The organism is Mucilaginibacter ginsenosidivorans (genome assembly GCF_007971025.1).
In the GTDB taxonomy this organism is placed as follows: Bacteria; Bacteroidota; Bacteroidia; order Sphingobacteriales; family Sphingobacteriaceae; genus Mucilaginibacter; species Mucilaginibacter ginsenosidivorans.
In genome coordinates this window covers 1,960,833-2,422,205 of record NZ_CP042436.1, presented here as the reverse complement: position 1 = coordinate 2,422,205, position 461,373 = coordinate 1,960,833, and the positions used below count along the sequence as shown (strand labels likewise).

Genomic DNA, 461,373 nt, shown 5'->3' with positions numbered 1-461,373 from the left:
TGCCAAAACCGTCAACTTCGTAAGCCAATATATTACCATAAACGGCGTGGTGGCCTATAGCATATTTTTGCAGGGCGGTATAAACCTCGGTTGCCAGTGCGCGGCATTCTTTTGCCGTAACATGGTCGTGGGCGATGGTCTCAAACATTTCGGCCAGCTGTTTCAGGCTCAATACGGCGAAATAATTGGATGGCACCAGGAACGGGAAAATAGTCGCATCGTCCGACGGCCTGAACATGGAGCAGATCAAGCCAACGGGCCTTACCGGATTGCCATACCCACCGTTCGGCACGGTATCGCTGGCCACTTCGGTCCGGCGTTGAAAGTGATAGGGCCCATGGTTCTTTTTGCGTTGCTGGGTTTTAAAGGTATGCAATATTAATTTTCCGGCATTTTGCCATTCGGCATCAAAAAAACCGCTGTCGCCGCTAATTTTCCAGTAATTATAAGCAAGGCGCACGGGATAGCAAAGCGAGTCGACCTCCCACTTGCGCTCGTGCAGTTCGGGCTTCATATCCGTGTTGTCCTTATCCCATTCGCTGCCGGTGGCCTTTTCGTTAAAGGCATTGGCGTAGGGATCTATCTGTATACATTTACTCTGGCGGTTAAGCACCCCCAGTATCAGCTTCCTTAGCTCCGCGTCGCCTTTGATGAGCGGCAAATACGGCCAAACCTGCGCCGATGAATCGCGCAACCACATCGCGTCTATATCGCCGGTTATCACAAAGGTATCGGGTTTGTTGTCCTTATCTTTAAATTTAACGGTAGTATCCAGCGTGTTAGGATAGCAATTCTCGAACAGCCAGGCTATTTGAGGGTCGCGGATCTCAGCTTTAATACGGGTGATAGTATTTTCGACCGCCGTACTGGTAAACCGGCGCAAATTCGGACTGATGCGCTTACTTTCCAATTGTTGAAAATCGAACCAGTTTGGTTTCAGTCCAATTCCCATTCCGGCGGCGGTAACGCCATTTAATTTTATAAAGTCGCGACGGTTCAGCATAGCAAGGTAAATGTTGGTTGGTGTAAAAATAAAAAAGCCTTTCGTATAACCGAAAGGCTTTTAAAAATGTTTTAAGAAGTTGCTTACACTACCTCCATTTTATTTTCTTTATAATAACCGGCCTTTAATTTCTCACCCATTTCACTGTAAGCATCCAGCGTCCGCTGAACATCTTCCATGCTATGGGCGGCGGTAGGTATTAACCTGAGCAGGATCAGTCCTTTAGGAATAACCGGGTAGATAACGATAGAACAGAATATCCCGTAATGTTCGCGGAAATCGCGGGTTAAGGCGGTTGCCTCATACAGGTCGCCTTCCAAAAATACCGGGGTAACCATAGTATTGGTAACGCCCAGGTTAAAACCGCGTTCCCTTAGACCGGCCTGCAGCGCATTGGTTATTTCCCAAAGCTTCTCGCGCAGTTCAGGTTTCGATTTTAATAGCTCGAAACGTTTTTTAAGGCCCAATACCATTGGCATAGGTAATGCTTTGGCAAATATTTGCGAGCGCATATTGTAACGCAGGTAACCGATCACTTCTTTATCGCCGGCAACAAAAGCGCCTATCCCAGCCATCGACTTGGCAAAGGTGCCGAAATAAACGTCTATACCATCAACACAATCCTGCTCCTCGTGCGTGCCAGCGCCTGTTTTCCCCATAGTACCGAAACCGTGGGCATCGTCTACCAATATCCTGAAATTGAATTTCTTTTTCAGCTCAACAACTTCCTTCAATTTTCCCTGCGCACCCGACATACCGAAAACACCTTCGGTTATCAGCAATATGCCGCCATCGGTTTGCTCAGCCCATTTGGTAGCACGCTCCAGCTGTTTTTCGCAGCTTTCCATATCGTTATGCTGGTATACAAAGCGTTTGCCCATGTGCATGCGCAAACCATCTATGATACAAGCGTGCGACTCGGCATCATAAACAATAACATCGTTACGGTCCACCAATGAATCGATGATCGACACCATACCCTGGTAACCATAGTTAAGCAGGTAAGCGTCCTCCTTGCCGACAAAAGCAGCCAGATCGTTCTCCAGTTCCTCATGGTGTATTGAATTGCCCGACATCATACGCGCGCCCATCGGGTAAGCCAAGCCATAGTCGGCAGCTGCTTTTGCATCAGCTTCGCGAACTTCCGGATGGTTAGCCAGCCCCAGGTAATTGTTCAGGCTCCAAACCAGGTGTTCTTTGCCGTTAAATTGCATATGGGGACCAATTTCACCCTCCAGCTTAGGGTACGAAAAATACCCGTGCGACCACTTTTGATGCTGACCAAGCGGCCCGCCCATTGTTTTCGATATCTTGTCAAACAGATCCAATGTGTTGTCCTTTTTAATGATTAAAATACAAATATAGCCCTAAAACGCCGCTTTGCCAAAGCTTATAACTTTTTATAATAGGTTATAACAGGCTTGCGGTGGCCAATTGTTTCAAATTCGCAGCATACCCATCCAATTTATTGTAAAATGAAAGAGACACATTTTCATGTGCCTCTCCTCATAATTGTTTAGCTATTGGTTATGATCTGCAAATTCATCTCAAATCTCAGTCGACATTATCATGCAGGAATGAGTTATTATTTTTGATCTCTATATTCCCTTCTTCGTCCTGCAAAAGCGAAAACCTTGATACCTGGCTCTCGTCAGACGGTGGCGTTTGCTGCAGGGCTATTTCCTTGCGTTTGTAAGCCGGTACATTCTCCAGTTCCTGTATATTACCGTTACGCAGTTTCATGCTCAGATCTTTCAACCGCATAATACGCTCGCGCGATTTGCGCAGCTGCTCTTCTATCGACTCGTCGGTTTTATGATCGTCCGCGCCAACTACCGGCTCCGGTTCGGGTTCCGGCTCGGGAAAGGTTTCCTTCACGGGCTCAAACTGCATAACCGAGTCGGTGATCTTAAAGGTCATCTCCTCCATCGCTTCGGGTTCGGCAGGGGCAGGCTCTTCAGCCAGGTTATATCTAACGGCTTCTGTATCGGCTGTTTCCTCTTTAGCGCCAAACAGGTCGAATAACCCGGTTTGCTTTTGTGGCTCCTCTTTGGCCTTCATATAAGGCTCGTTTACGGCCGTCTCAACAGGTTTTACGTGGTTTATAAATTCGTTAACCACAGGTTTTACCAGGTTATTGTTTTCGGGCACCAGGTGAGTTACTACCTTCTTGTTGATCTGCTCTTTTTCACGTTCATCTTTGGTTTGGAAACCGGTAGCAATGATAGTTACCGAAAGTTTTTCGCCCAAAGCCTCGTCGCGGCAGTTACCCCAGATCAGGTCGGCTGCCAGGCCGGCTTCTTCCTGTATAAAATCGGTGATCACGCTCACTTCATCCATCGTCACTTCCTGCTCGCCCGAACTGATGTTCAATAGGATATATCTCGCACCTTCAATTTCGTTATCTTTCAATAGCGGCGACAATAAGGCACCCTCTACCGCTTTCAGTGCGCGGTTATCGCCTTCGGCAGATGCGCTGCCCATAATGGCTACGCCGCTGTCCTTCATCACCGTACGCACATCCTTAAAGTCGACGTTGATATAGCCGGGTAAGGTGATGATCTCAGCGATGCCTTTGGCTGCTGTTGTCAATATATTATCAGCCTGTGCAAATGCCGAACCCAGCGTTAGGTTACCAAATACCTGGCGAAGCCTGTCGTTTGAAATTACCAGGAATGAATCGACATACTTTTTCAATTCTTCCAAACCTTCCTCAGCCTGCATTTTACGACGCTTTCCTTCGAATGAGAACGGCGTTGTGATAATACCCACCGTCAGGATATCCATCTCCCGGGCGGCTTTGGCTATGATAGGGCTTGCGCCGGTGCCGGTGCCACCACCCATACCTGCCGTTATGAACAGCATCTTGGTGTTGGAACCCAGCATCAATTTAATATCGTCGATATTTTCAATAGCCGAATTTTTACCCACTTCGGGTATCGAACCTGCTCCCATCCCTTCGGTTAAACTGGCGCCCAACTGTACTTTATTAGGGATCGGGCTCAACTCCAAAGCCTGTGCATCAGTATTACAAATGATGAAATCAACACCTGTGATACCTTGCTTGTACATGTGGTTTACCGCGTTGCCACCGCCGCCGCCAACACCAATTACTTTGATGATGGACGACTTTTCTTTTAACATCTCAAACTGCATATTCCTAATTTTCAGCTAAATGTGAACGACCTATTATTAATTTAACCTATCTGTAATATTATTACTTTTTCAACAATGTTTTTCCACAATTGTCAATATTGTGGAAAAGTCATTGATTGTGAATAAATACCGCTTCTTACTTCAAGAAATCTTCATCCTTGATGTCGTCCTTGATAAATTTCTTGCCTGTTTCCAGCAATTTGCCGAACAAACCAAAGCGCTTATCCTCGCTATATTTAGCCTTTTCTGTCTTCACCGTGGTGTTCACCGGCACCTCGTTATACTCCATTTTCTGGATCCCCTTTATCAACAAACCGATACCGGTAGCAAAGGTCGGGCTCTGTAATTCCTCATAAACCGGTTTCGGTAAAACCTCGTTCTTGGCCAGGTGCTCGTTAGGGTAACCGACGCGGCAATCCAGCCCGGTTACGTACTCCACCAGCTGCGGCAAATGCTTCAATTGGGCCCCACCCCCGGTTATTACGATGCCTGCGATCAGCTTTTTCTCGTAGCCGGATGATTTGATCTCGTAGTACACATGCTCTACTATCTCTTCCATCCTGGCCTGTATCACGTAAGCCAGGTTTTTAACCGATATTTCCTTTGGCTCGCGGCCGCGTAAACCGGGCACACAAACTATCTCATTCTCTTTATTTTCTTCAGCCAGGGCCGAACCGAACCTTACCTTCAGTTGCTCTGCGATGTTGCGCATTACCGAACAGCCCTCGCGGATATCTTCGGTAACACTATTACCGCCGAAAGGAATAACCGCAGTATGGCGAATGATACCTTCGTGGAAAATAGCGACGTCTGTAGTACCGCCGCCTATATCCACCAATACCACCCCGGCTTCTTTTTCCTCGTCACTCAATACCGATTCAGAAGACGCCAATGGTTCCAGTATCAGTTCCTGGCTCTCCAGTTCGGCTTTATTGACACATTTCACAATATTTTTGATAGCCGTTACCTGGCCGGATATGATGTGGAAGTTCGCTTCCAGCCTCACCCCTGCCATGCCTATCGGATCTTTGATACCCGGCTCGTTGTCGACGGTAAATTCCTGTGGCAACACGTGGATTATTTCTTCGCCCGGCGGCATTACCAGGTTGTACATATCTTCCACCAGCTTATCTATATCCTTGCGGCTTATCTCCGACTGCAGGTCGCGCCGGGTTATTAAACCCCGGTGCTGCAAACTTTTGATGTGCTGCCCGGCAATACCCACGTTCACCACCCTTATCTCGACATTGGATTGCGTACCCGCGACATCAACCGCCTGGATAATACCCTGCACGGTTTTGTCGATATTCGATACCATACCGCGGGTTACCCCGGCTGATTCGGCCTTGCCGATACCCAGTACCTCGATCTTGCCGTTTTTACTGCGGCGACCGACGATGGCGCATATTTTGGTGGTACCAATGTCCAATCCAACTACAATTGGCGAACTTTTCTCTTGTGTCGAACTCTTGTCCATATTAATTTACTATTTGTGATGTGTCTTGTTTAAGTTTCATTGAATCGGCGCGGGCAACAGCCTTCAGCGAATCCTTTTTAAAATTGTCGCTCTTAACACCTACTACCTCGTTGGCGTACTTGATGTTGATAGTTTTATACCTGTCCCAGCCTACCTGCGGTATGGCTTTTTTGTAGAATGTATACAGGTTAGCGAACTTGCTTTCCAGCGAGTCGGCATTACCGAGCATAATGCGGTTGGTGCCTACCCGGGGTATCAGTTCGATCTCGTGGTTTTGGTTCACGTATATCTGCGCCACCTGCGCGCTCCAAAGCGAATCGCGGCTGATAAAGTTTGCCGCCTTTAATATCTGCCTGGCAATATCGGTATGCAGTGTATCTACCTTTTTGCCGAATATCTCGTCGATATAACCATTGGCCGCTATTACCCGCGCGGTAAAATTATCCGACAAGGGTATTTTGAGCCCGTTCTGATCGATATAAAAGTTTTGGTCGAACTGGTTCATTACCCTTACCACCGGCTGGCGCTGACTTATTTTAACCCTTATCACCCCATCCATATCCGCGTAAACCATTGCTGACTCGATAAAGGGGTTTGCCTTCAGCTTTTCTTCAAGATCGTGGATATCGATCTCATCCATCTTTCGACCTACCAGTTTATGACGGTGTATCTTCAGGATATTATCTACCTCTTCCCTGTCGATGAAATATTGATTGCCGGGGATATAAACCTTTACATCCTTACAAACCACTCCCGCCTTTTTAAACTCGATGAAACTCATCAGCACAACCAATCCGCCCAGGGTAATAACCCAGGCCGACCCAATTAAAATATGCCGCCAGATGCGTTTCTTAAACATTTTCCAATATGTTTTTTAAGGGTTGAACCAACTGGTCGATATCGCCTGCGCCCACTGTTAAAAGTAACTCAGGTTTTTCAATTCGCACAAGCTCAACAACTTCTTGTTTTCCACATTTGCGTTTATTCAACATTTTCATCCTGTCCAGTATCATATCCGCGCTAACCCCTTCAATAGGAAGCTCCCGCGCCGGGTAAATATCCAGCATCAGCAGTTCGTCGCTCATATCCAGCACCTCGGCAAAGCCATCGGCAAAATCGCGGGTACGGGTAAATAAATGGGGTTGAAAAATTGTTGTTAGTTTTTTGTGCGGGTACAACCTTTTTACCGAAGTAATAGCCGCACGCAATTCCTCCGGGTGGTGGGCATAATCATCTATGTAGATATGCTCCTTTGACTTTACAATATACTCAAAGCGGCGCTTTACGCCTTTGAACGATTCCAGGGCGCCTTTTATCAGGTCAGGGTGGATGCTCAGTTTAAGCGCCACCTCGATAGCCGCCGTCGCATTTTCTATATTGTGCACACCGGCGATACCCAATTTAATATTATTGATAACGGTATCGCTGTTCTTAAAATCAAAGTAAAAATCACCGTCTTCTACACGGATATATTGTGCCTTCACATCGGCCGGGCCGTTCGCACTGTAAGTGATACCGCTCATCAGGGGCAGGTCCTCGTGAAATATCAAGGTTCCGTTTGCTTTTATCTGCGATGCAAATTGCCTGAAAGACTCCGTAAGCTGACTATGGTTGCCATAAATATCTAAATGGTCGGCATCCATCGATGTGATGACAGCTATATCGGGGTACAGGGTCAGGAACGAACGGTCGTACTCGTCAGCCTCAACCACTACAATGTCGTTTTTGCCAAAAAGTACATTGGTATTGTAATTGGACGAAATCCCCCCCAGGAAGGCCGAGCAATCGGTGCCCGAATATTTCAGGATATGGGCTATCATGCATGAGGTGGTGGTTTTACCATGCGTGCCGGCAACCGCAATGGTAAATTTGCTTTTGCTGATCATGCCCAACACCTGTGACCGCTTATATAAGGTAAACCCGCGGTCGCGGAAATAATTGAATATTTCAGAAAAGCGCGGTATGGCCGGAGTGTAGATCACAAGCGTGCAGGCGTCGGGGGTTTGGAAACTCATCGGTATCCAATCTTCGCGATCATCATAAATAATGCGAATACCTTCGTTATGCAGCTCCCTTGTCAGATCGGTGGATGTCCTGTCGTAACCACAAACAATGCATCCCAAATGGGCAAAGTAGCGGGCAAGGCCGCTCATGCCTATGCCGCCTATGCCTATCAAGTATACTCTTTTTATGTTTTGCAGTTCCATTCTCTTATGATTTGCACCGATTCTGGTCCGATTGCACCGATCTTTCTTTTGCTTAATTATTTCCTCCTGCCATTTTTAAAACTTCTTTCGCTATTACCTCATCCGCATCCGGCAGGGCCAGTTTTTTTATGCTGTCGCCTAATATTTTCCGCCGTTTGTCATCGTTCAAAAGTGCTATTGCCTTATTCACCAGGCTCCTGCTTGCTTTCCTGTCAGCCACGTATTCGGCTGCATTAAACTGCACCAGTGTTTTGGCATTTTTTGTTTGATGATCCTCGGCCACGTTCGGTGATGGAACCAGTATCACCGGTTTACCTACAATGCACAGTTCCGCTATAGTGCCGGCACCGGCCCTCGAGATAATGATATCTGCCGCGGCATAGGCCAGGTCCATCCGGTTCAAAAACTCCAGCATACAAACATTAGGATGGTAATTTGCGCCCAGTATCCGTTCAATATCCTTATAATAATGCTTGCCCGTTTGCCATATCAGCTGTATATCAGCAGCGACGAGCCGGTCGAGGTCGGTTATGATGCAATCGTTCAGCGTGCGTGCGCCAAGGCTGCCGCCTATCACCAATATCGTTTTCTTATCAGGCGATAATTTGAATTCCTTAAATGCTTCTTCCCGTTTCCCTTCAATTTCAACCGACTGCCTGCGCACCGGGTTGCCGGTCTTTACGATCTTATCTTCCGGGAAGAATTCCTCCATCCCGTCAAATGCCACACATATTTTCGCAGCCTTTTTGCCGAGCCGCTTATTCGTTACCCCCGCATACGAGTTTTGCTCCTGCACCAGGTAGGGGAGCTTTTTCAAGCCGGCGGCATATAACAACGGACCAGAGGCATACCCGCCCACGCCAACAGCGGCGTCGGGTTTGAACTCTTTTATGATCCGCATCGATTTCATTACACTGCCTATTAATTTGAACGGGAGCGCCAGGTTTTTTAATAACGACTTACGCTGTATGCCCCTTATATCCAATCCCACAATTTTGTACCCCGCTGCAGGCACACGTTCCATTTCCATCCTTCCCAAAGCGCCGACAAAAAGTATCTCGGTCGACGGATCAAGTTTCTTCAGCGCATTAGCAATTGCTATCGCAGGGAATATATGTCCGCCGGTACCACCGCCGCTAATTATTATTCTTTTGCCTTGTCCTGATTTCACTGATTATAGTTTGATTTCACCGATCCCTTTTTTGTCATTGGGCATCGGTCATTAGTCATTATTTTTTATCCTATTCATTTGCACATCAGCACATCATACAGCCATTTCCACTTCTCTTATTTCGCCTACAACTACTTTCTTCGGCTCCTCGATATCCCTGCTTACCGACAGGATGATACCGAACGCCACACTCGTAAATAATATCGATGTACCGCCCATACTCACCAGCGGCAAGGGCACACCGGTAACGGGCCCCAGCCCTACCGCAACCGCCATATTGGCGAAGGCCTGTATCGTCAGGCTGAAGCTTAAACCGGCAGCCAGCAGAGCCCCGAACGCTTTGGGCGCCCTGGTCACTATCTTGATACACCGGTATAGCAGGAACAAATAAATACCCACTAATGTTATCCCACCTATCAAACCATATTCCTCTACAATGATGGCGTAGATCTCGTCCGAATAAGATTCGGGCAAATAATTACGTTCGACGCTGTTACCCGGCCCGCGTCCTAAAATTCCGCCGTTGGCTATCGCTATCTTGGCGTGGTTAGCCTGGAAAGCTTTATCCGGGTCAACCTTTTCGGGATGCATAAATGTATTTATCCTGGTTACATACATGTGGCGGCGCGGACCTAAAAACATGATACCAGCAAGCAATACCGCGCCGGCCAGGCAGGTGATGCCGATCTGCTTGATACTGATGCGGCCCATGATAAGCAACAAAATGCTTACACCAAATAACATTAACCCGGTGGACATATTGGCCCAGGCTATCAAAGCGAATACCACGCAAACCGCTCCCATTATCGGGGCGAAGGACTCTTTAACATTCTTGATATTTTCCTGCTTCCGCGACAGCGTACGAGCCAGGTAGGTGATGAGCGCCAACTTGGCCAAATCGGACGTCTGGAAACTCAAGCCTGTTCCCGGTATGGGTATCCACCGGCTGGCATTGTTAATGTGGGCCCCAAAAACCAGCGTATATAACAACAAAGGAATGGTAATGATCATCAGCAACTTGGAGATACCTGCGTAATAGCGATAATCAACTTTATGAGAAAAATACATCAGGGCAATGCCGCCAACCACCATCGCCAGGTGTTTCATCAGGATGGACTCAACTCCCACACCTCTCTTAAACGCAAGCGTACCGGTGGAACTGTAAACCGCCAACAGCGATATAGCCGAAAGCATGATGACTATAAGCCATATCCAGCGATCTCCTTTTGTATTGTCTAATATCCTATTCACGATTACACCGATTTATTTTTGATTACACCGATTCTCTTTTGGTTTTACGTCATACGTTCTACGTATTACGTTTTGGCATTTTTTCTACGTATAACGTACAACGTCAAACGTTTAACGCTTCATTACAGCTCCTTCACTGCCTGTTTAAACTGCCGGCCCCTGTCTTCGTAATTTTTGAACAGGTCGAAACTGGCGCAAGCCGGTGATAACAATACCGTATCGCCTTTTTTTGCCAGGTGATACGCCACCTGCACGGCTTCCTGTGCCGAAAACGTGTTTACTATTACTTCCACATCATCTTCAAATGCGTCGTGTATGCGGCGATTGTCTTTACCCAAACACACAATGGCTTTTACTTTATGCTTTACCAGGTCCTTAAGCATACTATAGTCGTTGCCTTTATCAACACCGCCGAGTATAAGCACCACTTCGGTGCTCATGCTTTCCAAAGCATACCAGGTCGAGTTGACGTTGGTCGCTTTCGAATCGTTGATGAAGCTGATGCCGGATATTTTGGCGACAAACTCCAGCCTGTGCTCGATATTTTTGAAACCGCCCATACTCTCCCGTATGGTTTCGTTCCTTAATTCAAGCACTTTAGCTACGATGCCCGAAGCCATCGAGTTGTAAATGTTGTGTTTGCCCTGCAGGGCCAGCTCATTGATCGACATTTGAAAATGTTCTTTTAGTATGTGTATAATTAATTGGTCCTGGTCGAGATATGCTCCCGGTGAAAGTTTTTTTTTAATTGAAAATGGAAGTTGTTGTGCCTCTATTTTCTTGCCTTCCATTACTTTTAGCGTCTCCGGGTCGTCTTCGCAATAAATGAAGTAGTCGCTGCCGGTTTGATTTTGCGTAATTCGGAATTTGGATGCCGCGTAATTCTCCAGCTTATAATCGTAACGATCGAGGTGATCGGGGGTGATGTTCAGCAGCACCGCTATGTTTACCCTGAATTGGAACATATCATCCAGCATAAAACTGCTCAGTTCCAATACATAATGGTCGAACTTTTCTGTAGCCACCTGGTAAGCAAAGCTTTTGCCGATGTTTCCGGCTAAACCCACATTCAAGCCCGCATTTTTTAAAATGAAATAGGTAAGGCTGGTGGTGGTGGTTTTGCCATTGGAGCCTGTGATACCTATAATATTTGCATTGGTATAGCGACCGGCAAATTCGATCTCCGAAATAACCGGCACGCCTGTTTCTTTTAATTTTTTGATGATAGGCGCTTTTTCGGGAATGCCCGGGCTTTTAACCACTTCGGTCGCATTCAGTATTTCCGCTTCCGTATGCTTATTTTCTTCGAAGCGGATGTTCCAATCCTGTAACTGCTTTTTGTATTGATCGGCTATCGCCCCAAAATCCGAAACAAAAACATCATAGCCCTGCTGTTGAGCAAGGTATGCAGCCCCCGCACCGCTTTCGCCGGCGCCGAGTACTACAAGTCTGTTTTGTGTTTTAGATTCCACCGATTTTAGTTTTTTGATTGCACCGATTGTTATTGTCTTGATTCTTGTCTCTTGATTCCTGATTCTTTCCTCTACCTCAACTTCAGCGTTATTATCGTCACTATCGCCAGCATGATACCGATGATCCAGAAGCGGGTTACGATCTTTGCTTCGTGGAAACCTTTCTTCTGGTAATGGTGATGCAGCGGCGCCATCAGGAATATCCTGCGGCCCTCGCCCGATCTCTTTTTGGTGTATTTGAACCACGATACCTGCATGATGACCGATAAATTCTCGATAACGAAAATGCCGCAGAGCAAGGGCAGTAACAGTTCCTTACGTATCATGATGGCAAACACGGCGATGATACCGCCTATAGCCAAACTCCCGGTATCGCCCATAAATACCTGCGCGGGGTACGAATTGTACCACAAAAAGCCAACACACGCCCCTACAAATGCACCTGCAAAAACCACCATCTCGCCCGAGTTGGGGATGTACATGATATTCAGGTAGTCGGCAATTACCGTGTTACCCGATACGTATGCGAGCACCGCCAGCGTAATACCAATAATAGCTGAGGTGCCTGTCGCCAGGCCATCTATGCCATCGGTAATGTTGGCGCCATTGGAGATGAAGGTGATGATGACGATGGTAAAGAACATGAATACGATGAGCCCGTATTTTTCAAAGCCTTTGCCAAAAACGGTCAGCACCTTGCTGTAGTCGAACTCGTTGTTCTTGTAAAAAGGCATCGTCGTTTTGGTCGAGCGTATATCCTGTGTGTACACCGGCTTGTTGCCTTTCATGTGGAACTCGACGGGTACATTATACTTTATCGGCGGTTTTACTTCCTGGCGGATGATAATGCCCGGCGCGCTGTACATGGTAAAACCGATAATAAGCGCCAAACCAACCTGCCCGATGATCTTGAACCTGCCGGCGAGGCCCTCTTTGTTCTTTTTGAATACTTTGATGTAGTCATCCAGGAAACCAATTGCGCCCAGCCACAGCGTGGTGATCAGCATCATGATCACGTAGATGTTTTCGAGCTTGGCGAATAGCAGGGTAGGAATAACTATTCCTAAAATGATAATGATGCCACCCATGGTTGGCGTACCTGCTTTTTGCATCTGGCCTTCCAAACCCAGGTTACGCACAGTTTCGCCCACCTGTTTGTAGCGCAGATAATCGATCAGCCTGCGACCGTACACCGTAGTAACGATGAGCGAAGTAATAACCGCCATAGCCATCCGGAAGGTGATGTATTGAAATACCCCGGCCCCCGGTATGCTAAAGTTCTTCTCCAAATAAGAAAACAGGTAATATAACATATCCTTATTTTAATTCGAGATCCTACTTTTATGTGCAGATGTGCAGATGTGCAGATGTGCAGATTTTGGCTCTCATTTTTACTTCGCTGATGAAATTATCGTCCCTAACATTTTTATGATCGTTATCAGTTCATTTGCACATTTGAAATCTGCGCATCTGCACATTATTTCATCTGATCGAAAATGGCCATCAGCTCCTCTTTATCATCAAAATGGGTTCTCACACCCTTTATTTCCTGGTATTTTTCATGCCCTTTGCCGGCTATTACAACTATATCCCCCGGTTGGGCAAGGTTAACCGCAACCTTTATAGCTTCGCGCCTGTCCACAATACTCATCGTATGCCTCTTGAATGCCGGGTCGACGCCTTCTTCCATGTCTTTAATGATCTGTGCCGGGTCCTCGGAACGCGGGTTATCCGAGGTGAATATCACCTTGTCGCTCCACTCGCAGGCTACACGGGCCATTATCGGGCGTTTGGTTTTATCCCTGTCGCCGCCGCAGCCCAAAACCGTGATCACTTTCTCTTTGCCTTTGCGCACGTCGTGCACAGTGCTTAATATATTTTGTACAGCATCCGGAGAATGCGCATAGTCGACGATACCGATGGTGCCATTAGCAGCTATCACATAGTCGAAGCGGCCACGGGCGCCAGTCAGTTTGCTCAGGCTCACCAATACTTTGGCCTTATCCTGCTCCAGCAGCATTGCTGCCGAATAAACGGCCAGTAAATTATAGGCATTGAACGTGCCGACCAGCTTAAACCAAACTTCCTCGCCATCTATATTCAAAAACAAGCCGCTGAACTGGTTCTCAATTATTTTGGCGCGATAGTCGGCCATGTTTTTCATACCGTAGCTCTTTTTATGGGCTATAGTATTTTGCAGCATTACCATTCCGTTCTTATCATCGGCATTGGTCAATGCGAATGCATTTTTCGGTAAGTAATCGAAGAATGCTTTTTTGGCATCGCGATAGCTGTCAAAGGTTTTATGATAGTCGAGATGATCGTGTGTCAGGTTGGAGAATATCGCCCCGGTAAATTTTAACCCTTCGATACGGTGCTGCACAACGGCATGCGAGCTTACCTCCATAAAACAATAATCGCAGCCTTTTTCCACCATCTCGGCCAGCAGCATATTCAATACCACCGGGTCGGGCGTAGTATGTGTAGCCGTTACCACCTGGCCGTTTATCTGGTTCTCAACCGTCGATAGCAGGCCGCACTTGTAACCCAGGTCGTAAAACAATTTATAAAGCAGGGTTGCGATAGTGGTTTTGCCGTTTGTACCGGTTACACCAACCAGCTTTAGTTTTGATGAAGGATTATCGTAGAAGTTAGCGGCAACTATGCCCAGCGCAATTGACGAGTCGGCGACCATAAAAAAATCGACCTCGCCGGTTACGTGTGCGGGCAACTCCTCGCATATCACCGCAACGGCGCCCATGCTTATTGCCTGCTCTATATAATCGTGCCCGTCCACCTGCGTGCCCTTTACGGCAACAAACAGGCAATTCGGTTCCACTTTACGCGAATCAAAAACGATCGCGCTGATCTCCATGTCCGCACTGCCCTGAAGCTCGGTAAAGGCCAATCCATCTAATATGTCGCTCAAATACTTCATTGCAGTTCTATAGTTAATTTAGCACCCTTAGGTATGGTACTGCCACCTGTTACTGATTGTTTTATCACTGTTCCGCTGCCTCGCGCCACCACTTTATAGCCGGCATTCCCCAAAATATACAGGGCATCGCTCAGGCCCATTCCCGTAACATCGGGCACGGTGCCTTTTTGATATTTAACATCTTCGAATGCCAGTCCGCTGGTTGTATCCACAGCGGCCGTAGTGGAAGCATACAAGGGTTTTATGTTCAACTTGCTGAACACTTCCTGCACAGCCTTATGGTTACCGCGCTTTGTCTGTGGCAAGCCAGTGTTTCCAACGTAGCGTAACGGAACGCTTTGGTTCATTTCAAGATCGCTGGAGTAAACCCTGTCGGCTATGGCCCTGAAAACCGGTCCGGCTATTTTGGCCGCCAGGTATTCGCCCTGCGGATTGCTAACCACTACGATCATGGAGTATTTGGGGTGATCGGCAGGGAAGTAGCCGCAAAATGATGCCTGGTGTTTTTTAACCGTACCATAACCGCCGCTTCCGTTGGCTATTTGTGCCGTACCAGTTTTACCGGCCACGGTGTAGAGGTCATTTTTGATGACATTCTTCCCGGTACCTTCCTGCACCACGCCTTCCAATAAGCTCCGCATGATCTTCAAAGTGCGGTCCGAGCAAATTTTAGGGTTGATCACCCTTGCATTGAAGCGCTCTACGGTATTGTTCAGGCGGCGTATCTCTTTCACAAAAATCGGCGCTATCATTTTGCCATCGTTAGCAACGGCATTGTAGAAAGTAAGCATTTGCAGAGGTGTTAACCTTTCCTCATAACCATAGGCCATTTGCGGCAAGGTCAGCTTGCTCCAGCTTTTTGATTTTGGTGTTTTTATCAGCGGCGATCCTTCGCCCGGTATATCCAGGTCAAGTTTATCATTCAGGTGATAGCTATACAGCGCATCGGTAAAATCACTCGGATCGTCGTGAAAAGCGTTATAAACAAACTTAGCTGCTGCCACGTTCGACGACTCTTCAAACGCACGGCGCGCGCTTATGACATGGTTATCTTCTACGTCGGTCACCGTATACCTGCTATTACCGGGCAGCACATGACTTCTGCCACCCTCGCAATCAATAGTTGAGCTTGTATCGATCTTGTGTTGCTCAAACAAGGTCATGTATGTAGCCAGCTTGAAGGTGGAACCCGGCTCTGTGGCGTAGCCCAAAGCGTAGTTCAATCTTTCAGCATAATCGCCATCTTTTGTTCTTGTAAAATTGGCGATGGCTCTTATCTCACCTGTCGACACTTCCATTAAAGCCACGCAGCCATAATCGGCCTGGCTTATCATCATTTCTTTTTTCAGCGCAGCCTGTGCTACATCCTGCAGATTCACGTCGATGGTCGAAATAATATCCGCGCCCTGCTTTGGAGCTATCTCTTCTTCACCGTTATTCACCGGCATCCACGAGCCACCGGCAATGCGCTGCATAAGCCGCTTGCCATTTTCACCGTTAATATAATCGGCATAGGCACCTTCCAGGCCAACAGCAACCGGCCTGGAGTTCCCGTTAGCATCCACAGAATTATAGTTCTTATAGCCGATGGTACGGGCGGCCAAATCGCGGAATGGCAGGATGCGCTTGTTTTGTTCCACCGCAATCAGGCCCCCTTTGTATTTGCCCATATTGAAGATCGGGAACTTGCGCACAGCCTTCAGCTCCTGGTAGGTAACCCGGCGCCTGATCAATTGGTAACGGTCCCCGTCTTTGCGGGCCTCGCGCAGCATGTGCAGATATTCGCGGGTCGACTTATCCCCGAAAAAGTGCGAAAGGGCGGCAGCCAGCGAATCTACTTTTTCGTTAAAAATATCGTCTTTTTCAATACCCCCGGCCAGCATATCCATGTGCAATTCGTATTCGGGTACCGATGTTGCCAGCAAACTGCCATCGTTGGCAAAAATGTTACCGCGGGCAGCTTCAACGTTCATGTACTCGGTCGACATAGCTTTCGACATGGCCTTCCATTTCGAGCCCTGCACAAATTGAACACGGCAAAGCTGCACCACAACCGCACCGGCAAACAGCAATATCAGCCCGAACGCCAGGTAAACCCGCATTAATATGTTGGTCCTAATGCTCATCGTTCACCTCCTCTGCTTTCAGTTTTTGCGGTGGCACAACAGATTCCCTTATGCCCAGGGTATCGGCACGTTTGGCCACCTCGGATAAAGTACTTTTGAATGCCAGGTCGGCTTTACTTGTTTTATAATCCCAGCTAAGCTCCTTTACCTCTTTTTGTATCTTTTCAATATCGCGGATGCTTTTTTCGGCCATGTGCATGTTACCGATATAGATCATGCCCAACAGCGTCAAAAAAAGCAAAAACGGCAGCGCGTCCGTTGCTTTTTCGGCATTGACGTTCTTTTTAAAAAGCTGCCAGAGGGCACTCTCGGAAATTTCCTTTGCAGGCTGTTTTTTTTCCTCGACTACCAGTTCTTTTTCAACTTCTTCTTCCTGAATTTCTGTACGTAAACGATTGGTCATTTTTTTACAGCTATTCTTAGTTTTGCGCTGCGCGCGCGGTTATTATTTTCTATCTCTTCATCCGATGCCGTTATAGCTCCCCGGCTCACCGCATCGAATGGTTTCTGATCGTTACCATAAAAATCCTTCTCCACTTCGCCGCTGAATTTCCCCTTGGCGATAAAATTCTTTACCAGCCTGTCCTCCAGCGAGTGGTATGACATTACCACCAGGCGCCCGCCGGATACCAGCACCTCGGCCGACTGAATCAAAAAATCCTTCAGCACTTCCAGCTCCTGGTTCACCTCGATGCGCAAAGCCTGGAAAACCTGTGCCAGGTATTTATTTTCCTTGCCGCGAGGTATCAGTCCGGCTATCGCATTTTTCAGATCGGCCACCGTATTGATCGGCGCATTAAGCCGGGCGGTAACGATAGTTTTTGCAAGCGATTTTGCATTTTGTATCTCGCCGTAGATCCCGAATATGCGGTGCAGGTCAGCCTCGGTATAAGTATTAACCACCTCCTTTGCTGTAAGCGAGCCTGTTTGATTCATGCGCATATCCAGCTCAGCGTCAAAACGGATGGAAAAGCCGCGTTCGGCCTGGTCAAACTGGTAGGATGAAACCCCAAGATCGGCCAGTATGCCATTCACCGGGATAGCATTATGCAGGCGGCAAAAGTTTTTGAGATAGCGGAAATTCTGATCGATAAATTCAAAACGATCGTCGTCTACCAGGTTTTTCTGCGAATCAGCATCCTGGTCAAAGGCCAGCAAACGGCCGTTCTTACCAAGCTTTTTCATAATTGCCCTGGAATGGCCGCCGCCGCCAAAAGTCACATCGACATAGGTACCATCAGGCCGGATATTCAACCCCTCTATACATTCCTTCAACATCACCGGGGTATGGTAACTACTCATCGGCACCCCTCCTTCCGCCGCCCATCACTTCCTCGGCCAGCCTTGCAAAATTCTCGGGCTCGTTATCCAGTTGCGTATCGTAAGCCTCCTGGGCCCAAACCTCAATTTTATTGAATTGACATGCCAAAACCACCTCTGTCGTAATGCCCGCATATTCCTGCAGGTTTTTTGGCAAAAGCACCCTTCCGGCAGCATCAAGCGATAATTCCGACGCGCCGCGGGTAAAATAGCGGATGAATTCGCGTGTTTTCTTCTCGTACGAGTTGAGCTTGCTCAAATCCTCGACGATCTTTTCCCATTCCTTGCGCGTGTAAATGACCAGGTGTTTTTCAAAGCCACGATTGATCACAAGGCCCTCTTTTTCAGCTTCAGGAAGCTGTTTTTTGAGGCCCGAGGGGATCATCATCCTTCCTTTGACATCCAGTTTACATTCAAATTCGCCTAAAAAATGGGCCATACGCTACTCGGCGGTATTATCGCTGAGTAAAAGTAAACTACTTTTTTCAATTTTTCCCACAAATTCCCATTTTTTCCCACCAAAAAGTTTTCAACAATAAATTACTTCAGTTTGCTCCCACTTTGGATTGAGTGTGACCTTATTAACACAACACATTTTTCAGAATTCATAACCGGCTGTTTGCAAATACCCTATAATAAGAATAGCTTTATCGTACTTTTATTTATTAAATGAAAACATACCTTACCATCGCCCTAACCCTTATACTCAGCTATCAGTCATTTGCACAAAGCACACCGCAGCCTGCCGAAACGATAATGAAAGAGGCCTATGCCAAAGCAGCAAAAGAGAACAAAAAAGTGTTACTGATATTCCATGCATCGTGGTGCAGTTGGTGCCGCAAAATGGAAGCTTCGATAAACGACCCGGCCTGCAGCAAGCTATTTGACGACAATTATGTGATAGCCTACCTGGACGTGCTGGAAAACGCCGGCAAGAAAGCGCTGGAGAATCCCGGATCGGATGAATTACTGAAAAATTTTGATGATAAAAACTCGAGCCTGCCATTTTTCATCATCCTTGACGCTAAGGGGAACGCCATAACAGACAGCAACATACGCGAGAACGGCAAACTGGCCGACCCGAACGCAGACAATAACATGGGCTGCCCGGCGCTGGAAAAAGAAGTGAACTATTTTGCGCAGATGTTACGATCGACATCAAAATTAAGCGACGATGAACTTGCGGCCATTAAGGCGCGATTCCGTAAAAATGAAACGGTGAAAACCGCAACCGGGACCAATTAATGCGGTTTAGATCGGTCATCGTTCTTACCTGTGCTGCCTGCAGTTGTTTTGCACAGCAAAAGCGGCGTGTAATCCAGATCGATATCTCAAAACTATTGAACGCCAGGCCGGTTACCACGCTAACAGGCGCCAAATTGATAAACTGGAGCAAAGGAATAGATGGTAACGGCGACGGGGACGGATACCTGACGCGGGCGGCCGCCCTATTTAATAAGGACGACACCACACACGCCCTGCCCGACAACCCGGTTTTTGCTTCAAGCCGGTGGCACCCGGCAATACAGCTTCATTATAATAATGCCGACAGTGTACATAACCAGGCCAGGTTTGTATCGGGCGAAGGCGGGTTTTCGATCGATATCCCGCGGAAGCACTACGCCGCAATTTATCTTGGCCTGACGAGCTCGGAGGGGCCGTCGGCACTTGAGTTTGACCTGGTATACACCGACGGAACAGAAACAAAGAAACATTTATTACCCGATTATTACGATAACATTTCGCTCAAGGACCCCGACGTGGGTTACGTGGCGACCGACCTTGCCAAATGGGGTAAAAACGGCGTTATGGCCGAAAAAGACCATCACAATATTCACCTGCTTAAATTGAGTATTGATCCGCATAGAAAATTGAAGGGTATCGTTGTAAGGAAATCAAAAGGCGGTTACTTAATGTTCTGGAGCGCAACCGGGGTAACCTATTGATCGCTATAGCAAGCAATTACAATAATTTTGCTTTATTTGACCCCATGATCATCGTAATACAATGCACCGACCAGGTGGGCCTGGTTGCGAAGATATCGGGGTTGCTGGCGAACGAGAATCTGAACATCGTATCCATGCACGAGCATGTGGACAAGGGCGAAAACATGTTCTTTATGCGGCTTGAAGTAACTGACCAGCCTGATGATGTTTCGCTGGAACAAAAACTACAGCAATTGCTGCCCAAGGGGGCCATAGTCCGGGTGAACCCCAGTCCCGAAAAGAAAGCCATTGTGATGGTAACGAAGGAGTACCACTGCCTGGCAGATATATTGGTGCGGAACCATTTCAAGACCCTGGGCGCATCGGTGCAGTGTGTTATCGGCAACTACACCAACCTGGCGGATATTTGCCGCCGCTTTGATATCCCATTTTATCACGTGCCTTTCGAAAATTTTAAAGAAGAGGCAGAAAGTAGTATACTCGGCATTATCTCGCGATACGAGCATGACTATATCGTGCTGGCAAAGTTCATGCGCGTTTTATCGCCCGGTTTTGTAAGCCGTTTCCCTAACCAGGTCATCAATATACATCACTCATTTTTACCGGCATTTGCCGGCGCCAACCCGTACCGGCAGGCTTACGAGCGCGGCGTAAAGCTGATAGGCGCTACGGCCCACTTTGTAACCGACGAACTGGACGAGGGTCCTATTATTGCGCAACAGATCATATCCGCCGATCATTCGTTCACCGCATCGGATATGGTGAAAGCAGGTAAAGAAATAGAGACCGCTGTGTTGGCGAAGGCGCTAAGGATGGTTTTTGACGACCGTGTTTTTATCTGTAAAAACAAAACGGTGGTACTTGAATAACAAAACTTAATTGAATTTTAGCGAGTCGGGGCCGGACACCCTGCCCACGTGGCAGTTGCAGCCGCCCGAAACCTTCACAACAGCCGTTTTTGTTTCCCCTGTTAGCGAATAAGTACCCGATACTTCAACGTCGTCGCCATTATCGGATAATTTATCCAGATCGCTATCATCCGCAACATTATAATAAGGCGGATATACGCCGGGAACCAGAATGCTGTTATCGTGTAGTAAAACGCCGGTGCGCATATTGGTAGCTTTATAATTATCCACTGTTACCTGGTTGCCGTCCTTGTCAAGAAACTTCATCGAAACCGTCCGGAATTCCTTGGTACAGGCCTGCGTAGCACAGGCAGGCCTTTCCATTTGATCTCCCAACGGTTTGCACGATGCAAGCACTATGGATACCAGGATCAGTATTGCGAATTTATGGCTCATAACACATAGGTTTATAATACATTACGCGATAATATTGGGTTGTGCTACAGGTTGAAATTTATTTATACAGCTATAAAACTGTTTGACATTCTCTTGTTAATTCTTTAATTTTAATTCCATGAAAAAAACCTTATCACTGCTTTTGTTTTCGTTGTCTATCTTGGCTAGTTGTAAAAAAAATAAAAACCAAGCCCCTGAATATAATATTAATGGGTCGTGGGTTTATTTCTCGGGAAGAACCAACACCTTTACATTTTTGGCTTCGGATTATCCTTGTGTGCTCAATGACCATCTTATCATTGAGCAAAATGGAAAAGCAATGCTCACCTGGAATGATGCTGAAACCTGCTGGATCAATGATGCACATAATGTCTCATTTAACCAACCCGGGACTGATACAATCAATGTCACATATGTACGCAACGACAATGTTATTTACATTAAGTATGCTGATGTTATAAAACCTGTACATGGGGAATTTAGTACTAATGGCAACAAACTAAAGCTAACATTGACTGACACGGCTTACTATAACAATCAAACGATAATTAATGAAGATGTCTTTATAAAGGAGTAACTTCCAGATATTTTATTCATAAAGTTCAATAGCCGTTTTCAATATATTACCAATAGTTTCCAATGGCAAGTCGCGGGTTGGGTCGATCAGCATGATCTTCATCCGCGCCCTTTCTTCCTGTATCAGCAAAGGGTGATCGATCTTTCGTCCTTCAACAATACCTATATAAGGCAGGCCATTTTTTTTATGTGTCCACAGGTAGCAAAACATCTTTCCTTTATAGCAATAAAACGGCATCCGGTATTTCCAGGCCTCTGTGATGCCTTCATCATAGTCAAGAATATGGTCGCGCAGAAACAGCAGGCAGCTTTTTACAGGCTCATCCTTTTGCAAAAAGTAATAATCAATTTCCCGCATCAGTCGTAAATGGCAATAGCTGCTTTCAAAATGGAATTGATAGTTTCAACCGGCAGTTCGCGGTTTGGGTCGACCATAAAAATCTTAATTCGGGACCGTTCCTCAAAAACCAATTCGGGGTGATCTATCCATTTACCATCGTTAAATCCAAGGTAAGGCGTACCCAGTTTCCGGCCGACCTTAAAATAGCAGAAACGGTTCCCTTTATAAAAGAAGAATGGCATGTTGAATTTCCAGGCTTCGGTTACGTGGCTGTCAAATGCCAGTATATGTTGCCGCAGGGTTGACAGGGAACTTTTATTCGGCTCTTCCAGTTGGAGATAGAAAAGATCAAGCTCCTGCATACCTTAATAAGTTATAATAATAACCAGGTCGGCTTTGCCGGTTTGTTTTAAGCCATGTGAACTTCCTGGACGGGTAAGGATAGCATCCCCGGCTTTTACAGGAAAGGTCTTGCCGTTCATCTGCATTTCGCCCGTACCGCTCACGATGTAATACACCTCGTCTACTTCCTGCAAATGGTAACCCACTGCCGCGCCCGGATGCAATACCCGTTTGCGAAAGGTATTTTTCAAGCTATCGGCTTTGGCGAAAAAGCTATACCCCACGGTTTTGCCCCCGCCGTTATGCGGGCCGGGTTCGTTTTTGGCGATGTCTTTCTCATGTTCGAAAATGTAGGGTTGGCGGGATTGGGAGAAAGCGGGAATGGATGTTAGTATAAAAAGGGTAGTGAGAGCCGAATCGCTAAGACTCAACTTCCAAAAATTTGACGTGATCTTCCTGGATATCATATTTGAAATACCTTTCTACGAATTTATCACTCTCATAAATACGTACAGCCATCGCATCAAATTTTTTGTCATTTTTATTCATTAGTATCTCATAAGCTAATGCGCCGACGGTATAATTACCTATTTCAATCTCCTTCGTTATACTCCTATGTAGCAAATCTATCAGTGGCTGCGATTCCGGGCGGTTTTCATTTGCCTCGATGTAGGCTCCAATGGGTGTCATTTTATTATCCTGCCGTATGCTTGTGCCAAATGGATAGAACTCCCCGGCATCCAGCAAAAACGCTTCGGCTTGTTGCTTAATTACGTCTATTATCTTTTCGAATCTATCCACGATCATAAGTAAACAACCCCCACCTAAGGTGGGGGCTTTATCCTAACCCCTGAAAGGGGATGGTCGTCAAAACAATTTCAGGTCAGTTGTTCCGTCTTCTTTCCGCTCTTCTGTTTCCTGATATTTTACATAGTTCTTTATCCGTTCTTCATCTACACCTAACGTACTTACAAAATAACCTCTACTCCAAAAATGATTACCCCAATATGGTTTCTTGCGCAAACTCGGATAATTACTGAACATCATTAGTGCTGTTTTACCTTTTAATATCCCCATGAAATCACTCACACTCATCTTTGGCGGGATGCTACAAACCATGTGAACATGATCGGCTTGAATATTCATCTCCAATATCTCCACTTCTTTCCATCCGCATATTGCTCGAATCTTATTCTCCAATGTATCGGCCACCACATCTGTTAATACCCTGAAGCGATATTTCGGCGTCCACACAACATGGTAAACACAATAGTAAAAGCTATGAGATAATTTCCTGTATTTCGTCACAAATATTAAGATAGCGGTTTCTGGCCTAGCCTTCACACCTTACCTACCGCCTTAGGCGGTGGTTTTACTATTATAACAAATATAGCGATGGGTTTGAAACCCATCGCTATACAATGCATCATTTTATCGACAGTTATTCCATCACCCTAACCTTCAAATAGCTCGGATGCTCTTTGGAGGTGTAAACCTTGTGCGTTTCCTTTTTAAAGTCGGTATCCTTTGCCTTCATAATATCCTGGAACTGCTGCGTATTGCGGTCGATGAGCGGGAACCAGGTGCTTTGCACCTGCACCATAATACGGTGCCCTTTTTTAAAGGTGTGCAATACATCCTGCAGCTCAAAGTTCACCGGCGTAACCTGGCCTGGCACAAAGGCCTCGGGCTTGCCGAAATCGTTGCGAAACTTACCGCGCATGGCCTCGCTGCGTACCATCTGCTCGTAATTGGACATATAGGTGCCCTTAGCCGTAAACTTGTTGTTTTTGGCCGAATCCGGGTAAACATCTATCACTTTTACCACCCAGTCGGCATCTGTACCGGTAATGGCCACCTTCAGGTTGGCCCAAATGTTACCGGCAAGCGTTATATCATGGTCCAGCACATCGGTCTGGTAGGTCAGCACGTCGGGCCGGCGGGCGGCAAAGCGCTGGTCGCCAACCATGTATTCGCGCTTCATACCCAGGTCGATACCATCTATAAAGGGCACAGGTTTATCAGGATCGGATGTATATTCGTCAAAAGTATCTTTATCTCCCGCCGGCGCATCGAAAGAAAGCTTACCACCCGGCAAAAGGTACAGGTTTTTGTCTTCTGCTTCCTTAGGCGGCCAGGTGTTATAGGTTTTCCACTGGTTTACGCCGGTCTCAAAAGCCGATACCGGTTTCAGGTCCAACTCCGTGCCCTTAAGGTAATGGCTAAAAAACGCGAACTCTATTTTGTCGCGATAGAATGGCCCCGTGGGGCCGCCAAAATCAACATCGCCTAAATGGTCGCCGTCGCCCCGCGACCAGCCGCCGTGCACCCAGGGGCCCATGGTAAAATAGATGGGGGTATTCGGGTTCTCTTTTTTCAGGGTTTTATAGGTATTTATCGCTCCATACAGGTCCTCGGCATCATACCAGCCGCCGGTGACAAGCGTAGGGGTCTTAATATCGTGCAGGTGATACAGCACATTGCGGTCCTTCCAATGCTGGTCGTAATCAGGGTGATCGAGCATTTCGTTCCAAAGGCGGATGGTATCCTTGTAATACTTATCGTTCGAGTTCTTTACCGCACCCATGTTCATATAAAACTCGTAACCATCGGCGGTGCCGTAATTCAAACGTCCGCCCTGGCGCTGGGTAGGCTTGTCATCCTGCCGGTTTGTAAAAAAAGGATAAAAACCAAAATTAGCAGCCAGCATAAAAGCACCGTTATGAAAAGCATCGTCCCGGTACAGGTCGGCCATGGGCGCCTGGGGAGACGCTGCAGCTAAGGCCGGGTGACGGCTCAATAATGAGGCCGTAGTGAAAAATCCGGGATAGGATATTCCCCACACGCCTACCTTGCCATTGTTATTCTTTATATTTTTGATCAGCCAGTCGATGGTGTCATAGGTATCGGTACCCTCGTCCACATCATTTTTGGTTTTGTGCACTTCTTTTTCGGGCGTCATTTCCTCAAACGTGCCTTCACTCATCCAACGGCCGCGTACATCCTGGTAAACAAAAATAAAACCATCGTGCAGAAACAGCGACGACGGGCCCAATGAGCCTTTGTACCTGTCGGCTCCGTACGGTGCTACGCTGTAAGGCGTGCGGTCCATCATGATGGGATATTTCTTCGACTGGTCCTTGGGCACGTAAACCGAGGTGAACAGCTTTTTGCCATCGCGCATGGGTATTTGATACTCGTATTTGGTATAGTTTGCCTTTACATATTCTGCATCAGAATTATTGGGCTGGGCGTTGGAGCAGAAAGCTAAAAGCGTAAAGCTGAAAGCGAAAAGCAGTATTCGTTTCATTAGTTAATTTTGAGAATTGAAAGATAAAAGTAGGCAATAAAACAAAAACGCCCCAATAAATCGGGGCGTCACAAAGTTGTTACTTTTTTAAGCTGCGATGCTGAACAAAGCCAAATTATCTATAAACCTGTAGTCTTTCAGATTATAAGTAAATAGTTTAAGATTAGCATATAAGGCACTTGCTGCAATGATGGCGTCCGGAATATCGATTTTATGGCTTAATCTATAATCCTCTACCAGCTTTAAGGCAATAGATGTAATTTCAGAATTGATTAACAAAATATCAAATCGATAGACTTTCCTATTCAATAACTTTAATTCGGCTTTATTAGCTGCACCTGCAATCAATTCCATTTTAGTGATTGCTGATAGCACAATATTGTCGATGCCTATTTCGGATTCTAATATTTGTTTAGTTGATTGGTGTCTTGGTTTTGTGCTATCAAAATAATCGATCAACACATCGGTATCGCAGATTACCTTTTCCACATTTCTTTTCTTAATTCCTTCGCATCCAGGTTTTTTCCTGTAAAAACTTGATTTAAAGACGAAATGTCAAGTGTTTTATCTCCCGGTATTATTATATCGTCGAGTGATTTTTTCTGCTTATCTTTTGGTGAAGAAACCTTAAAATCGAAATACTTAGCCAACCCTTTAAGGATTTTCAAGGTCTCGGGTTTCTTATATTTAATGATCACTTCGGGCATAATTCAACTTTTTATAAAGTTACGTGAATAAATGAAAAAAGGCAAGTAAATCAACTTGCCTTGTCTTGCCATATATCGTGTTTATTTTTATTCATTTATCGCTTTCACACCCGGCAATTCCTTGCCTTCCATGTATTCCAGTAAAGCACCACCACCTGTCGAGACGTAGCTCACATCATTGGTCAGGTTGAATTTGGCCACCGCTGCGGCCGAATCGCCCCCGCCTATCAGCGAGAAAGCCCCCCCTTCTGTGGCTTTTACTACCGCATCGGCAATGGCTTTGGTACCTTTTTCAAATTTTTCCATTTCGAAAACACCCATTGGGCCGTTCCATAAAATGGTTTTTGATTCTTCAACTATTTTGCTGAATACTTTTATTGAATCAGGGCCGATATCCAATCCCATCCAGCCATCTTTTATGTTATCGTTTTGTGCAGTATCGGTATTGGCGTCATTGGAAAAATTATCTGCAATAATGGAATCGGTCGGCAATAATAAATTGATACCCCTGTCCTTTGCCTTCTTCAATATTTCGTTCGCAAGGTCCAGTTTGTCCTCTTCCACCAGCGACTTGCCAATTTTGCCGCCCAGTGCTTTGGCAAAAGTGTAAGCCATACCGCCGCCGATGATCAGGTTATCCACCTTACCCATCAATTGTTCTATCAGTTCGATCTTGTCAGACACCTTAGCGCCACCCATGATGGCGGTAAATGGCCTCTCGGCGTTATTCAAAACCTTTTCAGCGTTGTTTAATTCCGCAGCCATCAGGTAACCGAAACACTTGGCTTCAGGAAAGAATTGTGCTATCACAGCTGTGGAAGCATGCGCCCTGTGGGCCGTACCAAAGGCATCGTTCACATAGATATCGCCCAGCGCGGCCAGCTTTTCGGCGAAGTCTTTATCGCCTTTTTCTTCTTCTTTATAAAAGCGCAGGTTTTCGAGCAACAATACTTGTCCCGGCGCTAACGCTTTTGCCTTTTCAACCGCTTCTTTACCAATACAATCGTCGGCAAATTCAACATGCTGGCCCAAAAGGTCGGACAAATGCGGTATCAAATGTTTTAAAGAGTATTTCTCCTCCGGGCCGCCTTTCGGCCTGCCCAGGTGCGACATCAGGATAACCGCACCGCCATCGTTCAATATCTTTTTGATGGTAGGCAAAGCTGCCGTCATCCGGTTATCGTCGGTTATATTATAATCTTTATCCAGGGGAACATTGAAATCGACCCTGATGAGGGCCTTTTTTCCCAAAAATTTGATTTGATCTACTGTTTTCATGCGTTTAGAGTGGGGCTTGTTTAAGGGCAGCCAAATTCAGCAATTAATTCTGAAATCTGAACGCAAAAATGAAAAAGGTGTTTTAAAAAGGTGAAAGAGTCCGGAAGTCCGGGGTCGGAAAGTCAGAAAGATAAGTTAAGTTAAAGTACCGACTGGTTTACTGTATTTTTAAATAGAGCACGCGGTGAGGGCCGATGTTCGGCACCTCAAACTCACCAGATATAACTTCAAACCCAATACCAGCGTAAAATTTCAAAGCATTTTTCCGGGCATTGCACCAAATGTAATTAGCCTTTTGGCCGCGCAGGTAAACAATACCAAAGTTCAGCAGCTGGTTACCTATACCCTTGCCACGATAATCACCCAGCGTTGCCATGCCGCGTAATTGGTAACCAATACCATCAAAATGCCCATAGCCTTGCTGGTGAAAAGTTGCTATCGACACTAATTTGTCGCCATCAAAATAACCAAGATGAAAGGAACTTTCTGCTTCGTCGCCGGGGAAGCGGCACTGATTTAATGTTAATTTGCCGTCGCGCAATATCTCATTGCGAATGGCGAGTGTATCCTCAACCGGTATAAACCTGATCATGCTTTGCAACGCTTATTTTGGCAACCAGGTCGGCAAGGCGGCTCGAGTAACCCATTTCATTATCGTACCAGCCTACAACCTTAACAAGTCCGCCAACTACCGAGGTCAGCTTTGAGTCGAAAATACAACTGTGCGGATTACCTAAAATATCGGTTGAAACGATCGGATCTTCGGTATACTCCAATATATCTTTCATGGATCCGTTAGCGGCCTGCCTGAATGCAAGGTTTATCTCGCCGACCATTGGCAGTTTTTTAAGGCTACAGGTAAAGTCGGTAAGCGACCCGTTGAGCACCGGCACGCGTATACCCGCACCACCTAATTTCCCGTCGAGATGTGTAAAAATATGTGTTATAGCCTTAGCGGCCCCTGTCGTCGTCGGGATGATTGACCCGGATGCCGCCCGTGCCCTTCTCAAATCCTTATGCGGCGCATCGTGCAGGCTTTGGTCGCCGGTCATGGAATGCACCGTAGTGATATAGCCGTCGATAATACCCCAGTTATCGTCCAGTATCTTCACCATCACAGCTACATTATTAGTGGTACACGATGCATTGGATAAAATGGGTGCATGCAGATCGATCTGCTCATCGTTAACACCAATAACGATAGTAGGTATGCTTTTATCGGCGGATGGGGCGGATATAATGACCTGTTTGGCGCCGGCCCGCAGGTGTTGTTCAGCCGCTTTTTTTGAGGTAAACTTTCCTGTCGATTCAATTACCAGGTCCACATCCAATTCGGCCCAGGGCAGGTTAGCAGGTTCCTTTTCACTTATAACCTTTATTGGCTTGCCGTTGATGTAAAGGTTACCGGCATCAGCCTTTACCGTACCGTTAAATGTGCGGTGTACCGAATCGTACTTAAACAGATGCGCAAGCGTAGCCGTATCAGCCAGGTCGTTAATGGCAACCACCTGTATTTCCGGGTTGGAAATGATGTTTCTTAGAAATATCCTGCCGATACGCCCAAAACCATTTATGGCAACTCTCATACACACTATAGGTTTTATAATGGTGCAAAGATAGCCAAATAAACAGGTTTCAGAATCGGGCCTGCAACACTAAGCCCGCATTATGACATACCGTAAACCAAAAAGGTGCGTTATACGAACAGGTTGCGCAGGGCCAGGCTTTCGCGTTCTCTCGAGCGAATCAGGAAAGTGATCGTCCAGTTAAATAGCAGGCAAACACCCAGTATCAAGCCGATCAAAACTGTGTTGCCGTAACTCTGGAAAAAGATCACCATACCAATGCAAAGCACATTAAGGCCCGCCAATATCAGCGTGGTTTGCAGGTGGTTGAAACCAAGTTTCAGCATGCGGTGATGGATGTGGTTGCGGTCGGCAGTAAAAGGCGATACTCCGGTAGAAATGCGTAAAATAAAGATCCTTAAAGTATCAAATATCGGCCCTATCAGTATAGCCAGGGCTAACGCCGGAGCCGAGTAAATTTCAGGTGTATTGGCACTCGTAAACTTATTTAGCTCGATAAATTTGATAGCCATTACTACGGATATAAGCCCAATGAGCAATGATCCGGTATCCCCCATAAATATCTTAGCCGGGGTAATGTTAAATTTCAGAAATCCAATTATGGCGCCTACCATTGCCAGCGAAACTGCAGCAAGCTGGTACTGGTGTGTATAGATGAACAACAAGGCAAAACAACCGTTGGCCACAATGCCGGTAGTCGCTGCCAGGCCGTCGATCCCGTCGATCAGGTTGAAGGCATTAACTATAAGTATAATGGTCATAACAGACAACGCAGCACTTGGCCAGTAAGGAAGCGCGTGGATGCCAAACACCCCATACATACCTGTAAGGCGGATATCGCCAAATAAAACCAATATAGCCGCTACCACGAATTGTATCAGGAATTTTGTGCGTGAATTTACACCGGAAAGATCGTCCTTTAAGCCCATGGCGAACAGGATGATACAGGCTGTCAGCAGGTAATTTATGGGGAGCGACTTGTCAGTCATGCTAAAAAGCAGCGAAGTAATAGTAAAGCTCACGAAAATTGCTACACCGCCTAAACGTGGAATACCATGGTCGTGCTGCTTTCTGAAATGGCCAAGATCGTCATACAGGTGCCTTGCGCGGGCAACGTGAATAATTGAGGGGATGGCTAGTGAGGTTATTAAAACCGAAAAAGCTACGATGACCGGATAATAAACGAGATAGTACGAATGTAGAAGTTCTGTCATGGATATCCTAAATAGTATTAATTAGATATGTCATAATCAGGCAGCCAAAATAAGCAAATTTTCATAATTGTTAAAAAAATTGCATTATTTTACGTAGAGGCTTATAAACTACAGTTATAAATGGAAATAAAATATCGTTATTTCGCATTGCCTTCAAATCAAAACGCAATGCTTTTACGCGATTAATTAAATTTTTGTTACTCACCCCGCCGATATACATTTTCACGATCACTTTTTGCAGATAAAACACGCTCATTTTGTTTGCGTGCAGGAAACGGAGCATCAATTCATAGTCGGCAGCGCTACCGTAGTCAAGCCTATAACCACCCAATCTTTCAAACAACGTTCGCTTGCAATAAAATGTAGGGTGCGGAGGCATCCAGCCCCAGTTAAACTTACCGTATTTGTACGCTCCCGATCTCCACTTACGAACGATATTCCCGTCCGGATCTATAAAATCGAGGTCGCCATACAAAACGTCGGTTTCCTGGCTGGCAAATGCCGCAGCAATGTCGTTCAACACTTCATCGTTTGCCAAGTAATCATCTGCATTTAATGTGCCAATAATGTCTCCTGTCGCCAACTTAATTCCCTTGTTCATAGCGTCATAGATACCTTCGTCGGGTTCAGATACGAAAACATGTACGCTATTGCTGTATTTTTTGATGATATGAACGGTATTATCGGTCGATCCGCCGTCGATAACAATATGTTCGATATTGTTGAATTTTTGCCTCGCCACAGAGCCGAGGCATTTTTCTATGGTATTTTGGGCATTAAATACCACAGTTACAACCGATATCTTTAAATTTTGCATTTCAGGGAAAATACATTTTTAATCTGCACAAAATATGTAATTTTGGAAATACTGCGTAATAATTAAACAAGGCTGGTATGGAAGCATGCTGAGCGATAATTATGTGATGTATGAGGCCAAGTGACGCGGAGCCTTAATGGATGGTTGCGTGGTACAGGTTTTAAAGCCATTAAAAAAACAGAAAACCCGGTCGGAAGCCGGGTCTTCTGTTTTACAAAATTCGAAATCCTATCTATTGATCTCTTTCCAAAGCAGGTCCTTCAGCTGATCGATGCCTTTTTGCGCAACGGATGATATAAACACCGACGGGACATTAGCCGGCACTTCATTTTTCAATTCAGCCAGCAATTCGTCATCCAGCATATCCGATTTGGTGATGGCCAGTACACGTGGCTTATCCATCAGTTCGGGGTTGTATTCTTTTAGTTCGTGCAGTAATATCTGGTATTCTTCTTTAAGGGTACGACTGGTATCGGCAGGTATCATAAACAACAGTACCGAGTTGCGCTCGATGTGCCGTAAAAAACGGAAACCCAAACCTTTGCCCTGCGAAGCTCCTTCGATTATACCCGGTATATCCGCCATGATAAATGAGCGGTTGTTGCGATAGGCCACAATACCCAGGTTTGGTACTATGGTAGTAAATGCGTAATCCGCTATTTCGGGCTTGGCTGCGGACACTACCGAAAGCAGGGTTGATTTACCCGCATTCGGGAAGCCCACCAAACCCACATCGGCCAGCAATTTAAGCTCGAGAATGTTCCAGACTTCCTGTCCCGGCTCGCCGGGCTGCGCAAAGCGCGGTGTTTGCTGTGTGGGCGACTTGAAATGCCAGTTACCCAAACCACCGCGACCGCCGGGTGTCAGTATCTGCGTTTCGCCGTCTTTGGTTATCTCGAATAAAACCTCGCCCGTTTCCGAATTTTTGGCGATGGTACCCAACGGCACCTCCAGTATTTCATCGCGACCGGTTTTGCCGGTTTGAAGAGACAAGCGCCCGCCCTCGCCGTCGCCGGCGATAACATGTTTGCGGAATTTAAGGTGAAGCAATGTCCATAGCTGCGCATTGCCTTTTACGATAACGTGCCCTCCCCTGCCGCCATCGCCGCCATCGGGTCCACCCTTAGAGGTAAGCTTATCGCGGTGCAAATGCGCAGAGCCTGCCCCGCCATGCCCCGAGCGGCAGCAAATCTTCACATAATCAACAAAATTGGAACCCTGGGACATGTTTTGGAATTATATCGAATTTCGAATGTAGAATTTCGAATTTAAAAAAGCAGGATAAGCAAATTCGATATTGAAAATTCGAAATCAAAGTTTCTCTATGATCGCATTAACCGAACCAAAGATATCTTCCTTCGATCCTATTCCGTTAACGCTGTAGAATTTGTTTTGGTTTTTATAGAAATCAGCAACCGGGGCTGTTTTATCGTTGTACTCTTTGATGCGCTTGCGGATAACTTCGGGGTTGGCATCGTCTGCCCTTCCCGAATCCCTGCCGCGCAATAAAAGGCGGTGCTCCAGTTCTTCGTCGCCAACTTCCAACGCTATCATACCGGCTATGGGCTCGTTCTTGCTTTTAAGCAACTCGTCCAATGCCTCGGCCTGTGCCACAGTACGGGGGAAACCGTCAAAAATAAAGCCTACAGCGTCCTTGTTGGCATCCAGTTTATTACTGATCATGCCGATAACGACAGCATCGGGCACTAACCGGCCCTCGTCCATCAGCTTTTTAGCCTCGAGGCCCAACGCCGTGCCCTGCGCAATTTCGCTGCGAAGCATATCGCCGGTAGAAAGCTGCATCAAGCCATATTTTTCAATAAGTTTTTGCGATTGTGTACCTTTTCCGGCCCCGGGCGGGCCAAACAGAACTAAGTTCAGCATATATGCGTTCGGTTGAAAATTTAAAAAGGCCTCCCGGTATGTTTACAGAAAGGCCTCAAACCGGGTGCACTTGTACCTGCCTGCCGGCAGGCATGGGGATTCTAACCCCAAACCTTCTCATCCGTAGTGAGATGCTCTATCCAGTTGAGCCCTTACTTGCGGATAGGAAATTACAAGTGTATTATTTTATCCAAATACTCTCGCCCGATACCGGATTTGAGATATTTTTCCCAGTGCACTTGTAGGGATTCGAACCCCAAACCTTCTCATCCGTAGTGAGATGCTCTATCCAGTTGAGCTACAAATGCCTTTTTTAACGGACTGCAAAAATAGGATTTCTTTTTGAATCCGCTATAAATTTTTCAAAAATTACTTTACAGCCCCGGCAATAGCGTTAAAATCAGGCAGTTCGCCTGCGTTTTCAAGCACCTCGGCGTATACGATATTCTGGTCTTCATCTATCACAAAAGCAGCGCGTTTGGATACGCCTTTGAGGCCGAAAGCAAATGAATCGTATAACGCTCCATACGCTGAAGAAGCTTCTTTGTTGAAATCGGAAAGCAGTGGGAACTGATAATTATTCTCTTCTTTGAATTTGGCCAGGGTAAATGGGGAATCGACAGAGATACCCAATACCTGTGCGTTCAGACCATCATAATAACCAAAATTATCGCGCATGGTACACAATTGTGTTGTGCAAACGCTTGTAAATGCGAACGGAAAAAAATGCAGGATAACTTTTCTGCCTTTAAAATCTGATAACGATACTTCCTTTTTTTCGGAAGATACCAGGGTAAATTGAGGTGCGGGTTGACCGGGTTGTAGTGACATAAGTATATTTTTAAGCAAATAAAGGATATTTTACCCGAAGGATGTTGTTCTTAAAGTAAAAATTACAAAGCGGGAATTTATGCTCCCGCCACTCCCTTTAGGAACTTCTGGTTGGTAGCGACCGCAAATCAACCACGAAGCGTTCCTACCGGAACGCTTTGCCGGCTCTCAAATTGATATTCTACTACCGACCATATGTGCCGATGGCACATGTAAAGTCTGAAAAATGTTTAAATTATATTAATAGTTTGCCCGGTTACTCCTTATTCAAGCTAAGCTCCTGCAAACGGGCGTATATCTCTATCATGGCAGCCTGGTCTATCAGGGATTTCGCCTGTTTTTTACCGACCATGTTATCAGCATCCCGTTCGGTATTCCAGACAGCCTCGGCATCCTGCCTGTAAAAATCTATCCAGCCTTTATTCTTATCAACTTTATACAGTGCGGCATATCCCCGCAGCATTACCGCGTTGAACCAGTAATTACCGGGCAGGCGTCCATCCTTGAAAAAATGCTGTTTCCCGGCTTTGGCGATGCGTTCGGCTTCATCGAGGTAACGTTTATCATGGGTCAGGTTATACAACAGTACATTAGCCTGTAACATGGTACCCGTATTATAAGTATAGGTTGCTTTTGCGATCGCCAGCGACGGAATTTTGATATTATCATAATAAATACCTTCGGGCGACTGTAAATGCTGGTTGGTCCATTTATAAACAGCAAGCGCAGTATTAAGATATTCAGGCTTGTGGGTGATCTCAAATAGTTGCAAAGCCACCAAAATTGCCGGACCGTTTGAACAGGTGTTCTTAGTGGTTTTATCCCCTTCCTTCCAGTACAGGCCACCGCCTGCTGCGGTATCCAGGCCACCCAGCATAAACCTGCAGATCATTTTAGCATCATCTAAATATTTCTTTTTATGGTTTCGATGATAAGCATCCAGGTAAGCAATGGCCACCCATTGGTTATCGTCGTAAAAACGGCTGCTTACCCGTTCCTGATAAGGATAGTCCTGGTAAGCGGGCAGCGGAGGTTTGTTGCTGTAATACTGATCGATAGCTTTCGTAACCCGTTCCATGTAATTTTTTCCCGGCTCAAGGTTCTCCATTTCATTGGTTGCCTGTATCAAAGCACATAAGGGCCATAGCCACGAATGCGGATTTTCATTTTTGCTGATGTCCGTCGTCTCGTAATAAAGCCCGGTTTTAGCGTCAAAAAGTTTCGAATTGATCGCTGCATACAGCAACCGGATGCGGCTTTTATAACCGGGATTTTGCGCGCCTGCGTTTACGCCGGTAAGGCAGGCCAACAGTAAAATGAAGATCGGCTTCAGACCCATAATTTGTGTTCAAAGGTGATGTGGCGGCAATTTATTGTTTATAACAGAACATATCAACCCGATTGAAGTTTACACCTAATATATTTACATCATGAAAGCCATTGTTATTACCCAACCCGGCGGACCGGAAGTATTGCAAGCAGAGGAAAGGCCCATACCCCCGATTTCGGGGAAGGAAGTGCTGATCAAAGTGATGGCAGCGGGCGTTAACCGGCCCGATGTTTACCAGCGAAAAGGAAACTATCCGCCACCGGCCTGGGCATCGCAGGATATTCCGGGTTTGGAGATAGCCGGTGTGATAGAATCCATTGGCACCAATGGTTCGCGCTGGAATGTGGGCGACAAAGTTTGCGCGCTGGTTAGTGGTGGTGGTTATGCCGAATATTGCAGCGTTCCCGAAGGCCAGTGCCTGCGCATACCGGGCAATTTAAGTTTTGCCGAAGCAGCATCGTTACCGGAAACCTTTTTTACCGTTTGGAGCAATGTTTTTGACCGGGGACAATTAAAACAGTACGAATCGCTGCTGGTGCATGGGGGCAGCAGCGGGATAGGCGTGGCCGCCATACAAATGGCCAAAGCGCTGGGAAGCGTTGTTTTTGTAACTGCCGGAACGGATGAAAAATGCTTGTTTTGCGAACAGTTAGGGGCCGACAAAGCTATCAACTATAAAACAGAAAATTTTAAAGAACGGCTCAATGAGTTAACCGGCGGCAAGGGTGCCGACGTGATACTGGATATGGTTGGCGGCGATTATACCAATGATAACATGCATTCGCTTGCCAATGATGGCCGCCTTGTGCTTATCAATACCATGAAAGGGAAAGAGGCGTTGGTTGATCTGTCGCTGGTGATGCGTAAACGACTAACCATAACCGGTTCGACCCTGCGAAACCGGGACACCACGTTCAAAAGCGCCATTGCCACCAAACTTGAACAAAACATCTGGCCGTTGCTGGCATCGGGCGAGATAAAGCCCGTGGTAAACGCCGTTTTTCCGGCATCTGAAGCCTCAAAAGCACATGAGTTGATGGAAAGCGGCGAGCATACCGGGAAAATAGTTTTAACCTTCGGATAGCGATTATTGCTGTTTCCGTGGCCAGTATGCCCACATCATACCGGACAGGCAAGCTATAAGTAACAAACTATATTCCACGCCATTCCGCCCTGCCCCTACAACAAACCAGCCCGAGGAGATATGGATATAAAATACCCCGACGATGAGCACGACGAGATTGAAAATGCAGGAAAGCACCACAACACGGTTGAATACTAAACCAAGACAGCCGGTAAATTGCAATGCCACGATCAGCCACGGCAGGGCAATACCCAAAGGAAAGCCATCGGCGCTTAAGCCCTCACCGAATGAGCGCATTCCTGCAGGATCCATCATGCCATGAATGGGGTGTACTATTAAAATAAGGGCCACAGCTGTACGTACAATGGCAAGACCCTGTGCGGGCCTTTGTACCGGAACATTTTTCAAAAGATCTATATTCATAAAATGGGTTTGTGCTAATTACGCTCGTTTAATCAGGACAAATATCACAGCTGGTTATGAGGCTGCATGTGCAGAAATGCTCAATTTTATCAGCACATTGCCCTGAAGGCGAGGGGTTGCACGCCATACGCGGTTTTGAACGCCCGGCAAAAAGCACTGGTATCCGCGAAACCGCACATCCAGGTAATTTCATGCACAGGCAACGCGGTATGTTTGAGCAGGCCATTTGCGTGTGCCAGCCGGATGCGGGTAAGATACTGATGCGGCGTAGTTTGAAAAACGGCCTTGAACTGCCTTACAAGCTGGGGAACAGACAAACAGGCCTCGGTGCTTATGGTTTGCAGGTCCAATTGGTCCGTAAACGAGGAGTGCAGCAGGTCGCGGGCGATGCAGAGGCGCTTATGTATCTCGGTTTTTGTTTGCGGTTTTATGGCAGCTACGCGCCCGGCCGATCTCAATTCGGTTTTGTGCACGGTTATCAAATGGCGCATCGTAAATACCAAATGCTCATCGACTCGCCAGTCGTTGTAACCATAGGTTTCCAGGTCGCTCACCAGGCCACCTAATTGCCGGTTCAGCGGAGCATCGATAGCATTAAGCGTTTGGAAAAATTCAGGCACGCTGCTGTTGATGTCGAAAGGCCGGTCGAGCGATGTTTCCTCGCTGTACAGCGCATCTGAAAATACCGAAGCGGCAAAGTCCTTTTTGAAAAACACCGACAACACCCTCACTTTGCCGGCAGCATCGATATTGCAGGAATAGTTTTGATCATCGTTCAGTACCAGGAACTGCCCGGGCCTTACAGCAATGCGCCGTTTATTTACGCCATACCATTCCTCGCCGCTTAAAACCGTTTTCAGCGAAAGGCAGCCTACGTGATCGTCGCAACGGCTTTTGCTGCTCAATGCATTAAAAACGATATTGTGCTTTTTAAATTTGCTGAAATGGAGTTGCTCGTCAAATCCGGGTGCGCTGTGATCCGGAAGGTTTTTAAAATACATTTCGTGTATTCCGAAGGAATATTGGCTCCGGTTTTGCTATTGCAAGATAGCTATTTATACAGAAAGATAGACCAAATAGGAAATACGGCAGTGTCTTAGTTTAAATTTATTTTATAATCTGCATTTCCTCTGTTTTATCTTGCGCGGATTGGACATTGTAAAGTGTATCTAATATAAATTTATACTTTTTTAACTCTTTACTCCCCGCTTCTCTTATTCTGAAAATGCCATTAGTTACGTAAAATACATTCTTGCCACTTTTTATCTCGTTCAAATCTTGGTCAATACTCATTTTGTAATTAGGATTCATTTTGTTTTCCTTTTCCGCCAATCGTTGAAAAAAAGCGTAGTCAAACAAATTTTTTGGTGTATCGCTTGCTATATCCGAAGCCATTATGCCGCTATCCAATGAGGTTATACGCCTGCTTTTTGTCAAGCTATCAATGGAAATCAGTTCTAAAGATTCAGGATTGTCTAACCTGCTTTTTATGTATGAGGTTATATTTTTGGAAGCGATTTCTTTTGGGGTGTGGCTGCAGGAAAAAAGAAGCAATAGGGAGATGATAAAAAGTTTTTTCATAACAAAAAGGTTACTGGTTAGGTAGTCTCAAGTTAGTATTAATCTGCCAGTCTTACGATATCTTCAATACTAATAATATCTTTCATTAAACCCGCTTCTATTGCCAAGGTTGATCAAAACACCGATGGAGATTGTTGATATCGTAAGACTTGCGGATTAATTACCGAAAACTTATTCATAAATTTAAAGCCATCCAACAAGTGGCTTTTCGATTTGAACCTAAATTTTGCAATGAAAGACTTTCCTTTTAAAAAAATATTTTTTTCAACGCTTTTCTACGTAGCGCCTTTTTCTCTATTAGCAGGGTTTTTGGCCTTATTCAACGTAATTCCCGTTAACTTTAACGGCAAGGACACTTATGGAATATTCGGTTTCTGTATTCCCATAATTTTCATGCCTTTCATAGTAATAATGCTAAGTTGTTCCAATTGGGCAGCCTTAAACTTTGGCAATTGGTTATACAAATTGTTTTGCAAACTATTTAAAATACGTTCAAACTGAGACTACCAAAAGTACCGCTGCCCAACTTCCAAGAATTTGGTTTGCAGCCGATGGTACGCTGCAAACCAAATCCTGCCAGCTAACTTACGGGAACTTAACCGCCCTGTAATTGGTAATATCGGCCAAAGGGATACTCGACTTATAAGTAGCATTGATCGCCTTAATAAATTCATTGGCTACAATAGCATAGCCACGCGGCGTAAGATGCACCCCATCCAGCGAAAATATACCGCCGCTGATGTAGCCCGAGTTTAACGAGATGCCGTTCATGAGCAAACCATGTGCTTTTACATTGTTAAGGAAAGCATAGGCATCAAATACAGCCAGGCCCTTTGCGGCTGCCGCCGTTTTGATGGTGGTATTGTACGAGTTAATATAATCTTCTGTTAATGTCACTTCGTTCTGATCCAGCACGTATTGGTTCTCTATCGGTGCGTATGGTGTTAAACCGTAAGGCACGGGTCCGGCGGGCGAGTCTACTATCTGCCCTATCTTGCTGGTAGGGAAAGTGAGTACGATGAGGTCGCTTGTTGTGGCGGCACGCGGGGCATATCCGTCGCTAAGGCCCGAACCCGTTTTTGCATTGATGTAAAGCGCCTGCACCGCGGGGTTCACCTTCTGCACACCGGCTAAAACAGCGCTAACCGTCACGGTATTAAAGTAAGGCACAGCCGTAACATCGGGAACGGTGGCCACAACGCCTTTTGCCCCTGTAGCTGTAAGCGAGTTGATAAGCACGTTGTACAACTGCTCGAACACTGCTTTATCCGTCAGCACATCGCCTGCCCCGCCCGAGGTGGCATAACCAAGCGCATCGTTATTACCCAGCCAGTTGGAAAAGAAAGTAAAATTACGGCCGGTAGTAACAAAATCAAGGTAGCTTTCGGTATTGGCAGGTGCGGCAGGGCCAAGCATGCGCTCGTAAAAGCCATTCAGGTTGCCGTAGGGTGCGTAAGTGATCTGTTGTAATTTGATACCGGGAACACCCAGGTTATTGAATTCGCCACCGGTGTATTTATTATATAGGGTAACGTTGCCAAAACCGGGAACCGTTATCTGCCCGCGGATGGCCAGGTTACTTGTTACCGTCGCGGTTTTTGGCGTACCATCAGTGTTGAAACCCGTTAACTGCAGATAACCCGAGCCATTGGCCTGGTCGGCGCTGAACAGGGGTTGTTTAAACTCGCCCCCGCCGACGGACAGCATTTGTTTGGCGATGATGGACGGATAAGAATTTTGCTGCCCTTCAAGGTACAGGCCGCCGTCGGCATAGCCGGCAGTGAGCGAGTTGCCAACAGCAATGTATTTACTGAAATCGGCATTCCCTTTGGAGGGTGTAACCGGGTGCAGTTCGGGCTTACAGGCGCCAAGCAACAGTAATCCCGCAATAAGATATATATGTTTTCTAAACGTTTTCATGTATTAATTTCTTTAAGGATTACCAGTGATAAGCAAGCGAGATGCCCGGTATATAAACATTGGATTTAAACGTGCCCGATAGCTGGGTTTCGATGTTGGTTTGCGTGCGGCTGTTCAGGTGCTCATACTCAAACGATACGTCAATATCCAGGTGCTTTGCAAGCGTATAACCAAGACCCAGTGTACCATACACGCGGCTTGCATCAGGTACCTCGGGCGTAACATAACCATCCGGCGCAGCCGCGGTTACATAGCCGCCGCCGAAACGCAAAGCCAGGTCGGGTTTCGCTTTATACTGCGCACCTGCGCGCAGGCTCACCGTATTTTTGTAATTGCGGGGCGAATGCGTATCCTTTAAAGTTGCCGTATTGTTTTTATAGTCGAAGGATAGTGCCTTGAACGAGTTCCAGCCCACCAGGTTGGCATCAAGCGCTATCGTCCATTGCTTGGTTGGATAAAAGCCGAAGCCGATACCATTTGTTGCCGGCAGCGGAATGCTCGCGGTAAATTGATTTGGCGAAGGGAAATTACCCTGTATCGACGTTGGTACCGTGAAGAAAGCATCGCCGTCCTTGATCGTCGTTTTAACTTCGGAACGGTGCGTGAAGCCGATGGTGAGTTTGGATGACGCTTTGAAATAGATCCCGGCGTTCCACCCGTACCCCTTACCGCTTCCTTTGATCTCGGCCTGGCCCGACTGCCCCGAACTATTATCCAGCGGTATGCCGCGGGTCAGGTCGACGCTCGAGTGGTTGTAAACAAAGCCCGCGCCGATACTCAGGCGGTCCGTTAGCCGGTAGCTCAGCGTTGGCTGAAAGAAGATAGCTTTAAGATTCAGCATTTCGGCCGTGTATTTTCCCGGCCAGGTGGTTCCCCAGTCGGTCAGTCCGCCGAAAGGCGTATAAACCCCCAGCCCAACTTTCCACTTTGCTGCTTTTGGTCCCCATGCACCATAAAAGGTAAATGGCGGCGCAACTTTGTTTGCCGTATGGTATTGTTCGTTCGTTCCGGCCGGATTGAATACCGATTTGAACATGAGCGGACTTATCCCCCCTGCACATAATTTTGCTGCAATGCCGCAACGGCTCCCGGGTTAAAAAATATGGCTGCACCATCCTGTGCCATGCCTGTCCCGGTGTGGCCCATGCCTATCTGCTTATTGCCCTCCAGGTTCACCTGGAAACCCTGCGCAAAAGCCAGCACGGGCGCCATGGCAAGCGCCAGTAGTAAAATTTTCCTCATAAATTAATTGTCTTAGGGGTTATAATTGGTTCGTTAATTACTATGCAAACATAATAATTTCGTAATAACAAGGTAACGAATTTTTGACAAATGCAAGACGTAATTCATACATCGTCATCGCCCTCATTTAGTGCGTAGTATAAACCAAATGCGACCGCCTAAAAATATTTCCAACACTCTTTATTTATTTGCCAAATAATCTTAGCTTTGCGCCTCGAAAGAAGACCATCTTTTAAAGATATATTTTTGATTTATAAATTCTTTTAAATTACCCGGTTATATATGCCAAACATTGGAAAAATATCACAGATCATCGGTCCGGTAGTTGACGTTAGCTTCTCTGGCGATAGTCACCTTCCCCGTATCTATGACGCCTTGGAGATCATCAAAGACAACGGCCAAAAGATCATTTTAGAAGTTCAGCAGCACTTAGGTGAAGACCGCGTGCGCGCCATAGCGATGGACTCGACCGACGGTTTACTGCGCGGAATGCCTGTAACCGACCTTGGTTCAGCTATCAAAATGCCTGTTGGCGAAGATATCAAAGGACGTGTATTTAACGTGGTTGGCGCATCTATCGACGGCCTTGGCGACCTGGATAACTCCAACGGTAAGCCAATCCACAACGATCCCCCGCGTTTCGAGGACCTGTCAACCGAAACCGAAGTACTGTTTACCGGTATCAAGGTTATCGACCTGCTGGAGCCTTATGCAAAAGGTGGTAAGATCGGTTTGTTCGGTGGCGCCGGTGTGGGTAAAACCGTATTGATCCAGGAGTTGATCAACAACATCGCGAAAGCTTATGCCGGTTTATCGGTATTTGCCGGTGTGGGCGAGCGTACCCGTGAGGGGAACGACCTGCTGCGCGAGATGATCGAATCGGGCATTATCAAATATGGTGATGAGTTCCTGCACTCGATGGAAAAAGGCGGCTGGGACCTTTCGACAGTAAATAAAGAAGAACTGAAGGAATCGAAAGCGACCTTCGTATTCGGCCAAATGAACGAGCCCCCTGGCGCCCGTGCACGTGTGGCCCTTTCGGGTTTGACCATTGCCGAATACTTCCGCGATGGCGACTCTGAAGGCAAAGGACGCGATATCCTGTTCTTCATCGATAATATATTCCGCTTTACCCAGGCAGGTTCCGAAGTATCGGCGCTGCTTGGCCGTATGCCATCGGCGGTAGGTTACCAGCCAACGCTGGCCACCGAGATGGGTACCATGCAGGAGCGTATCACCTCAACCAAACGCGGTTCCATCACTTCCGTACAGGCCGTTTACGTACCTGCGGATGACTTGACCGACCCGGCGCCGGCTACAACCTTCGCCCACTTAGATGCTACCACCGTACTTTCGCGTAAGATAGCCGAGTTGGGTATCTATCCTGCGGTTGACCCGCTGGATTCGACCTCGCGTATCCTGAGCGCCGCTGTACTGGGCGACGAGCATTACAACTGCGCACAGCGCGTAAAGGAAACTTTGCAGCGTTACAAAGAACTGCAGGACATTATCGCCATTTTGGGTATGGACGAGCTTTCGGAAGAAGATAAGCTGGTAGTATCGCGCGCACGCCGTGTACAGCGTTTCCTGAGCCAGCCGTTCCACGTGGCCGAGCAGTTCACCGGTTTGAAAGGCGTACTGGTTGACATTAAAGACACCATCAAAGGCTTCAACATGATCATGGACGGCGAAGTGGACGAATATCCCGAAGCAGCGTTCAACCTGGTTGGCAGCATTGAAGACGCTATTGAGAAGGGTAAAAAACTATTAGCTGAAGCTAATGCTTAAGCAGATATGAGATTTGAGATATGAGATTTGAGTTGAGGCTTTGTCTCATATCTCAAATCTCACATCTCAAATCTATTAAATGAAAGATTTTGGGTTGACGATACCAGAGCGACAGGCCTCATATCTCACATCTCAAATCTCACATCTCAACAAACATGACATTAGAGATCCTCACTCCCGACAAAAAAGTTTACGAAGGCGAAGTAACGTCCGTTAGTCTGCCCGGTACCATGGGCGGTTTCGAGATATTGCCGCACCACGCCCCTATCATCTCCACACTGGAGGACGGCAAACTGACCGTACGCGGCGGCGGCAAGGAAGAAGTATTTATGATACAGGGCGGCGTGGTAGAAAACCTGAACAACCACATCGTAGTACTGGCCGAAGGCATTACGCCGCGCCAGTAAGGCAAAATATAACATTGTTTACCATTAACGCCCGGGCGAGTAATTGTCCGGGCTTTTTTGTTTGTAGGATTTCACTGATTGGCCGGTGATTTCACCGATTTTGACCGTCAATCCAACGTACACTTAAAAGGTAAGCCCTATCCAAAAACCGTACAACGTTAAACGTATAACCCTCAAAACCACAATTTAACTCTCAATTAACCCCACCTGCCCTCATTTACAGGAAACGCACATTAGCGTTCGTAACTCCTTGAAAAATAGGGTGTTTTCACGGGTTGTTGAATCGTCTGATTAATTTAAATTTGGAATAGATGAATTAGACTTAGCCAACCTAATAATATGACATTAAGTATTTGGCTAAATTAGTAACTATGGAATACGGATATATAGCAATAGAAGGTAATATCGGGGTAGGTAAAACTACCCTAGCTACATTAATTTCGAAAGAATTGGGCCGAACTCTAATCCTCGAGCAATTTGAAGACAATCATTTTCTGCCATTATTCTATAAAAATCGCAAAAAATACGCGTTCCATACCGAATTGTCCTTTTTGATACAAAGATTCGAGCAGCTACAAAAGGCGAAACTCTCAGGAGATAAAATTATCGCAGACTACTATTTCATGAAAACTCTAATATTTGCGAGAAACAACTTATCAAACCTTGAATTCGATCTTTTCTTAAAATTATATCACAATCTAAAAGCATCGATTCCAAAGCCTGATTTGATAATATTTTTGCGTCGCAAAAAGGAAACTTTATTAGATAATATTCATAGTAGGGGGAGAGATTTTGAGACTAATATTTCACTGAAATATTTAAGCGAAATCGAAAATGCATATCAGCACCATATTGAAAAAGAAAAAGATGAGCTAACAATTGTAAGTCTTGACGTCGAAAATATCGATTTTGTTAACTTTTTGTAAGTCGCTGTATATCAATGCACAGGTAACACAGGTATTCACCAGGGCAAAGGGTGTTACACTAAGGCTGGTATTCGTGTACAAACTATGCAGCTGGTAATGTGCCGTTTACGGCATCGTGGCAGCCCGCCGGCGGCATTGGCGCGGGGGCTTCGTGTTCCGGCAGAGCATATCAAAGAACATGGTTAACACCTTTCGGGGGAGTTTCGCTATAAACTATTGCAAATCAGTTTATTATATGATGTTAACCATAACAAAGTGTAAACCATGTTAACCCACCTTGTTTTGAGTCCTACCCGCCTCCCGGCAGGCAGGTCCGACTTCGGACTTCGGACCGCCGACTTCCTCAATCCTCCTGCGCCCCGGCGGGCAGCCACTTGGTACCGTCCTTATAGTATATACCCGCAACCGAGGCCTTGCCGCGCAAACCGTTCGGCGCGTTTATCTCCCACGAATAGCTACCCGTACGGCCTTTGGCCAGTTCCTTCTTCGCCATCCCGGCCGAGCTGCCAATGGCCCTGCCGGCTTTATTGTACACTGTCCACGCCAGCTTAACCGAAGCTATCTTTTTGGCCGAAACGTTTTTGAGTGTTATCACTATGGCCTTCCCCCCGCGCAGATCGTTCACCACGGCACAGGTTTTAATAGCCGCCGGGCATGGCCCGTACGACCTGACGGTTCGCGCCACCTCGTGCCCTGCTGCATAGGCCGTGCTGTCCTCGGCGCGTTTCATCATCTCCAGGGCCATTTTTTTGGCTTTGTTGTGCAGTTCGATACTGTCGGCACGCCGTTTCAGCGCCGCGTCAGGCTCCGGCTGGTTACATGAATACAGAAGGCAAAGCGTTACCGCCAGAATTGTGACATAGGATTTAATCATAGCGCCCGAAAATAGCGAATCGGCCCAACCCGCCTTAGGACAGTTTTTCAACATATTAACGTTGGGTGCAATTGTCAGAACTAAGATTTACAAGATTAAAAGATTACCAGGATTATTGTTGGCAGCCGTCAGCGCTTTGTGTTTCGGGCGAAAATAAAACAGAACACGTGGGGCGGTGCGGCTGCAAAGGCATTAAATCAGAGCCATGCCGGGTAATAAAGCCGCAAGATAGCCCGGGCGAAGATTTCCGGCCTTAGGTTCTGTTTTATTTGCAGGGCAAATGCCCTGTGCGCCCGCTTGCCGGACGGGGAGGGCAAAGAAACCATTAGCGCTGACAGCGTTTTTGGTTACTTTTGTCGCGACAAAAGTAACTGGGCCCCCGCGGCCATGATTGGGGAGCACACCCTTCAATCCCCGCCCGCAACCTTTTGCTTATCTTCGCACAACTGTTGCCGTAAAGCGACCTTTAAACGAACAAACGTAACTGATGGAACTGATAAAACACCCATGGCCCTGGTACATCGCCGGACCGCTGATCGGCCTGATGGTGCCCGCCATGCTACTGCTGGGCAATAAACCCTTCGGCATATCCTCGTCGCTGCGGCATATTTGCGCCGCCTGCGTACCCGCCCGGCTCCCCTTTTTTAAATACGACTGGAAAAGCGAAGGCTGGAATCTGGTTTTCGTGGCGGGGGTTGTTATCGGGGGTTTTATAGCCGCGCACCTGCTTTCGCAGCAGGCACCGGTAAACATTAACTCCAAAACCACCGAAATACTGCAACAGGAGGGTGTAAAGGATTTCAGCGGTTTACTGCCTGGCGATATCTTTAACTTCGGCGCCTTGTTAACGCTGCGGGGATTTGTATTCATCGTCGTTGGCGGCTTTATGGTTGGTTTCGGCACCCGCTACGCCGACGGCTGCACGTCGGGGCATTCTATTTTTGGGATCTCGACCCTGCAATGGCCTTCGGTTATTGCTACCTGCTGCTTCATGGTCGGCGGCTTTATCACCACCTGGCTGCTTTTGCCTTACTTACTTGAACTCTAACCGCGATGAAGAACATCAAATTTTTACTTATCGGCATCATATTTGGCATCATCCTGGTAAAATCCGAGGTTATATCGTGGTTCCGCATCCAGGAGATGTTCCGCCTGCAGGGTTTTCACATGTATGGTGTTATTGGCAGCGCCATCGCGGTAGGTATGGTATCGGTATTGCTTATCAAACGGTTCAACCTGAAAACAATTAGCGGCGAAGGGGTCATCATCCCCAAAAAACAATTCAGTTGGGGCAATGTCATCGGCGGACTCATCTTTGGCCTCGGCTGGGGTATTACCGGCGCTTGCCCGGGTCCGCTTTACGCCGAGATCGGCAGCGGTTTCCTGGTTATCAGCGTCACCCTGCTGAGCGCCATTTTCGGCACATGGGTTTATGGTGCTGTAAGGGACAAACTACCCCACTGAACACGATTCCGGGGTTTTATTGATTGACTGGCATTGTAGCGGAATACCCCGTCAGCGCTTTGTGTTTCTGGCGAAAATAAAACAGAACATGTGGGGCAGTGCGGCTGAAAAGGCATTAAATCAGAGCCATGCAGGGTGATAAAGCTGCAAGGTAGCCCGGGCGAAGATTTCCGGGCTTAGGTTCTGTTTTATTTGCAGGGCAAAGGCCCGTGCGGCAAAGAAACCATTAGCGCTGACAGCGTTTTTGGTTACTTTTGTCGCGACAAAAGTAACTAGGCCCCCGCGGCCATGAGCGGGAAGGATCATTGCATTTTATAAGAAACATATTCAGGACCCATACAGCGTATAAGATATTTCGCTACGCCTACCTGCCGGCAAGCAGGCTCAATAGGTCAACACTCTTGTTTACGCCACCGACTACCTCCAAATAATTCTTGCAACTTCCCCTCCAACCCCGTACCTTGCAGTCATCAGCAACAAACTATTGATAAAGCAAATGCAACAGCACTCTAAAATAGGATACAAAAACGCGGTTAATAACATTAACCCGCTTTGCGCTGTCGTAGAAATTTTGAACAACCGAATTATTGTGCTGCCCGAAAGGACTCCGCACCGGTAAAGGATATAAATATCTGTTTTAAAAACGTCCGGGCGAGCTCATCACCCGGACGTTTTTTTTGCAGAATTTTTACCGGTGCATGGCATTTCGGGCAGAAAATCGGGGTATTACTATGCATGCATAAAAATCATACCGAAAACCGTTTTTAACTTTGGTATAGTATGATAACAATTTTATTCCGATATTTGATTATAAATCAGAATAAATAGCAATTAATTTAAATTGAACAAAATTAAATATTGAATTGAAAATATTTTTTTGAACTATTGCGCCTTGCGGCGCATGTGGGTAATTTAGGATTAGTTTGATTGAGTTGATTAAGTTGGATTAAGTTGATTAAGTTTTTTTTCCGGCCAATTAACAAAATCAGCAGCCAATTAAAGCGAATACATGTTGAATAATTGATGAGTTACATCGGCCAAACCGCTTAACCCAATCAACTTAATCAACCACCTAACTAAAACGAATAAATGGACACTACCACCGCTACCGAATTGAACAAATACAGCAAGCACCTTACGAGCGACCCAACCCAGCCGGCCGCGCAAGCCATGCTTTACGGCATTGGCTTAACGGACGAGGATATGAAAAAGGCGCAGGTAGGCGTGGCCAGTATGGGTTACGACGGCAACACCTGTAACATGCACCTGAACGACCTTGCAAAACTGGTTAAACAAGGTGTATGGGACGAAGGGTTAGTGGGCCTGATATTTAACACCATCGGCGTAAGCGACGGCATGAGCATGGGTACCGAAGGAATGCGTTACTCGCTGGTTAGCCGCGATGTGATAGCCGATTCAATAGAAGCTGTTTGCGGCGCACAGTATTACGACGGGCTGATAACCCTGCCCGGCTGCGATAAAAATATGCCCGGCTCGGTAATGGCCATGGCCAGGCTGAACCGTCCTTCCATTATGATATATGGCGGCACCATCAAGCCTGGTCACTATAAAGGAGAGGATCTGAACATTGTTTCGGCGTTCGAGGCACTGGGCCAGAAGATTGCAGGCAACATCACCCCTGAGGATTTTATGGGCGTGGTAAAAAATGCCTGCCCAAGCGCAGGAGCCTGCGGTGGTATCTATACAGCCAACACCATGGCTTCTGCAATTGAGGCGTTGGGAATGAGTTTGCCTTATTCGTCAAGCAATCCTGCTTTAAGCGAAGAGAAACAACAGGAATGCCGCGACGCCGGTAGAGCCATCAAAATATTACTGGAGCGCGATATCAAGCCTTCGGATATCATGACCCGCGCGGCTTTCGAAAATGCCATTGTGACCATCATGGTCCTGGGCGGATCGACAAACGCGGTGCTGCACCTGATAGCCATGGCAAAAAGCATGGGTATAAAACTGACTCAGGACGATTTCCAGTCGGTAAGTAACCGTATCCCGGTATTGGCTGATATGAAGCCAAGCGGCAAGTATGTTATGGAGGACCTGCACAAAGTGGGTGGCGTTCCGGCTGTAATGAAATACCTGCTTAAATTAGGGTGGCTCGATGGCAGTTGTTTGACCGTTACCGGTAAAACTTTGGCCGAAAACCTTGAAAATGTCCCCGACCTGGATTTTGACAAGCAAAAAGTGATCATGCCGGTGGAGAAACCGATCAAAGCAACAGGTCACTTGCAGATATTATACGGTAACCTGGCGACAGGTGGTTCGGTTGCAAAAATATCGGGCAAAGAAGGCGAGCGTTTTGAGGGCCCTGCCCGCGTGTTCGACGGTGAGTTTGAACTGATCCACGGTATCGAAAGCGGCCACGTTCGCGCCGGCGATGTGGTAGTTATCCGCAACATCGGGCCGAAAGGTGCGCCTGGTATGCCCGAAATGCTGAAACCAACCTCGGCCATTTTTGGCGCCGGCCTTGGAGCTTCTGTAGCCCTAATTACCGACGGACGGTTTTCCGGCGGAACGCATGGTTTCGTCGTCGGTCACATTACTCCCGAAGCGTATGACGGGGGTAATATCGCTATCGTTAAAGACGATGACATGATCGAAATAGACGCCATCAACAATACGATCAACCTGAAAATATCGGATGAAGAGCTGGCCTACCGCAAAAGCGAATGGAAACAGCCCGAGCTGAAGGCGAAAAAAGGATTATTGTATAAATACGCAAAAACCGTTGCCACGGCCGCCGAAGGTTGTGTGACGGACGAGTGTTAAGAGAGGGGTTATACGTTTGACGCTGTACGTTATACGTAGCCCTGCTAAAAAATTAAAAAACGTAAAACGTTCAACGTAGAACGTCAAACCATAAAAATATGGAAGTTGCACAACAAGAAACACTAACCCAGGCCGCGGAAAAGCAGGCTGTTGAGGTTTCAGGTTCGGTAGCCTTGCTTGAGGCGTTGATAACCGAAGGTGTTGATACGATATTCGGGTACCCTGGTGGCGCTATTATGCCCATTTATGATGCCTTGTATGATTACAGTGATAAATTACAGCATATCCTGGTGCGCCATGAACAAGGCGGCATCCATGCAGGACAAGGCTATGCGCGCACATCAGGTAAGGTGGGCGTCGTATTTGCTACCAGCGGCCCCGGGGCAACCAATTTAGTGACAGGCTTAGCCGATGCACAGATAGACAGCACGCCTTTGGTTTGCATTACGGGCCAGGTTTTCGCACATCTTTTGGGTACTGATGCCTTCCAGGAAACGGACGTGATCAACATTACCACTCCTGTTACCAAATGGAACTACCAGGTAACCGACGCCAACGAACTGCCTGAAGTGATCGCCAAAGCATTCTACATTGCCCGCAGCGGTCGCCCGGGACCGGTATTGATCGACATTACCAAAAATGCGCAGATACAAAAATTCCAGTTAAGGGGCTACACTCCCTGCAACCATATCCGCAGTTACAGGCCAAAGCCTATCGTTCGCCAGCAATATATTCAGCAGGCGGCCGAGCTGATCAATTCGGCTAAAAAACCGTTCATCCTGTTTGGGCAGGGCGTAATATTGGGCGGTGCCGAAAAAGAATTCCAGGCATTTGTTGAAAAAAGCGGCATCCCCGCAGCCTGGACAGTTTTAGGTGCAGGCGCTATCCCTACCGATCACCCGCTGAACGTGGGTATGTTGGGCATGCACGGCAATTATGGCCCCAACGTATTGACCAATTCCTGCGATGTTTTGATCGCTATCGGAATGCGTTTTGACGACCGCGTTACTGGCCGCCTTGATAAATATGCTAAACAAGCTAAGGTTGTCCACCTGGATATCGACCCGGCCGAAATAGATAAGAATGTAAAAACTACCGTTCCGGTTTGGGGTGATTGCAGGGAAACTTTGCCTTTGCTTACTGCAGCTATACAGCAAAAAACGCATCCGGAATGGCTGCAGCAATTCCACGATCATACCAAACAGGAAACCGAGCTGGTTATTGAAAAAGAACTGAACCCGACCACAGACGAAATGACCATGGGCGAGGTGATCCAACAACTGAACGAGATCACCAGGGGCGAGGCCGTTATCGTAACCGATGTGGGCCAGCACCAGATGGTTGCCTGCCGCTACGCCAAATTCAATAACACTCGCAGCAATGTGACCAGCGGCGGCTTGGGTACCATGGGCTTTGCTTTGCCGGCAGCTATCGGCGCAAAGTTTGGCACACCAAATAAAACCGTGGTGGCCATCATCGGCGACGGCGGCTTCCAGATGACCCTGCAGGAACTGGGCACCGTGATGCAGGATAATGTCGACATCAAGATCGTCATCCTCAATAATAAATTCCTGGGTATGGTTCGCCAATGGCAGGAGTTGTTTAACGAGAAGCGCTATTCTTTCGTGGATATGCAGAGCCCGAATTTTGTGGCGCTGGCTGCTGCCTACGGCATCAGTGGCAAATCGATTTCGGACAGGAAGGACCTGCCCGGCACTTTACAGGAAATGCTGAATCACAAAGGCGCGTACCTTTTGGAAGTAATGGTAACCAAGGAGAATAATGTATTCCCGATGGTACCACAAGGATGCAGCGTTGCAGAGATCAGATTAAAATAAGCCTCACCTCAAACCCCTCTCTTTTGGAGAGGGGCTTTATAAAAGATAAAAATGGAACATCAAGAGGGTAAACAGGAATTTAACATCACGGTATACACCGAGAACCAGATAGGTTTGCTTAACCGCATCGCTATCATATTTACACGCCGTAAGATCAATATCGACAGTTTGAATACGTCACCATCAGAGGTTGACAGCATTCACCGATTCAATATCGTCATCACTGAAACCGAAGATGTAGTGCGCAAACTTTGCCGCCAGATCGAAAAACAGGTGGAGGTTTTGAAGGTTTATTATCATACCAACGAAGATGTCATCTGGCAGGAAATGGCGCTGTACAAAGTATCCACCGATGTAATAGCCGAACGTGTGAGCGTCGAACGTTTGTTGCGCGAGAACGGTGCGCGCGCCGTTGTGATCCGCAAGGACTATACGGTGTTTGAAACTACGGGCCACCGCGAGGAAACAGACAACCTGATCAATATTTTACAGCCTTACGGCCTGATCGAATTTGTTCGCAGCGCCAGGGTAGCTATCATCAAGGACAGCGAAGGCTTCAACTCCAAACTCCGCGAGTTTGAGCGTTTGGAACCAGGTGAAGATGTGATAGAAAATGAATTTTTAAACGATGGGGATAAGGTGTTCACAATGTGATTGTGAATAGTGAATGGTCAGCAGTGAATCTTTTATTCACCACTCACTATTCACCATTGACAAAAAAATAGATATAACAGTGTTAGTAGAAGAAATCCACACCCATCCCAAAGCATACGATAGCATTAAAAAAGCTACCGAGGCTTTGGGCTTTTTGCAGATGTCGGAAATATCGACTTGTTCGCTGTTGAAGACGCTGGCTGCATCAAAGCCATCCGGCGAGTTTTTGGAACTGGGCACAGGCACCGGATTAGCCACGGCCTGGATACTGGACGGGATGGATGAAGAATCTACCCTGATATCATTGGATAACGATGAAACGTTATTAAATGTAGCCAAAGAGAATTTGGGCGTAGATAAGCGCCTTAAACTCATCTGCACCGATGGTAACGAATGGATAAAGGCCAATGCAAAAATGAGGTTCAGCTTTATTTTTGCGGATACCTGGCCGGGTAAATACATGATGCTTGACGAAACGCTGAATATGCTGGCACCCGGCGGGTTTTATATTATAGACGATATGCTGCCCCAATCTAACTGGCCCGATGGCCATGCAGAAAAAGTAACAAATTTATTATCAATTTTGGATAGCCGGGAAGACCTGGCCGTAACCAAAATGGGCTGGGCGTCGGGCATTGTTTTAGCAGTTAAGAAATAAGGTATGGGTTGTACGTAGAGACCAGGTAAAAAAGTAAAACGTACGACATAAAACGTCCAACAAATAGAAAAAGTAACCAATTAAAATAATCGGTGTAATCATAAAACGCATCGGTGTAATCAAAAAAGTAAAATGGCAAAACTAAATTTCGGCGGCACTGAAGAGAACGTAGTAACCCGCGAAGAGTTTCCTTTAGCAAAGGCACAGGAAGTATTAAAGAACGAAACTGTAGCTGTTATCGGCTATGGCGTTCAGGGTCCCGGTCAGGCTCTCAATCAAAAAGACAACGGTATCAACGTCATCGTTGGTCAGCGTAAAAATTCAAAAACCTGGGATAAAGCGGTAGCCGATGGCTTCGTACCGGGCGAAACCCTTTTTGAGATAGAAGAAGCGCTGGAGCGTGGCACTATTATTTGCTACCTGCTGAGCGATGCCGCACAGATAGAATTGTGGCCGACCGTTAAAAAACACCTCACCGCAGGTAAGGCCTTGTATTTCTCACACGGTTTCGGTATTACCTTCAAAGAGCAAACGGGCATTATCCCTCCCGCTGATGTGGATGTGTTCCTGGTAGCGCCAAAAGGTTCGGGCACTTCGTTGCGCCGTATGTTCCTGCAGGGCCGCGGTTTAAATTCAAGCTACGCCATCTTCCAGGATGCAACCGGTAAAGCTAAAGATCGCGTTATCGCATTAGGTATCGCTGTAGGCAGCGGTTATTTGTTCGAAACTGATTTCCGTAAGGAAGTATTCAGCGACCTGACCGGCGAACGTGGTACGCTGATGGGTTGTATCCAGGGTGTATTTGCCGCACAATATGATGTATTGCGCAGCAAGGGCCACTCGCCTTCAGAAGCTTTCAACGAAACCGTTGAAGAACTGACCCAATCGCTGATGCCTTTGGTTGCCGAAAACGGCATGGACTGGATGTACGCCAACTGTTCAACCACCGCACAGCGCGGCGCCCTGGACTGGTGGAAGAAATTCCGTGATGCTACCAAACCAGTATTTGAGGAATTGTATGACAGTGTTGCTACCGGCAAAGAATCACAGCGTTCCATCGACTCGAACAGTCAGCCGGATTACCGCGTGAAACTGGATGCCGAGCTGAAAGAACTGCGCGAAAGCGAAATGTGGCAGGCCGGCAAAACTGTACGCAGTTTGAGGCCTGAAAACCAGGTAGTGGAAGCATAAATTTAGTAGCAGAAGCAGTAGCATGTGGCAGTGTTATAACTGCTACTGCTTCTGCCACTGCCACATCTAAATAAATTAAGATGAGTAAGACATTATTCGACAAGATCTGGGATGCGCATGTGGTAACCAGCAGCGAAGGTTTCCCGGATGTACTGTACATCGATACACAGTTCATCCACGAAGTGACGAGTCCGCAGGCATTTGATGGTTTGCGTAAAGCAGGCCGTAAGGTTTTACGCCCGAAACAAACCGTCGCAACTGCCGACCATAACGTGCCTACCTGGGATCAGCATTTGCCGATAAAGGAAGAACTTTCGCGCTACCAGGTGGATATGCTGGGCAAAAACTGCAAAGAGTTCGGTATCGAATTTTACGGTTTGGGTCACCCCTACCAGGGCATTGTGCATATCATCGGTCCGGAACTGGGCATTACCCGCCCGGGCGGCACCTACGTTTGCGGCGACAGCCATACCTCAACGCATGGTGCTTTCGGCGCTATCGCTTTCGGTATCGGCACCTCGCAGGTTGAGCAGGTTTTGGCAACGCAGTGTTTACTGCAATCGCGTCCGAAAAGGATGAAGATAGAAGTGAATGGCAAGCTGCAATTTGGTGTTGGCGCGAAGGATATTATCCTGTACATCATCAGCCAGATAACTGCTGCGGGTGGTACAGGCTACGCCGTAGAATATGCCGGCGATACCATCCGCTCGCTGAGCATGGAGGGCCGCATGACCATCTGCAACATGAGCATCGAAATGGGCGCCCGCTGCGGATTGATCGCTCCGGATGAAACAACTTTCAACTATGTAAAGGGCCGCGAATTTGCACCGAAAGGCGAAGAATGGGATAAGGCATTGGCTTACTGGAAAACTTTGTATTCTGACGAAGACGCGCAGTTCGACAAAGTATTAAGCTTTAAAGCTGAAGACATCGAACCGATGATCACCTACGGAACTAACCCGGGGATGGGTATCGGTGTAACGCAGCATGTGCCTAATACCCACGATATTGATGCAACCGAGCAATTATCGTATGCCAACTCGTTGAAATATATGGGTCTGCACGACGACCAGAGCATGCTGGGTAAAGAGATAGATTATGTATTTATCGGCAGTTGTACCAACGCCCGTATCGAGGACCTGCGCCAGGTTGCCAATTTCCTGAAAGGGAGAAAGAAAGCCGACAACGTTACGGTTTGGGTTGTTCCCGGTTCAAAACAGGTGGAGCAGCAAGCGATAGCCGAAGGTTTGGACAAAATATTCCAGGCGGCTGGTATTCCATTACGCGAACCGGGATGCAGCGCCTGCCTGGCCATGAACGAGGACAAGATACCCGCAGGTAAATACTGCGTATCCACGTCGAACAGGAACTTTGAAGGACGGCAGGGACCGAACTCCCGCACCTTCCTGGCAAGCCCGCTAACAGCGGCAGCAGCGGCAGTGACGGGGAAGATAACGGACGTGAGGGAGTTATTGAAGGAAGAGGAATTGGTTTGAAAAACAGATGTGAGATTTGAGATCTGAGAATTTGCATCCTCTGTCTCACATCTCAAATCTCACGTCTCATATCTATAAGATGATACTCGAAGTCGCCATACTCAATGTAATACCCGGATCGGAAGATGATTTCCTGTCGGCTTTTTCGAAAGCGCAGCATATTATCCCGAAGATGGCGGGCTACATTTCGCACCAGCTAAAAAGATGCCTGGAAAATTCCAGCCGTTTTATTTTGCTGGTAGAATGGCAAAAACTAACAGATCATACTGAAGGCTTCAGAAAGTCCGACGAATACCAGGAATGGAAGGGTTTATTACATCATTTTTATGATCCTTTCCCAACAGTCGAGCATTATGAGGAGGTGAAATAGCAAAGTATTGGTTATACGTGGGACGTTATACGTCATAGGTAAGGGCCGAAAAAAACGTATAACGTCTGACGTAGAACGTAAAACCGAATCGGTGTAATCATTACTACATCGGTGTAATCAAATTAAAGATGGCAACTAAAATATTCAAACATGTACAAAGCACCGTGGTGCCGCTGCCGATAGAGAATATCGACACCGACCAGATCATCCCGGCACGCTTTTTAAAGGCAACTACCCGCGAAGGGTTCGGCAACAACCTGTTCCGCGACTGGCGTTTTGACGGCGAGGATAATCCAAAGGATTTCGTCCTGAATCACCCTACCTATTCGGGCAAAGTACTGGTAGCCGGCAAGAATTTCGGTTGCGGAAGCAGCAGGGAACATGCTGCCTGGGCCATTGTCGATTACGGTTTCGACGTGGTGGTAAGCAGCTTCTTTGCCGATATTTTCAAAGGCAACGCGCTGAACAACGGCTTGCTGCCGGTACAGGTAAGCGATGCTTTTTTGGCAAAGATATTTGAAGCCGTTTTTGCTGATCCGCATGCGGAGGTAGAAGTTGACCTGGTCGACCAGTTCATCAAAATTTCCGCCACCGGCGAACAGGAAAACTTCGAGATCAACCCTTACAAAAAAGCATGCCTTACTAACGGCTATGATGATATCGACTATATCCTGAGCAAAAAGGAATTGATAGAGGAGTACGAAAGTAAGAGGTGAAAGGATAAAGGCGAAAGGTAAAGGTTTTACGTGGGACGTTATACGTTGTACGTAAGAACCTTATTAAAAACGTAAAACGTCGAACGTATAACGTTCAACCCAAAATAAAAATGGCAATTAAAAAAAACATATTAGTAATACCCGGCGACGGGATAGGGCCCGAAGTAACCACCTGGGGTAAGGCTGTGCTGGAAAAGATAGGTTCCATTTACGGGCATACCTTTTCTTTTGATGAGGGCCTGATGGGTCACGTGGCTATTGAGGCCACGGGCACTTCGCTGCCTGATGATACTTTGGCAAAAGCTAAAGCCAGCGATGCGATATTGTTCGGAGCGGTTGGTCATATCAAATATGATAACGATCCGTCGGCAAAAGTTCGCCCGGAGCAGGGCCTGTTGAAGATCCGCAAGGAACTGGGCCTGTACGCCAACCTGCGCCCTATTATGCTGTTTGATGAGTTGCTGAATGCATCGAGCCTGAAACCTGAGATATTGAAGGGAACTGATATCCTGTTCTTCCGCGAATTGACGGGTGACGTGTACTTCGGAGAAAAAACCCGGGGCGACGGCTTCTCATCCGACCTGATGATCTATCACAAATACGAGGTAGAGCGCATAGCCAAAAAAGCTTACGAGGCTGCTATGGTGCGCGGCAAAAAATTGTGTTCGGTAGACAAGGCTAATGTGTTGGAAACTTCCCGCCTTTGGCGCGAAGTAATACAGGACGTAGCCAAACAATATCCTGAGGTGGAGACAGAACATATGTTCATCGACAACGCGGCTATGCAACTGGTGAAGAACCCGAAGAAGTTCGACGTGGTGGTAACGGCCAACCTGTTTGGCGATATCCTGACCGACGAAGCCTCGCAGATCGCAGGTTCCATGGGTATGCTGGCATCGGCGTCTATTGGCGACGGAACGGGCTTTTTTGAACCTATCCATGGTTCGGCGCACGATATTGCCGGGCAGGACAAGGCAAATCCGCTGGCATCCATCCTATCTGTAGCGTTGATGTACGAGATCGCTTTCGGTTTGAAGGAAGAAGCTAAACGCATCACCGATGCCGTCGACAAAACATTAAAAGCAGGCTACCGCACCGGCGACATTGCGGACAGCAACACAGATAAAGCAAAAATATTAGGCACCACGGCCATGGGGCAAAAGGTGCTGGAGTATATTTAATGTGCGGATGTGTGAATATGCAGATGTGCAAATGAATTGATAAATACCATGGACTATTGACCATGGACTATGGACTAACATCGGTGTAATCATTAATAAATCAGTGTAATCGTGTCTTATGAAATGGAACGCTAACCTGTACGATGACAAACATGCTTTCGTATTCCAATACGGCGAGAGTGTGCTGGAGTTGCTGGACGTAAAGCCCGGCGAACGTATCCTCGATCTGGGTTGCGGTACCGGTCATTTGGCCAAAAAAATACAGGAACATGGCGCCGAAATTATCGGTATCGATGCCTCGCCGGAGATGATCGCACAGGCAAAGGCAAACTACCCTGAATTGGATTTTCGCGTTGCTAATGGCGCAAGCTTTAGCTTTGATGAACCCTTTGATGCTATATTCACCAATGCCACTTTGCACTGGATACACGATGCAGATGGCGTGATCAAAAGCGTTTATAATGCGCTTAAACCCGGTGGACGTTTCGTGGGCGAATTTGGCGGCAAAGGAAACAACCGATTGATGATGGCGGCTACGGAAACCGTGCTCAAAAAGCATGGTTATGTTAAAGGCGATTTCATCCACCCCTGGTATTACCCATCGACTGCCGAATATGCAACAAGGCTGGAAGCAGGTGGTTTCCGGGTAACTTTTGCCACGCACTTCGACCGGCAAACCTTGTTGCAGGACGGTCGCGAGGGTATGGCCAAATGGTTCAGTATGTTCGGTTCATCCATTTTCAAGATGGTACCGGCCGACGAATTGCTGCAAATATTAAATGAAATTACCGACCTGCTGCAACCCACTAACGAAGTGGATGGGCAGTGGTATGCGGATTATAAACGGCTGCGATTTATCGCGGTAAAAGAATAGAGAATGTGCAGATGTGCAAATGACTAATGACGAGAAAATCGGTGTAATTAATACCACATCAGTCTAATCAAAACAGAAAAATAATCGGTGTAATCATCAAATAACATCGGTGTAATCAAAAAAACAAAGATATGCTACACGATCCCAACCGCGTTTATGTTTTTGATACCACGCTTCGCGATGGCGAGCAGGTACCGGGCTGTCAGCTGACTACCCCTGAAAAGATAGAGATAGCCCGCGAGCTTGAAGCGCTGGGCGTTGACATTATTGAAGCCGGGTTCCCCATATCCAGTCCTGGTGATTTCCAGAGCGTGGTGGAGATATCCAAAGCCGTAAAGGAACCTACTGTTTGTGCGCTCACCCGCGCGAATAAAGGCGACATCGATTCGGCCATCGAAGCTCTGAAGTATGCCAAACATCCGCGTATACACACCGGTATCGGTTCGTCGGATATGCATATCAAATACAAGTTCAACAGCACCCGCGAGGAGATACTGGAGCGCGCCGTGGAGGCCGTGAAATACGCCAAGCGCGGTGTGGAAGACATCGAGTTTTACGCCGAAGATGCCGGCAGGGCCGATATTGAATATTTGGCGAAGATGATCGAGGCGGTCATCGCGGCAGGCGCCACCGTTGTCAATATTCCTGACACTAACGGTTACTGCCTGCCCAACCAATACGGTGACAAAATCCGGTTCCTGAAAGAAAACGTAAAAAATATCGATAAGGCCATTATCTCCGTTCACTGCCATAACGACCTCGGCCTGGCCACAGCCAATTCTATCCAGGGTTTAGCCAACGGCGCCCGCCAGGTAGAAGGTACCATCAACGGCATCGGCGAACGCGCCGGCAACACTTCCATCGAAGAGGTGGTAATGATCCTCAAAACACACCACAGCCTCGGGCTGCACACCAACATACAAACGCAACGCATTTACGATATCAGCCGCATGGTGAGCACGCAAATGCGCATGCCTGTACAGCCCAACAAGGCTATTGTAGGCAGCAATGCCTTCGCCCACAGCTCGGGCATACACCAGGACGGTTTCCTGAAAATGCGCGAGAACTACGAGATCATCAAGCCTGCCGATGTAGGTTTTCCCAATGCCAGTATCGTGCTCACCGCCCGCAGTGGCAGGGCCGCACTCAATCACCACCTGGAGCGTCTGGGTTACAAGCTCGACAAAGAAGAATTAGCCGAGGCCTATCACCGCTTCCTGACCCTGGCAGACAGCAAATTGGATATCCAGGACGAGGACCTGCATGGGCTGGTGGTAAATAAGCTGGTTTCAAAATAGCCTCACCCCGGCCCTCTCCAAAGGAGAAGGTGTACAAAGGCTTACCGCGCATCATACACACAAAACACAACCCGGTATTAAAGGTCCCTCTCCTTGGGAGAAGGATTTAGGGTGAGGCGAACCACCAAACACATGGACACAGTGAGTACGGAAAAATTAACCCTGATAGCTACCGGGGTCGAAACGGCATATCAGCGTTTAAAAAGCATCGTCAAACACACCCCACTGGAATATAACGCCCGGCTATCCGAACGGTATGATTGCCAGATCTACCTCAAGCGCGAGGATATGCAGGTGGTGCGTTCTTATAAACTGCGTGGCGCTTATAATATGATAAGCCAGCTGAGCGACGAGCAGCACCGCCGTGGTGTAGTTTGCGCCAGCGCGGGTAATCATGCGCAGGGCTTTGCTTATTCCTGCAAAAAGATCGATATCAAAGGCGTCATCTTTATGCCGCGTATTACTCCGCGCCAAAAGATCAAACAAACCGAAATGTTCGGCGATGACAATATCGAGATCATCCTTGTTGGTGATACTTTCGACGACTGCCTGAAAGAGGCCCTGGCCTATACCGAAGCCAATGGCATGACCTTCGTTCCGCCGTTTGATAACCTGGAAGTTATTGCCGGGCAGGGAACTGTGGGCGTGGAGATATTGAATGACCTGCCCGATGTGGAGGCCGTTATTATGCCGGTAGGCGGTGGCGGATTATCTGCGGGTGTGGGAACGTATTTAAAACAGCATCGCCCGGGTATCCTGCTGGCCGGTGTCGAGCCGGAGGGCGCGCCTTCTATGCTGAGGGCCTTTGATAACGGCGGTCCTGTTACACTGCCGGAGATCGACCGCTTTGTGGACGGCGCCGCGGTAAAACGTGCCGGCGAACTCACCTACCCCATCTGCCGCGAAGTGCTGGACGACATGCTGCTGGTACCCGAAGGCAAGGTTTGTACCACCATACTCAAACTATATAACGAGGATGCCATTGTGGTTGAACCTGCGGGTGCGCTGTCTGTAGCCGTGCTCGACCTTTATCGCGACCGTATCAAAGGCAAAAAAGTGGTTTGCATTATTAGCGGCGGGAATAACGATATCGACCGCATGGCGGAGATCAAGGAGAAATCATTATTGTACGAGGGCCTGAAGCATTATTTCATCGTCCGCTTTCCGCAGCGGCCGGGGGCACTAAAGTTGTTCGTAAACAACGTGCTTGGTCCGGATGATGATATTACCCGTTTCGAGTTCATCAAGAAAACCGAGAAGGAACGGGGTCCGGCGCTGGTAGGTATCGAGCTTAAAGCGGCAGAGGATTATACTGCATTGCTGCAGCGTATGGAGGAATACCAGTTCGATGTGATCGAGATCAACCGCGATCAGACGTTGTTTGAGTATCTTGTCTGAAGTACAAACATTTCACTAATATCCCAAATTACGTTATGGCGAGGAACAGCCTGTCCCGAACTCGTTTCGGGAAAGCCATCTTTGCACGGGATATTCAGGAAGCAAAATACTTTTAGTTAAACGGATGAATGTACCCCGCTCAATTGCCGCGGTGGCTAGCTACTTTGTCTTGATACAAAGTAGCGCAAAAATCAAGTCAGCGCTAATGGCTTCGTTGCCCTCGCCAGCCGCACAGGCGGCGCACGGGCCTTATCCGCACATAAAACAGAACCTAAACTTGGAAAATGATGCCCACGACTATCCTATCTGTTCATTACCCGGCAGGGCAACATTTTCAAAAGTTTTGCAGCCGCACAACCCTGTGTTCTGTTTTATTTTTGGCCGAAGCCCCGAGCGCTGACAAGAGTATCCAGTAATAGAGCTTTGTCATTCTGAGCGATAGCGAAGAATCTATTGACGAACTATGTGCTTAGGAAATTATTTTCATTAGTCCATTTTCCCGATAGCCATCATGGCGAGGAACAACCTTTCCCGAACTCGTTTCGGGAAAGCCATCTTTGCACGGGACATTCAAGAAGAAAAATACTTTTGTTAAACTGATGAGAGTACCCAGCTCAATTGGCGCTGGCCTGTTACTTTTGGCTTGATCCAAAAGTAACCAAAAGATCAAGACAGAAAAAAGCTTCCGCCCGCCCTGCCGGTTCTTACGCTTTTGTAGCGCTCCGCGCATAGCAAAAGCTAAACCGTCATTCACGCCTTTACCCCGGCCCGCTTTTCTGTCTGCCCCGCGCTGTTTAACCTTTTGCCTCCGAACGCTGACGGTTCACAATCGATTGTTGTATCCGGGCCCGCGTTAACCTGTTTACTTGCCAGAATGGATTTTACCACTACGCCAACTGCCAAGCACAACTTCCACTATAAACTTACTTTCCTGTAGTTTTAAACTGGTTACTCAACTTTGCAGGTTCGCCACCGAAGGGTTGCCATGCCGGGTCTGCCGAAATACGGACACCGGCCATAGCCTGCCGGTCGTGCCCCGGGTATTCTCCCACTTCCAGTTCGCGTATTTCGCGCTCTATCAGCGAAAGTTCCTCCCGCAACCTGGTCACGTGCGCCACCTGGTTCAGGCGGTTGCTCAGCGACTCGTCGAAACGGTAGTTATCCAGTAATATTTTTCTTATATCCTCGCGAAGGCCCGCTGCCTTCTTTTTGAGGTTTGGTAAACGTTTCATTAAAAAGATTCTAAGTAATGTGTTTGCCGGTAGTGGCAAATCACCTCTATCAACTCGTCTATTTGTGTGGCGGGCACCTCGGCCCGGCCATTGGTAGTATATACAAAAATGTTGCCGGGCTCTTCAATCGTCACGTAGCCCATATAATTGCGGTCGTTAACGGCGTTGCGGTAATTCCGGTCCTGCCCGCGGTCATCGTACTCTGTGCCGTCGCCTGCGCCGCTGTAAATGTTGTAAACATAACTCAGCACGCTGTGGCTGTCCGGGTTCACTTGTATCTCGGGTATAATCCTGTAAGGCACCCCTGCACCTACAGTTGTAAATATTGTTTCCATTGGTAATGTATTGATACATACATACGCATAAAACAGCCAAAAGTTTGTTTTATTACCCGGTACGCTTATTTGTGACAGGGGGATGATGCGGGGAAGTGAGTGGTGAGTGGTGAATGGCGGTGAGTGGTGAATGGTGAATAGCGCTGCGCACAAAGAGGGCATTTGAAACCCTCTTTACGAAGCAGAGAGGGTGACTGCCCCCTGCAGCTGCCATTAAAACGGCCCTTATGCCATAGATATCCGCCGTCAGCTTGTATAAGATTTCTCCTCGCTACGCTCGTTCGAAATGACGTAGTTTATTAAACGCCGTACGTCTTATCTCTTAAAAAAACCGCACAAAATACCCGGCTACAGATTGCCATAGCGCAGAATGGGGCAGAAAATAAATGCTGTAATGCGATACCGCCAGGATAACGAAAGCGATGATATAGGCGCGGGCATTGTTGCCTTTGATCCAATCGTAAACGATGAGGCCGACGAGGACCAGGTCGGGTATTAAAAAGCCAAACAGTAAGGCCTCGGAGTCCAGGTGTAATACGTGTACAAAAACCCTGCGCATCCCTGCCCCTACTATGGCCAGCGAAGTGGCTATCATGTAGCGCATGTGGTACGGGGTGCGGTGCTTGTTGATGATGGCCAGCAGGTACAGCACTGCGAAATCGAATATCTGGTAGACTTGAAAATAGGTTCCGGCGAGGATGTCTGGCCGGGGTTTATGCGCGGCCACGGCATTTAGATACGCCTCGCGGGCGATGAAGTGGATGGAAATAATAATGCAAGGCACCAGCACATAGGTAAACCTGCCGATGATGCGGTGCGCCCTGTATTTGCCGTACCGGATGAGCAGCGGCTGCACAAACAGCAGCACAAACCAGGCGCTGAACAACAGCCCGTGGATATGCTGGATGGCGGTAACGTTATTAAAGGACGGGAAAAGCCCGAAATAGGTTTTGAAAAACCCCAGCACCACGATGCCGAAAATAGCGACAAACAGCCAGCTGACATTTTTGTAGCCTTTTTCTATTGAAGAATCCATTGCGATTTAGTTTACAGGCTGTAAGGTAGCTAAATATTTAGTGATATTCTTTATTGGCCAAACGCTGCACGGGCTGATCAAACACAAACGCCCGGTTTTGGCCGGACCTGCTCGGTTGTTTACATAGTAGTCCGAAGTCGGAGACATTCGGACAGCGTGGCAGGCTTATAAAAAGTAAAAGCCCAACGATGTGGTTGGGCTTGTTAATACATATGCTTTGCTTCGAATGTTCATTTGAATCCTAAGCAAGCTTCTTGATAGTCATATAAACCGTTATTGAAGCCGTTTTCAAGGAATAATTTCACCTGTTGATACGGGACAGTTTTGGGTATTTCTACCGCGATTAGTGTTGAAAGATGACTTCCTTCCCAATTACATCCCATTTCTTCCAACGCCTTAGTCGTGGCTTCAATATTGTTTTTATCACAGAATATCAATCTCACTACACTATTACCAGATGGCTCAATTAAGCTATCAAAATACAATTCACCATCATCATTTTCTACTGATATGATATCTCCCGGAGCGATATTTTTGGCAAAGAATGGGATATTATCTATTCTATAGTAGTCGCCTATCTTTGTAGCCCAAACACTTTCTGTTTTAAATTCTCCTTCGTCTGAATAGACTAATAATACTTTTTTATCCATCATTGATCTCCTATATTGCACTTACGACATCTAACTCTGCCATTATTAGGTGTACCACTTCCCCCGTCACTTTTCTTCTTAATATGATCCACATGAGCTTCATTATCCGGTGGAGTTATCCCTACGCCCTTGTTGGTGTTATCACCAACAAGTACCGCATTTATTATCAATCGGCATAATGTGTTAATAACCCAAACTCATCATGCCCGGTTTCATAAAACTTAGCCGACGAGTATTTATAATCTTACGCCCTTGTTGGTGTTAACACCAACAAGGGCGTAGAGATCACAAAGCCAGTAATAAGTAGGATAGCACATAAAAAGTAAAAGCCCAACTTGTAAGCTGGGCTTGGTATTGTTTTATCTTTCAGTACCGTCATAATTATAGTCCTCAAGCGTCCACTCTATCATGACTTCTTTTATCCAGCTTACAAAATCATCATTACATTGTTCTACTTCTTCGGGCTTTCTATAAATAAAATCATGTTGCCAAAATACAATTGGACAAACTCCATTTATTAATTTGGATAAGTTAAGGCAATAGTGATTGCCCCTCCCATCAGGAGAAAAAGGCAAGAATTCGCTTGGCATTGCATTATAAGTTCTTTCATCGTGCTCATATTTATAAACTTCATTAAGCGACGTGCCTCTAAGCGTGTTGTCGAGGCCATATATTTCAGTCCCCGCTAATACTATTCTATTATGCTTTTTAATTATGTATTTGAAATCCAATGGAAACTCAAATCCAATACTCCTTTCAAATATCCCTAATCTATCATCGGTTATCTCCGGTCCTAAAGAAATGATACTTGGGTCGAATTTATGCAACTCCGTCAATAGTAGGTCACACTCTCTAAATATATCATTCATGTCCTGTTCTTTTATTTTTGCTTTGGGTATTCTTTCTTCCAATACGCTTTCTTATCTTTTTCAAATTGTGCTACGCCCTTGTTGGTGTTATCACCAACAAGTACCGCATTTATTATCAATCGGCATAATGTGTTAATAACCCAAACTCATCATGCCCGGTTTCATAAAACTTAGCCGACGAGTATTTATAATCTTCCGGATATTCGACTAACTTCCATTTGCCCTGCAACGGATTATTATGAATATAATCAAGCTTTTGTACAAATACACCATGTGTCCATAAGTCGATACTTAACGAATTGCGCTCCCAAATTTGGTATTGTCGGTCTTTGGCACTTACATGGTATAATTTTAGCTTTTCAGGATCGGTTTTAGCCAGCTCGAATTTTATTTGTTGCCCGGTGAATTTCAAAAAACGTAATTGTATCTTTTCCTTTATAAACCCATCCTGTATTTGCCATATCAGATGTATGTGATTTGGCATGATCACGAAGCCGTAAACAACGATGCTTTTTTCGTTTTTCAAAAACAGCAGGCTGTTGATGATAATGTCTTTAAACCTGTCCGGTTCTAAAAGATATTTCCATTCTAAAATTGTGGCCGTAAAAAATTGGGCATGGTAATCAAAATTCATATTGGCCATATTGCTAATTTACAACATTCAGGTACTTGTTGGTGATAACACCAACAAGGGCGTGGGAGAGCTTGTGGGCTGGGCTTGGGATGTATCACAAACAGGTTTGAGCATTACCTTTACTCGAGATATCTATGTCAAAAAATCGACACAAACAGCTTCATCTTCCCCTTTATATCGTCATCCGTGATTTCATTTAATGGAACATTGCTCAATAGGCTTTTAGCGACCTTCCCATTAATTATAAACAGATAATAAAAATCAAATCTGGCGCTATTCTTATTCTTGCCGGTATACTGGTAAATGATATGCTGGCCCGAACCAGTAGTGTCAGCGTTCTTAAGTAAACTGCCGACCCTATCCATTTGTCCAGCCGGTAAATGAGGAGCATCATTACCGCGATACTTTAGCTTATTGTTCTCAAAGTAAAACACCTTGTATGTCGTCCGAAAAGCATAATCACCGCCCTCAAAGACTTCTAACGCTGAACGTTCAGGAGCCAACTTAATAAGACTATCTATCGGGCGAATATCTGCTAAATTAGGAGCATCAACCGATGTGAAGCACATATAATCTTTCCCTTGGACAGCAGTCATGTTTTGTTGTGCGCATGCAATTACCGAACACAATAACAAACTAAGTATGCTAGTTATCTTTCTTATCATCGCCAGTGTTTATGTCTATAGTGTGTGGTATCTCGATTAGATGGGGGCCAGGTAGTGCATGCAACTCTTTAAGGAAATAAGTTTCTCGCGGTGCAATTCCTAAGTCGTTCCTTATTATGTTTTCAGTTCTGGAAGTTGCAACTTCATCAGCCTTATGAGTTAAATAGTTAGCATGGTAGCCTGCATTTATTACGTCAAGTGCTGGCGTTTTTAGAGTGATACCAGTTGCTTTTACAGTCCTATCGACCCCTTTATCGTTGTCATCGGCATGAATTTCTTCATGCGCTTGAATTATCATATTAGGCGCACCATCAGAAGGCTTTTGTGTTAAGTTCACGTACATATCTGAACCAGCTCCCTTGTTTCCGCTCCCATCAGGTTCTTTAGCAAGCGTATGACTGTCCATTAGATTGCCATTATTATCTTTTGCGTTTAGGTGAATTGTAATAACGTTGCTAGACTTCTTTAATTGTTTCCAGTCGGATTTTGCTTGCGCGGAATTCCTACGCCCTTGTTGGTGTTATCACCAACAAGGCGTGGCAAGGGCTGATCAAAAACAAAAGCCCGGTTTTGGCGGGACCTGCTCGGTTGTTTTACATAGTAGTCCGAAGTCGGAGACATTCGGACAGCAGACTACGGACGGCGTTGGTAAATTATTTTGCGATATTCCGAATATTGGAATGATCTGCTGCCGCTTGTCATCCCCAAACGGAGCGTCACTTAATATTCTTCACTAACTCCCGATAATCTAAGGTGCTCACATGTACGTTCCCCTTATAAACCATAACTTTCAAAGATCCAACGTTTTTTGACAATGAATCGCCAATAGCAACTGAAGTGCTCCAATCAGGATAAAGTTCGTAGATATATCCATCCGATAGAATTAATGTCTCTGTGTTGTGATTTTCTTTATCATAGTATATTGAGTCAACCATTCCGTGAAACGACATTTGGGAAGCGTCCCTCAAAATTAAATCATTACCTCCAACATCGTGTGATACTTTGTAGTAAAGGAGAGCGATAAGGGGCACAATGATTGCAATTGCAGATATTAGCAAAATGCGGTTTACCTTTTTATCAACAATATATCTATTTTCCATAACATTGCATTCATCGGAGTTTAAAAGTACAAAAAGCCGCTTTAAATATATCCGGGTTAACGGTTGTGTTTTCCGCTGTCCTACGTCTCCAGCCCTCGGATACCCTATGCACATAGTTTCCAACTACCCGCGTTGGCAATAGCTGCCGGGAGCGGGCGGCATCTATTTATGGTTAACACTTTCTTCGCTTGTATTGATTTAATATATTGACAATCAATTACTTAACAATTAAAACTATACAATTGTGTTAACCATGTTAACCCTTCCTTTTTGAGCTACAGTGGCATACTGATGGCTGCCGGCAGCAGCGCCCATTTAAAGAAATCAGGGTTCGTTGATTAGCATGTGCGGAGATGGCCACGCTATCGCTCGCCATGACGGTTTGGTTGACGCTACTCCACCCTCCGATCTCTGACATCCGACATCCGACCTCCTCAATACTCCAAATACTTCACCACCTTCAGTGCTACTTTGCTGCCTTCACCGTATTTGCCGGCCTGGCCGCTGAGGATGCGGAGGGTTACGCCCTTGTTTTCGAGGAGGAGTTCCTCGTAAAAGCCTTTGAAAAGCACCTGTCTGACCATCCACTTGCGATTACGCCAGCTGGTGGTGGCCTCAGCCCATTCGGGGTACAGCATCACCTGGGTCTTTTTGGCTTTTATACCGCAAACGGCTGCTTCGGCGGCGGTGAGCATGTTGCAGCGGGCCAGCAGCCGCGCGGTGTATATCGATTCGGGGTCGTTGTATATTTTGCGGGGGTTGCCGGCTTCCAGTATCTCGCCGTCTTTCAGCACCACCAGCGTATCGGCCATGCTCAGCACTTCTGCCGGGTCGTGAGATACCATTATGACGGTAAGGCCCGTGTCCTTCACTATCTGCCGTATATCTTCCTGCAACCCGTCACGAAAGGAAGTGTCCACCTGGTTAAAGGGTTCGTCAAGGAGCAGCACTTCGGGTTCTGTTACCAGCGCGCGGGCTATGGCTATGCGCTGCTTTTCGCCGCCGCTCAGGTCGGCAATGCGCTTGCCGGCCAGGTGCAGCATGTTCAGCTGTTTCAGCACGCGTTCGGTCTTTTCCTTTTTTGCTTGCAGGTCGGTATTGGGTAACAGCACGGCAACGTTGTCCCACACTTTGGCAAACAGGTTCAGGTCGTCCTCGGCCTGGGTCACCATCTTCATTGCGTCGTGCCCGGGTATCAGCTTTTCCTCAGGTCCCCAAATACGTTCGCCTTTGAACTGTACCTCGCCGCTGTCGGGCGAAAGCAGTCCATACAGCAGGCTCAGCAAGGTGCTTTTTCCGCTGCCGCTTGCGCCGATGATGGCCGTAACCTGCCCCGGCTGTATATACAGGTCGGTCGGCTTAACGCCCCCGCCGCCGGGGTATACTTTACTGATTGATTTTGCCTGGAGGAAAGGTGTGGACATTAAAGACAAATATAGTCGGAAAGTCGGAAAGTCCTAACAGGAGTCGGAAAGTCCGGAAGTCAGCATAAGTCCGAAAGCCAACCTCTACTGAAACGAAAAGTCCGGAAATCCATCTTACGGACTTCCGGACTTTGGCGGTCTTTCGGACTAAGATCAAAACCCAAACGTCATCCCGAACGCGAAGTTCTTCAAACCCTTTTGCGCGGGACTGTTCTCGAACATGTCGTTGGTGTAGTATTTGGCGAACACGCCCCAGCCGGCGTAGCCTACCCGTACAAAGCCACCGAAACGTACTTTGGTAAAGTGGTAGTCGTCGTCTATCTTCTGCTTACCATGCTCGGCGCTGATCTGTTTTACCCGACCGTTGAGCAACAGTCCTGCCTCGGGACCGAATACAAAGTGAAAGCGGTTGCCGCGGTCGTCCTCATGCGAACGGATATCAAATGACAGCGGTATGCGCAGATAGCTGGACGAAAAACGGTTTTTGCTGTAATGGATACTGTCCTGGCGATAGGTGAGTACCGGTTGGTTAGGCAGGATGGTAATATCCTGGCGCAGGCGTATCAGCGTCCAGTCGAACCCGCCCGAAAGGTATACCTTAAAAACATCGCTGAACCGCACGCCCATCTGTACCACATCAAAACCCACGTTGCTGCTCTTCCACGACCGGTAATTCAGGAACTGGTTTTGTGGCGACAGGGTGAAACTGCCGTTATCGATCAGGGTGGTCAGGCCCAGGTCGAACCGGGAGAAAGTGAGACCGATAGACGCCTTGGGGTAGCTGTTGTCGTCATGGTGCCTGTGATGCCTCCAGGGCATGCTATCATCGTCATCATCGTGATAACCTATATGTATATCCCCGTTATTTGACGTATCTGCTGACGACTTCACCGAGTCGGTTTTGGTATCCTGTGCAAACAAAGTTGTTGCTGCCGCGCATATCATCGCGGTAATTAGTAAACGTTTCATATTATCTATTTGTATTTGATTACACCGATGTTATCATTACGATTTCACCGATCATTGTTAGTTATTAGTCATTGTTCATCGAGTATTTGCACATCTGCATATACTCCCTACTTCCCATCCCTCTCTTCTGCCTTCACCTTCACCGGCCCGATATTTACCGCGGTTATCATCGACTCGTCATCGTCCGAATCGCTAAACTCAATGGCCTTGTCCTTGCGTTTATCCACTTTGGCCACTACCAGGTTCACCAGGTCGCCGAAGTTACGTATGCCATGCCTTTTAGCCTGTTTCGCGGGCCTGTTGGCTACCGGTGCCTGCGCTATGGCCTGCTCCGGTTTGGTTATCTCCGGCATGTTGTCAACCGTCAGTGTCTTTTGTGTCAGTTCTGTTGATTTGTCCGGCACAACCGCATTTTTTATATCTACCGACGGTGCAACTGCCAGCAATTCTTTTTCCTGCTCTTTAATAACTTCGGGCACTGCCTTCACTTCAACCGGTTGCTGCTGAACCTGTGTAACAGGCGCTGCCTTTTCTTTTTTGATGGTCGAATGGGCCATCCGGTTCACATCCGGCTGCTGTATTGCGTGCTTTACAGGTTCGGACTTCGTCACAGCTTCCAGTTGACTTGCCGGCTCTGTAGTTGCTCCGGGTGCCCGGGTCGGTTTAACCGCAGTTTTCACTATACCGGTTTTAGTATTCTTTGGCTGATCGGTCTTTACATGCCGCGGGATGAACAGCAGTCCTGCGGTTATCAGCACGATCACGCTCGCAGCTATCCGCAACAGCGGCAGCCAAAACTTTTTACGTTCGCGCCCGCCTAGTTCGTCGTCGATGCCTGTCCATACCCTTTCAGATGGTTCAGCCTCAAAACCTTCCAGTTTCGACCGGAATACGTCATCAAATTCGTTATCCTGCATAGCCATATTTATTTCCTTCCCTGTTAACAATTTGTTCCTTTAATATTGTTCGTGCCCTCGATAATTGCGACTTCGAGGCGCCCTCGGTAATGCCCATTATCCCTGCAATTTCTTTATGCGAATACCCTTCAATAGCATACAGGTTAAAAACCATCCTGTACCCCGGCGAAAGCTTGTTTATCAGCAACATCAGGTCCTTCGCATCCAGGTTTGCCACTGCAACGGGGTTAACCGATTGCTCTTCGCCCACATCATCCACATCCACCACCTGCATCATTTTGTGGTGCTTACGGTAGTATTCGATCGAGCTGTGCACCATTATCCTGCGCACCCAGCCCTCGAACGAACCTTCGCCACGGTAATCGCTGATCTTTTGGAACACCCGTATAAAACCGTTCTGTAGCATATCCTCCGCCTCCATCCTGTCGATAGCATATCTTAAGCACACCCCCATCATTTTGGAGGCGAACTGTTTGTAAAGCAACTCCTGGCCCTTTCGCTCGCCGGCTTTGCATTTTTTTAACAGCTCTTCTATTGTGTATTTATGTTCCAAAAACATCATTTAAAGGTAAGATGAAAATGGATAGTGAATGGTTGCACGGGGATGAAAATTATTTTTAAAAGCGTCAGCGTGGATAAACAAAGTGAAACCCTCTTTATCGCTTGCGATAGAGGGTCGACAAGCGCAGCGATGTCGGGGTGAGTCCAGCAAGCGATAGTCAAATGTATTCATTGGCGCCCGGGCCACGCGGAATCTATCCCTTTCCCTGGTGCAAATCTTTCAAAACATTAACTACCTGTTTAATTTTAGGACGAGATAAGCCGAACACATTAAAATTTATTTTCCTAATTTGTCTCTCCGTCTTTAACCATCAATGAAAAAACTGAATCTCCTCATTATCCTTACGTTTTATGCTTTTTTCGCACCGGCCCAGTCCGCGCGCACCGATACCGCTATCCTGTTAAAACCCGACCGCGTTTTCGATGGTCAGCAGATACATACCGGCTGGTGGGTTTTGATCATAGGGAAGCATATAGAGGCCGTGGGCGAACCGGCAGCCATCCATGCACCCGGAGATGCGAAGATCATCGAATTAAAAGGCACTACCCTTATGCCGGGCATGATCGAAGGACACTCGCACCTGTTCCTGCATCCCTATAACGAAACAAGCTGGAACGACCAGGTACTGACCGAAAGCCGTGCCGAACGTACCGCCAGGGCCGTCGTCCATGCCAGGGAAACTTTGCTGGCAGGCTTTACCACCGTACGCGACCTGGGTACCGAGGGCGCAGGCTACGATGATGTAGGACTTAAAATCGCGATCATGAAAGGTGTTGTTCCAGGTCCGCGGATGCTGGTGGCCACACGCGCCATTGTAGCGACAGGCAGCTACGGGCCAAAAAGCCTTAACGAAAATACTTTCATTCAAGGCGGCGAAGAAGCAGACGGTGTGGAAGGCATAACCCATGTCGTGCGTTCTCAAATAGGTCATGGCGCCGATGTAGTTAAAATTTATGCCGACTACCGTTGGGCGCCCGATGGCACGGCGGCTCCAACCTTTACCGAAGATGAACTGAAAAAAGCGGTGGAAGTTGCGCATAGCAGCGGCCGCATTGTTGCCGTGCATTCGGGTACCGAAGAAGGTATGCGCCGCTCCGTAATGGCGGGTGTGAATACTATTGAACATGGCGACGGCGGCACGCCTGAATTATTCAAAATGATGAAAGATAAAGGCATCGCCCTTTGTCCCACCCTGGCTGCTACCGAGGCGATAGAAACTTACTATCATGGCTGGAAGAAAGGAATTACTCCGGAAAATGCAGCAATAAAGCACAAGCGCGAAATGTTCAGTATGGCGTTAAAAGCAGGCGTTACCATTTGTATGGGCGGCGATGTGGGTGTTTTCCCGCATGGCGATAATGCCCGCGAGATGATCCTGATGGCTGAATATGGCATGAAACCGATCGATGTGCTGCGCTCGGCAACATCGGTCAATGCTGAGGTTTTCAACCAAAAGCAACTCGGCAATATCAAACCCGGCTTTTTAGCCGACCTTGTTGCCGTGCAAGGAAAGCCTGACGAAGATATCAGCGCGGTTAAACAGGTAAAGTTCGTTATGAAGGACGGCGTTATTTACCGGCAGGATTAACACTTATTTTCTTAGATTAGCGCATCCAAATAAACCATATGAGAACTTATTTACGCTTTGTTAGCCTTATTGCAGCTGTCTTGATAATTGTCATCAATACATTAAAAACCAGCGCGCAGGAAACCGTCATTCCGATAGAAACGAAGGATAATGCCATAGTTTTACAGGTGACCGCCGACAAGCATCTTAATATCATCTACTTCGGGAAAAAGCTTTCCGACAAAAATGAATATCAAAATATCACCCATTTTTTCCCGCTTGATGGTAATGGGGTCTTTAATTCTGCCTACACCACTACCACCCGTAATCTTTTTGAGCCCGCAATAGCAATTACCAATGCCGACGGCAACAAAACCATTGATCTTGTATATGTCAGCCATGCGTTCGATAAGATCAGCGATGATGTGTCGGAAGTACAGGTAAAGCTGAAGGACCCGGTGTATAACATTGATGTAACGCTTTTTTACAAGCTGTACAATTCCGAAAATGTGATCGAACAGTGGAGCGTTATCGAAAATCATCAGAAAGGCAATATCAGCCTCAACAAATATGCATCGGCCAATTTACTTGTCCATGCAAAAAGCTACTGGCTGAAACATTATTACGGTGGCTGGGCCGAGGAAATGCGGCCCGAGGAAACACAACTAACGCACGGTATCAAAACGCTCGACAGCAAGCTCGGCGCCAGGGCCGATTATTTTCAACCGCCTTCTTTTATGGTCTCCCTGGATAAACCGTCGGCTGAAGATGACGGCGATGTGCTGATCGGGAACCTGGAGTGGAGCGGCAATTACAGGATCGATTTTGAACTCGACCCAACCGATAATCTAAAACTGCTCGCTGGTATCAATAACTATGCATCCGATTACAGCCTGAAACCTAACACACCTTTTGAAACGCCAAAGCTGGTTTACACCCTCTCGCATCATGGCGCCGGCGAGGCCAGTCGTAACCTGCACACCTGGGCCAGGAAGTACCAGATCGTCGACGGGATGGGGCCACGGCTTACCTTGCTGAACAATTGGGAGTCGACTTATTTTGATTTTAACGAACCCAAGCTTTCCGGCTTATTAAAAGATACAAAGAAATTGGGCGTCGACCTGTTTTTACTGGACGATGGCTGGTTCGGCAATAAATATCCGCGCAACGACGACCATGCCGGCCTGGGCGACTGGCAGGTGAACAAAGCCAAGCTTCCCAACGGTATCGCGCACCTGGTAAAGGAGGCGAAGGATGACGGCGTTAAATTTGGTATTTGGGTAGAGCCTGAAATGGTAAACCCTAAAAGCGAGTTATACGAAAAGCACCCCGACTGGGTAGTGAAACAACCCAAACGTGATGAATACACCATGCGGAACCAGTTTGTGCTCGACCTGAGTAATCCTAAGGTGCAGGACTTTGTATTCAATGTTGTCGATGGCCTGTTCACCCAAAACCCTGATCTCGCATATATCAAATGGGATTGCAACGCGGTAATGTACAATGCTTATTCGGCTAATGAAAAGGACCAGTCCAACTTTTATGTCGACTATGTGAAAGGTTTGTACAGCGTTTTGGAGAAGTTGCGCACCAAATATCCTAAAGTGCCAATGATGCTTTGTTCGGGCGGCGGCGGCCGGGTAGATTACGGCGCTTTGAAATACTTTACCGAATACTGGCCAAGCGACGATACTGAGCCTATCGAACGGGTCTTTATCCAGTGGGAATATTCCTACCTGTACCCCGCCCTCGCCAGTTCAAATCACGTAACCGATTGGGGTAAGGAACCTATTAAATTCCGGGTCGATGTGGCAATGATGGGTAAACTTGGTTTCGACATTGTCGTAAGCAAGCTTTCGCCCGATCAACTGGCCTTCTGCCAGCAGGCGATTAAAAATTACGGCGATTTCTCTGAAGCGATTTGGCACGGCGACCAGTACCGCCTGCAAAGCCCATGGGATAATGACGCAGCATCGCTTATGTACGTAGATGCCGCAAAAACCAGGGGTATCATGTTCAATTACCTTGTTAATAACCGCTACCACAAAGGAACATTCGCCCCCATCAAATTGAAAGGACTGGATGCGGGCAAAAAATACAGGATTAAAGAGATTAACCTATACCCCGGGACAAGATCAGGCATAAAGGAAGGTGTTTACAGCGGCGATTTCCTGATGACGGTAGGTATCAACCCCGAAGTGCGTGAAGGAAGGACAAGTGTGGTACTGGCGATTGAGGAGGAAAAGTCATAAATTAGCTTAATATTAATTGGAATATGCCTAAGATTTTTGAGTATTTTGGAATAGTCATTTTCTTTTATTCCAATGAACATGAGCCTATCCACGTACATGCATCTTATGGCATATTGGAAAGCAAGGCTGAATTTTACATTATAAATGGCATAATTTCTGAGATAAAAATTAAATTAGTAAGCGGGAAACGACCTTTAGATACTACCCGGCTTAAGGATTTTGAAAAATTCCTTGAGGTGTATGCTGAAAAAATAGTTCAAAAATGGATTGACTATTTTGTTTATCATAAAGAAGTTTCGTTCGAAAAAATTACGAAAAAGATAAGATGAGAATTACACAGGTTTTTGATAAATCAACCGTAATAGATCCAATAGAAATCAAATCGGCTCATTATACGGGCGAGTATTCTATAGATTTATCTTTCAGCGATGGAACTAAAAGGCTTGTCGATTTTAAACCCTTCCTTAAAGGCTCTTTGCACCCATCCATATCCAAGTATCTTGACAAGGAACTTTTCCTGGAATTTAAAATAGTTGCAGGTAATTTAAATTGGAACGATTACGACCTTATATTCCCTGTCGAAGATCTGTATAAAGGCCAGATTCAGTGACTATTTTTCTCCCTGAAATACTTATAAACTTTCACACACAGCATAATAATCATCGAAAACAACACGATGCCCACCGTGCCGTATATCCAGCTTATGCCGTCCTTTACCACCGCAAGGAACACGATAGCAAACAGCAGTATCGTAGCCACTTCGTTCCAAAGCCGCAATTGGGCCGAGCTCCATTTGAACACCCCGTTACGCATTTGTTTGACAATATTCTGGCAGATGAAATGGTAAACCAGCAGGCCGGCTACAAAACCCAGTTTCAGATGCATCCAGGGTTGTTGCAACCACGCCGGCACCAGGTAAAGCATGGTAATGCCCGCCGCAACGGTAAGTATCATTGAGGGCACCGTAATGGCGTTCCACAACCTGCGCTCCATCACCTCAAATTGTTTGGAAAGTATGGTCTTGTCAGGTTCGGGCTTTTCCTGTGCCTCGGTATGGTAAATGAACAGGCGTACGATATAGAATAGCCCTGCAAACCAGCAGACCACAAATATGATGTGTATGGCTAAGATATATGGATACGCAGCTCCCATTAATTCCGGTATTCTTTTATAATATCAACCGCATACTTCACATTCTCAAATGGGATATCCGGCATAATGCCGTGGCCCAGGTTAAATATAAAGCCGCTCTCGCCTTTCATGCGCTCGAACAAACGATAAATTCTTTCTTTTATAACTTTCTTATCAGCATATAAAATATGCGGATCAAGGTTACCCTGCACCGCTATACCTTTAGGTAAGCGCTGCTTTATATCCAGCAGGTCCACGTTCCAGTCGATGGAGATCACATCAGGTTTAGCCTCCGCCATAAGCGGCGCAAATACCGAGCTGCCTTTGCAGAACGATATAACCGGTACATCCTTCCGGTTTAGCTTGCTGATGATCTCAGCAATGTATTTATGCGAAAACTCCTTGTAGTCGTCCCATGCCAGCGCCTGCGCCCAGCTGTCAAAGATCTGTACGGCATTAACACCGGCAGCTATCTGCATGTTCAGGTAATCCGCCGTTACTTTAGCGATCTTTGAAAGTAGCTGATGTGCCAGTTCAGGTTCGTTGTGTATCAACAGTTTGGTAAGTTTGAAGTCTTTTGACGATCCGCCCTCAACCAAATAGCTCATCACCGTAAAGGGCGCCCCTGCAAAACCGATCAGCGGAACGCTGCCCTGCCCGTCCGGCAGGCGGGCGTTCAATCGCTGCTGAATTACTTTGATCGCATCAGCAACATATTGCAGCTTGTGCACGCATTCGGTATCCAGACCATCCACATCTGCTTTGGTGCGGACCGGGTTGGCAAATTTGGGACCTATGCCGTTCGCGAAGCTAAGATCGCCGCCCATCGCTTCGCCCGTCACCAGGATATCCGAAAACAAAATAGCAGCGTCGATCCCTAAAAGATCGACCGGCAGCATGGTAACATCGGCGGCAAGTTCGGGGGTCTTGCACATTTCCAGGAAAGAATACTTGTTCTTAATATCCCAGTATTCCTTCATAAAACGGCCCGCCTGGCGCATCATCCATACCGGCGGACGCTCAGTTGGCTCCGAAAATGCGGCTTTTATCAGTAATGAATCTCTCATATATTAGGGCAGAGACGCATAATTATGCGTCTCTACGAGGTTAATGTTTTTTTAATTCCTGTTTTACCTTTTCTATTACCGCCTTCATTTTGGCAGTCGTCTTCTCTTCGTGCTTTTCAGCATCGGCCAGGTAGGCTTCCGCCTTTTCGTAACGTCCCAGCCTGATGTTGATATTTGCCGCATGCACCAACGCCGCCACGTGGTCGTTTACCGACCGCAACGGAAATTTCGAGGCCAGGTCGTAATGCAAAGCGGCTTCCTCATAGTCCTGTTTGTACAGGTTGATATTACCCAGCATGTATTCGTAAATGCCGCGGCGCTTATCCATCAGCCATTCGGGCTTTTTTATCTGCTTCAGCAAAGCCTCGGCGCCGGCATAATCCTTATCATGATAATGTTTTGCCGCCAGCACCAGTGTCCCCTGTTTAAAGTACTCAACAATAACCAGCACAACCAGCAACAGGCAGGCGGCAGCCAGCTCGACAACCTGTTTGTAGACGAAAAATACCATCATCCCGGCAAAAACCGTCAACACAAATATACGCGCCTTGTTGCTAAACATGCTTAGTGGCTATCGGTAAACTTATACCCTACACCCCGGATTGAATGGAAATAAACCGGATTTTTGGGATCTGGTTCGAAATATTTACGGAAGGTCAGGATAAAGTTATCGATAGTACGGGTAGATGGGTAAACGTCGTAATTCCATACCGTTTCCAGTATCTGCTCGCGCGATACGGCCTCGTTGCGGCGCTCTATCAAAAGCTTAAGCAGCATGGTTTCCTTTTTCGTTAGCGGGGTAATGGAACCATCGCCGTTCACCAATTCAAATGAGTTGAAATGAATGGTTTTGTCGCCAATTTTATAACTGTTGAATTCCTTCAGATCCTCCCCTTTCAGGCTTCTTTTTACCAGGTTGTTAACGCGAAGGATCAGTTCTTCCAGGTTAAATGGTTTGGTCAGGTAATCGTCGGCGCCCTTCTTCAGTCCGGCAATCTTGTCCTCGTTGGTATTCTTCGCCGTCAGGAACATGATCGGTACTTCCGAATTTTCCAGCCTGATAGTTTCAGCAACCACGAAACCGTCAACTTCGGGCATCATCACGTCCAGTATCACCAGGTTAAAGCGCTCTTCTTTAAAACGCTGCAACGCTTTTTTGCCATTATTGGCGGTTGATACTTTATATCCCTCCAGTTCGAGGTTAAGTTTTATAGCTTCCAGCAGGTGCTCTTCGTCCTCTGCCAGTAAAATTCTCTTTTTGCTCAGCATGTGATTTTAAGATTTATTTAATACACTAATTTTCACGAATTTATCGCGAATTACACGAAATTATTTGACCTAACTGTCATATTACCGTAAACGAGCAGATATATAATAATTCGCCTCAATTCTTCCGATCGGTGTTTACGCGAATACCACTTCAAAAATACTTCCCGACGGGTCATTATCCCTTACTTTTATGCTGGCTTCGTGTTTGTCCAGCACTTCCTTTACGATATAAAGGCCAAGCCCGGTTCCTTTGGTATTCCTGGTGTCCTCGCTGCCTACACGGTAAAATTTATCAAAAATCCGGGGCTTTTCGTTATCTGAAATACCTATACCGTGATCGGCCACTTCCAAAAATATCTTGTTGTCCCGTGAATAAAGCCTTACATCAACCACCTCGCAGGGCCCTGAATATTTGATGGCATTTTCAATCAGGTTAGTAACAACGGATGTCAATGCGAACTTATCACCTGTTATTTCGATCTTCGGTTCTATTTCCGCATTGATCAGCTGCTGTGTCAGGTCGCATTTGTTCAGCTGCAAGCGATTCACCACATTATCCACCAATGCCGAAAGGTTGAATTCCGCCTTTGGGAAAGTGTACGACCGGTTATCGATCTTCGACGCCAGCAGCATGTTTTCCACCATGTCGTCCAGCCGTTCAATATCCAGCAACGATTTACCTATAAAATCCTGTATCTGCTGCTTACTCAGGTCGCGCTTTTGTATAGTTTGCAGCAGCAGTTTGATGGATGCCAGCGGCGATTTTAACTCATGCGTTACCGAAAGCAAAAAGTTTCTTTTCTGATCCTGCAACCGGCGCTCCTTTTTGATGGATTTATGCAGGCTGATCGCACCAACCAGGAACACCAATACAAAGGTGCTTCCCTCGCCCATTATCATTGCACTCCGCTCAGGCTGCAGGTGCACCAGCATATAGCCCCACCAGGTTAGCTCGGCTAACGCATAAATAATGAGTGCATAAAAAATGACAAATGGTCTTTTCATAAACTCCCTATTTTCTGAATACTAAATCCAAACTTTCGAAAATAGCCCGCTTTGCCTTCTCCAGGTCTACCTTGGTATGTGCCGAGGATATGAAACCCACTTCATATCCCGAGGGACCCAGGTAAATACCCCGGTTCAGCAATTCACGGTGCATGATCTTGAATTTCTCCATGCTGGCCGGATCGATCTCCTCAGCGCTGCTGATGGTTTCCTTATCCGTATACGCGAACCAGAAAATGGACCCGATACTAAACACTTTAAATTTATAATTTCTTGCAGTAGCAAATCGCTGTATCGACTCGGTAAATTCTTCGGTCTTATTGTTGAGGTCGCGGTAAAAACCCATGCGCAACAGCTCTGTCAGTTGGGCAATGCCCGCGGCCATGGCCACGGGGTTTCCTGATAGCGTACCCGCCTGGTAAACCGGTCCATCGGGCGATATACTGCCCATGATCTCCACCGACGCTCCGTAGCAACCCACCGGCAGCCCACCGCCAATGATCTTGCCGTAGGTAATAATATCCGGCTGTATGCCGTAATGCCCTGCAGCGCCTTCGAACCCAACACGGAAACCGGAGATCACTTCATCGAAGATGAGCAGCGTTCCGTTTTTGGTGCATATTTCGCGCAGGTATTGTAAGTATTCTTTGGTCTGCAATAATAATCCATTATTGGCAGGTACCGGTTCGATGATGATCGCCGCGATCTGATCCTTAAACTCTTCAAAGGCTTTGTCCAATGCAGCGATGTCGTTCAAGCCGACAACGATGGTTTCGTCAGCAAAAGATTTCGGCACCCCGGCAGATGATGTTTCGCCGAAAGTAACCAGGCCCGATCCTGCTTTAACCAGCAGCGAGTCGCTATGCCCGTGGTAGCAACCTTCAAACTTTAGTATTTTATCGCGTTTGGTGTAGCCCCTCGCGAGCCTGATGGCCGACATTACCGCCTCGGTGCCCGAACTCACAAAGCGCAGTTTTTTTATGAATTTGTTATTCTTGAGCAGCAGTTCGGCAAGCTCGTTCTCCAAAGCAGTAGGCGCTCCGAACGACATGCCGTTTTGCATTACCTCGGTCACCTTTTCGCGCACTTTCGGATGATTATGCCCCAGGATAAGCGGCCCCCACGAGCAGCAGAAGTCGATAAACTGGTTACCGTCCGCATCCCATATATGGCAGCCATCGCCCTTGGCAATAAAAAGCGGCGTACCGTAAACCGATTTGAAAGCCCTTACAGGCGAATTAACCCCGCCCGGAAAAAATGCCTTCGACTTTTCATACAGTTCAGTCGACTTCTCGCGGCTGATATCCGGCTTACCGGTTGTATTAACCGGCTCATCACCCTCGTTCGAAAATATTTTTTTTATTGAATCAAGCATTTTTTTTAGCTGAAAGCTTAAAGCAAAAAGCTTTAAGCCTGTATTTTAGACTATTATTTTAGTTCCTGTTCCCAAAGCTTTCAGCTTTAGTCTTTCTGCTTTGCGCTCTACAACCATTTATTCTCCAGCACTTCCTTGGCATGGTAGGTCAGTATTGCCGTTGCTCCTGCCCTGCGTATACTGGTCAGTACTTCGGTAATGGCGCGCTGTTCGTTCAGCCAGCCTTTTTGTATGGCGGCCTTAATCATCGCGTACTCGCCGCTTACATTATAAGCCGCTATTGGCAATTCGGTATTATCTTTTAATAATTTGATCACGTCCAGGTAGGGTAGCGCCGGTTTTACCATCAAAAAATCTGCGCCTTCGGCTTCATCCAGGTCGGCCTCAATCAAAGCCTCGCGCTGGTTGGCCGGGTTCATCTGGTAGCTTTTCTTATCGCCAAATTTCGGCGCCGAATTTAATGCATCCCTGAACGGTCCATAAAAAGCACTTGCGTATTTGGCCGTGTACGACATGATAGAAACCCCTGTAAAACCATTATCATCCAGCACATTGCGGATATAGCCAACACGCCCGTCCATCATGTCCGATGGTGCAATAATATCAGCGCCTGCCTGTGCATGAGCCAAAGCCATTTTGCCCAACACCTCCAGGGTTTCGTCATTCAGTATCTCGCCATTTTCCACTATGCCGTCGTGCCCGTCGCTGCTGTAGGGGTCCATGGCAACGTCCGTTATCACGCAGGCTTCAGGAAAGTTCTTTTTCACTTCGCTTATAGCGCGCAGGTAAAGGCTCCCGTCGCGGTAGCTCTCAGTAGCATATTTATCTTTTAGCGATTCGTCAATGTTCGGGAACAGGTCGAATGCATTCAACCCAAGTTTAAGGCAACTCTCCACTTCGCGCAGCAAATTATCAACCGAATGGCGGTAAATGCCCGGCATAGAGGCCACTTCACTTTTCTGGTTGTTACCATCGATAATAAATAAAGGGAATATCAGGTTGGCCGCACTTACGTGCGTTTCCTGTACCATTTGGCGGATAGCTTCGCTTTTCCGGTTTCTTCTTGGTCGTTGCAGCATTTTTATATACGGTGCGTGATTATACTGTACCCGCACCGGAATGACAAAGTTATACAAACCATGACAATTATGTAAGGTTTAACCGCCTAAAGATGCATTATGGCTTGTAAATGATTTTTGGGTCAGTAACCTCGCAATGGCCAGGCGATTAACTTGCATAACTAAAAAATTTGTTATATCTTTATAACACCTGGATACTTAAGATCACATGAAAGCCCCTGTTTCATTTCTCGCATTAGCAGCCGGTTGCCTGCTGGCAATAAGCGCATGCCAAAAAACTAAGATAGCACCGACTCCCGATAAAACTTCAGATCAGACAAAAACAAAGCTGCATTCGGTAGCAGTGGCGGAAGCTGATGTGACGATAACTTTACCGGACGATTCGGTTCAGTTAACGGGACAGAGCGGTACACCGGGCGATACGGTAGTTGGCTATTTGTGGAGCCAGATATCCGGACCGAACGAGGCTACGATCATCAACGAAAGCTCGCAATCGGCCTGGGCGAAAAAGCTGACCGAAGGCACCTACCTGTTCCAGTTTATGGTAATTGATAAGGGTGGCTCCACTGGCATCGATACGTTAACAGTAACCGTTAAACCTTCAGATATATCAACGCTCGACCTGTCGCCGGCAAATAACCCGGGCGAATCAAATATTGCCATATTAGGTAGTGTCGATGCCAGCAATCACGTTTCTATCGAAGAACCGTTGGCTGCCTGGACCATCAATGGCGTGCCATTTACTGTGAGGAATCTTTTGAAATTCGATCTGAGCAGTATACCGGCCACTGCAACCGTTCTATCGGCCCAGCTTGTGATGTATTCCGATACCATTCCTATGAACGGCGACCTGGTACATGCCAACTACGGCGCCGACAACTCGGTACTTATTCAGCAGGTGGCAACATCCTGGGATTCATCAACTTTAACATGGTTCAACCAGCCGGCGGGATTACCAGACAACCAGGTGATCGTGCCATCCACGACGCAACCGTATCTGAACATCAACGTGAATGTTAAAGATATGGTGAGCTCGATGGTAAAAAATAATACCAATTATGGCTTTAAGCTGCAGTTGCAGCACGAGGATATATACACCAGCCGGATATTCTGCTCAAGCTACTACAGTGACGCAACGCGGCACCCAAGGCTTATCGTGAAATATCGTAAAAATTAAAGCCGCAGATCACAACCCAAATACCGCTTCGGCCAGGCCGACTTCGTCGGGCGAGAACGGCAGGATATATTTTGTGCCCATCTCATCGAATTTTCGCCCGGTCGATTTGCCTATGGCTATCACTTTCTGATTAGGCTCCAGTAAATTGTCGCTAAAATAGGCTTCCACGTTCGACGGGCTGGTGAATACGAGCACATCGGCACCGGTGCCTTCCACGTTCTCTTCCAGTACCGTTTCATACACGGGCAGGTCGATGATCTTTGTATCAGCTGACAGTCCCTGTTGTATGCTGCGCATCGAATTTTCGGAACCGGGGAACAGTATTTTTTTTCCGTTGGCTATTTTGGCAAATTCACGGGCGACGTCGACCGTATCGATACCGACACCGGTGTATTGGGTAAAATGGCCCTTCAGCCGCAACGCTTCTTCCGACCCGGCGCCCATCACACCGAATTTCACACCGGCAGGCAATTGCGGATCCAACTGGAAGAAATATTCTATCGCGTTCTTGCTCGAAAAGAATATCCAGTCGATATCCCGCAAAATATATGGATCAAGTTTATTGATCACCCGCACTGTCCTGATAAGCGAACGTGCCTCTACCTTAATGTCATGCTTTTCCAGCGCTTTGCGAAAATAACTTTGTTCGGATAACTCGCGCGATATAAACACGCTCATCGGGAATTTCCGCTTCGGGTCAAACCGGGACACAACCTTTTCGGCAAGTCCTTCTGTCGTGTCCGATTCCAAAAACAGCCTGTCGGGAAACTCCTCGCCACTATCCGCTTTCGAGGTAAACACCTGGTACATGCCGCCGTCCCTGCGGCAATAACAACCCAGCGGTAAATGACAGCCGCCGCCAAATAGTTTCAGCACGCTGCGTTCTACAGCCAGCGCCTCCGCCACATCCGGATGATGCAATATTTGGAGTGCATTGAACAGCTCCTGGTCGGTCTCGCGTACCTGGATAGCCAAAACTCCTTGTGCCGGCGCCGGTACAAGTTCCACCGGTGTAAGTTCCTCCACGTGAAATTCGCTGAGATCGATCCCCAGCCTGGTTACGCCAGCCTTGGCTATCATAATAGCATCGTACTTCTCATCGCGAAGCTTGCCTATCCGTGTCGGCACATTCCCCCTAAGTTCCTCTATTTCCAGGTCGGGCCGGTAAGCCAGCAATTGCGCTTTGCGCCTGTTGGATGATGTACCCACTATCGCTCCGTATTTAAGGGACATTTTCTGGCGAACATCGACACAGTCTTTCAGTATCAGCAGCAACTCCGATGGGTCCTCGCGTTCGGATACGGCAGCAATGATAAGGCCAGGCGGATTTTCCGTCGGCAAATCCTTATGCGAATGCACGGCCAGGTCTATCGTGCCTGCCAATAGTTCTTCTTCCAGTTCCTTGGTAAAAAAGCCTTTGCCTTCCAGTTTATCAAAGCTCAGGTTCAGGATACGGTCGCCCTGCGTTTTAATGATCTTTAATTCGGCAATAATGTTGTTTTCGGCCAGGCGGTCCTTCACAAAATTTGCCTGCCACAACGCCAGGTCGCTGCCACGTGTACCGATGATAAGTTTTCTGTCCAAGAGAGGGTTTGATTGTTTACCCGCAAATTTAGCTTTTTACGGGGATGATTAGATGAATAATTTAAATATGAGTGCAGCCTAAACTTGTAACCGGGCATATAACTCATTTTAGGTATATTTTCGTAATGGGCAATTTATTTACTTTGTTATGTACCTGCAAGGCATTAAACGTCATGAATATTTTAGCAAGAAAACAAACCCGCTCCAACGATTTGGCGACCAAAGCATTAGTTGTTTTTATATACCTGTTTGCTATGGCACTCATGCTTTTCGTAGCCTTTGAATTAGGTAAGCACGTTATCTGGTTTTTCAACTGATCGCGAAATTAATCCCCTGATTGATTTTACTATAATTATACCTGTTCCTTATAACAAAAAGGCCGCTTTAGTAAGCGGCTTTTTGCGTTTCTACGAAGGAATGATCCGCAATCCCCCACTCTCATATACCTTATTTAAGGGATTAACTTCCCGTAATTAATATCGTTTATTTAGGATAAGTAAATACAATAAAAATGCTTAAACTGATAAAAAGTCAAACCCGCGGAAATGACCCTTTGATGAGCATGCTGGTGGTACTGATAGCCGTACCGTTGGGCACATGTTTGCTGTTGCTGGCAATGGCTTTTTTAAAAGCGGTCCTGGGAGTTCTCTATTGATTTGCCTGACGTTATCAGGAATTGATGAGTATTTCTTTCGCCATGATCATGGGAACACTTATATATTTTTTCTCCATGTAATTGATCACCTTCTCTAATACTTCGCGCGATTCCTTATCCATATTCTGAACCTCATCCGCGAACACGGTATTAAGTGCATTTTTGCGTATTTCCTTTATCTTCTCGGGCACTTCGCGCATGGCTACTTCAATACGGCGCTGCTTCAGCATCGGAACAAATTCAAGTATATTTTGCTCGATGATCTTTTCGGCATGCACCAATTCCTGGTAACGCTCCTGCATATTCTTTTTGGCAATGTCGTTAAGCGACTGCACCTCGATAAAATTAACAGGGTATTCGGCCAGCACCTCAGGCGATGTATCATTTGGTACTGCCAGGTCGACAATGGTCTTTTTATCCGTTTCACCGTTCAGCAAACTACGGTACAGTTCCCTGGTAATGATGGGCTCTTTACACGACGTACAGGTAATGATCACATCAAAACCTTTTTTGTATTCCGGTAATTCATCAAGAGTGAAAGCCTCACCGGTCAGGTCGGCAGCCAGGTCCTGGGCTTTGGACAAGGTGCGGTTAAAAACGGCGAAGTTGGAAAATTTATGTTTTTGAAGGTATTTGGAGATGTTCCGGTTTGTTTCGCCGGCGCCTATGATCAGGATGCGGGCGTTGGAACATTGTTTAAGATCTTTAAGTTTTCGGTAAGCGAGGGAGACGACGGAGATAGGGTTTTTGGCGATGCTGGTGTGGGTATAAACTTCCTTGGCAGTTTTGACCGCGGTGCTCATCACCATTCGCAGGTAATCGCCTGTCAGCCCGGCGTCCCTGCAGCATTCGTATGCCTTTCGCATCTGGGCCAATATCTCCTTTTCGCCCACCACCATGCTCTCCAGCGAACACGATGTACGCAGCAAATGGTTCAGCGCCTCATTGTCCTCGTATACTGTCCCGCCCTTAATAAAAGTATCGATATGGTTGGAACAGATGCCCATATCAAGCGCATGAATAAATTTCGTAATGAAGTCGTGGTCGATGGAGTTGGCAGTGGCCATCACAAATTCGACACGGTTACAGGTAGCAACGTAAAATATTTCCGGTATGTCGAACAGTACTTTTATCTTTTGCAGCTTCTCCGTCAGGTTCTCCTGGCAGATCACCAATTTCCCCAATTCCTTCAGCTCGATCTGCTTATGCGTAAAAGCAATTATTTTTAAATACTTCAACTCGGTTTTAATTTTAGCCCAACAAAAGTAACAGGATTACCTTAGCGTAGTGTCAACACTTTGTCATAGACAGCAATTTAGAAGGTTTCTAAATAATGCACACCGTCTATTTCAAACTATTTCAGCCTATTACGGTTATCTGTTTCTTATATTGTATTTATACATGCAAACTTTTAAAAAGGTCAGTTTGATCATTCTCGTACTTTTTTACGTGTTTGCCGGTATCAATCATTTCCGTAACCCGGTTTCGTACCTGCACATCATACCTCCCTACATACCCTACCCTGTGGTGGCAAACGCCCTGGCCGGTTGCTTCGAAGTGTTATTTGCTGTGATGATGCTTTTCGCCCAAACCCGAAAATTTGCTGCGTGGGGTATCATATTAATGCTGCTTGCCTTCCTCCCCGTGCACATCAGCATGATAGGTGACGCTCCTTTAAAGCTGGGCAATCTTGTGGTTACACCCTTGCTGGCATGGGTACGGTTGCTTGTATTGCAACCACTGCTGATATTATGGGCATGGTGGCACACAAGCAACGCAGAGCCTTCAAATTATTCAGCGTCCCGATCCCTATGACGCCAAAGTCAGTTTTAAGGCAAACTTTCGCCTCCTTTAATCCGTAACTTAGTTATAATTACGATACTTGTGCATGAATTTAGACAGCGCCCGAAAAAAAGGCAGCAAATTTCTAAACCCAATACCCACTGAATCAGCCGGCCTGGGCAAGTTTATTCCGATCTTAAGGGAATACATCAGCAACGACGCCGAAACTGTTCCGAAAATACCCCTGGGCCCTTTCAAAACCGACATATCAATATACAATAAGAAACCGGCGGGCGGACTTCGAATTACCTGGATAGGGCATTCAAGTTTATTGATCGAGATTGATGGGAAACGAATTCTTACCGACCCGGTTTGGAGCGAGCGTGCGTCGTTTGTTTCATTTATGGGCCCAAAGCGATTTTTTGAACCATCACTGGCGCTTGATGAATTGCCGAAACTGGATGCCGTTTTACTGTCGCATGATCATTACGACCACCTGGATAAAGAAACCATCAAGTTTTTTGCCGGTAAAAACATTCCCTTCTTCACTTCGCTGGGTGTAGGCACCTATCTCGAAAAGTGGGGTGTCGACCCCAATTTTATCACCGAACTGGATTGGGGCGACAGCGCCATGATAGCGCCGGATATGATCCTGACATCGGTACCGGCAAGGCATTTTTCGGGCCGGGGCATTATCCACCGCGACGAAACTTTATGGGCCGCATTCGTGATAAAAGGGCCAAAGCATAATATATTTTTCGGGGCCGATTCGGGCTGGTTCGATGGATTTGAAGATATTGGGAAAATTTATGGCCCGTTCGACTTGACCATGCTCGAGATCGGTGCCTACGGTAAAAATTGGCCTGATATACATATGGGGCCCGATAACGCTTCAAATGCGCACCTGGCCCTGAAAGGCAAGCTGATGATGCCTATTCATTGGGGTACTTTTAACCTGTCCACCCACGCTTGGTACGAACCCATAGAACGACTTTTACAGTACGGCAAGGAAAAACACATCGAACTTTTTATCCCTGAACCGGGTAAACCTACTGAAGTTACCGGGCCGTTGAACTCGGAATGGTGGGTTTCTTCTAAGTCTACGGGCTGAAGTCTTAATTCCGGGGTCGGCCTTATAACCATTATGTAAGCCCGCAAAGCCCGCTGTAAAAATTTCTATATTTATCAAAAATTAAGTTTGTGTTATGGGACGTATAGTTATCGTAGCCTACAAACCCAAAGACGGCAAAGCCGAAGCACTGAAGGAACTCATGAAAACCCACATGCCCCGGCTACGGGCGGAAGGTTTGGTGACCGACCGGCAATCGATCATTGCCGAAGCGGCAGATGGCACCATTGTCGAGGTGTTCGAATGGCTGTCGGACGAGGCAATACGGCAGGCCCATGAAAATGCGAATGTCCGGCAAATGTGGGCCGAGTATTTTGCCGTGTGCGATTGCATTCCGTATGGCAATTTAGCCGAGGCCTCGCTAACATTCCCCGGCTTTAAGCCGCTTAACTAAACACTAATTGATGGAACCACAGATAAATGCTATAACCATCGCCGCACAGGACATCCAGTCGTTAAAAAGATTTTACAACCAGGTGCTTGAATGGAAGATATTGGCCCAAAATGAAAAGGTAGTTATGTTCAGGCTAAACAATACTATTCTGACCGTATGTACTATTGATGTTTTTACAGATTACGCTGGCATGCAGCCGCCCGGAAAGGGTGAAAAAAACTTTTACCTGACTGTGAACCTGGACTCACCAAAACGCGTCGATCAAACTTTACAAAAGTTAGCTGCGCTGAATGTTGATATTGTCAAAATGCCTAAGAAGGCTTTCTGGGGTGGCTATAGCGGTTTCTTCGCCGACCCGGAAGGAAACCGTTGGGAGGTATGTTATAATCCTACACCGAATAAGATAATTTGATCTGTAACACGTCCTCTTCCCTGGAGCTACCGTGTGCCCACAGCTTTTGCCAGGTGTATTTTCTATGACCCATAGGGTCTACCTGTTTGTAGCAAATCGAAAGAAGGTTTTTTTGCCTCGTAGAGGCTACCCTCTATTGCGCTCTCTGGCATGAGAGCAAGAAACCCAATAATACCTGTTGAACCGGTAGCCTCTACGAGGCAAAAATCTTATTCATTATTCTTCTACAAACAGGTAGAGCCTACGGCTCATTGCCTTTCAGGTATTCTGATAACTTACAAGATAGCTGCTTTGGAGGGCCGGGTGAGATCAGGCCGGCTCCAGCCAGTTGCCGTCTTCCTTGATAATGCCGATCAGTTCATCCAGCGCGTTAGCCGAGCTGATATTTTTTTTCACTGCTTCCTTGCCACGGTAAAGCGTTACTTTATCCGTTCCCGAACCCACATAGCCATAATCAGCATCCGCCATTTCGCCCGGCCCGTTTACGATACAACCCATGATACCGATCTTGAGTCCTTTTAGGTGGCTTGTGCGGCTGCGGATCATTTGGGTGGTTATCATCAGGTCGAACAGCGTGCGACCGCAGCTTGGGCACGATATATATTCCGTTTTTGATATCCTCGAGCGCGTCGCCTGCAAAATGCCGAAGGCCGTTGAAGTGATCACTTTTGTTTCAATTCCCGGGGCATCGATCCATATCCCGTCGCCAAACCCGTCGATCAGCAAAGCGCCGAGGTCGGTGGAGGCGTATAGTTGTAAGTCCTGAGTCTTGAGTCCTGAGTCCTGAGATTGAAATTCATAAGCTCGTTTGATGATCACCGGCACCTCAAGCCCCAATTCTTCCATTTTAAAAAAGAAAGTCCGCTGGTCGGCCATGCCGTGTAGTTCATCTGTTTCCAGTACAAAAACCAGGCTTTTGTCTAACGGGATCGACCCAAATTCGTCAGATTCTATATCCGAAGATTTAATACGAACTAAATTTAAGGCTGACGTTTTATCTTCCGCCTCAATATACTCCTGTAAACCAAACACCGGGTGGCAGTTGGTTTTGTCGGCCAGCTTTTGCCAGGTTGGATAGTTATAAAGCTGCTTTAAGTTTCCGGGGAAAGTGAACGATGGCAGGGCATCCGCCAAATACACAAAATCAACCGATTGTTCGCCCATCTGGTATTTGTCCAGCAACGGCGAATAAATATAACCCGCATCGTTCAGCACGGCAGGGTCCTTCAAATTAGCATGCGACAAATCGACCACAACCCTCGGCACCATATGCCCGCCGATGAAGGCGTTGGCTTCGTAGGTATCGCGTTTTTTGTAGGCATAAGGGTTGTGATGAGCTGAAAGCTGAAGGCCGAAAGCTGAAAGCTTTTCATCGTCATTTACTTTCTGCTTTTTGCTTTCTGCTTTTCGCTTCGTATAGCGCTCCACCAACGCTATCGCTACCGGCGCTTCTGCTTCAGGTTCTTCGGTCAGGGATACGCGAACGGTGTCGCCCAGGCCATCTTCCAGCAAAGTGCCTATACCTACCGCCGACTTGATTCGGCCGTCCTCGCCGTCGCCGGCTTCGGTAACGCCCAGGTGCAGCGGGTAATTCATACCTTCGGCCACCATGGTCTCTACCAGTAAGCGGTAAGCCTGCACCATTACCTGCGGGTTGCTCGATTTCATCGAGATCACCAACTCATAATAATTCAGCATCTCGCATATCCGCATAAACTCCATGGCGCTTTCCACCATACCCTGCGGCGTATCGCCGTAACGGCTCATGATGCGGTCGCTCAGCGAGCCGTGGTTGGTGCCAATGCGCATAGCGGCACCATATTCCTTGCACACTTTTACCAGCGGCGAAAATTTCTGGTATATGCGCTCCAGTTCGGCCTGGTATTCTGCATCGGTATAATCTATCTGGTCGAATTTCTTTTTATCGGCATAGTTGCCCGGGTTCACGCGCACCTTTTCTACGATACGTGCCGCAACTTCGGCAGCATTGGGTGTAAAATGAATATCGGCCACCAAAGGCGTAGTATAGCCGCGTGCCCGCAATTGTTTTTTGATCTCGGCCAGGTTTTGTGCCTCTTTAATGCTTGGCGCGGTAATGCGCACATATTCGCAGCCGGCTTTGATCATCCGTATCGATTGCTCTACCGTCCCGATGGTATCCATGGTATCGGTGGTGGTCATGCTCTGGATGCGGATGGGATTATTGCCGCCCATGGGCACATCGCCGATGTGTACCTCGCGGGTAACGAAACGGGAGTATTCGGTTAGTGAGTTACAGTAACGGCCTTGCAGCATCTTAACGGCTCCAGCATCCATAGAGGAAGATTTTTCTGCAAAATTACGAAATATAATTATTGGAATGCTCTAAGGCCTCAGCAACTCAATCCCCGCTCATCATTTTTATCGCGTCTTCATATTTGGCTATAAGAGATGGAGCGCGGTCAAAGGCCCAGCCTTTGTAATTATCGCGCATCAGAACCAGGCTGGCATGTACATTTTCCGGCCTCCGCGATTCATATCTTAAAAACACATCGGCTATTTTATCTTCCAGCTTATCTATCCTCGCCTGCTGCGCATAAATATCGGTCAGTTTGGTTATTAGTCCGAAATCGGCTTTACTGATTATATCCTTGCTTTTGGCTACTTCCCATGCAACTGTACTTAAATCGCGATATTGAATACCAGCCGGGGCGATCAGGTTCAAATGAAATTCATCGTTCGCAATGATCTGATGCTGAAACTGCTTATTGTTCAAAGCCGAGTCGATGTTCTTCAGCACCATTTTCTGGTAGGTGTACTGTTCTTCTTCGGCCTTCTTGTTTTTGATCAGTTCCTCTTTAATATTTTTCAGCAACTCCTTCGTTTCATTCTTTTCGTGCAAGCCGTTAAAATATTCTGTAAGGAATAAAGCCAGCAGCACGCTGAATATGATCAATACCGATTCGCCCAGGTATTCTTTGATATCACGGAGCACATAAACTTCGGGTTTATCTTTCTTATGGTGTGGTTTCGGATCTTCTGCAGGCGCAGCCGGTTTATCTTTCATGGTGCTGATTTACACCCTAAAAATAAAAAAGAAATTCTAAATCAAACCAATCATAGATTAAACATCATTTTTAGCAGCACTATCCTTCCCGGAAGCGTGTATGAACTCGCCGTTAATGTATTGGCCGACAGGTATAATGCGTTATAAGTTTTCACATTCAGAAAATTAACAGCGCTTAGTTCCAGGTCGGTTTTCCATTTTTTGATGCGGTAGCGGGCGGATGCATCTGCAAAGAAATATTTCAGGTCGGCATTGCCCTGCTGGCGGGTAAAATAATGCTCGCCTGAAAGCTTGAACAGCAGATCGTCCGAAGGATCATAGTTGAATTCAACCTGCTGCAGCAACTGTTTGATATTGAAAGCCGATGCGTCGTTTACCGAATGACTGCCGGTTTCGCTCGCGGTAGCCTTATAGCTGAAATTGATCTTTTCGCTCACTTTAGTCTCGGCGCTGAAGTTTAAAGTTGTCGATTTAGTTTTGAACGGCAATAAAGTGTTGTTCTGTACCTGGTTAGAACTGGCCGACTGCCATTGCACACCCGCGCCGAAAGTTGTGTGCAGCACAAAGGAATACTTACTTACCGTGCTGCTTAGCGTCCACGAATTGGTGCTGTTTTGGAAAGGCAGCACAATGCGCTGCTGAAGGTTGCTGGTTATAACGCTTGAGGCGATATTATTGGCGTCGACATGATTGTACAAGGCGTTCACACTAAAGAAAAACAGCGTAAGTGCCTTCCGGTAATTGAAGCCAATGCCCACAAGCTGATTTTTCAGCTCGGTCAGGTCGGCATTGTTGGCGTAAAGGGTGCGGTAATCCTTCAGGATATATCCATTGTAAACATCTTCGATGCTGCCAATCTGGTTGCGGTAGTTATATTGTAAAGTAAAAAAATTTTCCGTGCTTACCTGGTATTTCATTCTGAATTGCGGGCTGAAATAAAGTTTTGAAAGACTCTTATCGAGGTGATACAGGCTATCGCTGTAACCGATCTGCTGATAACTGAACGGCAGCGTCAGGTTGGCCTTAAAGATATCTCCGGGTAAATCCCAGGCCAGTTCGCCGTATATCTTTTTCCTGTTCCAGTTCAAATGGTTAACGGCGCTATCGGAGACCAAATTGGTTGCGTTGTTAGCCTGCACCGCTGTTAGCGCCGAATTCAATGTTTGCGATTGCAAACTGAAACCCGCCTTTATACTTTGTGTTACGAAGTTGCCCGGTATTTTGTACGACAAATAATTATTGGTGTACCATGCCGGGATATTGGCATTTTGAAGCAGTTGATTATATGCCGTACCACCGTTGAACACGGCAGCATTATAACCCGGGGTGATGGCCCTGTTCTCAGGCTCTGATGAATGGCTGATGTAAGAATAGGTCTCGATGATATTATTCGATTTCGATGTCCTCAGCAGGCTGAATTCGTTCGAAAAATTCAGCGGGTTATCGTGCAACACCTGGTTCAAAGGCGTACCGTTGGTGTTCAGCATCGAATAGCTGTTCTGATGCGCATAGTCGACAAGCAGCGCGTTGTTCAGGTAGTATTTATCCTGGTTCACCTTCATAGTGAGCTGCCCGTGCAGGATATCCGGCCTGAATTTATTGTGCTGCATTTCGGAATAGTGTACGGTATCGCCGGGCAGGTAAACCGTCGTTTGCTGGCTGTAATCCTGTTTTTGGGTATCGTGCAGGTAGTAAAAGTTGGCCTTGAACTGCACACTTTTTTTAAGGTTTACAAGATTATTAAGGTTGATAATACCCGACTGGTCGAAAAGATACCGGTTTCGTTCCAGGTTGGGATCATTAACTGTGCCTAATGAAAGCATTGCCGGGGGGATAGCATTATCAATGCGCTGCTGGTAATCTGAAAAGTTGTGCGATACCAGGTTTTGCTGAACATCGTCGCCGGTATTGTTTCCCTGCAGGTAGTTTACCGCCTTATACTTATCCTTGAACATCATCGCGTTCAGGTTAACATCGTAATTACCGGGTAGACCTGCGCCAATGCTTTCCTGCCCCAGCAGGTGCAGCCTGGCATCTTTTTTAATATCCAGGTTCAGGGCCACATCGTCGCTCATTACCTTGTTTTGGAGCATTTTAATCGGCTGATCGTTCTGTATTACCTGCACCTTGTTCACTGCCCCGTTGGGTATGGTATTGGTGGCGATATTGTATTTGTCGTCGAGCAAATTATCGCCGTTGATATAAAGGTTGGATATGGGTTTATTGTTGTAGAGAATTGTACCGTCGCCGGACACTGTAATTCCGGGCAGTTTTTTGATGACATCACCTATTACACGATCCTGCGGACTGCTGAAATCGGATACTTTATAACTCGTTGTGTCACCATTTATCTTCAGCACCGGCCGATTGCTTTTGATGACCACCGCCTGCAATTGGTTTACGGAGGCCTGCAATACAAAATCGACCGGCTTTGCCAGTGTGGCAGCTTTCGCCTGTATCTTGTAGGCTATACTGCGAACTTCAACCAACAGGCTATCGGGGCTCGCGCCCGATGGCACCGGCAGATTATAAGTTCCATCGCTGGTTGTTGTGCTATAAGCCACAATAGCACTGCTAACCCTGTTCTTCAGGGTAACAGTGGCAAAGGGTACGGCTTTCCCGGTACTGTCCTTAACCGTTCCATGAACGCTTCCCTGCGCAAAACAAAGCGCAGAAAACAGCAAGCCGCATAGCAGCAATAGTATAGATCGCATAAATCGCATCATCTCTTTTCCGGTAATTCTATGGGGTTATTTATCAGGATGCCAGGACCTGCTTTCCTGTCTAATTTCGGTCCGTCGCTGCCCTTGCCGCCGGTCATGGCCTGTGCAAAAGCATTTGGGTCCCTGCGCATTACCGCCTGCAGCTTTTCAAATTCTTTATTCGTGGTTTTGATACCTTTGGTTGGTACCTGGATGATATTCGGATCAGTGTCGTCCCCGTCATCCCCAGGGGGTGCGATTATCCTGCCGTGGCGGTCTTTTATCGGCTTACGCGCTCCCAATACGGCCTTTTCCACCCGGTCGAACTTGAAAACCACTTCCTTTTTTGAATCATACGCCTCAACGATGACGCCCGGCAACCCATTCAGCTTCCAGGGTCCGACGTGCACCGGCAGATCGGGGCAAAACCATGCCGTGTAATCCCGCCCTTTAAAATGGCAGGTTGCCTTCTGGCAGCGGAGCTCACCAAAGTTCGCCTTATCGCCACTGATGTGCCAGTTTATGACCGGCAGCGCCTCGCCGATGATATATGCATCGTTGCCAATAACTTCCCTGCGCACCAGTTCCCTGTTATTAATAAACTGGGAGTATTCAGTGCCTGAGCCCGTCATTTTACGATCAAGCCTGATATTACCGTCTGCAGAGTTGAGCAATTGCTCCTGGAATTGCCTCCGAAACAGATCGTTTTGCAACTGGCGGTCGTAGCTCTTATAACTACCCAAGGCCTTCCCCACAAATAAAACCATATTTTCGGTATAGGGGTGCGCGCGGTTATTGGTATCACGCACATAACTGAACTTATAATGCACCAGTATTTGTGCCGTATCCGGCTTTTGCGCCAGCGCCGCCTGTAGCGGCGCGGCCAGCAGAATCCACATAGCTAAATATCTGTTCATCACTTTGCGGTATTTTCAAACCCGTTTATTTCCCTGGCAGCTCGATTGGGTTATTGATCACCGGCTGGGGTCCTACCTTTATCCTGATATCGGGCTTTGGTCCGCCGTTATTTGGCATACTCGCCAGCATCGATTGCACAAAGGCGTCCGGGTTCTTGCGCATCGCATCCCGCAGTTTTTCAAATTCTTTATCGGTGGTTTTAATACCCTTAGCCGGCACCTGGATGATGTTGGGGTCGGTGTCCGAATCGCCGCCGCCTATTGTCACCATCACCATGCCCGGGTGGTCGTCGGCCTGTTGTTTAGGTTTTGGCGCCACGGGCAGGGCCTTCTCCACCCTGTCGAATTTAAAAACCACGTCCTTCTTTGCATCATAAGCCTCCACAATAACGCCCGGCAGCCCGTTCAGCTTCCACGGACCGACGTGCACCGGCAAGTCGGGGCAAAACCATGCCGTGTAATCTCGCCCTTTAAAATGACAGGTGGCCTTCTGGCAATGTAACTCGCCGAAGCTTGCCGTATCATTGCTGATGTGCCAGTCTATAGCAGGCATCGCATCATCTATGATGTAAGTGTTCACCAACAGGGGCTCTTTACGAACAAATTTATTATCGCCCGGAAACTGGAAGTACTCGGTACCCGATCCGGTGTTCTTACGGTTGATCCTGATATTGCCATCGGCAGAATTATGCATTTGCTCTTCCATTTGTTTTTTGAATAGCTGGTTTTCCAACTGCCTGTCGTAGCTTTTGTAGCTGCTGGTGTTCTTTCCTACAAAAAGGGCCATATTCTCGGTGTAGGGATTGGCGCGGTTAGTAGTATCGCGCACATGGGTAAATTTGTAGTGCACCAGTACCTGGGCGGTGTCGGGCATTTGCGCGGAAGCAGCAAAAACGGGCAAAACCAACGCTGCAATAATTATTAATTGTCTTTTCATGATCATGATTAGTTTATTACTATTCTTCGGTTTATTTTTTTTCAGGTAATTCCATTGGATTATTGATCACAGGACCTTTAAGCGGAGGGCCCATTTTTACGTGATCCATTTTAGGACCATTGCCTGCGTTTACCGCCTGTACAACGCCGTTAGGATTTTTTCTCATGGCTTCCTGCAATTTGTCAAAATCCTTTTGCGTGGTTTTGATCGAACCAAGCGGTGGCGCTATCAAATTCATGTCGTCATCCAAGTCACGTAATATCGGGGGCAGGTCTTTTTTGTCAACCGCCGGCCCATTCCCCGGTGATGTAGCGACTGTTTTTTCCACGCCATCAAACTGAAATACCACTTCGTTTTTTGCATCACGCGCATCTACGATCACACCGGGCAAGCCATTCAGTTTCCAGGGTCCGGTACGTACGGGCAGATCGGGGCAAAACCATGCGCTGTAATCCCTGCCCTTAAAATGACCTGTGGCTTTCTGGCAATGCAGGCCCCCAAAAGTTGCGGTATCACCGGTAGTTTTCCAGGCTATTGCAGGAAGCGGCCCTTCTATCGCATAACTGTTGGCCATCAGCTGATCTTTGGTCAGTAATTTTTGCTGATTGGGGTACTGGTAATATTCAACATTCGAGCCTACTCCCCTTCTGTTTATCATAGGGTGCCCATCCGGGCTGGCTGCAACCGCTTCGGCAAAGGCTTTTTTAAATTGTGCCTTATATACTACTCCATCATAGCTCCTGTAAGCGCCCGCGCTTTGGCCCACATATAATACCATGTTTTCTGTATAGGGATGCTCCCGGTTTGCGGTGTCCCTTACCCACGAAAACTTGTAATGTACCATCAACCGCGCCGTATCGGGGTTCTGAGCTTCAGCAGAAATAAAAACCATTAATAACAGGGTTGTCAGTAACAGTAGTCTTTTCATATCGTAATAATTTTAAGCAATAGTATTTCCCTTAATTCATTCCATAAAAACTTTGGTATGAACAGCATTTTGATGTTTATGAAAGGGAGATATTTGGTATTTGGTGAAGGGATTAGTTGACTCACCCCGACATCGTTTCACTCGTCGACCCTCTCTACCGCGAGCGGTAAAGAGGGTTGTTATCCCTGTAATAAAGAATCATTTTTTAGGTGTTAGCCAACTGGGGGCGTGACAAGTTGACCGCACATAACAAATCGCTCCAAATCTCAAAAAACTTCCATTCGCCTAACTATTTACCGGGTTAGTAACATTATTTTTTGATGCCATTGACACAATTTTATCTTTGTTGATATGCTTAAGATCAGGAAGAAAGACTGGATAGAGATCGTGCTTCATATCGCGTTCTGGGTTGGCGTTTTTTATACACTGCTATCGCTGACGGAAGCGCACATAACCATTCGTGTCGACCATGCCGAAGGTGCTGTAAAAAAGGATCCTGTGCTGATAAGGGATGTCAGGCACACGTTATCGCCGTACCTTTTTATCACGCTCGGTTTTCTTGCCCTGCTGTTCTATGGTAATATCCTTTTGTTATTTAAAAAGGCGCTGCACTTCAAAAATATATTGATCAGGGTGGCTATACCCGCAGCTTATTTTGCCGCCATCTTCGCGGCGAATTATTACATTGGTGAATCGCTTTCGGCACCGAAAAATGATCAGCCATTTATGCGTACTTTTAAAATGGACGACCGGAATAACTGGTCGCCTCCCAGCCTTCCCGGTGTAAAAAAAGACCTTGTTTTTCGAAATGATACTCTTGTATTTGCCCGCAGCGGTTTATCCAATACGATATTGTTTATTTTTATTATCGTATTTGGCCTTTCCATAGCCTATTTCTTTTTGAAAGAATGGTCAAAGGCCGAAAAGATGCGCTCGGAGTTGGCGGCGGTTCAGCTGGATACCGAGGTGAAATTTCTCAAATCGCAGGTAAACCCGCACTTTCTTTTCAACACGCTGAACAATCTTTTTTCTATGGCGCAGGGCAAAGGAAACGACGATCTTGCCGACGGTATATCAAAACTTTCGGGTATGATGCGCTACATGATATACGAAAGCAACGAAGAAAGCGTCCCGCTGAAAAAAGAGATCGAATATCTTGAAAATTGTATCCTGCTTAATAAATTGCGTTATGCTGATGACGAGGTGAGGGTTGTATTCAACTATCCCGATCAAACAGAGGGTGTTTTAATTGCGCCGATGCTATTCATCCCCTTCGTCGAAAATGCGTTTAAACATGGGGTATTGATCGGTAATACCTCTGAAATTGATGTTTCTATTGGGGTTACAGCGAATCAACTCGAATTCACCTGCGCGAATGCAATGTATGAGGTGAAAAAAATGGACGAAAAAAGTGGTATCGGGCTCGAAAACGTAAGGCGAAGACTGGAACTGGTTTATCCGGGTAAGCACAGCCTTGAGATAAAAAATACTGATGGCCGGTTTTTGATTGATCTTAAAATTGATTTGGAATGATGTACTTTGCCTCACCCCTGCCCCTCTCCAAAGGAGAGGGGTGTATTAAACAGCCGCCATTTTTCAACCAGGCATCCAAAATCCACTCCTTTGGAGACGACTTTGGTGAGGCCACTCTTAAAATTGACCTGGAATGATAACCTGCATAGCAATCGACGATGAACCCAGGGCACTGGAGGTGATAGAACGGTATTGCCAGAAAAGCAATTTGACCGAACTTAAGGCCACCTTCCGCGAGCCGGTGAAGGCCATAGAATTCCTGAACCGCGAAAAGGTGGACCTGGTGTTCCTCGACATCAACATGCCCGACATCAGCGGCCTGCAACTGATCCAAACCCTGGCTGAAAAGCCCATGGTCATATTCACCACGGCCTACAGTACCTACGCAGTGGAAAGCTACAATCTGAATGCTATTGATTATCTGCTTAAGCCCATCACTTTCGAGCGTTTTTTGGCCGGGGTGAACAAGGCAGCGGGTTTACTACAGTCGAAAAGCGGCAACGGAGGTAAGGAAGACGCGGCAACCGTATTTATTAAAAGCGGTTCGCAAACCTACCAGGTGCGTATTGCCGATATCCTGTACCTGGAAAAGGACGGTAATTACATAACGGTTTTCCTGAAAGACAAGCAGATACTTATCCGCGAGAACATGGGTGATATTTTTGACCTTGTACCCGCAACGGAGTTTGTGCGGGTGCATAAATCATTCGTTGTGGCAATCAGGCACATCACCATGATAGAGGTGCACCAGCTCGTTATTAATGGCACGAAAATCCCCATCGGCAGTACTTACCGCGAACCTTTGCGTGCACGTTTGGGATTGAAATAAATCCCTGACCTGCCTGGTTTTCTCTGGTGAAATGTTTATCTTTCATCATCACAATTAAACCGGATGATCAATAATTATTACCTTATCGAGAATAACGAACAAGTTGGGCCATTCTCACACACCGAATTAATGGAACGCGGCTTGTCGCCCGCCGAAATGGTCCTTTCTCCATTGACAAATGAGTGGAACAGCGCCTCGAACCTGCCCGAACTGCATGAGTATTTTACATTGCAGGGAATTTACCTGCCAACGAACGCCAATGCAGCAAATTTCTGGTGGAGGCTGCTGGCCTATATTATCGACTATGTAGTGATAATCCTGGTTGTCGCCGCGCTCGCCGTTTTTTTGGGCTTTTTCGAGGCCTACACAGGCGCGCATACCGACATGTTATTTGATGACCGCAACGACTTTGCATTTAAACTGGTACTTGTGATCAGCTTTATGCTTTATCACGCCATTTTCGAAGCAACTCGCGCGCAGGGAAGTATTGGCAAGATCATCTGCCAGTTAAAGGTGGTTGATATGGATGGCCGAAGAATAAGTTTTCGGAAGGCTTTAGGCCGTAACCTGGCTAAAATATTGTCGAGTATCCTGTGCGGTATCGGCTACCTGCTTATTTTCTGGAACGACCGCCACCAGGGCCTGCACGACCAAATGGCCAAAACTTATGTGATCAGGAAAAAGAATTAAAAGCACTGCTACCGCTAACTCAGAACCGCCAATTTCTAAATCAGCCTGTCTTTCATCACCAAAGTACCTGCTATCATATCATGCGCGCATTGCTGCTGTTTATTAAAAAAGATAAGCAAATACCCTATAAATAATGGTAAAAAGGAAAACAGCTTACAAAAATTACGAACAAGGGCCGTTGCGGTGCTTATCCTTTTCCCTTCCATATCGCAAACTTTGATCTTAAGCACCTGCTTGCCCCAGGTAGCCTGCTTGTCCGAGCTTTCCATCACCACGTGATAGATAAAATTGGTAACCGGTATCAGCACCAAAAGACTCAGGGCTATCGCCAGTCTTGATTCCCGGTCTGTTATTACCAGCACGGCGGTAAACCCAAGGATAATATATATACCCGAAATAGCCAGCAGATCGAGCGCTGAAGCCAGCATGCGCTGGTCGAGCCCGGCAAAGTATTGGGGTATTACGCTCTGTTGTTTAAAATGGAACACCTGCCGCAGCTCGGCAATTTCGTGCGCCTCTTTGTAGTCGGGCATTTCGGCGGTCTTTACAAAATCCCCGGGTTTCAAACCCAAACCCTTTAATTCCTCCACGGAAAAGGGGCCCTCCGGTTTACCGTTAATAACGAGTATGTATTTATTGTTGAAATGTTGCAAAGTTGGAAAGTTGAAGAACTATTTTAGCTATGACAAAGATAAGTGCGGCCCGTTACATAAAATTGTATTAAACAAAAAATGCAATGCCGTCCGGTATAACCTTCAGGCATTGCAACTTTCAAACTTAACAGAGATCTTTAGTACTTATGTACCTTAAAGTCGGAGATACCGCCGCTTATGTGTATGTAAATTTTGTTTTTGGCAGCGTCGAACCCGCTGGTTTCGTATTCGCCATTGCTCATCTTATTAAAACCATCGAAGGTATTTGATGACAAGCCCGAATCGGATTTGATATGGCAGGCAGCGTTAGAAGGCACATCGATGGTTACGTCTGACGCCCCGGTGGAAACATTGATATTTGTTTCGGCCAGCGGCTGTCCCACTTTAACTTTAAAGGCTCCGGCGCCGCCATTAATTTTTACCGAGCGGAGCTTATATTTTGAAAGATCGAAATCAAGGTCGGTAGCGCCGGCGTCGATATTTATTTCCCATTCAGGATTTGTGTTCAGCCTGATATTGGCCACGTTCGCGTCGTTATTGTTATCGCCCCAGCCCCATACGCCTTTGTGATTTTTCATAATGAAGTCCATTACGAATACCGAATCGTCCTGGTGGGTAGTAAACTGGTACCTGCCGTGAAACTCGTGTGTTTTGGCGTTGAACAGATCGCCGGTAGTATCGTTCAGCCTGTAGGATGTAGCGCCGCCTTTGATATTTAACTGCGCTACCTTTACCGCTGCATTAAAAGGTTCCCTGAATTCGCTATCGCCCGATACCTTGACCATTTTGCCGCTGTCGCTGTCGTCAGAGTCGTCACCATCGTCAAAATTGATGTCGCCATCATCATTATCCTTGTTATAGTGATAACGGAAGCCGGGCCACCAGTGATTCCGGTAATTAAAGTTACCGAACAGGATCAGCGCAAAGCCGCCTACTATGACAGTTATCTTGAGTATCGTTGCCCATGCGGTGCGGTTATTGGCCAGCAGCAGGTTAACGCCGCCTATCACCAGGAAGATAGGCCACAAGTGCCATATGTTGTTCCACTGAAAATGGATGTATCCAAAATTATGCAGCAGGAAAGCCGCCCCGATCAATACCAGGATCATGCCCGGTACCAGTTTATCGTTTTTCATGATCTTAATTTTTAAATTGTGTAATTTAACTATCGCCCTGGTTATTCGGGGGTGTTGGTTTCGGCGGTATCGCCGTCGGTTTTTTCTTCTTTAACTGATTGCCACTGGGCATTCAGATCCCTTTTCTTTTTTTCGCCCGACAACATCAGCACACATCCTACGGTTATCAGCGCTATCGGCCACAGGTGTTCAAAATCCCAATCGGGTAAAATATTAAGGTTATCCAATAAAATCGATCCGCCTACAACAATAAGTATCACACCAAAAATGATGGCAGCCAACGAAGTTGAACGCGGTGCCGGTTGAAACGGCGGATTTGGCTGCGGCGGTATATTAGTGAACGGGTTTCCCTGGAAAGGGTTGCCGCCAAAGGGGTTACCGGTTGGGGGCACAGTACCTTCGGGCCCCTGGGGTGGTACAGTGTAATCAACCGTAGGGTCCATATACGGGAAGGGCTTTTTTGGAAGCACTATCCACAGAACAATGTACACCGGCAAGCCGCTGCCATGAAATATACATGCGAGCACAAAAAACAGCCGCACAAGGGTCACGTCTATGGTAAAATAATCGGCCAAGCCGGCACAAACACCGCCTATCTTCTTGCGGAATTCGTCTCTATATAATTTCTTTTCCATTTTGTTAAGTTTTTAATTTGTGATTAGCTAACTGCTATTAGTAATTGGTTAAGGCTGATCAACTAATCACTGGTTAACCAGGCACCAGTTAACCAGGCACTAAACCTGCCCTGTTACGGGCCTTATTATTATTTCATCGACATTAGCGCCGGCGCTCATTTTATAAGTATTAACAATAGCCGAAGCAATATCTTCGGGCAGTATAAATTTATCTTCACTGATGGCCGTCCCGGCCCATGAATTGGTCAGGGTCGACCCCGGTATAATGGCAGTAACCTTTACCCCATGTGGCTGCATTTCGGCCCGCATTACTTTCGTCAGACCTAACAGTGCCACCTTTGTTACGCTGTAAGTACCCGCTGCCGCGATGGGGTCGAGCGCTGCAACTGAGCAAATGGTGAAAATGTGCCCTTTGCGTTTGGCTATCATCTTTTTCCCAAAAAATTTGTACAGGTGATAGGCGGGCATCAGGTTAGTATTGAGCTGCTTGTCAAATGCCTCGTCGCTTTCGTCCAGTATACTTACCGGGTCGAACATGCCGAGGTTATTGACAATAACGCTGATAAAACCCAGTTCCTTTTCGGCGTTGGTGGCAAAACTGAGCAACTGCTCTTTCTGGCTGCCATCAACCGCTTGCGTCATTACCTGTATGTACGGGTTCATCTCCAGCAGCTCAAGCTTAAAAGCTTCCAGCTCCTGCTGGTTGCGGGCGCAGATAGCCAGGCTGATGCCATCCTTTGCCAGTGCTATTGCGGTGGCCCGGCCCATGCCTTTGGTTGCTGCGGTGATGAGAGCGTTTGTCATTTTTGTTTGATATATAATTGGTGATTTAAATCGATAACAAATCTACTGTTGATTTATATACAACAAATATGCTTTTTGGGAAGCGTACTTTATTTCTCGGTGAACGGCGGAAAAAAAACGGTGAACGAAAATCTGAAATAGCTACTTTAGTAACCATGACCCGAGAAAACAGATCAGCTGCCGCTGTTTGAGATGACACCAATAGCCGCGTTCACATTCATTATTTTCTCCCGATCAACCAACGCAATACCCCGAAATGAGCATTTTGTTTGGGGAGCATTATCCACATTCCCCGTTTGAATAACAAGATACATTATCTAAAACAGCCTGTCTACCTGCTATTTAGTTGTTTTCTATTAAAGGCATATTTATTGCCTTACCGTAGCGGACTAAAATTAATAAGTATTATGGAACCATCAACAATCGTCGGAATCGTGATCACCCTGATCCCTATTACACTGATCATTTCGGTAGTGATCGTTAGAGGTAAGAAATTATTTGACTAAGCTGCTGCCCTTGTCTTACACCGGATTTCCCCGAAGGAAATTCTTAAAAATACAATTCTAACCAGGCCGGGTATCCCGGCTTTTTTGTTACTCAACCTCCGGGTGGTACCGGTCGATCACATAATGTAACAGGCCGTTAGCATCATCCATCAAGCTTCTATTGTGTCGTATCATTTCATCAATATTGATCCGTATCAGCACCAGGTCGGCAGCTAATTGGGTAAGATCTTGTTGTTTGAGGTCGCGCATCTGATCGCTGACGGGAAAATGATTGAAGGCAGCGTCCAGGTTGGCCGGGGTAAAATGCTGCCGCATGAAAACATCAGTAAAGTTCCGCTGGTATTGCAGCGCGATTTCCTCCGCAGTGTGTTCGAGCGATGCATGACCCTCGTAATTGGCGATATAGCCGATTATTTTCGAATTGGAGAATTGTTTCAGCCGAAGCTCATTTTTTATGGCTGCCATTGCCCCGCCCGACGGCTTAAACAGCCATAGGCTGTGCGAATCGGCTATAAGTTGTTGTATCTTTCGCAGATCTGCCTTTCCCATGGGCTGCTGCAAAAGCCGGAACAGGGTATCCGTTTTTCTCATCATTTTGGCCTCGCCGTTGTAATCTTCTTTCAGTCGCGCAGTGTCAGCCTCCAGATCACGCACTAATTGAGCTGTAAGCTGGTTAACATGCTCGTTGTCGCTGATGTATTCCCTGATATTCTCGGAAATAAAACCCATCATTACGGCAATAAATATCATCAGGCCCTCCAGCAGGTACTCTTTCCATGCTTTAGGTTTATGTTCCAGTTGAGGATGATGGTGTACTTCCATGTTTTCAGTTGGCAGCCCGGCTGGTGCAGGCTGCGTAGAGGTTGGCTTATTTTCGGCATCGGTTTTATGTTGAATTGCGTCAGATGCGGCTTTTGGCTTTGGTCTTTCTGCTTTCGGCTTAACAACACCTTTCGCCTTTACCGTTTTCCTGTTAACTTTATTATTGTTTCCGTTACCGCTTTCACTCATAGAGCCTCAAAGCTAAAATATTTTAAAATCAACCGGCGCAATCGCCAACAAATTGTTTGTGCTGCAGGCGCAATATGTTATCTATCAAAACAATTTCATAATTCATTTTTTGTTAGGGTGAGTGAAGTGTTTTTCACATATTTATCGCTTAGGGTCGGTACGTGTTATATTAAACCGTATTTTTAGGCGTTTTACCTGTTTTAAATGTTTCACAGCTTAGGAAGATATTTACTTTTACTGCGTTTAAGTTTCAAAAGACCCGAGAAATTCAGTGTTTACTGGAATGAGGTGATGCGCGAAATGGTGTCGCAAGGTATCGGTTCGTTGGGCATCATCGGTATAATTTCCGTATTTATCGGCGCGGTAGCCACTGTCCAGGTAGCTTTCCAGCTTTCCAGTCCGCTGGTACCGCAAAGTATTGCAGGCAGCATCGCCCGCGATTCAACCATCCTTGAGTTTAGCCCTACCATTTCGGCATTGGTGCTTGCCGGGCGCATCGGCTCAAGCATTGCATCGCAGATAGGCACCATGCGCGTAACCGAGCAGATAGATGCGCTGGAGATAATGGGCGTAAATGCACCTGGATTCCTGATATCGCCAAAAATACTTTCGGGCCTTTCTATGGTGCCCTTGCTTACCATTGTATCGGTAGCGCTGGGTCTTAGCGGCGGTTACCTGGCCTGCATAGTTTCGCGTGATATTGCCCCCACGGATTACATAGTTGGTTTACGCGATAGTTTTAAACCAATTATTGTTGGTGTTTGCTGCGTAAAATCTATAAGCTTCGGATTTATCATTACTTCGGTTTGCTCCTATTTTGGTTTCTACACCTCGGGCGGGGCGCTTGAAGTTGGCCAGTCGGCCACCAAGGGTGTTGTTTTTAGCTGTATCTGGATATTATTTGCCGATCTGCTTATCACAAGCGTAATGTTATGATAGAGGCCAAAGACATACATAAAAAGTTTGGCGACAATGAAGTACTGCGCGGGATAAACTCGCAGTTTAAAGCCGGCAAAAAAAATCTCATTATCGGCGGATCGGGGTCGGGGAAAACAACTTTGCTCAAATGCATCGTGGGTCTGCACGAACCTACCAGCGGTGAGGTTTTTTACGACGGGCAGAACTTTACCGAAATGCACTTTCGCGAACGCGTACCCATACGCAAGGAGATAGGCATGCTTTTTCAAAACTCGGCCCTGTTCGATTCGATGAGCGTCGAACAAAATATTATGTTCCCGCTCAATCTTTTTACTGATATGAGCAAAAGCGAAAAGCTTGACCGTGCCAATTTTTGCCTGGAAAGGGTGAACCTGGAAGGAAAGGGTAAGCTTTTCCCATCCGAACTATCAGGCGGTATGAAGAAGCGTGTGGGCATAGCGCGCGCCATATCCATGCAGCCAAAATACTTGTTCGTGGATGAACCTAATTCGGGCCTCGACCCGCTGACATCTATCCTTATCGACGAACTGATAAGCGAGCTAACCGAGGAATATAATACCACTACCGTGGTGGTAACGCATGATATGAATTCGGTAATGGGTATAGGCGACCATATCATCTTTTTATATAACGGCGAAAAATGGTGGGAAGGCACCAACAAGGAAATTGCCCACACCAACAATAAAGAGCTCAATAACTTCGTTTTCGCCAGCCCTTTTATGAAAGCAGCGCGGGAAAAGCTGTGATTGGCTGCCGGTGATCAGTGATTAGTAATACCGCTTAAATGAATTGCCTATATTTGCCGGGCAGACAACTAATCACTGATTAACAAATCACTGATCACTAAACTAAATGATCCAACTCCTCACCCCCACTCACTGGAAAGATTACGAGCTGATTGATTGCGGCGATTTTGAAAAGCTGGAACGATTTGGCAATGTCATACTGATTCGCCCCGAACCGCAGGCCGTGTGGGGTAAAGTGCTGCCGCAGTCGGAGTGGCAAAAGCTGCATCATATTAAATTCAAAGGCCGCTCTGCAACATCGGGCGAATGGGTAAAAAAGAATCCCTCGACACCCGACCGCTGGCACATCGAATATAAAAACCCGGAGATCGCTATCAAATTCAGGCTGGCGCTTACCTCGTTCAAGCATGTGGGCATTTTCCCCGAGCAGGCGGTTAACTGGGACTACTCATCGCAGATCATCAAAAAATTTAAAACACCGCAGCCAAAGGTGCTTAACCTGTTTGCTTATACCGGCGGGGCGTCATTAGCTGCGCAGGCCGCCGGTGCCGATACAACCCATGTCGATTCCATCAAACAGGTAGTTAGCTGGGGCAATGAGAACCAGGAGCTTTCGAGCCTCAGCAATATCCGCTGGGTGGTTGAAGACGCACTGAAATTTGTAAAACGCGAGGTAAAACGCGGTAAAAAATACAACGGCATCATCCTCGATCCGCCGGCTTATGGTCATGGCCCCAACGGCGAAAAATGGAAGCTTGAAGATCATATTAACGAGATGATGCAGGACGTGGTACAACTGCTCGACCCGGATGAGCATTTTTTGATACTGAACGCTTATTCGCTGGGCTTTTCATCGGTCATCATCGAAAACCTTATAAAGGGCGCCTACCCCCGGGTGCAGAACCTGGAAACAGGAGAGCTTTATTTGCAGGCAACCTCGGGTGTGAAATTACCATTGGGAGTGTTTGGGAAGTTTTGTAAGATGTAGCATTTAACCCCTTTGTCATTTCGAATGAGCGCAGCGAAGAGAAATCTTATACATCATATCTACGAGCGATGCAGCGCGTTTAAGATTTCTCACTATCGTTCGAAATGACATTACATTCTTTATAATTAGTTTTATTCCATCCATATTGTCATTTCGAATGAGCGAAGCGAAGAAAAATCTTATACATCATATCTACGAGCGATGCAGCGCGTTTAAGATTTCTCACTATCGTTCGAAATGACATTACATTCTTTATAATTAGTTTTATTCCATCCATATTGTCATTTCGAATGAGCGAAGCGAAGAAAAATCTTATACATCACTCCTGTTGATTATGCAGGACATTTAAGATTTCTCACTGTCGTTCGAAATGACATTACATTTTTTATATTTAGTTTTATTCCATCCATATTGTCATTTCGAATGAGCGCAGCGAAGAGAAATCTTAAACATCATATCTGCGGGCGATGCAGGACGTTTAAGATTTCTCACTATCGTTCGAAATGACATTATATTTTTTATAATAAGTTTCTAAAAATGTGGAATTATAACTTTTACATGTATATCACGACCAATCCCGAGAAAAAAGTTTTATATGTAGGGATGACTAATAATTTGCGTGTGAGAATACTCCAACATACCGAAAACAAGGGAAAGCCTGATTCATTTGCTGGAAAGTATTATTGTTATAACCTGGTCTATTACGAACATTTTACACATGTTGACCATGCAATAGCAAGGGAAAAACAGGTTAAAAAATGGCGACGAGAAAAGAAGGTGGCTTTGATCAAATCCGAAAATCCTACATGGCGTTTTTTGAATAATGAAATATAAATTTTGAATGTGCGTAGCGAGATATGCGTAGACCTATCTTAAACATAATACAGGGCGACCAATTATCAATTTTATAAGATTTCTCATTATCCATTTTATTCCATCCATATTGTCGTTTCGAATGAGCGAAGCGAAGAGAAATCTTATACGCCTGTCAGCAGATTATGCTGGTTGTATAAGATTTCTCGCTATCGCTCGAAATGACATATTTTTTTAATTTCGTCTGATGCTGAAGCTTAAATTACTCCTATTTTCTTGCCTCCTCCCCTCCCTGCTTTTCGCGCAAAAGCATTTTGATATAATCTTAAAACACGGGAAGATTATTGACGGAGCCGGCAACCCCTGGTTTTATGGCGATGTGGGTATCATCAAAGACAAGATCGTCAGCATTGGCGACCTGTCAAAACGAAAAGCAAAGAAAACTATCGATGCTGCGGGCCTCATCATCGCGCCTGGATTTATCGATGTGCATACCCATATCGAAGGCGACGAAAAGAAAACTCCTACTGCCGATAATTTCATTTATGACGGCGTAACAACCGTTATCACCGGCAATTGCGGCAGCTCGAACATTGATATTGCAAAATACTTTAAACAACTCGATAGCATCAGGCTTTCTATTAACGTAGCTACGCTGATCGGCCATAACGATGTTAGGCGGGCGGTATTGGGCGAAAAAGCCATCACGCCAGATTCGGCCCAATTACAGCAAATGGAAAACCTGGTGGAACAGGCCATGCGCGATGGCGCCGTGGGTTTTTCAACAGGGCTTATCTATACGCCGGGACTCTATTCAAAAACGCCCGAGGTTATCGCGTTAGCAAAAGCCGCCGCAAAATATCATGGGGTTTATACCTCGCACATGCGCAACGAGTCGGACAAGATATTTGATGCCATTAACGAGGCCATTGATGTAGGCAGGGAGGCAGGCATGCCGGTAGAGATATCGCACTTTAAAGTGGGGCTGCCCAACTGGAACAAATCGGACCAGATGATAGCCATGGTGGAAAAGGCCAGGGCCGAAGGTTTGGATGTCACCGTCGACCAATATCCCTATACAGCCAGCAGTACCACGCTGAATGTTTTGCTGCCCGACTGGCTGCTGGATGGCGGGCGCGATTCGGTAATGAAGCGGCTGGCCGATCCGGTGATCCATCAAAAAGTGGTGGATGAAATGATCAAAGACATGACCCGCCGCGGACGCCAGCATTTTGACTATGCCGTAGTAGCCCATTGCGACAGCGACACCACGCTAAACGGCAAAAACATCATGCAGATCAACATCATCAAAGGCGGGGCGCCAACCATTCCCAACGAGATAGAGACTATCCTGGATATTACGAAGACCGGTAGCGCCTCGATGGTGTTCCATGGCATGAACGAGGATGATGTAGAGAATATCCTCAAATTCCCGCTGACCATGGTAGCGTCCGACTCGGGCATACGGCTGTTCGGCTCGGGCGTGCCGCACCCGCGGGGGTATGGCAGTAATGCACGGGTTTTGGGGTACTACGTGCGCGAAAAACATTTGATAAGGCTGGAGGATGCCGTGCGCAAGATGACATCCCTGCCTGCACAAAAGTTTCATTTGACCGGCAGGGGCCTTTTGCAGCCGGGCATGTTCGCTGATATTGTTATTTTTGACGCTGGCACCGTAAAGGATGAATCGACGTTCGAACATCCGCATGCGTATTCGGTTGGCTTTAAGTATGTTTTGGTAAACGGCCAACTAACTGTTGATAACTTTAAGCATACCGGTACCCGAAATGGTGCTATTTTGCGTGGCCCTGGATTTGAGCAAAAAAAATAAAATGAGATTAAAAAACATCGTACTACCGGCCCTCTGCATTGCTGCATCAGCAATTTATTTAACAGGCTGCAGCCATAACAGCAGTGTCCCCGCAGGCAATAATAAAACTGCCGCGGCAAAGAAAGATACTACAGCCAAAAAGACTGAAGATACTGTTGCCGCCGCACCTGTGACATACGCACCTATAAACCATGCGCAGTACGATTCGTTAATGAAAAAACTTGCCCACGGCGATACTTCGGGCCTGTGGCCGGTAAAAAATACGCCATACCCCCTGCCCGGCGCAATATTGCCTTATAAAAGGGTTGTCGCGTTCTATGGTAACCTGTACGCAAAAAAATGGGTATACTGGGCGAACTGCCACCCAAAGAAATGCTTGCCAAGCTAAAAGGCGAAGTAAAGAACTGGGAAAAGGCCGACCCAACTACGCCGGTACAGCCTGCCTTGCACTACATTGCTGTGGTGGCACAGGGCGATGGCGGCAAGGACGGCAAGTTCCGTTACCGCATGCCTAACAAGGGTATCGACTCGGTACTGAGCCTGGCGAAAAAAGCTCATGCTATTGTATTTTTGGACGTGCAGGTAGCTTTAAGCAATATCCATACGGAATTGCCCTTGCTGGAAAAATACCTGATTATGCCCCAGGTACATTTTGGCATGGACCCAGAGTTTTCCATGAAGGACGGCACCCATCCGGGTAAGAAGATAGGCACTTATGATGCCGCTGATGTAAATTATGTATCCGAATACCTGGCTAAGCTGGTTAATAAATACCACCTGCCTCCCAAAATCCTGGTTGTGCACCGTTTTACTAAAAAGATGCTGACCAACTACAAAAACATCAAATTGCGGAAAGAAGTGCAGATAGTAATGGATATGGATGGCTGGGGCGAACCTGACCTTAAAACCGGCACCTACCGCTATTTTATACACAACGAACCGGTGCAGTTTACCGGGTACAAGCTGTTTTACAAAAACGATATCAAAAAGGCGCCGCACCACATGCTGACACCGGCAGAAGTACTGAAATATAAGCCATATCCTATTTATATCCAGTACCAGTAGTGAATTGTGAATGGTGAATAGTGAGTTATATAGATGCGGGAAGTTTTATTTTATCTTAATTAAAACTCACCATTCACTATTCACCACTCACTAAAATGATCAGGTTCGGCATCATCGGCTGCGGGCGCATAAGTCACCGTTTTATGCAGGGGCTTAAAGCGGTTGAGGGCGCTGAACTAACTGCTGCCTGGTCGCGCAGGGCGGAGAGTGTTGAACATTTCGTTACCCAATACGGCGGTAAAGCCTGCGCAAGTCTTGATGAGTTGCTTGAAAGCGATATAGACGCCGTTTATATTGCCACGTTACCCGATACCCATGCTTTTTACAGCATAGCTGCGCTTAATGCCGGAAAGCATGTGCTTTGCGAAAAACCGGCTACCGTAAACCTTGCCCAACTGGATGAGGTATTACGCGTCGCCCGGGAAAAGAAATTGCTTTTTATGGAGGGGATGAAACCTCCTTTCTTCCCGCTTTACAGGAAACTAAAGGAATATTTGGAGACCGATCCTATCGGCGAGGTGGGTTATGTGCGGGCGGGATCTTCGGTAGCCGATCTGTCGCAGGATCATCCTAATTTTAGCTACGAGTTGATTGGCGGGGGATAATGCAGATATTACCTTACGAGGCTTTCCTGGCGCTCGACTGGCTGGGGCCTATGACCGATATACAAACCATGGGCCGTTTCAGCGGAAAGGAAGTGGATATGTTCGCCATTATACAGGCACAACACCAGGGCGGGTATGCACAACTTTATTGCGGGTTCGATATGCACGGCAAAGGCGATGCCCTGATAGCCGGGACGCTTGGGCACATTACCATTCACAAAAACTGGTGGAACCCGGCCAAAGCCACCATCAGTTACCTCGACGGCCGCACGGTAGAGATCGATGAGCCCTACACCGCCGGAGGCCTCAACTACGAGACCGCCCATTTTTGCGAACTCATCCGCAACGGGCAAACCGAAAGCCCCATCATTACCCATGAACTATCCCGTGGTATGATGGCTATGCTGGATAAAGCGCGGGCGCAGGTTGGGTTAAGGTTTGAGGGGGAGTGATGATTTTGAATTTACGAATTACGATTTTAGATTTTGACGCTACTTATGCACAACAATAAATTGTCATTCTGAGCGATAGCGAAGAATCTTATCCAAGCGATAAACGGGCAAACTGCGAGTACAATAATTTAAGCCGCCTTGCCGGGCATTTCTCTGTAAACCTTTCCATCCAATTCACAACCACCTTTAGCATGTTGAGGGTGTTCGGCTTCTATCGTCGGGTCGTCGGGATTGACGTTAAACTTAGGTTTACCCCACTGTTTAAAGAAGAAAGCGACCTTTTTTCTTTCGCATTCAGCTTTTACAAAATCGATCCACGCCTTTCTTACTGGCCGGGCTTTATGACCCGATTCGCCTCCGACTATCACCCAATCAATTTTGTCAAGATTTAAGGTCTTAACCGGCCCTATAAGCGGTTCTATGGACAGAAATTTGGTTTTAGCGCCGGTTTGCGACAAATGGTCGATCCTTTTTGTATACTTCTCATTTTCTACCGAAACACCCATCCAGATATTATCCGTCCAGTTAAGTTCACCCGATAATTCCAGCAATCTTTCCGAACGCTTTGTAAGTACCTGGTAAATATGTTGCGGTGTATTGTTCATAACGCCAAAAACAGCTTTGATAAATTCAACAGGTATATCAGGGTGAAATAAATCGCTCATGGAATTGACAAACACGATCTTTGATTTCCGCCAGGTAAACGGCGTGTTTAACTCATTGGGATGCAACCTGATATTAAATCCGTCTTTATATTTCTCGACCCCCATAGCCTTCAAGCGCCTTGACATCACTTCGGCATAACAAAATTTGCAGCCTGGGCTTATTTTCTTGCAACCTGTAACCGGGTTCCAGGTTAACTCTGTCCATTCTATATTTGATTGTGCCATTATAATCGGTATTTTGGTTTAATTACATCGTTTGCAATCTTTAATGCATTCTTGTTGTTGGTAGCCATCATGAAATGATACATAATAGAATTAGTGCTATTTCTCATTACAAATGACTCTGAAACGAATTCAAAAATGGTTTTTAATCTTTGCGTATACAAATTACCAATTTTTTGGATAATACTTTTTTCTTTATTAACTGACGTTTGATCGCCAAATAATGTATTTATTGTTGTCGTTGAATAAAAATATTTTAGTATCTCTTCTCTTGATAAACCTAAGAATTGTTCTAATTTCTTAAGCCATGGTTCAGGAATATTTTGATCGTTCTTTAACAATCTATTTACACCCAACCCGGTTGGCACTAAAATCCATAAATCTATTCCCAATCCTTTTAACGCTTCTATTGACTCCCAATTAACGGTCATCCCGTAAGGATCAATAAATGCAAGTGCCCTATAGTTTTTATTATTATTTAGGTACCGAGCCATATCTATTAGCTTGGAATTACAGTCAGCCTTAATAACATGGGCATTCTTGCCGAAATAATCGCTTTCTATTTTTGACTGAAGAGACAATTTATTCTTTTCGTCCTTCTCTACAAAGTAATATATGTCAAAAGGTTTGGGTTGGTCAATATCTAATATGCGAAGAGCTGTCCCTTTAATAGCCTCCGTATGTTCACTTGATCCAATTAGGCCGGACCCTGCGAAGCCATCGAAATATAGAGTTTTAGCCCATGTTTGTTTACTCATAATTGTTAAATAGGCCTTTGCATATCCAACTACTATTTCCATTTTGGCTTCGGTCCAATTGCCTCCAAATTCATTCATATTCAAAAATACTAAAAATATTAGTAATATATCAAACTTCTTTTTGTGTGTGTCGAAATTATCATTTGATATGGTAATAAATACCCCGTGAAAACACCCAATTTTCGCGTTAAGGACAGCAATGCCGGCGCGCAGGAATATCAGCCTTTCCCAGGCGCTACGCGGGAAACGCCCAAATACTGCACGCTTAAACGTTTCACTCCTTCGGCAACCCCTTTCACTCCATTTCGATAGGACGTACCGATCCGCCTTGTTACTTTTATACTGTATTAATTCAGCAAACCATTATTCCAATTAACATGAAACCCAGATACCTTGCGCTGTTGCTTTTCAGCCTGGCCGGTCTTACCGCCGGCGCGCAGCAATTACAATTGTACGACAACACCAATTACAAGGCCATTTATTTTAAACAGGCCTGCGATCTTATCAGCAAAACGCCCAACCTGGTGTTGCTTGATGTACGCTCGCCCGGCGAGTATGCCGATACCAGCCAATACGTGGGTTCGCGCATAGGCAGGCTTAAGGGCTCGGTCAATATTTCTATTGATTCTGTCGAAAAGCATTTTAACGATCTGAAGGCTTTAAAAGGCAGGCCATTCCTGGTTTATTGTTCGCATAGCCAGCGCAGCCGCCGGGTGAGCAAATTTTTGGCCGACAGCGGCTTTACCAATATTTACAGCCTTAACGGCGGCATGACCGAAGTTAACCGGACGCCAGATGCCGCGTTTCCGTGTAAATCGTCCCTATACACATCCAATTTGCCCTATAAATTAATACCGCCCGATGATGCGGTGGCGTTTGTGAAGGACAAGACCAACCTGGTGATAGATGTACGGCCGGCGGCCCAGTTTAACGGGACGGACAGCGCCGAATTTAACAATATAGGCCGCTTTAAAAATGCAACCAACATACCGCACGACCAGCTTGACCAACAAATAGGCAAACTGGCAAAATATAAGGAACGCCCTATACTTGTGGTTGATCTGTCGCTTACAGCGGAGGTAAATGCGGCGGAAAAACTAACTAAAGCCGGGTTTAAAAACGTGTCGGTGCTGTACGATGGGATCGATGCTTTCATCCTGCGTTTCCCGTCGGCCTCCAGGGAGCGGAAAGAGTTGCTTACCGGCGAGCCGGGGTACAAGCTGGTGGGTGTAAAGGAAACCGTCGACCTGTTAAATAACAGCCCAAACACCGTAGTTGCCGATATACGCCCGAAAGATCAGTTCGAAAACAAAGCCGAACAGAAATTCCTTAATCTCGGTCGCATAAAAAATGCGGTTAACCTGGTGAGCCAGGAGCAATTGGAAGGCTACCTTGCGAATAAAGCCAAAACCACCCCGGTATTGATCTACGGTTCTTTTTCGGCCGGGACGCGCGGCATGAAGGGTATGCCTGTAGCCAGCCCGAGCGAGCTTGCCAAAAAATTGGCCGCCGAAGGTTATACGCACGTTTACCTGCTTTATAACGGCATTTACGACGTGGTTTGGTCGGCCGCCAATGTGGACGGCCTGCAAAGCGCCAAAGGTATATTAACCGATCACGAGGGCCTGTATTAATGATTAAGGCTATGAGCGGAATGACTCTTTTTATCCTGGTCGTAATCGGCCTGGCGGCAGGTATCCTGGGTGGCATGGTGGGCCTGGGAGGCGGCATTATCCTGATACCTGCTTTGGTAATGTTTTTGGCGATGGATCAGCGTATGGCGCAGGGCACAACCATTGCCATTATGTTGCCGCCTATCGGCTTGTTCGGGGCGTACAATTATTACAAGGCAGGATATGTGAATATAAAATATGCGCTGGTTATTGCCGTGGTTTTTATGGTAGGCGGCTACCTGGGTTCGAAACTGGCGCTGAACATACCGGCCGCCATGCTTAAAAAAATATTTGCGGTGGTACTGGTGCTGATAGCCGCCAAAATGGTTTTTACCAAATAAATTGTTAACTGGTCTGTTATTTTCGGTAATTTGAACGTATGCACATCCCTTTTCAAACGGCAGTGGTACTGAGTAATATATTCGTGTTTTCGAGCGTGGGTATTTACCTGTATTACCGGTACGAGATACTGTTCAGCGGGTTCAATATCAGCCCTTTCAACCAACGGAGGCTGGCGATGTGTATTGTTCTGCTGTGTTTTTACATGGCCATCATGTCGTTCTATCCCTGTTACAACGGGTTCAGTACGTTAAAGGAATTTTTTGTCTGTTCAGGTTTCCATTTTCTGCGGTCGGCTTTTTTTGTATTCCTGCCGGTTTTGGTTATTATGTACATCGAACGCTGGCTCGAGACCCGGAACATGCCTTTCCTTAAACGCCGCCTTATCGTGGTATTTTTAATACTGTTCTTTCTCATCTCCACCAATATCTGGATGGCGATGCTGATAGACCCCGGCCATCGCGTAAATACCATAACCTACACTTTCCTGATGTCGCTGCTGTTCAGCGGAATCGTTTCGGCATTGTATCTCAACGTCAGCTATGCCAACCTGGCTGCAAAACGCCTGCGTTTTGAGAAGGAGCTGGAGATATCGCGGCTTAACGAACTAAAGACCAAGGCCGAACTGGACGCCCTGCAGGCCAAAGTGAACCCTCATTTTTTATACAATACGCTTAATTCCATCGCCGAGCTTTCGCTGCACCAGGGTACCAGGGCACGCAACATGACCATCGCCCTGGCCGAATTGTTCAGGTATAGTTTGAACAAGAATAACGAGACGATGATCCCTATCGGCGATGAGGTGGAGATGGTTGAAAATTACGTCATGATCGAGAAGATCAGGTTCGAGGATAAGCTGGAGGTATCCGTTGAGGTGGATGAAGCGGTGAGACGCAAAAATGTGCCGAAATTTATACTGCAGCCCCTGGTTGAGAACGCCATAAAACATGGGTTAAAAGAGCCGGGTAAAACAGGCATTATCAAAGTAATTATCAAAGGCAGCGCCGGTGGCATAGATATTATGATACATGACAACGGCGCGCCGTTCCCGGAAGATATCCAGGTAGGTTATGGCCTGAAAAGCGTGATGGATAAGCTGGCTTTGTTTTACCCCGGAAAACATACCATCTATTTTGAGAACGACCCGGTAAAGCAGGTAACCATTTCAATAACCGATAACCTGAAAAATGCTTAGCCTTTTTAAAGCGGTGATAGTGGATGACGAGCCCCCTGCAAGGCGCCTGTTACACGAGCTTTTGGCCGGGCACCGCGGGCTTATCCATATTTCGGGTGAGGCCGATAACGGCAGTTCGGCTATCGCTGTCATTAATAAACTACGACCCGATGTGGTTTTCCTGGATATACAGTTGCCCGATATGCTGGGGCTCGAGGTGCTGAAGCAGCTGGACTATAAACCCTTCGTGATATTCACCACGGCTTATGATGAATATGCCATTAAAGCCTTTGATGCGCTTTCGGTTGATTATTTGTTAAAGCCGTTAAAAGAGGACAGGATAGCGAAGGCGCTTGCAAAACTGCAGCATTTTACCGGGGGAGGCGGCGCAAACCCGGTTTGGAACAATTTTGAGTCGTTATTTAACGGCTTGCGACCGCAAAAAGAGACCAGCACACTTTCGGTAAAAAAAGGCACCAAATTTACGTTGGTGCAGTTATCGGATATCGTCTATTTCGAGGCCTACGACAAATACACTTTTGTGCACACCGCAAACGGTGAAAAGCTTTTTTGCGATCACATGCTGGCCGTGCTGGAAGAAAAACTATCCGGCGATTTTATACGTGTACAAAAATCCTATATCGTCAACAAGCAAAAGATAGCCGAGATACACAAGTACTCCAACAACCGCTATACACTCGTACTGAACAACAAAGACTTCACACGGGTGGTCACCGGCCCATCCTATTTAAATGTGATCAGGGAAGCTTTTGAGGTGTGATGTCTGTCAATTTAATCCACTGACAAGCAGGAACGTTCAAAATTAAACTGTGTCACCCAGGCGAAATGAAAGATCTTATAGAAGCCAAATGTACCTCGTATAATATCCTTCACTCCGTTCAGGATGACTAAATGGATCGATGTCTTAAAACTGGAAATAAATAAATGCCTTCCCGGTTTGCTGGCTTAGTACGATCATGATGATCAAAAACGACCAAACCACACCTGTTAACCACCACGGCATTTTTGATGCCGTTTTTAATACGGTGGTATTGCGCATGTACCAGTGGAATGCCAGCATAAGGGTGATAACGATGCCAACTTTAACCACGTCGGCGGTAGTAAGTATGGGCGGACCGGATGGCGGCGCCTGGCCGAGCATAGAATGTAGCAGGCGCCATGCGCCGGTAAACGTAGCCGAGCGGAAAAACACCCAGGTAACGCATATAAGCAGGAACGTAAAAAATGCGTAAATAAAGCCGCCGGAAGTTTTGGCGGGGCGCATGGGAGCAAATGATGCCTGTATAATTACGGGCGCAGGTATATCTCCGTCGGGATTGCCGGATATCCGGGCACGGCTGTCTTTGATCGCTTTTTCGACCCACAAATACAAACCGTGTAAACCACCCCAGGCTACAAAGGTCCAGTTAGCGCCATGCCACAGACCGCCGATCAGCATAGTGATCATGACGTTAATATAGGTCCTGAATTTACCCTCGCGGTTACCGCCCAAAGGAATATACAGGTAATCGCGCAGCCACGAAGAAAGCGTAATATGCCACCTGCGCCAGAAATCGGAAAAGCCGATGGCTGCGTAAGGGTACAGGAAGTTTTGCGGTAAAATAAATCCCAAACACATGGCTACGCCGATGGCAGAAGTAGAATAGCCGGCAAAATCAAAAAATATCTGTCCCGAGAATGCCAGCACCCCCGCCCAGGCGTCCAGCGGCCCCATATTTCCCGGCGAACTGAATATCATATCCGATGTTGCGGCAAGCAGGGTATCGGCACAAACCACCTTCATAAACAGGCCAAGCGTAAGCAGCAAAAGGCCATTAAGTAATTGATCTTTTGTCGCCTTGTGTTCTGTTTCGAATTGCGGTACCAGCTGCGGCGGGCGAACGATAGGCCCGGCAACCAGGTGCGGGAAAAAGGTAACGAACAGGGAAAAATCCAGCAGGGATTTTACCGGCTTACTTTCCTTCTTATACATATCTATGGTATAACAAAGGGTAGTGAAGGTGTAAAAAGAGATACCGGCAGGCAGGATAATATTTGGCTTTGCCGGGTGATAATCGAACCCAAGGAGATTTGTGAGGTGCACAAAATTCTCCAGTATAAAGCCGCCATACTTGAAAAAGCACAGCATACCCAGGTTGCCGATCAAACTGATAACCAGCAGCAGGCGTCGTTTATGCTTGTTGGGCTGCGTGTATAAAGCGCGGCCTACAAAAAAATCGACCACGGTGGATAACCACAGCAGCAGTATAAAAGGCGGGTTCCATGCAGCATAAAAAACGTAACTCGCTACAAGCAGGTTTATCTTCTTCGCCTTCCACGATATGGGAAGGTTATGCAAAATGAGCATAACAATGAAGAATGCGACAAAGGTGTATGAATTGAAAACCATGGTTTGATAGTTTAAGATTGCTTAAAGGTGTTGTGATTGAACATAATTCGCATTATTGAAACCCAAGGGCTTTGTTCTGCTTTAATAGGCTTACCAGTGCGGTAGTATAGGTTACCGCATCCTTTGGTGTAAGGTGAGATAATTCAGGGCATACCAGTTTGGCCGTCACCGGGTCGTCCGCGTAATAAAAGCCCTGGCAGCCGGTTTCCTTCAATAGCCTGTCCCAGTACGCCTCTCTCGGATACATGTGGTGTTCGGCATCTAAAAAGAACCCGTTCGATGGGGTTCGTGTAAACACCACATCGCCTCCCCTTGCCTTGATCTTAGCCACATCGCGCACCACCGAATTCATGATAGTATCCAGCGGTTTGCCGGTAGTTGGCGGCGTGGGGTCCATTCTCAATAATGCCCATATCGCTTTTACCTGGTTATGCTGGTTGGTATCGGCTATAAAATCGTCATTCATTACATTTTGCCTGTTATATCTTGTGATGTCAAAACCCATCGGGAAATCAAGGAACGGGTACACCATCGGCCTGTCGGGTATGTGCATTTCGCCCAGCATGGCATTGATCGCGTAATGGCCCTCGTTCAGGAACGCCAGCCGGTTTTCGATATGCCTGTCAAGGTAAAAACTGGCACGTTGCGCGGGCGTAATGCCTTTATAATAGGATATACCTGCGTCGGGGTAATCGTTACCCCGCATCCTGTTAAAAAACAAGACTTCCGTAACGTCGACAACCAACCTGCCTTTAAATTTGGGGTCATCGGCAAGATTAGTCAGGATATGCCGTGGCGAAGAGGCCACCATGGCCAATTGTACTGCATGGGTGTGGGTCAACGATTCCCATGTTTCGATATCAAGATCGTATTTTATGCGCGACGATCCGATAAAAACTACTGCTTTGTCTGAGGGTTGATACGCCTGGTCGCGGACATGGGCCCAAAGCTCGGGACCATCATCAAAATCGGCGACTACGCCTTTGTGCCGCAGGAACAACTCCCACGAAACTAAAAAAACGGCAACGATAACTAAAGCCAAAATGGCCGATTTGCCGGACACGTGTGTTTGCATATACTTTGATTTTAAGATCAGAAATATTCGGTAACAATAAGTCCCTAAATACCTTTTATAGTAATGGCTTACACACTATTAGGGGGTAACAGTAGAAAATTGCAATAAAATAAGATGCTCTAAAATAGACATTTAAATGTAAAATCCAAATTAGTTGAGCAATGGGCCGGAGCTTAGGTGAAAGTGGCAGTTGCAGTTGCATGGTTTTGCTTTAAGGCCTGTGCAGTATGAATGAGGGCCTGACCCACAGGGTAACGCCCAATTGTTTGAACTAAGATTTATAGGATAAACGGATTAAAGGATTTATATCCCGGTAAGAGATGATTCATCCCATAATCTTTAAATCTTATGAAGATTAGTTCAAACAAAAAAATAGCCAAACCCTTGCAATTATATAAGCACTTATATAACTTGCATCATGAATTTTTACGAGGAGCTTGGATACCTGGTTTTGGGCAGCCGGATGAGGCGGCTGAGCGAGGCATTTTTGTCGGAGATAAACAAGACCTACCAGGCGGCGGGCATACCTTTCGACGCCAGTTGGTTCCCGGTTTTTTACTTGCTGTCGCAAAACGATTCGCTTTCGATAAAAGAGCTGAGCGACATCACCGGGGTTTCGCACCCGGCAGCAAGTCAGCTGGTAACGAACCTGAAAAATAAAAAGCTGTTAAAGACCACCACAAGCAGCGACGACGGCCGGCGCCAGCTGGTACAATTAACCAAAGCCGGGAGGGCTTTATTAGAACAAATACTGCCGGTGTGGGATGCTGTTAAAGAAGCAATGGAGGAACTGGCAAATACCGATCCGGAAAGCAGGCACTTGCTGCCGGCTTTATCGGGGATCGAAAGATCGTTCAGGGCGGTTACCTTGTCCGAAAGGATAGGCGAAAAATTGACGTTAAAGCAGTCGAAACATGAGCAAAACCTTTAATTACGGTACCGGCCGCTTGTCGGCAGGGCTTTGCCTGGATATAGCAGCAGGCAAGGTTAAAGGTGTTATAAACGCTGAAGCGCGGGGGCGTATCGCAGCCTCGTGGGAAGCTGTAAAAAAGATAGTTGCCCGCGAAATACCGGTTTACGGAATTAACACCGGTTTTGGCCCGCTGTGCAATACCCATATACCCGAAGAGGACACCTGTGCGCTGCAATACAATTTGCTCAAAAGCCATAGCGTTGGCGTGGGCAACCCCATACCGGCGGAGATAGCCAAACTGATGCTGATAACCAAGGTACATGCTTTAGCGCAGGGCTATTCGGGAATTTCCATCGAAACACTGGAGCGGATTGTATGGCATATTGACAATGATATTATTCCATCAGTTCCTGAAAAAGGCTCGGTAGGAGCCTCGGGGGACCTGGCACCGCTGGCACACCTGTTTTTGCCGCTGATAGGTTTTGGCGAAGTAAGCGATAGAGGGAAAACTGTTCCTGCCGCTAAAATGTTAAGATCGTACGGTTTGGAGCCAGTCAAACTTGGCCCGAAAGAAGGCCTGGCATTGATCAACGGCACGCAATTCATCCTGTCCTTCGCCGTAAAGGGGGTGCAGCGCATGCACAACGCCCTGCAATTAGCCGACCTGGCCGGGGCGATGTCCTTAGAAGGACTGATGGGGTCAGCAAGACCGTTCGACCCGAGGCTGCATACGATCCGGCCTTACAAGGGATCAAAACTGGTTGCCAACAGGCTTTTCAATTTGCTCGATCATTCCGAGATATTGAACTCGCACGCCAACTGTGACAGGGTGCAGGACCCCTATTCCCTGCGCTGCATGCCGCAGGTACACGGTGCATCGCGTAATGCCTGGCTTCATTTAAAGGAGCTGACCGAGATAGAACTAAATTCCGTTACCGATAACCCCATCATTTTTGATGCCGACGACACCATAAGCGGCGGAAATTTCCATGGGCAACCTTTGGCCATACCATTGGATTATGCAGCCATCGCGACAGCAGAGTTAGGCAATATTGCCGACCGCCGCTGTTACCTGATGAGCGAAGGGCGTTATGGATTACCCAAATTACTCACCGAACATGCCGGACTTAATTCGGGCTTGATGATACCGCAATATACTACGGCCGCTTTGGTGACGGAAAATAAAACATTATGCTTCCCTGCCAGCGCCGACAGTGTACCGACTTCGCTCGGGCAGGAGGACCATGTGTCGATGGGTTCGGTAAGCGGGCGCAAGCTGCACCAGGTACTGGACAATTTGGAATATATACAGGCCATAGAGCTGCTTTATGCTGCGCAGGCGATGGATTTCAGGCGACCGCTAAGATCGACGCCGGTAATGGAGGCCTGTCATGATTATGTGCGGCAATATGTGCCTTTTATTAAAGAGGACAGGATATTCGCCGATGACATTAAAGCGCTGCATGGCATAGTAAAAGATGGTTCGCTGCTGGCTTTGGCCGATGAAGCAGCAGCCAAAAACAATATTAAACTGGATAACGATGACGAGTTCGGAATTTATTAAAACCTACGCCGCCCACCCGGTGTACCATGCTCCGCGGGGTACGCAACTGCATGCCAAAAGCTGGACCACCGAAGCGCCTTTACGCATGTTGCTGAATAACCTGGATGCACAAGTGGCCGAAAACCCGGACGAACTGGTGGTATATGGCGGCATAGGACAAGCGGCCCGCAACCAGGAATCGTTAAGAAAAATAATCGAACTGCTGTTGGAACTGGATGAAGATCATTCTTTATTGGTTCAATCGGGTAAACCGGTGGGTATTATCCGCAGTCACCCGCAGGCGCCAAGGGTACTATTGGCCAACAGTAACCTGGTACCGGCCTGGGCAACCTGGGAGCATTTTAACGAATTAAGGGCAAAGGGCCTGATGATGTTCGGGCAGATGACAGCCGGCAGCTGGATATACATAGGTACCCAGGGAATTTTGCAGGGCACCTATGAAACTTTTGTGGAATGCGGTCGCCAGCATTTTAATAATGATCTGAAGGGCAAACTGATCGTCAGTGCCGGTTTGGGTGGAATGGGTGGCGCTCAGCCATTGGCGGCAACCATGGCAGGCGGCGTATTTTTAGGAGCCGACGTGGATGCTTCGCGGATACAGAAACGTGTCGATACCAAATATATCGACCGGATGACGGAATCGTACGACGAGGCCATTGGCTGGGTAAAAGAGGCGATGGCAAAGGGCGAGGAATTATCCGTTGGTTTAGTGAGCGACGCCGGTGATATGCTGGAGCATTTACTGAAAGATAATTTTATCCCGGATATGCTGACGGACCAAACTTCGGCGCATGATCCGATAAACGGCTATATGCCTAACGGCTTGACTTTGGAAGAAGCCGCTGATCTGCGTAAAAGCGATCCGGCAAAGTATAAGGACCTTTCGCTCAAAAGCATGGCGCGCCATGTAGGTTTCATGCTCGATCTGCAAAAACGCGGGGCCATCACTTTCGACTACGGCAACAATATCCGCGAGTTTGCCAAACAGGGCGGCGAACCCCATGCATTTAATTTCCCCGGCTTTACACCCGAATATATACGCCCGCTGTTTTGCGAGGGCAAGGGGCCGTTCCGCTGGGTAGCATTATCCGGCGACCCGGAAGACATCTATACCACTGACAGGGCACTGGCCGAGGCATTTCCCGAAAATAAACACCTGCTCAACTGGCTCGAAAAAGCAAGAGAACGCATCGCCTTCCAGGGTTTGCCGGCACGTATCTGCTGGCTGGGCATGGGCGAGCGGGAAAAAGCCGGGCTGATATTTAACGACCTGGTTCGGACCGGCAAAGTGAAAGCGCCGATAGTTATCGGTCGCGACCATTTGGACTGCGGCTCGGTAGCATCACCCAATAGGGAAACGGAATCGATGAAGGACGGCTCAGATGCCGTGTCCGACTGGCCGCTGTTGAACCTGATGTCGAACACATCCGGCGGAGCAACCTGGGTATCGTTCCATCATGGCGGTGGCGTGGGTATGGGTTATTCGCAGCACGCGGGCATGGTTGTAGTAGCCGATGGCACCGATCGCGCAGCGGAATGTTTAAAAAGAGTTTTATATAATGACCCCGCGATGGGCATATTCCGGCACATGGATGCTGGTTATGAGCAGGCGGAGGAAACGGCAAAGAGGTTTAATTTATCTCTATAAGAAATGTCATTTCGAACGAGGAACGAGAGAGAAATCTTGTACAACATGCACGGCGGACTATGCCAATCGTACAAGATTTCTCGCTGCGCATCGAAATGACACAGTTTATTAAACAATGAAACTAACCGGTCCATTCACCCAAATACTGCCCTTAGCGGGTTTACCGCTGAAGGGCGCTATCGCGGATGATCAATTGCAGATCATTACGAGCGGCGGGGTATTGACCGAAAATGGGCTGGTTGTTGAAGTGGGGAATTTTGAAAAATTACGTAAGGATCACCCCAAAGCTACGACTGAAGAGGTTGAGGGCGACCAGGTGCTGCTCCCCGGCTTTATCGATTGCCATACGCATATCTGCTTTGCCGGCAACCGGGCTAAAGATTATGCCATGCGAATTGCTGGCAAAAGTTATTTGGAAATAGCCAGGTCGGGCGGGGGTATATGGGATTCGGTAACACAAACAAGGGGGGCCACGCAGGAGCAATTAGTTGACTTACTGGCGCAAAGAGTTGACCGCCATTTGAAAGACGGGGTAACTACCATCGAGGTAAAAAGCGGTTATGGGCTGAGTGTTGAACAGGAGTTAAAACAGTTAAGAGCGATCAGGGCCGCAGCTGAAAACAGCCAGGCGGATCTGGTAGCAACTTGCCTTGCCGCGCATATTTTACCAAAGGATTTTGGCGGACCGGCGTCCGAATACCTGGAGCATATCCTGAACAATTTGCTCCCGAAGATCAAAAAAGAAAACCTGGCCGGCCGGGTAGATATATTTATTGAAGACAGCGCCTTCAACGCATCAAACTCCACCTGCTACCTCAGCGTAGCCAAACAAATGGGCTTTGATATAACCGTACATGCCGACCAGTTTACACCCGGCGGCAGCGAGGTGGCGGTGAAAGCCGGCGCTGTGTCTGCCGATCATTTGGAGGCCAGTACAGAAAAAGAAATTAAAGGATTAGTTGCTTCCGTTACGGTTGCAGTTGCTTTGCCAGGCGCATCCTTAGGTTTGGGTATAGGTTTTGCCCCCGCACGCCGTTTACTGGATGCGGGGGCCTGCCTGGCTATCGCCAGCGACTGGAACCCCGGCTCGGCGCCTATGGGCGACCTGCTGATGCAGGCATCCATCCTGGGCGCGTATGAAAAACTGACCACCGCAGAAACATTTGCAGCACTAACCTATCGCGCAGCAAAAGCACTAAATTTGAATGACCGCGGAACTTTGCAAAAAGGCAGCCTGGCTGACATGCAGGCCTACCCCTGCAAGGATCACCGCCAAATACTGTATCAGCAGGGGAAATTGAAACCCGCAAGGGTTTGGCGTAAAGGAGAAATATTATGAGCTTTTATTTCGAATGTCGAATGTTCAATTTCGAATTTATTTTAAACTGTGAGCGGTGTTGTCTCAAATCTCATATCTCAAATCTCAAATTTAACTAAGATGCGACTCATAGAATGCGTACCCAACTTCAGCGAAGGCCGCGACCTGAACATCACCAAACAGATAACCGATGAGGTGGAATCCGTAGAAGGCGTCCGTTTGCTGAACGTGGACCCGGGGAAGGCCACCAACCGCACGGTGGTAACTTTTGTGGGCGAACCGGAACAGGTGATCGAAGCGGCGTTCCTGGCTATAAAAAAGGCAGGCGAGCTGATAGACATGAGCAAACATACCGGCGAGCACCCCCGCATGGGCGCTACGGATGTTTGTCCGCTGATACCCATCAGCAATATCAGCATGGAGGAAACAGCGGAGTACGCAACGCAGCTGGCGGAGCGCGTTGGTAAAGAATTAAAGATACCGGCCTATTTGTATGAGTACGCCCAGCCCGATAAAAGCCGCAGCAACCTTTCGGTTATCCGCGCGGGCGAGTACGAGGGCTTTTCCAGGAAGATAAAACAACCGGAATGGAAGCCTGATTTTGGTCCGGCGGAGTTTGACGCCAGGCGCGGCGCGACGGTTATTGGCGCAAGGGATTTCCTCATCGCTTATAATGTCAACCTGAATACCACTTCGGTGCGCAGGGCAAACTCTATTGCTTTTGATGTTCGTGAGGCTGGTCGTGTGATGCGCGAGGGCGACCCGGTAAACGGAAAGATCATCACCGACGAGAACGGCAAACCGCGCACCATTCCCGGTTCGCTGAAGGCGGTAAAAGCCATCGGCTGGTACATTGAAGAATACGGCATTGCGCAGATATCCATGAACCTGACGAATATCGAAGTAACGCCAGTGCATAAGGCATTCGACGAGGTTTGCAATAAGGCCAACGCCCGCGGCATACGGGTAACAGGCAGCGAATTGGTGGGATTGATCCCGCTGAAATCCATGCTGGATGCGGGTAAGTATTTCCTGGCGAAGCAGCAGCGGTCGACCGGGGTAAGTGAGAAGGAACTGGTACGCATTGCCATCAAATCGATGGGGCTGGATGAGTTATCGCCTTTCAAACCTGAAGAACGTATCATCGAATATTTACTAAAAGATAAAGCTGACAGTAAACTGGTGAGCATGAGCCTGGCCGATTTTGCGGACGAGACCGCCAGCGAAAGCCCGGCGCCGGGCGGTGGTTCTATCTCGGCGTATGTGGGTGTGCTGGGCACTTCGCTGGCGACCATGGTGGCCAATCTTTCCTCCCACAAAAAGGGTTGGGATAGCCGCTGGCAGGAGTTCAGCGAGTGGGCGGAACAGGGGCAGCATTATAAGAATGAACTGACCAAACTGGTGGATAAGGACACCATCGCCTTTAACCGGATAATGGAAGCCTTCAACCTGCCCAAAGGCAGCGACGAGGAAAAGGCCGCCCGCACAGAAGCCATACAAGCCGCTACTAAATACGCCATCGACGCACCGTTTAACGTGATGAAGCTGGCTTACCAAAGCATGGAAGTGATAAAAGCCATGGCCGAAACCGGCAACCCCAACTCGGTAACCGATGCCGGCGTAGCTGCTCTTTGCGCCCGCACCGCCGTTTTAGGCGCCTTTATGAATGTGCGCATCAACGCGTCGGGTTATAAGGATAAGGCTTACACGGATAAGATATTAGCCGAAGGCAACGCCCTGCAACAAATGGCGATGGACAGGGAGGCGGAGATTTTGGAGATTGTGAATGGGAAGATCGCGTAGGCCTGGCGTACAAGGCCTTTTTAGAATCAAGACCCAAGAACCAAGATAAATCAACTGTCTTGGTTCTTGAATCTTGGTTCCTGGCTCTTTTAACTCCGCAAAATTTTCTCCATCGGTCGGCCTTTGGCCAGTTCGTCAACCAGTTTATCCAGGTAGCGGACCTTTTGCATCACCGGGTCCTCTATCTCCTCTACCCGGTAGCCGCAGATAAGGCCGGTAATTTTGGAAACATTCGGGTTTAAGGCCGGCGCCTGGGCGAAAAAGGTCTCAAAGTCGGTTTTGTTGGTTAGCACCTGCTGCAGCGCCTGCTCATCGTATCCGGTGAGCCAGTATATAATTTCATCCACTTCGGCTTTGGTGCGGCCCTTCCTTTCCGCCTTGTTAATATAGAGCGGGTATACACCGGCGAAAAACATGCGGTAAACACGGGTATTATCCATGATGGTTTTTTTAGTAAAGTTAGGATTTTAGTTTTTATTAGTCACGAGTACGCCATGCGCTGGCCTGCGCTGCATACTCGCGGCAGAGGGGAGATGATTTTAGGCTTGTCCAAAATTATATGTTTGATATCCATATTATCAACCGTGAAAACACCTTTTTTTTATTAAAAAATTTCCAATGATTCTGTATTATATGGACTTCAAAGGATGTTTTTTACATATTAATTGTGAAAAAACACAAAAAAATTGTGAATAATCACATAAAAAATTGTGATTACTCACACACAGTGTTTAACTTTGTATACCGTTAAATATTTGGAAACGAATTATGCAATAACTTTTATGTATTTGTGATGAGAAAAACCAGTGAAGTCCAGTCTACAATTTATTGTAGAGGCACCTTAAAAATTGAAGGTAATACTGAATCTGACCGTAATTGCATGCAGCAGGATAACAAACGTTATTGGAGGTATAGATTACTCATGGCGATTGCAACCATACTTATCGCATTAAGCGTTTTAATTAAATCTCTATATCCATTCTTCAAATTAAGATAAATGACTGTTATAAAAATTGGCTTAGTTGACGACCATGTTTTGTTTAGGTCGGGGATGAAAGCTTTACTGAAAGAGAATAAAAAATATTCGGTAATGCTTGAAGCCGATAACGGCGAGGACCTAATTAAAAAATTGAACAAAAGCACTTTGCCTGATGTACTTATTCTGGATACTCAAATGCCTAAAATTGACGGGGGCAGTACAGCAAAATGGTTACGAAATAATTTTCCTCAGATTAAAATTTTAGTTTTAACGCATCAGGAGGATGCAGAGACCGTTCTAACAATGATTAGGATGGGAGTCAAAGGGTATTTGCTAAAAAATAGCTCTGTTGAAGAGTTCTCTGATGCACTTTTAAAAGTTGCGAATAATGAAATCTATTATCCCGAATTTGTAACCAGACACCTAGTTCACAATATTAACATTGATTATAATCTTGCAAAATTAAACTCGCGGGAAGTCGAGTTCTTAAAACTTTCTGCCACTGAATTGACTTATAAGGAGATTGCCGAACACATGTGCATTTCTAGTAGAACGGTTGAAGCATATAGGGAGCAACTATTTGAAAAATTGCAAATCAAATCAAGAATTGGCTTGGTGCTCTATGCGATAAAAAATAATATTATTGAAATTTAATCCCTCACGCCTAGCGTAACTATGCAGCCTCAACCTGGCGCGAGTATGCAGCGCAAGCCAACGCCCGGCGTACCCCCAACACTCGTTTAAGAGTTAGCGCAGCAGACTCTTAATTGTAACGCATTAAATGGGGCACTCCGTGCGGGATTGAAACGCGATCAAATAAACCGGGCAGGGTGCTGATCTTATTTTTTGATTTTTTCGCAATAGTATGTTTTTTTAGGGCGCTCAGGAAGGCTACTGATTTAAGCCGCCCTTCGGAAGACTTAAACAAGTGGAAGGGACTGACTTACTGAACTTATGGTTTTAATTTTCGAAGTTTCAAAAGAAAATTTTCAATGTAATTATAAAGGACATCTTCGTCTTCAGGAAATTTAAATACTTGTTGTAAACGGGTTCCTACTAATTCGTAATATTCGAGTTCTCCAATTATAGTCAACAATTCTGTTATGGTACATTCACCGGGGCGTCGCTCGAAAACTTGGAAATAATAATTTTCATTGTCTGGATATATATCAATTGCGAAAGCAGTATTTTGATAGTGAAAATTTTCAAAAACAGCGCATTTTTGTTGCCAGCGCCATATGCTTTCAAAAGGCAAATGCCGTTCGTAAAACGTTTCTACAATACGGTTAATACGATATAATGGCAAGTCGTTTAACATAGTATTTAACGATTGAGCGGCGTGAAATTGCTCGCGGTCCTTCATGTATGTATAAAACTGTTCCATAATATTGTTTGCCATAGCTTTTTTGCCGATTTTTTTTATAAGCGCCAAATATTGTTTTATAATCGATTTACTGTCAGGGTCAGAAGTATCATTAAGACAGACTTGCAACCAACCGTCAGCAAGGTCTTCAGAGCTATTGTCATTTGCGAGAATGATGATAAGCTTTGGTTCGATGAGTTGTTTGTCATCCTCTGTCCAATCGTACATATTAGGTTTATGATGGTAGTTGAGTAAAAGATAAACAATAGCATCTATTTGATAACCTTTTTGCATTAACTCATTTGCGTACCGCGGCAACTGTCGCGGCATATCCTGTGCCTGATTAATCTTATTTTCAATAATAATAGCGTGCTTACTCTTGTCATCGCTAATCAAAATATCGATACGGCCACGCTCACGATACACTTTTGCCTTAGAATAATCAGTTGGCTGAACAATTAAACGGCCATGCGCAGTTTTATTTAATAGGTTAATGAAATGATTTAGATAACAGTTATCGTGTCCATGCTTTTCTGCTGGATCGAGCAAAGCTTTAAGTATATCACTATGAAAATTTTCGCGGCGGTAAGTATCTGAGATAAGTAGGAAGAGATTAAAACCGGCATCAACATGTACTTGCTGGTACTGCGCTTGTTGATTTGCAATACCACGTAATATAGGATTGTTGACAAGTTTGATTGCCATAATTTCTTCGCTTGACTTTCCCGAAAAATTATCTGTCATGTTTTGATGGATTAAAACATATTCTATAATGCAGGCTCCGATACCGGTTAGCGAATTGGTGTGGCGCCCTTAAATCCAATAAGTGTAAATCACTCCATTGGTGCTATAACCAAACATAAAATATTCCTGACCAGTGCAGTCTCCAGAAGTCTTATTTACTTGGATTTAAGGCGCCCTGCGGAAGACTTAAACCGGCTGGGGAAATCGCAGATTAGAACTATCTAGTTATTACCTGTGCCAATACGTTTAAAGTCTTGGTATTCAGAAATTAGCTTTTTGTTTGAAAATACATTAGTCATACCTGCTAATTCTTTTGGCAAAACCTTCATGACTATCAATTCATCAGTCCTTGTTTTTACGATATGAGCATAAGTTTGTCCTTCTTCTTCGGTAATGACACCGGAATCAACCTTTTCTTTGATTTGAGCTCTGACGGTTAAACTATCTAGAAGCGCTTTGTTTACTTGTTGTACATTGTAAAATTTCCTATTGACAATGAAATCCCATACCTCTTTAAAAACTAGAAACAAAGACTTCGCAGTTTCAATACCCGCTTTTAAACCAAGATTTGTATCGCTACCACTATCAAGTAAGATTAACTCCGACTTTTGTTCCGATTCAGCGAATATCTTTCCCAATACTTCTGTCAAATCATTTAATGCTGAGAAAATTTTGATGTATTGCTCAGTCTCAAGCCCCTCCCCTTCGATAATAATTTGAAAAACCAAAACCCCTTTTTCTAATGCTTCGTCGAAGGGTTCATTTAAAAGCTCGTTCAATAAAATGTTTTTTGATAGTACCCATGTATTTAGCAACGCCTTATGAAAAGCAAAAAATTTTATTGCAACTTCATTTCCGGCCACTTGCACAGCAGGCACTGGTTTAAGAATAGAAGTCAAATTAGCGAGATTCCCTTCGGAATATATGGTTGCAGAGCCTAATACATCAAGCATATTTTTTAACTCCGAATATTGCGACATTTGATCATAAAAGCTCTTCGACAAAAACAAGATAGGGTTGATTAGTTGAAAGTTATATATTGGATTATTTGGCATTGGCTTAAATCCTGCTTCAAATAACTTAACAATTTCTTGTGATTTTAACCCTATGGTTAATTGTTCCAGATTCTTTACGAATTCTACTTTTTGCATATTTGCGCTACGGTAAGCCTTTTTAAATATCCATCTAATATATCAAAAAATTAACAGGTATTCTTAACACATAGAGGGGAGTCGGATCGGAGCAGCATAGTTTGATATTCTCTGAAAATCGGAGATATTTATGCAATCTAATAACATTTTTAATGATACTCCAACCTGGCGCGAGTATGCAGCGCAAGCCAATACCCGGCGTACCCGCGGCCGTTAATTATCAAATACAGCTTTATATTCTACTTCAAATTCCTCGTAACGCAGCACAGCTATTTGCGGAAACTTGCTGGTTTTAATTTGATGTATGTGCCGGTCGTTACTAATGATGTAATCGGATTGTGAGGCGATGTAACAGTCGATAAATTTATTGTCGTCCTTATCATTTTCTACCAACTGCCATAAAAAAGAAGGATTTTTAAGTATAACGTTTGGAAGCAATAGCAAATAATCAAGGGCAGTGTCGGACTTTTCGATGCCATACCTAACCGTAATTTGTTCCTGGTACTCGGTTAATATCTCGTTAGACACCACTAATTCAAATTTGCCCCTAAAGAGCGAACGATATATCCAATGGTATTTAAAATTGGGGGCAAGGGAAACGAGGAAAATATTTGTATCCAGAATAAGGCGCGGCTTATTCATTGAGCCAACGGTCAAGATCTTCTTCCGTAATATTTTTATCCTTTATGGACTTTTGAATATTTTTTTGAAGCCTTCCTGAAAAATACCGGGCCAGTAATTCTTTTATCGCCAGCAGGTCTTCCTCCTTCGGCTGAAATGAATAAATATTTAAAAGTTCCAATTGTAAGGCGCTTAATTTTTGACTTTGCATACTACAATTGCTTTTAACAAAAATACAAAATTTTAATATATGATGCTAAAGGGCCAGGCTTGTTCAGTCGGTAGAATTAAAAACTAACTGCACCACGCTGCCGCAGGCCAGCCTGGCGCGAATATGCAGCGCAGGACAAAGACCGGCGTACTTGTGCCATCTTATATACCTGCTGATAGGCATGCTGCCTACCGCCGCAACGGCCCGGTAGTATTGTGTACTGCCCCGGTACGTTCCCATTCCATCAACTTGTACAAACCCCGGTACACGAAGCCGGTTTAACGCAGGTAAAAAGTGAGCAAATTGGTTTAAGCCGGCCGGTGTTGCTTTTTGTTGCCTGTTGCTGCTTTATAAAATACTGAAAGAGCCTTTTATAGGCTTTTTGTAATGGGCTGTATATCAATGAGTAATTAGCGTGGATTTTCCCCGGGAAACGAAGTGCAACACTAAGGCAGGGGTTGGTGTAAGCTATATGATATTGATAACGTGACGTTTACAATTGAATGCCCCCCGTACCAAGAGCATTTTGAATGCTTCGTGTGATGAAGGCCGTAGCCCCAAAATCATGGTTAACACCTTTCCGGGTGATTTTTACATAATATATTGACTATCAATTGTTTAAGTAAATGTCACGATAAAAATGTGTTAACCATGTTAACCCAACTTTGTAGTGGCAGTGGCAGCAGCAGTAGCAGCAAGTTCGCGGGTTAAAATGTCGGCCTGCCATAAAATACGTAGAGACGCATAATTATGCGTCTCTACAAAATGCATTAACCTCCCCTCTACTTTGGAGAGGGGCCGGGGGTGAGGCTAAAAATGGTATCTCACAAAAGCCTCCATCGCCTGGTATTCGGCAAGGCCGAGGCGGTCGTAGCTTTGTGCGGTTTCGCGGTTGCGGTCTTCGGCGCGTACCCAAAACTCGCGGGCGTCGTCACCCGGGAACACAGCCCTGTCCTTCTGGCTCTGGTGCTTAAATATGGCGTTGCGTTTGCGTAAAACCTCCTCGGGCGATAGTGGCACGGCCATTTCAATTTCGTAGGTTTCAAACTCCTTCCATGCGCCGCGGTACATCCATACCCAGCAATCCTTCACCCAGTCTTCGGTTTCGCGTAGCTTGCGCAGCGCGGCTATCACAATGTTAAAGCAAACTAAGTGGGTGCCATGTGGATCGGCAAAGTCGCCGGCCACAAAAACCTGGTGTGGCTTTATATTTTGCAGCAGTTCCATAGTTAACTTGATGTCGTCGTCGGTGATGGGATTCTTCTGCGTTTTGCCGGTCTCGTAAAAAGGCAGCGCCTGGAAGTGGATATGATCATCGTCCAAACCAGCGTAACGCGCACCGGATATGGCCTCCGTTTTGCGGATAAAGCCCTTTACGTCGCGTATTTCTTTGGTATCTATCTCGTTCGGCTGCTTTTTGGCTATGAACGAGCGCATATCTTCATACAGGTTTTTCAGGTGACTATTGTCATCGCCGATGCTCTGGTTAAAGTCGATAGCGAATTCCATGTAGCGCAGCACATCATCGTCCCAAACCGCGGTATTGCCCGATGTCTGGTAAGCCACATGTACATCGTGCCCCTGGTCCACCAAACGGATAAATGTACCGCCCATGGATATCACATCATCGTCCGGGTGCGGCGAGAATACAATGGAGCGCTTGCGTGCCGGTTCGGCCCGCTCAGGGCGCTGGCTGTCGTCGGCATCGGGTTTGCCGCCCGGCCAGCCGGTAATGGTATGCTGTATCTGGTTAAAAATGTCAATATTGATGTTGTAAACGGGTCCCTGCTCAACGGCTAATTGCGCCATGCCGTGACTGTTGTAGTCCTCTTCGGTCAGCTTCAGTACGGGTTTGTTCAGCGTTTCGGCCAGCCATATTACGGCTTTCTTTTTCAGCTGCTTGCTCCACACGCAATCCTTCACCAGCCATGGCGTGCCAAAACGGGTAAGTTCCGATGCGGCGTCCTCGTCCAGGATAAACTCCACATGATCCGACAGTTGCAGATAAGTAGCAGGCACCTCGCCCGAAATTTCGCCTTCAACTGCTTTCTTTATTATCGGCGCTTTTTTGCCGCTCCAGGCCATCAGGATAATTTCGCGGGCCTTAAATATGGTGCCTATGCCCATGGTAATGGCTTTGGTTGGCACGTTGGCTTTGCCGCCGAAATCGCGCGAGGCGTCGTTACGGGTCAGGTCGTCCAAAGTAACCAGGCGAGTGCCCGAGTTTGGCGCCGAACCCGGCTCGTTAAACCCAATGTGGCCGGTACGACCGATACCTAATATCTGCAGGTCTATTCCGCCGAGCGCATTGATCTGCCGTTCGTATTCCAGGCAAAAGGCCGGTATGTCGTCCTGCTTCAACGTACCGTCAGGTATATGCACATTGGCTTTGTCAATATCGATATGGTCGAACAGGTTCTCATTCATGAAAGTGACATAACTCTGGGCAGCCTTTGGCCGCATCGGGTAATATTCGTCCAGGTTAAAGGTGATCACATTTTTAAAGCTCAGGCCCTCTTCTTTATGCAGGCGCACCAGTTCGGCGTAAACGCCTATGGGGGTAACGCCGGTAGCCAGGCCAAGCACGGCCTGTTCGTTGCGGTCCTGCTTGCTGCGGATGAGGTCGGCTATGCGTTTTGCCACAGCCACCGAGGCCACTTTCTGATTGGGATACACCGTAACCGGCAGTTTTTCGTACCGGGTCTCTTCCAATAAATTTAATCTTGCCATTTGTAGGTCTTTGTTCGGGTTTTTAATTAGTAAAGCAATTTATAAAAAAAAATCCCCGCAATGCGGGGATTTTCAATCAAACCAATTTAACTATCAAATTATTCCACATGACAGGTGAAACAATAAGGAGATCTTTTATTCTATATTTTAACATGTATTTTGTAGGGACGATCCTGAATAAAACAAATTGACTGTTTATTAAGACAATACAAATGTAAACAGCAGAATTGATAAGTGCAAGTACTTTTTAAATTATTTTAATAAGTTAACAAATGTGGATATATTGGGGAGGAGGAGAACCAAGATTCAAGAGCCAGGGCTAACGCATCGCTTCCTGCTTCTGTTCTTGGCTCTTGGCTATCAAAACGTTTGCATCAGGCTATCCGTTCATGCGCCAGCATGCATTAGGGACCCGCAACTGCCGCTCAAAAAGCATGTTATCGTTAAAATGAATCCTTAACGTAATAACTATCTGATACAAACAGGTTCGGACCAATACCCCGGGCTTCGCCGTGGATGAGCAGCGTATTCGCGTCAGGCGTAGAAACCACCTGCGACGATGTGCCGCCACCGGGACCCTGTGCGTTAATTTGCGGGGTAAGTACAAAGTCTTTGCCCGAAAGCTTATAAAAATAACTATTCAACAATGGCGATATTGGTGTCGGGACGGTAAAGCCGGGCTCATTCAGGTAATAATAATGATCGATACTGGTTACACAGGTGCCGTCATTATTGAATTGAACATAATCATCTTTGGTTATCGGGTTATAATAGGTGGTATCGTAATGTTTTACGTTATTGGTATCCAGCAAATACACTACCAGTTTGGTCATTTGCCATTTACCTTCAATCGGATACGAAACATTTTTGGTAGTTGATGCTCCCGTCACGGGATCGCCTGGTTTGTTAACATTAACAGCCTCTTTTTTACACGAAAAACAAGCCGTTGCGGCGAGGATAAAAACGATCGATAAAGTTCTCATAATCAAATTATTTAACTGGTTACTTAAAATGACATGAGTCTGTATACGGATGGGATTGGAAATAGTTACTATGATATCTCCGCCAACCCCTGCTCCAGGTCTTTGATCAAATATTCCGGGTCCTCTAAACCAGCGTACATGCGTATCAACTGATACCGGTTTGGGTTTACGGCATCGTACTCGCTTTCGGGCAGTGCGGCAATGGATGGGATGATCAAACTCTCGTGCCCGCCCCATGATACCGCCATCAGGATATGTTTTAGCGAGTTGCAGAAAGTTTCTATCTTATCAAATGCCGGGTCCTTCAGTACAAAACTGAATAATCCGCCACAGCCCTGCATTTGGCGCTGACCCAATTCATATTGCTCAAAATCTTCCCGGAACGGCCATATCACTTTTGCCACCAGTGGGTGGTTAGATAGCCAGTCGCCGACCATTTGGGCGCTCTCAAAGCTGCGCTGCAAACGAAGCGGCAATGTGCGCAACCCCCTAATCAGCAGCCAGGCCGAATGCGGCGAAAGCGACGGCCCGATCGTCATATATTCATGATCGAATATCTGTTTGATCAGTTCGCGCTTACCGGTAACGACGCCGGCAACCACATCCGAATGCCCGCCGATATATTTGGTAGCCGTTTGTGCCGACAGATCGATACCCAGTTCGATAGGGCGCTGATACAGTGGCGTGCAATAGCTGTTGTCGATCATGGTGATGATACCCTTCGATTTGGCCAGGTTGGCCACGGCCTTCAGGTCCTGCAACTCATAGCTGAAGGTGTTGGGGCTTTCAAGGTAGATCAGCCTGGTTTCGGACCTTATGGCGTCTTTAAAATTCTGAATATCCCTCCCATCAATAAAAGTGGTGGTTATCCCAAATTTCGGCAGGAAATTCTTGAACAGCTTTATCGTCCAGCTATACGGGTTCTCCACCGACACCACGTGATCGCCCTGTTTAAGCAGGGCCAGTATCGGCACCGTAATAGCGCCTATCCCGCTGCTGAAAACCAGGGCATCTTCGGCGCCATCCAAAGCGGCCAGCTTCTTTCGCAGTATATTGAGCGTGGGGTTATTGCCGCGCGAGTACAGGTCGGCATCAAATTCATCCGCCAGTGCGTCGCGGAAATCTTTAACGGTTTTAAAGGCAAAGTTGCTGGTTTGTATTATCGGCGGGGCCACCGCGTTAAAGTAATTCTCACGCTCTTCACCAAGCTCATTCAGAATATAGGACAGATCCATTATTAAAAAATATCGGTTAAAGTCACCAGCATCAAAATAAATACCGGTATAATATCAAGTATAAAAATTGCGGTCAGCATCGCTTTTGCGGCGCCGGTCCGCAAAGTCTTTTTGAATGCTATCCGCAGGGTTGCTACTGCAAAAAAAAGCAGGTAAATAACAACAGCTATAAATATCAGCAGCCATTTGGTCTCGTCAAAAACAAAATCAAATGAGTCATGAACAAGATACGCCGCGCACAAAAAGCCCAGGGCCTGTAGCACAAGGAATACTTTGGCCCTCAACCTGATGCCCTTAAGTTCGTAGATTTCCGGGTTTATCGTTTCAGTCATCGCTACTCGGTTTTATCTGATCCTTTCTGCTTGCGGGCGCCCAGGTAATATATCCCCAGCCCTAAAGCATAGCAGGCCAGGCATATCAGCGCCGCATAGGGGTTTTCTTTAAAAGTGATAAATATGTTGATGGTAACGAACCAATAGGCCAGGATAAATATCAGCGGCACCAGCGGGAACCATCCAATAGTGTATATCTCCCTTTTATCCAGGTGCTTTGTCTTTTTACGCAGACTAAAAATAGTTAAAGCTGCCACCGACAGCCCTATGGTGTCGAAAAACATCACATATTTAAGCATATTGCTGAATGTATCCACAAAGAACAGGATAACCAGCGTGGCCGCCACAAAAAAGCTCATGCCAAATTCCTGCACCTGCGTTTTTTCATTCACCTTTTTAAATATCGGCGGCAAAATCCCGTCCTCGGCCATAGCATAGTACACACGCGGATTGGCCAGCACATTCACATTCACATAAGCTAATACCCCGCCAAATAAGAGTAATGAGGTGATCTTATAGCCTGTTGGTCCGAAAAGCACGCCCATCATTTTGGCAGCCAGCGCTGGAGTATGCTGCAAGCCGCCTATCCCCAATACTTTGAAATAAGCGAAATTAACCGCCAGGTACAGAAATATCACCACCGATATCCCGAGGGCGATGGCTTTAGGAATGTTCGATTTTGCATTGATGATATCCCCGCCAAAATTGATGGTTTGCTGGTACCCGCCGTAAGTGAAAAAAACTGCCACCAAGCTGAGCCCGAAAGCTGTTATTTTGTTGGTGCTGAAGGAATGCGTGACGGTAACCGCCGCAGGATAAGCCTCGCTTTTAAATACGGCAAGGCATATCAAAAGTATCAACCCTATTTTAAACGTAATGAGCAGGTTTTGCACACGTGCGCTCATTTTGATACCCAAAAAATTGATGACATACAGTATCAGCACCGAAGCGATGGTAATGATACGCGTACCGGTGGCGTTTTGCAGGGAAGCCGGCAGCAGGAAGGGCCTGATATAATCGGAACCAATAAGCGCCACGGCAGCTACCGATGCCGCATTACTGATAACCAGTACCCAATTGATCATAAAGGCAAAAGCCGGGTGATAGCAGTACGAATAAACTTTGTAAAACCCCCCGGTGTTAGGGTAACGCGAACCGATCTCGGCAAAAGTAAGCGCGCCGCACAAGGTTACCAGGCCGCCGAATATCCATGCGCCGAAAAATATCCAGGGACCGCCCGCTTCATTGGCCACGTCGGCAGGGGTGGCGAATATGCCCATGCCTATTACCAGGCTTATCACGATCATGGTCAGGTCGAAGCGGTTAAGCCGTGGTTTAATACTCATTATTTTATTAGTTCGTTTTTAACTATTTATGTGTTAATTTTGTTCCCGACCCTGATTTTTGCAAAACTATTGACTGCCGTGTATGGGTATGCTCTGTTTTTTAAGGCAATTTAAACAAATATTATTTACAACATTAGTTTTACTTGTTGGCGTAACAGCATTGTCGCAAGTGAAGCCAAAAGTGATCGCGGTCAGCAAGATCGTGCCAAAACCCATTAGCCCCCGTCATCGCGAATTCCTTCATTTAACCGCCGATGCCAACGTCATATTTTCGTTCCCGACCGGCTTCAGGGAGATCGCTGCTCCAAACGACGAATACTTTTCTTATGATTATGCGATGGAAATACCGGGCCACCAGTTCGAAATATGGTTTAAGGTAAGATCGCAAAAAAACGACTGGAAAAACTACCTTGCCATGAAGAACGACCCCAGGAGGCAATTGCCTAACCCCGACACGGGATACCTGGCCAAAGGCAGGGCAATGGCAAAAACACTTTGCAATGATACGGTATCTGTCTCCCGCGATATCGATCAGGAAGTTTTAAGACGCTACAACGCCAATGCCGGCAAGTCGTACCTGGTAGATATGCCTTACCGCGAAACGACAAAACATTACAAATACGCCCTGGTGCTGGCCATAGAAAAGGACCATACCGGCACCATACTGATAGTTTGTTTTACTGACGAAAAAAGTCCTGAGTTCTTCAGGAACGTAAACAGGATAAGCCACTATCTGAAGTTTAAATCTTAACGGGTTTTGTTTGAAGGTTGTAAAGTTGAAATATTAAACTACCTTTCATTAATTCACACCTTTTCCCAATGTTGATAAGTTGGCACATTTAAGCTGGCACATGCAAGCAGAAATTATATTTTTGCCGGTATTGAAATATTAACTTTCAAACATTACAACTTTCCAACCTTACAACTCTACAAAGAATGGCAGGAGCAATAGATTACAGTGAAGATAGTATACGGTCGCTCGACTGGAAGGAACACATCAGGCTGCGCCCGGGTATGTACATCGGTAAATTGGGCGACGGTTCGGCTTATGACGACGGTATTTATGTTTTGCTGAAAGAGATAGTAGACAACTCGATAGACGAGTTTGTGATGGGTGCCGGCAAAACTATCGATATCAGCATGAGCGACCATAAGGTTTCTGTGCGCGATTACGGTCGCGGTATACCCCTCGGTAAAGTTATCGATTGCGTATCCAAGATCAATACCGGCGGCAAGTACGATAGCAAGGCATTCCAGAAATCGGTGGGATTAAATGGCGTGGGTACCAAGGCGGTAAATGCTTTATCCAACACGTTCATTGTTCAATCGTACCGCGACGGCAAAACCAAAATAGCCGAATTTGCCAAAGGCGAACTGCTGCGCGATGAAACCGAAAAGGAAACAACCCAGCGAAACGGAACGGCCATCAACTTTACGCCCGACGATACCATTTTCAGGCATTACCATTTTATACCGGAGTTTGTCGAAAATATGATCTGGAACTATGTTTTCCTGAACTCGGGGCTTACCATCAATTTTAACGGCACCAAATATTTATCGGAACGCGGCCTGTACGACCTGTTGGTGCGCAATGCCGATGCAGAAAACCTGCGCTACCCCATTATCCATCTGAAAGGGGATGACATTGAAATTGCCATGACACACGGGCAGGCTTACGGCGAGGAATATTACTCCTTTGTGAATGGCCAGCATACCACGCAGGGCGGTACGCACCAGGCGGCTTTCCGCGAAGCGGTGGTAAAGACCATCCGCGAGTTTTATGATAAGGATTATGATGCGGCCGATATCCGCGCCTCCATTGTGGCGGCGATAGCCATTAAGGTGCAGGAACCGGTTTTCGAATCACAGACAAAAACCAAGCTGGGTTCGCAAAACGTGGGGCCCGACGGGCCGTCGGTACGCACGTTCATTAACGACTTTGTTAAGAAGGAACTTGATAATTACCTGCACAAAAACCCGGCAACAGCCGATGCATTAAAGGCCAGGATATTACAATCGGAACGCGAACGCAAGGACATTGCGGGCATCAAAAAACTGGCGAACGAGCGCGCAAAAAAAGCATCGTTGCATAACCGTAAGCTGCGCGATTGCAAACTGCATTTTGACGACAACCATGAGCGTAAACAGGACACTACCCTATTCATCACCGAAGGCGACTCGGCCAGCGGGTCGATCACCAAATCGCGCGACGTGCAAACACAGGCGGTTTTCAGCCTGAAGGGTAAGCCGCTTAATTGCTACGGGCTCACCAAAAAGGTGGTTTATGAGAATGAAGAGTTTAACCTTTTACAACACGCGTTGAATATCGAAGACGGTTTAGATGCCTTGCGATACAACAACATTGTGATAGCAACCGATGCCGACGTGGACGGCATGCACATCCGCCTGCTGATGATGACGTTCTTCCTCCAGTTCTTCCCCGACCTGGTAAAAGCCGGCCATGTTTACATCCTGCAGACACCGCTGTTCCGCGTGCGTAATAAAAAGGAAACTATTTATTGCTACAGCGACGAAGAGCGGCGCGATGCTATTGCCAAATTGGGCACCAAGCCCGAGATCACCCGCTTTAAGGGTTTGGGCGAAATATCGCCGGAGGAGTTCGGCCTGTTCATTGGGAAAGATATACGGCTCGACCCGGTCATATTGAAGGACGCCAACATCAAAAACCTGCTGGAATACTACATGGGTAAAAACACGCCCGACAGGCAGCAGCGCATTGTTAATAATCTGCGTGTCGAGAAAGACGATGAAAGCATCAACCCAACTATTGCCGCGGCTGATGTGGATGAGTTGCCGGTGGCGGTTTGACGCATGATCGTGATTTGATCAGATTTACAAAGTTTCAAAAACTTCGCAGATCTTCTTCTTTTTACTTTGAATTCAATTTCCCGGGAAACATAAACCCTTACCGCTGGTTATCCATACATGGATAAGCACGAACTGAAGAATAAAGCTATTGTGATAACCGGCGCCTCCAGCGGAGCTGGCAGGGCTGCTGCTGTTGAGTTTGCAAAATATGGGTCGGCCATTGTGCTGGCGGCAAGGAACGAGGAAGCATTGCATGAGGTTGCGGCCGAGTGCACCGGGCTGGGCGCTATGGTGCTGGTGGTTGTTACCGACGTTACCGACCCAAAGGCGATGATCAACTTGGCCAATGCTGCTAATGATTGGGCAGGCAAAATTGATGTCTGGATAAATAATGCAGGTGTACTGGCCGCAGGCGAGTTCGACCATACCCCAATGGAAGTACACGAGCAGGTCATACAAACCAACCTGCTGGGCTATATTTACGGCGCCCATGCGGTAATGCCTTTTTTTAAGGCGCGGCAGCAGGGCACTCTCATCAATAATATCTCCATAGGCGGTTATTTGCCGGTACCTTACGGCACCGGCTATACGGCCAGCAAGTTTGGACTGAGGGGCTTTTCTGAGGCATTGCGTGCCGAGTTATCCGTTTGGCCCGGCATCCATATCTGCGACCTTTTCCCGGGATTTCTTGATACGCCGGGCATACACCATGCAGGCAATTACACGGGCAAAGCTTTAAAACCCGCACAACCAGTGTACGACCCAAAACTTTTAGCGGAAACCATGGTGAAGGTGGCTGTCAACCCGAAGTCAAACCGATATGTGGGCGGGGCTTCTGCGGTGTTAAAGTTATCGCATGCGCTTTTCCCCGGGCTTACGACAAAGTTTGCAGGTTACCTGATGCGCCGTCATTTTAAATCGGCCGACAGGATCACGCCTACCAGCGGCAACCTGTTCAATACCGTCGATTATGGCATGAGCACCAACGGCATGTTTGGGAGTGATAACGGGAACAAAATTCCGGGTAAATATATTGCCGGGGCATTGGTCGCCGGCCTGGCAGCGGGGTTCTTTTTAATGAACCTGCGTAAGTAATTATTCCTTTGTTTAGGCTCCCTGTACTGGGTTTTATAAAATTCAGTATCTTGTTGCCCCCCGTATTAGAAAAACCCTCTCCGATGGAAAGGGCGGGGTGAGGCACATGAAGGAGCACGAGATAAAAATAAACTTTACCGAATACGGCTCATTAGCCGAACTGGATAAAACCGATAAAGAACTTTGTGAGGAAGCGGTAAAAGCATTGGATACTTCCCATTCGCCTTATTCCAAATTCCGGGTGGGTGTGGCCATGCGCCTGCAAAGCGGTAAAATACTGCATGCCAGCAACCAGGAAAATGTGGCGTACCCATCAGGCTTATGCGCCGAGCGCGTGGCACTGTTTCATTGGGGAGCCAATCATGCTGACGATCCTGTCGAAAGCATGGCGGTAACCGCCCATACCGACGAATTTCAACTTTCAAAACCGGTTACCTCCTGCGGCGCATGCCTGCAGGTTTTGGCCGAATATGAGAAGAAACAAAATCGTGCAATAAAAATGTTACTCTATTGCAAGGACGGACCAATTTGGACAGCCACCGGTATTGAAAGTTTTTTACCATTTTTGTTTTTTGAGGATCGCTTAAAATAAACATCAACTATGAAAATAAAATTGATACTGTTGTTTGTGCTGGCAGGCTTTTGCGTAAAAAGCTACGCCCAAACTGGTTTCCCTTTTGATAATGAGATACGCGACTTTAAGCACAAGGACAGCCTGAGCTTTCCAAAACCCGACGGCATATTGTTCATAGGCAGCTCGTCAATCCGCAAATGGGACGACCTGGAAAAGCGCTTCCCCGATAAAAATATCATCAAACGCGGTGTTGGCGGCTGCGAGCTTTCGCAAGTGGTAAAATATTACACCCCTTACATTTTGTTCCCCTATCATCCGTCAAAGATCTTTATTTACGCAGGTGAAAATGATATCGCCGCAGGCGAAAAAGCGGACTCGGTACTGACAAATATGAAGGCGTTATGGACGATGATCAACAGCCAACTGCCCGATACAAAGATCTATTTCCTGTCCATCAAACCTAGTCCGAGCAGGATTGCCTTACTCCCTGAGATGCTAAAGGCCAATGAAATGATCAAAGCTTACCTGCAAGATAAGCCAAACACGTTATATATCGACGTCAGTACGCCGATCTATAAACCCGGAACCACTGAGCCTGACGCCTCACTCTTTCAGCAGGATATGCTGCATTTAAACCCGACAGGTTATGATAAATGGCAAGCCGTGTTGCAGCAGTACGTTAATTAAATGGCCGCGCGAGCTACTGCATTTTAACCACATATCTGCATAATTGGCAAAATAGCGTTAAAATACTGCCAATTTGTACCCGTTTTGCAATAGGTTTGCTTTTTGTGAGCGATGAATTATGGATTCATACTCACAACTCATTATCAACGCTGTTGATAAATTGCGCACCCCGGTTGTCAAGATAGAGCAGTTCGACAACAAGCAAGGGCGCGAAACGGTTACCGGTACAGGAACCGGCTTTTTATTTTCGTCAGACGGATACTTATTCACCAATAGCCATGTCGTAAAAAAAGCAAAGCAACTCAGGGCGGTTTTGTACGATGGGAACATACACCCGGCAACTCTCATTGGCGAGGACAGGTACACCGACCTGGCTATATTGAAGATAGACGCCATAGACTATAATCCTGCTGTGCTAGGCGACTCGGACCAGCTACAGATAGGGCAATTGGCTATTGCGATAGGTAACCCGCTCGGATTTCAGCACACGGTAACGGCAGGTGTCATCAGCGCCCTCGGCAGGACATTGTCCGGCGAGACCGGCGTCAGCATGGACAGCATGATACAAACCGATGCCTCCCTTAATCCCGGCAACTCGGGCGGCCCGCTTATCAACGCCGATGGTGAAGTTATCGGTGTAAACACGGCCACTATCCGCGGGGCGCAGGGCCTTTGTTTTGCTATCAGCATCAACACGGCTAAATCGGTCGCAAATCAGTTGATCCGCTATGGCAAGGTAAAGCGCGCGTACATCGGGGCAAGCTTGCAACAGATCAGCCTCGTACCCAAGTTGCGTACCATTCACCATCTGAAGAACCAACAGGCTTTGTTCATTACGCAGGTGGAAAACAACAGTCCTGCGGATAAGGGCGGCCTGTTAAGCGGCGACATCCTGTATGCCTTTAACGACCAGCCGGTCGAAACATCCGACCAGCTATTCAAACTGCTGACCGAAGACAAGGTGGGCCAGTTTCAATTTGTAAGTGTATTGCGAAATAATCAAAAGAAGGAACTTAGAGTAACCCCTGCGGAGCGGTAAAGCCTAAACTAAGATTTTTAAGATTAGATAATTGTAGAATTCCTGTAGCGAATGTAATTCATGATCCTAAGATCAGAGTTCATATAAGAAATCACGAATGTTTGTAATCTGAATTGTCCGAGTGCCTTACGTTAAACACTCTTTTGAATTCCAGGCTTTTGCTTCCGAAATTTATCAGCGGTCCGACAGGCAGCTTATAAGCTTCAAGGTAATTCATAGCTTGCGCCAAGTGCAATTCATCAAGCCTTGCAACAGCCTTTAATTCGACCATGACCTTATCTTCAACAAAAAAATCAACCCTCCTGGTGCCGATATCAATACCATCATAAAATATGGTTATTTCCATTTCCCTGCCAAATGACATATCCTGTTTTCTCATCTCTATATCCATTGCCCGCTGATAAATTACCTCTTGGAAACCGCTGCCAAGCGTGCTATGAACTCTCATGGCGCAACCAATAATTTTGTGGGTAAGCTCTTCGTACTGCATAGTGGGTGATGATGGTTAAGGTTTTGGATGATGAGGTCTAGTACAAAACTAATTTATTTTTTATTAAAAATTTATCATGGTGAGAACTAAGATTCATAGGACTTGAAGATGATAGGATTAGTATCCTGATAAATAATAAAGCATCCTACGATCCTTAAATCTTATGAATCTTAGTTCAGACAATAAAGCAGAAGGCCCCTCGCGGGGCCTTCCTTGCAAAACAAACAATAAACCACTTATTTATTTAAATGAGGTTTCCACCTTCGTAATTTTCCAGCCGTCGTCGGTACGTTGTGCGGTTACCACGTCCGTACGGGTTATCTCTTTAAATTTCATCTCTACTTTTTCTACCAAAGTGTTGTCATCCTGGCTCAAAACAGTGCCGGTAAATGCACAATTCTGGTCGATGTGCGCATTGCTTTTCAGGTAGTCCAGTACATCTTTCTTATCAGTAGTACGCACACGTACACCCTGCACCACGTAAAAACGGGCATTATCGGCTATCGCATTGGATATGCCTTCCAGGTTGCCGTGCACCAGGGCATTCATATAAGTATCCAGTACTTCCTGTTTGGTAGCGTTAACATCGGTTGTTGTCTTTGTTGAAGCATTGGCAAAGCCGCACACTGCCACCAGGGCCAGGCCAATCATCGTTGCTTTTAGTGTTTTCATAATATCGGTATTGAAGGTTAAAAATTTGTGAAACTATACCCATAAGACAGCGGCACAAATCCATTCGTTACAACCGAAAACCGCGTTTGACATTGATTTAACAATCTTTAACAATTCGCATTTAAACTTTGTTACAATGCCGTAATTTGGCGGTATGGTTGACTTTACCACGATGATGCTGCAGTTTGACGAACAGGGCGAAAAAACCGGCTGGACCTACATCGAAATACCCGCTGATATAGCGCAGCAGATGAAGCCCGGCAATAAAAAGTCGTTCCGCGTGCGGGGCATGCTGGATGCTTTGCCTGTACGCGGTATGGCGCTGATGCCTATGGGCGAAGGCAACTTTATAATGGCCCTGAAAGCCGAGGTAAGAAAGGGCCTGCACAAGAACGCAGGCGCCATGCTGCACGTGCATTTAGAAGAGGACGTGGACTTTAAAGTGGATATGCCCGCCGACCTCCAGGAGTGCTTTGATTTCGAGCCCGAAGCGGCAGACTTTTTCAACAGCCTTGCCAAATCGCACCGGGAATATTTTATCAAATGGATCAATGAGGCCAAAACCAGCGAGACCCGCGCCAAACGTATTGTAAATACCGTAAATGCAATGTTGCGTAAATGGTCGTTCAATGTGATGCTGAGAGAGATGAGGAAGGAACAACAATGATCAGCGTATTTTCCCGATAGCCCTGGCCAAAATATCCACACCTTGTTCTATCTCCTTTAGATTCAACGAAGCAAACCCAAGCCGCACAAAGCGGTTATTTTCCGACCGGTAATAATATTCCTCGCCGTTGCTGACCGACAGCCCCATTTCAGCGGCCTTTTGAGCAATTGCCACGGCATTAAGCCCGTTCAAATATTGCAGCCACACGGCAAAGCCGCCGTCCGGAATTTTGAAGGCGGCGTTATCACCCAATCGTTCGCGAAGCAAATTGCAAAACGTGTCGCGCCTTTCGTGATATATTTTATTGGTTTTTTTAAGATGACGGCCTATATCTCCGTTCCTGAGCAGGTTGGCTATGGCTTCTTCCAGTAGCTGTTCACCCTGCCGGTCGATCATACGGCGAAGGCGGGTAAGCTGCGCGATAAGGTTTTGCGGTGCTGCCACAAAGCCGATCCGTATCCCCGGCGCTATCGTTTTACAAAACGACCCTACATAGATCACGCTGCCGTAATAGTCGGCGCTTGCCAGCGGAAGTACGGGGCTGCTGGTATAATGATAATCGTAATCATAGTCATCCTCGATGATGGCAAAGCTATACTTCATGGCCAGTTCAAGCAGTTGCATCCGCCGTTCCGAACTTAAGGTTACCGTTGTGGGGCGATGATGATGTGGTATTACGTATAACAGCTTTACCTTTTGCTTTTTGCAGATAGCCTCGACTGCATTGACATCCATTCCATGCTCATCCACCGGCGCAAAAACGAGCCGCGCGCCGGCATGGGCAAAAACCTCATTTGCCGTAGGGTACCCTGGCTCGGGAACGATCACCACATCGTTTTTTGACAATAGAACCTGGGCGGTAAGATACATAGCCATTTGCACGCCCTTCGTAATAAGGATATTGTCCGCGCCTGCATGCATGCCACGTGTGCCGGAAAGGAAACGGGCCAGTTCCAAACGCAAATTCTCCGAACCTTGTTCCGGTCCGTACATCAGGTATTTGGAGGTAAACTGGTAATTGCCAAATCTTCGGTATTCCCGCACCAACAGTTCGACCGGGGCAAGGCGCGTATCCGGGAACCCATCGTTGATCACCAGGTTGTGCTGCGGTACGGGCTTATATAAACGGCTACCGGGCAAACCCGCTTTCACCTCATAAAAGGTTTGAGCGGGAAAACTATCGGGCGGGGCATTTTCGCCGAGCGATTTTGGTGTAATATCCGGCAGGCTCTTTGCTACGAAAATGCCTTTGCGCGGATAACTATCAACCCAGCTTTGGGCATACAGTTCGTCATAAGCGGCTACAACCGTTTTCCGGTGAACATTCAATGCGGCAGCCAGCGTACGGCTGCCGGGCAAAGCGCTTTCGGGTTTTAAAGTACCCCGGCGTATATGGCTGATGATACTGTTGGCGATCTGTAAATAAACGGGTACCGGCGACTCTTTACTGACACAAATCAGGCTTTCTACTATTGACATAGCTGGACTACTTTACTTGTTAATTCTGGACTATAACAGTAGTCCAATATAGCCATAATTTAGTATTGTCAAAAAAAATAAATATGAATACGAACAACAGCCACACGATATGCACCACCTGCGGCACTCAATTGCCGCACGATGAAAAAGTGCCTGCACTTTGCCCCATATGTAATGATGATCGCCAGTTTATCAGCCTGCAAGGCCAAAGCTGGACGAGCGAGGAAGAGCTAAAAAACGGTCACCGGGCTAAGATCAGCCAAGTCAATGAACGCCTGTACACGCTTACCGTCAAACCGGATTTTGCCATCGGGCAACGTGCTTTTTTATTATTATCCACTGAAGGCAACATTTTATGGGATTGCATCCCCTTACTCGACGAAGAAACGATTGCTTTTATCAGGAGCAAAGGCGGTCTGAAAGCAATTGCTTTTTCGCATCCCCATTTTTACAGTAATATGAATACGTGGGCAGCAGAATTCAATTGCCCTGTTTATATCCACGAGGGCGACAGGTCATGGATATTCAATCATGGGCCACATGTTCAGTTGTGGCGCGGTGGTGAGAAATATTTATGGAACGACATAAGCCTCGTGCATGTTGGCGGACATTTTCCAGGGAGCAGCATGTTGCGCATCGCCTCATTATCCACCAGCGGGACCATGCTGTGCGGCGATAGTCTTTATATCTCGCGCAGCCTGCGCCATACGGCTGTAATGTTCAGCTATCCCAACCAAATACCGCTGCTGAAGGACGATTTTATAGCATTTTATGAAAAATGCTCAAAATTAAAGTTCGACACCTTATACGGCGCCACCTTTGAGGGCCAGGACCTTGAAGGCAATGCCTACGAAATTTTCACGCATTCCATAAACCGCTATAAGTCCATTTACGGCCTGGCTTAAGTCATACATCATGAAGATCGTTCAAAACACAAAATTTCCTCAACTCTTTCTCCGGGTAGCCATAGGTTCAGCCTATTTATGGGAATTTACCGACCGCCTTGGTATACTAGGAGCCCACGGACAACCGCACGTAGGGTGGGGCGACTGGGGTCACTTTATAGCTTACGCCCGCCAGGTAATGGCTTTTTTGCCACCGGGCATTGTGCCGGTGCTCGCAGTTATCGCCACTGTTGGCGAGGGTCTTTTCGGTACACTGATATTAATTGGGCTTTTCACCCGGACTGCGGCTATCGGCAGCGGAATACTGAGTTTTTGCTTCGCGCTGGCTATGTCCGTTTCCTTTGGTATCGAATCGCCGCTGGGCTATTCGGTTTTCACCCTCAGCGCTGCAAATTTCCTGCTTGCCACTTTACCAACCTATGAATGGAGTGTCGATAACTGGTTAACAAAAAAGAATTCCGGCAGGATCAGCAGCGGCGCCATCATATTTGCAGGAGTCATTGGGCTAATGGGTTTTTATTCCCCGGCTCGCGCGCAGCAGGTTCATCAAACATCGCCGCGGAAGATCACCGAGCAATATCTTATTAAACAATTCATTAATGAGCATGGCATAAGTGATCGCGAGGTGCAGATCGAGGTAGTGAATTTTCCACCTGGAAGCTCATCCCCCGCTCATCGCCATCCATGCCCAACATTTGGCTACGTGCTTGATGGTGAATTAGAGTCTGTATTTGAGGGCAAGCGCCACCTGTTTAAAAAAGGCGACTGTTTTTACGAAAGCACCAACGGGCTGCATGCTGTCACGCGCAACAACGACCGGGTAAAGACCGCCAGGCTGCTGGTCTTCTTCATCGCTGAAAAAAATAAACCAACTACGATCAGGTAAAAAAACAAGGTCATGAATAAAGGGTCATCAAATAAGTCATCATTGAAAGCAATGATCGCTGCTTTTGCCATTATGTCATTAATCAAATAAATGCTATGAAATCAAGAATGAACATTAACGAAGCGGAGCCACGAATATACAAGGCTATGCTGATTGCCGACAAACAAATAAAGGAGTTCGACATCAATGCCATGTTAAAAGAACTGATAAAAATACGGGTATCCCAGATCAATGGCTGCGGCTATTGCATCGATTACCATAGCAACGACGCACTTGCATTAGGCGAAAGTACCCAGCGTTTGTTAGCGCTTTCGGCGTGGTGGGAAACACCTTTCTATAGTGACGGGGAGCGTGCGGCCCTAAAACTGGCAGAGGAAGTCACCCGCATTTACGGGCACGGCGTTTCGGACGAGACCTATGAGCAGGCGCTGAAGCATTTCGGCAAACAGGGCCTGGCACAGATTATTTTTATTGCTATCACCACTAACAGTTGGAACCGCATTGCCATTCCCGTGCACATGGTTGCCGGCGTGGATTGAGTCGCCGGCACCTGATCCTTTAACATGGGTCTCAGTTGGTAAAACTATGTATTGAATAAGATCGTGGTTTTTTTGGCGATTCTGGTTAAAAACTTATGTTATGTGGGAAAAATCTGCCTGTCTCCGCAACCACACATCTGCACTAAATCTCTATATTTACCCATTCCTATTTTTTAGCTACGAATGAGTGAAGATCTGAGCAATCAGCAGCCTGGTAATAACGAAGACAACAAATTACATAATGTAACCTCCCTCGGCGGGTTGTACGAGAACTGGTTCCTGGATTATGCTTCCTACGTGATCCTTGACCGCGCGGTACCGCATATCAATGATGGTTTAAAGCCTGTTCAGCGGCGTATATTGCATTCGCTGAAGGAGATGGACGACGGGCGCTTTAATAAGGCGGCAAACGTTATCGGCAACACCATGAAGTATCACCCGCACGGCGATGCTTCCATTGGCGATGCTATGGTGCAGATTGGCCAAAAAAACCTGCTGATAGATTGCCAGGGTAACTGGGGCGACCCGATAACCGGCGACTCGGCCGCTGCTCCGCGTTATATTGAGGCAAGGCTTTCGAAATTCGCCAACGAGGTTGTTTTCAATCCCGACACTACCGAATGGCAGGCCAGCTACGACGGGCGCAACAAAGAGCCGGTGACGCTGCCGGTTAAGTTTCCGCTTCTGTTGGCGCAGGGCGCCGAAGGTATTGCCGTGGGCCTGGCTACCAAAATATTACCGCATAATTTTATCGAACTGCTGGATGCATCCATCGGCGTATTGCAGGGCATAAGGCCAAACCTGGTACCCGATTTCCCGACCGGTGGGCTGGCGGATTGTTCGTTATACAACGAGGGTCAGCGCGGCGGCAGGATACGGGTGCGTGCTAAAATTGTGGAGCGCGATAAAAAGACGCTGGCAATAACCGAGATACCTTTTTCGACCACTACCGGCAGCCTGATAGACAGTGTGATCTCTGCCAACGACAAGGGAAAGATCAAGATCAAGAAGATCGAAGATAACACGGCAAAAGATGTGGAGATCATGATCCACCTGGCGCCGGGTATATCTCCTGATGTGACTATCGATGCGCTGTATGCCTTTACCGACTGCGAGGTTTCCATATCGCCCAATACCTGCGTGATACAGGACGACAAGCCGCGCTTTATGAGCGTGAATGATATGCTTACCGAAAGCACGCATTACACCAAGGAACTGCTGAAACAGGAACTGCAGATACGGCTGAAGGAGCTGATGGAGAAGATATTCTTCAGCAACCTGCTCAAAATATTCATACAGGAAGGGATGTACAAGCACCCCGGGTATGAAAGTTCGGGCAGTTTCGAAGTGGTGGTTGACGTGCTGAATAAGCTTTTCACGCCTTTCTTCCCGCAGTTTTACCGCGAGATATTACCGGAGGATTATAAGAAACTGATCGACAAACCGATGAGCAGCATCACCCGCTTCGACGTGAAGAAAGCGGACGAGCAAATGAAGGCGCTGGAGAACGAGATAAAAGAAGTAAAGCATCACCTGAAACACCTGAACGATTATGCCATTGCCTGGTTCCAGAAACTAAAAGACAAATACGGTAAGGACCGCGAGCGCAAAACCGAGCTTCGCACTTTTGACAAGGTGGAAGCGGCGCAGGTGGCACTGGCCAATGTGAAGCTATACATGAACCCCGAAGATGGCTTTATAGGTACTGGCCTGAAAAAGGATCAGTTTGTATGCGATTGCTCGGACATTGATGAGATCATCGTATTCCGCGTGGATGGCAAGTGCATGATCACCAAAGTACAGGAAAAGGTGTTTGTGGGTAAGGATATCATACACGCCCAGGTATTCAAAAAGAACGACGAACGCACCGTCTACAACATGATATACAAGGACGGCCAAAGCGGCGTAAGCTATATCAAGCGCTTTAGTGTTGTTGGTGTTACCCGCGATAAGGAATACGACCTGACCAAAGGCAGCAAGGGTTCCAAAGTGCTTTATTTTACTGCCAACCCTAATGGTGAGGCGGAGGTTGTGAATATCCAGTTAAAGCCTCACGCCAAACTCAAAAAGCTGCAGTTTGACGAGGATTTTGCAGCTATCGCCATCAAGGGCCGCGGTTCGATGGGTAATATCGTTACCAAGTACCCGGTTAAGAAGATCGTACTGAAAAGCAAAGGTGTGTCGACACTGGCCGGGCGTAAGATATGGTACGACGATATCCTGAAACGCCTGAACGCCGACGGCCGTGGTAAATACCTGGGTGAGTTTGATGGCGACGACCGCGTGCTGACCGTATTAAGTGACGGCAGTTACGAGCTGACCAGCTTCGACCTGAACAACCACTTTGATGATAAGATGACCCTGATAGAGAAATATAACCCTGAGAAGGTTTATACCGTGGTTCACCTGGAAGGGAAGTCGAAAAACTACATGGTAAAGCGCTTTGTGTTTGAGAACACCGCCATTGGCAAGCAGACCAGTATTATCAGCGACGAGAACGGGTCGAAGCTTATCCTGATCTCGGGCGCGAAACAACCTATGGTACGGGTTGACCAGTTAAAAGGCAAGACCGAGATACCGGAAACCATTGAACTGGACCTTTCGGAAGTGATCGATGTGAAAGGTATGAAGGCCATGGGTAACCGCCTGTCGCAGCATACCGTTAAATCCATAACACCGTTGGCGAAGGCCGAACCGGAGCCGGATGAGGAAGAATCCATAATTGATGAGGAAGAGGACGAGGTAACCGAAGAGCCTGAGTCTGCTATCCCACCTGTAAAAGCAGTAGAGGCGACGGAATCGCCAGCCGGGTTAGAAAAGGCCGAACCTGAAAAACAGGATAGGCCACAAGTCGAGTCGAAAGATGAGCCGGTTCAATCAGAAGAGAAGCCAGCGGACCCGCCTCATAAGAAGGTCGATTTTGAGATAACCAATCCCGACGATATCAAGATTGATGACAAGGGTCAGATCGGATTTGGTTTCTAATAAATATACTGCCTCGCTGAACGAAGTTAAGAATCTTATACGTCAAGCATAACGCCAAAAAATGAGACGCCGGACATGTTTGTTCGCTTTTACATTTACCCTGCTTTTGTGCATCCGTGTTACAGGGCAGCAGTTACCCATATGGAACAATGCGGCACAAAAAGCAAACGGAACCGATTGGCTGATCTCATCAACAAGCTATAAAGCGCAAATTTACAGAAGCGCAGACGGGAAGGACCTGGTTTTGTACAATGGTTTGGTGAAACGTATTTTCCGCATTACCCCTAATGTTGCTTGTACAGATTACCAAAACGTAACTAACGGCCGTCAATTATTGAGAGCGGTGAAAGCCGAGGCAAGGTTAACCATCAACGGCCGCGATTATAATGTTGGCGGCCTATACGGACAAAAGGAAAATGCTTACCTGCTGCCCGTCCAGGTTGACAGGATGACGGCCAGGGCAAACGATTTCCAATTCGTTAGTTATACCATCGCGCCGGTCACTCCTTATCTTAACTGGAAAACACGATTTTGGATGCCCCCCATCAAAGCTGCATCCGGGAAAAAAGTATCATTCCTTTATCATGCGGGTGCCCCCGAACTACAGGGCCTTGAAGTACGAATAAACTATGAACTTTATGATGGGATACCGCTGATCGTAAAATCGCTTTCCATAGAAAATAAAGGTGCCAATACCTTTAAAATAAACCGCGTGGTGAACGAGATATTGGGCATGGTTGAAGAAGAGAGCGCTGTGGTTGGTAAGCCGGAGGATATGAAGAAGAACCAGGGTATTTACCTGGAAACCAATTACGCCTTCAACAATGCGATGCGCTATGCATTAAGCGACCAGGTAACCCATTGGAAAACCGACTCCGCTTACACGTCGCAGGTAAATTACGACCTGCAAACGCCCTGTCTGCTGGAAATTTATCCGGAACAAGGTCCGGGTGTCGAATTAAAACCGGGTGAAGTTTTCAACTCGGTGCGGACAAGTGAATTACTGATGGACAGCTATGACAGGGAAAGAAGGGGCCTGGCGATACGCAAAATGTACAACGTATTAGCACCGTGGACTGCCGCCAACCCCATTTTTATGCACCTGGTTAGTAAAAATGATGAGGATGTGCGCACGGCAGTTGACCAGTGCGCTGCTACAGGCTATGAAGCTGTGATACTAAGCTTTGGCAGTCACCTTAACATGGAAGATACCAGTTCGGCCAATTTGGTGCGCTGGAAGCAAATGGCCGACTATGCACATAGCAGGCATGTTTTTATAGGCGGCTACACGCTGTTCAGTTCGCGACAGATCAGCGATTCGGATGATGTGGTCGACCCAAAGACCGGCAAACCGGGTGGTGCGTTTTTCGGGCATGCGCCCTGTTTTGGAAGTAAATGGGGATTGGCTTTCAGGGATAAGATCAAAAACTTTTTCACGCAAACGGGTTTCGATATCTGGGAGAATGACGGCCCCTACCCCGGCGATGTTTGTGCATCAACCACCCACCCCGGCCATGCAGGGCTGGACGACTCGCAATGGCGGCAAATGGAGATTCAAAAAGACCTTTATCACTGGCTGAACGCGCGGGGCATTTACATTAATGCGCCCGACTGGTATTTTTTGGATGGAACGAATAAGATAGCCATAGGCTACCGGGAAGTGAATTTTTCGCTGCCCCGGGCCGATCAAAAAATATTGAACCGGCAGAATATTTATGACGGAACCTGGGAGAAAAGCCCGTCGATGGGTTGGGGGTTTGTGCCGCTAACCCGTTACCAGGGTGGCGGCCCGGAGGCTGTGCTGGAACCGTTAAGCGAACACCTGGACGATTATAAGGCTTTGATGATGGAATACTATGGGTCGGGTGTGCAGGCTTGTTACCGGGGGCCACGGTTGTTCGATACCGATAAAACAAAGGAAGCCGTTATAGAGGTCATCAAGTGGTATAAAAAGTACCGGGACATCCTGAATGCGGATATCATCCACCTGCGCAGGCCCGATGGGCGCGACTGGGACGGTATTTTGCACGTCAATCCGCAGCTGAAGATCAAGGGCCTGGTTATGCTTTATAACCCAACAGGAATAGCCATCAAAAGGCACATCGAACTACCGCTTTATTACACGGGCTTAACAACAATTGCTTCAGTGAGCGAACAGGGCGGTGCTCCAAAGGTGTATCATTTAAAGAGGGATTATAGCGTTAGCCTGGATTGTACGATACCTGCAAATGGCTATACCTGGCTGACTGTTGAATAAATCGGGAGCATTTAACATAGTGTTGCCATGTGCGCGGGGACATTAATGAAAAATCATTATTTTGCGGCGTTTTCACAGCTATTCTTCCATGAAAAAATCATTCGCTATTCTATTTGTTTTAATAACTCTTGCCAGCTTCGGCTTCGCCCAAAAAGCTAACCATAATTTTGCTTTAGGCGATTCAGCTTTCATGCTCGACGGGAAGCCATTGCAGATTATCTCGGGCGAAATGCATTGCTATCGTATACCCCGTGCTTACTGGCGCGACAGGATACGCAAGGCTAAGGCGATGGGACTGAATACCATCGGCACCTATATTTTCTGGAATATGCACGAACCGGTGGAGGGCAAATATGATTTTTCGGGCAATAGCGATATTGCCGAGTTTGTGAAGATAGCAAAAGAGGAAGGGATGTGGGTGATCATGCGGCCAAGCCCCTATGCCTGCGCCGAATGGGAATTTGGCGGTTATCCCTGGTGGCTGCTGAAAGACAAAACCTTAAAAGTGCGCAGCAAGGACCCAAAGTTTCTGAAAGCTTATCATGATTATGTGATGCAGTTGGGCAAACAGCTGGACCCGCTGCTGGTAACCCACGGCGGCAATATCCTGATGGTGCAGATAGAGAATGAATATGGGTCGTACAGTAACGATAAGGAATATTTGGACATCAACCGCAAGTTGTTTCGCGAAGCGGGATTCGACTGCACCCTGTTTACCTGTGACGGCCCCTCTCAAATGCCGGCAGGCTATCTGCCGAGTTATTTGCCCGCGGTTAACGGGCTGGATAACCCGAAAGAAGTAAAAACGCTCATAAACAAATACCACGACGGCAAGGGCCCTTATTACATAGCCGAATGGTACCCCGGCTGGTTTGATAGCTGGGGCAGCCCGCACAACAAAAGCAATATGGACGAGGACGCCAAAAAGCTGGACACCGTTTTAGCGAATGGCATATCCATTAATATGTATATGTTTCATGGCGGTACCACCCGTGGTTTTATGAACGGCGCCAATATGAGCAAACGCGACCCGTATTCGCCGCAAACATCAAGCTATGATTACGATGCTCCATTGGATGAAGCCGGCAACCCCACACCGAAATATTACAGGTTCCGCGAGATCATCGAAAAGCATTTGCCGGCAGGTGAAAAACTGCCGCCCGTGCCTGCAGGCAACAAAACTATATCAATACCAAATATCAAACTAACCGGTCAGCACCCGTTGTTCCGAAACCTGCCGCAGCCTGTGATATCGAACAAGCCCTTATGTTTTGAGGACTTGAGCCAGGGCTATGGTTTTGTATTATACCGCACGAAAATTAAAAACGCTACAAGCGGTCTGCTCAAAATAAAAGAAATGCGCGATTTCGCCACGGTCTATATCAATGGGAAACGCGTGGCTGTTCTCGACCGCCATTTACGGCAGGACTCGGTGCAACTGGATAATGTTCCGGCTAACGCCACTTTAGATATTTTAATCGAAAATAATGGCCGCATCAACTATGGCCCATACCTGGTAGACAACCGCCAGGGTATTACCGAAAAGGTTACTTTGGGCGGAACAGAATTGGCAGGCTGGAAAATGTACAAGCTGCCGTTTAATACTTCGCCAAAATATACCTTTAAACAGGGCGAGGCGATCGAAGATTCTCCGGTAGTTTCTTCAGGGACATTTAATCTCGCCCAAACCGGCGATACTTATTTAGACATGAGTAAGTTCGGCAAAGGCTTTGTTTTCCTGAACGGGCGCAACATAGGCAAGTACTGGTACATCGGTCCTCAGCAAACGCTGTATATACCAAAATCGTGGCTGAAGGTTGGGCAGAATGAGATCGTAGTTTTTGATGAACTGAAGGGAGGCCACACCACAATCAGCGCATTGGATAAGCCGATTTTGAATACAGTGGTGAAGCAATAATTTGAAACCGATGTCATTTCGAATGAGCACAGCGAAGAAAAATCTTATACGCCTTCCATAGTTCGACATGTATAGCGTTTAAGTTTTCTCACTATCGTTCGAAATGACATTGATGGATTACACCTTCCCCAAATATACCTCCGTCTGATACCGGAATATCACCTTGCCGTGCCGGTTGTAGCTATCAAATAGTTCCCTCAGGCTGGCTTTAAAATGCTGCCCGGCTTCGGTTTCTTCGGCGGGTACATAGGATGAACTAAAGGCGCGACCGGCCAACTCCTCAAAATCAAATACCTGCTGGTTATGGAATTTCACCAGGCTGTATTTCCCGTCGTGGTAAAAATTCACGAAGTCGGTTTCGGATAGATTCTGATGATTTACCCGTTCATAATCGCCGCTTTGCTGTTGCAAAAGCAGTTCGTAGGCCGTGGCAAAGGCATCTGCTTCAACATCCCGGTTGTTCCATATCAGCGCAACCTGCCCGCTCGGCTTTAATATCCTTTTAAACTCGGCTTTGGTGCCCGGTGTATTGAACCAGTGAAAAGCCTGCGCACAAACCAACAGATCGATAGTTTTTGCGGTTAGCCCGGTGGCTTCGGCGGTACCATTAACCGAATGATAGCCAGGATTGTTTCCCAATAGCCCGTCGGCGGCCTGGCGCATCGGTTCGTTTGGTTCCACGGCGTAAACGGTATATCCTTTCTCCAATAAAAGTTTGGTAAATATGCCGGTGCCTGAACCAACATCCGCAACTACAGAGCCGGCCGAAAGCCGGCATTCCTTTTCCAGGTGGCCGATCACTTCCGGCGGGTACCCAGGACGATATTTCACATAGTTATTTACCCGGTCGCTGAATCGTGAGGTAGAATTATTCGTCATAAATGCTATTTGGCGGAGACGCATAATTGTGCGTCCCTATAATGGTCATATACTTATAAAAAACGCCGCCTCGAATACGTGTCCGTGTTTAAGGTGCTGTATGGCTTCTTTTTTGCTGATATCAACGTGCTTGCCTTCGGAATCGGCACAGCCCAGCCACGGTTCGATACAAAGAAAATCGGCGCCGGGTTTGGCCCAGATGCCCAGGTAATTGAAATGCGGAAACTCAATCGATAAGGTTTGGTCGTGTTTGCTGCTTTTAATGGTTAGCTCGCGCGAGTTCAGCTTCTTGAAAACCCAGGCATCGTCCTTAAACATTTCGCGGCTAAGCGGTAGCTTTTTACCATCAAGCTTTACCGGCTGGGTTTCACCGGTAAAAAAACCTTCGGCTGATAACATATGTTTTTCCAGCTTTTCTTCGGATTCAAATTCCAGGTAATAATCCTCGTAGCTTTCCCCAATTTTAAACGGCACATTGAATGCAGGGTGCCCGCCTACAGAGAAATATATGGTATCTTTTTGATGATTGATGACCTTATAGGTAACCCGCAGGGCATTTTCGATTAAATCATAATGGATCTGGAAATCGAATTTATAAGGATAAACCTCCAGCGTATGATCGGAATAAGGCAGCGAGAACCGGGCCGACACTTCGTTGGATGCCAGCAGCAGTAATTCGCTTTCGCGATTGAAACCGTGGCGCTTCATCGGAAAGGCTTTGCCATCCACCAAAAGCTCATTGTTGATCAGTCCGCCAACAACCGGGAACAGGTTTGGCGCATGCCAGGGCCATATATTCGGATCGCCCTGCCAAAGGTGTTCTACCCCTGAAATTTTATTATATACGGATATTAGTTCGCCTCCTTTGTTGCGGATGGATACTTTCAGAAAATCGTTCTCAATTACGGTCATAGGATGGGCTTGCCAGGTGAATTTGAAATGTAAAGTTAAATACTAACCATCAAATTGCAACCTTGTTTTGTCCTGCAAACGTTTGACACCGATAGGGCATTCCTATTGAGATCTCATCTGATCCCTAAAATCCTAAAATCGTGTCAATCGTCATCATCCTTCTTTTTCTTCTCCAGTATCACAAAAGCGCTGCGTTTTGGGGCCGGCATTACGGAATTTTCGCCTTTCACGTATTTCCATATCACCTCGTTCAGCTCAAGGTCGGGCACCTTATCTTCTTTGGCCAGGTTGAAAAATTGAGAGCGGCGGCTACTTTCGTTATCGGCAACGTTACGCTGCTCCAAATCGACCTGTGCAGGTTTTACCACGTATGGTGTAAGGTCGGGCTTACTGGTAAAGCACTCATACATTGGCTTCGCGGCGGCATCGTACTGGCTCATCGGCGGCAGACCGAGGATCAGCTCGATGGTGCGCAATACGCCCGACGTGGAGTACATTTCATGTATTACCGTATTCCGCTTTACATAGGGCCCTACAACAAATACAGGCGACCTGTGCGCATCGATGTGATCTGGGCCGTTTTGCGCATCGTCCTCCAGAATAAATACAACCGACTCCTTCCATATCGGGCTGTGAGAAAGATGCTCGATGAACTGCCCCACAGCCAGGTCGTTATCACCCACCGCTGCAATAGGCGAATAGGCGCCCTTATGCTGCCCGCTGGTATGGTCATTACTGATGCGGACGGTATTGAATTGTGGCACCGCATTAATATTCAACAACGAGTCGAAATCATGCTTCCATATTTCTACCCGTTTCACGTCTTTGATATCAAGGTCGAAACTCGGCGCCTGCTGGCAATAGTGGCCCTCCAGCACCTTGATGTTCGGTTTGTAATCATCGGCAAATTCGCCGTAGGTGCGATAGCTTACGCCGGCACGTTTGCAGTAATCCCATATATACCCGTCGCGCGGGTCGCCTGCCCGGCGTGTACCTTCCGAATCGTAATTGCCGCCCCTGCCGCCGTAGCTGGTGGGCCAGGTTTTTTCAATAAAGTCGGTGGCATAGGCTGCGGTACTCCAGTTATGCCCGTCGGCGCTAACTTCGGCATCGACATAAAAATTATCCAGCAACACAAACTCGTTGGCAATGGCATGCTCGTTGGGGGTTACGCGCTTGCCAAAAATGCAAAGCGCCGTGTCACCTGCACCCTGCGGCATATCGCCCAGCACCTGGTCGTAAGTGCGGTTTTCTTTAATGATATAAAAGACATGTTTAATAGGTGATTTTTCGCCCAACTTGCGTGGTATTGGGTTGCCCGCTTCGCCGTCGGCCATTTCCGTCTTTTTTTCCGTGAAGGGCGTATTGGCATAAACCTGTTTTGTGTAAGCCTTTAACTGCCCGGCCTGCAGAACCCTGATAAAGGACATGGTGCCTTTAAACAGTCCGCCGATATATTGTTCTTTTGCATTCTTCGAACCTATGCGGTAGCCGCTGTTGTCTACCTTCTTTAAAGGCTGCGGACCGTCGGGGTTTGGCATCGATGTAAACCCTTTGCCGTTGGAAACGATTATCCTATCGCCTAATGTTTTCACATTGGTAGGATACCATCCCACTGGAATAAAGCCCATGCTTTTGCTTGCGCCCGGTGTGCTTACATCAAATACCGCCAGGCAGTTGTTATCGGCATTGGCTATGTATAAGGTTTTCTCATCAGGTGACAGCGCCAGTCCGTTTGTTGTAGAACCCGTTAAACGGGTTGGGTAAAGCGAGGTTGACAGCGTCTCGGTGATCTTGCCGGTAATGGTATTTATAACCGAAACCGAATTATCATTCGCGTTAGCGACATATAAATAAGAGCCTTTTTTGTTCAGCAGCAGTTCGTTGGGGTGACTGCCGGTTTTGATATTTTTAACGATCTTTTGGGTAGCCGTGTTGTAAACCGTCACTTCTTCGCCGCCCCATATCGAGATATATAACAGCTTTTCATCGCGCGACAGCACACAGCTATATGCTTCGGCCGGCAATGGCACACGTTTGATCACATCTTTTTTCTGCGGATCGACCACGTACAATGCGCTATCCTCCTTCGTAACTGTGTACAGGCGTGTATCGCTTTTATTGACCGCTATACCGGTTGGGCAAACCTTGTTTTTTGGCCAGGCCGCGGGTGCGAGCAGGATAGTATCGGCAGCGCCGAATTTATTGCCTGCAATGGGGAATACCAGTATCCGATTGTCGTTTCCGCCTGAAACATAAAGCGTCTTTTCATCATGGCTAAACGCCAGTCCGTACCACGACTTTTTGATGATGCGCTCATCCAGCTGCTTTTCGTTTTTAGGGTCGATCAACTGTATCGACTGTGTGCTTTGCCCGTTGTTGGTAACGGCCAGCAGGCGGCCCGAAGCGGATAACTGGATATTCAAGGGCAGATCGCCCAATGGCAGCGAAGTACCAGCGGGGCTCAGTTTCCAGCCGTTGGGTAACAGCACCTGGCCGGTTTGCGGTATTTTACCGGGTAGCTGGGCAAAAACATCAGGGGCAATAAATAAGGCAGCAATAACGAAGAATATTTTTGATCTCATAGGTAATTATTGAAAGGGAAGACCAAAAATACGGATGATGCCTTTAAAAAACTACAGTTAACAGAAACTTAATGATTAGCGATTAGAGACTTGCGATTAGTTTTTGTCGGTTTTGATGAGAGCTCTGATGATAGAATCCTTCTGTGCCGTCGTTAAGTTGTAATTGAATTTGAATAGGGCTCCTTCAAAGTCGCCGTAGGACGGGTTGGGGATAACGATATACTTCTTGCCAAATTCTTTACGCAGTTTTTCCGTTGTGGCGTTGCGGTTTTCTTCGGATGGCTTGTTATCGTACAGTGCGTCAAAATCGGGCAGGTTATCGCCACATAGCAAAACAATGTTGTACTTTTTCAGCACCTGCTGCCTGCGGCTCTCCTTGCTGGACGATCCATTTTTTAACAGCAGGTGAGCATCATCCGCGTTAGGCAAATGATAAAGCTGCAAATTTTTAAGTGTTGCCGCACGTTCGTCCTCATCGCGGTTGGTGATATAGAACACCTTTACTCCTTTTGATACCGCGTATTTAAAAAACGAAGGCGCACCTGGCACGGTATCGCATTGCGCTTTGGCCGTCCATTGTTTCCAGGTGGTCGTAGAATAATCGAGGTTTTGCAGGGCACGTGCCGCATCGTACGGGCTGTTGTCCAATACCGTCTCGTCAATATCCGTCACCACCGCCAAGGGCCTTGTGTGGTGTTTCTTTACCGCTTCGTCTATCCGCGTCCGGGCCATGTTATAAGCCTGGAAGCAAAGCGCCTTGTATTCCGCAGCGCGCTGCTGGTAAAGAGCCGCCCAAGCCTTACCGGAGTTGACAACGCTCAGGCTGTCTTTCGATGTTTGCGCCAAAAGTTGCCCTGAGTATAGGGCGCTGCCAAAAAACAATAAGCAAAGGTATCTTCTCATATTTTCCTGTTACCGCAGCATTTCGGGCCGTATTTTTTCGCTGAATTCCTTCGCAAATTTGTTCAGTTTAGGCTGGATAACAAAGGCGCAGTACGATTTATTCGGGTTATCCTGGTAATAGTTCTGGTGATAATCCTCGGCTTTGTAAAAGTCGGACGCCGGGGTTATTTCGGTCACTATCGGCTTATCAAAAACCTTTTCATCTGTAAGCCTTTTTATCATTGCTTCCGATTGTTGCTTTTGTTCATCCGAATAATAAAATATAGCCGATCGGTATTGCGTGCCCACATCGTTTCCCTGGCGATTTAACGTGGTAGGGTTGTGTGTTCTGAAAAACACCAGCAACAATTCGTCGAACGATATTTCATCCGCATCATATTCGAGGTGGATAACCTCGGCATAGCCGGTGTCGCCGTTGCAAACCTCCATATACGTAGGGTTGGGTTTGCTACCGCCCATGTAGCCGGAGGTTACCGATTTAACGCCCTTTAAAGTTTGGAAAATAGCCTCTGTGCACCAGAAGCAGCCATTTCCGAATGTTATTTTCTGTATGTTCATACTTCCCTTATAGCCAATTTAATGCCGTTTGGTCAATTACGCCATTTTGGCTGATTGTGTTATTATTATGACTAAGTTAGCGTTATAAACCTGTAAAATATGAAGACCGCTGTATTAATTGCCCGGCTTGCGCTCGGGCTCATCTATCTTGTCTTCGGGCTGGATTATTTCCTGAATTTCATGTCGCATATTATCAATTTTCCGCCGGCTGGCGAAAAAGCTGATGCATTTTTTGGTGCACTCGGCGCGACAGGGTATTTCTTTCCCTTCCTGAAGACAATAGAAATTATTTGCGCCGTGTTCCTGCTCATCAATCGCTATACGGCCTTTTTTGCGGTTGTCCTATTCCCCATTACAATGAACATATTTATGCTGTATGCCTGCCTGGCGCATCCATACATCCCTTTAGGGACGGGGATGTTGGTGCTGAATATATTTATGTTGTTTAGCTATCGGAAGAATTATTCAGATTTGCTTTCAGCGACACCTAAAATATAGCTTGCCTGCTGCCGGTTGTGTAGCCCCTACGGGGCATAATTTAGGGGGTGGGGCTGGTGCTACAGGCAGGTAGCCCCGACAGGGCACTGAATAATCCACAATCCAAGTTTTGATCTATTAAGAACTAACTTTCACCGATTGTGTAGTGTCTAATGCAACAAAATTCAAGGGTGGCACAAGCTACAAGAAGTATTATAGGAAAATGTTAGAAGCTGTTCCGGAAACATAACGCATTTTAAGCATGCCCCATCGGGGCTACCTGTTTGTAGAAAATCAATTTACCAGGTGATTTTGCTCCGTTAGGAGCTACCCTTCGCCTATTGCGTAGCCCCTAACGGGGCAAAAAGGTGGGTCTGGTGCTACACCCAGATGCCTCTACGAGGCATCTGGGTCATTTTCAATTTAAATTTTATGGATTTATCCTTTTATTTAAACAAACATTCATAGATTAGTGTCGATTATACATTTATTACCAAATAGACCGTCATGTCTTTATTCAGAACTACTTTAAGGGCCGCGAGGATACTTATACTTGTGCCATTTTTATTTTTTGGGTTGAAAAGCTTTGCCCAATCGCCGCGCAGCAAAGCAGATTTTGATATGGGCTGGCGCTTTAACCTGGGCGATGTAAAAGGCGGTGAGGAGCCTGGATTGAACGATGCCAAATGGCGGGCGCTTAACCTGCCGCACGACTGGAGCATTGAAGGAAAATTCGACAAAAATAGCCCCGCTACAGTGGAAGGCGGCGCGCTGACCGGCGGCCTGGGCTGGTACCGTAAAACCTTCACCGTTCCGGCGTCATCCAAAGACAAAATGGTTTATATCGATTTTGATGGTGTGTACTGGAACAGCACTGTGTGGATCAACGGGCACAAGCTTGGTTTCAGGCCGAACGGCTATATCTCGTTCCGGTACGATATGACGCCTTATCTGAAATTTGGCGGCAAGAATGTCATCGCAGTTAAGGTTGATAATTCGGTTCAGCCTAATTCGCGCTGGTACTCGGGTTCGGGTATTTACAGGCATGTATGGCTCGAGACGACAGATAAACTGGCGATAGACCATTGGGGAACTTACGTAACAACGCCCGAAGTAACAGATCATTCGGCAACAATTGATCTAAACATCGTGGTAAAAAACAACATGGCGGGCGATGATTCCAAATCACTGCCGATGGAGCTGCAATCGACCTTATACGATGCAAAAGGAAATAGCATTGGCAGTGCCGTGTCAAAAAACTTAACCATCAATTACGCCGGCGCAGCTACATTATTCGATCAAAAAATCTCGATCATTAACCCATCTTTATGGTCGGTAGACAACCCTTATCTGTACAGGATCGTTACCAAAGTCATCACCGGTGGTAAGGTGACCGATGAATACACGACTCCGCTTGGCATACGCTACTTCAATTTCGATGCAGATAAAGGGTTCAGCCTGAACGGGAAACCGATGAAAATACTTGGCGTTTGTGATCACCACGACCTTGGCAGCCTGGGCGCTGCACTAAACAATCGTGCGCTGCAACGCCAGCTGGAAATGCTGAAGGCGATGGGCTGCAACGGGATACGTACCTCACATAATCCGCCGGCGCCCGAACTGCTTGATCTTGCCGATAAAATGGGCTTTATTGTAATGGACGAAGCGTTTGACTGCTGGGAAGTGGGTAAGGTGAAATATGACTACCATCTTTTCTTTAAAGAATGGCACAAACGCGACCTGGAGGACCAGGTGCTGCGCGACCGCAACCACCCAAGCGTGATGATATGGAGTATTGGCAACGAAATACCGCAGCAGGGCGACCCGCGCTCGCTAACCCTGGCGCCCGAACTGGCCGGGATCGTGCATAGTTTGGATAAAACACGCCCTATTACTACTGCAAATGACAGGCCCGATACCAGCAACAAGATCATCCAGTCAGGCGCGCTCGATCTGATCGGGTATAATTATCATGAGTTTAACTACGCTGGTTTCCACGACCGCTACCCGGGTAAAAAATTCATCGCTACGGAAACTACATCAGGTTTGGAAACACGCGGTCATTACGATATGCCGTCGGACAGCATCCGGGTGTGGCCAAACCGCTGGGACAAGCCTTTTACCGACGGCAACCCCGACAACACCGTGTCTGCCTATGATAATGTCCGCCCGGCATGGGGCTCGACCCACGAGGCTACCTGGAAGGTGATGAAGAAATATGACTTCCTCTCGGGTATGTTCATCTGGACGGGATGGGATTACCTTGGCGAGCCGACACCTTATAAATGGCCGTCGCGCAGCTCGTATTTCGGCATTATCGACCTGGCAGGTTTCCCGAAGGATATTTACTATATGTACCAAAGCGAATGGACCGACAAAACCGTACTGCATATTCTGCCGCACTGGAACTGGGAACCCGGTAAAACCATAGACGTGTGGGCATTTTATAACCATGCCGACGAGGTTGAATTGTTTCTAAACGGCAAATCGCTGGGTACTAAAAAGAAGGAAGGCGACGACCTGCACGTGATGTGGCGGGTGAAATACGAGCCGGGTACCCTGAAGGCGGTATCGCGAAAGGATGGTAAAATAGTTAAGACCGAGGTGATACATACCGCCGGTAAGCCTGCCAAAATTCAGTTGGTAGCCGACCGCAAGAACATCAAAGCAAATGGCAAGGATCTGTCATTTGTTACCGTCAGGATATTGGATAAAGATGGCAACGTTGTGCCAACTGCCGATAACCTCGTAAACTTTAAGCTGAACGGCAACGCTTTTATCGCCGGCGTCGACAATGGCAGCGAAACCGATCACGACCCGTTCAAGGCCAATTACCGCCATGCTTTTAACGGGCTGGCGCTTGCAATTTTACAGTCGAATGGAAAACCGGGGAACATTACGCTGGATGCTTCATCCAAGGGCCTTACAGGCGCTACGCTTGTCATCAACTCCAAATAAAATTAAAAAGCCATTGCTGTTTATCCGGCAGCAATGGCTTTTCCTTCTATCAAAACTTCACCTACTTATAATTTTTCAGCAATTCGTTGTAGGTCCATTCGTTCCCTTTGGCGAAAAAATTATAGGTTTTATCCCAGGCCGGGCCTTTTCCCCAACCCATCATTAAAGAAACAACCTGCGTTTGCTGCGGGCCGATCGCTTTGAGCAGAATCACTTCCTGCAAATTTTTATCTTCAGCTCTTGCTGCCGGGTCAAAATTATCATTAAGGTTTACTTTAAAAGTAATCATTTCCTGATCGATATAGTTGATTATCGGCAATGTTATTGATGAAGGGTCACTTAAGGGTTTGTTCTTATCATAGTTTGTTACAACCGAACCGCCAACTGCTAAATTAATGTGCGCCTGCGGGGCTATCCACGTTTTTAAACCTTCGTCCGTGGTAAAAAGCTTCCAGGCTGTTTTAATATCTACTGGTAAAACCGATTCGAGCCGCAATACCTTTTCACCTGTTTGCGTGGTGTAGGAAGTATTCTTCACCTGGCTTATACCCTGTTGAAATAATAACAGCCCTGTGGCAAGTAAAAAGAACTTTCTCATCCTTAATTTTTAAAAGACAAAATTTACTGCTTTTTCCTGACATACGTAAAATCGTATGATACGGTAACCGTTTTACCATCGTCGTTATTGACATCCTGGTACTGGCGCACGGTATCTTTGTCGATATTGTAAAATTTGAAATTGCCGGTTTGCTTTTTACCCTGGGCGTTGGTGAACTCATAGGTAAACTGCATGGCGCCGTCTTTATATTCGCCGTTAAGGTAGCGCTGCGGCCCGCCTGCTGAACCTATCCAGTCCTGCTCCCATTTACCGGTTGCGGCATTGTAATAGTTTATGCTTTTGCCGGTACTGGCCTGCGTGGATGTCCAGTTTTCAAGCAAGGCGCATTCGCCGGATATACTTTGAACCAGGCTGTGCCCCACCAAAAATTTCGTACCTGTTTGATAAACATCCCATTCTCCTATCCAAAAATCAAAATCGTGGGCATGCGGTTCGGCAGCACAAGGGAACACCGTTTCATATACTTTTTTGCGTATATCCGCAAAATTGGCCGCGGCGCGCATGTTCTTATAGTCGGCCATTGTGTCCAGGTCGGGCAGGCTGTTGTAGCCCAATGCGGTGGCTTTTATCAGCCTGTCTGCCGCTTCGTCAATTTTATTGGTAATTGCATATATCCGCGCCATTCGCGACAGTGTTACCGACCTAACCGGCGGTCTCGGGCTATTTGCAAGGCATTTATCATAGTCTTTTAAAGCCTCGGCATACAGGCCAAGGTTTTGATTGCAATACCCCAATCGTGTCCATGATACGGCGTTGGACGAAGTATCTTTAAGCACACTCACATAGTTTTGCTTTGCGGCTTTCCACTCTTGCTTTGCAAACAGCGAATCAGCTTTTTTTAACGTTACCTGCTGCTGTGCAAAGGCGCTTATACTGGTTACGGTCAATAACAATACGGTAATTTTTTTCATCATGCTGTTTTACTTTAGCAGGTCCATATTAAATTTTACCCAATAAATATCATCGTTGCCGTTGCCCGGGCCCGACAACATATCCCTGGTTTCCCCGTAGTTTTTCGCTTTCCCATTTTTAAAGCCGGGCCCCATGCGGTTGCTCGTAAATACCAGGTACATTTTATCAGGCGTCACATAGGGGCAGTAATCCAGGTAGGCCGAATTAAATGGGGCGGGGAAATGCTTTACAGGTAACCAGTCTCCGTTCTCGTTTTTCCTGCTAAAATAAAGATCTCCGCCGCCCATATCATCCGGCCTGCCGTAGGACGAGAAGAGGATATACCGCTCATCCGGATCGACAAAGGCGTTAAATTCGTCGTATTTGGTATTAATATCTTCGGGCAGGCTTTCGGGTCTGGCAAAGCCCGTACCGTTCCATTTGCAAATCACTATATCCTCGCTCCCCTTTCCATAATCTGCTTCAACGGTAAAGTACAGGTTGCCGCTGCGCGCGACCGACGGGTAAAATTCATTTTTACCTGAATTGACAACCGTGCCGAGGTTTTCCGGTTCACCAAACCTTCCCCCCGGCAAACGTTTGACGCGCCACAGGTCAAAGTCCTTCTTTGCCTCGCCGTTCACCGGTCTGTCCGATGAGAAATAGATGAACTGCCCATCGGGCGAAAAGGCCGCCTCCAGATCGCGCCATTTGCCCGAGAAGGGAGCAACTTCAGGCTCACTCCACCGGCCGTTCCTTTTCGTGATGTGCAGGATAGTGCTCAATGCGAACCTCGGTCCCTGGATGGTAAAAAATACCTCATCCCCTTTCGGCGAAATGGCAAAATCGCGGTTATTTAAACCGTCGGAAAGGATGCCTTCGGCAAATATCTGCGGCGTATCAGCCGGGATCCCCTTACCCGGGTAGCTGCCCTGCGCAAATATTCCCGCGCTGGTCAGCGACAATACAGCGGCGATATATGATCTGAGATACATCATCGTTTTATTTTAGTCCGTACTCTGCTACACGCGTTATAAAGCTCAGGTCCCGGTCGCCCTCACCCACCCATATCTGCACAAAACCCGAGCCTGAGCTTTTATGAAATTTCTTTACCCATGCCGATGCCAGCCCATTCTCGTCCATACCTAACACGATATCCACCTGCTTCGGGTCGACGCTAAGCGGCGATGCCCAGAATGATTGTACGCCCCACTCTTCCCCTGTTTTGGTGCGAAACGCCGGCTGGTTGCCTTTATAGGAACGCAAATCGTCGGGCCCGTACTTGATACCTATCACGCTGTCGGCATACAGGAAGCTGCGTAGGACCACCGATTTATATTTGGTGTCATATTTCAGCACAAGCGGATCGGTAGCTGTTACCACTATTTTGCCGCCGGCATTAAGGTAACTGCACAGGGTTGAGCTTTTCTCGCCTTTAGTTATTTCGTCCGGGAAAAAGTTAGTAGCAAATACTATGACTGCGTTTTCGGCTGAATCTTTTTCGGCGATCAGCTTAACCAGTTTTCCTTTATCCAGCCGTTTATAACCGTTATCAGTAAGGTATTTCCGTATCCGGATATCGTTTCCGTTAGGGGCCGGTATGCCTTCGTCCCAAAAAACGTATTTACGGGCCGTAGTTGGTGAGAAATGGCCCATACCCGGTTTGAGGGCGTAAAGAAAGCCATCGTCCGACCCGGCGTAAAGCAAGTGACCGTCGATAACGGGCGACGAAAAAACGATACCGCCCGTTTGAAAACTGGTGAGTTTACGGCCCGTTTTCAGATCGAGGCAATAAACGGCGCCTTCATGACTGCCTATATAAACCTTATCACCATCGATAATAGGCGACGACCATACCACGTTCACCGTATGATATTTCCAGAGTTGCTTGCCGCTGTTCAAATCGACAGCCTGTACAAAATGTCCATCAGATGTACCCGTGACCACAATATTATCTTTTACTGCAACCGCCGATATGATCCATGAAACTTCATGATCCACGCGCCATAGTCGTTTTCCAGTGTTTTTATCAAGGCAATATAAAAATCCGTCGCGCCCGCCAATGATCACCTTGTTGCCGGTTACCAAAGGCGAAGCGATGATCGCCCTGCGGTCGAACGAGAATTTTTCATTCTGCATGGTATGCCCCTGTATTTCAAAGCGCCACTTTTGCTGTCCGTTGTTAAGGTTTACAGCATAGAAATTACCTTCGGTATCCCCCGCGTAAATAACATTGGCCGCAACTGCCGGCGAACTCCTGACAATGCCTTCCGTTTTGAATTTCCATTTTACTTTGCCCGTGGCTTCGTTAATGTTGTAAATGCAGCCGTCCTTACTGCCGATAAGTATTTGCCCGTTGACGATAGCGGGCGACGAATAGGTATAATCAAATGCCCAGTCGTAGCTTTTGGCAATGCCAAGGTCTGTTTTCCAGTTCAATTTACCTGTCGCTGCATTGAGGGAATAAAGGCTTTGCTTATTATCGCTAAAGAAAACACTGCCGTTGTGCACCGCTGCCGATGAATTGATGGCATGGCCTGGTTTGAATGTCCAACTGACCTTTCCCGTATTTTTGTTCAGACTATAAAACACGCCCCGGCTACTGCCGAAATAGACAGAATTACCCGAGACCACGACGGTCGACCGGATGGGCGCATCCGCATCGAACTTCCAGGCGCATTCATTAAAAAAACCCTTGCCCCCCGAATTATAGTTTAAGTTGTGGGCGGCAGTTCCGCGATACATCACCTGTGCATAAGTATGCAGTGCGCCAAAGAAAGACGTGAAGAAAAAAAGGTTCAATACGATGGGTCGGGTGATGTTATTCATTTAAACTGCGTGATATTTGGCTTTAACCAAATATAAAAGCGACAGCCTTGCGTTTTATCACCCGTAAGGGGGGAATTTAACTATGCAGAAAAGCGTGAAGTGGATTTACCCGTTCAAAATCAAATATTTACAAAGACTTTCAAAATACCAGGACGTTCAGGCATCCTGTTCCTGTGCCGATTCTTCCGATTCGGGCTGGCCGAAAAGCTTTTGGAGCTTTTTGATCTGGCGCTGGCGGTTGAACGACTCATCCATCAGGTAGGCAGGGATAAAGCCCCCCATCCAAAAAGCGGCGACAAATAAATTGGACATACCCTCGACTAAGAACAGGGCTGACAGCAGGCAGAAACCAAAGCCGAAAAGTGAATAGTAATTGGCCTGCTTTATCTTCAGCTTGAAGCCTTTTTCCTTAAAGCCCAACCTGAAGGGCGCGGTCAAAAGCGGTATAAATATGAAATAAAACAGGTTTTTTTGCGAAAGCGACAGATCGTGCGAAATATTCTTCCTGATATAATTGTTCAGTTTCTCAATTTGCTTCGACTTGTAATTTTTGATCTCTTCCTCGGATATCTTACGGCTTGCCAGTTCTTCGAACGCTACGGACACGGCCATTTCCGTATAGCCAAATTTATTGTCTATAATTTCCATCAGCTTCTCTGTCGGGAGGCTGGAATACGTTAGCTGTAGCTCTTGTTTAGAAACCATTAAGAACGGTCAATAATTGGTGTTTAGTTGACAGATATAATCAAAGTTAGCTGTAAATTTTATATTATCCTAATAAAAGCTTATAAATATTTTATACAATAGTTACAGTATATTAACCTTTAATTAGTTTTCACTTGTATACTGTCTTTGAGCGTTTTATAGCGAACGTGGAGACCTCGCCGGATGGGGTGATCTTACGTATTAAATTATTGTTTTCATCGGCAACATAAACGTTCCCGGTTGAATCCACTGCCAGGCCCGATGGGGTGTTAAAAGTAGCCTGTGTGCCTGTTGCATTGCCCGCGCCTTTTACCCCGCTGCCGGCAAAAGTGCTTACCGTACCGTCTGGCGTTATCTTTCTTATCATATTATTGCCAGCATCGGCCACGTAAACATTGCCTGCTCCGTCCACCGCTATCCCAAAAGGCGAATTAAAGCTTGCCGCCGTACCATTCCCGTTGGCTTTGCCCGCGGCCCCGTTGCCGGCCAACGTACTAACCACGCCGCCAGGCGTGATCTTGCGGATCATGTTATTGCCGTTATCGGCCACGTAGATGTTTCCGGCGGCATCCACCGCCAGGCTTTCGGGCAGGTTGAACCTTGCTGAGGTGTCTGCACCATCGGCATAGCCCGAAACTCCCTGTTTTCCCGCGATGGTACTTACTGTACCATAGGCAGTTATTTTCCGGATGAGGTCATTACCATAATCGGCTACGTAAACGTTGCCATCATGGTCAGTGGCTACCCCTAAGGGTGAATTGAACGACGCTTGATCAGTACCGTCATCAGCTCCGGCAACACCCGTTCCAGCAAAAGTACTTACCGTGCCATCGGGTGTTATTTTACGGATCACATTATTACCGGCATCAGCAACAAATACATTGCCCGATGCGTCGGCCGCTACGGAAAATGGTTTATTGAAGTTAGCAGCCGTATCGGCGCCGTTCACCAGGCCAAGTACTCCAACCATTCCGGCAAGCGTGGTCACATTGGTCGAGGGATCTATCTTCCTGATCAGTGAATTACCCTGGTCGGCCACATACAGGTTGCCCGCGTTGTCAAGCGCCAGCCCAAAGGGATGATCGAACCTTGCATCGGCGCCCAAGCCATCTTGATAACCCGCTGAATCGGCACCGGCAACAATGGTGCTGTCCGTAAAAGGATTAGGCGATATCAATTCCTTACCGCAGCCGGTGAAAGTGGACAGGAAATACCCGAATGATACGACGATCAGTAATAATGCGATGTATTTCCTCATTCGGTTAATTAAACGGTGCTGTTATTATAAAGTTCAAATATCATCATCTGACGGCAATAATCAATAATTCAATAAATCAGTAATTCAATAATTGATATATTAGGCTTCGATGAATAAACTGATCTTGTTTTTGTGTGCTGCTGCGATGGCTTTATTTTCCTGCAATACCGATAACGCTACGCCGAGCAAGTCGGTATTCAATATCAATCTCGACGAGGGCCTCACCTCGCTCGACCCGGCTTTCTGCCGTAACCAGAACACCATCTGGATGGATAATCAGCTTTATAACGGGCTGGTGCAGATAGATGACAGCATGCGTGTTCAGCCTGCTATCGCCAAAAGCTGGGAACTTTCAGCCGATGGTTTACAATACACTTTCCATTTGCGGAACGATGTTTATTTTCACGACGACCCGCTGTTCAGGGACGGAAAGGGACGGAAAGCTGTCGCTGCCGATTTTGTTTACAGTTTCAGTCGCCTTATAGACCCGAAAATAGCAGCATCGGGCTCGTGGATATTCAGTGATAAGGTGAAAGATAACAAAGCCTTTATTGCTATCGACGACACTACTTTCCGTATTCAGTTAAAGGCGCCTTTCCCACCGCTGCTCTCATTGCTAACCTCGCAGATCGCTTCGGTGATACCGCGTGAAGTGGCCGGGCATTATGGCAAGGATTTTCGCAATCACCCCATCGGTACGGGGCCCTTTAAATTCAAGTATTGGAAAGAGGGCGAAGTGCTGGTTTTCCTTAAGAATGATAAATACTGGGAGAAAGATAAAGACGGCAGCAGCCTGCCGCACCTGGACGCCGTGCGTGCCACCTTCATCGGCGATAAGCAAACAGCCTTTATGGAGTTTGTAACCGGGAAGATAGATTTTCTGAATGATATCGATGGCAGCTACCGCGATGATATCCTGACCAAATCGGGCCAGGTAACACAAAAATATAAGGGGAAATTCATCCTTAATTCGGCGCCATACCTTAACACCATGTATTTGGGCATGCTGGTGGATACGAACCTGCCCATCGTAAGACATTCGCCCCTGAAACTGCTGAAGATACGCCAGGCCATTAACTATGCTATCGACAAGCAAAAAATGATCAAATACCTGCGCAATAGCATGGCTACGCCAGGTAACGGTGGCTTTATACCTGCCGGGATGCCGGGTTTTGACGCAACTAAAGTTAAAGGCTATACTTATAACCCCGACAAAGCCCGGCAACTTTTAGCCGAATGTGGTTATCCAAACGGGAAAGAATGCCCTGAGATAACACTGACCACCACCATCGGCTACCGCGACCTGATTGAATACGTGCAGGGTCAGCTTGACCAGGTGGGGATACGTACCCGGGTGGAAATCGTACAAAGCGCCAGTCTGCGCGAACTGGTATCAAAAAACGGCGTTAACTTTTTCTATGGATCGTGGATTGCGGATTACCCGGATGGCGAAAATTACCTGCTGCTGTTCTACTCAAAAAATAAGATCCCCTGGGGACCAAACTACACCGGCTTTAACAATAAACAATTCGACTGCCTTTTTGAGCAGGCCTACCACGAGGCCGACGATCAGAAACGCCACGCCCTGTACCGCGAGATGGATAACATTATTATGCAGAACGCACCGGTGGTAGTGCTTTACTATGATAAACTGGTGAACCTGTACCAAAACAACATGACGGGCATCAGCAAAAATGCGCTGAATTTATTGGTGCTGAAGAGGATAATGAAGAAATGATTGGTGACAGGAGACTTCAAAAGTGGGTTAACATGGTTAACACAATTGCATAGTCTACAATGATTAAGTAATTGACTATCAATATATTAAATCAAATAAAGCGAAAAAAGTGTAAACCATGATTGCTACCGCCTTTGCGGGAGTTATCTCAAGGAATGTTCGGAATAAATTTAAAAAGCAGTGGGCCGTACGATTCCCGCCTCGGGGCGGGGCAGGGTGGGGTTTCGCCGCTTTTCTAACCCCTTCCTCCCCTTCCCCGAGGAAGGAATCGCACATTTCCAGCCTCATTTTATTTTTTCGAATAGGTATGGAGTTGTTTCCTGTAAGATGCGGGCAGATCTATTCCCCGTATTTCAACACATCTGCCGCTACCCGGTTGGGTTTTCCGGTGACGGTTGAATCGACACCTAGTAATATCACCGCATCGCCGCCTATTCTTTTGGCGTCCATCACCATTACGTGCTCAATTTCTTTATCCAAATATTTGCGGTTCACCAGCCGGCCGATGACCTTGTAATACCGCTTGACTTCGGTAGCGTAGTGATAAACATCTACTGTTTTTGTTTTGGGATATTTTGCACCGATGTATTTCCCGGGCTGCACGCAGGCGGCAAGCAGCAGGCAAAGCATTATAGTTAGCAGGTAAAGGTTCTTCATGATGCAATTTAACTACGCCCCCGGGAAATCGTCCATACTTTTGGAAATATAACTATTCCCCGCGTTGCGTTTGCTATCCTCGATACCCCAGGTGGCCATGGCATTCAGTATGGGCTGCAGACCCTTTCCTGCTGGCGTAAGACTATAGGTGACATACGGCGGCACCACGGGCTTCGACTCGCGCACCACGATATTATCATTCTCCAACTGCTTCAGGTGCTGTATCAGCATCTTTTCGGTGATGATGGGTATGGCCCTGCGCAACTCGCTGTAGCGCTTGCTGCCCGATAGCAAATGGAACAGGATAATCGGCTTCCAGTAACCGCCTATCTTTTCCATCACGTAAGTTACGGGGCATTCGTTAAGGGCGAACTTCTTATTTTCCTGTATGGTCGAGCTTTCTTTTACTTGTGTCATTGATACATACTTTAGGGTAAGTACTTGTATAAAAGTAAGTACAAATATACCTTTGTTCCCAACAAAAGCAAAATAAAAAAACATTATGAAAATTACAGTAACAGGCTCGTTGGGAAACATCAGCAAACCATTAGCCAAACAATTGATAGCTGCCGGTCATGAAGTGACCATTGTAAGCAGCAGCGCGGATAAAGTTGCAGAGATCGAAGCATTAGGCGCAAAGGCCGCCATCGGCTCCATTGCCGATGCCGCATTTTTAACCAAAGCCTTCGCCGGGGCCAATGTGGTTTATACCATGGTTCCGCCAAACTTTGGCGTTACCGATTACCGCAAATATGTAAGCGACAGCGCCCGCAACTATGCCGAAGCCATCCGCAAAAATGGTATCACCCGCGTGGTGAACCTGAGCAGCATCGGTGCGGATATTGACGGCGGTACGGGACAAATATCAGGCGTGCACGACGGCGAATTGGTATTGAATGCCCTGGAAGGCGTTGCCATTAAACACCTGCGTGCCGGGTTCTTTTACGTGAACCTGTATGCCAATATTGATATGATCAAACACCTCGGTTTTATCGGTGCCAACTACGGACCGGCTACCCGCCTGGTGATGGTGCACCCCGAAGACATTGCCGCCGCCGTTGCCAAAGAGCTGCAAACACCCTTTACCGGTAAAAGCGTGCGTTACATCACCAGCGATGACCGCACCGCCAGCGAAGTGGCCGCCACATTAGGCGCAGCTATTGGCAAACCCGACCTGCAATGGGTTCAGTTTACCGACGAGCAGGCGCTTGAGGGTATGCTCCAGGCCGGTTTGCCCGAACCCATCAGCAAAAACTTTATCGAAATGAACAACGCTGTTGGCAGCGGCATCCTGTGGAAGGATTACGACGCCCGCGGCACCCAACCCAACGGCAAAATCAAGCTGGAGGATTTCGCAAAGGAATTTGCGGCGAGGTTTTGAGGGGATATCCGGGGTCAGAAGTCAGAAGTCGGATTGGTGATGGTTTGGGATCGATAGTCCATAGTTAACAGTTTTTCAAGGCTGGCTATGTTCCATCGACCATTATGGACAAAAAGCCCAACGCGGCATCAGTCCTTTAACGTGTTTTCGATGAAGGAAACCAGGTCCTGGTTGGATTTGTCGAAGCTCATGAACAGGCATTTTTTTGCTGCTTTGTAGCCAAAAATATTAGGCCTGGTTACCTCATTGCTTATTTCTTCGGATTGTTTCTTGCCCGGTTGATGCCGGTTGTCGGTGATCGTCACGCGGTAACCAACCGAACCCGTCCATTCGGACTTGCTCAGGATGGCCTGGTATGCCGCTATGCCTATTTTGATGGTTATCCTGTCCGGCTTTGGTGCGCTCAGCGTATCGGGCAGCAGCGTCATTTTGCACGAGGGAAACTCCGATCGCAGGAAGTTTTGCAGGGCCTGCCTTACATCAGTTCCCTGGCATTCTATTTTGGCGCCGGCCGGTATGGTGCGACTGTCGGATATCACCACGTCGACCGGTTGCTGAGCGAGAAAACCGGCATTCGCACTGGCATTCACTTTTTCCGGGCAGCCGATATAAACCTTTTGGGCACGCGCATTATAAGTCGCCAAAGCGGCGAAGGCAACAAGCAGCATCAAACCTTTCATGCTGCGAAGTTAGCCAATGGCTGGCATTACGGCAACAAAACCGTACCTGGCGTCAGTGTAGGGTTAACATGGTTAACACTTTTCAGAGTCATTTGAGGTTAAATTATTGACTATCAAACATTTAATAGTTACAGGGTGTAACCATGATTTTTCGGCTGCAGTTGCCGGAATCTCTCATTACATTAAGTACTTACAATAATGCCGGCTGTGGGGTTCCGAATGATTATAAGCATCAGATTATCAGCTATATGATACATACACCAACCCCGGACTTAGTGTACATTCACTTCCCCCCGCGAAAACTAAAATATTCAATTGCCTGATATACATCAACTTACAAAAAGTCTCTAAAACGCCCGTTCAAGCTCCACAATGGCAACAAAATACAACTTTAAGCAACTCCGCATCCACAGTAATCAATTAAGGTTATTTTTTGGCAGGTTGAGCATGCTTCGTGTATCGAAGTTCGTGCAGGTTGAAGTTCGGGAACGTCCCGGGATGTTACACAATAAATAAAAAACGACGTTAGTCCGGATTTCCAATCCCGGACTAAAAAGCAGCGGATTTGTAATCCGCAAATAGTAACAAATAGTAACCGAACCAAACACCGGGATTTCAAATCCCTAAGTTATTGGGGCGCCGGAACGCAAATCCGTACCAAAGTGTGGATAAAGCGAATACCTCAGGTTTTACTGCCGGACGGAGTCCTTCATTTCATGTATAGGCTTAAGTCGCCCTTCGGAAGACTTAATCAGCGAGGCAGGTGTTTACACTGTTGATTGTTGAATGGCCTTTATTGTTTAAAATCGCAGGGCCTCACGGCGAGAGACCCTGCGGTAACAATGGCACGACGGTTAGTTGCTTTTCTAATCCTGCGGATCGGCATAGGTGCTCCATTGGGCCACGCCCCTGGGTTCAGCCTTTTTCTCTTCGCCGCTTTTTTTCCCGCTCATTTCCTTGTTAAGCTTTTCTGTGTCCTGTAGCTCTTTTTTCATCAGATCGGGTAATTCGGTGTTCCCTTTTGTTTCCCTTGCCTGACCAACGGGATCGGCTACATAGGCAAATTCCTTATCCAGGCCCGGCATTTCGCCCTCGTTCCACGGACCGCGTACGGTACCGGCCGACAGGTTATAAGTATTCTGCAAAAAGCGCGGATCGGCTGCTAATACGCCCGGCGGAAAATTATCCGGGATGCTGTTCAACGCTGCTTCGAACATTTTATAGTGGGTTACCTCGCGTGTCATCAGGAAAGAGAGGGTTTCGTGGATGTACGGATCGTCCGTAAACTTCATCAGGTGCTCATAAACTAATTTTGCTCTCGACTCTGATGCTAAATTGGTGCGCAGGTCAACCGTCAGGTCGCCGTTTGAGTTTACATATGATGCACACCACGGTATGCCCTGGCTGTTGCGCGGCGTAACCCCGCCGCCTGTAATGATCACAAACTGCGGATTAGCTGTAAGCGCCTGGTGGATGATATTCTCCTTCAACGCCTTGCCATCCATCACCTGCATAATTTCAGAGCTGTCAGCAGCATTTTTCAGTTCGCCGTTAACACCCTTCAACAGCATCTGTATAGTAGCACCCACAATCTCCAGGTGACTGAATTCTTCAGTGGCTATATCCATCAGCATATCATATTTATCAGGATGCGCCGCTTTTGCGCCAAAAGCCTGGGTAAAATATTGCATGGCCGCTGCCAACTCGCCGTTTTCGCCGCCAAATTGCTCCAACAATAAGTTGGCAAAACGCGGATCGGGGCGCGACACCCGGGCATTAAATTGTAAGTCTTTTACGTGATGGAACATAATCTTTAATTTTTGAATGAAGTAAATAAATGATGGTTTTTTTCCAGGATAAGCTCCCGGTGAAAAGAAGTTATAATGTACAAATACAACTATCGCCCCTGTCGATATGTTTTAACTTACAGGAATTATATTTGAGAACTAATTAATATTAGATTTGGCAGGAATAGCGATTCACATCAATCATTTTGTCATTCATCGCGAAGTATCTATTACCCAACATGATGTATCGATAGATTCTTCGTTTCACTCAGAATGACAGCGCGGCTGGGGTCGGTTGTTCCGTTCCTGCCTGCCGCAGGCCGGCACTATTTTGAAGAACAGCAAAGGGGGGGCGGCACACTTACCCGCATCAAAATCCCATCATACCGTCATTGCGAGGAACGAAGCAATCTCCGAACTGTGCCAGTCAGGGACCGCAATTGGTAACTAAGACGCAAGCAACAGTCTACTGATTTGCGTGTGCAGAGATTATTAATATTATAATTTGTTTTTTATCGGTATTAATGAACTCCCTGCGGTCGGTTGTCTTCGCTCCTGCTCGCCTGCCTGCCGGACAGGCAGGCAATGACGAGGTTGTGTTGGTGTTGTCCAACGTTAGTCCGGATTTCCAATCCCGGACTCCAAAAAACAGCGGATTTGTAATCCGCAAATAATAACCGAACGAAACACCGGGATTGCAAATCCCTAAATTATTTGGATGCCGGATTGCAAATCCGGACCAACGTGTGGGTACTTGTGCCTTTGACTTTAAACATGGTTTAGGCATGGTTAGTTAGGCACAAGAAGCAATTGCCCGCAGGCAGCCCGGCATTCTTGCGCCAGTGTGGGGTAGTATATATTACATACGCTCCAGTTTGAACTTTTCAAGCTGATTTAAGAACTCCAGCACTTCATTATCAATATCCTTTATTGTTAAATAATTAGATATTAGTGGGCAACTTATCGAAATCTTAAAATTTTCCTGTAAATAATCGTTCATAAATGAAATAAATTGTTTACCTGAAATTACGTTAAGTCTATACTGCAAATCTTTCCAATTACTGTCTACTTCTCTGTTTATGTCAGATATTATTTTAGAGAAATCTTCGGACTTTCGATATGACTCCGCTCGTCTTGCTATCACCTGTCCTATTACTTCAGATTTAAAATTGTCTGTTAGATTCAATAATATATCATTTAGTTTAATTACAGGCTTTTCATCTATATAACCGTTTTTTATTCGTTCCTCTAATCTTGAATCAATAGCTCTTTGGATTGCAGAAGGAATTAAAAAATAATTCTCGATTTCTTTTTTTCTTAATATGTGGGCATAATTAACCTCTTTCTGTAACTTTTCTAATATTTTAGATATTGTTTCATCGGCCCGATAATCCCGATCAAGGAGTACAGCAATTTTTAACTCTTCACCTAAAATCTTTGTAAATGCCCAATTGGTGTGAATAATTCTATCATGTTGGCCAAAACCTTCTATCGGTATAACTGTGATTTTCGAATCGGAAAATAAATTATCATGTTTACAAATTTTAGATAGTTTATTTAATAACTTCAAATCTTTACCCTCTACAAATAATATTTTTTTCCCACGCGCTAATCTGGTCAGCTCTATATTTTGTCCACTACCTAATAGATTAGCCACATTTTGTAGACCAATTAAATCAGTGATCCTTTTTGCCGATTTATTTTTTTTATCGACAAGTACAACATCATTTGGTTCTACGGAGTTAATTATTTCGACGGAATGAGTTGCTATCATAATATCTGCATTATAATGTCGTAGTAGTTCTAAAACCTTATGTTGTAAATCAGGATGGAGATAAATTTCTGGTTCATCAACAACAATTAGACTCGCATTTTTGGCGTTTACAATGTGTGTTAATAACTGAAGCCAAATCTGGAAGCCAAATCCTGCCCAACTTATTTCTCTCGGAATTCGTTCTTCCTCACAAAACATAAAAAGCTCTTTACTAAACTGATCTGCTTTTTGAGGAAAATTTATAGACATTCCCAACCATGTCGCTTCAACTAGTTTTTTAAACTCATCGAATCTTTCAAGATTATAGAACCAGTAGCTTCTAAACATTCTTGGCGACCTTCTGCTGCCATACCACCTCTTGACGTATTCTTGGCTCAATAATTCTTCGCCAATTTCGAAAGGTCCAAGTGTAGGTATAATAGCGATATTTAGAGGGAACTCATTTCTGAAGTCTGTAGAAGATCTAGGTATTCTGTTTGGCGTATCAAAGAAAAGATAGGTAGGGTATTCTGGATGAAATGATAAAATGAGAGTTTTTCCAGAATCAATCGAATATCTAATTATTGATGGCTCTGAGGTATTAAAATTCGTTTGGATATAATCTGTATTAATAGGCAAACTATTAGGAGGTATCACAAATCCCCAAAACTTTTGTCCTAATGGATTATTGATGTACTTGGGAGTAGTTCTAGATGCATACCTATAAGCCGCTTGCAATAATCTTAACCCATCGAGGATGGTCGATTTACCATTATTGTTCGGGCCAGTTAGGACATTGAATTTTTTTAAATGAATAGTAAATTCTTCTAAGGCTTTGAAGTTTTTAAATTTAATCGATGTAATCATACTGTGAAAAGAGGCATGTCTAAAATAAAGTTACTATTTAATTCTAGTTTAGACCTCGGTGAAAACACCCAATTTTTCAGGCGGTTGAAATGCAGAATGTTCATTTTTGAGCAATAGCGGCACATCGGGTTAATTCACAGTTAAACCCGCGATAAGGATAGTTCCGAAGGGACTCCTTTGGAGCAGCGTAAAACCCTCATCAGAATATCGAACACCGCCCCGATAGCTATCGGGATATAAGCTGGCAGTTTGCAGTAACCCCCAACAAAAAAGCCTCCCCAACCGGGAAGGCTCCTAAACTATGCTATCTTGATTCTTGGCTCTTGATTCTTGACTCTAACCTCAAGCCATTTGGCGTCGTATAATATTCAACGCCCCCCCCGCTTTAAACCACTCTATCTGCTGGGCGTTGTAGGTATGGTTTACGGCAAAGGCGTCGGTTGTGCCGTCCTTGTGGTGCAGCACTACGGTTAGCTGCTTGCCGGGGGCAAATTCGGTAAGGCCCTTAATGGAAATGGTATCGTCTTCCTGCACCTTTTCGTAATCGGCAGGGTCGGCAAAGGTAATGGCCAGCATACCCTGCTTTTTCAGGTTGGTCTCGTGTATACGGGCGAACGATTTTACCAGTATGGCGCGCACGCCCAGGTGGCGGGGTTCCATAGCGGCATGTTCACGACTCGATCCTTCGCCGTAGTTCTCGTCGCCTACTACCACGGTGCCTATGCCATGCGCCTTATAGTCGCGCTGGGTGGCAGGTACCGGGCCGTATTCGCCGGTCAGTTCGTTCTTCACGCTGTCGGCATTGCCGTTAAAGTAGTTGATGGCACCGATAAGCATGTTGTTGGATATATTATCCAAATGCCCGCGGAACTTCAGCCACGGCCCGGCCATGGAGATATGGTCGGTGGTACATTTGCCCTTGGCTTTTATCAGCAGGCGCAAACCGCTCAGATCGGTGCCTTCCCATGCCGGGAACGGATCCAGCAATTGCAAACGCGCCGATTTTGGGTCCACCTTTACTTCCACGCTGCTGCCGTCCTCGGCAGGCGCCTGGTAACCGGCGTCCTCCACGGCGTAACCTTTTATCGGCATTTCAATACCCTGCGGCTCGTCCAGCTTCACCTGCTCGCCGTTTTCGTTGGTCAGGGTATCGGTAAGCGGGTTAAAGGTCAGGTCGCCGGCAATAGCAAACGCCGTCACTATCTCGGGCGATGCCACAAAGGCGTGCGTATTGGGGTTGCCGTCCTGCCGTTTGGCAAAGTTACGGTTGAACGAGGTGATGATAGAATTTTTACGCGTAGGGTCGTCGGTATGGCGCGCCCACTGGCCAATACAGGGGCCGCAGGCGTTAGCCAGCACCACGCCGCCTATCTGCTCGAAAGTATTGAGGTAGCCATCACGTTCAACGGTGTAACGCACCTGCTCCGACCCGGGGGTAATGGTATATTCGGCCTTAGCCTTCAAATGTTTATCAATGGCCTGCTGCGCGATAGATGCCGCGCGGGTAATATCCTCGTACGACGAGTTGGTGCACGACCCTATCAAACCAACTTCCAGTTCAACCGGCCAGCCATTTTCCTTAACCGCCTTGGCGAATTTGGATATCGGCCAGGCCAGGTCGGGCGTAAACGGACCGTTCACATGCGGTTCCAGTTCATCCAGGTTGATCTCGATAACCTGGTCAAAGTATAGTTCAGGATTGGCGTACACTTCTGCGTCGCCGGTCAGGTGTTCTTTAATGGTATCGGCCAAAGCGGCAATATCGGCGCGTTTGGTACCGCGCAGGTATTCGGCGGCTTTATCGTCGTACCCGAATATCGAGGTGGTGGCCCCAATTTCGGCGCCCATGTTACAGATGGTTCCTTTACCTGTTGCCGAAAGCGAACGTGCGCCTTCGCCAAAATATTCAACTATGGCCCCTGTTCCGCCTTTTACGGTCAGGATACCGGCCACACGCAGGATAACGTCCTTGGCGGATGTCCAGCCCGATAGTTTACCGGTCAAATGCACACCTATCAGCTTAGGGAACTTAAGCTCCCATGGCAGACCCGCCATTACGTCGCAGGCATCGGCGCCGCCAACACCAATGGCAATCATACCCAAACCACCCGCGTTTGGCGTGTGCGAGTCGGTACCGATCATCATACCACCCGGGAAAGCATAATTCTCCAGCACTACCTGGTGAATAATACCCGCACCCGGTTTCCAGAAACCGATACCGTATTTATCCGATACCGATGCCAGGAAATCATAAACTTCCTTGTTCACATCCTTGGCGGTTTGCAGATCGGTGTCAGCGCCTATTTTAGCCTGTATCAGGTGGTCGCAATGCACGGTACTTGGCACAGCAACCTGCGGACGGCCGGCCTGCATAAACTGCAGCAGCGCCATCTGCGCGGTAGCATCCTGCATGGCCACGCGGTCGGGTGCAAAGTCAACATAGTCGGTACCACGGCCATAGGCTTTATGGGCGTCGCCCTCCGAAAGGTGGGCGTATAAAATTTTCTCGGTTAAGGTAAGGGGTTTGCCGGTCGCGGTACGGGCAGCAGCCACGCGGGCGCTGTAGCGATCGTAAACCTTTTTGATCATATCTAAATCAAAAGCCATTGTATTTGATCTTTAGGTGAAGTAAAAAAACAGGGCCAGGCCACACAAAAGCCTAACGCGGCGAATTTAGGAAAATTACAGGTAAAATGCCGTCAGCGATTTGTTTTTTAATTAACCTCACCCCCGGCCCCTCCCAAAAAGGAAAGGGGGAGACTAACGAAATTGAAAGTCCTCTTCTTTGGAGAGGATTTAGGTGAGGCTTTGGGCGCCCGGGCGGGCTATCCATTCATACGCCTGCAGGCGTTTCGCGCAGGCAGGTATACATTCCTATCCCTGGCGCATTGTCTGAACTATCATTTTATTGATCTTGCGACAACTGTGATTATCATAACTTTCATTTAATCATAAAAATCATAGTTCAAAACCTACTGCCACTATAACGAAGCAAACTCCCACCCCCTCCTGCTCCATTCCTCCATCGCCTTTGGCAACACATACTCCAGCCGGTCAAAAGCTTTCAGGCTGTCGTGAAACACGATGATGGAGCCGGGTTCGGTATGCTTTAATACATTCGTTAAACAATCTTCAGGCGACAGTTTTTGGTCAAAGTCCCCGCTAAGCACATCCCACATCACGATATCCAGGCCTGGTTTTGCTTCTCTTAACAGTTTTATCTGCGACCGTTTGATACGTCCATAGGGCGGCCGGAAGAGATTTGAGCCAACCAGTTCATCCGCTTTTAAAAAATTATCCAGGTAAGTTTTGTCGCCGGTCTTCCATCCTTTTAAATGGTTAAAAGTGTGGTTCCCGATAGCGTGGCCCGCATTTTTTACCTGCTCAAAAATATCCGGGTGTTTGTTTACATTGTCGCCGATGCAGAAAAAAGTAGCCTTTGCCCGGTACTGTTCTAAAATATTTAAAACAAACGGTGTAACAATGGGTATAGGGCCGTCGTCAAAAGTGACATAAATACGTTGGTTATCGCGGGCTTTATTCCACAACAAACTGGGATACAATTGCTTTAAAAGCCGCGGCGTTTTTACCAGGTACATGGGGTAAAGATAATGACTGAAAGACTGATTTATTGAATTACTGAATATTCAATAACCAGTTAATCCGATAGATCAATAAATATAAAACCTTGACACAAGGCCACAATATGAATGTAACAATAATAAAGAAGTGGGCGCTTGCAGTGCTTGTGATCGCAGCAGGGAGTACTTTTCGCGCCAATGCGCAGGAAGTTATCTCGCTTCAAAAGGCGGTCGACCTGGCGCTTGACCGGAATCTTACCATCAAGCAGGCAAAATTTACCGAATCGCTCGCCGCGGAGGATCTAAAGCAAAGCAAGTATAACCTTTTACCAAGCGCCAGTGCCAGTCCTACCGCCGGTTGGGGTTTTGGCCGCAGCCCGGTATCGGGTAACTATGCCTATGTTAATCAAACCGTGTTTAACGTAAACGGTTCGGCTACGGTGCAATTTACGCTTTTCCAGGGCGGGCAATTGCGCAACCAGATACTGCAAAATAAGCTATTGCTGGATGTTGACAAAACCAGTACTGCCAAGATCAAGAACGACCTCGTTTTGAACGTGGTGACCGATTACCTGCAGATATTAACCAACCAGGACCTGGTAACCGCCGCCCAGCAACAGATAGACATCGCCAAAATAACCCTCGACCGCACACAGCAAAGCTTTGATGCCGGCAACCTGTCACTTGCCGATCTGTCGCAGGCAAAAGCTGGACTGTCCACAGCCGAATATAACCTGACAACCGCGCAAAACCAGCTCGATCTGTCCATCCTGGTCTTAAAACAATACATGGAAATGGACCCCAACACCGGGATAAAAGTGGAAAGGCCCGACATCAGCAAATTGAACGATATTAAAACAGCTTACGATCCTAACGAGGTTATAAAAACCGCCCTCTCGGTAAACCCGGATGTAAAGCTTGCCGAAACACAACAGCAAAGCTATGCACAGGCCATTAAAGTGGCCAGGGGCAACTACTATCCAAGCATTTCTTTGATAGGCAATTTAAATTCCTATTATTCAAGCGCCCAGCAATCATTCCGCCTTTTAGGAGGGACCACGCCTGAAACACAAACCATAGGTGTTGTTGACGGTACCGGGCAATTGGTTAAAACGCAGTTCCCGGTTTCAAGCCCTATTTATGGGTACTATTCGTTTGGCAACCAGTTTAAGGACAACTTTAACCAGTTTGTTGGTGTAAGCCTGCAGATACCCATATTTAACCATTTCAGCGCCCGCACATCGGTTTCCAAAGCTAAGCTGAGCTATGAGAATGCACAGGTAGCTACCCAACTGGCAAAAAACAACCTGAGTAAAACCATTACCCAGGCCGTGCTCGATCTGAATGCCGCTGTACGCCGCTATGCTTCGGCACAGCAAACTTACCAGGCCGATAAAGATGCATTTAACGTAATGCAGGAAAGATATAACGTAGGGTTGGTGAACTCGCTTGATTATAACACATCGCTCACCAATTATAACAAGGCCCAAAACGATATGATAGAGGCCAAGTACGAAGTAGTGTTCAGGAGTAAAGTAATTGATTACTATTTGGGCAATACGATAACATTATAATAGTAATCAGAGCATTACAATTTAAAAATCAGAAATAAGAACATAGATATTAGAATTTACAAAAATGGGAAAGACTACTAAATATATTTTGATCTCGCTGGGCGTGCTTGTGGTGTTGCTGATTGTGGGCAAAGCGACAGGTATTATCGGTAAGCCTCAAAAAACGCAGGTCGCTACCGAAAAGGCATCCGTTCGCACTATAAATGAGACCGTATCGGCCAGCGGAAAGATCAAGGCACACGTCGAAGTAAAGATCAGCCCCGAAGTTTCGGGCGAGGTAGTTGAACTGCCTGTAAAGGAAGGCGATGTGGTTAAAAAGGGTCAACTGCTTTGCCGCATCAGGCCGGATATATTGAGATCGGATTACGAACGTACCGAAGCTGCTTACAACTCGCAAAAAGCAAGTGTGGCCAATGCTGAGCAGATGCTGAAACAAAGTGAAGCAAGTTTTGCCAACATCGAGTCGATATACAAACGCGATAAAGTACTTTATGACAAAAAGGTACTGACCGCCGCCGAGTTTGAGGCCGCAAAGTCGAATTACCTGGGTGCCAAAGCATCGCTCGAAGCAGCAAAACAAAATGTGGTTGGCGCAAACTTTGGTCTTGCCCAAACCGCGGCATCTGTAAAAGAATCGCAGGCTAACCTTAATAAAACAACTATTTACTCGCCGGTTGATGGGGTTATATCAAAATTAGCCATCGAAAGAGGCGAACGTGTTTTGGGTACCCAGCAATTTGCAGGTACCGAGATCATGACCATATCCGACCTGGGCCAACTGGATGTAAACGTTGATGTGAACGAGAACGATATTAACCGTATCAAACTTGGCGACTCGTCGAAGATAGAAGTGGATGCTTTTTTAGGTAAAAGCTTTACGGGTAACGTGATCGAGATCGGGAGCGCAGCCAACGTGGTGGGCAACACGGCCGACCAGGTAACCAACTTTACCGTTAAAGTAAGGATCGATCCTAAATCGTATGCTGCATTACTCAGGAAAAATGCAGCCAACGAATCGCCGTTCCGCCCGGGTCTTACTGCTACGGTGGATATCAACACCAATCATACCTCGTCGCTTGCTGTACCTATCCAGTCGGTAACCACCCGCGAAGAGAAAAAAGCCAATCCCGGCGCGCCGCCAAAAACAGATAATTCATCGTCGGACGACACGAAACCAAAAACCACTGCACTTTCAAAAGAGTATGTGTTTGTTTACAATGCCGGCAAGGTAAAACAGGTACAGGTTACCACCGGTATCCAGGACGATAGCTATATACAGGTATTGTCAGGACTAAAGGCAGGAGACGAAGTAGTATCAGCGCCTTATAATGCTATCTCAAAAACCCTGAACGATAAAATGGAAGTGGAAAAAGTGGACAAGAGCAAACTGTTCAATACCGATAGCAAATAGAAAATAAGTTAAAGTCGGAGTATAATCGGTCGGGCCCGTGCAATGCATGGGCCTTTTCCGTTATGGCTACAATTAATGTAATTGGAATTTGACTACGAGTTCTTTTTTTTGAACAACCATTAGTCATCGCAAATTTTTTTATTATATTGTGATCCCGCGGCTCACATGCGCGATAGCCCTATGAAAACAGAAAACCAATCCGCTTTTTTAGATCGCATTCTCGACAAACTACGCCCATCCGACCTGCAACACCAGGAGCACCGGCTGGCCATCAAAAGCCGTGTAGAAAATATATTGGTTGAAACCGGCTTAACCGCGACGGAACTGGGCCTTCGTATCCGCAAAGAGATGTATGCCCTGCGCACATGGCTGTCGGGCACACGCGACCTGACCGTTGAAAGCCTGAGCGAATTCTGCCAGTCATTACACATTTCGCTGGGCGACCTGGTGGTGGAGTAGGTATAGCATCAGCTGTTTTAATATTATTCCGGTTCAGGAAAAATGTCATTTCAAAGGTGGCCCGGGTATTGCTGTTTCCGGTCAATTAAAACCACCGGCTTATTTGCACATCTGCACATCTATCCGCACATTTGCACATCTCAATAGTAACATGATAGGCGAAAAGAACAGGATACTGGTAGTAGGCGGTGGCAGCTGGGCGACGGCAAATATCAAAATGCTTACGGATAACCCCGTTGAAAAAGAGATCTCGTGGTGGATGCGCAGCGAACAGGCGGCAGAACATATCCGGCAATTCGGCCATAATCCAAATTACCTGAGTTCGGTCGAGATCAGGGTTCCCGCCAAAAACATTTCTACCAATTTAAAATCGCTGTTTGGCAAAGCCGATATCGTTTTACTGAATGTGCCTGCAGCATTTTTAAAGGAGGCCCTTACCGATATCAAACCCGAAGATTTTAAGGGCAAAAAGGTAGTATCGGCTATTAAAGGTATCGTACCTGATGAGAACATGATCATCGCCGAATTCATCAATCAACGGTACGGTGTTTCATTTGATGATTTTATGGTGATCAGCGGGCCATGCCACGCCGAAGAGGTTGCGCTCGAAAAACTGTCCTACCTCACCATAGCCTCCGGCGATACCGAGCTGGCTGCCGAGTTTGCAGGTATGCTATCCACGCGCTATATCAACACCATCGTATCCGATGACATATGGGGAACCGAATATGCTGCTGTATTAAAAAACGTTTACGCTATGGCCAGCGGCATTTGCCACGGCGTGGGCTATGGTGATAATTTCCAGTCGGTATTGATATCAAACGCTATACGCGAACTGGAACGTTTTGTAGCCGCCGTACACCCTATCGACCGCGACATCAAAGAGTCAGCCTACCTGGGGGATCTTTTGGTGACCGCTTATTCCAACTTCAGCCGTAACCGCACCTTCGGAAATATGATAGGGAAAGGTTACACCGTAACCGCGGCGCAGTTGGAAATGAATATGGTTGCCGAAGGCTACTATGCCGTAAACTGCCTGCACGAGGTTAATAAGCAATACAAAGTGCCTATGCCGATATGCAGCGCCGTATACGCTATATTATATGAGAAAAGAAGTCCCGTGTTAGAAATGAAACATTTAGCCGGGCAATTGAGTTAATAGCAATACATTAATTCAATTATAACTATGAAAACATTAGTAAGTGCGGCATTATTTGCTGCAGCAATTTCATTCTCCCTGCATAGCAGCGCAGAAACTGTAAAAAGAGATACCACTTTAGGCAAAAAGATCGGCAATACCGCTAAGAAAGTGGGCCATAAAACATCTAACATCGCCGCCAACACGGCATCGCACGTGGTCGACAAAAAATACGAAGGTAAATGCGGCCCCAATGGCCAAACAGTTTACATTAACGAACACTCACATTATTATTACATCAACAAAAAAGGCCACAGGGTTTACCTGAAAAAATCCGAGTTGATGGATAAAAAAATGTGATCCGCCGGTAGGAGGAAACGATCATGAGTAAATTTTTTCTGATACTTATCCATATTGCCTGCGCATTGGTATTGCTACTTGATTCTTGCTCGAAACCAAAGAAAAAGCTGAAGGGCCAGTGGAAAGCAAAGAACGAGAGCACCACGCTGAATATAACCGATAAGAAATTTGCGCTGGACAGCGACCTTACTATGGCCGAGGACTATTTTGTTAAAGGCGATACGATATTCACCTCGTTCGAGGGCAACCAGCCCTACAGCAAATTTATTGTACAGCAACTGGACGAGCATAATCTGAAGCTCCTATCGCCCGATTCGATTGTGATGGAATTTACCCGGTAAAAAAAGCCCCGTTACCTACTGGTAAACGGGGCTTAACTAAACTAAACCTAAAACTATCTTTGTGATTGGTTACTTGTTATTTGTGATCAGGCCCTGCTGGGTTAACTGATCACAAGTTAACTGATCACCAATTAACTAACTTTAAAATCTCCTGCGACGTTCGCCACGGTCCTCACGGCGTTTGCCTGAGAAGTCGCGGAAACCGCCACCTGCCGGCGCGCCGGAGCGTTCCCTGTTTCCACCTTCTCTTCGGAAACCACCTTCACGTCTCTCGCCGCCTTCGCGCCTTTTATAGTTAGACGCACCACCACGGCTTTCGTTACTGCTATCGCCGGAAATTTCTATTCTAACGTCACGACCCTGGAAATCAGCGCCTTTAAACCCGGTTTGAACTTTGGCAACATCATCATTCGGCACTTCGAAGAAAGAATAAACACCCTTCACATCGATCTTGCCAACGGTTTTGCCACTGATCTTAGCGGTGTTGCAGATATAACCCAGCAGGTCTCCCCGGCTAAAGCCGTCTACAGAACCCAGGTTAATGAACAAACGGGTAAAGTCCGAACGCATACCAGTACGATTAAAGCGGTCACCGGTGCTATCGCTGCGACGGCTTTCGTCAACCGGTGCATTCAGGTCAGGAGCGTTTTTGTAATATTCGAGGAAGCTGTTGAACTCAAGCGAAGCAAAACGTTTGATGATCTCTTCCTTGCTCAGTTCCTTAAACTCATCCATAATGCGCGGAAGGTACTGCTCTATCTGCTGTTCGTTTACCTCAACGTTATGTACCTTATGTATCAGGGCGAATAATTGTTTTTCAACTACGTCAAAACCACCCGGAATTTCCATTTTAACAAAACGTTTGCCAAGGGTTTTTTCTATCTGGCGGATCTTGCCCAATTCCTTACCGTTAATGATGGAGATAGATACACCTGTTTTACCGGCACGTGCCGTACGGCCGCTGCGGTGGGTATAGTTCTCTATTTCATCAGGTAACGAGTAGTTGATAACGTGGGTAACATCGTTCACGTCGATACCGCGTGCGGCGACATCAGTGGCAATTAATAATTGAAGGCTGCGTTCGCGGTAGCGCTTCATCACCTTATCGCGCTGCTGCTGCGAAAGGTCGCCGTGCAATGAATCGGCATTGTAACCGTCTTTGATCAGGGCCTCGGCAATTTCCTGGGTCTCTATCTTGGTACGGCAAAATACGATACCGAATATTTCAGGGTTAAAATCTACAATGCGTTTAAAAGCAGCGTATTTATCACGGGCACGCACCACGTAGTATTCGTGCTCGATATTTTCGTTCCCGGTATTTTTGGTACCCATGGTCAGCTCAAAAGGATTCTCCATGTATTTTTTGGCGATCCTTCTTACTTCTGATGGCATAGTGGCCGAAAACAGCCAGGTTTTTTTCTCGTCCGGAGTGGTCGACAAAATACTGTCAATATCTTCCTGGAAGCCCATATTGAGCATCTCATCAGCCTCGTCTAAAACGACATATTTTACATTGCTGAAATTTATCGCCTTGCGGTTGATAATATCCAGCATGCGGCCGGGCGTTGCAACTACTATCTGCACACCGCGGCGTATCTGGTGCAATTGGTCCGAAATGCTTGCACCGCCATAAACTGCCACAACATGTACGTTGCGCATATTTTTGGCATAATTTTTCAGATCGTTCGTGATCTGTAAACAAAGTTCGCGGGTTGGGCACAATATAAGCGCCTGCGGATGATTTTCTTCGAAATCAAGTAGTTCCAGTAAAGGAAGTCCAAAAGCAGCAGTCTTGCCGGTCCCGGTTTGGGCTAATCCGACAAAATCGTTGCTGCCTGTCAACAATACCGGGATCGACTGTTCCTGTATTGGCGTAGGGTTTTCAAACCCTAACTCAGTAATGGCATTAACAATATCATGACGGATTCCCAGTTGAATAAATGGGTTCATGAATTTAAATAACGAATCCGGCTTCATCGCCAAATCGGGCGCAAAGGTACGGTTAATTTATCGCAATTCAAATATCGGCGCAGGAAATGGAGAAAATGACAATCGGCACAGAAAACCCCGCTACACTTCCGCTTAAAAAATTTCCTTCAAAATACTATGAAATCAAATCAATATTACATAACTTTGAATTACAAAGTACTTTTGTAAATCCAATCTCAAGAACTATGAAGGTTTCAAGAACTAAATTCGTCGTCATATTCCTCGTCTCGGCATTTGTTTTTATTGGTATCACTAATTTATTGCTGCAACCCGTAAACGGCGACTGGTTTGCTGGAACCGGCTCGCCGGTAGCCTGGAAACGCAACCTGGCCGCTATTATATATCCCGTAAAAATTATTTTGGTGGGTCCCCTGGCGCCAATATTTAACGATCCCGACCCCGCGCCCCCGGTCCGTGCGCTTGCCTGTGCCATATACTGGACCGCCATAGCTTTGATCGTTCATTTTATCATCAGTATAATGAACGTCCGTAAAAAAAGCGTGAATTAGCCAACCTGTTCTCAGGTAAAACAACATAGGGCAGTGAGCAGAATTGAAGAAACAACAGGAATACGGCAAAAACCCCAGTCTTAAGCGTTATTCTACCGCCGCAGGCTGGTCCGCCTGTACCGGTTTGGGCTTATCAGTATAGGTGGCTATCAGTAACCCTATAACACCAGCCGTCACACACATATCGGCCACGTTGAAAATACCTGTGCGGAAGTTGTTGATACCCACATTCATAAAGTCGGTTACATGGCGGTCGTGCGCCAGCCGGTCGATTATGTTACCAAGCCCGCCCGCAAGTATCAGTGAAAACGAGAAAAGTTTCAGCCGGTTGAACTCGTGTATCTTCCTCATTACATAAATGAACAATGCCACCAGGCAAACCAGTGGCCCGATACTGAGCAGCCAGAAACTAACAGGCTTGGACAGGTTATCACCCAGGCTAAGGGCGGCCCCGGTGTTTTCAACATACTCCAGTATAATGGTTTTATGCAGGTAGGTTATAGGCTCGCGAAACATCAGGTGCTGCTTGGCCAGGCGCTTGGTTACCTGGTCGCACCCGATAAAAAGCACCGACGACAGGCAAAACAGCCAAACTTTCATACTATTTTTCATCTTTCCAATCCTTTTATCGCACCCTACCGCAACCTGTCTGCCGATCGTACCAGCTTCTCGTCCTTTTGTATGGCCTTTGCAGCCAGCAGCGCCAATACTATACTGATAGAGCTTAACAGCGCGCCGATACCAAAATTATTCGTGTTCATTACAAACCCATCGGTAGCAGCTTTTACCGTTTGCGCCATCCAAAAACTGAAGCCGATAATAACGAAGATATATACATAACACAACATCATTTGCTGCTTACGGTTTTTGTACAGGAATATCAGGGCAAGCGGTAAAATACCAACAACGGCTGTGGCAGCTATCAGCGCAACAAAAGTTTCTGTATGCGCCTGCTGACCGTTCACATCCTGGAATATGCCGGTTACTTTAATGGTTGATGGCACACCGTTAATATAAACATTATGCGCCAGCGGGAACAGGAAAAGAGCCAGGATCACCAAACCGGCGAATAAAAGATAAATGCTTTGTATACGTTGGAGCATGGGTATTTACTGCTGATGTATTATTGTTGAACGGGGTATATTCTTAAACGATTAAGCGCAAAGATAAAATTGTTTAGGCTAAAAACATGACGCCCAAATCGTAAATCGTAATTCTAAAATCTTAATTCAAACCCTACCTTTGCCCCGTGTCCGAAAAACAACGGTATTTTATTGAGCTAACTTACGACGGCACCGCCTACCACGGCTGGCAGGTGCAGCCTAACGCGGTTACCGTGCAGGAGTTACTGGATAGGTCCCTGGCAACTGTCCTGCGCCAGCCTGTAGAAACATTAGGCTGCGGCCGAACCGACACCGGCGTACATGCAACGCAGTTTTTCGCGCATTTGGACGTTGAGGCCATGGACCTCGGACCATCGGCCGTGGACCAAAAAACAATTCATAGTCTCAACGCCGTCTTACCCAAGGATATTGCCATTAAACGCATCCTCCCTGTTCACAACGAGGCGCATGCGCGTTTCGACGCCACGCAGCGGTCATACGAGTATCATATTCATTTCGAAAAAGACCCGTTCAGGCTCAACCGCTCGTGGGAATTGCGCGATAAACCGGATATTGCACTGATGAATGCCGCGGCTAAGATGATGATGGGATACACTGATTTCAGTTGTTTCAGTAAGTCGAATACCCAAACATTTACCAATAACTGTAAAATATCGCGTGCCGAATGGGTGGAACATGAAGGCGGAATCGTATTCCATATCTCGGCCGACCGTTTCCTGCGGAACATGGTCAGGGCTATAGTAGGTACCCTGATGGAAATTGGGCGGAAAGAAATGGAACCCGAAGGCATCAGGCGGATCATCGAAAGCAAAAACCGCGGCAACGCCGGAACATCGGTACCTGCCTGCGGCTTATATTTGACGGAGGTGAAATACCCGTATTTGTTGGAAAGTACGATTTAAGAGTCAAGAATTACGATCATCAAAATCAATAATTCAGTAAGTCAATAATTCAATAATTAAAAATGTCCGAAGTAACCGGTAAAGCGCTTGATTGGAAACTGCTTGGCAGGGTAATGCACTATGTGCGGCCATACCGGTCGACATTTATCATCGCGGCGTTCCTCACGGTCTTCCTGGCGGGTAACGCTTTGGTGCAGCCTATATTGATGCAGCTTACACTGGATAAATACATCCTCGGCAACGATTACAATGGATTATTATTAATGGTTGGACTGATGATAGCACAGTTGGCTGTACAAACAATCGTGCAGTATAATCAAACTTACCTTACCAATTCGCTGGGTCAATCCGTTATCCGCGATTTGCGTATAGCGATCTTCAATCATGTTATTAGCCTGCGCCTGAAGTATTTCGACCGTACACCTATAGGTATTCTGATTACCCGCACCGTATCCGACCTGGAAACCATTGCAGATATCTTTTCCGAAGGGTTGATCTCTATCGTCGGCGACCTGCTGCTCGTTGTCGGCATTGTAGCCGCCATGCTGATAAAAGACTGGAAACTGGCGCTGATAACGCTGATACCCATGCCATTGCTGATGCTGTCGACCTACGTATTTAAGGAGGCCATCAAGTCAGCCTTCCAGGAGGTGCGCACGCAGGTGGCGCAGTTAAACGCCTTCCTGGCCGAACACATCACCGGCATCAGCGTCATACAATACTTTGCCCGAGAGGATCAGGAGATGCGGAAATTCAGGAATGTGAACGTTAAATACCGCGACGCCAACATCCGTTCCAACTGGTACTATTCCATCTTTTTCCCTGTGGTCGAAATATTATTCGCGGTATGCCTTGCGCTGCTGGTATGGTACGGCTGTAAACGCATACTGTCTGACGGGCAACTGGCAAGCATTTCGGCCAGCGGTCACCCGGTGACACCCGGGGTAATACTGGCATTCATCGTGTTACTTAACTTACTATTCAGACCGATACGGCAACTGGCCGATAAATTCAACACCCTGCAAATGGGCATGGTTGGCGCCGACCGTATCTTCCGTGTGCTCGATACAGATGAAGTAGCTGTAAATACAGGCACATTAAGGCCGGCAAGCCTTCGCGGCGAAATTGCATTCGAAAACGTATGGTTTGCTTACAATGATGAAAATTGGGTATTGAAGGACATCAGTTTCCATGTTAAACCCGGCGAAACGCTGGCGCTGGTGGGTGCTACAGGTGCAGGCAAATCGTCAACCATCAATATCCTCAACCGCTTTTACGAAATAGGCAAAGGTGAAGTGAAGGTAGACGGTGTGAACATACAGGACTACGAGGTCGGTCTTTTGCGTTCGCGAATAGCAACCGTGATACAGGATGTTTTCCTGTTCAGCGATACCATCGCCAACAACATCAGCCTGAATAATCCCGATATTACCCGGGAGCAGATCGTCGCAGCGGCAAAAGACGTGGGTGCGCACGAGTTTATCGAACGGCTTCCCGGCGGTTATGATTACAACGTTATGGAGCGGGGCTCCACCCTGTCGTCGGGCCAGGCGCAACTGATCTCCTTTATCAGGGCATTGGTTTACAACCCTTCTATTTTGGTTTTGGACGAAGCGACATCATCTGTTGATACGGAAACGGAACTGCTGATACAAAATGCTATTTACAGGCTGATGGACGGGCGCACAGCTATCGTTATCGCGCACCGCCTTTCGACCATACAAAATGCCGATAAGATCATCGTGCTCGATCATGGCGAGATAAAAGAAGTTGGAACCCACCAGGAACTTTTGAAGATAGAACACGGCTATTACCGTAAACTGTACGACCTGCAATTTAATTCGGCAGGGATAGTTAAGTCGTAAACGAAATGAGCCGGTCGATCGACATTAATAAAAGGACTGAGCTAAAAAGATTGCTGCTAACGCTTGACGTTAAAGCTATCCCGCTATGGGGTAAAATGACACCCCGGCAAATGGTTGAACACCTGGTTGACCAGGTACAATGGACCAACGGGAAAAAGACAGCCACCTGCGACAGGCCGGCCGAAGAGGCCGAACGGGCCAGGCAATTAATGATCTACACCGATAGAGACATCCCCAGGAATATTTTTTTAGAAGATTTGCCGGACGAATACTTATACCCGGACATGGAGACTGCTATCAACCAATTGATGACGGAGTTGGATGATTTTGATGAATATTTCAAAAAACCCGGGAGAATCGCCATACACGGAGGGTTCGGGCCCATGAATTACGACGAGTGGTTAATATGGCACGGCAAGCACTTCGGGCATCACTTAATGCAGTTCGCGCTCATGTAGGTCAGGGTTGCACCTGCCCCTTGTCCATACCCTTTTCATTCGGGGGATCATTTACCGGGTGCACTGGCTGTTCTTCCTTTTCGTGTTTTTTTGCGATCTGCCCGCCGTGCGGCCTATCGGCATGATATACTTTATCCTCGGGCTTCTGTACGCTTTTATGTCCTTCGTCGTTTGGTCGGCGGGAGGGTGTATCGGATGGTGATGGTTTACTTTTTGAGTTGGCCGGAGTTGTCATATTACAGTTTTGTAGTAGAACAGCCACTTCCGCCATTTTGTTTATTTCCATAAGGCAATCGTTAAATTTTGTTAAAAATCATAGTGCATTTACAGCCGGGCCAACAATAATCACAGATAAAGTTTTACCTTTAATCATAGGTTTACTATTTTCGCAGAAATCGAAACAGCATGGAAGAATTTGAAGCAAGCGAATCGTCAAAGAAAACAAAAAGCATTTACATATCTACCGTCTTTGGCATAGCTATGGTTTTGCTGATGGTTGGCCTGCTGGGTTTAATACTCGTTCATGCTAATAAACTCTCGCGCTACGTAAAGGAAAATATCGTCCTCAATGTTTATGTAGATGAGGGTGCGCACGAGAGCGACGTGCTTCAGCTCCAAAAACAACTGGAGGCTAACCCTATGGTAAAAACCACCCAGTATGTGAGCAAGGAACTGGCAGCCCGCAACCTGGAAAAGGACCTGGGCGAAGACTTTGTAAAATTCCTGGGGTATAATCCATTATCGCAATCGCTGGATGTATACCTGAAAGCAGACTACGCAAACAACACCGATATCGAAAAATTCAAGACTGAGCTGCTTAAAAACCCGATGGTAAAGGAAGTAAAATACCAGCAGTCCCTTGTCGACCAGATGAACCAGAATCTCACTTCTATTAGCTTGTTCATACTTGGTTTTGCGGTAATATTTGTGATCCTTTCTGTCGCGCTTATCAATAATACCATCAGGCTGGCTATTTACTCACAGCGTTTTCTTATCAAGTCAATGCAGTTGGTTGGTGCCACAAAGGGTTTTATACGTAAACCGTTTATACTTTACGGCATTTGGCACGGCATTTTAGGCGCTTTGATAGCGATAATGATATTGATGATAACGCTGTATGTAGGACAAAAGGAGATCCCCGACCTGGTAGTATTGCAGGATTATACCGAATTCGGCATTGTATTCGTATTGGTGATAGGTTTGGGCATTTTTATCTCGGCTTTCAGTACATACCTGGCAGTCAACAAGTACCTTCGGTTAAAAATTTTCAACCTGTACCGCTGATCAATAATTCAGTCATTCGATAATTCAATAATTAGAAAATATATGGCACAAACAAAACCAACAACGCCGATAAAAACAACTTCTTCTGCCCGCCCGCCGAAAAGTGAAACAAATACCACCCCGATGAATTTCGTGTTCGACAAAAGCAACTACCGTATGCTCGTCATCGCCATAGCTGTCGTAATTTTTGGTTTTATCCTGATGTCAGGCACAACTGATATTTACAGCACAACAAAGATTGTTATTGCGCCGGTTGTGGTATTGGGGGGCTTCGCCATAGGTTTTTTCGCCATATTAAAAAAACCATCAACAAAAAGCTGATTGAGTGAATTGTTAACTGGCTTGACCGAATTAACCCGGTCAACTTACTCCAACCTGATCAAACTTAATCAACTCATCACAGATGAACATCTTCCAAGTTATTATCCTAGCTGTTATTGAAGGGATAACCGAGTTTTTACCTGTTTCGTCCACGGGCCACATGGTAGTTGCAAGCGCTTTAATGGGTATCGGCACCGACGAGTTTGTAAAGCTTTTCGAAGTGGTGATACAACTCGGCGCCATACTGGCCGTAGTCGCGCTGTACTTTAAGCGGTTCGTTCGCTCGGTCGATTTCTATATTAAACTTGTTATAGCCGTAATACCTGCTGTGATAGCAGGCTTGCTGCTGAAGAAGTACATCGACATATTACTGGAAAGCCCTTTGGTAGTGGCAATAGCTTTGGTTGTAGGCGGTGTCATCCTTCTTTTTGTCGATGATTGGTTCAACAGGCCGGTTATTAAGGATGAAAAGAATATCAATCACATGACCGCCTTTAAAATAGGCGTTTTCCAATGCCTGGCTATGGTTCCGGGTGTATCGCGGTCCGCGGCTTCTATCGTAGGAGGCATGTCGCAAAAGCTGAGCCGTACCGCAGCAGCCGAATTTTCATTCTTCCTTGCCGTGCCCACCATGTTTGGCGCTACGGTAAAAGATCTGTGGGATTTCAAGAAAAAGGGCCTTTTTGATACACCTCACTTTCACCAGGATATTAAATTCCTCATCATCGGTAGTGTAGTTGCATTTATAGTAGCCATGATAGCTATTAAAAGCTTTATTACTTTTCTTGAAAAGCGCGGGTTTAAACTTTTTGGGCTATACCGCATTGTCGCAGGTATTATCATCATCATTATCTACTTTGCAGGTAGTGCATTACACTGATTTAATAAGTGACCGCACCGATAATCGGTGAAATCATAACCCAATCGGTGAAATCATTTTAATAGCTTTGCGCAAAATTCCCGGAGTTGAAAAAAACTTTCACCGACATAAATGAATTTGCCGAAGGGCAGCTGCTGTTGGTCAATAAACCCTACAAATGGACAAGCTTTGATGTGGTTGGCAAAATACGCAACGCTTTTAAGCCTTTGAAATTAAAGGTTGGTCACGCAGGGACGCTCGACCCGCTGGCGACAGGCTTACTCATCATCTGTACCGGCAAAATGACCAAACAGATAGATACTTTCCAGGCCGAAGAGAAGGAATACACCGGCACTATGGTACTGGGGGCAACAACCCCAACTTACGACCTGGAAAGCGAGCCCGAACAAAAATTTGCAACAGGTCAACTGACCGAACAACAAATAAGGGAAGCTTGTAAGCAATTTATAGGTGATATTCAGCAATACCCGCCTGCGCATTCAGCAATAAAGATCGATGGCGAACGGCTGTATGAAAAAGCCCGCCGGGGCGAGGACGTAGAATTGCGTACAAGAAATATCACCATCAGCGAGTTTGAAATAACAAGAATAGAATTACCCGAAGTTGACTTTAGAGTGGTATGCAGCAAGGGAACTTACATACGTTCGCTCGCCAACGACTTCGGTATTGCCCTGGATAATGCGGCCTATCTTTCACGTCTCCGGCGCACCCGGAGCGGTAATTTTAAATTGGAAGATGCCTGGGAGGTTATGGAACTGGTTAACGCCATAAGGGCAATAAACCCTATGAAATCAGTACAATCGAATAACGAATCGGTGTAATCATTCAAATAAATCGGTGCAATCAAACTAATGAAGATCTACCATAATATAGAGGAATTCGAGCCGGTAAAAAACGCTGTGGTTACCATAGGCACTTTTGATGGAGTACACCTGGGACACCGGAAGATCATTGCGCGCCTGGATGAACTGGCCGCTGATATCGGCGGCGAAACGGTCATCCTCACTTTCTTCCCGCATCCCCGGATGATCATTCATCCCGAGGACCAGGATCTTAAACTCATCAATACTATCCACGAGAAAGCTGAACTGCTGGAGCAATTAGGTGTCGACCACCTCATCATCACACCTTTCTCACGCGACTTTTCTAACCAAACAGCCGAAGAATACATCCGCAATGTGCTGGTTAAAAAGATCGGCACCAAAAAGATCGTCATCGGTTACGATCACCGCTTCGGTAAAGACAGGCAGGGTGGCCTTGCTGAATTGCAGCAATTGGCCCCCGTATATGGTTATGATGTTGTCGAAATACCTGAGCAGGATATTCACGATGTCGCAATAAGTTCGACACGTATCAGGAACGCCCTGCTAAAAGGCGATATTGATCTGGCAAATGAGTTTTTGGGTTATCCATTTTTTATCACCGGAAAAGTAAACCGGGGCGACCAGATAGGCCGCACCATTGGCTATCCAACAGCCAATATTTTAGTGGAGGAAACTTACAAGCTTATACCTTCCGACGGTATATATGCAGTCAAAGTTTACCTTGAGGGTGACGAACATACGGGCATGGGTTATATCGGGCATCGCCCTACCATTAACGGGATGACGCGCAACATCGAGGTTAATATTTTTGATTTTAACCGGGATATTTATACCCAGCCCATCAAGATGGAACTGCTACACTATGTCCGTGGCGACATTAAGTTCGAGTCGCTGGAACAGTTAACAGAGCAGTTGGGAAAAGATAAAGAGGATGTCTCTGCCTGGTTAAAGCTTAATGCTTAAAAAACACCAGGTAAACCTGCTTTGCAATGGTATAAGCAGCAAAACCAAACAGCAAAAATGCCACGCTGGTATTGATGGTTTTGTTACTCAGGTCCAGTTTCTTCTGCACGTATTTTGCTGATCGCGCATAGATGAAAAGGCACAGGAACGCCCCCCCGGCCGAGCCAACGCTGAATATGATCAATGCGAGCAGCCCCGTTGCTATCCATCCGTTGGTGATAAGGTAACTGCCCGTTATTATCCAGAAGGGTATTTGTACCGGGTTTACGATACCCATAATAATGCCGAACCTGATACTGTGCTGCCTGGACCGCTTTTTTGTTTGCGGGCGCACCTTCCTGTGGCGCCAGGCTATCACCCCCATCGTTACGAATACCGCCACCATCACCCAATCCACCACAGTATCCAGGTGTACCTGTTGCGCCAGCCAATGGACGCCATTCATGATAAACCAGGTAAAAAAGAACTCGACGCAGGAAAAAGCAATGATGAACTTCATGGCCTCCCTCATCCCCCTGTTAATGGCTAACTGGACAACGGTAAGGTTGATATTGCCCGGGGGCACATACCCTATAAAATTGGCTATAATACCAATGAAAAAGGTGAGGATGATCATCGGAGACGAAAATAATGTTAATGTGCGGATGTGCAAATTTCAGATGTGCAAATGACTGAAATGTCCCATCATTTCAACCTATATCTGCTTAAATAGAATTTGCACATCTGAAATCTGCACATAAAAATTGCACATTTGCACATTCAAACATCTGCATATTAAAAATGTCCCAACGCATCATATCCCTGCTGCCTGCCGCTACCGAAATTGTTTGTGCCCTCGGGCTCGAAAATAATTTAGTGGGCAGGTCGCACGAGTGCGATTTCCCGGCTTCGGTAAAACAGCTGCCGGTTTGTTCTGAAGCCAATATACCCGATGGTTTAAGCAGCATCGGCATCGACAAAAAAGTAAAGGAGTTGTTATATGATGCGCTGTCCATTTATACCGTCAACCGCGAAAAAATAAAAGAGCTGGCGCCGGATGTTGTTATCACTCAGGCGCAGTGCGAGGTTTGCGCTGTATCGCTGGAAGATGTGGAAGCGGCATTAACAGGTTATTTAGATAAGCAGGCACAAATTATATCGCTGCAACCGAATAGCCTTGAAGATGTCTTTAACAACATCAGGCAGGTCGCATTGGCATTAGGTGTCACTGAAAATGGAGAACGGCTTATCGAAGACCTGCAGGAACGGGTTGATATTATCCGCCATAAGCTCAAGTTCATTGAAAATAAACCCACGTTAGCCTGTATCGAATGGCTGGACCCCCTGATGGTTTCGGGAAACTGGGTGCCGGAGTTGGTGTCTATTGCCGGTGGTTCGTCCATATTGGCCGAAGCAGGCAAGCATTCGCCTTTTGTGCAGTGGAGCGATATTCAGGAAGCCGACCCCGATATCATCCTCGTTATGCCCTGCGGGTTTTCTATTGAGCGGACCATGAAGGAAATACATCTTCTGCTTGCTCAGCTTGGTTTTGCCGACCTAAAAGCAGTAAAAAACAATCGCCTTTACATTACCGACGGCAACCAATACTTCAACCGCCCCGGCCCGCGCATCGTGGATTCCATTGAAATACTGGCTGAGATCATCAATCCCAGACAATTCATTTTTGGATACGAGGGGAATGGGTGGGTTAAATTTTCCTTATAAAGCCAAAGGTGTCAGGTTGAGGCTCTCGAAACATGCGGGCAAAGGCCGGTATGCACGCACTTAAACGCCATAGTGTAACATCCATTCCCTCGTCGAAAAAAACTTTTTAAAATTTTTAAAAAAGTTTATATTTAGCTCCGTTAAAACCTAATATTCAAAACTATGCGCCTTTTTTTACTTGCCGTGCTGATCTGCATCAGCATCTCCGTATCCGCCAGCCCAAATTTCAACCCCGGCGACCTGAGCGTCACCTGGGAGGTGATAAAAAATGATGCGCCCAAACCCGGGCAGTCGCTGAACGCAATTACCATCACCAACAACGGAAAAAGCTCATTGCCTGCCTCGGGATGGAAATTGTATTTTAACTCCGCACGGATGGTTGCGCAGGCAACGCCAACAGGCAATGCCAAAATCGATTTCATCAACGGCGACCTTTTCAGCCTGACGCCAACCGAAAGTTTTGGCGAGTTGAAGCCGGGCAAATCGGTACGCATAGAATTTGTGGATGACGACGTAGTAGTAAACACCGTGGACGGCCCGGAAGGGTTTTACCTGGTTTGGGACGATCAGCCCGAAAAGGGCTATAATCTTGGTGCATTTACGGTTAAACCTTTCAGCCCGGTTTATGCCGGATTGGTAACGCCTGAGATAATTTATAACCAGAACAAAAATATTACTGATATCCCCGAGGAACAACTGACCAAAGTGTTTCCAACGCCGGTTAGTTATAGGGAGACGGGGGGGTATTTCACATTAAATAAAGATATAGCCTTCGGACATAGTGGTGACGGTCAATTTGTCGAGCTACATAAAGAATTAAAATCATTTTTAGAACCGATTTTGGGACCAAAATTGGTAAAAGGGCATGACTTGTTTTTTCTTCCTAAAACAGATTACGAAACATCTATTGAAATCGTATTTGAACCTGGTCACAACGATGAAGGATACGAATTAAATATAGCTTCTAATGGCATAAAAATTAAAGCTACTAATCCAATAGGCGCCTTTTATGGCATCCAATCGCTAAAAACCCTCATCCCACCATCCGCTTACGCTCATCCACAAAAATCAATTCAAATCCCTTGCGTTGAGATCAAAGACGAGCCCCGTTTTGCCTACCGCGCCTTTATGCTGGATGTGGGCCGCAATTTCCATCCAAAGGAAGAAGTGCTCCGTATACTGGATGTGATGGCGCTGTATAAACTCAACACCTTCCACTTTCACCTTACCGAGGATGAAGGCTGGCGCCTGGAAATACCAGCCCTGCCCGAATTGACCTCTTTCGGCGCAAAACGCAGCCATTCTTTGGACAGCAAAAATTCGTTGCCGGCGTCACATGGCTCTGGCGGCGATGAAAGCAACATACGCGGCAGCGGCTATTACACCAAAGCCGACTATATTGAAATATTGAAGTACGCGCAGGCAAGACACATCACTGTGCTGCCCGAAATAGAAACACCCGGGCATGCCCGTGCCGCGGTAAAGGCTATGCTGGCCCGGTACAACCGTTTAATGGCCGAAGGCAAAAAAGAAGAGGCCGGACGTTACCTGCTTAGCGACCCTGATGACAAATCTGTTTACAGCTCGGCGCAGGCGTGGAACGATAATGTGATCAACGTGGCTCTGCCGTCCACTTATAATTTTATTGAAATGGTGGTGGATGGGATACAGGCCATATACAAGGAGGCCGGCGTTCCGCTTACTACCATCCATTTCGGCGGGGACGAGGTGCCACGCGGTGTTTGGGAAAGATCGCCCGCGGTGGATGCTTTCAAAGCCGCCCACCCCGAAATACAAAACACTAACGACCTGTGGTACTATTACTACGGCAGGGTAAATGAGATACTAAAGTCAAAAGGGCTAAAAATAGCCGGTTGGGAGGAAATGCCGCTGCGCCGTACCAAACTGGACGGCAACCCGGTTTACCTGCCAAATCCCGATTTTGCGTACCAGCACTGGCAGGCGGAAGTATGGAACAATACATTAGGCGATGGCAGCGAGGACCTGGCTTACAAACTGGCCAATGGCGGCTACAAAGTAGTGCTCTCGCCGGTTACCAATTTCTACCTGGATATGGCACACTACAAATCGTTCGATGAGCCCGGTTATTATTGGGGCGCGTTCAGCGATATCGACAAACAGTTCTCCTTTATCCCTTACGATTACTTTAAAAATTCAAAGGTCGACCGGAACGGGTTGCCTATCGACCGGAAGATATTCGTAGGCAAACAGCGCCTGACGGATTATGGAAAAACCAATATCATCGGTTTACAGTCGGCCCTGTGGGGCGAAACCATCAAAAGTAACGAGCGGCTTGAATACATGCTGCTGCCGCGATTACTGGCTTTCGCTGAACGCGCCTGGGCAAGCGACCCCGATTGGGCCACAGAAAAAAATGAAGCGAAAAGCGATTCGCTTTATCAAATAGCGTGGGTAAAATTCCTGAATGTAATAGGGAAACGCGAAATGCCAAGGTTGAATTATTTGGATGGCGGCTTTAATTTCCGCATCCCGAAACCTGGCGTGGTATTGCAGGACGGCAAATATTTTGCAAACGTGCAGTTCCCCGGTTTAACCATCCGTTACACAACCAACGGCAAGCAGCCCGACGCGAAGAGCCCCATTTATAAAGATGCTGTGACAAATGGTGGCCAGGGCGTAAAATTCAGGGCTTTTGACAACAAAGGGCGCGGCAGTAACGTTACAGAAACAGCTAATCAATAGCCAGCAGCAATAAAGGCACCAGGACATCTGCGGGTGCCTTTATTGCTCAACCAATTAGGATTTCTTGTTACCCTGCACTACCGGGGCATCCCCAAATGTTCCCATGGAACGTAATTGGGTATTTTACTGATTTTTACCAACCTGGCGTCCTTACAGGACGCTCTTTCATATTCCTCGCCCTATCGGGGCGATTGGTTGGTAGAGAAAATGGATATTAAAAATGCGTTCTTATGGAACGACTGGTGAAACTTCGATTTTTATGGGTAAACATACACAACCCGCAGAGGGGTTGGTGAGAGATTTAAAACATCACATTCATTCCGGCATAATAATTCCGGGGCGCAGCGGCGTTATAATAGCGGTTGCCTACGGCATTCAGGTCGTTACCCAGGCTATATTTCTGATTCAGTAAATTATCTGCCCCGGCATAAAAACTAAGGCGCGCCTTACCCCAACGGTGCTCCCACCCCCCTTTGAACTGTATCAAATGATAAGCGCCCGCAAATGCAGTATTTGCGTCATTCAGCGGAAGCTTTGAGGTATAATTGTATTGAGCGAACAGGTAGAAACCATTGGGGAGCCTGGCCTGCAAACTGCTCACAAAAACCTGCTCGGGAACACCTGTCAATTTATTGCCCGAATAATTTACGCCGTTCTCGTTGTAATTGGCAAAGGTGAATTTGTCCAGCGTAACAGAAAGGTTGAACTGCAGCCCGCGGATAAAATTACTGCTGTTACGGCGTATCAGCCAATTGCTAAAATATACCTCGAAGCCCGGCTGATGCGTATCGCCTGCATTAACATAATAGGCAGTCCCATTAGCATTTTGCTGGGGTACAATGGCATTATGCAGGTCGTAATAGAAAACAGAAGCATCCAGGAAAATACTTTCATCTGCATTTCTCAGCCTGGCACCCGTCTCGTAGTTCCAGCCATCTTCAGCTTTCAACGAATTGTTAACGACCTGGTCGGTCGGGCGTATTTCTGTTGTCGTCGGGGTCGAATACCCACGGCTTACCGAGGCGCGCCATATGAAGTTATTGGTAAGCTGGTATGACAAAGCTATACGCGGCATCAATTGAGGTGTAAACGTCCGGTTGGTGAACAATGCCTCGTTATTCGGAAAAACGTTTCTGAATTGATAGTTATAGAAATTCAAACTAAGCGCAGCTTCAAGATGCAGTTTCTGGTTAAAATCGGCCAGGTATCGCGCAAAAATAAAATGCTGGTTGGTATGAATTTTATCCAATGCCTGTGCCGTATCCCGCACTCCTGCCCTGTTGCCATAGCTGTTAATGTCCGAATTGGTCTGCTGCCATTCCAGGCCAAGGTTAACTTTCCAGTTAATTGCGGTATCCGGCTTGCCACTCCACTCAAAATAACTTCGCAGGCCATAAGTGCCCTCGTATCGTTGATTGTAGGTTGTGATAAAAGGATTGGTAAAATCGACATACGTACCAAAAACCGAAGTTACGTTTCTTATCCTTTCCGATAAATGCCATTCATTCACCGCACCCCCAAAAAGCATTTTTTGCCTTATGCCGGCGTGTTGCTGAATCGATCCGGGGATGGTTTTTGTGGCCAATCGCGCCAGTTGAGGGTCGGATTGGAACTGGGTAAGGGTGAGGCCGCCCGGAGTTTCGTAATTGAGTGCCGAATATAGCCCCATCAACTTCAACTGGTCCTTTTGCGAAAAACTTACCTTGTCAAATGCCTGCAGGTAAGTGCGGTCCATATTGCTGTTTTGCCGGTAGCCCGCCGCTGTTTGATACGCTTCACTGATGTTGAGCTGGTTATTGCCCGAATGGTTTTGCAACGAAGCACTTTGACGCACCAGGCCGTATGATCCGCCGCCCAGGCCTGCGGCCAGGTAGCTGCTGTCATTATACCGGTTTACCGGGTTCAGTAATACCACACCACCCGAGTTGGCGCCGAACAGGCTGCCGTCGGGCCCTTTCAAAACCTCGATACCCTGTACGCTGTTCGGGTCGATGGCGTTCAGGTAAGTATTGCCGCCGGCATCGGTAAGCGGTATCTCGTCATAATATATTTTTACGTCTCTCACCCCAAATGGCGACCGGAGTAAACTTCCCCTTATTGAAAGGCGGTAACTTCCCGGCGAGCGTTCCTCCATCCGCACACCGGGAACAGTATTCAATGCGGGTACAAGCGAGCTGCCCGGCTGTAGTTTTAGCTGCGCGGCGCCAATAACACTTACCGAAGCGGGTACACCCAGCACCGGCTGCTCCGTCAAATAGCCCCTTACCGTAACACCGGGTAAATGCCTCGTTGTATCATGTTTCAAAGAATCGGTGTAGCCTCCCTGTGCAAGGCAGGGAAAAGAAAAAAGCATGCAGATGAGGATGGGGTATATCTTCGCCATGGGCATTGGACTCGGGTAACGTATACAATTGTGATACTAATTTATCATGGCAAATGTGCTGCAATCTACTAAAATTTGCCCCATCACAAAGAATTTACAAATGCGGGCCAATAACTGTGGGTAAAGCCTTATTTTAGCCAGTTCCCCGACCGATTTATAAATGAAGCGATTAGTCTTGAACCTGTTACTGGCTGCCCTGCTTTTAACCATCACATTCGATGCCGGCGCTCAAACCTGTACCGGAAGCCTGGGCGATCCGGTTATCAATCAAACGTTTGGGTCGGGGGCCAGTACCGTGGGGCCGCCTTTAGCGCCGGGCATTACCACCTTTACATATACCAGTAATGTTTGCGCCGAAGACGGGCAATACACGCTGTTGAACGCTTCGAGCGGCTGCCACTTCGACTGGCACAACGTACCGCACGATCATACAGGCGATAAGAATGGGTATATGATGCTGATAAACGCCAGCTATGCGCCAAGCATCTTTTTCACGCAGAAAGCAAACGGCTTGTGCCCCAGCACAACCTATGAGTTTTCGGCATATATCATGAACATCGGTACTTTAGTCTCGGCGGGTTCCAACTACACCCATCCCGATATTACATTTACCGTACAGGCCAACGATGGTACGGTGTTAGCTACCTATAATACCGGCACAATAATGCCTACGGCCAACCCCGACTGGACTAAATACGGCACCTATTTCGTAACTCCGGCCAACGTAACGGATGTCATCGTCACCATGACAAACAATGCGCCGGGCGGGATGGGAAACGACCTGCTGCTCGACGATATCGCCTTCAGGGCTTGCGGCCCTATCGTACAGACAGGCTTCGGCAGCCTGGCGGCAAACGGCGACCAGGATATTTGCGAGGGAAGTGATGCCGCCTATACTTTAACATCAAGTGTAGGCTCGGGTTACACCGATCCCCTTTTGCAGTGGCAATTCAATAAAAACAACACCGGGTGGACGAATATTGCAGGCGAGACCAACGCAACGTACAGCGTGTCGATACCCAACACTGCGGCGGGCACCTATCAATATCGTTTATCTGTCGGCGAAGGGCAAAATATCAACGCACCCTCTTGCTTTGTCAGCTCATCGCCGCTCACCATCCACGTAAATCCACTGCCTGTCGCCTCGGTTGCGCCGGTACAAACAGTATGTATCGGCGATGTTTTAACCATAACGGCATCCGGAGGTGCAACGTATACCTGGACGGGGCCGGGCCTGCCGCCCCGTACTCAAAACCCGCTCGTTATAAGCCCGGTCAGTGAAGCCACTGCAGGTACTTATACGGTAGTGGCGACTTCGGAAAAAGGGTGTCCTTCCGCGCCGGTACAAACGCTTGTTAAAGTTCAGCCAAAGGTAACAGCAACCGTTAGCGGCGACATTACAATTTGTGCCGGCACGTCCGCTATGCTGACTGCATCTGGCGGGTTATATTATCAATGGACGCCCTCGGTTGGTCTTGATCACGATAACATTGCCTCCCCGCTGGCTTCCCCTGCGCAAACCACTACTTATACAGTAAAAGTGAGCAACGACGGCTGTTACGACGACACCAAAACGGTAACAGTAACTGTCAGCAATAACCCAACTGCCGATGCAGGCAAAAACAAGGAAATATTTGAAGGGCAATCAGTAAAACTCACCGGTTCGATATCCGGCGATAATATTACCTCTTTCTACTGGTCGCCATCCGACTTTCTGGACAACCCGTACTCGTTAACACCCGTCGCTACCCCAAACCGCGACATTACCTATACCCTTAACGTAGTTTCCGGCAACTGCGGCCAGGCAACAAGTTCGGTCTTCGTTCGCGTCTACAAAAAAGTGACCGTGCCGAACACCTTCACCCCCAACGGCGACGGTGTGAATGATCTGTGGAACATCGAGGCCCTGGTAACCTACCCGGAAAGCCTGACAACGGTGTATACCCGCAGCGGGCAGGAGGTATACCGCAGCATCGGGTATGCAAAACCCTGGGACGGAACCAGCAAAGGAACCCAATTGCCCCAGGGGACATATTATTATGTCATCGATCTTAAAAATGGTCAACCCAAATTATCGGGCTGGCTGCTGATAATACGTTAGTTATTTCTTTCCTATATAGAAATTTATGCCTGCCGAATAGGAGGTCAGGTTACCTTGAAAACGGGTATATTTTCCATCTGAAATTGGGGCCTTAGGTACATAACCGGCATACAATTCAAATTGCCTGCCAATAGCCACACCAGCTTTTAAAGGAAAAGTCATCCATAAAAAATTGAATTCAGGATATTTTTCCTGCACGTTTGAGGGGAATGCTCCCGAGTCATAACTGGATATTAACCGGTAATGTCCGTAATTAGAATTAGTAATAGCGATGCCCATATCTAAGAACACTTTTAACTGTGCGGCATTGTAAAGATTATAGATCACCTGAGGCGTAAGGGATGTGTTGAATTGTTTGACATGCAAATCAATAGTAGCACCTGTTGGGGTGGAATATGGCTCGCGGTGATGATAATCATATTGATGATAGTCTATCGCAAGTTCAACTCTGATATAAAACCGCTGAACAGCTTTGAATGGCAAAAAGTCTATACCGCCATCCAATTTTGGGGTAACGCGGCCACTTGCCGATGCATCAGCCAGTGGAATAGCGCCGGTATATTTCAGGCTGTAATGATTAGCGGAAACTCCGGCAAACCACCTGGTACCCGAAGACCCCTGTTTTGTATACCTTGGGTCTGAACTCCCGTTTATTCTTGACACCAGGTTCTTGAGCTCGTCCTCGTTATAATCCGCATTAGAAATCGTTCTTCGCAACTTTAAATCATCGGGCCTGTACTTTTGGGCAATGTACAGCAGTTGTGTCCGGTACCGCCTGATATACACCATAGCAGTTAATTCCTGCCGGTCGAAGTGGGCGTGAAAGGCCAGTTCCTCCGGTTCCAAAAGCTTATTGGTTTCGGAGATATAAAAACGTCGTTTCAGCTTATCTGTGTAACGATAAAGCGCTATGTGCGTGCCTTTGGAAATAATGCGCAGGAAAACAGTTTTGGCTAAGGTGTCTTTGTTTACACCCGGGTTAACCGCGTTAATATCAAGCGAATCCATACTCACTTTCACATTGTGGCGCTCATAATATTCAAAGCTATCCACGGCAAATGCCTTCGCATTTGTGATGTTAAACTCTTTGGATTCCTCGTCGGCAAGGCTACTCTTAAACGAAACTTGTTCGGGGTTTCTGGTCCATTCGCGGTAATTGATAAAGCCTTTTAGTGTGTCGCCCTGTATGTTAACCACATAGCCGGGTTTATAATTGCTTTGTGCCAATAACGTAAGAGGGCAGATCAGAGCTATTATTATTGCTCCAAGGGTAGATTTCATAAAATTTAGATCGTATTAGTTAACTTGAAATATTACTTCCTTTTAAATTCGAATAAATAGTTAATACCAACTTGTGCAGTAGTTGAAGACAACTCGAAATATCCGCCGTTCGTATTGCTAACCGGGGTTTGATAACTGCCGGTAACTACAAGATTTTTGGTGAACTGTATACCGGCTCTGAATATAAACGCGTTATCGCCTTTTTCAAAAACAAAGGGATTATTAGCAGCGATCAGCGCCTGCGACCCGTCATGATTTTGTGAACCGAAATAAACATTAGAGTAACTAAACGAGTAAAAAGCAACCCCACCGCCTGCAAAAACTTTGAAATTATCCCTGTTGTAAAAATTGTAAAGCACCTGCACTGACCCTGAGAGAGCCAGGTTGTTATAGGAAATTTCTGTAGGAGCGTATGGCGATACTTTGCCTGTATATAAGGATTTATATTTAGCATCCGCGACCCCAAGCTCTATCCTGAATTGCAGTTTCTTCGTCGCCGGGTTTGCGAACAAATTTATCCCCAATGATCCCTGCGGCAAATAGGAGGTATACGCCCTTGCACCTGCAAGATACGCCTGGCTGCCATGGCCGGGACTGGTTGTATTGATGTTAACACCTGCCCCAATAAAGGAATTCATCGCGGGCCCGCTATAGTGGGTCTTATTGTAATCCGCCTTGCTCACATGGTTGATCATGTTAACTATCTTAAGAATATCCGATTCAGTATAATCGGAACGGCCGATATAAACTATCAAATTATCATTTAGTTCATTGTGCATTAATGCTAAGGCGCTCAGCTGTTTTTGAAATGTATTTTCGGTAGTGGTTCTTGTTACCCTGAATATTAGTTCCTTAGGCTCAAACCCAGGGGCATCACCCGCAAAAAAACGCTCTTTTATATCATCTTTATATGAATATAGAGCCAGTTTGGAGCCTTTTTCCAATTCTTTCATAAAAACTGTGGCAATCCTGAAACTCGTATCACGTTCCGATTCAGTTTTTACCTTATCAGGGGCCGTGGGGTCCATACTTATGGGCCCGGTATAGATCCTGTACGATTCTATACCGGTAATACCAAATCCGGCGATATCGGCAGGTGTATATTTCTTCGCTTCGTTATCGGCGGCATCCTGCTTGAAATTGACGTCGGCCGGCGTGCGGTCCCATTCGCGATAATCGATAAATCCCCTTATCGTATCGCCCTTGGGCGTAACAACATACCCTGGCTTGTAATTACTCTGTGCGTTAGAAAGGAAAGGGATCAATAATGCAATAAAAAACAATATTCTTTGCAAAGTTTTAAGAGATTTCATATGATAAGAGATAAATTTATTTTTACTGTTAAAACAAATATTTAACGCCGAACTGTGTATCCGCGGAACCGCGCCCGTCCTGCAGGTAGTGTGCAAATAGCTCCAATTGATTATGTAGTTGTACGCCGGCTTGCAGCATACCGGTTGTATCAAAGCTTTGAGGGTTGTACGCGCCTTTTTCATAAACATAATCATTCAAGCCCAATCCTACACCACCAAATAACTTAAGATTATTGCCATTATATATGTTGTAAATTACTTGCGGCACCAAGGAAAATGTAGTGATATTAAACGACTTAAGTGTACCATAATAATTTGCCGTATAGGATCCATCAGCAATCATCAGCTCAAAACGAAATAATAGCCTGCGCGTATTGGGGTTAGCAAAAACGTCTATACCACCTGAAATAACCGGAAGGACTGAAGTGTGACGCCCGGTGGAGGTATATTGGTATTGACCATCGGGCAACTTATTGGTAATATCTAACCCGAGCCCCGCAAACAATTGATATCCAACCGCCCGGGGGTGGCTTTTATTATATTCAGCTTTGGTGATGTGATTTATCCTGTTAAAAACGTCGAGAATATCCGTTCCGAGATAGTCTGCTTTTGAAATGATGGTCTCCAGGTCTTCGTTCCATTCACCAATTTTGCGAACAGCAGCGCTGATTTGGCGTCGAAATGTGAATTCGGTATTTGAACGGGTAACCCGGAATATCAACTCTTTTGGAAAATAACCCGGCTGTTCCCCCATGAAAAAGCGTTCTTTTATTTTATCCTTATAGGAATACAACGCCAGCTTCTTACCTTTTTCCAGTACCTTAAAGAAAACGATCGCCGTAGTAAAGCTGGTATCGCGGTCTATTCCCACCTGGTCAGGAGCCGTAGCGTCAGTGCTTATGGGCCCTTCATAACGCTGATAGGATTCAAGACCATCGACATTAAAAAAAGTAATATTGTTCGGCCCGTATTCAACAAAATTATTGTCGCCGATCGTTTTTTTAAAGTGTATCGTATCCGGCGTCATATCCCATTCGCGATAATCGATAAATCCCTTTATCGTATCGCCCTGGGGCGTCACAACGTACCCCGGTTTGTAATTACTCTGCGCATTGGAAAGGAAAGGGATCAACAACCCGACCAGGAATAAAAGGTATAGTTTTCTCATGATGTGATAATTAGGTTTTAATTCTCTTTTTGTTAAAGATAATAATTAAGGCCCGCCAGCAAAGGGTTTGTCTTTACCAGGAGATAATCATCCCTGCTAACTTTAGCCGGCGTAAGATAATTTATAAACACGCCCCAGTGTCCGCCAAATACCGCACCTGCTTTCAACATAATAGGTGTAGCAGCTTTGTATAAAAAATTCGGGTTGTTTATAGGTGCGTTTTTAACCTGTGTGCTGGCGTAATTAAGGTCGTAAGTAGCATTCGAATACTTATACCAGGTAAGGGCAAGTCCTGCGCCACCGTAAATTTTAAGGTTTTCGGTGCTATAGAAGTTGTATATAACCTGCGGAGCTACTGCGCCCCAAAGTTGCGTGTAAGAGTACCTTACCGGCACATAAGGCGAGCCGGTATAAATAGTGGATGACTTATATTGATTGCCGCTTGCCATAAACTCCATGCGAAATGCCAGCCTTTTGGTTTTAGGATTGGCGAAAAAATCGGCACCGAACGAAATAAATGGAAGAGTGGTATTATAATTAATGCCACCGGCTGCTTTATAAGCACCAAACGGTTTAGTAGCGGTTGCGTTTATTCCTGCGCCAACGAACAAGTTAAGTTTAAATTTGCTGCCATATTTAGCCTTGTAATCGGCATCCGATACGCCGTTGATCTTACTTACTACTTTCAGGACGTCCTGTTCATAGTAGCCGGTTTTTGCCATGTCCGTCTGTAGTGCATCATCGTACACATTATATTTAACAGCTAATGCGGTAAGCTGCTTGAGGTAGGTATTCTCATTCACTTCTATTTGCCTGGCAAACTGGCCGCCGTTGTTCTCCATCGTATAGTACACCCGATGCGCCAATTCCTTGATACCGGATTTTGAATTTTCCTCAAAAAACAGCCGGACTTTAACATTGTCAGTATAAGAGAACAACGACACCCTGCTGCCTTTTTCCAATACTTTTAAAAAAACAGAGCTATTTATAAAGGTAGTGTCCCTGTGATCAGTATCGGGCGGGTCCATGCTAATCGGGCCTGTGTAGCTTTGATAGGTTTCTAATCCATCAATACTAAAAAGAGCAATATCAGCAGGTGTAAATTTTCGAGCTGCATCTGACGTTTTAAAACTGACTGAGCCGGGGGTTGAAAGCCATTCGCGGTAATCTATCTCCCCTCGGGTTGTATCGCCTCTAAGAGTCACTATATATCCCGGTTTATAATTACTTTGAGCAAATAAGAATGAGGGAAATGCGATAAGGATCAATAAGGTTTTTAAATATTTCATTCACTAACGTTTAGGTGACGCAAATATAGGCTTTTATGCAATACTCCCCTAATTCAGACTAATCATAAATAACACTTTGATAACCAAAGGAGTGAACAATAACGTACATTTAGCTTATGCACCATGAACAGCATTTAAAAAGCTCAGATACCATACGCGACATCGTGATCGGGATGTCTGACGGCCTGACCGTTCCATTCGCACTTGCCGCGGGTTTGAGCGGCGCGAGTGCCCATTCGGGTATCGTGGTTACCGCCGGCATTGCCGAGATCGTTGCCGGCTCCATAGCAATGGGGCTTGGGGGGTTCCTGGCGGGGAAAACGGAGTCCGACCACTATGCCTCTGAGCTGCAACGCGAATACGATGAGGTGGAGCGCGTGCCCGAGCAGGAAAAAATGGAGGTTAAGGAAGTATTTGCCGGTTTCGGACTATCCGAAAAGCTGCAAAACGAGGTGGCGGATGAAATGGCAAAGGATAAGGATAAATGGGTCGACTTTATGATGAAATATGAGCTGGGCCTTGAAAAGCCCGAGGAAAACCGCGCCCGGCAAAGCGCCATTACCATTGGGCTTTCCTATATCGTGGGGGGTATTATTCCTTTGTCACCATACTTTTTTGTCGACGACTCGCAGCAGGCGTTGTATTACTCTTGTGCCATTACGATGGTATGTTTATTCGTTTTCGGCTATTTCAAAAGCAAAGTAACGGGGCAGCCACCATTTTCCGGTGCATTAAAAGTGCTTATCATTGGCGCATTGGCAGCCGCAGCTGCGTTTGGCATGGCGAAGCTGATCAACGGGAAATGACGATTCCACCGATTATTAAAAATGATTACGCCGATTTTGGCGGCGATAATCGGTATAATCAAAATTTAATAAACTTATCCATTTGCTCATTGGTAAAACGCAGCGTGTCGTCTTTAAAGAATTTACCATCAGCATCCAGCTCTTTATGGATAGAGGCGATATGTAATTTCAGCGGCATTACATTTAAATGGATGTAATGGCACACGCCCGTAAAATGATCTACCCCCCTGATGTTCCCATACTTGCCCGACGATATACCCACCAGCGCAACTTTCTTATCGTAAAAACTTTCCGGAAACGAGCAGGCATCGACGAATGTTTTTAATACGCCCGGGAAACTGCCGTTATATTCGGGGATGATAAAAATGAACTTGTCAGTTTTAGTTACCATTTCCTGTATCGGTTCAAACTCCTTGCTCCGGTTGCCGTAAAGGTCAGTTTGGATAAGGTTCGCTGGCAATTGCGCAAGCGACAGCAACCCGGCATCAACCCCCTTTTCGCGAAGCTTATGCTGGTAATATTGCGCCACTTTGAGTGTTGAACTGCCGGGGCGATTGGTCGAGGATATAATAGTGATCATGTAGTTAATTATTGAATGACCGAATTATGGATTTATTGATTTCGCACCACGGTTACCCATTCAATAATTCATTAATTCAATAAATCAGTCGTCGTTTTGTTTGTAAGTTAACGTAAGCTGTGGATTTCTGAATGGTATAAATACGTATCTTTATCGGCGGTAAAAATACTATTTCAAAAACAGAAATTTAGTTTCATTTTTGCCCGGCCCGTAATAAAATTGGAGTATACAGAATGAGTAAAATAATTGCTTTAGCCAACCAGAAAGGCGGCGTAGGGAAAACTACATCATCCATAAACCTGGCCGCAAGTTTGGCTGTATTGGAGTATAAAACATTATTGGTCGACGCCGATCCGCAGGCTAATTCAACATCGGGCATAGGGTACGACCCACGCACGATCAAGAACAGCATTTACGAATGCGTGATCAATAATGTCGACCCGCACGAGGCTATTCAAAAAACCGAAACACCAAATCTCGACCTGCTGCCGGCACATATCGACCTGGTAGGCGCCGAGATAGAAATGATAAACCTGACCGACCGCGAGTACAAAATGAAAGCGGTGCTCGACGGTTTGCGCAGCGAATATGATTTTATCATTATAGACTGTTCGCCGTCACTGGGCCTCATTACCATCAATGCCTTAACCGCTGCCGACTCGGTGATCATACCGGTGCAGTGCGAATACTTTGCCCTGGAAGGATTAGGCAAATTACTGAACACAATCAAGATCGTTCAAACACGTTTGAATACTACGCTTGAAATTGAAGGCATTCTGCTTACTATGTACGATGTAAGGTTGCGCTTGTCTAACCAGGTAGTTGAAGAGGTGCGCAACCATTTCGAGGATATGGTTTTTGATACCATTATACAGCGCAACACGCGTTTGAGCGAAGCGCCAAGCTTTGGCATGTCGGTAATTATGCACGATGCCAACTGCAAAGGAGCTATTAACTATTTGAACCTGGCGCGCGAAATAGTGCGCAAAAACGGCATGCTGAAAGGCGAAACCGTAGCGACAACAGAAACCATATAAAATGAGTGCAGAGAAGAGAAATGCTTTGGGAAAGGGATTAAGTGCCCTGCTGAATGATTCTGTAAGCGTACTACCGAACAAAAACGACTTTGGTACCGGCACACCCGAGGTGAATCCTATGGGCTCGGTAAACGAGATAAAGATATCCGAGATAGAAGTTAACCCTTTTCAGCCGCGTACCGATTTTGATACCGATGCGCTGACCGAACTGGCCGATTCCATCAAATTGCAGGGGCTTATTCAGCCTATTACGGTAAGGCGCCTAAGCGCACACCGTTACCAGTTAATATCGGGCGAGCGCCGTTTGCGGGCTTCCAGGCTGGCCGGGTTAACATCCATACCCGCCTATGTGCGTACCGCCAACGACCAGCAGATGCTGGAAATGGCGCTCATTGAGAATATCCAGCGCGAAAACCTGAACGCTATTGAAGTGGCGTTAAGCTTTCAGCGGATGATAGAGGAATGCAACCTGAAGCAGGAAGAGCTGGGCGAACGGGTGAGCAAAAACCGTTCGACCGTAACAAATTACCTCCGGTTGTTAAAATTACCCCCTACTATACAGGCCTCTATCCGCGACGGGCAGGTAAGTATGGGACACGCCCGCGCACTCATCACAATAAATGACCCGGATAAACAGTTATATATCCATAAACTGATCACCAAAGACGGGTTGTCTGTTAGAAAGGTGGAAGAACTGGCGCGCGAATTACAACGGCCGGTTAAGAAAGAGGGAAAACAACCTGAACCATTATCGTTCCAGGTACAGAAAATACAGGCTGACCTGGCTTCGAAATTTAGTACGCAAGTTAAACTTAAAGTAAACAGCCAGGGTAAAGGTTCGATAGAGATCCCTTTCTTATCGGAAGATGATCTTAGCCGCATCCTCGAAATGCTGGATTGGTAAGAATGTACAAATTTCTGTTCCTTATTTGGTGCATGAGCGCACTGGTTTTTGTAGCAAAGGCCCAAAAACCCGATACCGTTGTTTCAAAAACAAAGGCCGATAGCCTGAACGCAAAGCGCGATTCTATCAATAGCACAAGAAAATATGTTCCGCCTATAACCAAAGGCAAAGTTTATCATCCCGATTCGACACATAGTCCGCATAAGGCGCTCATCCGCTCGGCTATTATACCCGGCTGGGGGCAGCTATACAATCACCGCTGGTGGAAAGTACCATTTATTTATGCCGGCATAGGGCTTTTGGGCGATGCTATTGTTTATAACCAGCATTATTACAAAATTTTCTTAAAAGAGGCCCAGCTTCGCGAGAAGGGCATACAGGAAGGCCGCCTGCCTCAATACACGCAGGTTTCCGATGCCGATATTATCAATGCGCAGGATGGCTACCGGCGTAATCGCGACCTTTGTATCCTTGGCACCCTTGGCGCCTGGGGCATACAAATGATCGATGCTTATATCGATGCCAAATTTATCCAGCGTTTCACTATGGATAACAACCTTTCACTCAAAATACGACCGGGTGTGCTAACCCAGCCATCTTACGCTTTTAACAGTCTGGGAAGTTATTACCCATCGGTAACGCTTACTTTTACCCTTAGGTAAGGTGCATCTTAAAATTGTCTCCGGCTGAAACAAACAAAGCAAAATTTATATCTACCTTAGTCGGTTGATAACAGAATAGTATAGTTTGATGAATATTGCATTACTGGGCTACGGAAAAATGGGGAAGATCATCGAAAAGATCGCTACCGACCGCAAGCATGAGATCTTTTTAAAAATTGATTTTTACAACCGGCAGGATCTCACCATCGAAAACCTAAAAAAGGCCGACGTCGTGATCGAATTCAGCACGCCCGGATCTGTACTGGATAACATTCAAAAGTGTTTTGAAGCAGGCGTGCCCATAGTGGTTGGCACAACGGGCTGGTATGAACATTTGCCCGAGCTTAAAAAAAAATGTCTTGATAGCGGGCATACCATGCTTTATGCATCAAATTTCAGCGTGGGGGTCAATATCTTTTTCCATGTGAACAAGGTACTGGCAAAGTTGATGAACAATTACCCGTATTATGATGTGCAGGTTGAAGAAATTCACCACATGCAAAAACTCGATTCGCCCAGCGGAACGGCTATCACCATTGCCGAAGGCATCATCGAAAATACTGATTCCAAAAAGGAATGGGTGAACGTGCTTACGTCGGAAGGTGATGACACCAATGATGAAAACATCAAAAACGACCAGTTATTGATCGAGTCGTTCCGTATCGACAGCGTGCCGGGCACTCACACTGTGATCTATGATTCAGAGGTCGATTCCATCGAGTTCAAACATACCGCCCACAACCGCAACGGATTTGCCTTAGGCGCCGTGCTCGCCGCCGAATGGGTGCAAAATAAAAAGGGCTTCTTTTCGGTTGAAGAGATGTTCGATTTTGGAAAATAAAATACAGATTAACTAAAAAATACTGAAGTGAATATTGTTGAATTAATCCTTTTACTTGCACTATTTATCATACTACCCTACGTTGGGCTTTATAAACTGTTTGAAAAAGCGGGCGAAGCCGGTTGGAAGGCCGTTATTCCTGTTTTCAGCATGTACATGAGGATCAAACTTAGCGGCAGGCCCGGCTGGTGGCTGGTGCTTTACCTGATCCCAGGTTTGGGTATCCTGGTGGCGATGGGTATTATGGTGGATTTCCTGAAATCATTTGGTAAATTTCGTTTTCGCGATCACGCCGCAGGCATATTGATCCCTTTTATTTACCTGATCAAATGGGGTAATGACAAGGAAACGAAATATCTTGGACCTGCAACAAGTCCCGAATTCAAAGAGAAATACCAGAAATCATTAAAAAAATCCACCACCCGCGAATGGACGGAAGCCATCATATTCGCAGTTGTGGCCGCTACTCTGATACGGACATTCTTTATCGAGGCTTATACCATACCTACCCCGTCAATGGAGCGCTCGTTACTGGTAGGCGATTTCCTTTTTGTCAGTAAAGTAAATTACGGCCCCCGCTTGCCTGAAACGCCTGTATCGTTCCCGTTTGCACACAATACGATGCCGCTTATCAATATTAAATCGTATTGGGACGGCATTAAATTACCCTATTATCGCTTGCCGGGATTAAGCGACATCAAAAAAGGCGATGTGGTGGTTTTCAACTACCCAATGGACGCCGATTCGCCGTTGTACAGACCGGTTGATAAACAGGAAAACTATATCAAGCGCTGCCAGGGAACGCCGGGCGACACTTTAAGCGTGGTGAACGCCCAGGTATACGTCAATAGCAAAGCTGCGCCTAACGCCCCGGGGCAGCAGATCGACTATACCGTTAACACAACCGGAGTCGACCTTAATCCGCAGGTGAAGGATGACCTGGGAATTTCCGATTACGGCAATGGCTATATGACCATGCCGCGAAGCGCCGCAAACATTGTAAGAACTTATTCCAATGTCAAATCGATATATCCGAACATAGCGCATAAAGGCGATGATCCGGACCCGAATAACCAGGTGTTCCCCTCAAATCCGTACTACCCGGCTTTCCATGCCCTGCCTGGTAAATTGCACGACTACAAATGGAACCAGGATAACTACGGCCCAATCATTATTCCCAAAAAAGGCTGGACCGTAAAGCTCGACAGCGTTACTTTCCCTTTATATGCCCGGGCGATAGAGGTTTACGAGAATAATAAATTAGAGATAAAAGGAAGCGATATTTATATCAACGGCCAGAAAACCGACAGCTATACTTTCAAAATGAACTACTACTGGATGATGGGCGATAACCGCCACGATTCGGCCGATAGCCGCTATTGGGGATTTGTACCCGAGGACCATATCGTGGGCCGGGCGCTGTTTGTATGGATGAGTTGGGACGACAAAGCCGACTTTCTGCACAAGATAAGGTGGAGCAGGCTATTCAGAGGAGTGAATTGAATTTGATTCCCAGATTAGCAATAAACTTTGAAATTAATTATATTAGTACATGAATTATTCAGAGTATATTGAGATAAATCCTGAAAAGAGGTTTGGGAGGCCAATAATCATCGGCACCCGAATCTCTGTTTATGATGTTTTGAGCTGGCTTTCTGAAGGTATGACGATCAATGATATAATTTCAGACTTCCCAGAATTAAATGAAAACCAAATAAAAGCCTGCTTATCCTACGCAGCCGAAAAGGAACACAAATTAAGAGTGGTTTCGTGAAAATCCTTCTCGATCAAAATATATCATTTCGGGTTGTTGCACTCCTGTCGGGTTTATACGAAACCATCGATCATGTTAAGAGCCTGGGCCTCACGGACGCATCCGATCAAACAATATGGGACTACGCCCTTGTAAATAGTTATACAGTTATAACATTCGATAGTGACTTTATCGATCTTGCAACTTTAAAAGGCACGCCGCCAAAAATAATATGGCTGAGATTTGGCAATTCCTCAAACTTAAAAATAGCCAACAAACTTCTTTTGAATGCGGACCTGATTAGAAATTTTATTACAAATGAAGACTCCGGAATCGGTTTTTTAGTGATCGATTAATATTAATCCGAACTTCTCTGCCAACCCATTCAAATCATTAACAATGGCATCCACCAAAGGGATGCCGTTTGCCTTTCTGTATATTTCAGCCGCCGTCTCCGGTTCGCCGGGAATGATAACTTTCTGATCCGGGTTTATCGTTGCCGATGATCTGAACCGTTCTATCCAGTTATCCAGGTGTGTTTTAAATTCATCAACCGGGCGAAAGCCGTCAACACGCATAGCGCCTACGAAATGACCGATCCCGGCGCCGACGGGGTCGTCGGGCGGATCCAAAAATGCCACGAACGGCGGCACCCATGGGCCGTAATTGGCACCTGATAGCACCGCTGATAAAATATCGACCGTCGCGCTTAAGCCAAAGCCTTTATGGCTGCCATGTTCGGGGTCACTTCCAAGCGGGAGCAACGCTCCCCCGGATTTCAAAGCATGCGGATCGGTAGTTGATTTCCCATCCTTTCCCTGTATCCAGCCTTCCGGCACTTGCTTACCCAACCGCTGGGCAATTTCCAGTTTCCCGTTTGCTGCGGCCGATGTAGCCATATCCACAACTACCGGCGGGTATTTCCCGGCAGGAAAAGCATAGCAAATGGGGTTTGTACCCAATAAACGCTCGCTGGAATAAGTAGGCGAAACCAAGGGGCTGGCATTGGTCATGGCAAAGCCGATCATATCTTTTTCAACCGCCATCAAAGCATGATATCCCGCAATACCAAAATGGTTGGAATTACGCACCGAAACCCACCCCGATCCATATTGTTCGGCCTTTTCCATGGCAAGCCTCATAGCAAAAGGAGCGACAACAAGGCCAAGACCTGCATCTCCATCGACCGTTGCGGTAGTAGGCGTTTGGTGAACTATTTTAATACCCGGCGTGGTGTTGATGCGCTTCTTTTCCCAAAGTCGTACATAACCTGTCAACCGCGCTACGCCGTGCGAATCAATTCCACGCAGGTCAGACCTGATCAAAACATCGGCAGCCAACCGGGCGTGTTCAGTACTGCATCCCATTGCCAGGAAAATATTCCCGGTAAAGTTTCTTAAGGCTGATTCCGATACCACCATTGCGGCAAAGATAATTAAAGTAGCAGAAGCAGTAGCAAAGGGAAATAGCTATATTTAAACTATAAAGCCATACCCTATGCTTCATCACCGTCTCAAAACAATTTGCCCCTGGATCATTTTTATTTCGATCTCAACTTCAGCCTTCGCTCAAAAACCGCGTGCACGGGATATTGGTATCCCTTTTACCGGCACACCGGGTAAATATAATGCTATTACCGACGTGCCTGGTGTCGAAGTTGGGTTCAGCACGATAATAAGCGGCTCTGGTAAGGACCATATTGGCAAGGGGCCGGTACGAACGGGTGTAACGGCTATTTTCCCAAATGGTAAAGTAAACCATCACCCTGTATTTGCTAATTGGTATTCACTGAACGGCAACGGCGAAATGACGGGCACCACCTGGATAACGGAGTCGGGGTTTCTGGAAAGCCCGGTCATGATCACCAATACCAACAGTGTAGGCACCGTACGCGATGCTGTATTAAAATGGTTTGTGGATAAAAACTGGTATCGCGAGGATTTTTGGTACACCTACCCGGTAGTGGCCGAAACCTATGATGGATTTTTGAATGACATTTATGGTTTCCATGTGAAAGAAGCCAATGCTTATGAAGCTTTGGACTCAGCCAAGCCCGGCCCTGTGCAGGAAGGCAACGTGGGCGGCGGCACTGGCATGATGTGCCTGGGCTTTAAGGGAGGAACGGGCACCGCCTCGCGGGTTTTTACCATCAACGGCAAGCAGTATACCCTGGGCGTGCTGGTGCAATCAAATTTCGGCCGGAAAAAGAACCTGACCATAGCCGGCGTACCGGTTGGTTTGGAATTAAAGGATACGCTGAACAACAAATTAGTAACGCCCCCTGAATACAAAAAACCTGAAGGACAGGGTTCCATTATTGTTGTTGTGGCAACAGATGCCCCCCTATTGCCACACCAGTTGAAAAGGATCGCTGCAAGGGTACCCCTTGGCATCGGCATTGTTGGCGGCCGCGGAGAAAACAGTTCAGGTGATATTTTTACAGCTTTCTCTACAGCAAACCCCGACGCTTTCAGCCGCGAGAGATCAACGCAGGTCGAAATGATATCGAACGACCAGATCAATCCCCTGTTTGAAGCTACGGTGCAGTCAGTCGAAGAGGCTATCATCAACGCCATGGTTGCGGCAGAGACCATGGAGGGCATTAACGGGAATACTTCGTATGCCCTTCCTCATGATGCGGTTATTAGGCTATTGCGAAAGCACGGGATGGTGAAGTAATTATTGAAGCGTAATTTTACGCACTTTCAAGTCATCGGCCACATAGATGTTACCCGAATTGTCGATAGATAGGTTTTGTGGGCTAAATAATTGCGAACTAAGCCCCTGGCCATCTTTAAAACCTTGAATGCCGTTCCCTGCAATTGTGCTTACTGTTCCGTCCGGTGTTATCATTCTAATGGTGTAATTACCCGAATCGCTGACATAAACATTCCCGGCAGCATCGACAGCGATACCTGTAATATCTTTAAAAGAAGCGGACATAGCAGGTCCGTCGTTGGCACCCTTTGCCCCGCTCCCGGCTAAAGTTGTCACCGTTCCGCTAGAGGTAACCATTATTACTTTGTTTGCGCCTTCGTCAGCCACAAATAAATCCCCTGCCTTATCTATACAAATTGCACGTGGATAAGCAAAATCGCTTGCTAAAGTACCGGTGGCGCCGTCGGTCGATATTTTTAATATGAGTCTATTTCCAGCGTCTAACGCAAATAAATTTCCAGCGGCATCCAAAACAACTCCTTTATAATCAGCAAAAAATGCCGAACTTGACTGGATTGTTGAAACCGTTCCATCAGGTGTTACCTTCCTGATCTTTAACATATCTGCAACATATAAATTCCCTGTTGCATCGCAAGTGATACCCCATGGTTCCTGGAAAGATGCCAGTGAGCCCTTTCCGTCCTGGTAACCCCCTGAAACATTGCCTGCAAAAAAGCGTACAGTTGCGTCTGGCATGATCTTGCGCACTAAAGAAACATCTGTGACAAATAAATTTCCTGACGGGTCTATCGCAATACCCCACAACCCGCTAAATGACGCTCCCGTGCCCTGACTGTCTGTGAAACCTGTTAGTCCGCTTCCTGCAAATGTTGTCACCGTTGCAGTGACTTGATAAGTAAATACCGGGCCCGCAACTGGTGTCCCATTATTTACCGATACTGTTACCACGCCGGTACCTGCACCAACTGGTACAGTTGCTGTCAACCGGGTAATAGTTGCTGCCGTAATAGTTGCGGCTTTGCCATTGAAAAAAACGTTGTCATTTGCTTTTGTTGCGTCAAAACCTGTTCCATTTATTATAACCTGGGTATTGTAAGGCCCTGTCGTCACATTAATAGATGTAATTGCAAGGTTGGAAGCTTTTTGTGGTTGTGGATTAGAGCTTTTTTGGGAGCAAGCTGAAATGACAAAAAAAAGGGCTAACAATATTGTGTTTTGAGAGATAACGAACCTTTTCATGGTTTAGGATTTTCAATTCCTAAAATAACAAAAATTCCAATTAAATACAATCCAAATCATTCAGTATCTCCAACCCCTGCTGCCACTCCCCATATTCCGACGCTACATTGATGTGCCCAGCCTCACCAATATTGACAAATTGACTACCCCACACATCCGCAAATTGTCTGGCCCGTTCCAAAGTAACGAAGTGATCGTTGGAACTTGTCACCACTATCGATGGGAACGGCAATTTATTTAATGGAACCGGCGCAAATCCGGATGTTCCTGGCGGGAAAGTCGGAGCGTCAGCGTCGGCTGGCGCAACCAGTAAAGCGCCTTTTATAACGACATTATATTTTTTTACCCAGTGTATAAAAGCAACGCAAGCTGCGCTGTGGGCGACAACAATAAGGTTCGCGGGGTCAAGTTTTTGAATATAATTGTTTATTGTTTCCACCCACTCATCACTATCAGGTGTATCCCATTCCCGTTGTTGCACGCAGGTAAAACCATATTCTTTTTCCCAAAGGGTTTGCCAGTGCGTGGGACCTGAGCCGCCGATCCCGGGGATGGTTAGAATGGTGGATTGGAAATTCACTATCAACAAGCTTTATTCAAAAATAATCTTTCGCACTTCATTATGATCGGTAACATATATAACGCCATTACTATCAATACATATTCCTGTAGGCGATTGGAACCCTGCACTTGTACCTACACCATCCTGCGATGACAGCAGGGCAGCATTTCCGGCCACAGTGCTCACTATACCATCTATACCGAGTTTACGAATAAGTCGATTACCGGTATCGGTTATATATATATTCCCGTCTTTGTCAATAGCCAGGTCTCTTGGACCATTAAACCTTGCTGCCAACCCTGTTCCATCCGTATCGCCCCCTGCTTTGTTACCTGCGAGCGTTGTAACCAAGGCATCCTTATCAACTTTCCGGATTGCATTCGCATCAACGAAATAAATCGTTCCATTTTGATCGATCTTCATACCCTGCGGGCTGGATAGCTGTGCGATTCCATGGCCTCCATCTACTATATCATGTTGATCTGTACCCGTGAAAATTGTCGCCAAGCCATTATTATTTAGTTTTGTTATATAACTGAATCCATAATTGGCTATATATAAATTTCCATCGGAAGCCACGACACCTCCAGGAGTCGAAAATGGATTGGTGATCCCTGTATTATTTGTGATAATCTGCATGGTGGTTACATCGCCGGCAAGCGTTATTTTGCGGACTGAACCGAAAATAAAATCAGTTAAATATAAATTTCCATCGGGACCAAACGTAATATAAAGTGGCTCTGAGAAGCTTGCATCCGTGCCTTTACCATCAGCTTTACCGACAGTACCATTACCAGCAAGAGTAGAAACTGTACCGTCAGGAGTGATCTTTCTGACCAAAAAATCATTTTTGCCTGCAACATACAAATTACCGCTCGCATCAGAAGTGATCCCATAGGCTATGCTAAAGCTGGCCACCGCACCTTTTCCATCAGCTGAACCTGTAGCTGTACTCCCTGCGAGTGTGCTGACAACAGCTGACAATTGATAAGTAAACACCGGTCCGGAAACTGCCGCACCATTATTTACTGACACTGTAACATTGCCCGTTCCTGCGCCTACAGGTACAATTGCCGTTAATTGAGTTGCCGTTGCTGTGGTTATTGTTGCTGCTTTACCATTAAAAAAGACTTTATCATCAGCTATATTAGTATTGAAAGCAGTACCGGTAATAACCACACTCGTATTAAACGGACCAGAGGTAACGCTTAATGCTGTAATTGTAAGTGCCGGTTTGTTATTGGGAGGAGGAGTTGCTTCTTTTTTTGAGCAGGAAGAAATTAAGATGATTAATACTGATAAGATCAGCAAATAAGATTTAAAATGACATTTCATGGTTCAGGATTGTTTTGTCTGCAATATACTGAAAGAAAATAAATTTAAAGTTAAATTCATTCCTCCGTCAGCACTGTAAACTTAAAATCCAACGGCTCAAAGTGTTTGATAAGTTCGTCAATAAACTCCTGCCCCCATTTCACATAGAACAGGCCGAAATTTTCGGTACGCTCCTGCAAACTATCTTTCGGAAAAAGCTCCGCCCGCACGTGGTCTATTTGCTCCAGCCGGGTTTGATAGTTATTCTTTTCGGCCCTGATCAGCTTCTTTTCAAGATTATTGATCGCATGCTCCAGTCGAGCTTCCACGGCTGCAGTAGCCGGCACTAAGGTTTTATCGACTTTGGATGATACCTGCTTTATCTTTTCAAAAAGCTGCTGAAAGCTTTTCAATTCGCCCTGCAGGGAGAGTTGATGTTCGCTATGGTTTTTGACCCAGTCGTTCTTTATCGCGTCGGTGCTTTTGAATAGCTCGCAGGGGTCCAGTTCCATGCACTTTATTTTAGCCGAAGTGCGCTTTGATATAATTAACCCGGAGTTACGCAGGACAAGCGCAGGCAAATCGACCTTATAATGATCAAAGTTCGATTTAAGTTCGAGCCAGTAAACAATCTCCGCCCCGCCCCCAATATAGGCGATGTTAGGTAAAATGTATTCCTGGTAAAGAGGGCGCATCACCACATTCGGGCTGAACCGTTCCGGGTAATTTTTAATCTCCTGTATTAATTCTGCTTTCGAAAAACCGATCTCGGTATTTAATACCTTATAAAGTCCGTCTTCAAAAACTATCCGTTCGCGCAGCCCGTCCGCCAGGTAAAAAAAGTTGATCTCGCGGGGATTTACCTGTATATGCACGCCAAGTTTCACCAACTGCTCATTGGTAGCTGATATATTTTTAAAGCTGTTCTCCCCGATAATGTCCTCTTCGATGATATGGGCGAATTGCTGTTTCAGGCGATGATCGTCCGCATCGATAATAACCAAACCGTACTGTCCGAAAAGCGCATTCACCAAATAACGGGTAGCGTCGGCCAGTTTATCAAAACCTGAATAGGCTTTCTCCACTATTTCAGCCAGTTCAGCCGCATGATGCTCCAAACCTAAAACTCCTTTATATTGATTCAGTGCCTGGCGCATGGTATCGGGATTAATGCGACCCGTTGCGCCGGTTGCCTCGTACCACCAATGCACTTTTTTGCCGCCGATATTGGTATAATTGATCTCGGCAAAATCATGATCTTCTGAAGCCATCCAGTAAACCGGCACAAAGGTTTTATCCGGGAAAGTTTCCTTCAATTGTCGCGCAAGCTTTATCGCTGTAACTATCTTGTAGATAAAGTAAAGCGGCCCGGCAAAGATGTTTAACTGATGACCTGTAGTTATGGTGTAGGTATTTGATTCTTTAAGAAGAGCTATCTGCCCCCTAACCCCCTGAAGGGGGAACTTACCTGTATCGGAGACATTCCCGTATTGCTTTAAAAGCACTTCAACAAGCAGCTCGCGGTCGGCTGATACCTTTTCATCCTTCAGTATCTGCCGAAAGCCTTCCATATCGGGCCGGTAACTATAAAAGGGTCTTAGTTCAGGCTTGTCTTCCAAATAATCAATAACCGTTTGCGAGAAAAACCCGGTGTCTTTATAGTCTATACAGGAAGGCTGCATTTTGGGATTCAAGATTTAAGATCTACTATTTTGGCCCAACCAAACTTCGATCAACATTATTAATTATCCCGAAATTAGATTTTATAATCCTAAAACAAAGAGGCGGAAACTTATTTTACAATTTGTCCATAAAGATCGAAGTCCTCGGCGCTGTCTATCTTCACGTTGACAAAACTGCCTGCGGTGGCGTAATGCTTGTCTGCGGCTATTAAAACTTCGTTATCAACTTCGGGAGAGTCGTATTCGGTGCGACCAACAAAATAGCCGCCATCCTTTTTATCAATAAGCACTTTATAGGTTTTACCGACCTTTTCCTGGTTCTTTTCGAAAGAAATTCCCTGCTGAATTTCCATAATAATATCCGCTCTTTCCTGTTTTACTTCATCGGGCACATCATCAATAAGGTTGTATGCGCTGGTCTTTTCCTCGTGCGAGTAGGTAAAGCATCCTAACCGGTCGAAACGCGTTTCGGCCACCCATTGCTGCATTTCCTCAAAATCCTGTTCCGTTTCGCCGGGGTAACCGGTTATGAGCGTAGTTCGCATGGCAATGCCCGGCACCTTATCCCTTATCTGGTCCACCAGGTCGATGGTTTTTTGTTTGGTTATTCCGCGGCGCATCGACTTTAGCATATTATCGGTTATGTGCTGTAGCGGCATATCCAGGTATTTACAAATATTGTCGCGCTCGTTCATAGCGTCCAGTATCTCCATCGGGAAACCGGAAGGATAAGCATATTGCAGGCGTATCCATTCAATGCCATCTACATCGGATAATCGCCGCAATAGTTCATCCAGGTTGCGCTTGCCATAAATATCCAGCCCATAATAGGTGAGGTCTTGGGCGATTAAAATGAGTTCTTTGGTGCCGTTTTTGGCAAGATTTTTCGCTTCATTAACCAGTTCATCCATCGGCTTGCTTACGTGCTTGCCCCGCATCAGCGGTATGGCGCAAAACGAGCATGGCCGGTTACAGCCCTCGGCAATCTTAAAGTAGGCAAAATGCGTTGGAGTGGTCAGCAGGCGTTCGCCTATCAGTTCGTGTTTATAATTTGCCCCTACCGAATGCAGCAGGTTCTGAAGGTCATTGGTACCAAACCACGAATCGACATTGGTGATCTCGGCTTCCAGTTCAGGCTTGTAACGCTCGGAAAGGCAACCGGTAACGATCACCTTGCCTATCTTCCCTTGCTCCTTCAGCTCGCTGTATTGCAGGATAGTATCTATAGATTCCTGTTTTGCATTGTCGATAAATCCGCAGGTATTGATGACAACGATATCATTCTTACCCGCTTCAGCTTCATGCACCACATCGAACCGGTTACCTTTCAGCTGACCCATCAATACTTCAGAGTCATAGATGTTTTTTGAGCAACCAAGAGTGACTACGTTTATTCGTTGCGGTGATTCCACCGATTTCTTATTATTTGTCTTCATCTATTTACTACACCAATCTTTACTTGATTACACCGATAGCCTTTTCACTTCGCAACTTGAATTTCCAAAATTAATCAATAAGCCTGTTTTAATTTTGCTAGCTTTCAAATAGGATAATAATTGACTTTGGAAAAGCTTTGGTATATATCCCGTCACCGATTTAAGCTCGACAATTATTTCACTTTCAATAAAAAGATCGCATCTGAATTTTCCTACCAGCTCACCATCAAATAATACGTTAAATTCCTTTTCAGCCACAAAACTTAAATGCTCATTAATTAATTGACGCTGCAATGCATTAGAATATATCTTTTCATTGAAGCCCGGACCTAATGAGCTATGAACATTAAAGCAACAACCGATGATTTTCTCAGTCAAAGCATCATGTTCGAAGTTTGCCATACTAAATCGGTGGAATCAAAAATCAATCGGTGAAATCAGGATTTAAATAGCGAATCGACAAATGCCTTCCTGTCAAAAAGCTGCAAATGGTCCATCCCTTCGCCTACGCCTATGTATTTTACCGGAATACGGAACTGATCGGATATACCTATCACTACACCGCCCTTGGCTGTGCCGTCCAGCTTGGTCAAAGCCAATGCGTTAACAGCCGTGGCTTCGGTAAATTGCTTGCATTGTTCAATGGCGTTTTGGCCGGTCGAGGCATCCAGCACCAGCAATATCTCGTGCGGCGCACCCGGAACAACCTTTTCCATCACGTTTTTGATCTTGGTCAGCTCGTTCATCAGGCCAACTTTATTATGCAAACGGCCCGCGGTATCAATAATGGCCACATCGTCGCCATTGGCAACTGCAGAGCGCAGCGTATCATAAGCCACTGATGCCGGGTCGGAACCCATTGCCTGGGCCACAACCTTTACGCCTACCCTTTCGCCCCAAAGCTGTATCTGGTCTACCGCCGCTGCGCGAAAAGTATCCGCCGCACCTATCACCACTTTATTGCCGGCCTGTTTCAATTTGTGTGCCAGCTTGCCAATGGTGGTGGTTTTGCCCACTCCATTTACGCCCACCACCATAATTACATAGGGCTTTTGACTGCCGTATTCGAACGTAGTAAAATCATTGCTGTTGTTTTCGGCTAATAAATGCTGAATCTCATCGCGCAGCAGCGAGTTTAGTTCCGTAGTATTGACATACTTGTCGCGTGCCACGCGGTCCTGTATACGCTTGATGATCTTGAGGGTGGTACTTACGCCCACATCCGAAGTTACCAGCACTTCTTCCAGGTCGTCGAGCACATCGTCATCAACGGTCGATTTACCAGCAACAACCTTAGTGATCTTGGAGAAAAAGCTATCCTTGGTTTTTTCCAGGCCGGTATCCAATGCCTGCTGCTCCTGCGGCGTAGCTTCCTTTTTCTTAAAAAAATCGAATAATCCCATTTTTTTGGCCTCACCTAAATCCTCTTCAAAGTAGAGGACTTTTTAATTGGTTATATCGAACTGCCTCTGCAACCCCCTCTCCTATGGAGAGCGCCGGGGTGAGGCCTAACAAAAAAAGCCACCTCGTTAATACAAGACGGCTTTCCTATGTTCCGGTTCAAAGGATTATCCTTTGGTTCCTTCTGCGATCGCGTCTTTAACGTGATCGTTATGTACAATTACTTCTTTGAATGAGTAAGCACCTGTTTTTGGCGATTTAGCCATGGTGATCACTTTTGAGTACTCTTTGCCTTTGCCTGTCTTCAGCGTTGCAACTACTTTCTTTGCCATGTCTTTTTAATTATTGACTTATTGAATTATTGAATTATTGATTTGACTAACTCAATCAACCATTCAACTCAATCAACTTATTACTTAATTTCCTTGTGTACGGTCACCTTCCTTAATACCGGGTTGAATTTCTTCAGCTCCAGCCTTTCGGTTGTATTTTTCTTGTTCTTGGTAGTGATATAACGAGACATGCCCGGCAGACCGCTTTCTTTATGCTCGGTGCACTCTAAAATTACCTGAACCCTGTTGCCTTTCTTTGCCATTTCTTTAATTATTGAATGATCGACTTATTGAATTATTGATTGAACTGAATCAATCCATCAATTGGATCAACCTACTAAATGTATCCTTTTTTAACGTATTTATTGATGCAGGCGGTAATACCATTCTTGCTGATGGTTTTAACAGCCGAAGTAGATACTTTCAAAGTGATCCACTTATCTTCTTCAGGAATATAAAACTTCTTCAGCTTTAAATTAGGGTGAAACCTGCGCTTGGTTTTAACATTTGAGTTAGAAACGTTATTACCAACCAGTGAGCCTTTTCCTGTTAAATCACAAACTCTTGACATGACAAATATGATTAATATAATCCCTCTTCTTAAAAGAGTTTGCAAATATCAGGATTTTAAGTCAAAAAGGCAACAACGATTTTAAAAAATATTTTGTCTGAACCGCTGATTTGTTTGATTACCTAATTTCGTTGATTTTTTAACCCCTTAATAAACCATGTCATTGCGAGGAGCAGCCGGGATTTGTGCGTCGGGGCGACGTGGCAACCTCGTAGTTATGCATGAGATCATTGTCTGAACCTGAATTTATGGAATTAAAGAATGAGCAGAATTCTGAAAGTTTATAAATTCTGTGAATTCTGATTCAGACTGTTTTGGGCGTGCCCCACTATCCAGAGGGTCGGGCTATCCATTCATACGCCTGCAGGCATTAAGCGCGGGCCGGTATCCATTGCTATCCCTCACGCAATTTGAACACGATTTACCGGATTGAATAGATTAACACGATTTGTACGCCCTGATCTCGCCCATCTTATAAATTTCTTCAACTGTGTTCAGACAATTGCCGCCATTAATAATAAGTAATTTTGCGGATTACAACGGGCTCGGGTATTTCCTGGCGTGGGGGGCCAAAATCCTTTACATCGCCAACCCTCCTTAACCAGTTGCCTTTTGCATCGAAAGCCGTATAGTGATAACTTGTTTGGGTCGTGGGCTTCTTATCATCGCCATAAAAATATTCCTCTCCTATCAAAAGGTGATTACCATTATACCTATATAATATGCGGTACCTATGCTCTTGCTCAAAATAATAATCCTCTTGTATCCGGTTTCCTGAAGCATCATATTTATAAAAGAATTTGTCCTGCATCACCTCATTGTCTGAATTTAATTTCAACATTTTGGTATCCACGGTTTCTTGCACAATACGACCACTGGTATCGTATTTATAGGTAAAAGGGAACAACCTTTGATCATTTTTTATCGCCAATTCTAATTTTTTACCGTTTTTATCATACCTGTATTCGTATTTGGCCGAACAGCCGCAACCGCCTGTCTTTTTCGATTGGGTTGGATTACCACGAATATCAAAATCAGTAATATCCGTTTCTAATCCGTTTTCTTTGCTTTCACGGTACGTTTCCTGCAGTTGCTTCACCTTACTGTGCAAGACCTCGAAATGGCCATCATAGCTTGTAGTAATTTCAGCTTTGGGGACTTGATGGCATGATTGTAGAGCAATACATGCTGCTATTGTAAATATTAGGTTCTTGATCGACATGATAAGAAAGGCATTCCTAAAGATATAAATTAATATACCTTTTAAGTAGATTTTTGCTATTTTTCACCCACCAATTTTACTTGACAATATTCTGCAGGGCTTAATGAGGCGATCAGGCATTAAGTAACCCTAACATTTTACCAATTATAACCACGATCATGAAAATTACTTCGTTCGACGAGTACCAAAAAGCCTACAAAAGAAGCGTTGACAGCCCCGAGGAATTCTGGGCCGATATTGCCGGCAATTTTCAATGGCGCAAGCCCTGGATAAAAACGCTGGAATGGAATTTTACCGAACCGAACGTTAAATGGTTCATCGGCGGCAAACTGAATATCACCGAGAACTGCCTCGACCGTCACCTGGACAAACTGGGCGATAAACCGGCCATCATCTGGGAGCCGAACGATCCGAGCGAGGACCATCGCATACTTACCTATAAGCAACTGCACGAAAAAGTTTGCCAGTTTGCTAACGTACTGAAAAATAACGGCGCCAAAAAAGGCGACCGTATTTGTATATATATGCCCATGGTGCCCGAACTGGCCATTGCCGTTTTGGCCTGCGCCCGTATAGGCGCTGTACATTCGGTAGTGTTCGGCGGCTTTTCGGCACAGTCCATTGCCGACCGTATCCAGGATGCGCAATGCAATATCGTGATCACGGCCGACGGCGGTTTCCGCGGCACAAAAGAGATACCGCTGAAAAACGTTATCGACGACGCACTGGTTCAATGCCCGTCAGTAAAAAAAGTAATTGTTTTAACCCGTAGTCGCACGCCCATCTCCATGCTCAAGGGCCGCGACCTGTGGTGGGAGGATGAGATTAAAAAAGTGGAAACCCAGGGCAATACTACCTGCCCCGCCGAAGAAATGGACGCCGAGGATATGCTGTTCATCCTGTACACTTCCGGCTCCACGGGCAAACCCAAAGGCGTGGTGCATACCTGCGGCGGTTATATGGTTTACGCGGGATATACTTTTGCCAATGTGTTCCAGTATAATCCCGGAGAGGTATATTTCTGTACCGCCGATATAGGCTGGATAACCGGTCACTCCTATATCGTATACGGACCACTTTCGCAGGGCGCCACTACATTTATGTTCGAAGGGATACCTACCTGGCCAAACCCGGGCCGGTTTTGGGAAATTGTGGAAGAATACAAAGTAAACATACTATACACCGCTCCTACCGCCATCCGCTCGCTCATGAGCTTTGGCACCGATGTGTTAAAGGATAAGGACCTGAGCTCACTTAAAAAACTTGGTTCCGTAGGCGAACCAATAAACGAGGAAGCCTGGCATTGGTTCGATGAGAATGTGGGCCACAAAAACTGCCCTATAGTGGATACCTGGTGGCAAACTGAAACCGGCGGTATCATGATATCGCCCATCGCAGGGGTTACTAAAACCAAGCCTACTTTCGCTACGCTGCCGCTTCCTGGAGTTCAGCCCGTGCTCGTGGATGAACATGGCAACGAGGTGGAAGGCAATGGCGTAAGCGGATTTTTGTGTATCAAATTCCCATGGCCCGGTATGCTGCGCACCACTTATGGCGACCATGAGCGCTGCCGCCAAACCTACTTCTCAGCTTACAAAGGCAAATACTTTACAGGCGACGGATGCCTGCGCGACGAGGATGGTTACTATCGCATCACCGGGCGTGTGGATGACGTGCTGAACGTATCCGGTCACCGTATAGGTACTGCCGAAGTGGAAAATGCAATCAACATGCACGCCAGCGTGGTTGAGTCGGCGGTGGTCGGCTACCCTCACGACATTAAAGGGCAGGGCGTTTACGCCTTCGTAGTTAGCCCCAACAAGCACGGCGACGAGGATCTTACACGTAAGGATATCCTGGTAACGGTTACACGCATCATCGGCGCCATAGCCAAACCGGATAAGATCCAGTTCGTATCGGGTTTGCCAAAAACACGCTCGGGTAAGATCATGCGTCGTATCCTCCGCAAAATTGCGGAAGGCGACACCTCTAATTTAGGCGATACCTCTACACTGCTCGACCCTGCAATTGTCGAGGAAATCAAGGCGGGAGCGCTTTGAGAGTCAAGAATCAAGAGCCAGGAATCAAGATATTGGCATCTTATGTCCTGGTTCTTTATACAATATTGTTTCGACTGTTGAAGGGAATCATTCGTTTGCGTGTCGATTCTTCCATTTCATCACCTTGTAGCCAGTTGCAATAGAATCCTTATTAAAACCTATTGCGAGGTAAGTCCCGGATTTGGGGTCAAGATATCCGTAATCGACAACAATGTCGTAAATTATACTGTCACCCTTGTCTTGATAATTTTCTGGCTCACCTAATGAGTCGATTACCTGTTTATAAGCCAGACCTTTAATTTGATGATGCTTAATCAAATCGATCAACATTTGTTGTCGATATGGGTATGATCGCAAATCGCCTACGGAATCCCATTTTGATTTGTCAAATTTTATATCGTTAACCGATGTCGTATAATTACAACTGACGATGAGCACGCAAAACGGCAATAGAACACTCAAAGTGAGAAATGGCCTAAGGTTCATAAGTTTTGTTCTAAAATATGTAATTATCTTCAATCATTCGCAATTAATCATCTTGATTCTTGGCTCTTGAATCTTGATTCTAAAAAACCAAATGATATTGCAGGTGTTCTCTAAATACATCTAACAAATAACATCATGGATAAATTACAATTAAAAGGCGCCTGGAACGAGACGAAGGGCAAGATCAAACAAGCCTACGGCGACCTGACTGATGACGACTTAGTACGCGAAGAAGGAAAAGACGACGAATTACTGGGCAAACTCCAGAAAAAGACCGGCAAAGGTCGAGACGAATTGGTCAAATGGATCAATAGCTTATAGCACACAGAGCCCCCGGAAATCCCCGGGGGCTTTTTTTGCGCGTGCAACTTTATAGCTATATTGGTGTCTGTTTGATTAGCATTATTCAACAGCCCTTATGTCATCGATAGCCCCATCAGCAACAACCGGAAAGCCAGGGAATAAGATAGTCTATATCGATCACCTGAAAGTGATATTAACTGTGCTGGTTATTCTTCACCATACCTTTATTACTTACGGTGCTCCCGGTGGCTGGTATTATTTTCAGAAGACAACCAATGAGATCATCAAAATACCGATGACCCTATTTGTCGCTGTTAATCAGTCTTTCTTCATGGGGTTTTTCTTTTTCCTGTCGGCTCTGTTTGTTCCATCTTCATATAATAAAAAAGGTCCTGCAAAATTCATTAAAGACAGGGTAATAAGGTTAGGGGTTCCGCTGATATTTTATTCATTCATTCTCGGCCCTGCAATGAATTATTTGGTCTATTACTTCGGCTATGGTCATCATATCACTTTCATACAGTACCTGCGCGGTTACGATGACTGGATCGACTTCGGCGTACTCTGGTTCGCCGCGGCATTACTGTTGTTCACCTTATTGTATGTAGCCTGGCGGTCGGTCGTTCCAGCGTCGGGCCCTAAACCGCCAACCGGTCTTTCATTTGGGAAGATCATACTCTTCGCAGCCGGGCTGGGTGCTATCAGCTTCCTGGTGCGCCTCATTTTTCCGATTGGATGGATATTGAAACCTGTCGGTTTCCAGTTGGGGCATTTTACGCAATATATTATGTTATTTATTGCCGGGACATGGGCGTCTAAATACAATTGGCTGGCGGGCATCACTAACAAGCAAGGCAGGAAAGGTGTCTGGATTGCTATGTTGCTGGTCGTTATCGTCTTCCCGTTATTTTATATGCTGTTGGAGACTATAAAGTTTCCTTCAAGCTATTTTAGCGGGGGCCTTCACTGGCCCGCTTTAATGTACGCCTTGTGGGAACAGCTAACCGGGCTGGCCATCATAACGGCCCTAATAGCCTACGGCAAAAGATCATTAAACGGCGCTTCCGCAAACTGGGGCAAACTATCGCGCAGTACTTTTGCGGTTTACATATTCCATCCGCTCGTTGTCATTTCGTTAACCATTGCATTTCGCAACATTAATGTCGAACCGGCCCTGAAGCTCTTGTTTGTGGCACCGTTAGCGGTAACAGGTAGTTTTTTATTGGGAAGGATAATCGTAGCGATACCAGGTGTAAATAAAATCATTTAGATTTCTTTATTACCTAAACCGTGGGAGCATAAAGCTATTATAGCTATTTTTGCCGCATGAGCACCTCCCACCCCACCATATTGGTTGTAAACGACGACGGCATTACCGCTCCCGGCATCAAAGCGCTTATGCACGCTATGAAGGAATTAGGCAAAGTGGTGGTGGTGGCTCCTGATAGCCCGCAATCGGGTATGGGGCATGCCATCACCATTGGCAGCCCGCTTCGGCTGGACAAAATGGAATTGTACGACGACATCGAAAGCTATAGCTGCTCGGGCACTCCGGTAGATTGTGTAAAGCTGGCCGTAACTAAAATATTCAAAGGTAAAAAGCCCGACCTGTGTGTTTCCGGCATCAATCATGGATTGAACAATTCGATCAATATACTTTACTCCGGCACCATGTCGGCGGCGGTTGAGGGTGCAATCGAGAGCATTCCATCCATTGGTTTCTCTTTGGATGATTATACCCTGCAGGCCGATTTCAGCCATTGTATCAAATTCGTAAAAGAAATCGCGGAGCAGGTTTTACAAAACGGCTTGCCGTCAGCTACATTGCTTAACGTTAACTTTCCGAATACGCATCACATCAAAGGCATCAAAATATGCCGCCAGGCCAATGCCAAATGGGCGGAGGAATTTGATGAACGCCACGACCCCTACAAACGGCCCTATTACTGGCTCACCGGGGTATTCCAGGTGAATGATAAGGGTGAAGACACCGATGTTTGGGCATTGGAAAACCATTATGCCTCGGTGGTTCCGGTGCAGTTTGATATGACTGCTCACCACGCCATCCCATTGCTGAATAACTGGAAGTTCAATACCTGACCGCTATGAAATACTATCTCGTAGCCGGCGAAGCATCTGGTGACCTGCACGGCGCCAACCTGATGAAAGCTTTAAAGGAAAAAGACCCTAAGGCCGAATTTCGTTTTTACGGGGGTGATAAAATGCTGGCCGAGGGTGGCGAATTAGTAAAACATTATGCCGAGATGGCCTTTATGGGCTTTATCGAGGTCGTTATGAACCTGCGTGCCATATCCAAAAACCTCGCGGCCTGTAAACATGATATCGATAGCTGGCAGCCGGATGTTTTGGTGCTGATTGATTTCCCAGGGTTTAATCTTCGTATCGCTGAGTTTGCCAAATCGAAAGATATCCTGGTATGTTATTATATATCCCCCAAGGTTTGGGCCTGGAACCAGAAACGGGTATTGAAGATCAAACGCATTGTCGATCACTTGTTTTGCATCCTGCCTTTCGAGGTTGATTTTTACAAGGGTTGGGGAATGGAGGTTGATTACGTAGGGAACCCGTTGTTGGATGCTATAGCTGAGTTTAAGCCCGATAGTGCATTTCGAAAAACGCATAACCTTACCGGTAAAAAGATAATAGCGCTGCTTCCCGGCAGCCGGAGGCAGGAGATAAACCGCTTACTACCCGATATGGTTGCCGTTGCCGAAAAATGGCCGGACTATGAATTTGTGATAGCCGGCGCGCCATCGTTCAATACCGATTATTACGACCGATATTTAAAAGACACGCAGCTTAGGCTTGTATTCGACGCGACTTACGACCTGCTGACCAATGCCCACGCCGCCATCGTAGCGTCAGGAACGGCCACCCTCGAAACCGCGCTGTTTGATATACCGCAGGTGGTGGTTTATAAAGGGGCGCCGGTATCTATTGCCATAGCACGCATGCTGGTTAAAATAAAATTCATTTCGCTGGTTAACCTAATCATGGACAAATTAGTCGTAAAGGAATTGATACAGCAGGACTGCAACCCGCAGCACATAAATTCAGAATTGGCTTTGATAGTTGAAGGTGGGCCGGGGAGGCTGCAAATACTGGCTGACTACAAGAACCTGCACAAAAAAATGGGTACACCCGGTGCGTCGGAACGAACGGCAGCGTTGATCATCAAATACGCCTCAAAAAAATAAAGCCGCGTTATACGCGGCCTTACCCCTCATAGTTTTTCAAAAGAATTTAATATGTAGATATATAGTGATCAGGCTACAGACAAGCGAACTTGCCCACGCGCCCGTGGATTGCTATGGATAAACTTTTCCTTTACTCCCCTCATGCTGTTCAAATCAGTCAGCAATAATGCTCTAAGCTCATTATCAAAGCGGTCTACCAGTTTGTTAGTCGAAGATTTTGTATGGCTTTTCATAAAATTGTCGTTTTTAGGTTGTTACAGTTTTTACCTATATACGTAATCAGTTCTGTTTAGGTTTATCTATATGATCTTTTTCCGTCAAATTATCTTTCCGCCGTTTCGCTTCCTCGTACTGTCTTAGGATCTGTTCTTTATCGCGACCATCTGAAGTTGCCTCAGGATTTTGCGGGTTTTCCCACTCCTGCTCACCGGTTTCGGTATTTTTCTTTTTTCCGATCATCATATCGATAAACCTGGATGGTATACTTCCAATTGAGTGCCAGAAAATGTGATACGGCTATCAGGCGGGTTTACTTTAGGATGCGAATTTTTGCAATTGATTGATAACGAAAATGAAAGATTAATTTTTATACCGTTTTAAAAAATGGTATCGTATTGCAAAACTTTAAAAAGTTGACCTGGTGGTTTTGGATAGTAGATAATTAACTATACACGTTGTCTTATCTGGTGTATAGTTTTCTGGTTAAGCAGGTGAAAAACGATAGCAATGGTTGACAACAATATCCCGACAACACAAACCCCTGTCCATTTATACGCGTCCCAGGCAAAGCTAGTAATGTAAGTGCCCAGGCTGCCGCCAATAAAATAAGTTACCATATAAACGGTGTTAATACGATTACGGGCCTCGGGCTTCAGAGAAAAAATAAGTGACTGGTTAGAAATATGAGTGGCCTGCACACCCATATCAAGCACGATGACACCGATGATGAGGCCGACGAAACTATAACCTGAAAAAATAAAGATGACGAAAGAAACAATAATAAGAAATAATGTAACAGTGGATAACTTATAGGCGTCCATTCTATCGCTCAGCCTGCCCATAACCCCGGCTGCAAGGGCGCCGGCAGCGCCAAAAAGCCCGAACAAACCTGTTATGTCGCTGCCTTTGCCGAAATTATCGTGCATCAATGCGGCTAACGAAGTCCAGAAAGCCATGAAGCAGGCAAAGCACAATGCACCCCGTAGTGCAGCGATACGGAGCGCGGGTTCTTCCCTGATCAGCGTGATCAGCGAACTCATTAAAGCCCCATATTTCCCCTTGTATTCGGGCTCAACCTCGGGCAGCATAAAAAACAGCATTATCCAGATAACCACCATTACGCCGGCTGCAATATAGAACATGGCCTCCCACCCGAAATATTTCCCTACTATTCCGCTAAGGGTCCGCGACAACAGGATGCCGATCAGCAAACCGCTCATTACAAAACCTATCTTCCTGCCACGTTCGGCGGGTTTGGCAAGGTGAGCGGTCATCGGCACCAGTAACTGCGGAACCAATGAAAATACGCCCACCAGGAAACTTGCAAGTATAAGCATATTAACATTTGGTGCTATCGCCGCACCCAACAAAGCGACTATAGCCAGCGACAGGCAAAGCATGATCAAACGTTTACGCCTGATCATATCCGCCAGCGGCGCCAGGAATAACATGCCAGCTGCATATCCCAGTTGGGTTACCGTTGCAACCTCTTCTATTTTTGATATGCTAACGTGGTACGACTTTGCCATCAGCACCAGCAAAGGCTGATTATAATAAAGATTCGCCACTATAAGGCCGGTCGCAATGGTCATTACCCATAAAAGGGAATTTGTTAGTTCGGGATGGACAGGCTTTGCAGAATGCGACATAACAGATAGTTGTATTTGGTCGCAAAAATGCGAAAAGCGCCTGGATTAAAACGTTGGGTTTAAGTAATATTTTAAGAACAAAATAACCGTAAAATACACTATAATAAGCCTATTTTTCAAACAATTACATAAACATTGCGGTTTTTATTAAAATTTAATCGAAAAGTGCACGTTTTGTCCCGAATTTCAAACGCAATCTTTCTATAATTAATATTTTTTCGGAAAATCAAGTAATAAAATTGGCAATTAATAGCAGTGAATTACGATTTAAATGGTTAAAATCAATTATTAATAAATAAATTAGTGTTTTATAAAGCAAATCACATTTATTTTATGCTATTTTTAAAAAAAATTATAAAAAACTATTGCTTTTTAGATTTTTTTTATACCTTTACATCATAAACGCCAGCGATTGGTGATTAAACAATCAAAAATTGAAAGTTTTATAATATATTGATTGTTTACTTATTGTAAATTCAATGTTAAATGTAGTTCTGTGAAATGGTGACAAAAAAATTACAAATGTAGATTCTACATTTTAATAAATAGTGTTACCTTTACACCAGAAAATTTTTAGATAGTCTTCTCATAATTTAGGTTTATAATTGGTTAGTAAAGGCCCCTGCCCATCAGGGGCTTTACTGTTTTTATAAGGTTTGTATAACCTGTAATTTCCAAAAAAAACAATGATCAATTAAGGATCAACGCACTACCGTTACGTAGCCTGATATGGTGTGCAGGCCCGAGAATTTGGGATCGATGATATAGTAATATACGCCGTAAGGCACCTGCTGATTCTTGAAAGTACCGTCCCAGGCCGTCCCATATCCTATCGAGTGGAACACCTTTTGGCCATAGCGGTCAAATACATCCACGCTCGCCTGCTGATAAGCAACTAATCCCTGTATGTTCCATTGGTCATTTATCCCGTCACCATTCGGCGTGAAAGTATTCGGGATAACGATCTCAGGCGATACAACGATGTTTACAAAATCCTGGGCAACGCATCCGCGCGAATCCGTTACTACCAGTAAATAGGAACGATCAACACTTCCTGTTACAACAGGGTTCTTCACAGTCGTGCTGCTTATATCGATATCAGGTGACCAGGAATAAGTCACGTTTTCATCGCTTACCGTGGGATTGAGCGTGACCGTATGACCTTTCAACACGTACACCGTACCGCCTGCATTTACCGTAGGCGGCGGCAATATCTGGATCGTCAATTTATCTGACGGAACATAACACTGCCCCGGCGCATTTGCCGTAAGGGTAAGTACTACTGACCCGGCGGCGATATCAGCGGCGCTTGGAATGTAGGTGGCATTTAGCTGCGACGCCGACGGGTTAAATGTTCCCGTTCCCGAGCTGGTCCACACGCCGCCGCCAGGTATGGTTATCTGGCCGTTTAGGGCCGCTCCGCCCTGTGAACAGATGCTTTGATTGGGCCCGGCCGTTACAGCGGTCAGCAACTGGAACCTGACCGTCATTGACGACGTAGATATGGCGCACCCATCGGTACTATTAGTGGCTAATGTAAGTGTCACCGAGCCAGCCTGAACATCCTGTGCCGAAGCCACATAAGTACCATCCAGCACATTCGGCCCTGCCGGAAATGTGCCCGTTCCGCTGGTCGACCACACACCCGTCGTTATAGTGCCGCCGGTAACGGCTCCGTGCAATTGAACGGTTGCATTTACCGGGCAAAGGGTTTGGTCGGGTCCCGCATCCGCGGTTGAAGGCTGATCGACAACCACATTTACGCTGCCCGATGGACTTACACAGCCATTAACCGTTATATAGAGCGTATATACGCCGGCAGCTGCCATTGTTACGTTTGATATAGTAGGATTTTGCCGGTTCGAACTAAATCCATTCGGACCGGTCCAGGTATAAGTCGCGTTGACCACAGGATCGGTACGCAAACCCAGCGAGCCGTTAACACAAAGCGGAGAATTTGCAGTCGCCACGGGCGTCGCCGGCGTGGGGTTTACTGTGACCGTATAATTAAAAGGCAAGCCGGCGCAGCCGTTGTTTATCGGCGTGATGGAGTAGATCACATCTACAGGCGCCGCGCCAGGGTTAATTAATGTCTCCGTAATTGTCGATGTTGTTTGCCCTGACACCGCGGGATTGCTTATGCCCGATACGGCGGCCCGGCTCCAGCTAAAAGTTGCAGTAGGAAAATCAGATGTTATGGTATAATTCTGTGCGGTGCCATTGCATATCGCACCTGTTGCAGCACTGGTAACAACAGGCGATTTGAAGGTGATGGTCATTGAAGACACCGAAACATTACAGTCGTCCTTACTGGTGGATGCAAGCGTAAGTTTTACTGAACCTGCCGCCACGTCGGCAGCCGAGGGCAGGTACAAAGCGTTCAGCACATTCGGCGCGGGCGAGAATGTACCCGTCCCGGCTGTTGACCAGATACCGGTGGTAGTACCGCCTGTTACCGAACCGGCAAGTTGCGCCGAAGCTGCCGTTGTACAAATGGTTTGATCGGGGCCCGCATCGGCCACAGGTGGCGGATTGATCACCACCGGCGCAGTATTAACGGTTACACTATTACAGCCGTTCACGGTGATAAATAAGCTATATACGCCTGCGTTGGCAGCGGTAGCATTCGGAATGGTCGGATTTTGCAGGTTCGAGGAAAACCCATTTGGGCCCGACCAGTTATAGGTTGCCTTGGATACTATGGGGCTTTGCAGGTTAATTGTGCTGCCTATGCAAATTGGCGAATTGACATTTGCTACCGGCACAGGTACTCCCGGGTTTACAGTTACCGTATATTTAAACTGGGTACCCGGGCAACCGTTGGCCATGGGTACGATCAGGTAAATAACTTTTACCGGCGCGTTAGTGGTATTGATCAAAGCCTCGGTGATGGAGGATGAGGTTTGCCCAGAAACAGCGGGGTTACTTATACCGGCAACTGCCGCACGCCCCCAGCTATAGGTTGCCGTTGGTACATTTGATGTGATATTATACGACTGCGGGTCGCCGCTGCAGGCTATGTCGGCAGCAGAGCTGGTAACCACAACGGATGGATTGACTGTAACGGTAAGGTTAAACGTCAATCCGGTACAACCGCCCGACGAATAGGTGATAACATATATCACATCGACCGGCTGATCGGTTGTATTAAATAAACTCTCGCGTATGGTGGTCGCTCTTTGGCCCGAAATAGCCGCATTACTTATTCCAGGCACAACCGCACGGCTCCAGCTAAAGCTTACGCCGGGTGAGTTGAATGTAATATCATAATTTATAGCAGTCTCGTCGCAAACAGCGACAGCGGAGGCGCTGGTAACAACCGGGGCCGGGTTTACGGTAACCACGTAATTGAACGGGGTACCAGGGCAGCCGTTTGCATCGGGTGTTATCACATATGTTACGTTTACCGGGCTGGTGCTTGTATTGATAAGCGTTTCTGTTATATCAGTACTTGTCTGCCCGGAAACAGCCGGGTTGCTGATATTGGCGACTGCGGCCCGGCTCCAGGTAAATGTAGTCCCCGGCACGTTAGATGTAATGGTATAGTTGAGCGCCGAGCCACTGCACACGCTACCGGCGGATGCGCTGTTCACAACCGGTACCGGGTTAATACCAACATCTACTTTTAGCCTGGCGCTTGTGCACGTACCAACCGCCTCAACGTAAAAACTTGCGGGTACCGTAAGGGGCGTGGTTGTATAAGTGGCACCGGCCGACAGAAGATTTCCTCCGGTTGCAGCATCGTACCAGCGATAACTCCCGGTCGATCCGCTTGCAGTGAGGGTGGCCTGTGTTCCCGAACAAACATTTGTGCCGGCTGCCGTAGGAACAGCAGGCGCCGCATTAATGGTTACCGTAACTGCCGACCTGGTGCTGGTCGCTCCGTTCAAGGTAGTTTGCACATAATAAGTTGTATTAGAAACAAGCGCAGGCGTCTGGAATGATGACCCCGTAAACAACAGGGTGCCGCCTGTTAGGGCGTCATACCAGGCGTAAGTACCTCCGGGCGCTGTTGGTGTAAGCGTTGCTACATCGCCCGAGCAAATATTTGTACCTGTAATGGTTGGCGCGGCCGGCTGTGGCCTTATGGTGATGACCATCTGGTCTGTTTTCGGGCCGCAGGAGCCAGGCGGATCTGCCGACGTAAGCGTAAGCGTAACCGTTGTCTCGCCGGGCGCAGGGCTGTAAACAGCGTTGAGTTGGTTCGGATTTGAAAAAGAGCCTGCCCCGCCTGACCATGTTCCTGTGGATGCCCCTCCTGATACACTGCCCGCTAAAGTTACCGGTGTACCAAAGGGCACCACCTGGTTAGGGCCGGCGGAAACGACTGCGGTCGGGTCGACCGTTACAGGCAAAGTAAATGAAGTTGCCGGGCATGTTCCGCTTGCGGGTATCGTATTGGTGATATTGTGCACGCCCGGTGTGGAAGCGGCAATATTTATCTCGCCGGTTGTGTTATTCAAAAATACGATGCCGCCTGACGAACTAAACACACCGGCGCTTGCTCCCACCGGAAAGATCGGGAAAGCAGTACCTGAATTCTGGCATAGCGTACCATACGAAAATTGGGCGTTCGGAGAACTGGTTATCGTTACGTCGGCCGTGGTGGTTGTCGGGCAGGTACCACCGCCAAAGAACGAGATCGTATATGTTCCTGAAGCGCTTGCGGCAAGATTGATCTGGCCGGTTACTGTACTTACAAATACAAGTCCGGCAGGCGATGCACTAAAAACACCCCCGGCTGGATTGTTGATGGTTGGCGACGGATTAACCCCGGTTTTACAAAACGTGCCCGAGGAGTATTTAAACTGCGGGCTGGGGATTGTTATCATGGATACCGTAACTGATGCTCTCGGGCTAACGCAGGTTCCCACGGCCTGCTCAATATAATAAGTAGTGTTCCTGTTGAGCGCGGGCGTAGTAAAACTATTGCCCGTAGCAAGCAAATTGCCCCCTACTGCGGCGTCATACCAGGAAACTGTACCGGTAGCAGTGGCAGTCAATGTTGTACTTGAGCCCGGGCAAATTGACGCACCGCCGGCAGATGGCGCGGCGGGCGGCGGCGTTACCGTTGCTGTAACCGCTGTGCGTGTGCTTGAACACCCATTAGCCGATACGCTTTCAACGTAATAGGTAGTAGTAGAAACAAGCGGCGGTGTAACATAAGCAGAACCGGTTACCAGCAGGTTTCCGCCGGTGGCGGCGTCGTACCAGGCATAGTTTCCGCTCGGCGCTGTCACGGCTAATGAAGCTACATCGCCCGAACATACAGTTACGCCGGGCGCCGTCGGCGCTGCCGGGGTTGGTAACATTGTTACGGTAACGGGCGTACGTGTACTTGTACAACCGTTGACCGTTGTTTCTACATAATAGGTGGTATTTGCGTTAAGTACAGGCGTAGTAAAAGTGGCATTATTTGATAATGAGCTGCCACCTGTCGGAATACTGTACCAGGCGTAGGACCCGGTGGACCCGCTGGCCGTTAGTGTCGCGGTGTTGCCCGGGCATATTACTATACCCGATGCGGATGGTGGCTGCGGAGCAGGCGTTATATTAACGGTTACCGGCACGCGTCCGCTGGTACAACCTCCGTTTGATGCGGCAACATAATAAGTTGCCGGGTTGGTTAAAACAGGGGTAGTATAAGAAGTACCCGTGGCCAGCAGGGTGCCGCCTACAGCGGCGCTATACCAGTTATAGGTTCCGCCCGGACCGGTTGGTGTTAGTACGGCACTCGTACCCGAGCAGGTAGTAACATCGGCGATGGTAGGGTTTGATGGTACCGGGTTTACTACAACCGTAACGGGGGTACGCGGGCTTGTACAGGTATTTAAAGTTGTTTGTACGTAGTAGGTAGTGGTGGTATTAAGCACAGGAGTAGTAAAATCCGGGCTTGATATCAGCGATGTACCGCCTGTAGGCACATCGAACCAGTCGATAATACCTGATGAAACGCTTGCATGCAGGCTTACTACATTACCTGCGCAAATTGTTGCACCCGATGCCGTAGGTGCCTGCGGTGGTGGTGTTACGGTGGCCCTTACCGGGATCGGCGAACTTACACAACCGGTTGGGCTTGTTACCACGACATAATAAGTAGTAGTGCTAACCAGCGGCGGCGTAGTGAAACTCGAACCTGTGCCAAGTACCGTCCCCCCTGCTGCGGATGCATACCACGCATACGTACCGCCGCCGCCGGCCACTAAGGTTGCGGGGTCGCCTGAGCAAACTGTCGCGCCAAGGGTGGGTGGCGTACTGGGCAAAGTAACATTTACGGCCGACCGCGAGCTTGTACAACCGTTTAAGGTGGTTTCAACATAAAATGTTGTAGGTGTGCTGATGGGTGGTGTAACATAAGTGGCCCCTGTTGCCAAAAAATTACCCCCGACAGCCGCATCATACCATTGGTACGTACCGCCCGGAGCGGTTGCGTTAAGGGTTGCCGCGCTATTAGGGCAAACTACTACATCCTTTACGGTTGGTGCATTAGGCGCCGTAGCGGATACAATAGAAATGCTTTGCTTTACGGCCTGGCACCCTGCTGTTTGATCTTTAACTGTTACCGTATATGTTCCGGGTTTATTAACACTTATCGAAGTAGTTGTTTCGCCTGTGCTCCAAACAAATGTATACGGGGCGGTCCCCGCGGAAGCCGATGCCGTAAGCACGACACTACTGCCAGAACAGATTGCCGGCCCTGATGAAGATATGCTCACTTTAAGCGTACACTGGCCATACCCGCGAATAGCTGCAAACATTAGCAGGAATACGAGTAAACTGTTCTTCATAGATGTCAATAGTCGTGCTATTATGAAATACAGGCAACCAGGCGGATAGAGTTGCCACAAATTTCGTTTAAAATTAAAAAAAAATCGGCAAATGAAATAAGAGCCGGAGGTTTTAACGAAATAGAGCCAAATTTGGTTGAGGTTTATTAACAATAATCAATCGCCAAAAAACGCTGCCTATCAATTTATTATACTAAAAACCCGCCTGCGCGGGTAATCATATACTTTATCGGAAAGGTAGCGCCTTTAAAGTGCAAACTTCATTTCTGCACGCCTGTTTTTCTGACGGCCTTCTGCGGTCTTATTAGAAGCTATGGGATGAGTTTCGCCAAACTCGGTTGTGGCTATGCGGGTAGAGTCGCATCCCTTACTCACCAGGTAAGCCTTAACTGCTTTGGCCCTTCGTTCGGATAGTTTCCAATTGTATACATACGCGCCGACGTTGTCAGCATAGCCGCTTATTTTGATCGAAGCGTTGTTGTCGATCATCAGCTTTGCAACCTTGTCCAGTTCCGAAGTGCGGTTTTCGGGTACTCCTTCCTTGTCGAACCCGAATTCAATATTTTTTAGCTTCATCGCAGCGAGTGCCGTTGAAGATAATTTTGCCGGATAATAAGTTTTGTTTTTGATCGATCTGCCCGGATTTGCTGAAAATGCGAACAAGCCTGTCACCCCCGCGAGGATGAGCGCAAGGATAGTGTTGCGATGTACTCTCATAGCGTTAAATTTTAATTTTTATATACCAGTTATTTACAAAAACAAGTCCTAATCGATCTGCTTGACGGCAAACAGATCGTTTAATTTTTCGGCTAATGTTTGTGCATTTGCCCTGCGGGTCAGTCGGGCGTTGTATCGGTTGTTGCTAATTACCAAAACGGTCAGCGGTATTAATAATCCTGCGAATACTGCTATGGCGTAGACCCAAAACGGATCTTCCGCGACGTATTCGATATTGCTTTCGGGTTTATCCAGCACAACAAGCCCTGGCCTTGAGATCGCTGAATGCGCCTTTTGCTGGGTGTGTTGTACAGGAACAGGTGTGGTATGGATAGCAGCATATTGCCGCTTTTCCTTAGTTATCTCCGTGATAATATCATCAAGAGAATCTTTTTTTGCTTTCAAAAGACTGGGGTTGCCATGATGCTCAACAACAGCGTCCGGCGAATGTTGCTGGCGCAAAAAAGTAATATTATCTACTATTTCGCTTTGCAGGAACATCATCTTATTATCAAAAGTGTCCAGCCTGATCTTATTTTGTTCCGGATTTGCCAGAGCGCGCTGTTTCCGTAGTTGCATAGCGTTATATGCGGTAAGCTCTTTCTTCAATTCCATATCATAAATCTCATCTATATAAGGCACCTGCACAAACTGGTCAACAGGCTTTCGCATGTAAGGCATTATCGCCTTAAACACATCCATTTGTATAGCATCGTAGGCGTGCATTTGTTCGGAATCGATGACAGGTTTTTGCGCCTTTGGGGTCAGCAAGCCAACCTGGTGACGCAGGCGGGCTGCTTTTTCGCGCAGCATCGTTATGTTTTTAGCAATTTTTTCGGCATCTGCCCTTTGGACTTCGGGTGCATTCTTTTCCTTCTCTGGTTGCTCTATTTTTCCAGTTGCAGGTATACTATGTTTCGTGCCGCCATAAAGTTGTAATAATTTATTGACAAGTGCGGCGCTTTTCTTCGGCGTGCCCGAAGCTGCACTTACCGAAAGCACTTTAGCATCGTCTTCCGCTTTCACCTGGAGACTGTTGTAATACCGGTCGATCAACTCTACAGGGTCATGCAGGCGAAAAAGAAAAGAAGCATCCTGGTAAGCCGTGCCTTCACGATGCGTAACTTTGAACGTACCGTAGTACGTTTTCGCCGGCTTATTAAATTCCTCGTAAGCTATGGTATCGCCGTGCGTTAAGGTAAATGTATTGGGGCTTGCGGTTTTGAAAGTCAAAACTATATCATCGTCAATAGTATTGAATTGGCTGAAGACTATTTTTACGGGTAAGGAATCTCCGTTGATTTCGTGATCCTCATCCCGGGTGTTGTAATAACTTATCCTGTAACCTAACCGGTCAAGTGCTTTTTGCAGCAAAGGCTTGGATCTAATATCGTCGATGGCTTCGTCGGGCGAAATTCCGTTGAGTTCGATCTTTGCTGTTGCTTTATATTGCGGGCGGTGACCGCTTGTATAGCTGTAAGCAATAAAAAGAAACACCGGCAAACACAGGAACAGACCATACTTTTTTAGTACGGTTAAAGTTTTTTGACCAGCTGCCGAAGGGATCATAGGTTTTCCGGGGTTGAAATAACAATAATTTCTGTTTTAGTCAATTGCGAACTCTATTTACATATACGTTACAATCGCACCCACCGGATTGTTTACGGAATTAAAAAAATTAACCCGCACCGATTTGATACAATAAAATTTTCAAGCTAAAATCTTTTTATTAGTTTTGCCGTCCATTACGGGGGATTAGCTCAGCTGGCTAGAGCGTTTGCATGGCATGCAAGAGGTCATCGGTTCGACTCCGATATTCTCCACAAACAAAAAAGGCTTTTAGAGATCGTTCTAAAAGCCTTTTTTTAATTAGGTCCCGTCCTTTTTATTACAAGATGGGTTTTCCGTCATAAGTGGCTGATTTTAAAATATTTTCGGCTACTTTAACAGCGCTTTCCGAAAGCTTTGCATAGTTTAAAGGCTCACAGTCTTTTTGCCCTTCGTGGATGTTCCACCACAACAGGTCCAATAGTTCCTTAGCTTTTTGCTCCGAGCGGTTGTCATATTTTTGCTCCTTATAAATTAGCGCCCACGTAAAACTGCTTATCGGGTAGCCATCAGGATTGGTTGTGTTGGTTAGCGAAACTTTAGCGTCAGCAGGTAAGTTTATATTGCTTGAGGCAGTTATTGATGAAAGATCGGGTGTAATGAATTTACCCGACTGGTTTTGAACCTGGGCCACCGGCATCTTGTTCTGGATGGCATAAGCCAATTCAACATAGCCAATTGCACCAGGGGTTTGTTTAATTAAACCTGTTACACCTTCGTTCCCTTTGCCACCCAGGCCTGCCGGCCAGTTAACCGCGGTTGCTCTTCCCACTTTTTTATTCCATTCCTCGCTAACTTTCGACAGGTAATCGGTCCAGATGAAACTTGTTCCGCTGCCGTCAGAACGGTGAATGACCACAATCCTTAGGTCGGGCAATTTTGCATCCGGGTTTGCAGCGGCAATTTGCTTATCATTCCAGTTTGTGATCTTTCCGAGATAAATGGAAGCAATTACTTGCGGCGTTATTTTTAACGATTTGTTCAGTTCCGGAATATTATAAGTTATAACAGCGGCGCCTGAGGCCATTGGAATATGCAATACGGGAACACCTATCTTCTGGCTTTGTTCGTCATTCAACGGGGCATCGGAACCGCCAAAATCGACCGTCTTGTTTGTTAGCTGCAGTATACCGCCGCCAGAGCCGATAGACTGGTAATTTACCTTGATGTTATGCGACTTTTCATACTCGGCAAACATTTTTGAAAACAATGGGTAAACGAACGTGCTGCCTGCACCTAATAGTCCCGTAGACGAGCCATTACCGGCGGTTGAGGTACTGTCACTCTTTTGGCCGTTACCGCCATTGCCCCCGCACGAGGCAAAAAACAATACACTGCCGACGCTGCACAGGTAAAGTGCGCGAATTAAAAATTTTGACCTGGTCATAGTGTTTTTGATTAGATAAATGAAAATGGTTATTTGGAAGATGACACCAATCCCGGCATTTTTTGCCGGATCGCCGGCCACAAAGTTACCCACTTGCCCGGCCAAAAACAGCATTAAATTTAAAATTCGTATATTTGCAATAACCTGTTAAAAAACATTGCCGTTTTTTATTCTGTGCTGCCAGGCTTTTTCAAAGCCATCTTAAAGCATTTCTAATCGCTTTTTTTCTTTGAGCACCGGGTTTTAATCATTCTTGGTATTATTTTTCTTTTAGCTTATTTCTCATGATGAAAAAAAGACTATTTATTATTTCCAACCGGCTTCCCCTGACGATCGAGACCACAGACAATAACGTTACCATGCGGCAATCTTCCGGCGGACTGATCTCTGCGATAACTACTTATCTGAAAGGCAGCGGTAAAGAGTTTTTTTCGGAAAAGATATGGGCGGGCGTACCCGGCTGCACTGAAAAGATCTGGGATATTGCCAACAACGAACATTCGCCGGCAGATTATAATTACCTGCCGGTTTTTATGAAGAGCAAAATGTACGAGCTTTATTATAACGGATTTTCCAACTCGTTGCTTTGGCCGCTTTTCCACTACTTTCCCTCGTTTGCCGAATACCATTCGTCGTACTTTGATGCCTATATGGAAGCGAACAGGTCATTCGCAGATATCCTGTCCAAACAGGTACGCAACGAAGACTTTGTATGGATACATGATTACCACCTGCTGCCGCTGGCCGGCATGCTTCGTGAAAAATTCCCTAAGCTCACCATTGGCTTCTTTCTGCATATTCCTTTTCCATCGTATGAAATATTCAGGGTTATCCCAAAACAGTGGCAACGCGAGATATTAACAGGGATGCTGGGCGCCGACCTGATCGGCTTCCATACGGTCGATTATTCTTCTCATTTTCTATCGTGTGTTGAAATGGCCCTCAAAACCGGGCACGACGGCCAGCACATATCGTGGGAGAACAGGCAAATAAAGGTCGACGCTTTCCCGATAAGCATCGATTTCGACCTGTTCAATAATGCTTATGACAATACCAAGGTAGAAGCTATCCGCAAGACTTACCTTAAACTAAAGAAAGACAAAAAACTCCTGTTTTCGGTAGACAGGCTCGATTATACCAAAGGGCTTTACAACCGTTTGAAAGGTTTTAAAAAATTCCTGTTGGCTAACCCTGAATATCATGGTAAAGTGGTTTTTGCACTGGTTGTTGTACCCTCGCGCGATTCGATCAGGAAATACGCTGAAAGAAAAAAAATAATAGACGAATTCATTGGGAACCTAAACAGCACACTGGGCACCATAAATTGGCAGCCTATTATTTACCAGTACAATCACCTCGATTTTGAGCAGTTGATAGCCTTGTATACCACCTGCGACGTAGCGCTGATAACGCCGCTGCGCGATGGCATGAACCTTGTATCAAAAGAGTTTGTTGCGAGCAGGAAAGATAAGCAAGGGGTTTTGATATTGAGCGAGATGGCCGGCGCGGCAAGGGAATTGACCGAGGCATTACTGATAAATCCAAATGATACGGACGAAATAGCCGAAATGATAAAACAAGGATTTGAGATGGAAAAAAAAGAACAGGAAGAGCGAATAACAGCCATGCAGGAACGCATAAGCCGGTACGACGTTAATGCGTGGGCCGGAGATTTTTTGAGCCAGTTAAAGGAAGTGAAAGACGTTCAATTAGGATTCGAGATCAAATTCCTGGATAATTTTTCGAAAGCGCGGTTGCTCGAAAATTATTCGGCGGCGCAAAAACGATTGATATTACTGGATTACGACGGTACCCTTGTCCCTTTTTCAAAAGATCCGTTATCGGCTACGCCGGGCAACAAAGTGCTCGAGCTTTTGGACCTGCTTTCGCGCGAAGAGCAAAACACGGTTTACATTGTAAGCGGCAGGGACAGTGTGACCCTTGAAAAATGGCTCGGTCATTTGCCGGTGGGCCTTATTGCCGAACACGGGGCTAAGATCCGTCATCCAAATGGATCGTGGGAAAACGAAACAGCCGGCAATGAGAGTGATTGGATGGGACGGATAGAAAAGCAAATGGACAAATTTGTGTCCAAATGCCCGCATTCGTTCATCGAGAAAAAAGATTTTTCGATAGCCTGGCATTATCGCAACGCCGACCTGACGGAGGGCATGATACGGGCAAAAGAATTGTATGAAGAATTATTTAACGGCACCACACACCTGCCCCTCAACGTACTGAACGGCAATAAGGTAATAGAAGTACGGAACAAAGGCGTAAATAAGGGTGCGGCTATTGAAAAGCTCACCATGTCGTCATACGATTTTGTATTATGCATAGGCGACGACAAAACGGACGAGGATATGTTTGTGAAACTTGCCCGGATGACAGAGGCGTATACCATTAAAGTAGGCAACGAGGCCTCGTTTGCCAAGTACAACCTGCATTCGCCATACCTGGTGCACTCGTTGCTCGAATCTATGTCTATCATACCCAAAAAAGACTCGTGGGCGGCCGGCGAGATCAAATCGGCTCTCTGAGATCAGGTTGTTTTTTTAGCTGTAAGCACAACAATAATGCCCCCTACTACGAGGATACCACCTGCGTAAGGGGGCCAGTTCACTGATTTTTGCTTATCGGCCGAAACCTGTATCGGGCCGGCATCAATTACTTTTTCCTTTTTAGTATAGGTGAAACCCGTCCAGATCAGCATAGCTACGCCGATGACGATCATAATAATTCCGATTGTTCTGCTCATATTTACTGTTTTATGCCTTATACTTTTTCACTCCCACGTATGGGATATAAGTGTGAGAGACAGGCGATGATATTTAGTTAAATGGTATTTGAACAACTGACAAGGCTGCCGATTGTTTTCGCCGCTTAAGTTTTGATCTGCACCTCGTCAAGCGAAACACCTCCTTTTATACCAAAATCAAGCGTACGGATAGGGAACGGTATCATGATATTATGTTCGTCATAGGCCTTTTTTATCCTGATGATAGTCTCGCTGCAAACAGTCCAGTAAACAAGCTGTTCAGGCGTGTTCACCCAAAGCCTGATGATAAAATTGATGGAACTATCGCCGAATTCCTGGTAAAACATAGTTACTTCATCGTCTTCCGATAAGCCATCGATATCCTTTACAGCATCAAGCGTTATATCCCTGACCCTTTCGAGGTCCTCGCCGTAAGAGACCCCTATAGTAAGGTCGATACGGCGCTTGCCCAATAGGGTATAGTTTTCTATCGGATTTTGAAAAACGTCCTTATTGGGAATGATCACCATCTGGCCCTGGAACGTACGGATTACCGTATCGCGTAGGTTGATCTCCTCCACCCTTCCCATGTAATTTTTTATCTTGACGATGTCACCGACAAATAAAGGGCGCCTGAATGAAATAAATATGCCCGAGATAAAATTGGCAGCAATATCCTGGAAAGCGAACGCAAGGGCCAGTCCGGCAATACCAGCTCCGGCTAATATCGAGGTAACCGCTTTATCCAGTTGCAGGATACTCAGCACGGTAAAAATAAGAATACCTATAGATGACAGGTAAATTATAGAAACCAACAGGTTGCCAAGAGCAGCGTTATGAGATATTTTACGGGTAAGCTTACGGGTAAGTCTTTTGATCCATTGGCAAACATACAGGCCGACGACCAGCACAACAGCGGATAGTAAAATATTCGGCAGCATTTTTATAAAATGCTGCATCCAGTTGTTCAGCGTTTGCTGAATCAGATCATAAGCTTTCTCAACGTTCATGGTAATGTCGTTATCATCAGAAAAAATAAATTCGCCGGCGAGCAAAAAGACCGCTGTATATCAAAAGCAAATAAAGCCTGTTGCAGCGGGCGACGCTCCCGGAAGGGGCATTTATTACAGAACCCGGCGCCACCCCGGGTTTGGATACGGCAGACTGTTTTCGGCGACAAAAACAGTTACAAAACCAGGCATGGTTTTACTATTCATGCAAATTTACTAAAAACAGAATTAATGCTATTGTGCCTTACGCCGGCATATCATACTAACAACGTAAAACTCATGAGTTTGATTCGAAAAAATCAGGATATCACTTTACACGGGCAAAATATGGCTACAGCCCCATTCTCATTTCGATCATATGCCTGCTGAAACCTGCCTTTTCGTAGGCTTTAATAGCAGGCTCATTTTCGTTATATAATTCCAGACGCAATTCAGTTATTCCCTGCGCTCCCGACCATTCCTTAAGAGCATCAATGATCATCTTATTAACGCCTTTGCCGCGGTATGCCGGTAATACATACATAAACCCGAGATAGGCATATCGCTGGTGCTGCAGGTAAGGTTTTGCAGTTTCTATTCGGGCATATCCCGACCCAATAAGTTCGTCGCCGCACTGCGCCACGAGCAGGCGGATATGCTGCGCGGTTAACAATTGGTGCAGATCGTAATAATGTATCAGTCCGTTTTTCAGTGTTGCGTCGAACGGGCGTTCGGCGGTGATAACTCCCTGCTCAAACTGCAGCAGGGCATCCATATCAGACAGGCGGGCTTTTCGTATAAATATTTGTTCCATTGGCAGGGGCCCAATTTACAACAAAAAGCTTCTCCTGAAAGAGAAGCTTTGTTTTATTCATCATCCTGTCATGATTTTATTTTAAACGCCGGTATATCTCGACGGACCTGCTTCCGCTCGTCGAATCAGTTATAACCTGGGAATATTCGTCATCGCCGTTAAAATTGATCTTAATAGCGAATGACCGGCCAAGCAGCGTAGCATGGCTTGTTATCTGCTCCGACTCGCTTAAGGTATCGTTCCTTAATGTAAAATCACCATAACCAAATCCGTTTTTAAAATGCAGGTTGGTATTATCCAATGCGTATCGATGCACAAACATAAAATGGCCACCCCAAAAAGCCTTGTACTGGTTTTCAGGCTGTTTGGTGGTATCCTTCCCTTTTATAATATAAGCTTCATCGAGTTTCCATACGCCGTCGAGCTTTGAGACGCCGTCTGTTGGCAATCGGGTATACATTTCCGTCACGGTATATTTTACTCCCTTTGGCGAAGTTAATGGCAGGGCCTGGGTGTAGCCCGAATCTTGTTGAGCAGTAATTGCAACATGAAAAACCTGGGGTGAGTCGAGAGAGGCGCTGCTATAAATACTGGTCTCAATGATATTGGTGCCTGTATCGGCCTTATATGAACCTATGCCGAATCCGACTGATGAGTCGGGCGCCATGCTGGCATAAGCAAAATGATGGTCGGTATAAATTTTAACCTGTGTTCTGGCATAAACCGAATCCTTACCCCCGCTGCTAACCGTCAGTTTATCCATTTTGTATACACCTGGCTGCGAAGGCTCTTTTTTTGCTTTTTTACACGCAGCAAACGTACAGGCAAGTAAGGTTATAAAAATTAAAATCTTTCTCATAATACTAATGTTTAATGGTGAAACGGGAATAAAGTGATAAGATTTATACAAGGCGATGCCTACCCGTCAGTGAGGAAAACACGTGGCAGAAGCACAATTGAGTAATGGGCTTCCGGTTCCATAAGGAAAAAATACTATAGGGTATAATTGGCAATAATAAATTTACAAATAATATACCTGAATAACAACAAATAAAATTTGGTTTTGTTGCAAAATCAAACCCGCCAACTTATTTAAATCCGTTAATAAAATATTTAATTTTGATATAACCCCTTTTTGATCACCTTCTTCCGGAAATCATTCAAAATGAAAAAAAGCGTTTCACTAATAGCCTGCCTGTTAATGGTATTGGTCATTTCGGCAAGCTTTACTTTTGATGAGCATAAGACCCTTGCCATTGGTTCGGCCGCTCCCGATTTTAACCTGAAAGGCATTGATGGTAAAATGTACTCGCTCGCTTCCTTTAAAGACGCTAAAGTGCTTGTGGTAGTATTTATGTGTAACCACTGCCCTACTTCGCAGGCTTATGAACCGAGAATGATCAAATTAACGCGCGACTACGCTCCGAAAGGCGTTCGCGTTGTTGCAATAAATCCCAATAACCCTGCCTCGCTGAGGCTGGATGAACTTGGCTATAGCGACGTGGGCGACTCGTACCCCGAAATGAAGATTCGCGCCAAAAGTGCCGGGTTCAATTTTCCTTATTTGTACGACGGGGCAACGGAAACTGCTTCAAGAAAATATGGCCCGATAGCGACCCCGCATATCTTCATCTTCGACCGGGACCGCAAGCTGCGCTACCAGGGGCGGATAGACGATATGGAGGACCCTGCAAAAACGCCGTCAAGTTACGATGCCCGCAACGCCATAGACGCGATATTGGCCGGTAAAGAAGTGCCGGTAACAACAACCAAAGTGTTTGGCTGCTCGGTAAAATGGATCGAGAAAAAGGACTGGATAAAAAAGGCCGAGATACAATGGGCAAAAGAGCCCGTGAGCCTGCAGGATATTGACGCTGCCGGGGTATCGGACCTGATGAAAAACAAGACTGATAAACTTTTGATGATCAACCTGTGGGCCACCTGGTGCGTACCTTGTGTAGAGGAATTCCCTGACCTGGTTACTGCCAATCGCATGTACCGCGACCGCGATTTCAAAATGATAACCATTAGTTCAGATGCACTAAAGGACCGCGACAAGGCCCTTGCTTTTCTTGAAAAAAAGCAATCATCAAGCCTGAACTATATTTATACCGGCGACAGCAAATACAAACTGATAGAAAGTATCGACCCCAAATGGCAGGGGGCCCTACCTTATACCATCCTTGTGGAACCGGGTGGCAAAATAGTTTATGCGAAGGAAGGAAAGGTTAATGCCGATAGTTTGAAGCAGGCGATTATTAACAATCCATTGATAGGCAGGATATATAAGGTATTTAAAGAGCAGTGATTTTGAAAGGCTTACGAAGTTTTAAAAACTCCGTAAGCCCGAACAGGATAATTATTTTTGCGCCTTCACCGGGAACGGCGGCCTTGTTGGTTCCACCTGCGGATTTTTCTCCAGCTCTTTCAAAGCAACTTCAATAGCTTTCTGTAGTTGCGGATCGTTGCCTTTGATGATCTCGGCAGGGGTTTGTACCACTTCAATATCCGGTGCCACGCCTACGTTTTCCACTACGAAACCATCCTTAGTCCATATACCTACGTTTGGCGCGGTAACACCACCGCCGTCAATAAATTCGGGAAAGCCCAGGATACCTACCAACCCGCCCCAGGTGCGTGTTCCCACCAGTGTACCTACTTTAAATTTGCGGAACATCCATGGCAGCATGTCGCCGCCCGAGCCCGCCGACTCGTTGATCAGCATTACCTTCGGCCCCTGTATCGATGCACTTGGCGATTTAAGGTCCTGCCCGTAACGCATGTGCCAATGGGCCTGGTAAGGGTTTTGCAATAAATTAATATAATAGTCGGCCAGCTGCCCGCCACCATTAAAGCGTTCATCCACAATAATTGCCTTGCGGTTTGCCTGCGGGTAAAAATAACGTTTAAAGTAGTCGTGGCCTTCGTTTGCTGTGTTGGGCACATATACATAGGCCACCTGCCCTTTAGTTGCCTCGGTTACTTTTTGCAGGTTACCTTCCACCCAGTCGCGGTTGCGCAGTTCATATTCGTTATCCACCGGCAGCACTTTCACCACGCGCGATCCGTTATAATCCGCGTTAGGGCCAACCGTTATCTCGGTTATCTTATCGGCGGTATTCTCAAAATATTGATAAATGTCCTGCGTACCCACCACATCTTTACCATTTACTGCCAGCAGGTAATCGCCCACCTTAACGTTGACACCGGGCTCGGTTAGGGGCGAACGGAGGTTGGGGTTCCAGTTTAGCCCGCCATATATTTTCTGAATACGATACCTGTTATTTGTGATGCTGTAATCGGCGCCAAGCAATCCACCTTTGATCGTTTCGGGATGATAAAGCTTATCGCCTAGATCGGTAAGGCGCTGGTGCCCCACAACCAGCTCGCTGCACATCCATTGTATCACTGTATTCAGGTCGTCGCGGCATGAAAGATCGGGCAGAAAAACAGCATACTTCTTTTTTACCGCCAGCCAGTCGTTGCCATGCATACCCGGATCATAAAAATAATCGCGATTAATGCGCCATGCCTCGTCAAATATCTCGGGCCATTCGGCAACCGGGTCAACCTTCACCTGGATGGCGTCGATATTCAGCCCTTTCCCATTCTTGTCGCCCGCATTAACCATGCCCCAGCTTCCGTGATGCCTGTACAACATCTTTTTGCCGTCGGCAGACAGGTCATACCCATCCATCGGCATTATTTCGGAATCCTCGCGTTTTTTAAAGCTATAGCTATGCAGTTTTCCTGAGCCGTTATCATCATAATCTATGTAAAAAATATTGTCGTCGTTTCCTGCACTTAACTGGCCGTAATTCCCCGGTTTTACCGGCACATCCACAATACGGTTCTGGATGCCGTCCCAATCTATTTTAAAACCAGATGACGTTATCGAGGCCTTCTTTTCCGATTTATTATCAGATTTGACTTCAGCCTTATCATCTTTCTTTGTATCTGCCTTTTCCTCATCGCTTTCCCTGGCCAGCGGCGACACGGTTTGGTTTTGCAGCGTAACCAGATAAATAGAACTGGTCGACCGGATATCGTCGTTCGACTGGTCGAACCAGTTGATCACCGGCCCGGCGTCGGTCGAGGCAAAGAAATAGAGGTATTTGCTATTGCGCGAAAAAATGGGTTCGGATGCATCACTTAGCCCATCCGTGAGTGCGTAAGATTTTTGTTCGTCCACAGAATAAAGAAGTACCTTTTTAAATTGGGTAGCCGTTATTTTTGTGTACGCTATCCATTTGGAATCAGACGACCAGTCGCCAAAAATATCGCGGAACGTACCAGGCGTGTATAAGTCGTCAGAATCTATCTTTTTGACGATTCCCGAAGCAATATCGAGCAGGTAAAGGCTGCGGCTATTATCAACATAAGCTATCTTCTTACTGTCAGGCGACCATTTCGGGCTGGCGTAAAATCCCGCGCCACCTAATTTATACGACTTAACATCGCCCTTACCGTCCTGCGACTGAATATCCAGCTTGTATTCGCCCGATGCGTCTGAAAAATAAGCGATGAATTTTCCATCGGGCGACCATGATGGTGTCTTTTCGTGCACGGCTGTTGTATTGGTGATGTTGCGGACATCGCCCTTTTCGGCCGGGACAGTTACGATATCGCCCCTAAAATCAAACACCGCCCTTGCTCCCGAAGGTGATATCTGTGAACTCCGGATATATTTCGCGCCCTTTGCAAATCTCGGTCGCAATTCCAGTAGGTCGGCAGCAATACCAATGGTCAATTTTTTTGCCGAGGCTGATGCCGGATCGAAAATATGGAGGTAACCTGCCTGCTCCAGCAGAACCTTTCCATCGCCGGCTGCTATATTAAGCACCGGGAAGTCTTTAAATTCCGTCAATTGTTTTACCTGCTTGGTTGCGACGTCATAAGAAAACAAATTGAACTCGCCGTTCCGGTCGCTCCTGAAATAAACTTTATCTCCCATCCAAACGGGCTGTGTGTCGTTACAGCCGCCTTCGGGTTTGGGTATTTCGACAATGGATTTGTCGGCAAATGAGAAAAGCCAAATCCGGGTAATGGTACCGCCGCGGTAGTGTTTCCATTGCTTAAAAGCATCCGGAACGGGTGTATATGTCATGTACTTTCCATCGGGCGAATAGTTGGCATAAAACGCGTTAGGTATTTCAAGCTGTTTTGCCGGTCCGCCGGTAATTGAAACACTGAATAGCTGTGCGTAGCGATTAGTGAACGTATTGCGTTGCGAAGCGAATAATACCGACTTACCGTCAGGACTAAATCCCCGCACCAGGTCGGCGCTTGGGTGCCAGGTCAGCCGCTTGGGAACGCCCCCTTCAACCGGGATAATATACACATCGGTGTTACCGTCGTACTGTGCGCTGAAAGCGATAAGCTTGCCGTCGGGTGAAAACGCCGGACTCGATTCGATACCTTCATCGACAGTCAGCCTGCGCGGCTCTGAACCATCAGGATTGGCCACCCAAAGGTCTTCGGCATAAATAAAGGCAATATGGTCAGCACTTATAGCCGGCTGCGTAAGCATGCGTGTATCTTTCGGATCGATGCCAAACGCTGAGGATGCACTAAAAATAACGAAAGAAAAAAATACGGTAAGAGAAAGGCTGAGTTTTTTCATGATGAACAGGTGTTTAAGGAACGGTCAATGAGGTGTGAATATACTAAAGGCCAATGAATAACAAGAATGAAAATTTGTTGTCCGCAGCCTGTACGATTTGTATATTCGTTCGCTATGATATCTGTATCCCGCCTGCGAGGCCTCCTGTTATTTTTCGTTTTGTCAGCCCTGTCAGCATCTGTATGCGCCCAGTCGACAAAAAACAAAAAGCATGTTATTATAGGCTACGTCGGTGGTTACCATGGCCTGTATGATACCGCCATGGTAGATGCAAAAAAACTTACGCATATCAATTATGCGTTCGTGGTCATCAAAAACAACCGCGCTTACCTGGAGCATGAAAAAACAGACACCGTAAACTTCCGGAACCTGTTAAAACTGAAAAAAGTAAACCCGGATATCAAACTACTTATCTCGATAGGTGGCTGGGGCGGCAGCAGGAATTTCTCTGACGCGGTACTTACCGATACCGCCCGCGAAGGCTTTGCCGCAAGCGCGGTGGCCATAGTAAAGAAATACAACCTCGACGGCGTTGATATTGATTGGGAATATCCAAATGACATTGGCGCGGGAAACATTTACAGGCCGGAGGATAAGCATAATTATACCCTGATGTTCCAGAAACTGCGCCTCGACCTGGATACACTTGAACAACAAACCGGGAGCAATAAATTGCTTACGGCCGCTGTAGGCGGTTTTACGCGCTTCCTTACGCTGACGGAAATGGGCGATGCCTCTAAATACCTAGATTACGTGAGCCTGATGACCTATGATTTTGCGCAGGACAGTTTACACATCGTGCTGCACCATACTAATCTTTATTCATCAAAAGGTTATAAAACGCTCTGTTCGGCTGATATTGCTGTACATGATTTTTTGGCTGCGGGTGTGCCGGCAGATAAACTGGTGGTGGGTGTTGCCTTTTACGGCCACACGCTGGCCGCGGCCGATTCGCAAAAAATGATACTTGGCGCAAGGACGGCGGCCATACGTGTGCGGGGCGGTGGTGGCGGATATACCTTTATCAAAGATAGCCTCATCAACCAGAAGGGCTACAAATATTACCGCGATAAAGACGCTTACGCGCCTTACCTGTACAACGCCGGCCTGCGGCAATTTATCACTTTCGATGACGAATGGTCGGTAAGGAACAAGTGCAAATACGTAAAAAAGAATGGCCTGGCCGGGGTAATGTTCTGGGAATATGCTTCAGACAAAAAGGAATACCTGCTAAAAGAAATAGACAAGGACCTTACTTTCTGAATACATTCTCCTTCACCATAAACAAGGGCAGCGAGCCATGGTTCAGCACCCGGTCGTGGAAGTCCTTTATATTGAACTTCGCACCTTGTTTTTTCCGTAGCTCTTCCTTCCATTGCAACAGCTGCAGCGCGCCATATTTATAGGTAACCACCTGTGCGGGCCAGCGGCGTATACGGGCTATTTCGCGCATAGCGATGTCATCCTGCCCCCGGATATTCTTCTTCCAGAAATCAAGCGCCTGCTGGTCGGTCCAGCCGTAATAATTCAACCCCACATCCATTGGTACGCGCACCGAGCGTACAATATCCCATTGCCATTTGCCTAATTCATCATAAGGCGTTTGGTATACGCCAAGGTCCTTTCCCAATTCCTCTGCATAAGCGCCCCAGCCCTCGGCAAAACCGATATAAAAGAATAACTGCTGCACATCCGATACTTTAGCCGACGATGCGATATTGGACTGGTAATGATGGCCCGGCACGCCTTCGTGGATAAAAAGCCAGTCGTACTGGCGCTTATTATACGGCTTATCGAACAGGTTATAGTAAAAGGTATTATTGCCGTAATAGCCGGGTGTTTGTGCCAGCTGCTGCGCCGCTCCTTTTTCTATTTTCAATAGAGGCACAACGGTATCGCTGAACAGCTTATGGAGGTTACTGTAAACCACGCTCCTAGTGTGTTCGAACGAGCGCTGCACTTCCTGCGGATCGGATGTAAAAAATTCAGCGTCATCCAGGTGCTTGTAAAAAGCATCCTCGCTTAACCCTGTTTGTTTGCGCACCGCCTCGATATGTCCCTTTACTCTTTCCACTTCGCCCAGGCCGAACTGGTATATCTGATCTGGAGTAACATCCATACTCACCCAACGCTTTAACAAATAAACGTACCAGGCCTTTCCGTTCGGTACCGTGATGATGCCGCCTGTTGAAATTTTTCCGGGTGGATCTTTAACCCATTCCGTTTCCAGCGTCAGTCTTTCCAGGTTCAACCCGGTCTCGTATTCGATAAGTTCGTAATCGGTTTTTTGCGATCGGGACAATGTTTTAGGATCAAACGCTGCCAATTGCATTTTTACTGACTTGAAAAAATCCAGTTGCTTTTGCACCGCCTCTGCCGAACCGATATGCTGCAGCCCGCTAACGTAACTTAGTTCAAGGTCGGGTATATGGAGATCCCTGTAGCCGCTTACAAATTTTTTTGTGAAGGCCCCGAACTTCTGATTTTGGGCAGGCGCCACCAGGGCAAGCGTGAGGATAAAACAACAGAGGAGAACTTTCTTCATTTCCGGGCTTTATAAATAGACGGAATGCACAAAACGTTGTTACAAGTTTACACGCCTCCGTTTTACAATTCACCCGTTTAGGGGGATGCAGGGCCAAATCGCTAAACAATTTATGCTTATATTTGTACTTCTGGTATAAACTTCACGAGACCGGGATAGTAACCCACGCCATTTTCAGAATGGCATTGCACCGGGCGGCTCCGGTCTTAATGTTTCACTAAACACTCCTGTTAAACTGCCTATGGACAATCAACTGCAAGCATGGTCAAATCAATTTCAGCCCTGGGCGTGGAACTTAGGCGTCGTAGTATGCGCACTGTTGCTGGGCTTTATCGTAAAATTTATCATCACCCGGATACTGCATTTTTATAAGAACCGTAACGACTATTCGCTTTTTAAATCCATCCTCACTCACTTGGGACCGCCGCTCAATTATTTTGTCCCGCTGTTAACGCTAAATTTTATGCTGCCGCTGATGCAACTGAGTAAAACATTTGTAGCATCGCTTGATAAACTGACAAGCATACTGGTAGTTGCGGCATTTGCCAGCCTGCTTATTAAAGCCGTAAGGATACTGGAAGACTATGTTTATCACCAGTACGACCTTACCGCAGAAGACAACCTGAAGGGCCGTAAAATAAAAACCCAGTTGATATTTATCAGGAAGACGATAGTTATCCTGATCATCCTGGTAAGTGTGGCCATTATCCTGCTTAGCTTTAGCAGCGTGCGGAAGATCGGGGCCGGCTTACTTACTGGCGTTGGTATCAGCGGTATCATCATCGGTTTCGCGGCGCAAAAATCACTGAGTAATTTTTTGGCCGGATTGCAGATAGCCTTTACACAGCCCATACGGATAGACGACGTGCTTGTAGTTGAAGGGGAATGGGGAAGGGTTGAGGAGATCACCCTAACTTACGTTGTGCTCGCTATCTGGGACCAGCGCCGCCTGATTTTGCCGATCACCTATTTTATTGAAAAACCTTTCCAAAATTGGACACGGTCGACTGCGGAATTATTGGGGACAGTTTTCCTTTATGTCGACTACACGTTTCCGGTCGATAGCTTACGGGAAGAACTTACGCGGCTATTAAAAGGAAGCAAAAAATGGGATAAACGCGTTAATGCCGTACAGGTAACGGATACGAGAACGGATACCATTGAAATAAGGGCGCTGATGAGCGCGCGCAATTCGTCCGATGCTTTCGACCTGCGGTGCTATGTGCGCGAAAACTTACTGAAATACATCAGCGAAAACATGCCGGAGTATTTGCCCCAACGACGATACCAGGGCCTGGAAAAAGAAGATACCCCGCTGGAAAAGATCGCCCCGCCGTCAAGCGGGGGGAAACCTTAATGCCCTTCTTTTAAGAAAAAGATATATATGCGCTTCCGTTTATAGGAAAGGATATTCGATAACCTTAAATTTCTCGTTTGCGGCGCAGGTGTCCAAATGCCAGGAAACGCCGACATTTTCGATGGTATAAACAAAACCTGCGGTTAAAATAGTTCCATCCGAAGGAACCTTCTTTTCATAAACAAGCTGGTTTGCCTTGTGCGGGATATCCTTAACCTTAAATGTTGCCACGGTCGAATCGAATGGGGCGGATTTGCCATTGCTGATATGCAGGGAAAAACTGATGTTATGCTCGTCGCCCGAGAAATCCTGGTCGGTGTAGAGGATAAATTTTAATGTCCTGGTTGCTACAGGCGCGGGTACCTGCTTCTCTTTTTTACAGGATGTGGTTAACAAAATAGCGGCGGCTAAAATAATAGTGGTACGTAGTAAGTATTTCATTATTCTTTTCAATTTTATAATCACATTACCGTTATAAGTTGCCATAAGGTTGCCAGGTAATCATATTTATTCCTGATCGATCCTAATTTATTATATTAGCCATGCTAAATACCTGAACCATGAACAAAGGTCTCTTCTTATTAATTTTTGCAAGTTGCGCAGTATATTTTGGCTGTTTCAAATCATCTTCCGACAAAAGTCAGCTATTAAATACAGTAACGCTTAAAATTAGCCTCGTTAGCGGCGATGGACAAACGGACACAATAGGAAATACGCTGCCTGCACCTGTAGTTGTAAAGGTTTTGGCTAATGATGTTCCGCAGTCAGGTTATTCAGTTCAATTCAAAGGTTCTGGCTGTGGCAGGTACGATACGGGTACAGTTATTGCAGGCAAAGACGGATTAACTGCTTATTCATGGTCTCTTACCGGCGATGTCGGGCAACAGACCTTAACAGCCTACGTGCTGAATGCCGATAATCAAAAAGTAGATTCCGTTAAGATCAAAGCAACTGCAATTGCCGGCGGACCGGGCTGGCACAACGGAGGCTGTTCATTACAAACCGGCCTTATGCCCACAAGTTTTTGCAAATTAAGCAGCGGCAGGATATTTACCAGTTTCACCGGTGGTAAAACTTATCTGAGGTATTCGGACGATAACGGGGTAAACTGGTACGCCGTTGCATCCCTGGGTGACAGCCACCAGGTCAATTACGTGATCTCGAACGCTTTGGACGAGGTTTATGCATTAACAAGCGATGGTGTATTTTATTCTACAGACGCAGGCCAAAGCTGGGCGAATGCGGGCGCCGCTCCTTTTGACGCGGCCACCATCAATGCGGCAATCGCGACACCGGGTGGAAAACTGATGGTGACTACAAGCGAACCGGCAGCTGCGTATGTCTCTGCGGACAAAGGTAAAACATGGACGACCGCAGCGAAGGCGGCATTCCCCGAAGCGCAACCCATCGAGCCTTATTTCAACTGTCCCGCCGAGGACAAGGAAGGCAACCTGTATGTTACCGACGTCTATAACATGAACCTTTTTAAATCTGGAGATGCAGGCGCCACCTGGTATGCTGTGCCCATAGGCGGCAGTGTTACGCCTGGCATTTTTTACTCTTTTTATATCGACCCGGCCAACAACTTTTACGTGTGCTCCATTTTCCACACCAATGGTATATATATTTCAGAAGACGAAGGCACAGGCTATACCGGATATATGACAAGCGGGCAAAAGTATAGCAATATGAGTGTGCAAAGCGATGGAAAGTTTTATTTTGAAGACGACAGCAACGGCCTGTATGTGTTTAATAGCTATAATAACAGCACATTGATTTTCCCATTTAAAGACACAGGGCTACAGCCGTATATCGTAGCCAAAAACGGCAATATGATCGTAGCCAATTGGGGGAAACCGTATATCAGGTATTATAGTAAATAAGATCGCCCGCATTCTTAGAAAGATACAACACGGGCGAGCTCCGTACCTACGGCACGGTATTGTATCCATCCTCTTCTTCTACAAAGTTTGGCCCCGACGGGGCAGTCAAGAATGCGGGCAAAATGCGCCCTCTGCCCAAAACTTTGATAGCAAATTGTATAGAGGAATTTTGCATGCCGTAGGTATGCAACTTATCCCACCATATGCTTTTCCCTTTGAACACCCGGTGGCAAAAACCGCTCCTTTAAATACTCCCCGGTATAAGAGTCCTTTTCCTTGATGAGACTCTCAGGCACTCCTTCAAAAACAACCTGGCCGCCATTGTCGCCACCTTCCGGACCGATATCGATCACCCAGTCGGCGCACTTGATCACGTCCATGTTATGTTCGATAACGATGATGGTATTGCCATGTTCCAGCAGTGCATCGAACGATTTAAGCAGTTTTTTAATATCGTCGAAATGCAGACCTGTTGTCGGTTCGTCGAATATGAAAAGTGTTTTGTTGGCGTTATTCCCCTTCACCAGGAACGACGCCAACTTAATACGCTGCGCCTCGCCTCCAGAAAGGGTGTTAGACGATTGCCCTAACTGCACATAACCCAGGCCTACATCGGCCAATGGTTTTATCTTGCTTAATATCTTCGGCTCCTTCCTGAAAAATTCGAGCGCTTCGTCAATGGTCATGCTCAAAATGTCAGAGACATTCTTTTCATTGTAGGTTATGTCGAGGATATGCTGCTTAAACCGCTTGCCGCCGCAGGTTTCGCAAGTGAGGAAAATATCCGCCATAAACTGCATCTCTATCTTCACCTCACCTTCGCCCTGGCAAACATCACACCGGCCTCCCTCCACGTTAAAGGAGAATGCCGATGGTTTTAGTCCGGCGGCTTTGGCAGCCGGTTGGGCGGCAAAAAGATTGCGTATCTCGTCCCAGGCTTTTACATACGTAACCGGGTTCGATCGCGACGAACGCCCTATCGGGTTCTGATCGACAAGCTCTATCTGTTCCACCTTATTGTAATCGCCTGCAAGTTCATCGTACGAGCCGGTTTGCTCGCCGGTATAATTACCTAACACCTTTTGTAAGGCCGGAGCTAATATTCGCTTTACCAAACTGGTTTTACCAGAGCCTGACACGCCCGTAACTACCGTCAATACCCCCAGCGGGAATTTAGCGTTTACGTGTTTCAGGTTATTCTCTCTTGCACCTTTTACCTCCACAAAGTCGTTCCACTTACGGCGATGTGCCGGGATGGCTATCTGTTCCTTGCGGGCCAGGTAACGACCTGTAAGACTGTTATCATCTTCAATGATCTCTTCATAAGTGCCTGAAAAAACCAGCTCGCCGCCATGCGTACCGGCAGCCGGACCGATATCTATAATATGGTCGGCGGCCTGCATAATTTCTTCTTCGTGCTCAACCACCAAAACGGTGTTGCCCACATCGCGTAGTGATTTCAAAACAGTTATCAATCTTTGCGTATCGCGCGGGTGCAGCCCAATACTTGGCTCGTCCAGCACATAAACCGAGCCCACCAGGCTGCTGCCTAAAGATGTAGCCAAATTAATACGCTGTGATTCGCCGCCCGACAAGGTGTTCGACAGACGGTTTAGCGTCAGGTAACTTAAACCCACATTATTCAAAAAACCCAGGCGACTCGCTATTTCCTCTAAAAGCCTTTTGCTTATTTTCTGATCCCGCTGATCCAATTCCAGGTTTAAAAAGAACGCGTGCGCCTTATCCAGCGGCATCAAAACAATGTCGGTTATCGATTTGCCATTGATCTTTACATAAGAAGCATCCTGCCGCAAACGGCTGCCCTTACATTCGGGGCAGGTGGTTTTTCCGCGATAGCGCGAAAGCATTACCCGGTATTGTATCTTATAGGTCTGTTCTTCCAGTTCCTTAAAGAACGAATCGAGCCCACGGAAATATTGGTTCCCTGTCCATAGCAGGCGTTGTTGCTCTTCCGTAAGGTGGTTATATTGGCGATGGATAGGAAAATCGAATTTCAACGCATTTTTTACTAAAGCATCGTTCCATTCGCGCATCTTTTCGCCACGCCATGGCGCAATGGCCCCTTCATAAATGGTCTTGCTTTTATCGGGTATCACCAGGTCCTCATCAATGCCAATGATCTTTCCATAACCTTCGCAGCGTTTACAGGCACCATAAGGGTTATTAAAACTGAAAAAATTGGGCGTAGGTTCTTCAAAGGCCTGGCCGTCCAGCTCAAACCGGTCGCAAAAAAAGCGTTCGGTTTCTGTTTCCTCTTCGGGCTTCTTATACCTTACATAGCAATCGCCCTTCCCCTCAAAAAAGGCCGTTTGTATCGAATCGCCAAGGCGGCTTATCGTTTCATCCGTTTCGTTTTTCGTGATACGGTCGATAACGATCTTAACTTCGGTATGATGATCGGTAAGCGGCGAATTATCGGTATTGCCTGCCTTTTTGCTATCGCCTTTTAGCTGTATCTTCATGGAGGCGCTCTCGACAGATTCATCGCCCAGCATATCCTCTATTCTAGATAATTTTCCCTGGTATTCTACCCTTACAAACCCTTTTTGCAGCAACACGGCCATTTCCTCTTTCAGGCTGCGGTTATTGTGCGGGTACAAAGGGCACAGGATGGTTACCTGCGTGTCATCTGGCAGGGCGACCACAAAATTTACCACATCAGTCACCGAGTCCTTTTTTACAATTTCACCCGATACCGGCGAAATAGTTTTGCCGACCCGCGAGAAAAGCAGCTTCAGGTAATCGTATATCTCTGTGGAAGTGCCTACGGTTGAACGTGGGTTGGAAGTGATCACTTTTTGTTCGATGGCGATTGCCGGGGCAATACCTTTGATATAATCGACATCGGGCTTGTTCATTCGCCCCAAAAACTGGCGGGCATAGCTCGAAAGGCTCTCCACGTACCTGCGCTGCCCTTCGGCGTACAGCGTATCAAAAGCAAGCGACGATTTGCCCGATCCCGACATGCCGGTGATAACCACCAGCTTGTTTTTGGGTATGGCCACATCCATATTCTTAAGGTTGTGCACCCGCGCGCCTTTTATAATGATATTATATTGGGGGTCTTTCTCTGCTTCGCTGCTCATATTTATTTTGTGTCGATGGTCCATAGTCGATGGACAATGGTAAGTTCGGAAAAACTATCGACCATGGACTATTAACCATGGTCACTTTTTGCGAATGCAAAAATCCTAAAAAAATTAGCACTTTCCAAATGCTTTAGTGGTCTGATTGTAATACTTTTATAACATTAACCGGACCGTTTGCATAACGGTTTGAAAATAATTTTTAATTGTTAAAAAATGTTAAATATGATGGATTTACGGTCGATTTCGGGGTATAACTAAAATATTATTTGTTTTTCATCCTATAATTCGTTTTATTTGAGTAACAATTTATTAACAGAGAGGATCACTATAGCGCAAAAATTCTACTTCATCAATTAACGATTAAGAATTTAGTTTAAAGTAGAAGTCTATGGATTTTCAATTGAAAAGTGATCAGGAACTAATCCATCTGTATATAGCGGGAGAAGAAGCCGGGCTTGTAGAACTGATCCGCCGATACCAGGCAAAAATTTACACCTCGATATATTTGTTGGTTAAGGACGAATACCTTGCCGAAGATATTTTTCAGGATGCTTTTATCAAGGTTATCAATACGTTACGCGCCGGAAAATATAACGAAGAAGGCAAGTTTCTCCCCTGGGTAACCCGTATAGCACACAATTTAGTAATAGATCATTTCAGGCGCGAAAAGCGGACGCCGCTGGTTAGCAATGGCGATGATTTTGATATTTTCGAGGTGCTGGGCCATTATGACGAAAGCACCGAGGACCGCATGGTGCGCGAGCAAACGCACAGGGACCTGAAGGCATTAATTCACCTGTTACCCGCCGAGCAAAAGGAAGTATTGATTATGCGCCACTTTGGCGATATGAGCTTTAAGGAAATAGCCGACGTAACCGATGTAAGCATCAATACAGCCCTTGGCCGCATGCGTTATGCGCTCAATAACCTGCGCAAAATGATGCAAAGCAAGGAATTGAGTTTAAAGAATTAAGAGCCTTCTCTAAGTTACTCCACCTTCGGGCGGAGGGAATTTTTATTGGGCCGGTAAAGGCTGTAAATGTTGAAGAAGTTAGATTCTGCAATATTTACGGCCTTTTTGTCGTTCATACCGTATACAACTTCTGAAAAGTGGTGATGCTAAATTTGAAAATGAAAAAAATTTCATCTAAATTTCATCTTCAATAAAATATTATCTTTATACTGTCGTTATCAATATTGTAAAATCCAAAATATAAACCACTTTAAGGAATTTGAAAGCGTATGGATGAAACCTCTACAACAACTACTTTAAATGAAACTTCTAACACAGCGGCTATGAAGGGAACGGATGCCACAGAAAATTTAGAAGCAGACGATTTGATATTTTTCAACTCGCTGCGCACAGACCTGGACCTTCTGAAGAGAAATCCAAGTGCACAAACGATCCACAACATTTTGGATTATTCCAGGAGCTCGCGTTAGATCTTTACCAAGAGTAGCAAAGCCTTAAGTCCGTAGCCGAAAGTCAATGATTTTTCGCTTCGGGCTTTTTTATTTGACATAGAACTTTTAGACCCGGGACTTATTATTTTTGCACATGCTCCGAGCCGAACGTTACCGCCTTTTTGTCGAATATTTTTCTACCCATCAGCCCAATGCTGAAACCGAATTGCATTACGGAAATCCTTTCCAGTTGTTGATAGCGGTTATTCTTTCGGCACAATGCACCGATAAACGGATCAACCAGGTTACCCCGGCGCTGTTCGAACGTTTCCCGACGCCAGAATCTTTGGCGGCATCCACACCGGAAGAGGTATTCAATTATATCCGCAGTGTAAGCTATCCTAATAACAAATCAAAACATTTGGTTGGCATGGCTAAAATGCTGGTTGATGTTTTTAATGGCGAGGTGCCTTCTGATATCAATGAATTGCAAAAAATGCCCGGGGTTGGTCGCAAAACGGCTAATGTGATCGCGTCGGTTGTTTTCGAGGCGCCCGCAATGGCCGTAGATACCCATGTTTTCAGGGTGGCAAACCGCATAGGGCTCACCAACAATGCAAAAACCCCCTTAGCTGTTGAAAGGCAGCTGACCGAATACCTGCCCCGGGAAACCCTGCGTTTTGCACATCACTGGCTGATTCTGCATGGGCGTTATATTTGCCTGGCGCGAAATCCTAAATGTGAAGTTTGCCCCATCAGTTGGTTCTGCCGTTACTACGAACGCAATCATACCGAAGCGGCATTGAAGCGTGCGGAAGCGGCTAAAACTAAAAAAGCAAAAGATCAAAAGAAGAAAAAACAACTCGATGCCATTGCCAAAGAGTTGAAAAAAAGAAGTGTGGATAAAGATATTTGACGGATGTTTTTTAGTTGATTAAGTTTGATTGAGTTGATTAAGTGAATAGTTAATATACCGAAAAACAACTCAATCAACCTAATCCAACTTATTCAACGCAGTCAATTCAAATAAATTACTAAAAAAATTAGCATTTGTAAAATATATTTTTTACGTTTGCTATCCGAAACATAAAATAAATGAGCAGCGCAGAAAAATTAAAAGCATTACAGCTTACCCTGGATAAGCTGGAGAAATCGTACGGTAAAGGCACCATTATGAAACTGGGCGATACCGCAATCGAATCCATCGACGTGATATCAACCGGCTCTATCGGCCTCGATATAGCATTGGGTGTAGGCGGTTTGCCAAAGGGCAGGGTGATCGAGATATATGGACCTGAATCGTCGGGTAAAACCACGCTGGCCATACACGCCATTGCCGAATCGCAAAGGCAGGGTGGTATCGCTGCATTTATTGACGCGGAACATGCTTTCGATCGCTTTTATGCTAAAAAACTTGGGGTTGATGTAGAGAATCTTTTGATCTCGCAACCGGATAATGGTGAGCAGGCCCTTGAAATTGCCGACAACCTGATCCGTTCTGGCGCTATTGACATTATCGTTATTGACTCGGTTGCCGCGTTGGTACCTAAAGGTGAAATTGAAGGCGAAATGGGCGACAGCAAAATGGGTCTGCAGGCACGTTTAATGTCGCAGGCATTGCGTAAGCTTACCGGCACCATCAGCAAAACCGGGTGCTGCTGTATCTTCATCAACCAGTTACGCGATAAAATTGGTGTGATGTTTGGCAATCCCGAAACTACTACCGGTGGTAATGCGCTTAAATTTTATGCTTCGGTACGTTTGGATATCCGCCGCATATCGCAGATAAAGGATACGGATGAAGTATCAGGTAACCGTGTAAAAGTAAAAATTGTGAAGAACAAAGTTGCTCCGCCATTCCGTATCGCCGAGTTTGATATTATGTTTGGCGAAGGCATTTCAAAAGCGGGCGAGATCATCGACCTTGGTGTTGATTATAATATTATCAAAAAATCAGGCTCGTGGTTCAGCTATGGCGATGCCCGATTGGGACAGGGCCGCGATGCTGTTAAACAACTGTTATTGGATAATCCCGAACTGATGGAAGAACTGGAAGCCAAAATAAAAGAAACGGTGACAGGCGAAAAACTGCCTGTAGAAACCGAATAATTTTAAGATCAATAAGTGATTATACAAATAGCCTCCTGAAACCGGGAGGCTATTTTATTTTTAAGCAATTTAAATATTAACTATAAAATAATATATTGCTTAAAAATTTCTGCATGAAATACCTTCAAACCTTTTGGACCGGCCCCTCAGGCACGGATAAAGAGAACCTTATTACCATGAAAGCCGGCTGGCGATCGTGCGAGTACCATTGGATGAGCTGGGCCCTGAGCTGCCTGCTGGCGAAAGACATGTTCGGGGACATTCACCTGGTCACCGACTTAAAAGGTAAAGAAATATTAGTTGACCGCCTCCAGCTCCCTTATTCAACTGTTTCGGCAGAGCTGGAAAATCGCCTGGCTAATTATAATCCGCACCTTTGGGCTTTGGCAAAAATTTATACTTACAGCATTCAGACCGAGCCGTTCCTTCACCTGGACGGCGATGTATTCCTTTGGCAGAGGCCGGGCGCCGAATTATTAAACTCGCCACTGATCGCACAAAATTTGGACAAGGACCTTGCTTTTTATACTGTTACCCTTGACAAACTGAATGAATGCTTCTGTTATATACCTGATGAATTCAAAAAAGCAAACTATGAAAATAAGACCTTGTACGCCAGCAACGCAGGCTTACTTGGTGGGCATGATCTAAACTTTTTTAAACTCTATTGCGCCAAAGCATTTGACCTGGTAGACAGAAACACCGATGCTTTAGATAAATTACCACCCGGCAATCTGAACTTCATCTTCGAGCAATTCCTTTTTTGTAAGCTTGCCGAAATTCAACAAATCCCTGTTGCTTATTTAAAGGGGGTTGTGGATGATCCGGTATTCAAGGATTACATAAAATTTGAAGATTACCCCAATGTTCAAATGGTCCATCCCGTAGGGGGATTCAAAAAATACCCCCACGTCTGCGAACATGTCGCAAAAATGCTTCGAAGTCGTTACCCCGAATACTACTACCGCATTATAGAAATGGTGCGAAATAATACCAGTGCGATGCGATCAACGGTATACTACTCGCCGGGGCTCAAACTGGATGCTTTGCCATTAAGCCCGACCCGGCAAACCATTGGGCCACCATTATTTGCACGAACAAAGGCTGCAATTAATTACCTGGAGAAAAAATATGACTATCTTAAACACACAGAGTTTGCAGATGATGGCAACGAAGACGATCTTCTTAATCTCCCCCTGGTAAACGACCTAACCGAAAATGAAAAAGCTCGTCTGCTTGAAATACTCCACCTGGAATTGAGGCATAAAAGCTTATTAAAAAAATATTATGGCAAGCAGGCGGGCATCCAGAAACTGTATACGGACGATGTGGAGGCACACAAGCAAACACAGGCGGTTTTTTCATTAAAGGATGCTGAAATATTGAATATCGAAGTAATCGGGACAAAAAAATACACCTTGATAGAATTGAATTGCCCATGGGAATACAATCACCCGGATGAGATACCAGGAGTGATAGAACGAAATTTAAATGAGCCGGAATCGCCCGTCTCGGTACTACTGCTGCCGGATATACTAACTATGAATGTCAAAGAGTATTACCTGGATGACATAGACGGAATAATTTTCTCAATGGTTAAAAGCAGAGAAAAAATTAGCTATATCCTGGAGGAGATAAAAGAGTATTTTACGGAAGACGAGATTGAAAACGACTATGAATCATATCAAAAGCTAATATTCGACAGCCTCAAGCACTTACTGTATACCAACATTCTTTGTGTATATTAATGAATAATTAAAAATAAATTTGCACTATTGGTTAATATTTATCTACATTTAATAAACCAAACTTTAAACCGATAATTATGAAAAACCTATCAAAACCAGCCAGCAAACTCACCCTCAAGAAAGAATTAAGCAGAAACGAGATGAAACAGGTTACAGGCGGCTCAACGCAACAGACGTATTGCGATGGGTACGACAGGAATGGTTATAATCCATTCCCTGTTGCGGGTAGCATGCCTATTGGCTGCATGCCGGCATATTGCCCTAATGCTCATCACGGTGCTTTTTTATACTGCGCATAAATTCACAAACAATTAAAACCCATTTATTATGAAAAAGAAAATTAACACTACAGGTAAACTAAGCCTGAAAAAAGAGTTGACAAAAGCAGAAATGAAACAAATTGCAGGCGGCGTTGGCTACACTCAAACTTATTGCAGCGGCGGCTGGGCAGGTCCGTTCCCGGTTGCAGGCAGCAGCCAGATAGGTTGCCAGCCAGCCTATTGCTCCGCTACGGGGCACGGTACTTTCCTATATTGTGCATGATAATATCTTCGAAGAAATAAGAAAGGCCGCATAATACGGCCTTTCTTATTTATGTCGCTATCGAATAGCAAACATGTATGTGTTACTTCGTTGAATCCACATGTGGCACGGCGGTGCCTGACTGTTCCATCTTTTGTTTATTGGCCTGCTCGCGGGTAAGATAGGTATATACAATGCCTGCCACCACTAAAACTACCACCACAATAATGCCGGTGATCCCTTTACGCTTATCCTGGCGCATGAGCCAGATCAAAAAAGCTACAAGGGGCAGTACGAATACCGAAAAGAAGATGATTGACGGAACGCTCAATTAATTATTGATTTAGTGAATTATTATTTAATGAATGGAACTGCAAAAGTATGAATAACCCCGACAATCGGTAAATCAATCGTACAATAATTCAGCTGGTCAAAATATACTACCTGACCACCGTCAGGCTTCTTTATGATAAACCTCATTTTTTGACCGTCGCTGTTTGTTCAACTTTACGCTGTTAAATTAAAGGAATAGCATGAAGACGATAGCCGTACTGACCGATTTCTCTGCAAGGGCAGAGCATGCAGCAAAATATGCCTTACACCTGGCCAAAAAGGTGAAAGCCAACATCCTGTTGTACAACACCTTTCTCGTTCCTTCAGACACGCCCCTGGCAGCCCAGGTGGCATGGCCAATGGTTGATTATAACGAGGTAAAGAGCGACGCTGAAAAAACACTTAAAGCACTGGTGAAGAAACTTGAGGGCGAATTGAAGGAGGATCATTTTCCCGGGACTTTCCTGCCTGCAATATCCTATCAATGTGATGAGGGTTCCATCGCGAACAATATTACCGGGCTCGAGGAAAATGGTGATATTTCTTTATTAGTGCTCGCTACTCATGGTTCGGATGAAATATCAGCCTTTATGTTTGGGAATAACTGCCGCCAGGTAATCGGTGCGGCCAACACCCCGGTGCTTATTGTGCCGGAAAAAACGCCTTTAAGCAATATAGAAAAAATTGCCTTCGCCACCGACATTACATATACCGACGTAGAGTATGTAAAATCGTTGTCCAAACTGGCAGAAAAATTCGGTGCAGAAATAACCATAACGAACGTCAATCCGGACAACCCGCTTGATAGCGAGCACAATGCAGCTGTTCGCCTGTTCATGGATGATATCGGGCACGACGTTGATTACCAGAAAATAACGTTTAAAAGCGTTCCCGGCAGTAATGTAAAAAAGGGTTTGGAATGGCTGATCGAAAATATTAAGTTTGATATGCTTGTAATGGTACACCGGAAAAGCACGATGTTCGAGTTATTATTCAGACCAAGCGTAACGAAAAAAATAGCCGGCCGGGTTGATATACCTTTGCTGGTTTATCCTTACCCTGCGGTCTCTATTCCCTTAATTTGATATGACCAGAGCCTTCCTTTTTGCTGCCGCAATATTGATAACAGCAGGCTGCAGCAGCACCGGGACCATTCATCCGCAGAAAAAAAACATTATTGAAACGGCATATGCGTCAGGCAAGATCATGGCCGACAGTGAGTACACCGTTTATGCGTTGAACCCTGGTACGGTCATCAAAAAGCTTGTTAAGGAGGGCGATGTAGTAAAAAAAGGCGATGTGCTTTACCTGATCAACAGCACCGCACAGGCGGCAAAATTGGATGCGGCAACATTATCCTATCAAACCGCACTACAAAACCTATCGCCCGATTCGAGGATATTGCGCGACCTTAAGCTGACGATGCAAAATGCCGCCATCAAATTCAGCAACGACTCGCTGCAATATACACGGCTTAAAAATTTGTGGGAACAAAATGTGGGAACCAAGAGCGCGTTGGATAATGCACTGGTAATGTACCGCACGTCGCTAAACGATAAAAGATCGGCCAGCGAAAAATATTATTCAACCATTAACGATCTCAACATCGCACTAAAAAACGCGCAAAGCCAGGTTGCCACGGCGCAAAACGATCTTAATAACTACATTATCCGCGCCGAAAGTACCGGTACGGTTTACCAGATGCTAAAGGAAAAAGGTGAGGCGGTACGTGCAAACGAGGCCCTTGCGTTGTTAGGAAAGTCGTCGGACAGGCTGATACGCCTGTCGATAGATCAGCAGGATATAGACCGGGTAAAAGCGGGGCAGGAAGTTTTGCTTAAGACCGATGCTACCGGCGATAAAATTTTCCAGGCCAAAATCATCCGCCTGTACCCTACTATGAATGAAGCCGACCAGACATTCCGTGCTGATGCTGTGTTCAGCGGGAGTGACAGCCAGCCTTATATACATACCTCGGTAGAGGCCAATATAATCATCCGGCGCAAGCAGCAGGTTTTAGTTATCCCCAGCAAGGTTTTACTAAGCGGCGATAGTGTAAAAGTGAAGCAGGATGGCCATGTAAAAACCATCGCGATAAAAACCGGCATCCGCACGCTTGATGAAGCAGAGGTTTTAAGCGGTCTTGATGAAGCATCGGAAGTTGTTGTACCAACGGCCAAATAGCCATGCTTGTAGATAGCCTCATAGCAAAAAGGCACCTGATGGCCAATAAAAAGCAAACGCTGGTAGCGATGCTCGGCGTTACTTTCGGCATTGCCATGTTTATCCTTATGATCAGCTTCATGGTGGGTGTAAACCAGTTTTTGGAGGATACGATGCTATCGTCTACACCTGACATTCACATCTACAACGACATCAAAACGGACTACTCCGTATCCATCGCGGGAGAATACTTCGGCGATAAAAACTCATTGGTTATTGTTCATCACCCAAAGCCAAAACAGGTTAAACTTAACATAAAAGATGCCGCCGGCATTATCAGCAACCTGCTAAAGGACCCCGATATAACGTATGTATCGCCTTTCCTTAGCACACAAGTGTTTTACAATTACGGCCCGGTACAGATCAACGGCTCCATCGAAGGCGTCAACATAGCTGATGAGGCCAAGATATTTGACCTGGCCGGCAAAATGACAAGCGGCACACCCGAAAACCTGTTGAGTTCGGATAAAGGCATCATTATGGGTCGCGGCCTGGCCGATAAACTTAATTTGAGTATGGGTGATATGGTTAAGCTTACAACCCCTACCGGAACCACGATGAGCTTTAGGGTCGTGGGTCTGTTCGCTATTGGCATAAGCACTATTGATAATACCCGCAGCTATGTGAACCTGGCCAATGTACAGCAATTAATGGGCGAGGACAGAAACTACATTACCGATATCAACATAAAGCTGCGGAGCAACAAACTGGCCCGTGCTAAAGCAAGGGATCTGGCGAAAAAATACAATTACAAATCGGACGACTGGGAAACTGCCAATTCATCGGTTATGGCATCCAATATCGTGCGTGATACGCTGACATACGTGGTAAGTTTTACTTTGCTGGTAGTAGCGGGGTTTGGTATATACAATATCATGAACATGACCATCAATAACAAGATGAAGGATATTGCGATATTAAAGGCGCAAGGCTTTGCGGGGAAAGACATAGTTCAGATATTCCTGAGCCAATCGTTGTTCATCGGAATTTTTGGGGCCATAATGGGCGAAATACTCGGTTTTATGTTGTCGTATGCACTGTCGAGGGTACCATTTCCGGCAAGTGACTTTATCGCGCTTAAATATTTCCCGGTAGTATTCCGGCCCACGCATTATTTTTTCGGGCTGATGTTTGGCGTTATAACTCCGCTCGTAGCGGGTCTTATGCCATCGCTTAAAGCATCTAAAGTAGACCCAGTTGCCATACTAAGAGGATAGTGGAGATGAATATAGCACTGCAAGTTGAAAACCTGAATAAACACTTCCGCGAGCCGGAGGATTTCCACGTTTTGCAGGATATATCATTTACCGTAAACAAGGGCGAATTTGTGCCTATAATCGGCAAATCAGGCTGCGGAAAATCTACCTTGCTGTATTTACTAAGCACACTTGATACAGATTATACCGGTAAGATCAGCATCAATGGCACGCCGGTAACTGGTAAGAGCCAAAACGAACTTGCCCGTTTCAGGAATGAGCATATCGGGTTTGTATTCCAGTTCCATTTTTTACTGCCCGAATTTACTGCACTCGAAAACGTGATGTTGCCGGCCATGAAACTTGGCAAATGCACCAGGGAAGAGATTGAGGAGAATGCTATGCAAAAGTTAAAACAGCTGCAGATGGATAATTTCGCCCATAAGCCCTCAAGCAAGCTATCGGGTGGGCAACAACAGCGTATCGCCATAGCCCGTGCCCTTATCAATAACCCCGCTATAATTATGGCCGACGAACCCACAGGCAACCTGGATAGTGTGAACACGGGTTTGGTTTTCGATATTTTTAAGGATCTGTCGCACAACAAGGGCATTACTATATTAACAGTAACACACGATCTCGACTTTGCAAACGGCGCCGACCGCGTGATAGAAATGGCCGACGGCAGAATTAAATAGTTATTGATTTGTTGAATTATCGAATTACTGACTAACCAGCTAACAGACTCAATAAATCAATAATTCAACAATCAAAACGGCATCCGTGCCAAAGGGGCCACGTCCTGTCCCACGAAATCACTTTTGAGATATTTATAATACCCGGCTATGGCTATCATAGCGGCATTATCGGTGCAATATTGAAATTGGGGAATAAAGGTATTCCACCCCATCTCTTCGCCCAATTGTTTTAGTCCCTGGCGTAGCCCTGTATTTGCCGAAACCCCTCCGGCTAAAGCAACATTTTTGATCCCATATTGCAGGGCGGCCTTTTTTAACTTATTGAGCAATATTGTTACGACTCGCTTTTCGACCGAAGCACAGATATCGTTGATGTTTTCAGCAATGAAATTCGGGTTGGCGGCTACATTGTCCCTTATGAAATACAAGATCGCTGTTTTCAGGCCGCTGAAACTAAAATCGAGCCCCGGTATCTGCGGCTCGGGGAATTGGTAAGTATCCGGATCACCGAGACGGGCATTCTTGTCAATCAACGGCCCGCCGGGGTATGGCAGACCAAGTATCTTACTTGTTTTATCCAATGCTTCACCGGCGGCATCGTCGGTTGTTTGTCCTATGATCTCCATATCGAAATGATCCTTCACCAAAACGATCTGCGTGTGCCCGCCCGAAACCGTGAGGCACAGGAAAGGAAACGACGGTTTTGGCTCGTCGATAAAATGCGCCAGCACGTGCGCCTGCATATGGTTTACCTCGATAAGGGGTATGCCCTTTGCCAGCGCAAAGGCTTTGGCAAATGAAACGCCAACCAGCAATGAGCCAAGCAAGCCAGGGCCGCGGGTGAAAGCGACAGCATCTATATCGTTTTTGTTAATTTTTGCGTTAAGTATTGATTGCTGTACCGCTGGAACGATATTTTGCTGATGAACACGCGATGCCAGTTCGGGCACCACGCCGCCGTAAGCTTCGTGTATTGTTTGATTGGCGATGACATTGCTTAAAATAGCCCCATCAACACAAATGGATGCTGATGTTTCGTCGCAGGATGATTCGATTCCGAGTATTACTGGCACGTTAAAATTTAGTATGACAAAAAGCTGTGGCCCAATAAACTTCGGCTCCTGTTTGAAGTCGAAAAAATCGTTAATATGTTAAAAAAGTAAAACAGATTATCCGTTTTTGAATTTTACCTTTGGGCGTTTAATTTTTTGGGGACAAAGTTATTAAAAAACTATTTAAAATACTGCTGGGTTTTGTGCTGGTGATACTGCTGTTGTTCAGCATTGTGTTGCTGGTTTTCCAGTATAAACCCGTGCAAACCTGGGCCGCCAGAAAAGTAGCCGCATCCCTGTCGGACAGTCTTCATACCAAAGTCAATATTAACAGCCTGTATTTTAAGCCATTCACGTCCGTGGTACTCGAGGGCTTTTATGTACTTGATAAAAACAAAGACACCCTCATCAACACCCCTAAACTAGAGGTTGCCATAAATGGTTTCACACTTTTTAGCAGCATCAAAAAGAAGCGTCTGGACCTTAGCCTCATCCAACTTGACAACGCGTCGGTATACCTCAAAAAACAAAAAGACGGGAACAGCAACCTGAAATTCATAATCGACTACTTTAGTTCGCCGCCTGATACCACCAAAGTAAAAAAGCCGGGCAAACCCTGGACCATTGATTTTGAAAAGATCGTACTGAACAATTTACATTTCCGGTACAGGAACCAGAACGTGGATACGCTGATGCGCCAGGTAAATTTTGATGACATAGATGTAAAAAACTTCAGCGCCGATATCCGCGACATGGATATAGTTCATCATATTTTTAAAGGGGATATCAGGAAACTAACGTTAAAAGAAGATAAGAGCGGCTTTTATTTAAAAGACTTTGTCGGGCGCGCAACCATCGACACCAACGAGATAGTAGTGCGCGATATGCATATTCAAACGGCACATTCGGATCTGAAGAACTATTTCCGGATGAAATTCAAATCATTTGACGATTTTGACCATATCGAGGACCGCGTTTACATGGATGCGGATTTTAAAACATCGGAAATATCCTCAAGTGACATAGCATACTTTGCCGACGGCTTAGACAAGACAAAGTTCGACCTGGGGCTCGACGGCAGGATACGCGGGCGTGTGAACGACCTGCGGACGGAAGACCTGTTAATAACCGGGGGGCAGGCCACTTATGTAAAAGGCGACTTTAACATCAAAGGATTACCCGATTGGAACAACACCTTCATGGAGCTAAATTTTGAGCAGGTTGCCACCAATAAAAAGGACCTGGATTTTCTTTACAGCAATTTCAGCGGGCAACCGAGGGCCAAAGTGCCTGATATTATTGCGAAATTTGGCGAAATAAGCTTCAAAGGGAAGTTCACAGGCTTGCAAAACGACTTTGTAGCATTTGGCACCTTCAAAACAGCGCTTGGCCGGTTTGATCCGGACCTGAACCTGAAAATAAGCAGGAAAGGAACGCCATCGTACAGCGGGAAAATAGCTACTTCAAATTTTGACCTTGGCAAACTGCTTGAAACCGACATTGTCGGTCGTACCAGCCTTACGGCCAATGTGAAGGGCAGCGGCGACGACCTGAAAACCCTGAATACCAAACTGAACGCCCAGATAAGTCACATCCGCTTTAAGTCGTACGATTACAGCAATGTTACCTTTAATGGCTCGCTGATAAAAGAAGTTGCCAAAGGCGAGCTAACCATTAACGACAGGAATATTGAACTGGATGCCAATGGCAGTGTCGATCTGGACTCGAAATTGCCCGCATATAACTTCGCCGCCAACGTTAACAATGCGAACCTGTATGTGCTGAAACTGGCTAAGGATACGATCACCATGAGTGGTAATATCAAAACTGATTTTGCCGGTAATACGCTAAATAACACGGAAGGAAAATTCCTTTTATCCAATCTCAGGATAGTCGATCCGCGTACTAACTACGTTGTTGATTCGGTGTACCTGGCGGCCAGTGGTATTGGCGACAACAGGGAGATCGTCCTGAAATCTGACATGGCGGATGGCAGCCTGAAGGGAAATTACGACCTCGCCACGCTTCCCTCCTATTTTAAAACTATTATCAAAAAATATATCCCATCGCTAAAAACTGACATCGTACCGCCCAACACGCAAAATTTTACGTTCAACCTGCAGGTTAAAAATATTGATCCCTTCCTGGCTTTTTTTGTATCGAACCTGAAAGTGCCCGACAGGGGAACATTTATAGGTCAGTTCGATTCGGAAAAGAAGACAGCGGTATTTAACGGGTATGTAAAGACCATACAATTGGGCAGTACCGTTTTCCACGATCTTATTATAGACGAAAGCACCAACAACGATTACCTGGGGCTGAACTTATCGTTAAGCAGCATCAACATAACGGACAGCCTGATCATCAAAAATATTGATGTGACGAATTTTCTGAAAAAAGACAGTCTCAACTTCAACATAAAGCTGGCTGATAAAGACGCTGCAAACCAGCTGGACCTTTACGGACTGGTGCAATTTGCGCGGGATACAACCGCCCGCCTGAAGATACTGCCTTCGGATGTAATACTGGAACATCAAAACTGGCGCATTGATAACCAGGTGAGGATAAGATTATTGGATGGAAAGACACAGATATCCGGGTTTGAACTGGCAAACGGGAATCAAAAGGTGAAAATAAATGGGTTTGTGTCGGACGACCCGGCAGATAAGCTGAAGGTGGAGTTTGATAAATTCAGCATGACTACCCTCGACCAGCTTACCAAGGCAGCAGATGTAAAAATGAAGGGGACGTTAAACGGGGATGTTGTTTTAACCTCGTTAACAAAGGCTCCGACGTTCAACTCGCACCTGGCCATCGATTCGTTCACGATGAACAAAACGCTGATAGGTGATGTTAAAATTGTTTCGGCGCTTGACAGTAACCGCACCAGGGCCAATGTGAACATGAACATTGTAAACAGGGGGCTGAAAACAATGGATGTAACCGGCTCCTACCTGCTGGGAAAGAGCAGTGATGAATCGCTAAACTTTGCGCTTAAGATGAATCAAAGCGAAGCGATCATATTTGAACCGTTTGTAAAGGACCTGGTATCGAACCTGAAAGGCACGATTTCTTCGGATCTGAAACTGACGGGATCGCTGGCTGACCCACAGTTGAACGGAAGCGTCACCCTTGAAAATACCGGCGTAACTGTTAATTATTTGAAAACGGCATACACGGTAAATAATAAGCTGAATGTCGCGAACAGTGTTATCAGTGTTGATAACATGGTACTAAAAGATATAAAAGGTGGCGAAGGTATTGCAAACGGTAAAGTTGACCTGAACGACCTGTCGAACCCTGACATCGAAGTTCAACTGGAAGCAAATAACCTGATGGCGTTGAATACAACGTTCAAAGACAATCACCTGTACTTTGGAACGGCCTATGCAACCGGGAGCTTTAATTTTAGCGGCCCTACCGACAATATGAATATCGATATCAAGGCAAGGACGAATGCCGGTACCGTATTTAACATCCCATTGAATACATCCTCGACAGCCGAGGACTATGAATTTATACATTACGTTACCCCAAATGATACTGCAAAGGCCGTAAAAGGCCCCAGAGCGTTTCATGGCATTACGCTTAATTTCGACCTGAGTGTTGATGAGAAAACAACGGTAAAGATAACCACCAGCTACGGTAAGCTTGAAGGCACAGGTGTTGCGAACAACTTAAAACTGAACATCAGCAGCCTGGGCGATTTTAACATGTATGGCAACTACCTGATTACAAACGGCAAATTTGAATTTGTCGCCAAAGATGTGGTAAGTAAAAATTTCCAGGTAACGCAGGGCGGCACTATCCGGTGGACGGGAGACCCGACCAATGCAGAGATCAACATGCACGCTATTTACGAAGTAAGGACAAATGTGCAGCCTTTGTATGTCGCGGCAGGACAGACCTCAAATTCGGCAAAAGCAAATGCTACGGTTGTGTTGGTGCAGGCCGAACTTATACTGACAAAATCGTTGTTGCTGCCTGTCATAGATTTCGATTTTACCTTCCCCACGGACCCGGGCATAAAGGATGACCTGGGAACCTATCTTAATGATTATAATAACCGTAGTCAGCAGGCATTGAGTGTAATTGTAACCAGGAACTTTTCATCGGGAACGGGAAATTCGCAATTCACAAACCAGGCACTCACGAGCGCCGTAAATGAGCTGTTTTTTACCAAGCTGAATTCGCTCATAGCGCATTCAAACGCTATCAGGAACCTCGACCTGAACATCCGTTCTTTTAATGATGCCAGCGCAACCGTACACCTTTTGCACGACCGGGTTGTATTAAGCGGAAGTCTTTATTCCAATACCGACCAGAGTGGCCAATTATTTTATAACTCGTCAAGTTTGTTTAATTCGAATTTTAACAATTTGTCGAAAGACTTTAGCGCACAATACCTGATACTTAAAAACGGCAGCCTGAATGCACGGTACTCTTACAGGATACTCAATACTTCGCAAACCAATTTCGATCTGTCGAGCGCCCAATATGTGAATGCGCTGGGTTTGATCTACCAGCGCGACTTTGACACCTTCGGAGAGTTTATAAGAAACATTTTCCACCCAGGCAAAAAGCGCCCCGTAAATCCATTACCCGAGCCGAAGATCACCCCATCGACACCACCGCCACCCACGCCCACAGATAATGCAAGCGCAAAAGCATCAGATGGTAATTAATGATCGAGCAAAATGGTATGATCCATTTTATCGCGCTTGGTTTTCAGGTAAGCCTCGTTGTGCGGGTTTGGCGTGATCTCGATCGGGACATTATCTACCACTTCGAGCCCGTAACCAACCAACCCTGCCCTTTTCTTGGGATTATTGCTCATCAGGCGCATTTTTGATACGCCGAGGCTACGCAATATCTGGGCGCCAATGCCATAGTCGCGCTGATCCATCTTGAAGCCAAGCTTAAGATTGGCCTCTACGGTGTCCAAACCGTTCTCCTGCAAGTGATAGGCCTTTAGTTTATTGATAAGGCCAATACCGCGGCCCTCCTGGTTCATGTAAACTACTACGCCCTTGCCCTCTTCGCTTATCATCTGCATGGCCTTGTGTAACTGGGGCCCGCAATCGCAGCGGCAGGAGCCGAAAATATCGCCGGTAACGCAGGAACTATGCACACGCACCAGCACAGGTTCATCAGGCTCCCACGATCCCTTAACCAGCGCCAGGTGATGTTCGCCGGTATCCAGCTGGGTGTAGGCTATCATATCGAAATCGCCCCATTGGGTGGGCATTTTGACGGAAATCTCTTTATGAATGAGTGTTTCAGCGGTGAGGCGGTATTCGATCAGGTCCTTGATAGAAACTATCTTCAGATCAAAATCCTTAGCCATCTGTAAAAGATCGGGCAGGCGCGCCATTTCGCCGTCTTCCTTTACTATCTCGCAAATAACGCCGGCGGGCTCAAAACCGGCCAGTACTGCCAGGTCGATAGCAGCCTCGGTGTGTCCTGCCCTGCGCAATACCCCACCATCCTTTGCGATCAGCGGGAAAATATGCCCGGGACGGCCCAGGTCAGACGGTACGGTAGCCGGATCGATAAGTGAAAGCACCGTTCGTGAACGGTCAGACGCCGAAATACCGGTTGTGCACCCTGCCAGCAGGTCGACAGAAACCGTAAAATTAGTTTCGTGCGAGGTTGTATTGTGGCTCACCATCAGGTCGAGCTCCAACTCCTGGGCACGCTGCGCCGTAACCGGGGCGCAAACAAGCCCCCTGCCATGGCGTATCATGAAGTTTATAGTCTCGGGAGTTGCATTATGCGCGGCGGTCAGGAAATCACCTTCATTTTCGCGGTCCTCATCATCAACTACTATTATTGTTTTGCCGGCTTTTATGGCCTCAATGGCTTCCTGTATGGTATTTAGCATTACTCTGGTATAAACTGTATTAGAGGTATTTTTACAAATTTAACCTATCTGCAATCCATTTACGGTCTATTATTTGTAAAAGTTGCTTAAGCGCCTTTTATCATTGTTCATTCCTTCTAACCAACCTGTTAAAAAATTTCTTATACACTTCCATATCGAACAGGGCCGAATCGTTCGCCGCTTTGTACGACAGGAACAAGCCTATCGGCGTAAGCACCAGGATGGCTATCCACATGCCAACGAACGGCGAAATATCCCCGTCCTTTACCGATTTTTCGCCAATAGTTGATATGATGTAATAGATAAGGAAGAATATTACCGAAACCACTACAGGCATACCAAGCCCGCCCTTACGAATAATGGCGCCCAACGGGGCACCGATAAGGAACAAGGCTATACAAGCGGCGGATAAAGTAAATTTCTTCTGGTATTCCACGTCAAAGCGGCGCAGGCTTTTGAAAGTTTCCTTATAAAAATCGGCCCGGTTCTTAATAATATCCTGTAGCGAACGCACTTCGTTGGAAGCATTGGAAATCGCGGCCAGTTTTTGGTTCATGCTAAGCCCGTCGAGTGAGTTTTTTTTGTTGAAAGCTACATATTTTATACCGGCAGCGCTTTTTTTAGGTATGGTACAATATTTTATATAAGGGCTTATCAGTTTATAATTGACGCTAAGCGCGCTATCGGCCTGCCGTTTGGTCGAATCGCCAAAATATTTTAACTGCTTCAGGTCCATCATTTGTACAGCCTGCCGGAAGAGGTTCTCGTCGGTACGGTGCAATTTCATAAATGAAAGATCGAATATCTGTTCGGTCTCTTTGAAACGGAAACGGGTAAAGCGTTGTCGGTCCTCCAAGCCTTTGTCACCTGTAGTTTCGTCGTACCTTACACCATCTTTAAGTTTTAATATCAGGAACTGGTTATCAGGGGTACGATACATTAACCCCTCTTTGGCCAGCAGTACATTCAGGTTGTTATCCGCCTGATTTTTGGTGTATATCATTACACCATGCAACGTTTGCCCATCGCGGTCCTTGCGGCTTACGCGTATAGAATAATCGGGAAATGAGTTACTGAATACGCCTTCGGGTAACAGGCTGGCTGATTTTTGCTGACGGACATCATACAACAGGGAGTAATATTTGCGATTGGCAACAGGCAACATATTATCCGAAAATATAAATGCCGCTATACTGAGTATAGCCACCACGACAATCATGGGATACATAGCCCTGCGCAGTGATATACCTGCGGCCTTAATGGCAACCAGTTCATAGTTTTCGCCCAGGCTACCATAAGTCATAATGGACGACAGCAGCACTGATAATGGCAACGCCATGGCTACGTTGGTGGCCGAAGCATACATCATCAGCTGAAGAATAGTGTACCACTCAAATCCTTTGCCGATAAGGTCGTCGATGTACTTAAACAGGAATAACATCAGCAACACAAACATCACAATACCAAACGTGACGGCGAACGGCCTGATAAAAGATCTAAGGATTAAAAGATGAATTTTCTTCACGATGCAAAATTAGGGAAAATTAGAATCCCTATGCACCTAAAACGCTTATAAGGTACTCTATCTGATTATCCCAGATCAATTTTCTTTCTGCGATAGCTTCCTCGGTAGCAAAATCAGTAATACTCAGGGCCACATCATTGGTTAGCTCGTCCTGCAGTATTTCCATTTCGAAATAACACTGGGGCTCGTCGTCGACCCATTTGAAACGCACCAGCTTATTTTCTTTAGTAGCCAGCAGCTTCGCTTTTTGCTGTTCGCCATCCCAGGTAAAGGTATAAACCTGGTCCCGAACGCTCACATCATCTGCAAACCACTGGGTGAGCCCGTTAGGTTCACTCAAAAAACCATATAATATCCTGGGGGATGATTTTATCTCGTACTCAATATTAAATTTCTTCTTCTCAGACATAGGGGAAATCGGTCAGCGCTTATCTGCTTGCAGCAAATCTTCACATTTTTTCTAAAGGAAATGAATTTCTGCTATATTTGCAAACTCTTTTTACAGCTAAGGCCCTTTATTTGAAGCTGACCTTGTATACTGATATACAGAATGATGTTTAAAGAAAGATGGGGCCGTTTTTTACGAAAACCTTGTAAAAAATCAGGGCAAAAAAAGGAGAAAAAAATATTACGGCGGGGTAGCTCAGATGGTTAGAGCGTAGGATTCATAACCCTAAGGTCGGCAGTTCGATCCTGCTCCCCGCTACTTCTAAAAGGCCCTCAAGGGCCTTTTTTGTTTCCGGAATTTATGTTTACCGTTTACGTACTCTATACACAAATATACGATCAAATTTATATCGGTGCTACCTCTGACACATCAAAAAAATGTGCGAAAGTTCCCAAAGCTGGCGATGCGGCAACCTTTATCCCTCGTCGGTAGTACTTTTATTAGCTCGCTTACAGCTGTTTTAAAAAATCAAACTAAGTACTACATGAAAAAAACATTTATCTACCTGGCCGCGCTTTTTGCGTTCGGCTCACTAAACACCCAGGCGCAGGACCTGGTGATTCCTCAACCCAGTACCAAACAGATCATTACTCAGGAACTCGGTTTGGGAAAGATCACGCTCACCTATTCGCGGCCCAACGTAAAAGGCCGTAAAGTTTTTGGGCAGATGGAGCCCTATGGCCTGGTTTGGCGCACCGGGGCCAATTATGCCACCACCCTGCAATTTACCGACGAGGTTACCATTGAGGGTCAAAAAGTACCTGCCGGTGAATACGCTCTTTTCAGCATCCCGGGTGAGAAAGACTGGACTTTTATACTGAACAAAACTGCAAAACAATGGGGCGCCTACAACTACAAGGAAAGCGACGACCTGGTGCGTTTCAAAGTACCGGTGATGAAGGCTCCGCGATTTAACGAAACACTAACTATCAATTTTGTTGACGCAACCAATACCGGGTGTTCGCTGTTGCTTGACTGGGAGAATACCGAAGTGGCGTTGCATTTGACAACCGATATGGACGCGCAGGTAATGTCGAACATTGATAAACTGATGCAGGGCGAAAAGAAGCCTTATTATTTTGCCTCAATTTATTATTACAACCATGATAAAGACATTTCAAAAGCGCTGGAGTGGATAACGATCCACGATAAAAATCAACCCAATGCTTTTAATGTAAAATATTGGAAAGCACGTATCCAGTTAAAGGCGGGAGATAAAAAAGGAGCGATAGCAACGGCAAACGATGGGTTGAAATTAGCAACAGACGAAAATAGCGCGGAATATATCCGCTTGAATAAAGAAGTTATTGCCCAGGCTGAAGGAAGATAGTGATAATTGGAACCTGGCGTTTAAGGGGCCGCCGTACCGGTGGCCCCTTTTTTAACAATTCAACAGTGAGCTGCCTATCTTAACGCCGTTGACGCAAACAAATAGCAGTAAACCCAATCGACAGTACACAGACAAGTCTGTTTTGTCAAGCGTATATTTTTAGGAAATATTATTTTTCGACAAAAAATCACTGATGTTGGCGGCTATTTCCCCGCCATACTCTTCCAGTGCAAAATGGCTGGTATTGTAGGTAAATAACTCGGCGGCAGGAAGATCGTTTTTATAGGCTAAAGCAGATGCCAGCGGGAAGAACGGATCGTTCTGACCCCAAACCAGCAAGGTTGGCGGCTGGTGTGTTCTGAAATATTGCTGCCAGGTGCCATATTCGCCTACGTTGCTCGAGTAATTGTGCAGCAGGTCGAGGTGGATATCTACCAGGCCGGGCCGGCTCAGGTAATACAGGTCGCTCATGTAACCATCAGGATTGATCCTTGAAGGGTCTTCGGCACCGGTGAAGTAAAATATTTTTATACCGTCGAGGGTCATCAATCCTCTTATTGGCTCCTCATTTTCAGGCGTGCGGTTTTGCAGAAACGGCATGGCAACGCCAAAGGCCGGACCGATACCTTCGGTGTAGGCGTTGGCATTCTGGATAATGAGTGACTGGATCAATCCGGGGCGGCGTGCTGCGATCCTGAACCCAACGGGACCGCCATAATCGAAGGCATACAGGCTAAACTGTTTGAGGCCGATCTGATCGATAAACTTTTCCATCGTTACCGAAAGGTTATGGAAAGTATAGGCATAGTCATCTGGCGAGGGCACATCGCTGTTGCCAAATGCCGGGTAATCGGGTGCGATAAGATGATAATCATATTTCAGGTGATCGATAAGGTCCCTGAACCCGATGGATGACGAGGGAAACCCATTCAGAAGTAAAATGGACGGCTTTGTTTTGTCGCCCGCTTCGCGGTAAAAAATGTTGACACCATCAACATTCTCGTTTTTGTAATACACTGCTTGTTTTTTCATTTTGTTTTTAATTATCGTTTAAAACCTATGGATTTGAACCGATGAAAGCATCGGCTGAAAATGAATTGTAATGCATACCTGCCAGCAGGATGCAGTAAATAAGGATATAGATCATCTGGAAAGTAACTACCTGCCAGTCGGCCACCAGGCTCTTACCCAGCAACAGGATCAGCATCAAAATACAGCCTGCTACCAGTACTGCATTTGTTGCCAGCCCAACGGTTAATGCCATACCTATAAACAATTCGGCGTAAGGGAGGGCATTTGCAAACCAGGTTAAAAGCCACGCCGGTATGCCCGAATTTTTAAATTCGTCTGTGACCGCGCGGACAAATAATGCCGGGCCGTTTTTTATACGCACCAATCCGTGCAGCCCAATGTTTAACCCCAACGCCACCCGAAGCAGCGTAAATGCATATATATAATTCATACAGACAGGTCTGTTTATTTTTTATAAAATTTTTTATAATATTTTTTCAGCCATTTTGCGCGCTGTCTTTACCGGCCAGGCATCGCCATGTACTTTGTTGGTTATCAGTGCTGCGTCGAAAAGCATGTACAGCTCATCGGCAAGTTTTTCCTTATGCACCGGTTTCAGTATCTCCCTGAACATAGCACGCACGTTATCTTTTTGCTTTTTTACCAGCTCCGTTAGCCGTGGGGTGCCGGTTGGTATCTCGGAAGAGATATTAAGGAAGTTGCAGCCATAATATTCCTGTTGCCCCATCAGCGATGCCAAAAAATCAAATATGGCCAACACCTTGCCTTTTGGCTCGCGGTGGCTGTCGGCCACGGCTCTCAGGGCATTATCGGTCTCAGTACCTTTTATAGTCAGGTATTCAACCAACAGGTCTTCCTTCGAATGAAAATGCTGGTACAGCGAAGCCTTGGCCACCCCGGCCTCCTCGATGATCTGGTTGACACCCGTGGCATTATATCCCTGCTTGTAAAATAAGCGCGAAGCGGTTTCGACGATCTGGTTTCGTACCTGGTTCCTTTTCATGATGCAAACGTAAGTATTATTTTTAAAACAGACAAGTCTGTTCGTTTTTATTTTATAAATAAATTACGGCCCGATTGGTCCATTATCAAAATCGCTTAATATTTTTGTGGACCGATTGGTTCAATATTTTTAAAAATTAATTTGACAACAAAGAAATGAAAGCAGTACTATTAACAGGATTTGAAGGTACAAATAGCTTACAAGTGGCGGATGTACCATTACCCGCCTTTGCAGCAGACGAAGTGCTGATAAAAGTAAAAGCGGCAGGAATAAACTATGCCGAAGTAGAACAGATACATGGCAGGTACCTCACTTTTGGGAAGGAGCTGCCGTTTGTGATGGGCTTCGAGGTTTCAGGCATGGTCAGCGATGTGGGCTCCGACGTGAAAAGCGTAAACATAGGCGACCGTGTTACGACGTTTGCGCTGAGCGGCGGATTTGCCGAATACGCTACTGCAAAAGCCCATGCATTGATACCCATACCCGGGCAACTGGACTACGGAGAGGCTATCACCATCCCGCTGCAGGGTATGACCGCCTATACTATGCTTAAATACCAGGTTTTGCCCTGCAAGCCAGGGAGCATTTTGATACAGGCTGCGGCCGGCGGCGTAGGCATCTACCTGGTGCAACTGGCAAAGGCCATGGGAATAAAAACGGTTATTGCCCTGGCCGGAAGTGATGAAAAGCTGCAGCTGGCAACTTCATTAGGTGCGGATGCAGCCATTGACTATACCCAACCCGGCTGGGCCGATAAAGTAAAAGACGCCACCTATGATAAAGGGGTTGATGTAGTATTACAAATGCTTACCGGTAAAGTTGGCGAAGAAAGCTTTAAGCTTATAGCACCCGGAGGGCGAATAGTGCTTTTTGGCGCCCAAAATTACCATGATACCATTACCACAGAACAGGTGCGGCAACTGATATGGCAAAACCAAACGCTTGCCGGCTTTGCCTTCCCGGCGCTTGACCCGCAAAAGATACAGGAAAGCATCCCGGAATTACTGGAGCTTATTGCCAAAACGCCGTTGCGTTTATTTGCGCAGCACGCCTACTCACTCGACCAGGCAGCGGAGGCCTTTGAACTGCTGCAAAGCCGTAAAACAACAGGCAAGGTATTTTTCCGGCTCGACTGAACCGGTATGGAGACCAATCAGTCCAAAATTTATATTTTTGCCGTGCCACAAATATGGGTACGGCAAATTTAACGTATGGCACGTAACAGGGAATTTGAGACAGACGAGGTTTTGGATAAGGCCATTGACCTGTTCTGGAACAAGGGCTACAACGGTGTATCGACCCAGGAAATGATCAACGAGTTTGGTATCAGCAAGTCGAGCATGTACGGAGCATTCGGCGACAAAATGGAATTGTTCATACTGGCACTTGAAAGGTACCGGGGGCGATTGTATAACGAAGCGAACGAGGAGTTGGAAAACGGCCGCGACGTTAAGGCGCAAATAGATCTGATGCTGAAAAATATTGTTAAGAAAGCACTCGCCGACAGCCGGCACAAGGGCTGCTTTGTGGTGAACAGCTGCATTGAGCTTGCGCGACATAACGAACAGGTTGCAAAAATTGTGACAGAGCACCAGCAAAACATGGAGGAGCTTTTTACAAAGGCTATACAGCGGGGAATAAAAACCGGGGATATACCTTCCGGAAAAAATGCAAAGGCACTTAGCCGGACAATCTGTAATACCATCAGCGGTATCGAGGTTGATGCGCGTTACATCAGAGCAAAACAACACTTTGCCGATATTATTGACAACGTGATGGAGTTATTGAATTAGCACCTTATTTAAGATAGGAGTTCGGCACATTCGGCGGCATGTAATCCATTCCGTAGGCATACTTCATCAATACGGATATGGTTTCGGCAACGGTAACATCCTTACGATGCATCTGGGGAAGCAAGCCCATCATGGCATAGCTAATTGGGTTTACGGCGGGGATGAATGTTTCCCATTCGTAACCTTTGCCCCATATCAACCCTTTAACTGCGACCGTAAGATCGGCGCCCTGATCCAGCAGAAACTGCATCATATCCTTTGAATTATCGCTGTTTTGATTTACTGTGTGGAAAATGGGGGTATGGCCACCAAAGCCATATTCGTCGAGGCCGGCCCTGGCATTGATATCGGCTCCGTGATTCACCAATACTTCGGCGCAATCGACGCTGTTATATTCCGCACAGAAATGCAAAAGGGTGGCGCCGAGCAATGGAGTATAAGTATTATTGAAGCGGGAATACGTTTGACTAACGAGGGTTGGATTCACCTTGAGCACCTGCTCCAATTTATCTGCATCGTCAGTAAAAACAGCCAGCAAGCCGGGTAGGTCGAACTGAAGGCCATGGTCGATAAACGCCTGCACACATTCCTTAAAGCGGGGGCTTCGCGTGTACATTTCCACCATCATCGTGAACAGCGGCATATCATCATTCAGCCAGTCGTTAGGACTTCCGCCCTCCTCAAAATAGCGGCGGATACCCCCGGGCGAGTGCACCTCGATGTCATATAATATTTGATCTTTATCGACTGGCATAATTGTATTAAAAATAAATAATACTATCGATAATACAAGCAACCTCAGGGGCGCGGCCTGGATTTTTGCACAAATCTTATTCCTTCTTAACTTCCGTATTCCTGATAAAGAACACAGCCATCAATGCGCCTAAAAAAGCGAGCCCCGCGGAAAGGCGCATAATATTGGCATAAGCAGATATAAAGCTATGGTGATAAGCTATTTCAATGGTCTTTTCGTGATTCGGGGCGATGCCCTTTGGCACTTTGGCGTTCCCGAGATTGGCCGCCTGGGTGATTACTTCCTGCTTTTGTTTTGTGTCCAGCGGGATGGATTTGATATGATCCTGCAAAGCTCCGGAAAAGAACAATATAGCCAGTGCGCCGAATATAGCGTTAGCGAAAACATTGGATATACGTGTCATCGCATTGTTGATGCCTGAGGCCGTGCCTGAAAAATGATCGCTTACCGATGCCATTACGGTAGCCGTTAGCGGCGCAACGGTAAACGACATGCCCAAACCAAACACGAGAATGCCGGGAAAAAAAGTAGTCCAGTATTCGGACGCGCCGCGCGTCTGGCCCACGAACGATAAGAGCAGCAGGCCTGCCCCTGCTGTGGCCGGACCGAAAATGAGAAACAGGCGGGGGCCGAATTTATCGGCCCAGGCACCTGCAAACCGGGCGATGCTGATCATCAAAACGGTAAACGGCAAAAATGTAAGTCCGGATTGAAGCTGGGTGTACCCCTGCGCCTGCACCATGTTGAGCGAAAGAAAGAGCATCCCGGCGCCCAGGCCGGCGTAAAGGAAGAATGTAAGCAGGTTGATACCGCTGAAAGTAGCATTAGAGAACAGCGCCAGCGGCATCATGGGGTGTTTACTTCTGTTTTCGATGATAATAAAGGCGATCAATAATACCAGCCCGGCAATCAGCGAGCCATATACCTGCCAATGGTTAAGCCCAAGCGCGGGCATACGCAGGAAACCGAAAGTAAGCAGGGCCAAACCCAGTGCAATAGCTACAGCACCTGGGAAATCGATGGCCTGGCCGGCATCTTCATCACGGGTTTCGCTTACTTTTCGCCAGAGCGCAAGCAGCGATATTATACCGATAGGTATATTAATAAAAAATATATAACGCCAAAGGCCGGCGTCGGCAAGGGCGCCGCCAAGCACGGGCCCGGCAAGTATCAGGATAGTTGTAAATGCCGACCAGGTGCCGATGGCTTTTCCCCGCTCCTTTTCGTCAATCGATGTGGAGATGAGTGACAGGCTGCCGGGTATCATCAGCGCACCGCCGATACCCTGGATGATCCGGAACGCGATCAGGTATAAAACATCCGGTGCAAAACCGCAGGCCATGGAGCCTGCCATGAACAGCAGGATGCCCCACATAAATACTTTTTTCCGGCCCAGTTTATCTCCTAACGATCCACCTACCAAAATGAGCGCAGCAAGGATAAGCAGGTAGGCATTTAAAAGCCAGAAAAGATCGGCGCCGGTGGCATTGAGGTCCTTTTGAAGCGCAGGCAGTACTACATTGAGTGCCGTACCATCGATAAACGCCATAGACGATGCGAGAATGGTGGATACCATTACCCATTTACCCGCAGGGCTGCCAAGCGCAACTGTTGCCATTGTGAGTAAAGGTACAAACTATGAACTAGTTTTACCTATGGGCCTTGCCGCCCCGTTAGGGCACTAAAGAAATATTTGAGAATTCTTTCAGCGATTATTAAACCGCGAAAGTTTTGTGTTTTTTACCGGACTCGATAATTAAAGCGGAAATGCCGATCTCAGCAACCTTCTTCAATTCATCGATGGTAACATCATATTTTTTTGCCCAATACTCGTCTTTAAAAGCCTCCTGGAGTTTTTCTTCCTGTTTAACTTCTTTTGCTGTTTGAACGTTGTTTTCCATGATCATTGAATTTGATTGTAAGAATTACTAACCGGGCAAAGGTATTATCGCAGAATTAACTCATCGTTGTCTTTATGTTAAGTTAATGTTAACAAGCCAATTCATATCTGTTCAATCGGGACCCAGGCTTCTTTAATAAACCGAAAGGAATCGGAAAAGTTTTCTTATTCATTTTTCATTAATTTAGCCACATGAGAAGAACCGTCCTGCTAACAATTATCTGTTTATGTTTTTTCGTCCGCTCAGAGGCACAAGTAAAACCTGCCAGGATATTTGGCGACCACATGGTTTTACAGCGTAACCAGCTGGTACCTGTTTGGGGCACGGCCGCCAAAAATGCAAAAGTAACTGTGAGCTTTAACGGGCAAACCGTAAGCGCCAAAGCGGACGGGAAAGGCGACTGGAAAGTGACGCTGCAGCCGATGAAGGAAGGCGGCCCGTATACTATGGACATCGCCTCGGGAAAAGAGACGTTGCATTACAGCGATGTAATGTTGGGCGAAGTGTGGCTGTGTTCGGGCCAGTCAAATATGGAATTCGTGCTGCAAAGCGCGCAGGGCTTTAAAGCAGAACAAAAAACAGCGCGCAAGCAAAACATCAGGCAGTTTTTAGTAAAACATACCATGAGCCTAACACCCGACAAAGACTTTGCGGATGGGATGTGGGTGCGGGCCGATACCAATACCGTAGTTTATTTTACGGCAGTGGGCTATTTCTTCGCTAAAAAGATATCACAACAGCTGCATGTTACCGTAGGGCTGATACACAGCAGTTGGGGTGGCACACAGGCCGAATGCTGGATAAGCCGGGAATCGATGCTGACCGATCCTAACCTGGCTGCCGGGGTAAAACGAATGCCAAAAACCTGGGACGGTTTGAAATTACAGGTGGATAGCATCATCCGGGCCTATGCTTTTCAAAACACAGCGCCGACAACTTATACTATAACTCAACTGGCAACGCAACCGGCCTCATTTTTTGATAAATGGCAAAAGGGCGGCGTTGGCGCATGGGAGTGGCAGGGCCGCTGGGCGTCATACCGCGGTGCTGGCTTTATGCAGCGGACCATTAAACTTGACAACAGCTACGCCGGTAAAACTTCGGTACTGCACCTGGGTTTGACGGATGCTGATATGCAGCTTTATATTAACGGCAACCCCGTAAAACCTGCCATGGTGAATGGCAACTTCCAGGTCGATCTGCCTGCCGGGACTTGGAAAGGCGGTGATAACAGCCTGGTAATAGAACTGCTGTCGCTGCAGAAAAACCAGCCGTGGTTTGGCCTGGGCATTTACGGCGACTGGACCAATGTATATACCCGTTTCACGGACACGCTGGTTAATCTGTCCGACTTCAACTGGCGCGTAATGCCCGACCTGGCAAAACCCTACCATTTCGATTTCAGCCCGAATAACAGCGTTGGTACACTTTACAATGCGATGATAGCCCCGGTGATACCTTACGCTATGGAAGGGGTATTATGGTACCAGGGCGAGGCCAATGCAGGCAAGGCTTATCAATACCGGACCACTTTCCCGCTGCTTATCAACGATTGGCGCAAGCAGTGGGGGCGGCAGTTCCCGTTCCTGTTTGTGCAACTGGCATCGTGGGGTACAACGCCCAACAGCAACCAGGGCAGCGACTGGGCGGAATTACGGGAAGCACAAACGATGACATTAAAACTGCCCAATACAGGCATGGCGGTTACTACCGACATAGGCGATGCCAATAATATCCACCCGACGGACAAGGCGGATGTGGGCTACCGGCTTGCCTATGAGGCCCTGAACTCGGTTTATACTATGCCGAATGAGAACAGGAGCCCGCTGTTTAAGTCGGCGGATTTTAAGGATGGTTATGTGATGGTTAATTTAACCAATGTAGATGATGGACTTATGGCCAAAGATCAATATGGCTACATCAAGGGCTTTGAACTGGCCGGGGCCGATCAAAAATTCTATTTCGCGAAAGCAGAGATCGAAGGTAAGCAGGTGAAAGTGTGGTGCAGCCAGGTGACTCAGCCGGTTTCTGTACGCTATGCCTGGACCAACGCCCCTGTAGAGGCCAACTTATTCAATAAAGAAGGTTACCCGGTGGGTCCGTTCCGCTCGGATGACTGGAAGGGTGTAACGGAGGGGAAATAACGGTTTAACTCATCCTAAATCCCTCATCAAAGAAAAGCGACTTTAATATCAGACTTTTACTAAAAGTGAGACAATACGAACGTTCAACGATTTGACAGAGGCTCCTTATTTTTTTCCTCTTCTTTTTCGGCTTCCAAACGCACTTTTTTCAGGTCGGTACGGATGAGCGCAAACAGGCTCATATAAATATTGGCGATGAATACGAGAGAAAATCCCGCTATGATATAACCCCGCCAGCCGATATACAGTAACTGGTAATTGGTTATGAAAAGCATAATTAGGGTTACGTAGTGGCTGAAGCAATATTCGCAGGTGAACAAATAGAAAAACTTGCGGCCGGCAAGCGTTTTGCTTTCGTGGCAGCGCTTTACGCAATACTCCCGTGGCTCGCGAAAAACCTCTTCGTGAGTTACCGTCCAGGCTATGCAGGCTATTGGGATAGCCAAAATAAAAAGCCATACTATTTGCGTGCTTAATTCCATAAACAATCAAATAGTTAGGAGGCTGAAAATGTTTCGCCCATAATCGGTTTTACCCTACATATAACGCAACGGGTCATAAAGCCGCTGTACGTTAGCGAACAAGGGCCTATCAAAACCGCACACAAATGAAAAGTAGTTCTTTATTAAAAGTACTGACTTCAAACAACTTACACCCGTGGCATATTTCTTGACGACGATCCGGCAAATTAACCGGCCACCATGAAACCCATTATTGCAATTATCATACTTTGCGCTTCTTTTAATTGCTTCGCGCAGCAGAAAACTATTACGGAGAAAGACCTTGTGCCGGTCAACCGTTTGCTAAGCCTGGAGAAGGACGGCGCCACGCAAGTGATACACCTTGACGCGAAAGGTGATGACGGCGTGGCGTGGTTAAAGGGGCAAGAATTTACGCAAGGCGCCATTGAGATTGATATTAAAGGCAAGGACGAATTGCAGCATAGTTTTGTGGGCATTGCTTTTCACGGAGTGGATGACAAGACGTTTGAGGTCATCTATTTCAGGCCGTTCAATTTCAGAGCAACGGACCCTGTCCGAAAGGCCCATGCCGTACAGTATGTCGCCCTGCCTGTGTACGACTGGGAAAAACTTCGTAACGAGCACCCCGGCCAATACGAAAAGCCCGTAAACCCGGCCCCCGATCCGAACAGATGGTTCCATGCGCGGATAGAAATAAAGGGCGCCGCCATCAAAGTATTTGTGAACGGCGACACTACCCCATCACTAACGGTAAATGAACTTGTACACAGCAACGGAAAAATGATTGGTTATTGGGTGGGCAACACTTCGGATGGAGATTGGAAAAACCTAAAAATCTATTCGGCCAAATAATAGTTAATCAGCAATTTAACTTTTTTTAACATAAATTAACAAGTCTGCAATTTGTTTCCTAATCTTTTAGTTTTACTTTAGGGGCTCCTAACATTACCTTATGCGATCAACACTCTCACTCTGCCTGTTTATTTCCCTTTTTTCGTTATCTGTATCTGCGCAAAGCAATTATGCTGTAAAAGGCGTTATAGCAGACAGCGTGGAACATGCGAAACTGGGTAATGCCTCGGTTGCCGTACTCGAAGCGAAAGATTCGATACTGGTTAAGTTTACGCGAACGGCCGAAAATGGATCGTTTTCGCTAACCGGACTTACAAAAGGAAAGTTTATCCTGCTGGTGTCTTATCCCGATTATGCGGATTATGTGGAACCATTCAGCCTGGATTCGCTTAAACCGGAGCACCGCTTCGGTAACATTAACATGAACCTGAAATCGCGCCTGCTGCAGGAAGTGATAGTAAAGGGGACGGCGGCGCAGATAAAAATAAAAGGCGACACGACAGAATTTAACGCCCGTGCCTTTGTTACCCAGCCTAATGCCAAAGTAGAGGACCTGCTGAAGCAGTTGCCGGGCATACAGGTAGATAAGGATGGTAAAATTACCGCCCAGGGCGAAACAGTGAATAAGGTACTGGTAGACGGTGAGGAATTTTTTGGCGACGACCCGACACTGGTAACCAAAAACCTGCGCGCCGACATGGTGGATAAAGTGCAGTTGTACGACAAAAAAAGCGACCAGGCAACCTTTACCGGGATAGACGACGGTCAGCGCACCAAAACGCTCAATATTAAACTGAAAGAAGATAAGAAGAACGGCTATTTCGGCAAGGCGGACGTGGGTGCAGGCAACGATGGGTATTACCAGGGCCAGGTACTTTTCAACAGGTTTAAGGGGAAACAGAAGTTTTCGGTATACGGAACCGTGGGAAATGACGGAAAAACGGGCCTGGGCTGGCAGGATAGCCAAAAGTACGGCGGAGGCAGCGACAATGTGCAGGTGGTTGATGATGGTGTAATGTTCTTTAGCGGTGGCGGCGACGACCTGGACTCGTGGAACGGGAACTATGATGGCAAGGGCATCCCGATAGCGCGTACCGGCGGAGCGCATTACGATACGAAGTGGAACAGCGACAAGGAATCACTAAACGGAAATTACAAGATCGGGTCGCTTACCGTGGACGGCACTGACAATAACATATCACAAAACAATTATTCCCTTACAGGTGTGCAAAACACCAACTCGGACCAAAAGTACCACAACTACCTGTTCAGGCAAAAACTGGACGCTACCTACAAACTGAAGATCGATACCACTTCAGACCTTAAACTTTATGCAGACGGAACATCTAAAAACAGCCAGACATTAAGCGATTACCACTCATCTACAACAGATGGCGACGGCAACCTGGTAAACAACAATATCAGGAAAGTTAAAAACAATGTCGACACCAAAATATTTGACATCAGCGCGTTCTATACAAAAAAATTCAAGAAAAAGGGCCGTACATTTTCGTGGAACATCAGCGAAAGCTACAATGAAAGCACCGCCAAAGGAAACTTGTATTCAGATATCACCTCATATACTTATAATCCGAATACCAGCCACGATAGTATAGTAGATCAGTATAAGACCAACGACCTGAAAAGTTCGGTACTGAACAGCAGCATGACTTACACCGAGCCTCTGTCAAAATTCACGTCCGTTATATTTAACTACGGGCTGGGTATAGCCAACAGCAGTGCCGACCGTAAATCCTTCAACCAGTCATCGCCTGGGGTCTATAACGTGCTTGACAATACTTATAGCAACGATTATAAGTTGAACGACCTGTCAAACCAGGGCGGGGCCGTAGTAAACTACAAAAGAGGCAAAGTCACATTCAATTTTGGCAGTAAGGTAACTTTTGTGAATTTCGACCAGACGAATTTGTATACCGGCGACGAATTCAAAAGGACTTTTGTGAATTGGGCGCCGCAGGCCTTCATCCGGTATGATATTACCAAACAGTCGGGTTTCAACATTAATTACAACGGAAGGACCACCCAGCCGACGGTAGACCAGATACAACCGGTGCTGGTGAACAGCGACCCGCTGAACATTGTGTTGGGGAATCCGAATTTAACGCCGTCGTTCACGAATAATTTCCGTATTAATTATCATTCGTACAAAGTATTAACCGACCAATACCTGGGCATTTACGGTAATTTTTCATTCATAACAAACCCCATAGTAAACAGTTCTGTTACAGATACCTCGGCAACGGCCATTATACGTGGCCGCACAACCACACAATACATCAACCTGGATAAAAAGCCGTATAACTATTACGGCGGTTTATATTTCGGCCGTAAAATACCTTTAGGAGGATTGCAGATAGGCCTTAACCTGAATGCCAACGGGAGTAAAAACTATAACCTGTCCAACAACCAATTAAATATTATTACGTCAAATAGTTATTCGCCAAGTCTCCAGGTATCGAGGTATGCGGAGAAAAAGTTCAATGTGAATTTTAATTTCGGTCCAACTTATACCACAGGGGGGTCATCACTGCAAAAAACGAGCAACAACGGGCACGGTTTCCAGGGTTATGGTGAATTTGGTGTGTACCTGCCGGGGAAATTCCAGATCAGCTCCGACGCCAATTATCAATACACGTCCAAAACACAAACGTTCCCAACTGATTTCTCCCGTGTTTTGTGGAACGCCAAGATTACCAAAAGCTTTACCAAAGAGGAATCCTTTAAACTATCGCTGGCATGTAACGACATCCTGAATCAAAATTCGGGATTTGACCGGGGATCGAGCGGAACTTTGATAACACAGGACAGGTACACCACCATTAAAAGGTTTTTCCTGGTGGAATTTATATGGGAATTTAATCATGTTGGCGGGGGTGCCCCAAAAAAATAACGCTATGAAACACACATTCATCATTTTTATCGTGCTGTTGCTTACAGGCAATATAGTTTTTGCCCAGCACGCGCATTTTACCACATCAGGCACCGTAGAGTTTAACCGGAATATGAACATGTATGCCCTGTTGAAGAAAAGGATCAATTCGGACAATGAAGCCTTTATGCAGCCTTTTGTGGATAATTTCATGAAGAACAATCCGCAATTTAAAGTATTGAAGAGCACTTTGTCGTTCACCGGCAACAAAACCATTTTTAACCCGATAGAACCGGAAACCACGTCGAACAATTTTTTTGGCGACGAACCCATGACAACGCAGAATAATATTGTCTATACCGACCTGTCGACCAATAGCCAGGTGAGCCAGAAAAAGGTTTTCGAGGAGACTTTCCTGGTAAAAGATACTACGCGAAAGATACGGTGGAAAATAACTGATGAGACCCGCGAAATAGCAGGATACAATTGCCGCAGGGCCAACGCTATTGTATGCGACTCCATTTATGTGGTAGCGTTTTACACCACAGAGATACCTGTTTCGGGCGGACCGGAAAATTTCAGCGGGTTGCCGGGCATGATACTGGGCGTGGCGCTGCCGCACGAAAATATCACCTGGTTTGCGACCAAGGTAACCGATACAACGCTGCCGCCCAATACAGTTGTACCACCCAAAAAAGGAAAACCTGCGAACAATGCCTCCTATCGCGAAACTTTACTTAAGGCCACCAAGGATTGGGGGCAATGGGGGCAAACTTATATCAAAGGTTTTTTACTGTTATAACCATCGTTCAGAAAATATGGATAAAATGGGCCCCTGTATTATTTACAGGGGTTTTTTGTTTCTGGCGTCCTGTTTTGAAATGCCTTAAGGCCCGATTTTTATTTTGCGCGGTGACGACATTTTCCTCGCCCGCCCCATTAGCTATAAAACAGCCTTACAGTAGCTTACAAAATAAAAATTTGGTAGATTGCAGGTACTTAAAACCACTATGCAATCTGACTTATACCAGCTACTGTTAAATAATAGTGATGCGGCTTATCGCGAGATATATAGGGCGCATTATTCGGTTATTAAACAATATGTATTGAAAAACAGCGGCTCGGAGGATGATGCAAAGGACCTGTTCCAGGAAGGTGTAATAGCTTTGTGGGACAATATCCATTCGGGCAAATACAACCATACCAATGAAACCATGCTGCACGGGTACTTCAGGTCGATATGCAAATTCAAATGGATGGAGATATTGCGGGGCAAGGGCAAATTTATCGAAATAGCTGATGATGGTGAGATGGACGTTATAACAGACGAAACCGTACTGAATGACCTGATCAAACGCGAGGAGATAGATGAGTTTATGGGGATGTTTTCCGCACTGGCCGATAAGTGCAGGCAGATATTGTCGCTGTTCTATTATGACAAGAAGAACATGAAGGAGATCAGCGTGATAACGGGGTACGAGATAAGCTCGATGCGGAACGAGAAATACAAATGCATTGAAAAGCTACGGGCGCTTTACCTGAGAAGAACTGGCGGGAGGAAATAAAATGAGCAAGTATAACACAGAAGACATAGTAAGATTTATAAACGGGCAGATGGACGAGACTGAAGCTGCTGCGTTCGGGCTTGAAATGAATAATAATACCACACTTGCCGAAGAAGTGGCCGCACAGCTGCAGCTATCGAGAGTAGTGCAAATAGCAAGCATCAAACAACGACTGGACGCTATACACCTGGAATACGAGACCGTTGAAAAAAAAGCGGTAGCTATTCCGGGCAGCAACAACGTGCGTAAACTTTTTGGCTGGTTGGCCGCTGCGGCCGCAATAGCAGGCCTGGCCATCGTCATCTTCCTGTTCAAATCAGGAGGGAACTCCAACAACCAGCAAATATTTGCAGCTAACTTTAAAGATGATGCCGGAGCGCCTTCGCTGATGGGCGACAAAGCAACGCCTTTTGATGATGCTATGATTTACTATAAATCGGGCGATTACAAAGCAGCAGAAGGCAAATTCGGTAAGTTATTATTTGATAAACCGCAAAACGATACCCTGAAATATTACGACGCCCTTTGCCAGGTGCGCCTGAAAAATGAAGACAGCGCCCTGCAACTGCTAACGTCCATCAGCCAACCCGCGGACAGCAATTTAGGTGTAAAGGCCAAATGGTATTCGGCGCTTATTTTGGTGCACGAGGATAAAACCGGGGAGGCAAAGAAGCTGCTGACCGAACTTAAAAATTCCGGTTCAGAATATGCAGACAAAGCGGGTGAGCTTCTTTCGCAATTGAAATAGATCAGGCGGCAAGCCTGCGACGCCGCCACTTAGTAAAAGCAACAGCTCCAATGCCGGATGCAACCGCGATCAATAAAAGCCAGCCGTATTTTGACCAATCGCTTTTTTCTTCGAGTTGTAGCTTTTCGTTCTGCCCCAGCAGTACCAGGCCGCTCCAGTAGAACGGGTTCACCAAGCCAGGGTCGGCAGAGCTAAGAAAATCTTTTTTGGCATGATATAGCGCATCGGACGTGCTCTCGCCTTTGGCCACGTGCTTATAGAAATTTGCCGTGATCTCCGAGGCGGCCTTTTCGTCAATGGGCCACAGGCTCATGATAGCGCTTTTGCAGCCGGCATATTCAAAGCTGTATGAAAGCGACATCATCCCCTCCCCTTCCTTATAAAGGCCGCCGCCGGTTTCGCAGGCGGTGAGTATCACCAGGTCGGCATTGATCTTCTGGTTGTATATTTCGGACGAGTACAGGTAGCCGTCGTTAGCATCTTTATCGGTCGTCAGTTCTTTGGCGAACACCAGGCAGGAGCGCATGGGGTCGATATCGTTCAAAATGGCATGCGACCCAACCTGCACGATATTGTTGCCGGGCGCATTGGCCTTAAAGTCCGACTCGGTGGCATGGCGGCCGGTTTCTTCCTTTACGTGCCATTTGCCGGCCAGCTGGCTGCCCAATTGAAGCATAAAGGGCTGGTACAGGTACGAAAGGTATTCGTTATCCGGCAACTCGCGGCGACTGGTTGCATAACGCTTGTAATCGTCTTTCAATCCCTCATCAAAACCAGGTGCTGAAAAATAAACCTCCTTTTTCTCTTTGGAGCTGTTTGCCTTATTAAAAGGATTCAGCAATGAAAACGCCGATACAGCATAGCTGAAATTATATTTGTTGAACAGGAAATCGCGCGAGTCAAAATTATTACCGGCAGGTTTTGGCCTTGTGGGCAGCGCCTCAAAGCTTAAGGTCGACAGGGGCCCGTCGGCGCTGATGATGATCTTTGAGCCCGGTTTGACGTACTGCTCCATGGGCTGCACCAGGTTGATATAAACGGCATAAGCTTTTTGATAATATTTTTTTGCGTCGCCGGTTTTTAACAGTTGGCGCAGGCTATCGATCTGCATCACAACAGAATCCTTATGTTCGAGCCCGATAATGGAACTTTTGTTTTTCGTGGTCACTAAAATATAGATGCGCTCCTTACTGAACAGGTATTCGGCAAAGGCGGTGGAATCATTGAGCAGCCATTGCTGAATTTCCTTTTCGTTTAGCTGGTAGGGCAGATATTTGAGGCGGTAATAATTGCTGTATTTGGAAGCCAGCCTGTTCAAAAAATGCTGGTACGCTTTATTGACGCTGTCTTTTTTTGACTTCGGCACATCCCTGCCGGCGGCAGCGGTAACGGCGCTGCGCACAGCGGCTTCGTCCTTTATAACCGCATCGGGTACACCAGAAAATTGAATGGTTTTTGAGTTGAGTATGCTGCTGCGCAGGAAGGCCCCCCGCTTGTTTTCGGAATAGTTGAGTACGCTGTTGCGATACCTGCCCTCGCCGGTAAGCTGGTAAAGGCGGTAGGCAATATCAGCGCAAATTTTGTAGTAGTCGTACATGCGCTGGTAAGCTGTTGAAACATTCTCGGGCGAATCGAAATGGCGGGTATAGCTTTGCATGTACTTATCGGTGGCGTTGGCAATGCGATAAGCTTCCTCCAGGTATTTGATCTTATCAGCCTTTTCCCTGGAATTGATGGCCCTATTGGTATACATCACAACCCGGCTCGTAAGGTAATCAGGGATATAGGTATCAAAAGGTATTTCGGAGGTGCGGTTTATTGCTGCCGTATCCCTGGCCACATCGGAGATGAACAAACCGAGCGCCCTGTTATTATATTCGACAGCCTTATCAAACTGGTGCATCTGCGCATACGAGTCGGCTTCAGCATCATAGGCCCATGCCATGTAACTATGTGTTGGCCCATAGTTTTTGAGGTATATCCGTTCCACCTCCCGCTGGTATGGCAAGGCCAATGCACCTTTATCCATATTGTTATAGGTGCGGGCAATATCGTCCAGGCAAAAGGCGATCTGCAGGTGATCCTTCGGGTAAATGGCCTGTCTTATTTTCAGCACTTTCAGGCTGTAGTACAGCATCGAGTCGAACTTACCCTCGTCCGAATACAGGTTACCCAGCAGCGAATAACTACGGCCAAGTTCAGCACTGCTGTCGCCGAACATCACTTTATTCAAGGTGATGCTTTTGCGTGCGTAAAACTTCGCCTTACTATAATCGTGCGTATTGGTAAATATGCGGGTGTAGGTGATATTGACCAGGTTTGCGCCGCTGCTTTTTGCCGGAAACGACGCTTCCTGCACAAAGGCCATACTATCTGCATACAAAAGCGCATTTTTATGATCCTGTTTGTTGGTATAGGCTTGCTGCACATCATAATAAGCATTGAACAGGGCCGTGGCATTACCGCACTGGCGGGCGTACAATAACTCTTCGCGGGCGTTCTTCAAGGGCTTGTCATAGTCCATATTATTGAGGCCCGAACGGGTGAATGCCTGGTAAAGCAGGGCGCGCAGGTAATTGTTTTTGGGGAAGTTTTGCTCCACCACGCCCTTCAGTTTTGCCGACAGGCTGAACGCACTGTCCGGACTGCCGTTATCATTAAAAAACTGGATGCGGTTTGCCAGGGCCAGTGCATAGTAATAACCCCGGTTATAAGTTTTGATACCGGGAAAGATAGTGAGCTGCGCCGTTAAGGTATCAACCCTGCCCACTTTGTGAACCTGGCGGTACAGGCCGATCTTTTGCAATACAAGATGAAGTCCGCAAACAGGTGTTTTTACTGAAACCAGCTTTTCGGCTTGTTCAAATGTCGTTGTGGCAGAGTCGGGCAAGAGGCGCGCCACATATAGTTGTCCTTTGAGCAAATAAGTTTCTGCCGCCAATGAATCGCTTTTGATACGGGCGGAAATTATTTGCGAGCGCCCCAGGTAAAGTGTCGCCGATGTATAATCGCCTTGTGCCAGTTTTGCTTCCGCCATCAGCAACGAGGCTTTACATATGGATCTTAGCCCCGGTTTTTGATGGTCGTCGCTGCCTGCGGAGTTAGCCAGTTTGAATACGCGCTCCATATTACCGCGGTTGTAATATTCATCTTCAGCGCTGGTAATGGTCGTGATATCCTTTTTTTGTACGGGTTGAATGCAAGCGACAGCGAAGCACAGGAAAAACGCCATACCCAAAAGATAATTACGTACGCTTAGGTTATTCATTTATTGCTTAAAGGTTCACTCATCTAAATCTATGAAAAATCCGCCGAGCTTGGTCAGCAGGTTTTTCTGAAATAATTCAACTTTGCTGACGACATCTCCGGCGGGAATGTTATTAGCTTGAAAAGGGTCATAATAAGGTTTGTTTAGTTAGTTGTTGATTGACGCCGGCAGCTTCCCCAAGGTTGCCGGCTCTTTATTCTACAACCTTTTAAAAAGATTTTTCCCGATACTGTCCATCACCGACGAACGGTAGCTTTTGCTGATGGGAAGTGTATGGCTCGCTAAAATCACTTCGTTGTTATCGATAGATTGTATGGCGTTTACAGCTACAATAAATGATTTGTGAATTTTCAGGAAATGTCCCGACGGCAACTGGCTGGCCATGTCCTTAAAACTCATATACACTATATGCTTTTTGCTTTTAGTGTGCAGGATGACATAATTGGATAATGCTTCGATATACAAAATATCCGCGATGAGTATTTTTTCGAGCTTTTGATTCGATTTGATAAAAAAATAGGAGTCGGTTGCCAGCAGGTCGTGTTTTACTTTAAAACTTAGCTGGGTTTGCGCCTTTAATACCGCTTTAAAAAAACGTTCGAAACTGATGGGTTTTAATAAATAATCCAGTACGTTGAGTTCGTACCCCTCAATGGCGTACTCGGGAAAAGCAGTCGTAAAGACCACCAGCGGCGGGGTTGGCAAATTCTTTAAAAAATCGATCCCTGTTATTTTGGGCATTTGTATATCGAGGAATACCAGGTCGACCATGTTGTTTTGAAGAGCCGAGCTTGCCTCTATCGCGTTTTTACATACCGCTACAGCATGCAAAAACTCAACCTGTTCGATATATTCGAGCATCCCGTTACGGGCGATGGGTTCATCGTCAACAACCAAACAATTAATCATCGTACTGCAGTTTTAGAACGGTTTGGTAAGTGTTTTCATTCCTGTTAATATTCAACTCGTACCTGTCCGGGTACAGAAGCTCGAGCCGCCGTTTCAGGTTCTGTATACCCAGGCCTCCCGTTTGCAACAAGTGCTTTTGTCCATCCGACTGATCGTAGGTATTTACCGCCTCCACAAAAAAAGTTTTCTTATCCTGGTTTTTTACGGTGAGGTGTATTTTATTCCTGTGAGCCTCTTTAAAATTTGAGACATGCTTGAATGCGTTTTCGACAATTGGCAATATCAGCAGGGGGGCTATCAGGAATTCGCCCATTTCATCATCGATCATTAAACTGATATCGGACTCCTTCTCCATACGCAGGGTCTGGATGGCCACATAATTTTGTATATAAAGCAGTTCCTTTTGTATTTGAATTTTATCTGTTGTGCATTCATAAAGCTGGTAGCGCAGCATCTCCGAAAATTTTTCGACCGAGATACGGGCATCCGCGTTTGTTTTTTCTATCTGGAAATAGATGGTATTCATCACATTGAACAGAAAGTGAGGGTTGATCTGTGAACGGAGGAACGACAACTCGGTTTGTATCTTCTCCTTCTCCACTTCAACCAACCTTTTTTCAATCCGGAAGCGGTCGGATAATATTTTTAAGCCGCTGGCGCCGAACGCAGCAAGTATACTGTTCCATATAAACAGGTCCACCGAGGGGCCCAGCGTTTGCCAATCGGGTATAATGGTTTGCGCGTGCGTGGTAAGATGGTCCACTATCCTGGTGAAAAACAGAGTTATTAACCCCATGGAGATCACTAAAACAATAAATGAAATAATGAACGCCGCAAATTTTCGCCTGTAAAGAAGGCGGGGCACCAACACATATGCCGAAAAATAAAAGGGGATAGTTTGAAATGCGCTAACCACAACAACATTGGCGACCTGGGAAAAAATACTGGTGGCAGGATTGTAATAAGCGAGAAAAGAAAATGCCATTACAATGGTCCACATCAATACATGCAGCAATTTGTATTTCCTGAACCAGGTAGTTGCTTTTGCAGCCATCTAAAACGGGGTCTTATTTATAAAGGCAATTTACGATCATTCTGCGAGGTAGCAATTTCAATACGTCAAGTATTTATATCACATGGTCAAGTATTTAAGCCGGGTCATATAAAGTCAAAAACAGGAGATGATAATAAGCATATTTTAGTTAGCAAATAACTGATCACCAATGAGTTTTTAGAAAAATAACATCCCAATTAACCTTACGAAACATGAAAAGCATTAAAATCCCCCTATTATTCCTGGCAGTGGCAGCTGTGTTTTTTTCATCCTGCTCAAAAAAGAGCGCGGTTACGCCAACCATCCCGAAAGTTCTGACTGTAACCACACTGGCGGGGAGCACCACCATAGGTCACCAGGACGGAATTGCTGCCGCAGCGGGCTTTAACAACGCATCGGGGCTGGCTTTCAGCAGCGACGGCACCCTATACGTTGGCGATTGGGCCAACAACCTGATACGAAAAATAAACGTGAATACCGGGGCAGTTTCCACTTTTGCCGGAACGGTTGCCCCCGGATTTAATGACGGCCCCATCTCTTCGGCTATTTTTAATGGCACTGCCAATATTGTATTCGACAAATCGGGCAATCTTTTTATCGCAGACGAGGAGAACAACCGGATACGCGAAATAACTACTGCGGGAAACGCAGTCACCATAGCAGGCAGCGGCCTGCAGGGGTCGGCCGACGGCGTTGGCACAGCGGCTTCTTTTTTCCACCCCGAGGGTATGGTTATCGACGCAAACAATAACCTGTATGTCGCGGACAATAATAATACTATTCGCAAAATAAACCTGGCCACCAAGCAAGTAAGCACCTATGCGGGTACGGGCGTGCGGGGCTTTAAAAACGGCCCGGTTGCCAGCGCAACTTTCAGCAGCCCGTATGGATTGGCGATGGACGCCAACGGGGATATATATGTTGGCGATATAGTGAACAATTGTATCCGCAAGATCACGGTTTCGACAGGCATGGTAAGTACGTTTGCAGGTACCAGCGTACAGGGCCTGTCAAACGGCCCTGCATTGAACGCAACGTTTTATTTCCCCTGCGGGGTAGCTTTCGACCCGAAAGGCAACCTGTTTGTGGCAGAACTTAAAAACAATACCATACGAAAAATAGCGACTGACGGCACAGTAAGCACTTATGCAGGCACGGGCCAGAAAGGTGCAACCAACGGGCCGGCAACGCAAGCCACATTTTCGCAGCCTATCGGCCTGGCAATTGATGCCAGCGGAAACGTATTCGTAGCAGATGAATATAATAGCGAGATACGGGAGATCAGCTTAAAACAGCAGCAACAGTAACCGGACCGGCCATAATAATTAAACAACCAGGAAAAATCATAAACAACCCCTTAAAAACTCAGATCATGAAAAAACTATTATTACTCACAGCATTCGTCAGCATTACCTGCTTTGTTAATGCGCAATCAACCACATACCACGCGTTTAAGGTCGATATTGACCTCGGCTACGCTATCCCTTCGGCAGGTAACGGCGGCGGTACAAAGGCCGGTGTCACTTTTACCGTCGAACCACATTACCGCTTGTCTGACGACCTGGCGATAGGCTTCCGGTTTGAAGGCGCGGGCCTGGGTTACCAGGATGTAACCGCCGGGACTACCAAAACGCATGTATCACTTTTAACTTCCTATTGCCCGTCTATCGAATATTATTTCGCTAAAACAGGGTTCCGGCCGTTTGGTGGCGCCGGAGCCGGCCTTTTCTCGCAGCAGGCCGTGAGCGGATCCAATGGAAACGTAGTGCTGGCCCCAAGCGCATCCAGCATTGGCTTCTTTCCACGGGTTGGCTTCGAAGCGGGTCATTTCCGGATGGCAGCGGCTTATAATGTAGTTGGACACAGCTCGAGTTATGCGTCCTTTACCATCGGCGTCTTCTTTGGAGGTGGTAAAAAGTAGAAAATCCACAAAATACGACATCTTCCTGTGACGGTTAGGTTAATGGTTGATTGATATCCCTGCCCCGGCAGCCAGGGTCGGCTGCCGGGCGGGATTTTCTGACAAGCTCAAGAGCCGAACCAAATTCCCGACGACATACTTCCTCCGGAAACCATTAAAGATCATATTGCTGCAGGCTACAGAATAACGCTATGTAAATGGCCTGTTTTGGGAAAGACTATCTCCCTGCCGTTTGGCAGGGAGACATAGTCGAATTTAGCATCCGCGTAACTATATTTATATCTCTAAATCGACAGGACCATGAAAATATTGAGGCCTCTCCTGGTCTTCCTGGTGCTTATATCAGCGCAGCGCACTTTTAGCCAGGACCAGCAGCCGGTTTATGTAGGTATACGGAGTGAAGATTTCAAATTCTATGCATCGCCGCAGCACAATTCCAACTGGTGCTGGGCGGCATCGCTGCAAATGATATTCAATTATTACGGTGTTAACATCACCCAGGAACAAATTGTGGCGCGGAGCTACGGCATCGACCCCAACGGCGAGCTGCCAAACTGGACCGGCAGCTGGCAGGTGATAACCGCTAACCTGAACAACTGGAGCGTGGATAACAGCGGCAGGCAATATGCAGTTCGAGCTGTTTTCTACCAGGGCGCGCCTAACCCTGCTTATTTGATACAGGAATTATCGCGTCAGCACCCCATCCTTATCGGGTATCAAAGCGGGCCGAATTCGGGCCACGCGGTGGTGATAACGGCATGCAGCTACACCGAAAGCTATTACGGCCCGGTAATTCAATCCATCGTGGTGCGCGATCCCTGGCCGAGTGAGGAGAACGCCGCAACCGAAGGACGAAGAGAATACACCGGCATAAGCCTGGCAAATTTGATACAGGGCCATTGGTATATTATGGTGCAATAGGATAATTATATTTGTCCCTATGAAAATATCTGCCAGTATAAAAAGCGCGCTCAACCGGCACGAGGTAAGCGTGCAAACCAACGACTCGGCTAAAGAAATGAACATCGCTGTGAAACCGACAGGCTTCGGCTCGTCGGTTAACGGTGGCGAGTTGCTGATGCTTTCTTTAGCTACCTGTTTTTGTAATGATATTTACCGCGAGGCTGCCAAAAAAAACATAGAAGTTACCGGTGTGGAAGTAGAATTTGTGAGCGAATTTGGCGCCGAGGGCGAACCTGGTTCCGATTTCAGGTACAAGGCCCATGTAAAAGCCAATGCCACGGATGCAGAAATAGCCGACCTGATAGCCCATACCGACCGCATGGCGGAGATACATAACACATTGCGGAAAGGTTTAGCTGTAACGCTTAGCAAATAAGATCCGAACTGTCTTCAACTCGTCCCTATTATTTTATTAATTTCTTATCGAGAAATTTTATGTTTCTCAATAAGAAAATATTGCTATCTTTAATTAATCAATTAAAGAACCATTTACCATTTAAAATCAAAAATTATGAAGGATCAAAACACGAAGTTTTCGGGCTCCCATCAAAAGCTTAGTCGCGAAGAAATGAAGCAGATCAAGGGCGGCACCTGCAACCCGGGGCCATATTACAATAAACCCTGCTACGATATTTCGGAATGCGGCGGCTCTGAATGTGCAACAACACTTTATTGCTACCACGCCAATGGTAACCAGTACACATTAGGGGTTTGTTTATTCAGGTAAGGGGGCCGGTTTACTGTCGCTTCATTAGTTGACTCACCCGACCGTTGCTTCGTCGGTCACCCTCTCTGCCGCAACCGGCAAAGAGGGTCGGTTTTTGCTTTTTTTTAAGGCCCCGCCAAAGGAGAGGGACTTTTTATTGTTTATTTTCTATTTTGATGTCGTAACCGTTGGGGCTGTTGGTGCAGGCGCGGCAAAATGATAACTTCCAGATCCAGCCTTGATCAATACGTAACCGTTTTCAGCAGCGCCGACACTGATATCCTTATCGACGGCAAGCGCCTTACCATTTTCGGTGATGTCGTTAACTGATGATGCAGGCAGGTAAATATCAGCTTTGGTATTTGCCGGGATATCGATGCTATAATAAGTCTTCCCGTCTTTAACTTCCCAGCCTGATGCCGCTTTTCCGTAATAGGTTTCCAAACTTGCAGTCGCATTGGTAAAACCACCGCCCGGGTGCGGCATTACGCGGATATGTTTGTAACCGGGCTGATCGTCGTAGGTATCCAGGCCGGCCATAACGCGGTACATCCAGTCGCCGATGGCACCATAGGAGTAGTGGTTGAACGAGTTCATGCTGGCAGCCTCGAAGGTTTTATCAGGTTTGATACCATCCCAGCGTTCCCAGATGGTGGTAGCACCCATTTTTACCGGGTACAGCCACGACGGGTAGGTATCCTGCAGCAAAAGGCGGTATGCCATATCGTTATGCCCGAAACGGGTAAGGACATGGCACAGGTAAGGTGTCCCTAAAAAGCCCGTGGTGAGGTGGTTGCCGTAGGCATGAATGTTTTCTACCAAACGCTGCGCAGCTTGCGGGCGGAGCGATTCGGGCAGCATATCGAAATTGAGCGCCAGCGTGTAGGCTGTTTGTGTCCCCGATACCAGCCGGCCGTTGGGAGTTACGTATTCTTTAAAGAAGGCGTCTTTGATGCGTTTCAAGAGAGCGGTATAGGCAGCTACATCGTCCTGTTTACCCAAAACATTGGCGGCGTTGATGAGCAACTGGGTGGAGTAGGCATAGAAACACTGCGCTATAAAATACTTATCGGTAATGGCTGACGTGCCGTCGGTATCATCATCGCGGCTGTAGAACAGCCAGTCGCCAAAGTGGAAACCGGTTTGCCAGAGGTCGTTTTTGCTTTGGTGCTGCATATAATCAACCCAGGCCTTCATGCTGGGGTACTGCGTTTGCAGGATACGCTTGTCGCCATAAGCCAGGTACATATTCCAGGGGACAACGGTGGATACATCGGCCCAGCCGGTACTGCCCTGTGTAAAGCCAAGGCAGTTAGGCACCACGAAGGGCACAACACCTGCCGGTGACTGGTCGGCAGCCACGTCGCGCAGCCATTTGGCGAAAAAGTCGTTTACACCCATATTAAAAGTAGCTGTGCGCGAGAAAACCTGCGCATCACCGGTCCAGCCCAGGCGCTCATCGCGCTGCGGGCAGTCGGTAGGCACATCAAGAAAATTACCCTTCTGTCCCCATTGGATGTTGTGCTGCAGCTGGTTGATAAGCGCATTGCTGGTGACGAAAGTGCCGGTCGGTTTCATATCAGAATACATCGCAACAGCGGTAACATCTTCGGGCAGTATCTGATCGCCGGGATAGCCCTCGATCCGTATAAACTGGAAGCCATGAAAAGTAAAATGCGGCTCGAAGGTTTCCTCGCCATTGCCTTTCAATATGTATGTATCTTCAGCTTTTGCCGCGCGAAGGTTTTCGGTATAAAAGTTACCCAGCTTATCAAGCACCTCGGCGTGCCATACTTTGATCGTATCGCCTGGTTTGCCTTTTACTTTCAGCATCACCCATCCTACCAGGTTCTGGCCGAAATCGATCACCCGCTCCCCTTTGGGTGTTTTGAAAATACGCACGGGCTTAAAGGTCTCGTGCTTTTTCACCATCTCATTGTAAGTAGCCAGCAGGATATTCTTCGGGTAATCTTCCACCTTTACGCCACTCCATTGTCCATCGTTAAACCCGGGTTGGGTCCAGCCATCCTGTGTTTTGTTATGGTCGATAGTCTCGCCGTTGTATATCTCACTATAGCGTATCTCGCCGGTAGACGATTTCCAGCTATCATCAGAAATGATAACGCCTGTGGTCCCGTCCTCGTAAGTAATATTGATCTGCGCCAGCAAGGCAATATCCTTGCCGTAAACGTTCCGTTTATCGCTGTAACCAATAATGCCGCGGTACCAGCCGTTACCCAGCATTACGCCAATGGCATTACTGCCTTCCTTCAGCATGTTAGTCACGTCATAAGTCTGGTATTGCAGGCGGTTCTTATAGCTTGTCCAGCCGGGAGTTAAATAAGCATCGCCTACGCGCTGCCCGTTTATCTGTGCCTCGTACATACCATGCGCAGTAATGTAAGCCGTTGCCGACCTGATCTTTTTATGAATATGGAACTGCTTGCGCATAAAAGGACTTGGACGATTAACCGTGTCTTCGGCATAGCCGGGACTTATCCATTTGGCTTGCCAGTCGCTGGTTTGCAACAGGGCCATTTGCCACCATGCTGTTTCGCTCCAGGACGATGCCTTGCCATAATTATCCCAAACCCGCACGCGCCAGTAATACCTTTTGCCCGATTGCAGCGGTTTGCCTTTATAGCTAACCAATACCGATGAATCGGAACCGATCTTACCCGAATCCCAAACATGGCCGTGAAAATTGGCATTGTCGCTAATATCAATGCGGTAGGCGGTTTGCATCTCGTTGCGCTTGTCGGTACTGAGCTGCCAGGTAAAACGAGGCACCGTTACATCCATACCCAACGGGTTGGTGCGGTTCTCGCAAAGCAGGTTATCAACCTTTACCTGGGCGCAACAAACAGCGGCCGCAAATTGCAGGCCCAATAAAATAGCAGGGAATTTCATCAATTTCATTATTTATAGGTTATCGTTCTGGTTACCGGTGAGGACACAGTCAACGGAAGCGCATGAGAACCAAATCTAAATAAATCGGAACAGAATAGCTATGGTGAAATGGGGTTTTTATTTTGAACGGACTGTTGGTGATTGCCTATAGGAGCATGGACAATGTTAGTGCCCCAACCACAAGCAATAAAAATGGTTGTTTATTTTTTATCGATGATCCTCCACTCCCCTCTTTTGAAAGCTATAGATCAAATAAACCAGCGCCGGTAAAATAAAAAGACTGCCGATGAGCAGGGCCAGCGCGAGGGTCTCGATAGATTTATCGGCACTTTTGTTAGCGATGAGGGACAGGTAGCCGCCGCCTTTAAGTATCACAATATTGGGGTAGTGTTTATAAGTTACCGTGATGAGTACCATGGTGATCTGGAACCCGGCCAGCAGGCGCAGGGTTCGGGCGCGGCCGTTATGGATCATTCTCCATAAAACGATAAGGGATATAATAGCGGCCGTAACGGCAGCAATGCCTATGGGGTTGCCGAAAACCCAATCGACCAGCGGTATGCCATCTGCAATTGCCGAAACGAAAACCAGGGAGCCGGATATTACGGCAGCAACATTCATTTGCATAGCCTTACGCACAAACCTGCGGCGCTCTTCCACATCCGTGGCCTCGCCGATAAGGTAGATGGCCGCGATAAAACCGCAAAGCGACACCGTAAAAAAGCCGATGGACACCGAGAACCAGTTGAGCCAGCTATCAATATAGGCTGATACGAATGTAGTGGCATGCGTATCGATTTGCCCGGATACCGCGCTGCCGGCAATGATGCCCAGGAACAAGGGCGTGACAAAGCTGGAGTACACGAATATCTTGTTGTAAACCTTCTGCATGTTATCAACCACGGCATCGTAATTACGGAAAGCAAAGGCTGTGCCCCGGGCGATGATACCCAATAGCATAATAGCCAGCGGAATATGCAGGTGGACGGACATGGTAGAATAAATATCCGGGAACCCGACAAACAGGATCACTATAGCAATAATGAGCCACATGTGATTAGCTTCCCAAACCGGGCCGATGGCCTCGTAACTGATACGCCGGGTTTTGGCCTTATTATCTTCGGAAGTAAAAAGCTCGATAATGCCCGCGCCAAAGTCGGCCCCGCCCAAAAGGAGGTAGAGCAGCAGCGCTAACCAGAGATATGTGATGACGACGTAGAGCATTTTTTGTTTAGTATTAAGACTATCGTTTTATTAGTTGACTCACCCCGACATCGCTTCGCTCGTCGACCCTCTCTACCGCGAGCGGTAAAGAGGGTTGGGTTAGTGAGGCGCAACATCGTACATTTTCGGTACCATTTTTATCTGACGATACAGCATAAACGTAACCACCAGGCTTAATGAAATATATACAGCTGTGAAAATGTAAAACGAATACGCTATACCCGGCATGGGCGTTACCGCATCGGCAGTGCGCATAATGCCTTGTATAATCCATGGCTGGCGGCCCACTTCCGTTACCGTCCAGCCGGCTTCCACGGCGATAAAGCCTAAAGGCGTTGCTGCTACAAACAGCTTCAGAAACCAGGCCTTGCCAAACCATTTTTTCTTTTTGATCAAAGCGGTAAAATACAACAGCGACAGGGCCAGCATAGCCATACCCAGGCCCACCATAATTTGGAAGGCATAGTGCGTGACCGCTACAGGCGGCTGATTTTTTGCGGGTATTTGGTCCAGGCCCTTTACTTCGGCGTTGAAATCTTCGTAGGTCATAAAGCTGAGCATGCCGGGAATTCTGATGGCGTAATTGACTTCTTTCGTCGCCGTATCGGGTATGCCGCCAATGATGAGCGGGGCAAATTTTTCTGTTTTGAAATGGGCCTCCATAGCGGCGAGCTTTGCCGGCTGTCTTTTGGCGACGTCTTTAGCAGATATATCGCCGCTTAAAGGCTGTAGTATGGCCGCCACCGCACCGAACACAATTGCGATGCGAAAGGCCATGTAATGAAACCTGGGATTCTTTTTGCGGACGATCATCAGCGCATGGACGCCTGCAACTGCAAAACCTGTTGCCGCGAACGCTGCGATGGACATGTGCAGCGCCTGCTGGAACCAGGCTTCGTTGAACATCGCTTTAATGGGGTCGATGTGCAGGTATTGCCCGTTCACATAATCGAAACCCGAGGGACTGTTCATCCAGCTATTGGCCGACACCACCAGGATACCCGACACAATGCCGCTTATACCCACTATAAGCCCTGTAAACCAGTGGAACCAGGGGTTGAAGCGCTCCCATCCGTACAGGAAAAATCCAAGCGCAATAGCTTCGATAAAGAAGGCTGTCCCTTCGAGCGAGAACGGCATGCCGAAGATGGGGCCGGCGTGTTTCATAAATGCGGGCCAAAGCAGCCCCAACTCGAACGACAGCACCGTACCCGATACCGCACCCGTGGCGAAAAATATAGCTACACCCTTGCTCCATGCTTTGGTGATGTTTTTGTAAACAGGATCTTTGGTTTTAAGCCAGTACCAGTGCGCTATCGCCATAAAAAAGGGCATCACCATGCCGATGCACGAAAACACGATGTGGAACCCTAACGAAAGCGCCATTTGCGACCTGGCGGCGAGAAAATCATCCATAGCGGGCGTGATTTAGTACTTTCCCCGAAGGTAGGCAACCTATGTAAGAATAAGTGCCGTAGCCAATTACAAATCGCAATTTATTTTGAATATAAATTAGTTGATTGCGTTGGACTAAGTTGATTTGGATACCGATTTTTTGTATCGAAAAATAGCGTAAAAAAAATAGCCGGCTTGCGACCGGCTATTCCCCTAATTTAATTTAATTGATTTTCGTAGATGTAGTGATTAATAGACAATTATAGAAAATAAAAGTTTTACTTTTTTACAAAGAAAAAAATATTTTTTTTACCGTTTTAAAGGTCGGCTTTGGCGAGGGTAACCTGGTTTTTGGCGAGGTAATTTCTGAGCGTTACCAGGTGGTCGGTATTGATGAGATCGACGCCGCATTTGAGGAGTTCGTCCCACACCACCTGGCGGTCGGGCGAGGCCCATAGGCGTACTTTGCTACCCATGCGGTGCGCCATACCTACAAACCTGAGCAGGCGTTCGCGCTGAAGCATAGGCATGGGGCCTTTGCCATCCCAGCTGAGCATGCGCGAATATTTGCAACTGGCCATCGTAAAGACATCACTGTTTACCGCCGACGAGTCGCGGGCGACGCGGCGCAGGTCCTCGTCGATAAAGGCCAGGCGGGTGGTTTGTCCCTCGAGCATTTTATAAGGCTTGTGGCCCGAAAGCACGACGGTAACGGCGCCATAATGCATATCGCCGTCTTCGTAACTGGTGAGCATGTCGCGGTATTTATCCAGCACGCGGGCCAGGGCGCGGTAGGTGTCGTCGCTGCCGGTTTTGATATCGATCATCAGGATGACGGGGCGGGCGTAGTCAGCGTATACGCGGCCGTTGTTGGCCAGCACACGGTCGTGCAGGGGTTTAAGGTAAAGTCGTTCTAAATTTCGCCGATGGCTTTTGAATTGCGGGAGCGCATGCGCCACTATCAGCGTGGTATCGCGCAGGAATATATCGGCCTCGATATTGGTAAAGCCGTTTTCGAGCGCATCAAACAGCGGGCGCTTGTGGCGGTAGTCGTTATGGGCGAAGCCGTTGGGCAGCGGGGTTGATTGTGCGTTGCAGTAAAACTGCGTAAATACCAGGAGAACAAGGATCAGCGTTTTAGGGGCGTGCACGCTGAAAATAGTTTTCGTCATGTTATTACAAGGGGTATTATGTTTATGCACAAGTTTACCTATTAATTATAAATTCAGTTTAAAATCCAGGTTAGAAAATGATTAGAAATTTGGCGGTTAATATTAACTTTCTACGTGGCGAAGTATGGGATAGTTAAGCTAAACGGGTTTTATTATTAAATATTTTTTAGGGGGTTGGATTAGGGCCATAGCGGTGGGGTTTGATGAGATAATTCTACCCGCTCAATGGACGCGTGGGCCTGGTTACTTTTGTCGTGACAGAAGGAACCAAAAACGCTGCCGGTAATCCAGGGGAATCATTAACATTTTAATCGTGTTCAGGCGATTTGCGGAACGCTGACCATGTAGCCTCCCCCCCGGTTCTCTCCAAACGAGAGGGGGCTTTATTTAGTTGAAAAGCCTGCGTTAGCGACGGCAGCGGATACCGGCTTGCGACTAAGGCCGTGTGCAGTATGAGCGTACGGCGCGACCCGGTTTGCTGAGTGGCAGGGGCAGTGGCGGCGGCAGCAGCAAAGCGGGGAACGCCCATTGTTTTAGTCACCGGGCATTGGGGGCCTTAACTTTACAACCTTCCAACTTTAAACTTTACAACAAAAATCTGCTACTCGCTGTGCTGATGCACCCGTTTTTCGATGCGCCGGTCGGGGATGAACCAGATGATGGCGACGATGGTGTAGATGCCGAGGGCGATATAGGGTTGAAAAAAGGCGACCGCCACAGCAATAACATACAGGGCGAGCGAGCCTTTGCCTTTCCAGTCGCGGCCGAGGGCAAGGGCCAGGGCCGAATCGTTACGGTGGTGCCGGGTTAGCGTGTAGGCGAGTATGGTGTACGATACGGCGCACATGATGAGCACCACGCCGTAACCCACCACGGGCCATTTGGAAAAGTGGTTTTCGCCCATCCAGCCGGTGGCGAAGGGCATCAGCGACAGCCAGAACAGCAAATTTAAGTTGGCCCACAGGGCGCTGCCGGTAATGCTATCCACCAGGTAGAACATGTGGTGGTGGTTGTTCCAGTAGATGCCCACGTATACGAAGCTGAGCGCATAGGTAAGAAAGGTGGGGGCCATGGCCACTATGGCGCGCCAATCGTCGCCGTAGATGCCGGTAGGCACCTTAAGCTCGAGCACCATAATGGTGATGATGATGGCAATTACGCCGTCGCTGAAGGCTTCAAGCCGTCCTTTTTTCATGCGGGTGTTTAGTGTGGTGCTAATATAGTTATTGATGGTTAAGTTAATTAGTGATTTGTTAATTTGTGATTTGTGGAACGGGGCGCGCCGGTTTATGCCGCCTTGCATCCATTACCCATCAACCAGTTAACCAGTTAACCAATCACCACCACCCCCTTTTACGATTTCCGGGGCGCGAGGGTTTGGGGTGGGTTTAGCTGTAAAAGTTGTAAGGGCGGGGTTGCCGGCTGCCCTGCTGCCGCTAAACAAGTGGGTTAACATGGTTAACACTTTTTTAACGCCATATCCAGTTAAACAACTGAATATCAGGTAAATATGCAATTTTCCATCGCAAAGGTGTTAACCATAAATAAGCGGATGGCCCGGCATAGGCGGCAATACCAGGCGAGCCCAAATAAGCAGGCTCAGCCGGCCCGTGCTAACGGTGCCACATTACAAAAACAGGCAACATGATGACGTGCACCACCGGCACCGCTAAACCAATGACGAAAAGCATATAGCACCAGGCAACAACGTGACAAATTTAGAGCCGGAACCCTTAGCGCCAATAAGCGAGTGACAGCATCAGGCCAAATTACGACGGCAACGGGCAGCACGGGTAAGCAATAGCGGAATAAAGACAGGGTCAAGCAAGGGACGTGACAAATAAACGTAGTGACTATCAAGTAATGGTTAGTAATTATAGAAGGACATGGCATGTGTGTATTAGCGGACGGGACTCTCACAGCTTTAAAATAAATTGGAAAGCCACAAGCAAGCAGTTTGCCATAGCGTGGAATGTATATAAAATTGTATTTGTTGAAAAGTTTTCTAACAATTATTGCTATTAAATTTAGCAATAGCTTTACATTTGGACAAAACCTGTCAAGAGTTTATATGTCCAAATTAGCAACATTGACATTTGGTGAGATATTACGAAAATTACGAGAGGATAATCAAATGCCTTTACGTAAGCTTGCTGCCTTATTAGACATCGATCAATCGACTCTTAGTAAGATTGAAAGGAACGAACGAAAAGCTAATGATGATCTTATCGATAAACTCACTAGTATTTTTAACGTCAGTAAAAAAGACTTACATATTATTTTTATAAGTGATAAAGTTGCATATGATCTTTTAGAAGAGGAGGATGTGGGCGACATTTTTAAAGTGGCAGAGGAAAAAATAACCTATATACGACAATCAAAACAATTAATTAAATGATTAATACTGCATTTCCGGTAGAATATCAGCCGCAATTAAAAAAAGCGTATCTAAATCAAAAGAAATTATTTCCAGAATTTGGAGATCAAAAACCATTTTTAAAATGGGCTGGTGGTAAATCTCAAATGGCCAATGATATTAAGAAATTCGTCCCTCCGTCATTCAATAAATATATAGAACCATTCATTGGTGGAGGCGCTATATACTTTAGCCTAAATCATTCAAAATCGATCATTTCAGACCTTAATGAAGAATTAATCATAACTTATAAACAAGTAAAGGAAAACGTTTTTGAACTTATTCAAATTTTAGAGGGCTATAAAAATACTGAAGATTTTTATTACAAAACGAGAGCATTAGATACCAGCAGGCTATCTAATTTAGAAAGAGCTGCAAGGCTGATTTATTTAAATAAAACTTGCTTTAACGGACTATTTAGAGTAAATAAAAAAGGAGATTTTAATGTGCCCTTTGGTAAAAAAAATGGACCTTTTTTGAACAAAGAGACACTTCTTAGCGCATCGATATATCTGCAGCAAACTGAAATTTATCATTCTGATTATAAAGATGTTTTACAAAATCATGCTCAAGAAGGTGACTTTATATTTCTTGATCCTCCTTATCAACCGGTTGGAAAGTATTCTGATTTCAAACGCTATACGAAGGAGTTCTTCTATGAAAAGGATCAAATTGAGTTGGCTTGTGTATTTAAAGATCTTGTTGCAAAAGGCTGTTTTGTCATTCTTACCAACTCAGAGCATCCTTTAATTTTAGAATTATACAAGGATTTTCAATTGGAAATTATCCAAACTAAACGGCTAATAAGCAGCAATCCGAACACAAGAACAGGTGTTGACTTAATGGTAATAGGCGGACTATGAGCATGCAATTAGAAATTCCATCTTTCGAAGATCAATTCAATTCCTTTCCCGGCACAAGATATATGGGAAGTAAGAATAAAATTATCAATGAAATTTGGGAGCACTTAAAATCATTACCATTCGAAAGTGTTCTGGACGGGTTTGGAGGAAGTAATGTTATTGGTTATTTTCTAAAATGTCAAGGTAAAAGAGTTATTACGAATGACTTTATGGCTTTCAGCTATATCACATCTAAAGCAATTATTGAAAACCCTGGACACACATTAGATAATAATGATATAGATTTCTTGTTAAAAGCCAACAGTAATAATGGTTTCATAAAAGAAACTTTCAAAGATATATTTTATTCAGAATTTGAGAATGAATTCCTTGATATGGTCAGAGAAAACATTTCCCAACTTGAAGACGAATATAAGCACGCTTTAGCCTTATCTGCGTTAGTAAGATCATGCCTTAAAAAAAGGTCGCGGGGGATATTCACTTTTGTTGGTGAAAGATACGATGATGGTAGGAAAGATATGAAAAAATCTATTAAAGATCATTTTATAGAAAGTATTGATATTTTTAATAAAGCGGTTTTTGATAATGGCTTCGTTAATGAATCTTTAAATCAGAAATCCGAAGACCTTTTTGTAGAAGCGGATCTAGTATATTTTGATCCGCCTTACTTCACTCCAAAATCAGATAACGATTACGTGCGCAGATACCATTTTGTCGAGGGTCTTGTAAAGAATTGGGATGGAATAGAAATACAACAAAGGTCTAAAGTAAAAAAATTCAAAAGCTATGACTCTCCTTTTGCAAAAAAGGATACAGCGTATAGCGCATTTGAACACCTTTTTGAAAAATACAAAACATCAATTATTGCGATTTCATATTCTTCAAATAGTTATCCTACAAAATCAGAATTAATTGAAATGCTACTTAGATATAAATCAAATGTTATAGTGCATGAAATAAATCACACCTATTCTTTTGGAAATCAAAATCATAAAATAGGAAATAAAAACAACAGGGTAACTGAATTTCTGTTTATTGGCACTTAATCATGTTAATTCCGAGTGACGAAATACCACAAGCTGATATCTTAGCAGATGTAATTAAGACGGTTATAACTGTATCACAGGGTGGCACCACATATCAAGCAATAGCTGCTACAATTAACAAAGTCGAACGACAAGGTAGATATTACAGAAAAGCAGCTGAAATAGTCGGTTTCATAACGACTCCAACTAAGAATCGATCAGTGCTTACTGCACTTGGCAACACATTTATTCAGACAGGGCCAAATCTTAATAATCCTTTGTTATTACAATGTGTGCTAAGCGCGCGAATTTTTCAAAGACTTATCCCTTTTCTTGAATTGAATTCAAATCATGGCGTTACGAAAGATCAGATAGTTGATTTTATTACTTCCGTAGCGCACTTGGCCGCCAACTCAATGGCACCTCGCCGATTTAGCTCCGTGGTTTCTTGGTTGGTAGACTTGCACATTTTAGAAAGAAGGGCAGACAGATTTTTTCTGGCTACCCTCACAATTAATCAGGCTGTAAATATATTAAGTTTTGAAAATATTGATGAGCCAATAATGCCTAGGTCAACAGATTTACAGGAATACAGAACTGTCGGACTTCGCGTTTCACAAGCTCAGGAAACTATTGTCACGTATCGAAACCTTGCTGCAACTGAAAGAGCTGATAATGCACACAGAAGATTGGTTAATTTGGTGGCATCCAGGATTAGGAATGTAGGAGCACTCCCAAGGTATAATCAAATAATTGATTTAGCTACCCGATACCGTGACATGGATTTTATATTTGAAATGAAATCTATCACAGACGCAAACTCTAAAACTCAAGTAAGGAGCGCGTTAAGCCAATTATATGAATATCGATACTTGCAAAACCTTCCTAATTCAAATCTTGTTTTAGTTGTTGAAAACAGATTACCAGCAGCTACCGAGTGGATGATTGAATATCTAGAAACAGATCGAAATGTAAGCGTCATTTGGGACGGTGATAACGAATTACACGCCACACAAAGGGGCGCAAGCATTTTAAATTTTCTTGGATTGTAGTTTTAAACGTGCCGTCGGCATTATTCTGGCTTCTTTATCGCGTACACGCCGCCTGTACTATTTTCATATAATTAGCTATACGTTTACACATCCACCAGCATCAGCAAAAAAGGCATCGCCTTTGCGTAGTTCAATTGCCCATATTCCAACCCCAGCGCGTGCAGGTTATGGTAATAGGTTTGGTGCTGTGTGTAGTATTGCTTTTCGGATTGCGTAAACCAGGCTTTTTCTTCCTTACTCTTTAACTAAAGAACCCCGAATGCTTGGATTTGCATTCCTTATGAGTCCGTAGTTCGGCATTCATGATTCGATATTCAATAAAAAAGCCCATGAGCAATGCTCACAGGCTTAATAAAATTTGGCACCGACCTACTCTCCCACATTTTACTGCAGTACCATCGGCTCTGGCGGGCTTAACTTCTCTGTTCGGAATGGGAAGAGGTGGACACCGCCGATATAGGCACCTGAATGCTTTTTAGATTTGAGATATTAGATGTGAGATTTGAGACTTATTGTCCCGCGGCCCTGTCTGCTATCCTTATCTGATATTTTATTAGATCTGATCGGTGGCTATGCTATGGAGACTTTGTCTCACATCTCATATCTCACGTCTCCTATCTAAGACATTACTGGAAGAAGTTATTTCGAAAAGAAGTACAACAGTTTTTGTTTGTTATCTGTTGATGTGTTGTTGAGAACCAAGAGTCAAGGTTCAAGAATCAAGACAATGTCCTGGCTCCTGGCTCTTGCTTCTTGGTTCTGCCATTTTTCCATCACGAAGAAAGCTTCGGGTTATTAGTATTACTCGGCTTTGATGTCGCCACCTTTAGACCTGTAACCTATCAACGTAGTAGTCTCCTACGACCCTCAATGGAAGTCTCATCTCGTGGCTAGTTTCGCACTTAGATGCTTTCAGCGCTTATCTATTCCCAACGTAGCTACTCTGCAATACAGCTGGCGCCATAACAGATTCACCAGAGGTTAGTCCAACCCGGTCCTCTCGTACTAAGGTCAGCCCCACTCAAACTTCCTACGCCCACAACAGATAGGGACCGAACTGTCTCGCGACGTTCTGAACCCAGCTCGCGTGCCACTTTAATGAGCGAACAGCTCAACCCTTGGGACCTTCTCCAGCCCCAGGATGTGACGAGCCGACATCGAGGTGCCAAACCTCCCCGTCGATATGAGCTCTTGGGGGAGATCAGCCTGTTATCCCCAGCGTACCTTTTATCCTTTGAGCGATGGCCCTTCCATGCAGAACCACCGGATCACTATATCCGTCTTTCGACCCAGCTCGGCTTGTCTGCCTCACTGTCAAGCAAGCTTATGCTATTGCACTCCCCGTACGGTTACCAAGCGTACTGAGCTTACCTTTGAAAGCCTCCGTTACCTTTTTGGAGGCGACCACCCCAGTCAAACTACCCGCCAAACAATGTCCTCGTCTGTGACGAGTTAGACACCAAATACAGAAAGGGTGGTATTTCAACGTTGACTAACTGACTCCTAGCGAAGCCAGATCACTGTCTCCCACCTATCCTACACATCCTGTATCCGATATCAATGTTAAGTTGTAGTGAAGGTGCATGGGGTCTTTCCGTCCCGTTGCGGGTAACCGGCGTCTTCACCGATACCACAATTTCACCGAGCTCATGGCTGAGACAGCGCCCAGATCGTTACACCATTCGTGCAGGTCGGAACTTACCCGACAAGGAATTTCGCTACCTTAGGACCGTTATAGTTACGGCCGCCGTTTACCGGGGCTTCGATTCAATGCTTCGCCTTGCGACTAACATCCCCTCTTAACCTTCCGGCACCGGGCAGGTGTCAGGCCTTATACGTCATCTTTCGATTTTGCAAAGCCATGTGTTTTTGTTAAACAGTCGCCTGGGCCTTTTCACTGCGGCTAGCATTGCTGCCAGCGCCCCTTCTCCCGAAGTTACAGGGCCATTTTGCCGAGTTCCTTAGCCATGATTCACTCGAGCACCTTAGGATTCTCTCCTCGACTACCTGTGTCGGTTTACGGTACGGGTTTTTATAACCTGAAGTTTAGCAGGTTTTCTTGGAAGCCTGATTACCTGGACTATCCACGCCCCCGAAGGTTTGCGGTACTATCGGCTTTCAGCAAAGTCTGCGTACTTAACTACAAACTCTATACCTACGGCCTTTAACGAACTATTCCGTCAGTTCGCGCCAGTTTCACTACTCCGTCACTGCATCACAATTATAAAAAGTACTGGAATATTAACCAGTTGTCCATCGGCTACGCCCTTCGGCTTCACCTTAGGCCCCGACTAACCCTGATCCGATTAGCGTTGATCAGGAAACCTTAGTCTTTCGGTGGGCGGGTTTCTCTCCCGCCTTATCGTTACTTATGCCTACATTTGCTTTTCTGCCCTCTCCACGGTTGCTTGCCGCTCCCGCTTCGCCGATGGCAGAATGCTCCCCTACCAGTTGCATTACTGCAAATCCATAGCTTCGGTATACCATTTAATGCCCGTTTATTATCCATGCCCGATCGCTCGACTAGTGAGCTGTTACGCACTCTTTAAATGAATGGCTGCTTCCAAGCCAACATCCTAGCTGTCTGTGCAATCGGACCTCGTTAGTTCAACTTAATGGTAATTTGGGGACCTTAGCTGATGGTCTGGGTTCTTTCCCTCTCGGCCATGGACCTTAGCACCCATAGCCTCACTCCAGCGTATATTATAAAGCATTCGGAGTTTATCTGGATTTGGTAGGATTTGACTCCCCCGCACCCAATTAGTAGCTCTACCTCTTTATAACTCAACCGCCAGGCTGTTCCTAAAAACATTTCGGGGAGTACGAGCTATTTCCCAGTTTGATTAGCCTTTCACCCCTACCCACAGATCATCCGGAAACTTTTCAACGTTTATCGGTTCGGTCCTCCAGTACCTGTTACGGCACCTTCAACCTGTCCATGGGTAGATCACAAGGTTTCGCGTCTACCTCCACTGACTATACGCCCTATTCAGACTCGCTTTCGCTTCGGCTGCGTGTCTTAAACACTTAACCTTGCCAGTGAAGAGTAACTCGTAGGCTCATTATGCAAAAGGCACGCCGTCACCACACAAGGTGGCTCCGACCGCTTGTAAGTACACGGTTTCAGGTTCTTTTCACTCCCCTGTTCGGGGTTCTTTTCACCTTTCCCTCACGGTACTGGTTCACTATCGGTCTCTCAGGAGTATTTAGCCTTACCGGATGGTGCCGGCAAATTCCCACAAGGCGTCTCCGACCTCGCGGTACTCAGGATACCACTATCCCACTATCAATTACCCGTACGCAGCTGTCATGCTCTATGGCCGGGTTTCCCACCCCGTTCCGGTTCTCTTTAATGTTCATGTTGTGGTCCTATAACCCCGTACATGCCGTAACATGTATGGTTTGGGCTTCTTCCATTTCGCTCGCCACTACTCTGGAAATCACTGTTGTTTTCTCTTCCTATGCTTACTTAGATGTTTCAGTTCAGCACGTTCGCGCATTTATGCAATCAGTCTTCAACTGATTAGGTTTCCCCATTCGGAAATCCGCGGATCAAGTCATATTTGCTGATCCCCGCGGCTTATCGCAGCTTATCACGTCCTTCTTCGCCTCTGAGAGCCAAGGCATCCCCCGTGTACCCTTTCTTACTTTCTTCTACCGATTACGCCTTTTGCTCGTAATGGTATGTCTTTATTTGAGATGAGATTTGAGTATTGAGATTTGAGTATTGAGACTGATTTGCATCTGTCTTATAGCTCATATCTAACAGCTCAGATCTATCCCTACTGTTGTCTTCTCTTCAATTTAACTTCTTCCAATATGTCAAAGAACTTTTTGCTTTGCAGATTTGAGATATTAGATTTGAGATTTGAGACTGCTTATCGCTTTTGTCTCATATCTCATATCTCACGTCTCTCATCTCAAGCATGGTGGAGAATAACGGATTCGAACCGTTGACCCTCTGCGTGCAAGGCAGATGCTCTAGCCAGCTGAGCTAATCCCCCTAGTTGATGCTGAAAGCTGAAAGTCCAAAGCTTAAAGCTTTTTTCCTTCTCCCTTTCATCCTGATGCTTTCGGCTTTTTGCTTTCTGCTCCAAATGTAGTCCCGAGCAGATTTGAACTGCTGACCCCTACATTATCAGTGTAGTGCTCTAACCAAACTGAGCTACGGGACTCTTTATTAGTTGCAGTCTCCAGTTGCAGTTGCAGGACTTTTCTGCCTACTGCTGCTGCTACTGCTACTGCCACTCTAAGTGTCCCTCCCCCTCAGGTCAGGCCCCACCCTGATGGCTTCATCTTCCTGGGTTTCCTTTTTTTAGATCTGAGTCTTGAGATTTGAGTCCTGAGTCTGATTTGCATCCTGTCTCATGTCTCATATCTAATTTCTCACATCTATTTAATAATATATGAAATAATCAAGCGCAGCAGTTTTACTATCGCTTTATAAGGTGAGTGAATGGTCAATGGTCAATAGTGAATGGTGAATGCCTTGCGACATACTACCTTTCGCCTTTTACCTTTCTGCCTTTCAACTCTTCGGAAATACTGCTCCAGAAAGGAGGTATTCCAGCCACACCTTCCGGTACGGCTACCTTGTTACGACTTAGCCCCAGTTACCGGTTTTACCCTAGACGGCTCCTTGCGGTTACCGGCTTCAGGCACCCCCAGCTTCCATGGCTTGACGGGCGGTGTGTACAAGGCCCGGGAACGTATTCACCGCAGCATTGCTGATCTGCGATTACTAGCGAATCCAACTTCACGGGGTCGAGTTGCAGACCCCGATCCGAACTGTGACCGGCTTTTTGAGATTGGCTTCCTGTTGCCAGGTCGCTGCCCTCTGTACCGGCCATTGTAGCACGTGTGTAGCCCCGGACGTAAGGGCCATGATGACTTGACGTCGTCCCCTCCTTCCTCTCTACTTGCGTAGGCAGTCTGTTTAGAGTCCCCACCTTTACATGCTGGCAACTAAACATAGGGGTTGCGCTCGTTGCGGGACTTAACCCAACACCTCACGGCACGAGCTGACGACAGCCATGCAGCACCTAGTTTCGTGTCCCGAAGGACTGAGGCGTCTCTGCCTCATTCACTAACTTTCAAGCCCGGGTAAGGTTCCTCGCGTATCATCGAATTAAACCACATGCTCCTCCGCTTGTGCGGGCCCCCGTCAATTCCTTTGAGTTTCACCCTTGCGGGCGTACTCCCCAGGTGGAACACTTAACGCTTTCGCTTTGACGCTGACCGTATATCGCCAACATCGAGTGTTCATCGTTTAGGGCGTGGACTACCAGGGTATCTAATCCTGTTTGATCCCCACGCTTTCGTGCCTCAGCGTCAATCATACCATAGTAAGCTGCCTTCGCAATTGGTGTTCTGTGACATATCTATGCATTTCACCGCTACTTGTCACATTCCGCCTACCTCTAGTACATTCAAGCTCTTCAGTATCAAGGGCACTGCGATAGTTAAGCTACCGTCTTTCACCCCTGACTTAAAAAGCCGCCTACGCACCCTTTAAACCCAATAAATCCGGATAACGCTTGGATCCTCCGTATTACCGCGGCTGCTGGCACGGAGTTAGCCGATCCTTATTCTTACTGTACATTCAGCCACCTACACGTAGGTGGGTTTATTCCAGTATAAAAGCAGTTTACAACCCGTAGGGCCGTCTTCCTGCACGCGGCATGGCTGGTTCAGGCTTCCGCCCATTGACCAATATTCCTTACTGCTGCCTCCCGTAGGAGTCTGGTCCGTGTCTCAGTACCAGTGTGGGGGGTCATCCTCTCAGATCCCCTAAACATCGTTGCCTTGGTAAGCCGTTACCTTACCAACTAGCTAATGTTCCGCATGCCCATCTCTGTCCTATAAATATTTGATCATTAAACAATGCTGTTCTGTGATTTTATGCGGGCTTAATCTCTCTTTCGAGAGGCTATCCCCCTGACAAAGGTAGGTTACATACGTGTTACGCACCCGTGCGCCACTCTCAAGGAAAGCAAGCTCTCCTATCCCGTCCGACTTGCATGTATTAGGCCTGCCGCTAGCGTTCATCCTGAGCCAGGATCAAACTCTCCATTGTATAATGTTTTGTTTGTATCCAGACTCTATTACTCATTAATAGAAATCTGTTCTTGTTCGGTGATCGGGCTGTGGTCAATAGTGAATTTGCATTCACCATTCACTTTTCACCTTTCACCTTTGTATTCTTTACAGTCTTCCTATCCTTCTTAAATTGACAGTGCTGATCTATTCTCGTCTTTACCACTAACCTCCGTTTCTCAACTAAGGCCTGCAGCCCAATCATTCACCTCAAATCTTACGACTTAAGACTCCCGACTTACGACTCCTCTTCAATCAGCCCCGCTGCGCTGTTGATTATCTCAGTTTCTTAAAGAACTTTACTCCTCGCCTCGCGGTTCGGATTATTTAGTATCGCTTTTAAACGACTACTTTTCTGTTTTGGATACCGGAAATCGCTTCCGGCATTTTGCTCGTGGCCGAGCCCCGTTTGTTTTGGGACTGCAAAGGTATAAACCTTTTCTGCTTCTGCAAAACTTTATTTTTTTATTTTAAAATTTCGCTTTTCAACCTCTTTCAGAACAACCCGCTTCCTCGTTTGCGGGCTGCAAAGGTAAGCAGATTTTTTGCCCCTGCAAACGGTCGGCTAAAAAAACAGGAAGGTGTACCTCTAACACTTTGCAAATCAGCCTGAAAATTTTTAAAATTATCATCACCCTGCCTGCTTTCTAAACCAGCGGCGTATTAATTACCTTTGTCCACCATTATGAAAGTACTTGTTACCGGTTCATCGGGCCAATTGGGGTCGACGGTGGTTAAAAATCTCAAAGCACATCATCATACCGTATATGGTATCGACGTAATACCCTCGGACACAACGGATGAACTTATCGATCTGAAAAACGCCGATGCAGTACTGACCGCAAGCCGGGGGGTTGATGCTATAATACATACTGCCGCCGTACATGGTAAACATTACGCGCTGGGTTATCCGAGGGAAGCCTTTATTGAAACGAATATAGGTGGCACACTGAATTTGCTAAATGCCTGCGTAAAAAACGCCATATCAAAATTCCTGTTCACCAGCACTACCTCTATATATGGCGAAGCAATGGTTAACAATAAGCGGGCAGTTTGGGTTGACGAATCACTTATAATAGAGCCCCGTGATATTTATGATATAACCAAACAGGCCGCCGAGCATTTATGCCGCGACTTCTTTTACAAGGAGGGCCTTCAGGCATCGGTTTACCGGGTTGCAAGATTTTTGCCCGAGGACGATAACCTTAAAATAAACCACCGGATATATCGCGGGCTTGACGAACGCGATGGAGCCGAAGCTTTACGATCAGCCCTTGATATCTGTTTTGAAAAATTTGAGGTATTTAACATCTCAGCGGGTTCGCCGTTTACCCGCGATGAGCTAACGCAGATAAAACACGATCCTACACCGGTGATTTTAAAACATTACCCGGATGCCGCGGACATTTATGCAGCCAGGGGTTGGAAATTTCCCGGGAGCATCGACCGTGTATATGTATCGGATAAAGCCAAACAATACCTTGGTTATCAGCCTGTTTACACGTTCGGATACTTATTGCATAATTTATAGGCCACTCATTCGTCCTCGCCCAGGTCGTTCATCACCCTTTTTAGTTCAGCCACATATTTGCCATACTGCAGGCGCACGTGCCAGCTGATGCAAACGTAAGTTATGATGAAGGATATTAGTATGACAGCAAATATGGCCAATAAAGTGCCCGGCGAGATCAAACTACTGGCAGCGAAAAAATGCTGTATCCTGTCTGATGCTACTTTACTGCTTATCAGGGTAATGGTGGCCAGGATAGCGATGGGTGTTACCGAAAAATTATAGGTTTTGTATATTTCAGTATTAAGTTCCAGTTCATAGGTTATTTTCCGGATATTATTTTTCAGGTTAAAATCGTACCGGGCAATAGACTTATAGAAAACATAGAACCTGAAATAATAAAAGCAGTTGAGCACGAGTATCACAAAGAACAAAATGCTGGTGATATTGAACAGGAAGTTGGTACGCACCCCGCCAAATAAATAAATAAGCAGTATGGCGTAAGACACCAGCAGGGCTATCAGCTCCGATCTCATATTTTTTCTGATCCTTTCAACCACCGAATTAGTTTTTCCCAATGTTTCGGTACTTACAGGCAAATGCATCTCTTTGGGCTCATCCTTGCCCCAGGCATCTTTCAAATCATCAATATTCATAATTCATTTCTTTAATAATTTCCTTCAATTTATTTTTTACCCTGTTCAACCTAACCCTCACATTCAATTGGGTTATTCCCAGGTGTGCGGCTATCTCGTCGTAAGGCTGATCTTCCATATATAAGTATATCAGCGCCTTCTCTACTTTCCCCAGTTTTTGAACCGCCTTATAAAATACGGCCAGTTTCTCCTGGTGTTCTTCTGCATCCGGCAAGTCATCGGCATGATCAAACTGAGCCGGCAGCGGCTGATCGTCGGGCCTTCGCTTTTGCCTTTTAAAAAATACGATGGCCGTATTAAGCGCCACCCTATACATCCACGAACTGAATTTACTATCGCCCCTGAACGTATCGAATGCCCGCCACAGTTGCAGCACCATTTCCTGCAGCAGATCATCGCGGTCGTCCGGGTCATCCTCATATATCTTGCATATTTTATACAGAATACCTTTGTTCTCTCCTATCAGTTGCAGAAATTGGGTTTCTTTGGTATCCACGTTTAAATGTGCGGGTTAGCTTACTTTTAAAGAATAGGTATGCGTTTTTAAAAATTGTTACAAAAAATAAATATCCGCACTAAACCGTTAAAAGATGTTAAATACTTTAGGGGCTGTTGCCGTCCGCTTATATTAGCCCGCTGATAAATAAATAATTGACTCATTTATAATATTACCGTATCTTTGCAAAATGTTTAAAAAACAACGTCCTATTTTATCGGGGCTTTTGATTGTGCTGATTCTGATTGCAGGTAGCTGCAAAAGCAAATTTGAAAAGTTAAAGGCCAGTAATGACAACGCCAAAAAATACCAGGCGGCCATTGCTTACTACAACAAAAAGGACTATAATAAAGCATTGGAACTATTTGAAACCCTGGTTCAGCGTTACCGCGGACAGGCCCAGGCCGAAGACCTTTATTATTACTACGCGTATACCAACTACAGGCTAAAGGATTATACCTCGGCAAGTTACCATTTTAAACAATTTGCTGATACCTACCCATCGAGCGCCCGCGCCGAGGAATGTAATTTCATGAGCGCTTATTGTTATTACCTGGATTCGCCGGTCTATTCGCTCGACCAGGAGAACACCCATAAGGCTATTGACAAGTTACAATTGTTCATTAACCTGTATCCAAAAAGCGAACGTGTTGCAGAAGCATCGAAACTGATACAGAACCTGCGCGATAAGCTGGAACGTAAAGCTTATGAAAATGCCAAGTTGTATTTGACTATCGGCGATTACCAGGCAGCTGTTATCGATTTTGGCAATGTGCTGCGCGATTATCCGGATACCAAATATGCCGAGGAAATGGAATACCTGACCATCAAGGCCCAATACGAATACGCACACCACAGCAGCGAATTAAAGAAGGAAGACCGTTTTAATACAGCCATAAACTTTGAAAAACAGTTCGCGGATAAGTATCCAACAAGTAAATACCTTAAAGATGCGGTTTCGCTTAAACAGGATAGCGAGGATGGAATAGCCAGCGTAAAACGTGCTTTAGCCGAATATGCTAATGAAGACAAATACCGTCACCGTTTTGATAAGAAGGATACGACAGCCCAACAGCCGTCATCAGAAAAACCAAATCAGAAAACACCAGCTCAATAAAAATTGATATGAACAATACTGCAAATAAACCAGCTGTAGCCAGCAGCACCATCACCCGCGATTTGCGCGAACTGGATGTAAAGACAGACAACATTTACGAGTCGATCGTAATTATGGCTAAAAGGGCCAACCAGATATCGAACAATGTAAAGGAAGAATTGCACCAGAAGCTTTCGGAATTTGCATCATCCAACGATAACCTGGAAGAAGTATTTGAGAACCGCGAGCAGATAGAGATATCCAAGCACTACGAAAAAATGCCGAAACCATCGCTGGTTGCCGTGCAGGAGTTTTTGGAGGATAAGATCTACTACCGCAATCCGAACAAGGAATAAGCCCCAGTCCCCTAACGGGAAGAAACGAATTATAGAAACTCCCTTACGGGAGTTTTTTGCTATTTTTAACTTGTAAATTATTAGTCCCCCTTTAGGGGTTAGGGGTATATGTTAGAAGGCAAAAAGATCATTCTTGGTATATGCGGCAGCATTGCGGCTTATAAATCGGCTTCGCTTATTCGTTTGCTGGTCAAAGCCGGGGCCGACGTACAGGTGGTAATGACGCCCGACGCCACAAACTTTATCACACCGCTTACCCTTTCCACCCTTTCCAAACGGCCCGTTTTTGTTGAGTATTTCATACCCGAAACCGGGGAGTGGAATAACCATGTTGAACTGGGCCTTTGGGCCGATCTATTTATAATCGCGCCCACAAGCGCCAACACCTTAGCCAAAATGGCAAACGGGTTGAGCGACAACCTGCTTACTGCCGTTTATCTTTCGGCAAAATGCCCGGTTTACTTTGCCCCTGCTATGGACCTGGATATGTGGAAGCACGAATCGACCCAAAGTAATATTCAAAAGCTGCAATCTTACGGGAATATACTGATCCCGCCCGGCAAAGGCGAACTGGCCAGCGGGCTTTACGGCGAGGGCCGCATGGCGGAGCCTGAAGAGATCGTCGCGTTTATCGAAGCCGCGATCAAAAAAAAACTTCCCCTCGTTAACCAAACAATACTGGTAACCGCCGGCCCTACCTATGAAGCCATCGACCCGGTGCGTTTTATCGGTAATCATTCGTCGGGCAAAATGGGCTTTGCCATAGCTGATCAACTTGCTGCTATGGGGGCCGATGTTATACTCGTTGCCGGACCGACTTCACAATCAACTAAGCATAAAAGCATCAAACGGGTTGATGTGACATCGGCCGCTGAAATGCTCGACGCCTGTCTCCTATATTATAAGGATGCAAATGCCTGCGTAATGTGCGCCGCAGTTGCCGATTACACGCCCGCCTCGGTATCGCCGCAAAAGATAAAAAAGAAAGAAGGCAGCCTGAACATCGAACTGAAAAAAACCACCGATATATTAAAGACCCTGGGCGAAAAAAAGCAAACGGGACAGGTGCTTGCCGGCTTTGCCCTGGAGACAGAGAATGAAGAATACAATGCCGCTGAAAAGCTTAAAAGTAAAAACCTCGACTTTATTGTGTTAAATTCGCTGAACGATAAAGGCGCCGGGTTTAAAACCGACACCAACAAGATCACCATAATAGATAGTAACTTGCAGAAGACCACTTTCGGCCTGAAAAGCAAAGATGAAGTTGCCGCGGATATCTGTAACAAAGTTGCCCAACTGATCAATGAAAAAAATTAGCATCTGTATCATACTGCTTGTTTGCCTTGGCGTAACCGCCAGGGCACAGGACCTGAACGCGCAGGTTAAAGTGATAAGCGGTAAAATACAGACCAGCAACCGGCATATATTTCAATCGCTGGAAACATCGATGAAGGATTTCCTGAATGGCCGCAAGTGGTGCCAGGACGCTATACTGCCTGCCGAAAGGTTCGACTGCACCTTTGTGCTTAACGTTACCAACTGGGACGGCAACAGCAACTTCAGCGGCGAGTTGCAGGTACAATCGTCGCGGCCCGTATATAATAGCAGCTATACCACACCTTTGCTCAATATCAATGATAAGGATGTTGATTTTATTTACAGCGAGGGACAGACCATTGATTATACCGACCAGAGCTTTACCAGCAACCTGGCCTCGGTAATGGCTTTTTATGCCTACGTTATTATCGGCATGGATTACGACAGCTTTTCGAAGCTCGCCGGCACGCCCTACTACCAGGCGGCGCAAACCGTTGTCACTAATGCACAGTCCACCGGTTCTTATAAAGGATGGAAGGCCTTCGACGGCAACATCAACCGTTACTGGCTGTCCGAGAACCTGAACAACAAGGCTTATATACCACTGCGCGATTTTATCTATGATTATCACCGCAACGGCCTCGACCAAATGGCCGATAACGCCAATAAAGGCAGAAAAGCCATTTCTGACATACTGCCAGATCTCGCCAAAGTCGACCGTACCCGCCTTGGCGCCATGCTGCCGCTGATCTTCTTCACCGCCAAAAGCGACGAACTGGTGTCCATCTTCAATAAAGCCGACAACCGGGAACGAACCGATGCGGTCAATATCCTCTCACAAGCCGACCCTGCCAATGGCAGTAAGTACCAGGCGATCGGGAAGAATTGAGTTCGGTTGAACAGGTTATAACAATTTCAGCAATCAGTCACATCAGCGCAGTCCATCTTATAAACAATTCAAAACCGAACAGTCAAATGTTCGCTTTTGTTACACGCTGCACGGCATGGCCCCCTTTATTTACTTACTGTCAGTATATTAGCAATTTGGAACAAGGATTGAGCATGTAATTTAATTGAACGCAAATTCTATCCATATCACCTCTTATGACCTGGCTTTTCTGGGGTTGATATTTACCGGGCTGAACTTTGCATTGTTGTTAGGATTCACTAAAGGGATCAACCGCTCCGCAAACAGGTTTCTTGCCTTAGCCCTGGCGGTGATGGTTTTGCAGATGGCGCAAATTTTTGCTATTTATATCCGGTTACCGCTGCAATTTTCCCTCGCATTTGGTCCGCTGATATTTTTTTATGTTCGAAAACTGACGCGGCCGGCCCATAAATTTCGCCGTACTGACTTACTGCATTTTATCCCGGCACTATTGCAGCAAGTCACCCTGCTTAATCCCGCAATGCCGGCCCTTACATTTATTTCGGTCATCACCTACCTGTATTACTCTGATAAACTGGTAGAAAGTTTTTACAGGCGGCTGAAATTTAACGGGGGCGACCGGTACCGGTACGAGTTTCAGTGGTTACATCGCTTCCTTGAAGGTTTTGGCCTTTTATGGCTTTTGTGGATACCTTATACCGCCGTAGATTATTTTTACTATCACAACCAACTCGGCATCCGTGCTTATGAGCCATTGTACCTGCTTTTAGCAGCAACGCTGATCGGGATGGCTGCCAGGGCGCATTTAAGGCCGGAGATCGACGTATCACCAGATGCTGCATCGTTTTTTAAATTGCCTCCGCCTGCGGCACTAAAGCAAAAAGGAACCTGGCTGAAGAACGCAGTGAAAACCAACCTGTATTACCAGGACCCGGACCTCAGTTTAAGCTCACTTGCCGAAAAGCTCGGCCTGGCTCCACACGAATTATCCCGGATCATCAATACAACGTTTAAAAAAAGCTTCACTGATTTTATTAATGAATATCGCGTTGCGGATGTCATTCAGAAAATGCGGGACCCGGCTTACAACCATATCACCCTGTTGGGTATTGCCTATGATTCTGGTTTTAATTCGAGAACGACTTTTCACCGCATCTTCAAACAAATGACCGGGAAAAGCCCGGCGGAATATAAGATCGAACAAAAAAAAGAAATCCCATCTTATAACTTGGAACACCATCCAGGATTTGCATCGTTAATTTCGTCCCATCAAACCAGTCTGACCTGGACGGGTATGAAATTAAACCGCAATTATATGTTCCGGAATTATTTAAAAACGGCCTGGCGCCATATTATGCGCCATAAAATTTACTCAACTATTAATGTTATGGGGCTTGCGCTGGGTATCTGTGGATGCCTGGTTATCTACCTGGTTGCAAGTTTCGAGTTCAGCTTTGATACCTTTCATCCCGATAAAGAGCGCATTTATTGTATTGATGTAAGCATGACAGGCAATCCGGACCCGGACCATGCTCATTGGAACGCCGTTCCGGCGCCTATGCCCGATGCCATGCGGAATGAAATGTCGGGGTTGGAGAAAGTTGCGGCTTTTCAGCACTATAGCCCAAAAGTGAAAATAAAACAGGGCGAAAAGGTCATTAAAGCATTTGACAGAACAAATGGGATAATTGCTGAAGCGGACTATTTCGATATATTACCCTACACCTGGCTAAGCGGCAGTAAAAAAACGTCGCTGAACAAACCAATGAGCGTAGTGCTCACCCAGAGCCGCGCCAAAACTTACTTTGGCGACCTGCAGCCTGATGAAATGATAGGCAAAATCATCACTTATGATGATTCGCTTACAGTAACGGTGACAGGCATCCTGAAAGACTGGAACAAAAACTCAGATTTCGATTTTTCGGACTTCATCTCATTTAGCACTATCAATAATAGCTTCTTAAAAAACCAGGTCCAATTAGACAACTGGTTCAACCTGGATCACAGCAGCCAGGAACTGGTCAAATTGCCCGTCGGCGTAAGCCCTGCCCAAATAAATGCACAATTCCCTTTATTCATAAAAAAGCATCTTGATCCTCAGCCCAATACCAAATTACATGCACAACTACAGCCATTTACCGGCATTCATTTTCACCGGGAATATGGTGGCGAAGGAAATAAGATGGACTTGAACATATTGTACATCTTATCGGCAGTTGCATTATTTATACTACTTATAGCCGCGGTCAACTTTATCAATTTATCTACCGCGCAATCGATACAAAGAACCAGGGAAATAGGCATACGCAAAGTACTTGGAAGCGGAAAACGGGCTATCCTTTTCCAGTTTCTGACAGAGACATTTACGCTGGCTTTGCTGGCAGTGGCTATAGCGGTTATTGCTGTGCAGCCTTTGTTGAATTTATTTGCAGCTTATATCCCGCCGGGCGTAAAATTCCGCTTTACGGAGTACAGCACGTGGATATTTCTCGTGGGCATCGCAATTTTTACCACATTGCTTGCCGGGCTCTATCCCGCAAGGCTGCTGGCCGCATTCCGGCCGGTTTCGAGCCTTAAAGGTGAGGTCAGCGAAAAAACCGGCAACAAAGGCTATTTGCGTAAAAGCCTTATCGTTTTCCAGTTTACCATATCGCTTATTTTCATTATTGGCACCATAGTAATGGGCAAGCAGATCAATTACATGCAAACGCAGGAACTTGGCTTTAAAACAACTAACATCATTACCCTAAGGAGTTTGTGGAACGATCATAGCGGGAAAATGAAAGTGCTTGCTGAAAAGATAAGGCAATTGCCTGGTGTAGACCAGGTGATAACGGAAGCTTTCCCGCCGATGGGCTTCGCGCACATGGGCAATGGCATACAATTACAGGGTAGCAATGAAAAACCTTTCGAGGCCTCAATACACTCCGGCAACGAGAACTTTGTGCCATTTTACCATATGAAAATAATTGCCGGCCGCAATTTACTTCACACCGATAGTGCGCGGGAGTATTTGTTGAATGAAACCGCAGTGAAAGCGCTGGGGTTTCATGATCCTGAGCAGGCTATCGGCAAGCTTTTGTCTGGTTTACAAAACAAACCTTACCCGATAGTTGGGGTAGTCGCCGATTTTTATGAGAACTCGTTCCGCCAGCAAATCATGCCTGTGGTTATTGAAAATGACCCCAATGTTCAAATGGGCATAGCTTTAAAGTTAGCGCCGGCTGAGTACCAAAAAGGTGATATCCCCCGGTTAATAAAAGGGATAGCGAAGGAATGGAAAAAAATTTATCCTGAAGAGCCTTTTGATTATGCCTTCCTGGGAGATTCCATTTCCCGTTTGTACGAAAGTGAACAACAAACCCAATGGCTCATGAGAACGGCTACGCTTATCACCATATTTATTTCGTGCATGGGCCTGTTCGGCTTGGCCATGTTTACTACCGAAAGAAGAACCAAAGAGATCAGCATCAGGAAAGTGCTGGGCGCAGGTATAAGCGATATATTGGCTTTGCTTAATAAGGAAGTAGTTGTACTGATCGCTGTTTCATTGCTGATATCATCACCCATCGCCTGGTTCTTTATGCACAAGTGGCTTCAGAATTTTGCCTATCACACTGATCTCAGCCTATGGGTATTTATACTGGCCGGCGCAGGTGCCTTGCTGATAGCCCTGGTAACTATTAGCTTTCGTACAATAAGGTCGGCTATGGCAAACCCTGTAAAAGGTTTAAGAACTGAGTGATACTTTACTAACGGTAACCCGGCTGATTGAACCGGGTTACATTGAATATGTTAACAATCCGGCTAATTACCCCGCTTGAACAACTGTTGAAGTTAGTTACCACTAAACTTTTTTTCATATAGCTGTAACACTTCCATTTTCCCTGCGTCTTTTATCTACGAAAACAATCGTAACAAGAATATTTCAAAAAATATTTGCAATTACGAAATTTGTCGTAGATATTTGTACGAAGTTATTCGTATATAGAGAAAATGAATATGGAGATCAAACCAACAGAAAGCGAATTAGAGATTTTGCAGGTGCTATGGAAAATGGGCGATGCAACCGTTCGCGATGTACACGAAGAATTGGCCAAAACCAAAGGCGCCGGCTATACAACTACCCTGAAGCTGATGCAGATAATGGACGAGAAAGGCTTGGTAGAACGCGACACCACTTCAAAGACCCACGTTTACAAGGCACGTTACACCCAGGAAAAGGCACAGACCAGCGCTTTGGACAGGATACTATCCACCGTGTTTGAAGGGTCGACATCCGACCTGGTGATACAGGCCCTGGGCCATCACCGTGCATCGCAGGACGAGATAGATGCTATCAAAAAATATTTGGATCAATTTGGCGGAAAGTAAATAGTTAACCTGTGACCGCTTACCCGGTCACAAATCACTGATCACAAAACACTAAGCATATGGAAACCATCCTCTATAACATCAGCCAGGTAATAGGCGTTGCCATTATCCACTCCTTATGGCAGGGGCTCGTAGTTTATTTGCTCCTGCGCCTTGTGATGCTTTCGTTCTCTGCCATGTCGGCTAAGGCGAAGCACAATATAGCCATGCTGTCGATGCTGGGGCTCACTACCTGGTTCATTTACACACTTGTTGGCGAGGTTAGGGTTTATCAATGGGTCGAATTAAAAACCAATGCCGCCAGCTATAACGGCTTCCTTCCGGCTATCCTGAATATGCCGCTGCACCTGCCGCATACCACCACCTACAGCAACCGCTATTATTATACTATTGAGGGCCTGCTGCCATATATTACCCTCATCTATGTAGCTGGGCTGATATTTAAGGCTTCAAAACTTGCATTAACCCGCAAAAAACTTGGCGATATCAAACAAACTGTCAGCATCGATATCGCACTGATGCGGCGCGTTGCCGAGTTTGCCGAACGCCTCGATATCGAAAGGCGTGTGCATTTCGGCTTAAGCAACCTGGTTGATGTACCCTGCATGTTTGGGTATGTTAAACCCTTTATCCTGCTGCCAATGTCCATCACCACCAGCCTGTCGACCGAAGAGATCGAGGCTATCCTGATGCACGAACTGGCACACATCAAACGCAACGATTACCTGGCGAACCTGGGCCAGCAGGCCATGTCGGTATTGTTGTTTTTCAATCCATTTGCACAATTGATCGATCGCATAATCAACCGGGAACGGGAAAATGCCTGCGACGATATTGTAATAGAGTCGACTCAAAAACCGATAGTGTATGCGCATGCACTATTAAAGTTAGAACAGTCCCGCAGCCAGCAATGGCAGGTAGCGCTTGCCGCCACCGGGAAAAAGAAGTACCAGTTATTAAATCGAATCGAACGAATCATGAAAACGAAAAAACCTATTGGCAATACACGCCATATATTGATCGCATTCGTAGTGCTCACCGCGAGCATTACCGGCCTGGCATGGCTCAACCCGACCATCGCCCACGGCAAAATATCCTTTAACAAAATAAAACCGGCCGCAATAGCCGAATTGTTCTCGGATACCACGCACAAAAAATCGGCTACAAAAACCGCTCATAAATCAGCGGCCGTTAAACACACCACCAAAGCCAAACACAGCACCTATTACAGCGATGACTACGATATGCATAGCGACCCCAAACTGGAAGCGTTATCTGCCGACCTGAGTAAGTGGGGCGAACAGATGAGCAAGTATTACGAAAGCCCGGAATGGAAGAAATACCAGGAACAGCTTGAAGTTGACGGGAAAAAGATGCAGGAATACTATGATAGCCCGGAATGGAAAAAAGTGCAGCAGGATATGGAGGAACAGGGGAAAAAGATACAGGCTTATTACGATAGCCCGGAGTGGAAGGCGATGATAGAAAAGCAGGAAAAAATGGGTGAGGCCTTCGGAAAAAACTGGGGAGAAACTGCCGAGACCAAGGATTGGGGCGAAAAGATGGGCCAGGCGGGCAAAAAAATTGAAAAGTACTACAACAGCGACGAGTTTAAAGCATTGAACGAAAAGCTGGAAACCAAGTATGGCATACCACATAACCGCCGTTACCGGAGCGATGACGACCGCAAGGATGAGAACTACCGTAAGTACCAGGACGAGTTGAACCAGCATATCCCCGCTGATGTGCGCCAGGCTACCGAGGAAATGAAAACGCTTGGCGACAAAATGAGCAAACATTGGAACAACCCTGAAATGCGCAAGCAACAGGAAGAAATGCGGTTGATGGGCGATACTATACGCAAAATGTCGAATAACGAAGCGGTGCGGGAAGCACAAAGGCAAATGCGCCTGATGAGCGAGCAAATGCGTAAATACCAGGACAGTCCTGAGATGAAAAAATTGCAGGAGGAAATGCGCGCCGCCGGTGCTAAAATGCGGGCTTATCAAAACAGCCCCGAAATGAAGAAAATAAAGGAGCAGATGCGCGCTGCCCAGGCCAAAATGCGCGAGTATATGCGTTCGCCGGAATTCAGGAAAAACATGGAGGCCTGGAAAAACATGAACTATAACATGAATTTCCACTGGGATGATTCGGATAAAATGGAAAAACCAGAAAAGCCGGAAAAACCTGAGAAGTTAGAAAAACCGGAAAAACCAGAAAAACCCGAGGCACCTGAGAAACCGGATACGACGGATAATAAGTGATAAGTTGAATGGTTGATTAGGTTGAATAAGTTTTGAATCGTAACAACCACTTAACTCAGTCAACTTAATCAACCAATGTACGGTCAAAAACCATAATTTAGCGTCCGGTAAAAGGACGCTTTTTTTATGCTTCAAAAGCTTGCTATCAGTAATTATGCACTCATCGACAACCTGGAGATCAGCTTTGATAAGGGGCTGAACATCCTTACCGGCGAAACGGGGGCAGGTAAATCTATCATACTCGGGGCCCTTTCGCTTATATTGGGCCAGCGGGCCGAGAGCCGCTACTTTTTTAACCAGCAAAAGAAATGCGTAATAGAAGGCACATTCCGCATCAATGATTTTCATCTGAAAACTTTTTTCGAAGAGAACGACCTGGACCATGAGGCTGAAACCATCCTTCGGCGCGAGATAACGGCCGATGGTAAGTCGAGGTCTTTTGTAAATGACACCCCGGTTAACCTTACCCTGCTGAAGCAGTTGGGCGAAAAGCTGATCGATATCCACTCACAGCATGCCACGCTGGAGATAAATGACCCTGATTTTCAGCTATTGGTGGTCGATTCGGTTGCCGGGCACGGCGAGTTGCTGAATGATTACCGCACAAAATTCAAAGCGTTTAAAAAGAATTCAGCCAAGCTGCAGCAACTGGTAGCCGATAGCGATAAAGCAAAAGCCGATTTGGACTATTACCAGTTCCAGTTTGATGAGCTGGAGAAAGCAAAACTGGATGCCGCCGAACAGGACAAACTGGAACAGGAACTTTATACCCTGAACAACGCCGAGGAAATAAAACGCAGCCTTGTAGCCGCCAGCCACCTGGTGCAGGAAGGTGAAACGTCGGCCCTGCTGCAATTGCGCGAAGCAATGCACCACTTATCGGCGCTTGAAAAGTTCAATCCAGAAATAGCTGAACTGCACGAACGCCTGAAAAGCACGGTAATAGAACTCAAAGATATTGCCGCCGAGGTCGAAACCATCGAACAGCGCACCCATACGGATGAAGCCAGGATCATTGAAATAAATGACAGGCTGAACATCATCTTCACCCTGCAAAAGAAACATCGCGTAAGCACCAATGCCGAACTATTGCAGCGACAGGATGAACTGTCAGCAAAAATAGAACAAGCCGTGCACGGTGACGAGGAAATAGAAAAGTTGCAAAAACAGCTTGCTGCCGAAAAGGCCGCGCTTGAAGAATTAGCCGCTCAGCTATCTGCCAATCGCAGTAAAGCGATACCAAATATTGAAAAGCAGGTGGTGGAGTCGTTGGGCGAAATGGGAATGGCCAATTCGGCGTTGAAGGTTGAACAAAGCCCCCTGCCCCCTAAAGGAGTGGACGCTGGTTTGGGTGCGGACGGGATTGATGCCATTCGTTTCCTTTTCTCAGCCAACAAAGGGCACACCCTTGCCGAAATGAGCAAGGTAGCATCGGGTGGAGAGCTTTCACGACTGATGCTTGCCATCAAGTCGCTGATTGCAAGCCATACCGCCTTGCCAACAATTATTTTTGACGAGATAGACGCAGGTGTATCCGGCGAGGTGGCCAATAAAGTAGGTATCATAATGGAGCGGCTGGCTCAAAACCTGCAGGTGATCACCATTACCCATCTGCCGCAAATAGCCAGTAAAGGACAAAGCCATTATTTTGTTTATAAGGACGACGATGCCGCTACTACCTATACCCGCATCAAACAATTAACCGAACCTGAACGCGTAGTCGAAATAGCCAAAATGCTAAGCGGCGATAAGCCAGGCGAAAGCGCCTTGCAGAATGCGAGGGAATTACTGAGTCTTTAGTCCTCAGTCGAAAGTCATAAGTAATTTGACCATGGACTATGGACTATGGACTATCGACTATAAATTATAACTTTGCCGTTCATAAAAACCAAAACTTATGGCTTATAATCTGTTAAAAGGTAAAAAGGGTATCATTTTCGGTGCGCTTAACGAGCAATCTATCGCCTGGAAAGTGGCGCAACGCTGTCACGCCGAGGGCGCCGAGATCGTGCTGTCAAATTCACCTTTGGCGCTTCGCATGGGCGAGCTGAACAACCTGGCTGCCGAATGCAATGCCCCCGTTATCGGCGCCGACGTAACCAGCAACGAGGACTTGGAGAACCTGTTCGCCAAAACCAAAGAACACTTTGGCGGTGGTGTCGATTTTATCCTGCACTCCATCGGCATGAGCGTTAATGTGCGCAAGGGCATCCCCTACTACGAAAATAATTACGACTTTACCCACAAGGGTTTTGATATATCGGCGCTGAGCCTGCACCGCGTGCTGCAATTGGCCATGAAACATGATGTTATCAACGAATGGGGATCGGTAGTGGCACTATCGTACATTGCCGCACAACGTGTGTTCCCTGATTATAATGACATGGCGGATAACAAAGCCGTATTGGAAAGCATCGCACGTAATTTTGGTTACTACTACGGCACCAAAAAGAAAGTACGTGTAAATACGGTATCACAGTCGCCAACGCGTACTACTGCAGGTTCGGGTGTTAAGGGCTTTGAAGGCTTTATCAGTTATGCCGAAAAAATGAGCCCGCTTGGGAATGCCAATGCCGATCAATGTGCTGATTATTGCATCACCCTATTCTCGGACCTCACCAAAATGGTCACCATGCAGAACCTGTTCCATGATGGCGGTTTCTCATTTACCGGGGTAACCCAGGCGGTGATAGAGCAGATGGAGAAATAGACGGCCCCTCTAAATCTCCCCCTTCTGGGGAGACTATAAAATACGCAAAATAAGAAAGGCGCCTCGGTTACGAAGCGCCTTTCTTATTGCTATTAATCACTTAGTTTGTCCCTATCAAAGTAATCTTTACTTTAATAGCATTTGTTGGTTGAATAGGCGTAGTTCCGTCCGGCGATTGCGCATAAATACTCAAATTACCCGGCTGGCTACCATTCCCTGAATTATACGTATAGCTGAACGATGTCCCTCCATATACTTCTGGAATCTGTTCATATACTTCGTCAGCATAAGATATAGCCACGATAACGCCGTCATAACTGGCGGCATCGCTGGTAATATCCGCTACATTAATTGAAGCGTTGTAGGACTTGCCGTCATCAGAAAGCAGCCAGTCTGACGGTTGAACTGTCGCAAATACTGAAAAATTTGGGTTAGGCGTGATATACTTTTTGGTACATGACGATACCGAGAGAAGCATTACCGCACTGCATACGATAGTTAAGATTCTTTTCATAGTAATGTTGTTTCAATTTACTTGTTATTTATATGAACAAAAAAAAGCAAAAAGGTTTAACGATAAAACTAAATTATTTTGACTTTTAAACTTAACGGGATTTGAATGGTCTTATTACCATAAAAACATTCCTATCTGTATTTTTACTTTTATGCAACTAAACCTGTCATTAGCTTTGCCAATGCGCAAATCTCTTTTCATTTTTTTATTTCTCCTTCCTGCTTTGGTTCATGCCCAATATAAAATAACCGGGCGCGTATTGGATTCGGCAAGCAGGCATCCGGTAGCAGGGGCCACGGTTTTTCTTGCTGATGCGCTTGTCGTCACAGCAACTACAGCCGACGGCAGCTTTACTTTGGAGAACGTACGTAACGGGCAGTACAGTTTAGTGATCTCGGCAGTGGGTTTTGGCAAGTACAAACAATCGGTCAACGTTCACGACAATATCGAGCTTGGCGATATCACCGTAAGTTTAAGGGCGGTCCAGCTAAACGAGGTAAAGATAATCCGTAATAAAAGTTTCAATAAAAAATATTATAAAATGTTTGCCGCGAAGTTTCTTGGTGTAACGCAAAATGCAAAGTCATGCTCTATTCTCAACCCGCACGTATTAAACATCAGGTACGACGATGATAAAGATGTACTGACAGCCGGATCGGATGATTTCCTTGAGATTCAGAACAAGGCCCTGGGCTATAAATTAAAGTATCTTCTGGAAAATTTCATAAGCGATGAGGAAAGCCAGTCCTTATACTATGACGGCGTGGCAGCATTTGAGCAAATGGATGGCAACGCCTCACGACAGAAAAAATGGGATAAAAACAGGGTAAAAGCCTACAAAGGGTCGATGATGCATTTTTTACGGTCGCTGATTGCTAACCAAATGACCGAGGAGGGTTTTACGGTTTACAAACTTTTAAGACAAACTATTTCGGACCCGGGAGCGGACAGTTTAGCCCGCGAACGCATAAAACAATACAAATTGCTGATAGCCCAGGGATTGCCCGAACAGCAAATGCTGACTTATTGGCGGCAGGTGTCGCACCAGTCCACCACGCTGCATAAACTGATCGAAAAACCGCTGAAGATCAGCAACATTCTCAAAAAAACGGATCAAAAGGGAATATTTGCACTCACTTACCCTTTCGCACTTTATATCATCTACAATAAGGACAATGTTTACAGGGAAAGTGTGATCACATTCAAATCCGATTATACTTTATTCGACCTGAACGGAAGTATTCTCGACCCTGAAACTGTTTTTATCGAAGGTTCGTGGAGTAACAACCGTATTGCCGACTCGTTGCCGGTAGATTATCAATTGCCGCAAAACTGATTATATGCCTGGTTTAGCTTTTTTAACTACCCTCTTAGTTATATTTGAGCATGTATAAGTGGATAGCCTTCTGCCTGATCTTTATATCATCTTCCGCGTGGGCACAATATAAGATCACCGGGCGCGTGGTAGATTCGGCTGATAACAAACCGATTCCCGGCGCTACAGTGTTTTTGGCCAATGCATCTGTGGCGACATCTGCATCGGCAGATGGGAATTTCTCGCTCGACAATGTACGCGGCGGGCAGTATGAACTGGTGGTATCTATGGTCGGCTATAATTCCTACCATAAGGTTATCCTGGTGAATAATGATATTACCCTGCCCATGATCTTTATCGCGGAGAAGATTAATACCCTCAACGAGGTAAGCATTCGGCCCGACCCCGATTGGGAGCGCAACTATGAAGCTTTCCGGGGAGAATTCCTGGGCAGATCTGATTTTGCAAAGGATTGTAAGATAGTTAACCCGGAAACGCTGAATATTCATTATGACAAGGTAAATTTTGTATTGACCGCAACTTCCTTTGATTTTGTAATGATAGATAATAACGCGCTTGGATACAGGATAAAATACAAGCTGGATACCTTCACCCGTGATTTTCACCAGGGCATCCGTTATTATGCAGGTACTGCATCTTTCGAAAAAATGAAAGGCAAACCATCGCAGGAACGCAGGTGGCAGAAAAACCGAATGAAAGCTTATGAAGGGTCCAGCATGCAATTTTTGCGAACACTGATAGCCGGTGACGTTGCCGAACGCGGTTTCAAAGTGCTCCGTCTTATCCGCAAACCCAACCCTGACTATAAAGGCTTTGGTAACCGTTATATCGACGGCCTGGTTACCAAACCGCTTACCCCGGCAGATTATGTCAAACGAACGAACCAGAAAGACCTGTTTGCACTGGTATTTAACGATTGTTTATATGTAATGTATAACGGCGGCACCCCTGTACCCGAAGATGGCAAAAACCCAACCGGTATCGGCTGGGCCACTACCAATATCATTTTCAACAAACCGTACGCCGTGTTTGATAATAACGGCGTATTCACCGATCCTTCAAGCATTACTTTTGAAGGCGAGTGGGGCAAAAGCAGTATGGCCGAACTTTTACCGGTTGATTTTGAACCGGGCCTAAAAAAATAAATTCTTGTTACAGTCTCCGGCTTTGTTGCGTATTACCTTTATAAACAACCGGATATGAAGCGCATTTTACTTTTTTCCCTGTCATTGATAATTGTTGCCGGATTTTTTGGCTGCAAAAAAGACGTACCCATTTCGGACTCACTTACAGGCACCTGGGAGTTAAGGCAGGACGGCGGCGGATGGGGAGCCATTGTCAGCCATAAGCCCGGCAATGACACCCTGGTGATTTTTACCAGCACCGCCTATTCATTTTATAATAAAAATAAACTGGTTAGATCGGGCGCTTATACTGTTAGAAGGGACACCTCTTTTATGTATGGGCAGTTAAAGAACAGGATCATTTTTGACGGGCATACCGATGATATGAGGCAATTCTTCGATATCCAAAACAACAAGCTCAGCTTTTGGATCGACGCTTATGATGCGCCTATGGTAATGTACCAGAGATTAAAATAAGAAACCCCTTATTAAAAAACAAACCCCGGATGCTCTGGCATCCGGGGTTTCATATATTTCAGAGAACTGATTTATTCCTGCTCTTCTTCTTTTGGTGTTTTGCTTTCGCCGCTGTGTTTGGCAGCTACTTTAACCTGGTCAGTTTCCTTATCGTAGTCAACTTCCATGGTATCGCCTTCGGCCAGTTCGCCTTTCAGTATTTCCTCCGCGATCGGATCTTCCAGGTATTTCTGGATGGCCCTTTTCAACGGACGTGCACCGAACTGCGAGTCGAAGCCTTTATCAGCGATGAACTCTTTGGCGTTGTCGGTCAAAGTGATCTTGTAGCCAAGCGTATTCACCCTGCCGAACAGGTGTGAAAGTTCGATATCGATGATCTTGAATATTTCTTCCTTGCCAAGCGAATTGAACACGATCACATCGTCGATACGGTTCAGGAATTCGGGAGCGAAAGCACGTTTCAATGCATTTTCGATCACGCCCCTTGAATGTGCGTCGGCCTGGTTGGTTTTGGCTGTAGTGGTGAAACCCACACCCTGCCCAAAGTCCTTCAGCTGGCGCGCGCCGATATTCGAGGTCATGATAATGATCGTATTCCTGAAATCGACCTTGCGGCCCAATGAGTCGGTCAGCTGACCCTCATCCAATACCTGCAACAGGATATTGAACACATCTGGGTGTGCCTTTTCTATCTCATCCAGCAGGATAACAGCGTATGGCTTGCGGCGAACCTTTTCAGTAAGCTGCCCGCCTTCTTCGTATCCAACATAGCCCGGAGGCGCACCTACCAGGCGCGACACAGCGAATTTTTCCATGTACTCGCTCATGTCTATCTGTATCAGGGCATCTTCGGTGTCGAACATAAATCTTGCTAATTCTTTAGCTAACTCAGTTTTACCAACACCCGTAGGGCCCAGGAATATAAATGAGCCGATCGGTTTTTTAGGATCCTTCAAACCGGCACGCGTACGTTGTATCGCACGCGTCAGTTTTTTGATGGCTTCGTCCTGGCCGATGATCTTGCTGGAGATCGTATCCGCCATGTTCAGCAGTTTCGTACTGTCGGCCTGGCCTACCCTTTGCACGGGTATGCCGGTCATCATAGCCACTACTTCGGCGACATTATCTTCAGTTACGGTATAACGTTTTGATTTGGTTTCCGCCTCCCATACCGCTTTGGCCTGCTCCAATTCCTCCAGCAAATGCTTTTCTGTATCGCGCAGTTTAGCTGCTTCTTCGTATTTCTGGCTGCGTACAACCTTGTTCTTTTCAATTTTGATCTGCTCTATCTTCGCTTCCACATCCAAAATATTCTGCGGAACATGGATATTGGTCAAATGCACGCGTGAGCCCGATTCGTCCAGAGCATCAATAGCTTTATCCGGTAAAAACCTGTCGGTAATGTACCTGGCTGTCAAAGCAACGCAGGCATTAATGGCTTCAGGCGTATAAGTTACCCCGTGGTGCTCTTCGTATTTATCCTTAATGCGTGTTAATATCTCGATGGTTTCATCAGGCGTAGCCGGTTCAACCATTACCTTCTGGAAACGGCGGTCCAAAGCGCCATCCTTTTCAATATACTGGCGATACTCATCTAATGTCGTTGCACCAATGCACTGGATCTCTCCGCGTGCCAGGGCTGGTTTGAACATATTCGAAGCATCAAGCGAACCCGAAGCGCCGCCTGCGCCAACAATTGTATGAATTTCGTCGATAAATAAAATTACGTCAGGTGATTTCTCCAGTTCGTTCATCACGGCTTTCATGCGCTCCTCAAACTGGCCGCGATACTTGGTACCTGCAACCAGCGAAGCCAGGTCGAGCGTAACCACGCGTTTGTTGAACAACACGCGCGAAACTTTACGCTGAACAATGCGCAATGCAAGGCCCTCGGCAATAGCCGATTTACCCACACCCGGTTCGCCTATCAAAATTGGGTTATTCTTTTTACGGCGCGACAGGATCTGCGACACCCTTTCTATCTCCTTCTCACGGCCAACTATCGGATCAAGGCGGCCGTCTTCGGCAGCTTTGGTCAGGTCGCGACCGAAATTATCAAGCACAGGTGTCTTCGATTTAATGTCGGACACCTTTTTAGGCTGGTTGAACGAATCTTCCTCTTTAAAGTCATCCTCGCCGCCCGTAGGTGAGCCCGGCATCTCGTCGGTCACATCATTCTTGTGCGTTTCTACCTCGCCCTTGAATATCTCGTAGTTAACATTAAACTGCAATAATATCTGCGAAGCGATGTTGTCTTCGTCGCGCAGGATAGAAAGCAGCAGGTGCTCGGTGCCGATAACGTCGCTTTTAAATATTTTAGCTTCAAGATAGGTGATCTTTAAAACCTTCTCCGCTTGTTTGGTAAGCGGAATGCTGCCGATGTTCACGTTCGTTCCGATCGTGCCCTTTACAGCATCTTCGATTGCGCGGCGCAATTTGGTGGTGTCAACGCTCAAACCTTTCAGCAGTTTGATCGCTATACCGTCGCCGTCGCGGATAAGCCCGAGCAAAAGATGTTCGGTACCGATATAGTCATGGCCGAGACGCAACGCCTCTTCCCTGCTATACTGTATCACATCCTTAACCCGTGGCGAAAATTTAGCTTCCATATAATACCTTTCAAAAATTATGTACGTCTCTGTATATCATTTAGTTTTCCAGGCGGCGTATTTATAGTGGTCTGCAACAATACTGCCAACTTTTTTGCACCTCAAAAAACAGACATTAATATGATGTGCAATCTATAAAAGTTCAACTTTATACAAAGAAAATAATGAACAAAATCCTATAAAAAACCCACAACTTTAAGTAAACGGCTGAGATTTACTTGTTTGACCTTCTCTGAACGCAATAGTTTAAACCCGATTGCGGTACTCAGCCCAATTTAGCTGTTATAACAGGCAATTTCGTCATTAGCGTATGACATTACGGCATTATTAAAAGAACGTAAATAGATTGTACATTCTTTTATACGCAAATCAATTAAAAATGATTGGAAATATCGGAAATAGTTATCAAGATTTCCACAAAACTTTTAGTTGATTTTTTTGCCGCTTACGGGCCCGTTAATAAAGGTTTTAAATTGTGTGTATCTTTTACATTATCTATGACGGAATTGGCGATGAGAATGTTACAGATGGGGGGGTGATTGAGTTGGATTAGGTTGATTAAGTTAACCGGTTTAATTTCCTATAAATTGAACTTAATCAACTGCTCACCAGGGCAACTTAATCAACTATAATAATATATTTGCATCCGCCCCAATCAATAATTCAGTAATTCAACAATTCAATAACTAACACCCATGGCTGACGAAAAAATAATTTTCTCAATGGCCGGAGTGAGTAAGATATACCCTCCGCAGAAACAAGTTTTAAAAAATATATACCTGTCCTTCTTTTACGGGGCCAAGATCGGTGTTATCGGTCTTAACGGCTCGGGTAAATCGTCCCTGCTGAAGATCATTGCAGGGATGGATAAATCTTTCCAGGGCGAGGTGGTTTTTTCGCCGGGCTTTACCGTTGGTATGCTGGAGCAGGAACCGACGCTTGATCCTGATAAAACTGTAAAGGAAGTGGTGGAAGAAGGCGTTGCAGAAATAACCGCCATATTAAAGGAATATGAAGAAATAAATGAAAAGTTTGGCCTGGAGGAAGTTTACAGCGACCCCGATGCCATGGATAAACTGATGGCGCGGCAGGGCGAACTGCAGGATAAAATAGATGCGGTGAACGCCTGGGAACTGGATACGAAGCTTGAACGTGCCATGGACGCATTGCGCTGCCCCGAACCGGATACCAAAATATCGGTTCTTTCCGGCGGTGAACGACGCCGCGTGGCCATGTGCCGCCTGCTTTTGCAGGAACCGGATGTGCTTTTACTGGACGAACCGACCAACCACTTAGATGCCGAGTCCATCGACTGGCTGGAGCAGCACCTGAAACAATATAAAGGAACCGTAATTGCCGTTACGCACGACCGTTACTTCCTGGATAACGTGGCAGGCTGGATTTTGGAGCTTGACCGTGGGGAAGGTATTCCATGGAAAGGCAATTACTCCTCGTGGCTCGATCAGAAAGCAAAACGCCTGGCACAGGAAGAAAAGACCGAGAGCAAGCGCCAGAAAACGCTGGAACGCGAGCTGGAATGGGTGCGCATGGCTCCCAAAGCGCGGCAGGCCAAGGGCAAGGCGCGTTTATCCAATTATGAAAAACTGGCATCGGAAGAAACGAAGGAGCGCGAAGATAAACTGGAGCTTTTCATTCCGCCGGGCCCGCGTTTGGGGAACGTAGTTATCGAAGCCAATGGCGTAACCAAAGCCTACGGCGACAAGGTACTATTCGAAAACCTGAGCTTTTCGCTGCCTCCAGCCGGTATCGTGGGTATCATCGGTCCGAACGGCGCGGGTAAAACCACCCTCTTCCGCCTGATAACCGGGCAGGAAAAACCTGATGCGGGCACTTTCCGCGTAGGCGAAACGGTGGCTTTAGGTTATGTGGACCAGATGCACGACGACCTTGATCCCAATAAATCTGTTTGGGAAAACATAACCGGCGGCCTGGAAAACATTATGGTCGGTCACAAGGCGTTAAATTCAAGGGCCTACGTTTCCAAATTCAACTTTAATGGTGCCGACCAGCAAAAGAAAGTGGGCATACTATCGGGAGGTGAACGCAACCGTGTACACCTGGCCATCACGCTTACCAAAGGCTCCAACGTGCTGCTGCTCGACGAACCGACCAACGATATCGATGTAAATACGCTGCGCTCGCTGGAAGAAGCGCTGGAAAACTTCGGCGGCTGCGCGGTTATCATCAGTCACGACCGCTGGTTCCTCGACCGTGTTTGTACACATATCCTGGCATTTGAAGGCAATTCGCAGGTCTACTTTTTTGAAGGCGACTATACCGCCTACGAGGAGAACCGCAAGAAGCGTTTGGGCGATATTACACCGCACAGGTTGAAGTATAAGAAATTGGTGGGATAAGGATTAATTTGCTGATGCAGAAATGAAATAAGTCAGATTTATGAGAGAACACAACAAACGCTGGCTAATCAGTAAAATGAAAACCTCTGGTAGCAAACGTAGCCATCTTTTAAATGGGAACTATGCTGATGAAAGGAGCGCTCAAAAAACCCAGGACTTAGAAAATCTGCCTCAGCATGAAAGTATTAAGAGAACAGGTGATTTCTATAATGGAAAGATCAATACCGACTTGCTTATTCGATTTCTAAGAGGACAAGTAGGTGAAGATTGGAACGACGTTCATTCTGAAATTATAAGCAGGATACCCGCAAGACTATTAGATTACAAGGAAATAGTTTTATGGTATGTTGCTGATAAAGTCGAATTTAAGGATGGCCGACTATGGAACAAAAGAAGTCAGAAATATATTTGGACTGACGGTCCTTTTGAAAACGGCGAGTCTGCTAAAAGAATTTGGACAATTGAATTGTTTGAATTCTACGTCGACCCTGAAACTAATAAATTAATTCAGATTCATCATAAATCACATAAAAGAATGGCAAAAAAATGATTGATAGAATAAAACTTCGACGTTTCAAAAACTTATAACTTTATAACACCTAAACCAACCTTATCATGTCGAACACCTACACTCAAATTCATATTCAATGCGTGATGGCGGTAAAATATAGGCAGGCGCTCATACAGCCTGAATGGAAAGATCAACTGCAAAAATATATCACCGGCATTGTACAAAATCACGGACATAAAGTTATCGCCATCGATAATATGCCTGATCATCTGCATTTATTCTTTGGCTTCAGGCCAAACCAATCCTTATCCGATCTTATGCGTATCGTCAAAGGCGAATCATCAGAATGGATCAACTTGCAGCGATTTACCCCGACAGTTTTCCGATGGCAGGAAGGCTATGGCGCATTTTCGTATTCGCGGTCACATGTACAACGTGTGACCAATTATGTGATGAAACAGGGAGAGCACCATAAAAAGCACACATTCCTGGAAGAATACCGGCAACTACTTGAGCAATTTGAAATAAAATATGATGAGCGTTATATCTTTAAAGAACCTGAATAAATAACGAGCTATGTATTGCCCCGACGGGGCAAAAATCAATCTCAATTATTATTTGCTACCAAGATTTGGCTCCGATGGAGCCGTTTGCACGAGATCAATATCGTTAATCAATAAAATAAACTACCAGGATTTGGCTCCGATGGAGCCGTTTGCACGAGACCAATATTGTTAATCAATAAAATCCCAGGAGTTGGCTCCGATGGAGTAATTGGCAACTATTCATTCTTTTAAGGTCCCGTAGGGATCGAATATTGGTAGCCGAAAAATCAAACAGGAGATTTTCGTGCCGTAGGTACGAAACCTGAATAATTGTACAGAATCGTTGTAAAGTTTCGGAAATAAAACTCTTCTATTGAAAACTATTTTTGTAATCCAGCTTATCGGCTCCCTGTCGGCTTTAGCAAAATAAAGACTTCATTTTCGTCCGGTATAGCGGATATATTTATATTTGAAAAACAACCTGTTGATAATCGTCAGAGTGTTAACAAATAAATCATACCGCCTTAACGTTTATATGGAAGCTTATCGCTTATTTTTATAGACCTGAAAATCAGGTCAGTTAAAATTAACCTAAAAGAATTTTATGACCTGGAGAAAATTTAGCGGCGAGATCATTCATTCGCCCATCCTCGAAGAAGTAGAAAAAGCCATCGAAAGAGAGAGTTTACTGGGAAACAAGCTGAAGGTTTGCATCGGTACCGATTCGCAGGTGAAAGGCAATGTGACTGATTTTGCCACGGTGATCGTCTTCCTGCGCGAAAAGCGCGGCGGCTTTATGTACATCCACCAGGAACGGACAGGGCAAAAGATGAGCATAAAGGAGCGTATGCTTACCGAAGTGCAAAAGTCCATCGATATTGCCTACAAGCTTTGCGATTTACTCGACCTGTACGATGTCGACCTGGAAGTACATGCCGACATTAATACCAACCCGATGTTCAAATCGAACCAGGCTTTGCACGAAGCGATGGGTTACATACTGAGCATGGGATTTGTTTTCAAAGCTAAGCCCGAAGCCTTTGCCAGTTCGTATTGCGCCAATAAAATAGTGCAATAAACCTGCCTGCCTGACGCGATTATTTGGCGGTTCATTTATATCTTTGACGGTATAAACGCAACCTATGTCGCCAATAATTGAACTTGATGAACTGCTATCCATAGCAGGTAAAATAATCCTGATAGATGCCCGCGCAGGGGCCGATGCTTACCAGCGCTACCTCAACGGTCACCTTGAAGGTGCGCAATTTGCCGATCTCGACCGCGATCTTGCCATTAAACCGGAAGACCCTGCCTACGGCGGACGCCACCCGCTACCTGCTATCACCGATTTCTCCAAAACTTTAGGCCAATGGGGTATAACCCCCGCCAGCCATGTTGTGGTTTACGATGATAAAGCCGCTGCATTCGGCGGCGCAAGATTATGGTGGATGCTGCGGGCCATCGGTCACGATAAAGTACAGGTATTGAACGGCGGCCTGAAGGCTGCTGTTGATGCAGGCGTAAAGCTAAGCACGGAACCCTATGCAGTGAAAACGGTTGCCGATTATCCCGTGCCGGCCGGCTATGACGGCACAGTGGATATAAAGCAAGTAGAAGAAGCTGCAGCCACCGCTGATAAAATGGTGATCGATGTGCGTGAAGCTTACCGATACTTTGGTGAAAGCGAGCCGATAGACCTGGTGGCCGGCCATATCCCCGGTGCGGTAAACATGCCCTATGTACTTAACCTGGATACCTTTGGGAAATACCTGTCGCCCGGGGAGTTGAAAAACTCCTACGAAAAATTATTGGGTAGCGTTGATCCTGAAAATGTGGTTGTTCATTGCGGGTCGGGTGTTACGGCCTGCCATACCCTGCTGGGTATGGAGTATGCCGGCATCACGGGACCAAAAATGTACGTAGGATCGTGGAGCGAATGGTCGAGAAGGGATATGCCGATAGCCAAAGGCGAATAAGCTAAAACCGCCGGCCGTTATTTTACGTTAGTCACGGTGTGAAAACTTACCCGCTCCGATTCGAGACTTTCCTGCCCACGACCATTGACAACGCCTGGGACTTTTTTACCTCGCCATTGAACCTGGTGAAGATCACCCCGCCCGAGATGAACTTTATTGTCACGTCGGACTTTAAGCCCGATGATAAAGTGTACGCAGGGATGATCATTACGTATAAGGTTTCGCCTCTCTTCGGCATTAAACTAAACTGGATGACCGAAATAACCCAGGTAAAGGAAAAACAATATTTTATCGACGAACAGCGTTTCGGCCCATTCGCGCTGTGGCATCACCAGCATCATTTTAAGGAAGCAAAAGGCGGTGTTATGATGACAGACATTTTAAATTATGCCATCCCCTACGGCCCCATTGGCAGGCTGGCCAACAGCCTTATAGTTGCCAAACAAGTAAATGAAATATTTGCTTACCGGGAGAGGGTGATAGGGGAAATGTTTGGTAGTAAGTGATTCTTGTTGGCAGCAACAGTAAAATATTGAAAGAAGACGCATGCCCCGTCGGGGCTACCTGTTTGTATTAGTATAAACCCTGTGGTTATTTTTGCCCCGTCAGGGGCAACCCTTCGCGAATTTGATAGCCCCACGGGGGCAAAAAAATTGATTTGCAATCGTATTTCCGGGAATATCCCCTGTCGTCATGGCGAGAACCTTTTTTGGCTATCATTTCCCGCAATACTTCCTCAGCGCCGCCTGCCCATCCTTTGATCCTAATTGAGCCGCTTTGCTGAAATCGGCGCAGGAGGTTTGGTCCTTTTGGTTGATCTTGGCCAGGCCGCGCAGGTAATACGTTTCTTCGTTATTGGGTTCCAGTCTTAAAGCCTCATCAAAGTCAGCCTTCATGCGTTCGGCGCCATCGGGCAAAAAGCTTTCGGCAAAGGCGCGGTAGCGGTACACCTTAGTATTATCCAGGCTGATGTAAAGACAACTGTTATAATCGTCCACCGCTCCCTGGTAGTTCTTTTGAAGGATGCGGATGTTAGCGCGGTAAAAATACGCCTGGTCGTCGTCCTCTTTTATCGAGATCGCTTTGTTGATATCCTTCAGTGCGCCATCAATATCATTCCGGCTCAGTTTGGCATTACCCCGGTTATCATAGGCCTCGGTTAGCTTCGGATCCAGTTGGATGGCCATATCATAATCCGCAATGGCTTCGGTAGTATTATTCAAACCCTGCCGCGCTATACCACGACCAAGGTAGTAATTGGCATTCTTTGGATAATCTTTTACCAACGCGTTATAAACCGCGAAGCCTTCGGCGTAAAAACGGGCATCGATCAAAGTCTTACCTAACCTTTTATATAACCCCTCGTTGTCCGTAGTTATGCTGATTATCTTCTGGTAGTCTTGCACTACGCCTTTGCGATCGCCTGTTTTTATCCGGGCGCCAATGCGTTTTAAGTAATAATCAGCAGTGCCGGGACCCAGCTCTATGGCTTTGTCATAATCCTTCAGGGCTATATCGTATTTTTCCTGTATCAATTCAATATCTCCGCGAATAGCGTAGGCATAATCATTCCGCGGCGCTATGCGGATAGCTGTGTTTAGATCGGCAAGGGCGCCAGTGGTATCTTTCAGTCCCACTTTGGCCCGGCCGAGGGAAATGTAGCCATAACTATTACTGCCGTCCAGTTTGATCGACTCTTCGGCATCCTCTTTTGCAGCGGCATAGAGCTTGCTGCCGGTACGGGCATCCGACCTGTTTTGAAAAGCATCGGTGCTGTTAGGATCAAGTTTTATCGATTTATCAAAATCTGCGAGTGCCCCCTTTTTATCATCGAGATTGCTGCGCACGATACCATCGTACAGGTAAAGCTCGGCATTGGTACTGTCACGTTTTATCTGGTCGCCAAAATATTCCAGCGCACCTTTTTCGTCCTTGCTGTTACCGAGCGCCGTAGCCAGGTACTTATAGCCGTTCCGTATTTTCGGCTTTAGTTCGATGGCCCGCTTGTAGTCTGCAATAGCGGCCTTGTAATCGCCTAAGTTGCTTTCGCTGTTGCCACGGTAAAAAAAGGCCTCAGCATTATTGGGATTGAGGGCCAGCGCCGCGGTATAGTCGGCTATGGCGCCTTTGTTATCACCCAGGCTTCCTTTGGCATTCCCGCGATAGTAGATCAGGTCGGAATTGTGCGGATCCATCCGCACTGCTATATCGTAATCGGCTATGGCGCCTTTAAAATCGTTCAGGTTACTTTTGGTAACGCCCCGGTATTCATAAAGCTCCGGGTTGTGGGGTGTCAGCTTTATCGCCGTTGTAAAATCGGCAATGGCTCCTTCATAATCCCCTATGTTTGATTTTGCATTGGCGCGGTAATGGTACATATCGGCATTGCGCGAATTCATGGAGATGGCCTTATCGAAGTCGGCTATTGCCTTTTTGTAGTCTTTAATGCTGTTGTAGGAATCGGCCCGGTAAAACCATGCGTTGGTATTCTTTGGGTCAAGCTCGATGGTTTTGGTATAATCCTTTATGGCCGATTCATCGTCCTTGATATTTCCGTATGCATTTGCCCGGTAAAAATAGGCTTTTGACAGGTTAGGGTTAATCTCTATCGCCCTCGTAAAATCGGCTATGGCGCCCCTGTAATCCTTGTTATTGGCTTTTTGATTGCCGCTTTGCAAAAAGCTGTCGGCGGTTTGCGCGAAACAGAATAACGGCATCATCAACAGCGCGAACAGCGCCGCTTTTATAAATATCTTATTTAACCGTATGGTCTGCCGCATCTTATCTGAATGGTTTTAATATCAAGGCGATAGAAGCACTTGAGCCCGCTCCGGTATTGCGCCCATTGATGAATGTTCCGCCGCTTACAAATATTGAAAACTCCTGGCTGAATGAATGCCCATAACTTAATGTAACCTGGTTAAATGCAAAGTTTTTATCCAGCGCCGGGTTCACATTGAAATTCTTCAGATCGCTGACGGAGTAGAACCCGCCCAAAGCTACCGATACTTGGTTCTCGAACTTTTTATCGAGGGTTAAGCCAAACGTGGCACTGTAGCGGTTTTGTATGGGGCCCTGGCTGCCAAAATACTGGCGCACACCATCCTCGATGGTAAAGTAGTAACTATTGCCAAACAGGTGCCCGCTGCCTGCGAAGGACAGCTTCAGTTCGGCGCCGGTAAGGCCATAACCCAGGCCTGGGTTCTTATACAAAGGCGTAATTACCGTACCCTGCAGCATAAAATAGTAAATGTAATTGATATTGGCCAGGTAATAACGTATACCCGTTTCCAGGTCGGTTAAACCGCGCGACGTGTTGCTGTAATTTGTTTGCGTGTAGGTATTGGTGACATAAGGCAGCGTTGCCACTACCGACCAGCGCCGGCTGATGCCGTATTCGGCATAGAGGGAATAGGTTAGCGAGGTAAACTTGCCATTGTCTGGAAATGGCTTCTTCACACGCAGCGAATCCCATCCTTTTGTGGCGATAAAATAACTTACCGACGGAGAAAGCAGCAGTCTTTTGGGCCGCACCGGGAATCCATCAGCATAGCAGGTGTATTGCATAGCCGATACCAGCACCATTGCCGCAAGTAAATGTTTTATGTATGTTTTGATATAGATCATTTCATGCTTAAAAAAGTGCAAAGGTATCGCGCATCCAGCGACCCTCCAGTTCTTTGTATTTCTCGTTTATCTCGTGCGCCAGGTTTTTGAACACCATTATACGTTTTTTACCCTGCAGCACATTAAAGGCCGAATATTCGTTATTCGGCGGTGCAAATGGGTCGAGCAAGCCGATACCCATCAGCGTGGGGCAGGTAATATTTTGTGCAAAGTTTTTTGCGTCATAATAGTCCATATTGCCCAGTACTTTGTCGAGCGTAAGCCCGGGCTGCGTTGCAACATACTTTCTGAAGCTGCTTACCGGCCAGTCAACCTCCCCTACCAACCGGCGTATATCGCAAAGGATGGGGTTTTGTGCAGAGCAAAGGTTTACGCGTTTATCAACCCCCGCTACGGCCAGCGCCAGGTAACCGCCCATACTACCGCCCGACACCAGGATATTATCATGTTCGAGATTTTTTTGGGAATAAATAAAGTCGATGCAGCGCACACAATCCATTATCACACCACGCATCACGTATTTATTTTTGTCCTCGATGCGGTAAGTAATATACTCATCGCGTCGTGTATCTATTTCGTCACGGCTATTGCCCTGCCCCCGAACATTCAGCGTGATTATGGCCAGGTCGTTATCCAAACCCAGCATTGGGTCCAGGCTTACCTGGTATCCCGGCAAACCCAGCAGCACGGCAAATTTGCGGCTCTTGTTTTTTGTTTTCGGAACGGTGAGGTAACCGCGAATGGTGTAGTTATCCAGCGACTTCATTTCGATCAGGAACACTTCGCGGTTATCCGTATTCTGTTTGGGCAGGGGTGTCACTTTAAAGCCGGGCTTCACTTTGGCCAGTTCGGCTTTGGCGTTATCCCAAAACTGGTTAAAGTCGGCCGGGCGCGCATATTGCGAGCGTATCTCCTGCGGCTTTATGCCGAAAGCCTTGCGGGTGGTATCATCATAATCCGAAACATTGATCATGAAGTTGATCTTGTAGAAACCCGGCTTCAGTTCCGGCAGGTGGAAATCATAGCTATCGTTCGAGTTGCGGTCAATCTTTACATGCATGCTTTTATCCAGCACCTTATCGCCCTTTTCGGTGGTTACCAAATAACTCACCGTACCTTCCTGGTCGGTATTCAACGGGTTTTTAACCGAAAATGTAAAAAAAGCCGATCCGCTGAAAATGGCATTGGCATCGTGCGCCACTACCTGGGTGCTTACGTCGCCGCCCTCGTTTTCCTGGGCCCATGCATGTTGCGCGCACCAAAAAAGGGATATCATAACGAGACCTAATACCCGGAATGAGCTTTTCACTATGCTGTAATTTAACTTATCAAACATACACAGGTTTATTGTTTTGGTTTGGCTTTTACCAGGAAATCCGATTTACGTATAAAATGATTTAAAGGTTCCTCAATAAATTTAAATAAAAATATGGACACCGCGTTCAATAACACGAAAGCATACAAAATATTCAGGTTATCATACTGGAAGGGCGAGTGCCAATCCAGTCCCCATTTATCGTACAGATCAAAAGTATAGTCGTTGAGCCAATTGATGCCATTATAAATGAACACATACATGTAACCGAGGTGGATAAGGTAAAATATGTACGAACTTTTACCCAGCAGTTCGACAAAAGGATTAGCCAGTACCTTTTTCATTACGGTAGTTTCGGTGATCAGCCCGTAAAAGAACGTGGCGATAGACACAGCCAGCAGGTAATTGTTAATGATGATACCCAGCGGGTTGTGCAGCCCTGCCGACCAGCCTTTTGGTATTGGCAGCAGCGACATGAGCCATACGCAGAAAAAGATGAGGAAGAAACCGATGTAAGTGAATTTAAGCTTGTTGGTGCGGTGGAAACCTTTTTTGCGGATCATCAGCGCCAGTTTGATACCGACAAAAAATTCGAAACAGCGCCCGAAAAAAGTATACAGCATCATAAAGGTGAAATTACCAAAGAAGCCATACCAGTTGACATTGCGAAAGATGAGCACCATCAGGAAGCCGAAGCCTGTGAGGGCCAGTATCTGCAAAAAATATTTGCGGTAGCGGTGCAGGATATAAAATGCGATGGGCGCCGAAAAGTAAAAGCACTCCTCGACCGTTAGCGACCAACCTTGCGCCACGCCCGTAAAATTGAGCTGGTGAAAAAAACCGCGGACGAAGGTGATATGCATAAAAAATAACCCTATCGCGCTTGGGAAACCATTGACCACCGATGGGTCGCGTGTGAAATAGTACACGACAAAGGCCCCGGCGGTGATGAGAAAATACATGGGGTAAATACGCGCCACACGATTTTTGAGGTATTGTTTGAACCACTCTTTGGTAAGGTGGAAATTATCGTAATACCGGAAAGCGATCAAAAAACCAGATAACACGAAAAAGATGGTTACACCGATGTGGAACTCGAGAAAAAAGCGCTGGATAAAATGCGGAAAGTTTTGGTCGAAAGTATATTCGTAGTGCGAAATGAATACCAGGTAAGCCGCTAATGCACGTACGCCTGTAAGCGCGGGGATGTAATTCTGCTGCTCTCGTTGTGACAAGACTAAATTATTTTATCGCTGTTTACGCCGTTTAGTGAATTCGGGTTTTCTTCCGCTAAATTTAAACAATAATAAAAAAATTATCGTAAAAAGGCGTATCGTAATGATGATAGTGCCCGTTTGGAAATGAGAAAACCGTTTTATTTTATATTCATGATCGCCCTGTGCATGGTTTTATTTTCGCTGAGGGCGGTAAAATATAAGGAATTTCATGATGCACCGATCAGCGGCAAAATAGACACGTTTTATCATTACCGCGACTACGTGATCTTACGAGTGGATGGCGCTGACTACAAAATAATGCCTGTTCCGCTTTACGATTCCCCCGAATTTGAAACCACCGCAAAAATTGGCGACCTGGTATTGAAGGATAACGATAACGATGGATTTATGCTGCTGCGCAAAAACAACGAGGCGTTTGAATATACGGTTAAAATGTTTTGATCCGGATCCAAAGAACAACTTGCCAAACATATTTATTTGTACCTTCGGACACACCTTAATTTAATGAGAAAACTATTGCTGGCTACGGCCATATTTATCATACCTTTTTGTTCAAAGGCCCAACAGTCTTTTTTCAAAAAATCGAAAGCCGAGATAAGGGCGACGGTAAAAAAATCAATTCCGGCTGTCACCACGGTTTCCCAGAGCGATACATGCGATGTTTATAAACTCAGCAGCGGGATAATTGAGAGTTGCTATTACAAAAAGAACAGCTGCTACAAGCTGAAACAGGTATTTTCATCCCCATCTAACCAGGTACTGCAAAAATCCGTACAAACTATGGATGCCGCACTGACGGGTATCTACCGGAAAACGAAAGACAATACCTGGATAGATACGCAAAACGGTGCGAAGATCGAACTGAGCACTATGAAAGCGCAGAACCAATTTGTAATAGTATATACCCGTATCCAGTGATGATTGCTCCAAAAAAAATCCAGTTTTTGCTATTTAATTCGGTCGCTCGAAAAAGCACCCCTGATCAATGAACCAAGATACTATCATTGTTATGCTGAAGAGCATAAGAGAAACCAGTTTAGTAGGCGCCAAGTATGGAAATCATGAAATTGGCGACCGGGTTGATTTCGCGTTCAGTAAAGATCTGATCAAACGGCTGGAAACCGGGAGTTTTGCCCTCACCCAAAAGGGCGCCGACCTGCTGGACGGCAAAATCAAATGGAAGGATATTTAATTAGCAGGTACTCAAAGCGCAGAACCCTGCACCACTCCCCGATCTGCAATGGTTTTATCGATATAATGCTGTATCTCCGATTTTTTAAGGCCCCAGTTGGGTGCAATAAGCAGTTCCATATCCGACAGGCCAAAAAGGCGCTGTATCACTACGTCCGGGCGGACGAGGGGTAACAGTTCGCAAAGAAAATCAGCATATTCGGGCAGGGTGAATAATTTGAACGGATCGCGTTTGTATCTGACGCCCATTACCGAGCCTTCCACAATATGCAGATGGTGGAATTTTACAAACTTGATCTGCGGAAAGCGGTTGATCTCATCCGCATATTTCAGCATCATTTCCTTCGTTTCCCAGGGGAAGCCAAAAATCGTATGTACGCAAATATCAAGCGGACTATTTTTAACCAGGTTAAGCGCATTCACCAAATCGCCGTGCAGGCAGCCGCGGTTAATCTGCAATAAGGTATCGTCATAGATCGATTCCATACCCATTTCCAGGTCGACGTCGAAACGATCCGTATAACTTTCGAGCAGGGCAATTTTTTCGGCGTCGATACAATCGGGACGGGTACCTACCGACAGACCGACAATATTTTCTGTATTGACACTCAATGCCTCATCGTACAGCATTTTTAAATAATGCGCCGGGGCGTAAGTATTAGTATTGGGCTGAAAGTAAATGATGAATTTATCGGCCCTGTTGCCTTTAACGGCGCGCTCCATCCCTTTGATCACCTGCTCGCGCAGGTTGGGTTCCTGCCGCGATACGCTTGGCGTAAATGAATCTACATTACAATAGGTGCAGCCGCCATAGCCTTTTGAGCCATCGCGGTTGGGGCAGGTGAAACCGCCATCGACAATAACTTTGAACACGCGCTGCCCTTCGTATTTCTCGCGCAGCCATGCCCCATAATTGTTATAGCCCTTTATGCCTTGTTGTAGTAATGATTCCACCGATCTTATTTTATGATTACACCGATGACCATGTGATTGCACCAGTGAAGGGGCAAAGATACGCTTTTGAGCCGGAAACTAATTTTACCTGCAAAATTGACTGATACACAGGTAGTTTTACTTACGGGTAGTACGCGGAAAATTCCGTTAAAAGACCCGTTGCGGGGCATTTTGATTTAGCTCACCTTTGGGCATTCTTTAACCTAAATTAAAAAATAATGGCCTCATTCACAACAAGAGTTGAATTAGTAAACCCCGATCACAACGATTACGAATTACTTCACCAGGAAATGCGCGATGCGCAATTTTACCGTTCCATAAGCTATTGCGGCATTTGGAAGGACCTGCCGTTTGCCGAATACGACCATACGGCGAGCCAGACCGTCAGCCAGGCCTACGACTCGGCACTTGCGGCGGTTCAAACTGTTATCGACAATAAACCTGTCAACGATAAACAGCAAAAAAAGGACTTCCTGCTGCTGGTAACCGAAGTGGCGGATGTAAGGGTATTTAAGCTGCCAAATACCACCGACATAGCCAGGTTGCCGCCGGGCGCCTCACTTTAAATAAGCACCAGAATTTAATTAAAAATTAATAAATTATCAATCAGGCATTTAAGCATAACCATCAAAAAGCGCGAAACCAGGCCCTTTTTTGATGGTTATTTAATTAATTAACAAAAATGTTTAACCAATTAAATTCTTTAGTTATGCCTACCACAAAGCAAAGCGGTACCAACAACCGCGAAAATGAGAACGACAGGAAAATGGCAACGAGCCCGTCCAGAACGGGGAACGATCGTAACAAAGAAAACCGCAACCTGGGCAATAACAATAACCAGCAAAGCGGTAACACATCAAAAAGCCACCGGTAAAGTGGCCTGATTGACGGATACAGCAGTGATGCTGCAAATGAGCGGATAAAATTTCCGGGAAACGGGACCTGTAATTTGACAGATCCCGTTTTTTTATGCCTCACCCCAACCCCTCTTCAATGGAGAGGGCCTTTTTGACACTGTTCGTTTCATTTCAAACAATTTCATCCAACCGGGGTTTAATTGTTTTGTAAAACGTTAAAATACAGCACTATGAAAAATTATGTAAAGCTGCCTTTGATAGGTTTGGCACTGTCGCTGAGCCTGGCAGCATGCAAGGGAAATAATTCGGGTGGGACTTCCGACTCTACTTCGGTAGATTCAAGTACATCGGTCAAGATAGATTCTACCATGAAACCGGATACATCCGCAACCGATACCATGAAAATGGGTACCGACACCTCTAAAAAGGTTGATACGGTATCGAAAACGACGGTCAAAACGTCTACGGAAAAGAAGACCGCCAAAAAGAAAGAATAAGGGTTTTCTCTCGCAGATTTCCGGAACGGGGGCCGGGCGTAACGCCTGGTTCCCGTTTTTTATTTTTTTGAAACCATTAACTCCGACAGTCCAACCGGCGCGATAACGTTTATATTTCCTTTACTATCCTCATTCACTACAATACGTGTAAATTTTCCCTTATAATACCAGAAAAACTCCTTTGAAATGGGCTGGGGATGACTTGTATATGATTTTTCAATAATAGGTTTTGCTGCTTGTATAAACTTCACAAATTCAACAGGCTTCTCCCTGCTTATTTTACAAATAGCCACCAGCCCTTTATTTGGGAGGGCGATCGCCGAGCCCCATTCGCCCACCAGGCCAGGGGAATTATTCGACAGATCGAGTGCATAACTTGCGGCATAATCTTCATTCTCCAAAAAATTAAACTCGACAGGTGTTCCCTCAATATTAAAGGATTTTGTTTCCCTTTCTATCTTTTGTTTTCCAATATTTTCCAGTGCCTGGCGGAAAGCAGTGTCTGCGCTAATATGCCAGTGATCGAATTCTTTTTTGGATACCGTGGCAAATGCCTCCGGCAGATCGAGCATTAATAAAGTCACTGTCCCTTCAAGGTCGACGCGTGAAACCAGATTCTCGAGCCCGCCTCTCTGTTCGGCACTCGCGGCAGTATAAATACGGATACTCAAGTTACCCTTTACTTTATCATATCCCGACAGGTCAGTCTTTTCATGTTTATCAATCGAGTTAAACAACCTGTCAAAATGTGCTTGTATGATCCCGTTCCATTTGGAATGGTCTTTTTCAGCCTCACATTGCAACAGGACATTATCCAGGTTAAAAGCCGCCATATTTTGACCTTTACCCAAGGTAATGGTGCCCTGGCTAACATGATCGATCTTATACTTTTTTGCTACCGCAGCTATTGATAAATCGGCTATTATTTTATAGTCCGCCTTGCTTATATTTTTCTCAAGATCAGCCGGTAATGAATAATCCGTTGTTTGTCCCAATGAACGAAAATGCAGTGTGGCAGTGCATAAAAGAAGAAGTACGCCTACCTTAATTTTAGAATATCCCATAACAGCTTAAAGCTATCAAAAAGCACGTGAAAGTCAAAAAGCCGTCTCAAAGGCTCCTGACTAAGGACTTAAGACCCGATTATTATGCATGCATAGCTTTGCAACATTTTATTTAGCTTTGCTGTAGAAATACAGCCAATGGAAACCCTCGCGCCATACCACGCCAAAAATAAGATACGCTTTGTAACCGCAGCATCGCTGTTCGACGGGCACGATGCTACGATCAATATTATGCGTCGTATTTTACAATCGAGCGGTGCCGAGGTGATACACCTGGGGCACAACCGGTCGGTGGACGAGGTGGTGAACTGCGCCATACAGGAGGATGTGCAGGGCATTGCGCTGACATCGTACCAGGGCGGGCACATCGAATACTTTAAATACATGTATGACCTGCTGCGCGAACGCGGGGCCGGGCACATCAAAATATTTGGCGGCGGTGGCGGTGTGATACTGCCGCAGGAGATAAAAGAACTGCAGGATTATGGCATCGCCCGTATCTATTCGCCAGATGATGGTCGTACGATGGGTTTGCAGGGCATGATCAATGATATGCTGCAGCAATGCGATTTTGCGACGGTAACCAAACTGAATGGCGAGTTGAAGCATTTGCCCGAAAAAGATCCCAAGGCGATAGCGTCGCTGATAACGCTGGCGGAAAGGGGCCTCACCCCAGCCCTCTCCAAAGGAGAGGGGGTTGACGCGGGTGGTAAAAAAATCCTCTCCTTTGGAGAGGATTTAGGTGAGGCGCCAGTGCTGGGCATCACCGGTACCGGTGGTGCGGGAAAATCATCGTTAGTAGACGAGTTTGTTCGCCGGTTTTTGATGGAGACAGATAAAACACTGGCCATTATTTCAGTCGACCCTTCCAAACGAAAGACGGGTGGCGCTTTATTGGGCGACCGTATCCGGATGAACTCGATCAATAGTCCGCGGGTATATATGCGCTCGCTGGCTACACGGCAGGCCAACCTGGCTTTGTCCAAATATGTTCAGGAATCTATCGACATCTGTAAAGCTGCGGGTTACGACCTGATCATTGTCGAAACGTCGGGTATAGGGCAATCGGATACCATGATAACCGACTATTGCGATGTCTCACTTTACGTAATGACGCCGGAGTTTGGCGCAGCAACGCAACTGGAGAAGATAGACATGCTGGACTTTGCCGACATTGTGGCCCTTAACAAGTTCGACAAGCGCGGTGCATTGGATGCCATCCGCGATGTGCGCAAACAATACAAACGAAATCACCAGCTATTTACGGCTAAAGACGAAGAACTGCCCGTTTTCGGCACCATGGCCTCGCAATTCAACGACCCCGGCATGAACAATTTGTTCGAGGCGCTGATGAAAACTATCAAGGCGAAAACCGGTGCTGATTTTATCGGGACGAAATATGACGTGGCAACCCTGCATTGGGGCGAATCGGAAAAGATATTTATTATCCCGCCCGACCGGAACAGGTATTTGGCCGAGATTGTTGAAAGCAGCAATACCTATAATGAATGGGTGAATGAACAGTGCAAGATTGCGCAGCAGCTATATAATATTCAGGGGGCGATTGACGCGCTAAAAGAAAATACCCCTGTAGAGACGCATAATTATGCGTCTCTGCAAGATATTTCCAGGCACCTGGAAAGCCATCTGCACCCTGATTGCAAGCAGTTATTGAAAGAATGGCCGGAAACCATGAAACAGTATAAGGCGGAGAATTTCATATACAAGGTAAGGGACAAAGAGATCAAACAGCCTTTGTTTTATACCTCACTGTCTCAACTGAAGATCCCTAAAATATCCCTTCCAAAGTATGAGGCCTGGGGCGATATTTTACGCTGGCTGCTAACCGAAAATGTTCCGGGCGAGTTCCCTTATGCTGCAGGGGTGTTCCCTATTAAACGCGAAGGTGAGGACCCGACGCGTATGTTTGCCGGCGAGGGCGGTCCGGAACGGACGAATAAACGATTCCATTATGTTTCGCTGGGGCAACCGGCGCATAGGTTGTCAACTGCTTTTGATTCGGTAACTCTTTACGGCGAGGACCCGCATGTTCGCCCGGATATTTATGGAAAGATCGGCAACTCGGGTGTAAGCATTGCCACACTGGATGACGCGAAAAAGTTGTACTCGGGTTTCGACCTGTGTAACCCTTCCACCTCGGTATCCATGACCATTAATGGTCCTGCGCCGATGTTGCTGGGCTATTTTATGAATGCAGCTATCGACCAGCAATGCGAGAAATATATCCATGAGCATAAACTGGAGCATTTGGTGGAGGCGAAGTTCAAAGAGGTTTATGATGATAAAGGGCTGGAGCGACCAGCTTATCGCCTCACCCCCGGCCCCTCTCCAAAGGAGAGGGGGGAAGGTCTCTCCTTTGGAGAGAATTTAAATGAGGCAAAAGAAGGGAGGCCCAGGAGCTTTGGCTATCAGACTGCAAATACGAAAATATGGGAAACCTTAAAAGCTAACTCCAAATCAAACAGGCAAAATCCAACTGAAACTGAAAATATCTTATGGCAGCTATTGCGGAACAACCAAACAGGATTTAAGATAAGGAGGCAACATGCAATTGATGGCTATATTGCTGATTTTGTTTGTGTACCAAAAGGACTTGTTATAGAAATTGATGGTGGCTATCATAATTTGACTTCAGAAGAAGATAAGGTAAGAACCGAAGTGCTCAATGGCGAAGGGTTTGATGTGATCCGTTTCACAAACGAAGAAGTGTTGAGCAATTCACAAAAAGTAGTTCGGGATATAAAAGAAACATTAGGTAAGCGACCTGACAGGATAATCTCTCCCAACACCCCCTCTCCTTTGGAGAGGGCCGGGGTGAGGCAAAACTGCCCGCGGGCAACACCGGCTTAGGCTTAACCCTCCTCGGCCTTACCGGCGACCAGGTTTTGCCGCCTGATGTTTATCAAAAGATAAAAGCGTTTGCCGTTTCAACCGTTCGCGGTACGGTGCAGGCGGATATATTGAAGGAGGACCAGGCGCAAAATACCTGCATCTTTTCTACCGAATTTGCCCTGCGGATGATGGGCGATATCCAGCAGTATTTTATCGATCAAAAGGTCCGGAATTTTTATTCAGTATCAATTTCGGGATATCATATTGCCGAAGCAGGGGCTAATCCTATTTCACAGCTGGCATTCACGCTGTCGAACGGATTCACTTATGTGGAGTATTACCTGAGCCGGGGCATGCATATCGATGATTTTGCGCCTAACCTCTCTTTCTTCTTTTCCAACGGCATCGACCCGGAATATTCGGTTATCGGTCGCGTTGCGCGCCGGATTTGGGCCAAAGCCATAAAAAATAAGTATAAGGGGAACGACCGTTCGCAAAAGCTGAAATACCATATCCAAACCAGCGGCCGTTCGCTGCATGCACAGGAGATCGACTTTAACGATATCCGCACCACGTTGCAGGCTCTGTACGCCATATACGACAACTGTAATTCGCTGCATACCAACGCCTATGACGAAGCCATAACCACGCCAACGGAAGAATCTGTTCGCCGGGCAATGGCCATACAATTGATCATCAACCGGGAACTGGGCCTGGCTAAAAACGAGAACCCTTTGCAGGGCGCCTTTATTATTGAGGAACTGACCGACCTGGTGGAAGATGCCGTATTAGCCGAATTCAAGCGTATTAACGACCGTGGCGGTGTGCTGGGCGCTATGGAAACCATGTACCAGCGCGGCAAGATACAGGAAGAGTCACTTTACTATGAGACCCTGAAACATACCGGCGAATACCCTATCGTCGGTGTTAATACTTTCCTGAATAAAAAGGGTTCGCCCACCATTACGCCGTCCGAGGTGATACGGGCCACCGAGGAGGAGAAGCAATTCCAGATAGCGGCGCTGAAAGCTTTTCAGGAACGCAATGCCGATAAGGCCCCTGCCCTGCTAAAAAAATTACAACAAGCCGCAATTGCCGGTGATAATATCTTCGAAACGCTGATGGAAGTATGTAAATATTGCTCGTTAGGGCAAATATCCCATGCCCTGTACGAAGTTGGGGGGCAGTATAGAAGGAATATGTAGAAAGAAGACTCAGGAGTCAGGATTTAAAACTATAGCAACTTACGAAGTTTCAGAAACTTCGTAAGTTATTATGCTTTATCGCTCAAGCCTTTTGTATATGCCGCGCTCCATTTGGATATGCAGCCTTTTTATCAGTTCGGCCACGTCAAAATTTTGACGTTTATATTCTTCAGTCACCGCTATTCTCGCTTTTTTGAACGCGTCTTCATCGGCCCAAACGGCCACCGTTACAATGCGGGAATCCGTTTCGCCGGCTTCTTCGTAGGCATTATCTTCAACAAAACCGGGCAGGTGTTTGATAAAATCACGATTAATATTGGCTCTTTCTAAAAATTCTGCTTTGGCCGCTGCGGGTACAACAAAGCGGTCGATTAATACTACTTGCATGGTTGATCTTTTACTTTTTGAATTACTCTCGGGCCTGGTGCTGTTTTGTGACATAGCAATTGAGCCACCGGTAATCAGTAATAGCAACAAGCCCGTCCGATAAATTTTTCTCATCTTTTTTAATGATTTGATGAAGCAAAATTACCCGGAGCAGGTGGCCAGGAATTGTAAAAAATCATTGATTTACCACCATGCCGAAGCGTGGAAAAATTGCTGAGGGGCAACACCCGTAAATGAGCGGAAATCTTTGTTGAAATGCGCCTGGTCGAAGTATCCGGCATCAAGGGCGATGCGGGTAAGGCTCTCCGGAGCCGACAATTGGCCGATCAGGTGTCTCATCCTGACAGTATCGGCAAATTGCTTGGGCGATATCCCCGCTACCCGCCTGAACCTTTTCTCAAAAGCATCAAGACTGATGGCCATGTCGCCTGCAAGACCCCTCACCTTTATATTGCCATTGACAAGCTTTATTTTTTGCATGGCGCGGTTCACCAACATATCCGGCTGCCCGCTGTGGAGCCCCGATAGCAAAAAGCGCTCCGCAATAGCTACCCTTTTCTTATTATCGCGGGCCGCGTTCATTTGCTCTTCTATCAACTGCAATTGACTGCGCGGTACCAGATCATCAAGCGGAACACTTTTGCTGAATAGTTCGTGCAATGGCTCTTTAAATATCGCCGCGGCACCCCCTTCTTTAAAGATCACTAGCAGGCAGGCCGTTTTATCGGCGTAAGATAAAAACCGCGGCGACCGGCGAAGCCCGGTTATAACCGAGGCTGGCAAACGGCGGTCATTCCCGGCCGACTCATCGGTTATTTTACCGCCTAACCGGAAAGCGAGGACTATCGACGTGTCCGGCAAAAGTTTGTTCACCGTCGCCCGGGTACTTTCAATAACCAGGAAAGTTTTGACGAACGGCTTTAAACTGTCAGCCGGAATATAAGACTCTATTTTAAGGTCTTGCGGGGCCATAAATTAAAATTAAATAATGCATCGCAAAAACAATATTTTGCCTGATAATATGATAATAGGATTATGGTTTTGGGTAGGTCAAGGTATACGCAAGCGGGTTGTATATTAAAATCCAACTTCGTAAATTTGTTTATATGGATAGCTTGTTGTTGAAATATAATTCACTTGACCCTGATTCGAAAAAGCAGGTAATGGATTATATCGACACCATGGTCGCCCGGATGAAGAAGCCAAAGAGAGCACAATCCGAATACAAAAAGAGAATTCTTTCTATCCCCGTATGGTCCGAAGAAGATATTAAACCAATTACAGACCGCTCTCCATTCAATACATTCAAGCCTGAAGAATGGTAATTGATACCTCTTTATTCATAGAGTTTTTGCGAGCTAAAGAAAAAAGCAACACCCGGCTTTACAATCTCCCGGATAATGTTATTTATAGCCTGTCAACCGTAACGTTATTTGAGCTTTATATGGGCGCAACATCGCCTGAAAAAGAAAAGAGCATCCAACTTTTGACAAGCGGGCTTAATGTTCTCGCGTTTAATGAGGAAATAGCCTTGCGATCAGGACATATATACCAGGAGTTGAAAAGGAGGAACCAGGTAATTGAATTTCGCGACATATTTATTGCTGCAACCTCCCTTGTTCATGGCCTGCCACTGGCAACTTTAAATAAGAAACATTTCGAACGAATTGAGGCGCTGGTACTTATATGAATTTCACTGATCGTTCAATATGAAAGGGCTGACCCTTATTGCCTTTCTATCCATCTCATCAATAAGTTTGCCATCAAAAGCCTGTACAACTTTTCAAAAAACCGACACCGTTCCGAAAGCAGCTCAAAAACTCATCCAATCCTATCCTGGTTTCATTACCGGCTTTGCAGACAATCACCTGATCTTTAAGGATGGCAACCGGATGATATGGAACGACGGCGTCAAAAACAAAACCTACCAAACCTTGCTCGATAACCCGGACCTGGAAGATATGTTTGCACAGCCTTACAAAGCCGGAACACCGAAAGTCTCCCCGGCGAAAAGCTTTGACCCCGGCCGGATCAGGAATGAGGCGTTTTTCATGAAGATGTATGGCGCTTCGAAGCAGGAGGTTGAGGGCAATCTGACCACGATCATATGGTGCCCAAAGTTGATCAGGCAGAAGATCGTGGTAACCAGGGTGAACGGCGTGGATAAACAATTGGAAGCGGTCTCAAAAGAGCTGGATGAACACCCGGAACTGAAAAAATATCTGGGCGATATCGGCGGAACGTTTGTTTGGCGCAACATAGCCGGAACGCACCGCCACAGCATGCACAGCTTTGGGATGACGATAGACATCAACATTAAATATTCCGATTACTGGCAGTGGACCTGTAAGTGTACCGACGAAAATACCAGCGTTGTATACCAAAACCGGATTCCGCAAGTTATAGTAGATATATTCGAAAAGCATGGCTTTATATGGGGCGGTAAATGGTACCATTACGACACCATGCATTTTGAATACCGGCCTGAACTATTAAACTAAAGCGATGATACCATGAGAACCTTCGCAGCCATCGTAATTATAATTCTGTTTGCATCCTTTCTGCCACCTGATAACGTGGTCACGCGTTTTAAAACGGTGCCGGGCTTTCACCGGGCAGAGGTAAAGCCCGGAAGTTTTGCGGCATACCTGCAAAGCCTGCCGCTGAAACCGCGGGGCGCACATTGCCTTACCTATAACGGCAACGTTGCCGTTACGGATGACAATACTGCAGCCGTACTGGACATAAGCGTGGGCAAACACGACCTGCAGCAATGCGCCGACGCCGTGATGCGCCTGCGCGGCGAATACCTGTATAGCAAGAAACGCTACAGCGAGATCAGCTTTCATTTTGTGAGCGGTTTTGTATGCGACTATACGCATTACGCCAATGGTTATCGCTACAAGGACGATCATTGGGTACATTTAGCCCAAAAAGACTACAGCTACGAAACTTTTATGAAGTATATGGAACTGGTGTTCTCCTACGCCGGAACACCATCACTTGAAAAAGAATTAAAGCCGGTTACCAATCCCGCCAAACTAAAAGCCGGCGATGTGTTCATTCACGGGGGCAGGCCGGGGCATTGCTTTATTGTGATGGACGTGGCCGAGAACGACAAGCATGAAAAGCAGTTCCTGCTGGCGCAAAGCTTTATGCCCGCACAAAATATACAGGTGCTGCAAAACGCGCCGGGGTCTTATTGGTTTAGTATGGATAAGACACCGGGTATTTGGTATGGGGAGTTAGTGAAGCCGGCGTATTTGAGACGGTTTGATTGATAATTTTAATCCCATTTCTGATGTCATGCCGAACTTGTTTAAACAGGTTCGGCATGACTTTTTATTTTCCGAACCTACACTGGCCCGATAACTATCCGCATTTCCAACTAATCACCGATCTCTAATCACTAATTAACCTTACTAAAATCCAGGTCCTGGAAATCATAGCTGAAATCAGTTGCCGGTGATATGGGTTTCATTTTGAACCCGGTTGGTTTGCCGTCCTCATCCAGCGAGAAGGTAACAAATGCATCGGCGTCCATACTGCGGATGTTCCATTTGATAACGAAGGTATTGGCTTTATAGGGCAGCACTTCGCCGGTTAGCTTGGGCGAACGTTTGGATGTGAACCAAAGCCTGCCGTCTTTTTGGCTTAGCACCACGTCGCCCAGCCAGTTATCGCGGTATGTCCCCGTGTAAGGTGCAAAGTCGACTTTTGGGCCATCCTTTTTGCGTGCTTCCACCTGTTTCCAGGCTGCGGCGGTTACTTTATCGGCATCGCCTTCACGACCCTTTACCTGGTCGGCATACACTTTTATCCAATCCCGGCCCTTAAGGCCCAAATAGCTGTCCTTGATCTGGTTGGCAATTGCGCTGAATGCCGCGCCCGACTGCTGGTTGGTCAGCACAATAATCCCCAGTTTCAGTTCCGGTATCAGGTCTACCTTGGTTACCATGCCGTCGATACCGCCGGTGTGGCTCACTTCTTTATAGCCTTTGGTATCATTCAAAAACCAGCCCAGGCCATAAGCCGCAAAATGGGTGCTGTAATACCCGTAGGCAGGCACCGGCAGTATAGTTTGCGGCGACCACATTTCCCAGTGGATCTTTTCGCTGAAAAGCTGTTTGCCATCGTCGTATTTGCCATTATTCATCTGCATGATCACCCACTTGCTCAGTTCGGCGACGCTCGAGTAAATACCTCCGGCAGCATCGGCGTGGGTGGTTACGTAGCGCGAAATGGTTTTAACCGTTCCTTCTACCGGGGCATGGGCATCCACCAAATTGGTGTTGCCGCTGATACGCTGGTAAGCGGCCCGGCTGGCGGTCATACCCAGCGGTTTCATGATACGTGTTTCGATAAAATCCTCCCAGCTCATGCCCGACACACGTGCGATCACCTCGCCCGCCACAATGTAAAGCTGGTTATCATAGTCGAACTTGCTGCGGAAACTCGAAACAGGCTTAAAATAGCGCAGGTTATGGATAACATCCTTCAGCGTAAAATTCGTCGAGTCGGGAAAATCCATCAGGTCGCCGGCCCCCAAACCAAGCCCGCTGCGGTGTGTCAGCAGGTCGCGGATGGTGAATTCTGACGTTACCCAGGGGTCGTATAATTTGAATTCGGGGATATAATCAGTCACCTTGTCGTCCAGCTTTAATTTGCCTTCGTCACTCAAAATACCGATAGCCGCTGCTGTAAAAGCTTTGCTGTTAGAGGCTATGCCGAACAGCGTATTCTCGTCCACCTTGCCGCCCCTTGCCAGCGAACGGGTGCCGTAGCCCTTCTCAAACACGATCTTATCGTCCTTAACTATTGCTACCGCTATGCCGGGGACATTAAATGTTTTGAGCGTTCTTTCAACCAGGCTGTCGATAGCTGCTGGCGCCATTTGGGCCCTGGCGGTTGTAATGGCAAGGGAAAAGATTGCCATTAGGGTGATGGTAAGTTTTAATCGTGACATGTGTGTTTTATTGAGAGGCATAAACATACAAATTGGTTTTGGCTAAAGCCAATTATAGCTGATTTTGGTCCGTTGGCTAAGCCAAAGGCAATGAAACGGGTTGCCTACAATCCTCCCCTATCCTCCAGTCACTAATAACTGATCACAAGTCATTACCCTCTCTTCTCCACCTTATCATAAAAGCCACCGAAAGTATTCACCTTTACCGCGTCCTCGCGGAAGAATTCGCCGGGGAAGCCGAGATCGATAGCGCTGGCTTCATTCAGTTTTTTGAGGTGTTCGGCAGTTAAAGTAACATCAACGGTTTTCAGGTTATCTTCCAGTTGACTCAGTTTGGTGGCGCCAACGATAGGAATACTTTGAAAGCCCTGCTGCGTGGTCCATTTAAGGGCGACGTTGCCGGGTGAAACGCCCAGTTCGTCAGCTATTGCTATCACCGCTTTGGTTATGGCAACGGCGTTATCGTTCAACCGTTTACTCTCGGGTTTTATCCTGCCCTGCTCGCCGCGCAGGTATTTGCCGGTTAACGCACCACCGCCCAGGGGCGCCCAGGGGGTCACCGTCATGCCAAAATGTTTGGCCATGGGTATCAATTCGCGTTCGGGTGTGCGTTGTATCAGGCTGTATTCTATTTGCAGTGCGATCATCGGGCTCCAGCCCATCAGGTCGGCCAAAGTATTGCCTTGCGCCACAACCCAGGCAGGCGTGTCGCTTATACCCACGTAGTTCACCTTGCCCTGCCTTACCAGGTCGTCCATTCCGCGCAGCACCTCGTCTATGGGTGTAATATCATCCCATATATGCAGGTAAAACAAGTCGATGAAATCCGTTTTCAGTCGCTTCAGGCTTTCCTCTACGCTGCGCATCATGTTTTTACGGTTATTGCCCGATGCATTGGGGTTGGTCAGGTTATCTTTCAGCGAATATTTGGTAGCCACCACAAAGTAATCCCTGTCCTGGTTGCTTAGGTAATCGCCGATGATCTTTTCGCTGGTGCCGTTTTTGTAAAGGTTCGCTGTGTCGAGGAAATTTCCGCCTGCGTTAGCATAAGCGTCCATGATCTCAAAACTGGCAGCTTTATCGGTGCCCCAGCCGTTTTCGGTGCCGAAGCCCATGGTGCCGAGGCATAGTTCAGAAACTTTGAGGCCCGAACGGCCAAGGAGTTTGTATTTCATAAGAAGTTGGTATTAGTGGGTAATTGTTAACAAAGATAATTGATTTGGTTTGATGCGTGGAGGGATAGTTGACTTGCGCGACGTTGCTTCGCTGGCTGCCCTCTCCGCCTTAAGTGTTAAAGAGGGTTGTTATTTTAAAGATCAATGATGACTTTTCTTTTTCAAAAGCCCCCCTGTCGTATCGTCAATACTTTGCTGAACAATAAATGCGGCAGGGTCAAGCTCGAGTATTTTTGTTTTGATGGCGGGTATCTCGAGGCGGTGGCTACGGTAAATATAATGTCGCGCGGGTCGTTGATGTGACCATCCTTTCCATAGCCGCTTTTACCCTCGTACACCGTAACACCGCGACCCATGCCGGTTATTAACTTTCGTATATCGTCGCCTTTCACCGATATTACCGTAATGCCGATATATTGTTCAATACCGTTTATAATAAAGTCGATCATTTTAGACGCCGCAAAATAGGTGAGAATAGAATAGAGCGCCGACTCGACACCGAGAAAGAAAAGGGCCGCCGTAAAAATAACCACGTTTAAAAGCAGTATCACGTCGCTTACTTTCAGCATCTGCATTTTTTTGCTCACCAACAACGCGGCTATATCGGTTCCATCGAGCACAGCGCCGCTGCGTATAGCCAAACCAATACCCACGCCAATAAAAAATCCGCCAAAAACGGCAGTCAGCAATTTATCATGGGTTACGTCGGGAAAACTGATGAATGCGAGGCAAAGCGACAGCCCCATTATTGCCAGAGCGCCTTTCACGGCAAATGCCGTGCCCAGCCGCCGGTAACCGAGGAAGAGGAAAGGCACGTTGATAACGAAAATGAGGATTGACAAAGGTATGCCTGTGGTTTCAGCTAATAGCATGGATACACCGGTGACACCGCCATCAATAAAATTGCTTGACAGCAAAAAGCCTTTCAGGCCCATACCAACGGATAATATTCCCAATAAAATTAATATCACGTTCCCGATCTCTTTTTTAAGTTTCATAGCTAAATATACGGGTATATTTTGGTGCGCGTTAAAACAAGCTTCGTAAACAAAACGGCATCCCGCTTGTACTTTATTTATTATGAATATCATCACCCTGCATAAAAGGATCGATCCTGCTGAACTGCGGGAGCACATCCGCCGCAACCTTGACCGGTTATTCTGGCAACAACGTGGCGAGGAAATACATTTTACGATAGAAGGTTCGGGCGATGTAATTGAAATATCGCAACCTGATTTGTACGAGGGCAGCCTGTTTACGATAAACGTAAAAGGCACGGAGCTAAACATAACCCGATCGGAACATTACACCGACGATGTGAACTCACTAACCGTCGAGTCGATACTGAACGAACTATTTTTTGACATTGCCGGGAAGTACGGCACGGATCTGTTACAGGAGGGATAAATTGCCGGTTGTTTTATTAACTTTAACATAAAATCGGGTTTATGATAAGATTTTGTGTTATCGCTTTCCAAATACTGCTGCTTGCTGTCCTGCCTGCCGAAGCCCAAAAGCCCAACCAACCACACGGCGAACCTGTCATTATCAACCGGGATACCCTATTCAGGTTCTATACCGGGCAGGGTATGTTTACAGTAAAGGAGCGCGCCGACATTGTGAATAACAGGCTGGCCGCCATCACCAACCGTATTGATTTCAACCCCGATTCGCTGAAGCTAAAAAACGATACTTCGTTATCCGTTATCTATTACGGATCGCAGGTGATGCTTGCGCTGAGCGATAAAGATGCTTCCTTTTCCGAACTCAACCGTCCGCAGCTTGCCGCCAGCTACCTTCAAATACTCAAAAAAAACCTGGGCAACTTTTTCTCCAATAACAGCATAAAAGAATGGGCCATTAATATAGCGGAAGCGGTGGCCGTGATAGGCCTGCTCATCCTATTGATATGGGCCGTGAACCGGGCCTTCAGGTGGGTGAAGCTAAAAACCCTGAAGGCATGGGACAGCCGTTTGGCCAAGCTGGCAAAAAAAGGTGCGCCTGTGGGTTACGCAGCGCGGTTGCGGCCATTCATCGTCAACATTGTGCGTGTGGTGCGTATAGCCATCGTGATACTGCTGGTCTATTTATCACTTCCTATCCTGTTTTTCATCTTCCCGGCATCAAAACCTATCTCGACTGAACTATTGAGCTACGTGGTTAACCCGCTTAAAGATATTGCGCTGTCGCTGTTCCATTTTATACCTAACCTGCTTACCATTACGGTTATCTACATCGTTACGCGCTACATTGTCAAACTGGTTAAGTTCATTGCGGCCGAGATAGAAAGCGGTTCGTTCACCATCAGGAACTTTTACCCCGAATGGGCGCTGCCTACCTACAATATCATCAGGGTGGTGCTGTATGCGTTCATGTTCGTTGTAGTATTCCCTTACCTGCCGGGTTCCGAGTCGAAGGTATTCCAGGGGGTTACGGTTTTTGTAGGCGTGCTGTTTTCCTTTGGTTCGTCTTCGGCCATATCCAACATGGTGGCGGGTATAGTGCTTACCTACATGCGTGCTTATAAGCTGGGCGATCGTATCCAGGCCGGGGATGTTATAGGCGATGTGTTTGAAAAAAACCTGCTGGTAACCCGTATCCGTACCATCAAAAACGAGGATATTACCATCCCCAATTCTACCATCCTGGGCTCGCATACCATCAACTATACTTCATCATCAAAAACCCTGGGGCTTATTTTGCATACCAGCGTTACCATAGGTTACGATGCGCCATGGAAGACGGTGCATGAGCTGATGATCAATGCCGCGCTATCCACCGAGGGCATACAGCAGGAGCCGAAACCCTTTGTGCTGCAAACCGACCTGAACGACTTTAACGTTACCTACCAGGTTAACGCCTACACCGATCAGCCAGCCAGGATGGCCGTCATTTATTCGGCGCTTCACCAGCAAATACAGGATAAGTTTAACGAGGCCGGGGTCGAGATCATGTCGCCGCACTTCACTTCGCTACGCGATGGCAACCGCATACAGATACCTGACGACTATATCGGTAAAGATTACAAGTCGCCTGGTTTTAATGTCAATAAAGAGAAGTGATCAGCCGTTTATCCAGCTGAATTTATACTCCAGCATGGGGTTTTTCATACGCTCAGCTACGCGAAGCAGGCGGGCAGGCAGGTTCATGATATAATCGCGGGCCTTTTCGCCGGTCTCATTCAGGTCCTTTGCACTTTCGATGTGCCAGTCTTCAATTAGCTCTTTCAGTATATCAACATAGTCGATAGCGGTATAGATACCCAGCCTTTGCGCTGCATCGGTAAAATGCCCGAACGTTTGACCCACTTTTAAACCAACTTCGCGCAGAAAATGCGCAGGCATCACTATCTTTTTGCGCATCATATCCTCAAAAGCCAGCATAGCCTCGTTAGGGTCGACCTCGAAAACCTTGCTAATGAAATATTTGTAGGCTTTGGCGTGGCGCGCCTCGTCGCCGGCTATTACGCCGCACATTTTTGAGAGCAGGGTATCGCCATCCTTTTTTGCAGCCGAAGCAACACGGCGGTGTGAAACATTGGTAGCCAGTTCCTGGAACGATGTATAAATAAAGTTACGGTATGGGTCGGTGCCGGTGCCAATGTCAAAACCGTCGGCTATCAGGTACTGGGTTGATACTTCCATCATCCGCATGTTTACGCGGCCCGACAGGTATAAGTATTTATTCAGCAGATCGCCATGGCGGTTCTCCTCGGCTGTCCAGTGACGTGTCCATTTCATCCAGCCGCCTTCCTCGTCTTTCGATACCCCTTCAACCATGGTTAACCACGATTCGTAGGTGGGAAGCGCCTCTTCGGTAATGGTATCGCCTATCAGTACAGCTATCAGGTCGTAGGATAAGCCGGCCGAACTTTCCTGTAATTCTTTGATCTCGGAAAAGAAGGTCTCCCGTGTTGAATCAGGCAGCAGGTCGGATGGCTGCCAGATTGTATCCACCGGCTTCAGAAAGTCGTTGATCTTTTCGAGCATATATTTTTCAATATGCTTCATTACTTCTCTGCGCTTCTCTTCAAAAAATTTCATGTTGTACAATAGGGTGCAAAGGTAACGATTTAATATAATGATTACGTCAAGTGCCGAATTTTATTATTTTGCCCGGGAACACGCGCATCTCTCATGTAACCAGGCTTATGTACGGGGTAATACCACCAGGGAGAAAGGAGAATTCAGGGTCACTATTCGTGCAGCCGCCCGGCTTATCAACTGCTGATTAAACCGGGGGCTTTTGAGCGGGACGATCCATTTAGTTTATATACCACACGCTTTATAAGTAACGTTACGCCTAAGGTATATGTTTTGATAATTTGCAATTTACCGGTCACCCGTTTTGCATCGTAGCTTATGCGGCAAACAACCGTGCAAAAGCGCCGGCACGGGCTGTTTTCGGATAATATTTATTTGGCACGGCTGAGCGCCATTTTCATTACATGCTGATAGTCAACGGGTAATTATGGTTATTTAAATCCCCAAAATGGTAACAAAACACCGCCTTAGTCTCGTATAACACCTCACATTTTTAAAGTTTGGCCGGCGCCGCGGATTTTTTTTCGGGCGGAACAATGCCCGGCCCGGCATTTTTTAAACGCGGCGGAAAATCTTGTGCTTTTAAATTAATGTTGCTTTAATAATTGAAAATCAGGAGCTTCAATGGCATTCTTGTACCTTACATCGTTACCACAATTAAAACCAACCCGCGAGTTATTAACCCCGTTGCCCGGTTTTTGCGGCTGTTTTATCTCTAATTACCTGCCCCATGGCGCGTTTTTTGCGGGTTCAGCACCTGTTGGCGCGGTAACAGGCATCAGTATACTTAACAGGATGTTAATAAACGTTGTTGAGAACCACGCGTTTTTCAATTATTTTTACTATAATTCACGCTAAATTAACGACTGGTTGAATCCTATTATAAACTAAGAAAACCCAATAAATGCTCGTTCAAATTACCAAAGAAGAATTTGCCAGGGAAATCGCAAAAAAGGCATGGTTTCAAACCAACAATATCATCTGGACGATCATACTGCTTTATTGGCTATTCAGCATCCCCGATTTTATTTACGCGCCCGATATATTCCTGCAGTTTTTCATCGTCCGCATTATCATCATACTGATACTTTATATCCTGTATCAATGGCTGCACAGTAAAAACTATAACCACCGCATTATACTCCATACCGCATTCTTTTTGATGTCGGTCACATCGGCATTGTTATGCACAATCGTTAATCCCGGCAACCTGAACATTTACTTCCTGCTTTATGCAGCCGTAGTATTGTTTTTTAACATGCAGGTTTTTTGGGAACCGGTCAATTCCATTATACAGGCTTTGCTATCGCTGCTGATGCTGGCTTTGTTTTTTAATCTTTTCAGCGAATCGACCATCGACGTATTCATCAGTAACGGCGGCGAGTATTTTTTCATTATCCTGGTTATTTCATGCCTCATCCCCAATGCACGGCATAAGGTGATATTACGCGAGGTACACCAGCAGATAGTTATCGAAAAATCGAACGAGCAACTGAAGGCGCAAAACAGGGACATCAGCGAGAAAAACCATATCATCGATATGCAATACGAGCGCCTGCGCAAGCTCGACGAGCAAAAGAACAGCTTTATTAATATCGCGGGCCACGACCTGAAGAACTTGGTGGGATCCATCATCATGAGTAACAACATGATCAAAGAGGAAGAGGACAGGCTAAGCGCCGATCAGAAAGAATTTACGGGATACATAGGCCAATCGGCCGAGAAAATACAGTACATGTTAAGCAAACTGATGGATGTGCGCGAGATCGAGTCGCCCGAACTGCAGTTCAACATGGAAGTATTTGACATTAACCAGGAAGTGATGCACGTTTACCGCGGCCTGGTTGAAACCGCGCAGATGAAGAATATTCACCTGGTGGACAATATTCTGAAGCTGCCCCTGAACGTGAAGCTTGACCGTGTATTTACCGGGCAGATATTCCAGAATTTACTATCGAACATCATCAAATTTTCACAAACCAATAACAGCATTAATGTGGTTACCAGCCTGCAGCGCCAGCGCTTTGTTTTTGAGATAATTGACGAAGGCACCGCTATAGGCCAGGATGAACTGGATATGATGTTCAACAAATTAAAAACTTTAAATGATGCTTCGGCGCATGTGGAGAGCCGGCTTGGGCTGGGTCTTTCGATAGCCAAGCTGATGACCCAGGAAATGGGCGGCGAGCTTACTTACCGCAGCGACGAACATGGCAATTATTTTAGAGTAGAATTTAATGTGATCAATTAATACCTGCAACCAAATGAATAAATTTTTAAGCCTTTTAGCTCTTGCACTACTGTTGAGTACAGCATCAATGGCGCAAAGCATTGTATCGTTCAAAGCGATGGGGCACGACGATGAACCTATCTACGGCATGATAGGCGCCAGTGCGTTTTACCTGAAGATCAGCCCGCTGGTTGAAATGAACGGGAGCAAACTGGTGCTTTACATCGAGCCGTCGCAGGCGCTGATCAAAGACCACTCATTTGTAAACGTCGTGATCAACGAAAGGCCAGCTTACAGTGCACGCCTGAGCAAAGATTCGGTACAAAAGATAACCATAAACCTGACGCCGGAGGACCTGCCGGCCGACAAGTTTTTAAAGGTGCAGGTAAAAACATTGCTCACCGTATCCGACGATAAATGTAAGGACCTGGACAATCCCGCCATGTGGGTAAAGGTGAAGGATTATTCCTACCTGTCGCTTGTAAAAACGAATACCAACTTCTTTAATAATGTAAACATCAGCAACTGTTTTGAATCGAAACGGGCGATAGTTTACCCGGTTAACCCTTCGCTGCACGACCTGAAGGCCGTTGCCTGGGCCTATTCGCGTTTGAAAAAGACGCTTAATAAAGATATTAAAGTTTACCAGGAAGATGCCCTGCCCGATACCGTGCGCAACTATATTATGGTGGGCAAATGGGGCAGCCTGCAGGCAGACAAAAAGCAATTGATAAACGTTACACCCGAGCCGGGCCAGGGATTACTTTTCCTGAAAAAGGCGCTGGTTACGTACGAAGATTCGGTAGCAAAAGGTAAGGCAAAAGTTAAAGAGGCCGTTACGGTACCGGGTGAAATATTATTTGTGACCGGCGGAGATGATGCCGGCTATGAAAAAACAATAACAGCGCTGGGTAACATGAATATCCTTAATTCGTCGTTCGGCGAATACCTGCTGATACAAAATGCCCAAAACAATTTCTTCAAAACGGTAGAGGAGAACCGCACAAGGCTTTCGCTGCGCCAGATAGGCGGGGCACCTAATTTTATGTCGGGTATCGGTTCGCTCACCAACGTGTACAGCTTCAAGAACAGCGACTTCAGCTTTACACCGAAAGAGGTTGAACTGCATTTTGTGGCCAACTACAGCAGCCTGACACCTGGTGACCGCGGTTATTTCAATATCTACCTCAATGGCATGCTCATCAGCAGCGAAAGGCTGGACGCCACCGGTAAGCTGAACACATCGGTAAGTATTAACCGATACCAGCACCATAAGTATAATACGGTGGAAGCCGAGTTCAGGATATACCCGAGCAGCGGCAACTGTATCAACTCGTTCACCAACTTCTTCGCGGAGATAGATGTCGACAAATCGTACCTGGAATCGAAGAACCCATTCATTACGAATGACCTGAGTTTCTACCAGTACCCGGAGGCATTTAACAGCGGCACTACGCTGATCGTCATCAGCAAGGAATATGCTAAATATGCAGCTTCGGCCCTGGGCGAGATCATTTATGAATTGAACAATAACATTAATGCCAATAACTTCCCCGAGTTTACGTATTCGGACAAGGTAGGCGCTGCTGAGTTGAAAAAGTACAACATTGTCGCCCTGCTGTCGCAGCATGACCCGTTGATAGATAAAATGCCGGATGCGCCGATACGGTTCAATCAAAAATTCAGGATACTCAATAATGAGAATAACAAAGAGGTGTACCGGCTTTCGGACTCGGTTTCAAATGGCCTGGCGCAGATATTTTATGGCCGCAGCAATAATGCCGTGCTGGTTATTACTGCTACCGGCAGCCAGCAGTCTGATGCATTCCTGGCTGCATCCAAATCGATCACCGAGCAATTGTCGACCTTGTCGAGCAACATGTGCATATCCGATGTGAATGGCAATAAATACCTGTTCAACATCAATAAATCGAGCGAGAACCTGGAGTATTTTGATAGTAAAAGCGCTTTGACGCGTTTCTGGGAAACTTACAACCTGTACATTTTGCTGGGTATCCTGGTGCTGATACTGATGTCGTTCCTGTATGTACGATCGAAAGTGCAGAAATCTCAGGAGCTGTTCAATGATTAGCCCCATCCCAACCCTTCTCCAATGGTTAAGGGCCTTTAAAAATATGCCGGCCTGGAATCCTGTTATTTAAGGAGGATTTAAGTAAGGCAAACTAATAAATTATAACAACTACAAATGGCAATTTCGGTCCCTGAACTTCTGGTAAAGGATGGTTTTATATCAGCTAACGATCGGATACGCATTGAAGATTATTCAGCAAAAACTGAACAGTCTTTCCTGAAAATTGCCCTTAGTTACGGCTACATTTCCCGCAAAAACTATGGCCGGTCGATGAATAATGCGGGCTATGAGTTTACCGCCATACGCGACCAGCAATATGATGAAGATGTGATAAAGGAGATAGAGCTCGATTTTGCCGACGCTCATCTCGCTATCCCCCTCCGGATCGAGAACAATAAGGTGGTGACCGTTATGGCCGACCCGACCGACCGCTTACTGATCGACTTTGTGCGGATGACTTACAACCGCGAGCCGGAGATCATCATAGCCGACGACCTTGACATTACCTGGCTGAGCCATAAACTGCTTGGCGAAAAACAGGTCAAGTCGGCGGTATTCGAGTTGCTCAACCGCGACCCGAACAGTTCGGCACTGACCACCTTTACCGGGCCGCAGCTGGTATTTTTCTTCCTGCTGGTTGGTGGTATAGCAGCAGGCGCCGTGTTAAATTTCAAGACGGTGATGATCACGCTGAATGTGCTCATCAGCCTGTTCTTCCTGGTGGCTATTATCTTTAAGCTTTTTTTATCATTGGTGGGTTCACGGTTCGAATTGTACCAGGCCGTTACCAAGCATGAGCTGAAACACCTGCACGATGACGACTTGCCTGTGTATACGATCCTGCTACCGGTTTATAAGGAAGACAAGCTGATAAAAAAACTGATCTGGAACCTGCAGAGCATAGACTACCCGCGCGAAAAACTCGACGTTAAACTGCTGATAGAAGAGGATGACGAGAAAACACTGAATGCCGTGCGCAACCTGGATTTCCCGGCGATTTTCGAGGTGATCATCGTCCCTTTCCACATGCCGAAAACCAAACCGAAGGCATGTAATTACGGGCTGCATTTTGCAAGGGGCAAATACCTGACCATTTACGATGCCGAGGATATCCCGGATACCGACCAACTTAAAAAGGTGGTAACGCTTTTTAATAAACTGCCGGAACACTACATCTGCATACAAAGCGCACTGAACTATTTTAACCGCAACGAGAACTTTCTGACGCGGATGTTCACGCTGGAATATTCGTTTTGGTTCGACTATATGTTGCCGGGGCTTGATACCCTGGATATCCCTATCCCGCTGGGCGGCACCAGCAATCATTTTAAAATAGACGCCCTGGTTGAACTTGGCGGCTGGGACCCTTTCAATGTGACCGAGGATGCCGACCTGGGCGTACGTGCGTATGCCAAAGGCTACAAGGTTGCTATTGTCAATTCCACCACCTACGAGGAGGCCAATAACGAGCCTATTAACTGGATACGCCAGCGGTCGAGGTGGATAAAAGGGTATATGCAAACCTACCTGGTGCACATGCGCAACCCGGTGCGGCTGATCAAAAAGATCGGCTGGCGCGGGTTCCTGGGGTTCAACTTTTTTGTGGGCGCCACACCTGTTACGTTTCTTGTGTACCCGATATTGCTGATCGTCTTTTTGGCGTATGTTATATTTAATATATCGTCTATCAAGCAGCTTTTCCCCGACTGGGTACTGTTTGTGTCCATCTTTAACCTGATGGTAGGTAATATCCTGATGATCTATGTCAATATGATGGCCGTTTTCAAACGCCGTTTTTACGAGCTGATCTTATTTGCCATTGCCAACCCGGTTTACTGGCTCATGCATTCGGCTGCGGCTTATAAGGGATTATATCAGTTAGTTGTAAAACCGTTTTACTGGGAAAAGACCAATCATGGCCTGAGTAAGGTAAACAGCGCTACAAACGTGATAAGGTAATGCACAGGAGAACATTATATCTCATTATTCTTTCGCTGCTGCTGGCGGGCTACTACATTTTTATTGGTGTGTACCTGCATAACCTGGGTTATCACAACCTCGAGGCACTTTTCTATTCGGAAAAAAACAAAATACTGATCGAGGGCCTGGGCAACCGCCTGAAGGTGATGGGCCTTACCGCCCCCATCCTTCCGTTTTATGGTACGTTCATTTTTTCCTTCAAAAGCTTCCTGCTGGGCCCCATATTCGCATCGGCGGTGGGTACCGCCCTGCTGTTCTATATCATGGCACATACGCTTACCAAGCGCAGTCACGACGACTTTTACATGCTGATACTGCTGGTGCTGTTTACACTGCACCCGGGACTTTTATATACCGCATGTTCGGGTAAGTCGATATACCTGGTGCTTATTTTCCTGTTCCTGTTCTTTTATCATATACTCAGGTACTACAAATCGAACACCACCTTTCACGTTTCCATTGCCAGTATATGCCTGGTGGTGCTGGTTTTTTGCGATTATAAGTTTATCTGGCTCACCCTGTTTTTCATCCCGCTGGTGCTCTTCATCGCCACACAGAGCCTTAACCTGAGCGAACAGGAAACTATTTTCAGGCTGGTACAAAGCTTTAACGCGCCGGCACTCAGGCGTAAGCTCATCAATAAAACGTTTGCAATATATATCATCATATTCCTGTTGCCGCTTGCGTCGATAGCTATATTTAAGATGCTGAACCTGACGCATGCCAACGACCTCGACTACTTCCTGGACAGCCCCTACGCAACGTGGACAGTGCTGACCGAGAAGCTGCAATTTGAGCAGGCAACGAGTTTTGTACATTATCAATCGTCGCAGATATCACCGCTGGTTACGGCAAGCATTGCGCTGTATTGCCCTATGATCGTGGTGGCCATTTACCTGTTCAGGCATAATACTTACCAGATACTTACCGTTGCCGCCCCTTTTGCCTTTGTGGAGTTCCTGCAGATAAAATACGATAAGATATTCCTGGCGCACGAGTATTTTCTCATCTTCCTGGTGCTGTCGCTTTTATGTATCGTATTCAGGGGGCACCGGCACGAGAATCAGCGCGTAATGAAAACCTTGCTGACCGTCATTGTGCTGATACAACTGGTTACCGGTTACTTCTTTTTGAAGAACTCCTTTATTTTTGAGGAACGGGACTTTGTAAATACCCTGTTCCACGCTACGCCCGACGACGGCCAGGCCGAAAATAAAGAGATGGCATCGTTCATTAACAGCCTGCCGTTAGAGCAGCAGGTTATGATCGATGATGCTGTAGCTTACCCGGTTGTGGCATTTTCGGATCATATCCAGCGCTTTACCATGCCTTACCAGGAAACCTACCTGAGTGCAAGCGAGGCCCCGGAAAAATATGTTAATTATATACTCATTGCTACCGACCGTAACCCGCTTACCGGTTACACGCAATTGAATAACAAATACCTGCCTGCCATCAAAAAATCTGACAGTAACCTGAACGTGCAAAAAGTGTACGAGACAGATAACTGGATATTGTATAAGGTGTTGTAGGTTAGTGATTAGAGGCTGGTAATCAGAGTTGATATCTTTAATATTCGCCAGCTCTGCCTTTCACAAATCAATACCTTCTCATTATCTAAATAAGGTTTTATATATTTTGAAAGGCCTTCGGAAAATCTATCTTACCACCTTCAGCACATCACAATCGGGCAGGGCCAGCAAGGTATCGGGGCTGTAGTCATCCGTTTCGGCTTTAAGGTATTCTTTACCGTTGTGCGACGCTACAACGATCTTTATTTTACGCCCGCCGTATTGTACATAATACTTTTCCATGCCGGTTTTAATGTAATGCAGCACCATATAATCGGGCAACTCCCAGGGGAAGCCGAGATACTCGCCTCCAAAGCTTTTGATGATCTCATGGGGATCAAAATAATAGTTCCGCTTTGTAACACACGAAACCTGACGTAATACTGCCATAAAAATTGGGGTATAAAGGGGCAAGTACAATATATGGTAACACACCTGTTACAATCAACAGTTAAAACACCCAATTGTTACCGTGTTTTAACGGTGTACCTATCTCCCGCCCGAATTTATTTTCGGGATGAGGCTGCACGGCCTTATTCATTATCGGCTATAAAAGCGCTTTAACTCCCCCAGGTTGTTGGAATGTTCGGCGGCGGCGAAATCCGCATGGCTATTCCCTGCGTAACTCTACCAAATAACAATCTTAATCAAAAACTAAAAACTCACCTTATGAAAACAAAAACCATTAAAAAGATAGCGCTGTACAGCGTTTCTGTCTTTTTGTTCCTGGTGGTGGTGCTGGCGGTTCACATTTACTGGGTTTATCGCCCGAAAGCCCTGGGGCCTTACTCAAAGACGATGGCCAGGATAGACATCAAACAGCCAATAACCCAGGACGATGCCAATAAAATTTCGGCCTGGATGTATCACCAAAAAGGCATAGATCATGTACTGGTAAACCCCGACAGCCGTATAGTGGTGTTCACATTTTTCCCCATCAAAACAAGTGGAGACAAGATTGTGAACAACTTCAAATCCGACTTCCACATGAACGCCGAGCGCTTTGTACCGACAGAGGCCGACCTGGCAGGCAGTTGCCCGGTAGCAAAAACATCGGTCACTTATAAAGTTTACAAATTCATCGAACACATACTCTAAAAACAATTATTATGAAAAAAGTACCATTCTTAGCCGTTATTATGATCAGCCTGATGGCTATCTCATTTTTCTCGGCGTGCAGTAAAAAATCAACTCCAACGCCCGTTAAGGCTACGTTATACGACTCGTTGGGCGGAAGTACCATGGTGGCCGATCCTGCCAATCCGGGCATGATGATACAAAAGGGCCGCCTGGGTATCCGGAGCGTTATAGACAGCACCATATTTGTTATTGCTGCCGACAACCGCATTAACGGGCATTTTACTGTGCTGCTGTCTGAAGTAACCGCTGGTAACCTGTCGGGCTTCGCTGAACTGAGCGACAACCTGACAACATTTGTGGCCGTTGCCACCGGTTCTAAAAGTTATACCTACGCCGGTATGAACATGCACGATGCGCACGACCCAGCGGTGAATAACCGTATGAACGGCAAAGCTACCAGCGCCGATTTCGATGCGTTTGTAGATGACCTGGTAAAGGGCGCTAATAAGAATCACCTGCCATCAAACCTGATAGCCTCGGTTGGTGCATTGGTTGAGACTTTAAGGACCCAGGTGGTTCAAATGTAAAATACTCTTGAATGCTGTGAAGTGGATGAAGCGGGTTTGGGTTGAGTTTTCCCGGCCCGCTTCTTTTTTAAAAATGATCCATATCATTTTTTTACCGACTTCAAATCACGCGGCAATACCTTTTTAGCCCTGATATTTGAGATCGTGAAATCAGGGAAAACCAAAACGATGTATTTTATAAGGGCGATAACCTTTAGGTTATTTGCCGCGTATCTAAACTAACCATGCAAACAAACAAGCCATCCGATATTTCGAACTTCTGTGTTGCCGGCATCAACTATAAAAAGACAGATGCAGCTACACGCGGGATGTTTTCCATCAGCAGCGAACACTATGAAGGCATATTGCAGGCAGCAGCCGAACAGGGTATAGTGTCCGTGTTCATCCTGTCTACCTGTAACCGCACCGAGATATATGGTATGGCCGATAATGCCAGCGAGCTTGTAAGCCTGCTTTGCAGCCACGCCCAGGGCGATGCAGTCACATTTACAAAAACAGCCTACATTAAAAAAGGCCGCGAGGCGGTAGAACATTTGTTTAGCGTTGGCGCCGGACTTGATTCGCAGTTATTAGGCGATTATGAAATTGTAGGTCAGCTTAAACAGGCGGTAAAATTTTCGAAAGAACGTGGTGGCATTAATTGCTTTATGGAACGCCTGGTAAATGCCGCGCTGCAATCGTCAAAAGAGATCAGAACCAATACGGCGCTTAGCGGCGGAACTGTTTCGGTTTCATTTGCTGCGGTGCAGTATATAAAAGAACATGTGATCAACTACGAACACTGCAACATCGTGCTGGTTGGCACGGGCAAGATAGGCCGCAATACCTGCAAAAACCTGGTGGATTATTTAGGAACAAGAAACATTACCCTCATCAACCGGTCGGAAGATAAAGCCATACAGCTGGCAAAAGAACTTGGACTGAACCATGCCCCGCTGGATGAATTGAGCCGGCAGGTTCGTAATGCCGATATCGTACTGGTAGCAAGCAGCGCCGATGAGCCCGCTATTTTAAGAAGTCACCTGGAAAATGCCGGCGACAAACTGATCATCGACCTTTCGGTACCTAATAATGTAGAAGCTTCGGCAAGGGAGCTTGCAAATGTTACATTGGTGAATGTGGACGAACTCTCAAAACTGAAAGACGCCACGTTGAAAAAACGTGAAGCTGAAGTGCCTGTGGCGATGAAGATTATTGCCAAACACCAGGAGCAATTTATGGAATGGTGCCGCATGCGCCGCAACGCGCCGGTGCTGAACGCGATAAAGGGAACCCTCAAAAAAATTGCCGATATACATAACCGCGAGCTAAATAACCCGCAAACACGCTGCCCGTACATCGCAGCGGAGCAAAGGATACAACAGGTAATCAATGGCGTGGCCGGAAGGATGCAGAGCCAAAATCAGCCCGGCTGCCATTACCTGCAAGCCATCAACGAATTTATCGGCCCTCATCGATAAGTGTCACAACATCTATTTTTACATTCCTGCTACGGTAATTGCTGCCGTTGCCCGGTATATTTGTGTTATGGAAAAAACGCAGATACTGGTAATTGGCCGTAACGAACAGATATTGAATACTATAGAGCGGCTGATAAACAACAACCCCAAATGGCACGCCACCGCCTGCCTGACCGATGATGCCGCTATCAGCGCCTGCGATAGGCAGCGTTTCGACCTGGTGCTGATAGGCGGCGGGGTGGATGAGGATTCAGAAGCGAACCTGCGCAAAGCTATCGCCGAACGCCATCCAGGCACCCCCATCATACAGCATTTTGGCGGCGGCAGCGGATTGCTGGCAACGGAGATCAATATGGGGTTGGGAGGGAGTACTGAGTCTTAAGTCCGTGGTTTGATCAACCCAACCCAGTTTCCCCTTAGTGTACCGGACTTTCAGACACCGCACCACAGTTGACTATTGACCCTGCCTGCGATAGGCAGGCATTGACCATAAACAAAAAAGCCCGTAAGCAATGCGCACAGACTTTCGATTCCGCCACGGCGGTTAAAAAATTCGGCACCGACCTACTCTCCCATCCCGTAGGTACGGGACAGTACCATAGGTGCTCCGTACGAAGCCAATTTAGGTCAACTAGCGGGCGACAAAGTTAGGTATCTAAAAAATTCTCCAACAAATCTATCTTATTCAGCAGGTAACTAATTCTAACCCCATTCTCAGAACGAAAAGCTGGTTGATCAAGAGCCTCCAAAAAGGCCTTATCGTAAGAGGCTGGGAATAACGATGTAATTAACAATATTTTTTCTCCTGTTTTTTCATCCCGATCGATGATCTTGGAAGAGTAATTGACCTCCTGATAATAAGTGTGATAGAAATTAATTATCCGTGCTGCCAGATAAATAAGCGAAGAAATATTAAAATTATCAGATATGGGTGGTAGCACTCCTTGGAGTTTATCTACGAATTGTTGTGGCGTTAGTTTTCTGTTCCTTATTTCCCAGTAAAAATCTTTATACATATCTCTTAAAAAAATTAGCACCACGAATACGTCTGGAAAAATATAGTTTGTCTTTGGAAACGTATTGAGAGTCACCCTCGCATGAGAAACGATTTTTTCTTGCTGCCTTAAACTAGAATTATGGCTTTCGAAAAGTATATTCGCAATATCTAAAAATCTATTCTTGTCGTCTGCCAAGTCTCGGTGTTTTCTTTCGTTGGCATTAAAAAATTCATCGAATTCATAGTAATCGCATAAATACCTCGTGAACATGTCACGATCGGGTTCGGGTATATGATACTCTATATCAATAAATCTTCTCAGGTATTCATTAGAATCGATCAAATCGCTACCATAAAATCCTTTTATCGCATTCCCCAATTGTGCTTTGTCTATAGATAATACAAACACTATTCCTTTTACACTAAAAAAATGCTTTATATTTTCCAGTATTTCTACCGCATAATTGGGTCGACACCTATCCAACTCATCTACAATAAATATTAAGGGTTTGCCATTTGTGTTTTTTTGGATAAAGTCCGCTAGCTCGACTTTAAAATCAATCAGTCCGTTTTTTTTATTTAAATACTCATCAATATCATCTTTTAAAATTTCCGCAGCGGATTTTGTAGCTTCTTCTATTGCATCAGATACTGCATCCATATCGATGTATTTTTTTGCAATTGCTTTTGCAATTCCTGGTAATACATTCTTCGTTATAATTGCGCCTTTTGATAATAAATCATCAAAAGTTTTTACTTTTTTGTTAGAAACAATCGTACGTAATTCCGACAATATTGCTATTAGAGGGCTCCCATCAAAATCGTTTACCCAAGCGTTAAAATATAGTGTCTTAAATTCTTCATTTTCTAAATGTTGCTTCCACATTTTCACAAACGTGGTTTTGCCAGAACCCCATTGATTATCAATTGAAATTACAAATCCATCAGAATAAGTTTCTACTATATCTGTAAGAAGTTCGCCATATTTTCTTCTTCCTAACTTGCAGTTTTTAAATGGATTATTGGGAGGTATTTCTATTTCTTGATGTTTTATATTCATAATTTAAATATACACATTTGCTTATCGCGACTTTCGAGAATTCGACCTGCAGTCGCTGTTATCACTGCACCAGTAAAAGATGCAATAAACAAGAAAGCCCTGTAGTTTCCTACAAGGCTTCTGATTGACACCATAAAGGTGATAAAATTTGGCACCGACCTACTCTCCCACATTTTACTGCAGTACCATCGGCTCTGGCGGGCTTAACTTCTCTGTTCGGAATGGGAAGAGGTGGACACCGCCGATATAGGCACCTGAATGCTTTTTAGATTTGAGATATTAGATGTGAGATTTGAGACTTATTGTCCCGCGGCCCTGTCTGCTATCCTTATCTGATATTTTATTAGATCTGATCGGTGGCTATGCTATGGAGACTTTGTCTCACATCTCATATCTCACGTCTCCTATCTAAGACATTACTGGAAGAAGTTATTTCGAAAAGAAGTACAACAGTTTTTGTTTGTTATCTGTTGATGTGTTGTTGAGAACCAAGAGTCAAGGTTCAAGAATCAAGACAATGTCCTGGCTCCTGGCTCTTGCTTCTTGGTTCTGCCATTTTTCCATCACGAAGAAAGCTTCGGGTTATTAGTATTACTCGGCTTTGATGTCGCCACCTTTAGACCTGTAACCTATCAACGTAGTAGTCTCCTACGACCCTCAATGGAAGTCTCATCTCGTGGCTAGTTTCGCACTTAGATGCTTTCAGCGCTTATCTATTCCCAACGTAGCTACTCTGCAATACAGCTGGCGCCATAACAGATTCACCAGAGGTTAGTCCAACCCGGTCCTCTCGTACTAAGGTCAGCCCCACTCAAACTTCCTACGCCCACAACAGATAGGGACCGAACTGTCTCGCGACGTTCTGAACCCAGCTCGCGTGCCACTTTAATGAGCGAACAGCTCAACCCTTGGGACCTTCTCCAGCCCCAGGATGTGACGAGCCGACATCGAGGTGCCAAACCTCCCCGTCGATATGAGCTCTTGGGGGAGATCAGCCTGTTATCCCCAGCGTACCTTTTATCCTTTGAGCGATGGCCCTTCCATGCAGAACCACCGGATCACTATATCCGTCTTTCGACCCAGCTCGGCTTGTCTGCCTCACTGTCAAGCAAGCTTATGCTATTGCACTCCCCGTACGGTTACCAAGCGTACTGAGCTTACCTTTGAAAGCCTCCGTTACCTTTTTGGAGGCGACCACCCCAGTCAAACTACCCGCCAAACAATGTCCTCGTCTGTGACGAGTTAGACACCAAATACAGAAAGGGTGGTATTTCAACGTTGACTAACTGACTCCTAGCGAAGCCAGATCACTGTCTCCCACCTATCCTACACATCCTGTATCCGATATCAATGTTAAGTTGTAGTGAAGGTGCATGGGGTCTTTCCGTCCCGTTGCGGGTAACCGGCGTCTTCACCGATACCACAATTTCACCGAGCTCATGGCTGAGACAGCGCCCAGATCGTTACACCATTCGTGCAGGTCGGAACTTACCCGACAAGGAATTTCGCTACCTTAGGACCGTTATAGTTACGGCCGCCGTTTACCGGGGCTTCGATTCAATGCTTCGCCTTGCGACTAACATCCCCTCTTAACCTTCCGGCACCGGGCAGGTGTCAGGCCTTATACGTCATCTTTCGATTTTGCAAAGCCATGTGTTTTTGTTAAACAGTCGCCTGGGCCTTTTCACTGCGGCTAGCATTGCTGCCAGCGCCCCTTCTCCCGAAGTTACAGGGCCATTTTGCCGAGTTCCTTAGCCATGATTCACTCGAGCACCTTAGGATTCTCTCCTCGACTACCTGTGTCGGTTTACGGTACGGGTTTTTATAACCTGAAGTTTAGCAGGTTTTCTTGGAAGCCTGATTACCTGGACTATCCACGCCCCCGAAGGTTTGCGGTACTATCGGCTTTCAGCAAAGTCTGCGTACTTAACTACAAACTCTATACCTACGGCCTTTAACGAACTATTCCGTCAGTTCGCGCCAGTTTCACTACTCCGTCACTGCATCACAATTATAAAAAGTACTGGAATATTAACCAGTTGTCCATCGGCTACGCCCTTCGGCTTCACCTTAGGCCCCGACTAACCCTGATCCGATTAGCGTTGATCAGGAAACCTTAGTCTTTCGGTGGGCGGGTTTCTCTCCCGCCTTATCGTTACTTATGCCTACATTTGCTTTTCTGCCCTCTCCACGGTTGCTTGCCGCTCCCGCTTCGCCGATGGCAGAATGCTCCCCTACCAGTTGCATTACTGCAAATCCATAGCTTCGGTATACCATTTAATGCCCGTTTATTATCCATGCCCGATCGCTCGACTAGTGAGCTGTTACGCACTCTTTAAATGAATGGCTGCTTCCAAGCCAACATCCTAGCTGTCTGTGCAATCGGACCTCGTTAGTTCAACTTAATGGTAATTTGGGGACCTTAGCTGATGGTCTGGGTTCTTTCCCTCTCGGCCATGGACCTTAGCACCCATAGCCTCACTCCAGCGTATATTATAAAGCATTCGGAGTTTATCTGGATTTGGTAGGATTTGACTCCCCCGCACCCAATTAGTAGCTCTACCTCTTTATAACTCAACCGCCAGGCTGTTCCTAAAAACATTTCGGGGAGTACGAGCTATTTCCCAGTTTGATTAGCCTTTCACCCCTACCCACAGATCATCCGGAAACTTTTCAACGTTTATCGGTTCGGTCCTCCAGTACCTGTTACGGCACCTTCAACCTGTCCATGGGTAGATCACAAGGTTTCGCGTCTACCTCCACTGACTATACGCCCTATTCAGACTCGCTTTCGCTTCGGCTGCGTGTCTTAAACACTTAACCTTGCCAGTGAAGAGTAACTCGTAGGCTCATTATGCAAAAGGCACGCCGTCACCACACAAGGTGGCTCCGACCGCTTGTAAGTACACGGTTTCAGGTTCTTTTCACTCCCCTGTTCGGGGTTCTTTTCACCTTTCCCTCACGGTACTGGTTCACTATCGGTCTCTCAGGAGTATTTAGCCTTACCGGATGGTGCCGGCAAATTCCCACAAGGCGTCTCCGACCTCGCGGTACTCAGGATACCACTATCCCACTATCAATTACCCGTACGCAGCTGTCATGCTCTATGGCCGGGTTTCCCACCCCGTTCCGGTTCTCTTTAATGTTCATGTTGTGGTCCTATAACCCCGTACATGCCGTAACATGTATGGTTTGGGCTTCTTCCATTTCGCTCGCCACTACTCTGGAAATCACTGTTGTTTTCTCTTCCTATGCTTACTTAGATGTTTCAGTTCAGCACGTTCGCGCATTTATGCAATCAGTCTTCAACTGATTAGGTTTCCCCATTCGGAAATCCGCGGATCAAGTCATATTTGCTGATCCCCGCGGCTTATCGCAGCTTATCACGTCCTTCTTCGCCTCTGAGAGCCAAGGCATCCCCCGTGTACCCTTTCTTACTTTCTTCTACCGATTACGCCTTTTGCTCGTAATGGTATGTCTTTATTTGAGATGAGATTTGAGTATTGAGATTTGAGTATTGAGACTGATTTGCATCTGTCTTATAGCTCATATCTAACAGCTCAGATCTATCCCTACTGTTGTCTTCTCTTCAATTTAACTTCTTCCAATATGTCAAAGAACTTTTTGCTTTGCAGATTTGAGATATTAGATTTGAGATTTGAGACTGCTTATCGCTTTTGTCTCATATCTCATATCTCACGTCTCTCATCTCAAGCATGGTGGAGAATAACGGATTCGAACCGTTGACCCTCTGCGTGCAAGGCAGATGCTCTAGCCAGCTGAGCTAATCCCCCTAGTTGATGCTGAAAGCTGAAAGTCCAAAGCTTAAAGCTTTTTTCCTTCTCCCTTTCATCCTGATGCTTTCGGCTTTTTGCTTTCTGCTCCAAATGTAGTCCCGAGCAGATTTGAACTGCTGACCCCTACATTATCAGTGTAGTGCTCTAACCAAACTGAGCTACGGGACTCTTTATTAGTTGCAGTCTCCAGTTGCAGTTGCAGGACTTTTCTGCCTACTGCTGCTGCTACTGCTACTGCCACTCTAAGTGTCCCTCCCCCTCAGGTCAGGCCCCACCCTGATGGCTTCATCTTCCTGGGTTTCCTTTTTTTAGATCTGAGTCTTGAGATTTGAGTCCTGAGTCTGATTTGCATCCTGTCTCATGTCTCATATCTAATTTCTCACATCTATTTAATAATATATGAAATAATCAAGCGCAGCAGTTTTACTATCGCTTTATAAGGTGAGTGAATGGTCAATGGTCAATAGTGAATGGTGAATGCCTTGCGACATACTACCTTTCGCCTTTTACCTTTCTGCCTTTCAACTCTTCGGAAATACTGCTCCAGAAAGGAGGTATTCCAGCCACACCTTCCGGTACGGCTACCTTGTTACGACTTAGCCCCAGTTACCGGTTTTACCCTAGACGGCTCCTTGCGGTTACCGGCTTCAGGCACCCCCAGCTTCCATGGCTTGACGGGCGGTGTGTACAAGGCCCGGGAACGTATTCACCGCAGCATTGCTGATCTGCGATTACTAGCGAATCCAACTTCACGGGGTCGAGTTGCAGACCCCGATCCGAACTGTGACCGGCTTTTTGAGATTGGCTTCCTGTTGCCAGGTCGCTGCCCTCTGTACCGGCCATTGTAGCACGTGTGTAGCCCCGGACGTAAGGGCCATGATGACTTGACGTCGTCCCCTCCTTCCTCTCTACTTGCGTAGGCAGTCTGTTTAGAGTCCCCACCTTTACATGCTGGCAACTAAACATAGGGGTTGCGCTCGTTGCGGGACTTAACCCAACACCTCACGGCACGAGCTGACGACAGCCATGCAGCACCTAGTTTCGTGTCCCGAAGGACTGAGGCGTCTCTGCCTCATTCACTAACTTTCAAGCCCGGGTAAGGTTCCTCGCGTATCATCGAATTAAACCACATGCTCCTCCGCTTGTGCGGGCCCCCGTCAATTCCTTTGAGTTTCACCCTTGCGGGCGTACTCCCCAGGTGGAACACTTAACGCTTTCGCTTTGACGCTGACCGTATATCGCCAACATCGAGTGTTCATCGTTTAGGGCGTGGACTACCAGGGTATCTAATCCTGTTTGATCCCCACGCTTTCGTGCCTCAGCGTCAATCATACCATAGTAAGCTGCCTTCGCAATTGGTGTTCTGTGACATATCTATGCATTTCACCGCTACTTGTCACATTCCGCCTACCTCTAGTACATTCAAGCTCTTCAGTATCAAGGGCACTGCGATAGTTAAGCTACCGTCTTTCACCCCTGACTTAAAAAGCCGCCTACGCACCCTTTAAACCCAATAAATCCGGATAACGCTTGGATCCTCCGTATTACCGCGGCTGCTGGCACGGAGTTAGCCGATCCTTATTCTTACTGTACATTCAGCCACCTACACGTAGGTGGGTTTATTCCAGTATAAAAGCAGTTTACAACCCGTAGGGCCGTCTTCCTGCACGCGGCATGGCTGGTTCAGGCTTCCGCCCATTGACCAATATTCCTTACTGCTGCCTCCCGTAGGAGTCTGGTCCGTGTCTCAGTACCAGTGTGGGGGGTCATCCTCTCAGATCCCCTAAACATCGTTGCCTTGGTAAGCCGTTACCTTACCAACTAGCTAATGTTCCGCATGCCCATCTCTGTCCTATAAATATTTGATCATTAAACAATGCTGTTCTGTGATTTTATGCGGGCTTAATCTCTCTTTCGAGAGGCTATCCCCCTGACAAAGGTAGGTTACATACGTGTTACGCACCCGTGCGCCACTCTCAAGGAAAGCAAGCTCTCCTATCCCGTCCGACTTGCATGTATTAGGCCTGCCGCTAGCGTTCATCCTGAGCCAGGATCAAACTCTCCATTGTATAATGTTTTGTTTGTATCCAGACTCTATTACTCATTAATAGAAATCTGTTCTTGTTCGGTGATCGGGCTGTGGTCAATAGTGAATTTGCATTCACCATTCACTTTTCACCTTTCACCTTTGTATTCTTTACAGTCTTCCTATCCTTCTTAAATTGACAGTGCTGATCTATTCTCGTCTTTACCACTAACCTCCGTTTCTCAACTAAGGCCTGCAGCCCAATCATTCACCTCAAATCTTACGACTTAAGACTCCCGACTTACGACTCCTCTTCAATCAGCCCCGCTGCGCTGTTGATTATCTCAGTTTCTTAAAGAACTTTTATCGTTCACTGTCGCAGTGAACTTTTATTTAAAATCCCGCAGGATTTAAATTTTTTAGCTATTTGCCTCGTTACCGAAGCGGCTGCAAAGATGGGAATAATTTAGTATACGTGTCAAGTGCTATTTTCACTTTTTTCAAATATATTTTCTTTACTCCGAATCTTTCAAAAAACAACCCTTTTTGTGGAAGGGGAGACAAATGTAAGGAGAATCCCGCGACCTGCCAAAAGAAATGTTAAATTAATGTTTAACCTGTTGTAAACTAAGCAGTATGAATTATCACCGAAAACCAATTTATCACAACCCGCTGTTTCGTATCTTTGAAAACGAATATGAACGCTCCCGGATTTCCGCCAAATTTTCTTTCACAATTATCCGGATCGCCTGGTTTTGACCGCGAAAATTTTATCGAAGCGCACCAATCTGCGGACGCGCCAACCTCCATCCGGCTCAATCCGTTTAAGAAAATACCCCCTCCCACCGGCAACCACGTTCCCTGGTGCGGCGAAGGCTACTACCTGGATAGCCGCCCTTCTTTTACATTCGATCCCTTATTTCACGCCGGGTGTTATTATGTACAGGAAGCATCGTCCATGTTCATAGGGCATATTCTTAATCATATAAAAGGTGATGAGCCTGCTAAAGCGCTCGACCTTTGCGCAGCGCCCGGGGGCAAAAGCACGCTGATCAGTTCGGCCTTAAAAAGCAATGACCTATTAGTTGCCAACGAGATCATCAAAACACGCGTGCCGGTGCTTACAGATAACCTGACGCGCTGGGGGCCATCCAATACCATCGTTACCAATAACGACCCGAAAGATTTTAGCCGATTGAAAGGGTTCTTCGATATAATATTGGTTGATGCGCCTTGTTCGGGCTCAGGCATGTTCCGCAAGGACCCGGATGCGATGAACGAATGGAGCAAAGCGAATGTTAACCTGTGTCAGCAGCGCCAGGAACGTATCCTGGCCGATGTTTACCCAGCCTTAAAAGAAGATGGTTACCTTATATATAGTACCTGCTCTTATTCGGTAGCAGAAAATGAGAATATATTGGATTGGCTTTGTGATACGTTTGAGCTGGAGAGTATTCAAATACCCATACAATCCGAATGGGGTATCGTGGAGAGCCGGTCGGACGCGCACCAAGCATGGGGCTACCGATTTTATCCTGGCAAAGTAAAGGGCGAAGGCCTGTTTGCCGCCTGCCTGCGAAAAAAGGAGAATACAGGCGAAATGCCCAACACCAAATACAAGGAGCAGCAAAAGGCCAACTACAAAGAAGCCGACCTGGTAAAGCCTTATCTTAATGACGCTGATAACCATTATTACTTTAAGGTAAACGAAGACTGGCTGGCCATAGATAAAGTGCATAAGGAAAGCCTGGCTACCTTATCCCAATTTCTGTATCTCAAAAAATCGGGGGTACGTATTGGCAAACTGGCCGGGCGCGATCTAATACCAGACCATGAACTGGCCCTGAGCCTCATAATAAACAAAAACCAATCTCTGCAAACTGAACTAACTAAAGAGCAGGCTATCCAGTACCTGCGGCGGGATAATATCACTGATCTGATTATAAACGATAAAGGCTGGAGTCTGATGACTTACGACGGCCATCCTTTGGGCTGGGCGAAACTATTGCCCAATCGAATTAATAATTATTATCCGAAGGAGATTAGGATATTTTCTAAAGCAGAAGGCTAAAAACCGAAAGCTTTCTATTTATTTAGAACAATATGATAAGCTTCCAGACACTCGTTTGCGTTCTTGTATATATGATAGGGATAATGATAGACATCTACATGCCCATTGTTCTTTATATTTTTTCCGTCTTTACTTGTTAAAGTGTAAATCTTATCTTTCAGTTTAAGATTAGGCAAATAGTAGTTAGTAAGTGTCTCATAGATTACGCCATCCTTAACATCATTATCAAAAACATTTGTTATACGCTTAAAGGCTACGGTATTGCCAGAATTATCAAAATAATGCCGGTATTCAATGTACCAATCTCCACTTTCACTATAAGGCATCTCCGCTATGAAAATTACCCTTCCTGCACTGTCTTTTAATATATTATATGAATACTCAGCATCATCCGGCCACTTATCACCTATTACCCTCACAGGATTTTTTTTATTTGGTATTTTGGCAAATATGATAAGTCGCTTATTGTGTTTTAGGATGTAATTTGAAATACTGTCTGTCCTTTTTTTGAGGAATAAAGCTGCATTATCCGTCGGTTTTACTGCCTGGGCTTGAATTTTGATCGACAACAAGAACAGCAATATTACCGGAATAATGCAGTAGGTTAAGATTTTCATTATCCAAATATAACGAAACCGAATTTTACCAGGCTAGTTAACTAGTCAAAAGTCACTAACCTTAATACTGCCCTATCGACAACAATACCAGCGTACAGGCATATTCTGTTTCAATGCCTTTTTCTGTAGCCATGCGGCGCAATTCGGAATTTTCGGTACCGGGGTTAAAAATGATGCGTTTGGGATTAGTTTCCAAAATATAATTGTAAAGCCCCTTTTGGTTTTGCGGACCTACATATAAGGTAATGGTATCAATATCGCGGTGAATGGTTTCCGGCTTTTCAATAGGCACACCCGCCACCTCGCCTGTTCGCACCCCTACATTCACTATGCTGTGCCCGCTGCGCACCAGCCGGTTGGCGGCCAGGTTTGCGTAACGTCCCTCGGTAGGTGTCGCACCCAATACCAATGTTTTCTTGTTATCCATATTTCTATTTTGATTCCACCGATTATTGTATGATTTCACCGATTATTTTGTGATTCAACCGATAGCCGGAGTAATCGTTAATCAAAATCGGTGTAATCATCTATTCATAAATCTGTGTAATCCTGCTTAATAATGCAATTTGTCCCGAATGGTATACGTGGTGTTGTATCAAACCGTTCACCAGTTCTTCGTTGGTTACACCTGTACCCAGGCCGGGCTCGCGATTCTCATTCATCAGTTCCTCCCATTTTTCTTCGGGGAAATTCTGAATAAGGCCCGACAAATTTACGTTCACCAGCTTCAAATCATTAACATAATTGTGCCATTTTTGTTCGTCAGGCGCACCGGTATCGGGCCAGTCGCCGCTCAGAGGCTGGCTGGCTTCTTTGCCATTCAGGCGGTCGAGCACTTCTTCTGTCCAACTGAGCATGTGCAATACAATTTCGGCAATGGTATGCGCCGCACCTGGTGCTTTCTCAAATGCGGCCTCGAAGCTAACCTGTTCGATAATGCTATAAACAGAATTGCCATACCATGGGTCGCCGGAAAGGACGTTTTGAAGTTCGTGGTTTAATTTTTCGGATGTTGTCATTTCTCTATCATTTCAACTCTGTGTCTCTCCGTGAAAAGCTTCGTGCCCTCTGTAGTTATTTAACCGCAAAGAACACCGAGAATTACACAAAGGAACACAGAGCGCTTTTATTTAATTATTCGGATGTATCCCTTCTGGTCGGCCTATCCGCTTATACTGCCCCGGCCTTAATCGCGAGGCCGGTATCCCTGCCGACCGGCAGGCCGGCACTGCTATGCCAATATCTTCGCCGTTGCCACCGCACAATTCACCCCGTCTATCGCTGCTGAGATAATGCCACCGGCATAACCGGCGCCTTCCCCGCAGGGAAACAGGCCCTGTACCTGCGGATGCTGCAACGTTTCTTTATCCCTCGGTATCTTAACCGGCGATGAGGTGCGCGATTCAACCCCAACCAGTATCGCTTCATTGGTATAATAGCCCTTCATCTTTTGCCCGAAAACCGGCAAAGCCTTTCGTAACCGCCCCGCTATCCATTCCGGCAAAACATCATCCAAATTTATACTTTTTGTGCCGGGCAGGTACGAGTTTTTTGGCAGATCGGCAGAAATTCGCCCTTGCACAAAATCCACCATTCTTTGTGCCGGGGCAACCAGCTTTCCGCCACCCGCGGTAAATGCCAGGTGCTCTGCTTCTTGCTGAAAACGCAGCAGCTTAAGCGGGTCGTTATTGCCCCCTTTTACATCTTCCATATTGATCTGCACCACGGTACCCGAATTAGCATAAGGGTTATTGCGTTTCGAGGGACTCCAACCGTTCACTACGATCTCCTTATCTTCAGTGGCACAGGGTGCAATAATACCACCCGGGCACATACAAAACGAGAACACCCCGCGCCCGTCTACCTGTTCTACCAAACTATAATAGGATGGCGGCAGGTATTCGCCCCGGCTTTCGCAATGATACTGGGCCTTATCAATAATTTCCTGCGGATGTTCGATTCGCACACCCAGCGCAAAAGGTTTAGCTTCGATCAATATATCCTGACGGTGCAGCATTTCGAAAATATCACGTGCCGAATGACCAGTAGCTAAGATCACCGCATCAGCTTTCCGGGTTTCGCCGTCAGCGGTTTTTACGCCTTTGATCTTGCCAAACTCTACATTCAGCCCGGTTACTTTGGTATCAAAATGAACCTCGCCCCCGGCGTTCTCAATCGTCTCGCGTATAGCGGTAATAATGCCCGGCAATTTATTGGTGCCTATGTGCGGGCGGGCGTCTATCAATATATCTTCATCGGCGCCATGCGCCACGAAGGTTTTTAGCACCTGGTTCACATCGCCGCGCTTGGTTGAGCGGGTGTAAAGTTTGCCGTCGGAATAAGTGCCTGCCCCGCCTTCGCCAAAGCAATAGTTCGATTCGGGATTCACCACGCCCTGCTTATTGATATTAGCCAGGTCGCGGCGGCGCTGTTTCACATCTTTACCCCGTTCTAAAATAATGGGTTTTAAGCGCGATTCGATACATTGCAAAGCGGCAAATAACCCCGCCGGGCCCGCACCAATTATAATGACCGGTTTAGCATCTTTAACATTGGGATATTGGATGGTATAGTTTTCCGGGATATAAGGTTCATTAACAAACACCCGGACCTGCATACGGTAAACCACCCTGCGACCCCGCGCGTCGATAGAACGTTTGAGAATTTTTAAAACCGTGATTTGATCGGCTGATATATTTAAGGCTGAAGCGGCAAGCTTTTTTAAAGCGGCTTCATCCTCATGCTGCTCTGGCTGGCAGACAATTTCGGTTTCTTTGATCATGACATTGCCCGGTTTTTATCCGGGACGGGACAAAGGTAGCGAATAGTGATCAGAGATTGGTGAATAGTGATTAGTTGCCCATCTGATTTCCCGTTAGTTACCCTTCGTTCTGAACGAAAACCGGGGCTGTTTCTTCCACTTTAGGTTTGTCCGCTTTTAAAGCGTTATTAATTATTTTTAATACCTTATTTCTGCTGGTTAGGCCCAATTCGGGGTTTGTCTTCAAAAAACATTCACGTAAAGCCGCTGCTGTTTTATCGGTAGAAGATGGTGTCCAACCCGGCGGCATGATGATATACAACAGCTTATTTTTTAATCCCCCGGTATCTTTTACATCGCGCCAAAGCAGGTATATTTCCCCGAAATACAGGTCGGTAAAGTTGGTGACATCCAGTTCACGGGTTACTCCGTATTCGGCTTTTACTTCTTTTTTAAATGGCTGCAAAGTCCCGAATATCCAATCCCAAATCGGCAATGCCGATGCAAAATTGGTATCGATATACAACGGATTTTTTGCATGATGTACGCGGTGATGTGCCGGCGTAATAACCAAATGCTGCAAAAAGCCCATTTGCCCGTTTTTTAAACTGTCTTCGCTTACATGAACGAACACGCCCCAGGCGCTGTCAATAGCCATCACCACTATAAACATAAGCGGATTTACGCCCAAAAGCGTCAAAATAAGTAAGTGAACAAAGGATGAATAATATCCCTCAGCAAAAAAGTGAACCCAGTTTACCGCCATATTGATATTTGACGGAGCGTGATGCGGTGCATGTATACACCATAATAAACGCACACGATGGCAACTGTAATGGAATATCCACGACGATAGCTCCCAGCATATATAGGCATATATCCAGTTGTACCACGTTAAGCTAATTGTAAAAAGCGCAAATTTTTGAAAATAGGGCGCCCATATCCAAAACATGTTGATCAGGACGAGCTTTGGCAGAAGCTGGTGGATAAGCATCGCCAAAAACGACGATTTATAAGATACCGACATCTCGTTGAAAGCCTGCTTGTATCTATCCCAGCCTTTTGTCTTTCCTTTTTCCTGTTTTAACAACCTGGTTATAAACCACAGTATTTCGCCCGATACAAGCGTAGTGTTTATGATGACCATAACGAATACCACGCTCACGTAATATTCGTGATTTGCCATAGACATTGTGACGGCGCTGATAAAACCCTTGCTTTTTTCCGATCCGTGGATATAATGCCAGTAGGTTGTGGCCAGGTTATACATCACAAAGCCGAATGCGAATACGAAAAATGCATTCTCCGCAATTCTCCAGTTTTTGCTCAGCTTTTTTGTAAAATTCACCGGGTGATCTTCTGATTTATCGTTCTCAACAAAATTAAAAACTTCGCTGACATTATTTTGCTTACTTATACTTCTTTGGCGTATCGCTGGTTGCGTTAGCCATCCGAAATCGTCCCTTCAAGTCACTTTTTATAATATCGGTTTTATTTAAGCCTGCACCTCCAGCGGATAAAAGCCGGTGAGGCGGGGTGAAAAACGTCCGCTTTTGTTTCACCCACTGTACGATTCCGAACGCTTTCGTAGTTGAGTTAAATTTTAATTATTTGAAAATCAAACAGTTGTCAAATGGCACACACATTGGCATAGGTGTATCAAATAACCAATATCATGAATACCGATAACAACTTGAGCCGGATGTGGGAAGGATGCCTGCAAAACGACCGCAAACAACAGGAAGCTTTATACCGTGCACTGGCACCCAAAATGCTGGCCGTGTGTATGCGTTATGCTAATGACCGTGATGAGGCACAGGATATATTGCAGGAAGGCTTTATCAAGATGTTTAACAATGTGCATAAATACCGCGGAGAGGGCAACCTGGAAGGCTGGATACGCCGCATTATGGTGCACACTGCTATATCGCGCTATCGTAAGCTTAAGCCGATGGTTTTGGTTGAGGACATGGCCGAAAACGACATGGATTCGGGCGCATCCACCAACGCCAATAACCTGGAGGTTAACGACCTGATGAAACTGGTGCAGCAGTTACCACAGGTTTACCGTTCGGTATTTAACCTGTACGCAATCGAGGGTTATTCGCACCAGGAAATAGGCTCCAAGCTGGGTATTACGGAATTGCTGTCGCGCACTACGCTTTACCGGGCGCGCAATATCCTGAAAGAAAAGCTGATGCAGCTTACCAGTAACGAGCGGTACTGCCTGGCAGGTTAGCCCCCAACCCCTGAAGGGGAGGATTTTGAATTTGCAATCAACCCATCAATATATATAGTCTCCGCTAAAGGTCCTTCCGGTTGGGAGGAGCCCGGCGGGGACCAAAACCAAAACAAGCGTAAATGGACATATGGAGGGTGGCCATATTCTTTACCGCGGCAATGGTGATCAGCATCATTGCCTTTTTGTATTTGGGTAGGAAAAGGTGAAAGCTGAAGGCAAAAAGCTGAAAGCGAAAATTCCGTTTCCAGGCTCCATAATAAAACTTTAATCTTTCTGCTTTAAGCTTTCCGCTTCATTATAAACCCCAAATTCCGCAATCGACGGCTGTCCTTCTGATTTTATAATGCGTATGCGCACTTTGCTGCCGATGACCGTTTTAAAGCGGTTAACTTTTACCTGTTTTGTATTGGTACCATTGAATACCGGTTTCCATGCGCCGGCGTGGTAATATTCCAGCACATAATCGCTGATGTTCGGTTTATCCTGGGCTATGGAGATGGTATTGAATGCTGTTTCTTTTCTCAAATCCACTTCCCACCACGGTTTGTCGACGGTTGTGTTTGACACCCACGACGTTGTAAAATCATCGTCATTAGCCAGGTCCATAATATTATCGTCATCGCCCCAGCTCGAATTGCTTGGTTTGTTTTTGGCGATGTTGTGGGATATGATCGGCGCATCCAGTTTTGGCAGCGTTGGTTCCGGCCCTTCATTGTGCCAAAGTTCGCCTATCTTCTTTAACGACGCCAGCGCATTATCGTCGAACCGGCCCTCCCGGTTGGGGGCCACGTTCAGGATGAAGTTAACATCGACGTTATTTAAGGGTTTGATCAGGTCGTTCACCAGTTTTTCGGGGTCCCTGGTAGGCTCGTTGGGGAATGATGTTTTCCAGAACCAGCTTTTTTGCAGCGGCAGGCAAGCCAGGGCAGGCATGGTGTTGCCGTCTTTGGATACCCGCTGACCGGCGCCCATTTCATAAGTTTTAATATCGGTATAATACATGCCCTGCGCAGGATACTTGGCGCCATTCAGGTCCATGATGACACAGTTGGGCTGCAGCTTCTTAACCAGGTGATATATCTCCTCAAACGGCACATCGTCATACGATATCCTCGACCAGGGCGCGTCCCAGCCGTCGATAATCAGGGCTTCGATCGGTCCGTAATTGCTCAACAACTCCGTCAGTTGCCCTTTGATCATTTTGATATGCGCCGGTGTTATTTTATGGGGCCTTAACCGGTGATGGGTATCCAATATAGAATAATACAACATCACCTTCAACCCGTTCTTACGGAAGGCGTCTACAAATTGCCGCACCACGTCCTTCTTATAAGGGCTGTGCATGACGTTATAATCCGTTGTCTTGGTATCCCAGATGCAAAAACCGCTATGGTGCTTGGTTGTCAGGCAACCATAGGTCATGTTGGCCGATTTGGCCGCCTTCGCCCATTGGTCGCAATCCACGCTGGCGGGATTGAATATTGCGGGTTTGGCGTCCGGGTCGGCCCAATCCTGGTTCATATAGGTTGGAATGTTAAAATGGATGAACATCCCGAAGCGGAGGTCGACAAATTGCTGCTGCAATTGCTGCAAAGGTTTTTGCTGGGCAGCGGCGGCGAAGCTGTATAATATTGCTGTTAAAAGGAGATATTTAGTGTAGTTTTTCATAGTCAATATTTGGTTCTATAACGCAATTATTACCCCGCTCAATTGCCGCGGTGGCTGTTACTTTGTCTTGATACAAAGTAACCAAAAATCAAGACAGAAAAAAGCTTCTGCCCGCCGTGCCGGTTCTTACGGTTTTGTAGCGCTACGCGCATGGCAAAAGCTAAACCGTCATTCACGCCTACCCTGGCCCGCTTTTCTGTCTGCCCCGCGCTCTTTTTTTCATGTTCTGTTTTTTTGCCGAAGCCCGGAATGCTGACGCTGGCACAATATAAATCTTACAATCCTTAAATCCTGCAAATCTTAGTTCAAACTATTAAGCTGTGCTCGTATTAGCAATGGAAATGGATACCGATTTGTGATTAAGGGTTACAGCCGTACGAATGTACAGCGCGACCGGAGCGCAGCGAGGGGAACGCCCAATACCTGCCAACTGATCGCTAATCCCCAGCCACTAATCACTTATGCTTACTGCTCATCACAAACGTCATCTCTCCCCCATTCATAATATCCGAATGAGAAATAAACCAGCCGTTCAGCGGCTTGCCGTTCAATAATATCTTGCTGACGTACACATTCTTTTCACCCTGGTTTTTTACGTTGATGGTGAATGTTTTACCGTTATCCAGGTTGATGACCGCTTTGTTAACGGCCGGGCTGCCTATGGCATACTGGTCGCTGCCTGGCGCTACGGGGTAAAAGCCCAACGAGCTGAAGATATACCAGGCGCTCATTTGGCCGGTATCGTCGTTGCCGCCCAAACCGTCGGGTGTTGGCTTGTACATACGGGGTAGTATCATCCTGATCTTTTCCTGGGCCTTCCATGGTTTATCGGTCCAGTCGTACAGGTAAACTACGTGGTGCGATGGCTCGTTGCCATGCACATAATTACCGATGATGCCATCCTTGGTTATATCTTCCGTTTCGGCGAAATATTTATCAGGCAGGTTATAGCTGAACAAGCTGTCCACATAAGTAATAAAGCGCTTATTGCCGCCCATTACTTGTATCAGCCCCTTAGGGTCGTGCGGCACGTAAAGCGTGTAGTTCCATGCGTTACCCTCGATGAAGCCCATATTATTTGTGGTGAACGGGTCGAAGTTTTTACGGAAAGTACCATCAGCAAGCCGCGGGTGCATAAAGCCGCTTTTGGGGTCGTAAACATTTTTCCAGTTCTGCGACCTTTTGATAAAGGTATCATAAACATCCTGGCGGCCAAGTTTTTTCGCCATTTGGGCAATGCACCAGTCGTCATAAGCATATTCCTGCGTCGACGATACCGAAACACCGCTCTTTTCGTCGGGTATGTAACCCATGTCGATATAATAACCTATCCCGGCATAATCGCGGTGATCGGCCGTAGCCACGCAGGCGTCCAATGCCATGTTGGCGTCGAAAGGTGCGTTACCCTTTACTACGGCATCGGCTATAACGGAAACACTGTGATAGCCGCTCATGCACCAGTTCTCGTTGGCCGAATTGCTCCAAACCGGCAACATGTGCTCGGGGCTCTGGTGGTAATGGGCCAGCATGCTTTGCACCATATCGGCATTGCGTTTCGGATCGATGATATTGAACAGGGGATGCAGCGCGCGGTGTGTATCCCACAACGAAAAGGTTGTGTAATTGGTAAATCCGCTGGCTTTGTGCACGTTTTTGTCAAGCCCCTCGTATTCGCCGTTCACATCCATATAAATCGTCGGATTTATCATGGCATGATACATGGAGGTATAAAAGTTTTCCTTGTCGGTCTGGCTGCCGTCTATAACGATCTTATGCAGTTCCTTTTCCCATTGTTGCTGCCCTTCGGCTTTCACTTTGTCAAAGTCCCACCCGGGGCATTCGGCCTGCATATTGGCGAGGGCATTATCCATGCTCACCGGCGACAGTGCCATTTTCAGTTTGATCTTCTCCCCTTCCGTAGTTTTAAAATCGAAATAAGCCCTTATCTGCCTGCCGGCTATCTCCGGGAAATTTGGGGTTCGGTTAAATTGTCCCCAAAAGCCGCCGTAAACTTCGCGCTTGTCATATTTCTTATAACCATGACTGATGAACGGTTTGGAAAATTTAAGGGCGAAATATAGTGTCCTTGTGCGTGCCCAACCATTGGTGGAACGGTAGCCCACCAGCGTACTATCGTTGATGAAACGCACGTAGGTCCATACGTTTTTATCAGGGTAATTATAAATGCCCGCCATCAGGTCGAGCACGATGTGCGCGTTATCCGATTTGGGGAAAGTATACTGATGAAAGCCCACACGGGTGGTGGTGGTCATTTCGGCTAAAATATTATAGTCGTCCAGTTTCACCTTGTAGTAATTTGCCTCGCTCACCTCGTTGGCATGCGAAAAAGCCGAACGGTAGCCGCTGCCGGGTTTATCCGCCGTGCCGGGGTTCAGCTTTAGTGCGCCAACGGTAGGCATAACCAGGAAGTCGCCCAGATCCGAATGGCCGGTGCCGCTGAAATGTGTATGGCTAAAGCCGACAATCGTTTTATCATCGTACTGGTAGCCGGCACAATAGCTGTAAACTTTAGGGTTGTAATGGCCATCCTGTTCGTAACCAACCGTATCCGTTTCAGGGCTCAGCTGCACCATCCCAAACGGCACCGTGGCACCCGGGAACACATGCCCCATGCGCTGCGTACCGATGATGGGGTGCACATATTGAACCAAATTGTCAGATGACCTTGTTTGCGCCGATGCCAGTATGGGCAGGGCGGCCAGTATGGATAGGAAGAGTCTTTTCATCGGCTTCAAATATAGCCGTATTGCTTTATTGTTGGATTGCTTTATTGTTTTTGTGAGCGGATTGTTGCAATCCGATTTCATACGTTGTGCACCACACTTGCGAAACAACTGTAAGGAGCCTGATGAATTTTGGCGTCCAGGGCGTAACTTTGAAGCAACCCTGCTTGTGCAAAACAAGTATCGACTGATAAACTTATGACCGGCTTTCAAATAACAACAACAAACAATAACGCCATCCGCTTCAGGTTCTATGCTGATGCCCCTGTAACCTGCCGTGCGTTCGCTGCCCTGCTGCCATTTACACGTACTTTCATGCATGCAAGAGTTTCGGGACAGGAGATATGGATCGATAACGCTCCCGAACTGGATATCATCCAGGAAAATGCGTCGGTATTTACTGAGCCCGGCGAAGTAGTTTACGGGCCGATGAAACCGGCCCGTACCAAAACTGCTGATTGCATGGGCATTTATTACGGCGAGGGCAAAGGACTTGATTGCTGCAATATTTTTGCGAAGGTTTTTGACGAGGATATGCCCTTGCTCAAACAACTGGGCGAAGACATATGGAAACAGGGCGTCAAAGAGCTGACTTTTATGGCGCTTGATTGACCTGATGGGCGTCCATTTTAATGACAGAGTGGCAAACACAATAAGAATTTGTAACAACGGTATAGGTTTTGTAATCAAAGTTGTAAATTCAACTGAAAAATCAATTAGAATTAAAAAACATGAAAACTTCGTATATTGTTATAGGCGTAATTTTATTTATCCTTTTAATAGGTGGCTGTGGCGGCGTTTCCAGCTACAATAAGATGGTGGCGCTTGATGAAACAGTGAAAGCTAAGTGGGGAACGGTACAGGCCGATTACCAGCGCCGTGCCGACCTGATCCCGAACCTGGTGGAAACCGTAAAAGGCGCCGCTAATTTTGAAAAGAGCACTTTGGTTGATGTAACCAATGCCCGCGCCCGCGCCACTTCTATCCAGGTAGATCCGACCAAACTCGACCCTGCCGCCATTCAAAAATTCCAGGCTGCACAGGGGCAGTTAAGCACCGCTTTAGGCCGCCTGCTTGTGGCGTCGGAGAAATATCCCGAGCTAAAAGCAAACGACAACTTTAGCGCTTTGCAGGCCCAGCTTGAAGGGACCGAGAACCGCATTAAGGTATCGCGTATGGATTTCAACAATGCTGTACAGGATTATAATACCAAAATACGTTCGTTCCCGGGCAACATTATCGCTAACATGACCGGCTTCCAGCCAAAAGGCAGCTTCCAGGCTGAGGCAGGTTCAGAGAAAGCGCCGTCTGTTAAGTTTTAATTATTGTATTATTGAGTTATTGAAGGGCAGGTCAAACTTTCGGCCTATATTCGATAATTCAATAATTCATTAATTCAATTATTAAGCCATGGCTATATTTAATGAAGAAGAGCAGCTGCGTATCCGTAAGGCGATCGAAGACGCTGAGCGGAACACGTCGGGCCAGATACGTATCTGTATCGAAAAGACATGCAGCGAGGACCCGCTCGATCGCGCAGCAAGGTACTTCCATCAACTGGATATGCATAAAACGCGTCTCCGTAATGGTGTGCTGATCTACCTGGCTACGGTCGACCGTAAGTTCGCAATTATCGGCGACAGGGGGCTTAATAAGCTGGTGCCGGAAAACTTTTGGGACGATGTGAAGGAAAAAATGCTGAACCATTTCAGATACGGCGAATTGGTGGAGGGTATTGTTGCGGGGTTGGAAATTTCCGGCGAGCATCTTCAAAAATTCTTCCCTCACCAATCTGACGGTAAAAACGAATTGCCGGACGATATAGCCTTTATGGATGGCAAATAAACCTAAAAAGATGTTCAAAAAGCTCGTTATATTTTGCAGCTTGCTGCTTTGCGCCTTTTCGGTAATTGCGCAGCAACTGCCCGACAAACCAAGTACGCTGGTTACCGACTACACCAACACGCTGTCGGATGCTGATAAGCAGTCGCTTGAAAACAAGCTGGTTAATGTCGATGATTCTACTTCTACGCAGATCGCCATTCTTATTATTAAATCGGTAGGCGAATACGACATCAACGAGTATACCCAAAAAGTGGCCCGCAGTTGGCAAATAGGCCAAAAAGGCAAGAACAACGGCGTGCTGATACTGGTTGCCATGGGCGATCGTAAAATGTCAATACAGGTAGGTTATGGTCTCGAAGGCGCAGTACCCGATGTGGTTACGCATGAGATCATCGAGAACGACATGAAGCCCCGTTTCCGCAGTAACGATTACTACGGCGGACTTAATGCCGCAGTGGACGACCTGGTCAAGTACAGCAAGGGCGAATATAAGGCTGCCAAAAAGGCGAAGGGGCATGGTATACAGGGCGGCAATATTCTTGCGCTAATCGTTATCGTGGTAGTTATACTCATCATCATATTCCGTAATCGCGGGGGTGGCGGGCAGATCATAGACAGCCGTGGCGGAGCGAGCCCGTTCTGGTGGTTCCTGGCCGGCAGTATGCTCGGTCGCGGAAGCGGAGGTGGAGGCTGGGGAGGTTTCTCTGGCGGAGGCGGCGGAGATAGCGGGGGCGGCGGCTTTGGCGGCTTCGGCGGCGGCGACTTTGGCGGCGGCGGATCGAGCGGAAGCTGGTGATCTAATTATTGAATTATTGAATGCCTGATTTTGAAATTTGGTAGTATTTTAGCAACGCAATAATTCAGTCATTCTATCATTCAATAAATGAATCCAAACGATCTTACCTGGAAGAAACTCTCATCAGAATATATACATAAAGGCAAATGGGCCACCTTACGCATTGATAAATGCGAGATGCCCAACGGCCATATCGTTGAAGATTATTATGTACTTGAATATGGTACCTGGGTAAACGGCGTTGCTATAACCGAGGACAATAAAGTGCTGATGATCCATCAATACCGGCACGCGGCTGGCATTGTTTCGCTGGAGATACCCGGCGGTGTAGTGGACGAAGGCGAGGACCCGCAACAAGCCCTGCGCCGCGAACTGCTGGAGGAAACGGGCTACCAGTTCGACGATTTTGAACCGCTTTGTGCGGTTTATTCCAACCCATCAACAGCTGATAACCAGGTTTACAGCTACCTTGCCCGGGGCGGCAAAAAAGTAACTGGCCAGACGCTTGACGACCAGGAAGAGATCATTGTTTATGAATATACCATAGACGAAGTAAAACAAGCCCTTGCCGAAAACAAGATCGTACAGGCCATGCATTGCACGGCACTATTTTATGGACTGATGAAATTAGGGGTGCTTTAATCGGGGCAGTTGCCCGTCTTGGTGGTGGAGAAGATGGAAACAATCCGCCAGTCCCGTTCGGTTTTTATGAGCTGAATGATCGCTATTCCGCAGTGGTCGAATTTGCTGCCGATATAAAACTTGTACGACGCCCATACCATAGCCACATCATGGGCAATGTTAACGTCGTCGTAATTGGTTATCCGTTCATCCCAATGTCCGCCGCTGGCTGCTTCCACTCCCTTAAAAAATTCGGCATTACTGTCAATAATAATATTGCCCGTAGTATCCTTTGCCGGATTAACATGATACATCAGGAACCGGTCGGCCAAAGTGTTTTTTAAATTTACCGTGTCGCCTGCACGCATGGCGTCGAACATATTGCTGATGGTACGCTTAACTGCATCACTTTCGTTTTGGCAATAGGCGGTTAGCGAACTTATGGCGAAAAGGAAAATGGTCATTAATTTTTTCATTGTGAAGGGCCTGATAATTCAATTCAATTTAGAAAAATTTCTTAAAATCTTGAATCGTTGTCATTTCGAACGAAGAGAGAAATCTTGTACACTATACAATAAACGACTCTGCTTGTTTAAGATTTCTCCTCGTACCTCGTCGAAATGACAGTCTCATTTGCAATCAACAAAAAACGCCATCACTTTTAAGCAACGGCGTCCAAACTTTTGTGGGCGGGTCGTAGGTTACGACATTTTTAATTTCTTCTGTATATCGGCAACGTAGCCTTTAAATTTCTTATCTGTATCTATCAGGTCCTCAACTGTCTGGCAGGCATAGATCACTGTCGAGTGGTCGCGGCCCCCAAAGAAACTGCCAATAGATTTTAGTGAGCTTTTGGTGTGCGCTTTGGCCAGGTACATGGATATTTGCCTTGCCTGAACTATTTCACGTTTGCGGGTCTGCGATTTCACCATTTCGATAGGCACCTCGAAGTATTCGCATACCAGGTTCTGGATGTACTCCATCGATATCTCCTTGGAAGAATTCTTCACGAAATTCTTCAGCATCTGCTTGGCCAGGTTCAAATCAATCTCCTTGCGGTTCAGTGTCGACTGTGCCAGCAGGGAAACCATCGCACCTTCCAGTTCGCGTACGTTGTTGTCGATATTATGAGCAACATATTCCACCACGTCGTTCGACAGGTCGATACCGTCCTGGTAGATTTTATTTTTAAGGATAGCCATACGCGTCTCCAGGTCGGGCACCTGGAGATCGGCCGAAAGGCCCCATTTAAATCTTGATAGCAAGCGTTCTTCCAAACCGGCCAGGTCCTTCGGCGCTTTATCTGACGTAATGATCAGCTGCTTGCCCGACTGATGCAGGTGGTTGAATATATGGAAGAAGAAATCCTGTGTTTTTTCTTTGCCGGCAAAGTTGTGCACATCGTCCATGATCAGCACATCGATAGCCTGGTAAAAATTCACAAAGTCGTTAATATTATTGTGTTTCAGTGCGTCGACAAATTGCTGGGTAAACTTTTCGCACGATACGTACAATACCAGTTTATCCGGTAGTTTCTGCCTTATCTCGTTACCTATGGCCTGGGCCAGGTGAGTTTTACCCAAACCAACGCCCCCGTAGATCATGAGCGGGTTGAATGAAGTACCCCCCGGTTTGGCCGCAACAGCATAACCTGCCGACCGCGCCAAACGGTTGCAATCGCCCTCTACGAAATTTTCGAAAGTGTACTGAGGGTTCAGTTGCGGATCTACATTCAGTTTCTTCAAGCCCGGTATTACAAAAGGATTTTTAATGTCCTTATTGATGGAGATAGGCACGGGCATCGACTGATTTTTAGATTCGGCACCGTTCCCGTTCGAGGGCATATTTGTTGTATATGGCTTGCTCGAGGACGACTGTTCTACAACAATGTTGTATTCCAGGCGACCATCATCTCCAAGTTGTTTCTTTATCGTTTTACGCAAAAGGCCAACATAATGTTCCTCCAGCCATTCGTAGAAAAACAAACTCGGAACTTGTATCGTCAAAACGCTTCCTTCTATCCTCAGCGCTTTTATCGGCTCGAACCAGGTTTTAAAGCTCTGGGCCGGTATGTTGTCTTTGATGATCTGAAGGCAGCTGTTCCAAACGGTAGTACAAGTTTTATCCATATAGTTTCAATTAATATCTTGATTTACAAGCCCCAGGCAAGCTTCCAATGGGGCTGCTACGGAACATCGAATATTCAAAAAAAAAGCTATTTAAAAAATAAAATTTGAAATTTTTATTCAATTATTTCATCATTTATTAACCGCCGTTATTGCAAATTTTCGAAATAAAAATCTTATATTTTGCACGCACACGGTATAATTACTCTCACGCTTCGGAAACACAGCTTTTTTATTTTTTCCCCGCTTTTCACCCTGCCTATCATCCTATATACGTTCCTTCTACGTTAGGTTATCAACAATTGTTGAGCCATAACCCTGCGTGTCAGCAGGCTTTAATACCTAAACTTCTGTAGTTGCGGCGGATAATTTTTTAGCGATAGTTTTTGTCAGCGTATTGTCATGCGCTGTCAGGTAAAACCTGTCATGAAATGTCAGTACTCACCGAAGACGCTTCGCAGCGTGTCGGCTATTTCACCAAGCGTTGCATAAGCTTCTACCGCTGTCAATATATGTGGCACCAGGTTCTCCTTTCCGCCGGCCGCGTCTTTCAATTTACCGAGCGCTTCCTCCACGGCTTTATTATTTCGCCCCGCTTTCAGTGCCTTTAGCTTTTCACTTTGGGTTATGCGTATCGAGTCATCCACCCTGAATACATTCCCGACCGGCTTTTCGGTCTCCGTAAATTTATTTACGCCGACGATGACACGATCTCCATTCTCTATCTCGCTTTGATATTCATAAGCCGAGCGGGCAATTTCCTGCTGAATATAATCCTGCTCTATGGCCTTCACCGCGCCGCCCATAGCGTCTATCTTATCTATATATAGGTATGCGGCTTTTTCCAATTCGTCGGTAAGCGATTCGATAAAATAAGAACCTGCCAGCGGATCGACCGTGTCCGTTGCCCCGCTTTCAAACGCAATGATCTGTTGGGTCCGCAGGGCGGTCTTAGCTGCGGCTTCTGTGGGTAGCGACAGGGCCTCGTCATAGCCATTGGTATGCAGGGATTGCGTTCCGCCAAGCACAGCCGCAAGCGCCTGGGTGGTTACCCTCACTATATTATTCATCGGCTGCTGGGCCGTTAAGGTCGACCCGCCTGTTTGGGTATGGAACCGTAATTTTTGCGCACCCGGGTCGGTTGCGCCCAATTGTTTGGTGATATTTGCCCACATCCTGCGCGCAGCCCTGAACTTGGCTATTTCCTCGAAGAAATTATTGTGACAGTTGAAGAAGAAAGACAGCCTTTTTGCAAACACATTAATGTCTAAACCTTTTTCCATAGCCGCCTGCAGGTAAGCCTTACCATTGGCCAGTGTAAAGGCCAGCTCCTGTACTGCTGTCGAACCAGCTTCGCGGATGTGGTAGCCCGATATGGAAATGGTGTTCCACTTAGGCACTTCCCTGCTGCAGTATTCAAATACATCCGTTATCAGCCGCATCGAAGGGCCGGGCGGGTAAATATAAGTGCCCCGGGCGGCATACTCCTTTAATATATCGTTTTGTACGGTACCCGATAGCTGTCTCAGATCGGCGCCCTGTTTTTTGGCCAGGGCAATATACATGGCTAATAATATAGGTGCGGTAGCATTGATGGTCATCGATGTGGTGATGTCCTTCAATTGAATACCATCGAACAAAACTTCGATATCTTTCAGCGAGTCGATAGCTACTCCCACTTTACCCACTTCGCCTTCGGCCATGGCGTTATCCGAATCATAGCCGATCTGCGTCGGCAGGTCGAATGCGACAGAAAGGCCCATGGTGCCCTGGCTCAACAGGTAATGATAACGCTTATTCGATTCTTCGGCCGTCGAAAAGCCGGCATATTGCCGCATGGTCCATGGCCTGCCACGGTACATGTCCTTTTGAATACCCCGGGTAAACGGGAATTCGCCCGGCAATTCATTCATGCCCGAAGGTTCGGTATAAACCTCCTTTATTTCGATACCCGATGTAGTGGTGAATTTCATTGATTTCGATGTTCAATTTATCTCCAACATTACATCAGCTCTTCCATATCCGTACGGATCATAGCGGTGGCAATATCATAAGGGTTATCCTGGAGCGACGCCATGTGGGCGAGTACAGTTTTACTTAAGTCGAGCCCGGTAGCATTTTCGGGCAGGGCCTTGATAGCATTGGTCACCACGCTCATGGTGTCGTCCTTTACACGCTTGATCACGTTCCACGAACGCTCGCTCACATATATTTGCTGGGTAACATTATGCTGAAACTCCTCGCGTATCTCGCTTACCACCAGGCTATGCAGCTCGTGGGCAGAATATTGTGTACCATGCAGCCTTATCAGCATATTAGCAGGGTTTACCCGCTCCACAAACAATATCAGGCGTTCGTAAGCCTGGAAGCGGAGCGGCAAAGTAAGTGCAGTGGTGGACTTTTTCAGTTCCATCAATTGCAGCTTTTCCGAACGGTCGAGGTAGGGTTTTAGCAGGTAAAAGGCGACATAAACCGTACCGATACCGGCTAAGGTGAATTTTACAATATCAAGCAAGAAAGTATTGATCTGCATATTTTTAGTGTTAGGCGAGGGTCATAAATAATTGACAGGGAACAAAAATCTGCAATTTACCTTATATTTGTATAGTTAATTTTGAAATAAGATGAGTATAGCTGTTGAAGCCGCTCCGGTAAGCTTTACCGAAGGCGCTGTAAAGGAACTAAAAAAACTAAAAGACCAGCAGGAGCTGAATGACGAATTCGGCCTGCGCGTTGGTGTTGAAGGCGGTGGCTGCTCGGGCATGAGCTATGTGCTCGGTTTCGACCAGAAGAAAGACGGCGACCAGGAATACGAGATAGAAGGCATCCGGGTATTTATGCACAAGGCGCATGGTTTATATTTGGTAGGCATGCAGATCGATTTCCAGGATGGCCTGAACGCCCGCGGGTTCACTTTTAACAATCCTAACGCCTCCAGCACCTGCGGCTGCGGTTCATCATTCTCCGTATAAAATACTTTTCCATATAATCGAAAGGGCATCCGGTGACGGATGCTTTTTTGTTTTCAGGAATTTGGTTAGTTTTATTGTGTCAGCTAAACTCCCCTGTCGATCATGGAAGTACACCACCACCCCAAAGTAGAAAAGAAAAATTTTATGGAATACCTGCTGGAAGGTTTAATGATCTTTTTGGCGGTACTGATGGGCTTTTTTGCTGAAAGCCTGCGCGAAAACATCACAAAAAAGGAAAAGGAAACTGAGTACATCGCCAGCCTGGCAAGGGACCTGGAAAAAGATAAGATCAATTTGGCTATCACAATAGATGATAACCGCAAGAAGGTAAAAGGATTGGACAGTTTGCTTTCATTAGCCGACAGCGACATGACGATCGTCAAAAACAGGAAGCTGCTGTACCGGTATTCATCACACGTCAGTTGGTATTCCGCTTTTATCAGTAACGACGCTACAATGTCGCAGCTTAAAAATTCCGGAGGGCTGCAATTTATTAAGCGCCATCATATTGCTGACAGTATTGCCAAATATGACCAGGAAATGCGGGGACTATACGCAGCTGAAGGGCCTTACAATAAATTCACAGGTGATGCTACTGACTTTATGACGGAAATGCTGATCTTCACTTTAAAAAAAGGTGATGAAAACCGCGGCTATCCGCTGGTAACCAATGACAAGAGCAAATTGCAGGAATTCTTCAATAAAATTCAACTGGAAAGAGGATGGAGCAATAATTATATCCAAAACTTACAGGAGCGTGTTCCGTACAACGCCAAACTGATAGAACTTTTAAAAAAGGAATATGATATAAAGTAGCCTATTCGCAACTTTTCCCATATTTTAAACCAGTCCTGTAACAAACCACCCTACCCTATAGTCATACTACCGAATCTGACAATACCGTATGGCGGTAAAAACTACGCTTAAAGAAAATATTTCTATTGCCCTGCAATCCATTTCAGGCAACCGGCTTCGGGCATCGCTCACATCGCTCATTATTGCTATTGGCATTATGGCGCTGGTGGGCATTTTGACAGCCATACAGGGCATAAAGGATTATACCAACAATGTTTTCGGCGAATTGGGTGCCAATTCGTTTACCATACAAAACACCAATAGCGGGCTTAATTTCGGCAATGCCGGGCATCGTAAAGTTTATCCGCCAATTACATACGCGCAGGCCGACCGCTTTAAAAAAGCGTTCAACGCTCCTGCGGTAACCTCGGTAAATCTGTTTTTATCGGGTACCGCTGTTGTTAAATATGGCAACCAAAAATCCAACCCCAATATCTATTTTACCGGGTCGGACGAGAACTACCTGGTTACATCGGGTAAAAAATTGGCCTTCGGGCGAAATTTCTCAGCGGCAGAGCTCGAACACGGAGAGGGGGTTGTCATCATCGGTAATGAGATCAAAAAGCGCCTGTTTAAAAACGAGGATCCTATAAACAAGTATATTTTTGTTGGCAAGAACAGGTTTCGCATTGTGGGTATAGTAGCATCGAAGGGCAGTTCCGGCTTTGGCCCGGGTGATAAATTTTGCGTTATACCCGTTTTAAAGGCCAAACAGGTAGATACGGTTTCCAATCCTTCGTTGTCGATAACTGTAGACGCACTTGCATCCGCCAGCTTTGATGCTACCAAAGGCGAGGCCATTTCAACCTTTCGCAATGTGCGCGGTTTAGCTGTTGTTAATCCGGATAATTTCGAAATATCAAGCAGTGAATCGATCCAGGCCGAAGCCACGCAAAACTTGGCCGGCATGACCATAGGGGGCATTACCATCAGTATCATCACGCTGCTGGGTGCATCCATAGGCCTGATGAATATCATGATGGTATCGGTAACCGAACGCACCCGCGAGATAGGCTTGCGTAAAGCCATTGGCGCAACACCGTCCATCATACGAAAACAATTTTTGATAGAAGCCATCGTGATCTGCCTCATCGGGGGTATACTCGGCATTATACTTGGCATAGCCATTGGGAACCTTATCGCGGTCAGTATCAGCGGAGCGTTTACCATACCGTGGCTTTGGTTGCTTATCGCGATAATTGTTTGTACACTTATCGGCCTTCTTTCCGGGTTCTACCCCGCTCAGAAAGCTTCACGTCTGGATCCGGTCGAAGCGTTGAGGTACGAATAGTTTTGCTGGAGCCAGGAAATAAGAAATAAGAGCCAGGAATCAAGATAAGGGTCTTAAATTTAATCCTTGTTCTCGATCCAACTTATAAAAGCATAATATTTTTTAGCGGGTATTCTTCTGAAAGCAGTTTCTGAAGGTGGGCTGTTTTTAAAGCATTTTTTAATGCTTCGGCATGTTTGGGATGATGCATATCGCTTGATATAAAATCTACCAGTTGCTCGTCCACCAGGTCCTCGGCCATTCTTTTGGATTCCCTGCCATAGTACCCGGTCAGCGATATGGTGTTTAACTGAAGATAACAACCCCAGTCGCGCAGGCCCTTAAGCTGGTCAATATCCATATACAGGTAACGCTCGGGGTGAGCGAGTATCGGTTGTAAACCAAGGTTGGTCATTTTTTGAATTGCCTGCAACAGGTTTGGCGCCTGCGCAACAAACGATAATTCAAACAGCACATACTTACCACCCATTATCATAAGCTTACCATCATCGATCCTTTTTTCGAACGTCTCATCAAAATAGTGCTCGGCGGCTGCTTCTACTGTTATGTCGATCTTTTCCTTTACCAATTCGGCCTTCAATAGTTCAAGGGCGCCATTAATGCTTTCGGCCGTATTGCGATAATAATCGGCCATGATATGGGGCGTCGCAATTATTTTTTTGATCCCAAGATCCATCATCCGGCGGATAAGGAACACCGACTCCTGCGGATTTTGAGCGCCATCATCAATACCGGGCAATACATGCGAATGCATATCCACGGCAATAGTACTATAGTCAGGGGTATTTATCGGACTTTCCTTCTTACGGAAGAAATTAAACATCGTTATCTGTTAGCGTATTGTTCGTTATAATATTGCTGGTAGTGCCCCGACGTCACGTCGTTTAGCCAATCCTCGTTGGCCAGGTACCAATCCACTGTTTTTTCAAGCCCCTCTTCAAAGGTGATCGACGGCATCCAGCCCAGTTCATTTTTTAATTTAGTTGCGTCTATTGCATACCTTAGATCGTGCCCGGCACGGTCTGTTACAAAAGTAATAAGCTTTGCCGACTCGCCTTCTGCCCTGCCCAGTTTACGGTCCAATATACTGCAAAGCAAGCGGATAAGGTCAATATTCTTCCATTCATTATGCCCGCCTATATTATAGGTCGACCCAGCCTTCGCCCGGTGAAATATCAGGTCGATGGCCCGGGCATGGTCCTCCACCCACAACCAGTCGCGTATATTTTCACCCTTTCCATATACAGGTACGGGTTTGCTTTGTTTGATATTATTAATAGCCAGCGGTATCAGCTTTTCCGGGAAATGGTAAGAACCGTAATTGTTGGAACAATTGGATATCACCGTATCCAGTCCGTAAGTATCGTGATAGGCCCTTACAAAATGATCCGAACTTGCTTTAGATGCTGAATAAGGGGAATGAGGATCGTAATTGGTGGTTTCGGTAAACATGCCGCCTTCTCCCAGGCTGCCATAAACCTCGTCCGTCGATACATGATAAAAACGGGTCTTATCGTATTTACCTTTCCAATGATTGCGTGCAACATTCAGCAGGGTTACAGTACCAACCACGTTGGTCATCACAAATTCAAGCGGGTTGGTGATAGAGCGGTCGACATGCGATTCGGCTGCCAGGTGGATCACCGCATCAGGGTTTTCTTTCTCAAAAAGATCGATGATAAAAGCTGAGTCGACAATATCGCCTTTTACAAAACGGTAATTAGGTTCGTGTTCAATATCTTTCAGATTGGCCAGGTTGCCGGCATAGGTCAATTTATCAAGATTGATAATTTGATATTGAGGGTAATTTTTAACGAACCGGCGCACTACATGCGAACCGATAAATCCGGCGCCGCCTGTAACGATGATCTTTTGCATGATGCAAAGTTACAAAGGATTTTGGGATAAATACTTTTCCCACGCCCATGCCGACTTCATCATGGTGTCGATGTCAAGCATCGTTTGCCAGTGAAGCTGATCTTTGGCTTTAGTAACATCGCCCCAAACCTGCTCCACGTCGCCGCTGCGGCGCGGCCCGATGGTATAATTCAGTTTAACACCCGTGCTGCGCTCAAATGCTGCGATAACCTCCAGTACTGAATTGCCAACGCCGGTACCAAGATTAAACACATCATAACCCTTAAAGCTTTCTTTCTCCATAAGCTTCAACGCGGCTACATGTGCCTTCGCCAGGTCTACCACGTGGATGTAATCGCGAACGCAACTACCATCGGGAGTATTATAGTCATCACCGAAAACGGTAATCTTTTCGCGCTTGCCTATGGCAGTTTGTGTAATGAACGGCACCAGGTTTTGTGGCACACCGATAGGCAGTTCGCCTATCAGTGCAGACTCGTGCGCGCCTACCGGGTTAAAGTATCTTAATGCTATCACTTTATAATTTGCGCCGGAAGCAATGGTATCTTTTAATATCTCTTCGGCTATCTGCTTGGTGTTGCCATAAGGCGATTCGGCAGGTTTAACCGGCGCCGATTCGGTTACCGGCAGTTCATCAGGCTGGCCGTAAACGGTACAGCTTGACGAGAACACAAAATTCAACGGCTTGCCATAATATACATTCAACAGGTTTACTAAGGAATATATATTGTTGCGATAGTATTTCAGAGGCTGTTGCACCGATTCGCCGACAGCTTTTGAAGCAGCGAAATGGATAATACCTGAAATGCGGGGTTCAGCGGTTGCCAGGTTCTTTACCGATGCATCGTCACAAAGGTCAAGTTGGTGAAAAACCGGTTTTTTGCCCGTGATCTTTGTTATCTGCTCCAAAATTTTTGGATGCGAATTGGACAAGTCATCTACGATGACGGGTTCATAGCCCGCGTTGATCAGTTCGACAACGGTATGCGAACCTATATATCCTAATCCGCCGGTAACTAATATTTTAGACATTATTATTTGTTGTAGTAAGTGAAATCCTTATGCTGAATTTCTTTTTCAGGCAGCGATTTGAAATATTCGTAAGTGATCTTTAATCCTTCGCTACGCGAAACTTTCGGCTCCCAGCCTAATAAAGCTTTCGCCTTGGTAATATCAGGCCGGCGCTGTTTCGGGTCGTCTGTCGGCAACGGCAGGCTGATCAACTTCTGATCGGTGCCGGTCAGTTTGATGATCTCTTCGCCAAACTCGCGGATAGTGATCTCGTCGGGGTTGCCAATATTTACAGGCAAAGCATAGTCGCTGAAAAGGAGGCGATAGATGCCTTCCACCAAATCATCCACATAGCAGAATGAGCGGGTTTGTGAACCATCGCCAAACATGGTAAGCGATTCGCCCCGTAAGGCCTGGCCGATGAATGCCGGCAATACACGGCCGTCGTTCAGGCGCATGCGCGGACCGTAAGTGTTAAATATACGTACAATACGGGTCTCTAATTTGTGGAAAGTATGGTAAGCCATGGTAATGGCTTCCTGGAAACGCTTGGCTTCATCGTAAACACCTCGTGGACCGATTGGGTTCACATTGCCCCAATATTCTTCGGGCTGCGGGTTCACGTTCGGGTCGCCATAAACTTCCGATGTGGAAGCGATAAGCATTCTTGCGCCTTTGGCTTTGGATAAGCCCAACAGGTTATGTGTTCCTAAGGAACCCACTTTCAGGGTCTGGATCGGTATTTTCAGGTAATCTATCGGGCTTGCGGGCGATGCAAAATGCAATACATAATGCAATTCACCCGGTACATGGACAAATTTGGAAACATCATGATTATAAAATTCAAAGTTTTCCAGCTTGAACAGGTGCTCGATATTGCGCAGGTCGCCGGTGATCAGGTTATCCATGCCGATAACATGAAAATCTTCTTTAATAAACCTGTCGCACAGGTGTGAGCCCAGGAAACCGGCTGCCCCGGTTATTAAAACGCGTTTGCGGTTTGCCATGTTATGCGATTACTTTTCTGCCTATACTATTATAATAGAAGCCACAATCGATCATTTTTTGCAGATCGTACAGGTTACGGCCGTCAAAAATAACCTTGTTTTTCAACAACTCTTCAACCTGCGTAAAGTCCGGTGTGCGGAACAGCGACCATTCAGTTACTATCAGCAGCGCATCAGCATCCTTCAAAGCATCGTACTGATCTTTTGCATAAGTGATCTTATCGCCAACCAGCGCTTTTACATTGTTCGCTGCCTCGGGGTCAAAGGCGCTTATCTGTGCCCCGGCTGCCAGTAATTCGTCAATGATATATAAGGCAGGCGCTTCGCGGATGTCATCGGTCTCCGGTTTAAAAGCCAGGCCCCACATGGCAAATCTCTTGCCTTTGATGTCGCCTTTGAAATATTTCTTTACCTTTTCAACCAGCACTTTTTTCTGTATCTCGTTAACGTCCATCACAGCGTTCAGGATCTTAAAGTCGTACTTGTTCTCTTCGGACGATTTGGCCAGGGCCTGTACATCCTTAGGAAAACAGCTGCCGCCATAACCGATACCTGCGAACAGGAAACGCTTGCCAATACGGTCGTCCGACCCTATGCCGCGGCGTACCATATCCACATCGGCGCCTACCAGTTCGCACAGGTTAGCAATTTCATTCATGAAGGATATTTTGGTAGCCAGGAAAGAGTTGGCTGCATACTTAGTCAATTCGGATGAACGCTCGTCCATAAATACAATGGGGTTGCCCTGGCGTACGTATGGCCCATAAAGTTCGCCCAGCAATTTGCGTGCGCGCTCGTCGGTAGTACCGATAACCACTCGGTCGGGCTTCATAAAATCGTCTACTGCAACGCCTTCGCGCAGGAACTCGGGGTTTGATACCACAGCGAACTCCTGGTTTGTATTTTCCTTCATAATGGCGGTCACCTTATCGGCGGTACCCACCGGCACGGTCGATTTGGTTACGATCACCTTATATTCTTTCATCAGCTTTGCAATATCTTTTGCGGCACCAAGTACATAGCTAAGGTCGGCAGCGCCATCGCCGCCCGGAGGGGTTGGCAGTGCCATGAATATGATCTTTGCTTCTTCTATTGCTTCAGCCAGGTTCGACGTAAAATGAAGCCTGCCCTGGTTTATATTACGGTTGAAGAGTAATTCGAGGCCCGGTTCGTAGATCGGAACCTTGCCGTTTTTCATCATTTCTACTTTTTTCTCATTGATATCAACGCAGGTTACCTGGTTGCCCGTTTCGGCCAGACAGGTACCGGTTACCAAACCCACGTACCCTGTACCTACTACAGCTATTTTCATATGTATTTATGTTTTTATGTTCTTACTTTTATGCGCGTCTAAGGTAACAATTAATAAAATATAATGCTGCTGCTTTATAACTTAGGATTAAGAATTTATGTGTTCTTAATATACATTGCCTCGTTTTTTAACAATAAGGCAAAGCTCTGGCTAAAAGGCAGAAGCAATATTCAATACCAAAAATTTGACAAGAGCGCCTGGTTCCATTTTGCCTCGCTTGGCGAGTTTGAACAGGGCCTTCCCGTACTGGCCGGCTTCCGGTCGGCACACTCCGGTACCGCGATAGTGATTACCTTTTTTTCACCATCGGGTTACGAGATCCGAAAAAATACACCACTTGCTGATGCCGTGTATTACCTTCCGCTGGATACAGCTGCCAATGCACGGCATTTTATCGATGCCATTCAACCCACAATAGCCGTTTTTACCAAATACGAGTATTGGTACCACTATTTTTACGAGTTAAACCAAAAAAATGTTCCTTTGTTTGTCATTTCGGGCATTTTTAGGCCAAACCAGGTATTCTTTAAATGGTACGGCGACCTGTACCGCCGAATGCTGGGTTTTGTGACCCATTTTTTTGTGCAGGATGAAAACTCGAAAAACCTGCTTCAAAATATCCATATCACCAATGTATCCGTAAGCGGCGATACTCGTTTCGACAGGGTATGGGCCAACGCGCAGGCACCGAAGCCTTTCCCGCTGATCGAAGAATTTACAAAAGGCAGCAAGGTGTTCATCGCCGGCAGCACCTGGCCGGAAGATGAAGAACTGTTGGTACAACTCATCAAAACCCACCCCGACTGGAAATTCGTCATCGCCCCGCATGAGATCAAAGAAGATAAAATAAGTAAACTCATCAGTTTACTGCCTTCAAATTCAGCCATGCGCTATTCAGATGTCTCAAATCTCAAATCTCAGATCTCAGATCTCAAGATCATCGTCATCGACAACATTGGCATGCTATCCTCCCTGTACCAATACGGCCAGGTTGCCTACATCGGCGGTGGGTTCGGGGTAGGGATACATAACATTTTAGAGGCTGCCGCATTTGGGCTGCCGGCTATTTTTGGCCCAAATTATAAAAAGTTTAAGGAGGCACGCGACCTGGTGTCGTTGGAATTAGCTGTTAGTATCAATAATGCTGCTGAATTGAAAAACACTTTCTCTTATTTAACAAACGATGATCGGCTCAAAAGCATCAGTCAAAAGATAAAGGATTATGTGAAAGAGAATACGGGGGCGACGGGGATGATTTTGGAATATCTTGATAATTATTAATCCTGTAGAGATGCATAGTTATGCGTCTCTACATTTAATCCTCCCTGAATTTACCCGGCGGTGTTTTTTCAAAATACACCTTCTTACCCGTGCGGGTAATACAAAACACCGGATTTTTGGTATCCATTAACGGATAGGTGCCGTCGGCGATTACCCCGCCGCCAAAGCCGCAATCACCTGATAAGGTCCTTATTATTATCTTGTTCCCGGCATGAATGAATTCCAGCTTGCAGTCGCCTTCTTCAACAGGCAAGTATTCGTAGTTCCCGGTTTTCTTGTTCAAAGTCAGCTGCCCATAAATCGCGCCTGAATTATAGCCCGGTGCACCCTGTGCGCGTTCAAAATAAAATAAGATAATACCTTTAGCCGAATAGTGGATTTGGAGCAAAGAGTATGGGGCTTTATCATTCCTGCTTTGCACACCATAAGTGCCCTGCAAACCGGCCGGCGGCCTGGCAGAGCCAATGATCAAGATAAACGCGGATATCAGCAATAGTTTCATAAAACGGCATTGAAATGTCCGTTAAAAATACAATGGTTGCCGGAAATATCTGTTATTTAAAGTAGAGACGCATGATGATGCGTCTCTACGGGATTAATAAAATTCCTTAATATTGCCCGTTATGGGCTTCCTCACAATTCCCGGTCTTGGCAAAGTGCATTACCACGAATACGGCAGCGGCGATAAACCGATGCTGGCCTTTCATGGTTATGGCATGACGGGGAAGCAGTTCCATGTGCTTAAAAAATCCATCCTGACAAAATATCACGTTTACGGTATCGACCATTTTTTCCATGGCGAAAGCGAACTGGAAAGCACCTGGACAGAAAAGGAAATATTGGAAGGCATGCCCCGCGAAATGGTGAAAGCTTACCTGGAGGAATGGTTCAAAATTTATGGACGGCAAAGGGTATCGTTGATGGCCTATTCCATCGGCGCGAATTTAGCGTTGATATTGCTGGAAGAATACCCTGATTTGATCGAAGAGATCATCCTGATGGCGCCGGATGGTTTATCAGTTTACAAAGGGTTCGAGTTTTTGATGCACAAGCCGATGGGCAAATTCTTTTTTCGCCGGGCGACAAAAAGCAAATGGCTGGCGCCATCGTTATTGAAAAATTTGAAAAGGGTAAGGTTTATTGACGATAGCCTGTACACCATCGCCTATAACGAGATAGATACCGAAAAAAAAAGACAGGACGTTTATTATACCCTGAACATCATCAGGCAGCTAAAACCGGATACAAACAGGATAGCCGCGCTCATCAACCAGCACCATATCAAATGCACATTGATCTTTGGCAGGGACGATAAACTGTTCCCGATATCAGCCGCAAAACCTTTTATCGCGAAACTGGATGATCCGCAGGTGCATGAGGTGCAGCTTGGGCATTGGTTGGTAGTGCAGGCTTTGGACGAGTATTTACTAAATTTACCGCAATGATACCCGCCCGCAGAGTTACCTGGATGAGCAACTGGTTCGCAAAATATATGCGTTACCGTATGCGCAAGGCGTTTAACCAGGTTGTGGTAATGCCGTTTGAGCCAAAACCCGGTCACTCTATTCTTTTGCTTTGCAATCATTTTAGCTGGTGGGACGGCTTTTTTGGCAATTACCTGGCTTACTGGCACCTTAAGCGTAAGCTGTACATTATGATGCAGCACGATCACCTTGAAAAGCGATGGCTCTTCAACTATTTCGGCGGGTTTTCCATTGAGAAGGGCTCACGCGAAATGATCGAATCGCTGCAATATGCTGCCGGGTTGCTTAATGATCCGCAAAACCTGGTGGTCGTTTTCCCGCAGGGCGAACTGATCTCGAACCATGCCATCGAAGTAACCATCGAACGCGGCATAGATAAGCTGATCAAAAATATCAAAGGCCCCTGCCAGGTGGTTTATTCCTGCGTGCTGATCGATTATTTTGAAAGCCTCAAGCCGTCGGCTTATATTCATTTATTTGATTGCGGCGTAGCCGGCCAGGTACCTTTTGATGAATTGGTAAAAAATATAAATATCTGTCATCAGCAAGCGTTGGCGGCCCAGGTAAATATGGAGCATTAAGTAGATATGTAAAAACGAAACCCGAAATAGTTATTTAAAGTGATCACCGTTATTTACGTTACGTTCGTTTTTATTATACTGCGCTTCGTCGTAACGGTTTTTAACTTCGTCTCCGACCCCAAACTACGCCGCGTAAATAAGCCTTATACTGACCTGGTGTCGATACTGATACCTGCCCGAAACGAGGAGAAAAATATCCTCAACCTGCTCGACTCTATTTTAAGCCAGGATTACCCGAATTATGAGGTAATCGTGTTAGATGATGACTCGTCTGACAGCACGTACGAATTGTGTGCCGGGTTTGCGTCGAAGCATCATGCCTTCCGTATTATTAGGGGAAAAGAGCTGACCGGCCAGTGGCTCGGAAAAAACTATGCCTGTCATCAACTGGCACAGCAAGCAAAGGGCGACTTTTTCCTGTTTCTTGATGCTGATGTGCAGGTGCGTAACAGCCTGATCAATAGCGCGGTGCACCGCATGTATTTTCGCAACCTGGGACTGCTTAGTCTTTTCGCCAACCAGCAGATGGAAACTTTTGCCGAAAAGGTTACAGTACCTTTAATGCACTATATATTGCTGAATTTATTGCCGCTGAGGCTCATTTACCTAAGCCGCAATTCGGTCGTGGCCGCGGCAAGCGGACAGTTTATGTTATTTAACGCTGATATTTACCGGCAAAAACAATGGCACAGCCTGACGAAGGATAAAATAGTGGAGGATGCCGAGATCATGAGGCAGGTGAAGTCGGCCAGGTTTAACAGCGAAAGCCTGCTGGCCAACGGCATGATCAGCTGCCGCATGTACAAAAGCTATTCAGGGGCTGTCAATGGCTTTGGCAAGAACGCCCTGGCCGCCTTCAATTTTAACATTTTTAGCTTTTTGATCTTCCTGCTGCTGCTCATCGGTGGACCAATGATCGTTATCACCACGCTAAACCTTAACCTCATCACCATGATGCTGGGTCTTATCCTGCTGCCGCGTGTAATGATCTCTTTGCTGGCGGGGCAAAGCGCGGCCCGGAATGTATTGCTTCATCCTATACAAATATTCAATTTGCTGATTATAGCTTTTTTGGCCATACAGCGATACCTAACCAAAACGACTACTTGGAAAGGAAGGAATATATAAAGTGATAGTGTATTTAATAAGATCGGTGCAAAATGGAAGTCCATTTAAGATCAGGAGGCTCCCGCCGGAGCCATAACAAACTATTTTTAGGCTATAAACAGGCAGTTCCTACGGAACTCGCTCTAACTTAGGCCGATGACTCCAGCGGGGTCACCTGTTTATAGCTAAATTAACAGATCGTGGCGGCTCCGGAGGAGCCTCCTTTCAGGTTTTATTTCAAGACCAATTTACCTAAATCGCTAAAATCATATTTTGACCAGTGTAATCAAAAAACAGTAACTTTGCATCGAAATGGGTGGCTACAATTTACAGGTGACAATTGACGGGGACTCGGGCTTTTGCTTTGGCGTAGTGTATGCCATCGACATGGCCGAGGAGATACTGGCCGAAGACGGCTACCTGTATTGCCTGGGCGATATAGTCCACAACGACGAAGAAGTAGAAAGACTGAAAGCAAAGGGCCTGCGTATCATCGGCCACGAACAGTTAAAAGATCTTCATAACGAAAAGGTATTGATCCGCGCACATGGCGAAGCCCCGGAAACCTATAAACTGGCGCTTGAGAACAATATTATGCTCATCGATGCGTCCTGCCCGGTGGTTTTGAAGCTACAGAACAGGATAAAAACCTCCTACGACAGCAACGAAAAGATACTAATTTTTGGGAAACCCGGTCATGCTGAGGTGATCGGCCTGCAGGGCCAAACCAATAACGAGGCGCTTGTTTTTACGGATATGGAGGAGCTGGATAATGTCGATCTGCCGGATAAATTCACCCTGTACAGCCAGACCACCAAAAGCACAGAAAAGTTTTACAAGATAAAAGAGGAGCTGATATCCCGTGGGTACGAAGTAAAGGCCAATGATACCATTTGCCGCCAGGTATCCAACCGCGATAAGGACCTGCCCGCTTTTGTAGCTAAGTTTGATAAGATCATCTTTGTTTCGGGCCGGAAATCATCAAACGGCAAGGTGCTTTTCGAAGTTTGCCGCAAGCATAATCCTGAAACCTATTTCATTTCATCGCCCGAAGAACTGGAGCTTTCCATGTTCGCTCCCGGAGATAAAGTCGGTATAGCCGGCGCCACCTCAACCCCTATGTGGCTGATGGAACAGGTGAAAGCTGAACTGGAAAAATTTTAGCCCCCCCGGCCCCCTAAAGGGGAGAGTATGAATTCCTGATCATAATATTTTTGTAATATGTTCCTCCTTCAGATAGTTAGGGGGTAATTTTTGTTATTTTTGCGCCCGTTAATATGAGCAAAAAAGGAGTTTTACTGATCAACCTGGGTACGCCAGATAGTCCGTCGACGGCGGATGTCCGCAAATACCTTCGTGAATTTTTGATGGATCCACTGGTGATCGATATAAACCCTATATCCCGTACTTTGCTGGTGAAAGGCATCATCGTACCTACACGCGGACCAAAATCTGCTAAATTATACCAGGCAATATGGGATGAGAAAACGGGCTCGCCTTTATTGCATTACAGCAAATTACAACATAAATTATTGCAGGAGCGCCTCGGCGATGAATACCAGGTGGAGCTGGGTATGCGGTATCAAAGCCCTTCTATCGACGCGGCATTACAAAGGCTTAAGGACGCCCTGATCTATGATATTGTAGTTATCCCTTTATTCCCGCAATATGCATCGGCAAGTACCGGGTCGGTGTATGATAAGGTAATGGAACTGGTAAAGCAATGGCCAACCAAGCCGACGATCAGGTTCATTAATTCCTTTCATGATGATGAACTGATGATCGAAACCTTTGCTGATAATGCCCGCAAACACAAGCCGGAAACTTACGATCATATCCTGTTCAGCTTCCACGGTTTACCACAACGGCAGCTGATCAAATCGGATCACACACATAACCATTGCCTTAAATCGGCTGATTGCTGTCAAACATTGACAGATGCTAACCGGTATTGCTATTCGGCACAATCGCACCATACTGCCAGACTATTGGCCGAAAAACTCAATATTCCCAAAGAAAAATATACCATCTGTTTCCAGTCGCGGCTGGGCAGCGATCCCTGGGTGCAGCCTTATACCAGCGAGATAGTTGCGAAATTGGCTAAAGAAGGTAAAAAACGCCTGCTGGTATTTTGCCCTGCCTTTGTAGCCGATTGCCTTGAAACTGTTTACGAAGTGCCTGTTGAATACGGCGACGAATTTAAAGCACTTGGCGGCGAAACCGTTCAATTGGTTGAAAGCCTGAACGATTCGCCGAAATTCATCGAGGCTTTGGCAAAGATGGTCCTGTCGAATTAAATAAACTGCTTTAACTTTTTTTAACACATTTTTCTTGCTTTCCATTTTGATGTTTATTTACTTTGTTATTCAAAGTACTTTTAATTAATAATAGCATGAAAGTAAAAATGATCCTGCCCGCGCTTACCGAAGCTGAGAATCCCTTCTGGCGCCCGATAAAATATTCGCTGTTCCCACCCTTGGGGTTGGCAACACTGGCCGGTTACCTGTCGCCTGATGACGAGATAGACCTGCAGGACCAGCATGTGGAAAACCTGAATACTGATGATGAGCCCGACCTGGTGATCATCCAGGTTTATATTACCAATGCTTATCGTGCTTATGCTTTAGCCGATCATTACCGTGCAAAGGGCGCTTATGTTATTCTGGGTGGCTTGCATGTCACTTCGTTACCCCTGGAGGCGGCCCCTCATGCCGATACACTATTCTTAGGTCCGGGCGAGGATACTTTTCCTAAATTCCTGCAAGACTTTAAAAATGGAAGACCGCAAAAAATCTATCGTTCGGGCATAAGGACGCTGGTAGGTGTGCCACCCATCCGGCGCGATCTGATCAAGCGGCATTTGTACCTGGTGCCCAATTCCATCGTGGTTACCCGTGGCTGCCCGCATCATTGCAGTTTTTGTTATAAGGACGCTTTTTTTGAAGGCGGACGAACTTTTTACACGCAGGAGGTTGATGATGCTTTAGCCGAGATAGACCGACTGCCAGGCAGGCACTTATATTTTCTGGATGATCACCTGCTGGGCAACGTACGTTTTGGCGAAGCTTTGTTTGAAGGGATGAAAGGCATGGGGCGCTTATTCCAGGGTGCAGCCACGGTCGATTCGATATTGCGGGGAAACCTGGTAGAAAAGGCAGCCGAAGCAGGCTTGCGCAGCCTGTTTGTTGGGTTCGAAACCTTCTCGCCGCAAAACCTGAAGCAAAGTAATAAAAAGCAAAATCTTGAAAAGGACTATACCCGTGCAGTTAACCGCCTGCACTCGCTGGGCATTATGATCAACGGCAGCTTCGTTTTCGGGCTGGATGACGATGATAAGGATGTTTTCAAACGAACGGTAGACTGGGGTGTGAAAAACTCGATTACTACCTCAACCTATCATGTGCTTACGCCTTACCCGGGTACAGAATTATTCAGGCAGATGGAAGAAGAGGACCGTATAGTTACCCGCAACTGGGATAAGTATGACACCCGGACGGTCGTTTATAAAACACAAAACATGACCGCCGAAGAATTGGAGGCGGGTTATTGGTGGGCTTATAAGGAATTTTATAAATGGAGCAATATCTTCGAAGCAAGCATGAATCACGATACCCTGACCCATAAACTTAAGCACTTTTGCTATGCCGGCGGCTGGAAGAAATTCGAACCGATCTGGAACTTCCTGATCAAAACTAAAAACCTGAATAATACACTGCCGCTGCTGGAGGGCGTGTTAACCAAAGTACGGAGAAAAAGAAAGCATGGCCATGACCTGCCCGATACTACCATCGACCAGGGGTTGATCGCAGCAAAAGAAGTAGCCATATAAAAAAAGCGTCCGCCAAAAATGGCGGACACTTCCCCTCACAGTATTGTGAACCAGTTATTGGATTTAGGCGTGATGATGAGCACCCTCACCAATTTCCTCAATGGCTTTTTTGTTGAATGCGTCCAGGTCTTTAGGTGTACGGCTGGTAACCAAGCCATTATCAACCACTACTTCCTCATTTACCCAGTTGGCTCCTGCATTTCGCAGGTCGGTTTGCAGCGACGGGTACGATGTCATCCGGCGGCCACTTATAAGCCCGGTCTCTATCAACAACTGCGGCCCATGGCATATTGCCGCTACTGGTTTACCATCTTTTAGAAAAGTAAATGCAAACGCCACAGCATCCCTGTTTTGTCTTAATTTATCCGGGTTCATCACGCCGCCTGGCAATACCAGCGCGTCGTAATCATCAGGGCTAACGCTGCTCAATTCCTTATCTACATTTATTTCGATACCCCAGTCGGTATGGTTCCATGCTTTAATTTTTCCGCTTCGCGGCGATACCACGTCCACTTTAGCGCCCGCGGCTTCCAATGCTTGCTTAGGGCTGGTGAGTTCCACCTGCTCAAATCCTTCTTCTGTCAGTATTGCTACTTTACGATTACTCAAACTTGCCATAATAAGTGTGTTTAACTAAAAGGTGAATTCCTTTATATAAACTACACCTGGCAATTGGGTTGGTTTTGATTTTTTTTCAGAAAAACGTGGTTTATAGGTATTACAGGGCGGTTATTTTACTCACCCCGACGACGCTGCGCTTGTCGACCCTCTCTCCGCCTGCGGCGCAAAGAGGGTTAGTGGGCTACACGTATTGCAGGGCGTAATTAATAAAATTGCTGGTAAGCCCGAAGTCTTCGGTTCCTTTGCGGCGGATGAAGTAAAAGTCGCGGGTAATTTTTAAATCGTCGATAGGCACTTCCACCAAATCGCCTTCGGCTAACTGCCTGGTAATAGATGGCCGGGGCATGAAGCCCAGGCACTGGTCGGCCAGCAGGAAGTTTTTTAAAGCCTCAGTTCCGCCTAAACGGATCTTCACGTTCAGATCAGATGGTTTAATATGATGACCGGCGAGCGATTTGAGCAAAGCGTTCAGCGTACCCGAGCCGCGCTCGCGCAGGGCGACCGGTGTTTTCAAAAGCTGTTTCAGGGTAAGCGATTTACCCGCCAGCGGACTTTTAGCCGAACAAACCGGGATCACCTCATCGCTCATAAAGGGTTTATAGGAAACGGTGGTCAGTTTATTATCTACCTCGATAATGCCGATATCTACCTCGTGATTAAGCAGGGCGCTCAGGATATATTCCGAATTGCGGTTCACCAGCTGCACATGCACGTTGGCATATTCGCGCTGAAAACCCGACAGGATAGGAGGCAGAATATACAGGGCAATGGTAGTACTGGCCCCCAGCCGCAAATGCCCAGCCGCCTGCGACATGTTGCTCAATATCGACAGGTCGTATTCTATCTTACGTTCTATCTCATTGGCCTGCTGCAGGTATTCGTTCAATTTTTTACCAGCCTCGGTCAGCAGGATGCTGTTACCCTTACGCTCGAACAGGGGTACTTTATACTGATCCTCCAAAGCCTTAACATGCTTGCTGATGGCCGGCTGCGTTACAAACAGCACCTGGGCCGCCTTCGAGAAGCTCAAATTGGCAGCTACTTCCATAAATACGCGGTGAGCGAAGGAGATCATGCGGCTAAGTTAGTGGATTGAGTTGAATAATGGGGAAGTTGATTAAATTGACGGATGATTGGTTGATTAAGTTGTTTTACCCTGGCGTTACGAAAGTCCAGCAATAATTGCGGTACTTTTGAGTTGACCAATCCCCCAACGATAAAATGGGAACGAACTATGCCTCAATGGCTTTTGGCGACGAAACCAAAAAACTACAGGAAAGGTACGGCAGCCGCAGCAGCTATGCCAGGCTTGAGCAAAGTACTTATTTTGATGGCTTATCCGAACAGGAGATCGGCTTTATTAACGAGCGCGACGGGTTCTATATGTCGACCAACGGAAAAGATGGTTACCCGTATATCCAGTATCGTGGCGGGCCGCCGGGGTTTCTGAAGGTTATTAATGATACTACACTTGCTTTTCTTGATTTCCGCGGCAACAAGCAATATATATCGGCCGGCAACTTTGCCACCAACGACAAGGTCGCTTTATTTATCATGGACTATGCCCGAAAGGCAAGGCTCAAGATCCTGGGCCGCGCCACTATTATTGAATTAGGCGCAGCACCTGCATTGGAGGAATTTCTTTCAATTGGCAATTACCCGGCTAAACCTGAAAGAATAATAGAAGTAAAGATAGAGGCCTACGACTGGAACTGCTCGCAGCATATCGTGCAGCGGTTCACGATCCCGGAGATAGAAGATGCCTTTGCGGCTCAAAAGGATTATATACTTGAACTGAGGGCGGAGATTGCAAAGCTGAAAGCTGGAATAAAAAACGAATGATCATATAATTAAGCCACTTTCCTTTTCACGGATGGGGCTGTTATTTCAAACAAAGACCGAAACTCACTATAGTTTATTGATCAATTCCTCCTTATTTATTTTGAGTTGGTCCGATGCATCACTTAATATGGCATTGAGCGTACCCAACTTTAAAGGATTGTGATTAGGGATTGTTAAGTTATGAGTCGACTCCTTAGTAAATCTCGATAAACGAATATGGCTTCCTTTTTGCCTAACGACTTCATAACCATATTTGCTCAACAATTTAACCAGATCGGAACCAGAAACATTACGGGGAGTTTTGGGCGACATAACAAAAACCTGTGCTTACACAGTGATTATCTCTTCCTTTACGAAATGCAGGCGAATGACTTTGGGAATATTCGGCTCATCAAAATGACATTGCACAGCTTCCCGGATATTAGTTTTAAGCTCATCCAAAGTATTACCTTCGGTAAATATACTTTCGCCAATGGCCCTGGCGGTATATCCTCCTTCCAAAGCATCCTCAACTAAGAAAAAGATTTCATTCATATTCAAATTTAAACAATATAATTTATAAATAAAGCCTCACAATTTTCATCATGAGGCTCGTATAAATTAAAACGTTTTATTAAACCGTTTGTGGTTCGCCAATCAAATGCTTTGCAACCAAATACTCTGCAATCTGCACGGCATTAGTGGCGGCTCCTTTGCGCAGGTTGTCTGATACTATCCAGCAATTCAGCGTATTGGGCTGGCTTTCGTCGCGGCGAAGACGGCCCACAAACACTTCGTCTTTTTCGTGCGCGTCCAGCGGCATCGGGTATTTCAGGTTGGCTACGTCGTCAACCACCAGTACGCCCGGCGCTTTTTCCAGTATCGACCTAACTTCGGCCAGGTCAAAGTCCTTTTCAAACTCGATATTCACCGATTCAGAGTGACCGCCGATAACCGGGATACGCACGGTAGTGGCCGTTACTTTGATGCTATTGTCGCCCATTATCTTTTGGGTTTCCTTGATCATCTTCATCTCTTCTTTAGTGTAACCGTTGTCGGTAAACACATCGATATGAGGGATCACATTCAGGTCGATAGGATAAGTATAAGCACGCGGTCCATCAGTAATGCCTTTACGCTCGTTAAAAAGCTGGTCTACAGCCTTTACACCCGTGCCGGTTACCGATTGGTAAGTGGATACTACTATCCTTTTGATCTTATATTTATCGTGCAACGGTTTTATAGCCACTACCATTTGTATGGTAGAGCAATTAGGGTTTGCTATGATCTTATCTTCCGCTGTCAGTACATCGGCGTTTACTTCGGGCACAACCAGTTTTTTGGTCGGGTCCATGCGCCATGCTGATGAATTATCTACAACGGTTGTTCCGGCTTCGGCAAACAAAGGCGCCTGTGCCAGTGAAGTGCTCCCGCCGGCCGAAAATAAGGCCAGGTCGGGCTTCTGTTTTATCGCATCCTCAACAGAAACCACCTTATACTGCTTACCCTTGAATGTTACTTGTTTACCAACACTCTTTTCTGAAGCTACGGGGATCAATTCTGTTACCGGGAAGTTGCGTTCTTCAAGAACCTGCAACATTTTGGTGCCCACCAGTCCTGTGGCACCTACTACTGCGACTTTCATTGTAATAATTTGTTTTTTAGCGGTAATGAAGCTTCCTTACGGATGTTTCATTTTGTTTAAATTGTTAAATACTTGAATTATTTGAACCCCAAATATCCGAATTTTTTAGCTTTTATAAGATATTTTGGCTTTCGAATTATCTGAATGCTAATTTATTGGTAGCCGAAAAGCCCGAAATTTCCTGATTTGTAAAAATCATGTATATAATTTTCAAATTCTTTAAATTGATAACCGCCACCAATCGGCGTTCGGACAAAAAAATCTACCTTTGTCCGTTAACTGAATTTTCATGACTGAAAAGATATTAGTGATAGGCGCCAACGGCCAGATAGGGACAGAACTGGTCAATGCTTTACGCAACATCCACGGCGCCGACTCGGTAATAGCATCCGATATTAATAGTCCAACCTATGCCATTCGCCACAGCGGCCCGTTCGAACTGGTGAACGTGCTGGATAAAGACAACCTCCACCACATTTTCAATAAGCACCAGCCCACGCAGGTTTATTTGCTTGCCGCGATCCTGTCTGCCGTAGGCGAACAAAAACCCAAAATGGCCTGGGACCTGAACATGACAGGCCTGCTGCATGTGCTCGATTTTTCGGTAGAGTTTAAGGTAAAGAAAGTTTTTTGGCCGAGTTCTATCGCGGTTTTCGGTCCGCATTCGCCCCAGTTTAACACGCCGCAATACTGTGTAATGGACCCTAATACGGTTTACGGTTTCAGCAAACTGGCAGGCGAGCGCTGGTGCGAATACTACTTTAACAAATACGGGCTGGATGTGCGCAGCATTCGTTACCCCGGCCTTATCGGCTGGCGGGCCAACCCGGGCGGTGGCACTACCGATTATGCGGTCCATATTTTTCACGAGGCGCTTAAAAAGGGGAAATACCAGAGCTTCCTCTCGGCAAATACAGCTTTGCCGATGATGTATATGGACGATGCAATAAAAGCAACGCTCATGCTAATGGACGCACCGGCAGAAAAGATCACTATCCGTTCATCCTATAACCTGGCAGGCATCAGCTTTACGCCAACCCAGCTTGCGGATGAGATCAAAAAACTCATGCCCGAATTCGAAATAAGCTATGCCGAAAACGACCCGCGCCAGGCCATTGCCGACAGCTGGCCTAAATCCATTGACGACAGCTATGCCCAAAAAGATTGGGGCTGGCAACTGGAATACGATCTGCCGAAAATGGTGGGGGATATGCTGGTGAATTTGAAGAAGATCATTTGAGGGAAAAGCAGAAAGACTAAAGCTGAAAGCTTGTTTTAGTCTGAAAGACCGGAAGTCCGCGTAAGTCCGAAAGACAAAAGGCAAATCGAAAAATATTCATAACTTCAAGCTACCTAAACGGTGGCTTTTTTTCAAAATGGCATTTAATAATAACTCAAAGACAGCTTTAATAATAGTGCCGATGTTATTGGCAATAATGTTTGCAGCATGTACAACTAAACCTGCTCCAAAACCATGGAGTAAAGAGTATATCTCTAATTTTCGCGATAGCCTTGACACCGCATTTAAGGCGATGTCAGATAAAAACCAGCGGAATCAAATAGTCGGCTGCATAATAGAAAAGGTTAAACAGGCTATTCCAAAAGGATTTGAATCTGTTCCACGAGATTCTAGTTATAGGCTGGTTCTAAAATATGCAAGTGATTGTACGAATGGATTAAAGGGTACGAAAGGCTCATTCGCATGGACGAAAGACAACGAAAATCATCTCAGGAAAACAGTTTTGAGGAGGCTAACCGATACTGCTGTTTGCGATTGTTATATAACCAAATTGAAAACCAAATATCCCAATGGTGTCCCGTTTTCACTATCAGATAGCATAAAGCACACTCTTACAGAAGAGTGTTATAAAGAGTTAAAAAAATCAAACTGAAACTCCACCATTCAGTTCTTTGCGCTTTAAGCTTTATGCTTATTTTTCCGCCTTTGTTGGTCTTATGACCAACAAACCGCAATTCCGAACAATGCATCGTGAAACCTGTTGGTGACAACACCAACAGGGGCATAGGAAAAGCTTTGGACTTTTAGCTTCACACTTTATGCTCAACTTTCAGCTTTATGCTTATTTTTGCACTTTGCACAGTGGCCGTGGCTCTATTCACCATTGACCATTGACTATTCACTACAACATGGGAAGAGCATTTGAATTCCGTAAAGAAAGAAAATTAAAGCGCTGGTCGAAAATGGCCGTGCAGTTTACCCGTTTGGGTAAGGAAATAGTAATGGCCGTTAAAGCCGGCGGTGGCGACGTGAACACCAATTCGCGCCTGCGTACCGCGGTACAGAACGCCAAGGCGGTGAATATGCCGAAGGACAGAGTGGAGGCCGCTATTAAACGCGCCACCAGTCGCGATGAAAAAGATTACGAAGAAATTGTATACGAAGGCTACGCGCCGCATGGCGTAGCTATACTGGTTGAAACGGCTACCGATAACATTAACCGCACCGTTGCCAATGTGCGCAGCTACTTTACCAAAGTTGGCGGTACACTGGGTAAAACCGGTTCGCTGGATTTTATATTCACGCGTAAATCGGTATTTACCTTTGTACCGGGCGACCGCGACCTGGAAGAGCTGGAATTTGAACTGATTGACGCCGGTCTGGAGGACCTTTTCGTGGAGGCTGATGAGGAAGGAAACGATATCGCCGTTATACACACCGCTTTTGAAGATTTTGGCAAGATGCAGAAGGCTTTGGAAGAAGCAGGTATCGAAACGAAATCGGCCAAACTGGAGCGCGTACCGCAATCTTTCCACGAAGTTACAGAAGAGCAGGTTGCCGATGTGATGAAACTGATAGACCGGCTGGAAGAGGATGACGACGTGCAGGCGGTATATCATAACATGGCGGAGTAGAGACCAGTTGATTAGTGATCAGTTAACTGGTGATATCCTGTTGATCAATATAATCCTTTAATCGTGTCTTATGCCACTATTCACCTCGCGCCGCAATGAAAAGAAAGTTAAAGTGACTTTTGGCAACGGCCTGCTTTTTGTGGAAAAGGATGGGGGTAAGCAGCAGGTTTTCCCGCTGGAGTTTTTCCCGAAGCTGATGAACGCCACGGATGAGGAGCGGGAAGACTGGACGCAGACGGATAAGGGTATACATTTTAATCAACTTGATCTGGACGTTTTGCTTTAGATATGAGAAGTGAGATCTGAGATAGGAGACAGGTCAAGTCGATTAAAGGTAGTGGAATAAAAAAGTGTGAAAGAGACTGATGTTTTGAATTTGTGGTTGAAAAATCTCAAATTTCAAATTTCAGATCTCAAATCTCAAATATGACGTTTGACGAATTTTTCGCGAAGAAGAAAATAGACCTGTCGGCTTTGGGAAAGGCCGAACCGGCGCTATTGGCTGAATTCAGGACCCATTTTGAACAAATGGGCGAGAAAAGTTTCGATCACACCAAAAAATACTGGTTCAATAAGTTACGGTTGCAATATCACCTGGCGCCCGAGCCAAAAGTTGAAAAGGTGGTTATTGAAAATCCTTTAGCAGAACAAACGATCGCCGAGACATTATCGGAAACAAGTTCGCCGCCGCCAAACGTTGGTTTCAAACCGCGTTTTAAAGCAGGTATGGCCAAGCCTGCCGAACCTGCAACAGAAAAGCAGGTATCAACTCAAGCTGTTGAACCCGAAAAGCCGACCGAGACTACAGAAGCCGTAACCCCGGCACCATCATTGGGCTTTAAACCAAAGTTCAAAGCAGGTGTAACTAAGCCAGCGAACCCTACACCGGAGCCGAAGGAAGAAATAAAAGAAGAACAGTCTGCGGGTGCGCCGGCAACGCCACCACCATCGTTAGGTTTTAAACCGAAATTCAAAGCAGGGGTTACCAAAGCCATAGCTGCGCCAGGGGAAACGGACGCGCAGAAAGAAGAAACGCCTGCGGCACCGACGGAAGAGGAAAAACCACTTGAAGCAAAACCCGCTAACCTGGGATTCAAACCGAGGTTTAAACCAAAAACGGAAGAATAAAATAGGGATGTCATTCCAGACTTCTTAGGTCTACGCTCACACTTCGACGGGCTCAGTGTGACACCCGTTTGCACATTTCTACTTCTGATGCGAAAACAGCCAGCCCATCAGCCCCGGTTCGGCAAAAGCATCATCCCAGCTGTTATGCCCATCGTTTGGATACAACGTAAATTTAGGGTTACCACCCGCTGCCCTGATGGCATTCACCATAATAATAGAATGATCGGATGGCACGACATTATCTTTAGCGCCATGAAATATCCACAGCGGTACTTTTTTAGCGTACACTTTGGCGTTTTGGGCATTATCTCCCCCGCAAATAGCGAACGCCGCGGCAAAAAGGTCGGGTTTGCGGCGCAATATTTCGAACGTACCCATACCCCCCATGGACAGCCCACCGACATACACCCGGTGCTTATCTACAAAAGGCTTATCGAGCCACTGGTCGAGCAGGCCAAGCAAACTTTTCATAGCAGTTGTAGGCACCCCTCCCTCAACAAAGGTCCATTTCCATTTGCCGGATGAGTCTTGTTTCATTTGCACATTGCTCCACCAGCCATCCTTCGGACATTGCGGGAAGATAACAATAGCCGGATATTTTGCGCGGATGGTATCATTGAGAAAAAGCTTTGGCCCAAATTTAAGTTGTGCTTCATTATCATTCCCTCTTTCCCCGGCGCCATGCAATACCAGTATAAGCGGGTATTTTTTTTGCGGGTCGAAATTTTTTGGGAATACAAAACGATAGGGTAGCGTATCGTTTTTATTGATGTAACTACCCCTATCGAATGACGACGTGGTTTGCGCTTTTGAAAAAAAAGGGAATACCAGGCATAGGCCTAGTATTCCCTTTAAAAATATTTTTCTTGTTATCATAGTATACGTTAGGATGTAAGTCTAACGTAAAGAAACAGTTTTTCTTTTAATTCTTGCTGATCATCGGGCTGGTGAAGCCTATTTTGGTCAAACCGTGTTGTACCTCGGGGCAACTCATAAAGAGTTTCCAAAGCAGGCCGCTGCGATAGTTCTCTATCATAACTATTTCTGGCCCCTGGTCGATGGCCAGGTAGGATTTGCCGTACCAGTTATGCGATTCGCTGAAGGCATCGGTAAAGCCGTATTCGCCCCAAATCTTATCGCCCAAATCGTAATAGAAATGGCGCAGCGCTTTCATCGAATATTCTGGTGTATAAGGGAATGCTGATAAAGCTGCTGTGGGAGATATCACGCCAAGATCGTTGGTTGGCGAATGTGCATTGTATCCCTCGTAATTGTCGCTTGCGGTTAGCCCCCAGCAATCTTCGCCATAACCTTTGAATTTTTTCGGGTTATCAACACAATAGTCGTGGTTAATAAGGGTGTGGTTCACGTTCTGCTCCCAGTAATCGGCATATTCATCCTTTAGCCCTTTCGGATCAAGACCCATGAACGAATACTGTGAAAAAAACAGCGGCCCGCCGTAGTCAAATCCAAGCGGCAACTTGTGCCCATAAAACGTTTTGCCGTTTTTAAAGAAATCGCTTTGCGCCCAGCCGCCATGGTAAACATTCGGCGACACCGGGTACCGTTCGGCGGATTCGGCGAGGATATAGGTAATCAGGCACTCGTTAAAGCCACGGATAGGAAAATTCATTGCCCAGCCATTATTGGGGCTCCAGTGCCAGTATAAGTTGTCGCGGCCGCCATGTGTGTACCAATCCCACTCTATCTCGCTCCACATCCAGCCGATAACATCGCGAATATGCCTTTCCTTATTGTCGTTACCTGTAAAATATTGACGTGCGCATAACAGCCCTTCAAAAAGATAGGAAGTCTCCACCAGGTCGCCGCCATCATCTTTCCTGCCAAAGCGGATCACTTTACCTGTTTCGCCATTCAGCCAATGCGGAAAAACGCCGTGAAAGGCATCGGCCTTGTATAAAAACTCAACTATCTTCAACATCCGGTCGACTGCCTGCTCATGGGTAATAAATTTACGATGATCGGCAACTATCAAAGCCATAATGCCAAAGCCCGAGCCGCCCGTGGTTACCACTTCGTTGCCGTAATCATAGGCCACATTGCTGCGTTCGCGCGCAAGGCCGCTGGTTGGGTGGCCAAAATCCCAGAAATAACGGAATGTTTGCCGTTGTACCACATCCAGCAAGGCGCTATCTGATAATCCTTTGATAATACCCACCGGCTTTATGCCGTCTTCGGTTATTTTGCTTGTTTTTTGGGCAAAGCAATTAGCGGAGATGATGATTAAAAGAGGAAGTATTAGTTTTTTCATTGTTTTGCAAATTTTTAAATTCCGCCCGGTCATTAGTCCTCCCTACAGGGGAGGGTTGGGAGGGGCTTATAAATTCGGGCCGGTAAAGCCCAGGTTCTTCATGCCGGTTTTTACTTCCGGGCAACTCATAAACAGATTCCATAACAAGCCACTGCGGTAGTTTTCGATCATATCAATGATCGGCCCCTGGTCAATGGCAAGGGTCGAATTACCAAACCACGTAGTGCTCAAATTGAACGAGTCATAAAAGCCATACTCACCCCAAACCTTGTCGCCTAATTTGTAGTAAAAGAATTTTAACGCGGCCATGGATTGAGTCGGTGTATAAGGCAACGACGAAATGGCTGCCGTAGGTGCTATCACCCCTACATCATTAGTAGGTGAACTTGCGGTATACCCGCCTTCAATATCGCTTGCAGTAAGCCCCCAGCATTGCGCGCTGTAGCCATAATAATTCAAAGGATCGTTTACGCAATAATTGTAGTTAATAAGCGCGTGTGCTTTGTTCTGCACATCATAACTTGCATAAGTATCGGATAAACCATTTGGATTGATACCCAAAAAGGAATAGTGAGCAAAGAACAATGGCCCGCCCATAGCCGGCCCAAGCGGTAACTGAACGCCGTAATAGGTACTGCCATTTTTGATCTGCCCATTCAATGCCCAGCCATTATCATAAACCACCTTCGGTATTGCGTGAGTAGTTGACGATGCCGCCATTACGTAGGTGATAAGGGCCTCGTCCCAACCATGTACGGGCATATTGATAGCGAAGCCATAGTTGGGGCTCCAGTGCCAGTATAATACGTTCTGGCCACCCTGCCTGAACCAGTCCCACTCCACGCCGTTCCATATCGAATTGATATCATTGCGCAGCGCTGTCTCATCGGCGCCTGCACCGTTGAAGTACTGGCGGGCAGTTAACAAACCCTGCATCAGGTAGGATGTTTCCACCAAATCAGCGCCATCATCCTGCTGACTGAAAGGCACTACGGCGCCTGTTACGCCATTCATCCAGTGCGGGAAAGCGCCATGAAATTTTTGCGCAGTATTTTTCAGGAAGCCGACTATCTTTTGCATACGGGCCAGAGCATCGGCACGACTGACGAAATTCCTGCTTGATGCCGCTACTATCGCCATGATACCGAACCCCGAACCTCCTGTAGTTACAACATCGCCTGATGTGTTACGCTCCCGGGCCAAGCCGCTTGTCGGGTGCCCAAAATCCCAGAAATATTTAAACGTCTGTTTTTGGACGAGGTCCAGCAACGCGTCGTCGCTTATTTGCGGAAACTTGTCGGAAGGGTCAATGGCCGTTGTCATTTTTACAGCTATAGATGAACCCAGCGTGCTTTTATCGGTCGATTTCAGGCTGGTAGCCACGTTCAGATTATACTGCGTTATATACTGCAGGCCCGACGGCGTGATGACGATGGTGCTGTCATGATTCGCGTAGGCCAGATCAAAAGTTTCAGCAGTACTATCCTTACTTTTTAAAGAAACACTTGACGTTACCGAGCTATGATCGACCGGGGCCGAAAAAGATATTTTTATAACTGGTTTTGTATCGAGGCCCGTATAGGTGAAGCCATTATAGAGACCATTGACCAGCAACGCATTAAAGCTGAAAGTTGTGGGCGCCGGAGTAACCGGCTTCGTCGGCTCTACCTGTTTTTTACCGCAGGCCCAAAACGCCATGCACGATACGCCTATTAAAAGCCTGCTTAAATTCTTCCCCACGGTTATCATATCACAATATAATCACAATTATAAATTATGAATTAAAAAAGGCTGCCGCCGCCCGCCTGAAGGCGAGCGGACAGACAACCTTAGCTAAATCAATCAACCTTATTTTCCTCTGCCCTGTAATGCTACAAGGGCGCCAATTTCATTGTCAGACAATACTTTGTCATAAATACGCACTTCGTCCATCTGACCGGTCAGGTAACTTGCCCAGTCTTGCTTGCCTGTGGCAGATGTCTGGCTTGGGTCGGTATTGAACTGCACCGTACCAAACACAAGTTTGCCGATGTTTGTAAAGTTCAGGTCGCCTTTCAGGTTACCTGCTGTACCGGTGTTTACTTTAGACCCGTTTACATACAATGCGCATGCACCGGTTACCGAATCGTACGTTACAGTGATGTTCTTCCAAACGTTAAACAGGTTCAGCACGCCGTCGACAGCATAAGTATAATCGCTGCCACCCTTATCAATATGTACCCTCACTTTACCATTGGTGTTATCGCTGCCATTCTCGATAAATATTTCGATGTTGCCCCAAAACTGATCTGTACGGGCAAGTGAGAATATACCGATGATACCGGTAGATGGCGGAGGCGTGTTAACCCACTCGCTGATGGTAAAGCTGTTCAAGGCTTTCACTTTCGGACCCGGATCGGCTAATACATAGCCGTTCAATGCGCCCTGCAGGCCCTGGCCCACTTCACCTTTGGTAAAAGAGGTTCCTGTGGCCTCTCCTGCTGTGCCCGATACGCTATCGGTAAGGTTGCCATTAAAAGAATAATAAGCCGCCAGGTTCGCCTTTTCTATATCGCTTGAGCTCGTAAAGCCGTTGATAACCAGTGGCGGCGCGTAACTCTTCGGATTAAACTCCTTGCGGCAGGAGCTTACCCCCACACCTAACAATGCAAGGGCTATGACATATATTTTTGTTTTTTTCATGTCGATCATGTTTTAATATTAATAACCCGGATTTTGAGTGATTACACCTGCACTCAGGTCAATTTCCGTTTGTGGTATAGGCCAAACTTCGTTCTTATTGGCTTTCCAGCCTTTCGGACCGAAAACTTCGGCGCCACGTCCCTGGCGTATCACGTCGAAATAACGATCAAACTCCATAGCCAGTTCTACGCGGCGTTCGTGGTAAATAGCCGTACGCAATGCGCCCTGGTCGGTAGTGGTTACCTCGGGAAGAACGCCGGCATTTGCACCCCTTGCGCGTGCCCTTACCATTTCGAGCGAAGCAAGCGCGGCAGCGGTATTTCCCAGTTCATTGTTAGCTTCTGCATTCATCAATAATACATCGGCATAACGCAGAACGATCTTATCCTGCTGTGCACCTTCGTTGAATCCTGAAACATACATGCTGAACGGCACATAAGATTTGTAGTTATAGCGTGGGTTATCACCAGCCAACGGAATAGCGTCGCCTTCGGCAGTGGTGGTGCCCCTGAAAATGATAGTTGCGTTAAGACGTGGGTCGCCGGGTTCAAATGCATCCACCAGATCCTGCGTAGGAACATTAAAGCCCCAGCCGCCACCGGTTACACCGCGAACACCCTGTACCTGCGAATACTGCGAATTTGATTCGTCGGGTTTGCCGGGGATCAGTTCATTCTGTATCTCAAATATCGACTCAGAGTTGTTCTTATTCTCTACCCTGAACATTTTTTCAAAATTCGGGAACAGCGAGTAACCCAGGCCAGATACCTCGTTTGTCAGACTAACTACGTCTGCCCATTTTTTCTGGTACAACGCAGCTTTTGCATGCAATGCAAGCGCTGCGCCCTTGGTAACATGGCCAACGTTGGTGGCATCATAAGTTTGAGGCAATACAGATGCTGCATCGGTAAGGTCAGATTCGATTGCTGCCCAAACCTGGTCCTTCGGCGTACGCGGGATATTATATTCCGAAGGATCTTTCGGTACATGCAAGCGCAACGGAACATCGCCAAAAGCACGCACCAGCCTGAAATAGGCATAAGCGCGGATGAACTTTGCCTCGGCCAGGTAACGCGATTTCAAGCTTGCATCCATATTGATAGCCGGCACGTTGTCCAATATCTGGTTTGCCAGGTTGATGGTACGGTATTCGCCACCCCAAAAGTCAGATATTTGCCCTTCAGTCGAGCTGGCTGTGAATGTATCGAAGTCGTTCATGAACGACGCATCGTCAGGGCTGCTACCCTTTTCAGCATCGTCCGATCCCATACTTTCAACAGCGATAGGAGCGAACGCTATGTTCGTCCATTCGTGCAGGTTGGCATACATGGCATTAACTGCCGATGTAGCATCGGCCTGTGTAACCCAAAACTGGGTTGCCGGCACTACGCCCTGGCGGGGTTTATCCAAAAACCCTTTCTTACAGGCGGGCGCCAGTAATAACGTTGCAAAAAGGCATAATATGGACGCTCCCTGCAAGTAAAAATTTTTCGTTTTCATTTTCTATTTCTCCTTAAAAAGTAACGTTCACACCAAAATTATACGTCGCATAAAGCGGGTACACATTCGCATCCAAACCTGCCTCGGTAGGGCCGCCGCCAACTTCAGGGCTAAAGCCTTTGTATTTAAAGAAGTTAAGCGGGTTCTGCGCGTTTGCGAAGAATCTTACTTTCTGCACCCCTACTTTCGACAACAGGTTGCCCGGAAGCGTGTAACCTAACTGCGCATTCCTAACCCTGAAATAAGCACCGCTTTCAACAAAGAAAGAGTTTGGAGCAGAGTTGGCATTGGAACCGACTTTAACCGAAGGATAGGTATTTGATGTACCTGCTCCGTGCCAGCGGTGCTGGTAAAAGTCCTGGGTGAAGTTTTCGTTACCAAAGCGGTAAGCAATGTTTGCGTTATAGATACTTACGCCTGCAACACCCTGGAAATCCAGTGCCAGGTCGAACCCTTTGTAGGTAAAGCTGGTATTGAAACCGTAGTTGTATTTTGGATTCGGATTGCCCAGGTTCACACGGTCACGACCATCGATAACACCGTCGTGATTCTCGTCAACGTACTGGAAGTCGCCTGCTTTTGCGTTTGGCTGAGGGCCGGAGGTTTGATCCTGCTGGAATATACCTGCAACCTTATAGCCGTAAAATTCGCCGATAGGCTGCCCTTCAACCGTAATGGTCGCCAACGCTCCGTTGGTGATGCCGTTACCGCCGCCATATATCGGGTTACGCCCGGTAGACACATTCAACACTTTATTGTTGTTGATAGAGAAGTTACCGCTAACACTGTACGAGAAATCCTTGTTTACTGATTTCTTCCAGGTCACTAAGAATTCAAAACCGCGGTTCTGGATATCGGCCTGGTTGCCTATCGGTCCGCCTGTTAAACCTAACGAACCCAATACCGGGATAGCAAATACCGCATTTTTGGTTACACGATTATAGAAATCGGCTTCGAAAGTCAGATGGTTATCTAAAAGACCACCTTCTAAACCAATATCGGTATTGTGCGAGCGTTCAACCACGATGAACGGAGGAGTTATTGTGGTTACGCTGGAACCCGGATAAGCAACCGTTGGATTGCCAAAGATGGCGTAATAACCACCGTTTATTGTCGCCTTAGCCACATTGAACGGAAGGTCGGCATTTGCAACCTCTCCGTAACCGCCTCTAAGCTTCAGGAAATTGAATATATGCTGGTTTTTCATGAAGTCCTCGTTACTGATAACCCAACCTAAACCAACAGCAGGCAGCACGCTGTAACCATTATTGCTTGGCGGGTTGTAGAATTGTGAGTTACCATCGCGACGAACCGACGCGTTTAACAGGTAGGTGTCCTTATAGGAGTAATTCACCCTGGCAAACTCCGATTGGAAAGTCAGCAACGACCCTGCATCGGAAAGGTTATAGTTTGTGCCGTTGGTGCTGAAATAATATTCGTAGGAACCATCACCCGGAACATTTTGTGCCGAAGCATTCAGCGTGTATCCCTGCCGTTGCTCAGACGAATAGCCTACTAAAACTGTTACGTGATGATCGTTTGCGAAGGTATTGTCGTAAGTCAGCGTATTTTCCTGCAACCAGTTGCGGGTCTCGCTGCGGTTTCTTGACAGCGAAGACTGTGTAGCCTGCTGTGAAAGGGTAGCTTTATATACCGGGATATAGCTTAGCGTTTCGTTTTCTCCAAAATCACCGCCTAAAGACGACCTTAATTTAAAGTGTTTGGCAATGGTGAGTTC

At 46.4% G+C, this 461,373-nt stretch carries 421 protein-coding genes, 8 tRNA genes and 6 rRNA genes (2 of these 435 running past the window's edge); 208 read left to right on the top strand and 227 right to left on the bottom strand.

Annotated elements, in window-relative coordinates; translation table 11 throughout:
• From FRZ54_RS11085 to mraZ, 15 genes are all read right to left on the bottom strand, one after another.
• Positions 1 to 1,003, bottom strand: the 5' portion of a protein-coding gene (locus FRZ54_RS11085; protein ID WP_147031673.1) for a glycoside hydrolase family 125 protein. 425 nt of this gene lie to the left of the window's left edge; 1,003 of the gene's 1,428 nt are visible here — the first part of the coding sequence; the start codon lies at positions 1,001 to 1,003; its stop codon lies off the left edge, out of view.
• 83 nt (positions 1,004 to 1,086) lie between these two features.
• On the bottom strand, positions 1,087 to 2,331 hold the full coding sequence (locus tag FRZ54_RS11080) for an aminotransferase class I/II-fold pyridoxal phosphate-dependent enzyme (protein ID WP_147031672.1): 1,245 nt from the start codon (positions 2,329 to 2,331) through the stop codon (positions 1,087 to 1,089).
• Positions 2,332 to 2,557: 226 nt separating this feature from the next.
• Complete coding sequence (gene ftsZ / locus FRZ54_RS11075) at positions 2,558 to 4,159, bottom strand: cell division protein FtsZ (protein WP_147031671.1); 1,602 nt, start codon at positions 4,157 to 4,159, stop codon at positions 2,558 to 2,560.
• 136 nt (positions 4,160 to 4,295) lie between these two features.
• Positions 4,296 to 5,636 carry a cell division protein FtsA gene (gene ftsA / locus FRZ54_RS11070; RefSeq protein WP_187359812.1) on the bottom strand — a complete coding sequence of 447 codons (1,341 nt, stop codon included), beginning with the start codon at positions 5,634 to 5,636 and terminating at the stop codon, positions 4,296 to 4,298.
• A gap of 1 nt (position 5,637) precedes the next feature.
• Positions 5,638 to 6,495, bottom strand: a complete 858-nt coding sequence (locus tag FRZ54_RS11065) for a cell division protein FtsQ/DivIB (protein ID WP_187359811.1) — start codon at positions 6,493 to 6,495, stop codon at positions 5,638 to 5,640.
• Positions 6,488 to 7,843, bottom strand: coding sequence for a UDP-N-acetylmuramate--L-alanine ligase (murC, locus tag FRZ54_RS11060; RefSeq protein ID WP_147031669.1), 1,356 nt, complete (start codon positions 7,841 to 7,843; stop codon positions 6,488 to 6,490). Before murC ends, FRZ54_RS11065 begins: the two co-directional genes overlap by 8 nt.
• 52 nt (positions 7,844 to 7,895) lie before the next feature.
• A complete protein-coding gene (gene murG, locus FRZ54_RS11055; protein WP_147031668.1) occupies positions 7,896 to 9,014 on the bottom strand; it encodes an undecaprenyldiphospho-muramoylpentapeptide beta-N-acetylglucosaminyltransferase in 1,119 nt (372 codons plus the stop codon).
• Positions 9,015 to 9,107: 93 nt separating this feature from the next.
• A complete protein-coding gene (locus tag FRZ54_RS11050) occupies positions 9,108 to 10,268 on the bottom strand; it encodes an FtsW/RodA/SpoVE family cell cycle protein (RefSeq protein ID WP_147031667.1) in 1,161 nt (386 codons plus the stop codon).
• A 119-nt stretch (positions 10,269 to 10,387) separates the two neighbouring features.
• Positions 10,388 to 11,737 carry a UDP-N-acetylmuramoyl-L-alanine--D-glutamate ligase gene (murD, locus tag FRZ54_RS11045; RefSeq protein WP_187359810.1) on the bottom strand — a complete coding sequence of 450 codons (1,350 nt, stop codon included), beginning with the start codon at positions 11,735 to 11,737 and terminating at the stop codon, positions 10,388 to 10,390.
• Between the two features lie 71 nt (positions 11,738 to 11,808).
• Entirely contained in the window at positions 11,809 to 13,050 is a 1,242-nt protein-coding gene (gene mraY / locus FRZ54_RS11040) for a phospho-N-acetylmuramoyl-pentapeptide-transferase (protein WP_147031666.1), read from the bottom strand.
• Positions 13,051 to 13,214: 164 nt separating this feature from the next.
• Entirely contained in the window at positions 13,215 to 14,675 is a 1,461-nt protein-coding gene (locus tag FRZ54_RS11035) for a UDP-N-acetylmuramoyl-L-alanyl-D-glutamate--2,6-diaminopimelate ligase (RefSeq protein ID WP_147031665.1), read from the bottom strand.
• On the bottom strand, positions 14,672 to 16,801 hold the full coding sequence (locus FRZ54_RS11030; protein ID WP_147031664.1) for a penicillin-binding protein: 2,130 nt from the start codon (positions 16,799 to 16,801) through the stop codon (positions 14,672 to 14,674). The genes FRZ54_RS11035 and FRZ54_RS11030 overlap by 4 nt, the downstream gene beginning before the upstream one ends.
• Positions 16,791 to 17,204, bottom strand: coding sequence for an FtsL-like putative cell division protein (locus FRZ54_RS11025; protein ID WP_147031663.1), 414 nt, complete (start codon positions 17,202 to 17,204; stop codon positions 16,791 to 16,793). The genes FRZ54_RS11030 and FRZ54_RS11025 overlap by 11 nt, the downstream gene beginning before the upstream one ends.
• On the bottom strand, positions 17,201 to 18,103 hold the full coding sequence (rsmH, locus tag FRZ54_RS11020; RefSeq protein WP_147031662.1) for a 16S rRNA (cytosine(1402)-N(4))-methyltransferase RsmH: 903 nt from the start codon (positions 18,101 to 18,103) through the stop codon (positions 17,201 to 17,203). The genes FRZ54_RS11025 and rsmH overlap by 4 nt, the downstream gene beginning before the upstream one ends.
• Entirely contained in the window at positions 18,096 to 18,560 is a 465-nt protein-coding gene (gene mraZ / locus FRZ54_RS11015; RefSeq protein WP_147031661.1) for a division/cell wall cluster transcriptional repressor MraZ, read from the bottom strand. The genes rsmH and mraZ overlap by 8 nt, the downstream gene beginning before the upstream one ends.
• A 230-nt stretch (positions 18,561 to 18,790) precedes the next feature.
• Here mraZ and FRZ54_RS11010 point away from each other — a divergent pair, with 230 nt between their 5' ends.
• Genes FRZ54_RS11010 through purU form a run of 3 tightly spaced genes read left to right on the top strand, consistent with a single transcriptional unit; the run spans position 18,791 to position 20,936 of the window.
• A complete protein-coding gene (locus FRZ54_RS11010) occupies positions 18,791 to 19,366 on the top strand; it encodes a thioredoxin family protein (protein WP_147031660.1) in 576 nt (191 codons plus the stop codon).
• A complete protein-coding gene (locus FRZ54_RS11005; protein WP_147031659.1) occupies positions 19,366 to 20,067 on the top strand; it encodes a hypothetical protein in 702 nt (233 codons plus the stop codon). Before FRZ54_RS11010 ends, FRZ54_RS11005 begins: the two co-directional genes overlap by 1 nt.
• Positions 20,068 to 20,111: 44 nt before the next feature.
• Positions 20,112 to 20,936 carry a formyltetrahydrofolate deformylase gene (gene purU / locus FRZ54_RS11000; protein WP_147031658.1) on the top strand — a complete coding sequence of 275 codons (825 nt, stop codon included), beginning with the start codon at positions 20,112 to 20,114 and terminating at the stop codon, positions 20,934 to 20,936.
• A 6-nt stretch (positions 20,937 to 20,942) separates the two neighbouring features.
• Here the strand turns inward: purU and FRZ54_RS10995 are convergent, their stop codons facing one another.
• Positions 20,943 to 21,371: a hypothetical protein gene (locus tag FRZ54_RS10995; RefSeq protein WP_147031657.1), complete on the bottom strand. Its 429-nt coding sequence runs from the start codon at positions 21,369 to 21,371 to the stop codon at positions 20,943 to 20,945.
• A 118-nt stretch (positions 21,372 to 21,489) separates the two neighbouring features.
• On the opposite strand from FRZ54_RS10995, the gene FRZ54_RS10990 reads away from it, so the two are divergent.
• Entirely contained in the window at positions 21,490 to 21,948 is a 459-nt protein-coding gene (locus tag FRZ54_RS10990; protein WP_147031656.1) for a hypothetical protein, read from the top strand.
• Between the two features lie 12 nt (positions 21,949 to 21,960).
• Here the strand turns inward: FRZ54_RS10990 and FRZ54_RS10985 are convergent, their stop codons facing one another.
• From FRZ54_RS10985 to FRZ54_RS10895, 19 genes are all read right to left on the bottom strand, one after another.
• A complete protein-coding gene (locus tag FRZ54_RS10985) occupies positions 21,961 to 22,305 on the bottom strand; it encodes a DUF1801 domain-containing protein (protein WP_147031655.1) in 345 nt (114 codons plus the stop codon).
• Positions 22,305 to 22,649, bottom strand: a complete 345-nt coding sequence (locus FRZ54_RS10980) for a DUF1801 domain-containing protein (protein ID WP_147031654.1) — start codon at positions 22,647 to 22,649, stop codon at positions 22,305 to 22,307. Before FRZ54_RS10980 ends, FRZ54_RS10985 begins: the two co-directional genes overlap by 1 nt.
• Before the next feature lie 3 nt (positions 22,650 to 22,652).
• Positions 22,653 to 23,096, bottom strand: a complete 444-nt coding sequence (locus FRZ54_RS10975; protein ID WP_147031653.1) for a cupin domain-containing protein — start codon at positions 23,094 to 23,096, stop codon at positions 22,653 to 22,655.
• On the bottom strand, positions 23,050 to 23,430 hold the full coding sequence (locus FRZ54_RS10970; RefSeq protein ID WP_147031652.1) for a hypothetical protein: 381 nt from the start codon (positions 23,428 to 23,430) through the stop codon (positions 23,050 to 23,052). The genes FRZ54_RS10975 and FRZ54_RS10970 overlap by 47 nt, the downstream gene beginning before the upstream one ends.
• A 66-nt stretch (positions 23,431 to 23,496) precedes the next feature.
• On the bottom strand, positions 23,497 to 23,937 hold the full coding sequence (gene tnpA, locus FRZ54_RS10965) for an IS200/IS605 family transposase (protein WP_147031651.1): 441 nt from the start codon (positions 23,935 to 23,937) through the stop codon (positions 23,497 to 23,499).
• A 133-nt stretch (positions 23,938 to 24,070) separates the two neighbouring features.
• The gene (locus FRZ54_RS10960; RefSeq protein WP_147031650.1) at positions 24,071 to 25,939 is read right to left on the bottom strand and encodes a CocE/NonD family hydrolase; all 1,869 of its coding nucleotides are present in this window, start codon (positions 25,937 to 25,939) and stop codon (positions 24,071 to 24,073) included.
• A gap of 87 nt (positions 25,940 to 26,026) precedes the next feature.
• Positions 26,027 to 26,428 carry a type II toxin-antitoxin system VapC family toxin gene (locus FRZ54_RS10955; RefSeq protein WP_228462689.1) on the bottom strand — a complete coding sequence of 134 codons (402 nt, stop codon included), beginning with the start codon at positions 26,426 to 26,428 and terminating at the stop codon, positions 26,027 to 26,029.
• Entirely contained in the window at positions 26,416 to 26,646 is a 231-nt protein-coding gene (locus FRZ54_RS10950) for a hypothetical protein (protein WP_147031649.1), read from the bottom strand. Before FRZ54_RS10950 ends, FRZ54_RS10955 begins: the two co-directional genes overlap by 13 nt.
• A gap of 87 nt (positions 26,647 to 26,733) precedes the next feature.
• Positions 26,734 to 27,924: a phosphoglycerate kinase gene (locus tag FRZ54_RS10945; RefSeq protein ID WP_147031648.1), complete on the bottom strand. Its 1,191-nt coding sequence runs from the start codon at positions 27,922 to 27,924 to the stop codon at positions 26,734 to 26,736.
• Between the two features lie 157 nt (positions 27,925 to 28,081).
• Positions 28,082 to 28,516: a GNAT family N-acetyltransferase gene (locus FRZ54_RS10940; protein WP_147031647.1), complete on the bottom strand. Its 435-nt coding sequence runs from the start codon at positions 28,514 to 28,516 to the stop codon at positions 28,082 to 28,084.
• Positions 28,494 to 29,510, bottom strand: coding sequence for a type I glyceraldehyde-3-phosphate dehydrogenase (gene gap / locus FRZ54_RS10935; protein WP_147031646.1), 1,017 nt, complete (start codon positions 29,508 to 29,510; stop codon positions 28,494 to 28,496). Before gap ends, FRZ54_RS10940 begins: the two co-directional genes overlap by 23 nt.
• A 110-nt stretch (positions 29,511 to 29,620) precedes the next feature.
• Complete coding sequence (locus FRZ54_RS10930; protein ID WP_147031645.1) at positions 29,621 to 30,724, bottom strand: MraY family glycosyltransferase; 1,104 nt, start codon at positions 30,722 to 30,724, stop codon at positions 29,621 to 29,623.
• 70 nt (positions 30,725 to 30,794) lie between these two features.
• Entirely contained in the window at positions 30,795 to 31,541 is a 747-nt protein-coding gene (locus tag FRZ54_RS10925; protein ID WP_147031644.1) for a glycosyltransferase family 2 protein, read from the bottom strand.
• A 228-nt stretch (positions 31,542 to 31,769) separates the two neighbouring features.
• Positions 31,770 to 32,768, bottom strand: coding sequence for a GTPase ObgE (gene obgE / locus FRZ54_RS10920; protein ID WP_147031643.1), 999 nt, complete (start codon positions 32,766 to 32,768; stop codon positions 31,770 to 31,772).
• Positions 32,769 to 32,852: 84 nt separating this feature from the next.
• On the bottom strand, positions 32,853 to 33,425 hold the full coding sequence (locus FRZ54_RS10915; RefSeq protein ID WP_147031642.1) for an adenylate kinase: 573 nt from the start codon (positions 33,423 to 33,425) through the stop codon (positions 32,853 to 32,855).
• An 85-nt stretch (positions 33,426 to 33,510) separates the two neighbouring features.
• A tRNA-Arg gene (locus FRZ54_RS10910) sits at positions 33,511 to 33,585 on the bottom strand.
• Between the two features lie 74 nt (positions 33,586 to 33,659).
• A tRNA-Arg gene (locus FRZ54_RS10905) sits at positions 33,660 to 33,733 on the bottom strand.
• A 61-nt stretch (positions 33,734 to 33,794) separates the two neighbouring features.
• Entirely contained in the window at positions 33,795 to 34,256 is a 462-nt protein-coding gene (locus FRZ54_RS10900) for a redoxin domain-containing protein (protein ID WP_147031641.1), read from the bottom strand.
• Between the two features lie 256 nt (positions 34,257 to 34,512).
• Positions 34,513 to 35,595, bottom strand: coding sequence for a glycoside hydrolase family 76 protein (locus FRZ54_RS10895; RefSeq protein WP_147031640.1), 1,083 nt, complete (start codon positions 35,593 to 35,595; stop codon positions 34,513 to 34,515).
• Positions 35,596 to 35,686: 91 nt separating this feature from the next.
• Between FRZ54_RS10895 and FRZ54_RS10890 the strand changes: the two genes are divergently transcribed.
• On the top strand, positions 35,687 to 36,670 hold the full coding sequence (locus FRZ54_RS10890; protein WP_147031639.1) for an NAD(P)H-quinone oxidoreductase: 984 nt from the start codon (positions 35,687 to 35,689) through the stop codon (positions 36,668 to 36,670).
• Between the two features lie 3 nt (positions 36,671 to 36,673).
• Here FRZ54_RS10890 and FRZ54_RS10885 read toward each other — a convergent pair whose 3' ends face one another.
• The 6 genes from FRZ54_RS10885 to FRZ54_RS24685 form a co-directional block, all read right to left on the bottom strand.
• On the bottom strand, positions 36,674 to 37,093 hold the full coding sequence (locus FRZ54_RS10885; RefSeq protein WP_147031638.1) for a DoxX family protein: 420 nt from the start codon (positions 37,091 to 37,093) through the stop codon (positions 36,674 to 36,676).
• Positions 37,094 to 37,182: 89 nt separating this feature from the next.
• Positions 37,183 to 38,094 carry a helix-turn-helix domain-containing protein gene (locus tag FRZ54_RS10880; RefSeq protein WP_147031637.1) on the bottom strand — a complete coding sequence of 304 codons (912 nt, stop codon included), beginning with the start codon at positions 38,092 to 38,094 and terminating at the stop codon, positions 37,183 to 37,185.
• 106 nt (positions 38,095 to 38,200) lie between these two features.
• Complete coding sequence (locus tag FRZ54_RS10875; protein ID WP_147031636.1) at positions 38,201 to 38,674, bottom strand: hypothetical protein; 474 nt, start codon at positions 38,672 to 38,674, stop codon at positions 38,201 to 38,203.
• Positions 38,675 to 39,259: 585 nt separating this feature from the next.
• Positions 39,260 to 40,594 carry an SGNH/GDSL hydrolase family protein gene (locus FRZ54_RS10870; protein ID WP_147031635.1) on the bottom strand — a complete coding sequence of 445 codons (1,335 nt, stop codon included), beginning with the start codon at positions 40,592 to 40,594 and terminating at the stop codon, positions 39,260 to 39,262.
• A 19-nt stretch (positions 40,595 to 40,613) separates the two neighbouring features.
• On the bottom strand, positions 40,614 to 41,630 hold the full coding sequence (locus FRZ54_RS10865; protein WP_228462688.1) for an OmpP1/FadL family transporter: 1,017 nt from the start codon (positions 41,628 to 41,630) through the stop codon (positions 40,614 to 40,616).
• A gap of 8 nt (positions 41,631 to 41,638) precedes the next feature.
• Positions 41,639 to 41,836 carry an outer membrane protein transport protein gene (locus tag FRZ54_RS24685; protein WP_228462687.1) on the bottom strand — a complete coding sequence of 66 codons (198 nt, stop codon included), beginning with the start codon at positions 41,834 to 41,836 and terminating at the stop codon, positions 41,639 to 41,641.
• Between the two features lie 282 nt (positions 41,837 to 42,118).
• Between FRZ54_RS24685 and atpD the strand changes: the two genes are divergently transcribed.
• From atpD to FRZ54_RS10850, 3 genes are all read left to right on the top strand, one after another.
• Complete coding sequence (gene atpD, locus FRZ54_RS10860; protein ID WP_147031634.1) at positions 42,119 to 43,624, top strand: F0F1 ATP synthase subunit beta; 1,506 nt, start codon at positions 42,119 to 42,121, stop codon at positions 43,622 to 43,624.
• Positions 43,625 to 43,779: 155 nt separating this feature from the next.
• Entirely contained in the window at positions 43,780 to 44,031 is a 252-nt protein-coding gene (gene atpC / locus FRZ54_RS10855; RefSeq protein WP_147031633.1) for an ATP synthase F1 subunit epsilon, read from the top strand.
• Between the two features lie 371 nt (positions 44,032 to 44,402).
• Complete coding sequence (locus FRZ54_RS10850; protein WP_147031632.1) at positions 44,403 to 44,957, top strand: deoxynucleoside kinase; 555 nt, start codon at positions 44,403 to 44,405, stop codon at positions 44,955 to 44,957.
• A 343-nt stretch (positions 44,958 to 45,300) separates the two neighbouring features.
• On the opposite strand, the gene FRZ54_RS10845 is transcribed toward FRZ54_RS10850, so the two are convergent.
• Positions 45,301 to 45,885 (bottom strand): FxLYD domain-containing protein, encoded by a 585-nt coding sequence (locus FRZ54_RS10845; RefSeq protein ID WP_147031631.1) that lies wholly within the window; start codon positions 45,883 to 45,885, stop codon positions 45,301 to 45,303.
• A gap of 433 nt (positions 45,886 to 46,318) precedes the next feature.
• On the opposite strand from FRZ54_RS10845, the gene FRZ54_RS10840 reads away from it, so the two are divergent.
• The 14 genes from FRZ54_RS10840 (at position 46,319) to ilvA (ending at position 61,756) form a co-directional block, all read left to right on the top strand.
• Positions 46,319 to 46,879: a YeeE/YedE family protein gene (locus tag FRZ54_RS10840; RefSeq protein ID WP_228462686.1), complete on the top strand. Its 561-nt coding sequence runs from the start codon at positions 46,319 to 46,321 to the stop codon at positions 46,877 to 46,879.
• Between the two features lie 5 nt (positions 46,880 to 46,884).
• Positions 46,885 to 47,295: a DUF6691 family protein gene (locus FRZ54_RS10835; protein ID WP_147031629.1), complete on the top strand. Its 411-nt coding sequence runs from the start codon at positions 46,885 to 46,887 to the stop codon at positions 47,293 to 47,295.
• 1,089 nt (positions 47,296 to 48,384) lie between these two features.
• Complete coding sequence (ilvD, locus tag FRZ54_RS10830) at positions 48,385 to 50,082, top strand: dihydroxy-acid dehydratase (RefSeq protein ID WP_147031628.1); 1,698 nt, start codon at positions 48,385 to 48,387, stop codon at positions 50,080 to 50,082.
• 98 nt (positions 50,083 to 50,180) lie between these two features.
• On the top strand, positions 50,181 to 51,920 hold the full coding sequence (gene ilvB, locus FRZ54_RS10825; RefSeq protein WP_147031627.1) for a biosynthetic-type acetolactate synthase large subunit: 1,740 nt from the start codon (positions 50,181 to 50,183) through the stop codon (positions 51,918 to 51,920).
• Between the two features lie 51 nt (positions 51,921 to 51,971).
• Positions 51,972 to 52,574 (top strand): acetolactate synthase small subunit, encoded by a 603-nt coding sequence (gene ilvN, locus FRZ54_RS10820; RefSeq protein ID WP_147031626.1) that lies wholly within the window; start codon positions 51,972 to 51,974, stop codon positions 52,572 to 52,574.
• Between the two features lie 79 nt (positions 52,575 to 52,653).
• On the top strand, positions 52,654 to 53,232 hold the full coding sequence (locus FRZ54_RS10815) for an O-methyltransferase (RefSeq protein ID WP_228462685.1): 579 nt from the start codon (positions 52,654 to 52,656) through the stop codon (positions 53,230 to 53,232).
• 132 nt (positions 53,233 to 53,364) lie between these two features.
• A complete protein-coding gene (ilvC, locus tag FRZ54_RS10810; protein ID WP_147031624.1) occupies positions 53,365 to 54,423 on the top strand; it encodes a ketol-acid reductoisomerase in 1,059 nt (352 codons plus the stop codon).
• 80 nt (positions 54,424 to 54,503) lie between these two features.
• Complete coding sequence (leuC, locus tag FRZ54_RS10805; protein ID WP_147031623.1) at positions 54,504 to 55,919, top strand: 3-isopropylmalate dehydratase large subunit; 1,416 nt, start codon at positions 54,504 to 54,506, stop codon at positions 55,917 to 55,919.
• A gap of 79 nt (positions 55,920 to 55,998) precedes the next feature.
• Positions 55,999 to 56,289: an antibiotic biosynthesis monooxygenase family protein gene (locus FRZ54_RS10800; RefSeq protein ID WP_147031622.1), complete on the top strand. Its 291-nt coding sequence runs from the start codon at positions 55,999 to 56,001 to the stop codon at positions 56,287 to 56,289.
• Between the two features lie 128 nt (positions 56,290 to 56,417).
• The gene (leuD, locus tag FRZ54_RS10795; protein WP_147031621.1) at positions 56,418 to 57,005 is read left to right on the top strand and encodes a 3-isopropylmalate dehydratase small subunit; all 588 of its coding nucleotides are present in this window, start codon (positions 56,418 to 56,420) and stop codon (positions 57,003 to 57,005) included.
• Between the two features lie 116 nt (positions 57,006 to 57,121).
• Positions 57,122 to 58,186, top strand: a complete 1,065-nt coding sequence (leuB, locus tag FRZ54_RS10790; RefSeq protein ID WP_147034471.1) for a 3-isopropylmalate dehydrogenase — start codon at positions 57,122 to 57,124, stop codon at positions 58,184 to 58,186.
• A 118-nt stretch (positions 58,187 to 58,304) separates the two neighbouring features.
• On the top strand, positions 58,305 to 59,060 hold the full coding sequence (locus tag FRZ54_RS10785) for a class I SAM-dependent methyltransferase (protein ID WP_147031620.1): 756 nt from the start codon (positions 58,305 to 58,307) through the stop codon (positions 59,058 to 59,060).
• Between the two features lie 131 nt (positions 59,061 to 59,191).
• The gene (locus tag FRZ54_RS10780) at positions 59,192 to 60,358 is read left to right on the top strand and encodes a 2-isopropylmalate synthase (protein WP_147031619.1); all 1,167 of its coding nucleotides are present in this window, start codon (positions 59,192 to 59,194) and stop codon (positions 60,356 to 60,358) included.
• A gap of 132 nt (positions 60,359 to 60,490) precedes the next feature.
• Complete coding sequence (gene ilvA / locus FRZ54_RS10775; RefSeq protein ID WP_147031618.1) at positions 60,491 to 61,756, top strand: threonine ammonia-lyase IlvA; 1,266 nt, start codon at positions 60,491 to 60,493, stop codon at positions 61,754 to 61,756.
• Positions 61,757 to 62,679: 923 nt separating this feature from the next.
• On the opposite strand, the gene FRZ54_RS10770 is transcribed toward ilvA, so the two are convergent.
• The 14 genes from FRZ54_RS10770 to FRZ54_RS10705 all read right to left on the bottom strand — a co-directional run bounded on the left by FRZ54_RS10770 (position 62,680) and on the right by FRZ54_RS10705 (position 72,146).
• A complete protein-coding gene (locus FRZ54_RS10770; protein WP_147031617.1) occupies positions 62,680 to 62,988 on the bottom strand; it encodes a hypothetical protein in 309 nt (102 codons plus the stop codon).
• Positions 62,988 to 63,323 carry a hypothetical protein gene (locus FRZ54_RS10765; protein ID WP_147031616.1) on the bottom strand — a complete coding sequence of 112 codons (336 nt, stop codon included), beginning with the start codon at positions 63,321 to 63,323 and terminating at the stop codon, positions 62,988 to 62,990. Before FRZ54_RS10765 ends, FRZ54_RS10770 begins: the two co-directional genes overlap by 1 nt.
• Positions 63,324 to 63,645: 322 nt before the next feature.
• On the bottom strand, positions 63,646 to 64,359 hold the full coding sequence (locus FRZ54_RS10760; protein ID WP_147031615.1) for a hypothetical protein: 714 nt from the start codon (positions 64,357 to 64,359) through the stop codon (positions 63,646 to 63,648).
• Positions 64,360 to 64,589: 230 nt separating this feature from the next.
• Positions 64,590 to 65,012: a DUF4265 domain-containing protein gene (locus FRZ54_RS10755; RefSeq protein ID WP_147031614.1), complete on the bottom strand. Its 423-nt coding sequence runs from the start codon at positions 65,010 to 65,012 to the stop codon at positions 64,590 to 64,592.
• Entirely contained in the window at positions 65,009 to 65,101 is a 93-nt protein-coding gene (locus FRZ54_RS24980; RefSeq protein WP_377026813.1) for an HNH endonuclease, read from the bottom strand. Before FRZ54_RS24980 ends, FRZ54_RS10755 begins: the two co-directional genes overlap by 4 nt.
• A gap of 267 nt (positions 65,102 to 65,368) precedes the next feature.
• Positions 65,369 to 65,920 carry an SMI1/KNR4 family protein gene (locus FRZ54_RS10745; protein WP_147031613.1) on the bottom strand — a complete coding sequence of 184 codons (552 nt, stop codon included), beginning with the start codon at positions 65,918 to 65,920 and terminating at the stop codon, positions 65,369 to 65,371.
• Positions 65,921 to 65,993: 73 nt separating this feature from the next.
• Positions 65,994 to 66,512, bottom strand: a complete 519-nt coding sequence (locus tag FRZ54_RS10740; protein ID WP_147031612.1) for a transposase — start codon at positions 66,510 to 66,512, stop codon at positions 65,994 to 65,996.
• A 137-nt stretch (positions 66,513 to 66,649) separates the two neighbouring features.
• On the bottom strand, positions 66,650 to 67,108 hold the full coding sequence (locus FRZ54_RS10735) for a hypothetical protein (RefSeq protein ID WP_147031611.1): 459 nt from the start codon (positions 67,106 to 67,108) through the stop codon (positions 66,650 to 66,652).
• Positions 67,109 to 67,157: 49 nt separating this feature from the next.
• A complete protein-coding gene (locus FRZ54_RS10730) occupies positions 67,158 to 67,583 on the bottom strand; it encodes a hypothetical protein (RefSeq protein ID WP_147031610.1) in 426 nt (141 codons plus the stop codon).
• Positions 67,584 to 67,893: 310 nt separating this feature from the next.
• Positions 67,894 to 68,277, bottom strand: a complete 384-nt coding sequence (locus tag FRZ54_RS10725) for a hypothetical protein (RefSeq protein WP_147031609.1) — start codon at positions 68,275 to 68,277, stop codon at positions 67,894 to 67,896.
• Between the two features lie 434 nt (positions 68,278 to 68,711).
• Positions 68,712 to 69,701: an ABC transporter ATP-binding protein gene (locus tag FRZ54_RS10720; protein WP_147031608.1), complete on the bottom strand. Its 990-nt coding sequence runs from the start codon at positions 69,699 to 69,701 to the stop codon at positions 68,712 to 68,714.
• A gap of 153 nt (positions 69,702 to 69,854) precedes the next feature.
• Positions 69,855 to 70,670 (bottom strand): outer membrane beta-barrel protein, encoded by an 816-nt coding sequence (locus tag FRZ54_RS10715; RefSeq protein ID WP_147031607.1) that lies wholly within the window; start codon positions 70,668 to 70,670, stop codon positions 69,855 to 69,857.
• 107 nt (positions 70,671 to 70,777) lie between these two features.
• Entirely contained in the window at positions 70,778 to 71,593 is an 816-nt protein-coding gene (locus FRZ54_RS10710) for a hypothetical protein (RefSeq protein WP_147031606.1), read from the bottom strand.
• Positions 71,577 to 72,146 (bottom strand): RNA polymerase sigma factor, encoded by a 570-nt coding sequence (locus tag FRZ54_RS10705; protein ID WP_147034469.1) that lies wholly within the window; start codon positions 72,144 to 72,146, stop codon positions 71,577 to 71,579. Before FRZ54_RS10705 ends, FRZ54_RS10710 begins: the two co-directional genes overlap by 17 nt.
• A gap of 316 nt (positions 72,147 to 72,462) precedes the next feature.
• Between FRZ54_RS10705 and FRZ54_RS10700 the strand changes: the two genes are divergently transcribed.
• From FRZ54_RS10700 to FRZ54_RS10685, 4 genes are read left to right on the top strand one after another with little or no spacing between them, the layout of a single operon-like run.
• Positions 72,463 to 73,737, top strand: coding sequence for a metal-dependent hydrolase family protein (locus FRZ54_RS10700; RefSeq protein ID WP_147031605.1), 1,275 nt, complete (start codon positions 72,463 to 72,465; stop codon positions 73,735 to 73,737).
• Positions 73,738 to 73,775: 38 nt separating this feature from the next.
• Positions 73,776 to 75,968, top strand: a complete 2,193-nt coding sequence (locus FRZ54_RS10695; protein ID WP_147031604.1) for an alpha-galactosidase — start codon at positions 73,776 to 73,778, stop codon at positions 75,966 to 75,968.
• A 23-nt stretch (positions 75,969 to 75,991) separates the two neighbouring features.
• Positions 75,992 to 76,297 (top strand): DUF4160 domain-containing protein, encoded by a 306-nt coding sequence (locus FRZ54_RS10690; RefSeq protein ID WP_147031603.1) that lies wholly within the window; start codon positions 75,992 to 75,994, stop codon positions 76,295 to 76,297.
• Complete coding sequence (locus FRZ54_RS10685; protein WP_147031602.1) at positions 76,294 to 76,578, top strand: DUF2442 domain-containing protein; 285 nt, start codon at positions 76,294 to 76,296, stop codon at positions 76,576 to 76,578. Before FRZ54_RS10690 ends, FRZ54_RS10685 begins: the two co-directional genes overlap by 4 nt.
• Here FRZ54_RS10685 and hemJ read toward each other — a convergent pair.
• The 7 genes from hemJ to hemB form a co-directional block, all read right to left on the bottom strand.
• Positions 76,572 to 77,120: a protoporphyrinogen oxidase HemJ gene (gene hemJ / locus FRZ54_RS10680; protein WP_147031601.1), complete on the bottom strand. Its 549-nt coding sequence runs from the start codon at positions 77,118 to 77,120 to the stop codon at positions 76,572 to 76,574. The two genes, FRZ54_RS10685 and hemJ, sit on opposite strands and share 7 nt — an antisense overlap.
• Positions 77,120 to 78,166 (bottom strand): uroporphyrinogen decarboxylase, encoded by a 1,047-nt coding sequence (gene hemE, locus FRZ54_RS10675; protein ID WP_147031600.1) that lies wholly within the window; start codon positions 78,164 to 78,166, stop codon positions 77,120 to 77,122. The genes hemJ and hemE overlap by 1 nt, the downstream gene beginning before the upstream one ends.
• A 40-nt stretch (positions 78,167 to 78,206) precedes the next feature.
• Positions 78,207 to 78,728, bottom strand: coding sequence for a tetratricopeptide repeat protein (locus tag FRZ54_RS10670; protein WP_147031599.1), 522 nt, complete (start codon positions 78,726 to 78,728; stop codon positions 78,207 to 78,209).
• 2 nt (positions 78,729 to 78,730) lie between these two features.
• Entirely contained in the window at positions 78,731 to 79,435 is a 705-nt protein-coding gene (locus tag FRZ54_RS10665; protein ID WP_147031598.1) for a response regulator transcription factor, read from the bottom strand.
• A gap of 135 nt (positions 79,436 to 79,570) precedes the next feature.
• Positions 79,571 to 80,440 (bottom strand): sensor histidine kinase, encoded by an 870-nt coding sequence (locus FRZ54_RS10660; RefSeq protein ID WP_147031597.1) that lies wholly within the window; start codon positions 80,438 to 80,440, stop codon positions 79,571 to 79,573.
• Between the two features lie 7 nt (positions 80,441 to 80,447).
• On the bottom strand, positions 80,448 to 81,815 hold the full coding sequence (gene hemL, locus FRZ54_RS10655; RefSeq protein ID WP_147031596.1) for a glutamate-1-semialdehyde 2,1-aminomutase: 1,368 nt from the start codon (positions 81,813 to 81,815) through the stop codon (positions 80,448 to 80,450).
• Positions 81,816 to 81,922: 107 nt separating this feature from the next.
• Positions 81,923 to 82,894: a porphobilinogen synthase gene (gene hemB / locus FRZ54_RS10650; protein WP_147031595.1), complete on the bottom strand. Its 972-nt coding sequence runs from the start codon at positions 82,892 to 82,894 to the stop codon at positions 81,923 to 81,925.
• Positions 82,895 to 83,102: 208 nt separating this feature from the next.
• On the opposite strand from hemB, the gene FRZ54_RS10645 reads away from it, so the two are divergent.
• Positions 83,103 to 84,071 (top strand): DNRLRE domain-containing protein, encoded by a 969-nt coding sequence (locus FRZ54_RS10645; RefSeq protein WP_147031594.1) that lies wholly within the window; start codon positions 83,103 to 83,105, stop codon positions 84,069 to 84,071.
• 9 nt (positions 84,072 to 84,080) lie between these two features.
• Here FRZ54_RS10645 and hemC read toward each other — a convergent pair whose 3' ends face one another.
• On the bottom strand, positions 84,081 to 85,655 hold the full coding sequence (gene hemC, locus FRZ54_RS10640) for a hydroxymethylbilane synthase (protein WP_147031593.1): 1,575 nt from the start codon (positions 85,653 to 85,655) through the stop codon (positions 84,081 to 84,083).
• A gap of 173 nt (positions 85,656 to 85,828) precedes the next feature.
• Between hemC and FRZ54_RS24450 the strand changes: the two genes are divergently transcribed.
• Together FRZ54_RS24450 and FRZ54_RS24445 are read left to right on the top strand one after the other, a co-directional pair.
• Positions 85,829 to 85,972: a hypothetical protein gene (locus tag FRZ54_RS24450; protein WP_187359809.1), complete on the top strand. Its 144-nt coding sequence runs from the start codon at positions 85,829 to 85,831 to the stop codon at positions 85,970 to 85,972.
• Positions 85,973 to 86,166: 194 nt separating this feature from the next.
• Positions 86,167 to 86,310: a hypothetical protein gene (locus FRZ54_RS24445; RefSeq protein WP_187359808.1), complete on the top strand. Its 144-nt coding sequence runs from the start codon at positions 86,167 to 86,169 to the stop codon at positions 86,308 to 86,310.
• A 14-nt stretch (positions 86,311 to 86,324) separates the two neighbouring features.
• On the opposite strand, the gene hemA (FRZ54_RS10635) is transcribed toward FRZ54_RS24445, so the two are convergent.
• Positions 86,325 to 87,548 (bottom strand): glutamyl-tRNA reductase, encoded by a 1,224-nt coding sequence (hemA, locus tag FRZ54_RS10635; RefSeq protein ID WP_147031592.1) that lies wholly within the window; start codon positions 87,546 to 87,548, stop codon positions 86,325 to 86,327.
• A gap of 163 nt (positions 87,549 to 87,711) precedes the next feature.
• Here hemA (FRZ54_RS10635) and FRZ54_RS10630 point away from each other — a divergent pair, with 163 nt between their 5' ends.
• The 4 genes from FRZ54_RS10630 to FRZ54_RS10615 all read left to right on the top strand — a co-directional run bounded on the left by FRZ54_RS10630 (position 87,712) and on the right by FRZ54_RS10615 (position 90,027).
• On the top strand, positions 87,712 to 88,125 hold the full coding sequence (locus FRZ54_RS10630; RefSeq protein ID WP_147031591.1) for a DoxX family protein: 414 nt from the start codon (positions 87,712 to 87,714) through the stop codon (positions 88,123 to 88,125).
• Between the two features lie 73 nt (positions 88,126 to 88,198).
• The gene (locus tag FRZ54_RS10625) at positions 88,199 to 89,203 is read left to right on the top strand and encodes an MBL fold metallo-hydrolase (RefSeq protein ID WP_147031590.1); all 1,005 of its coding nucleotides are present in this window, start codon (positions 88,199 to 88,201) and stop codon (positions 89,201 to 89,203) included.
• Between the two features lie 94 nt (positions 89,204 to 89,297).
• Entirely contained in the window at positions 89,298 to 89,615 is a 318-nt protein-coding gene (locus FRZ54_RS10620) for a hypothetical protein (protein WP_147031589.1), read from the top strand.
• Between the two features lie 10 nt (positions 89,616 to 89,625).
• The gene (locus FRZ54_RS10615; RefSeq protein WP_147031588.1) at positions 89,626 to 90,027 is read left to right on the top strand and encodes a VOC family protein; all 402 of its coding nucleotides are present in this window, start codon (positions 89,626 to 89,628) and stop codon (positions 90,025 to 90,027) included.
• Between the two features lie 309 nt (positions 90,028 to 90,336).
• Here the strand turns inward: FRZ54_RS10615 and ispG are convergent, their stop codons facing one another.
• The 6 genes from ispG to FRZ54_RS10585 all read right to left on the bottom strand — a co-directional run bounded on the left by ispG (position 90,337) and on the right by FRZ54_RS10585 (position 98,557).
• A complete protein-coding gene (gene ispG, locus FRZ54_RS10610) occupies positions 90,337 to 92,343 on the bottom strand; it encodes a (E)-4-hydroxy-3-methylbut-2-enyl-diphosphate synthase (protein WP_147031587.1) in 2,007 nt (668 codons plus the stop codon).
• Between the two features lie 64 nt (positions 92,344 to 92,407).
• Positions 92,408 to 93,073, bottom strand: a complete 666-nt coding sequence (locus FRZ54_RS10605; protein WP_147031586.1) for a hypothetical protein — start codon at positions 93,071 to 93,073, stop codon at positions 92,408 to 92,410.
• Between the two features lie 50 nt (positions 93,074 to 93,123).
• Positions 93,124 to 95,787 (bottom strand): carboxypeptidase regulatory-like domain-containing protein, encoded by a 2,664-nt coding sequence (locus FRZ54_RS10600; protein ID WP_187359807.1) that lies wholly within the window; start codon positions 95,785 to 95,787, stop codon positions 93,124 to 93,126.
• Between the two features lie 8 nt (positions 95,788 to 95,795).
• On the bottom strand, positions 95,796 to 96,692 hold the full coding sequence (locus tag FRZ54_RS10595; protein WP_147031584.1) for a GLPGLI family protein: 897 nt from the start codon (positions 96,690 to 96,692) through the stop codon (positions 95,796 to 95,798).
• 25 nt (positions 96,693 to 96,717) lie between these two features.
• Entirely contained in the window at positions 96,718 to 97,629 is a 912-nt protein-coding gene (locus tag FRZ54_RS10590) for a GLPGLI family protein (protein ID WP_187359806.1), read from the bottom strand.
• A 31-nt stretch (positions 97,630 to 97,660) separates the two neighbouring features.
• Positions 97,661 to 98,557, bottom strand: coding sequence for a GLPGLI family protein (locus tag FRZ54_RS10585; RefSeq protein ID WP_147031582.1), 897 nt, complete (start codon positions 98,555 to 98,557; stop codon positions 97,661 to 97,663).
• A 351-nt stretch (positions 98,558 to 98,908) separates the two neighbouring features.
• On the opposite strand from FRZ54_RS10585, the gene FRZ54_RS10580 reads away from it, so the two are divergent.
• The 4 genes from FRZ54_RS10580 (at position 98,909) to FRZ54_RS10570 (ending at position 101,609) form a co-directional block, all read left to right on the top strand.
• Positions 98,909 to 100,090 (top strand): sensor histidine kinase, encoded by a 1,182-nt coding sequence (locus FRZ54_RS10580; RefSeq protein WP_147031581.1) that lies wholly within the window; start codon positions 98,909 to 98,911, stop codon positions 100,088 to 100,090.
• The gene (locus FRZ54_RS24440) at positions 100,087 to 100,227 is read left to right on the top strand and encodes a hypothetical protein (RefSeq protein WP_187359805.1); all 141 of its coding nucleotides are present in this window, start codon (positions 100,087 to 100,089) and stop codon (positions 100,225 to 100,227) included. The genes FRZ54_RS10580 and FRZ54_RS24440 overlap by 4 nt, the downstream gene beginning before the upstream one ends.
• Positions 100,224 to 100,919 (top strand): LytR/AlgR family response regulator transcription factor, encoded by a 696-nt coding sequence (locus FRZ54_RS10575; protein WP_147031580.1) that lies wholly within the window; start codon positions 100,224 to 100,226, stop codon positions 100,917 to 100,919. Before FRZ54_RS24440 ends, FRZ54_RS10575 begins: the two co-directional genes overlap by 4 nt.
• Before the next feature lie 63 nt (positions 100,920 to 100,982).
• On the top strand, positions 100,983 to 101,609 hold the full coding sequence (locus FRZ54_RS10570) for an RDD family protein (protein WP_147031579.1): 627 nt from the start codon (positions 100,983 to 100,985) through the stop codon (positions 101,607 to 101,609).
• Between the two features lie 35 nt (positions 101,610 to 101,644).
• Here the strand turns inward: FRZ54_RS10570 and FRZ54_RS10565 are convergent, their stop codons facing one another.
• From FRZ54_RS10565 to FRZ54_RS10545, 5 genes are all read right to left on the bottom strand, one after another.
• Positions 101,645 to 102,262 (bottom strand): RDD family protein, encoded by a 618-nt coding sequence (locus FRZ54_RS10565; protein WP_147031578.1) that lies wholly within the window; start codon positions 102,260 to 102,262, stop codon positions 101,645 to 101,647.
• Between the two features lie 137 nt (positions 102,263 to 102,399).
• The gene (locus tag FRZ54_RS10560; RefSeq protein WP_147031577.1) at positions 102,400 to 103,398 is read right to left on the bottom strand and encodes a LiaI-LiaF-like domain-containing protein; all 999 of its coding nucleotides are present in this window, start codon (positions 103,396 to 103,398) and stop codon (positions 102,400 to 102,402) included.
• Between the two features lie 41 nt (positions 103,399 to 103,439).
• Positions 103,440 to 104,033, bottom strand: a complete 594-nt coding sequence (locus FRZ54_RS10555; protein ID WP_147031576.1) for a PspC domain-containing protein — start codon at positions 104,031 to 104,033, stop codon at positions 103,440 to 103,442.
• A 99-nt stretch (positions 104,034 to 104,132) separates the two neighbouring features.
• Positions 104,133 to 104,837: an SDR family oxidoreductase gene (locus FRZ54_RS10550; protein ID WP_147031575.1), complete on the bottom strand. Its 705-nt coding sequence runs from the start codon at positions 104,835 to 104,837 to the stop codon at positions 104,133 to 104,135.
• 593 nt (positions 104,838 to 105,430) lie between these two features.
• On the bottom strand, positions 105,431 to 106,354 hold the full coding sequence (locus tag FRZ54_RS10545) for a hypothetical protein (RefSeq protein WP_147031574.1): 924 nt from the start codon (positions 106,352 to 106,354) through the stop codon (positions 105,431 to 105,433).
• Between the two features lie 204 nt (positions 106,355 to 106,558).
• Here FRZ54_RS10545 and FRZ54_RS10540 point away from each other — a divergent pair, with 204 nt between their 5' ends.
• The 9 genes from FRZ54_RS10540 (at position 106,559) to FRZ54_RS24675 (ending at position 113,793) form a co-directional block, all read left to right on the top strand.
• Positions 106,559 to 107,290 (top strand): MlaE family ABC transporter permease, encoded by a 732-nt coding sequence (locus tag FRZ54_RS10540; RefSeq protein WP_147031573.1) that lies wholly within the window; start codon positions 106,559 to 106,561, stop codon positions 107,288 to 107,290.
• The gene (locus FRZ54_RS10535; protein ID WP_147031572.1) at positions 107,287 to 108,039 is read left to right on the top strand and encodes an ABC transporter ATP-binding protein; all 753 of its coding nucleotides are present in this window, start codon (positions 107,287 to 107,289) and stop codon (positions 108,037 to 108,039) included. Before FRZ54_RS10540 ends, FRZ54_RS10535 begins: the two co-directional genes overlap by 4 nt.
• Before the next feature lie 106 nt (positions 108,040 to 108,145).
• The gene (locus FRZ54_RS10530; protein ID WP_147031571.1) at positions 108,146 to 109,027 is read left to right on the top strand and encodes a class I SAM-dependent methyltransferase; all 882 of its coding nucleotides are present in this window, start codon (positions 108,146 to 108,148) and stop codon (positions 109,025 to 109,027) included.
• Between the two features lie 558 nt (positions 109,028 to 109,585).
• Entirely contained in the window at positions 109,586 to 109,861 is a 276-nt protein-coding gene (locus tag FRZ54_RS10525; RefSeq protein WP_262712286.1) for a GIY-YIG nuclease family protein, read from the top strand.
• A gap of 226 nt (positions 109,862 to 110,087) precedes the next feature.
• Entirely contained in the window at positions 110,088 to 111,671 is a 1,584-nt protein-coding gene (locus tag FRZ54_RS10520) for an N-acyl-D-amino-acid deacylase family protein (protein WP_147031569.1), read from the top strand.
• 1 nt (position 111,672) lies between these two features.
• Positions 111,673 to 112,059: a hypothetical protein gene (locus FRZ54_RS24885; RefSeq protein ID WP_317131608.1), complete on the top strand. Its 387-nt coding sequence runs from the start codon at positions 111,673 to 111,675 to the stop codon at positions 112,057 to 112,059.
• Positions 112,011 to 112,736, top strand: a complete 726-nt coding sequence (locus FRZ54_RS10515) for a hypothetical protein (RefSeq protein WP_317131607.1) — start codon at positions 112,011 to 112,013, stop codon at positions 112,734 to 112,736. Before FRZ54_RS24885 ends, FRZ54_RS10515 begins: the two co-directional genes overlap by 49 nt.
• A gap of 95 nt (positions 112,737 to 112,831) precedes the next feature.
• Entirely contained in the window at positions 112,832 to 113,341 is a 510-nt protein-coding gene (locus tag FRZ54_RS24680; protein ID WP_228462683.1) for a Gfo/Idh/MocA family protein, read from the top strand.
• A complete protein-coding gene (locus FRZ54_RS24675; RefSeq protein ID WP_228462682.1) occupies positions 113,341 to 113,793 on the top strand; it encodes a hypothetical protein in 453 nt (150 codons plus the stop codon). The genes FRZ54_RS24680 and FRZ54_RS24675 overlap by 1 nt, the downstream gene beginning before the upstream one ends.
• Before the next feature lie 128 nt (positions 113,794 to 113,921).
• On the opposite strand, the gene FRZ54_RS10505 is transcribed toward FRZ54_RS24675, so the two are convergent.
• Together FRZ54_RS10505 and tcmP are read right to left on the bottom strand one after the other, a co-directional pair.
• Complete coding sequence (locus tag FRZ54_RS10505; protein WP_147031568.1) at positions 113,922 to 114,683, bottom strand: DUF5131 family protein; 762 nt, start codon at positions 114,681 to 114,683, stop codon at positions 113,922 to 113,924.
• Complete coding sequence (gene tcmP / locus FRZ54_RS10500; protein WP_147031567.1) at positions 114,683 to 115,516, bottom strand: three-Cys-motif partner protein TcmP; 834 nt, start codon at positions 115,514 to 115,516, stop codon at positions 114,683 to 114,685. The genes FRZ54_RS10505 and tcmP overlap by 1 nt, the downstream gene beginning before the upstream one ends.
• Before the next feature lie 87 nt (positions 115,517 to 115,603).
• Between tcmP and FRZ54_RS24435 the strand changes: the two genes are divergently transcribed.
• The 5 genes from FRZ54_RS24435 to FRZ54_RS10480 all read left to right on the top strand — a co-directional run bounded on the left by FRZ54_RS24435 (position 115,604) and on the right by FRZ54_RS10480 (position 119,405).
• Complete coding sequence (locus FRZ54_RS24435; protein ID WP_187359804.1) at positions 115,604 to 115,750, top strand: hypothetical protein; 147 nt, start codon at positions 115,604 to 115,606, stop codon at positions 115,748 to 115,750.
• A 65-nt stretch (positions 115,751 to 115,815) separates the two neighbouring features.
• A complete protein-coding gene (locus tag FRZ54_RS10495; protein WP_147031566.1) occupies positions 115,816 to 117,072 on the top strand; it encodes a rhodanese-like domain-containing protein in 1,257 nt (418 codons plus the stop codon).
• An 11-nt stretch (positions 117,073 to 117,083) separates the two neighbouring features.
• Positions 117,084 to 117,452, top strand: coding sequence for a TSUP family transporter (locus tag FRZ54_RS10490; protein WP_147031565.1), 369 nt, complete (start codon positions 117,084 to 117,086; stop codon positions 117,450 to 117,452).
• Positions 117,453 to 117,490: 38 nt separating this feature from the next.
• Positions 117,491 to 118,645, top strand: coding sequence for a sensor histidine kinase (locus FRZ54_RS10485; protein WP_147031564.1), 1,155 nt, complete (start codon positions 117,491 to 117,493; stop codon positions 118,643 to 118,645).
• On the top strand, positions 118,638 to 119,405 hold the full coding sequence (locus FRZ54_RS10480) for a LytR/AlgR family response regulator transcription factor (protein WP_147031563.1): 768 nt from the start codon (positions 118,638 to 118,640) through the stop codon (positions 119,403 to 119,405). Before FRZ54_RS10485 ends, FRZ54_RS10480 begins: the two co-directional genes overlap by 8 nt.
• Positions 119,406 to 119,549: 144 nt before the next feature.
• On the opposite strand, the gene FRZ54_RS10475 is transcribed toward FRZ54_RS10480, so the two are convergent.
• Both FRZ54_RS10475 and FRZ54_RS10470 read right to left on the bottom strand, forming a co-directional pair.
• Complete coding sequence (locus FRZ54_RS10475; protein WP_147031562.1) at positions 119,550 to 121,034, bottom strand: MBOAT family O-acyltransferase; 1,485 nt, start codon at positions 121,032 to 121,034, stop codon at positions 119,550 to 119,552.
• A 52-nt stretch (positions 121,035 to 121,086) separates the two neighbouring features.
• Positions 121,087 to 122,109, bottom strand: coding sequence for a hypothetical protein (locus FRZ54_RS10470; RefSeq protein WP_147031561.1), 1,023 nt, complete (start codon positions 122,107 to 122,109; stop codon positions 121,087 to 121,089).
• A gap of 418 nt (positions 122,110 to 122,527) precedes the next feature.
• Here FRZ54_RS10470 and FRZ54_RS10465 point away from each other — a divergent pair, with 418 nt between their 5' ends.
• The 5 genes from FRZ54_RS10465 (at position 122,528) to ftcD (ending at position 129,355) form a co-directional block, all read left to right on the top strand.
• Positions 122,528 to 123,040, top strand: a complete 513-nt coding sequence (locus FRZ54_RS10465) for a MarR family winged helix-turn-helix transcriptional regulator (protein ID WP_147031560.1) — start codon at positions 122,528 to 122,530, stop codon at positions 123,038 to 123,040.
• Positions 123,024 to 124,586, top strand: a complete 1,563-nt coding sequence (gene hutH, locus FRZ54_RS10460; protein WP_147031559.1) for a histidine ammonia-lyase — start codon at positions 123,024 to 123,026, stop codon at positions 124,584 to 124,586. The genes FRZ54_RS10465 and hutH overlap by 17 nt, the downstream gene beginning before the upstream one ends.
• Positions 124,564 to 126,234 carry a urocanate hydratase gene (hutU, locus tag FRZ54_RS10455; protein ID WP_147031558.1) on the top strand — a complete coding sequence of 557 codons (1,671 nt, stop codon included), beginning with the start codon at positions 124,564 to 124,566 and terminating at the stop codon, positions 126,232 to 126,234. The genes hutH and hutU overlap by 23 nt, the downstream gene beginning before the upstream one ends.
• A gap of 115 nt (positions 126,235 to 126,349) precedes the next feature.
• On the top strand, positions 126,350 to 127,573 hold the full coding sequence (gene hutI, locus FRZ54_RS10450) for an imidazolonepropionase (protein WP_147031557.1): 1,224 nt from the start codon (positions 126,350 to 126,352) through the stop codon (positions 127,571 to 127,573).
• A gap of 99 nt (positions 127,574 to 127,672) precedes the next feature.
• On the top strand, positions 127,673 to 129,355 hold the full coding sequence (gene ftcD / locus FRZ54_RS10445) for a glutamate formimidoyltransferase (RefSeq protein WP_147031556.1): 1,683 nt from the start codon (positions 127,673 to 127,675) through the stop codon (positions 129,353 to 129,355).
• An 89-nt stretch (positions 129,356 to 129,444) separates the two neighbouring features.
• Here ftcD and FRZ54_RS10440 read toward each other — a convergent pair whose 3' ends face one another.
• Complete coding sequence (locus FRZ54_RS10440) at positions 129,445 to 129,795, bottom strand: DUF2200 domain-containing protein (RefSeq protein ID WP_147031555.1); 351 nt, start codon at positions 129,793 to 129,795, stop codon at positions 129,445 to 129,447.
• A 557-nt stretch (positions 129,796 to 130,352) separates the two neighbouring features.
• On the opposite strand from FRZ54_RS10440, the gene FRZ54_RS10435 reads away from it, so the two are divergent.
• The gene (locus tag FRZ54_RS10435) at positions 130,353 to 130,988 is read left to right on the top strand and encodes a response regulator transcription factor (RefSeq protein WP_147031554.1); all 636 of its coding nucleotides are present in this window, start codon (positions 130,353 to 130,355) and stop codon (positions 130,986 to 130,988) included.
• Between the two features lie 298 nt (positions 130,989 to 131,286).
• On the opposite strand, the gene FRZ54_RS10430 is transcribed toward FRZ54_RS10435, so the two are convergent.
• The 10 genes from FRZ54_RS10430 to FRZ54_RS10390 all read right to left on the bottom strand — a co-directional run bounded on the left by FRZ54_RS10430 (position 131,287) and on the right by FRZ54_RS10390 (position 141,050).
• Positions 131,287 to 132,441 (bottom strand): PD-(D/E)XK nuclease family protein, encoded by a 1,155-nt coding sequence (locus tag FRZ54_RS10430; RefSeq protein ID WP_147031553.1) that lies wholly within the window; start codon positions 132,439 to 132,441, stop codon positions 131,287 to 131,289.
• Positions 132,442 to 132,662: 221 nt separating this feature from the next.
• On the bottom strand, positions 132,663 to 133,592 hold the full coding sequence (locus FRZ54_RS10425; RefSeq protein ID WP_147031552.1) for a hypothetical protein: 930 nt from the start codon (positions 133,590 to 133,592) through the stop codon (positions 132,663 to 132,665).
• A gap of 213 nt (positions 133,593 to 133,805) precedes the next feature.
• Positions 133,806 to 134,234: a putative toxin-antitoxin system toxin component, PIN family gene (locus FRZ54_RS10420; protein ID WP_147031551.1), complete on the bottom strand. Its 429-nt coding sequence runs from the start codon at positions 134,232 to 134,234 to the stop codon at positions 133,806 to 133,808.
• Positions 134,227 to 134,424: a hypothetical protein gene (locus FRZ54_RS10415; RefSeq protein WP_147031550.1), complete on the bottom strand. Its 198-nt coding sequence runs from the start codon at positions 134,422 to 134,424 to the stop codon at positions 134,227 to 134,229. Before FRZ54_RS10415 ends, FRZ54_RS10420 begins: the two co-directional genes overlap by 8 nt.
• Before the next feature lie 63 nt (positions 134,425 to 134,487).
• Positions 134,488 to 134,664: a hypothetical protein gene (locus tag FRZ54_RS24430; protein WP_187359803.1), complete on the bottom strand. Its 177-nt coding sequence runs from the start codon at positions 134,662 to 134,664 to the stop codon at positions 134,488 to 134,490.
• Positions 134,665 to 135,234: 570 nt separating this feature from the next.
• Entirely contained in the window at positions 135,235 to 137,154 is a 1,920-nt protein-coding gene (gene nagB / locus FRZ54_RS10410; protein WP_147031549.1) for a glucosamine-6-phosphate deaminase, read from the bottom strand.
• A 443-nt stretch (positions 137,155 to 137,597) separates the two neighbouring features.
• Positions 137,598 to 138,137: a hypothetical protein gene (locus FRZ54_RS10405; RefSeq protein WP_147031548.1), complete on the bottom strand. Its 540-nt coding sequence runs from the start codon at positions 138,135 to 138,137 to the stop codon at positions 137,598 to 137,600.
• Between the two features lie 68 nt (positions 138,138 to 138,205).
• Positions 138,206 to 139,372: a trans-sulfuration enzyme family protein gene (locus FRZ54_RS10400; RefSeq protein WP_147031547.1), complete on the bottom strand. Its 1,167-nt coding sequence runs from the start codon at positions 139,370 to 139,372 to the stop codon at positions 138,206 to 138,208.
• Between the two features lie 2 nt (positions 139,373 to 139,374).
• Entirely contained in the window at positions 139,375 to 139,704 is a 330-nt protein-coding gene (locus FRZ54_RS10395) for a hypothetical protein (RefSeq protein WP_147031546.1), read from the bottom strand.
• A 2-nt stretch (positions 139,705 to 139,706) separates the two neighbouring features.
• Entirely contained in the window at positions 139,707 to 141,050 is a 1,344-nt protein-coding gene (locus tag FRZ54_RS10390) for an APC family permease (RefSeq protein ID WP_147031545.1), read from the bottom strand.
• An 82-nt stretch (positions 141,051 to 141,132) separates the two neighbouring features.
• On the opposite strand from FRZ54_RS10390, the gene FRZ54_RS10385 reads away from it, so the two are divergent.
• The 6 genes from FRZ54_RS10385 (at position 141,133) to FRZ54_RS10360 (ending at position 147,274) form a co-directional block, all read left to right on the top strand.
• The gene (locus tag FRZ54_RS10385) at positions 141,133 to 141,801 is read left to right on the top strand and encodes a hypothetical protein (protein WP_187359802.1); all 669 of its coding nucleotides are present in this window, start codon (positions 141,133 to 141,135) and stop codon (positions 141,799 to 141,801) included.
• A 185-nt stretch (positions 141,802 to 141,986) separates the two neighbouring features.
• Positions 141,987 to 143,879: a DNA topoisomerase IV subunit B gene (locus tag FRZ54_RS10380; RefSeq protein ID WP_147031543.1), complete on the top strand. Its 1,893-nt coding sequence runs from the start codon at positions 141,987 to 141,989 to the stop codon at positions 143,877 to 143,879.
• Positions 143,880 to 143,996: 117 nt separating this feature from the next.
• The gene (locus FRZ54_RS10375; RefSeq protein WP_147031542.1) at positions 143,997 to 144,974 is read left to right on the top strand and encodes an SDR family oxidoreductase; all 978 of its coding nucleotides are present in this window, start codon (positions 143,997 to 143,999) and stop codon (positions 144,972 to 144,974) included.
• A gap of 106 nt (positions 144,975 to 145,080) precedes the next feature.
• Positions 145,081 to 145,566, top strand: coding sequence for a cytidine deaminase (locus tag FRZ54_RS10370; RefSeq protein WP_147031541.1), 486 nt, complete (start codon positions 145,081 to 145,083; stop codon positions 145,564 to 145,566).
• A gap of 9 nt (positions 145,567 to 145,575) precedes the next feature.
• The gene (locus FRZ54_RS10365) at positions 145,576 to 146,235 is read left to right on the top strand and encodes a GDSL-type esterase/lipase family protein (protein ID WP_147031540.1); all 660 of its coding nucleotides are present in this window, start codon (positions 145,576 to 145,578) and stop codon (positions 146,233 to 146,235) included.
• Between the two features lie 118 nt (positions 146,236 to 146,353).
• The gene (locus tag FRZ54_RS10360; RefSeq protein WP_147031539.1) at positions 146,354 to 147,274 is read left to right on the top strand and encodes a S1C family serine protease; all 921 of its coding nucleotides are present in this window, start codon (positions 146,354 to 146,356) and stop codon (positions 147,272 to 147,274) included.
• Positions 147,275 to 147,365: 91 nt separating this feature from the next.
• Here FRZ54_RS10360 and FRZ54_RS10355 read toward each other — a convergent pair whose 3' ends face one another.
• On the bottom strand, positions 147,366 to 147,764 hold the full coding sequence (locus FRZ54_RS10355; RefSeq protein WP_147031538.1) for a GxxExxY protein: 399 nt from the start codon (positions 147,762 to 147,764) through the stop codon (positions 147,366 to 147,368).
• Positions 147,765 to 148,004: 240 nt separating this feature from the next.
• The gene (locus tag FRZ54_RS10350; RefSeq protein ID WP_147031537.1) at positions 148,005 to 148,436 is read right to left on the bottom strand and encodes a nuclear transport factor 2 family protein; all 432 of its coding nucleotides are present in this window, start codon (positions 148,434 to 148,436) and stop codon (positions 148,005 to 148,007) included.
• A gap of 154 nt (positions 148,437 to 148,590) precedes the next feature.
• Here FRZ54_RS10350 and FRZ54_RS10345 point away from each other — a divergent pair, with 154 nt between their 5' ends.
• Positions 148,591 to 149,103: a YdeI/OmpD-associated family protein gene (locus FRZ54_RS10345; RefSeq protein ID WP_147031536.1), complete on the top strand. Its 513-nt coding sequence runs from the start codon at positions 148,591 to 148,593 to the stop codon at positions 149,101 to 149,103.
• Here the strand turns inward: FRZ54_RS10345 and pdxR are convergent, their stop codons facing one another.
• Positions 149,104 to 150,582 carry a MocR-like pyridoxine biosynthesis transcription factor PdxR gene (gene pdxR, locus FRZ54_RS10340; protein WP_147031535.1) on the bottom strand — a complete coding sequence of 493 codons (1,479 nt, stop codon included), beginning with the start codon at positions 150,580 to 150,582 and terminating at the stop codon, positions 149,104 to 149,106. It lies immediately after the preceding gene.
• A gap of 83 nt (positions 150,583 to 150,665) precedes the next feature.
• Between pdxR and FRZ54_RS10335 the strand changes: the two genes are divergently transcribed.
• The 6 genes from FRZ54_RS10335 (at position 150,666) to FRZ54_RS10310 (ending at position 160,072) form a co-directional block, all read left to right on the top strand.
• Positions 150,666 to 151,487, top strand: a complete 822-nt coding sequence (locus FRZ54_RS10335; protein ID WP_147031534.1) for an MBL fold metallo-hydrolase — start codon at positions 150,666 to 150,668, stop codon at positions 151,485 to 151,487.
• A gap of 10 nt (positions 151,488 to 151,497) precedes the next feature.
• Entirely contained in the window at positions 151,498 to 152,373 is an 876-nt protein-coding gene (locus FRZ54_RS10330; protein WP_147031533.1) for a cupin domain-containing protein, read from the top strand.
• Positions 152,374 to 152,468: 95 nt separating this feature from the next.
• Positions 152,469 to 152,912: a carboxymuconolactone decarboxylase family protein gene (locus FRZ54_RS10325; protein WP_147031532.1), complete on the top strand. Its 444-nt coding sequence runs from the start codon at positions 152,469 to 152,471 to the stop codon at positions 152,910 to 152,912.
• Positions 152,913 to 153,095: 183 nt separating this feature from the next.
• On the top strand, positions 153,096 to 155,897 hold the full coding sequence (locus FRZ54_RS10320; RefSeq protein ID WP_147031531.1) for a DNA gyrase/topoisomerase IV subunit A: 2,802 nt from the start codon (positions 153,096 to 153,098) through the stop codon (positions 155,895 to 155,897).
• A 61-nt stretch (positions 155,898 to 155,958) separates the two neighbouring features.
• On the top strand, positions 155,959 to 158,154 hold the full coding sequence (locus FRZ54_RS10315) for an alpha-galactosidase (protein WP_228462681.1): 2,196 nt from the start codon (positions 155,959 to 155,961) through the stop codon (positions 158,152 to 158,154).
• An 88-nt stretch (positions 158,155 to 158,242) separates the two neighbouring features.
• Positions 158,243 to 160,072 (top strand): glycoside hydrolase family 35 protein, encoded by a 1,830-nt coding sequence (locus FRZ54_RS10310; RefSeq protein ID WP_147031530.1) that lies wholly within the window; start codon positions 158,243 to 158,245, stop codon positions 160,070 to 160,072.
• Positions 160,073 to 160,189: 117 nt separating this feature from the next.
• Here the strand turns inward: FRZ54_RS10310 and FRZ54_RS10305 are convergent, their stop codons facing one another.
• From FRZ54_RS10305 to msrA, 5 genes are all read right to left on the bottom strand, one after another.
• Complete coding sequence (locus tag FRZ54_RS10305; RefSeq protein ID WP_147031529.1) at positions 160,190 to 160,951, bottom strand: class I SAM-dependent methyltransferase; 762 nt, start codon at positions 160,949 to 160,951, stop codon at positions 160,190 to 160,192.
• Positions 160,952 to 160,996: 45 nt separating this feature from the next.
• Positions 160,997 to 161,863: an aldose 1-epimerase family protein gene (locus FRZ54_RS10300; protein WP_147031528.1), complete on the bottom strand. Its 867-nt coding sequence runs from the start codon at positions 161,861 to 161,863 to the stop codon at positions 160,997 to 160,999.
• 143 nt (positions 161,864 to 162,006) lie between these two features.
• Complete coding sequence (locus tag FRZ54_RS10295; RefSeq protein WP_147031527.1) at positions 162,007 to 164,448, bottom strand: bifunctional YncE family protein/alkaline phosphatase family protein; 2,442 nt, start codon at positions 164,446 to 164,448, stop codon at positions 162,007 to 162,009.
• A gap of 96 nt (positions 164,449 to 164,544) precedes the next feature.
• The gene (locus FRZ54_RS10290; protein WP_147031526.1) at positions 164,545 to 165,351 is read right to left on the bottom strand and encodes a 5'-nucleotidase, lipoprotein e(P4) family; all 807 of its coding nucleotides are present in this window, start codon (positions 165,349 to 165,351) and stop codon (positions 164,545 to 164,547) included.
• 9 nt (positions 165,352 to 165,360) lie between these two features.
• The gene (gene msrA, locus FRZ54_RS10285) at positions 165,361 to 165,909 is read right to left on the bottom strand and encodes a peptide-methionine (S)-S-oxide reductase MsrA (protein ID WP_147031525.1); all 549 of its coding nucleotides are present in this window, start codon (positions 165,907 to 165,909) and stop codon (positions 165,361 to 165,363) included.
• 99 nt (positions 165,910 to 166,008) lie between these two features.
• Here msrA and FRZ54_RS10280 point away from each other — a divergent pair, with 99 nt between their 5' ends.
• Entirely contained in the window at positions 166,009 to 166,407 is a 399-nt protein-coding gene (locus FRZ54_RS10280; protein ID WP_147031524.1) for a DoxX family membrane protein, read from the top strand.
• 486 nt (positions 166,408 to 166,893) lie between these two features.
• Complete coding sequence (galB, locus tag FRZ54_RS10275) at positions 166,894 to 169,344, top strand: beta-galactosidase GalB (protein ID WP_147031523.1); 2,451 nt, start codon at positions 166,894 to 166,896, stop codon at positions 169,342 to 169,344.
• Between the two features lie 61 nt (positions 169,345 to 169,405).
• Here galB and FRZ54_RS10270 read toward each other — a convergent pair whose 3' ends face one another.
• The 6 genes from FRZ54_RS10270 to FRZ54_RS10245 form a co-directional block, all read right to left on the bottom strand.
• Positions 169,406 to 169,942, bottom strand: a complete 537-nt coding sequence (locus FRZ54_RS10270; protein WP_147031522.1) for an SRPBCC family protein — start codon at positions 169,940 to 169,942, stop codon at positions 169,406 to 169,408.
• A 23-nt stretch (positions 169,943 to 169,965) separates the two neighbouring features.
• Positions 169,966 to 170,877: a tetratricopeptide repeat protein gene (locus FRZ54_RS10265; protein WP_147031521.1), complete on the bottom strand. Its 912-nt coding sequence runs from the start codon at positions 170,875 to 170,877 to the stop codon at positions 169,966 to 169,968.
• Positions 170,878 to 170,883: 6 nt separating this feature from the next.
• Positions 170,884 to 171,852: a TolB family protein gene (locus FRZ54_RS10260; RefSeq protein WP_147031520.1), complete on the bottom strand. Its 969-nt coding sequence runs from the start codon at positions 171,850 to 171,852 to the stop codon at positions 170,884 to 170,886.
• Between the two features lie 4 nt (positions 171,853 to 171,856).
• Positions 171,857 to 173,683: an outer membrane protein assembly factor BamB family protein gene (locus FRZ54_RS10255; protein ID WP_147031519.1), complete on the bottom strand. Its 1,827-nt coding sequence runs from the start codon at positions 173,681 to 173,683 to the stop codon at positions 171,857 to 171,859.
• Between the two features lie 156 nt (positions 173,684 to 173,839).
• Positions 173,840 to 174,388, bottom strand: coding sequence for a hypothetical protein (locus FRZ54_RS10250; protein ID WP_147031518.1), 549 nt, complete (start codon positions 174,386 to 174,388; stop codon positions 173,840 to 173,842).
• A 130-nt stretch (positions 174,389 to 174,518) separates the two neighbouring features.
• On the bottom strand, positions 174,519 to 175,646 hold the full coding sequence (locus FRZ54_RS10245; RefSeq protein WP_147031517.1) for an NHL repeat-containing protein: 1,128 nt from the start codon (positions 175,644 to 175,646) through the stop codon (positions 174,519 to 174,521).
• Between the two features lie 109 nt (positions 175,647 to 175,755).
• Here FRZ54_RS10245 and FRZ54_RS10240 point away from each other — a divergent pair, with 109 nt between their 5' ends.
• Entirely contained in the window at positions 175,756 to 177,384 is a 1,629-nt protein-coding gene (locus FRZ54_RS10240) for an ABC transporter substrate-binding protein (RefSeq protein ID WP_147031516.1), read from the top strand.
• Between the two features lie 339 nt (positions 177,385 to 177,723).
• Here the strand turns inward: FRZ54_RS10240 and FRZ54_RS10235 are convergent, their stop codons facing one another.
• Together FRZ54_RS10235 and FRZ54_RS10230 are read right to left on the bottom strand one after the other, a co-directional pair.
• A complete protein-coding gene (locus tag FRZ54_RS10235; protein WP_147031515.1) occupies positions 177,724 to 178,041 on the bottom strand; it encodes a hypothetical protein in 318 nt (105 codons plus the stop codon).
• Between the two features lie 12 nt (positions 178,042 to 178,053).
• Positions 178,054 to 178,458: a winged helix-turn-helix transcriptional regulator gene (locus FRZ54_RS10230; RefSeq protein ID WP_147031514.1), complete on the bottom strand. Its 405-nt coding sequence runs from the start codon at positions 178,456 to 178,458 to the stop codon at positions 178,054 to 178,056.
• 85 nt (positions 178,459 to 178,543) lie between these two features.
• On the opposite strand from FRZ54_RS10230, the gene FRZ54_RS10225 reads away from it, so the two are divergent.
• Positions 178,544 to 179,422 carry an NAD(P)H-binding protein gene (locus FRZ54_RS10225; protein WP_147031513.1) on the top strand — a complete coding sequence of 293 codons (879 nt, stop codon included), beginning with the start codon at positions 178,544 to 178,546 and terminating at the stop codon, positions 179,420 to 179,422.
• 128 nt (positions 179,423 to 179,550) lie between these two features.
• Here the strand turns inward: FRZ54_RS10225 and FRZ54_RS10220 are convergent, their stop codons facing one another.
• The 5 genes from FRZ54_RS10220 to FRZ54_RS10200 form a co-directional block, all read right to left on the bottom strand.
• Positions 179,551 to 180,102 carry a hypothetical protein gene (locus FRZ54_RS10220; protein WP_147031512.1) on the bottom strand — a complete coding sequence of 184 codons (552 nt, stop codon included), beginning with the start codon at positions 180,100 to 180,102 and terminating at the stop codon, positions 179,551 to 179,553.
• An 866-nt stretch (positions 180,103 to 180,968) separates the two neighbouring features.
• The gene (locus FRZ54_RS10215) at positions 180,969 to 181,910 is read right to left on the bottom strand and encodes a manganese catalase family protein (RefSeq protein ID WP_147031511.1); all 942 of its coding nucleotides are present in this window, start codon (positions 181,908 to 181,910) and stop codon (positions 180,969 to 180,971) included.
• A gap of 838 nt (positions 181,911 to 182,748) precedes the next feature.
• The gene (locus tag FRZ54_RS10210) at positions 182,749 to 184,509 is read right to left on the bottom strand and encodes an ATP-dependent nuclease (RefSeq protein ID WP_147031510.1); all 1,761 of its coding nucleotides are present in this window, start codon (positions 184,507 to 184,509) and stop codon (positions 182,749 to 182,751) included.
• Positions 184,510 to 184,851: 342 nt separating this feature from the next.
• Entirely contained in the window at positions 184,852 to 187,116 is a 2,265-nt protein-coding gene (locus tag FRZ54_RS10205) for an aconitate hydratase (protein WP_147031509.1), read from the bottom strand.
• Between the two features lie 374 nt (positions 187,117 to 187,490).
• Positions 187,491 to 188,108 carry a polysaccharide deacetylase family protein gene (locus FRZ54_RS10200; protein WP_147031508.1) on the bottom strand — a complete coding sequence of 206 codons (618 nt, stop codon included), beginning with the start codon at positions 188,106 to 188,108 and terminating at the stop codon, positions 187,491 to 187,493.
• A gap of 107 nt (positions 188,109 to 188,215) precedes the next feature.
• On the opposite strand from FRZ54_RS10200, the gene FRZ54_RS10195 reads away from it, so the two are divergent.
• From FRZ54_RS10195 to FRZ54_RS10170, 6 genes are all read left to right on the top strand, one after another.
• The gene (locus tag FRZ54_RS10195) at positions 188,216 to 189,664 is read left to right on the top strand and encodes a TolC family protein (protein WP_147031507.1); all 1,449 of its coding nucleotides are present in this window, start codon (positions 188,216 to 188,218) and stop codon (positions 189,662 to 189,664) included.
• Between the two features lie 64 nt (positions 189,665 to 189,728).
• The gene (locus tag FRZ54_RS10190) at positions 189,729 to 191,075 is read left to right on the top strand and encodes an efflux RND transporter periplasmic adaptor subunit (protein ID WP_147031506.1); all 1,347 of its coding nucleotides are present in this window, start codon (positions 189,729 to 189,731) and stop codon (positions 191,073 to 191,075) included.
• Positions 191,076 to 191,255: 180 nt separating this feature from the next.
• Positions 191,256 to 191,534 carry a hypothetical protein gene (locus FRZ54_RS10185; RefSeq protein ID WP_147031505.1) on the top strand — a complete coding sequence of 93 codons (279 nt, stop codon included), beginning with the start codon at positions 191,256 to 191,258 and terminating at the stop codon, positions 191,532 to 191,534.
• A gap of 151 nt (positions 191,535 to 191,685) precedes the next feature.
• The gene (locus tag FRZ54_RS10180; protein ID WP_147034467.1) at positions 191,686 to 192,693 is read left to right on the top strand and encodes an NAD(P)H-dependent glycerol-3-phosphate dehydrogenase; all 1,008 of its coding nucleotides are present in this window, start codon (positions 191,686 to 191,688) and stop codon (positions 192,691 to 192,693) included.
• Positions 192,694 to 192,720: 27 nt separating this feature from the next.
• Positions 192,721 to 193,032 carry a hypothetical protein gene (locus tag FRZ54_RS10175; RefSeq protein WP_147031504.1) on the top strand — a complete coding sequence of 104 codons (312 nt, stop codon included), beginning with the start codon at positions 192,721 to 192,723 and terminating at the stop codon, positions 193,030 to 193,032.
• Between the two features lie 23 nt (positions 193,033 to 193,055).
• Entirely contained in the window at positions 193,056 to 193,373 is a 318-nt protein-coding gene (locus tag FRZ54_RS10170; protein WP_147031503.1) for a hypothetical protein, read from the top strand.
• A 141-nt stretch (positions 193,374 to 193,514) separates the two neighbouring features.
• On the opposite strand, the gene FRZ54_RS10165 is transcribed toward FRZ54_RS10170, so the two are convergent.
• Entirely contained in the window at positions 193,515 to 195,323 is a 1,809-nt protein-coding gene (locus tag FRZ54_RS10165; RefSeq protein ID WP_147031502.1) for a DEAD/DEAH box helicase, read from the bottom strand.
• A 224-nt stretch (positions 195,324 to 195,547) separates the two neighbouring features.
• Here FRZ54_RS10165 and FRZ54_RS10160 point away from each other — a divergent pair, with 224 nt between their 5' ends.
• Entirely contained in the window at positions 195,548 to 195,871 is a 324-nt protein-coding gene (locus tag FRZ54_RS10160) for a hypothetical protein (protein WP_147031501.1), read from the top strand.
• Between the two features lie 87 nt (positions 195,872 to 195,958).
• Here FRZ54_RS10160 and lspA read toward each other — a convergent pair whose 3' ends face one another.
• Both lspA and FRZ54_RS10150 read right to left on the bottom strand, forming a co-directional pair.
• Entirely contained in the window at positions 195,959 to 196,471 is a 513-nt protein-coding gene (lspA, locus tag FRZ54_RS10155; protein WP_228462680.1) for a signal peptidase II, read from the bottom strand.
• A 35-nt stretch (positions 196,472 to 196,506) separates the two neighbouring features.
• Positions 196,507 to 196,974 carry a DUF4293 domain-containing protein gene (locus FRZ54_RS10150; RefSeq protein WP_147031499.1) on the bottom strand — a complete coding sequence of 156 codons (468 nt, stop codon included), beginning with the start codon at positions 196,972 to 196,974 and terminating at the stop codon, positions 196,507 to 196,509.
• A 146-nt stretch (positions 196,975 to 197,120) separates the two neighbouring features.
• Between FRZ54_RS10150 and truA the strand changes: the two genes are divergently transcribed.
• From truA to FRZ54_RS10135, 3 genes are all read left to right on the top strand, one after another.
• The gene (gene truA, locus FRZ54_RS10145; RefSeq protein WP_147031498.1) at positions 197,121 to 197,897 is read left to right on the top strand and encodes a tRNA pseudouridine(38-40) synthase TruA; all 777 of its coding nucleotides are present in this window, start codon (positions 197,121 to 197,123) and stop codon (positions 197,895 to 197,897) included.
• A gap of 62 nt (positions 197,898 to 197,959) precedes the next feature.
• Positions 197,960 to 199,762 (top strand): ABC transporter ATP-binding protein, encoded by a 1,803-nt coding sequence (locus tag FRZ54_RS10140; RefSeq protein ID WP_147031497.1) that lies wholly within the window; start codon positions 197,960 to 197,962, stop codon positions 199,760 to 199,762.
• Between the two features lie 5 nt (positions 199,763 to 199,767).
• Complete coding sequence (locus FRZ54_RS10135) at positions 199,768 to 200,220, top strand: DUF1569 domain-containing protein (protein ID WP_147031496.1); 453 nt, start codon at positions 199,768 to 199,770, stop codon at positions 200,218 to 200,220.
• A gap of 1 nt (position 200,221) precedes the next feature.
• On the opposite strand, the gene FRZ54_RS10130 is transcribed toward FRZ54_RS10135, so the two are convergent.
• On the bottom strand, positions 200,222 to 200,506 hold the full coding sequence (locus FRZ54_RS10130; RefSeq protein ID WP_147031495.1) for a hypothetical protein: 285 nt from the start codon (positions 200,504 to 200,506) through the stop codon (positions 200,222 to 200,224).
• A gap of 119 nt (positions 200,507 to 200,625) precedes the next feature.
• Here FRZ54_RS10130 and FRZ54_RS10125 point away from each other — a divergent pair, with 119 nt between their 5' ends.
• The 5 genes from FRZ54_RS10125 to FRZ54_RS10105 all read left to right on the top strand — a co-directional run bounded on the left by FRZ54_RS10125 (position 200,626) and on the right by FRZ54_RS10105 (position 204,492).
• Positions 200,626 to 201,504, top strand: coding sequence for a cell division protein FtsX (locus tag FRZ54_RS10125; RefSeq protein WP_147031494.1), 879 nt, complete (start codon positions 200,626 to 200,628; stop codon positions 201,502 to 201,504).
• 42 nt (positions 201,505 to 201,546) lie between these two features.
• Positions 201,547 to 201,825: a DUF3098 domain-containing protein gene (locus tag FRZ54_RS10120; protein ID WP_317131606.1), complete on the top strand. Its 279-nt coding sequence runs from the start codon at positions 201,547 to 201,549 to the stop codon at positions 201,823 to 201,825.
• Positions 201,826 to 201,907: 82 nt separating this feature from the next.
• Entirely contained in the window at positions 201,908 to 202,705 is a 798-nt protein-coding gene (locus tag FRZ54_RS10115) for an undecaprenyl-diphosphate phosphatase (RefSeq protein WP_147031493.1), read from the top strand.
• 86 nt (positions 202,706 to 202,791) lie between these two features.
• On the top strand, positions 202,792 to 203,526 hold the full coding sequence (truB, locus tag FRZ54_RS10110) for a tRNA pseudouridine(55) synthase TruB (protein ID WP_147031492.1): 735 nt from the start codon (positions 202,792 to 202,794) through the stop codon (positions 203,524 to 203,526).
• Between the two features lie 30 nt (positions 203,527 to 203,556).
• On the top strand, positions 203,557 to 204,492 hold the full coding sequence (locus tag FRZ54_RS10105) for a bifunctional riboflavin kinase/FAD synthetase (protein ID WP_147031491.1): 936 nt from the start codon (positions 203,557 to 203,559) through the stop codon (positions 204,490 to 204,492).
• Here FRZ54_RS10105 and FRZ54_RS10100 read toward each other — a convergent pair.
• Positions 204,482 to 205,108: a LysE family translocator gene (locus FRZ54_RS10100; protein WP_147031490.1), complete on the bottom strand. Its 627-nt coding sequence runs from the start codon at positions 205,106 to 205,108 to the stop codon at positions 204,482 to 204,484. The genes FRZ54_RS10105 and FRZ54_RS10100 overlap by 11 nt on opposite strands.
• A 164-nt stretch (positions 205,109 to 205,272) precedes the next feature.
• Between FRZ54_RS10100 and FRZ54_RS10095 the strand changes: the two genes are divergently transcribed.
• Complete coding sequence (locus FRZ54_RS10095; RefSeq protein WP_147031489.1) at positions 205,273 to 206,196, top strand: cobalamin-binding protein; 924 nt, start codon at positions 205,273 to 205,275, stop codon at positions 206,194 to 206,196.
• 162 nt (positions 206,197 to 206,358) lie between these two features.
• Complete coding sequence (locus tag FRZ54_RS10090; RefSeq protein ID WP_147031488.1) at positions 206,359 to 208,920, top strand: family 20 glycosylhydrolase; 2,562 nt, start codon at positions 206,359 to 206,361, stop codon at positions 208,918 to 208,920.
• Between the two features lie 301 nt (positions 208,921 to 209,221).
• Here the strand turns inward: FRZ54_RS10090 and FRZ54_RS10085 are convergent, their stop codons facing one another.
• On the bottom strand, positions 209,222 to 211,303 hold the full coding sequence (locus FRZ54_RS10085; protein ID WP_228462679.1) for a TonB-dependent receptor: 2,082 nt from the start codon (positions 211,301 to 211,303) through the stop codon (positions 209,222 to 209,224).
• A 160-nt stretch (positions 211,304 to 211,463) separates the two neighbouring features.
• Here FRZ54_RS10085 and FRZ54_RS10080 point away from each other — a divergent pair, with 160 nt between their 5' ends.
• A complete protein-coding gene (locus FRZ54_RS10080) occupies positions 211,464 to 213,404 on the top strand; it encodes a gliding motility-associated C-terminal domain-containing protein (protein WP_147031486.1) in 1,941 nt (646 codons plus the stop codon).
• Here the strand turns inward: FRZ54_RS10080 and FRZ54_RS10075 are convergent, their stop codons facing one another.
• Genes FRZ54_RS10075 through FRZ54_RS10060 form a run of 4 tightly spaced genes read right to left on the bottom strand, consistent with a single transcriptional unit; the run spans position 213,405 to position 218,455 of the window.
• Complete coding sequence (locus FRZ54_RS10075) at positions 213,405 to 214,685, bottom strand: hypothetical protein (RefSeq protein ID WP_147031485.1); 1,281 nt, start codon at positions 214,683 to 214,685, stop codon at positions 213,405 to 213,407.
• A 32-nt stretch (positions 214,686 to 214,717) separates the two neighbouring features.
• Positions 214,718 to 215,998: an outer membrane protein gene (locus tag FRZ54_RS10070; protein WP_147031484.1), complete on the bottom strand. Its 1,281-nt coding sequence runs from the start codon at positions 215,996 to 215,998 to the stop codon at positions 214,718 to 214,720.
• Positions 215,999 to 216,026: 28 nt separating this feature from the next.
• The gene (locus FRZ54_RS10065) at positions 216,027 to 217,166 is read right to left on the bottom strand and encodes a hypothetical protein (RefSeq protein WP_147031483.1); all 1,140 of its coding nucleotides are present in this window, start codon (positions 217,164 to 217,166) and stop codon (positions 216,027 to 216,029) included.
• Positions 217,167 to 217,198: 32 nt separating this feature from the next.
• Positions 217,199 to 218,455: a hypothetical protein gene (locus FRZ54_RS10060; RefSeq protein WP_147031482.1), complete on the bottom strand. Its 1,257-nt coding sequence runs from the start codon at positions 218,453 to 218,455 to the stop codon at positions 217,199 to 217,201.
• A gap of 116 nt (positions 218,456 to 218,571) precedes the next feature.
• Here FRZ54_RS10060 and FRZ54_RS10055 point away from each other — a divergent pair, with 116 nt between their 5' ends.
• Positions 218,572 to 219,261 carry a VIT1/CCC1 transporter family protein gene (locus FRZ54_RS10055; protein WP_147031481.1) on the top strand — a complete coding sequence of 230 codons (690 nt, stop codon included), beginning with the start codon at positions 218,572 to 218,574 and terminating at the stop codon, positions 219,259 to 219,261.
• 58 nt (positions 219,262 to 219,319) lie between these two features.
• Here FRZ54_RS10055 and FRZ54_RS10050 read toward each other — a convergent pair whose 3' ends face one another.
• Positions 219,320 to 219,841, bottom strand: coding sequence for an NADPH-dependent FMN reductase (locus tag FRZ54_RS10050; RefSeq protein ID WP_147031480.1), 522 nt, complete (start codon positions 219,839 to 219,841; stop codon positions 219,320 to 219,322).
• Between the two features lie 233 nt (positions 219,842 to 220,074).
• On the opposite strand from FRZ54_RS10050, the gene FRZ54_RS10045 reads away from it, so the two are divergent.
• The 7 genes from FRZ54_RS10045 to FRZ54_RS10015 all read left to right on the top strand — a co-directional run bounded on the left by FRZ54_RS10045 (position 220,075) and on the right by FRZ54_RS10015 (position 225,394).
• A complete protein-coding gene (locus FRZ54_RS10045) occupies positions 220,075 to 220,878 on the top strand; it encodes a ParA family protein (protein ID WP_147031479.1) in 804 nt (267 codons plus the stop codon).
• Between the two features lies 1 nt (position 220,879).
• The gene (locus FRZ54_RS10040; RefSeq protein WP_147031478.1) at positions 220,880 to 221,782 is read left to right on the top strand and encodes a ParB/RepB/Spo0J family partition protein; all 903 of its coding nucleotides are present in this window, start codon (positions 220,880 to 220,882) and stop codon (positions 221,780 to 221,782) included.
• 32 nt (positions 221,783 to 221,814) lie between these two features.
• Positions 221,815 to 222,444, top strand: coding sequence for a DUF5683 domain-containing protein (locus FRZ54_RS10035; RefSeq protein ID WP_147031477.1), 630 nt, complete (start codon positions 221,815 to 221,817; stop codon positions 222,442 to 222,444).
• A gap of 88 nt (positions 222,445 to 222,532) precedes the next feature.
• On the top strand, positions 222,533 to 223,285 hold the full coding sequence (gene dapB / locus FRZ54_RS10030) for a 4-hydroxy-tetrahydrodipicolinate reductase (RefSeq protein ID WP_147031476.1): 753 nt from the start codon (positions 222,533 to 222,535) through the stop codon (positions 223,283 to 223,285).
• Between the two features lie 27 nt (positions 223,286 to 223,312).
• Positions 223,313 to 224,788 carry a signal peptidase I gene (lepB, locus tag FRZ54_RS10025; protein ID WP_228462678.1) on the top strand — a complete coding sequence of 492 codons (1,476 nt, stop codon included), beginning with the start codon at positions 223,313 to 223,315 and terminating at the stop codon, positions 224,786 to 224,788.
• A 49-nt stretch (positions 224,789 to 224,837) separates the two neighbouring features.
• Positions 224,838 to 225,059 (top strand): DUF433 domain-containing protein, encoded by a 222-nt coding sequence (locus tag FRZ54_RS10020; protein WP_147031475.1) that lies wholly within the window; start codon positions 224,838 to 224,840, stop codon positions 225,057 to 225,059.
• Positions 225,056 to 225,394, top strand: coding sequence for a DUF5615 family PIN-like protein (locus FRZ54_RS10015; protein ID WP_147031474.1), 339 nt, complete (start codon positions 225,056 to 225,058; stop codon positions 225,392 to 225,394). Before FRZ54_RS10020 ends, FRZ54_RS10015 begins: the two co-directional genes overlap by 4 nt.
• Here the strand turns inward: FRZ54_RS10015 and FRZ54_RS10010 are convergent.
• Complete coding sequence (locus FRZ54_RS10010) at positions 225,380 to 226,459, bottom strand: Ldh family oxidoreductase (RefSeq protein WP_147031473.1); 1,080 nt, start codon at positions 226,457 to 226,459, stop codon at positions 225,380 to 225,382. The two genes, FRZ54_RS10015 and FRZ54_RS10010, sit on opposite strands and share 15 nt — an antisense overlap.
• 76 nt (positions 226,460 to 226,535) lie before the next feature.
• Here FRZ54_RS10010 and FRZ54_RS10005 point away from each other — a divergent pair, with 76 nt between their 5' ends.
• Positions 226,536 to 227,717 (top strand): DmpA family aminopeptidase, encoded by a 1,182-nt coding sequence (locus FRZ54_RS10005; RefSeq protein WP_147031472.1) that lies wholly within the window; start codon positions 226,536 to 226,538, stop codon positions 227,715 to 227,717.
• Here FRZ54_RS10005 and FRZ54_RS10000 read toward each other — a convergent pair whose 3' ends face one another.
• The 11 genes from FRZ54_RS10000 to FRZ54_RS09950 form a co-directional block, all read right to left on the bottom strand.
• Positions 227,718 to 228,956 carry an IPT/TIG domain-containing protein gene (locus FRZ54_RS10000; RefSeq protein ID WP_147031471.1) on the bottom strand — a complete coding sequence of 413 codons (1,239 nt, stop codon included), beginning with the start codon at positions 228,954 to 228,956 and terminating at the stop codon, positions 227,718 to 227,720.
• Between the two features lie 40 nt (positions 228,957 to 228,996).
• Positions 228,997 to 229,536 carry an RBBP9/YdeN family alpha/beta hydrolase gene (locus tag FRZ54_RS09995; RefSeq protein ID WP_228462677.1) on the bottom strand — a complete coding sequence of 180 codons (540 nt, stop codon included), beginning with the start codon at positions 229,534 to 229,536 and terminating at the stop codon, positions 228,997 to 228,999.
• 12 nt (positions 229,537 to 229,548) lie between these two features.
• Complete coding sequence (locus tag FRZ54_RS09990; protein ID WP_147031470.1) at positions 229,549 to 230,853, bottom strand: NHL domain-containing protein; 1,305 nt, start codon at positions 230,851 to 230,853, stop codon at positions 229,549 to 229,551.
• A 56-nt stretch (positions 230,854 to 230,909) separates the two neighbouring features.
• The gene (gene bshC, locus FRZ54_RS09985) at positions 230,910 to 232,514 is read right to left on the bottom strand and encodes a bacillithiol biosynthesis cysteine-adding enzyme BshC (protein ID WP_147031469.1); all 1,605 of its coding nucleotides are present in this window, start codon (positions 232,512 to 232,514) and stop codon (positions 230,910 to 230,912) included.
• A gap of 110 nt (positions 232,515 to 232,624) precedes the next feature.
• The gene (rimO, locus tag FRZ54_RS09980; RefSeq protein WP_147031468.1) at positions 232,625 to 233,950 is read right to left on the bottom strand and encodes a 30S ribosomal protein S12 methylthiotransferase RimO; all 1,326 of its coding nucleotides are present in this window, start codon (positions 233,948 to 233,950) and stop codon (positions 232,625 to 232,627) included.
• Positions 233,951 to 233,977: 27 nt separating this feature from the next.
• Entirely contained in the window at positions 233,978 to 234,352 is a 375-nt protein-coding gene (locus tag FRZ54_RS09975; protein WP_147031467.1) for a GxxExxY protein, read from the bottom strand.
• A 35-nt stretch (positions 234,353 to 234,387) separates the two neighbouring features.
• Positions 234,388 to 235,353 carry a signal recognition particle-docking protein FtsY gene (gene ftsY, locus FRZ54_RS09970; RefSeq protein ID WP_147031466.1) on the bottom strand — a complete coding sequence of 322 codons (966 nt, stop codon included), beginning with the start codon at positions 235,351 to 235,353 and terminating at the stop codon, positions 234,388 to 234,390.
• A 165-nt stretch (positions 235,354 to 235,518) separates the two neighbouring features.
• Positions 235,519 to 235,683: a DUF4295 domain-containing protein gene (locus FRZ54_RS09965; protein WP_147031465.1), complete on the bottom strand. Its 165-nt coding sequence runs from the start codon at positions 235,681 to 235,683 to the stop codon at positions 235,519 to 235,521.
• A gap of 80 nt (positions 235,684 to 235,763) precedes the next feature.
• Positions 235,764 to 235,946 carry a 50S ribosomal protein L33 gene (rpmG, locus tag FRZ54_RS09960; protein ID WP_002998409.1) on the bottom strand — a complete coding sequence of 61 codons (183 nt, stop codon included), beginning with the start codon at positions 235,944 to 235,946 and terminating at the stop codon, positions 235,764 to 235,766.
• Between the two features lie 74 nt (positions 235,947 to 236,020).
• Positions 236,021 to 236,254 carry a 50S ribosomal protein L28 gene (gene rpmB, locus FRZ54_RS09955; protein ID WP_147031464.1) on the bottom strand — a complete coding sequence of 78 codons (234 nt, stop codon included), beginning with the start codon at positions 236,252 to 236,254 and terminating at the stop codon, positions 236,021 to 236,023.
• Between the two features lie 511 nt (positions 236,255 to 236,765).
• Entirely contained in the window at positions 236,766 to 237,353 is a 588-nt protein-coding gene (locus FRZ54_RS09950; protein WP_147031463.1) for a hypothetical protein, read from the bottom strand.
• A gap of 281 nt (positions 237,354 to 237,634) precedes the next feature.
• On the opposite strand from FRZ54_RS09950, the gene acs reads away from it, so the two are divergent.
• Positions 237,635 to 239,536: an acetate--CoA ligase gene (gene acs, locus FRZ54_RS09945; RefSeq protein ID WP_147031462.1), complete on the top strand. Its 1,902-nt coding sequence runs from the start codon at positions 237,635 to 237,637 to the stop codon at positions 239,534 to 239,536.
• A gap of 87 nt (positions 239,537 to 239,623) precedes the next feature.
• Here the strand turns inward: acs and FRZ54_RS09940 are convergent, their stop codons facing one another.
• Positions 239,624 to 239,866 (bottom strand): hypothetical protein, encoded by a 243-nt coding sequence (locus tag FRZ54_RS09940; protein ID WP_147031461.1) that lies wholly within the window; start codon positions 239,864 to 239,866, stop codon positions 239,624 to 239,626.
• A 291-nt stretch (positions 239,867 to 240,157) separates the two neighbouring features.
• Between FRZ54_RS09940 and FRZ54_RS09935 the strand changes: the two genes are divergently transcribed.
• The 4 genes from FRZ54_RS09935 (at position 240,158) to lpxB (ending at position 243,543) form a co-directional block, all read left to right on the top strand.
• Positions 240,158 to 240,343: a CsbD family protein gene (locus FRZ54_RS09935; RefSeq protein WP_147031460.1), complete on the top strand. Its 186-nt coding sequence runs from the start codon at positions 240,158 to 240,160 to the stop codon at positions 240,341 to 240,343.
• 97 nt (positions 240,344 to 240,440) lie between these two features.
• The gene (locus tag FRZ54_RS09930; protein WP_147031459.1) at positions 240,441 to 241,595 is read left to right on the top strand and encodes an acyltransferase family protein; all 1,155 of its coding nucleotides are present in this window, start codon (positions 240,441 to 240,443) and stop codon (positions 241,593 to 241,595) included.
• 56 nt (positions 241,596 to 241,651) lie between these two features.
• Positions 241,652 to 242,425: a 5'/3'-nucleotidase SurE gene (gene surE, locus FRZ54_RS09925; RefSeq protein ID WP_147031458.1), complete on the top strand. Its 774-nt coding sequence runs from the start codon at positions 241,652 to 241,654 to the stop codon at positions 242,423 to 242,425.
• Between the two features lie 5 nt (positions 242,426 to 242,430).
• Positions 242,431 to 243,543 (top strand): lipid-A-disaccharide synthase, encoded by a 1,113-nt coding sequence (gene lpxB, locus FRZ54_RS09920; protein WP_147031457.1) that lies wholly within the window; start codon positions 242,431 to 242,433, stop codon positions 243,541 to 243,543.
• Between the two features lie 279 nt (positions 243,544 to 243,822).
• Here the strand turns inward: lpxB and FRZ54_RS09915 are convergent, their stop codons facing one another.
• The 5 genes from FRZ54_RS09915 to FRZ54_RS09895 form a co-directional block, all read right to left on the bottom strand.
• Positions 243,823 to 244,005: a hypothetical protein gene (locus FRZ54_RS09915; protein WP_147031456.1), complete on the bottom strand. Its 183-nt coding sequence runs from the start codon at positions 244,003 to 244,005 to the stop codon at positions 243,823 to 243,825.
• A gap of 203 nt (positions 244,006 to 244,208) precedes the next feature.
• On the bottom strand, positions 244,209 to 245,411 hold the full coding sequence (locus FRZ54_RS09910; protein ID WP_228462676.1) for an MFS transporter: 1,203 nt from the start codon (positions 245,409 to 245,411) through the stop codon (positions 244,209 to 244,211).
• Between the two features lie 701 nt (positions 245,412 to 246,112).
• Entirely contained in the window at positions 246,113 to 252,199 is a 6,087-nt protein-coding gene (locus FRZ54_RS09905) for an Ig-like domain-containing protein (RefSeq protein WP_147031455.1), read from the bottom strand.
• 246 nt (positions 252,200 to 252,445) lie between these two features.
• Entirely contained in the window at positions 252,446 to 252,916 is a 471-nt protein-coding gene (locus tag FRZ54_RS09900; RefSeq protein WP_147031454.1) for an OmpA family protein, read from the bottom strand.
• A 48-nt stretch (positions 252,917 to 252,964) separates the two neighbouring features.
• Positions 252,965 to 254,485, bottom strand: coding sequence for a hypothetical protein (locus tag FRZ54_RS09895; protein WP_147031453.1), 1,521 nt, complete (start codon positions 254,483 to 254,485; stop codon positions 252,965 to 252,967).
• Positions 254,486 to 254,665: 180 nt separating this feature from the next.
• On the opposite strand from FRZ54_RS09895, the gene FRZ54_RS09890 reads away from it, so the two are divergent.
• Positions 254,666 to 254,739, top strand: a tRNA-Ala gene (locus FRZ54_RS09890).
• Positions 254,740 to 254,804: 65 nt separating this feature from the next.
• Here the strand turns inward: FRZ54_RS09890 and pstS are convergent.
• A complete protein-coding gene (gene pstS / locus FRZ54_RS09885) occupies positions 254,805 to 255,911 on the bottom strand; it encodes a phosphate ABC transporter substrate-binding protein PstS (protein ID WP_147031452.1) in 1,107 nt (368 codons plus the stop codon).
• 284 nt (positions 255,912 to 256,195) lie between these two features.
• On the opposite strand from pstS, the gene FRZ54_RS09880 reads away from it, so the two are divergent.
• Positions 256,196 to 258,451: a bifunctional alpha,alpha-trehalose-phosphate synthase (UDP-forming)/trehalose-phosphatase gene (locus FRZ54_RS09880; RefSeq protein WP_147031451.1), complete on the top strand. Its 2,256-nt coding sequence runs from the start codon at positions 256,196 to 256,198 to the stop codon at positions 258,449 to 258,451.
• 2 nt (positions 258,452 to 258,453) lie between these two features.
• Here the strand turns inward: FRZ54_RS09880 and FRZ54_RS09875 are convergent, their stop codons facing one another.
• The 4 genes from FRZ54_RS09875 to FRZ54_RS09860 all read right to left on the bottom strand — a co-directional run bounded on the left by FRZ54_RS09875 (position 258,454) and on the right by FRZ54_RS09860 (position 261,331).
• The gene (locus FRZ54_RS09875) at positions 258,454 to 258,669 is read right to left on the bottom strand and encodes a hypothetical protein (protein WP_147031450.1); all 216 of its coding nucleotides are present in this window, start codon (positions 258,667 to 258,669) and stop codon (positions 258,454 to 258,456) included.
• 125 nt (positions 258,670 to 258,794) lie between these two features.
• The gene (locus tag FRZ54_RS09870) at positions 258,795 to 259,679 is read right to left on the bottom strand and encodes a mechanosensitive ion channel family protein (RefSeq protein WP_147031449.1); all 885 of its coding nucleotides are present in this window, start codon (positions 259,677 to 259,679) and stop codon (positions 258,795 to 258,797) included.
• Between the two features lie 331 nt (positions 259,680 to 260,010).
• Positions 260,011 to 260,472, bottom strand: a complete 462-nt coding sequence (locus FRZ54_RS09865; RefSeq protein WP_147031448.1) for a GNAT family N-acetyltransferase — start codon at positions 260,470 to 260,472, stop codon at positions 260,011 to 260,013.
• Between the two features lie 76 nt (positions 260,473 to 260,548).
• Complete coding sequence (locus tag FRZ54_RS09860) at positions 260,549 to 261,331, bottom strand: hypothetical protein (protein ID WP_147031447.1); 783 nt, start codon at positions 261,329 to 261,331, stop codon at positions 260,549 to 260,551.
• A 306-nt stretch (positions 261,332 to 261,637) separates the two neighbouring features.
• Between FRZ54_RS09860 and FRZ54_RS09855 the strand changes: the two genes are divergently transcribed.
• The gene (locus FRZ54_RS09855) at positions 261,638 to 262,780 is read left to right on the top strand and encodes a redoxin family protein (protein WP_147031446.1); all 1,143 of its coding nucleotides are present in this window, start codon (positions 261,638 to 261,640) and stop codon (positions 262,778 to 262,780) included.
• 51 nt (positions 262,781 to 262,831) lie between these two features.
• Here the strand turns inward: FRZ54_RS09855 and FRZ54_RS09850 are convergent, their stop codons facing one another.
• The gene (locus FRZ54_RS09850; RefSeq protein WP_147031445.1) at positions 262,832 to 266,095 is read right to left on the bottom strand and encodes a S41 family peptidase; all 3,264 of its coding nucleotides are present in this window, start codon (positions 266,093 to 266,095) and stop codon (positions 262,832 to 262,834) included.
• Between the two features lie 114 nt (positions 266,096 to 266,209).
• Here FRZ54_RS09850 and FRZ54_RS09845 point away from each other — a divergent pair, with 114 nt between their 5' ends.
• Positions 266,210 to 267,358, top strand: a complete 1,149-nt coding sequence (locus FRZ54_RS09845) for a glycoside hydrolase family 18 protein (protein WP_147031444.1) — start codon at positions 266,210 to 266,212, stop codon at positions 267,356 to 267,358.
• Here the strand turns inward: FRZ54_RS09845 and FRZ54_RS09840 are convergent.
• Positions 267,348 to 268,640, bottom strand: a complete 1,293-nt coding sequence (locus tag FRZ54_RS09840; protein ID WP_147031443.1) for a DUF885 domain-containing protein — start codon at positions 268,638 to 268,640, stop codon at positions 267,348 to 267,350. The two genes, FRZ54_RS09845 and FRZ54_RS09840, sit on opposite strands and share 11 nt — an antisense overlap.
• Before the next feature lie 241 nt (positions 268,641 to 268,881).
• Here FRZ54_RS09840 and FRZ54_RS09835 point away from each other — a divergent pair, with 241 nt between their 5' ends.
• On the top strand, positions 268,882 to 269,997 hold the full coding sequence (locus tag FRZ54_RS09835) for a mechanosensitive ion channel family protein (protein ID WP_147031442.1): 1,116 nt from the start codon (positions 268,882 to 268,884) through the stop codon (positions 269,995 to 269,997).
• A gap of 39 nt (positions 269,998 to 270,036) precedes the next feature.
• On the opposite strand, the gene FRZ54_RS09830 is transcribed toward FRZ54_RS09835, so the two are convergent.
• Entirely contained in the window at positions 270,037 to 270,438 is a 402-nt protein-coding gene (locus tag FRZ54_RS09830) for a hypothetical protein (protein ID WP_147031441.1), read from the bottom strand.
• A 119-nt stretch (positions 270,439 to 270,557) separates the two neighbouring features.
• Between FRZ54_RS09830 and FRZ54_RS09825 the strand changes: the two genes are divergently transcribed.
• The gene (locus FRZ54_RS09825; RefSeq protein ID WP_147031440.1) at positions 270,558 to 271,880 is read left to right on the top strand and encodes a sialidase family protein; all 1,323 of its coding nucleotides are present in this window, start codon (positions 270,558 to 270,560) and stop codon (positions 271,878 to 271,880) included.
• 191 nt (positions 271,881 to 272,071) lie between these two features.
• Here the strand turns inward: FRZ54_RS09825 and uvrA are convergent, their stop codons facing one another.
• Positions 272,072 to 274,987: an excinuclease ABC subunit UvrA gene (gene uvrA, locus FRZ54_RS09820; RefSeq protein ID WP_147031439.1), complete on the bottom strand. Its 2,916-nt coding sequence runs from the start codon at positions 274,985 to 274,987 to the stop codon at positions 272,072 to 272,074.
• A 391-nt stretch (positions 274,988 to 275,378) separates the two neighbouring features.
• Here uvrA and FRZ54_RS09815 point away from each other — a divergent pair, with 391 nt between their 5' ends.
• The 7 genes from FRZ54_RS09815 to FRZ54_RS09785 all read left to right on the top strand — a co-directional run bounded on the left by FRZ54_RS09815 (position 275,379) and on the right by FRZ54_RS09785 (position 280,794).
• Positions 275,379 to 275,963, top strand: coding sequence for an RNA polymerase sigma factor (locus FRZ54_RS09815; protein WP_147031438.1), 585 nt, complete (start codon positions 275,379 to 275,381; stop codon positions 275,961 to 275,963).
• A gap of 269 nt (positions 275,964 to 276,232) precedes the next feature.
• Complete coding sequence (locus tag FRZ54_RS09810; protein WP_147031437.1) at positions 276,233 to 276,433, top strand: hypothetical protein; 201 nt, start codon at positions 276,233 to 276,235, stop codon at positions 276,431 to 276,433.
• Positions 276,434 to 276,548: 115 nt separating this feature from the next.
• On the top strand, positions 276,549 to 277,310 hold the full coding sequence (nth, locus tag FRZ54_RS09805) for an endonuclease III (protein WP_147031436.1): 762 nt from the start codon (positions 276,549 to 276,551) through the stop codon (positions 277,308 to 277,310).
• A 179-nt stretch (positions 277,311 to 277,489) separates the two neighbouring features.
• Positions 277,490 to 278,503, top strand: a complete 1,014-nt coding sequence (recA, locus tag FRZ54_RS09800) for a recombinase RecA (RefSeq protein ID WP_147031435.1) — start codon at positions 277,490 to 277,492, stop codon at positions 278,501 to 278,503.
• Positions 278,504 to 278,616: 113 nt separating this feature from the next.
• On the top strand, positions 278,617 to 280,251 hold the full coding sequence (locus FRZ54_RS09795; protein WP_147031434.1) for a DUF6734 family protein: 1,635 nt from the start codon (positions 278,617 to 278,619) through the stop codon (positions 280,249 to 280,251).
• Positions 280,252 to 280,328: 77 nt separating this feature from the next.
• The gene (locus FRZ54_RS09790; protein WP_147031433.1) at positions 280,329 to 280,550 is read left to right on the top strand and encodes a hypothetical protein; all 222 of its coding nucleotides are present in this window, start codon (positions 280,329 to 280,331) and stop codon (positions 280,548 to 280,550) included.
• A gap of 28 nt (positions 280,551 to 280,578) precedes the next feature.
• The gene (locus FRZ54_RS09785; protein WP_147031432.1) at positions 280,579 to 280,794 is read left to right on the top strand and encodes a hypothetical protein; all 216 of its coding nucleotides are present in this window, start codon (positions 280,579 to 280,581) and stop codon (positions 280,792 to 280,794) included.
• An 82-nt stretch (positions 280,795 to 280,876) separates the two neighbouring features.
• On the opposite strand, the gene FRZ54_RS09780 is transcribed toward FRZ54_RS09785, so the two are convergent.
• Positions 280,877 to 281,104, bottom strand: coding sequence for a hypothetical protein (locus FRZ54_RS09780; RefSeq protein WP_147031431.1), 228 nt, complete (start codon positions 281,102 to 281,104; stop codon positions 280,877 to 280,879).
• Between the two features lie 202 nt (positions 281,105 to 281,306).
• On the opposite strand from FRZ54_RS09780, the gene FRZ54_RS09775 reads away from it, so the two are divergent.
• The 4 genes from FRZ54_RS09775 to FRZ54_RS09760 are packed head-to-tail and all read left to right on the top strand — an operon-like array spanning position 281,307 to position 285,223.
• Positions 281,307 to 282,191 (top strand): universal stress protein, encoded by an 885-nt coding sequence (locus tag FRZ54_RS09775; RefSeq protein WP_147031430.1) that lies wholly within the window; start codon positions 281,307 to 281,309, stop codon positions 282,189 to 282,191.
• Position 282,192: 1 nt separating this feature from the next.
• Complete coding sequence (locus FRZ54_RS09770) at positions 282,193 to 283,290, top strand: efflux RND transporter periplasmic adaptor subunit (RefSeq protein ID WP_147031429.1); 1,098 nt, start codon at positions 282,193 to 282,195, stop codon at positions 283,288 to 283,290.
• 2 nt (positions 283,291 to 283,292) lie between these two features.
• Complete coding sequence (locus FRZ54_RS09765) at positions 283,293 to 284,546, top strand: ABC transporter permease (protein WP_228462675.1); 1,254 nt, start codon at positions 283,293 to 283,295, stop codon at positions 284,544 to 284,546.
• Between the two features lie 5 nt (positions 284,547 to 284,551).
• A complete protein-coding gene (locus FRZ54_RS09760; protein WP_147031427.1) occupies positions 284,552 to 285,223 on the top strand; it encodes an ABC transporter ATP-binding protein in 672 nt (223 codons plus the stop codon).
• A gap of 71 nt (positions 285,224 to 285,294) precedes the next feature.
• On the opposite strand, the gene tsaD is transcribed toward FRZ54_RS09760, so the two are convergent.
• A complete protein-coding gene (gene tsaD / locus FRZ54_RS09755) occupies positions 285,295 to 286,296 on the bottom strand; it encodes a tRNA (adenosine(37)-N6)-threonylcarbamoyltransferase complex transferase subunit TsaD (RefSeq protein ID WP_147031426.1) in 1,002 nt (333 codons plus the stop codon).
• Positions 286,297 to 286,478: 182 nt separating this feature from the next.
• On the opposite strand from tsaD, the gene FRZ54_RS09750 reads away from it, so the two are divergent.
• Positions 286,479 to 290,960: a translocation/assembly module TamB domain-containing protein gene (locus tag FRZ54_RS09750; protein WP_147031425.1), complete on the top strand. Its 4,482-nt coding sequence runs from the start codon at positions 286,479 to 286,481 to the stop codon at positions 290,958 to 290,960.
• Here FRZ54_RS09750 and FRZ54_RS09745 read toward each other — a convergent pair.
• From FRZ54_RS09745 to FRZ54_RS09735, 3 genes are all read right to left on the bottom strand, one after another.
• A complete protein-coding gene (locus FRZ54_RS09745; RefSeq protein ID WP_147031424.1) occupies positions 290,957 to 292,159 on the bottom strand; it encodes a bifunctional 3,4-dihydroxy-2-butanone-4-phosphate synthase/GTP cyclohydrolase II in 1,203 nt (400 codons plus the stop codon). The genes FRZ54_RS09750 and FRZ54_RS09745 overlap by 4 nt on opposite strands.
• Before the next feature lie 100 nt (positions 292,160 to 292,259).
• Positions 292,260 to 293,684, bottom strand: coding sequence for an LptF/LptG family permease (locus FRZ54_RS09740; RefSeq protein ID WP_147031423.1), 1,425 nt, complete (start codon positions 293,682 to 293,684; stop codon positions 292,260 to 292,262).
• A gap of 28 nt (positions 293,685 to 293,712) precedes the next feature.
• On the bottom strand, positions 293,713 to 294,093 hold the full coding sequence (locus FRZ54_RS09735) for an START-like domain-containing protein (protein WP_147031422.1): 381 nt from the start codon (positions 294,091 to 294,093) through the stop codon (positions 293,713 to 293,715).
• A gap of 223 nt (positions 294,094 to 294,316) precedes the next feature.
• Here FRZ54_RS09735 and FRZ54_RS09730 point away from each other — a divergent pair.
• Together FRZ54_RS09730 and FRZ54_RS09725 are read left to right on the top strand one after the other, a co-directional pair.
• Positions 294,317 to 294,390, top strand: a tRNA-Met gene (locus FRZ54_RS09730).
• 226 nt (positions 294,391 to 294,616) lie between these two features.
• Entirely contained in the window at positions 294,617 to 295,462 is an 846-nt protein-coding gene (locus tag FRZ54_RS09725) for a DUF2911 domain-containing protein (RefSeq protein WP_147031421.1), read from the top strand.
• Positions 295,463 to 295,621: 159 nt separating this feature from the next.
• Here the strand turns inward: FRZ54_RS09725 and FRZ54_RS09720 are convergent, their stop codons facing one another.
• From FRZ54_RS09720 to FRZ54_RS09710, 3 genes are read right to left on the bottom strand one after another with little or no spacing between them, the layout of a single operon-like run.
• Entirely contained in the window at positions 295,622 to 296,494 is an 873-nt protein-coding gene (locus tag FRZ54_RS09720; RefSeq protein WP_147031420.1) for an alpha/beta fold hydrolase, read from the bottom strand.
• Between the two features lie 25 nt (positions 296,495 to 296,519).
• Positions 296,520 to 296,924, bottom strand: a complete 405-nt coding sequence (locus FRZ54_RS09715; protein ID WP_147031419.1) for a DoxX family membrane protein — start codon at positions 296,922 to 296,924, stop codon at positions 296,520 to 296,522.
• Positions 296,925 to 296,957: 33 nt separating this feature from the next.
• Positions 296,958 to 297,497 carry a TetR/AcrR family transcriptional regulator gene (locus tag FRZ54_RS09710; RefSeq protein WP_147031418.1) on the bottom strand — a complete coding sequence of 180 codons (540 nt, stop codon included), beginning with the start codon at positions 297,495 to 297,497 and terminating at the stop codon, positions 296,958 to 296,960.
• A gap of 155 nt (positions 297,498 to 297,652) precedes the next feature.
• Between FRZ54_RS09710 and FRZ54_RS09705 the strand changes: the two genes are divergently transcribed.
• The gene (locus FRZ54_RS09705; RefSeq protein WP_147031417.1) at positions 297,653 to 298,633 is read left to right on the top strand and encodes a quinone oxidoreductase family protein; all 981 of its coding nucleotides are present in this window, start codon (positions 297,653 to 297,655) and stop codon (positions 298,631 to 298,633) included.
• Between the two features lie 75 nt (positions 298,634 to 298,708).
• Positions 298,709 to 299,290 (top strand): TetR/AcrR family transcriptional regulator, encoded by a 582-nt coding sequence (locus FRZ54_RS09700; protein WP_147031416.1) that lies wholly within the window; start codon positions 298,709 to 298,711, stop codon positions 299,288 to 299,290.
• Positions 299,291 to 299,294: 4 nt separating this feature from the next.
• On the opposite strand, the gene FRZ54_RS09695 is transcribed toward FRZ54_RS09700, so the two are convergent.
• From FRZ54_RS09695 to FRZ54_RS09685, 3 genes are all read right to left on the bottom strand, one after another.
• Positions 299,295 to 300,044 carry an ankyrin repeat domain-containing protein gene (locus FRZ54_RS09695; RefSeq protein WP_147031415.1) on the bottom strand — a complete coding sequence of 250 codons (750 nt, stop codon included), beginning with the start codon at positions 300,042 to 300,044 and terminating at the stop codon, positions 299,295 to 299,297.
• Between the two features lie 76 nt (positions 300,045 to 300,120).
• Positions 300,121 to 301,662: an MFS transporter gene (locus FRZ54_RS09690; protein ID WP_147031414.1), complete on the bottom strand. Its 1,542-nt coding sequence runs from the start codon at positions 301,660 to 301,662 to the stop codon at positions 300,121 to 300,123.
• A gap of 97 nt (positions 301,663 to 301,759) precedes the next feature.
• Complete coding sequence (locus FRZ54_RS09685; protein ID WP_147031413.1) at positions 301,760 to 301,945, bottom strand: hypothetical protein; 186 nt, start codon at positions 301,943 to 301,945, stop codon at positions 301,760 to 301,762.
• A 191-nt stretch (positions 301,946 to 302,136) separates the two neighbouring features.
• Here FRZ54_RS09685 and FRZ54_RS09680 point away from each other — a divergent pair, with 191 nt between their 5' ends.
• Positions 302,137 to 304,089: a sialate O-acetylesterase gene (locus FRZ54_RS09680; RefSeq protein ID WP_147031412.1), complete on the top strand. Its 1,953-nt coding sequence runs from the start codon at positions 302,137 to 302,139 to the stop codon at positions 304,087 to 304,089.
• A gap of 83 nt (positions 304,090 to 304,172) precedes the next feature.
• Here FRZ54_RS09680 and FRZ54_RS09675 read toward each other — a convergent pair whose 3' ends face one another.
• Entirely contained in the window at positions 304,173 to 304,571 is a 399-nt protein-coding gene (locus FRZ54_RS09675; protein WP_147031411.1) for a hypothetical protein, read from the bottom strand.
• 219 nt (positions 304,572 to 304,790) lie between these two features.
• Between FRZ54_RS09675 and FRZ54_RS09670 the strand changes: the two genes are divergently transcribed.
• The 5 genes from FRZ54_RS09670 to FRZ54_RS09650 all read left to right on the top strand — a co-directional run bounded on the left by FRZ54_RS09670 (position 304,791) and on the right by FRZ54_RS09650 (position 310,626).
• A complete protein-coding gene (locus FRZ54_RS09670; RefSeq protein WP_147031410.1) occupies positions 304,791 to 305,423 on the top strand; it encodes a family 16 glycoside hydrolase in 633 nt (210 codons plus the stop codon).
• 100 nt (positions 305,424 to 305,523) lie between these two features.
• A complete protein-coding gene (locus FRZ54_RS09665) occupies positions 305,524 to 308,334 on the top strand; it encodes an outer membrane beta-barrel protein (protein ID WP_147031409.1) in 2,811 nt (936 codons plus the stop codon).
• Between the two features lie 4 nt (positions 308,335 to 308,338).
• Entirely contained in the window at positions 308,339 to 309,115 is a 777-nt protein-coding gene (locus FRZ54_RS09660) for a GLPGLI family protein (RefSeq protein WP_147031408.1), read from the top strand.
• Positions 309,116 to 309,323: 208 nt separating this feature from the next.
• Positions 309,324 to 309,878, top strand: a complete 555-nt coding sequence (locus FRZ54_RS09655; RefSeq protein ID WP_147031407.1) for an RNA polymerase sigma factor — start codon at positions 309,324 to 309,326, stop codon at positions 309,876 to 309,878.
• A 1-nt stretch (position 309,879) separates the two neighbouring features.
• Positions 309,880 to 310,626, top strand: coding sequence for a tetratricopeptide repeat protein (locus FRZ54_RS09650; RefSeq protein WP_147031406.1), 747 nt, complete (start codon positions 309,880 to 309,882; stop codon positions 310,624 to 310,626).
• 1 nt (position 310,627) lies between these two features.
• Here the strand turns inward: FRZ54_RS09650 and FRZ54_RS09645 are convergent, their stop codons facing one another.
• The 3 genes from FRZ54_RS09645 to FRZ54_RS09635 form a co-directional block, all read right to left on the bottom strand.
• Positions 310,628 to 313,894, bottom strand: coding sequence for a CHAT domain-containing protein (locus FRZ54_RS09645; protein WP_147031405.1), 3,267 nt, complete (start codon positions 313,892 to 313,894; stop codon positions 310,628 to 310,630).
• A 198-nt stretch (positions 313,895 to 314,092) separates the two neighbouring features.
• Positions 314,093 to 314,803 (bottom strand): LytR/AlgR family response regulator transcription factor, encoded by a 711-nt coding sequence (locus FRZ54_RS09640; RefSeq protein ID WP_147031404.1) that lies wholly within the window; start codon positions 314,801 to 314,803, stop codon positions 314,093 to 314,095.
• Positions 314,796 to 315,857, bottom strand: a complete 1,062-nt coding sequence (locus FRZ54_RS09635) for a sensor histidine kinase (RefSeq protein ID WP_147031403.1) — start codon at positions 315,855 to 315,857, stop codon at positions 314,796 to 314,798. The genes FRZ54_RS09640 and FRZ54_RS09635 overlap by 8 nt, the downstream gene beginning before the upstream one ends.
• A 212-nt stretch (positions 315,858 to 316,069) precedes the next feature.
• Here FRZ54_RS09635 and FRZ54_RS09630 point away from each other — a divergent pair, with 212 nt between their 5' ends.
• The 5 genes from FRZ54_RS09630 (at position 316,070) to FRZ54_RS09610 (ending at position 319,468) form a co-directional block, all read left to right on the top strand.
• Entirely contained in the window at positions 316,070 to 317,164 is a 1,095-nt protein-coding gene (locus FRZ54_RS09630; RefSeq protein ID WP_147031402.1) for an NHL repeat-containing protein, read from the top strand.
• Between the two features lie 65 nt (positions 317,165 to 317,229).
• The gene (locus FRZ54_RS09625) at positions 317,230 to 317,778 is read left to right on the top strand and encodes an outer membrane beta-barrel protein (RefSeq protein ID WP_147031401.1); all 549 of its coding nucleotides are present in this window, start codon (positions 317,230 to 317,232) and stop codon (positions 317,776 to 317,778) included.
• Positions 317,779 to 318,078: 300 nt separating this feature from the next.
• Complete coding sequence (locus tag FRZ54_RS09620; RefSeq protein WP_147031400.1) at positions 318,079 to 318,699, top strand: C39 family peptidase; 621 nt, start codon at positions 318,079 to 318,081, stop codon at positions 318,697 to 318,699.
• 19 nt (positions 318,700 to 318,718) lie between these two features.
• Positions 318,719 to 319,117, top strand: a complete 399-nt coding sequence (locus tag FRZ54_RS09615) for an OsmC family protein (RefSeq protein ID WP_147031399.1) — start codon at positions 318,719 to 318,721, stop codon at positions 319,115 to 319,117.
• Between the two features lie 135 nt (positions 319,118 to 319,252).
• On the top strand, positions 319,253 to 319,468 hold the full coding sequence (locus FRZ54_RS09610) for a bacteriocin-like protein (RefSeq protein WP_147031398.1): 216 nt from the start codon (positions 319,253 to 319,255) through the stop codon (positions 319,466 to 319,468).
• A gap of 147 nt (positions 319,469 to 319,615) precedes the next feature.
• Here the strand turns inward: FRZ54_RS09610 and FRZ54_RS09605 are convergent, their stop codons facing one another.
• From FRZ54_RS09605 to FRZ54_RS09580, 6 genes are all read right to left on the bottom strand, one after another.
• Positions 319,616 to 322,366 carry an alpha-L-rhamnosidase gene (locus FRZ54_RS09605; protein WP_228462674.1) on the bottom strand — a complete coding sequence of 917 codons (2,751 nt, stop codon included), beginning with the start codon at positions 322,364 to 322,366 and terminating at the stop codon, positions 319,616 to 319,618.
• A gap of 198 nt (positions 322,367 to 322,564) precedes the next feature.
• Positions 322,565 to 323,581, bottom strand: coding sequence for a cytochrome d ubiquinol oxidase subunit II (locus FRZ54_RS09600; protein WP_147031397.1), 1,017 nt, complete (start codon positions 323,579 to 323,581; stop codon positions 322,565 to 322,567).
• Between the two features lie 99 nt (positions 323,582 to 323,680).
• A complete protein-coding gene (locus FRZ54_RS09595; RefSeq protein WP_147031396.1) occupies positions 323,681 to 324,997 on the bottom strand; it encodes a cytochrome ubiquinol oxidase subunit I in 1,317 nt (438 codons plus the stop codon).
• A gap of 296 nt (positions 324,998 to 325,293) precedes the next feature.
• The gene (locus FRZ54_RS09590) at positions 325,294 to 326,148 is read right to left on the bottom strand and encodes a phosphatidylinositol-specific phospholipase C/glycerophosphodiester phosphodiesterase family protein (protein ID WP_147031395.1); all 855 of its coding nucleotides are present in this window, start codon (positions 326,146 to 326,148) and stop codon (positions 325,294 to 325,296) included.
• Positions 326,149 to 326,455: 307 nt separating this feature from the next.
• The gene (locus FRZ54_RS09585; protein WP_147031394.1) at positions 326,456 to 326,677 is read right to left on the bottom strand and encodes a hypothetical protein; all 222 of its coding nucleotides are present in this window, start codon (positions 326,675 to 326,677) and stop codon (positions 326,456 to 326,458) included.
• A gap of 72 nt (positions 326,678 to 326,749) precedes the next feature.
• On the bottom strand, positions 326,750 to 327,343 hold the full coding sequence (locus tag FRZ54_RS09580; protein WP_147031393.1) for a TMEM175 family protein: 594 nt from the start codon (positions 327,341 to 327,343) through the stop codon (positions 326,750 to 326,752).
• An 876-nt stretch (positions 327,344 to 328,219) separates the two neighbouring features.
• On the opposite strand from FRZ54_RS09580, the gene FRZ54_RS09575 reads away from it, so the two are divergent.
• The 4 genes from FRZ54_RS09575 (at position 328,220) to FRZ54_RS09565 (ending at position 331,504) form a co-directional block, all read left to right on the top strand.
• The gene (locus FRZ54_RS09575; protein WP_147034461.1) at positions 328,220 to 328,546 is read left to right on the top strand and encodes a helix-turn-helix domain-containing protein; all 327 of its coding nucleotides are present in this window, start codon (positions 328,220 to 328,222) and stop codon (positions 328,544 to 328,546) included.
• Complete coding sequence (locus tag FRZ54_RS24670; RefSeq protein ID WP_228462673.1) at positions 328,543 to 329,427, top strand: DNA adenine methylase; 885 nt, start codon at positions 328,543 to 328,545, stop codon at positions 329,425 to 329,427. Before FRZ54_RS09575 ends, FRZ54_RS24670 begins: the two co-directional genes overlap by 4 nt.
• 62 nt (positions 329,428 to 329,489) lie before the next feature.
• The gene (locus FRZ54_RS24665; protein WP_262712285.1) at positions 329,490 to 330,473 is read left to right on the top strand and encodes a DNA adenine methylase; all 984 of its coding nucleotides are present in this window, start codon (positions 329,490 to 329,492) and stop codon (positions 330,471 to 330,473) included.
• A 2-nt stretch (positions 330,474 to 330,475) separates the two neighbouring features.
• Positions 330,476 to 331,504: a DUF7226 domain-containing protein gene (locus tag FRZ54_RS09565; protein WP_147031392.1), complete on the top strand. Its 1,029-nt coding sequence runs from the start codon at positions 330,476 to 330,478 to the stop codon at positions 331,502 to 331,504.
• Between the two features lie 356 nt (positions 331,505 to 331,860).
• Here the strand turns inward: FRZ54_RS09565 and rrf (FRZ54_RS09560) are convergent.
• From rrf (FRZ54_RS09560) to FRZ54_RS09540, 5 genes are all read right to left on the bottom strand, one after another.
• Positions 331,861 to 331,972, bottom strand: a 5S ribosomal RNA gene (rrf, locus tag FRZ54_RS09560).
• A gap of 307 nt (positions 331,973 to 332,279) precedes the next feature.
• Positions 332,280 to 335,159: ribosomal RNA gene (locus FRZ54_RS09555) — 23S ribosomal RNA — on the bottom strand.
• A gap of 272 nt (positions 335,160 to 335,431) precedes the next feature.
• Positions 335,432 to 335,508, bottom strand: a tRNA-Ala gene (locus FRZ54_RS09550).
• Between the two features lie 96 nt (positions 335,509 to 335,604).
• Positions 335,605 to 335,679 (bottom strand) — tRNA-Ile (locus tag FRZ54_RS09545).
• Between the two features lie 379 nt (positions 335,680 to 336,058).
• A 16S ribosomal RNA gene (locus tag FRZ54_RS09540) occupies positions 336,059 to 337,580 on the bottom strand.
• Together the 16S, 23S and 5S rRNA genes with 2 tRNA genes alongside form the textbook arrangement of a ribosomal RNA operon.
• A gap of 705 nt (positions 337,581 to 338,285) precedes the next feature.
• Between FRZ54_RS09540 and FRZ54_RS09535 the strand changes: the two genes are divergently transcribed.
• Complete coding sequence (locus FRZ54_RS09535; RefSeq protein ID WP_147031391.1) at positions 338,286 to 339,131, top strand: NAD-dependent epimerase/dehydratase family protein; 846 nt, start codon at positions 338,286 to 338,288, stop codon at positions 339,129 to 339,131.
• Between the two features lie 5 nt (positions 339,132 to 339,136).
• Here the strand turns inward: FRZ54_RS09535 and FRZ54_RS09530 are convergent, their stop codons facing one another.
• Both FRZ54_RS09530 and FRZ54_RS09525 read right to left on the bottom strand, forming a co-directional pair.
• Entirely contained in the window at positions 339,137 to 339,766 is a 630-nt protein-coding gene (locus FRZ54_RS09530; RefSeq protein WP_147031390.1) for a hypothetical protein, read from the bottom strand.
• A complete protein-coding gene (locus FRZ54_RS09525; RefSeq protein WP_147031389.1) occupies positions 339,756 to 340,262 on the bottom strand; it encodes an RNA polymerase sigma factor in 507 nt (168 codons plus the stop codon). The genes FRZ54_RS09530 and FRZ54_RS09525 overlap by 11 nt, the downstream gene beginning before the upstream one ends.
• A gap of 190 nt (positions 340,263 to 340,452) precedes the next feature.
• Here FRZ54_RS09525 and FRZ54_RS09520 point away from each other — a divergent pair, with 190 nt between their 5' ends.
• The 9 genes from FRZ54_RS09520 to FRZ54_RS09480 all read left to right on the top strand — a co-directional run bounded on the left by FRZ54_RS09520 (position 340,453) and on the right by FRZ54_RS09480 (position 353,271).
• On the top strand, positions 340,453 to 341,379 hold the full coding sequence (locus tag FRZ54_RS09520) for an outer membrane protein assembly factor BamD (RefSeq protein WP_147031388.1): 927 nt from the start codon (positions 340,453 to 340,455) through the stop codon (positions 341,377 to 341,379).
• Between the two features lie 8 nt (positions 341,380 to 341,387).
• Entirely contained in the window at positions 341,388 to 341,714 is a 327-nt protein-coding gene (locus tag FRZ54_RS09515) for a DNA-directed RNA polymerase subunit omega (protein ID WP_147031387.1), read from the top strand.
• A 108-nt stretch (positions 341,715 to 341,822) separates the two neighbouring features.
• On the top strand, positions 341,823 to 343,031 hold the full coding sequence (gene coaBC / locus FRZ54_RS09510) for a bifunctional phosphopantothenoylcysteine decarboxylase/phosphopantothenate--cysteine ligase CoaBC (protein WP_147031386.1): 1,209 nt from the start codon (positions 341,823 to 341,825) through the stop codon (positions 343,029 to 343,031).
• On the top strand, positions 343,018 to 343,920 hold the full coding sequence (gene porD / locus FRZ54_RS09505; RefSeq protein WP_147031385.1) for a type IX secretion system protein PorD: 903 nt from the start codon (positions 343,018 to 343,020) through the stop codon (positions 343,918 to 343,920). The genes coaBC and porD overlap by 14 nt, the downstream gene beginning before the upstream one ends.
• Positions 343,921 to 344,104: 184 nt before the next feature.
• Entirely contained in the window at positions 344,105 to 347,665 is a 3,561-nt protein-coding gene (locus FRZ54_RS09500) for an ABC transporter permease (protein ID WP_147031384.1), read from the top strand.
• Between the two features lie 257 nt (positions 347,666 to 347,922).
• A complete protein-coding gene (locus FRZ54_RS09495) occupies positions 347,923 to 348,294 on the top strand; it encodes a BlaI/MecI/CopY family transcriptional regulator (protein ID WP_228462672.1) in 372 nt (123 codons plus the stop codon).
• A gap of 59 nt (positions 348,295 to 348,353) precedes the next feature.
• Complete coding sequence (locus FRZ54_RS09490) at positions 348,354 to 350,561, top strand: M56 family metallopeptidase (protein ID WP_147031382.1); 2,208 nt, start codon at positions 348,354 to 348,356, stop codon at positions 350,559 to 350,561.
• 126 nt (positions 350,562 to 350,687) lie between these two features.
• Positions 350,688 to 352,361 carry a DNA repair protein RecN gene (gene recN / locus FRZ54_RS09485; protein ID WP_147031381.1) on the top strand — a complete coding sequence of 558 codons (1,674 nt, stop codon included), beginning with the start codon at positions 350,688 to 350,690 and terminating at the stop codon, positions 352,359 to 352,361.
• A 97-nt stretch (positions 352,362 to 352,458) separates the two neighbouring features.
• Positions 352,459 to 353,271: an enoyl-ACP reductase FabI gene (locus FRZ54_RS09480; RefSeq protein WP_147031380.1), complete on the top strand. Its 813-nt coding sequence runs from the start codon at positions 352,459 to 352,461 to the stop codon at positions 353,269 to 353,271.
• A gap of 100 nt (positions 353,272 to 353,371) precedes the next feature.
• Here FRZ54_RS09480 and FRZ54_RS09475 read toward each other — a convergent pair whose 3' ends face one another.
• Positions 353,372 to 353,785, bottom strand: a complete 414-nt coding sequence (locus tag FRZ54_RS09475) for a hypothetical protein (RefSeq protein WP_147031379.1) — start codon at positions 353,783 to 353,785, stop codon at positions 353,372 to 353,374.
• Between the two features lie 151 nt (positions 353,786 to 353,936).
• Between FRZ54_RS09475 and FRZ54_RS09470 the strand changes: the two genes are divergently transcribed.
• The 3 genes from FRZ54_RS09470 to FRZ54_RS09460 are packed head-to-tail and all read left to right on the top strand — an operon-like array spanning position 353,937 to position 356,722.
• A complete protein-coding gene (locus FRZ54_RS09470; RefSeq protein ID WP_147031378.1) occupies positions 353,937 to 355,121 on the top strand; it encodes a carboxypeptidase-like regulatory domain-containing protein in 1,185 nt (394 codons plus the stop codon).
• A gap of 50 nt (positions 355,122 to 355,171) precedes the next feature.
• Entirely contained in the window at positions 355,172 to 356,266 is a 1,095-nt protein-coding gene (locus FRZ54_RS09465) for a carboxypeptidase-like regulatory domain-containing protein (protein WP_147031377.1), read from the top strand.
• Positions 356,267 to 356,320: 54 nt separating this feature from the next.
• The gene (locus FRZ54_RS09460; RefSeq protein ID WP_147031376.1) at positions 356,321 to 356,722 is read left to right on the top strand and encodes a hypothetical protein; all 402 of its coding nucleotides are present in this window, start codon (positions 356,321 to 356,323) and stop codon (positions 356,720 to 356,722) included.
• A 71-nt stretch (positions 356,723 to 356,793) separates the two neighbouring features.
• On the opposite strand, the gene FRZ54_RS09455 is transcribed toward FRZ54_RS09460, so the two are convergent.
• Complete coding sequence (locus FRZ54_RS09455) at positions 356,794 to 359,331, bottom strand: ATP-dependent Clp protease ATP-binding subunit (protein WP_147031375.1); 2,538 nt, start codon at positions 359,329 to 359,331, stop codon at positions 356,794 to 356,796.
• Positions 359,332 to 360,026: 695 nt separating this feature from the next.
• On the opposite strand from FRZ54_RS09455, the gene ettA reads away from it, so the two are divergent.
• The 6 genes from ettA to FRZ54_RS09425 all read left to right on the top strand — a co-directional run bounded on the left by ettA (position 360,027) and on the right by FRZ54_RS09425 (position 365,247).
• Complete coding sequence (gene ettA, locus FRZ54_RS09450) at positions 360,027 to 361,709, top strand: energy-dependent translational throttle protein EttA (RefSeq protein WP_147031374.1); 1,683 nt, start codon at positions 360,027 to 360,029, stop codon at positions 361,707 to 361,709.
• A gap of 40 nt (positions 361,710 to 361,749) precedes the next feature.
• Positions 361,750 to 362,259: a hypothetical protein gene (locus FRZ54_RS09445; protein ID WP_147031373.1), complete on the top strand. Its 510-nt coding sequence runs from the start codon at positions 361,750 to 361,752 to the stop codon at positions 362,257 to 362,259.
• A gap of 65 nt (positions 362,260 to 362,324) precedes the next feature.
• Positions 362,325 to 362,786, top strand: a complete 462-nt coding sequence (gene tnpA / locus FRZ54_RS09440) for an IS200/IS605 family transposase (protein ID WP_147031372.1) — start codon at positions 362,325 to 362,327, stop codon at positions 362,784 to 362,786.
• 583 nt (positions 362,787 to 363,369) lie between these two features.
• Positions 363,370 to 363,843: a ribonuclease H-like YkuK family protein gene (locus tag FRZ54_RS09435; protein WP_147031371.1), complete on the top strand. Its 474-nt coding sequence runs from the start codon at positions 363,370 to 363,372 to the stop codon at positions 363,841 to 363,843.
• A gap of 64 nt (positions 363,844 to 363,907) precedes the next feature.
• Entirely contained in the window at positions 363,908 to 364,741 is an 834-nt protein-coding gene (locus FRZ54_RS09430; RefSeq protein ID WP_147031370.1) for a sulfurtransferase, read from the top strand.
• Positions 364,742 to 364,779: 38 nt separating this feature from the next.
• Positions 364,780 to 365,247, top strand: coding sequence for an SRPBCC family protein (locus FRZ54_RS09425; protein WP_147031369.1), 468 nt, complete (start codon positions 364,780 to 364,782; stop codon positions 365,245 to 365,247).
• Between the two features lie 210 nt (positions 365,248 to 365,457).
• Here FRZ54_RS09425 and FRZ54_RS09420 read toward each other — a convergent pair whose 3' ends face one another.
• Genes FRZ54_RS09420 through FRZ54_RS09405 form a run of 4 tightly spaced genes read right to left on the bottom strand, consistent with a single transcriptional unit; the run spans position 365,458 to position 370,918 of the window.
• A complete protein-coding gene (locus FRZ54_RS09420) occupies positions 365,458 to 367,521 on the bottom strand; it encodes a tetratricopeptide repeat protein (protein ID WP_147031368.1) in 2,064 nt (687 codons plus the stop codon).
• A 1-nt stretch (position 367,522) separates the two neighbouring features.
• Positions 367,523 to 368,368 (bottom strand): hypothetical protein, encoded by an 846-nt coding sequence (locus tag FRZ54_RS09415; protein WP_147031367.1) that lies wholly within the window; start codon positions 368,366 to 368,368, stop codon positions 367,523 to 367,525.
• Between the two features lie 7 nt (positions 368,369 to 368,375).
• Entirely contained in the window at positions 368,376 to 369,704 is a 1,329-nt protein-coding gene (locus FRZ54_RS09410; protein WP_147031366.1) for an acetylxylan esterase, read from the bottom strand.
• An 8-nt stretch (positions 369,705 to 369,712) separates the two neighbouring features.
• Positions 369,713 to 370,918 (bottom strand): acyltransferase family protein, encoded by a 1,206-nt coding sequence (locus FRZ54_RS09405; protein WP_147031365.1) that lies wholly within the window; start codon positions 370,916 to 370,918, stop codon positions 369,713 to 369,715.
• A gap of 126 nt (positions 370,919 to 371,044) precedes the next feature.
• Here FRZ54_RS09405 and FRZ54_RS09400 point away from each other — a divergent pair, with 126 nt between their 5' ends.
• From FRZ54_RS09400 to FRZ54_RS09390, 3 genes are all read left to right on the top strand, one after another.
• The gene (locus tag FRZ54_RS09400) at positions 371,045 to 371,362 is read left to right on the top strand and encodes a hypothetical protein (protein WP_147031364.1); all 318 of its coding nucleotides are present in this window, start codon (positions 371,045 to 371,047) and stop codon (positions 371,360 to 371,362) included.
• A gap of 63 nt (positions 371,363 to 371,425) precedes the next feature.
• Positions 371,426 to 371,839 carry a hypothetical protein gene (locus FRZ54_RS09395; RefSeq protein ID WP_147031363.1) on the top strand — a complete coding sequence of 138 codons (414 nt, stop codon included), beginning with the start codon at positions 371,426 to 371,428 and terminating at the stop codon, positions 371,837 to 371,839.
• A 67-nt stretch (positions 371,840 to 371,906) separates the two neighbouring features.
• On the top strand, positions 371,907 to 372,113 hold the full coding sequence (locus FRZ54_RS09390) for a hypothetical protein (RefSeq protein WP_147031362.1): 207 nt from the start codon (positions 371,907 to 371,909) through the stop codon (positions 372,111 to 372,113).
• A gap of 11 nt (positions 372,114 to 372,124) precedes the next feature.
• Here FRZ54_RS09390 and FRZ54_RS09385 read toward each other — a convergent pair whose 3' ends face one another.
• The gene (locus FRZ54_RS09385) at positions 372,125 to 373,066 is read right to left on the bottom strand and encodes a TIGR01212 family radical SAM protein (protein ID WP_147031361.1); all 942 of its coding nucleotides are present in this window, start codon (positions 373,064 to 373,066) and stop codon (positions 372,125 to 372,127) included.
• A gap of 218 nt (positions 373,067 to 373,284) precedes the next feature.
• Between FRZ54_RS09385 and FRZ54_RS09380 the strand changes: the two genes are divergently transcribed.
• The 3 genes from FRZ54_RS09380 to FRZ54_RS09375 all read left to right on the top strand — a co-directional run bounded on the left by FRZ54_RS09380 (position 373,285) and on the right by FRZ54_RS09375 (position 374,420).
• A complete protein-coding gene (locus FRZ54_RS09380; protein WP_147031360.1) occupies positions 373,285 to 373,632 on the top strand; it encodes a hypothetical protein in 348 nt (115 codons plus the stop codon).
• 143 nt (positions 373,633 to 373,775) lie between these two features.
• Positions 373,776 to 373,940: a hypothetical protein gene (locus FRZ54_RS24425; protein WP_187359801.1), complete on the top strand. Its 165-nt coding sequence runs from the start codon at positions 373,776 to 373,778 to the stop codon at positions 373,938 to 373,940.
• A gap of 213 nt (positions 373,941 to 374,153) precedes the next feature.
• Positions 374,154 to 374,420: a hypothetical protein gene (locus FRZ54_RS09375; protein WP_147031359.1), complete on the top strand. Its 267-nt coding sequence runs from the start codon at positions 374,154 to 374,156 to the stop codon at positions 374,418 to 374,420.
• Between the two features lie 59 nt (positions 374,421 to 374,479).
• Here FRZ54_RS09375 and FRZ54_RS09370 read toward each other — a convergent pair whose 3' ends face one another.
• Complete coding sequence (locus FRZ54_RS09370; protein WP_147031358.1) at positions 374,480 to 375,484, bottom strand: hypothetical protein; 1,005 nt, start codon at positions 375,482 to 375,484, stop codon at positions 374,480 to 374,482.
• A 138-nt stretch (positions 375,485 to 375,622) separates the two neighbouring features.
• On the opposite strand from FRZ54_RS09370, the gene FRZ54_RS09365 reads away from it, so the two are divergent.
• Positions 375,623 to 378,355, top strand: a complete 2,733-nt coding sequence (locus tag FRZ54_RS09365) for a methylmalonyl-CoA mutase family protein (RefSeq protein WP_147031357.1) — start codon at positions 375,623 to 375,625, stop codon at positions 378,353 to 378,355.
• 35 nt (positions 378,356 to 378,390) lie between these two features.
• Positions 378,391 to 379,542, top strand: coding sequence for a methylmalonyl-CoA mutase family protein (locus tag FRZ54_RS09360; RefSeq protein WP_228462671.1), 1,152 nt, complete (start codon positions 378,391 to 378,393; stop codon positions 379,540 to 379,542).
• A 75-nt stretch (positions 379,543 to 379,617) separates the two neighbouring features.
• Here FRZ54_RS09360 and FRZ54_RS09355 read toward each other — a convergent pair whose 3' ends face one another.
• Complete coding sequence (locus FRZ54_RS09355) at positions 379,618 to 379,929, bottom strand: antibiotic biosynthesis monooxygenase family protein (RefSeq protein ID WP_147031356.1); 312 nt, start codon at positions 379,927 to 379,929, stop codon at positions 379,618 to 379,620.
• 183 nt (positions 379,930 to 380,112) lie between these two features.
• The gene (locus FRZ54_RS09350) at positions 380,113 to 380,901 is read right to left on the bottom strand and encodes an AraC family transcriptional regulator (protein WP_228462670.1); all 789 of its coding nucleotides are present in this window, start codon (positions 380,899 to 380,901) and stop codon (positions 380,113 to 380,115) included.
• A 134-nt stretch (positions 380,902 to 381,035) separates the two neighbouring features.
• Between FRZ54_RS09350 and FRZ54_RS24420 the strand changes: the two genes are divergently transcribed.
• Genes FRZ54_RS24420 through FRZ54_RS09335 form a run of 4 tightly spaced genes read left to right on the top strand, consistent with a single transcriptional unit; the run spans position 381,036 to position 383,210 of the window.
• Positions 381,036 to 381,254, top strand: a complete 219-nt coding sequence (locus FRZ54_RS24420) for a hypothetical protein (RefSeq protein ID WP_187359847.1) — start codon at positions 381,036 to 381,038, stop codon at positions 381,252 to 381,254.
• Between the two features lie 26 nt (positions 381,255 to 381,280).
• Entirely contained in the window at positions 381,281 to 381,619 is a 339-nt protein-coding gene (locus tag FRZ54_RS09345; protein ID WP_262712284.1) for a type II toxin-antitoxin system VapC family toxin, read from the top strand.
• A gap of 19 nt (positions 381,620 to 381,638) precedes the next feature.
• Entirely contained in the window at positions 381,639 to 382,430 is a 792-nt protein-coding gene (locus FRZ54_RS09340) for a M15 family metallopeptidase (protein WP_147031355.1), read from the top strand.
• Positions 382,431 to 382,442: 12 nt separating this feature from the next.
• On the top strand, positions 382,443 to 383,210 hold the full coding sequence (locus FRZ54_RS09335; RefSeq protein ID WP_147031354.1) for a DUF4846 domain-containing protein: 768 nt from the start codon (positions 382,443 to 382,445) through the stop codon (positions 383,208 to 383,210).
• A 128-nt stretch (positions 383,211 to 383,338) separates the two neighbouring features.
• Here FRZ54_RS09335 and FRZ54_RS09330 read toward each other — a convergent pair whose 3' ends face one another.
• The 3 genes from FRZ54_RS09330 to FRZ54_RS24975 form a co-directional block, all read right to left on the bottom strand.
• Complete coding sequence (locus tag FRZ54_RS09330; RefSeq protein ID WP_147031353.1) at positions 383,339 to 384,895, bottom strand: serine hydrolase; 1,557 nt, start codon at positions 384,893 to 384,895, stop codon at positions 383,339 to 383,341.
• Between the two features lie 152 nt (positions 384,896 to 385,047).
• Entirely contained in the window at positions 385,048 to 386,070 is a 1,023-nt protein-coding gene (locus FRZ54_RS09325; RefSeq protein WP_147031352.1) for an aldo/keto reductase, read from the bottom strand.
• Positions 386,071 to 386,231: 161 nt separating this feature from the next.
• Positions 386,232 to 387,068: a YitT family protein gene (locus FRZ54_RS24975; protein ID WP_377026793.1), complete on the bottom strand. Its 837-nt coding sequence runs from the start codon at positions 387,066 to 387,068 to the stop codon at positions 386,232 to 386,234.
• 82 nt (positions 387,069 to 387,150) lie between these two features.
• Between FRZ54_RS24975 and FRZ54_RS09315 the strand changes: the two genes are divergently transcribed.
• Both FRZ54_RS09315 and FRZ54_RS09310 read left to right on the top strand, forming a co-directional pair.
• Positions 387,151 to 387,477: a hypothetical protein gene (locus tag FRZ54_RS09315; protein WP_147031351.1), complete on the top strand. Its 327-nt coding sequence runs from the start codon at positions 387,151 to 387,153 to the stop codon at positions 387,475 to 387,477.
• A 41-nt stretch (positions 387,478 to 387,518) separates the two neighbouring features.
• A complete protein-coding gene (locus tag FRZ54_RS09310; protein WP_147031350.1) occupies positions 387,519 to 389,132 on the top strand; it encodes a mechanosensitive ion channel family protein in 1,614 nt (537 codons plus the stop codon).
• On the opposite strand, the gene FRZ54_RS09305 is transcribed toward FRZ54_RS09310, so the two are convergent.
• Positions 389,133 to 390,113, bottom strand: a complete 981-nt coding sequence (locus FRZ54_RS09305) for an acyl-ACP desaturase (RefSeq protein ID WP_147031349.1) — start codon at positions 390,111 to 390,113, stop codon at positions 389,133 to 389,135.
• 624 nt (positions 390,114 to 390,737) lie between these two features.
• On the opposite strand from FRZ54_RS09305, the gene FRZ54_RS09300 reads away from it, so the two are divergent.
• The 5 genes from FRZ54_RS09300 to FRZ54_RS09280 all read left to right on the top strand — a co-directional run bounded on the left by FRZ54_RS09300 (position 390,738) and on the right by FRZ54_RS09280 (position 397,947).
• The gene (locus FRZ54_RS09300) at positions 390,738 to 390,971 is read left to right on the top strand and encodes a hypothetical protein (RefSeq protein WP_147031348.1); all 234 of its coding nucleotides are present in this window, start codon (positions 390,738 to 390,740) and stop codon (positions 390,969 to 390,971) included.
• Between the two features lie 46 nt (positions 390,972 to 391,017).
• Complete coding sequence (locus tag FRZ54_RS09295) at positions 391,018 to 392,364, top strand: sensor histidine kinase (RefSeq protein WP_147031347.1); 1,347 nt, start codon at positions 391,018 to 391,020, stop codon at positions 392,362 to 392,364.
• 13 nt (positions 392,365 to 392,377) lie between these two features.
• Entirely contained in the window at positions 392,378 to 394,435 is a 2,058-nt protein-coding gene (locus tag FRZ54_RS09290) for a cellulose biosynthesis cyclic di-GMP-binding regulatory protein BcsB (protein WP_147031346.1), read from the top strand.
• 114 nt (positions 394,436 to 394,549) lie between these two features.
• The gene (locus FRZ54_RS09285; protein ID WP_147031345.1) at positions 394,550 to 396,394 is read left to right on the top strand and encodes a glycosyltransferase family 2 protein; all 1,845 of its coding nucleotides are present in this window, start codon (positions 394,550 to 394,552) and stop codon (positions 396,392 to 396,394) included.
• Complete coding sequence (locus FRZ54_RS09280; RefSeq protein ID WP_147031344.1) at positions 396,394 to 397,947, top strand: hypothetical protein; 1,554 nt, start codon at positions 396,394 to 396,396, stop codon at positions 397,945 to 397,947. Before FRZ54_RS09285 ends, FRZ54_RS09280 begins: the two co-directional genes overlap by 1 nt.
• Positions 397,948 to 398,073: 126 nt before the next feature.
• On the opposite strand, the gene FRZ54_RS09275 is transcribed toward FRZ54_RS09280, so the two are convergent.
• Entirely contained in the window at positions 398,074 to 398,376 is a 303-nt protein-coding gene (locus FRZ54_RS09275; protein WP_147031343.1) for a DUF3892 domain-containing protein, read from the bottom strand.
• 279 nt (positions 398,377 to 398,655) lie between these two features.
• Between FRZ54_RS09275 and FRZ54_RS09270 the strand changes: the two genes are divergently transcribed.
• From FRZ54_RS09270 to FRZ54_RS09255, 4 genes are all read left to right on the top strand, one after another.
• Complete coding sequence (locus tag FRZ54_RS09270; RefSeq protein ID WP_147031342.1) at positions 398,656 to 399,084, top strand: hypothetical protein; 429 nt, start codon at positions 398,656 to 398,658, stop codon at positions 399,082 to 399,084.
• Between the two features lie 11 nt (positions 399,085 to 399,095).
• A complete protein-coding gene (locus FRZ54_RS09265) occupies positions 399,096 to 399,653 on the top strand; it encodes a globin family protein (RefSeq protein WP_147031341.1) in 558 nt (185 codons plus the stop codon).
• Positions 399,654 to 399,877: 224 nt separating this feature from the next.
• Complete coding sequence (hemA, locus tag FRZ54_RS09260; protein WP_147031340.1) at positions 399,878 to 401,113, top strand: glutamyl-tRNA reductase; 1,236 nt, start codon at positions 399,878 to 399,880, stop codon at positions 401,111 to 401,113.
• A gap of 67 nt (positions 401,114 to 401,180) precedes the next feature.
• Entirely contained in the window at positions 401,181 to 401,495 is a 315-nt protein-coding gene (locus FRZ54_RS09255; RefSeq protein ID WP_147031339.1) for a hypothetical protein, read from the top strand.
• Between the two features lie 265 nt (positions 401,496 to 401,760).
• Here the strand turns inward: FRZ54_RS09255 and FRZ54_RS09250 are convergent, their stop codons facing one another.
• From FRZ54_RS09250 to FRZ54_RS09225, 6 genes are all read right to left on the bottom strand, one after another.
• Positions 401,761 to 403,170 (bottom strand): KAP family P-loop NTPase fold protein, encoded by a 1,410-nt coding sequence (locus tag FRZ54_RS09250; RefSeq protein WP_147031338.1) that lies wholly within the window; start codon positions 403,168 to 403,170, stop codon positions 401,761 to 401,763.
• A gap of 146 nt (positions 403,171 to 403,316) precedes the next feature.
• Positions 403,317 to 403,428: ribosomal RNA gene (gene rrf / locus FRZ54_RS09245) — 5S ribosomal RNA — on the bottom strand.
• Positions 403,429 to 403,735: 307 nt separating this feature from the next.
• A 23S ribosomal RNA gene (locus FRZ54_RS09240) occupies positions 403,736 to 406,615 on the bottom strand.
• 272 nt (positions 406,616 to 406,887) lie between these two features.
• Positions 406,888 to 406,964: transfer RNA gene (locus FRZ54_RS09235), tRNA-Ala, on the bottom strand.
• Positions 406,965 to 407,060: 96 nt separating this feature from the next.
• Positions 407,061 to 407,135, bottom strand: a tRNA-Ile gene (locus FRZ54_RS09230).
• Between the two features lie 379 nt (positions 407,136 to 407,514).
• Positions 407,515 to 409,036: ribosomal RNA gene (locus tag FRZ54_RS09225) — 16S ribosomal RNA — on the bottom strand.
• Between the two features lie 654 nt (positions 409,037 to 409,690).
• Here FRZ54_RS09225 and FRZ54_RS09220 point away from each other — a divergent pair.
• Complete coding sequence (locus tag FRZ54_RS09220) at positions 409,691 to 411,064, top strand: methyltransferase RsmF C-terminal domain-like protein (protein ID WP_147031337.1); 1,374 nt, start codon at positions 409,691 to 409,693, stop codon at positions 411,062 to 411,064.
• Between the two features lie 14 nt (positions 411,065 to 411,078).
• On the opposite strand, the gene FRZ54_RS09215 is transcribed toward FRZ54_RS09220, so the two are convergent.
• From FRZ54_RS09215 to FRZ54_RS09195, 5 genes are all read right to left on the bottom strand, one after another.
• Positions 411,079 to 411,681 carry a calponin homology domain-containing protein gene (locus FRZ54_RS09215; RefSeq protein ID WP_147031336.1) on the bottom strand — a complete coding sequence of 201 codons (603 nt, stop codon included), beginning with the start codon at positions 411,679 to 411,681 and terminating at the stop codon, positions 411,079 to 411,081.
• 61 nt (positions 411,682 to 411,742) lie between these two features.
• A complete protein-coding gene (locus FRZ54_RS09210; RefSeq protein WP_147031335.1) occupies positions 411,743 to 412,108 on the bottom strand; it encodes a CoA-binding protein in 366 nt (121 codons plus the stop codon).
• Positions 412,109 to 412,208: 100 nt separating this feature from the next.
• Positions 412,209 to 412,700: a DinB family protein gene (locus tag FRZ54_RS09205; protein ID WP_147031334.1), complete on the bottom strand. Its 492-nt coding sequence runs from the start codon at positions 412,698 to 412,700 to the stop codon at positions 412,209 to 412,211.
• A 212-nt stretch (positions 412,701 to 412,912) separates the two neighbouring features.
• A complete protein-coding gene (locus FRZ54_RS09200) occupies positions 412,913 to 414,463 on the bottom strand; it encodes an NAD(P)/FAD-dependent oxidoreductase (protein WP_147031333.1) in 1,551 nt (516 codons plus the stop codon).
• A 97-nt stretch (positions 414,464 to 414,560) separates the two neighbouring features.
• Positions 414,561 to 415,790, bottom strand: a complete 1,230-nt coding sequence (locus FRZ54_RS09195; protein ID WP_147031332.1) for a sterol desaturase family protein — start codon at positions 415,788 to 415,790, stop codon at positions 414,561 to 414,563.
• A gap of 327 nt (positions 415,791 to 416,117) precedes the next feature.
• Here FRZ54_RS09195 and FRZ54_RS09190 point away from each other — a divergent pair, with 327 nt between their 5' ends.
• The gene (locus FRZ54_RS09190) at positions 416,118 to 416,681 is read left to right on the top strand and encodes an RNA polymerase sigma factor (protein ID WP_147031331.1); all 564 of its coding nucleotides are present in this window, start codon (positions 416,118 to 416,120) and stop codon (positions 416,679 to 416,681) included.
• Positions 416,682 to 416,948: 267 nt separating this feature from the next.
• Here FRZ54_RS09190 and FRZ54_RS09185 read toward each other — a convergent pair whose 3' ends face one another.
• Both FRZ54_RS09185 and FRZ54_RS09180 read right to left on the bottom strand, forming a co-directional pair.
• Positions 416,949 to 418,352 (bottom strand): alpha-L-fucosidase, encoded by a 1,404-nt coding sequence (locus FRZ54_RS09185; protein WP_147031330.1) that lies wholly within the window; start codon positions 418,350 to 418,352, stop codon positions 416,949 to 416,951.
• Positions 418,353 to 418,807: 455 nt separating this feature from the next.
• Positions 418,808 to 421,099 (bottom strand): GH92 family glycosyl hydrolase, encoded by a 2,292-nt coding sequence (locus tag FRZ54_RS09180; protein ID WP_147031329.1) that lies wholly within the window; start codon positions 421,097 to 421,099, stop codon positions 418,808 to 418,810.
• A 195-nt stretch (positions 421,100 to 421,294) separates the two neighbouring features.
• On the opposite strand from FRZ54_RS09180, the gene FRZ54_RS09175 reads away from it, so the two are divergent.
• From FRZ54_RS09175 to FRZ54_RS09155, 5 genes are all read left to right on the top strand, one after another.
• Complete coding sequence (locus FRZ54_RS09175) at positions 421,295 to 421,708, top strand: DUF3830 family protein (RefSeq protein WP_147031328.1); 414 nt, start codon at positions 421,295 to 421,297, stop codon at positions 421,706 to 421,708.
• Positions 421,709 to 421,827: 119 nt separating this feature from the next.
• Positions 421,828 to 422,418 (top strand): LemA family protein, encoded by a 591-nt coding sequence (locus FRZ54_RS09170; RefSeq protein WP_147031327.1) that lies wholly within the window; start codon positions 421,828 to 421,830, stop codon positions 422,416 to 422,418.
• 88 nt (positions 422,419 to 422,506) lie between these two features.
• A complete protein-coding gene (locus tag FRZ54_RS09165) occupies positions 422,507 to 422,941 on the top strand; it encodes a TPM domain-containing protein (protein WP_147031326.1) in 435 nt (144 codons plus the stop codon).
• A gap of 10 nt (positions 422,942 to 422,951) precedes the next feature.
• The gene (locus FRZ54_RS09160) at positions 422,952 to 423,737 is read left to right on the top strand and encodes a TPM domain-containing protein (protein ID WP_147031325.1); all 786 of its coding nucleotides are present in this window, start codon (positions 422,952 to 422,954) and stop codon (positions 423,735 to 423,737) included.
• A gap of 87 nt (positions 423,738 to 423,824) precedes the next feature.
• On the top strand, positions 423,825 to 424,379 hold the full coding sequence (locus FRZ54_RS09155; RefSeq protein ID WP_147031324.1) for an NUDIX hydrolase: 555 nt from the start codon (positions 423,825 to 423,827) through the stop codon (positions 424,377 to 424,379).
• Here FRZ54_RS09155 and FRZ54_RS09150 read toward each other — a convergent pair.
• From FRZ54_RS09150 to FRZ54_RS09135, 4 genes are all read right to left on the bottom strand, one after another.
• Positions 424,376 to 424,834 carry a nuclear transport factor 2 family protein gene (locus tag FRZ54_RS09150; RefSeq protein ID WP_147031323.1) on the bottom strand — a complete coding sequence of 153 codons (459 nt, stop codon included), beginning with the start codon at positions 424,832 to 424,834 and terminating at the stop codon, positions 424,376 to 424,378. The two genes, FRZ54_RS09155 and FRZ54_RS09150, sit on opposite strands and share 4 nt — an antisense overlap.
• A 225-nt stretch (positions 424,835 to 425,059) precedes the next feature.
• On the bottom strand, positions 425,060 to 426,487 hold the full coding sequence (gene dnaA / locus FRZ54_RS09145; protein ID WP_147031322.1) for a chromosomal replication initiator protein DnaA: 1,428 nt from the start codon (positions 426,485 to 426,487) through the stop codon (positions 425,060 to 425,062).
• A 431-nt stretch (positions 426,488 to 426,918) separates the two neighbouring features.
• On the bottom strand, positions 426,919 to 428,457 hold the full coding sequence (locus tag FRZ54_RS09140) for an acyl-CoA mutase large subunit family protein (RefSeq protein ID WP_147031321.1): 1,539 nt from the start codon (positions 428,455 to 428,457) through the stop codon (positions 426,919 to 426,921).
• Between the two features lie 29 nt (positions 428,458 to 428,486).
• Entirely contained in the window at positions 428,487 to 429,017 is a 531-nt protein-coding gene (locus FRZ54_RS09135) for a DUF7935 family protein (RefSeq protein WP_147031320.1), read from the bottom strand.
• Between the two features lie 91 nt (positions 429,018 to 429,108).
• Here FRZ54_RS09135 and FRZ54_RS09130 point away from each other — a divergent pair, with 91 nt between their 5' ends.
• The 3 genes from FRZ54_RS09130 (at position 429,109) to FRZ54_RS09120 (ending at position 431,602) form a co-directional block, all read left to right on the top strand.
• Positions 429,109 to 429,456, top strand: coding sequence for a HesB/IscA family protein (locus tag FRZ54_RS09130; RefSeq protein WP_147031319.1), 348 nt, complete (start codon positions 429,109 to 429,111; stop codon positions 429,454 to 429,456).
• Between the two features lie 102 nt (positions 429,457 to 429,558).
• Positions 429,559 to 430,272: a hypothetical protein gene (locus FRZ54_RS09125; RefSeq protein ID WP_147031318.1), complete on the top strand. Its 714-nt coding sequence runs from the start codon at positions 429,559 to 429,561 to the stop codon at positions 430,270 to 430,272.
• 88 nt (positions 430,273 to 430,360) lie between these two features.
• Positions 430,361 to 431,602, top strand: a complete 1,242-nt coding sequence (locus tag FRZ54_RS09120) for an ABC transporter permease (RefSeq protein ID WP_147031317.1) — start codon at positions 430,361 to 430,363, stop codon at positions 431,600 to 431,602.
• A gap of 82 nt (positions 431,603 to 431,684) precedes the next feature.
• On the opposite strand, the gene FRZ54_RS09115 is transcribed toward FRZ54_RS09120, so the two are convergent.
• The 5 genes from FRZ54_RS09115 to FRZ54_RS09095 are packed head-to-tail and all read right to left on the bottom strand — an operon-like array spanning position 431,685 to position 436,810.
• On the bottom strand, positions 431,685 to 432,425 hold the full coding sequence (locus FRZ54_RS09115; protein WP_147031316.1) for a tyrosine-protein phosphatase: 741 nt from the start codon (positions 432,423 to 432,425) through the stop codon (positions 431,685 to 431,687).
• 2 nt (positions 432,426 to 432,427) lie between these two features.
• Positions 432,428 to 433,480 carry a dTDP-glucose 4,6-dehydratase gene (rfbB, locus tag FRZ54_RS09110; protein WP_147031315.1) on the bottom strand — a complete coding sequence of 351 codons (1,053 nt, stop codon included), beginning with the start codon at positions 433,478 to 433,480 and terminating at the stop codon, positions 432,428 to 432,430.
• Between the two features lie 9 nt (positions 433,481 to 433,489).
• Complete coding sequence (gene galE / locus FRZ54_RS09105) at positions 433,490 to 434,512, bottom strand: UDP-glucose 4-epimerase GalE (RefSeq protein WP_147031314.1); 1,023 nt, start codon at positions 434,510 to 434,512, stop codon at positions 433,490 to 433,492.
• 2 nt (positions 434,513 to 434,514) lie between these two features.
• Entirely contained in the window at positions 434,515 to 435,498 is a 984-nt protein-coding gene (locus FRZ54_RS09100) for a UDP-glucuronic acid decarboxylase family protein (RefSeq protein WP_147031313.1), read from the bottom strand.
• Between the two features lies 1 nt (position 435,499).
• Positions 435,500 to 436,810 carry a UDP-glucose dehydrogenase family protein gene (locus FRZ54_RS09095; protein WP_147031312.1) on the bottom strand — a complete coding sequence of 437 codons (1,311 nt, stop codon included), beginning with the start codon at positions 436,808 to 436,810 and terminating at the stop codon, positions 435,500 to 435,502.
• A gap of 63 nt (positions 436,811 to 436,873) precedes the next feature.
• Between FRZ54_RS09095 and FRZ54_RS09090 the strand changes: the two genes are divergently transcribed.
• A complete protein-coding gene (locus FRZ54_RS09090; protein ID WP_147031311.1) occupies positions 436,874 to 438,091 on the top strand; it encodes a 3-deoxy-D-manno-octulosonic acid transferase in 1,218 nt (405 codons plus the stop codon).
• A 34-nt stretch (positions 438,092 to 438,125) separates the two neighbouring features.
• Here FRZ54_RS09090 and FRZ54_RS09085 read toward each other — a convergent pair whose 3' ends face one another.
• The gene (locus FRZ54_RS09085; RefSeq protein ID WP_147031310.1) at positions 438,126 to 438,593 is read right to left on the bottom strand and encodes a hypothetical protein; all 468 of its coding nucleotides are present in this window, start codon (positions 438,591 to 438,593) and stop codon (positions 438,126 to 438,128) included.
• A gap of 121 nt (positions 438,594 to 438,714) precedes the next feature.
• On the opposite strand from FRZ54_RS09085, the gene FRZ54_RS09080 reads away from it, so the two are divergent.
• The 6 genes from FRZ54_RS09080 (at position 438,715) to FRZ54_RS09055 (ending at position 445,092) form a co-directional block, all read left to right on the top strand.
• Positions 438,715 to 439,536 (top strand): alpha/beta fold hydrolase, encoded by an 822-nt coding sequence (locus FRZ54_RS09080; RefSeq protein ID WP_147031309.1) that lies wholly within the window; start codon positions 438,715 to 438,717, stop codon positions 439,534 to 439,536.
• Entirely contained in the window at positions 439,533 to 440,156 is a 624-nt protein-coding gene (locus tag FRZ54_RS09075) for a lysophospholipid acyltransferase family protein (RefSeq protein WP_147031308.1), read from the top strand. The genes FRZ54_RS09080 and FRZ54_RS09075 overlap by 4 nt, the downstream gene beginning before the upstream one ends.
• 39 nt (positions 440,157 to 440,195) lie before the next feature.
• Complete coding sequence (locus tag FRZ54_RS09070) at positions 440,196 to 441,284, top strand: glycosyltransferase (RefSeq protein WP_147031307.1); 1,089 nt, start codon at positions 440,196 to 440,198, stop codon at positions 441,282 to 441,284.
• Between the two features lie 291 nt (positions 441,285 to 441,575).
• Complete coding sequence (locus tag FRZ54_RS09065; protein WP_147031306.1) at positions 441,576 to 442,427, top strand: 4-hydroxy-3-methylbut-2-enyl diphosphate reductase; 852 nt, start codon at positions 441,576 to 441,578, stop codon at positions 442,425 to 442,427.
• Between the two features lie 113 nt (positions 442,428 to 442,540).
• Positions 442,541 to 443,560, top strand: a complete 1,020-nt coding sequence (gene hemH / locus FRZ54_RS09060; RefSeq protein ID WP_147031305.1) for a ferrochelatase — start codon at positions 442,541 to 442,543, stop codon at positions 443,558 to 443,560.
• A gap of 95 nt (positions 443,561 to 443,655) precedes the next feature.
• Positions 443,656 to 445,092: a B12-binding domain-containing radical SAM protein gene (locus FRZ54_RS09055; protein ID WP_147031304.1), complete on the top strand. Its 1,437-nt coding sequence runs from the start codon at positions 443,656 to 443,658 to the stop codon at positions 445,090 to 445,092.
• A gap of 63 nt (positions 445,093 to 445,155) precedes the next feature.
• Here the strand turns inward: FRZ54_RS09055 and FRZ54_RS09050 are convergent, their stop codons facing one another.
• Together FRZ54_RS09050 and FRZ54_RS09045 are read right to left on the bottom strand one after the other, a co-directional pair.
• On the bottom strand, positions 445,156 to 445,710 hold the full coding sequence (locus FRZ54_RS09050) for a type 1 glutamine amidotransferase domain-containing protein (RefSeq protein ID WP_147031303.1): 555 nt from the start codon (positions 445,708 to 445,710) through the stop codon (positions 445,156 to 445,158).
• 184 nt (positions 445,711 to 445,894) lie between these two features.
• The gene (locus FRZ54_RS09045; protein WP_147031302.1) at positions 445,895 to 446,788 is read right to left on the bottom strand and encodes a LysR substrate-binding domain-containing protein; all 894 of its coding nucleotides are present in this window, start codon (positions 446,786 to 446,788) and stop codon (positions 445,895 to 445,897) included.
• Positions 446,789 to 446,934: 146 nt separating this feature from the next.
• Here FRZ54_RS09045 and FRZ54_RS09040 point away from each other — a divergent pair, with 146 nt between their 5' ends.
• Entirely contained in the window at positions 446,935 to 447,555 is a 621-nt protein-coding gene (locus tag FRZ54_RS09040; protein WP_147031301.1) for a pyridoxamine 5'-phosphate oxidase family protein, read from the top strand.
• A gap of 66 nt (positions 447,556 to 447,621) precedes the next feature.
• On the opposite strand, the gene FRZ54_RS09035 is transcribed toward FRZ54_RS09040, so the two are convergent.
• The 3 genes from FRZ54_RS09035 to FRZ54_RS09025 form a co-directional block, all read right to left on the bottom strand.
• A complete protein-coding gene (locus tag FRZ54_RS09035) occupies positions 447,622 to 447,867 on the bottom strand; it encodes a type II toxin-antitoxin system HicA family toxin (protein WP_147031300.1) in 246 nt (81 codons plus the stop codon).
• 15 nt (positions 447,868 to 447,882) lie between these two features.
• Positions 447,883 to 448,089 carry a 2-oxoisovalerate dehydrogenase gene (locus FRZ54_RS09030; protein WP_147031299.1) on the bottom strand — a complete coding sequence of 69 codons (207 nt, stop codon included), beginning with the start codon at positions 448,087 to 448,089 and terminating at the stop codon, positions 447,883 to 447,885.
• A gap of 79 nt (positions 448,090 to 448,168) precedes the next feature.
• Positions 448,169 to 449,179 carry an aspartate-semialdehyde dehydrogenase gene (locus tag FRZ54_RS09025; RefSeq protein WP_147031298.1) on the bottom strand — a complete coding sequence of 337 codons (1,011 nt, stop codon included), beginning with the start codon at positions 449,177 to 449,179 and terminating at the stop codon, positions 448,169 to 448,171.
• A gap of 289 nt (positions 449,180 to 449,468) precedes the next feature.
• On the opposite strand from FRZ54_RS09025, the gene FRZ54_RS09020 reads away from it, so the two are divergent.
• The 5 genes from FRZ54_RS09020 (at position 449,469) to FRZ54_RS09000 (ending at position 453,181) form a co-directional block, all read left to right on the top strand.
• Positions 449,469 to 450,419 carry an NAD-dependent epimerase/dehydratase family protein gene (locus FRZ54_RS09020; RefSeq protein ID WP_147031297.1) on the top strand — a complete coding sequence of 317 codons (951 nt, stop codon included), beginning with the start codon at positions 449,469 to 449,471 and terminating at the stop codon, positions 450,417 to 450,419.
• Between the two features lie 136 nt (positions 450,420 to 450,555).
• Positions 450,556 to 451,071 (top strand): hypothetical protein, encoded by a 516-nt coding sequence (locus FRZ54_RS09015; RefSeq protein ID WP_147031296.1) that lies wholly within the window; start codon positions 450,556 to 450,558, stop codon positions 451,069 to 451,071.
• A gap of 256 nt (positions 451,072 to 451,327) precedes the next feature.
• Positions 451,328 to 452,053 carry a YebC/PmpR family DNA-binding transcriptional regulator gene (locus FRZ54_RS09010; protein ID WP_147031295.1) on the top strand — a complete coding sequence of 242 codons (726 nt, stop codon included), beginning with the start codon at positions 451,328 to 451,330 and terminating at the stop codon, positions 452,051 to 452,053.
• Positions 452,054 to 452,123: 70 nt separating this feature from the next.
• The gene (locus FRZ54_RS09005) at positions 452,124 to 452,339 is read left to right on the top strand and encodes a DUF2442 domain-containing protein (protein WP_147031294.1); all 216 of its coding nucleotides are present in this window, start codon (positions 452,124 to 452,126) and stop codon (positions 452,337 to 452,339) included.
• A 140-nt stretch (positions 452,340 to 452,479) separates the two neighbouring features.
• The gene (locus FRZ54_RS09000) at positions 452,480 to 453,181 is read left to right on the top strand and encodes a hypothetical protein (RefSeq protein ID WP_147031293.1); all 702 of its coding nucleotides are present in this window, start codon (positions 452,480 to 452,482) and stop codon (positions 453,179 to 453,181) included.
• A 78-nt stretch (positions 453,182 to 453,259) separates the two neighbouring features.
• Here FRZ54_RS09000 and FRZ54_RS08995 read toward each other — a convergent pair whose 3' ends face one another.
• From FRZ54_RS08995 to FRZ54_RS08970, 6 genes are all read right to left on the bottom strand, one after another.
• Complete coding sequence (locus FRZ54_RS08995; RefSeq protein WP_147031292.1) at positions 453,260 to 454,057, bottom strand: carboxylesterase family protein; 798 nt, start codon at positions 454,055 to 454,057, stop codon at positions 453,260 to 453,262.
• 46 nt (positions 454,058 to 454,103) lie between these two features.
• A complete protein-coding gene (locus tag FRZ54_RS08990) occupies positions 454,104 to 455,453 on the bottom strand; it encodes a glucoamylase family protein (RefSeq protein WP_147031291.1) in 1,350 nt (449 codons plus the stop codon).
• A 66-nt stretch (positions 455,454 to 455,519) separates the two neighbouring features.
• Entirely contained in the window at positions 455,520 to 457,193 is a 1,674-nt protein-coding gene (locus tag FRZ54_RS08985; RefSeq protein WP_228462668.1) for a glucoamylase family protein, read from the bottom strand.
• 108 nt (positions 457,194 to 457,301) lie between these two features.
• The gene (locus tag FRZ54_RS08980; protein ID WP_187359800.1) at positions 457,302 to 458,135 is read right to left on the bottom strand and encodes a LamG domain-containing protein; all 834 of its coding nucleotides are present in this window, start codon (positions 458,133 to 458,135) and stop codon (positions 457,302 to 457,304) included.
• A gap of 18 nt (positions 458,136 to 458,153) precedes the next feature.
• The gene (locus FRZ54_RS08975; protein ID WP_147031289.1) at positions 458,154 to 459,635 is read right to left on the bottom strand and encodes a RagB/SusD family nutrient uptake outer membrane protein; all 1,482 of its coding nucleotides are present in this window, start codon (positions 459,633 to 459,635) and stop codon (positions 458,154 to 458,156) included.
• A 13-nt stretch (positions 459,636 to 459,648) separates the two neighbouring features.
• On the bottom strand, positions 459,649 to 461,373 hold the 3' portion of the coding sequence (locus tag FRZ54_RS08970; RefSeq protein ID WP_147031288.1) for a SusC/RagA family TonB-linked outer membrane protein. 1,284 nt of this gene lie beyond the right edge of the window; only the last 1,725 of its 3,009 coding nucleotides appear in the window; the start codon falls outside the window, past its right edge; it ends in the stop codon at positions 459,649 to 459,651.

What these genes read in the sequence shown, in the direction of transcription:
- ftsZ (WP_147031671.1), bottom strand. Translation starts at nt 4,159, where the DNA reads ATGCAGTTTGAGATGTTAAAAGAAAAGTCGTCCATCATCAAAGTAATT.
- ftsA (WP_187359812.1), bottom strand. Translation starts at nt 5,636, where the DNA reads ATGGACAAGAGTTCGACACAAGAGAAAAGTTCGCCAATTGTAGTTGGA.
- FRZ54_RS11065 (WP_187359811.1), bottom strand. Translation starts at nt 6,495, where the DNA reads ATGTTTAAGAAACGCATCTGGCGGCATATTTTAATTGGGTCGGCCTGG.
- murC (WP_147031669.1), bottom strand. Translation starts at nt 7,843, where the DNA reads ATGGAACTGCAAAACATAAAAAGAGTATACTTGATAGGCATAGGCGGC.
- mraY (WP_147031666.1), bottom strand. Translation starts at nt 13,050, where the DNA reads ATGTTATATTACCTGTTTTCTTATTTGGAGAAGAACTTTAGCATACCG.
- FRZ54_RS11035 (WP_147031665.1), bottom strand. Translation starts at nt 14,675, where the DNA reads ATGAAGTATTTGAGCGACATATTAGATGGATTGGCCTTTACCGAGCTT.
- FRZ54_RS11030 (WP_147031664.1), bottom strand. Translation starts at nt 16,801, where the DNA reads ATGAGCATTAGGACCAACATATTAATGCGGGTTTACCTGGCGTTCGGG.
- FRZ54_RS11025 (WP_147031663.1), bottom strand. Translation starts at nt 17,204, where the DNA reads ATGACCAATCGTTTACGTACAGAAATTCAGGAAGAAGAAGTTGAAAAA.
- rsmH (WP_147031662.1), bottom strand. Translation starts at nt 18,103, where the DNA reads ATGAGTAGTTACCATACCCCGGTGATGTTGAAGGAATGTATAGAGGGG.
- mraZ (WP_147031661.1), bottom strand. Translation starts at nt 18,560, where the DNA reads ATGGCCCATTTTTTAGGCGAATTTGAATGTAAACTGGATGTCAAAGGA.
- FRZ54_RS11010 (WP_147031660.1), top strand. Translation starts at nt 18,791, where the DNA reads ATGAAAACATACCTTACCATCGCCCTAACCCTTATACTCAGCTATCAG.
- FRZ54_RS11005 (WP_147031659.1), top strand. Translation starts at nt 19,366, where the DNA reads ATGCGGTTTAGATCGGTCATCGTTCTTACCTGTGCTGCCTGCAGTTGT.
- purU (WP_147031658.1), top strand. Translation starts at nt 20,112, where the DNA reads ATGATCATCGTAATACAATGCACCGACCAGGTGGGCCTGGTTGCGAAG.
- FRZ54_RS10995 (WP_147031657.1), bottom strand. Translation starts at nt 21,371, where the DNA reads ATGAGCCATAAATTCGCAATACTGATCCTGGTATCCATAGTGCTTGCA.
- FRZ54_RS10990 (WP_147031656.1), top strand. Translation starts at nt 21,490, where the DNA reads ATGAAAAAAACCTTATCACTGCTTTTGTTTTCGTTGTCTATCTTGGCT.
- FRZ54_RS10985 (WP_147031655.1), bottom strand. Translation starts at nt 22,305, where the DNA reads ATGCGGGAAATTGATTATTACTTTTTGCAAAAGGATGAGCCTGTAAAA.
- FRZ54_RS10980 (WP_147031654.1), bottom strand. Translation starts at nt 22,649, where the DNA reads ATGCAGGAGCTTGATCTTTTCTATCTCCAACTGGAAGAGCCGAATAAA.
- FRZ54_RS10975 (WP_147031653.1), bottom strand. Translation starts at nt 23,096, where the DNA reads ATGATATCCAGGAAGATCACGTCAAATTTTTGGAAGTTGAGTCTTAGC.
- FRZ54_RS10960 (WP_147031650.1), bottom strand. Translation starts at nt 25,939, where the DNA reads ATGAAACGAATACTGCTTTTCGCTTTCAGCTTTACGCTTTTAGCTTTC.
- FRZ54_RS10950 (WP_147031649.1), bottom strand. Translation starts at nt 26,646, where the DNA reads ATGCCCGAAGTGATCATTAAATATAAGAAACCCGAGACCTTGAAAATC.
- FRZ54_RS10945 (WP_147031648.1), bottom strand. Translation starts at nt 27,924, where the DNA reads ATGAAAACAGTAGATCAAATCAAATTTTTGGGAAAAAAGGCCCTCATC.
- FRZ54_RS10940 (WP_147031647.1), bottom strand. Translation starts at nt 28,516, where the DNA reads ATGATCAGGTTTATACCGGTTGAGGATACACTCGCCATTCGCAATGAG.
- gap (WP_147031646.1), bottom strand. Translation starts at nt 29,510, where the DNA reads ATGAGAGTTGCCATAAATGGTTTTGGGCGTATCGGCAGGATATTTCTA.
- FRZ54_RS10930 (WP_147031645.1), bottom strand. Translation starts at nt 30,724, where the DNA reads ATGACAGAACTTCTACATTCGTACTATCTCGTTTATTATCCGGTCATC.
- FRZ54_RS10925 (WP_147031644.1), bottom strand. Translation starts at nt 31,541, where the DNA reads ATGCAAAATTTAAAGATATCGGTTGTAACTGTGGTATTTAATGCCCAA.
- obgE (WP_147031643.1), bottom strand. Translation starts at nt 32,768, where the DNA reads ATGTCCCAGGGTTCCAATTTTGTTGATTATGTGAAGATTTGCTGCCGC.
- FRZ54_RS10915 (WP_147031642.1), bottom strand. Translation starts at nt 33,425, where the DNA reads ATGCTGAACTTAGTTCTGTTTGGCCCGCCCGGGGCCGGAAAAGGTACA.
- FRZ54_RS10900 (WP_147031641.1), bottom strand. Translation starts at nt 34,256, where the DNA reads ATGTCACTACAACCCGGTCAACCCGCACCTCAATTTACCCTGGTATCT.
- FRZ54_RS10895 (WP_147031640.1), bottom strand. Translation starts at nt 35,595, where the DNA reads ATGGGTCTGAAGCCGATCTTCATTTTACTGTTGGCCTGCCTTACCGGC.
- FRZ54_RS10890 (WP_147031639.1), top strand. Translation starts at nt 35,687, where the DNA reads ATGAAAGCCATTGTTATTACCCAACCCGGCGGACCGGAAGTATTGCAA.
- FRZ54_RS10885 (WP_147031638.1), bottom strand. Translation starts at nt 37,093, where the DNA reads ATGAATATAGATCTTTTGAAAAATGTTCCGGTACAAAGGCCCGCACAG.
- FRZ54_RS10880 (WP_147031637.1), bottom strand. Translation starts at nt 38,094, where the DNA reads ATGTATTTTAAAAACCTTCCGGATCACAGCGCACCCGGATTTGACGAG.
- FRZ54_RS10875 (WP_147031636.1), bottom strand. Translation starts at nt 38,674, where the DNA reads ATGAAAAAACTTTTTATCATCTCCCTATTGCTTCTTTTTTCCTGCAGC.
- FRZ54_RS10870 (WP_147031635.1), bottom strand. Translation starts at nt 40,594, where the DNA reads ATGAAAACGTTTAGAAAACATATATATCTTATTGCGGGATTACTGTTG.
- FRZ54_RS10865 (WP_228462688.1), bottom strand. Translation starts at nt 41,630, where the DNA reads ATGTTCAAATCGGTATTCAATCCGGCCGGAACGAACGAACAATACCAT.
- FRZ54_RS24685 (WP_228462687.1), bottom strand. Translation starts at nt 41,836, where the DNA reads ATGAGGAAAATTTTACTACTGGCGCTTGCCATGGCGCCCGTGCTGGCT.
- atpD (WP_147031634.1), top strand. Translation starts at nt 42,119, where the DNA reads ATGCCAAACATTGGAAAAATATCACAGATCATCGGTCCGGTAGTTGAC.
- atpC (WP_147031633.1), top strand. Translation starts at nt 43,780, where the DNA reads ATGACATTAGAGATCCTCACTCCCGACAAAAAAGTTTACGAAGGCGAA.
- FRZ54_RS10850 (WP_147031632.1), top strand. Translation starts at nt 44,403, where the DNA reads ATGGAATACGGATATATAGCAATAGAAGGTAATATCGGGGTAGGTAAA.
- FRZ54_RS10845 (WP_147031631.1), bottom strand. Translation starts at nt 45,885, where the DNA reads ATGTTGAAAAACTGTCCTAAGGCGGGTTGGGCCGATTCGCTATTTTCG.
- FRZ54_RS10840 (WP_228462686.1), top strand. Translation starts at nt 46,319, where the DNA reads ATGGAACTGATAAAACACCCATGGCCCTGGTACATCGCCGGACCGCTG.
- FRZ54_RS10835 (WP_147031629.1), top strand. Translation starts at nt 46,885, where the DNA reads ATGAAGAACATCAAATTTTTACTTATCGGCATCATATTTGGCATCATC.
- ilvD (WP_147031628.1), top strand. Translation starts at nt 48,385, where the DNA reads ATGGACACTACCACCGCTACCGAATTGAACAAATACAGCAAGCACCTT.
- ilvB (WP_147031627.1), top strand. Translation starts at nt 50,181, where the DNA reads ATGGAAGTTGCACAACAAGAAACACTAACCCAGGCCGCGGAAAAGCAG.
- ilvN (WP_147031626.1), top strand. Translation starts at nt 51,972, where the DNA reads ATGGAACATCAAGAGGGTAAACAGGAATTTAACATCACGGTATACACC.
- ilvC (WP_147031624.1), top strand. Translation starts at nt 53,365, where the DNA reads ATGGCAAAACTAAATTTCGGCGGCACTGAAGAGAACGTAGTAACCCGC.
- leuC (WP_147031623.1), top strand. Translation starts at nt 54,504, where the DNA reads ATGAGTAAGACATTATTCGACAAGATCTGGGATGCGCATGTGGTAACC.
- FRZ54_RS10800 (WP_147031622.1), top strand. Translation starts at nt 55,999, where the DNA reads ATGATACTCGAAGTCGCCATACTCAATGTAATACCCGGATCGGAAGAT.
- leuD (WP_147031621.1), top strand. Translation starts at nt 56,418, where the DNA reads ATGGCAACTAAAATATTCAAACATGTACAAAGCACCGTGGTGCCGCTG.
- FRZ54_RS10785 (WP_147031620.1), top strand. Translation starts at nt 58,305, where the DNA reads ATGAAATGGAACGCTAACCTGTACGATGACAAACATGCTTTCGTATTC.
- FRZ54_RS10780 (WP_147031619.1), top strand. Translation starts at nt 59,192, where the DNA reads ATGCTACACGATCCCAACCGCGTTTATGTTTTTGATACCACGCTTCGC.
- ilvA (WP_147031618.1), top strand. Translation starts at nt 60,491, where the DNA reads ATGGACACAGTGAGTACGGAAAAATTAACCCTGATAGCTACCGGGGTC.
- FRZ54_RS10770 (WP_147031617.1), bottom strand. Translation starts at nt 62,988, where the DNA reads ATGAAACGTTTACCAAACCTCAAAAAGAAGGCAGCGGGCCTTCGCGAG.
- FRZ54_RS10765 (WP_147031616.1), bottom strand. Translation starts at nt 63,323, where the DNA reads ATGGAAACAATATTTACAACTGTAGGTGCAGGGGTGCCTTACAGGATT.
- FRZ54_RS10760 (WP_147031615.1), bottom strand. Translation starts at nt 64,359, where the DNA reads ATGGATTCTTCAATAGAAAAAGGCTACAAAAATGTCAGCTGGCTGTTT.
- FRZ54_RS10755 (WP_147031614.1), bottom strand. Translation starts at nt 65,012, where the DNA reads ATGATGGATAAAAAAGTATTATTAGTCTATTCAGACGAAGGAGAATTT.
- FRZ54_RS10740 (WP_147031612.1), bottom strand. Translation starts at nt 66,512, where the DNA reads ATGAATTTTGATTACCATGCCCAATTTTTTACGGCCACAATTTTAGAA.
- FRZ54_RS10735 (WP_147031611.1), bottom strand. Translation starts at nt 67,108, where the DNA reads ATGACTGCTGTCCAAGGGAAAGATTATATGTGCTTCACATCGGTTGAT.
- FRZ54_RS10730 (WP_147031610.1), bottom strand. Translation starts at nt 67,583, where the DNA reads ATGGACAGTCATACGCTTGCTAAAGAACCTGATGGGAGCGGAAACAAG.
- FRZ54_RS10725 (WP_147031609.1), bottom strand. Translation starts at nt 68,277, where the DNA reads ATGGAAAATAGATATATTGTTGATAAAAAGGTAAACCGCATTTTGCTA.
- FRZ54_RS10720 (WP_147031608.1), bottom strand. Translation starts at nt 69,701, where the DNA reads ATGTCCACACCTTTCCTCCAGGCAAAATCAATCAGTAAAGTATACCCC.
- FRZ54_RS10715 (WP_147031607.1), bottom strand. Translation starts at nt 70,670, where the DNA reads ATGAAACGTTTACTAATTACCGCGATGATATGCGCGGCAGCAACAACT.
- FRZ54_RS10710 (WP_147031606.1), bottom strand. Translation starts at nt 71,593, where the DNA reads ATGGCTATGCAGGATAACGAATTTGATGACGTATTCCGGTCGAAACTG.
- FRZ54_RS10705 (WP_147034469.1), bottom strand. Translation starts at nt 72,146, where the DNA reads ATGTTTTTGGAACATAAATACACAATAGAAGAGCTGTTAAAAAAATGC.
- FRZ54_RS10700 (WP_147031605.1), top strand. Translation starts at nt 72,463, where the DNA reads ATGAAAAAACTGAATCTCCTCATTATCCTTACGTTTTATGCTTTTTTC.
- FRZ54_RS10695 (WP_147031604.1), top strand. Translation starts at nt 73,776, where the DNA reads ATGAGAACTTATTTACGCTTTGTTAGCCTTATTGCAGCTGTCTTGATA.
- FRZ54_RS10690 (WP_147031603.1), top strand. Translation starts at nt 75,992, where the DNA reads ATGCCTAAGATTTTTGAGTATTTTGGAATAGTCATTTTCTTTTATTCC.
- FRZ54_RS10685 (WP_147031602.1), top strand. Translation starts at nt 76,294, where the DNA reads ATGAGAATTACACAGGTTTTTGATAAATCAACCGTAATAGATCCAATA.
- hemJ (WP_147031601.1), bottom strand. Translation starts at nt 77,120, where the DNA reads ATGGGAGCTGCGTATCCATATATCTTAGCCATACACATCATATTTGTG.
- hemE (WP_147031600.1), bottom strand. Translation starts at nt 78,166, where the DNA reads ATGAGAGATTCATTACTGATAAAAGCCGCATTTTCGGAGCCAACTGAG.
- FRZ54_RS10670 (WP_147031599.1), bottom strand. Translation starts at nt 78,728, where the DNA reads ATGTTTAGCAACAAGGCGCGTATATTTGTGTTGACGGTTTTTGCCGGG.
- FRZ54_RS10665 (WP_147031598.1), bottom strand. Translation starts at nt 79,435, where the DNA reads ATGCTGAGCAAAAAGAGAATTTTACTGGCAGAGGACGAAGAGCACCTG.
- FRZ54_RS10660 (WP_147031597.1), bottom strand. Translation starts at nt 80,440, where the DNA reads ATGAAAAGACCATTTGTCATTTTTTATGCACTCATTATTTATGCGTTA.
- hemL (WP_147031596.1), bottom strand. Translation starts at nt 81,815, where the DNA reads ATGCTTGATTCAATAAAAAAAATATTTTCGAACGAGGGTGATGAGCCG.
- hemB (WP_147031595.1), bottom strand. Translation starts at nt 82,894, where the DNA reads ATGCTGCAACGACCAAGAAGAAACCGGAAAAGCGAAGCTATCCGCCAA.
- FRZ54_RS10645 (WP_147031594.1), top strand. Translation starts at nt 83,103, where the DNA reads ATGAAAGCCCCTGTTTCATTTCTCGCATTAGCAGCCGGTTGCCTGCTG.
- FRZ54_RS24450 (WP_187359809.1), top strand. Translation starts at nt 85,829, where the DNA reads ATGAATATTTTAGCAAGAAAACAAACCCGCTCCAACGATTTGGCGACC.
- FRZ54_RS24445 (WP_187359808.1), top strand. Translation starts at nt 86,167, where the DNA reads ATGCTTAAACTGATAAAAAGTCAAACCCGCGGAAATGACCCTTTGATG.
- FRZ54_RS10630 (WP_147031591.1), top strand. Translation starts at nt 87,712, where the DNA reads ATGCAAACTTTTAAAAAGGTCAGTTTGATCATTCTCGTACTTTTTTAC.
- FRZ54_RS10625 (WP_147031590.1), top strand. Translation starts at nt 88,199, where the DNA reads ATGAATTTAGACAGCGCCCGAAAAAAAGGCAGCAAATTTCTAAACCCA.
- FRZ54_RS10620 (WP_147031589.1), top strand. Translation starts at nt 89,298, where the DNA reads ATGGGACGTATAGTTATCGTAGCCTACAAACCCAAAGACGGCAAAGCC.
- FRZ54_RS10615 (WP_147031588.1), top strand. Translation starts at nt 89,626, where the DNA reads ATGGAACCACAGATAAATGCTATAACCATCGCCGCACAGGACATCCAG.
- ispG (WP_147031587.1), bottom strand. Translation starts at nt 92,343, where the DNA reads ATGGATGCTGGAGCCGTTAAGATGCTGCAAGGCCGTTACTGTAACTCA.
- FRZ54_RS10605 (WP_147031586.1), bottom strand. Translation starts at nt 93,073, where the DNA reads ATGAAAGATAAACCGGCTGCGCCTGCAGAAGATCCGAAACCACACCAT.
- FRZ54_RS10600 (WP_187359807.1), bottom strand. Translation starts at nt 95,787, where the DNA reads ATGCGATCTATACTATTGCTGCTATGCGGCTTGCTGTTTTCTGCGCTT.
- FRZ54_RS10595 (WP_147031584.1), bottom strand. Translation starts at nt 96,692, where the DNA reads ATGAACAGATATTTAGCTATGTGGATTCTGCTGGCCGCGCCGCTACAG.
- FRZ54_RS10590 (WP_187359806.1), bottom strand. Translation starts at nt 97,629, where the DNA reads ATGAAAAGACAATTAATAATTATTGCAGCGTTGGTTTTGCCCGTTTTT.
- FRZ54_RS10585 (WP_147031582.1), bottom strand. Translation starts at nt 98,557, where the DNA reads ATGAAAAGACTACTGTTACTGACAACCCTGTTATTAATGGTTTTTATT.
- FRZ54_RS10580 (WP_147031581.1), top strand. Translation starts at nt 98,909, where the DNA reads ATGCTTAAGATCAGGAAGAAAGACTGGATAGAGATCGTGCTTCATATC.
- FRZ54_RS24440 (WP_187359805.1), top strand. Translation starts at nt 100,087, where the DNA reads ATGATGTACTTTGCCTCACCCCTGCCCCTCTCCAAAGGAGAGGGGTGT.
- FRZ54_RS10575 (WP_147031580.1), top strand. Translation starts at nt 100,224, where the DNA reads ATGATAACCTGCATAGCAATCGACGATGAACCCAGGGCACTGGAGGTG.
- FRZ54_RS10570 (WP_147031579.1), top strand. Translation starts at nt 100,983, where the DNA reads ATGATCAATAATTATTACCTTATCGAGAATAACGAACAAGTTGGGCCA.
- FRZ54_RS10560 (WP_147031577.1), bottom strand. Translation starts at nt 103,398, where the DNA reads ATGAAAAACGATAAACTGGTACCGGGCATGATCCTGGTATTGATCGGG.
- FRZ54_RS10555 (WP_147031576.1), bottom strand. Translation starts at nt 104,033, where the DNA reads ATGGAAAAGAAATTATATAGAGACGAATTCCGCAAGAAGATAGGCGGT.
- FRZ54_RS10550 (WP_147031575.1), bottom strand. Translation starts at nt 104,837, where the DNA reads ATGACAAACGCTCTCATCACCGCAGCAACCAAAGGCATGGGCCGGGCC.
- FRZ54_RS10545 (WP_147031574.1), bottom strand. Translation starts at nt 106,354, where the DNA reads ATGAGTGAAAGCGGTAACGGAAACAATAATAAAGTTAACAGGAAAACG.
- FRZ54_RS10540 (WP_147031573.1), top strand. Translation starts at nt 106,559, where the DNA reads ATGTTTCACAGCTTAGGAAGATATTTACTTTTACTGCGTTTAAGTTTC.
- FRZ54_RS10535 (WP_147031572.1), top strand. Translation starts at nt 107,287, where the DNA reads ATGATAGAGGCCAAAGACATACATAAAAAGTTTGGCGACAATGAAGTA.
- FRZ54_RS10530 (WP_147031571.1), top strand. Translation starts at nt 108,146, where the DNA reads ATGATCCAACTCCTCACCCCCACTCACTGGAAAGATTACGAGCTGATT.
- FRZ54_RS10525 (WP_262712286.1), top strand. Translation starts at nt 109,586, where the DNA reads ATGTATATCACGACCAATCCCGAGAAAAAAGTTTTATATGTAGGGATG.
- FRZ54_RS10520 (WP_147031569.1), top strand. Translation starts at nt 110,088, where the DNA reads ATGCTGAAGCTTAAATTACTCCTATTTTCTTGCCTCCTCCCCTCCCTG.
- FRZ54_RS24885 (WP_317131608.1), top strand. Translation starts at nt 111,673, where the DNA reads ATGAGATTAAAAAACATCGTACTACCGGCCCTCTGCATTGCTGCATCA.
- FRZ54_RS10515 (WP_317131607.1), top strand. Translation starts at nt 112,011, where the DNA reads ATGGGTATACTGGGCGAACTGCCACCCAAAGAAATGCTTGCCAAGCTA.
- FRZ54_RS24680 (WP_228462683.1), top strand. Translation starts at nt 112,832, where the DNA reads ATGATCAGGTTCGGCATCATCGGCTGCGGGCGCATAAGTCACCGTTTT.
- FRZ54_RS24675 (WP_228462682.1), top strand. Translation starts at nt 113,341, where the DNA reads ATGCAGATATTACCTTACGAGGCTTTCCTGGCGCTCGACTGGCTGGGG.
- FRZ54_RS10505 (WP_147031568.1), bottom strand. Translation starts at nt 114,683, where the DNA reads ATGGCACAATCAAATATAGAATGGACAGAGTTAACCTGGAACCCGGTT.
- tcmP (WP_147031567.1), bottom strand. Translation starts at nt 115,516, where the DNA reads ATGAATGAATTTGGAGGCAATTGGACCGAAGCCAAAATGGAAATAGTA.
- FRZ54_RS10495 (WP_147031566.1), top strand. Translation starts at nt 115,816, where the DNA reads ATGAAACCCAGATACCTTGCGCTGTTGCTTTTCAGCCTGGCCGGTCTT.
- FRZ54_RS10490 (WP_147031565.1), top strand. Translation starts at nt 117,084, where the DNA reads ATGAGCGGAATGACTCTTTTTATCCTGGTCGTAATCGGCCTGGCGGCA.
- FRZ54_RS10485 (WP_147031564.1), top strand. Translation starts at nt 117,491, where the DNA reads ATGCACATCCCTTTTCAAACGGCAGTGGTACTGAGTAATATATTCGTG.
- FRZ54_RS10480 (WP_147031563.1), top strand. Translation starts at nt 118,638, where the DNA reads ATGCTTAGCCTTTTTAAAGCGGTGATAGTGGATGACGAGCCCCCTGCA.
- FRZ54_RS10475 (WP_147031562.1), bottom strand. Translation starts at nt 121,034, where the DNA reads ATGGTTTTCAATTCATACACCTTTGTCGCATTCTTCATTGTTATGCTC.
- FRZ54_RS10470 (WP_147031561.1), bottom strand. Translation starts at nt 122,109, where the DNA reads ATGCAAACACACGTGTCCGGCAAATCGGCCATTTTGGCTTTAGTTATC.
- FRZ54_RS10465 (WP_147031560.1), top strand. Translation starts at nt 122,528, where the DNA reads ATGAATTTTTACGAGGAGCTTGGATACCTGGTTTTGGGCAGCCGGATG.
- hutH (WP_147031559.1), top strand. Translation starts at nt 123,024, where the DNA reads ATGAGCAAAACCTTTAATTACGGTACCGGCCGCTTGTCGGCAGGGCTT.
- hutU (WP_147031558.1), top strand. Translation starts at nt 124,564, where the DNA reads ATGACGAGTTCGGAATTTATTAAAACCTACGCCGCCCACCCGGTGTAC.
- hutI (WP_147031557.1), top strand. Translation starts at nt 126,350, where the DNA reads ATGAAACTAACCGGTCCATTCACCCAAATACTGCCCTTAGCGGGTTTA.
- ftcD (WP_147031556.1), top strand. Translation starts at nt 127,673, where the DNA reads ATGCGACTCATAGAATGCGTACCCAACTTCAGCGAAGGCCGCGACCTG.
- FRZ54_RS10440 (WP_147031555.1), bottom strand. Translation starts at nt 129,795, where the DNA reads ATGGATAATACCCGTGTTTACCGCATGTTTTTCGCCGGTGTATACCCG.
- FRZ54_RS10435 (WP_147031554.1), top strand. Translation starts at nt 130,353, where the DNA reads ATGACTGTTATAAAAATTGGCTTAGTTGACGACCATGTTTTGTTTAGG.
- FRZ54_RS10430 (WP_147031553.1), bottom strand. Translation starts at nt 132,441, where the DNA reads ATGACAGATAATTTTTCGGGAAAGTCAAGCGAAGAAATTATGGCAATC.
- FRZ54_RS10425 (WP_147031552.1), bottom strand. Translation starts at nt 133,592, where the DNA reads ATGCAAAAAGTAGAATTCGTAAAGAATCTGGAACAATTAACCATAGGG.
- FRZ54_RS10420 (WP_147031551.1), bottom strand. Translation starts at nt 134,234, where the DNA reads ATGAATAAGCCGCGCCTTATTCTGGATACAAATATTTTCCTCGTTTCC.
- FRZ54_RS10415 (WP_147031550.1), bottom strand. Translation starts at nt 134,424, where the DNA reads ATGCAAAGTCAAAAATTAAGCGCCTTACAATTGGAACTTTTAAATATT.
- FRZ54_RS24430 (WP_187359803.1), bottom strand. Translation starts at nt 134,664, where the DNA reads ATGGGAACGTACCGGGGCAGTACACAATACTACCGGGCCGTTGCGGCG.
- nagB (WP_147031549.1), bottom strand. Translation starts at nt 137,154, where the DNA reads ATGGCAAGATTAAATTTATTGGAAGAGACCCGGTACGAAAAACTGCCG.
- FRZ54_RS10405 (WP_147031548.1), bottom strand. Translation starts at nt 138,137, where the DNA reads ATGAGAACTTTATCGATCGTTTTTATCCTCGCCGCAACGGCTTGTTTT.
- FRZ54_RS10400 (WP_147031547.1), bottom strand. Translation starts at nt 139,372, where the DNA reads ATGGATCTGTCCTATATTCTGAATGAGCTTGGTGAAGAGCGTGAGAAT.
- FRZ54_RS10395 (WP_147031546.1), bottom strand. Translation starts at nt 139,704, where the DNA reads ATGACTGAAACGATAAACCCGGAAATCTACGAACTTAAGGGCATCAGG.
- FRZ54_RS10390 (WP_147031545.1), bottom strand. Translation starts at nt 141,050, where the DNA reads ATGAGTATTAAACCACGGCTTAACCGCTTCGACCTGACCATGATCGTG.
- FRZ54_RS10385 (WP_187359802.1), top strand. Translation starts at nt 141,133, where the DNA reads ATGGGTATGCTCTGTTTTTTAAGGCAATTTAAACAAATATTATTTACA.
- FRZ54_RS10380 (WP_147031543.1), top strand. Translation starts at nt 141,987, where the DNA reads ATGGCAGGAGCAATAGATTACAGTGAAGATAGTATACGGTCGCTCGAC.
- FRZ54_RS10375 (WP_147031542.1), top strand. Translation starts at nt 143,997, where the DNA reads ATGGATAAGCACGAACTGAAGAATAAAGCTATTGTGATAACCGGCGCC.
- FRZ54_RS10370 (WP_147031541.1), top strand. Translation starts at nt 145,081, where the DNA reads ATGAAGGAGCACGAGATAAAAATAAACTTTACCGAATACGGCTCATTA.
- FRZ54_RS10365 (WP_147031540.1), top strand. Translation starts at nt 145,576, where the DNA reads ATGAAAATAAAATTGATACTGTTGTTTGTGCTGGCAGGCTTTTGCGTA.
- FRZ54_RS10360 (WP_147031539.1), top strand. Translation starts at nt 146,354, where the DNA reads ATGGATTCATACTCACAACTCATTATCAACGCTGTTGATAAATTGCGC.
- FRZ54_RS10355 (WP_147031538.1), bottom strand. Translation starts at nt 147,764, where the DNA reads ATGCAGTACGAAGAGCTTACCCACAAAATTATTGGTTGCGCCATGAGA.
- FRZ54_RS10350 (WP_147031537.1), bottom strand. Translation starts at nt 148,436, where the DNA reads ATGAAAACACTAAAAGCAACGATGATTGGCCTGGCCCTGGTGGCAGTG.
- FRZ54_RS10345 (WP_147031536.1), top strand. Translation starts at nt 148,591, where the DNA reads ATGGTTGACTTTACCACGATGATGCTGCAGTTTGACGAACAGGGCGAA.
- pdxR (WP_147031535.1), bottom strand. Translation starts at nt 150,582, where the DNA reads ATGTCAATAGTAGAAAGCCTGATTTGTGTCAGTAAAGAGTCGCCGGTA.
- FRZ54_RS10335 (WP_147031534.1), top strand. Translation starts at nt 150,666, where the DNA reads ATGAATACGAACAACAGCCACACGATATGCACCACCTGCGGCACTCAA.
- FRZ54_RS10330 (WP_147031533.1), top strand. Translation starts at nt 151,498, where the DNA reads ATGAAGATCGTTCAAAACACAAAATTTCCTCAACTCTTTCTCCGGGTA.
- FRZ54_RS10325 (WP_147031532.1), top strand. Translation starts at nt 152,469, where the DNA reads ATGAAATCAAGAATGAACATTAACGAAGCGGAGCCACGAATATACAAG.
- FRZ54_RS10320 (WP_147031531.1), top strand. Translation starts at nt 153,096, where the DNA reads ATGAGTGAAGATCTGAGCAATCAGCAGCCTGGTAATAACGAAGACAAC.
- FRZ54_RS10315 (WP_228462681.1), top strand. Translation starts at nt 155,959, where the DNA reads ATGAGACGCCGGACATGTTTGTTCGCTTTTACATTTACCCTGCTTTTG.
- FRZ54_RS10310 (WP_147031530.1), top strand. Translation starts at nt 158,243, where the DNA reads ATGAAAAAATCATTCGCTATTCTATTTGTTTTAATAACTCTTGCCAGC.
- FRZ54_RS10305 (WP_147031529.1), bottom strand. Translation starts at nt 160,951, where the DNA reads ATGACGAATAATTCTACCTCACGATTCAGCGACCGGGTAAATAACTAT.
- FRZ54_RS10300 (WP_147031528.1), bottom strand. Translation starts at nt 161,863, where the DNA reads ATGACCGTAATTGAGAACGATTTTCTGAAAGTATCCATCCGCAACAAA.
- FRZ54_RS10295 (WP_147031527.1), bottom strand. Translation starts at nt 164,448, where the DNA reads ATGAGATCAAAAATATTCTTCGTTATTGCTGCCTTATTTATTGCCCCT.
- FRZ54_RS10290 (WP_147031526.1), bottom strand. Translation starts at nt 165,351, where the DNA reads ATGAGAAGATACCTTTGCTTATTGTTTTTTGGCAGCGCCCTATACTCA.
- msrA (WP_147031525.1), bottom strand. Translation starts at nt 165,909, where the DNA reads ATGAACATACAGAAAATAACATTCGGAAATGGCTGCTTCTGGTGCACA.
- FRZ54_RS10280 (WP_147031524.1), top strand. Translation starts at nt 166,009, where the DNA reads ATGAAGACCGCTGTATTAATTGCCCGGCTTGCGCTCGGGCTCATCTAT.
- galB (WP_147031523.1), top strand. Translation starts at nt 166,894, where the DNA reads ATGTCTTTATTCAGAACTACTTTAAGGGCCGCGAGGATACTTATACTT.
- FRZ54_RS10270 (WP_147031522.1), bottom strand. Translation starts at nt 169,942, where the DNA reads ATGAGAAAGTTCTTTTTACTTGCCACAGGGCTGTTATTATTTCAACAG.
- FRZ54_RS10265 (WP_147031521.1), bottom strand. Translation starts at nt 170,877, where the DNA reads ATGATGAAAAAAATTACCGTATTGTTATTGACCGTAACCAGTATAAGC.
- FRZ54_RS10260 (WP_147031520.1), bottom strand. Translation starts at nt 171,852, where the DNA reads ATGATGTATCTCAGATCATATATCGCCGCTGTATTGTCGCTGACCAGC.
- FRZ54_RS10255 (WP_147031519.1), bottom strand. Translation starts at nt 173,683, where the DNA reads ATGAATAACATCACCCGACCCATCGTATTGAACCTTTTTTTCTTCACG.
- FRZ54_RS10250 (WP_147031518.1), bottom strand. Translation starts at nt 174,388, where the DNA reads ATGGTTTCTAAACAAGAGCTACAGCTAACGTATTCCAGCCTCCCGACA.
- FRZ54_RS10245 (WP_147031517.1), bottom strand. Translation starts at nt 175,646, where the DNA reads ATGAGGAAATACATCGCATTATTACTGATCGTCGTATCATTCGGGTAT.
- FRZ54_RS10240 (WP_147031516.1), top strand. Translation starts at nt 175,756, where the DNA reads ATGAATAAACTGATCTTGTTTTTGTGTGCTGCTGCGATGGCTTTATTT.
- FRZ54_RS10235 (WP_147031515.1), bottom strand. Translation starts at nt 178,041, where the DNA reads ATGAAGAACCTTTACCTGCTAACTATAATGCTTTGCCTGCTGCTTGCC.
- FRZ54_RS10230 (WP_147031514.1), bottom strand. Translation starts at nt 178,458, where the DNA reads ATGACACAAGTAAAAGAAAGCTCGACCATACAGGAAAATAAGAAGTTC.
- FRZ54_RS10225 (WP_147031513.1), top strand. Translation starts at nt 178,544, where the DNA reads ATGAAAATTACAGTAACAGGCTCGTTGGGAAACATCAGCAAACCATTA.
- FRZ54_RS10220 (WP_147031512.1), bottom strand. Translation starts at nt 180,102, where the DNA reads ATGAAAGGTTTGATGCTGCTTGTTGCCTTCGCCGCTTTGGCGACTTAT.
- FRZ54_RS10215 (WP_147031511.1), bottom strand. Translation starts at nt 181,910, where the DNA reads ATGTTCCATCACGTAAAAGACTTACAATTTAATGCCCGGGTGTCGCGC.
- FRZ54_RS10210 (WP_147031510.1), bottom strand. Translation starts at nt 184,509, where the DNA reads ATGATTACATCGATTAAATTTAAAAACTTCAAAGCCTTAGAAGAATTT.
- FRZ54_RS10205 (WP_147031509.1), bottom strand. Translation starts at nt 187,116, where the DNA reads ATGGCTTTTGATTTAGATATGATCAAAAAGGTTTACGATCGCTACAGC.
- FRZ54_RS10200 (WP_147031508.1), bottom strand. Translation starts at nt 188,108, where the DNA reads ATGTACCTGGTAAAAACGCCGCGGCTTTTAAAGCAATTGTATCCCAGT.
- FRZ54_RS10195 (WP_147031507.1), top strand. Translation starts at nt 188,216, where the DNA reads ATGAATGTAACAATAATAAAGAAGTGGGCGCTTGCAGTGCTTGTGATC.
- FRZ54_RS10190 (WP_147031506.1), top strand. Translation starts at nt 189,729, where the DNA reads ATGGGAAAGACTACTAAATATATTTTGATCTCGCTGGGCGTGCTTGTG.
- FRZ54_RS10185 (WP_147031505.1), top strand. Translation starts at nt 191,256, where the DNA reads ATGAAAACAGAAAACCAATCCGCTTTTTTAGATCGCATTCTCGACAAA.
- FRZ54_RS10180 (WP_147034467.1), top strand. Translation starts at nt 191,686, where the DNA reads ATGATAGGCGAAAAGAACAGGATACTGGTAGTAGGCGGTGGCAGCTGG.
- FRZ54_RS10175 (WP_147031504.1), top strand. Translation starts at nt 192,721, where the DNA reads ATGAAAACATTAGTAAGTGCGGCATTATTTGCTGCAGCAATTTCATTC.
- FRZ54_RS10170 (WP_147031503.1), top strand. Translation starts at nt 193,056, where the DNA reads ATGAGTAAATTTTTTCTGATACTTATCCATATTGCCTGCGCATTGGTA.
- FRZ54_RS10165 (WP_147031502.1), bottom strand. Translation starts at nt 195,323, where the DNA reads ATGAACCCATTTATTCAACTGGGAATCCGTCATGATATTGTTAATGCC.
- FRZ54_RS10160 (WP_147031501.1), top strand. Translation starts at nt 195,548, where the DNA reads ATGAAGGTTTCAAGAACTAAATTCGTCGTCATATTCCTCGTCTCGGCA.
- lspA (WP_228462680.1), bottom strand. Translation starts at nt 196,471, where the DNA reads ATGAAAGTTTGGCTGTTTTGCCTGTCGTCGGTGCTTTTTATCGGGTGC.
- FRZ54_RS10150 (WP_147031499.1), bottom strand. Translation starts at nt 196,974, where the DNA reads ATGCTCCAACGTATACAAAGCATTTATCTTTTATTCGCCGGTTTGGTG.
- FRZ54_RS10140 (WP_147031497.1), top strand. Translation starts at nt 197,960, where the DNA reads ATGTCCGAAGTAACCGGTAAAGCGCTTGATTGGAAACTGCTTGGCAGG.
- FRZ54_RS10135 (WP_147031496.1), top strand. Translation starts at nt 199,768, where the DNA reads ATGAGCCGGTCGATCGACATTAATAAAAGGACTGAGCTAAAAAGATTG.
- FRZ54_RS10130 (WP_147031495.1), bottom strand. Translation starts at nt 200,506, where the DNA reads ATGGAAATAAACAAAATGGCGGAAGTGGCTGTTCTACTACAAAACTGT.
- FRZ54_RS10125 (WP_147031494.1), top strand. Translation starts at nt 200,626, where the DNA reads ATGGAAGAATTTGAAGCAAGCGAATCGTCAAAGAAAACAAAAAGCATT.
- FRZ54_RS10120 (WP_317131606.1), top strand. Translation starts at nt 201,547, where the DNA reads ATGGCACAAACAAAACCAACAACGCCGATAAAAACAACTTCTTCTGCC.
- FRZ54_RS10115 (WP_147031493.1), top strand. Translation starts at nt 201,908, where the DNA reads ATGAACATCTTCCAAGTTATTATCCTAGCTGTTATTGAAGGGATAACC.
- FRZ54_RS10105 (WP_147031491.1), top strand. Translation starts at nt 203,557, where the DNA reads ATGAAGATCTACCATAATATAGAGGAATTCGAGCCGGTAAAAAACGCT.
- FRZ54_RS10100 (WP_147031490.1), bottom strand. Translation starts at nt 205,108, where the DNA reads ATGATCATCCTCACCTTTTTCATTGGTATTATAGCCAATTTTATAGGG.
- FRZ54_RS10095 (WP_147031489.1), top strand. Translation starts at nt 205,273, where the DNA reads ATGTCCCAACGCATCATATCCCTGCTGCCTGCCGCTACCGAAATTGTT.
- FRZ54_RS10090 (WP_147031488.1), top strand. Translation starts at nt 206,359, where the DNA reads ATGCGCCTTTTTTTACTTGCCGTGCTGATCTGCATCAGCATCTCCGTA.
- FRZ54_RS10085 (WP_228462679.1), bottom strand. Translation starts at nt 211,303, where the DNA reads ATGGCGAAGATATACCCCATCCTCATCTGCATGCTTTTTTCTTTTCCC.
- FRZ54_RS10080 (WP_147031486.1), top strand. Translation starts at nt 211,464, where the DNA reads ATGAAGCGATTAGTCTTGAACCTGTTACTGGCTGCCCTGCTTTTAACC.
- FRZ54_RS10075 (WP_147031485.1), bottom strand. Translation starts at nt 214,685, where the DNA reads ATGAAATCTACCCTTGGAGCAATAATAATAGCTCTGATCTGCCCTCTT.
- FRZ54_RS10070 (WP_147031484.1), bottom strand. Translation starts at nt 215,998, where the DNA reads ATGAAATCTCTTAAAACTTTGCAAAGAATATTGTTTTTTATTGCATTA.
- FRZ54_RS10065 (WP_147031483.1), bottom strand. Translation starts at nt 217,166, where the DNA reads ATGAGAAAACTATACCTTTTATTCCTGGTCGGGTTGTTGATCCCTTTC.
- FRZ54_RS10060 (WP_147031482.1), bottom strand. Translation starts at nt 218,455, where the DNA reads ATGAAATATTTAAAAACCTTATTGATCCTTATCGCATTTCCCTCATTC.
- FRZ54_RS10055 (WP_147031481.1), top strand. Translation starts at nt 218,572, where the DNA reads ATGCACCATGAACAGCATTTAAAAAGCTCAGATACCATACGCGACATC.
- FRZ54_RS10050 (WP_147031480.1), bottom strand. Translation starts at nt 219,841, where the DNA reads ATGATCACTATTATATCCTCGACCAATCGCCCCGGCAGTTCAACACTC.
- FRZ54_RS10045 (WP_147031479.1), top strand. Translation starts at nt 220,075, where the DNA reads ATGAGTAAAATAATTGCTTTAGCCAACCAGAAAGGCGGCGTAGGGAAA.
- FRZ54_RS10040 (WP_147031478.1), top strand. Translation starts at nt 220,880, where the DNA reads ATGAGTGCAGAGAAGAGAAATGCTTTGGGAAAGGGATTAAGTGCCCTG.
- FRZ54_RS10035 (WP_147031477.1), top strand. Translation starts at nt 221,815, where the DNA reads ATGAGCGCACTGGTTTTTGTAGCAAAGGCCCAAAAACCCGATACCGTT.
- dapB (WP_147031476.1), top strand. Translation starts at nt 222,533, where the DNA reads ATGAATATTGCATTACTGGGCTACGGAAAAATGGGGAAGATCATCGAA.
- FRZ54_RS10020 (WP_147031475.1), top strand. Translation starts at nt 224,838, where the DNA reads ATGAATTATTCAGAGTATATTGAGATAAATCCTGAAAAGAGGTTTGGG.
- FRZ54_RS10010 (WP_147031473.1), bottom strand. Translation starts at nt 226,459, where the DNA reads ATGGTGGTATCGGAATCAGCCTTAAGAAACTTTACCGGGAATATTTTC.
- FRZ54_RS10005 (WP_147031472.1), top strand. Translation starts at nt 226,536, where the DNA reads ATGCTTCATCACCGTCTCAAAACAATTTGCCCCTGGATCATTTTTATT.
- FRZ54_RS10000 (WP_147031471.1), bottom strand. Translation starts at nt 228,956, where the DNA reads ATGAAAAGGTTCGTTATCTCTCAAAACACAATATTGTTAGCCCTTTTT.
- FRZ54_RS09990 (WP_147031470.1), bottom strand. Translation starts at nt 230,853, where the DNA reads ATGAAATGTCATTTTAAATCTTATTTGCTGATCTTATCAGTATTAATC.
- bshC (WP_147031469.1), bottom strand. Translation starts at nt 232,514, where the DNA reads ATGCAGCCTTCCTGTATAGACTATAAAGACACCGGGTTTTTCTCGCAA.
- rimO (WP_147031468.1), bottom strand. Translation starts at nt 233,950, where the DNA reads ATGAAGACAAATAATAAGAAATCGGTGGAATCACCGCAACGAATAAAC.
- FRZ54_RS09975 (WP_147031467.1), bottom strand. Translation starts at nt 234,352, where the DNA reads ATGGCAAACTTCGAACATGATGCTTTGACTGAGAAAATCATCGGTTGT.
- ftsY (WP_147031466.1), bottom strand. Translation starts at nt 235,353, where the DNA reads ATGGGATTATTCGATTTTTTTAAGAAAAAGGAAGCTACGCCGCAGGAG.
- FRZ54_RS09965 (WP_147031465.1), bottom strand. Translation starts at nt 235,683, where the DNA reads ATGGCAAAGAAAGTAGTTGCAACGCTGAAGACAGGCAAAGGCAAAGAG.
- rpmG (WP_002998409.1), bottom strand. Translation starts at nt 235,946, where the DNA reads ATGGCAAAGAAAGGCAACAGGGTTCAGGTAATTTTAGAGTGCACCGAG.
- rpmB (WP_147031464.1), bottom strand. Translation starts at nt 236,254, where the DNA reads ATGTCAAGAGTTTGTGATTTAACAGGAAAAGGCTCACTGGTTGGTAAT.
- acs (WP_147031462.1), top strand. Translation starts at nt 237,635, where the DNA reads ATGAAAATTACTTCGTTCGACGAGTACCAAAAAGCCTACAAAAGAAGC.
- FRZ54_RS09940 (WP_147031461.1), bottom strand. Translation starts at nt 239,866, where the DNA reads ATGTTGATCGATTTGATTAAGCATCATCAAATTAAAGGTCTGGCTTAT.
- FRZ54_RS09935 (WP_147031460.1), top strand. Translation starts at nt 240,158, where the DNA reads ATGGATAAATTACAATTAAAAGGCGCCTGGAACGAGACGAAGGGCAAG.
- FRZ54_RS09930 (WP_147031459.1), top strand. Translation starts at nt 240,441, where the DNA reads ATGTCATCGATAGCCCCATCAGCAACAACCGGAAAGCCAGGGAATAAG.
- surE (WP_147031458.1), top strand. Translation starts at nt 241,652, where the DNA reads ATGAGCACCTCCCACCCCACCATATTGGTTGTAAACGACGACGGCATT.
- lpxB (WP_147031457.1), top strand. Translation starts at nt 242,431, where the DNA reads ATGAAATACTATCTCGTAGCCGGCGAAGCATCTGGTGACCTGCACGGC.
- FRZ54_RS09915 (WP_147031456.1), bottom strand. Translation starts at nt 244,005, where the DNA reads ATGATGATCGGAAAAAAGAAAAATACCGAAACCGGTGAGCAGGAGTGG.
- FRZ54_RS09910 (WP_228462676.1), bottom strand. Translation starts at nt 245,411, where the DNA reads ATGTCGCATTCTGCAAAGCCTGTCCATCCCGAACTAACAAATTCCCTT.
- FRZ54_RS09905 (WP_147031455.1), bottom strand. Translation starts at nt 252,199, where the DNA reads ATGAAGAACAGTTTACTCGTATTCCTGCTAATGTTTGCAGCTATTCGC.
- FRZ54_RS09900 (WP_147031454.1), bottom strand. Translation starts at nt 252,916, where the DNA reads ATGAGAGTACATCGCAACACTATCCTTGCGCTCATCCTCGCGGGGGTG.
- FRZ54_RS09895 (WP_147031453.1), bottom strand. Translation starts at nt 254,485, where the DNA reads ATGATCCCTTCGGCAGCTGGTCAAAAAACTTTAACCGTACTAAAAAAG.
- pstS (WP_147031452.1), bottom strand. Translation starts at nt 255,911, where the DNA reads ATGACCAGGTCAAAATTTTTAATTCGCGCACTTTACCTGTGCAGCGTC.
- FRZ54_RS09880 (WP_147031451.1), top strand. Translation starts at nt 256,196, where the DNA reads ATGATGAAAAAAAGACTATTTATTATTTCCAACCGGCTTCCCCTGACG.
- FRZ54_RS09875 (WP_147031450.1), bottom strand. Translation starts at nt 258,669, where the DNA reads ATGAGCAGAACAATCGGAATTATTATGATCGTCATCGGCGTAGCTATG.
- FRZ54_RS09870 (WP_147031449.1), bottom strand. Translation starts at nt 259,679, where the DNA reads ATGAACGTTGAGAAAGCTTATGATCTGATTCAGCAAACGCTGAACAAC.
- FRZ54_RS09865 (WP_147031448.1), bottom strand. Translation starts at nt 260,472, where the DNA reads ATGGAACAAATATTTATACGAAAAGCCCGCCTGTCTGATATGGATGCC.
- FRZ54_RS09860 (WP_147031447.1), bottom strand. Translation starts at nt 261,331, where the DNA reads ATGAGAAAGATTTTAATTTTTATAACCTTACTTGCCTGTACGTTTGCT.
- FRZ54_RS09855 (WP_147031446.1), top strand. Translation starts at nt 261,638, where the DNA reads ATGAAAAAAAGCGTTTCACTAATAGCCTGCCTGTTAATGGTATTGGTC.
- FRZ54_RS09850 (WP_147031445.1), bottom strand. Translation starts at nt 266,095, where the DNA reads ATGAAAAAACTCAGCCTTTCTCTTACCGTATTTTTTTCTTTCGTTATT.
- FRZ54_RS09845 (WP_147031444.1), top strand. Translation starts at nt 266,210, where the DNA reads ATGATATCTGTATCCCGCCTGCGAGGCCTCCTGTTATTTTTCGTTTTG.
- FRZ54_RS09840 (WP_147031443.1), bottom strand. Translation starts at nt 268,640, where the DNA reads ATGAAGAAAGTTCTCCTCTGTTGTTTTATCCTCACGCTTGCCCTGGTG.
- FRZ54_RS09835 (WP_147031442.1), top strand. Translation starts at nt 268,882, where the DNA reads ATGGACAATCAACTGCAAGCATGGTCAAATCAATTTCAGCCCTGGGCG.
- FRZ54_RS09830 (WP_147031441.1), bottom strand. Translation starts at nt 270,438, where the DNA reads ATGAAATACTTACTACGTACCACTATTATTTTAGCCGCCGCTATTTTG.
- FRZ54_RS09825 (WP_147031440.1), top strand. Translation starts at nt 270,558, where the DNA reads ATGAACAAAGGTCTCTTCTTATTAATTTTTGCAAGTTGCGCAGTATAT.
- uvrA (WP_147031439.1), bottom strand. Translation starts at nt 274,987, where the DNA reads ATGAGCAGCGAAGCAGAGAAAGACCCCCAATATAATATCATTATAAAA.
- FRZ54_RS09815 (WP_147031438.1), top strand. Translation starts at nt 275,379, where the DNA reads ATGGATTTTCAATTGAAAAGTGATCAGGAACTAATCCATCTGTATATA.
- FRZ54_RS09810 (WP_147031437.1), top strand. Translation starts at nt 276,233, where the DNA reads ATGGATGAAACCTCTACAACAACTACTTTAAATGAAACTTCTAACACA.
- nth (WP_147031436.1), top strand. Translation starts at nt 276,549, where the DNA reads ATGCTCCGAGCCGAACGTTACCGCCTTTTTGTCGAATATTTTTCTACC.
- recA (WP_147031435.1), top strand. Translation starts at nt 277,490, where the DNA reads ATGAGCAGCGCAGAAAAATTAAAAGCATTACAGCTTACCCTGGATAAG.
- FRZ54_RS09795 (WP_147031434.1), top strand. Translation starts at nt 278,617, where the DNA reads ATGAAATACCTTCAAACCTTTTGGACCGGCCCCTCAGGCACGGATAAA.
- FRZ54_RS09790 (WP_147031433.1), top strand. Translation starts at nt 280,329, where the DNA reads ATGAAAAACCTATCAAAACCAGCCAGCAAACTCACCCTCAAGAAAGAA.
- FRZ54_RS09785 (WP_147031432.1), top strand. Translation starts at nt 280,579, where the DNA reads ATGAAAAAGAAAATTAACACTACAGGTAAACTAAGCCTGAAAAAAGAG.
- FRZ54_RS09775 (WP_147031430.1), top strand. Translation starts at nt 281,307, where the DNA reads ATGAAGACGATAGCCGTACTGACCGATTTCTCTGCAAGGGCAGAGCAT.
- FRZ54_RS09770 (WP_147031429.1), top strand. Translation starts at nt 282,193, where the DNA reads ATGACCAGAGCCTTCCTTTTTGCTGCCGCAATATTGATAACAGCAGGC.
- FRZ54_RS09765 (WP_228462675.1), top strand. Translation starts at nt 283,293, where the DNA reads ATGCTTGTAGATAGCCTCATAGCAAAAAGGCACCTGATGGCCAATAAA.
- FRZ54_RS09760 (WP_147031427.1), top strand. Translation starts at nt 284,552, where the DNA reads ATGAATATAGCACTGCAAGTTGAAAACCTGAATAAACACTTCCGCGAG.
- FRZ54_RS09745 (WP_147031424.1), bottom strand. Translation starts at nt 292,159, where the DNA reads ATGCTAAATACCATACAGGAAGCCATTGAGGCCATAAAAGCCGGCAAA.
- FRZ54_RS09735 (WP_147031422.1), bottom strand. Translation starts at nt 294,093, where the DNA reads ATGTCTGAGAAGAAGAAATTTAATATTGAGTACGAGATAAAATCATCC.
- FRZ54_RS09725 (WP_147031421.1), top strand. Translation starts at nt 294,617, where the DNA reads ATGAAAAAAACATTTATCTACCTGGCCGCGCTTTTTGCGTTCGGCTCA.
- FRZ54_RS09720 (WP_147031420.1), bottom strand. Translation starts at nt 296,494, where the DNA reads ATGAAAAAACAAGCAGTGTATTACAAAAACGAGAATGTTGATGGTGTC.
- FRZ54_RS09715 (WP_147031419.1), bottom strand. Translation starts at nt 296,924, where the DNA reads ATGAATTATATATATGCATTTACGCTGCTTCGGGTGGCGTTGGGGTTA.
- FRZ54_RS09710 (WP_147031418.1), bottom strand. Translation starts at nt 297,497, where the DNA reads ATGAAAAGGAACCAGGTACGAAACCAGATCGTCGAAACCGCTTCGCGC.
- FRZ54_RS09705 (WP_147031417.1), top strand. Translation starts at nt 297,653, where the DNA reads ATGAAAGCAGTACTATTAACAGGATTTGAAGGTACAAATAGCTTACAA.
- FRZ54_RS09700 (WP_147031416.1), top strand. Translation starts at nt 298,709, where the DNA reads ATGGCACGTAACAGGGAATTTGAGACAGACGAGGTTTTGGATAAGGCC.
- FRZ54_RS09695 (WP_147031415.1), bottom strand. Translation starts at nt 300,044, where the DNA reads ATGCCAGTCGATAAAGATCAAATATTATATGACATCGAGGTGCACTCG.
- FRZ54_RS09690 (WP_147031414.1), bottom strand. Translation starts at nt 301,662, where the DNA reads ATGGCAACAGTTGCGCTTGGCAGCCCTGCGGGTAAATGGGTAATGGTA.
- FRZ54_RS09685 (WP_147031413.1), bottom strand. Translation starts at nt 301,945, where the DNA reads ATGGAAAACAACGTTCAAACAGCAAAAGAAGTTAAACAGGAAGAAAAA.
- FRZ54_RS09680 (WP_147031412.1), top strand. Translation starts at nt 302,137, where the DNA reads ATGAGAAGAACCGTCCTGCTAACAATTATCTGTTTATGTTTTTTCGTC.
- FRZ54_RS09675 (WP_147031411.1), bottom strand. Translation starts at nt 304,571, where the DNA reads ATGGAATTAAGCACGCAAATAGTATGGCTTTTTATTTTGGCTATCCCA.
- FRZ54_RS09670 (WP_147031410.1), top strand. Translation starts at nt 304,791, where the DNA reads ATGAAACCCATTATTGCAATTATCATACTTTGCGCTTCTTTTAATTGC.
- FRZ54_RS09665 (WP_147031409.1), top strand. Translation starts at nt 305,524, where the DNA reads ATGCGATCAACACTCTCACTCTGCCTGTTTATTTCCCTTTTTTCGTTA.
- FRZ54_RS09660 (WP_147031408.1), top strand. Translation starts at nt 308,339, where the DNA reads ATGAAACACACATTCATCATTTTTATCGTGCTGTTGCTTACAGGCAAT.
- FRZ54_RS09655 (WP_147031407.1), top strand. Translation starts at nt 309,324, where the DNA reads ATGCAATCTGACTTATACCAGCTACTGTTAAATAATAGTGATGCGGCT.
- FRZ54_RS09650 (WP_147031406.1), top strand. Translation starts at nt 309,880, where the DNA reads ATGAGCAAGTATAACACAGAAGACATAGTAAGATTTATAAACGGGCAG.
- FRZ54_RS09645 (WP_147031405.1), bottom strand. Translation starts at nt 313,894, where the DNA reads ATGAATAACCTAAGCGTACGTAATTATCTTTTGGGTATGGCGTTTTTC.
- FRZ54_RS09640 (WP_147031404.1), bottom strand. Translation starts at nt 314,803, where the DNA reads ATGATTAATTGTTTGGTTGTTGACGATGAACCCATCGCCCGTAACGGG.
- FRZ54_RS09635 (WP_147031403.1), bottom strand. Translation starts at nt 315,857, where the DNA reads ATGGCTGCAAAAGCAACTACCTGGTTCAGGAAATACAAATTGCTGCAT.
- FRZ54_RS09630 (WP_147031402.1), top strand. Translation starts at nt 316,070, where the DNA reads ATGAAAAGCATTAAAATCCCCCTATTATTCCTGGCAGTGGCAGCTGTG.
- FRZ54_RS09625 (WP_147031401.1), top strand. Translation starts at nt 317,230, where the DNA reads ATGAAAAAACTATTATTACTCACAGCATTCGTCAGCATTACCTGCTTT.
- FRZ54_RS09620 (WP_147031400.1), top strand. Translation starts at nt 318,079, where the DNA reads ATGAAAATATTGAGGCCTCTCCTGGTCTTCCTGGTGCTTATATCAGCG.
- FRZ54_RS09615 (WP_147031399.1), top strand. Translation starts at nt 318,719, where the DNA reads ATGAAAATATCTGCCAGTATAAAAAGCGCGCTCAACCGGCACGAGGTA.
- FRZ54_RS09610 (WP_147031398.1), top strand. Translation starts at nt 319,253, where the DNA reads ATGAAGGATCAAAACACGAAGTTTTCGGGCTCCCATCAAAAGCTTAGT.
- FRZ54_RS09605 (WP_228462674.1), bottom strand. Translation starts at nt 322,366, where the DNA reads ATGAAATTGATGAAATTCCCTGCTATTTTATTGGGCCTGCAATTTGCG.
- FRZ54_RS09600 (WP_147031397.1), bottom strand. Translation starts at nt 323,581, where the DNA reads ATGCTCTACGTCGTCATCACATATCTCTGGTTAGCGCTGCTGCTCTAC.
- FRZ54_RS09595 (WP_147031396.1), bottom strand. Translation starts at nt 324,997, where the DNA reads ATGGATGATTTTCTCGCCGCCAGGTCGCAAATGGCGCTTTCGTTAGGG.
- FRZ54_RS09590 (WP_147031395.1), bottom strand. Translation starts at nt 326,148, where the DNA reads ATGACGAAAACTATTTTCAGCGTGCACGCCCCTAAAACGCTGATCCTT.
- FRZ54_RS09585 (WP_147031394.1), bottom strand. Translation starts at nt 326,677, where the DNA reads ATGGGCGTTCCCCGCTTTGCTGCTGCCGCCGCCACTGCCCCTGCCACT.
- FRZ54_RS09580 (WP_147031393.1), bottom strand. Translation starts at nt 327,343, where the DNA reads ATGAAAAAAGGACGGCTTGAAGCCTTCAGCGACGGCGTAATTGCCATC.
- FRZ54_RS09575 (WP_147034461.1), top strand. Translation starts at nt 328,220, where the DNA reads ATGTCCAAATTAGCAACATTGACATTTGGTGAGATATTACGAAAATTA.
- FRZ54_RS24670 (WP_228462673.1), top strand. Translation starts at nt 328,543, where the DNA reads ATGATTAATACTGCATTTCCGGTAGAATATCAGCCGCAATTAAAAAAA.
- FRZ54_RS24665 (WP_262712285.1), top strand. Translation starts at nt 329,490, where the DNA reads ATGGGAAGTAAGAATAAAATTATCAATGAAATTTGGGAGCACTTAAAA.
- FRZ54_RS09565 (WP_147031392.1), top strand. Translation starts at nt 330,476, where the DNA reads ATGTTAATTCCGAGTGACGAAATACCACAAGCTGATATCTTAGCAGAT.
- FRZ54_RS09535 (WP_147031391.1), top strand. Translation starts at nt 338,286, where the DNA reads ATGAAAGTACTTGTTACCGGTTCATCGGGCCAATTGGGGTCGACGGTG.
- FRZ54_RS09530 (WP_147031390.1), bottom strand. Translation starts at nt 339,766, where the DNA reads ATGAATATTGATGATTTGAAAGATGCCTGGGGCAAGGATGAGCCCAAA.
- FRZ54_RS09520 (WP_147031388.1), top strand. Translation starts at nt 340,453, where the DNA reads ATGTTTAAAAAACAACGTCCTATTTTATCGGGGCTTTTGATTGTGCTG.
- FRZ54_RS09515 (WP_147031387.1), top strand. Translation starts at nt 341,388, where the DNA reads ATGAACAATACTGCAAATAAACCAGCTGTAGCCAGCAGCACCATCACC.
- coaBC (WP_147031386.1), top strand. Translation starts at nt 341,823, where the DNA reads ATGTTAGAAGGCAAAAAGATCATTCTTGGTATATGCGGCAGCATTGCG.
- porD (WP_147031385.1), top strand. Translation starts at nt 343,018, where the DNA reads ATGAAAAAAATTAGCATCTGTATCATACTGCTTGTTTGCCTTGGCGTA.
- FRZ54_RS09495 (WP_228462672.1), top strand. Translation starts at nt 347,923, where the DNA reads ATGGAGATCAAACCAACAGAAAGCGAATTAGAGATTTTGCAGGTGCTA.
- FRZ54_RS09490 (WP_147031382.1), top strand. Translation starts at nt 348,354, where the DNA reads ATGGAAACCATCCTCTATAACATCAGCCAGGTAATAGGCGTTGCCATT.
- recN (WP_147031381.1), top strand. Translation starts at nt 350,688, where the DNA reads ATGCTTCAAAAGCTTGCTATCAGTAATTATGCACTCATCGACAACCTG.
- FRZ54_RS09480 (WP_147031380.1), top strand. Translation starts at nt 352,459, where the DNA reads ATGGCTTATAATCTGTTAAAAGGTAAAAAGGGTATCATTTTCGGTGCG.
- FRZ54_RS09475 (WP_147031379.1), bottom strand. Translation starts at nt 353,785, where the DNA reads ATGAAAAGAATCTTAACTATCGTATGCAGTGCGGTAATGCTTCTCTCG.
- FRZ54_RS09470 (WP_147031378.1), top strand. Translation starts at nt 353,937, where the DNA reads ATGCAACTAAACCTGTCATTAGCTTTGCCAATGCGCAAATCTCTTTTC.
- FRZ54_RS09465 (WP_147031377.1), top strand. Translation starts at nt 355,172, where the DNA reads ATGTATAAGTGGATAGCCTTCTGCCTGATCTTTATATCATCTTCCGCG.
- FRZ54_RS09460 (WP_147031376.1), top strand. Translation starts at nt 356,321, where the DNA reads ATGAAGCGCATTTTACTTTTTTCCCTGTCATTGATAATTGTTGCCGGA.
- FRZ54_RS09455 (WP_147031375.1), bottom strand. Translation starts at nt 359,331, where the DNA reads ATGGAAGCTAAATTTTCGCCACGGGTTAAGGATGTGATACAGTATAGC.
- ettA (WP_147031374.1), top strand. Translation starts at nt 360,027, where the DNA reads ATGGCTGACGAAAAAATAATTTTCTCAATGGCCGGAGTGAGTAAGATA.
- FRZ54_RS09445 (WP_147031373.1), top strand. Translation starts at nt 361,750, where the DNA reads ATGAGAGAACACAACAAACGCTGGCTAATCAGTAAAATGAAAACCTCT.
- tnpA (WP_147031372.1), top strand. Translation starts at nt 362,325, where the DNA reads ATGTCGAACACCTACACTCAAATTCATATTCAATGCGTGATGGCGGTA.
- FRZ54_RS09435 (WP_147031371.1), top strand. Translation starts at nt 363,370, where the DNA reads ATGACCTGGAGAAAATTTAGCGGCGAGATCATTCATTCGCCCATCCTC.
- FRZ54_RS09430 (WP_147031370.1), top strand. Translation starts at nt 363,908, where the DNA reads ATGTCGCCAATAATTGAACTTGATGAACTGCTATCCATAGCAGGTAAA.
- FRZ54_RS09420 (WP_147031368.1), bottom strand. Translation starts at nt 367,521, where the DNA reads ATGCGGCAGACCATACGGTTAAATAAGATATTTATAAAAGCGGCGCTG.
- FRZ54_RS09415 (WP_147031367.1), bottom strand. Translation starts at nt 368,368, where the DNA reads ATGATCTATATCAAAACATACATAAAACATTTACTTGCGGCAATGGTG.
- FRZ54_RS09410 (WP_147031366.1), bottom strand. Translation starts at nt 369,704, where the DNA reads ATGTTTGATAAGTTAAATTACAGCATAGTGAAAAGCTCATTCCGGGTA.
- FRZ54_RS09400 (WP_147031364.1), top strand. Translation starts at nt 371,045, where the DNA reads ATGAGAAAACCGTTTTATTTTATATTCATGATCGCCCTGTGCATGGTT.
- FRZ54_RS09395 (WP_147031363.1), top strand. Translation starts at nt 371,426, where the DNA reads ATGAGAAAACTATTGCTGGCTACGGCCATATTTATCATACCTTTTTGT.
- FRZ54_RS09390 (WP_147031362.1), top strand. Translation starts at nt 371,907, where the DNA reads ATGAACCAAGATACTATCATTGTTATGCTGAAGAGCATAAGAGAAACC.
- FRZ54_RS09380 (WP_147031360.1), top strand. Translation starts at nt 373,285, where the DNA reads ATGGCCTCATTCACAACAAGAGTTGAATTAGTAAACCCCGATCACAAC.
- FRZ54_RS24425 (WP_187359801.1), top strand. Translation starts at nt 373,776, where the DNA reads ATGCCTACCACAAAGCAAAGCGGTACCAACAACCGCGAAAATGAGAAC.
- FRZ54_RS09375 (WP_147031359.1), top strand. Translation starts at nt 374,154, where the DNA reads ATGAAAAATTATGTAAAGCTGCCTTTGATAGGTTTGGCACTGTCGCTG.
- FRZ54_RS09370 (WP_147031358.1), bottom strand. Translation starts at nt 375,484, where the DNA reads ATGGGATATTCTAAAATTAAGGTAGGCGTACTTCTTCTTTTATGCACT.
- FRZ54_RS09365 (WP_147031357.1), top strand. Translation starts at nt 375,623, where the DNA reads ATGGAAACCCTCGCGCCATACCACGCCAAAAATAAGATACGCTTTGTA.
- FRZ54_RS09355 (WP_147031356.1), bottom strand. Translation starts at nt 379,929, where the DNA reads ATGCAAGTAGTATTAATCGACCGCTTTGTTGTACCCGCAGCGGCCAAA.
- FRZ54_RS09350 (WP_228462670.1), bottom strand. Translation starts at nt 380,901, where the DNA reads ATGGCCCCGCAAGACCTTAAAATAGAGTCTTATATTCCGGCTGACAGT.
- FRZ54_RS24420 (WP_187359847.1), top strand. Translation starts at nt 381,036, where the DNA reads ATGGATAGCTTGTTGTTGAAATATAATTCACTTGACCCTGATTCGAAA.
- FRZ54_RS09340 (WP_147031355.1), top strand. Translation starts at nt 381,639, where the DNA reads ATGAAAGGGCTGACCCTTATTGCCTTTCTATCCATCTCATCAATAAGT.
- FRZ54_RS09335 (WP_147031354.1), top strand. Translation starts at nt 382,443, where the DNA reads ATGAGAACCTTCGCAGCCATCGTAATTATAATTCTGTTTGCATCCTTT.
- FRZ54_RS09330 (WP_147031353.1), bottom strand. Translation starts at nt 384,895, where the DNA reads ATGTCACGATTAAAACTTACCATCACCCTAATGGCAATCTTTTCCCTT.
- FRZ54_RS09325 (WP_147031352.1), bottom strand. Translation starts at nt 386,070, where the DNA reads ATGAAATACAAACTCCTTGGCCGTTCGGGCCTCAAAGTTTCTGAACTA.
- FRZ54_RS24975 (WP_377026793.1), bottom strand. Translation starts at nt 387,068, where the DNA reads ATGAAACTTAAAAAAGAGATCGGGAACGTGATATTAATTTTATTGGGA.
- FRZ54_RS09315 (WP_147031351.1), top strand. Translation starts at nt 387,151, where the DNA reads ATGAATATCATCACCCTGCATAAAAGGATCGATCCTGCTGAACTGCGG.
- FRZ54_RS09310 (WP_147031350.1), top strand. Translation starts at nt 387,519, where the DNA reads ATGATAAGATTTTGTGTTATCGCTTTCCAAATACTGCTGCTTGCTGTC.
- FRZ54_RS09305 (WP_147031349.1), bottom strand. Translation starts at nt 390,113, where the DNA reads ATGAAATTTTTTGAAGAGAAGCGCAGAGAAGTAATGAAGCATATTGAA.
- FRZ54_RS09300 (WP_147031348.1), top strand. Translation starts at nt 390,738, where the DNA reads ATGGCATTCTTGTACCTTACATCGTTACCACAATTAAAACCAACCCGC.
- FRZ54_RS09295 (WP_147031347.1), top strand. Translation starts at nt 391,018, where the DNA reads ATGCTCGTTCAAATTACCAAAGAAGAATTTGCCAGGGAAATCGCAAAA.
- FRZ54_RS09290 (WP_147031346.1), top strand. Translation starts at nt 392,378, where the DNA reads ATGAATAAATTTTTAAGCCTTTTAGCTCTTGCACTACTGTTGAGTACA.
- FRZ54_RS09285 (WP_147031345.1), top strand. Translation starts at nt 394,550, where the DNA reads ATGGCAATTTCGGTCCCTGAACTTCTGGTAAAGGATGGTTTTATATCA.
- FRZ54_RS09280 (WP_147031344.1), top strand. Translation starts at nt 396,394, where the DNA reads ATGCACAGGAGAACATTATATCTCATTATTCTTTCGCTGCTGCTGGCG.
- FRZ54_RS09275 (WP_147031343.1), bottom strand. Translation starts at nt 398,376, where the DNA reads ATGGCAGTATTACGTCAGGTTTCGTGTGTTACAAAGCGGAACTATTAT.
- FRZ54_RS09270 (WP_147031342.1), top strand. Translation starts at nt 398,656, where the DNA reads ATGAAAACAAAAACCATTAAAAAGATAGCGCTGTACAGCGTTTCTGTC.
- FRZ54_RS09265 (WP_147031341.1), top strand. Translation starts at nt 399,096, where the DNA reads ATGAAAAAAGTACCATTCTTAGCCGTTATTATGATCAGCCTGATGGCT.
- hemA (WP_147031340.1), top strand. Translation starts at nt 399,878, where the DNA reads ATGCAAACAAACAAGCCATCCGATATTTCGAACTTCTGTGTTGCCGGC.
- FRZ54_RS09255 (WP_147031339.1), top strand. Translation starts at nt 401,181, where the DNA reads ATGGAAAAAACGCAGATACTGGTAATTGGCCGTAACGAACAGATATTG.
- FRZ54_RS09250 (WP_147031338.1), bottom strand. Translation starts at nt 403,170, where the DNA reads ATGAATATAAAACATCAAGAAATAGAAATACCTCCCAATAATCCATTT.
- FRZ54_RS09220 (WP_147031337.1), top strand. Translation starts at nt 409,691, where the DNA reads ATGAACGCTCCCGGATTTCCGCCAAATTTTCTTTCACAATTATCCGGA.
- FRZ54_RS09215 (WP_147031336.1), bottom strand. Translation starts at nt 411,681, where the DNA reads ATGAAAATCTTAACCTACTGCATTATTCCGGTAATATTGCTGTTCTTG.
- FRZ54_RS09210 (WP_147031335.1), bottom strand. Translation starts at nt 412,108, where the DNA reads ATGGATAACAAGAAAACATTGGTATTGGGTGCGACACCTACCGAGGGA.
- FRZ54_RS09205 (WP_147031334.1), bottom strand. Translation starts at nt 412,700, where the DNA reads ATGACAACATCCGAAAAATTAAACCACGAACTTCAAAACGTCCTTTCC.
- FRZ54_RS09200 (WP_147031333.1), bottom strand. Translation starts at nt 414,463, where the DNA reads ATGATCAAAGAAACCGAAATTGTCTGCCAGCCAGAGCAGCATGAGGAT.
- FRZ54_RS09190 (WP_147031331.1), top strand. Translation starts at nt 416,118, where the DNA reads ATGAATACCGATAACAACTTGAGCCGGATGTGGGAAGGATGCCTGCAA.
- FRZ54_RS09185 (WP_147031330.1), bottom strand. Translation starts at nt 418,352, where the DNA reads ATGAAAAACTACACTAAATATCTCCTTTTAACAGCAATATTATACAGC.
- FRZ54_RS09180 (WP_147031329.1), bottom strand. Translation starts at nt 421,099, where the DNA reads ATGAAAAGACTCTTCCTATCCATACTGGCCGCCCTGCCCATACTGGCA.
- FRZ54_RS09175 (WP_147031328.1), top strand. Translation starts at nt 421,295, where the DNA reads ATGACCGGCTTTCAAATAACAACAACAAACAATAACGCCATCCGCTTC.
- FRZ54_RS09170 (WP_147031327.1), top strand. Translation starts at nt 421,828, where the DNA reads ATGAAAACTTCGTATATTGTTATAGGCGTAATTTTATTTATCCTTTTA.
- FRZ54_RS09165 (WP_147031326.1), top strand. Translation starts at nt 422,507, where the DNA reads ATGGCTATATTTAATGAAGAAGAGCAGCTGCGTATCCGTAAGGCGATC.
- FRZ54_RS09160 (WP_147031325.1), top strand. Translation starts at nt 422,952, where the DNA reads ATGTTCAAAAAGCTCGTTATATTTTGCAGCTTGCTGCTTTGCGCCTTT.
- FRZ54_RS09155 (WP_147031324.1), top strand. Translation starts at nt 423,825, where the DNA reads ATGAATCCAAACGATCTTACCTGGAAGAAACTCTCATCAGAATATATA.
- FRZ54_RS09150 (WP_147031323.1), bottom strand. Translation starts at nt 424,834, where the DNA reads ATGAAAAAATTAATGACCATTTTCCTTTTCGCCATAAGTTCGCTAACC.
- dnaA (WP_147031322.1), bottom strand. Translation starts at nt 426,487, where the DNA reads ATGGATAAAACTTGTACTACCGTTTGGAACAGCTGCCTTCAGATCATC.
- FRZ54_RS09140 (WP_147031321.1), bottom strand. Translation starts at nt 428,457, where the DNA reads ATGAAATTCACCACTACATCGGGTATCGAAATAAAGGAGGTTTATACC.
- FRZ54_RS09135 (WP_147031320.1), bottom strand. Translation starts at nt 429,017, where the DNA reads ATGCAGATCAATACTTTCTTGCTTGATATTGTAAAATTCACCTTAGCC.
- FRZ54_RS09130 (WP_147031319.1), top strand. Translation starts at nt 429,109, where the DNA reads ATGAGTATAGCTGTTGAAGCCGCTCCGGTAAGCTTTACCGAAGGCGCT.
- FRZ54_RS09125 (WP_147031318.1), top strand. Translation starts at nt 429,559, where the DNA reads ATGGAAGTACACCACCACCCCAAAGTAGAAAAGAAAAATTTTATGGAA.
- FRZ54_RS09120 (WP_147031317.1), top strand. Translation starts at nt 430,361, where the DNA reads ATGGCGGTAAAAACTACGCTTAAAGAAAATATTTCTATTGCCCTGCAA.
- FRZ54_RS09115 (WP_147031316.1), bottom strand. Translation starts at nt 432,425, where the DNA reads ATGTTTAATTTCTTCCGTAAGAAGGAAAGTCCGATAAATACCCCTGAC.
- rfbB (WP_147031315.1), bottom strand. Translation starts at nt 433,480, where the DNA reads ATGCAAAAGATCATCGTTACAGGCGGCGCCGGATTTATCGGTTCGCAT.
- galE (WP_147031314.1), bottom strand. Translation starts at nt 434,512, where the DNA reads ATGTCTAAAATATTAGTTACCGGCGGATTAGGATATATAGGTTCGCAT.
- FRZ54_RS09100 (WP_147031313.1), bottom strand. Translation starts at nt 435,498, where the DNA reads ATGGCAAACCGCAAACGCGTTTTAATAACCGGGGCAGCCGGTTTCCTG.
- FRZ54_RS09095 (WP_147031312.1), bottom strand. Translation starts at nt 436,810, where the DNA reads ATGAAAATAGCTGTAGTAGGTACAGGGTACGTGGGTTTGGTAACCGGT.
- FRZ54_RS09090 (WP_147031311.1), top strand. Translation starts at nt 436,874, where the DNA reads ATGCTGCTGCTTTATAACTTAGGATTAAGAATTTATGTGTTCTTAATA.
- FRZ54_RS09085 (WP_147031310.1), bottom strand. Translation starts at nt 438,593, where the DNA reads ATGAAACTATTGCTGATATCCGCGTTTATCTTGATCATTGGCTCTGCC.
- FRZ54_RS09080 (WP_147031309.1), top strand. Translation starts at nt 438,715, where the DNA reads ATGGGCTTCCTCACAATTCCCGGTCTTGGCAAAGTGCATTACCACGAA.
- FRZ54_RS09075 (WP_147031308.1), top strand. Translation starts at nt 439,533, where the DNA reads ATGATACCCGCCCGCAGAGTTACCTGGATGAGCAACTGGTTCGCAAAA.
- FRZ54_RS09065 (WP_147031306.1), top strand. Translation starts at nt 441,576, where the DNA reads ATGGGTGGCTACAATTTACAGGTGACAATTGACGGGGACTCGGGCTTT.
- hemH (WP_147031305.1), top strand. Translation starts at nt 442,541, where the DNA reads ATGAGCAAAAAAGGAGTTTTACTGATCAACCTGGGTACGCCAGATAGT.
- FRZ54_RS09055 (WP_147031304.1), top strand. Translation starts at nt 443,656, where the DNA reads ATGAAAGTAAAAATGATCCTGCCCGCGCTTACCGAAGCTGAGAATCCC.
- FRZ54_RS09050 (WP_147031303.1), bottom strand. Translation starts at nt 445,710, where the DNA reads ATGGCAAGTTTGAGTAATCGTAAAGTAGCAATACTGACAGAAGAAGGA.
- FRZ54_RS09045 (WP_147031302.1), bottom strand. Translation starts at nt 446,788, where the DNA reads ATGATCTCCTTCGCTCACCGCGTATTTATGGAAGTAGCTGCCAATTTG.
- FRZ54_RS09040 (WP_147031301.1), top strand. Translation starts at nt 446,935, where the DNA reads ATGGGAACGAACTATGCCTCAATGGCTTTTGGCGACGAAACCAAAAAA.
- FRZ54_RS09035 (WP_147031300.1), bottom strand. Translation starts at nt 447,867, where the DNA reads ATGTCGCCCAAAACTCCCCGTAATGTTTCTGGTTCCGATCTGGTTAAA.
- FRZ54_RS09030 (WP_147031299.1), bottom strand. Translation starts at nt 448,089, where the DNA reads ATGAATGAAATCTTTTTCTTAGTTGAGGATGCTTTGGAAGGAGGATAT.
- FRZ54_RS09025 (WP_147031298.1), bottom strand. Translation starts at nt 449,179, where the DNA reads ATGAAAGTCGCAGTAGTAGGTGCCACAGGACTGGTGGGCACCAAAATG.
- FRZ54_RS09020 (WP_147031297.1), top strand. Translation starts at nt 449,469, where the DNA reads ATGACTGAAAAGATATTAGTGATAGGCGCCAACGGCCAGATAGGGACA.
- FRZ54_RS09015 (WP_147031296.1), top strand. Translation starts at nt 450,556, where the DNA reads ATGGCATTTAATAATAACTCAAAGACAGCTTTAATAATAGTGCCGATG.
- FRZ54_RS09010 (WP_147031295.1), top strand. Translation starts at nt 451,328, where the DNA reads ATGGGAAGAGCATTTGAATTCCGTAAAGAAAGAAAATTAAAGCGCTGG.
- FRZ54_RS09005 (WP_147031294.1), top strand. Translation starts at nt 452,124, where the DNA reads ATGCCACTATTCACCTCGCGCCGCAATGAAAAGAAAGTTAAAGTGACT.
- FRZ54_RS09000 (WP_147031293.1), top strand. Translation starts at nt 452,480, where the DNA reads ATGACGTTTGACGAATTTTTCGCGAAGAAGAAAATAGACCTGTCGGCT.
- FRZ54_RS08995 (WP_147031292.1), bottom strand. Translation starts at nt 454,057, where the DNA reads ATGATAACAAGAAAAATATTTTTAAAGGGAATACTAGGCCTATGCCTG.
- FRZ54_RS08990 (WP_147031291.1), bottom strand. Translation starts at nt 455,453, where the DNA reads ATGAAAAAACTAATACTTCCTCTTTTAATCATCATCTCCGCTAATTGC.
- FRZ54_RS08980 (WP_187359800.1), bottom strand. Translation starts at nt 458,135, where the DNA reads ATGAAAAAAACAAAAATATATGTCATAGCCCTTGCATTGTTAGGTGTG.
- FRZ54_RS08975 (WP_147031289.1), bottom strand. Translation starts at nt 459,635, where the DNA reads ATGAAAACGAAAAATTTTTACTTGCAGGGAGCGTCCATATTATGCCTT.